Genomic DNA, 461,373 nt, shown 5'->3' with positions numbered 1-461,373 from the left:
AACCCTTCGGTGACCGCCTCGATCGCATCGACATCCGCCGCGCCAATGCGGGGCCGGGTTACCGGCTCGACCTGGCCGGGCAACAGCGAGCCCAGCCGAGCAAGTTCCGGATTCAGACTGGAACCCAACGTGGCGGCCGTGACCAGGGAGAGAAAGTCCCTGCGTTCCAACCAACTCACCTCCTTGGCAGTGACGTCACCCGTTACGGTATGGCTAGTGGGAAATCCGAGCAAGGAGGCCGGGATACGCATGACCGTGGCCAACCGAGCGGCCGTCCTGACGTGGGTCAGCCGACGCTCGCCCCGCTCGACAGCAGAGACGCGGGATTGGGACAAGCCGATCAGGTCTGCGAGCTGGAGTTGCGACAGACCCGTCTGCCGCCGCACGGCGGCGAAAACCGCGCCGAAGTCATAGCTTTCCAACGCGGCGCACAGGTCCGCATCCTCATAAAAGCCCTCCGGGATCGGCTCACGGAAACCGGCGGCGCGGGCGCAGGGTCCGCACAACGCGTCATTCACGCCGACACGCAGCACAGTGCCGCAGCACCGGCAGCGTTGTCCCGGACCAGTCATGGCTCGCCTTCCATTAACTGACAAGTGCTCGTTCGGGGCCACGGCGTTACGCCCGTTCAGTCGAGGCGTGCTGTGCACCACCCCAGCGGTCGACCATAGTCAGCCGCGTCTGCGACCGCGCTCTCAAGTCCCATCGGGGCTAGCACTGTTGGGGATTGGAGACATCGGCGCGGATGAAGACGATGACCGCCATGGCGCAGCCAACGTCGCCGCCGCTCTCCGGCCGATCCCCACTGGTTCGCCCGGCCCTGCCAGCGGAGCCGGTTCGTGGACGTACGCGGGACCACTGCCGACGCGATGTCGCAGTCGGCGCAGCCACTCTCACCACCGCAAGACGATCACGATCACGGAGGCAGGAAGGCGCACTGACCGCTCAAAGGACGGTGTCACTGGGGAAACGTGGTGCCCTGATGAGGTCATGGCGATGCTGCACCGCCATCAAACCCCCTGGTCACACCGCACCCCCGACTCACTCCAGAAGAGCCACACCCAATTGAAATGGCGGTTGTCTGTCTGTGGGTGGCCCCGCGCGGCGCTACCACTGCGACATTCCAAGCTGGACAGCGTCGGTGGGGTCAAGGCCCTTCAGATGGGCACCAAGCACACGGCAGAGCAGACTTGCGGTGTGTCTGAACGCTATGGGTGATGAGTTGACTTCGTCGTGACCTGCTCGGTCGACAACGAGCTGGCCCGCCGGAAGCCCGGCGGCGGCAGCGTTGAGTGCGATCCCTTCGAGCACAGAATCTGCGAACTCGTCGGGAAGGCCAGGCACCAGTGGCCGCCCGAGCTCACTGTCACAGGTTGCTGGTTGTCCGAGTCCAGCTGGTTGGTCGGCAACCAAGACCTGACACGTCAGTTCTTGGGCGGTGCTCGGAGCAAACTGCCCGCCCAGCAGCGCGCGAGGGCTTGTTCCGCCAAAGCGGAGCCGGATCTCAACGGTGGCACGCACCGGTACGCCGACATGGTCCACCGGCTCAGCCGGTTGAACACGGCGAAGCCATCGCGAGCCTGAGTAGACAGCCGAAGGCTCGTCGCCCCGTACTCCGGCCTTGCGTCCGCTAACCTCAATGATCATCGTGGTGGCATCCCCCAAGCCTCGCGCCAGCGGTTGTTGAAGTACTCAGGGTACTTCTCGATGACTTCAGGACTGTAGTTCTTGAACAGAGGATGCTGCTCCAACGCGATCTCGTGAGCGTCGTCGTAAGGCATGCCATCGTCCATCAACTTGGCCTCGGTGGTCTCGTGTTTCATGAAGTTCTCTTCCGCCTCAGACAGCGGTCGCCCTTCCTCCATCGCCTCACGGACCTGGTTGATCATCGCGTCGTTCTGAGGAGCATGGTCCAGACGAGAGAAGTGCTGGTCTACCGTATCGACATGCTCGGGCGTGAAAGGGCCATCCTCAGCCGCGACAGCGTCGTTGGTATCGATAACTTCGACTGCATCGTCGCCAGCAGCTTCAGACGCCAGTCCCCCGACGGAGGCCACCACCATGCCAGCGCCTGCGACCACACCGGCGCCGGCCACATAGGTCAGCGGACCTCCGCCCACCGCGCCCACGCCGCTGGCACTAACGGTCACGCCTCCGGCCACGCCGACCGCGCTGGCCGCAGTCACCACACCACCTAAGGCAAGCGTGCCGACCAATTCGGGGTGCTGGATGACGGCGTTCCCCAACGACGCGACGGCGTTGACGACAGTGGCTGCCGCATCCCCAGCCGCGTCCAGGGCCTGCGCCACCCAGCTCTGTTCTTCTGGTGCCTGATTCCGTGCAACTGAGACGATGTCGGCGGCCGTTTCACCTTCCAAGGCAAGTTGCTGGCGGGCGCGGCCAAGCATGTCCCGAGCAGCTTGCCGTTTGGCTTCGCCAGGATCGTGGAAAGGGATATCGACAGGCGGCGCGCCGGGACGGATTTGTTGCTGGGCTTGCTCGATTTCTTTGGCGTGCTCGGCCCTGGCGTTATTGGTTGCAGCCTGGCCCTCGTTCCACAACCGGATCGCTTCGGCCGCTTGCCCCTGCGACCAGGCCAGAGTCATGGAGTATTGCTCCAGCGCTCCACCGGCCTCGTGGAAAGAGTCCCCGGCTTCCAGCCATTTGATGGGTTCGCCGTCGAAGGCCGAGCGGAACTGCTCAGCGGCCTCGCCTAATGGTGGAGTCGGTTATTGGAACGGTCCGAATACCTGCCTGATTCGAGCCCTCGGTGCCGCGTGGTGGTGGCTCGGCCGTTGCCGCCTCAAAGTTGACACGTGGGCGTGTCTGAGAAATCGGGTGCTTTGTGAGGGGCGGCCCGTCAGTATGAGGATCATGAGTGGCGGGACGCGCGTGGGGAGTTAGCAGGACGTGGAGAAGGCGGGGCGTCCGCTCGCCTTGGTCACGGGGGCGGGACGTTCGGCCGGGATCGCGGCGTCCGTAGTACTGAATCTGGCGCAGGCTGGCTGGGACGTGGCCTTCACGTACTGGACGCCTTATGACGCGCGGATGCAGTGGGGCATGGAGCCGGGCGCACCTGGAGAGTTGCAGAGGAAGGTGGCTTCCCTCGGAGCGAGAACAGTTGCGGTTGAGGCGGATCTGAGCGACTCGGATGCGCCGGCTCGGCTCTTCGACAGTGTTGAGCGCGAGTTGGGAAACGTCAACGCGTTGGTGCTCTGCCACTGCGAGTCGGTCGACTCTGGTCTGTTGGATACCACGGTGGAGAGCTTCGATCTGCACTTTGCAGTCAATGCACGGGCAACGTGGCTGCTGATCCGGGAGTACGGGTTGCGATTCCGCGGGCAGTACGGAAGCGGGCGTATCGTCAGTCTGACCAGCGACCACACCGCAGGCAACTTGCCCTATGGGGCGAGTAAGGGGGCGATGGACCGGATCACGCTGGCCTCTGCCCGTGAGCTCGCTCATCTGGGAGTGACCTGTAATGCGATCAATCCCGGGCCGACCGATACCGGGTGGATGACCGAAGAGCAAAAGGCAGACATGACTCGCTCCACACCCCTGGGACGTCTCGGTGTGCCGCAGGACTGCGCGAATCTGGTCACGTTCCTTTGCTCGGCGGAGGGCGGATGGATCAACGGCCAGCTTCTCCAGAGCAATGGCGGTCTCGGGTCAAATGCATGAGGCGAGGCTCACGGGTGCTTGCGGCTGGCGACGTCGGCGGCGTAGTTGGTCCAGTCTCCGCTGGAGGCGCGTTGCCATGCGACGGCGACTTTGACGCTGATTCCGAGCATACGGGCCAGCATCGCGGCCGGGAGTTCGCCGGCGAGGGTGAACAGCGCGGTGGAGCGGTCTTGTTGAGGATTGAGGCCGATGTCCTGCAGACGTTGGCCGAGCCGTTCGTCGCTGATCGGCCGGCCAGGGTGCCCGCCGGGGAACAGCCACGGGGCGTGATCGGGGGCGCCGGTCATGGCATGGCCGCGGCGGGTGCTGACCAGCCTGCGCACCATTGCTCCCAGTGGTTCCGGGAGGTGGATCGGGGAGGTGCCCAGCGTGATCTCGACCCGGTCTTCGTGAAAGCGGACGTGGTCGATGGTGAGGTGGGTGATGGTGGCGATGCGTTGGGCGTAAAGAAGAAGTAAGAGCCCGGCGACGCGGTCGGAGGTGGCGAGGGTGTCGTCGTGGAGCAGTCGGCGAGCGTCGGTCCAGCGTTTCTCGGTGTCCGGGGTCCCTTGGGGTGCTGTCCAATAGGGAGTGGTGTAGGTCAGTCCGTGGGCGTGCCGGTATTTGACGGCCCAGCGGAGGAAATGGCTGGTTTCGTCCCGGTGGCTGGAGGTGGACGCGGTGATCCAGCGGTCGAGGTCGGCCTGGGTGCAGGTGTCGAGTGTCAGTGCGTTGTCGCCGAGCCAGTTGAGAAAGTTCGTCGCGGCGGTGACATGGCAGCGCACGTTCAGGTCCTGGAGGCGGGTGGTGTGGTTTTCGCCGAGGCGTTGCCGCAGTCGGCGTAGGTGGTGCCAGACGGCGTAGTTGTGCAGGATCCGGCGCTCGGCAGGGTCGGTGCGGTTTTGGACGGTCGTGGTGATCCAGCGTTCCAGCGCGGTGAGGCGTTCGTCGCGTGGGGGCAGGACGTTGGTTGCGACCAGGATGCTGCGGAGGTGCGCGAGTGTCTTGCCGTCGGGTAGTTGGTCAAGGATCTCGTGAGTGAGCGGGCCGGTGTTCCCGGCGATCTGCGCGAGGAGTTCGCGGACTTTCGATCGGGAGAGCCAGGTCAGGGTGCTGTCGGGGCGTGTAACGCCGGTCAATGCCTTGTGCAGTGATGTCAGCTCGGAACGGATCGTGCCGGTTTCGTTGCTGAGCAAATGGCGTAGGCGCTGGTCGAGGATGCATCGTTGGCAGGGTTGCTGGCTGAGCTGCCATGTGGTGCGGCAGACCGGGCAGCGGTCCCAGAACTCGGGGTCGGGGTTGGTGCATTGGGCGCACAACGGCTGCTGCATGGTGCCTCCGCGCACCGGCGCGGTGTTGCCGCAGCCGGTGCAGGTCGCCCAGCGTTGTTTGCAGCGCAGGCACCATGGTTGCCCGGTGGCCCGGGAGATGTCACATGGTGCTGTGCGCCCGCAGAGCGCGCACGTGGTTGCGGACCTGGGCCGGCAGACACTGCAACGCGGGCCGTCGGGTTGGCGGACGGAGACGGGCTTGTGGCGTCCGCACTCGACGCAATTTTCCCAGGTGGTACGGTCTTTGACCCAGCAGGTGTGACACAGGGGTGCGTTTTGATCGTCGCGGGCGGCAGGCGTTCGCACGGCGCCGCAGCGGGCGCAGGGCAGTGCTGTGGTTCGGGCGAAGCAGCTGCGACAGAGCCGCTGGCCGTTGCGCACCTTGACGAGTGGCTTGATCTGCTGGCATTGCGGACAGGCTGGCTTGATCACGTTCGTAGCGCCTGCTTGAACGAGCTCGTCGACGAACCGCAGTACCCCTGGAGTGGGCGCGTTGTGACCGGCCCCGGTCAGCAGGGTCGGCTGGGCGAGCACGGCCCAGACCACTCGTCGTTGCTCGGCTGGGCGCTTCGCGGCGGCGCTGAGCGCCGCGCGAACGATGTCCGCCTCGAGTGCTGGATCCAGTTCGGTGACAAGTTCGGTGAGATCTGCCAGCGAGTCCTCTGCAGTGTCAGGGCAGCGGGAGCAGCGAGGCCTGCCGTGACGATCCCGGCCGGCGACGGGGCGTCGCTGGCCGCAACCTGCGCAGGTGGTGCGTGTGTCCGAACAGGACGAACATCTCCATTGCCGACCGCTGACTCGACGACGAGTCTGTCCGCATACACCGCAGTGAGGAAGGGAAATCTCCTGGGCGCCAGCGTCGTGCAGTGCTACCAGCATCCTGGCCACGCAGTAGGGCGCCGGTGGCCGGCCTGTGCGCAACACCGATGGATCGTCACGGAGAGCCCGGGCCAGGCGTCGTTGACTCGTTCGCTCGCGAACAACGGAGCACACAGCTTGCCGGATAGCCGCCGTATCCATGCGGGGTTCGATGGTGTTGATCAGCTCGACGATCAGCCCGATGGGGTCGGGCAGCACCTCGTGGTCGGTGTTGGTCACTGGTCCACCGCAGTGATCCGGGCCCTCTTCGGCCTCAACAAGCCGACACCTTCACCAGCCGAGGTGCCGCCTGCAGCGGCCTTTCTAGGTTTCCTTGCGGTTTCGCCCGTGGCGGCGGGCTCGATGAGGTCCTCCATTGAGCAGTCCAGGATGTCCAGCAAGGCCATCAGAACTTTCAGGCTCAGGCGTTCGGGCCGTTCGGTGACCAACCGGTAGACCTGGCTCGACGACAGGGTGATCCCGCATTCGGCCAGCAGCGGGATCAGATCGGTGGTGGAAAACATGCCTCGATCTGCCATGACCCGGCGCAGGTGCCATCGGTAGTCCAATTTCTGCTCCATCAACGCCCCTTCCCATACGGTGCGGTTGGCTCCAGCGCTGGCGCGATAGCGTTACGCAGTGCGGTGTTCATGAAGTCATCGCTGACGTGTGTGTAGATCGCCGTCGAGCTGTCACACTCGTGTCCTACTTGGACTTGGATGAACCTGCGGTCCACCCCCTCCTCGGTCAGATGCGTTACATACGAGTGGCGAAGACTATGGGGTGTAAGGATTTTCGGCAGTTTCAACGCGTCCCGATAAGATTCGAATCGTGCGTTGATCTCCGCTGGCTTGATCCGCCCACCGCGCTCTGTCACCCACAGCGCCGGGTGATCGGCGCAGCCGAAGCGGGGCCGGATGTTCTCCACATAGTCGGCCACCGCCTCCACCGCCCAACTCATCACTGAGGCCACGTTGCGCCGCCGCGGCGGCTGACCGCGCTTGGCCTTGCCATAGCGGACATGCAGCATCCCGAACCGGCCGAACTCCGGCGCTGCCGGATTGCGACCCCAGTCCACCACATCCAGTTTCGACGCCTCCGTCCGCCGCAGGCCCCAGGCGTAAATGACCTTGAACAGCGTGGCGTCCCGGTACGCCACCAGCGCGCCCTTGCGTCTCGCGCGAACAGCCCGATCGACCTGGTCGTCGGCGTAATCCAGAAACCTCTGCAACTCCTCCCGCGTAAACGGACGCGCCTCCGGGTTGCCTTCGTAGCCGTTAAGGTGTGCGATCGAGTTCCACTCGTGCACGATCGGCATCGGATGCACCCCCGGCCCGAACGCCTTCTCGCACGCATCGCCCCAGCCATACCGTGCGTTGTCGGTGATGAACTCGGTGAACAAGCGCAGGTCACATTGGTAGCCGCGGATCGTAGAGGGAGCCAGATGGTGTTCGCTGGTCAGCGTTGACGACCATTCATCCACATGAGATGGCGTCCAACGCCACGGGAACTCATTGGTATAGATCAGAAAACGGCGAACCAGCCACTCACGAGCAGCGATCGTCTCTTCCCGCAGCCCGCGAGAGGCCTGCTGGGCCCGAAACCCGCGCAGCATCGCCTCGACCATCGCATCCTCCGGTCGCAAGTGCACCACGCCGGAAACCAGCTCCAAATGCGCAGCACCCGCGAGATTCGACGGCCCCAAAACCAAGCCTCCGATCCGCCCACTTAATGAGCGGATCATGCATCAAACGGGATCGTCGAGGCAAACTGGCAGGTCACAGCACTCTCGCCCAGCGAGATGCGGTAGCCTCAGGTCAGCACGCTCACCAGGCGACCAGTGATTTGTCGCCCATCTGATGCAATTTCCGAGGGTTGTCCCATCCTTCAGCTGTGTCAATGCGTTTGAGGCCCTCGCCTGCTTCGTGCAGGCTGTCGCCATAGGCGGTCATCGCTTCCCCCCGTCGCACGGGCCGCTCCAGGGTCCCCGGGCACGAGCGCCTTGGGGTCGTTGGTGGTTCCGAGTTCGGCTGCCATCACTCCGCCGCCGGATCTTCACCAGTGGTGCGCTGCACGATGCCCTCGAAATGAGCTCGGGCAGCCTCGTCGGTTTGCCGATAGACCTGGACGCAAAGGGCCAGACGACCGGAGATCTCCTTGGCGTCGTCGGTCAAGTTACGCACGCCCGTGTTCCAGCGATCGCAAAACTCGGCGACAGTGGTGACCAAACGCTCGTGCCCGAAAGCGTCCGCAGGGCAGTCAATGTCGCTGACCTTGCGCCTGTTCATCGCATCGATCGTCTGCTGCACACCCTCCGATGCGCTGGTCAAGGCAGGCAAATCAACGCGAAACCCGTCCCCCATACGGCTCCGTCCCAGCTCGACTCCGGTGCGGTGCACACCCTAGCCAGACCGCGACAACCGTTGCGCGAAGACCCGAACTCGTCACCCAGATGTCCGGATCATCCCACGCCGACCACAGTTCTGGCGGCCCAAGATCGAGTAGGAGGGTCGGGTTGCCCGACCCTCCTCTCACACCACCGGACATGCGGGCCCGCATCCGGCGGTTCGTCAAGCCGTTGTTCTGAGCCTGTGCCAGGTATTCCGCAGTCCCAGCAGGCCAAGGTCATCCCAGTAGGCGTTGGGCAGCGCCCGCTGAAGGATGGGTGAGCACGCGATCCGCCGGATACCCTCCCCCCCGGAGCGGGAGAAATAGAACCCGAACCCCAGCAGCGTCGCCTCGCGAGCGTGTCGGACCGAGGACTTCTCCCGGTGCACCTTGAGCTTCAACCGCCCTCAACCACCTTGGTGATCGAGCCCAGCACCCTCTGGGCGGCCCGTTTGCTGCGCACGAAGACCCGTAGGTCGTCGGCGAAGCGCACGAACCGGTGACCGCGCTCCCACAACTGCCGGTCCAGATCGTCCAGCATGATGTTCGACAAGATTGGTTGTCGTCGGTTGATGTACACCATGGTGATGATGTTCATCCATGGTGACATCGTCGACGGTAGAAGAGAACCGTAGTTTCAATCGAGATACCGGCGGGACGCAAGGGTTGGTCTGTTGTAGTACCCGACCAGGTCCACACCCGTTGGATGCGGCTGTGGACTCCGGCGGCATTACCCCCGAGATCACTTCATTGAAATCGGTGACGGGTTACGCGGGTTGTCGGGGTGGCGGTCGGCGTGCGGCGTTGTCGGGTTCGGGGTTCTTGGGGTACCCGCTCGGGCCGGGATGAAGTGGAAGTCGTTGCGGTGCAACGTGCGAAGCAGCATCCGGTACCGCAGGGTCGAGTCCGGCCAAAGCACAGTTCCGCTTGCCGAGCCGTTCTTGTACCAGCTCTGGCAACCGCCCGTGTGCCAGACCGTGCGTTGGAAACGCGTCCGGATCTCGTGCTGGAAACGTTGTGCCGCTTCCGGTCGGACGACGAGCGCCCGCGCGCCGGCTGACCGGGTTGCGCGGATCGCGCGGACGACGTAACGCGTCTGGGCCTCGATATTGGCCACCACCCCGGTGTAGGCGACGACACTGGTGGGACCCAGCAAGATGAACATGTTGGGAAATCCGGGCACCGCGACGCCGTTGTAGGCATACGGGCCGGTGCGCCACGCGTCCTTGAGAAGGCGCCCGCCGGTCCCTTCGATCGTGATCCGATCGAACGAGCCGACGAGGTCGAACCCGGTGGCAAAGACGATCACGTCGGTCTTGTGCTCATGACCGGCCTCGTCAACGACCGCGTCCGGGCGCAAGGCGACCGGGCTTGCGTTGACGACGTGGACATGGGGTCTGTTGAGTGCCGGGTAGTAGGCGTTGGAGAACAGCACTCGCTTGCAGCCCAGGCGGTATGCCGGGACGAGCTTGTCGCGCAGCTGGGGATCGTCGATGTGGCTTTCGATATGGCGGCGCACCAGCGGCTCGGCTGACCGCAGCGCTTCCGGGCGGTGGTGGAATCCGATGCCCCGCTGCTCGCGGCGCAGGTAGATCCGCAACCGGTGCAACGACTGCGCCAGGGGAAACCGGCGGAACAGCCGCTGGCGCCACGCGGGAACCGGCGCATCGGCCTTGGGCAGGACCCACGGGGCGGTGCGCTGGAAAATCGTCAACGACGAGGCGGTGTCGGCCAGTTCCGGGACGATCTGCACGCCCGAGGCGCCCACTCCCACCAGCGCGACGCGCTTTCCGGTCAGCTCGACATCGTGGTTCCAGCGCGCCGAATGCCAGATTTCCCCGCGGAAGGTTTCCGCGCCGGGCAGGTCGGGTGTTCGCGGAGCGTGCAGGCCGCCGACACCGAGGACGAGGAAACGACTGACATAGGTGGGCCCCTCGGCGGTGGAGACCGTCCACTCCCCCGCGTCGTCGTCCCAGCGCGCACCCGTCACCTCGGTACCGAGCCGGATCCGCGGCAGCAGGCCACGACGCCGCGCGATCCCTCGGAGGTAGTCGAGGATCTCGCGCTGACCGGCAAATGCCGAGCTCCAGAACGGGTTCTGGTCGTAGGAATACGAGTAGAGGTGGGACTCGACGTCGCATGCCGCACCCGGATAAGTGTTGTCGCGCCAGGTGCCGCCGATGTCGTGCGCCTTTTCCAGGACGAGGAAGTCCGTCCCGGACTTGGCAAGCTCGACGGCTTGAGCGATCCCGGACATGCCGGCCCCGATGATCAACACTTCGGTACGAACGGTCATTTCGGTTCCTCCGCGAGGAAATCGGCGATCTGGGGCCACAGGTCGCCCCAGGACTCGCCGCCGTGCTCGCTGTCGTGCGCGAGACCCGGCACCGTGACCAGTTGCGCGGGCAGATCGAGTTGCCGCATCCGCGCGGCCAGGTCGTGTGCCTGCGCGACGGGGACCACCTCGTCGGCGTCACCGTGCACGATGAGCAGCGGCGCGGCGAGGTCGCCGAGCGAGGTCAGCGGCTGCCGTTCGGGGGCCGCGAAGTAGGCTTCGATCTCGCTCGGGCTGATTCCGGATCGGTGCGGCAGCAGGGTTCCGGGCTGGGCCCGCTCGGCCGCCACGAGCAGCGCCGGGTCGTACATGCCCATGAGCAGAACCGCGCGGTGCCACCAGGCGGGCTCGCGCTCAAGCGCCAGCAGGGCATCGTAAGCGCCCCGGCTGGTGCCCAGGATGCTGATGCGCGCGGCGTCGATCTCCGGTAGTTCGGCGAGATATCCTGCCGCGGCAATGACATCGTCGACATCTCCGCCGCCCATTTCGGCCATTGCGCTGAATTCGGGGCCGTGGCCCGGCGCGCCGCGCTGGTCGACGGTGAAGACCGCGAATCCCGCCGCGTGCAGCGGCGCGTGCTCGCTGACGTGCACGTAGTCACCTTCGGCGTCCAGCGCGCCGCCCTCGCCCGCCGTGCACACCACGACGGCCGGATGTGGTCCGGGCCCCGCTGGCACGCTGAGGTGTCCGTAGATCGTCAGCCCGTCGGCCGAGACGACCTCATGGACGGTAAGGCTCTCGGTCAGCCCCAAGGTCTCGGCCGGCGCCCGGTCCAGCTCGTCGCCCAGCAGTTCGGCCAACCCTGTCACGTTGAGGTTCCGTTGCAGCTTCACCGCGGGAACCGCCACGCCGAGTTCCTTCTGCAATAGCACCCGCAGCTCGACCGCGGTCAGGGAATCGATGTCGACGGCCTGCTCCTCGTCGAGCTGGCTGTCGGTCAGGCCGGTCGTCCGTTGCAGAAGGGGCGTGATGGCGGCGGGCAACAGCTTGGCGCGTTCGGCCGGGCTGGCTTCCCGCAGGCGCCGCGGGAGGGACTCGTCGCCGCTACCGTCCGCTGTGCCGGCCGGCACGAGGTTGCGGAATCTCGATTGCGGGGCGAGCTGGGAGTTGGCCCGTGCCCAGCGCGGCCAGTCGATATCGGCCACCGATGCCTCGACCGGACGGGTACGCAGCAGCGTTTCGAGTTCGGCCACGAGGCGCGCGGGGGGCATGCCGACGTGACCGTTGCGGCGCAGGACGCTGCCGACGTGACCGTCGCGGCTGACCGCCACACCCACGTCGTCGATCATCCCCCAGCCGACGGCCGTGGCCGGTAGCCCCTGGGCATTCCGGTAGCGCGCAAGGGCGTTGAGGAATTCGTTCGCGGTGGCGTAGGCACCCGCACCGGCGGCGCCGAGCTGCGCCGCGACCGACGAGAAGAGCACGAAGAAGTCGAGGGTGTCCGCCTGGGTGTGCAGATGCAGGTTCCAGGCGCCGTCGGCCTTCGGCCGGGTCGCCCCCACCAGTCGCACCGCGTCGGTGTCCGAAAGCACCACGTCGTCGAAGTCGGCTGCGCCATGAACGATGCCGGCGATCGGCGGCAGCTGCCCGCGAACACGGGTGAGGAGGGCCGCCACCTGGTCACCGTCGGCCACGTCGGCCTTCTCGACGCGGACTTCGACGCCCTCGCCGGTCAGCTCGGTGATGACCCGCTCGGCCTCGGCGGTCGCGATGCCCCGGCGGCCGACGAGCACCAGATGCCGGGCGCCGCGGTCGGCCAGCCAGCGGGCCACCGTGAGCCCGAGGCCGCCGAGGCCGCCGGTCAGGACGTAGGTGGCGTCCGGCCGAACCGGCGATCCGGAAAGGGAAGACGCCGGAACCTTGACCTGTTCGCGGGCGAGGTGGACCGCGATCTTGCCGAGGTGGCCGGGCTTGCTCATGGCCCGGAACGCCGCGTCCACTTCGCCTGCGGACACCTCGGCGACCGGCAGCGGGGCGATGGCGCCCCGCTCGTAGAGGTCGGCCACCTCCCGCATGCACGAGCGGACGTGTTCGGGCTCCAGCGCCATCATCTGGTCGTAGTCGAACGAGTGGAACGACATGGCCTGCTGCGCCGAGGCCAGCCGCACGGCGTGGTCGGCGACGCTTCCGGGCTTGCCCAACTCCACGAACCGTCCGAACGTGCGCAGTAGCCGAAGGCTGTCATGGATCATCTCGCCGGGCAGCGAGTTGAGGATGACATCGACGCCTTCGCCGCCGGTCCACCGCAGGATGTCTTCGGCGAAGGCGGTGGACCTGGAGTCGGCCACGTGAGCGACGCCTTCGCTGCGCAGGAACTCTCGCCGCTGCTCGCTTCCCGCAGTGGCGTAAACCTCCGCGCCGAGCCATTTCGCGATGCGCACCGCGGCCAGTCCGACGCCGCCAGCGGCCGAGTGGATGAGAACACGGTCCCCGCTGCGCACGCCGGCGAGGCGCACCAGCGAGAGGTGCGCGGTGACCACCGGGAGCAGCGACGCGGCCTCCGCGAGAGACAGCGCCGCGGGCTTCTTGACCGCACGAACGGCGTCGAGCGTCACATGGGAGGCGAACAGGTCGCGGCTGTGGGCGAACACCTCATCGCCGGGCCGCAGGTCCGACACGGCCTCGCCGACGCGGACGATGGTGCCCGAGCACTCCAGCCCGAGCGTCTGCTGCGAGTGGCTGCCCTCGATCGCCTGCGGCGCGAGCAGTCCGGTCTGCTTGAGCACGTCCTTGAAGTTGAGCCCGACATGGGCGACCTCGATCTCGACCTCGGTCGGGCCCGGCGCCCGGCGAGCAGTCGCCTCGAAACGGGGGTCGTCCCCGTGGGCCCGGCGCGGGCGAAGCCGTACCGGGGTCTCGTCGGTCCGGACGTCCAGGTGGTCCAGCGACGACCCCTCGCCGGCCCGCTCAAGCCGGCGGACGTACCGGCCATCGGTGCGCAAAGCCACCTCGTCGAGACCGTCGTGCGTGAACTCGGTGATCAGAGCGTCGAGCAGCCGGTCATCGACCTCGGGTACGGCCGAGTCGAGATCGATGAGGCGGCAGCGCAGCTCCGGCCGCTCGGCGCTGACGACCCGGCCGAAACCCCACAGGGCGGCCGCGGACGGATCGGTCGTGGCGTCGTCGGCGGAAACACTTTGCGCGCCCGTCGTGACGACGAACAGCGGCACCGCCGTGACCGGCAGCGCCTGCACAAGGCGCAGTGGCTCGGCGACCGGCGTGCACGCGGCCGCGCGGTCGATGGTGGGGTCGTTCAGGTAGACCACACCGCGGCACTCCGAATCGCCCGCGACGGCGGCGGCCACTCGGGCAGGCCAGCCGTCCTCGGCCGGTTCCGTGCGCACGACCTTGCCGCCCAGCTCGTTCAGTCCTCGTTCGAGATCGACCGCGGCGACCGACGAGCCGACGAGGATCCAGGTGCCCTCGACGTCGCCGGTGCGCTCCAGTGGTTCCGGCTGCCACACGTGCTCGTACCGGAGGTTCGTCGAGCGACCCGTGGCCGCGCCGCCGTCCTCGGCCAGCCGCTGGGCGCGCAGACCCGACACCTCCGCGACCACCTCGCCGTCATCGGTGACGAGGGTCAGGTCGCATTCGAGCCGTCCGGGCACTTCGCTGCGCCGGTCTCGCCCGTGCACCCACAGCCGCTGGCCGGGCGCGCGGAAGAACCGGAGTGCCTCGATGCGCGCGGGCACATACGTGCCGGCCCCGTCGCCACCGATCAGTACGGCACCGGCGATCATGGCCTGCAGAGCGCCGTCGAGGATGGCCGGGTGCAGGCGATACCCGTCCAGCTCGACCGTGTCGAGGCGGAGCTCGCCGAAGACCTCGCCGGTCTCCTCCCGGCACCACAGCCGTTCGACGGCGCGGAATGCCGGGCCGTAGTTCAGGTTGCTTCCGTCCAGCCGCGCGTACACGTCGTCGTGGCTCAACTCGGGCAGCGTCCGCGTGAGTTCGGCCAGGGTCTCGGTGCGCCGCTCCGGTATCCGCGGCCGGGCCACGTGCCCGCGGCGGAGCTCGGCGTGCAACGTCCAGGCGGATTCATCGGACTGCGCACTGCTGTGCAGCGTCACGAGCCGTCGCGACGGGTCGTAACCCGCCCGCATCGTGGTGATCGAGGACGCCGGGAGCACGAGCGGCCGGTGGAAGACGACATCCTCCAGGTAACACGGATCGTCGTCGGCGAACATCGCCAGCGCGACCTCAAGATATCCGGAGCCCGGGAAGATCACGGCCTCGCCGATCCGGTGGTCGATGAGGTAAGGGAACTTGGACGCGGAGAGCTCGACGTCCCGGATCGGCGTTACCGAGGCCACGGCCCGCCCGCTCAGGCGCGGCCCCTCGGTACCCAGCCGCTTGTTCCGGGATTCCGTCGATTCGACCCAGTGACGCTCGCGCTGCCACGGGTACCGGGGAAGGTCGAGGTGCTTGCGCGGCCCCGGGTGCACGCCCTTCCAGTCGGGCTCGGCGCCGGCCGCGTACAGCGAGCCGAGTGATTCCAGTAGCTGCTGGCGTTGTGGACGGTCCCGGCGCAGTGACGCGAGCCGCACCGTGTCGGCGCCACGATCGGCCAGGGCCTCGTCGATCGCGGAGGCCAGCACCGGATGCGGCCCGACCTCCAGCACGGCTCCGGGCGCATGCGCGAGCAAGCGCCGGAATGCATCGGCGAACCGAACCTGCTGACGAACGTTGCGCCACCAGTACTCGGCGTCGAACTCGGGACCGTCGACCCGGTCGCCCGTCACGGTCGAGAAAAGCGGAATCTGGGCGGGGCGCGGGCGAATCTCCCGCAGCGCCGCCAGCAGCGGTTCGCGGATCTCGTCCATCTGATGGCTGTGGTAGGCCACCTCTACCCGCAGCTGCTTCACGGACGCACCCGCCGCCGTCAGCCGCTCGGCCACCACTTCCAGGGCCTCCCGGTCGCCGGCCAGCGTCGTCGCGGTCGCGCTGTTGACGGCCGCCACATCAACGCCGTCGACGAGGTAGGCAGCCACCTCATCGGCCGGGAGACCGACCGCTGCCATCGCACCACGGCCGGCCAGCCGGGACTGCAGGCTCGCGCGGTGGAAACTCACCGTCAGCGCGTCTTCGAGCGAGTACACGCCGGCCGCGTACGCCGCGGCCACCTCACCGACGCTGTGGCCCACGATCGTCGCGGGCTCGATTCCCCAGTCGCGCCACAGCGCGGTGAGCCCGGCCTGCACCACGAAGTTGGCGACCTGCGCGTACAACGTGCTGGTCAGCCGCGACTCGGCTTCGTCGCGGCGCAGCTCGTCGCCGATCGACAACCCGAAGCGGGCGAGAAACTCGTCGCATTCGGCGACGACCTCGGCAAAGCGCGGCTCTTCCCGCAGCAGCTCGCGCCCCATTCCCCACCACTGAGGCCCCATCCCCGTGTAGACGAAGGCGATCTCGGGCCGCGCCGCACGCCGTGGCGCAATGTCGAGCTCCCGCAGCGTCCCTGCCGCCTCCGCCGGGTCGGCGGCCACGACGAACGCCCGCAGGGGGTGATGATCACGCTGCCTTGCCGCCGCCCGACACACTTCCCGCAGTGCCGGGGCCTCCGGCTGTTCGAGCAGCGTCGCGTAGGCGTCGACCAACGCACGCAGGGCCTCTGGGCTCCGCGCCGACAGCGGGAGAAGCTGTGCTCGACCGTCGTCTTCCTCGTCGTCCCCCGAAGCCTGGACGGTCGGCCCCTGTTCGAGAATGGCGTGTGCGTTCGTGCCGCCGAAGCCGAACGAGTTGACGCCCGCCCGTCTCGGCCCGTCCTGCTCCGGGAACTGGACCATCTCGGTGGGAACTCGCAGCGGCAACCGGTCGAACGGAATGCCGGGGTTGGGCCGTTCGAAATGAAGGTTCGGCGGGATGAGACCGTTTTCGAGGCACAGGCTCGCCTTGATCACCCCGGCTGCCCCGGCGGCCGCCTCGGTGTGGCCGAAGTTCGACTTCACCGAGCCGATCCAGTGCGTGCGGTCCGAGTCGCCGAGCGCCTCACCGATCGCGGTCGCCTCGATGGGATCGCCCACCGCGGTACCCGTGCCGTGGGCCTCGTAGTAGCCCACCGACGCGGGCTCGACGCCGCCGACCCAGCAGGCCCGTCGGATCAGCGCACGCTGGGCTGCAACGCTGGGCACCGTGACGCCCGGTGTGCGGCCGTCCTGGTTCACCGCTGTTCCCCGCACCACGGCATAGATGTGGTCACCGTCTCGTTCGGCCGCGGAAAGCGGCTTGAGCAAGAGGATGCCCGCGCCTTCGCCACGCGCATACCCGTTGGCGCGGTGATCGAAAGACTTGCAGCGGGCATCCGGGGACAGGAACTGCCCCTTCGACATGAGAATCGAGGTGACCGGGTTGACCATGACGTTCACGCCACCGGCCACCGCGAGATCGCACTCGCCGCGCGCGATCGCGGCGCAGGCTTGGTGGAACGCCACCAGCGACGAGGAGCAAGCGGTGTCGAGCGTCAGACACGGTCCGCTCCAGTCGAACGTGTAAGACAGGCGGGCCGCCAGCATGGTCATGCTCACACCGGTCGGGGTGGCCGCGCCGACCAAGTGCCGGTTCGAGTCATTCAGCTGCAAGGTCGCGGCGTCGAAGGTGAACCCGCCGATGTAGGAGCCGACGCTGGCAGCCGCGGTCGAGCTCGGCGGGATACCCGCGTCCTCGAATGCCTCCCACGTGACTTCGAGCAGCAACCGCTGCTGCGGATCCAGCGCGGCCGCCTCGCGCGGCGACATGCCGAAGAAGCCCGCGTCGAACTCGTCAACCGGCGAGCGAAGGAAGCCTCCCTGGCGGACGAACATCCGGCTGGGAGTCGCGGGGTCCGCATCGAAGAAATCATCGGCGCGCCAACGATCCGGCGGGATATCGCCGACCGCGTCCACACCGGACACGATCAGGTCCCAAAAGCTCCGGGGATCCGTGATGCCGCCCGGGAAGCGGCACCCGATGCCGACAATCGCCACGGGGGCCGAGCGAAACGAGCTCGGGGCCTGTGTAGTGGACGGACCGGACCCACCGGTCAGTCCGGCAGCATCGTTCGAATGCATTGGTGAAACCACGAGAGGCCCCTCTCCGGCATCGGGCACAGGATCAACTGCCCTCCAGCGTATGGAGCAAGGTCGGCTGCGCCGAAACGTCTCTGCGCGGTTAGTACGTCGACTTTGCCCAAACACACCTGGCGCCAGTTCTCGCCATTTGGGACAAATGATCATATTGGTCGTTCGACGCGGGCGGGCCCCGTAAGCGAGCGGGTCCAGTAAACGAACAGCGCAGCCGTGGACCCGTCCCACTTGGCGAGAAACGAGCTCGATCACCGGACACTGTGGAGGGTCGGAAGCCGCGATCACGATGCGGAGACGAACAGATGTGCTGGTCGGGAACGGGCACAGCTTGGCAACTTCCCGCAGGCCTTCACCCACCTGGCATTGATCAGCGCCGCATTCTTCCTGGACCGCGCCCTCGGCTAAGGCCAGCGCCGAACGGCCGGAGCGAAGCGTCAAGGTTAGGACCCGGCTCGTAGCAATTGCGTCAAGGCGCCCGACGGGTGCCGGTCGGCGAGCTTCACTGAGCATGTCACCACCCATAGGTGAGGGTGGTACTCGTCAGGTCGGGGGGCGTGACGATGCGCATGTTCTGGCGTGGCGGCTCGGCCCGCTTGTCGGTCGGCGGACCCGCGATCACGTCTGCGGCGGGCTTCTTCGTCGTGGCCGTCGGGACGTTGCCGGCTGCCCTGGCGGTCTGGTGGTTGGGCGCCCCGGTCGCCGGGCTGGTCGTGCTGAGCCTCGTGGTCGGCGGATACGCCATCGCGATCAGCAATGCCGTAGGCGCACTGGTCACCGCGGCCCTGGGGTGGGCGTTCCTGAACGGATTCATCGTGCACGGGTACGGCGAACTCGGGTGGGACGGCTACGGCGATGCCGTCTGGCTGGGAACGCTCGCCGGCGCGGCACTAGCGGGCATCGTTTGCGGCTGGGTGCTGGTCGGCGTGCACGAGCGGTCGCCGGTCGAGGCGTCGGCTCGGGTGGCCGTGCCGGTTCCACGACCCGAGCCAGTGCCACGAGCCGAGACGGCGACATCATCGGAAGGACTTCGGTCCGCTACCAACAGCCGCGCCGATAGTCGTCCACATCGGACTTCGCTGTGAACGCCGAGGTGAAGTGGGGGCGTCATGGTCGATCTGGCTTTCGTGGCGTTGACCATCGCGGTCTTCGTCCTGCTGGCACTCGTGCTTCGGGTGGTCGAACGGTTGTGACCGTGGAGAACTTCGTCGGGCTGGTGTTGGCCGTGGTGCTACTGGTGTTCCTGTTGCTGGCGCTGCTGTTCCCGGAGCGGTTCTAAGATGACGACGGCCAGCGCCGGAGTCCTGTTCATCGCGACGTTGGTACTCGCGTTGGCAGCGGTGCACCGGCCGCTGGGGGACTACATGTATCGCGTGTACTCCAGCGATCGGCACCTGGCGGTTGAGCGCGGGATCTACCGGGTGGCCGGCATCGCCCCGGGTTCCGGGCAGACTTGGGGCTCCTACGCACGCAGCGTGCTGGCGTTTTCGGCCATCTCGGTGCTCTTCCTGTACGGCTTGCAACGCGTGCAGAACCACTTGGTGCTCAGCCTGGGGCACGACGCGGTCCGGCCGGACACCGCGTGGAACACCGCGATCAGCTTCACCACCAATACGAACTGGCAGGCGTATACGGGCGAGTCGACGATGGGGCACCTGGTGCAGATGGCCGGACTCGCCGTGCAGAACTTCGTTTCGGCCGCAACCGGGATGGCGGTCGCGATCGCATTGGTACGCGGGTTCGCGCGCAGCAGGACCGCCGAGCTGGGCAATTTCTGGGTGGATCTGGTTCGCGGCAGCGTCCGGATCCTGTTGCCCATCGCATTCCTCGGCGCGCTCGTGCTGTTGGCGGGCGGCGTGGTCCAGAACCTGCACGGCGCGCAGCCGGTGACCACACCCACGGGCGGTGCGCAGACGATCGTGGGCGGACCGGTGGCCAGTCAGGAAGCGATCAAGGAACTCGGCACCAACGGCGGCGGTTTCTTCAACGCCAATTCCGCGCACCCGTTCGAGAATCCCACGGCCTGGACCAACTGGGTGCAGATCTTCCTGCTGCTGGTCATCGCGTTCTCGCTGCCGCGCACGTTCGGCCGGATGGTCGGCGACCGGCGGCAGGGCTACGCCATCGTCGCCGTCATGGGCGTGCTCGCCCTGGTGAGCACGATCCTGGTCCAGGTCTTCGAACTCACGCACCACGGCACAGTCCCGACGGCGATCGGCGCGTCGATGGAGGGCCGGGAAGTGCGCTTCGGCGTGTCGAACTCGGGCCTTTTCGCCACGGCGACGACGTTGACCTCAACGGGAGCGGTGAACTCCTTCCACGACTCCTACACCAGCCTCGGCGGCGGCGTGCTGATGGTGAACATGATGCTGGGCGAAGTCGCGCCCGGCGGCGTCGGCTCGGGCCTGTACGGCATGCTCGTGCTGGCCGTGCTGACGGTTTTCCTGGCCGGGCTCATGGTCGGCCGCACGCCCGAATATCTCGGCAAGAAGATCGGCAGCCGGGAGATCAAGCTCGCGGCACTGTCCTTTTTGGCCACGCCGGCGCTGGTTCTGTTCGGCACGGCGGTCACGATGGCGATACCGGCGGGCCCGGCGGCCATGCTCAACACCCGGGCACACGGCCTGTCCGAAGTCCTGTACGCGTTCACCTCGGCGGCCAACAACAACGGGTCGGCGTTCGCCGGATTGTCCGCCAACACGGCATATTTCAACACCGCGCTCGGCTTGGCGATGGTGTTCGGCCGGTTCCTGCCGATGGTGTTCGTGCTAGCGCTGGCGGGTTCGCTGGCCCGGCAGAAACCCGTTCCCGTCTCGGCGGGCACGCTGCCCACCTACCGCCCGCAGTTCGCCGGAATGCTCGCCGGGGTGACGATCATCCTGGTCGCGCTGACCTTCCTGCCGATGCTCGCCCTGGCGCCGATCGCGGAAGGAGTCGGGTGATGGTCACCACTGCTCCCGGTATCGCGCCCCCGGCCGTCGCGGAGGCACGCCGGATCCAGGCGGGCCTGCTCGATCCGCACCTGCTCGTGCGGTCGCTGCCGGACGCGTTTCGCAAGCTGAACCCGTTCACCTTGTGGCACAACCCGATCATGCTGACCGTCGAGATCGGCGCCGGGTGGACGACGGTGCTCGCGATGGTCGCGCCGTCGTGGTTCGCGTGGCTGATCGTCGTCTGGCTGTGGCTGACCGTGCTGTTGGCCAACCTGGCCGAGGCGGTGGCCGAAGGCCGCGGCAAGGCTCAGGCCGCGACGCTGCGCCGCGCCAAACGCGAGACCCAGGCACGCCGCTTGATCGGGTGGCAGCCGGGACACACGAGCCAGCGGTGGGAAATCGTGCCGGCCTCGGCGCTGCGACGCGGCGACCGCGTGATCGTCGAAGCCGGCGACATCATCCCCGGCGACGGCGATGTGCTTGAGGGCGTCGCGAGCGTGGACGAGTCGGTGATCACCGGCGAGTCCGCACCGGTGATCCGCGAGTCCGGCGGCGACCGCTCCGCGGTGACCGGGGGGACCAAGGTGCTTTCGGACCGGATCATCGTGCAGATCACGCAGTTGCCCGGCGAGAGCTTCGTGGACCGGATGATCGCCTTGGTGGAGGGCGCCAACCGGCAGAAGACCCCCAACGAAATCGCGCTGAACATCCTGCTCGCCGCGTTGACGCTGATCTTCCTGCTCGCCGTGGCCACCCTGCAACCACTTGCGATCTACAGCAAGGCGGTCCAGCCGGGCATCCCCGACAGCCTCGCGTTGACCAGCGCGGGTGTGACCGGCGTGGTGCTCGTGGCGTTGTTGATCTGCCTGATCCCGACGACGATCGGGGCGCTGCTGTCGGCGATCGGCATCGCCGGCATGGACCGGCTGGTGCAGCGCAACGTCCTGGCGATGAGCGGTCGCGCCGTCGAGGCCGCCGGGGATGTGAACACCCTGCTGCTGGACAAGACGGGCACGATCACCCTCGGCAACCGCGTGGCCACCGAGTTCCTGCCCGGCGACGGCGCCACCGCGGGTGAGGTCGCCGATGCCGCGCAGCTGTCGAGTTTGGCCGACGAGACCCCCGAAGGCCGCTCGATCGTCGTGCTCGCCAAGCACGCCTACGAACTGCGAGCCCGCGCGGACGGGGTGGCCCCGCAGGCGAACTTCATCCCGTTCAGCGCGCAGACCCGGATGAGCGGCGTCGACCTGGACTCCGACGGCGGCACCCGGCGGATCCGCAAGGGTGCCGCATCCGCCGTGCTGGCCTGGGTCCGCGAACACGGCGGCGAGTCGACCGAGGACGTCGATGCGAGCGTGCAACGCATCAGCGCCGATGGCGGCACCGCGCTGGTCGTCGCCGACTGCCAGGACGACCGGCCCGCGCGCACCCTCGGGGTGATCCACCTCAAGGACGTGGTCAAGCAGGGCATGCGGGAGCGGTTCGACGCGATGCGGCAGATGGGCATCCGCACCGTGATGATCACCGGCGACAACCCGCTGACCGCTAAGGCCATCGCCAACGAGGCCGGGGTCGATGACTTCCTGGCCGAGGCGACCCCCGAGGACAAGATCGCGCTGATCCGCCGCGAACAAGAAGGCGGACGGCTGGTGGCCATGACCGGCGACGGCACCAACGACGCCCCCGCGCTGGCGCAGGCCGACGTCGGCGTCGCGATGAACACCGGCACCTCACCGGCCAAGGAAGCCGCCAACATGGTCGACCTCGACTCCAACCCGACCAAGCTGATCGAGATCGTCGAGATCGGCAAGCAGCTGCTCATCACGCGCGGCGCGCTGACCACCTTCAGCATCGCCAACGACATCGCCAAGTACTTCGCGATCATCCCCGCCATGTTCGCGGCGGTGTACCCCGGGCTCGACGCGCTCAACGTCATGCGCCTGACCAGTCCCGCATCGGCGATCCTGTCCGCGGTCATCTTCAACGCGCTGATCATCGCGGTGCTTATTCCGCTGGCCCTGCGCGGTGTTCGTTACCGACCGGCCAGCGCCGCCCAGATGCTCAGCCGCAACCTCTACCGCTACGGCCTGGGTGGGATCGTGGCGCCGTTCCTCGGCATCAAGCTCATCGACCTGGCCGTCCAGTTCCTCCCCGGGATGTCGTGATGTTCCTGCCGATCTGGCTGCGCCGCCACCTCGCCGCCCTGCGGATGTTGCTGGTGTGCACAGTGCTGTTCGGCCTGGCCTTTCCCTTCGCGGTCCTGGCCATCGGTCAGGTGCCGGGGTTGCGCGAACGGGCCGAGGGCTCGATGGTGCGGACCGACGCGGGCGCGGCGGGCAGCCGGATCATCGGTCAGTCGTTCACCGATGCCAATGGCCAGGCGTTGCCGCGGTACTTCCAGAGCCGTCCCAGCGCCGCCGGCGCGGGCTACGACCCCACCTCCAGCGGCGCGAGCAACCTCGGTCCCGAGGACATTGTCGACACGCCAGCCGCTGCGGGGGTGGCAGGCAGGCAGAGTCTGTTGACCCTGGTGTGCTCGCGGAGCAAGGCGATCGGCGAGCGGGAAGGGGTCGATGGTTCGCGGCCGTACTGCACGCCCAGCGGTGTGGGCGCGGTGCTCGCGGTGTTCGGCGAACGCCCCGGCGAGGCGCCGCGGGTGGTCAGCGTGAACGAGGTGTGCCCGACCGTGCCGTTCCTGACCAGCTACCGCGGGGCCCGGGTCGCATGCGCGTATCCCGGTGAGGACTACTCGGCCGGCCGGCTCGTCCCGATCCGCGGCAGCGGCCCGGCCGTCCCGGCCGTGCCGCCCGACGCCGTGACGGCCAGCGGAAGCGGACTCGACCCGGACATCTCCCCCGCCTACGCGCTGTTGCAGGAGCATCGGGTCGCCGCGGCCCGTGGCATGAGCCTTGAGCAGGTGCACACACTGGTCATGCGGCACTCGACCGGCCGTGCGCTGGGTTTCCTGGGCGAACCCACGGTCAACGTGCTGGAACTCAACCTGGCGCTCGACCGCCAACCGCACGCCTGAGGTGGACGGAGGTGACGCGATGCCACGAGGCCGGCTGCGCGTGTACCTCGGCGCCGCGCCGGGCGTCGGAAAGACCTACGCCATGCTCTGCGAAGGCCACCGCCGACTGGGCCGGGGCACCGACGTGGTCGTGGGGTTCGTCGAGACCTATGACCGGCCGCGCACCACCGAACTGCTGGAGGGATTGGAGATCATCCCGCGCCGGACCCTCGGCTACCGCGATGCGGTGTTCACCGAACTCGACGTCGACGCCGTCCGCGCCCGCCACCCGCAGGTGGCGCTGATCGACGAACTGGCCCACACCAATGTGCCCGGTTCGCGCAACGCCAAGCGCTGGCAGGACATCGAGGAGATCCTTGACGCGGGCATCGACGTGATCTCCACCGTGAACATCCAGCACCTGGAGTCGGTCAACGACGTCGTCGAGCACATCACCGGCATCCCGCAACGGGAAACGGTGCCCGACGAAGTGGTCCGCCGCGCCGAACAGGTCGAACTGGTCGACATGACCGCCGAAGCGCTGCGTCGACGCATGGCGCACGGCAACGTCTACCCGCCCGAGAAAATCGACGCGGCGCTGAGCAACTACTTCCGCGTCGGCAACCTCACCGCGCTCCGCGAGCTCGCGCTGCTGTGGCTGGCCGACAAGGTCGACGAGCAGCTCGACCACTACCGGGCCGAGCACGACATCACCGGCACCTGGGAAGCCCGCGAACGCGTCGTCGTCGCGCTCGCCGGCGGTCCCGAGGGCGACACGCTGATCCGGCGGGCCGCCCGCATCGCCGAGCGCGCCCGGGGCGCGGATCTCCTGGCGGTGCACATCATCCGCGGCGACGGCCTCTCCGACGCCAACCCTGCCCACCTGGCCCGCCAGCGCGCCCTGCTCGAAAACCTCGGCGGCACCTACCACCAGGTGCTAGGAGAGGACATCCCGGCCGCGCTGCTCGACTTCGCCCGCGGCGTCAACGCCACCCAGCTCGTCCTCGGCGCATCCCGCCGCGGCCGGCTGGCGCAGCTGTTCTCCCGCGGCGTCGGTGTCACCACCACCGCCCACTCCGGATCGATCGACGTGCACATGGTCACCCACGAACATGTCCGCCACCGGAGCTGGCTACCGAACCTGGGGCCGGGCGTGGGCCTGCGTCGCCGCATCGGCGGATTCGCCCTGGCAGTGCTCGGGATTCCACTGCTGACCGGGTTCCTGGAGTTCGCGCGCAACGACCTCTCGCTGCCCAGCGAGATCCTGCTGTTCCTGCTGCTGGTCGTCGGGATCGCGCTCGTCGGCGGCTTCTGGCCGGCCATCGCCGCCGCGCTGGCCGGGTTCCTGGTGCTCAATTACTACTTCACCCCGCCGATATACGTGTGGACGATCTCCGACCCCGACAACCTACTCGCGCTGATCGTCTTCGTGGCCGTCGCGATCGCGGTCAGCGTGGTGGTGGACCTCGCCGCGCGCCGCACCCGCGAAGCCGCCCGAGCCCGAGCCGAAGCCGCCATGCTGTCCAACCTCTCCGGCAGCGTGCTGCGCGGCGAACGGCCGCTGCCCGCGCTGCTCGCCCGGCTCCGCGAAACGTTCGGGCAAGACGCCGTGACCCTGTTGGAGCGGCGGCCCGAAAGCGCCCGCACACCAGAGGAACAGCACGATCCCCGGGCCTGGCAGGTCGTGGAGACCGTCGGCGCGGCACCGTGCCCCAGCCCGGACGCCGGTGACACCCACATCGCGGTCGGCGAAGATCTCGCGGTCGCGCTGCGCGGGCCCACGCTCCCGGCCTCGGACCGGCGTGTCCTGGAGGCCTTCGCCACCCAGGCCGCCGTCGCGCTGCGTCAGCACCGGCTCGCCGAACAGGCCGAGCAAACGCGACAGTTCGCCGACGCCAACCGGATGCGCACGGCCCTGCTCGCCGCCGTCAGCCACGACCTGCGCACCCCGCTGGCCTCCGCCACCGCCGCAATCGAAAGTCTCCGCAGCAACGATGTCGCGTGGAGCGACGAAGACGAGGCCGAACTCCTCGACACCGCCTACCAATCCCTGGCCCGGCTGGACCGGCTGGTCGCCAACCTGCTGGACATGAGTCGCCTGCAGTCCGGCACGCTCGGCATCGTCACCCAACAACTCGCCGTCGCCGACGCGGTGCCGCAAGCGCTCGACGGACTGGATGAAACCGGCCGCGTGCGGGTCCAGATCGCCGAAACGCTGCCCGACGTGCTCGCCGATCCGGGCCTGCTGGAACGGGTCCTCGCCAACCTCATCGCCAACGCCCTGCACTACAACCCCGCCGAGCAGCCGGTGCTCGTGACCGCGAGCGCGTTGGCCGACCATGTCGAAGTCCGCATCATCGACCGCGGCCCCGGCATCCGGCAGGCCGACTACGAGAAGATCTTCCTGCCGTTCCAACGCCTCGGCGACCGCGACAGCCACACCGGCGTCGGACTCGGCCTCGCCCTGGCCCGCGGGCTCACCGAATCCATGCACGGCACCCTCGCCCCCGAAGAAACCCCGGGCGGCGGGCTCACCATGGTCCTGACCCTTCCCGCGGCCGAAACACCCGCCATCCCAAGGCAAACCAGCGAAGAGAGCCGATCCGTCGAACAGCCGACGCCAAACCGAGGGAGCCCGGGATGACCCGCGTCCTCGTCGTCGACGACGACCACCAGATCCTGCGAGCGCTGCGCATCAACCTGCGCGCCCGGCACTACGACGTGGCCGTCGCGGCCGACGGCATCGCCGCGCTGCGCTGCGCCGCCGACTGGCACCCGGACCTCGTCGTCCTCGACCTCGGCCTGCCCGACCTGGAGGGCATCGAGGTCATCCAGGGCCTGCGCGGCTGGTCCGCCGTGCCGATCATCGTCCTCTCCGGCCGCTCCGACAGCCGCGACAAGGTCGATGCCCTCGACGCCGGCGCCGACGACTACCTCACCAAGCCGTTTGGCCTCGACGAACTCCTCGCCCGCATCCGCGCCGTGTCCCGCCGCACCACCACGGGCGACGCCGCCGCCACCGTGCCGCTCGGGGATTACCTCGTCGACCTCACCGACAAGACGGTGCACCGCGCCGGAGACACCGACGGACCGCACCTCACCCGCACCGAATGGGAACTGCTGCAAATCCTGCTGCGCAACCCCGGAAAGCTCATCAGCCAGCAACACCTGCTCACCCAGGTGTGGGGACCCACCTATGTTCGCAACACGCACTACCTCCGCCAGTACATGGCCCAGCTGCGCCGAAAGCTGGAAGCCAACCCCGACCACCCGCGACACCTGCTCACCGAAACCGGCATGGGTTACCGCTTCCAGCCCTGACCGCAGAGCCGCTCACCGGGTGTCCACCCCAACGTCAAAGCGTCGACTTCGTGGCTACGAGGCGTTCGACGATCCCCAGCTTGAAGCGATCGTGCTGCTCGATGGTGAACCCGACGGAGCGCACGTGCGTGATCGGCCGCCGCCGGAAGTGCTCCCCGCCGAGCGGGATGGTGACGATCTCCAGCAGAGCTTGCACAACGCGGGCCAGCCACGACGTGCTGACCACGTGATCCGCCAGCAGCAGGCGACCGCCCGGCCGCAACACCCGGTGCATCTCCGAGATGGCGCGGCGATGGTCCGGGATCGCACAGAGCGAGAAAGTGCACACCACGGTGTCGAACGAGGAGTCCGGGAAATCCATCCGTTGCGCATCACCGAGCTCCAAATCGACCGCACGGCAGGATTTCTCCGCGCGGCGACGGGCAAGTCCGAGCATTCCCGGGCTGAAATCGATCCCGCTCAACCGGATGTCGTCCGGATACCACCGGAGGTTCAGGCCGGTGCCGACCGCGACCTCCAGCACCTCGCCGCGAGCCTGTTGACACAGCCACTCCCGCGTGTCGCCGAAGAAATTGCGCTCCAGGAAATCCATTGTCCGGTCGTACGAGCCGGAGTGCTTGTCCCAGTAATGCCGCAACCGCTCAAGATTCTTGGATGTCGCCCGCAAGTCCCAGCCACCACCTTCCGCTATCGGAACCCAGGCTAGTGGAGAGCGTTTCAAGAGTGGGTTTGCGTAGCGGTGCGGGTAGCGGCCCCTCTGCGGGAGTTACCGTCGTCGCATGGCGGTCCAGACGCGATGGGGGATCCGGCTGTGGGAGGTTTCGGGTTGGCATGGTCGCGGGCGGCTTGGCATGGTTTGCGCGCCTTTCCAGGGAGTTGGGGCTGTGGGAGGTTCGGTGTTGGATGGTTCGCGGGCGGCTTGGCGTGATTCGCCGCGCCTTTCCAGGGGGTTGGGCTGTGGGAGGTTCCGTGTTGGATGGTTCGCGGGCGGCTTGGCATGGTTTGCGCGCCTTTCCAGGGGGTTGGGGCTGTGGGAGGTTCCGTGTTGGATCGGCCATCCCCGCGATCGGTGGAGTGTGGGGGCTGTGTTCCGGAGGTCAAGCCCGGCCTGGCGGCCGCCTCTTCGAGGTTTCAGGCTTGACATCCGGCCCACAGCCCCGGTTCGGCTTTGTATCGCGGGGATGGCCCCGGAGTGGGCTGGCGCATCGGGGCGGGTTGCGTTGCGGGGCGGGTTGCGTTGCGGGGTGGCGGATTCGGTCGTGGCTGGGACTGGTGCCGGTCGGCTTGGGGTTGTTCCGTGAGGGTTTGATCGGTCGTGCTGGCGGGCGCCTTCGGCGTGTGGTGGATGAGTTTTTGTTGTGGGGTGGGGGTTTTCGTGGCCTGGGTGGGGGTTTTCACCTGATCAAGCGATGCTGAAATGCGTGCGAATGGGTGTTCGAATCTGGGAGAATGGAGGTATGGCACCGTTGACGGACACCCGGGACGCGAGCGTGGAGATGATGTCTTCACGGTCGTCTGTGGTGTCGTGCTCGGATGCCGAACTCATCGACCGGATCCAGCGCTGTGAGCAGAGCATGCGGGTGGCGATGATGGAGCAGTTGCAGGTCATCGCCGAGGCCGACCGGCGGGGGCTGCATGCCGAGCGTGGTGCGAGGTCGATGCAGGTGTGGTTGCGTGAGTTGCTCAACATCGACCAGAGAGACGCCAAGACTCGGGTGACGGTCGCCCGTAACGTCGAGGACCGGGCTTCGCTGTATGGCGAGACGATGCCCGCCGAGCTTCCCCAGACCGCTGCCGCCTTGTCGCAAGGGGCGATCAGTGTTGAGCATGCGCGGGTGATCGTGGCGGGCATTCACCGGCTGCCCGAGTACGCCCGTTGTCACCGGGTGGGGGAGGTCGAGGCGACCCTGGCCGGCTACGCCCGCCAGATGCCGCCGCGTGAACTGGAGAAAATCGCCGAACGAATCAGGTATCTACTCGACCAGGACGGCGCCTACCAGGACGAAGCCGACCAGCACGACGCCCGGGAACTGCACTACGCGACCTCCCGGGACGGGATGACGGTCATCAAAGCCCGGCTCGACCGCGAGACCGGCGCGAAATTCGCCGCCCTCATCGAGCCGCTGGCCGCCCCGTGCCCGGAGGTCGACGGGGAGAAGGACCCTCGCAGTGCCGGGCAGCGCAATGCCGACGGCTTCGCCGCGTTGCTCGATCTTGCCACCGATTCCGACGGGGTGCCGCGTGCCGGTGGGCAACGGCCGCACCTGACGATCACCATCGACTTCGAAGACCTCAAACGCGGGCTGGGCTTCCCCGACGAGCACGGTATGCCCGGCACCCTGAACACCGGGCGTGCCATCACCGCCGAGAACGCCAGGCGCATCGCCTGCGACAGCGAAGTACTGCCCATGGTTCTCGACGGAGCTGGCCTGCCCCTGGAGGTCGGCCGGGCCAGGCGAACCGCACCCGCGCACCTTCGCGCCGCGCTACTCCAGCGCGACGGCAGCTGTTCGTTTCCCGGCTGCGACCGGCCGCCGGGAACCCCCGACGCCCACCACCTCGTGAGCTGGATCGATGGCGGCCCCACCGAACTGGCCAACATGACAATGCTATGCGGCCACCACCACCGGACCGTGCACAGCCAGCGGTGGGAGATCCAGATGCGCGAGGGCAGACCCGTCTTCATCCCACCGTCCACCGTGGACATCGACCGAAGACCGCGACCAGGCGGCAAGGCGCTGCCCGCCCAGCACCGCGAACACCTCCGGGACCTCATCCCCACCCAACGGGACCCGGCGGGCGAATCGTGCCGCTCGCGTCCGGAAGCGGCGGTCAGCTGACTGGCGCGGTGCCAGCCTCGTGATCACGTAGCGCGGAGCGGTCCTGGCGTGCGGTCCCGCGCGCGCCGAGAAGCCCCTGGGTGGTTTCGGGGGAGCCGCGACAGACCGCACGCGCGAGGAGACGAGACTGTGCCTGTGCCTGCCGTCTCCGCGCCGACTCGAAACGGTGTTTCCGTCGCCCCCTTCCGGGGCTGGCGGATCGCCGCTCACCAACTCGCCGCTCGCTACGCGACACCCTGGGACCGAACGGGCGCCGCCCCCGCAGCCGAAGCGGCGCGCACCTTCCGCGCCTGGCAACGAAGCGGTGCAATCGTCTACGACCGGCAACCGGCTCTCTACGCCTACGAGCAGAGCGGCCCGCGCGGGGCCCTGCGCGGTGTGCTCGGAGCGGTTCACCTCGACAGCGGGCTGCTACCGCACGAAGACGTCATCCCCGAACGGATCGACGGGATCGCAGACCTCATGGACGAAGGCGCGATGAACCTCGACCCGCTCCTGCTCGGGTACTCCGGCGACGGTCGGACCAGCACGTGTCTCGCGCAAGCCACCCAAACTGTCCCCGTCGTGGAGGTGCTGGCCGACGATGGGCAACTGCACCGCGTTTGGCACCTCACCGACAACGCAGCGCTGGAGGAGATCACCGGCGAGCTCGCGACCCGCCCCGCTTTCATCGCGGATGGCCAGCATCGCCATGTCGCGGCACGACAGCTCCGGCGCGAGTACTACGCCTCCGGCCATGGACCAGGACCGTGGGACTACATCCCGGGTCTGCTCGTCGACGTCAAGCGCAACTCGTTGCAGTTGGCGCCCATTCACCGGGTACTGCCGTTCACGGATCCGCAGCCCGCGCTACAGGCTGCGTCGCGAGGGTTCCGCATTCGGCCGCTGCCTGGTGAACTCCGGCAATGGCTGCCCGTGCTCAAGGAGCAGGCGCGCGGCGGACCTGCCTTCGTCGTGGTGACCCCAGCGGGCGCATTCCTGCTGAGCACGCCGAACCGGGCGGTCCTGGAATCCGCTCTCAAGAACTGCTTGCCGCCGATGCGGCGGTTGCACCTGTCAATCCTGCACCACGTGCTGATCGACGAGCTGTGGCGCATCCCGGCCTTGCCGGAGTACGTCGCCTACGAGGCCAGCGCGGTCAACGCGGTGCGCCAGGTACGGCATCGCGGCGGCCTCGCGGTCCTGGTGCCCCCGCCTGGGCAGCAGGATCTCGCGACGGCGGCAGCAGCGGGAGTGCGCCTACCGCGGAAGTCCACGTCGTTCATACCCAAACCCCACCCCGGGCTAGTCTTCCGCACAATCGGGCAACCGTGACGAACAGGGCGGATGAGGTTTCCTAATTCAGCAGTCGCGTGTCACCCACAAGAGTGAATATCGGCTCGATGAACACTTTGTGTAATTGCCTGATCTGGCGGCGCCGAAGCGCCCTAACCAGCGATAATTCGAGATCCGTCGTGATCTTGCCGCGATCCGCAGGACGATCCTTCCCGATTTGACGGGTTGGCCCGGCCGCATTGACTACGTAGCGTGTCCGCCAGTCGGTCCCCCGAACCGACGCGATTACCGGAAGCTCGTAGCGCCGAGCCCTGCCCCGCGAGCTTCCCACCCCCGACGAACAACTGGGCAGGGGCGAGACCACCCCGAACGCCGGCCCGCAGCCGCCGGCCGATCGATGATGCTCCTCGCAAGGCGCGGCAGGAGATCAACCATGTCGCGTATCAGCAGCACGCAGCGCAAGTCGACCATCGGCCGCGTCGCCGCGCGGGTAACCTTCGCCGGCCTGATCGCCGTCGCTCCCCTAGCCGCCGCCGTCCCCGCCGACGCCGCATCGGCGTCTGTTTGGAACGCCGTCGCCAAGTGTGAGAGCTCCGGAAACTGGAAGGCCAACACCGGCAACGGCTATTACGGCGGCCTCCAGTTCACCCAATCCACCTGGGCCGCCTACGGCGGCACCGCGTACGCCCGCAAGGCTTCCGGCGCGACTCGCGAGCAGCAGATCGCGGTCGCCGAGAAGGTCCTGAAGGCCCAGGGCCCCAAGGCATGGCCGGTGTGCTCGAAGAAAGCCGGACTCTCTCGCTGACTCGCTTCCTCCGGTGTGGACTATCAAGGTCCACACCGGAGACCACTGTGGACTTTGACCCGTGGTCGGGCGATCCGTGGAGTTCGAACGGGCTGGCAATGCTGGCGACCCAAGGTGCTCGGGCGACGGGCGTCGCCTGGGGACGGCTTACGCGGTCGAGTCGATCTCGCGGCGAGCTACCTCTAGCACCCCGATACCGCTTGTGCTCGTCGCACAGCTCCTCGGAGAATTGATGGACACCGCATGCGGCAGCTCGATCGGAATTGGGTGTGAAATCGGTGCCCCGAGCCGCCCGTGTGCGGTTCGCCGTTGCCGGGTAGACAGGGGCGAGTGCCTATTTGCGAACGTGATGCGCTATGGACTGGCGAGATGATCCGGGCGGGTTCGCGATGTCCGATCGCGAACTTCTCGGTTCAACCTGGTCGCTGAGCGAAGGCACTTGGTGGTCGTCGAGCTTCACCGGCGACCGGGCCTCGTGGGGAGCTGGACTCGACGTGTTACTCGGAATGCCCGAGGCCGACGAGGACAGGCTGTGCGCGCGCCTGGTGGAATTGGTGACTCCGTTGCTTGAAAGCATTCGCGTGGCTCCTGACAAGCAAATTGACGAGCTGGAACGGCCTTGCGAGATGCCGGACGGGCAGCGGCGCGTGGTCCGGTTCCGCGCCCGGCGGTTCGGCGACCCGCGAACCGGTGGCCTGGTGGGAATCGCCACCGCGGTGGGCAGCGGGGACGAGCAGGCACTGGCCGACGTCACCGACCGGTACCGGCTGCTCGTGGAGCTGAGCCCGAACGCGATCTGCGTGCACCAAGACGGAGTCGCCGCGTACGTGAACCCTGCCGCGGTGCGCATGCTCAACGCCGGGTCCGCCGCGCAGATCGTCGGGCGGCCGATCAGCGACTTCTTGGCCGAGTCCGAGGTGCCGGCCGCGCGGAAACGGATCGCGTCCCTGTCGGAGCCGGGCGCGACGTCGGGGCGGGTGCAGATCATGCTGCGCTGCCTCGACGGCCGCCCGGTGCTGGTCGAGGCGGTTTCGGTACGCACCACCTGGCGAGGCCGACCGGCCTTCCAGGTCATCATGCGCGACGTCACCGCCGAGCGAGCGGCCGAGGCCGCGCTGCGCTACCAGGCGGCGCTGGTGGCGCATGTCAGCAACGCCATCATCGCCACCACCCGCAGCGGCGTGGTGACCAGTTGGAACACGGCGGCCGAGGCGATCTACGGCCGGAGTGCCGAGCAGGCGGTCGGGTGGCCGGTCAGCGACGTGGTGGGGGCGCCGCTGGACCCCGCAGCGCTGCTGGCGGCCGGGGGCGCCACCGAGGCCAGGCACCTGCGGGCCGATGGTTCGGCCTTGACCATCAGGCTGTCGGTCTCCCAGATGGACAGTGGGTTCGTGTTGGTGTGCGCGGACGAGACCGCGCTGCGACGAGCCCAGCAGCACTACGCGACCGTCGTCGATGCCCTCGACGAAGGCGTCGTGGTGGTCGGGACGACGGGGCTGATCGAATCGGCTAACCCCGCGGCGTCGCAGATCCTCGGTGTCGACGAGACCAATCTGGTCGGGTCCCCAGCGGCAGCGTGGTCACTGTTCGACGAAGCCGGCGGTCGGCTGCCACCGCACACGCATCCGTCCACGCAGAGCCGACGCACCGGAAAGGCGCAGAACGCGCGCCTGGTTCGCACCGCGCGAGGGGACGGGCGTTCAGTGTGGCTGTCGTTGACCTCGCGCACTCTCAACTCCGACGAGGATCCGCCGCACCCCGTCGTGCTCTCGTTCACCGACGTCACCGAGTCCCGCGCGATCCGGGAGCAACTCGAATGGGAAGCGACGCATGATCCGCTGACGGGCCTGGCCAATCGCACGCTGCTCCTGCGGCGCCTCAACGCGGCGTTGCACACTCGCCACCGCTCCAGCTCGATCGGCGTGCTGTTCCTCGACCTAGACAACTTCAAGATTATCAACGACTCGCTCGGCCACGGAGTCGGGGACGAGGTGCTGCGCGTCGTCGCCGAACGCTTGCGGCAGGTGACGCGGCATCACGAGCTGGTCGGCAGGCTCGGCGGCGACGAATTCGTGATCGTCTCCCCCGATGAGAACGAGCCCCGGAAGGTCCAGTTGTTCACCGAGCAGCTGCGCCGATGTCTCATCGATCCGATCGAGGTGGATGGCCGGCAGCTGCACATCGACGCCAGCATCGGCATCGTGCTGTCCCCACCCCACGACACCCGCCGGGCCTCGGACGTCCTGCGCGACGCCGACGTGGCCATGTACCAGGCCAAGAAGCTCGGTCGCGGGCGTTGCGTCGTCTTCGACGTGCGGATGCGTACGCGCGTCCAGCGCTATCTGCACCTGGAACAGGACCTGCGCCACGCGGTCGCCCGCAAGCAACTCTGGGTGGCCTACCAACCCATCGTGGACCTGCACACCCACGCGATCGCGGCGGTTGAAGGCCTGCTGCGGTGGCGCCATCCGGTGTACGGGACGATCTCGCCGACGGAATTCATCCCGCTCGCGGAGGAAACCGACCTGATCAAGGAAATCGGGTTGCACGCGCTGCATTCGGCCATCCGAGACCTGGCCGCGTACCGGACACGTCGCCGGCTGGACCTACAGGTCAAGGCCAACCTGTCGGCGCGCCAACTCGATGACCCGCACCTGCTGGCGGCCGTGCGCGCGGCCCTTCACGAGACCGACCTGCCCGCGGCCGCGCTGTGCCTGGAGATCACCGAAAGCACGCTCATGCAGGAACCGGCCGCCGCCCGCGAGGTCCTGAACGGCCTGCGCCAGATGGGCGTCAAGCTGGCCATCGACGACTTCGGTACCGGTTATTCCTCGCTGGCCCAGTTGCATGACCTGCCACTGAACACCCTCAAGATCGACAGGTCGTTCATCGCCGGGCTGGGCGGATCTTCGGACACCGAGACCTTGATCGCCAGCATCGTGGCCCTGGGGCACGCGCTCGATCTCACCGTCGTGGCCGAAGGCATCGAAACCGCCGAGCAGCTCGACACCATCCAAAGGCTGGGCTGCGACCACGGACAGGGCTTCTACTTCGGGAAACCCGTCCCCATCGACGAGCTGCTCGAAACGAGCAGCGTCGGAGTCGGGGTCCAGGAATAACCGGGGCGGTTGTTCCGTTACCACGGTTGCGCGGGGTGCGGGCCCCGCGCTTTTCGCACGCGATGAAAGGCGGATGCTGCCGTGGCCGTTGCCCTCTCCATTCTCGATCTGGCGCACATCGGCCCGGGAGAGACGGCGGGTGACAGCTTCGCCGCCAGCGTCGACCTCGCACAGCGCGCCGAAGGGCTGGGCTACCGCCGGATCTGGTACGCCGAGCACCACAACATGTCGTCGATCGCATCGTCGGCCACCAGCGTGCTGGTCGGGCACGTGGCCGCGCACACCCGGACCATCCGCCTCGGCGCCGGCGGTGTGATGCTGCCCAACCACGCGCCGCTGACCATCGCCGAGCAGTTCGGCACCCTCGAAACGCTGTTCCCGGGGCGGATCGACCTGGGTCTGGGGCGCGCTCCGGGCAGCGACCAGAAGACCATGCGGGCACTGCGCCGCGACCCGTCCTCGGCCGACTCGTTCCCGCAGGACGTGCTGGAACTGCAGGGATATCTGTCGGGCGAGTCCCAGATCCCCGGGGTCAACGCGACGCCGGGCGCGGGCACCCACGTGCCGCTGTACATCCTCGGTTCGTCGTTGTTCGGGGCCCGGCTGGCCGCCGTGCTCGGCCTGCCGTACTCGTTCGCGTCGCACTTCGCACCGGATGCGCTCGAAGCCGCGGTCGCGCTCTACCGGCGCGAGTTCCAGCCCTCCGCGCAGCTCGCGGAGCCCTACGTCATCGCCGGTGTGAACGTGATCGCGGCGGACACGACCGCCGAGGCCCAGGAGCACTTCCAGGCGGCGAAGCGCTACCGGGTGACCCGGATGCTGGGCCAGGGAAGGGAATTCACGCCGGAAGAGGCGGATGCCATCCTCGCCTCCCCGGCCGGGCAGCAGGTGCTGCAGATGACCAAGTACAGCGCCGTCGGCACCCCCGCCGAGGTGAACGACTACCTGGACCGGTTCACCGAGCGGGCACAGGCCGATGAGCTGATCGTCGTGTCCGCCGCACCGGAGCGAACCGCCTGGCTGCGCTCTCTCGAACTGCTCGCCGACGTCCGCGGACTGGTCGCCGCCTGACCCGGCGGCATAACCTGGTGCCGTGTCCGGAGAAGCCCAGCAGGCGCACTGGCAGTCGGTCTACCAGGACTATCCGCACATGTACGGCGAAACGCCCTCCGAACCCGCGCGCTACGCGGCAGGCCTCTTCCGCGCCCGAGGCGTGCGGGCCGTGCTCGAACTCGGCGCCGGCCAGGGGCGGGACGCCTTGTTCTTCGCCCGCACCGGTTTCGCCGTGCACGCCATCGATTTCAGCGCGGCCGGACTGGAGCAACTGGCCCGCACCGCCGACCGCGACGGCATCACCGACAGCGTGACGACCGCCGTCCACGACGTGCGCAACCCGCTCCCGCTGCCCGACGAGAGCCAGGACGCGGTCTTCGCGCACATGCTGTTCTGCATGACTCTGTCCACACGCGACATTCACGCGCTGGCCGGAGAGATCAAGCGAGTTCTGCGACCGGGCGGCAGCCTCGTCTACACCGTCCGCCACACTGGCGACGCCCACTACGGCGCGGGAATCGACCACGGCGACGACATCTACGAACACGGCGGCTTCGCGGTGCACTTTTTCGGCCGAGCCCTCGTCGACGAACTGGCCGCGGGCTGGCGCCTCGACGAGATCCACGCGTTCGAAGAAGGCGAACTACCCCGCCGCTTGTGGCGCATCACCCAAACCCGACTCTGACCACAATGGACACCGGGTCAGCGCACGGGTGCGCTCCAGCGCAAACTGGTTCCACCCGTCGGCAACCGCTCCACCACGCACCGGCCGCCCAGCTCGGCGGCGCGGTCGGCGAGGTTGCGCAGGCCGCTGTGCGCCACGCTGTCCGGAATGCCGATGCCGTTGTCCGTCACGTCGATCGTCAGCCTCCCGTCCAGGGAGATCGTGACCGACAGCTCGGATGCATGCGCGTGCCGAACCGTGTTGCTCACTGCCTCCAAGACGACCGCCTCCGCGTGCTCGGCCAGCTTCGGCGGCAGCACGTCGAGCGGGCCGGCCATCCGAACGGTGAACCGGATCGGGCTGTCCCCGACCACGTCGGTGATGGCCCGCTGCACCCGCGTCCGGAAGCCGACCTCGCTCTCGGTGGCGGCCTGCAGGTCGAAGATGCTGGCCCGCAGGTCCTGGATCACCTCGTGCAGCTGGTCGATGTGCTCGGTCAGCCGGTCGGCCACGACGGGCGACTTCGCCCGGCGCTGCGTGCCCTGCATGGCCATGCCGATGGCGAACAACCGCTGGATGACGTGGTCGTGCAGGTCGCGGGCGATCCGATCGCGGTCGGCAAGCACGTCGAGCTCCCGGCGGGCGGCCTGCGCCTCGGCCCGCTGCAACGCCAGCGCCGCCTGGTCGGCGAACGAGGACACCACCTGCAGTTGGTGCTCGTCAAACTCCGCGGCACCGGGTACCCGCGCCGCCAGCAACACCCCGGAAATCGTCTCGTCCGCCCGCATCGGCACCGCCAGCGCGGGCCCGAACTGCACGGCGTTGCCCTGGGTGACGTCGATGGCCATATTGGCGACATTGCGGGGAATGCGTTCCCGGAACACCTGCCCGGTGGTGGAGCCGGAGACCGGGATGGACCGGTACACCAGGTCGTCGATGTCCACCCCGACGGACACGGTGATCACGAGCTCGTTGACTTCGGAGTCCTCGCCGCCCGCCGGCACCGCGATCAGGGCGTAATCCGCGGCGGTGAGCTCCGCGGCGCGCTCGGCGATCACTTGCAGCGCGTCGATGGGATCGGTACCCGCCAGCAGTTCCGCGGTGATCTCACCGGTGGCGTCCAGCCAGCGCTCCCGGCGGCGGACCTCTTCGAACAGGCGGGCGTTGTCCACAGCGATGCCCGCCGCGCCTGCCAATGCCTGCACCACGACCTCGTCGTCTTCGGTGAATTCCCCACTGCCGCGCTTCTCGGTCAGGTAAAGCCGCCCGAACGTCTCCTGCCGGGCGCGGATCGGCACGCCGAGGAAGCCGCGCATCGGCGGGTGGTGCGGCGGGAAACCCACCGAGGACGGGTGCGCGGCGATGTCTTCCAAGCGCAGCGGCTTGTCCGCTTCGATGACCACGCCGAGGACCCCGTGCCCGCTGGGAAGCCGCCCGATGCTCTCGCGCGTCGGCTCATCGATGCCTTCGTACACGAACTGGGCGAGCTCGCCGTTCGGGCCTAGCACGCCGATGGCGCCGTAGCGGGCGTCGACCAGGTCGATGGCGGTGTGCACGACGCGCCGCAGCGTCGCATCGAGTTCCAACTCCGAGGAGATGGCGAGCACGGCCGAAAGCAGGCCGTCCATCCGGTCTCGCAGCCCGATGATCTCTTCGATGCGCACCTGGACCTGCGCCAGCAGCTCCCGGAGCCGCAACCGGGAGAAGGTGCCCGCCAGCGACGGCGGCTGGCCGTCTTCGGGCTCCTCGGACATCGGCAGGTCCGCCCTGGTCACACCTCTACTGTGACACGGAACGCCGGTTCGCACCGAGGCTTGTTTTGGCCGGGGTGACGATCGGCTCTGGTCGCCGGAGCGCGACATCGGCAGGCTGGCGGGCGACGGTGACCGGAGGGAGACCGATGAACAAGCTCATCGGTGCGGTCGGGAACTTGACCGCCGACCAGGTCCGGGACGCATTGCTCAAGGCCACGGCCGCGCCGTCGCTGCACAACAGCCAGCCCTGGCGATTCCACTGCACGCCCCACGCGATCGAGGTGCACGCGGACCGGTCGCACGCGGTCCCGGTCGCCGACCCGGAGGATCGGGAGCTAGTGCTCGCCTGCGGGGCGGCGCTGCTGAACCTGCGGCTGGCCATCCGGGCGGCCGGGGTGCATCCGGATGTGCGCATGTTGCCGACGCGCTGTTCACCGGATCTTCTCGCGGTCGTCCGCCCCGCCAGACGAGGCCCGCCCACTCCGGCCGATGTCGGGCTGGCCGCGGCGATCCCCCGGCGCCGCACCAACCGCCGGCCGTTCCTGCCGACCGCCGTGCCTTCGTCGGTGCACAACCTGCTGCGGCAGGCGGCGGAAGCCGAACGGGCCTGGCTCGCGATCCCCGAGCGGGCGCAGTTGCCGAAGGTGCAGGCCCTCGCCCGGCAGGCACACCAGGCCCAGCTCGCCGATGCGAACTTCGTCGCGGAGTTGCGGCATTGGACCGGGCGCGACCTCGGCACGCCGGACGGGGTTCCGGTGCGCAGCAGCGGGCCGCGGCCGGAACCGCAGGACGAGTGGGTGCTGCGCGATTTCAGCAGTGGGCGCGCGAATTCCCGGGTGGCGGGCAAGGACTTCGAGCCCGAACCGCTGATCTGCGTGCTCGGCTCGTTCCAGGACGGGGTGTACGCACAGTTGCAAGCCGGGATGGCGATGCAACGCGTGCTGCTGGCCGCCACCGTGGCCGGGCTATCGAGCTCGTTCCTCTCTCAGGTGATCGAGATTCCCGCCACCCGCAAGGAATTGCGCGCCCTCATCGGCGGCGGGCTGTGGCCGCAAATGCTGCTGCGCATCGGATATGGATCACCGGTCCCGGCAACGCCGCGACGCCCCCTCGACGAAGTGACCAGCTGCGACTCCGCCAACCGCTCGTAAGCGCCCGACCAGCACTCACGAGTCCTTGGGACGGTGGTGGATCTGGGTGGCCAGAACCGCCGCCTGGGTGCGCCGTTGCAGTCCCAGCTTGGCCAGCAAGCGGGACACGTAGTTCTTGACCGTCTTCTCCGCCAGGTACATCCGGTCGGCGATCTGCCGGTTGGTCAGGCCCTGGCGGATGAGCTCCAGCAGGACGCGTTCCTGATCGGTGAGTTCGGGCAGCGTCGCCGATGTGTCCAGCTTGGCGCGCAGCTTGCCCATCAGCTCCGCGGTGGCTTGCTCGCTGAGCAGCGATTCGCCCGCTCCGACGGTGCGTACCGCCGCCGCCAGCTCCATCCCCCGGATGTTCTTGATCACGAACCCCGCGGCGCCGGCCAGCATCGCGTCCAGCGTGGCCTGTTCGTCCGGGAACGACGTGAGCATCAGGCAGTTCAGCCCCGGCTGCCTGGAACGCAGTTCCCGGCACAGCTCGATGCCGTTGCCGTCCGGGAGCCGCACGTCCAGCACCGCCACATCCGGCCGCAGGGCCGGGATGCGGGCCTCCGCCTCGCGCGCCGTACCGGCCTGGCCGACCACTTCGAGGTCGGGTTCGGCGGCGAGCAGATCGCCCAGTCCGACCCGCACCAACTCGTGATCGTCGACCAGGAAAACCGTCGTCACGCCGGGCCAGGAGTCGTTCACGAATCCAGGTTACGAGTCGCTGCTCAACACTTCGAGTCGACCTCAGCCGTCGGTGCGGAAGGTGAAGCGGACCTTGCCGACCCAGATCTCGTCGCCATCGTTGAGCTCGGCGGACTCCACCGGTAACCGGTTCAGATAGGTGCCGTTGAGCGAGCCGCCGTCGACGAGGACGTAGCGGCCTTCCCGTCGACGCAGCTCGGCGTGCTCGCGCGAGACGGTCGTGTCGTCGACGACGATGTCGCATTCGCGACTGCGCCCGATCGTGGTGCGCGGGGTACTGATCGCGAATCCGGTGCCCGCGTCGGGCCCCCGGTTGATCACGAGCCGGGCGCGCCCGCTCGATTCCTCGGGTCCACGCGGTGCCGGGACCGGCTGCGGCGCCTCGACGGGCGCCAGCCACGGCCGGGTCGCCCCATCCAACCACTCGATTTCGCTCGGTGCGGACGCGTCGATCCGAGTCTGATTCATCATCGTTCTCCTTGCCAACAGGCGAAAACACCACTGCGGGCTGCGCGATCTGGGTGCAGCGGCTAGAGCTAGCATGCCTAAAGCCGGCAGCCGGTGGCCAGGACCTTCGTCCTCAGTTTCCGGTCGCCACGACCACTTTGAGCCGCACGGGGCACCGAATATCGCCAGTGGCGGAAAGCTATTGCTGGTGCGTCAGTAAACGGCCGTGCCCGTTGATGCGGCGTGGCAGGCACCGCGGCCGTCGGCGCGGGCGACTATCTAGGCGAGACACCGTGCGGTCAGGTTCTTGCGGTATTCGCCGCTACTTCGCGGGCGAGGACCTCGGCCTGTTCGGCGGCTTGTTCGCGTGGCATCGGCGCCATGCGACCCGCCGAGTCCACATCCCGTCCGGAATAACCCACCTTCAGGTTCAGGTTGCCGACGACGATGATGTAATCGACGCCTCCTGGCGTGATGCTGCGCACCGCGTACTCCCCGAAGCCCAGCACGCGCTCGAAGTGATTGGGCGAATCTTCGCTGAGCCGGTCCAGCTCCTCCAACGCCCCATCGGATCCGGATCTCGTATCACTGCTGCGATGCAGGCTGACGTGCAGGGACAGTCTCCGTTCCATCGCGTGCGCGCCTTCGGACCCCAGATCCCGGTACGTCCACGCGCAATAACCCGTGGTTTCGACCGAAAGGGCGTCGGTCTGCAAAGACGTTCCGATCACCCGACTCGCCGTCGCCGGGGAGACCAGATCACAGATCCGCGGCAGCGCCTTGTACCGGTCATGGGCCGGATCCAGATTGGGGTTACCGGCGCATCCGGCCGCGAGCAGACCCAACGACGCCAGCACCACAACCCGCCGCAGCGAGGTCGAGATCTTCATTTCGGCCTGACCTTCCAGTCGCTGGAGTCCGCGGCGGCGGCGGGCAGCGGTTCCGGGATCGTCAGATCAGCCGCGACCTGCGCGATCTCCAATCCGGTCCGCTTGAAATCGGCCATTACCTGGGCGACCCGCTCGGTCGTCGAAGTCAGCTGCCGGACGAAGTTCGCGAGCGCCTGGAGGACCTTGTCGGCCACGCCGAAGATCGATTCACCGATGGTGCCCCACACCCCACCGGTCACGCTGATGATCTCGGCCGCCGTGTTGCCCATCAGGGCGATAGCGATCTTGTACGCCTCCGTGACGTGGTTAAGCATGTCCAGCAACTTCTTGCTGAACCGCTCGAAGAGATCGGCGGTGTCCGCCATCACCTTCGCCACGTGGTCGAGGTAGGCCAGATATGCCTCGGAAGCGGTGCCGGTCCAGTTGCCCGCGATCGCGGTGCGAGCATTGACGATCGTGTCGTCGGCTTTGACCAGTTCTTTCTTGGCCGTAGGAGACCACCGGGCCGCAATGGCCAGCACCGCCTCGGGATGGCCGAGCCAATGGCGAACTTCGTTGACGATTCGAACGATGAGGTACTGGCCGGTCTTCTCGGCGTACTCGATGATCTTGGCGGCCTGTTCCTCCGGGAACGGCACGCTCTCGGGGGTCATGCTGAATTCCTCCGATGCGGGAGCTACTGGAGATGTTTGAATTGGGCCACGATTTCCCGTTCCCGGCTTTCCTGATCGTCGGCGACCGCACGCAGGGCTTCGGCGGCGCTGCGGAGGTTGTCCGCCCCCTGCGCCAGCCCCAGTTCCAGGTTCGCCGCGGCCTCGTTGCAACCGAGCACGATCCCGTCTTGCTTGCCGAGCAGGCCGAAGTCGTCGGGACCGAGCAGGTTCGCGGTGACTACGTCGAGCGCGTCGCGCCAATGCTCTTCGGCTTCCTTCAGCAGAGCCACGTTCGTTCGTAACGCTTCGATGATGACGTCGAATCCGGACACCGCTCACCTCCGTGGTTGCCATGCCTGCTGCCGTAGGGCCGCAGAGCGGCGCTCCGCCCGACGTAGGGCTTCGAGTACCTGGCGGCCGAGGGCTTTCTCCGTGGTGTAGCGGAGTTTGTCGTGCTCCAGGCTGATGTCGACAAGCTCGCCGTATCCGTTGACGACCACTGCGCCGAGGTCGCCACCGATGGCCTCCGTCACGGTTTCGGCCGCCAGCCGCTGGCCGACCGCCTTTGCGGCGGCGGTCTGCCGCTGGATTTCCACGAGCAAGTTCTCGAGTTCGTTCATCGAGGCCATCAATGCCCACCCGCGAACTCCGGCGCCACCCGCTGGCACAGCCGCACGGCGGCCTCGGACGCCCGCGACCGAGCACTGCCGATGGCGTCCTTGATCTCCGCCGCGACCGTTTCGGGAAAAATGCTGCTGAGGACGCCGCCCTGGATCGCGATTTCGGTCACCGTCCCGTCGCCAAGGCAGGTCGCGGCCACCCGGCCCGAGCCGGAGCGCCCGCTGAAGCGGTGCCGTTCGTGCTCAGCCCGTGCCCGTCGAATGGCCTCGGCCCGCTGGTCCAAAATGTCAGCGGCTCGGTGCAGCGCCTCGAAATCGACTCGGTGCGGTTCCACGGCTCTCCCCAGAGTTTTTCCGACGGATTAGCGTTGGACGCATTCTGGATGCTATCGACGCTCGACCACGGACCGGGTGGATTTCACAAATTCGATACGCAATTCACTCGAAGAGTTCAGCCAACCAACACCAATTATCCTCGGCGGACCAGTCCACTATAACGCATGGTGCAGACAAGTCACCCGGCCAGATCAAATCCGCTCCCCCGATCGAATGTGCATGCCCCAATGGTGTTGTTTCGGCAAAACGGCGGTATTCCGGCAAGCGCCATTGATTCGAGCAGTTCAATCCTACGAATGGGTACAGTTTTACCAATCCCGCGAAACGCTTCCGAAATCAATTCGAGAAATCGTGGGCTGCACTTCCCTCGACACATCGGAATATTCCAGGGCCGGGGCAAAAGCGGAAACCGCGGCGGCCCACAAAGCCGGCCGGGGACCCCGCAGGTAGCGGGGTCCCCGGCCGGTTCGGGGGTGGCGGCCCGCGGACCGTGCGAGGTCCGCCGAGGGGCGCGTCGACGGGTGACGACTACTTCACGGCACCCATCGACAGGCCGCGCACCAGGTGGTTCTGGGCGATCCAACCGATGATCATGACCGGGAGCGAGGCCAGCAGCGCCGCGGCGGACAGCTGCGCCCAGTACAGGCCCTCGCTGGTGATGAAACCGACCAGGAACACCGGCACCGTGCCCGCCTGCGCGGCGGTCAGGTTCACCGCGTAGAAGAACTCCGTCCAGGAGAAGATGACGCAGATCAGTGCGGTGGCGGCGATACCGGGGGCGACCACCGGCAGGATGACCTTGAACAGCAGCGTCGGCAGCGGCGCGCCGTCCACCCGTCCGGCCTCCACCATCTCCTTGGGCACTTCCAGGAAGAACGATCGCATCATCCAGATCGCCAGCGGCAGGTTCATCGCCGTGTAGAGGATGACCAGCGCCCAGACATTGTCCAGCAGTTTGAGGTTCTGCGAGATCACGTACAGCGGGATGATCGCCGCGACGATCGGCAACATCTTGGTGGACAAGAAGAATCCGAGGGCGTCGCGGGTGCCCGGAACCGCCGCGATCGACAGCGCGTAGGCCGCCGGGACGGCCATCAGCAGCACCAGCAATGTGGACACGACCGTGACGAACGCGGAGTTGCCCAGGTACGGCAGGAAGCCGCGTTCCAGGACCCCGGCGAACTGGTCCAGCGTCGGGGTGAACACCAGGCGCGGCGGGTCGGTGTAGGCATCGGCCTCCTGCTTGAACGCCGTGATCACCATCCACAGCAGCGGGAAGACGAACAGGATCGCGACCACCCAGGTGAACGCCGTCAGCGCCCACCGCCCGGCCGGATTTGCGGTACGCATCATCGCACCTCACTCAAGCCGAAGGTCCGGAACATCAGCCGCAGCGCGAAGGTCGCCACGATCAGGGTCAGGATGACGACGATGACGCCCATCGCCGCGGACTGGCCGACGTCAAAGCCCTCGAAGGCCCGCTGATAGATGTAGTAGGGCAGGTTGGTGCTGGCGGTGCCCGGGCCGCCCTGCGTCATCAGGAAAATGGCGTCGAAGCTGTTGACGATGTAGATCGCGCCCAGCAGGATCGCCAACTGCAGGTACCGGCCCAGCTGCGGCAGGGTGATCGAGGCGAAGGTGCGCCACCGGCCCGCGCCGTCGACCGCGGCGGCTTCCAGCACTTCCTTGGACTGCGCCTGCAGGCCCGCGAGGATGAGCAGCATCATGAACGGCGTCCACTGCCAGACGATCTGCGCCATGACCGAGGCCAGCGGGTACTCCGACAACCAGTCGGTGTCGGCGCCGAGGACGAAGTTCAGCAGGCCGTAGGTCGGGTCGAACATCGTCGTCTTCCACAGCAACGCGCCGGCCGCCGGCAGGATCAGGAACGGCGTGATGAGCAGTGTGCGGACCACGCCGCGGCCGAGGAACTTCCGGTCCAGCAACAGCGCCAGGCCGAGTCCGAGCAGCATCGCCACGAGCACGCACACCACGGTCAGCAGCACGGTGTTGAGCATCGCGCCACGGAACTGGCTGTCGGCGAAGACATCCAGGTAGTTGCGCAGCCCGACGAAGTGACGCGAGCCGGGACGCACCAGGTTCCAGGACTGGAACGAGTAGAACACGGTCAGCAGGAACGGGATCTGCGTGACCACGATGGTGAACAGCAGCGCGGGCAGCAGCGGCGCCCGGCGCAGCCATGCCGTGCCGGACCACTTGCCCTCCGGCTTGCGCACCCGATCGCCCAGCGGCGCGGGTCTCGTCATTGTCTGGGTCATCGGGTCTCCCGGTATGCCGCGCCAACCGATTCGGCGTACTCCTGCGACTGCTGGAGTGCCTGATCAACGGTGATCTGCCCCGCGATGGCGGCGGAGAGCTGCTGGCTCACCCGCGTGCCGAGGTCCTGGAATTCGGGGATGCCGACGAACTGGATTCCCGGGTAGGGCACCGGCCGCAGCATATTGTTGCGCTGCTGAGCTTGGTCAATACCGTCCAACGTGGGCGCTGCGTATGCCTTCGCGGCCTGCTGGTATTCCGGGATCTGGTACGTCGACAGCCGGCATCCGGGCGGTACCGCGTTCCAGCCGAAGGTCTGCCCGACGTTGCGCACGAACTCCTTGTCGGTCATCCAGCGCATGAACCGCCAGGCGGCGTCCTTGTCCTTGGCGACCTTCGGCATGGCCAGCGACCAAGTGTAGAGCCAGCCGCTGCTGGGGGTGCGCTCGACCGGGGCCGCGACGTAGCCGGAGTTGCCGACGATCTTGCTGCTCTCCGGGTCCTCATTGGTCCCGGCCATGACCGTGGCGTCGTACCACATCGCCGCCTGGCCCTGGGCGTAGCGCGTACCGCATTCGGAGAAGCCCGCGCTGGACGCGCCGACCTCGCCGTGCTGGCGCACCAGGTTGACGTAGAACTCCGCGGCGGCCCGGAACTCCGGCGAGGTCAGCTGCGGGTTCCACTTCTCGTCGAACCAGCGGGCGCCGAAGGTGTTGGCGACCGTGTTGAACGGCGCCAGGCTCTCGCCCCAGCCCGGCTTGCCGCGCAGGCAGATGCCGGACATGCCGGCCGCACGGTTGTCGAGGCGTGCGGCGAAGTCCGCGATCTGCTGCCAGGTCGGGTGTTCCGGCATGGTCAGGCCGGCCTGCTGGAACAGGTCCTTGCGGTAGGCCAGGAAGGACGACTCGCCGTAGAACGGAACCGCGTACATCGATCCCTGGTAGGACAGCGAGTCCCGGATGCTCGGGATGAAGTCGGCCTGGTCGTAGCCCGGGCTCTTGTCGATGTACGGCTGCAGGTTCTCCAGCCAGCCGTTTGCCGCCCACTGCGGGGTTTCGTAGTTGCTGATCATCACCACGTCGAACTCGCCGCCCTCGGTGGCGGTCGAAGCGGTGATCTTGGCGCGGGCCTGGTTCTCGGGCAGCTGCACGAACTTCAGCTTGATGCCGGGGTTATCCCGCTCGAACTGGTTCGACAGCGCGATCGCGTCCTCCATCTGCGGGTTCGACACGATCGCGATGACCAGCGTGCGCCCACCCGAGCCGAGCGACCCGGCGCCCGCGCAGCCGGTGAGCATGAGCGCCGCTACCGCGAGCACCGCCAGTTTCCAAAGCTTACGCATCAACGCCTCCCGGTAGCACCTGAACCTTCAGCCCGGCACCACTGCGCATGAGATCCAGTGCCTTCGGGAAGTCCTCCAGCGGCAACGTGTCGGTGAGCAGCGCCGAAGTGTCGATCGCACCGGAAGCCACCAGATTCAGCGCCGCGCCGTAGCTGTGCAACACGGCCATCGAGCCGACGATGGTGATCTCGTCGTTGTAGATCCGGAACGGCGACAGCGAAATCCGGGCCTCGGCCGGGGCGACGCCGAACACCAGCAACCGGCCGCCGCGGCGCAGCGAGTCGAAGGCCGCCTCGATGGCGGGGGCGGCACCGGTGCAGTCGACCGCGGCGTCGAACCGCTCGCCGAGTTCGGCGGCATCAGTGGACACCGCCACCGCGCCAAGCTTGGTCGCCCGATCCAGCCGCGCCTCGTTGCGGTCGACCACCGTGACGTGCGCGCCCGCTCGCTGGAGCAACTGCTGCATCAGCAGCCCCATTGTTCCCGCGCCCACAATGAGGAACCGCTCGCCCGCTTCGACGCCGATCTGCCGGACGCCGTGCACCGCGCACGACACGGGCTCGACCAGCGCGCCTTCCTGCCAGGTCATCGTGTCAGGCATCCGGTAGCAGGTGGCCGCCGGTACGGCGACGTACTCGGCGAACGCGCCGTCCACAGTGTCGCCGGTGGCGTTCCAGTTCACGCACAGGTTGCCGTGACCCGATCGGCAGGGCGTGCAGTAGCCGCAGAACAACGACGGATCCACCGCGACCCGGTCACCGATCTTCCAGTCCCCCGGTACCTCCGCGCCGATCTCAACGACCTCGCCGGCGAACTCGTGGCCAGGCACGATCGGATACGGCGTCGGCGGGAAATGGCCGTCGGCGATGTGCAGGTCGGTGCCGCAGATGCCGCAAGCACCGACCTTGATCACCAGTTGGCCTTCGCCCGGTTTCGGATCCGGCACGTCGCCCACCCTGATCGAACCAGGCTGATCGATGATCGCGGCGCGCATGACATCCCATTCCGTTCTGCTCAGATGAGCGTTGTGCCGTTGCTCTAGCTCGCAACTGCCGAGCATTGAAAGTCGTGGTGCCCGGTTACGTCAACCTTTCGGCCGTATTTCGAGCTATCGTGCTCAGATGAGCAATCAAGGGCAGCGGTCCCGCCTGACCGGAACCATCACCGCGGCACTGATCGCACACCGGTTCTACATCCAGGGACGTTCCAAGCTGGAGATCGCGAAGGAGTTCGGGATCAGCCGGTTCAAGGTGGCGCGAATCCTCACCGCGGCGCACGACACCGGCCTGGTCAGAATCGAATTCGACCTGCCGGTGCCGGTGGATCTCTCGCTGTCCGATGAGGTACGCACCGCCTACGGGCTGCGCCGCGCGCTGGTGCTCAACAGAGCGGAGACCAGGGCGGATCGGTCTGAGCTGCGCAGACGGATCGGCGCCCTGGCGGCGGACCTGCTGTCCGAGATCGCCACGCCGGACGACGTCATCGGCCTGGCCTGGGCGCGTTCGGTAAACGCTATGACCGAGTCCATCCGATCGCTCCCGAAGTGCCCGATCGTGCAGTTATGCGGTGTACAAGCGGGCATGGATATGCGCGACCGATCGGTGGAGACGGTGGGCCGGGTAGCCGCGGTCGCCGGCGGCGACGCCTATCCGATCTACGGGCCGCTCGTGTTACCTGATCGTCGCACGAACGACATCTTGCGCAAGCAGCCCGGGATCGCGGAGACCTTCGAGCAGTTCCAGCACCTGACCAAAGCGGTGGTGAGCATCGGCGCCTGGTTACCGGGCGAGTCGACGGTCTACGACGCCCTGCCGCCGAGCGAACGGGACTCGATCGGCCAACGGGGAGTCGCGGCGGAGATCGCGGCCCGCCTGTTCGACGCGGACGGCAACGTCCTGTCGACGGGCCTGGCGCAACACGTCCTGGCGATCCCCCACGCCCAGTTGCGCCGAGTGCCGGAAATAATCGCCCTGGGCTACACGATGCCCAAAGCACGAGCGGTCGACGCGGTCCTGCGCTCCGGCATCGTCACCACGCTGATCACGGATGCCAACGTCGCCGACACCCTCCTGCACCTCGCCGCCCACAACCCGCCCAAGTGACCCGGCGAAGCCCGTTTCACGTTGCCTTCGCCAAGAGGAAACGGGAAACGGGCCTATTTTGCGCCCCGGGAGTCCGCGTCTCGGCCACAATCCCTAAACAAGCGGCGCCCAGCCGCGCGTGACCATACTTCCCGCCACCCGTCGAGGACGGCTATGAACGCGGCCGAGAGCACCAGGGACAACGCGACCAATGCACTTCCGGAAAGATCGGCATCGGCGAGCACGCTCGCGGCCCACACTTGCGCCGCGCTGAACCCGAAGGTGAGCAGCGCCTGGCCGGACAACCGCCCGACCGACGGATTGCGCTTTTCGGGTGTCGATTCACGCACGGACTCGTCCTTGATCATCTTTTCTCCTAGGGTCTTCCGGTGGTCCGGCACGCCGGTTGCGGCCGGTCCCCCGCATTTCACCTTGCGCGAAGACCCCTCGGCGCCAACAGCCGTTTCCCGTCGCCTGCCGAATCTGGCAACGGGAAACCCGGAGGACGATGTGACTGAACAGCCCACACTGTTCGGGGCAGAGCTTCGAAGACTGCGCATCGCCGCCGGTTTGTCCCTTACTCGCATGGCCGCGCTCGTGCATTACAGCAAGGGCCACCTCAGCAAGATCGAGACCGGGAGCAAGCGTCCAACACCGGATTTCGCGCGGCGCTGCGACGCAATCCTCGACGCCGGCGGAAAGCTGGCGAGGATGGCCCCCGCGCAGCCCTCCGAAGCTCCGCTGCCCGAAGAAGCGCGCGACGGTGAGGTGTGGTTAATGAGTCTCGGATCAGACGGGAAAAGCTGGTTCCAGCCGATGGATCGGCGCCAGGCGCTGGCGGCGGGAGCAGCTTCGGTGCTGGCCTTCGGGATGGGCACCGGTCACGCGGCGGCGGAGGACGGCACGATCCCGGTGTTGCGCGCCATGTTCGACCAGTTCCGCCAGCTGGGGCAAACGGCGAGCCCGTCGGTGGTGCTGCCCGCGCTCATCGCGCAAACGCACACCCTCCGCGAACTCGCCGCGCGGTCCCGCCCCCGGTTGCGGGCCGAAATCCTCGCGTTGAACTCGCGGTATGCCGAATTCGCCGGGTGGATGGCGCAGGAATCGGGAAACGACCGAGCCGCGCTGTGGTGGACCGACCGTGCGGTGGAACTGGCCGAAGCCGGCGAAGATCGCACGCTGGCCGCATACTCCCTGGTCCGCCGCGCGCTGGTCACGTTATACCGGGAAGACGCCAGGGAGACGATCGACCTCGCCCACCAGGCCCAGCGAACCGGGGCGTCCACTCGGATCCGCGGCCTGGCGGCGCAGCGCGAGGCGCAAGGCCACGCGCTGGCCGGTGATTACAACGCCTGCATGCGGAGCCTTGAGCGGGCCCGGGACCTGCTCGGCGCGGCACAACCGGAGGCTGGGCCGGTACTTGGCACCGCGAACCTGCCCGATCCCGTCGCGATGGTCGCCGGGTGGTGCCTGCACGATCTGGGACGGGCGCGGGACGCCACGGCGATTCTGGACCGGGAAATCCAGCGCGTGCCGCCGCACGCGCTCCGATCTCAAGCCCGCTACGGCGTTCGTCGCGCGCTCGCGCACGCCGCAGCGGGCGAGATCGATCACGCTTGCACCCTGCTCGGGCAAGTCCTCGGAGTGGTCGACACCGTCAGCTCCGCCACGATCGCGACGGATCTCCGGCGTCTCGCTCGCGTGCTCTCGCGGTACCACACCGCGTCCTCGGTGCGTGCCCTCCAGCCCAGGCTGGTGGCTTCGCTGCACAACCTGACCGTCTAAGAAATTCGCTTTTCCGGAAACGAAAGTGAGTACTGCTGTGCCCGAAATCTTCATCAACTACCGGAGCGGAGACTGCAAGGACACCGCCGTCGCGGTCGAGCAGAACCTGTCCGCGCGGTTCGGTAGCCACCGGGTCTTCCGCGCTGCCAAGTCGATCCGGCCGGGCGAGAACTACCGCAGCGGCCTGGCTTCGGCTTCCTCCGGTGCCCGCGTGCTACTGGCGCTGATCGGTCCGAACTGGCTCGACGCGCGCGACCGGAACGGCAACCGTGCGCTGGACGACAAGGACGATTGGGTTCGCAAGGAGATCTTGAACGCCTTGGCGAGCGGAGCGCGAATCATTCCGATCCTCTGTGGACGGAAGATGGACCGGCTGCCGGTCGGTAAACTGCCCCCCGAACTGGCACCGCTGGCCGACCTGCAATCCCTGACCTACGACGCCGGCAGCGCCGAGGCCGACCTGGATCGGATCGCCGCCCATCTCGTCACTCTCGTGCCGGGCCTCGTCGACCGGACCACACCAGACGCCCCGGCGGAGGCAGGCGTGGCGAACACGGTTTCCGGCCCAGTCGGGGGCAACTCGGTCCAACTCCGCGACATGACCGGCGGATCCATCACCACCATCAACGGGCAAACCGGGCCGGTAAGCGCGGGTCAGGGAGACCAGCACATCTTCTACGGCGACGGGACCAACTACATCGCGGGCAAGAATTCCGGTGGGATCCACCAAACCTTCGGCGCGGAGCGGGATAGGAACGAGCAGCGATGAGCGAGACACAATACGAGTTCCACGACGCGCAAGGCAGTCCGATCAATGCCGGATCAGGCGATCAGCACATCAATCCCGTGTACATCAGCATCCACGAGAGCGTGCGGCAGCAGGCCAAAGGGCCTCGCCTGACCGCCAAAGACGATCTTCACTGGCTGAACCTGCGGTTCGTCCCGCCACTGAACCTCGGTGCCGCGCGGAACCAGCTCCGGGACAACCGCACCGTGCTGCTCGTTGGGCCGCCGGGAATTGGTCGGCGCACTGCGGCGAAGATGCTCCTGAACGAGCTGATGGACGATCACACGCCCTACGCCGTGTTGGCCGACGAGGCAGACGCTCTGTATGAACGGCTGGCGACGGCCACCGTTCATGCCCGTCATCGGCTCATTCTGGACCTCACGGCGAGCACCGAAGAGGTATTTCGTGCCCGGCTTCGGGAGTTGCTGACATTCCGCGTGGCGGTCCAGACGAACGACGCGTATTTGGTGGTAGTGGTACCGGAAGCCCGCTTACACCAGATCGACTCGGAGCTGAACCAGCACATCGTCAGGATAGGCCGGCCACGCGGTGAGCTCGTGCTGCGACGACACCTCGAAGCAGCCGAGATCTACCTGGCAGACAGGGACCTGATCGCGACGGACCTCAGCGCGCACCTGGCCGGACCGATCAGCGAAATCGCCGATCTTGCGCGAGATGTGATTTCGGAACGCGACAGGGACCCGGAAGGCCAACCGGTTTCCTGGCTCAGCAGGGCCGTTTCCGCAGTTGCCGATCGCAGCAAGGAGGTGGCAGACCTGCTGAAGACGCAATCACACGGGCGCGTGAGGACGGTGCTGCTGTCGGCGGCCATGTGCCACGGCGCATCCAGCGACGCGGTGTTCTTCGCCTCGCATCGGCTGGTGGAGATGCTGAGACTCACCGACCCAAACCCCCGGCTAGAGCAGGACGGCTACCGCACCCAACTCGACGAACTGCGCATCGACGTCGCGAACAACCGAGTTGACTTCAACAAGAACAAGTACGGCGAGGCGCTGCGCAAGTACTTCTGGGACAACTACCCGGATCTGCGCAGTTCGTTCTGCGAATGGGTCGACGCGACAATCCGCATGGACCTGCTCACCCACCGGGACCGGACGAACCTGGTGGACCGCTTCGTGTCGGAGGCATTGCGCACGGGGTCGCCGAGACACGTGACCTGGCTGATCGAGCGCTGGGTCTTCCCAGGGGCGCACGGATCGAACCGGCTCCGGGACTACGGCGTTCGCGCGCTGCTGGCCGGACTCCAGCATGAACACCACGGTCGATGGTTCCGGCAGCTGGTGTACGAGTGGTCGCGACGCAGTGAACTGCCCGCGGATGTGGGACAACTCCTAGTGGACGCCTGCACCGAAGTGATCGCGCCCAATTTCCCGTCCCAGGCCGTTGTGCGCCTGCATAACCGGGCCCGTCGCGAGGACGGCACGGGCGCCCCGACAGCTCGACAGGCACTCGTGCGACTGGCCTGGGGAGATCCGATGCTCCTGCGCCTGCTGCTCGCCCGTCTCGACGAAGGGCTCCAGCGGCAGGAACCCTGGCAAGCCGACTTCTTCCTGTTCCTGGACATCGCCGATCCATCGCGGTTCGCTGATTACCGCGTGTCGCGGCCGCTCGCCGCGGAACCCGTGGTGCGTTCGCAATTGGTCACCTGCTGGCGTGCGGCGATGTTCGCCCGCCCCGACCTCATCCCGCCCAGATTGCATGACTGGCTGGCGGCAGCCGGGCAAACCGCGTCCTACGACCTGTTGCTCGGCATACTCGTGGAGGCCGCAAGCCCGTCGATCACGCTGCTCGCTTCGTTGCACGTTTTCGCGCGCGATTGGAGCCACGCCGCCCAGGGGCGTCCCGAAGTGGCGGTGCGGCTCTCCCAACTGATCGACCTGGCACAGGGCCTGCAGGCCACGGACTACGTGTTCGACCACGCTCCTGAGGAGGCTCTTCGATGAGCAAGGAAAACCGGACCCTGTATGTCGGACTGGCACTGGCGGCCCTGCTGCCGCTCGTGCTCGGACTGGTGCTGGGCTGGTCGGCCTGGATCACCGTCCCGCTGTTCGCGGCAGTGATCACCGGTGTTTACCAGAAACTCATGCACGGCACCAGAACCCCGAGCGACCACGTGGGCGTCGTGCTGGACAAGATCGGCCTGTACCCCGATAACCCGGTGCGCGCCCTGACCGCGCACCGATTCGCCAAGCTGATCGAAGCAGCCGGAAACCCGCGTGTGGCCGAAGAAGTCCGCCAGAAGTTCGACGCACCCTACCCGCTCCGCTAGCTTCGGGCCCGTAGTGGCCGCTGCGCTGGGGGTGGCCGGGAGGCGCTTCAGGAGGTCGGGCGCCTCCCGGCCTGGTAACTGGTCAACGTCGTCGAGCGACGGCTACCGGAGTTCCTTCTTGAGGATCTTGCCGCTCGGTCCCTTCGGGAGTTCGTCGAGGACTCGGATCTCCCGTGGGCACTTGTACCCGGCGAGGCGTTCCCGGCAGAAAGCGATCAGCTCCTCGGCGTCCGATCGAGCCTCGGGCTGGAAGGCGACCACCGCCACGATTTCTTCGCCCATGCGCGCATCGGGTCTGCCGATCACCGCAGCCTCGCGAACCGCAGGATGGCTGTAGAGCGCCTCTTCGACCTCGCGGGGGTAGACGTTATAGCCGCCGCGGATGATCAAGTCCTTCTTGCGGTCCACGACGAAGAAGTAGCCTTCCTCGTCGCGGTAACCGAGATCGCCGGTGTGCAACCAGCCGCCGCGAAGCGCCGCCGCGGTGGCATCCGGGCGCTTGTAGTAGCCCTTCATCACGCTGTGGCCGCGGATCACGAGCTCTCCGATGTTCTCCGGTCCCGGCGGCAGTTCGTTGTCGTCGCCGTCGAAGACCGTCATCTCGACTCCCCAAAGTGTCCGACCGATCGAGCCGATCTTGCGGTCTTGCGCACTGAAGTTGAACGTCGCGATGGCCGCCGTCTCGGACAGGCCGTAGCCCTCCAGCACCACGACGCCGGGCACCTTCCGCTCGAACTCGCGCAGCACCTCCTCGGGCATCGCCGCGCCCCCGGAGATGGCCGCTCGCAGGGACGAGAGGTCCCGTCCGGCGAGGTCTTGGCCGAGCAGCGCGAAATACATCGTCGGTACGCCGGAGAAGATCGTGCAGCGGTGCCGCTCCATCGCGTCCAGGACGACACCGGCGTCGAACTTGGGGATCAGCACCGCCGAACCGCCGAACCGGACCAGCGGGCCAAGCACCGTGGCCAACCCGAACACGTGGAACAGCGGCAGCGCCACGACGCTGACGTCGTCGCTTGACACCCGGAATGTCTCGCCACCCACGGTGGCGGCCATGAACAGCTCGAAATGAGTCAGCTCGGCGCCTTTCGGCTGACCGGTGGTGCCGCTGGTGTAGAGCAGCACGGCGGTGTCGCCGGCCTCCACCGCGATGATCTCGCCGGTGTCCTCGGCCGCGCAGAGCTCGTCGAAGGGTTTCGTTCCGGCGCAACGCGCTTCGCCGCCGGGCGCCGACACCACATAGGAGGGCACATCGAACTCGGCCGCCGCCTTGACCGCTTCTTCGGCGGCGGACTCGAAGGTCACCAGCAGCTTGGCGCCGCTGTCGGTGAGGTGGTAGGCGATCTCCGGCGCCTGTAGTAACGGATTCAGCGGCACCATCACCAGCCCGGCTTTGAGGATGCCGAAATAGGCGAGCACAAACTCGGGCACGTTCGGCAGCTGCACGACGACCTTGTCGCCGCGGCGCAGGCCCGCCGCTCGCAGCCCGGCCGCGACCCGGCCGCTGAGCTCGTCCACCTGCCGGTAGTCGAGGGTGCGCGCGCCGAAGTGCACCAGCGGTTGTTCGGGTTCTGCGGTCGCCGATTCCCGTAACACCGTCGCCAGGTTGAATCCCATGTTCACCTCGTCATCTCGGATTTCGGAGAACGGCGGTGCCGCGAAACTGTTTCCGGCGCACCAGGACTGGATTGTTCAATCACACAAGCCGACGCGACGACAAACAAGTGAGCGAACGGACCGTTTGCTTCGCCTGGCCGGGCGAATCCAGATGAAGGCATCGCGGCCAACGCGCGGCCAACGCGACACGTCATGCTCCCGATTTTGCCTGAAATTGGACGCCCCACCCGGGCGCCAGGGCTCCCGATTTTGCCTGAAATTGGAGAACTTCTTCCCTTGCGAACGCGGTCCCGCGATCCCGATTTTGCCGAAAATTGGAAAAGGGCACCCCGCAAGGGCAGATCGCGCCGCTGAACAGTTCTTAGTAGACGCATGCTCGCTGGCTGCTGCCTTGTGCAACGGCTGGTGCGCCTGGGGCTGGTGCGGTGCGTGCGACCACCGAACCGCCGCAGGTAGGCGACGAAAAGACTGGAACAAGTTCTACTGCGGCGCGGCTGCCGGGCTCGCGCCGCTGCGCGATGATTGGCCCCGGGGTGACGGTGATGCCGGGAACGGCCGAGGCGTGTGCCGGGGTGGATGTCGGAGGCACGTTCACCGATGTCGTCGTGCACGCCCCCGGCCACCGGCCGAAGGCGGTAAAGGTGCCCACCACCCCGGCGAACCAGGCCGAGGGCGTCCAGCGCGGCATCGCCGAAAGCCTGCCTGAAGGCACTCTCCGGCTCCTGCCGCACGGCAGCACCACCGCCACCAACGCCGTGCTGGAACGCAAGATCGCTCGCACCGTCTTCGTGACCACCGCCGGGTTCACCGACGTCCTGCAGATCGCCCGGCAGAACCGCCCCGCCCTCTACGACCTGTCCGCGACCAAGCCGGAACCGCTGGTCCCGCACGAGCGGGTGGTCACCGTCGCAGAGCGGACCAGTCCCCGAGGCGAGGTGATCATCGCGCTGCCCGATGACGAGATCGAGCGAGCGGTGAACGCGGTCCGGGGTCTCGAACCCGAGTCGATCGCGGTGAGCCTACTGTTCTCCTACGCCTGCGACGACCACGAGCGTCGGCTGTGCGCGGCGCTGGCCGACCTCGGCGTGCCGATCACCCGCTCCAGCTCGCTGTTGCCCGAGTTCCGCGAATTCGAGCGCGCGTCGACCTGCGTGCTGAATGCGGCGGTCGAGCCGGTGATGCGCCGCTACCTGTCCAACCTGACCGCCCGCCTGCCGGAACCGACGATCACGGTGATGACCTCCAGCGGCGGCACCGCCGGGGTGGATTTCGCCGCGACGGCACCGGTGCACACGCTGCTTTCCGGACCGGCCGCCGGCGTGGTGGCGGCCGGGGCGGTCGCGCGCTCGGCCGGGTTCGACGACGCGATCGCCTTCGACATGGGTGGCACGTCCACCGACGTGTGCCTGATCCGCGAGGGCCGCCCCGAGGTATCCACGTCGTCGGAGCTCGCCGGGCTGCCGTTTCGCACCCCGACCGTCGGGATCCACACCGTGGGTGCCGGTGGCGGCTCGATCGCGTGGGTGGACACCGGCGGCGCGTTGCGGGTAGGCCCGCGTTCGGCCGGTGCCGACCCCGGCCCGGCCTGCTACGGCCTGGGCGGCGCGGATCCCACGGTGACGGATGCGCACTGCGCACTGGGCCACCTCGACCCGGCTCGCGAGCTCGGCGGCGGCTTGCGGCTGGACGTCGACGCGGCGAACCGAGCGTTGGAAACGCTGCCGGAATCCGCCGCCGGCGTGCTGTCGGTCGTACGGGCGACGATGGCGCGGGCGCTGCGCAAGGTCAGCACCGAACGCGGCGTCGATCCGGCCGGGCTCGCCCTGGTCGCCTACGGCGGCGCGGGCCCGCTGCACGCCACAGCGCTGGCCCGGGAGCTCGGCTGTCCGGCCGTGGTGGTGCCTCCGGCGCCGGGCGTGCTCAGCGCGCTCGGCCTGTTGCTGGCGCCGCCGCGCTTCGAGGCATCGCGAACGGTGTTGGTGGATGCCCACGAGGATCTGTCCCAGGCTTGGGCCGATTTGGCGACCGAGGCGCACCGCGAGCTGGAAAAGCAAGGCGTCACAACGGAGATCTCGCTGTCCAAAGTGGCCGATATGCGCTACGCGGGCCAATCGCACGAGCTACGGATCGACGTCGCGGAGCAGGCGGACATCGCCGAGTTACTGCACACCGCGCACCGCGAATCGTACGGTTATGCGATGCGGGACGAGCAGGTCGAGGTGGTCACGCTGCGCGTCATCGCCCAGGGGGAGCCGATTCTCGCGACCCCGCCGCAGGACTGGGACCAGGGCGCGCCGGAACGCAAGCCGGACCGGGAGATCGGCATCGGCGACCGGACGGTGCGAGCGCGCATCGTGTCCCGGGCCGCACTGCGGCCGGGCGACGAGGTCACCGGTCCGGCGCTGGTCGAGCAGCCGGACACCACGACGCTGCTCGCCGATGACGAGTCGGCCGTGGTCGACGAAGCGGGGCATTTGGTGGTGCGGTTGACATGACCGAGCTGACCGCCGTCGAGCTGGAGGTGTTCCGCCACGCCCTGGCGGGCGTCGCCGACGAGATGGGCGTGGCCCTGCGCCGTGCCGCCTACTCCCCCAACATCAAGGAACGCGCCGACTGCTCGGCCGCGGTGTTCGACGCCGACGGCGAAATGGTCGCGCAGGCCGAACATATCCCCGTGCACCTGGGCGCGATGCCGGCGAGCGTGCGCGCCGTGCTGGACACCTGCGGGCAACTCGCACCAGGCGACCAGGTCTGCGTCAACGACCCCTACCTGGGCGGCACCCATCTGCCGGATCTGACGATCGTCTCCGCCGTCGGCTACGGCGACCGGCTGCTCGGCTACGTGGCCAACCGCGCCCACCACGCCGACGTCGCCGGTGCCGCCCCGGGCTCGATGCCGGCGACGGCCACCGAGATCGCGATGGAGGGCGTCCGGATCCCGCCGATCCGCATCGCCGACGCCACCGGCGAACGGGAAGACGTGGTCCGGCTGATCGCGGCCAATTCGCGAACCCCTAAGGAACGCCGCGGTGACCTGCGCGCCCAGTTCGCGGCCAACCATGTCGGCGCGGTGCGGATGCGCGAACTCGCCCACCGGATGGGGTCGCGGCGGCTGCGCGCGGCGATGACGGCGGTGTGCGACTACTCCGACCGCCGGGTGCGCGCGGCGATCCGCGAGATTCCCGACGGCTGCTACCGCAACGACGACGTGCTGGAGATCGGCGACCCTGAAACCGGCGGTGGGGTGCCGATCCGGGCGGCGGTGACGGTGTCCGGCGACGAGGTGGCGGTGGATTTCGCCGACAGCGCACCTCAGATCCCGGTGAACTGCAATGCGGTGTTCGCGGTGACGCTGTCCGCGTCGATGTTCGTGCTCCGGATGCTCACCGATCCCGACGCCCCGCCCAACGCCGGCTGCTACCGAGCGCTGCACGTCGAAGCGCCGGAGGGCACGGTGGTGAACCCGACCTTTCCGGCTCCGACGGCGGCGGGCAACGTCGAGACCAGTCAGCGCATCGTGGATGTGCTGCTCGGCGCGTTCGCCCAGGCGATCCCCGACCGGGTTCCGGCCGCGAGCCAGGGCACCATGAACAACCTGCTCATCGGCGGCGGCGATCCCGCGTTCAGCTACTACGAGACGCTCGGCGGCGGCGAAGGCGGAACCCCGACGCGCCCCGGCATGTCGGGGGTGCACACCGGCATGACCAACACCCAGAACACCCCGGCGGAAGCGATGGAACTGGACTACCCGCTGCGGGTGTGGCGCTACGAACTCCGCCCGTCATCGGGCGGCGCGGGACGGCACCCCGGCGGCGACGGCCTGGTGCGGGAGATCGAAGCGCTCGCCGACTGCACGCTCACCATCCAGTCCGAGCGCCGCGAGCACGCGCCGTGGGGCACCGGCGGCGGCCAGCCGGGCGCGCTGGGCCGCAACGTCTTGATCCGGGCCGGCGGCGCCGAGGAACTGCTACCGGCCAAGGGCACCTGGCCGCTGCGCCGAGGCGACCGTGTCCGCATCGAAACCCCAGGTGGCGGCGGGTGGGGAGCTCCCAGCGAGGGCTGCTGAGCGTTACTCTGTAGGTGCCGACCGGGCGCACCGCGCTGGCACGTGGAGCCTTCGAACTTCCCGGTGCGGCGGGGCCTCCGGTCCAAGCGGCCGGGGGCTTCCGCATGCGATGCCGGAGCTCACTACTCCGGCGTTTCCGCGCGGCGCAACCGCTCCGCGAGCGCGTCGCGGTCGCGCTGCGCTCGCTCCTGGCGCTGACGCGCAGTCCTCGCTTGGCGGCGGTGCTCGCGCAGCTCGCGCTCCGCTCGCGAGAGTTCGTTGCGCAGCTCCTCCAGCGAGTCGCGTAGTTCCTCGCAGCGTTGCTCAGCCTCGCGCTCATCGCGTTCGGCGAGTTCCAGCGAGTCCACGGCTTCGCCGAGTTGTTCATCGGTGTGTCGCAGTTGCTCACGCAGCCCGGTCAGCTCCGCGCTGCGCTGTGCTTCGCGTCGCCCGGCTTCGCGGCGCGATCTGCCCGGCGCCCTGCCCGGCGCCGCGCTGCGCTGTGTTTCGCGCGGCTCCGCTTTGCGCTGCGATTTGGGTCGGGCCGCGGTGCGGCGGATGGCCGCGACCGCGAGTTCGTCGAGGCCGAATCCGCTGTATTCCAGGGGTTTGGCCAGGGTGCCCGCTTGCACCGCCTGGGCCGCTTCGGGGTCGGACAGCGCCGCAGTCAGGGTGCGTTCGACTTGTTGGCGGGTCGGTTCGGTCAAGGGGTGGCCCTGTTGGCCAGCGAGTTTAGCGGCTAGTCCGCTGAGTTCGCGCAGGAGACGGGTCCGGTCCGCGGCGAGGGCCCGGAGGTCGTCGCCGCGCAGTTCGCGCTGCGCCGCTCGCAGCTGTTCGCCCAGGTCCAGGAGCCTGGTCATGGCGCGGGGCTCTCGGGTGGCGAGCAGGTTCACCGCCCAGGCGGCGGCGGTCGGTTTGCGCAGCTTCTTGAGCCGGGCGGCGAGGTCTTGGTCACCGCGTTCGGCGGCCGCCGCAGCGTGCCGGTCGCGGGCCGGGATGAACTCGGCGGGGTCGGCGGTGTACAGCTCGCGGGCCAGGTCCGGCAATTCCACGGGATCAACGTGCCACGCCGACACGGCATGCGCGATACGGTCGGACGCCGCAGGCTGGCGGTATGACTGCTTTGGAACGGCCCCGCGAGGGGGCCATGATCGCCGGGGTGTGCGCCGGGATCGCGAAACGGTTCGGTTGGCCCGTCGGCCTGGTCCGGCTGGCGTTTGTGCTCTCCTGCGTCCTGCCGGGGCCACAGTTCTTGATCTACCTGGCTCTGTGGCTTCTGATGCCCAAGGCACCGCGATCGCCAACGGCCCCGCAACCCTAGGGTCGTCGCGTTCCCGCTGCTCAAAGGCCGCGAGCACGTGGGGCGATGACCCCCGGAAGTACGCTCATCAGCGGGAACCCGGTTCCGCATCTCGGAATCAGGCATCGTGCGCAACGCTTCCCGGGCTCAGGTGGGCGGGCCGATGCCGCGGCGAGTGTGGCCGGGGACGTGGTGGACCCGGTCGAGGTCGCGGATTCTGCTGGATTCGAGTTGCCAGGGCACGCTGACCACCATGACGCCGGGTTCGAAGCGCAGCCGCCACCCGAGCCGGAGCGAACTCTGGTTGTGCAACAGGTTCTCCCACCAGCGACCGACGACGTATTCCGGGATATACACGCACACCAGGTCGCGCGGGCTTTCCCGGCGGATCCGCTTGATGTAGTCGATGACCGGCCGGGTGATCTCGCGGTAGGGCGACTCGATGACCTTCAACGGCACGTCGATGCTGTGCCGTTCCCACTCGCTGCGCAGGATGCGCGTATCCGGGTCATCGACGTTGACGGTGAGCGCGGTCAAGGTGTCCGGCCGGTTGGCGCGGGCGAACGCCAATGCCCGCAGCGTCGGCTTGTGCAATGTGGACACCAGGACCACCGCGTGCACCCTGCTGGGCAGGGTGATTCCGTCGGTATCCGGTTCGAGCTCCCGCCGGACCTCGCGGTAGTGCCGGTGCACGGCGCGCATCAGGAAGTACAGCGCGGGAATCGCGATCACCACGAGGTAGGCGCCGTGGGTGAACTTCGTGATGAGCACGACGACCAGCACCGTCGCGGTCAGCACCGCACCGAAGGCGTTGACCAGCCTGGCCCGGTGGATCCGCGGCCGCTGCGCCGCGTCGGCGTCGGCGAGCCGCGTGTTCCAGTGCTTCACCATGCCGATCTGGCACAACGTGAACGAGGTGAACACTCCGAGGATGTAGAGCTGGATCAGCCCGGTCACGGATCCTTCGAACGCCGCGATGAGCGCGATCGCGACCAACCCGAGCATGACGATGCCGTTCGAGTGCGCCAGCCGGTCGCCACGGGTGTGCAGCTGGCGCGGCAGGTACCGGCGCCGCGCGAGCAGCGACCCGAGCATCGGGAAGCCGTTGAAGGCGGTGTTCGCGGCCAGCAGCAGGATCAGCGCCGCACCGGCCTGCACGACGAAGAACAGCACGCTGTCGCCCCCGAACACCGCGCTGGCGATCTGCGCGATGACGGTGCGCTGCCCGACGCTGCCGCAGTTGGCCGGGAACCCGATCAGGTCGCACGGATTCTCCGCGATCCGCACCCGGGAGATCATCGCCAGCGCCGTCGCCCCGCTGAACAGGAAGATCGCCAGCACACCCATGATGATCATGGTTCGCCCGGCGTTGACGTCCTTCGGCGGCCGGAACGCGGGCACCCCGTTGGAGATCGCCTCTACCCCGGTCAAGGCCGTGCAACCGGAGGAGAACGCCCGCAGTAGCAAGAAGATCAGGGCCAACCCGGTGACGTCGACCTGTTCCGGACGGATGCCCCAACCCGCGCTCTCCGCGACGGGCGGATGTCCCGTCGCGGTCTGCGCGAGTCCGACCACGATGGTCAGGCCCATCGCCGCGACGAACAGGTAGGTGGGCACCGCGAACGCGCGGCCGGATTCGCGGGTGCCGCGCAGGTTCATCGCGATCAGCAGCACCACGACGAGGATGGCTATCCAGACCCGCTGCGGGTACAGCGACGGCACGGCCGACACCAGGTTGTCGACACCGGCCGCGACCGACACCGCCACCGTCATCACGTAGTCGACCATCAGCGCGGCGGCCACCACCAGGCTCGGGTCGCGGCCGAGGTTGCGCGCCACGACCTCGTAGGACCCGCCGCCACTGGGATAGGCGTGCACGACCTGCCGGTAGGAAGCCACCACGACGGCGAGCAACACCACGACCGCCAGCGCCACCCACGGCGTCAGGTGCAGCAGCGCCAGCCCGCCGAGCGACAGGATCAGCAGGATCTCCTGCGTCGCGTAGGTGACCGAGGAGAGCGGGTCGCTGGCGAAGATCGGCAGCGCTAGCCGTTTCGGCAGCAGGGTCTCCTGCAACCGGTCGCTACGGACCGGGCGCCCCAGCACCAGCCGCTTCAACATCTGCAACGCCGAAGCCACCACTCCAGGCTAGGCGCGTACCGCTGACGGCACCCGACATCGCGTGATGCCACGCGCCAGACGCTCGGGAGTTCGAGCCGGGCCGACAGCCGTTGACCGGTGGCCGCGAGGTGTCCGGCCAGGCGTGCCGCTGTCCGCAGTCCTCCCACAGATGCGCTTCACACCCTTCACCGGGTGTGGGGCGCATTCGTCGTCTCCGGGTCAGTACCACTCGCCGGGCTGCCACTGCACGCACGTCGGCCGCGCCCCGGTGCGGCAGTATTCGGTGACCGCCTCGCGCACCTTCTCCAGCGGCAGGGACGCCGAGCGCGGGAAGTCAACGCCGTCCGTGTCGAGTGGCAGCACCGGGCAATGTTCTCTCGTGTTCGGGTTGTAAGAATCCGAAAGGTCCGCATCCGGCCCTTCGTAGTTCAGGGCACCCCATCCGATCGTCGGGTCGGCGGACACCCGCAATCGACCAGAGTCGGGGAACGCTGGCCCGGCCTCATCGCGGAACGACAGGCACGGGCGATCCCACACGTACACCTCGCAGACCGGCTCCGGTGGCTGCTCCACGATCACGCGCGACAGTTCCGTAATCTCGTCGGCGGTGCGTGCGTACCGAAAGATGTGGTGAAACACTGCCGTGACCACGGTCTGGTCTTGCTCGATCGTCATGGTCTTGCCTCTCCATGCAGCTCGATGGGTTTCGTCGCGCCCGGCTCCCACACCACCAGCGTCGAGCCCTCCGGCATTCGCACCCTTCACCGGGTGTGGCGCGCGTTCGTCGTCTTCGGGTCAGTACCACTCGCCGAGCTGCCACTGCACGCACGTCGGCCGCGCCCCGGTCCGGCAGTACTCGGCGATCGCCTCGCGCACCTTCTCCAGCGGCAGGGACGCCGAGGCCGGGAAGTCAATCCCGTTGGTGTCCAGCGGCAGGACCGGGGTGGCCGGTCCTGCGTCGGGATTGAAGGAGTCGACCAGGGCGCCGTCCGGCCTGTCCCGGTCGACGTAGTTGAGCGCGCCCCAACCGGTCGCCGGCGAAGTGGACACCCGCAGTCGTCCGGTGGGAAACGCGGGGCCGCCGGGCTCGAAGTGCCCGCGGCACGGCCGGTCCCACACATAGACCGCGCAGACCGGGCGCGGCGGATCCTCGACAATCCGCCGCACCAGCGCGTCGACCTCCTCAAGAGTGCGCGCGTAGTGGAACTCGGAGTGGAACACGACGGTGATCACGGTCGCTGTGTCCGTTGCGGTCATGGTCTGGCTTCTCCGTGAATCTCGTACGTCTGCCCGGCTTCGCGCATCATCTGGGCGTATTTGGTCTCCACGTGAGTAATCATCGTCGGCGCGCCTCGATTCGAGTGGGGCGTGAACCGGTCGCTGTTGTGCAGGATCAGCCGCGCGCTCTCCGAGATGTCCTCCCGGCCGCTGGTGATGCGGAACTCGGTGCCGTCGCGGTCGTAGCCGAAGCCTGTCGTCTGGCCGCCTTCCCTGCGGGGTAGTCGCTTGCGCGCCTGCTCGACCCACCGTCGGTCGCGGGCGGCGTCTGTAGGTATCCGGCCGGCGGTTGAGGGGTGCGCGGCGCTGGGCGGGGTGGAGTCGATGGCCTGCTGTACTTCCAGACATCGGCGGTAGGTCGTGATCAGCTCAATCACGCGGTGTGCCGCCTGGAAAGCGTGGATCAACTCATCGCTGGTCGGCTCCACTACGGCGAGGACTTCCAGCGCTTCCGGGTCGGCGGTGCCTTCCAGTGCGAACCCCAGGATTTCACCGGCTTCATCGCACGCGTCCTGCGCGGTGGCGAGAAGGCCGAGGGCGGCAGTGATCCGATCAACCACCTGCGCCAATGTCTGATCGAGATCACCGAGCGCCGACATGTCGCCCTCTTTTGCAATTCGCCGCGCCGGATAGCGTGGCAGGTGCCCCGGTGCGGTGGGGCCGTTTGCGGCGGATACCGTTCGGCCCCACCACGTTCATCGAGTCGAGCTGTGTCATGCCCCAGCGCGGTGGGGCTTCGACTACAGCTGCGGACCGACTGACCAACGCGTGGTTCCGGCCGAGTCGTAGACGGGCTGCTCACCCTCGCCGCATGCCGGTTCTGGCTTTGGCTCTGACTCGGTTTCAGGGTTGTTGGACATGTGCACCTCCCTTCCCGGCCAAGCTGTTCAGCTCGACGGCCGCCTTAGTCAACAGCGTGGCGAGAGCAACTGCCCGGTCGGCATCCTCCGCGCTCATCGCGCACTCGCCGCAGGCGGCGTCGAGGCCTTAGCAAGCGCGTGGGCCTTGTCGTCGCAGGTCCGGCACGTCTCCCACAACCACGCCAGATCGGTCTTTTCCGCTGCCAACTGGTGGCCGCACAGGGTGGCCACCACGAGTCCGGACGGGTAGCCCTTGGCAGGTTTGGGGTCGGTGCTGGCGTGCCGCTTGCCGTCGGCGGGAACCCAGTGGAATGGATGGGGTTGGTACATCACGCCACCGGCCCCGCGGTACCGCCACGCGCCACAGTGGCCCGAGCGCGTCTCGCCTGGGCAAAGATCGGACGGTGGCCAGGCAGCCACCACAGCAGAATCGCCCGGCCGAAAATCAAGGACCAGGCCAGCACGGCGAGGATCAGCAGCGCTTGCGGCATGCCCCTAACGTCGACTCGCCATCACGCCCGCTACAGGGGTTGCGTCATGCGGACGCCTATGCGCATAGGTCGGTTAGATCGCCACCCGCCGATCAAGCTCGGCGAGCATGCCCACGAGGGTGGACTGAGTCGAGGTTCGCCGGGCATCGGCGGTCGTGCGCCGCAGCAGTCGCGTCACGCGGTCTGACCCTATGTCGACAGCAAGCGAGAACAGGTCTTCGCTGACGGTCTCGGCGCGGGTCCAGTCTCGTACGCGGATGAGCGCTTCGAGAAGATGCGCGTTGTTTTCGTACTGCCATCGAGGCGGCTTGGTGGAGAAGTACTCGGCCGCTCGGCTGAACCGGTCGACGGCGGTCGACCATTGACCGAGACTGGCCCACAGCATTCCCTCGTTCCAGTCCACCACCCCGTCACCAACCCACCAGGTCCACTCCGGGTCACCGCTCCGGACACCATCGGAAAGCGCCGTCCTGGAACGGCCCATTTCCGCCAGAGCTTCGGTGTCGGCTCCGAGGTCCGCGAGCGCGCGAGCTCGGCGAATCCGCAGCAGTGTCGTGACGCGGGGCGATAGGTGGCGGTCGTCCATCGTGGTGTCGACGATTCGCAGTGCCTCGCGGGGTCTGCCCACGTACAGGGTTTGCATGCTCCAGTTGGTGAGCGTGAACAGCTCGATGGAGCGGTCCCCAGCCATCCGGGACAGCGCCAGCGATTCCAGGTTCAGTTGCCGTGACTCGTCCTGGCGGTCAGTGTCGTACAGCAGCCACCCGGCGAGTTCGCCCATTTCACCGGTCACGGCTTCGAAATCGCGCTCTACTGCACATTCGTAGCGTCCGCTGGAGAGCTTTCGATGGGCAGTGCGGAACAAGCGGACTGCGAGACCGGCGATGTCGTTACCGCCGTGCAGGCCATCGAGGGCAACGAGGTGGCGAATGGTTTCCCGCATGCCGTCGACGTAGCGGCTATCCACGGGCCGGTCGTGTTCGTCTGGTGCGATCACCCCGGTGGAGACGTCTGCGGGTTCTAGGAGTTGCGGCCAATGCCCCGCCGGCATCGAGCACGTCGTCTAGGTGCTGTGCGGTGGTGGTGTCAGGTGTTTGTTTGCCGTTCTCGTAGCGGCAGATGCTGGATTGGCTCATGTACGCCTGCCGCGCGAGTTGGGGCTGCGATAACCCTGCTGCCTCGCGGAGGCGCCGCAAAGTCTGCCCGAATTCGGACATGGTGATGCCTTCCCGCCGGGGTTCCCCGCCGATGACCCCCAGGCGTCCCTGGGGGTCATCCTCCCGGCGGGGAGGTGGTGTTGAGGGTAGCGCGGAATCGGAAACCTTTACGCCCGTACGCGCGTGGGAGCGGGGTTAGTCATCCGCGCCGAAGTCGTCGGACAGCCAGCCGAACGCGACACTACCGTCGGAACAGCGCCATTTGCCGCGCTCGACTCGACAAGCTCCCTGGCCTTGTGCGATTGAAGGCAGGGCTACGCCGGACGGGTGAAGCATGCGGGCACCCGCAACCAAGCGGCTTGGCATCGGGGATCACTTGCGTTCGAGGACGGCTTTGAGGAAGCGTTGGGTCCGTTCGTGCTGGGGTTCCTCGAAAATCGTCGACGGGGGCCCGGACTCCACCACCGCGCCGGAGTCGAACATCAGAACCCGGTCCGAGATCTCCTCGGCGAAGCGCATCTCGTGGGTGACCAGAAGCATCGTCATGGCGGTCGTGTGGGCCAGGTCGCGGATGACGCTGAGGACCTCGCCGATCAGCTCCGGGTCCAGGGCGGAGGTGACCTCGTCGAAGAGCATCACCTTCGGCCGCATCGCCAGCGCGCGGGCGATCGCGACGCGCTGCTGCTGACCGCCCGAGAGTTGCCCCGGCTTGTGCCCGAGGTGCTGGTCCAGCCCGACCATCTGCAGCAGGTCGACCGCGCGCTGCTCGGCCTGCTCCCGGGTCATCCCCAGCACCTGGACCGGCGACAGGGTCACGTTGTTCAGCACCGTCATGTGCGGGAACAGGTTGAAGTGCTGGAACACCATCCCGATCTTGCGCCGCGCCGCCGCCTGCTGCCGGGTGTCCGCCGTGGCCTTCCCGTCGCGGCAATCCCACAGCGGCTCGCCATCGACCTCGACGAGCCCGCTGTCCGGCTGCTCCAATGTCATGAGCAGCCGCAGGATGGTGGTCTTGCCGGAGCCGCTCGGGCCGATGATGGAAACCTTCTCCCCGGCGGCGACTTCGAGGTCGAGTTCCCGCAGCACCTGGTTGCTGCCGAACGACTTTCCCACGCCGGAGAACGAGACCATCGGCCGGGCATCCTCATCTCGGATGGGCAAGGCGCAGCTCCAATCGTTTGATCAGCTTCGCGGCGGGCAAGCTGACCGCGAGGAACAACAGGCCGGCGATCGTCAGCGGCTCCAGGTAGCGGTAGCTGCTGGACCCGATCGAGGTCGCGTGGCTGAGCAGTTCGAAGACCGTGATGGCGGACAGGATCGCCGAGTCCTTGAACATCTGCACCACGTAGTTGCCCAGCGCCGGGATGACGTCGCGGACCGCCTGCGGCAGCACCACGAACCGCCAGCGCTGCCAGGCGGACAGGCTCAGCGCGGTCGCCGCCTCCCACTGCCCGGCGGGCACGCTCTGGATCCCGGCGCGGTAAACCTCGGCGGTGTAGGCGCTGTAGTTGATGCCGATCACGATGATCCCGGTGACCAGCGGCGAGAACCGCACTCCGACATTCGGCAGCACATAGAAGGCGAAGTAGGCCTGCACGAGCAGCGGCGTGCCCCGCACGAACTGCAGGAAGAACCCGAAGAGCTTGCTCAGCAATGGGATTCGGGAAAAGCGCACGACGGCCACCACGAGCCCGAGCACCAGCGCGATCGCCATGCCGATGAGGGTGACCTGAACCGTCACCCAAAGGCCGTCCAAAAGGGACGGAATGATGCTCGCCGCGAACGACCAGTCCCAAATCATGAGCCCACCACCCGCCGAGTGCCGAACAGGCGTTGCGTCAAGGTCGTCGGCGCCGCGGGACGGGTCGGATCCATCCGGCGCTCCAGCCAGTCCGTACCGAGCGACAGTGCGTACGCCGCGACGAAGTACAGCACCAGGATGGTCCCGAACACCGCCGCGGTGGCGCCGGTGGTGGCCCGCACCATCTGCGCCCGGAAGGTCAGGTCGGCGACGGTCACCAGGGACACCAGCGAGGTGTTCTTCAGCAGGTCGACGAAGACGTTGCCGAACGGCGGGATCATCGCCGGTATCGCCTGCGGCAGGATCACGAACCGCATCCGCTGGTATGGGGTCAGGCTCAGCGCGATCGCGCCTTCGCGCTGGCCACGCGGCAACGCGGTGATCGCGCCGCGCACGATCTCCGCGCCGTAGGCGCCTTCGTTCAATCCGAGCGCCAGTACTGCCGCGGCGAACGGCACGAGTTGCACCCCGAAGAAGGGCAGGGCGAAGAACAGCCAGAACAGCTGGACCAACATCGACGTGCCGCGGAAGATCTCGATGAACGCCCCGGCCGGCCAACGCAGCCAGCGGCGCCGGGACATCCGGCACAGCCCGGCCGTGAAGGCGACCACGACGGTGACGACCATGCCGACCGCGGTCAGCGCCAGCGTGATCAGCAGGCCGTTGAGCAGCAGGGGCAAGAACGGCAGGATCTGGGACATGCGCTTAGGACTCCGTCCGCCCGGGTCAGCCCGCCACGGCGCAGAGCTGATCGCGGGTGACGCCTCGGGCGGCGTTTGCCGAAAACCCCCACGGCGAAAGGATCTGGTCGAACTCGGGGCTCGCCTTCAGGGCGCGCAGCTGCTCGTCGTAGGCGTTGACCAGGTCTTGGTCGGCCTTGCGGAAGCCGGCCCCCGAGCCGGTCTGCTGCACGTCCTGGATCGCCGGGGTGATGTCGATCCCGTCGGTCTTCAGCGAGTTCAACGACAGCGTCGGCAGGAAGAACGCGTCGGCCCGGCCCGCCTGCACCGCCTCGATCCCGCTGCGTCCGTCGGGGATGTTGACGATCTGGGCGGCCGGCACGTTCTGCGTCTTCAGCGCGCCGTCTTCGAAACCGCCGGGCAGCACGGCGACTTTCACTCCCGGGTCGGCCTTGACGGCCGCGACGCTGGTCAGGTTCTTCGGGTTGCCCGCGGGCACCGCGAACGACTCCGTCGAGACGATCTCCGGCTCGGAGTAGAGGATCTGGCTGCACCGCGACTGCTTCATGAACAGCCCGGCCGCGATGATGTCCCAGCGGTTCGCGTTGAGCCCGGGGATCATCGACTCGTACGGGGTGACCACGCCCTGGATCTGCGGCACCCCCATCCGCTTCAGCACGGCGGCGACCACGTCCGGCTCCGCGCCGGTGACCGTGCCATCCGGCTTGATCTGCGTGTAGGGGGGTTCGTTGGCGATGGCGATGCGGGCGAACCCCTGCTTCCTGATCTGGTCCAATGTGGATTCTGTGGGCTTGCCGGTGCCGGGTTGGGTGAAGCTGCACCCGGCGAGGAAACCTGCCGCCGGCAGGGCCAGGAGCAGCCGTCGTCGGGAGATTTCGGTCCTGCGCATCGGCTCACGCCTCCCTCACGTGCATCGCCCATTCGAGTGATGCGTTGAGCAGAAACGCTAGGTCGCCCGATTCGGACTGTCAATGCAAGATTGTTGACAATGTGTAACCGGTGGATCCCACCGTCGGCCAATTCACTGGAAACCAGCACGTCGATTTCCAATCGGCACCCGAGTCGACCGACGCATCACTCGTGCAGCGCCGCGCGGGTTTGGCGGGCGATCTCCAGATCTTCGCGGGCCTGCACCACCACGGTGCGCGCGGGCGCACCGGGGGCCGTGATGTCGGCGTCCTCTTCCGCCGCCGCGTTCAGCGCCGAATCCGCCGCCACACCGGCGAATTCAAGCGCTTCGCACACCGCGTCCCGCACCGGCGACTGGTGTTCCCCAATCCCGCCGGTGAAAACGAGCAGGTCGAGTCCGCCTAGCACGGCGACCATCGCCCCCGCATGCCGCACCAAGCTGTGCCGATATACGTCGTAGGCCAACGCCGCATCCGCGTCGCCGTTGTCCCGGGCCGCGAGCACATCGCGCAGGTCACCGGAAACACCCGACAGCCCGGCAAGGCCGGAGCGATCCGACAACACCTCAAACAACTCCTGCGGCGCAACGTCTTTCGTGTTCAGCAGCCAGCCGAGCAGACCCGGATCGACCGTGCCGCTGCGGGTGTTCATGACCAGGCCCTCTTCCGGCGTGAAACCCATCGTCGTGTCCACGCACCGGCCGTCGCGCACCGCCGCCATCGACGCTCCGGCGCCCAGGTGGCAGCACAGCACCCGGCCCTGCCGCGGCGGCAGGCCCGCCAGTACGGCGCCGCGAGCCACCGCATACGAATGCGACAAGCCGTGAAACCCGTAGCGGCGCAACGACCACTTCCGGTTCCACTCCCGAGGCAGCGCGTAAGTAGCCGCCGCAGGTGAGAGTCCGGCGTGGAACGCGGTGTCCACACATGCCACCGACGGCGTCCCCGGGGCTGCGGTGCGCGCCGCACGCAGCCCGGCGATCGCGCGCGGTTGGTGCAGTGGGGCGAGTTCGGCCAACGACGACAGGTAGGTCTGCACCTCGTCGTCGACCACGGTGGCCGCGACGATCCGGGGGCCGCCGTGCACCACGCGGTGCCCGACGGCGTCCGCACCGTGCTCGTCGAGGAACCGGCTGATCGGCTCCGAATCGCCGTCCCAGTGCTCCAGCGTCTGCTCGGCCACCGCCTCGTCGTCGTCCAGCAGTCCCAGCTTCAGACTGCTGGAACCCGCGTTCACGGTCAGCACCCTCATCGCGCCGACCAGGCCCAGTCCTGGATCTCCGGCATGTCCTCGCCGTGCGTCGCCACGTATTGCCGGTGCTCGATCAGCTTGGACTTCAATGCCTCTCGCGCGTAGGCCGCCCGCGCGCCCACCAGCGGCACCCGGTCGATCACGGCGATGGCCAGGTTGAACCGGTCGATCTCGTTGAGCACGCACATGTCGAACGGCGTGGTCGTGGTGCCCTCCTCCTTGTAGCCGCGGGCGTGGATGTTGTCGTGGTTGTGCCGCCGGTAGGTCAGCCGGTGGATCAACCAGGGATAACCGTGGTAGTTGAAGATCACCGGCCGGTCGCGGGTGAACAGGCTGTCGAACTCGGCGTCGGACAACCCGTGCGGGTGCGCGCGCTCGTCTTGCAGCCGCATCAGGTCCACCACGTTGATCACCCGGATCCGCAGGTCCGGGAAGTGCTGTCGGAGCAGGTCGACGGCGGCCAGCGTCTCCATCGTCGGCACGTCCCCGGCGCACGCCATCACCACGTCCGGGTCGCCGTCCCGATCGCTGCTGGCCCAGTCCCAGATCCCGATTCCCTTGGTGCAGTGCACGATCGCCGCGTCCACGTCCAGATACTGCGGCGCGGGCTGCTTGCCGGCCACCACCACGTTGATGTAGTCGCGGCTACGCAGGCAGTGATCGGCCACCGACAGCAGCGTGTTCGTATCCGGCGGCAGGTAGATCCGCACCACCTCGGCCTTCTTGTTCATCACGTGGTCGATGAATCCCGGGTCCTGGTGCGAGAAACCGTTGTGGTCCTGCCGCCACACGTGCGAGGTCAACAGGTAGTTCAGCGACGCGATCGGCTGCCGCCAGGTCAGCCCGTTGCTCACCTTCAGCCATTTGGCGTGCTGGTTGACCATCGAGTCCACGATGTGCGCGAACGCCTCGTAGCAGGAGAAGAACCCGTGCCGACCGGTGAGCAGGTAGCCCTCCAGCCAGCCCTGGCAGGTGTGTTCGGAGAGGATCTCCAGCACCCGGCCGTCCGGGGCCAACGACTCGTCGCCCGGTTCGGTCTCGGCGTTCCAGGCGCGCGAGGTCGCCTCCAGGATCGCGTTGAGCCGGTTGGAGTTGTTCTCGTCCGGCGAGAAGACCCGAAAATTGCGCTCGTCGGCGTTCAGGCGCACCACGTCGCGAAGGAAGCCGCCCAGCACCCGGGTGGCCTCTCCGATGGTGGCGCCCGGCTCGTCCACCCGCACCGCGTAGTTCCGGAAGTCCGGCATCCGCAAAGCACGCAGCAGCAGTCCGCCGTTGGCGTGCGGATTGTCGCTCATCCGCCGCGTGCCGGACGGGTTGTGCTCCTTGATCCGCTGCACCGGTGCGCCGCTGGTCTCGAACAGCGCGGCCGGTTCGTAGCCGCGCAGCCAGGATTCGAGTTGCCGCAGGTGCTCCCGGTTGTTGCGGGGGTCGCTGATCGGCACCTGGTGCGACCGCCAGGTGCCCTCCACCTCTTTTCCGTCCACAATGTCCGGTCCCGTCCAGCCCTTCGGGGTGCGCAGCACGATCATCGGCCAGCGCGGCCGCTGCACCCGGCCGTCCCGCCGGGCCCGGCGCTGGATCGCGGCGATCTCGTCCAGGCACCGGTCCAGCGTCGCGGCGAACAGGTGGTGCATCGGCTCCGGCTCCCAGCCGGATACCAGGTATGGCTCATAACCGAAACCCCGCAGCATGCCGAGCAATTCGTCTTCCGGAATGCGCGCCAGCACGGTCGGGTTGGCGATCTTGTAGCCGTTGAGGTGCAGTATCGGCAGAACCGCGCCGTCGGTCGCCGGGTTCAGGAACTTGTTGGAATGCCAGCCCGTTGCCAGTGGCCCGGTCTCCGCCTCGCCGTCGCCCACCACGCACGACACGATCAGATCGGGGTTGTCGAAGGCCGCGCCGAAGGCGTGCGAGAGCGAGTACCCGAGCTCCCCGCCCTCGTGGATGGACCCGGGCGTCTCCGGTGCGACGTGGCTGGGGATCCCGCCGGGGAAGGAGAACTGGGTGACCAAGCGACGCAGCCCCTCGTAGTCCTGGGCCGCGTCGGGGTAGACCTCGCTATAGGTGCCCTCCAGCCACGCCGCCGCGACCAGACCGGGCCCGCCGTGGCCCGGGCCGATCACATACATCATGTCCAGGTCGCGGGCCCGGATCGCCCGGTTCAGGTGGGCGTAGATGAAGTTCAGTCCCGGCGTGGTGCCCCAGTGCCCGAGCAGCCGGGGCTTGATGTGCTCCGGGCGCAGCGGCTCCCGCAGCAGCGGGTTGTCCATGAGGTAGATCTGTCCGACGGACAGGTAGTTGGCCGCCCGCCACCACAGCTGGAGGCCGTCCAGTTCCCGCGCGTCCAAGTACTCCGACACCGTCGGCGTGGTGGTCCAGGTGGTCCCGGTGGTGCTGGTGTCACTGGTCATCCCGGCTCCTCCAACTCCTCGCCTCACCATTCAGCGTGGTAGGCACCAGCCGGTTCGCAACTCGGCACCGCAAACCGGAGTCCGCGCAGGCGCCGAGTCAGACGGGCCGAAGGAACTTGACGAGCCTTACTACAGACCGAGCACTACTCGAATCCCCTTGATGACACACGAAATTCGGCCTCGCGACGTCCGGTCGGCACCGGGCCATCGACAGCCTTGAGTGGCGACATGTGCGGCGGTCGAGGTCAGAGCGTGACGGAGCCGTCGAACGGCGCCATCCGCTCGATCGCGAGGCGCGTTTGCCGCAATGCCTCGACGATTACTTCCTCGCGGCCTGGACTCAACGCATCGATCGGGACCGAACAGCTGATCGCGTCGCGCGGCGGATTGGAGTAGCGCAGCGCGAGGCCGAAGCATACGACCCCGACGTAGTTCTCCTCGCGGTCGACGGCATAGCCGCGCTCCCGGGTCGCGCGCAGATTCTCCAGCAGCTCGTCCTCGTCCAGGATCGTGTTCGGGGTCAGCGGGGTCAGCCGGCGCGGAAGATGGTCCTCGATACCGGTGTCGAGCCGCTCTGCCAGCAGGGACTTGCCCATCGAGGTGCTGAACGCGGGCAACCGGCGGCCGACCCGGCTGAACGGCCGGTGATAGCGGCTGGACTCCTCGGTCGCGAGGTAAACGATGTCGGCGCGATCGAGTCGGCCGAAGTGAATCGTCTCGTCGAGGCTGGCGTTCAGATCCCTGATATGGGGCTGCGCAATTCGCAGGTGCGGATCGACATCGAGGTACGTGGTGCCGGCCAGCAGGGCGCGGATGCCAAGGCTGTACCTCGATCCGCTCTCGTCGACTCGAACCCAACCACGCTCCACAAGCGTGCGTATCAGCGCGTAGACGCTGCTGCGTGGCGCGTCGAGCGCCTCGCTCAGCTCACGCAGGCGTGCATGCGGGTTGTCGCGGGACGCCAGCAATTCGAGCAACTCAACGGTCCGCGCCGCCGACTTGACGTCGCGAACTCCGCCTTGACCAGGTTGTCCATCAGCACGCTTGCTCATCGCACCCCGATCTCTGCCGTATACCTAGTGACACCTACCAAGCATGTAGCAGGATAACCGACCATATAGACAGCATCTACCAAGGAAGACAACAACTGCCTATGTATACGCCTGCTGTCTGGTCACGGTCACTTCGGTCGCTCCCGTCACGACTGCCCGTGTACCGCTGAACCCCCGACTCGTGCGATGGGCCGGGCACACGGGCAGACGCAGTCTCATCGTGATCTCGCAGCGATCATCAGCGCTTGCTCAAGATGTACGTGCGGTCGTGTCCGATATACCAGAGGTCCTCGGTGCCGATCGCCGCGTTTCCGTAGCGCCACGGAATTTCAGCGGCGCCGTAAGATCCGACCTCCAGCACGTACTGGTACCCAGGCCGCAGCTCGTTGGCAAACGACTCCTGCTTGCCCATCAGGTGCCCCACGTTTCGCTTCCGGTACTCGGCGTTGAAATCGATCTCGGGTCCGAGCATTCCGATCTCGATCATTCGATCGAGGTGCGGCGTCAGGTAGCGAAGTGTGCCTTCGTGCACGTCTTCGCACACCACACCGGCCTTAAGCTGTCCGATGATGCCCTCGCGCACGACGTCGAAGAAGAAGCTGTAAGCCTCCTTCGCCCCCTGGGTGCGGGGCAACGATCGCGCCATGTCGGAGGTGGCGACAGTGACCCCTTCGCAGGTGATGCGCACGCCGGCGTCCAACTGAATACAGGTAGTTTCGTCGTTGATCGGAAAATCGACGGGCGGGCCGGGAAACAGCATTCTGTTCGACGAGTGCAGATTGGTGAAGTACGGCTCGATCGCGAAGGGAATCTGATTCGCTACCCGAAATTCAACGAGTTTATCAAGATATTCCGCGTAGATATCGAGCTCGGTAAAAGAGTGACCGGCTTCGAGCGAATCATTCGCCCAGTTCAGCGCCTCTTCGATGGCGAACACGCTCGCCCGCGCGGCGACGACCTGGAAGGCAAGATCCTCATGATCGCGAACGTCCCGCCAGTGGCCGAGGCCGGTCGAGACCGAGACAAGCTCGGCACCCGCGTGCTCAAGTTCGAGGGCAAAACCGGTGCTGATCCACTCGTCCTCGACGCCGACTCTCGTGCCGTTGGATAGCGCCAGCACACCGGCCCCGACCGAAGCGAACCGGCCGACCGGCGTACCGGGAACGTTTGTCGTCCCGTTGGGCGCCAGGACGAAGAGCCTGTTCGTTTCTCCCACCCATAGGGCGACCGCACCTTCCGGTTGGGAGAACCCGGTTACCTCGGTGAAATTGGGTGGCGCCGCGAGAACAAGCGAATCAAGCGAGCGGTCAGCTGCCAACGCGCTCAACGCCTCGAAGCGGCTGTCCTTATCGCTCGCGAGTTCGGTGGACAAGTCCGCAAGATGAGGAACGCCCTTGATCAGTCGCCGCGCGGTCCGGACGCCTTCCTCGCGCCAGGTCTCGAATTTCGCGAGAACACCCGCGACATCGATCTCGTATGCGGTGGCCGGGGTCGGATCCGGGGCGCCGACAACGAGATCGAGGGAGCCGGAAAGGGTCAGGTAGTGACTGTAGACAACATCGGCGGAAAAGTTCACCGCAGCGCCGGCCGCGAGTTCTTCAACCAGTGCCGTGAGCGAGGGTGCGACCGGCGTACCGGCGGTGACCCGGTGGTCGATCGTGACCCAGGGAGCATAGAACTTGATTTGCTCCTTGGGCACTCCTGCCGAGAGGGCATTGCCCTGCTCCTGCTGGCGCACGAGCAGGTAAGTGCCGTCATCGGTCTGTGCAATCAATGGCGCGACGAGTGGGGAGGAATCGAGCCGAATGGCGGAGAATAGGAGGCTCTTGCGCGCGTCCAACCCGTAGGCCTCTTTGACTCGAGAAACATCCGAAGTGAGACTTAGCACTAGCACTCCTTTGGGTATTGATACTAATATCTCGGATCGACCCGGGCCGGCTAGCTGATCGCCGCCGTGACCCCGATGTGGGATTCAATCTCTGTTACGTATTCCGAAAAAGCCGGGGAGAACTTGTGCTCCTTGGCCCTGGGCCGCGGAATGTCAACGGTGATATCAGCGACAATTCTGCCGGGCCGGTCCCCGACGACCACCACACGGTCGCCCAGCCAGACGGCCTCGGAGATGCTGTGGGTCACGAAGAGCACGCTGCATCCGGTCCGCTGCCAAATGCGTTGGATCTCGAAGTTCATCGAGTCTCGGGTCATGGCGTCGAGCGCGCCGAACGGTTCGTCCATGAGCAGGAGCTCGGGATGGGAAACCAATGCCCGGCAGATGGCGACGCGTTGTTGCATTCCGCCGCTAAGTTCATAGGAGTATTGCTCTGCCTTCCCACCCAATCCGACCATCTCTAGCAGTTCCTGGGCATATGCCGTGGACTCTGGCGTGCGGGCGTTTCGGAATTCCAGGGGCAGGAGCACGTTGTCGATGTTGTTTCGCCACGGCAGGAGCACCGGGCTCTGAAAAACCATCGCGATGTCCTTGAGCCCGGCGCTGATCTCTCGTCCCTTGATCAGGATCTCGCCTTCAGTGGGCTCCTGGAGGCCCGAGATCGTCTTGAGCAGCGTGGTTTTACCGCTGCCCGACTGCCCAACGATCGAGACGAACTGCCCCGAACCGACGTGGAAATCGAGACCCTTGAGTACCGTGTTTTCCTGGCCGTCCCGAGACCGGTACGTCTTTCCTACATTCTTGACCGAGATGGCGTATTCGTTGTTCATCGGACTCTCCGTTCGGCGTCAGGGCGCCTTGACCGTGTCATTTCGGCGGATGGGATCCAGGTAAGCGTTGCTGTACACGTCACTGGGCGTGAGTTTGCTCGCCGGGTCTAGGCCGAGATACTGCCCGGCGACCTGGAGCATTTTCTGCACTCCCGCGTCGTCCATGACACCGAACTCGTTCGCGGAATCACCCGAACCCCAGTTGAGATCACATTGCTCATTGATCGCCAGGGTCACGGTTTTCGTTTCAAACCCGGAGACTTCACTCTGGAAGTCTTTCGCGGCCTCTTCCGGGTGCGCGCAGGACCAGAGAAAGCCTTTTTGCATAGCCGAGTTGAACTTCTTCACCTGCTCGGGGTCGTTCTTGAGTTTTTCGTCCGAGAAAATGATCCCATTTCCATAGAGGTCAATTCCGAGGTCGGACCACTTGAGAACGACGGCCTCGCGGCCAAGCGCATCGATGGCCGGCTGGTCGGACACGTACAGGGCAAGGTTTGCGTCCCATCGGCCGGCCAGCAGTCCTGGGATCTTTGACGCGCTCGACGCGTGCACGACGTTGACGTCGTTTTTCTTCAATCCGAGCCGCTGCATGGCTAGCGGCCACATTGCCGTCATCGCCCCGGCACCCTCGGTTGCGACCGTCTTCCCGACAAGATCGCCCCAACCGTTGATGCCCTTTCCCTTGAGACCGACCACCGCGTAGGCGGATCTGGCCTGGAGCAGGTTGACCTGTTTCACTTTGGCGCCGCGGCCCTGACTGAGAATGGTAGTGCCGAAGTCCGCCCAGCCGGCGTCGACCTTTCCGGTTTCTACCGCGGTGACGGTATTGGACGAACCGGAACCCGGCATCAGCGTGAGGTCGATACCCTCGGCAGCGAAGAAACCTCGCTTGACCGCCGCAAAGAACGGGGCATGTTTCGGTAGGTACGCTACGTCGACCATCAGGCTCATTTGGTTCTTCCCGCTCCCCGCGGCACAGCCGGAGAGCGCCGACAGCAGCAGCACGGCGCCGAGGAGGGCGGCGATCCTACGAGTCGAGTTTCGCATCTTGTCTTTCCATCCCTACCGTCATTTGACGTAGTTCTTCCACGGCGCGAGTTTCTTTCCTGCGAAGTCGACGAAGAAGAACAGCACCAATGCGATTGCGGAGAGCACGATAAACGCCGCGAACATTGAGGGCAAATCGACCTGGCTATTAGCGAGAAGAATGACGTATCCCAAGCCCTTTGAGCCTGCGATGAACTCGCCGACGACGGCTCCACCCACCGAAAGGGAGATTGAGATCTTCGCCCCGGAGAAGATCGACGGGACCGCGTAGATGAATTCGATCTTCGTCATTCGCTTCCACCGCGATGCCTTGTTGATTCGCGCGAGTTCCTGGAGCTCATGGGGTACCGAACGCAGCCCGTCATAGGTGTTGATCACCAGCGGGAAGAACGCGATAGCCATGGCCACAAAAGCCTTCGACTCAAAGCCGAATCCGAACCAGACGATGAACAGCGGGGCGAGCGCGACCTTCGGGATGGTGTCGACCGCGATAAGGGCAGGATAGAGAAAGCTGCGCATATAACTCGAGTAATGCAGCAACGCACCGCACAGAATACCTAAAGCAGTTCCGAGCGCGAAACCCGCAAGCGCTTCTTGCAACGTCACGAACGTATTGCTCGCAAAATACCCGGGCCGCTCGCCCAGCTCGGCGAAGGCGGAGAGGGGGCCGACGAGCAGAAACTCCGGAGGTTTGAATGCGATGACCAGCAGTTGCCAAACGGCAAAGATACCGATCATGCCCAGTATCGCCTTCACGGCGACCATGATCGATTCGCGACTGAGGCCCCTTGGTTGGCGCGGCGGGCGACCGTTGAGCTCCGTGGCGGGAAGGGAATGATGCAGATCTTCCGAACTCATTTGAGACGTGGCCACCGTGGCAGCTCCCTTCGTACGTTCGAGGTGCGTCGACACCGGGGTGTCGCAAGTGTTTGATCTATATTTTGTGTAGCTCGAATCACAACATTCTTTGCTGGCGTGTGAATTGCTAAGATCGGTTAGCCATTCGCCAAGGGCATGGCAAAGCATTCCGTCGAGGCCAGCGGCGATTCGCACGCTTCGAGCGTCGTCGGATCCTCCGGCAACACGTCGCGCAGGCTGTCGCCGCTGCCGCCGAGGGAGCCGGAGTTCGCAACCAAGTATGCGCGCAACGCCGCAGCAGCCGCCACGGCGAAGGGCGTCACGGCGAGCAGGCGGGGGACGCGGCGTTGGGTTACCACTGATGAGTCCTTCCAGAGTGTCTATATATGAAGACATCGTCTCTGTTGGTAGACACAAGGTAGGAGAGTAAACCCTGCTCGTCAAGGGTGCGGCGACGATACGTCCGGCGCGGTGGGTCCAGTCAGGACTTGCCCACTGCCGGAAGCAGGCCCTGCGCACGGGCGAGCGCGAGCAGGGCCGCCATCGCCGGATTGTCGTTCTCACAGTGCCACGAGCAATACACTTCGACGCAGTCCGGCGCGATGTCGGCGATCGGCAGGAACTCGACATGCGGGAGCCGGAGCGTCGATGCCGACTCCGGAATCAGCGCGACGCCGACACCGGCGTCGACCAGCGCGACCACGCTGGTCACCTGGCTGGCGTACTGGACATAGCGCGGCGCGGCGCCGGCGGCCTGGAACGTCGACACGACCAGTTCGTGGAAGTACCGCGATGCGCCCGGCGCATAGGTGATGACATCGAAGTCCGCGATGTCGAGGACGCTTGGCGAGGCTCCCCGCCGGGAGAGCTCGTGTCCCTCGGGAACCGCCACCAGCAGCGTCTCGGCGTGTACCCGCTCGGCGAGCAAGGCCTCCGCGCGAGGCCGGCCGCGCAGCAGCCCGATGTCGATGCCGCCGGAGAGCAACTCGGCGACCTGGGTGCCGGTCACCATCTCGGACAGCACCAGATCGACTTCGGGCAGCCGACGACCGGCGAGATTCGCCCATCGGCCAAGGACGTTGAGCGCCGCGATCGCGGTGAAGGCCATCCGGACGGTCCCCTTGGTCCCGGTGGCCGCGCGGCGCGCGATCAGCGGCGCCTCTCCCGCGAGCGTGAGCAGCCTGCGGGCTTGGTCGAGAAAGACCCGTCCGGCGGGGGTGAGCTCCGCACCCTTGGGTGTCCGGCGGATCAGATCGACGCCGACCTCTCGCTCCAGCTTTTGCACCTGGCGGCTCAGCGGCGGCTGGGTGATACGCAGGCGGTGCGCCGCCCGCCCGAAGTTCCCTTCCTCGGCGACGGCCACGAATCCCCGGAGTTGTTCGAGCGTGTACATCGCTCTCCATGCAAGAACGGTATCGAGTAATGCATATTCAGTGTTAGACACGCATCGTAGCCCGAACCTAGCCTTCGAGTGACCCTCGAAGGAGCGACTGATGACCCGTTTCTCACCCGAAGAGCTCAAGAACGCCCTGGGTACAGGACTGCTGTGCTTCCCCGTGACGCACGCGACGGCGCAGTTCGAATTCGACCTGTCCCCCTATCGCGCCCACCTGCAGCGGCTCGCGGAGTACGACGCCGCAGGCGTCTTCGCCGCCGGTGGCACCGGCGAGTTCTTCAGCCTCGGCCTAAACGATGTCGCCGCGGCGACTCGCGCGGCGGTCGCGGAGGCGACCGACGGTGTACCGGTCGTCGCCCCGGCCGGTTACGGAACCGCCACCGCTATCGCGATGGCCAAGGACGCCGAGACGGCCGGCGCCGACGGCCTTTTCCTGCTGCCGCCGTATCTCACCGAGGTCGACCAAGAGGGACTCTTCCGGCACGTCAAGGCGGTCTGCGACGCGACGTCGCTCGGCGTCATCGTCTACCACCGCGCCAACGCCCGCTTCACCCCGGCGACCTTCGCCCGGCTGCTGAAGGCCTGCCCGAACATCGTCGGTTTCAAGGACGGCATCGGAGACATCGACTTGCTGGCCACCCTGTGCGCCCGGCACGCCGACCGACTCGTCCTGATCGGTGGGCTGCCCACCGCGGAGACGTACGCGCTGCCGTACCTGGAGCTCGGCGTGACCACGTATTCCTCGGCGATCTTCAACTTCGCGCCGCGCTGGGCGAGCGAGTTCTACCAGGCCGTTCGCAACCGCGATCGCGACGAGATCTACCGTCGCGTCGATCAGTTCGTGCTGCCGTACCTGGAGATCCGCAACAGGCGTGCCGGCTACGCGGTGTCGATCGTCAAGGCCGGATTGCGCGCGATCGGGCAGGACGCCGGTCCGGTCCGGCCGCCGCTGACCGACCTGACCGAGGCAGAGCACGCGGACCTGGACGTTCTTGTGAAGGAGATCAGCTGACATGGCTGACGACCTCGTGCTCACCGGGGCCATGCTCATCGGCGCCGAGCGAGTGACCGGTACCGGCAAGCCCATTCACGGAGTCGATCCCCGTTCCGGCGAAACGCTCGAACCCGCCTACGGCATGGCAGAGCTCAAAGACGTCGAGCGCGCCGCCGTCCTCGCCGCCGAGGCGTTCGATTCCTACCGCCACACGACTCCCGCGGAGCGCGCCGCGTTCTTGGATACGGTCGCGAACAACATCGACGCGATCGCGGAGACACTCGTGCCCCGAGTGATCGCGGAGACCGGCATCGCCGAACCGCGAGTACGCGGCGAGCTGGCCCGCACGACGAACCAGCTGCGGCTGTTCGCATCCGTCGTGCGCGAGGGCAGCTGGGTCGGTGCGCGGGTCGATCCGGCACTTCCCGATCGCACGCCGCTTCCGCGCCCGGATATCCGTCAGCGCAAGGTCCCGGTTGGACCGGTCGCGGTGTTCGGCGCCAGCAACTTCCCGCTCGCTTTCTCCGTCGCCGGCGGGGATACGGCTTCCGCGCTCGCTGCTGGGGCTCCGGTCGTCGTCAAGGCGCACAACGCTCACCCCGGCACCTCCGAGCTGGTCGGCACGGCGATCCGGTGCGCTGTCGCCGAGCATGGCTTGCATCAGGGCGTCTTCTCGCTGATCTTCGGCGACGGCGCGACGATCGGCACGGCGCTGGTATCCGATCCGCGCATCCAGGCTGTCGGGTTCACCGGCTCGCGGTCGGGCGGGCTCGCGATCGCCGCGGCCGCAGCCGCGCGGCCCGTCCCCATCCCGGTGTACGCGGAGATGTCCAGCGTGAACCCGGTGTTCGTGCTGCCGGCGGCCGCCGCTGCGCGTGGCGCCGAGCTCGGCAAGGCCTACGTCGGCTCGCTCACCACCGGCGTCGGTCAGCTGTGCACCAACCCTGGTCTGGTTTTCGTTGTCGACGGACCGGGCGCGGACGAGTTCGTCGCATCGGCCGCACAGGCCATCGCCGACAGCGACGCCGGCCCGATGCTGAACGCCGGAATCCAGTCCGCATACGTCAACGGCGTACAACGCCTCGCGGACTCGCCGGAAGTCACCGAAGCCGCGTCCGGACGCGCCAACGACGATATCGCCGCCGTGGGGCGAACCCGTCTGTTCGCCACATCCGGGGCCGCCTTCAAGGCCAATCCGGACCTGCGCGAAGAGATCTTTGGCCCGGCCTCACTGGTCATCCGCGTGGACAACGTCGAGGAGTTCGAGGCGATCATCGACACGATGGAGGGCCAGCTCACCGCCACGGTGCATGCCGAGCCCGACGACCACGCCACGGCCGCGAACTTGCTTCGCACGCTGGAGCCGAAGGTCGGCCGAATCCTCTTCAATGGTTGGCCTACCGGCGTTGAAGTCGGCCATGCGATGGTGCATGGTGGTCCGTTCCCCGCGACCTCGGACTCGCGCACGACGTCGGTCGGAACGCTCGCCATTGAGCGGTTCCTGCGCCCCGTGGCCTACCAGAACGTACCGGTCGAACTTCTCCCGGCGGAGATCGACGAAGCGAACTCGCTCGGCATTCCACGGCGCGTCGATGGCCAACGCCCCTGACAGCTCGCCAGCCGTCGCCGGGATGCGAGTTCGTTCCGGCGACGGCGAGCTCGCGTACGCGAGGGTCTCGACGCACGCGATGAGGCAGACGCCATGCGATACCTTTTGCCAGGCTGGACCTTTACAAGCGGCCCGCGCTCGATGTGACTCGATCGACAAGGATGCCCGATGATGACCGTGGCGCCGGGAAGCATCATCCAGATCGGACCGCTCAAACCTTCGCTAACCACGACATTGCAGGAAGACTTCGGCGCGCTGGTCGCTCCCGATGGCGATGACCTGCTGCCATACCTTGCACAGCACGGCAAGAACATCGAAATCGTGATGACCTCCGGCCGGGTCGGGATCACCTCCCCGATGATGGAGGCGATGCCCAAGCTGCGCGCGATCATCAACCACGGCGTCGGTTACGAGAAGACCGATGCCGTGGCGGCGGCCGAGCGCGGCATCGCGATCGCGAACACGCCTGACGTTCTCAACGACTGCGTTGCCGACACCGCCGTCGGCGCGCTGATCGACATGATGCGCGGCTTCTCCGCGGCCGACCGCTTCGTGCGCCGCGGCGATTGGCCGGTCAAAGGCGACTTTCCGCTGACCCGCAAGGTGACCGGCTGCCACGTCGGCATCCTCGGGCTCGGCCGGATCGGACGAGCCATCGCCAAGCGACTCGAAGGATTCGACGTCACGATCTCGTACCACAATCGTCGCCCGCGCGCGGACGTTCCGTACGCCTACGCGGGCTCCGTGCGCGAGCTCGCGCTGCGCTCCGACGTACTCATGATCGCGGCCTCCGCCGGTCCGGCGGCGGCCGGGCTTGTCGATCGCGAAGTGCTCACCGCGCTCGGTCCGCATGGCTTCGTCGTGAACATCGCTCGCGGCAGCATCATCGACGAGCCGGCCATGACCGAGCTGCTCGCGTCGGGAGGGCTCGCCGGCGCGGCGCTCGACGTGTTCGCCGACGAGCCCAACATCCCAGAAGACCTGCTGAACATGGAAAACGTGGTTCTGCTTCCACATCTGGCTAGCGGAACGATCGAGACCCGCGAGGCTATGGAGCGGTTGGTGCTGGACAATCTGCGCCAGTTCCTCACCGATGGAACCCTGGTGACCCCGACGGCCTGAGAGGCAGCGTCGTCTACAGCAGGCGGTCGACGGTGATCTCGGCCGCCGAGCGGCGGGCCGCCGCGATGACGTCCAGGGTCGCCACGGCGTCGGCCGGGTCGACCGGTGGCGGAGCGCCGTCGCGCAGCGCGGCGACGACTCCGTCGTAGAACGCCAGGTAATTGCCCGCTTCGCTGGGCACCCGGCGGACTTCGTCACCGACGCCCAGGGCTCCCCACAGCTCCTGGGGCTCTCGGCCCCAGGTGTCGTCGATCGGACGATGACCGGCGCGCAACTCGGCCTCCTGCGGGTCGAAGCCGTACTTGGTGAAGGCAGCGGCTTCGCCGAGCACCCGGAAGCGCGGGCCCTGCTGCGCCGCGACCTTGCTCATCCACAGGTGCGAGCGCACCCCGTTGACGTGGGTGAGCGCGATGAATGAATCGTCGTCCGACCGCACCCCGGCCCGGCGGCAGTCGATCTCGGCGTAGACCGCGGCGACCGGCCCGAACAGCTGGCGGGCCTGATCGATCAGGTGGCTGCCCAGGTCGTAGAGGACACCGGCGGCGTCCTCGGCTCCGCCCGAGTCCCGCCAGGTCGGCTTCGGCGTCGGCGACCACCGCTCGAACCGCGACTCGAACCGGTACACCCGGCCCAACTCGCCGTCGTCCAGCAGCTTGCGCACCGTGCGCATGTCGTTGTCCCACCGGCGGTTCTGGAACACCGTCAGCAGTTGGCCCTTGGCCGCGGCGTGCTCGATCAACTGCCGCCCTTCGATCGAGGTCGGCGTGAACGGCTTGTCCACCACGACGGGCAGCCCGGCGTCCAGTGCGGCGGTGGCCAGCTCGACGTGCGTGCGGTTGGGGCTGGCGACCACGACCAGGTCGAGCTCGCGCCCCAGCAGCGCGTTCATGTCATCGACCACCTCGGTCTCCGGGTGCTCGGCGCGCACCTGCTGCTGCCGCTCGGGATTCGCGGTGACGACCGCCGCCAACCGCAGCGGGGGGTGGGCGGCGATCAGCGGCGCGTGGAAGATGGCCCCGCCGACGCCGTATCCGACAAGTCCGACTCGCAGTGGAGAACTCATGTCCCTCATTAGACCCCCGCCTCCGACCCACGGGGTCCCGGCGATTTCACTGGAAATCAGCGAAAAGTCGTAGCGACGAACATTGTCGTTCGCCGCTACGACTCATTCGGAACGGTCAGTACCCGCGCGCAACCCATTCGTCGAACTGGGACCGCACCGCACCGATCGTGCTGCTCTCGCCGTGGCCGGGCCGGACCTCGGTGGCCTCCGGCAGCGGCAGCAACCGGTCCCGGATCGAAGCCACGATCACGTCGAAATCCGAATAGGAACGGCCGGTGGCCCCAGGGCCACCCGCGAACAAGGTGTCGCCGGTGAACACCACGCCCAGCTCGGCCGAGTAGAAGCAGACCGCGCCCGGCGCGTGACCGGGCGTGAGCAGCGCCCGCAGGCTAACGCCGCCGACCTCGATCACCTGCTCGTCGGCGAGTTCCTGGTCGGGCTTGCGGTCCGGGTGGGTCAGGTTCCACAGCACCAGGTCGGCGGGGTGCAGGAAGATCGGCGCCCCGACCGCATCGGCGAGCTCCGGCGCCTTGCGCACGTGGTCATCGTGCGCGTGCGTGCACAGCACCGCCAGCACCCGGCGGTCACCGACCAGCCCGCGGATCGCCTCGACATCGTGCGGCGCGTCGATGACCACGCATTCCCGGTCATCGCCGACCACCCATGCGTTGTTGTCGACGTCGAAGGTCTGACCGTCCAGCGAGAACGTGCCCGACGTGGTCGCGTGGTCGATGCGCACTGTCATCAGAAGACCACCACCGAACGCAGCACCTCACCGCGGTGCATCTTCTCGAACGCCTGCTCCACCTGGTCCAGCGCGATCTCCTCGCTGACGAACTTCTCCAGCGGCAGCCGGCCCTGCTGGTAAAGCTCGATCAGCATCGGGAAGTCACGCTCCGGTAGGCAGTCGCCGTACCAGCTGGACTTGACCGCCCCGCCACGGCCGAAGACCTCCAGCAGCGGCAGCTCCAGCTTCATCTCCGGGGTGGGCACCCCGACCAGCACCACGGTGCCGGCCAGATCCCGCGCGTAGAAAGCCTGTTTGAACGTCTCGGGCCGACCGACCGCGTCAATCACCAGGTCGGCGCCGAAACCGCCGGTGAGCTCGCGGATCGCCTCGACGCTATCGGTCTCGGAGGCGTTGACGGTGTGCGTGGCGCCGAACTGCCGCGCCCACTCCAGCTTCTTCGGATCGGTGTCCACCGCGATGATCCGGCGCGCCCCGGCCATGTTCGCCCCCGCGATCGCGCCATCACCAACGCCACCGCAGCCGAGCACCGCGACGGTGTCACCCGGGCCGGCTCCGCCAGTGTTGACCGCGGAACCGATCCCGGCCATCACGCCGCAACCGAGCAGCCCGGCCACCGCCGGCCTCGCCGAGGGATCCACCTTGGTGCACTGCCCGGCGTGCACCAACGTCTTCTCCGCGAACGCACCGATACCCAGCGCGGGCGACAACGGCGTCCCATCGGTCAGCGTCATCTTCTGCGACGCGTTGTGCGTGTTGAAGCAATACTGCGGCCGCCCCCGCTTGCACGCCCGGCACACCCCGCACACCGCACGCCAGTTGAGGATCACGAAGTCGCCGGGCTGCACGTCCTGCACGCCCTCCCCGACCGCTTCGACCACGCCCGCGGCCTCATGCCCGAGCAGGAAAGGATATTCGTCGCTGATCCCGCCCTCGCGGTAGTGCAGGTCCGTGTGGCACACGCCGCACGCCTGCACCTGCACCACGGCCTCACCAGGTCCCGGATCCGGAACGTTGATGGTCACCACTTCGACCGGCTTACCCTTCCCGGTCGCCACCACCGCGCGGACGTCGGTCACGAGCACCTCCAACAAGAAGTTCTGTCTCAGACACCATCGTGATATGCGCGCACGACCATCAGCAAGAGCGGCGCGGATCAAATTCCGGACACGTTGGGTCACTAGTTGACTACTGTACGATTCCGGGGAGAGGGGAGGATCAACATGGTCGATACGCGCAATCCGCAGGTCCGGGAGATGGACATCGACCGGCCGTGCGCCGCGCGGATCTATGACGCATTCCTCGGCGGAGGCCACAACTTCGGCAGCGAGCGGAACTTCGTGGAGCGCCTGGAGCACGAACTGCCGGGCATAGGTGAGGTGTACCGGGAGAACCGGGCGTTCCTCCGGCGGACGGTGGAGTACCTGCTCGCCCACGGTGTGCGCCAATTCCTCGACCTCGGCTCGGGCATCCCCACGATCGGTCACGTGCACGAGGTGGCGCGGCGCCGGACCCGCGACTTCCGGGTGCTCTATGTGGACAACGAGCCGCTGACCGTCGCGCACAGCAAGCCGCTGCTGGCGAGTGAGCCGCGGGTCGAGATCATCCGAGCCGACTGCCGCGACCCGGAGTCGATCCTGAACTCCCCGGAGGCCGCCGAATTGCTGAACCTGGACGAACCGGTGGGGCTGCTGATGACGGCGGTGCTGCACTTCGTCCCCGACCCCGACGACCCGGCCGCGCTGGTCGAGACCTACCGCGACGCGGTGGTGCCTGGCAGCCACCTGGTGATCTCGCACCTGAGCGGCAGCCACGACCCGGACGCGATGCGCATCCTGGCCGACCACTACGCCGAGACCGCCGACCCGGTGTACCCGCGCGACACCGGGTGGATCGGGAAGCTGTTGGGCGACTTCGTGGTCCCGCCGCCCGGCACGACCTGTCTGGCGGACTGGCGCCCGGAACCCGGCCTGACCGGGGCGTCGCGCCCCTATCGCGTTCTCTACGGGGGTGTGGGGCGTAAGGCCTGATTTTCGGGGCGATTGGAAATCAACGCGCCGATTTCCATCGAAATCGCCGCCCCAGCGGGGTCAGCGCCGGATGAACAGCAGCAGGAATCCCGCGATGATCGCCGCGATACCGGCCGCGAGCCAGGCGCCGGCCAGCCCCGCTTGCTCGGCGAGGACGCCGAAGAGCAGCGGCCCCAGGCTGCCGCCCAGGTAGATGCCGGTCTGGGTGAACGACGTGGCGCTGGCGACGCGGTCCGGGGCGATCTTCGCGACCGCGAAGTTCAGCAGCCCGGGCCAGGCCCAGCCCGCGCCGAAGCCGATGGACACCCCGATCAGGAACGGCACCGGCGAGTTCACCGCCATCAGCGCGAAGCCGATCGAGCCGATCAGCAGCATCGCGGTGATCACCCGCACCAGGTTCGGGTTCTTGCGGTCCGCGAGCACACCCGCGCACAACCGGATGGTCAGGCCGGACGCCGAGCCCAGCGACAGCACCAGCCCGGCCGCCGACGGGCTGAACCCGACCTCGACGGCCGTCGTGGTGACGAACGCGCCGAGCGCGTTGGCCGCAGCCGAACCGAGACCGCCGGAGATCGCCAGCAACAGCAGCGCGCCGCCCGCGCCCCGGCGGGCGGTATCGGCGCGACCGGCAACGGACCGCTCGGCTGTCGGCAGCCGTGGCACCGCGATGGAGGCGACCAGGCCGATCACCCCGGCGATCACGAACACCCAACGCCAGCCGATGGTCAACGCCACGGCGGGCACCGCGACCCCGGCCAGCAGGGTCGCGGCCGGAATCGAGGACTGCTTGACGCCGAAGCCCATGCCCCGGCGGTCGGCCGGGATGCCTTGCGCGATAAGCAAGTTGGACGCCGGCTGGGCCAACGAGTTCGGCAGCCCGGCCACCCACAGCAGTCCCAGCAGCCAAGGCGCATTGGGCGTCACGGCCAAGCCGAACAGGCAGAGCGCGCTGCCGAGCGCACCGAGCCGCATGCCCAGGCGCGCACCGATTCGCTCGACGAGCCACCCCATCGTGCGGGACGCCAGCGACGCGACGCCGAAGAAACCGGCCGCCCCCACACCCAGCAGCGCGGCGCCGAAGCCGAGGTCGTGCTGCAACTGCACGCCGAGGCCGCCGACGAGGAACACCGGGAAGACCCCTACCGTAACCACTGCGGCCACTGAGGACAGCACTCGCGGGATCCCGATGGTCCGCGTTGCTTGCCCGGCGATGGCCGCTGCGGGCATCCGTCCTCCTCGGCGCGTTGCGGTGTAGTGGTCTTACCAGCGTGCGAACCGGGAGGATTTTTAGCAACGCTAACGTGACGTACGCCTCTGGCCCGCCCGTCGGACGCCGGTAACCGGGTTGACGTGGCCCCACCAAGGGAGAACAGTCGACGGCACTGATCGACAACAGGAGGACAGCGTGTCCGTGGCACCTGGTTCCGGGCTCCCCGCGTCGCAGATCCCCGATCTGGTGCTACTGGACGCCGTCGAGCTGTCGTGGCTGATCAGCCGCCGGGAGGTCTCCTGCGTCGAGGTGCTGGAGACCTACCTCGGGCACATCGATCGGTTCAACCCGGCGGTGAACGCGATCGTGTCCCGCGCCGACGAGGCCAAGCTCATCGACCAGGCCCGGCAGCGTGACCAGGAGCTCGACCGCGGCGACTACGCGGGGTGGATGCACGGTTTCCCGATCGCGGTGAAGGACCTCTCCGATGCCGGCGGGTTCCCCACCACGAAGGGCTCGCCGATCCTCGCCGACGAGGTCGCGACGGCCGACGAACTGCACGTGCGGCGGATGCGCGCCGCCGGCGCGATCGTCATCGGCAAGACCAACGTTCCCGAGTTCGGCCTGGGTTCGCACACCTTCAATCCGGTCTTCGGCACCACGCTCAACGCCTACGACACCACGCGCAGCGCGGGTGGCAGCAGCGGCGGTGCCGGATCCGCGCTCGCCTTGCGGATGCTGCCGGTCGCCGACGGCAGCGATTTCATGGGATCGCTGCGCAACCCCGCGGCCTGGGCCAATCTCGTTTCGCTGCGGCCGAGTTTCGGCCGTGTCCCGAGCGAGGGCTTCCTGAGCACACCCTCGGTGGTCGGCCCGATGGGGCGAACCGTGCGCGACGTCGCGATGCTGCTGTCCACTATGGCCGGTCCCGACGAACGCGCGCCGCTGAGCATCGAGCAGGACCCGACGCTGTTCGCCGGCAGCCTGGAGCACGGCTTCAACGGAACCCGGATCGGCTGGATCGGCGACTTCGACGGGTACCTCGCCACCGAGCCGGGTGTGCTGGACTTGTGCGCCGAATCATTCGCCAGCTTCACCGAAATCGGCTGCGAGGTGGAGCCGGTGTCGCGGCGGCTGCCGGTCGAGCAGGCGTGGCAGACCTTCCTGCTGTGGCGGTCCTGGACGGTCGGGCGCAACCACATCGACCTGCACACCGATCCGGCCGCCCGGGCGATGCTCAAGCCCGAGCTGATCTTCGAGATCGAGGGTTACCAGCGGCTCACCGCGGACGACATCTCGCGCGCCCTTGAGGGCCGTGACGAGTGGTACGCGGCGGTGTCCGGGCTGCTCGTCGACTACGACTTCCTGCTCGCGCCGAGCGCGCAGGTGTTCCCGTTCGACGCCGATCAGCGCTGGCCGCGGCAGATCGACGGAAGGTCGATGGACACCTACCACCGATGGATGGAGACGGTCGCGCCGTGGACGCTGTCCGGGCTCCCGATCGTCAACCTGCCGGTCGGGTTCAACGACGCCGGGCTGCCGATGGGCGTCCAGCTGATCGGCCGGAACCACGCCGAATGGCCCCTGTTGCAACTGGCGCACGCCTACGAACGGGCCACCGACTGGCCCCACCGGGTGCTGCCGCCCCTGCTGCGCTAGGCGCGGAGGGCGATTTCAATGGAAACCAACCCGCCGATTTCCAGTGAAATCGCCGGAAACCGTCAACCGCGGAAGGCCGACAGCCCGGTCAACGCCTGGCCGATGGTGAGGGCGTGCATCTCGCTGGTGCCCTCGTAGGTCAGCACCGACTCCAGGTTGGTCATGTGCCGGATCACCGGGTACTCCAGCGAAATACCGTTGGCGCCCAGGATGGTTCGCGCGGTGCGGGCCACCTCCAGCGCGCCGCGGACGTTGTCGAGCTTGCCGAAGCTCACCTGCTGCGGGATCAGCTGGCCGGCGTCCTTGCGCTTGCCGAGGTGCAGCGCCAGCAATCGTCCATTCTGGACTCGGACGGCCATGTCGGCGAGCTTGCCCTGGGTCAGCTGGAAACCACCGATCGGCCGCCCGAACTGCTCGCGGGTGGTCGCATAATCCAGCGCCGCCTCCAGGCAGCTGCGCGCGGCCCCGACCGCGCCCCACACGATGCCGTAGCGTGCTTCGTTGAGGCAGGACAGCGGCCCGCGCAGACCGGTGACCTCCGGCAGCACCGCGTCGGCGGGCAGCCGGACGTCGTCGAGCACCAGCTCGCTGGTCACCGAGGCCCGCAGCGACAGCTTGTGCTTGATCTCCGGCGCCGAGAAGCCCGGCGTGTCGGTCGGGACGACGAAACCCCGCACGCCTTGGTCGGTCTGCGCCCACACCACCGCGATCGAGGCAACGGTGCCGTTGGTGATCCACATCTTGCGTCCGTTGAGTACCCAGTCGGCGCCGTCGCGGCGCGCGACGGTGCGCATCGACGCCGGGTCCGAGCCATGATCCGGTTCGGTCAGGCCGAAGCACCCGATCTCCTCGCCCGCGGCCATTTGCGGCAGCCAGTGCTGCTTGTGCTCCTCCGAGCCCCAGCGCCAGATCGCGAACATCGCCAGCGAACCCTGCACCGAGACCAGCGAGCGTAGCCCGGAATCGCAGGCCTCCAATTCCTCGCAAGCGATGCCGTAGTCCACTGCGGACAGTCCGGCGCAGCCGTAGCCGTCGAGGTGCATGCCGAGCACGCCGAGCTTGCCCAGTTCCCGGGCCAATTCCCGGGCCTGCGGGAACTCGCCGCGCTCGAACCATTCCGCGACGTGCGGCTGCACGTGGTCCCGGCACAGCGCGCGCACGCTGTCGCGGATCGCCAGCTGCTCCGGGGTGAATTCGGCGTCGATCCCGAGCGGATCGCGCGGATCGAACGCGGGTCGTTTTCCACCGGCACTCATGACGAGCTCCTCCTTGACACGATTGGCGAAAGCTGCTGGTCGGGATCATCAAGCCAGGAAAGGACTTCCTTGGTGTCCGCACCGAGCAGCGGCGGCGGCGTCACCTCGGCGCTGTCGTGGCCGGAGAAGTCGATGGGCATGCGCACCTGCATCGCGGCGCCGCCTCCCGGATCGACCATCGGCCGCAGTCCCAGCGACTCGGCGTAATGCACGGCCCGCGACATGTCGTTGACCTGGCCGCACGCGATGCCCAGGTGCTGCAAGCGCTGCTGCCAGTCCGCGGCGGTGCGAGCGCCGAGCACGTTCTCCAGCTGCCGCACCAGTTCGTCGCGGTTGGCCACCCGCTGCGCGTTGGTCGCGAACCGCGGATCGTCGGCCAGCACGACCAGGCCGAGCGCGTCCGTCAGTTTGCGGAACTGCGCGTCGTTGCCGATCGCCACGGCCAGGAAGGCGTCCTCGCAGCGCAGCGTTTCGTAAGGCGCGATGCTGGGGTGCCGGTTGCCCATCCGCTGCGGCGCGATGCCGGTGGTCAGCAGGTTGCTCATCTGGTTGGCCAGCGACGCCAACAGGCTGGACAGCAGGTTCACCTCGACGTGCTGGCCGCGTCCGGTCAGGTCGCGGTAGCGCAGCGCGGCCATGATGCCCAGCGCCGCGTCCTTGCCGGTGAGCACGTCCACCAGCGCCACCCCGACTTTCATCGGCGGGCCGTCGGCATCGCCGGTGATGCTCATCAGGCCGCCGACCGCCTGCACCACGAAGTCGTAGCCGGGTAGGTGCGCGCCTTCCTTGCTGCCGAACCCGGAGATCGAGGTGTAGACCAGCCGCGGGTTGATCTCCCGCGCGCGGTCGTAGTCCAGGCCGTAGCGGGCCAGCGAGCCGGGCTTGAAGTTCTCCACCAGGACGTCGGCGCGGCGGATGAGCCGGCGCGCGGCCTCCTGGTCCTCGGGGTCGGCCAGGTCAAGGGTGATGCTGCGCTTGCCCCGGTTGACCGATTCGAAGTAAGCGGAGCTGTGGTTGGTCCACGGCGGGCCCCAGGAACGCGTGTCGTCCCCGCCGCCCGGGCGCTCGACCTTGATCACGGTCGCGCCGAGGTCGGCCAGCAGCATGGTCGCGTACGGGCCGGCCAGCACTCGGCTGAAGTCCGCGACGACCACGCCGTCCATCGGCAGCGTCTCCATGCACCCACCCTTCCGCCCCGGTTAACCCTCGAACCGGTAGCCCGAACAGCCCAATATCCGTGCGGCGCGGCGCTCAGTAAGGCGAACTCGCTTGCCTCACCGCGATTTTGGATCCAATATACAGTTGTTCGGGCGACGGTCAAGACGTCGGAGAACCGCGAAACCTGGAGAGCCGGGGATGCAACGACCACCCACCACCCAGGAGTTCGTCCTCGACGAGCTCCGCAAGTCCATCGTGTCCGGCGAGTTGGCGCCGGGCCAGCCGATCCGGCAGGACACCATCGCGCAGCGACTCGGCGTGAGCCGAGTGCCGCTGCGCGAGGCGTTGAAGACGCTGGAGGCCGAGGGGCAGGTGATCTACCAGCCGCACCGGGGCTACGCGGTGGCCGAGTTGTCGCTGAGCGACCTGCTGGAGGTCTACCGGATGCGCGAGCTGCTGGAGTCGGAGGCCGCCAGGGTGGCCACCGGCCGGTTCACCGATGCCGATCTGACCCGGGTCACCGATGCCCAGCTCGATGTCGACAAGGCCGCCGACAGCGGCGATCTGGTCGCCATGATCGCGGCGAACCGGCGCTTCCACTTCGCCCTGCTGGAGCCGTCCGGGATGCCGCGCCTGCTGCGCGTCGTGCGCACGCTCTGGGACGCCACCGACGCCTACCGCGCCGTGTACTACAACTCGGACGCCAACCGCGAACGCGTCCGCCACGAGCACGACTCGATCGTGGCCGCCGCCGCGGATCGTCGAGCAGACGAGCTCGTCCGGTTGCTCGACGAACACCGCCAGCACGCGGTGGACACCCTGCGCACCACCATTGCGTCCGATGTGGACTGATCAAGCCTGGGGTCTGGCCGCGTGAGAAAAGAGGCTACGCAAACCACCTTTGAAATGCTCTCTAGAGCAGCCGGGCGGCGGTCTTGCGCGCTTGCCGCACCGCTCCGGCAATGTCGGCCGAGGCCGCCACCGTTGCGCCCTCGAAGAGCAGCAGTGCGCTGTCGGCGAAGTCCGCCGGATCGGCGACTCCCGCTTCCGTGGCCAGATTCTTGAGGTATTCGCGCATCCACCGCTTCTGGCCGATGATCACGGCACGAGACGGATTCCCCGGCTCCGGTGTCTCCGCCAAGGCGTTGACGAACCCGCAGCCCCGGAAGTCTTCGCGGTCCATCCACGCTTCGAGGGCGTCGAAGACCGCCAGCAGCTTCTCCCGCGCCGAGGTCGCGTGCTCGGCGATCCACCGCTCCAGCCAGGCGCGCCAGCGCCGGTCCCGTTCGACCAGGTACGCGGTGACGAGTTGGTCCTTCGAGCCAAAACACGCGTACAGGGTCTTCTTGGTGACCCCGGCCTCGACGGCGATCGCCTCGACACCGACGGCGTGGATGCCCTGCCGGTAGAACAGGTCGGCCGCCACATCGAGCACTCGCCGACCTGCCGGCGTCAGCCTTTCCAACAACTCCGCAGCACGTTCCACGCCTCGACTATACCGACCGGTGGGTTGACATCGGCCCACATGGCTGGTTCCGTTGGTAACCACACCGGTCGGTATACCTCAGTCGAGCGGGACCAAGAGCCAAAACGGAGGGTTTCCATGCGTGCAGTAGTACTCACCGGCTTCGGCGGGCCAGAGAAGCTGGAGTACCGGGAGGATGTGCCCGACCCGCAGGCCGGGCCTGGCGAGGTACGCATCCGGGTCGCCGCCGCCGCGATCAACAACACCGACATCTGGACCCGCGAAGGCGCGTACGGCTCCCCCGAGGACCCCGGGGCCACCGCGGGCTGGCGGCGGGAGCCGCTGAAGTTCCCCCGCATCCAGGGCGCCGACGTGGTCGGCCGCATCGATCAGGCCGGCGCGGGGGTGCCCGAGTCGCGGCTGGGCGAGCGGGTCATCGTCGACCCGATGCTCTACACCGGAGGCGAACGCGAACTGGTGGACACCGAGTACCTGGGCAGCGAGCGCGACGGCGGATTCGCCGAGTTCACCACCGTGCCCGCGAAGAACGCCCACGCGATCGACAGCGCGCTCGGTGATGCGGAACTGGCGACGTTCCCGACCGCCTACGCGACGGCGATGCGGATGCTGAACCGGGCAGCCGTCCGCGACGGGGAGACCGTGGTGGTCACCGGCGCCTCCGGCGGAGTCGGCTCGGCGCTGATCCAGCTCGCAACGCTGCGCGGGGCGCGCGTCGTGGCGATCACCAGCGACGCCAAGCGGGAGCGCGCGCTGCGCCTGGGCGCGCACGCGACGGTGGATCGGCGCGTGAACGACCTGGAGGCTGCGGTGCGGACCGAAGTGGGCCCGGTGGACGTCGTCGCCGACGTCGTGGCTGGGCCGAGCTTCCCCGCCCTGCTGCGGATGCTCGGACCGCTGGGCCGCTACGTCGTGGCCGGCGGGATCGCCGGTCCGCTGGTGGAAACGGACCTGCGCACGGTTTACCTCCGCCAGCTTCAGCTGATCGGCTCGTCATTCGGCACCCATGACGACTTCCGCCAGCTCCGGCGGCACATCGCCAGCGGCGAGCTGACGCCGTTGCTAGCCGCGACCTACCCGCTGCGCGAACTACCAGAAGCACAGGAAGCCTTCGCCGCCAAGGAGTTCTTCGGAAAGATCGTCATCACCCTGGAGGGCCCGGCATGATCCTGGACCGGCACATGATCGTTGACGGAGCCCGGCTGGCGTACCGGCACACCTCCGGACGCACCGGCGAAGCGCTGGTGTTCCTGCACGGCACGCCGTCGCATTCCCACATCTGGCGCAACGTGCTCCCGGCCGTCGAAGCGGCGGGCCACGCCGTCCTGGCCTACGACCTGCTGGGCTACGGCGCCTCGGAGCGCCCGCCGAACCGCGACACCTCGGTTACGGCGCAGGCCGGACTGCTGGCAGAAGCCCTGACACAGCGTGGAATCCAGCGCTGCACGCTGATCGCCCACGACATCGGCGGCGCGGTGGCCCAGATCTTCGCGACCCGCCACCCGGATCGGATCGACCGCCTGATGCTGATCGACACGGTCAGCTACGACTCGTGGCCGTCGAGCACCTGGCGGCAGATCATCCGAGACCATCTCGACGACTACGCCGCCATGCCGCAGGCGGACTTCGAAGCGATGCTGACCCGCCAACTGCGGATGACGGTCGCCGACCCGGCGCGAATGTCCGGCGAGACCCTGGCCGCCTACCTGGCCCCGCACCGGACACCGATGGGCCGCGCGTCGTTCTTCGCACACCAGGTCCGGCACTACAACTCCGAACCAACGCAACGCCTGGCGCCACTGCTGAAAACCCTGACCGCACCGACCCGAATCGTGTGGGGAGCCGAAGACCGCTGGCAACCGGTCACCTTCGCGGAACGCCTGGCCGCAGACATCCCGAACGCAGCGCTGTCCGTGGTCGCCGGTGCGGGCCACTTCCTCATGGAGGACAACCCGGCCCGGGTCGTCGAGGAGATCCAAACGCTGCTGAAGACCTGAGCAGTAATCAGTCGTAGTCGTAAAAGCCCTTGCCGGACTTCTTGCCCTTGAGTCCCGCGTCGAGCATCCGCTGCAGCAGCGGCGGGGCCGCGTAGGTGGGTTCGGCGTACTCCGCGTACATCGAATCCGCGATGGCCTTCAGGGTGTCCAGGCCGACCAAATCGGACAGGCGCAGCGGGCCCATCGGGTGGGCGCAGCCCAGCACCATGCCCTTGTCGATGTCCTCGGCGCTGGCGAAGCCGCCCTCAAGCATCCGGATCGCCGAGAGCAGGTACGGCACCAACAGCGCGTTGACGATGAAGCCGGACCGGTCCTGGGCCCGGATGGTCTCCTTGCCCAGCTGCTCGGTGGCAAACGCCGAGGCCCGCTCCACCGTCTCCGCCGAAGTCAGCAGCGACGGCACCAGCTCGACCAGCTTGAGCACCGGGACCGGGTTGAAGAAGTGCACGCCGAGCACCTGGTTGGGACGCTCGGTGGCGCTGGCGAGCTTGGCGATTGGGATGGAGGAGGTGTTCGACGCCAGGATCGCATCCGGAGCGGCCAGCACCTTGTCCAGCTCGGCGAACAGCTTGACCTTCAGCTCCTCGTCCTCGGCGATCGCCTCGATGACCATGTCCCGGTCGTCGAAGTCGGCGAGCGTCGTGGTGAAGTGCAACCGGGACTGCGTCTCATCGCGGTCGGCCTCGGTGAGCTTGCCGTTCTGCACCGCGCGGTCGAGCGACTTCCACAGCCTGGCGCGCCCCGCCCGGGCCGCGTCGTTGTTGACCTCGCAGACGATCACGTCGATGCCGGCTCGGGCGCTGACCTCGGCGATACCGCCGCCCATCTGCCCGCCGCCGATGACTCCCAGGCGTTCGATCTTCGTCACGACACGATCCTTCCGCTTCCGGCTGCGCTGCCGCTGCACGGCCTTCGTCGGCCAGATCATGCCAAAAAGAGCGGTTACCAACCGGTAAACAGTGTGCTAGGACACGTCGATCACACGGCCGTGCGCAATCGGGCCGGGCGGGGCGGCGTGGAGCCGGGCGGCATCCCCGCAGGCCCGGCTCCACGCGATCGGAACCCCCCGCTCCGACCCTGACCCCCTGAAGTTATTTCATGTTACCGCACGATCCATGCATGAATGCATGCGCCAAGGGCATGAGGGGTCGCCGCTCAATCCGGTTGGCAGGTCGGGCACCACAGGGTGCTGCGCCCGCCGATCCTGGTGCGTCGCAATGCCGTCGAGCACCGCGGGCACCGCCGGTCCGGCTCGTCGCGATGCCCGGTCAGCCAGGACGGCCCGTCCGGGACCCGGCCGACGCGGACCGCCTCGCGCAACATCGCCCGCATCTCCCGGTACAGCCGGTCGAGATCGTCGTCGGTCAGGTCCGCGGTGGACCGATTCGGATGAATCCGGGCCCGCCAGAGGATTTCGTCGACGCAGATGTTGCCGAGCCCGGCGATGACCGACTGATCCATCAGGGCGGGCTTGAGCCGGCGGCGGGTGCGGGTGAGCCGCTCGCCGAACTCAGCGGCCTCGATCTGCTGTGCGTCCGGGCCGAGCCCGGCCAGCAGGTCGTCCACTTCGTCCTGTTCGCGCGCGAGGTGGATGCCGGTCAGCTTCCGCATGTCCCGGTAGCGGAGTTCGCCGGCCGCGAAGTCGAAGACAACCCGGTCATGGTCGTGCAGCTCGGCGTCGTGAGGGCACCACTGGAGGTTGCCAGTCATGCCGAAATGCAACAGCACTACTGGCGGCGAAGCCGGAGCGTTCGCGGCGCCCGCCGTCCCGATCAGCAGCCACTTGCCATGCCGTCGCGGTTCGGCCAAATACCTGCGCCGCAAAGTGCGCTGAAACGCCTCGCTGCCGACACCCCGCAGCACCTGCGCATCGTGCACCCGCACCTCGCGCACCTGTCGATGGGCCGCCTGCTTCGCGACCCGACGGAAACCCTCGACATCCGGTAGTTCAGGCATCCCACTGACTACCCCCCAACGCGCGGCCTACTCGCGCCCCCAGCAGCCGGTCCCCAGCGATTTCAAGAGAAATCAGCACGCAAGCACGCTGATTTCCATTGGTTCTTTTCCATCCTGATCTTGGCTGGTCAGGGGGTGTGGACGCGGGTGGTGGAGGTGTGGGTGGCCTGGTCAAGGGCATGATCGTTTCTGTTGATCATCTGACACCGGACGGGGACTCGGAAGCAGCGTGATCATGATCATGTTGCGGGAAGAGAAGACGAACGCCCTCGGCGGGTTTGAATGGTTCGTGACAACACAATCGAGCCCCGCCGAGGGCGCAGAGCCCATTATGTATCAGGTCCGGCTTCCGCTGTCGAGGACCACGATCGATTCCGTCGCCTCGCTGATCACCGCCCACTGCAAGAAGATCGGCTCCCGCTGGCGCAAAGTCACTCCGGGCAGGCAGGCGGTCATCGTGCTTGCCGTGCTGCGTCACGATCAGCGGCTGCTGGATATGGCCGGGGGCAACGCCGTATCGGCCTCCACGATCAGCAGGTGGGTCGCCGAGGTCATCGACCTGCTGGCCGCCTGCGCCCCCCGCCTGGACCGGGTGCCGGCCAAAGCCACCCGCGCCGGAGCGGACATGGTGTTGCTGGACGGCACCCTGGTGCGCACCCAGCGCCGCAGCGGCCGTGACAACCGACGAAACTACAGCGGTAAACACAAAGCCCACGGCCTGCTGTTTCTCGCCCTCACCGACGCCTGCGGCAACCTGCTGTGGATCTCCGCGGCCGCACCCGGCCGGGCCTCGGAGATCACCACCTCCCGCCGCAACAAGCTCACCACGAAACTCCGCGAGCACGGCCTGGGCGCCGTGGCCGACCTCGGGTTCACCGGACTGGAAGACGACCCCGACGACCCGGTCATCATCACCGGCCGCCGCGCCGCCCGCTGCCACCCGATCACCGACGCCCAGAAGCAGGCCAACCAGCTCCTCGCCCGCGAACGCGCCGCCTGCGAACACGCCTTCGCCGACCTGAAGAACTGGCGCATCCTCACCCGGCTGCGCATGCACACCCGCAACGCCACCCGCCTGCTGCGAGCACTGCTGGTGCTGACCAACCTGGAAATCACCCGCTGACGAACAACCACGATCGCGGAACCCGACACGGCGTCGCCCCCCCCGGCCATGCCCGGCAAGCGTCGGGCGTGACGCAGCACGGCCGGCGCGATGACCGCCTGCACGCCCGGGGGTGGCTTCGCGCCGGCGGGAGCCGATTTCCTTGCGCCAGACCGGAGATCACGTCGCTGACGGCGTGCGGGTGGAGACCGGCGGCAGGCCCCGGTACATAATGCGCGCTGCGCCCCCGGCGAGGTTTCTTTGTGTTGTCACGAACCCATCCGAACCCGCCGAGGGCCACCCTATTTCGTTTTCCCCGGCCGTGATCGCGATCACGCTGCCGTGGGCCGGGGGGACGGTGTCAGCTGATCACCCTTGATGATCATGACTCTGACCGGCCCACTCACACCTCGCCGCCCACGTCCACCCCACCTGACCTGCAAAGATCAGGATGGAAAACGCTCATTGAAATCGGTGTCACCCGCCGGCTCGCCGGGCGCCGAGCGCTTTCGTCATCGTGGCATCACGTTTCGAGGCCGTCCACCAAGCGCCGAAGCGGCGCCGCGAGTTCAGGATGATCGCCCATTTCAACGCGGTGCAGCAATCGGGCGGCGACGTAGAGCAGCGCTGTAGTTCCCGCCGGGGTGTCGAGCACGTCAGCGAACGTGTCCCACACGGTCGCAGCGGTACGGGGTGCGAGCAGGCTGTAACAGTACAGCGACGCCGCGTCGGTGCCGACCGGCCCGCGCCCCCAGTGCTCCCAATCGAGAATGGCCAGGTCCGGTTGCAGCAGGTTCGCCCAGTGCAGGTCACCGTGCACGGTTTCCCACGTCCGGACCTCGATCGACAGCCCGAACCGCACGTGCACCGACCTGCGGATCGCCGTCTCGTCCTTACGCACCCGCGTCGTCGGCGTTGAGCGGATCACGTCGAGGCTGCGGCGCAGTTCGGCCCACCAGCCCGCCGACAGCTCGACATTGGCCCGCAATGAGTCGGTGTCCGAACAGCGCCGACCGGATACGTAGGTCATCAGCTCGGCGCGCTGGCGCCGCACCTTGGGGATGTCCCACTCGACGACGTCGAGCACACGCGGTTTACGGATGCCGGTGATGGCGTTCGCATCGGCATTGCCGGTCCACCAATCGCCCTCGGCCCATTGGACTTGCTCGGAGACCACCCGCAGCCATCGGCGGCCGTCGAAGCTGCACACGGGGACGCCGATCGACCGCAGCCGCCACCCGAACACCGGATCGTCGGTCACGGTCACCCCGAAGTGGTCGGCGGCCCGAGCAAGGTTGCCGCGCATCCACGCGGCGAACTGGCGGTCGGCTTCGGCGACTTCGGCGGCGGTCGGGCTCATCAGCTAATAATGTGCCGCAGGTAGCTGTCCGGGCTGGCCAGATAGCGCCGCCAGTGGTCGACGAGTTCGAGCTCATCCCACTTGATCCGGCGGAACCCGCGATCACCCACCTCGATGATGTCAGCGCCGGGCGTGGCGGCCAGGATCGGCGAGTGCGTCGCGCACACGACCTGTGCACCGGTCTTGCCGAGTTCGTGCATGAGCGCCACCAGACGCAGACACGAGGTGAACGACAGCGCGGCTTCGGGTTCGTCCATCACGTAAAAACCGGGCTTGTTGATCATTTCCCGGAACACCGTCAGGAAGCCCTCGCCGTGCGACATCGCGGCGGTGTTGTCCTCCCAGTAGCCCGGCACGCCGCCCAGGTTCTCGGTCATCTGGAACGCCGTTTCAGCCCGCAGGAAGAAGCCCTGTTTGCGGGAGCGAGGGCCGCCGAGCATCCGTGACCCGGCTGCGGTGGTTTCCAGCGTCAGCACCTCGCCGAGCGGGGTCTTGGTGGCGTTCGGACGGCCCCGCTTCGCAGCCAACCGGCCGCCGTAGGAGTCGAGCCGGAACCCCTCGGCGATCGCTTCGACCAGCGTGGATTTTCCCGAGCCGTTGTCACCGACGAAGAACGTCACCGGAACCTCGAAACGCAAGCCCTCGTCAACGAGCTCGGCCACGCACGGCACCGTGAACGGCCACCGGCCGCGCTCAGCGCGGCCGGGGCGGTTCGCTTCCCTGATGTAGGCGCGACGGACGAACACCAGACTCCTAGCCGTCGTAGTTCGGTTGGCACCCGCCGTTCGGGCCGCATGGCCCGGCGCCGGTCGGCCAGCATGACGGGTTGCAGGCCGGGCTGCAGTTCGGCCCGCACTGAGGATCGCACGGCGACCTGCCCCCTTCGATGAAGTGGGTGCCCAGTCTCGCACCCACCTTGGCCATCTGTGGGCCGGACAGAATCTCGGCGAGTGCACGGTCCCGCACGTTGCCCACTGACAGCCATCGGGAGAACACACACGGCCACACGTCACCGGTCGGCGAAACTGCGATCTTCCCGTTGCCGCAGTGCCCACACAACTGATCCAGTCCGGCTTGTCCGGTGCGCACCCCGCGGCCGACTTGCCGCAGGCGATCGGTGCCGATCTCGGTCACCCCGAGCTCGCGAAGCTCATTCACGGCCTGGTCACTGCGTTGCCCGTCCCACAGGTCGACCACCCCGGCCCGCAGCGGGATCGAGCGGCGCACCGCCTCGGCGATGTTGGCCTTGGTTCGCTCGTAGGTCCGACGGCGGGTGATCGCGCCATGCTCGCCGGGGTCGGTGGAGTAATACGAGGTCGCCAGCCTCACCCCGGGCTGCGAAAGCACATCCCACAACTCCGGCTTGACGTGCACCAAGTTCGAGAACACCTCAACCTCGACGTCGCGGTGCCGGGCGTGCTCGATCAACGCGGGCAACGACGGGTGCAGCGTCGGCTCACCACCGATGTACTGCACCATCCCGGCTCCGAGCTCTGCCGCCTGGTCGATCACCCGCCTCCAGTCCGCCTCACGCATCGCCCCGTGATTACCAGCGGGGCCAGACTCCGCATAACAGTGCACACACTCGATCTGGCATTTCCCGGTGATCTCCAACCACACGAACGAAATGTCGTCCACAGTCACCCTCCAAAATCGCAGCTTGCAGTGTTGTTCGTTCCGTACGGCGCCCTTCCGTGACACCGCTGGTTGAGTGCCCTGGCGCGCTTGGGCCGGTGCGGCACCGTTGCCGTGCGTCTACCCCGCCACGTTCATCGAGTCGTGCCGCGCCGGAGGCTGAACCTTGATCACAGCTGAGGGTCGACTGACCAATGCGGGGTCCCGTCCGAGTCGTAGATGGGTTCCTCACCCTCGCCGCTTGCCGGGGTCGGCCTCTGCCCCGGCCTCAGGTTTGCTGGACATGTGCACCTCCATTCCGGTGACGTGCTGATCGGCGCGCTATCCGGACACGCGTCGTAGATCGGGGGATGACCGGACCGCCCGAAGTGGGGCTGCCCCGGTCCGGTCATCCCGTGCCCGCGCCGTTGATGATCGGCAGCAGGGGCACATGTCGGTGAAAGCACCTGTGGGAGGTGCCCGCCGCGACCGGGAGACCGGCCTCAATGAGCGGCAGGATCCGCGTTTCCTCGACCGCAAGGTCGTCGGCGAGATCGCCGCACAGTTGCACGGTCCGGGGCTCCCGCAGCCGGTGCCGACCGCCGCCGGTCTCTGACTCCACCCGCTCGATCAGGCAGGAGACCGTCAACGCACCCTCGCTGCCCACGGCATGCCGAGCCGGGGCGTAGTAGAGCGTCGCCCACACCGCCAGTACACCGACGACAAGCAGGCCGGTAGAGACGAGCGCGGCCGTCACTGGCCGACCTTCTTCGAGTCGACCACGCGCGGCGGTACGTAGGTCATACTCCGGTCCCTTAGTACCGCGGCCAGATCGGACAACAGCCGGTCGGTGTCCAGGTAATCGTCATCCGTTGCTCGTCCACTGAAGACGGAACCGGCCAAGTCGTTTAGCGTAACGGCGGCCTTGACCAACAGCGTGGCGAGCGCGGCTGACCGCTCCGCGTCCGCCCCACTCATCGGGCACCCACTGCCGGGGCTTGGGAAAGCTTGCGTGCCTTGGCCTTGCAGGTTGCGCAGGTCTCCCACCGCCACGCGGGTTCGGTGTTGTCTGCGCGCAACTGGTAGCCGCATAGGGTGGCCACCACAAAGCCCGTCGGGTAGCCACTGCCAGGTCGCGCGTCCGTGCTGGCGTGCCGCTGACCTTCGGCAGGAGCCCAATCGAATGGTTGCGGTGCGCACCTCACGGCACCGTCCACAGTGCTATGTCCGCCTGACTTCCCCACTCCGTCACCTCCACGCTGGGGGACGAGCCGGTTCGCAACGAACCGAACCGCCGCTCGCGTGGATCAAGCTAGAAGCAGGGGGAAGGGTGGGGTTTTCTCCGTGAAAACGTGCCCCGGTCGGGCTACCTACACCCCAAGGCCCATGCGGTACGCCATCCCGCGCAGCTCACGGCCCACAGCATCCCGCTGCGCACGCTGTACGAGGTCAGTGACGGTTTCCCGGACGAACGGCATGTTGCGCACCCGTTGCGGTGCCAGGGATTCGACGGCCGATACCGGCATCCTGGCCGAACGGTTCCATAGTCGCTCCCTCCGCCACGATCACGTCCCATGCTACGGGCATGCCACCGGGAAACGGGAGCCCACAACGTCGATGGAAGTCGGCCGCGTCGTGATGAGCGTGGCGATGGCCACGCGCCGCCCGCGAACATCCTGTGGGGCGCATCTGCGCCTGATCACGCGGAACCCGACCGAGCGTGTGAGCTGGTCGATGAGGCGCTGCCCATCGCGAAGCACTGGGCGAATGGTCGCGTCGGCGAGAAGCTGCGAGACTTTCACCGCGAAGCACAGCCGTTCGCAAGCTCTGTAACGGTGCGCAGCACACGCGAAGCGGTTCGCGAGCTGATCGAAGCCTGACCAGCATTAAAGAAAGGGCCGGAGTTGCCGCGTATCGGAATCACTGGGCATTCGAACCTCACAGCGGCGAGCGTTCCGCTTGTCCGGAAAGCACTGGAGACCGAGCTGTCGACCTACCGCGAAGGACTCATCGGGGTGAGCTGCATTGCTCGCGGCGCCGATCAGATCTTCGCCCGAGCGCTGCTCGACGTGGGTGGCTCCCTTGAAGTCATCCTCCCCGCCGCCGACTACCGCAAGCGCAAGGTGAAGCCGGACAACGTCGCCGAGTTCGACGAACTGATCGGCGCGGCATCAAAGGTTCACACGATGCCGTTCGAGGAGTCCAGCCGCGACGCCTACATGAGCGCAAGTGAGCACATCCTCGGCTCCGTCGACGCGATGCTCGCGGTATGGGATGGCCAGCCATCGGCCGGATACAGCGGCACGGGCGACGTCGTACAGGTGGCACGCGAACGCGGAATCCAGGTCACTGTCGTTTGGCCGGACGGCGCAGACCGCGAATAAGCGCGACGCTCCATCCCTATGAAGAACGGGGCGTCGCGAGAGCCGCTCGGCCATCAACCAGCGAGCTTGCGCTCGCCAGCCCCTGCGGCCGAGCCCGAACGCTTCCTCCACAATCGTCGACCATGAGCGAGCGTATTCCGCCTCTGCGACGCCGGATGGTCGCACGCGACCCGGCCGAGGAACACCGGGTGGCCACGCCGCTGGAGCTGCTGTTCGACCTGTGCTTCGTCGCCGCCGTCGGCCAGGCCGCCGTACAGCTGCACCACGGACTCGCCGAGGGGCACTTCGCCAATGTCGGCATCGGCTACCTCATGGTGTTCTTCGCGATCTGGTGGGCATGGATGAACTTCACCTGGTTCGCCTCCGCCTACGACACCGACGACGTGCCCTACCGCGTACTGACCCTCCTGCAGATGGCCGGCGTGCTGGTGCTCGCCGCCGGGGTGTCCTCCGCGTTCCGCGACTACGACTTCACCATCGTGACCATCGGCTACGTCGTGATGCGCGTGGCGATGGTCGCCCAATGGCTGCGCGCCGCCCGCGAACATCCCGAGGGACGCACCTGCGCCCTGCGCTACGCGGGCGGCGTGGCGGTCGTGCAGGTCGGCTGGATCTTGCGCCTGGCGCTGCCGCACCCCTGGGCCGAGGTCGGATTCGCGGTGCTCGTGCTGGCCGAACTGGCGGTTCCGGCGTTCGCCGAACACCGCACGCAAACCGCCTGGCACCCGCACCACATCGCGGAGCGCTACGGCCTGTTCACGATCATCGTGCTCGGCGAAGTAGTGCTCGCCGCGACCGCCTCGATCCAGCAGGACGTTGCCGACGGAGGCTGGTCGGCGGAGCTGCTGGAGGTCGGCATCGGCGGGCTGCTGATGATCTTCGCGATGTGGTGGATCTACTTCAAGCATTCCGCGGTCGAGCACCTGCGCGACTCGCTGCGCACGGCGCTGGCCTGGGGTTACGGCCACTACTTCGTGTTCGCCGCCATCGCCGCGGTCGGCTCTGGGCTGGAGGTGGCCATCGACAGCAGCGCGCACAAGGCGCACCTGAGCACCGTCGCCGCAGCGCTCGCCGTCGCGACGCCGCTGGTCATCTACCTGGTGACGACGGGCATCCTGCATTCCCGGATGGCCGATGCGGGCATCGCGACCCTGGTCGCGACGGTGGCAGGTTGCGTCCTGCTCGTGGTGACCGCCCTGCTGGCAGACGTGCTCACCATTTCCGGGGCCGTGCTGGTGATGGGAATCGTGATGGCCCTGCTGCTCGCCGCCGGGCTCGTCATCCAGCACACGAGAGCTCGCGAGCCGACCCGGTGATCCGTGCTCAGCGCAGCGTGGCCAGGGCCGCCTGGGCGGCGTCGGTGAGTTCGTCCCTGGCCTTGGCGTAGCCCAGGGAGCTCGGTTGGCTGGACAGCAGCGCCACCACGAAGTGCCGCGCGTGCTGGTCCATGACACCCGCGCTGTGCAACGTGATCGTGCCCTGCGGGCAGCACATCCAGGCGGACTTCACCGCGCCCGCCCCGGTCACCGCGAGCCCGAAGGCCAGCTCGAAGCCGTCGACCGCCCGAGTCGGCGCCCCGGCGAGGGTGCCCAGGATGAAATCCCGGTCCTGCGTGGGCAAATCCGTCAGCACGAAGTCGTAGAGACGGACGACGTCGCGGGCAGACACCAACGTTTCGCCCCAGCGCGTCACGTCCACCGGCGGGAACGTGTCCTGCAACCCCAGCTGCGCCGCGACGCGGGAGACCGCGCCCGGGCCGTCGAAGTCACTCCACAACGCATTCATCGCGTCGTCGTCGCTTGGCCCCAGCGACCGGCCGATCAAGTCCCGGACCTCGTCGGTCACCGTGAGTCCGGTATTGCCCTGCTGCAGCACGTCCACCGCGACGATCAGCTTGGACAGCGAGGCCGCGTACAGCGGCTGCGCGGCATTGCGGCCGAGGGCTAATTCCCTGGTTGCCCGGTCAAGCACCGCGGCCTCGACGATCGTGCCGCTGTGGCCATCCGCCTGCTTCTCGACTGCGGCGACCGCCGCTGCCGGCCCGGTGGGGCCGGGCTGCGGCACAGGTGCCACCACCACCGCCGGTGCATCCACCGTCGTTTCGGGCACCGTCGCGACCGCGGCTTGCGAGCATCCTGCTATCGCCAGGAGGGAGGCGACCCCGAGCGCGTACTTCTCGGCCGCCACGCGCCGACGTGGCGGCGAGCCCGACTCGGCCTTCCGGTCGAACAAGTCCACCCCGATGCCTCCCCCCGCCCAGCTACCCGTGGGTGGTCACGGACAAACCGCTACCGGGAACCGCGATGATGTGCATACCCTTTGAGCCCCAAGTCCTTGGAGGAACCAGGATGCGAGAAGGCGACGTAGCGCCGGACTTCGTGCTGTCGGACCAGACCGGCACCGAGCGCAAGCTGTCCGAACTGTTGTCCGACGGCCCGGTGGTGCTGTTCTTCTACCCCGCGGCGATGACCACCGGCTGCACCGCGGAGAGCTGCCACTTCCGCGACCTGTCCGCGGAATTCGCCGAGCTGGCCGCCCAGCCGGTCGGGATCAGCACGGATCCGGTGGCCAAACAGGCGAAGTTCGCCGAAGCGCACGGCTTCTCCTTTCCGCTGTTGTCCGATTTCGAAGGCGTGGTCGCACGCCAATTCGGTGTGAAACGGCGCTTTGGCCCGCTGCCCGTAAAACGCCACACGTTCGTCATCGACCAGCAACGCCGGGTGCTCGCGGTGATCCGCAACGAATTCCGGATGGCCCTGCACGCCGACACCGCGCTGAACGTGCTCCGAGGGAACTCCTAGCTCGTCAGGTCGCCCCGGGCTGGCCGCGAAATCGTTAACCCTGCTACGCGCGGCTTCCGCAGCGGCACTCAGGCCGGCGGGTTCTCGCAGCTGGGATTGAGGAGCTTCTGGATTTCGGCGCTGTCCACGTTGGCCTTGGTGATCAGCGTCGAGCCGGTGTCCGGATCGGGCATCGGCTCGGCCGAACCGCGGATCTTGCCGATCGCGGCGTTGACCGAGGCGAAGCCCATCTTGAACGGGTTCTGCGCGATCAACCCGGTGATCACGCCGTCCCGCAACCCCTGGATCTCGCCCTCCGAGGTGTCCCAGCCGATGACCTTCACCTGGCCGGCCTTCCCGGCCTGCCGCACGGCTTCGGCCGCGCCGAGCACGCTGGGCTCGTTCGCCGCGTAGATGCCGTTGAGGTCCGGGTTGGCGGTCAGGATGTCCTGGGTGACCTGCAACGCCCGGTTGTAGTCGCTGTCGCTGGACTGCTGCGCCACCAGCTGCAACCCGGGGTGCTTGGCCATGCCTTTCTTGAAGCCCTCGGCCCGCGTCTCGTTGGTGCTGGTGCCGGGCTGGAACTCGATGAAGGCCACCTTGCCCTTGCCGCCGAGTTGCTCGGCGAGCAAGTCGGTGCCCTGTTCGGCGGCGGCAACGTTGTTCGTGGCGAATACCGGCACGTCCCTTGGCTGCGGGGTGGTGCCGGAGTCCATGTTGACCACCGTGGTGCCCTGCCCCTGCGCGGACTTGGAGATGTCGGCCAGCGCCTTGGCGTCGGTCGCCGCATACACCAAGCCCTTGACGTCCCCCTGGGAGAGCAGGTCCTGCAGCAGGCTCTGCTGGCCGCTGACGTCGCTTTCCGCGTGCACCCCGTCCCAGTGGATCGTCACGTCCTGGTGCTTCGAGCCAGCGCATTCGGCGCCGACCCGCACCTTCTCCCAGAAGTCGAACCCGATCGCCTTGGGCACCACGGCGAGCTTGATCGGCCCGCCCTGCTGGCCCCCGCCGCCGGTCTGCTCGCGCACTCTGACGCTGCACCCGGTAGTGCCCAGCATTGCGGCCACCGAAAGCAGCACGCACGTCGCGGTCAGTACCTTCTTCATCGCCGAGCTCCCTTGCTCATCACGGGCCTGCTATCCGGCGTCGCCGCCGAGCTTGCGTCGTTGGTACCGGTCCCACCAGACCGCCAGCCAGATGATCACGCCGATCAGCACGTTCTGATAAAAGGTGCTGATGTTGAGCTGGACCGCTCCGTTGCGAATGACCGCGACCAGGAACGCCCCGATCAACGAACCCCACACCGTGCCGCGGCCGCCGAACAGGCTCGCGCCGCCGATGACGACCGCGGCGATCACATCGAGTTCCAGGCCCTCGCCGAAGTTCGGCTGACCCGAGTAGATGCGGGAGGCGGCGATCATGCCGCCGAGCCCGGCCAGCGCGCCGGAGAGCACGTAGACCGCGGTGGTGTAGCGCCGCACGGGCACCCCGGACAGCCGCGCGGCCTCCATATTGGACCCCATCACATAGGCGTAGCGGCCGAGCCGGGTCCGGGTGAGCACGACGTGCCCGACCACCGCGACGATGGCGATGAGCAGCACCGGGATCGGGATGGCGCCGATGACACCCTGCCCGAGCAGCCGGAACGACTGCGGTGCGCCGAACACCGCGACCGCGCCAGTGGCGATCAGCACCAGGCCCCTGGCGACGCTGAGCATCCCGAGGGTGGCGATGAACGGCGGCAGCCCGACCACCGACACCAGCAGCCCATTGACCAGGCCGGCCACCGCCCCGACCAGGAGGCCGCCGAATATCCCGACCAGCGGGTTGAAGCCGTAGTCGGCCATCAGCAGCACCCCGAGTACCCCGGACAGCGCCGCCACCGAGCCGACCGACAGGTCGATGCCGCCGGTGATGATCACGAGGGTCACGCCGACCGCCATCACCGCGTTCACCGAGGTCTGCGAACCCAGGTTGAACAGGTTGTCGGCGGTCAGGAAGGACGGCGCGCTGATCGACAGCACGATGAACACCACGATCAGCGCGCCCGCCGCGGCGACCTGCGAGACCGCCCCGGAAAACCGGTCCCCCAGTCCCCCCAGCAAACTATTGTCCTCAGTGGACGGAGCCTTGGTCTGCTCAGTCATGATTGCCCCCGTTTTCGAGGTTGCGGGCTCCGGTTGCCAGCGCGACGACGCGTTCCTCGGAGAACTCGGCGCGGTGGACCTCCCCGGTGATCCGCCCACCGCGCATGACCAGGATCCGATCGCACATGTTCAGCAGCTCCGGCAGGTAGCTTGAGATGAACACCACCGCTTTTCCCCGCGAGGCAAGGGAATCCATCTGCTGGAACATCTCCGACTTGGCCCCGACGTCCATGCCGCGGCCGGGCTCGTCGAAGAACAGCACCTCGGCTCCGGTTTCCAGCCAGCGCGCCAGGATCACCTTCTGCTGGTTGCCACCGGAGAGCATCCGCACCGGTCGCCCCACCCACGGCACCCGGATCCGCAGGCTCTCGCGCTCCCGCTCGGCGACCCGGCGCTCGGCGGCGAGGTCGATCAGCCCGGCGCGCATCGGCAACTTCGCCAGCGTGATGTTCTTGTCCACCCCCAGTTGCAGGGCAAGACCATCGGTTTTGCGGCTTTCGGTGAGGTATCCGATGCCAGCGGCGATCGCGTCGGACGGACCGCGGATGCGCAACCGCTTGCCGTCCAAGGTGATCGTGCCCGCGTCCGGCAACTCCGCCCCGAACACCGCGCGGGCCAGTTCGGTGCGCCCGGCCCCGACCAGCCCGGCCAGGCCGACGATTTCGCCCGCGCGGACCTCGAAGGACACGTCGCGGACGACGTCGCCGCGGGTGAACCCCGCGACGCGCAACCGCACCGCGCCGGGCTCGCTGGGGGTGCGCGGGTAGAGGTTCGCCACGTCGCGGCCGACCATCAGCCGCACCAACTGGGTCTCGTCCGGTTCGGTCACCGGCCGGGTTGCGATCACCGCGCCGTCGCGCATCACCGTCACCCGGTCACCGATCTCGAAGATCTCGTCCAGCCGGTGCGAGATGTAGAGCACCGCGATGCCCTGGGCGGTCAGCTCGCGGACGATGCCGAACAATTCCGCGGCCTCGCGTTCGGTCAGGCTCGCGGTGGGCTCGTCCAGGATGAGCACTTTCGCCTGCACAGCCAGGGCTTTCGCCAGTTCCACGCGCTGCTGCTCGGCCGTGGACAGCAACGCCACCCGCCGTCCCGGATCGACGTCCAGGCCGACGTGGCCGAGCAGTTCGCGGGCGGCGCGGCGCTCCTCGGCCCGCGAGATCCATCCGCTGCGGCCGGGCTCGTGGCCGATGAACAGGTTCTCGGCCACCGACAGGTCCGGCGCCAGCGCGAACTCCTGGTGGACCATGGAGACCCCGAGCCGCCGGGCCGCACCAGGCCCCTGGTAAGCGACCGGGACGCCGGCCAGTTCGATGCGTCCGCTGCTGGGCTGTTCGATCTGCGCGATCAGCTTCATCAACGTCGACTTCCCGGCCCCGTTTTCCCCGGCGAACACGTGCACCTCGCCGGGCGGGATGGTGAGCGTGACGTCGGAGACCGCGACTACTCCGGGAAACCGCTTGCCGACGCCGTACAGGGCCACAGCGGGACGGTTCTGGTCGGTTGCGGTCACAGCGTGCCTCCCCTTCGGTCCGCGATGATCGCTTCTCCAGGCCGCAGTGCGCCGGATCATACCCAGAACACTCACGTGGAGAAAGCATTGGAACGAAGCCAAGTATTCGATTACCGGCGGCCGGTCGCATCCTCGGTCTGGTGAACCGGCACACGCGGGCGCAACGGGTACGTAAGCTCTGAGGGGACGAAACGCACGATCTTCGAGACAGGAGCTGAGGGCACGTGCAGCCGTTGCTGGCCAGCGACCCGAACCGGGTCGGCGACTACCGGCTGCTCGCCCGGCTGGGCCGCGGCGCGATGGGCGGGGTCTACCTCGGTCGCTCGCGCGGCGGGCGGGTGGTGGCGGTCAAGGTCATCCGCCCGGACCTCGCCGAGGACCCGGAGTTCCGGGAACGGTTCCGCCGCGAGGCGCTGGCCGCCCGCTCGGTCGGCGGGTTCTGGACGGCGGCGGTGGTGCACGCCGATCCGGACGCCGAACAGCCCTGGCTGGCCACCGAGTACGTGCCGGGCCCGACCCTGCACCAGGCCGTGGTCGACCACGGCCCGCTACCGGAGGCCACGGTGCGCAGCCTGGCCGCCGGGCTGGCCGAGGCGATCGGTGCGATCCACCGCGCGCACCTGGTGCACCGAGACCTGAAACCGGCCAACGTGCTGCTCGGTCCCGATGGCCCGCGGGTCATCGACTTCGGCATCTCGCGGGCGATGACCGGCAACGCCCTGACCGCGACCGGGATGTTCCTGGGCACGCCCGGCTTCTTCTCCCCGGAGCAGACGCTGGGCAGCGAGGTCGGCCCGCCCAGCGACATCTTCTCGCTGGGCGCGGTGCTGGTCTTCGCCGCGACCGGGACCGGGCCGTTCGGCGCGGAGAGCACGGCGGCCCTGCTGTACCGGGTGGTGCACACCGAGCCGGACCTGTCCGGGGTGCCCGACGGGTTGCGGCCGCTGCTGGCGGCCTGCCTGGCGAAGGACCCGGCGGCCCGCCCCACGCCCGGCGAACTGCTGGACCAGATCGGCGAATCCAGCCCGCAGGGAAATGCGTGGTTGCCGCCCGCGATCAGCGATGTGATCACCCAGCACGCGACCCAGTTGCAGCAGACGGCGAACGCGCCGCTGCCCGACACTGGCCCGCCGCAGCCGGTAGCGTCGGCGCCCAAGCCCGGTACGCGCGCTTACACGCAAGCGCAGAGCGCCCCAGCCGCTGAACCGGCACCCGCCGCTCCGGCACCCACGCCGTCCGCTCCGGTCTCGCCCGTGCCGGTACGGAGCAAGATCGTCCCGGCGCGTCCGAGGCAGACCGCGGAGCACCAGCAGGCCCTCGCACGGGTGCGCAAGGAGAATCCCGGTCCGGTGTTCGCCACCGGCGGGCGGGTCCGCGCCGTTTTGTCGGCGATCACCTGCGGGTTGATCATCTTCGGCGCGAACAGGATGTTCCAGACCTACGCCGGCAGCGGCCTTTCGCACGACCACGTCGCCATCTTCCGGCTGGGCATCTTCCTGCTGGTCATCAGCATGATCTGGTCGATCGGCAAGGCGTTGCTGCCGGGCCTGCACCTGAAGATCAACAGCGACGGCCTGCTGATCTCCCGGACGGGGCTGACCCGGGAGATCCCGTGGAGCCGGGTCCAGCGGGTCGGCGTGGTCGGCAGCGGCAAGCGGACGTCGGTCGCGGTGTGGCTGACCGACGGCTCGACGCCCAGCTCGCGGCTGTGGCACCGCGCCCGTCGCTACCACGGCGGGGCACGGATCTTCCCGCTCGGTGCCACGGGCGGCTGGCTGACCCGCCGCCAGGAAACCCGCCGCGTCCGGACGGCCCTGGCGCAGTACGCCATCGGCCGCTACGACGCCCGAATCCTGTAGGCGATCACGCAGCCGGGAGGATGCAGACCGGGCTCGGGGTCGGCACCGGTTCGCGCAGCGGGGTCAGCTCGCCGTTGTCCGCGATGCCGAACGCCTGCACGTTGTTGCTGCGCTGGCCCGCGGCGAAGAGCACCCGGCCGTTCGGCGAGAGCGCGATGTGGCGGGGCTCGGCCACCACTGCCGGGCGGATGTCGATCAGCCGGAACTCACCGTCGCTGGAATCCGCGCGAAACACCGCGATGCTGTCGTGCCCCCGGTTCGACCCGAACACGAACCGGCCGTCCGGCGTCACCACGAGCTCGGCGGCCAGGTTCGGCCGCCCATAGTCCGGCGGGAGCGTCGACAGCGTCCGGCCCGGCTCCAGCGCGCCCGTTGCCGCGTCGTAGCCGAACTCGGTGATCGACGACGCCAGCTCGTTGATCACGTAGGCCCGTTCGGCGTCGGGGTGGAACGCCAGGTGCCGCGGCCCGGCACCGGCTCGCAGCGGTACCTCGTGCTTGATCATCAGGTGGCCGCCGTCCAGATCGAAGTCGTAGACGTACACCGAGTCGGTGCCCAGATCCACCGCAACCACGTAGCGGCCGGACGGGTCGGCCAGCACCTGGTGCGCGTGCGGGCCTTCCTGGCGCTGTGGGTTCGGCCCGCTGCCGCTGTGCTGCACCACGTGGCACGGCTCGCGCAGCACGCCCCCGGCGTCGATCGGATGCACCACCAGGTTTCCCGACCCGTAGTTCGCGGTGAGCAGGTACTTGCCGGACGGATGCACGCTCAGGTGGCACGGCGCCGCGCCCAGCGACGGTTGCGAATTGATCTCGCCGAGCGTTCCGTCCGCGCGCACCGAGAAGGCGATGACCCGTCCCGCCTGCAACTCGCTGACGGCGAACAACGTCGCCCCATCGGGTGCCACGGCGAGGAAGGACGGATCGGCGGTCTCGGCGACGCTCTCGGTGCACCGCAACGCCCCGTCGGCACCGGCGATCGCCAGCCGGATCCCGTCGGCCGCCGACTCCACGCCCGTGTAAGCGCCCAGGTACACCCGGTACTCACCGTTGTCCGGCATCAGCGCCTCGCCTTCGGTTCCGCCGAAACTGCACCGCGTCCATGATGTCAAGAGGCGGCGATGCCCCCCGGATGAGACAACGAAACTCCGCGATGGTTCGTCATCACGCAACGAATCGACGCTAGAAGCAACGGCTTGCGGCTGAAATGTTCGCCATCGCCGACATAACCTTATGACCATGACTGTCGTTCCGTCGCACCTCGAAGCCTCCCCGCACGCCGCCCGCTACCGGTCGCTCGACGACCAGTACAGCGCGCACAACTACCACCCGTTGCCGGTCGTGATCGCCGAGGCCAGCGGCGCCTGGATGACCGATGTGGACGGACGGCAGTACCTCGACTTCCTGGCCGGGTACTCGGCGCTGAACTTCGGACACCGCCACCCGGAACTGGTCGCCGCGGCCACCGAGCAGCTCGGCCGCGTCACACTCACCAGCCGCGCGTTCCACCACGACCAGCTCGGCCCGTTCTGCCGCGAGCTCGCCGAACTCACCGGCACCGACCGGGTGCTGCCGATGAACTCCGGTGCGGAGGCCGTCGAGTCCGCCATCAAGATCGCGCGGAAGTGGTCGTACCGGGTCAAGGGCGTGCCGGAAAACCGGGCCGAGATCATCGTCGCCGGGTCCAACTTCCACGGCCGCACGACCACCATCGTGTCGTTTTCTACCGACCCGGTGGCGCATGACGAATTCGGCCCGTACACGCCGGGTTTCGTCCTCACCGACTACGGCGACGCCGCATCGGTCGAGGCGGCGATCACCGAACGCACCGCGGCCATCCTGGTGGAGCCCATCCAGGGCGAAGCGGGCGTGATCGTGCCACCCGCCGACTACCTGCCCCGGCTGCGCCGGCTCTGCGACGACAACGACGTGCTGCTGATCGCCGACGAGATCCAGTCCGGACTCGCCCGCACAGGCGAGTTGCTGGCCAGCGAGCACGCCGGCATCCGCGCCGATCTCTACACCCTCGGCAAGGCGCTCGGTGGCGGCATCCTGCCGGTGTCCGCAGTGGTCGGCCGCGACGACATGATCGGCGTGCTGCAGCCCGGCCAGCACGGCTCCACCTTCGGCGGAAACCCGCTGGCCTGCGCGGTCGGCCGGGCCGTGGTTCGCCTGCTGCGCACGGGCGAGTTCCAGGAGCGCTCGCGCGAGCTGGGAGCGCACCTGCACGCGCGGCTCGGCGAGCTGCTCGGCCGCGGCGCGGTCGAGGTGCGCGGACGCGGTCTTTGGGCCGGGGTGGAGCTCGGCGCAGGCGGGCCGACCGGCCGCCAGGCCAGCGAGGCGCTGGCCGAGCGCGGTGTGCTGTGCAAGGAAACTCAGGACACGACCCTGCGCATCGCCCCGCCGCTGGTGATCACCCGCGACGAACTCGACACCGGCCTCGACACCATCGAAGCAGTCCTGACCCGCTGACCCAGCCGGTTCCGCGAGATGACGGGCAGCCGGAAGCCGACCGGTACGGGGTGTCCGTCATTCTCAGGACTTGGCGAGGTCGCGGGACAGCGCGGTGAGGCGGCTGATCGCGCGCAAGTACTTCTTCCGGTAGCCGCCGTGCAGCATCTCGTCGGTGAACAGGGCCGACAGAGCTTCGCCGGAAACCCGCACGGGGATGGCCCGGTCGTAGAGCCGGTCGGCCAGCGCGACCAGCCGCAGCGCGACGTCCTGATCCCGCGCCGCGTGCACGCCGCTGAGGTGCACCGCGGAGATCCCGTCGACCAAGCGGCCGTACTTCGAGGCGTGCAGCCCGCCCAGGAACCCGCACAGCTCGTCGAAGTCGTCGAGCGTCGAACCGTCGGTGGCCTCCGCGAGCCGGGTCAGCTCGTCCTCACTCATCGGCGGCGGCGCGTCCGGCAGCCCGCGGTGCCGGTAGTCCGGGCCGTCCACCCGAACCACGCTGAACCGCGCGGACATCGCGTGGATCTCGCGCAGGAAATCCACGGCGGCGAAGCGGCCCTCGCCGAGCTTGTCGGGCAGCGTGTTGGAGGTGGCCGCGATGCGCACGCCCGCGTCGGTGAGCTTCGCGATCAGCTGGGTGACCAGCATCGTGTCGCCGGGATCGTCCAGTTCGAACTCGTCAATGGCCAGCAACCGGTGCTCCGACAACCGCTTGACCGTCTCGGCGAACCCGAGCGCCCCCACCAGGTTGGTCACCTCGACGAACGTGCCGTAGGACTTCGCGCCCTCGGTGGCGTGCCACATCGACGCGAGCAGGTGCGTCTTGCCGACACCGAAGCCACCGTCGAGGTAGAGCCCACTCTTGCCATCGCCGGTCTTCTTGCGGCCGAACATCGCGCGCAGCCAGGACCCGCCGCCGGTATCGGCGTTGATGCCTTCGGCGAACGTCGAGCAGTCTCGCACCGCCTGCGCCTGGCTCGGCTCCTCCGGGTTCGGGAGGTAGGTGTCGAAGCGCACCACGTCGAACCTGGGCGGCGGTGTCATCGCCTGGACCAACTCGTCCGGACTGAGCTCGGGACGGCGGTCGACCAGACGGGGAAAACTCATGCGCCGACTCTATAACCGGACATCGGTCTACCCGGTCGTGCCGTCACGTGCTCCTGCTCACCCCGCCGGCCCACCGGATCGCCGCGCACATGGTGGGATTACCGCATGGTGGACAAGCTCTGGCCGGTCGACGGCGCGCAGCAGGTAGACGAGCAACTGGAGGAGTTCTACGCCTACCCCGAGCGGCCGGAACGCCCCTGGGTGCGGGTGAACTTCGTGTCCAGCCTCGACGGCGCGGTGACCGTCCAAGGCAGTTCGCGCGGGCTCTCCGCGCCGGTCGACCAGCGGGTCCTCGGGTTGATCCGGGACCTCTCGGATGTGGTGCTGGTCGGCGTCGGCACGGCGATGGTCGAGGGCTACCGGGGGGTGAAGCGCACCGAGGTGCGCGCCGAGCGGCGGCGACGGCTGGGCCGGTCCGAGGTGCCGCCGATCGCGCTGGTCACCGCCCGCGCCTCGCTGCCGCCGGACTCGCCGCTGCTCACCGACACCCTGGTACCGCCGATCGTGCTCACCTGCGACGCCGCTCCGCAGTCGCGCCGCGCGGCGCTTGCCGATGCGGGCGCCGACGTCGTCGTCACCGGTGACGAACGGGTCGATCTGCGGGCGGCGCTCAGTGCGCTGGACGCGCGGGGGCTGCGCCGCATCGGTTGCGAAGGCGGTCCGACCCTGTTCGGCAGCCTCATCGAGGAAGATCTCGTCGACGAGCTGTGCCTGACCCTGTCGCCGCTGCTGGCCGGCGGCGATGCGGGCCGGATCGCGGCGGATACCGGTGCCGCGAAGCCTCGGCAGATGCGGCTGCGGTCCGCACTGCACGCGGAATCGCTACTCCTGCTGCGTTACGCGAGAATGCTCGGGTGACGGTTGGGGCCAGTGCGGACGACGCCCTGATGGCCGCCGCGCGACGCGGCGACGACGCGGCGTTTGACATGCTGGTCCGCCGCCACAGCACCAAGATGTACCGGGTCGCATACCGGATCCTCGCGGATTCCGCCGAAGCCGAAGACGCCGTCCAGGAAGCTTGGGTGTCGGCGTGGCGGTCGCTTGGCCGGTTCCGCGGCGACTCGGCGCCGACCACCTGGCTGTACCGGGTGGTCACCAACGCGGCCCTCGCCACCCTGCGCCGCCGCAAGCCCACAGTTCCGCTGAGTCCGAACGACGAACTGATCCCCGACCGCGCCACTGCCGATCCGGAGGACCAGGTGGTTCGCAGCGAGGAGGCCGCCCGCGTGCACCGCGCTATTGCGACGCTCGAACCCTCGCAGCGCGTCCCGCTGGTGCTCCGGGAACTAGAGGGCTTGAGCTACGAAGAGATCGCCGAGATGCTCGACGTGCCGGTGACCGCGCTGCGGGCCCGGCTGCACCGGGCGCGGGTGACCCTGCTCGCCAGGCTGAAGGAGATGTGATGAGTGACCGCTCCTTCGATCCGGACCGGGTGCTGCCGTGCGGCCGTACCCTCGGCGTGCTGCTGGACTTCCTCGCCGACAGCGCCCCGACCGAACTCACCGAACACATCCAGACCTGCCCGCACTGCCAGGCCGCGCTCGCCGAACTGGACGCCGACTGGGCGCCGGTGCGCCGCACCGCGCGCCTGCCGGTCGAATCCCCGCACGGGCTGGTGGAGCGTGCCCTCAGGGCCGTGCGCGGGGTGCGCGGCGGCCTCGGAGCGGCCCCGGTGGAACTCACCCAAAAGGATGGCAAGCTGCGGATCGCGCAGCAGGCCGTGGTGCTGCTGACGCGTCGGCTGTGCCTGGAGATCCTTACCGGGCATCCAGGGGTGCACCTGCGCGGCTGCGTCGGCGATGTCGATGAGGTGCAGGTGGATCTGACGGTCCGCTACGCCCTGCCCCTGCCCGAAGAGGCCGATGCGATCCAGCGGGAATTGGTGGCGGCGCTGCGCGAGGTCCTTGGCGCGGGCGCACCGGGTGTGTTGGTGCGAGTCGTCGACGTCGAGCCGCCGGGCACCAGATGAGTCCACAATGGGTGATGTGGCATACAGCTGCGAGCGATCCCGCCGCGTGCCCGCAGCAAGCCTTGCCGAGCCGCGGCGGTATCGGCGGAACTTCGAAGGAGCTGGATTTCCATGGCCCAGAACAGTGGAACCCCGCAGAACGCGCAGGCCGCGACCGATCAGAGCGCCGAGGGCCGGCGCATTCCGGAGACCCGGTCTGGCGGCACGCCCGCCCGCCTGGCCGACGAGACCACGCAGGGCAAGACCACCATCTCCGCGTCCGTGGTGCAGAAGATCGCCGGCATCTCCGCCCGTGAGATCTCCGGCGTCTACGCGATGGGCGGCGGTGTCTCCCGCGCCTTCGGCGCCATCCGGGAGCGGATCCCGGGTGGAAGCGGGACCTCCTCCACCTCCGGTGTGCAGGTGGAGGTCGGCGAGAAGCAGGCCGCGGTGGACCTGGACCTCATCGTGGAGTACGGCGCGTCCATCGTGGACCTCGCGAGGGCGGTGCGGCGCAACGTGATCACCGCGGTGGAGCGGATGACCGGGCTGGAGGTCATCGAGGTCAACATCGCGGTCAACGACATCCATCTGCCCAGTGAGGACGGTGAGGAGAGCGGCGAGCAGGCCACAGCCCGCGTCGAATGACGTCCAGGCGCCGCGACCCGGCGGCGCAACGCCGATCTTTTTCCCTGGAGGATCAGCCCGACATGCCGGAACCCATATCCGCCAGCGAGCTGGCCGACCGGGTGCTCGCCCATCCCTCGGTGGTGCGGCTGCACGGTGGGCAGTTCGGCGAGATCGCCACGTACCGGCCCGGTAGCAAGGTCGTCGGGGTGCGGTTGCCAGACATCGGTGCCGTTGCCGAACCCGGGGCCGGTGCCGTGGAGATCGGCGTGGTGCTGCGGCTGGGCAGGCCGCTGCCGGAGATCGTCGCCGAACTCCGCGGCACGCTGGCCGAAGTGCTCGGGAAATCCCGGGTGGACATCACCGTCGCGGACGTGATCACCACCAACGAGCCGCAGGAAAGCGCATGATGGTCTCTGTGCAGCACGATCCGGCCACGACGCGGGCAGCCATCCGCGCATTCGTCCGGGCCCACCACCCGGACGTGGGAGGGGATCCGGAGGTCTTCGCCACCGGGCTGATGGAGCTGCGCGCGGCGCAGCGCACCGGCCGCCGACCGCGCGATCGCTACGACGCGCCAGTGGTCGTGGTGAATCGGCCGCGCGGGCTCCGCAGGCTGCTGCACCGCATCCGCTCCTGGCAGGCGCGCCGGAAGCGGGCCCCACGAGTCCGGTGAGTATCCAAGTCAGTTTCTCGGCAGGAGGGTTGCACCCATGAATGCGACGCAGACCGGTTTGATCGCCGGCCTCATCCTCGGCATTGCCGCCGCGGTCGGCGGCTTCATCGGGTTTCTGATCGCGCTGCTGATCGGCGTGATCGGCCTGGTGATCGGCCGGGTCCTGGACGGGGAGCTGGAAATCGGCGACATCCTGGGCCGGGGTCGAGACCGATGACCGCCACCGCCGAGCGGGCCGCAGCCGAGGACACCGGCGACCGCGGGGATCCCGGTGAGCGGGGCCGGTTGCACATCAGCCGCAGCGTGCTGCGCAAGATCGCCGAGTACGCGGCCGACCAGGCTCCGGGCTGCGCGCGCACGCGCCGTCGGCTCGCCGGGGTCGGACTCCGCGAGCACGGCGCGGTGGCGCATGTGTCTGGCCCCGACGATGCCCTGCGAGTCCGGCTGGACGTCGCGCTGCGCTATCCGACGCCGGTGTGCGAAACCGTGGCGTCGATGCGGGATCGGGTCGGCGGAGAGCTGCGGCGCATCGCCGACCGCCAGGTCCGCACCGTCGAGGTGACCGTGTCCGCCCTCGTTCCGGCGGAAGCACCGCCGCGAGTGGAGTGAGCCATGCGCTTGTTGGTGCGCCTGTTCGCCGCGCTGCTGGGCCTGGCCATCGCCGCGGGCGGCGTATTGCTGGCAATCGAGGTGGTGTGGGCCCTGCTGCGGCCCGGCACCGGCGGGCTCATCATCCCCTGGCAACACCTCCTCTCCGGGCTGAGCAGCCTGTCCTGGCACGACCCCCCGGTTCTGGTGACCGCGGCCGTGGTCGCGGTGGTGGGGCTTGTCCTGCTGCTCATCGCGATCAACGCCGGGCCGAAGGACCTCCGGCTGCACGACCCGGCACCGGAGGTCACCGCAATCACCGACCGGCGCTCGCTGGCCCGGCTGGTCGGGCACCAGGTGCGCGAGCAGGACGGCGTGGCGGGCGCCTCGGTCACCGCGAGCGCGAAACGCGTCCAGGTGAAGGCGACCGCGCAGTTCCGGCGGTTCGGCGACCTGCGCACCCGGCTGTCCGAGACCGCCGAACACGCCGTGCAAGACCTGCCGCTGCGCCACACCCCGGAGGTGCTGGTGTCGGTGGCCGCGCCGAAGGAACGGCGATGACCGAGACCAAGCAGGAGATCAGGCCGAGCGCGACCCCGGCCGGTCGCGGGCTGGCATTCGAACGCGGCGTGGTCGTCGCGTTCGGGACGCTCGGGCTGGTCGTCGGTGTCGTCGTGCTTTTGGTCGGCACCGGTCTGCTGGGCACCTTCCGGGCGCAGCGGCCGGTGGCCGACCCGATCCTGGTGCAGTGGCTGCGGGACCACTCGCAGGTGGCGCTCCCGGTCGCGATCGTGCTCGGTATCGCGCTGTTGGTGGTCGGCTTGTGGTGGGTTTTCCGGGCCATGCGGCCGGAGCCGCGACCGGACGTGCTGCTGGAGCGCGGCAAGGAGGCCCTGACGGTCACGAGCGCGGCGCTGACCGAAGCCGTGCGCACCGACGCCGAGCAGGTCACCGGCGTCAGCCGGGCGCGGGTGCGGATGGCGGGAAGTGAGCACCGCCCGGCGCTGCGGCTCACATTGTCGTTGCAGGAAGGCACCAACGTGCGCCACGTTTGGGAAGAACTCGACGACAAGGTGCTGTCCCGCGCCCGCGAGTCGCTGGGCACGGATAGCTTGCCCACGGCGATCCGCCTGCAACTGGATCGAGCACCCCGCCAACGCGTCCGCTGAACTCGGCGAGGAGGACTCGATGCTGCCAGTGCAACCACCGGTGAAGCCGATGCTGGCCAGCCCGGTCGACGGCATCTCCCGGGAGGGCGGCCTGCTGTTCGAGCCGAAGTGGGATGGTTTCCGGTGCCTGGTGTTCGCCGATCCGCAGGCCGAGCAGCCGGTGCTGCTGCAGTCCCGCACCGGTCGGCCGCTGAACCGGTACTTCCCCGAAGTCCTGCGGACGGTCGCCGAACAGCTCGACCGGCCCGCGGTGCTCGACGGGGAGCTCGTGGTGATCCGGCGCGACGAGGTCGGCGACCGGCTGGACTGGGACGCGCTGGGCGAGCGCATCCACCCGGCCGCCAGCCGCGTCCGGATGCTCGCCGAGAAGACACCGGCCACGTTCATCGCGTTCGACCTGCTCGCGCTGGACGACCGCGACCTCATGGGCGCACCGCAGACCGAGCGCCGCGAACTGCTCGCCGGCCTCGGCCTGGACCACAGCGGACTGCGCACCACGCCGGTCACCGACGACCCGGACACCGCGGCCGAATGGTTCCGGGTCTTCGAAGGCGCCGGGCTGGACGGCGTGATCGCCAAGCCCACCGGCGGCCACTACGTGCCCGGCAAGCGGACCATGTTCAAGATCAAGCATTCGCGCACCGCGGACTGCGTGGTCGCCGGGCTGCGCTGGCACGCCAAGACCGAGCCCGGCACGGCCGTGGGCTCCCTGCAGCTGGGGCTGTACGACGACAGCGGCGTGCTGCACCACGTCGGCGTCGTCGGTGCGTTCCCGGCCGCCCAGCGGCGCGCCCTGGCCACCGAACTCGCCGAGCTGGTCACCGACGGCGAGCACCCGTGGCTGGGACCCGACGCCGCCGACGGGCGGCGGCTGCCCGGCTCGGTCAATCGCTGGAACAGCAGCGAGCAGCCGTGGGTGCCGCTGCGTCCGGAGCGCGTCGTCGAGGTCTCCTACGACCACACCGAAGGCGCTTACCCCGGCCGGTTCCGGCACACCACGCAGTTCGTGCGCTGGCGCCCCGACCGGGACCCCGAGTCCTGCCGCTACGACCAGCTCGACGAGCCCACCCGTTACGACCTCGACGCAGTGCTGTTCGGCGACGTCAACCGGGGCGCCCGGGTCGACGGGTAATCTCTGGACCCGTGGCAGGACAACGCATCGCGGTGATCGGTTCGGGCGGCGTCGGCGGAGTTCTCGCGGAGGCGGCGCATGCCGCCGGGCACCAGGTCACGGTGTGCGTGCGGACGCCGTTCGACCGGTTGACGCTGGAGACTCCGAACGGCACCGGCGAGATCCCGGTTTCGGTGGCCACCCATCCGGAAGCGCTCGGCGAGTTCGACTGGATTCTGCTGACGACCAAAGTGCAGGACGCAGCGAGCGCGACGGGCTGGTTGCGGAAGCTGGACGACGGACGTGCCCCGGTCGTGGTGGTGCAGAACGGCATCGAACACCGCGAATCGGTCGCCGGGATGGGGCTGCGGGCCCCGGTGCTGCCCGCGTTGATCTACGTGGCCGCCGAGCGGGTGCGGCCCGGACACGTGGTGCGCCGGTCCGTCGGCACCATGCAGGTCGAGGCGGGAGAGCTCGGCGAACGCTTCGTCGAGCTGGTCTCCGGCGAGGCCCTCAGGGCCCGGACCACGGACGACTTCCGCACCGCGGCGTGGCGAAAAATGCTGACGAACCTGGCGCCGAATCCGATCACCGCGTTGACCCTGCGACGCCTGGATGTGCTCCGCGAGCCGCACATCGTGGAACTCAGCAAGGGCTTACTCGCCGAGGCCGTCGAGGTCGCCCGCGCCGAGGGAGCCCGGTTGACCCACAACGACGCGAAGCAGGTGCTCGCCGACTACATCGAGAAGTTCCCGCCGGCCAACGGCACGTCGATGCTCTACGACCGGTTGGCGGGCCTGCCCACCGAGCACGACCACATCACGGGCCCGCTGGTGCGGGCGGCCGAAAAGCATCACATCCCCGTCCCGCGCAACAAGGCCCTCCTAGCCCTGATGCGCGCCCTTCGACCCACGCCACTTCCGCCCGTCTGACGGGCTTCGTGCCGGTCGGCAAGACCGCCGCCGTTCTTGCCGCGTTTGCCAGGCTCGTCGGGTTCCCGGACAGTTTCACGTGGCGGAAGCCGATCAGTTCGCGCCCGTGTCCTTCGGGCTCTGGTTGCTCTCGCCGGGCTTCGCGCCCGAATCCTTGGTCATGCCGACCGAGCCGACCGAGGCGACGACGACGCAGCCGACGGCCACCCACTGCCAGGCCCCCAGCATCTCGCCCAGCACCAGGAGACCCGCCAGCGCCGCGACCGCGGGCTCCAGGCTCATCAGCACGCCGAACACCCTCGGCGGCATCCGGCGCAGTGCCTCCAGCTCCAGCGAATACGGCACCACCGAGGACATCAGCGCCACCACCAGCCCGGCGATGAGCACCGCCGGGTGCAGCAGTGCCGTCCCGGCCTCCGCGATGCCGAACGGCGCCGCCACCAGCGCACCGAACGCCATGCCCAGAGCCAGCCCGGACCCGCCGTTGGTCCGGCTGCCGAGCTTGGCGCCGAGGAGGATGTAGCCCGCCCACAGCGCACCGGCCATCAGCGCGAAAGCGACGCCGCCCCAGTCCAGCCCGCCTTCCACGCGGGCCAGCAGCACCACGCCGGTGCCCGCCAGCACCGCCCAGAGGACGTCGAGCGTGCGCCGCGAGCCGATCACCGCCACCGCCAGCGGCCCGAGGAATTCGATGGTGACCGCCGCACCAAGCGGAATCCGCTCGAACGCCTGGTAGATACAGACGTTCATGCCTGCCAGCACCGCGCCGTAACCGGCCACCACCGCCAGCGTCTTGCGGCTCATCCGCAGCGACGGGCGCCAGACCGCAAGCAGGATCACCGCGGCGAACGACAACCGCAGCGCCACCACCCCGGACGCCCCGGCCAGGGTGAACAGCTGCTTGGCGAACGCCGCCCCTACCTGCAAGCTGATCACGCCCACCAGCACGAGCATCGGCGGTGGCAGCACCCCGAGGGCGCGCGCGGAGAGGTTCTCCACGCTGAACAGCGGTCGCCTGCTCGACGATGCCCCCGAACCGATCTGCGCGACGTGCACGATGCCCCTTCCTCCGATGCTCGCGGCCGCTGCGACGACCGCGCCCGCCGCACGTTAACTCGCGGCCCGCCGTGTTCGTTACCCGATTGTCAGGGCCCTCACCGGGGTCTCACCTGGATCATGCGATGCTGGCCGCGTCCAGCGACCGCCGCGCTTGCCGACGAGGAGTACCCGTGCCGCGCACCACTCACCGGGTCGGGGCCGCGCTACTGCCGTTGTTGCTTCTGGTGATCGCCGCCTGCTCGGCCGGACCGTCGGAGCGGCCCGCGGTCGCCTACCACGACGGCGAGCAGCAGATCGTCCCCGCCCCGCAGCCGCCGAAACCGGCACCGGTCCCGCCGCTGGGCTCCCCCGGCGACGATTCCCTGAACTGGGAGGACTGCACCGCGCAGACCCGCGCGGAGCTCGGTGGACTGCCGCCCGACATGACGTTCTCCTGCTCACGGCTGCTCAGCACCCTGGACGCTCCGGATGCCCCGGAGCGCGGCGCTGCCCGAAACGCGCTGATCCGCACCGGCGCCGGCCGCGTGCCGCTGGTGGTGCTCGGCGACATCGGCGGGGAGCCGGGCACCACCTTCGCCGCCCGGCTGGCCACCCAGCTGCCGCCGGAGATGTTGCAGACCTTCACCATCATCGGGATGGATCGGCGCGGCACCGGAGAGTCCGATCCCGCCGACTGCGTGCCACCCGCGCAGCGCGATGCGATCGTCGGGTTCGACCCGCGCGCCACCGACCGCGCCGCGCTGGACCGGCTGCTCGAATCGGTGCTGAAAGCCAGCCAGGAGTGTCTGCTCAACCTCGACGAACGGCTGCAGGCCTACGACACCTGGCGCACCGCGTCGGATCTGGAGGAGCTCCGCCTGGAACTGGGGGTGCCGAAGCTGCACGCGATCGGACGCGGCGAGGCGGCGCGGCTGCTCACGACGTTCGCCGAGCGCTTCCCGGGATCGGTGGGCCGGCTGGTGCTCGACGGGGCACCGGACCCGACGCGCGACTCGATCGGACAAACGGAATCCCAGGCGCAGAGCGCCGAGCAGACCTTCGACGCGTTCGCCGCGGACTGCCTCGGCCGGAGATGCCCGCTCGGTCCCGACCCCCGCAAGATGGTCGCGGATCTCGTCGAGCGGACGCGCAGTACCCCGCTTCCGGCTCCGGGCACCACGGTCAGCGCCGGCCGCGTGGTCCAGGCGATCCGGCTGGGCCTCTCCGATCTGGCCACCTGGCCGGCCCTGGCGAATGCGCTGTCGGCGGCCGACCGCGGTGATGGCGCCGGTCTCGCCGCGATCAGCGCGCCGCTGGTCACCGTGCAAGGCGTGAACCCGCCGTGGCTGGACGGAGACATGATCACCAGCTGCAACGACACGACGGTGCGCGTCCCGCCGCAGCGCAGCGGCGAGCTCGCGTTGGACTGGGTGAACCGCTTCCCGCTGTTCGGCGGTGCCGCCGCGCAGCGCGTGGCGTGGTGCGGGTCGTGGCCGGTCCCGCAGCAGCCGCTTCCGGCACCGCGCCGCATGGACCTGCCGCCGATCCCGGTGATCAGCACCGCGAACGATCCGCAAATGCTCGGCATGGGCAGCGAGCATATGGCCGACCAACTGCCGACCGGCGTGCTGCTGCGCTGGCAAGGCGCCGGACACGGTGCGGTCGGCAAATCGCCATGCATCACCGAGTCCGTCAGCCGATTCCTGGTGCAGGGCACCGTGCCGACCGACGGCACGGCCTGCCCGGGGTGATCCCGCGAACACGCCGGGCAGGCCGCCGCCGGTTAGCCGCAGCTGGAGCAGCAGCCGCAGGAAGGACCGGAGCAGCTGCTGCAACAGCTGCACCCACCCTGGACTTGCGGAGCACGCTCGGCTTCGGTGCGGACCATCATGGCCTCCCGGTCTTGTGGCGAATACCAGCGGTTGCGATGTTCCTCGTCAGCCGAGGGACCGGGACACCGCTGGCCGAGCGAAACGTTGTCGTCCAACGTGCTTAACAGGGCACATGAACGCATTGCGATCTGTAACTGAATGCAGAACGTGCACGGGGAACGCGGCGATCGAGTGAGAAGATCGACTCTTCCGGACCAAGGAACACCATGTTCGACGAGCACCACCGGGCCATCCCGCTGAGCACCGGCCATGGGCCTTTGGCTGGACACCCCGGCACAGACCGTCGAGGAAATCCTGAGCCGCGCCTGGCCCCAAACCCCGGTGTGACTCGTCAGCGGCCGTAGTCGTGCTCGTAGTCGTACTGGTACTCGTAGTACGGCTGGTTGAACGACTGCACGACGCCGTCGCAGACCAGGCTGATCGCGCCGAGCACGATGAACACGATCAGCAAGATGCGGCCGCCCTTGGACATCACCAGCGGACGGGTGCCGGGCGACTGCCGCGGCGGGTTGTCCTCCGCTCGCGCGTCGCCGAAAAGCTTCATCGGATAGGCGCCGGTCAGCAGGTAGAAATAGGCGTTCGTGCGGTAGGTGTAGCGCAGGACCGCCGCGGAGGCGTCGAAGACCGGCCGCGGGTTGCGGCCGGCGACCAGCACGATCACCCAGATGAAGAAGGCGAGCACACCCCACCCATGGACGACGACCGCGCTCACGATCGCGGCCGGGATGACCAGGATGATCCGGAAGAAAACCGTCCACCGATTGAGCTCGCCGGGCCGGATGTCGACTTGCACCGGGTAGTCCGGCTCGGGAACCACGAACGGCGGGTACTTGTCCACGAGCAGCATGTTCGATGCGGCCACCCGCGCCTGGTAACCGATGAACAGGGCCAGGAAACCGGAAATCCAGTCCGGTAGCCGCCCCAGGATCAGCGCGGCGAACCAGCCGATGAACACCACCACGGCGGCCGCGATGGACACCAGCCAGAGCACGATGAAGTGCGGGATCAACAGCAACAGTCGCAATAGGACGGTCCAGCGACGCTGTCGTTCCGGGGGCGTGACCATCAGCTCGGGCCGAAACGGGCCGCTGGTCTGCGCCGGCTGCTCGCTCATCATCGCCTCCCTGAGTCCTAAGTAGAGCGCGGCGACGGTATCCACCGCTCGCGGGCAGGAGAATGATCTACCCGATCGCCCTGCGAAAGCGATCACTCGATCAGGTGGGGCGCGGCATCCTGCACCGGTCGGCATTCTCGCGGCGGACGCCGCAGGGCTGCGGCGGGCACCAAGCGCTACCGTGGGGCCGTGGAGCGCGGCGAACGCGATGAGGAGCTTGAACGCCTCGGCGACGATCTGGACGGGCTCGACCCGCAGGATCCCGAGGTGCGCGCCTTCGCCGCGCATCGCGATCGAATGCAGCGGCCCAACTCTGAGGCCACCGTGGAAGGCATGCTGCGCGGCGTTGACGACTTCGCGCAGAGTGTGAACCGCGCGGATGGTCACCGCCGGTTGGTGGCCGTCTCGGTGGTCGTGCTGATCCTGCTAGGCGTGCTGTTCACGGTGTGGAACGCGGTCGCGTTCATGCTCCACACGTTCCTCGGTTGACTTGTCGGAGCACTGGGGCATTCTTGGCCTCCGCCGCTGAATCGAGGTTCGATGATCGAGACCGATCGGGTACGCGTCCTGGCCTACCGCTACGCCGTGCAACAGCTGGACCGCTCCGCTATCGACGTCGACGAACTCGCCGTGCTGCCGCTCGGCGTGCAGGACAGCCCCGCCGGATCGGCACTCCAGTCGGTGCGTACGCGTGTGCCCGGAGCCGAACTCCCCGACTCGCTGACCCTCGCCTGGTCGGTGCGCGGCAGCGCGCACCTACACCGCGTCACGGATCTCCCGAGGCTGGCCGCCCAGCTCTACCCGTCGTCGGATGCGGACGTGGTGGCCCGGCTGCCGGTCATGAGATCCGTCGACGCCCCGCTCGCGGTGTTCGGCAAGACCGTCACGGCGATGCGCGAGCACTCGCTCGAACCGACCGACCGGGGCTCGCTGAGCGCCGCGGTCACCCGCGACGTCCCGGAAGCCTCGGCGTGGTGCCGCGGATGCGAGTCGACCCATGTCTTCTACTCGCTGTATCTACAGGCCGGGTTGGCGGCAGGCATCCGGCTGGCGCGCGAGTCCGGGCGGCTGCGGATCACGGCGGCCCCGCAATGGCACGTGCCGCACAAGACCACCCGGCTCGACGCGCTCATTCGGGACAGCCTGCGCGTGCTGGGCCCGGGCTCGATCGCCGATGTCGCCGCGTACTTCGGCACCAGCGCGGCCGTGCTGCGGCCGGTCTGGCCGACGGATCTCGTCGAGGTCTCGGTCGGCGGCAAGCAGTCCTGGTTCGTGCCGGAGGAGACCGCCGCACTCGACTCGCCGGCGTCGCCGCGCGGCGTTCGGCTCCTGCCGACCGGGGATCCGTTCCTGCAAGCGCGAGACCGTGTGCAGTTACTGCCCAACCCGGTCCACCGCAAGGCCCTTTGGCGCGCGGTCAGCTCCCCTGGCGCCCTGCTCGTTGACGGTGAGATCACCGGAAGCTGGCGGGCCAAGAAGGCGGGCAGCAAGCTCGATGTGGCCGTGACGAGCTTCGGTCGCCTGACCGGCGCCACCCGCGCCGAAGTGGACGCCGAAGCCCAGCAGTTGGCCGCGGTCCGGGGCGCGAAGTCGGCCGCGGTGGCGTTCGACTCGATCTGAGACCGCGCCTGTGCAGTTGATCTTCACACGGATTAGCGTGGAAGCATGGATCCGGTCGCAGGAACTCCCAAGGTCACCAAAACCGAGCAGGAGTGGCGGGAACAGCTCAGCCCGAGCGAGTACGCGGTGCTGCGCCAAGCCGCCACCGAACCGGCTTGGCAGGGCGAGTACGTCGACACCAAAACCGTCGGCGTCTACGAGTGCCGCGGCTGCGGGACCGAGTTGTTCCGCAGCGACACCAAGTTCGAATCCCACTGCGGGTGGCCGTCGTTCTACGACCCCGCCGACAGCGATGCGGTGATCCTCCGCGAGGACCGGTCGCTAGGCATGGTCCGCACCGAGGTCCTGTGCGCCACCTGCCACAGCCACCTCGGCCACGTCTTCAAGGGCGAGGGCTACCCCACCCCCACCGACCAGCGCTACTGCATCAACTCGATCGCCGTACGCCTGGAACCCGCGGACGAGGGTTAGAACACGAAAACGCCCCACACCGGCAAAGGTGTGGGGCTCAGTTGACGTGCTGGTCGGCGTGCGAGGGGCGCACGCCGACCAGCGCCCGGCGCGGTGGGGCCGGTTGCGGCGAAGGCCGCTCGTCGACCCCGTGCCGCGCCGGAGATCGGGGGATGACCGGACCGTGACCAGGTGACGGAGTCGGTCCGGCCATCCCCTGCCCTGCGCCGCTCCTGTTCGTCGCAGGGCACATATCCGCGGGCGCCAGTAAGCGACGTCGCGGTCCTCTAGTGGCGGCGTGAGTGATTCTTGAGCTGGAGCAGGGTTAACCATCGAAACCCCACTCATCCTAGTCGCCATACTCGTCTGAGACGAGTGATACGATAAGCATGTCGATCGAGTTTCCGCAAGAGACCACCAAGTGATTTCATGGGAGGCAGGCAAGACGACCCAGACGTGTGAGAGGTGCCGAATGAACGCGACGGCCCGGTATAAGGAGATCGCGAACATCCTCCAGGTAGAGATCGCCTCGGGAGCCTGGGGCGTTGGCGACAAGTTGCCCGCGGAACCGGAACTCATCAAGCGTTTCGAAGCATCGCGCACAACGATCCGACAGGCTCTTGCGGAGCTACGGGACGCTGGGTTGGTGCAGATGAAGCACGGAGTCGGAGTGTTCGTGTCGCCTCCGCGAGTGGTGAAGAGGTTGGATTCGCGGGAGCGGTTGTCGCGGGCAAGGCGCGAGCGCAACGAAGGGGCGTTCCTTGCGGAGGCGAAGGCCCAAGGGTTCGCTCCGACGTCATCGGTCAGGGTGTGGTTTGAGCCAGCGCAGGACTTCGCAGAGCTATTCGGAATCGAAGAGACTGCTGAGCTGTGCGTACGCGATCGCGTCATGCGGGCCGACGGGAAGCCTGTGATGCTCGCAGTATCCAGGCTCCCGCGCGAGATCACCCGCGGGACCGCGCTCGAAGAGGTCGACACGGGCCCGGGAGGTGCTTTCGCTCGGCTGGAAGAACTTGGGTTCGAGCTGACCAGTCACGAGGAAATCGTTGGCGCGAGGATGCCCGACGCGAACGAGAAGCAGATGCTCGAACTCACCAGCGGTCCGGTCCTGACGGTCCAGCGGCGCACGTACAGCAATGGGCGGCTCGTTGAAGTCAACGACATGGTCATGCCTGGAGCGAGCTACGAACTGCGGTACACCTGGGACGCGGACTAATCGGAGGTCGTCGCCGCCCAACTACCCTGCGCTACTCTGGCCGAGCGGTCCGTGATCGACACCACAACGCGGCATCGCCGCCGAGGAGAGCGAAATGGAACTCATCAGCCCCGAGCGCGACCCGGAGTACCCCAGCCAGATATGGGCACCCCCGCATCTGTGCCTGCACCCGTACGAGCGAGTACGGCTTCCAGTGCGGTCACTTCCCTCCGGAGAACCCGGAACAGCTCAGCGTCTTTCGCCTCGACTGCTTCTCCTGCGGTAGTTACTGGAACCAGACCGCCAAGGATGGCTGGGTCTACGAGTACCTGGGCCGAATGATCGCCGAGGGCCGGTTCCGCGTGGTCAGCCCCGGGGGCCTAGACCTCTCTGACGCGGTGGAGTGGCGTCGCCAGACCCGTTACGGCGCGATCATGGAGGATCTGACGGGCTCCGACAACCCGATTCTGTCGAGCACCATCGTCCTGCGACGCCCCGATTAGTCGATCGTCGGACTGTGCCCAATCCCCTACCATCGTCGCTGCGGATGCGACAACGTCCATCTCGTGGAGAGCGCGAACCAGGCCGTGGTCTTGACGACTACCCGTCCTAAGTTCTCGGCGTTCCTCGATGGCGTGAAGAAGGGCGAGTTCGACTTCGCCGGCTAACCCCAGAAACACAAGAGGGCCTCCACCCGGTTCTACCGGGTGGAGGCTTCTTACATGGTCGCGAAGAGGAACGTCAGCACCAGCCCAACGCCGACAACGATGATCGCCGCCCGTGGCAGGTCGGCACCGGTTCTCCCCTGCCGGGCCCGATCCAGGCCTAGTCCGCCGAGAAAGAGCGCGGCAACGAGGACGATGACCGAAAGCGGGGCAGGGATGAACGGTCCGACGATCGCCAGGATGAGCCCGAAAGTCCCCAAGCCCGCGGGCTTGGGAGCTGGCCCGTGAAGGCGGCAGCCATGCGATCTACCGCCTGGGGGCAACGGTTATTCCTGTCCCGAGACACAGAACTCGGCGAGAATCTCGCTCTCAACATTTTCAAGGAACGCCAGGGGGAACTCGTGGAGAAGTGGTGGAAGCAGCGATGACTACATACCAGGTGACAGTCACGCGGGACGGCAAGTTCTGGTTGATCCACGTTCCTGCCATCGAACGATGGACCCAGGCGCGCAGGGTCAGCGAGATTCGCGAGACGGCCCAGGACCTCATCGAAATCATGACCGGGGAGCCTGCGGAGACCATCGACCTCGACGTCACCATCTCGCTTCCACCAGAGGTGCAAGAGCGCACACCAACTGGTCAGCGGGAATCCGAAGGCAGCCTGAAGCGCGGTATTGATCACTACGCCACAACCTCCACTTTGCACGGCAACGACGGTGCACGGGACAGCCGGGCGTCCGCAGTCAACAGCGGTATGTCCAAACGCGCAGCCAACGCGACGTAGAGTGCATCGTAGAAGGTGATCGCCCCGCGCAATCGCCATGCGGCCTGCGCGAGCGGTCCAGCATGCGGATACCGTTCGTCAACAACTGATTCCATGAGCCGGACACCGGTCTCCGCTGTCTCGGCCGATATCTCACCCACGAGCAAGCGGCGCCGCAGCACGTTTCCCACCTCCGCGTCTATGAGATGCGGAGCGTGACACTCGAGATCGACCAGCCTGGATGACAGTTCCTCGGCAGCGGCGCTCTTCTCCCCGATTGCGATGATCACAGTCGAGGAGTCGACGACCATCGCTTTCATCGACGGTCGGCCTCAAGATCAGCCAGGATCGATTCCCTGGTGACTCCGGGACGGGGATCACGAGCCAAGGTCTCGCGCATCGCAGCGAGCACTTCGGCTTTCGGAGTCTTCGCCGCCTCCGCTTCAAGCAGGTCGTGAAGGTACGCCTGCAATGACTGCCCGGCTGCACGGGCGCGTTTACGGAACGTCTCGTAGGTTTCTTCCGAAAGATCCCGAACCTGGACGGTGGCCATGCGGCAATGCTAGCTTGCAGCGCTGTTGCGTCAAAATAGCGCTACTCGCGCATCGCAGCGAGCACTTCGGCCTCACTGTGAGGCGACCGCTCTGGCCACGGGGCCGCGCCAAGTGCTGCGGGAAAATCCGAGCGCGACCCGTCAGCGACACCGGCGGGCGTTGAGCCGGGCGGCCTGGCGCGTCAGGTAATCGCGCTCGGCGAGGTTGGGTGCCTTTTGGGCCGCCTCGGCGTACAGCCGTGCCGCCGTCGCCAGGTCGCCATCGCGCTTGTGGAGGTATGCCGCCACCGCGGTGTGGCGGGGCAGTGAGTCGTTCAGCGCCGCGAGCGCCGCCAGCCCGGCGCGCGGTCCGTTGGCCTCGCCCACGGCGACCGCGCGGTTGAGCCGGACGACCGGGCTGTCGGTCAGGCGCGCGAGCTCGTCGTACCACTCGACGATCTGCACCCAGTCAGTCTCCTCGGCGGTGGGCGCGTCAGCGTGGAGTGCCGCGATGGCGGCCTGGGCCTGGAACTCGCCCAGCCGGTCGCGGGCGAGGGCCGCCTGCAGGATCTCGACGCCCTCGGCGATCGCCTCGGTGTCCCACCGGCTGCGGTCCTGCTCGGCGAGCGGTACCAGGCTGCCGTCGGGCGCGGTCCGGGTAGCACGCCGGGCGTGGTGGAGAAGCATGAGAGCGAGCAGCCCCGCCACCTCGGGGTGGTCGATCGCGCCCGCGAGCTGGCGGGTAAGCCGAATGGACTCGGCGGCGAGGTCGACGTCGCCGGAGTAGCCCTCGTTGAAGACCAAGTAGAGGACGCGCAGCACGGTGGCGACGTCGCCGGGCTGGTCGAACCGCACGCCGGAGACGGTGCGCTTGGCGCGGCTGATGCGCTGCGCCATGGTCGCCTCGGGCACCAGGTAGGCCTGGGCGATCTGGCGGGTGGTCAGCCCGCCGACGGCGCGTAGCGTGAGCGCGACCGCGGACGACGGCGTCAGCGACGGGTGGGCGCACAGGAAGTAGAGCTGGAGCGTGTCGTCCACCGCGGATGCGGGCCCGGGCGCCGGCTCCCCGTCGACGAGGTCCTCCCGCCGCCGGCGGGCGGCGTCCGCCCGGGTCGCGTCGAGGAACCGGCGCCAGGCCACGGCGACCAGCCAGCCCTTTGGGTCCCGCGGCGGGTCGGCCGGCCAGACGCGGACCGCCTCGACCAGCGCGTCCTGCACGGCGTCCTCGGCCGCCGCGAAGTCGGCTCCGCGGCGGACGAGGATTCCGAGCACGCTCGGCGTAAGGCTCCGGAGCAGGGCCTCGTTCATCTGAGATGACACTCCGTGGTGGTGGGCGACGAGGCCAGGAACGGGCGCACCTCAAGCCACTCGTGGATCGGCTCCCCGCCCGCCCCAGGGGCGGCCGACAGCTCCCCGGCCAGCTCGATGGCGCGCTCGTAGCTGTCGACATCGATCACCATCCAGCCGGCGATGAGGTCCTTGGTTTCGGCGAATGGACCGTCGGTGACCGGCGGGCGCCCCTCACCGTCGTAGCGGACGAACGTCCCCTCGGGGGCAAGCGCCTGACTGTCGACGAACTCGCCGGTTTCCTCGAGCCGGGCCGCGAAGTCGTGCATGTACTGCACGTGCGCCGAGATCTCCTCCGGAGTCCACTGGTCCATGGGCGCGGCGTTGACCGAAGCCGGAGCGCCGCGGTAGTGCTTGAGCAGCAGGTATTTAGCCATCGTGTTTCTCCTCGGTGCTGTTGCGACCCATTTTGGTCACGTTCACCGCGGGGACGGAGCCAGTCACGGGTTCTCGACATCGCCGTCCGAAATTTTTGCCAGGGTTAAAAGCCCTTGATCACTTTCAGTCCTATCGCCCGGTATGAAAGGCGGAGGCCAACAACGGCCTTCATACCGGCGGTTGCAGGCCCGGCAGGTAGCCTTTGCCGCCGCATTGCGGGCACGTCCGCCACTCGGCCATCGTCATGCCGGTCTGTAAGTCCTCGGTGGCTTGCACGACGTAGAGCCGGGGTTCGCTGATCTTGCGAAGCCCGCCGCAGGTGAAGCACAAGGCGTTCGGCCCGTTCGGTGTTGGCTGGTCCGCGTCCGAGTCGTCCGGCTCGCTTGGCATGGCCTGATCCTCTCTACGCAGGGGGCCCGTAGCCACGTTGGCGGCCGGGCCGTTCGCGGCAGTGGCGGCACCGCGATTGCGCCATCACCGTGGATACCTCTCCGGTCTGCATTGACACGAGGGCCCGAGGCACCCTGACGTAGCCGGTGCCCTCGCACCCGCGGCAGGGCGAGGTCACTTCCGCTTCTTCGCTCACCGCTACCTCCCTAGACCGGCGGGCTCTCCAACTGCCCCGAGCCGTCGCACGTGTTGCAGTCCTGCTCAACCAGTTCTTCACCGTCGCCCGTGCGGCGGGATCGGCGACGTACCTCTACCGTCCCCGTCCCACCGCACGTGGGACACGTCCACAGCACGATTGTGATCACTCTCCCACCGTCGGTGACCATGACGAAAGATGGGCGGCGCGCGAGGTACGCCCAGGGCCCGGCGCGTTTGGGGCCCGGCGCGGCGGACCCCGCGCGGCGGCGAGGTCGCAATTGGAATCAGGCGGCAAAAAGGGCTGGGCCTACGAGTGCCTGATGATCGCCGAGGTCCGGTTCCGCGTGGTCAGTCCCGGTGGTCGACGCCACGCCCTCGGACGAGGCGGAGAACAGGACAAGGCCACACGCCCGAAGGCGAACCTTCACCGAGGCAGGCTTTCCGGTCTCACACCGGCGGTTGCAACCCTGGCAGGTAGCCCTTGCCGCCGCATTGGGGGCACGTCCGCCACTCGGCCATCGTCATGCCGGTCTGTAAGTCCTCGGTGGCTTGCACGACGTAGAGCCGGGCTTCGCTGATCTTGCGAAGCCCGGCACAGGTGAAGCACAGAGAGTTGGGCCCGTTCTTCTCGACCCAGTTGTCGTCGCCGTCGTCCTGGTCCGCCATGATTGCGATCCTCACACGGGAGGGCCGTAGGCCCGCTGTCGGCCAGGAACCTGGCGGCAACGTGGCAGGCCGATGCTTCAGCGCTGCTTTCGGCCATCGCGACCGCCGCGCCATGATCAGCGACGCGTTCAGGGCAGGCGGGTGACCAGGTCGGCGACGTCGACCCGGTGGCCGGTGTAGAACGGGATCTCCGTGCGCACGTGAAGGCGTGCCTCGGTTCCGCGTAGGTGGCGCATCAGGTCCACGATCCGGTGAAGCTCGTCCGCCTCAAAGGCGAGGATCCACTCGTAGTCGCCGAGTGCGAACGAGGCCACCGTATTCGCCCGGACGTCCGGATAGTCGCGGGCTTCCTTGCCGTGGTCGGCCAGCATCGTGCGGCGTTCGTCGTCCGGCAGCAAGTACCACTCGTAGGACCGCACGAACGGGTACACGCAGAGGTACTTGCGCGGCTCCTCACCGGCCAGGAACGCCGGGATGTGGCTCTTGTTGAACTCCGCGGGACGGTGCAGCGCGACGTTGCTCCACACCGGCTCGGACGCCTGTCCCAGCGGCGTCTCCCGGCGGAATCCGGTGTAGGCCGCCTGCACGGCCTCGATTTCCTCAGCGTGCCACCAGATCATGAAGTCGGCGTCGGCCCGCAGCCCGGAGACGTCGTAGACGCCGCGGACCACGACACCGGACTCGGCCAGCGAGTCAAAGTACTCCGCGGTCTGCTGCGCGGCCTTGGTCCGCTCCTCGGGCAGGGCGCCCTGCTCGATCCGGAAGACCGACCACATGGTGTAGCGGATGGTGTCGTTGAGTTCGTTGTAGTTCAGCCGCGCCATGCGTTCATCGTCCCACCTCGCGGCGACCGACCTGAAGGAGGTCCCGGGTGATATCGGTCGCGGCCGCCCGGCCGGTGGCGATGCAAGCCGGGACGCCGACGCCGTGCAGCGCCGCACCCGCTAAGGCGAGCCCCGGCACCTCGGCGATGACCCGCTCGACGTCGGCGACCAGATCGAGGTGACCCACGCCGTACTGCGGCAGGCCACCACCCCAACGCACCACGACGGAATCCACCGGAACCGCCACGATCCCGGTCAGCTCCGCGAAATCCGCCTGGACGCGGCGCAGCACTTCGGCGTCGTTCAACCTCAGGTCGGCGGTCTCGCCGAACCGGCCGACCGAGCCGCGCACCAGCAGCTCGCCGTTGGCGCCGCGCAGATGCGGCCATTTCCTGCTGGAGAAGGTGAACGCCTTGGCGGTGAACGGCGTCCCGTCCGCGTGCTGCTCGCCGCGCGCGATCAGCACGCCGGAGGCGTCGGGCAGCTGCGTACTCGGCGGAAGGGCGAGCCCGACCACGATCGAGGACGACACCTCCACCGCGCCCAGCTTCGCGGCCGCCGCCGGAACGGCGTTGTCCAGCAGCCGCCGAGCGGCCGCAGCGGGCACCGCGAGCACCACGGCGTCGACATCCAGGAACTCCGGGCTCGGCGCAGCGCCGATCTCCAGGCGCCATCCGGCGTCGGCCCGGGCCAGCTGACGCACCGGAAGTCCCAGGCGCACCTGGGCGTCCGCGGCGATCAGCAGCCGGTCGATCAGCTCCCGATAGCCGTGGCGGAACGCGCCGAACACCGGTGGCTTCGGCGCATCGGCAGCTTGCGACGAGGGCAGCGCCGAGGCAGCGGCGGAGGTGATCGACTCCGCTCCGGCATCGAGCGCTGCGGCCAGCGCCGGAATCGTCGCCCGCAGCCCGAGCAGATCCGCGTTGCCCGCGTAAACCCCGCCCAGCAACGGTTCGACGAGCCGATCGACGACCTCGTCGCCGATCCGGCCGCGCAGCAACTCGCCGACCGAGACGTCGGCGCCACCCAGCTGAACCGGCGGCAGGTCCGCCTCCGCCCGCACAGCGGCCAGTCCCGCCGGGGACAGCACGTCCTGCACCGCCTGCGCCGAGGCTGGCACGCCCATCACGGTTCGGCCCGGCAACCGCCGGGTCCGGCCACCGGCACGCACCGTCGCGGACGCCGCGCCCGGATACACGAGCTCCGCCGGAAGGCCAAGCTCCTCGGCGAGTTGCCGGACTTCCGGGCGCCGGTCGAGGAATGCCTCCGCCCCGACGTCGTAGCGGCAACCGGCCAACTCGACCGTGCGGAGTTTGCCGCCGAGCCGCTCGCACTGCTCCACCAGCACGATCTCGGCGTCCGGCCCCAGCTCGCGGCGGAGCCGGTAGGCGGCGGCGAGACCGGCGATGCCACCGCCGACGACCGCGACCCGGTGCGGCATCACTGCTGCTTGCTCGCGGTGTGCACCAGCTCGACGACGCGGGTGAGCACCTCGGGCTCAGTGGTCGGCAGCACTCCGTGGCCGAGGTTGAAGACGTGGCCGCCGGCGGCCTTGCCCTCGGCGAGGATCCGGCGCACCTCGCGCTCGACCGCATCCCACCCGGCAAACAGCACCGCCGGGTCGAGGTTGCCCTGCACCACCGGCGCGGGGCCGCCCGGCGCCGCCGCGCGCAACCGGGCCACGGCCTCGTCCAGCGGCACCCGCCAGTCCACGCCGACCACGTCGGCGCCGGCCGAGCGCATCGCGCCAAGCAGCTCACCGGTACCGACCCCGAAATGGATCTTCGGCACGTCCGCGACCTCGGCGATACCGGCGAAGATCCGCTGGCTGTGCGGCAGCACGAACTCGCGGTAGTCGCGCAGCGACAGGGCCCCGGCCCACGAGTCGAAGAGCTGGACCGCGTCGACCCCGGCCGCCAGCTGCACCTTCAGGAAGTCCAGCGTGGTGTCGGCGAGCCGGTCCAGCAGCGCGTGCCAGGTCTGCGGGTCGGAGTGCATCAGCGCCTTGGTGCGCTCGTGGTTGCGGCTTGGACCGCCCTCCACCAGGTAGGACGCCAGCGTGAACGGCGCCCCGGCGAACCCGATCAGCGGCGTCTGCCCCAGCTCGTTGACCAGCAGCCCGACCGCGTCGGCGACGGGGCTCACCTGCGCCGGATCCAGCCGCGGCAAGGCGGCGACGTCGGCGGCGTCGCGCACCGGGTTCGACACGACCGGTCCGGTGCCCGGGACGATGTCCAGCCCGATCCCCGCCGCGTACAGCGGCAGCACGATGTCGCTGAACAGGATCGCGGCGTCTACGCCGTGCCGACGCACCGGCTGCAGGGTGATCTCGCTGACCAGTTCCGGCGTCAGGCACGCCTGCAACATCGGCACGCCCTCGCGGACCCGCCGGTACTCGGGCAACGAACGCCCCGCCTGCCGCATGAACCAGACCGGGGTATGCCGGGGCGTTCCGCCGCGGGCGGCGACCAGCAGGGGGGCGTCGGCGAGGTCCCGGCAAGCCGAGACCGGAGCGGAGTTCGTCATCGAGGTCGCTGTCCGTACGTCGATCGGTGTCCCGGCGATGGCGCCTCGGCGGGCCGACCGGGCTTGCAGCGGCAATCTTCGCACGCCGCCCCAACGTCCCCGGGCTCAGCGTCCGTCGTTCACAGTTGGGTTGATCTTCGTCGTTGAAACGGGCAGCCGCTCGGCCGCACGCACCAAGCGTCCGCGTCCCTCGTTCGGCGTGCCTCCGCCACCGCCCGCGCTCGGCCGCCTACAGTCGGCGGCGTGACGGAGATGTCGGCGGCGCCCGAAGTTTTCCGGCAGGCTGTTGCCGCGTTGACGTCGTACCGCCCGCGTGCGGAGATCGAGCTGACCGAGGTGGGTCCGCCCAAGCGCCTCGCGCCCTGGGCGTACGCGCTCGCCGCGGAGGCGAACGGACCGGCCGGCGAGTTGGCCACCGCCCGGCTGGTCCTGCTCTACGACCCGGAGGGCCAGGAGGCGTGGGACGGCGTGCTGCGGCTGGTGGTCTACCTGCGGGCGGAACTCGACCCGGAACTGGCCACCGATCCGCTGCTGCCCGCGGTGGGCTGGTCGTGGCTGACCGACGCGTTGGAGGGCGCCGGTGCGTCCTGGACCGCCCTCGGCGGCACGGTCACGTTGACCTCGTCGGCCCGGTTCGGGGACATCGCGGGCCCGACCCGCAGCCACGACCTTGAGTTGCGCGGCTCCTGGACGGCCACCGACGCGCATCTCGAACCGCACGCCGCGGCCTTCCACGAGTTGATGGCCAGCGCCGCGGGTCTTCCGCCGGAAGGCATCTCGATGCTGGGCGGACGACCGGGCGGCGCGGCGCGGCGGGACTGATCCGCGACATCGCCCGATCACCGGCTGTGCCGATCGACTCCAGCGCGTAAGGTTCGGCGCGACCGCTCGCCACGCCGTGGGGCACGCGACACGCCCAAGCGCGATTTTCTTTCGCGAAGACCACGTGCGGCACGAAACGACTGCTTGCGCAAGTATTTCACAATGCGCGTTCGTATTACGTCGCTTGGCCACGCTCCGGTGTTACCGGGATAGCTCACAGTCACCCAAAAGAGCGATGCGATCATGCACAGGTAACAACTCGATCGGGATACATACCCGATTGATCGTCCCGCTGACCCGCTTGGGCGGTTACGCTGCCCCCGACGACACCACTTTCGGTCGATCAGTGGCGCGGCTGATTGGTCGAGAGTCCCGGTGCCGGTCGGGGGGCACGACCGACTCCAGGGAGGTAGTGACGTGGCTGCCGTCGGCTTAGGTCAGGCCGCTCGAACCACGCCCGCCGGCGCATTGCCGGCCAACATGGTCCCGCACCCGCGGGAAGAGCTGTTCACGGTGCTCGTGGTGGACGACCATCCGCTGCTCCGGGAGGCAATCGCCGCCCGGCTGTTGCAGATGGGCGCCGGCACGGTGCACGAGGCCGCATCAATGGCCGAGGCCAGGGCTCGCGCTCTGGCGACCGGTCCGTGCGACCTCGCGATTCTCGATCTCGGGCTCCCGGACGGGACCGGCATCGAGCTGGTAACCGAGCTTCGGAGCCAGGGATGGCCCCGGATCGTGGTGCTCGCTTCGTCCGATGACCCGTATGCGGTCCGGGCCGCCTTCCAGGCAGGTGCGCAGGCGTACCTGCTGAAGTCGGCCTCGCCGATGGTGGTCACCGACGGTGTGCGCCGCGTGCTCGACGGCGGCGTGTACGCCGATCCCAGCGTGGCGCCGGTGCTTGCCGCCGGCACCCGCGTGCCGGGAACGGACAACACGCCTCGCGAGCTGTCCGGGCGCGAAGTCGAGGTGCTCCAGTTGGTGGCCGATGGCCGCTCCAACAAGGAGATCGGCGAGGCCCTGAACCTGTCCGCGCTCACGGTGAAAAGCCACCTGTCGCGGATCGGGCGCAAGCTGGGTACGGGCGACCGGGCACAGATGGTCGCACTGGCCATGCGGGCCGGGGTGATCAGATGACCGGACGCTGACGCACCTGCACCGGTGCGGTCGCCCCGACGAGCTCGGGCGGAGTAGCCCCACGGCACCGGCCGAAGCACGTAAGGTCTGGTAGCCGTGGAAGCTGCAAGCCCCGAGACCGTCGGGTCCGACCGCCCGGAGCCGGTGTTGTTGACCGAACCCATCGATGGCGTGCCGCCGGTGGTGGATACGCCGGCGGCGTTGAACGCCGCCGCGACCGCACTGGCCGCGGGGACCGGACCGGTCGCCGTGGACACCGAACGCGCATCGGGTTATCGCTACTCGCAACGCGCCTACCTGGTACAACTCCGCCGGGAAGGCGCGGGCACCGTGCTCGTGGACCCGATCGCGCTAGATGGTGCACTCGACTCTTTGCCACCTGCGCTGGCCGACACCGAGTGGGTGCTGCACGCGGCGTCCCAGGATCTGCCGTGCCTGGCCGAGCTCGACCTGCGTCCGGCACGGCTGTTCGACACCGAGCTGGCGGGTCGGCTGGCCGGGTTCGAACGTGTCTCGCTCGGGGCGCTCGTGGAGCGCATGCTCGGCTACCGGCTCGAGAAGGGTCACAGCGCGGCGGACTGGTCCCGCCGGCCGCTGCCGCAGGACTGGCTGGTGTACGCCGCCCTCGACGTGGAACTGCTGAACGCCCTGCGCGACGCGATGCGCGACGAGTTGCAGCGGCAGGGCAAGCTGGACTGGGCGCACGAGGAGTTCGAAGCGGTCCGCACCGCCGAGCCCGCGCCGCCGCGGGCGGAGCCCTGGCGCCGAACTTCCGGCATCCACCGGGTGCGCAATCCTCGTCAGCTCGCCGCGGTTCGCGCGCTGTGGGAGATCCGGGACACCTTCGCGCGGGACCGCGATCTCGCGCCGGGCCGTGTGCTACCCGATTCCTCGATCGTGCAAGCCGCACAGGCCAACCCGAACACCGAGGCCGAACTGGTCGCGTTGCCGGTGTTCGGCGGCCGGCAGCAGCGGCGCCGGGCTTCGATGTGGCTGCAGGCGTTGCGATCGGCCAGCCAGCTTGACAACGCCGAACTTCCGGCACCGGCCACGCCACACGAGGGACCGCCCCCGACGAACCGGTGGAGCGACCGGGACCCCGAAGCCGCGGCCCGCCTGTCGGCGGCGCGTTCGGCGCTGGCGGAGATCGCCGAGCACAATCACCTGCCCGTGGAGAACCTGCTGCTCCCCGACCTGGTCCGGCGAACCTGCTGGATCCCGCCGGAGGACCGCAGCGTCACCGGCGTGACGGAGGTCTTGCAGGCCAAGGGCGCCCGCAAGTGGCAAATCGGCCTCACCGCCGAGGCCCTGAGCAAAGCCCTCCACGCGACGCCGCCGGCCGCTGCCTCGTAACACGGCTCCCGCGAAACGGCGAGTTCGTCCCGAGATGGGATCACCTTCGCGGCGAGATCGAGTCCCTCGCGGGATGATCGGAGGGCCGGAGATCGGCCGATCGGCTTGTGAGGCAGCCGACAGGGGCGGACAGGTGGTTACCGGCCGGTAATGAGCGCTAGAGTGCGGTTACCGGCCGGTAAGTGACCGTCTGCGCGATCCCGGCCGGGCACCATCCACCAAGCCAGTGAGGAGCACGCCGTGGCCGCACCTGCGTCGGCACCCGCCGACAGCCGCAGCCGCCCAGCGGTTCGGGACGTGGTCTTCGTCGACGGCGTACGCACGCCGTTCGGCAAGGCCGGCTCGAAGGGCCTGTACGCCCAGACTCGCGCCGACGACATGGTCGTCAAGGTCATCCGGGAGCTGTTGCGGCGGCACCCGCGACTCCCGGCGGAGCGCATCGACGAGGTCGCCATCGCCGCGACCACCCAGACCGGCGACCAGGGTCTGACGATCGGCCGCAGTGCGGCGCTGCTGGCCGGGCTGCCCAAGTCGGTCCCCGGCTTCGCCATCGACCGGATGTGCGCCGGCGCCATGACGGCGGTGACCACCGTTTCCAGCGGCATCGCCGTCGGCGCCTACGACGTGGCGATCGCCGGCGGCGTCGAGCACATGGGCAAGCACCCAATGGGCGACGGAGTCGACCCCAACCCGCGCTACGTGTCCGACCAGATCGTCGACCCGTCGGCGCTGATCATGGGCTCGACCGCGGAAAACCTGCACGACCGGTTCCCGACGCTGACCAGGCAGCGCACCGACGCCTACGCCGCCCTGAGCCAGCTGCGCTACGACGGGGCGCTGCAGGCCGGGAAGATCACCCCGGACCTGGTTCCGGTATCCACCCGCTCCGAGCAGGGCTGGGGGTTGGCCAGCACCGACGAGCCGCCGCGTCCGGGCACCACCTTCGAGGCGCTGAGCGGACTGAAAACGCCGTTCCGGCCGCACGGCCGGGTAACTCCGGGCAACGCCGCGGGGCTCAACGACGGCGCGACGGGGTGCCTGCTGGCCGACGCGGACACCGCCGCCGAGCTCGGCCTGCCGGCCGGGATGCGGCTGGTCGGCTACGCCTTCGCTGGGGTCGAGCCGGAGGTGATGGGCGTCGGGCCGGTGCCGGCCACCGAGAAGGCGCTGCGCCGCGCCGGGCTGAGCATCGACGACATCGGCCTGTTCGAGATCAACGAGGCGTTCGCGGTGCAGGTGCTGGCGTTCCTGGAGCACTTCGGCATCGCCGACGACGACCCGCGGGTCAACCCGTGGGGTGGCGCGATCGCCTGCGGGCACCCGCTGGCGTCCTCCGGGGTGCGGCTGATGACGCAGCTATCCCGGCACTTCGCCGAGCACCCCGAGGTGCGCTACGGCATCACGACCATGTGCATCGGCTTCGGCATGGGCGGCACGGTCATCTGGGAGAACCCGAACCACGACGCAGGAGGCGCCCGATGAAATCCGACCCCGCCTCCTTCGCGGCGCTGTTCCCCGACGAAGTGGTGACCAAGGCGTTCACCCGGCTCATCGGCGTACCCGGCCTGGCCGGCAAGCTCGCGCTGATCACCATCGACAACGGCCACGACCACACCCGGCCGTCCACCTTCGGCCCGGGCGGGCTGACCAGCCTGAATGCCGCCCTGGACGAGGCCTTCGCCGCCAAGCCCGCGGCCATCGCGGTCACCGGCAAGCCGTTCGTGTTCGCCGTGGGCGCGGACCTGTCCGGCATCGGGCAGATCACCGACCGGGCGCATGCCCAGCAGATCGCCCAGACCGGGCACGACGTGTTCCGGCGGCTCACCGAGTCGAAGATCCCCACCTTCGCCTTCGTCAACGGCGCGGCGCTCGGCGGGGGCCTGGAACTGGCGCTGTCCTGCCACTACCGGACCGTTTCGGTGGCGGCCGGCGCGATCGCCTTCCCGGAATGCTTCCTGGGGCTGTTCCCGGGCTGGGGCGGCACCCAGTTGCTGCCGAACCTGATCGGCCCGGACGCCGCGGTCACCGTGATCATCGAGAACGCGCTCAGCCAGAACCGGATGCTCGACCCGAAGCAGGCCCGGCAACTGGGCATCTTCGACGAGCTGCTGGACAGCCCGGACTTCCTGGAGGAGTCGCTGCGCTGGGCCGTTCGGGTGGTCAACGGCGAACAAGCCGTGTCCCGCCCGGAGATCGACCGCGGCAGGGGCTGGGACGACGCGGTCGCGCGTGCCAAGGGCATCGTCCGGGCGCGCACCCACGGCGCCTCCCCCGCCGTGACCAAGGCCGTCGAACTGATCGACCTGGCCCGCGGCAACGACCTCGACGCGGGTTACGCCGCCGAGACCGAGGCGCTGACCGACGCGCTGATGTCCGACGAACTGCGCGCCGGGCTCTACTCCTTCGACCTGACCCAGAAACGCGCCAAGCGGCCCGCTGGGGCGCCGGACAAGTCCCTGGCGCGGGAGGTCACCAAGGTCGGCGTCGTCGGTGCCGGGCTGATGGCCAGCCAGCTGGCCTTGCTGTTCGTGCGCCGCCTGGAGGTGCCGGTGGTGATCACCGACATCGACCAGGAGCGCATCGACCGGGGCGTGGCCTACATCCACGGCGAGATCGACAAGCTCGCCGCCAAGGGCCGACTGTCGCCGGACGCGGTGAACCGGCTCAAGGCGCTGGTCAGCGGCTCGCTGGACAAGAAGGCCTTCGCCGACGCCGATTTCGTCATCGAGGCCGTCTTCGAGGAGATGTCGGTCAAGCAGCAGGTTTTCGCCGAACTCGAGGAGCACGTCTCCCCCGAGGCGATCCTGGCCACCAACACCTCGTCGCTGTCGATCACCGAGATGGGCTCGAAGCTGAAGAATCCGGAGCGGGTGGTCGGCTTCCACTTCTTCAACCCGGTCGCGGTCCTGCCACTGCTGGAGGTGGTGCGCGGCGAGCAGACCGACGACGCGACGCTGGCGACCGCGTTCAAGGTCGGCAAGCAGCTCAAGAAGTCCTGCGTGCTGGTCAAGGACGCGCCGGCGTTCGTGGTCAACCGGCTGCTGACCCGGTTCATGGGCGAGATCATCGCGACCATCGACGAGGGCACGCCCTTCGAGGTGGCAGACAACGCGCTGGAGCCGCTCGGCCTGCCGATGACCCCGCTGGTGCTGCTGCAACTGGTCGGCCCGGCGATCGCTCAGCACGTCAACGGCACGATGCACGCGGCCTACCCGGACAGATTCGGGCTCAGCGACAACATGCAGCGCTTCGTCGACGCGGGCAAGACCGCAGTGTGGATCACCGACGAATCCGGTCGATCAGTCGTCGACCCGGAGGTCGTTGCACTGTGGGAGCAGGGCGACAAGCCGTCGACGTCCGAGCAGGTCCGGGAGCGGGCGCTCAACGCGCTGGCCGAGGAGATCCGGATCATGCTCGACGAGGGCGTGGTCGCCGAGGCGCGGGACATCGACCTGTGCATGCTCCTCGGCGCGGGCTGGCCGTTCTGGATGGGCGGCATCACGCCGTACCTGGACCGAACCGGCATCGCCGAGGGGATCAACGGCAAGCGTTTCCTCGCCCCTGGCGTGGCTTCCGTCCCCGTCTGACCGGAGCGCGCGATGGGGGTAATCGGCCCGGCCCCGATCGCGCGCGTGAAGTCCAGGCCCTTGTTCTGCCATGATGGAACGGATGGAAATGAGGTGATGGCCGGTGACCGCGCTGGTGCACCACGAGCTGGGGCCGTTCACGATCGCCGACTGGCACGCGCTCCCCGCCCGCGAGGACGGTTCGCGCCTGGAACTCATCGAGGGGTACTGGCTTGTGACTCCACCACCGAGCGGGCAGCACCAGTGGGCGGAAAAGCGGATCATTTCGCTGTTCGACCGCGCGATCAATTCGGCCCAGCGGAGTGATCTCTTCGCGGTCGGTGGCATCGGTATCGAGATCAGCACGAGATACCGCTCGGCCCTCATCCCGGACTTCGTCGTGCTCGACACACCGCCCGTAGGCGCATCGTTCCAGCCCGGAAACGCCCTGCTCGTCGGCGAAATCTGGTCCCCCGGCAACACCTCCAGCGAGCAGCAGGAGAAGTTCCAGGCTTGCGAACGCAGCGGGGTACCGTTCTTCTGGAGCGTTGCGCAAGACCGCGGTGGCCCGACCGAACTCGCGGCCTATCGCTTGGAAAACGGTCGGTACGTGTGCGAAGCGACCGCGAAGGCCGGTCAGGGGCCGGTGCGAATCACCGCGAGCCCGGTTCCATTCGACATTGATGTGGCCTCGCTGCGCCTCTGAGCACCGCAATCCGGCTCGCGGCCTTACGGGGCGACCTGGAGTTGGACTGTTACGGCGAGGCCGCCGGTGGGGAGAGCTTCGGCCCAGACCCGGCCGTTGTGGGCCTGAGTTGCCGCTTGGACGATCGACAGGCCCAGGCCCGCGCCGTTGCGGGCGGTGCGTTGGATTCCTGCCCGGCGGAACGGCTCGAAGAGAGTTTCCACCTGGTCCCCCGGGATTCTCGGACCGGACGACGCCACCCGCAGAGTTGTCCACTGTGGATCGCTGCCGGTGGTGATCTCCACCCAGCCGCCGGCCACGTTGTGCCGCACCGCGTTCTCTAGCAGGTTGCCCGCGACGCGCTCCAGCAGCGCCGGATCACCAACGGCGAACGCCGGTTCCTCGCAGCACTTGATGCGCAGACCGCGCTGCCGCGCCTCCGGCTCGACCGCCCGCAGCGCGCGGCCCACGAGCTCCGTGAGGTCCACCGGCTCCCGCACGGCCAGCTCGACACCTTCGGTGCGAGCCAGCAACAGCAGTGCCTCCACCAAGCGCTCAGCGCGAGCCGTCGCTTCGCGGACCACATCGGCCATTCGCCGCAGTTCCGCCTCGTCGGCGTTCGGGTCCGACAGCGTGACATCGAGCTCGGTGCGGATCACCGACAACGGCGTGCGCAGCTCATGGCTCGCGTTGGCGACGAACCGGCGCTGGGAGTCGAACGCCGCTTGCAGCCGGTCGAGCATCGCGTCGAAGGTGTCGGCCAGCCGGGCGACTTCATCGCGCGGGCCGCTCAACGCGATCCGCTCGTCCAGCGACTCCGCGGACAGGCGTCGCGCGGCTTCGGTCACGTCGTGCAGCGGTCGCAGTACCCGTCCGGTCACCGTCCACGCCAGCAACGCTGCCGCCAGAACCACGGCGACGAAAGCGAACCCGCCGACGAGCAGGACCTGGTGCCGTGCGGAGTTTCGCAGCGCCTCACCGAGCAGTTCCGCCGGAACATCCACGCCACCCACCCGGACCGGTGTCCCGGCCGGCAGCCGGGGAACCGCGGCCACCACGTTGCCGACCAGCATCCACCCCAACCACAGCAGCAGCCCGCTGACCGCGGCGACCAGCGCGGTCGCCAGCAGGGTCAGCCGCGTTCGCAGGCCCGGTCCGCGACGGGTGATCGATCGGGCGGCCGCGCGCATCGGCTCAGTCCCGGGCATGCTCGGCTCGGCCGGCGGACGGCACCCGGTAGCCGGAGCCGACCACGGTTTCGATGATGCTCGGGTCCCCCAGCTTCTTGCGCAGCGTCATCATCGTGACCCGAACGGTCGTGGTGAACGGGTCGGCGTTCTCGTCCCACACCCGTTCCAGTAGTTCTTCGGAGCTGACCACGGCACCGCCCGCCGACAGCAGCACCTCCAGCACGCCGAACTCCTTGCGGGTCAGCTCGACCTCGCCGTCCCGCCGGTGCACGGTGCGCCGCGCGGAATCCAGCTCCAGCTCCAACGCGGTGAGCAGCGGTGGTTGTGCCGGGGTGGCTCGCCGCCCCAGCGCCCGGACGCGCGCGATCAGCTCGGGAAACGCGAACGGCTTGGCCAGGTAGTCATCGGCGCCCAGGGACAGCCCGGCGACGCGGTCTTCAACCGTGCCGCTGGCGGTGAGCATCAGCACCCGAGTCAGCTCGCCCCTGGACACCAGCTGGCGGCACAGCTCATCACCGGACAGGCCCGGCAGATCCCGATCGAGCACCAGCACGTCGTACCGGGTGATCGACGCCTTCTCCTGGCCGCTTTCGCCGTCGTAGGCGACGTCCACGGCCATGCCCTCCCGGCGCAGCCCGCGAGCTATCGCGTCGGCCAGCGGCTTCTCATCCTCGACGACCAGGATTCGCACATGCTCACCCTGCCACAGCAGCGGACGCCGCAAGCGTCGCGAGTCTCCTGCGCGGCCGTGGCTAGCTGCCGAGTCGTCGGGCGAGCAGCGTCGAAAACCACGACGGTCAGCCGTTCGCCGCTTCCGGCCGATCGTTGTCAGCCGCGACCCGCAGCGGCGCCACCCGCGCGCTCCCGCGGTTGGCGACCCACTCGGTGATCCGGCGGGCGATGTCCTGCTCGGTGAGCCCGAGCTCGGAAAGCACCTCTTCGCGCGCCGCATGCGTCAGGAACCGGTTCGGCACCCCCAGGTCGCGCAACGGTACGTCCAGCTCCGCGTCGCGCAGCGCCGCCGCCAGGGCCCAGCCGAAGCCGCCGTGCCGCCCGCAGTCTTCGAGAGTCACCACCAGGCGGTGCTGCGCGGCCATCTCGACGATCTGCTCCGGCACCGGCACCACCCAGCGCGGATCCACCACGGTAACCCCGATGCCCTGTGTCGCGAGCCGCTGCGCGGCGGCCACCGCCAGCTGCGCGAACGCGCCGACCGCGGCCAGCAGCACGTCGTTGCCCTCGCCGGTGACCGGGCGGCGCAGCACGTCGACCCCGCCGACCCGCTCGATGGCCGGGACCTCGTCGATGACCGAGCCCTTCGAGAACCGCACCACGGTCGGCCCGTCATCGACGGCGACCGCCTCGCGCAACTCTTCGCGCAGCGTGACCGCGTCGCGCGGCGCGGCGACCTGGATCCCCGGGATCATGCCGAGGATCGACAGGTCCCACATGCCGTTGTGGCTGGCGCCGTCGTCGCCGGTGATCCCGGAGCGGTCCAAGGTCACCGTGACCGGCTGCTTGTGCAGCGCCACGTCCATCAGCAGCTGGTCGAACGCCCGGTTCAGGAACGTTGAGTACACCGCGAACACCGGGTGCATGCCGCCCATCGCCAGCCCCGCCGCCGAGGTCATGCCGTGCTGCTCGGCGATGCCCACGTCGATGCAGCGGTCCGGGTATTCCTCGGCGAACTTCTTCAGCCCGGTCGGACCGAGCATCGCCGCGGTGATGGCCACCACGTCCGGGCGTTCGGCGCCGATGCTCACCAGTTCCTCGGCATAGACGTCGGTCCAGCTCTTCGGGGCCGGCTTGGTGGGCAGACCGGTCTCCGGGTCGATCACCTTGACCTGGTGCATCTGCTCGGCCTGGTCGTTCTCGGCCGGCGCGAAGCCGTTGCCCTTGCGGGTCACCGCGTGCACGATCACCGGGCCGCCGAAGGACTTGGCCATCGACAGCGCGTGTTCCATCGCGCGCAGATCGTGACCATCGACCGGGCCCAGGTATTTGATACCGAGGTCGGAGAACATCACCTGCGGGCTGATCGCGTCCTTGATGCCGCTCTTGGCCGCATGCAGGCCGGTGTAGAGCGAGCGCCCGACCACCGGGAGGTTGCGCAGCGTGCGGCGGCCGCTCTCCAACGCTTTCTCGTAGCTGGGGTTCAACCGCAGTGCGGCGAGGTGCTCGGCGAGGCCACCGATGGTGGGTGCGTAGGAGCGGCCGTTGTCGTTGACCACGATCACCACCGGGCGCTCCTGGTCGGCGGCGATGTTGTTCAGCGCCTCCCAGCACATGCCGCCGGTGAGCGCGCCGTCGCCGACGACCGCCACCGCGTGCTGCGGTTTGCCACTGAGCTGAAAGGAGCGGGCCAGTCCGTCGGCGTAGGACAGGGCGGTCGAGGCGTGACTGTTCTCCACCACGTCGTGGGCGCTCTCGGTGCGCGAGGGGTAGCCGGAAAGGCCGTCGCGCTTGCGCAGCCGGTCGAAGCCGTCCTGCCGACCTGTGATGATCTTGTGTACGTACGCTTGGTGGCCGGTGTCGAACACCACTGCATCCCGTGGCGAGTCGAAGATTCGGTGGACGGCCAAGGTCAGCTCCACCGCGCCCAGGTTCGGTCCCAGGTGCCCACCGGTGCGAGACACCTTGTCGATCAGGAACCGCCTGATTTCCCCGGCCAGTTGCACCAACTCAGCGTGCGTTAGGCGCTTAACGTCAGCCGGACTGTGCACGGACCCCAGCAGCGTCACCGTTCCACCTCACTTGTCGTGCCGGTCGGGTTCATTCGCATGCCGAGGCCCGGCTGGCTACCTGGCTCCGCCGCGATGCATAGCTCGCCCCAGTCTACGGAGCGCCCTACATCAGACCATTCAAGGAGGGCCGGAAGGACCATGGAATGCGCGTGCGAGCAGGCACATCTGCCCGGCCTCTTACCGCAAACGCGGTGGCCGGAGGACCTGCTGCCCATTCGGCCACGGCGCCCGATCACGGCAGTTCAGGTCGACGGCGACACGGGGCGCAGTCCAAGGACCGCACGGCGCATTTCGTGAATTGGTTTGATCTTTGTCGGTGAACCGGCGCAGCAGCCCGGCCGATCGGGTCAGCGCCAGGGTTGCCAGTGCGGCAGGGGCGCGTGGTCCGGGCTGAGGTCGCCCCACGCCGGGCTGCCCGGCGGGAGCCGGTGCAGCTCGGCGAAGTCCAGTCGGCGCCGGACCCGCAACCAGCCGACGACGAGGAACACGGCCAGCCCGAGGGTGACCACCGTCGCGATCCACGGCACCGGGTCGCCCAACTCGCGGCCGATGGCGGTGGTCAGCAGCATCGAGCCGAACACCATGAGCACGATGCCGAGCAGGAGCCGCAACCCGCGATAGCCCTGCGCCGACCGGCCCTGTCGGACCGTCGTGGTGCGGGCCACGGCCCAGTCGCGCAGCCGCTGCCAGGCTGCGAGGTCCTGCGGTCCGGTCCGCAGTGGCCATGCGGCGGTGGCCCGCCGTTGGACGATCGCGGCGACCAGCGGCGGATCGGCGACGGGAACCAACCACTGCTGCACACCGGCGACCAGCCGGAGCACCGGGCCGCGCCGCAGACGGATTCCGGTGCCACCGGGCAGCGGCCACCAGCCACCGTCGGCGCTGAGCTCCCCGGGCTGCGCCAACGCCAGTTCGGCCAGCGGCAGCGCGTGCCGGAGGTATCCGCCGCTGCCTCGATGGGCGAGCACGATCCGGTCGCGGCCGATCAGCAGGCGCCCGCTGTCCACGGCGTCGAACGGCACCGGGATCTCCACGTCCAGCTCGGCTAGGTCCCTCGCCGGTCGCGCAAACTGCCGGTACGCCAGCATCGCCAGGACGGGCGAGGCCACGACGGCGAACAGCGAAACCAATCCGATCGGCTCGGCGAACATAACGGCGACAACCGCCTGCGGCACCGCGGCCAGCAACGCCCAGCCCGCCCAGCGCCGCGGCGTCCGCGCGTCCAGCAACCACAAGACCGCGGCGACCACGATCCACCCCGCCGCCCACCCGATCGCATAACCGGGCACAGTGGACGAACCCAGCGCCAGCAGTCCACTGGGGAGCACCGCAATTCCCAACGCCGCCAGGGAAAACGCCGTCGCACGGCGCCCTGGCGCGGCGTCCGGCGCGGAGGTTCCCGGACCTGGCACCGGCCGCACCGCGATCCCCGACGCGGCGGGCGGGACCTCCGGCTGGTGGTCGCGTTCGGTCATCTCCAGGTGCTTTCCGTGACCGGGGCCGGGCGTCCGGCTGTCCCGCTCCGGCACCGCGGTCTCAAATGAATCCACATTCGACTGGACTGCGGTTCCAGGAGCCGAGCACGATCGACCGGACACCTCATCGAGTCACCCCTCAACCGGCCCGTTCGAGCAGGGCGATGCACTCGATGTGGTGAGTCATCGGGAACGCGTCGAAGGCTTCCAGCTCGGTCATCCGGTAGCCGCGCTCGGCGAACAGGCCGACGTCTCGCGCCAGAGCCGCCGGATCGCACGCGACGTGCACGATCCGCGCCGGGCGGCGCGCCGTCACCGCGTCCACGACGGCCCTACCGGCGCCTTTGCGGGGCGGGTCCAAGACCACGACATCCGGCGCGGGCAATCCCTCATCGGTCGCCACGTCTTCCACCGTGCCCGCCCGATATGACACCTGCGGCAGGTCACGCAGGTTCGCCACCGCGTCCTCTACCGCGCGCTTCGACGACTCGACCAGCACCACCGAACCCGCCGGGCCGACCTGCTCGGCGAGCACCGCGGCGAACAGGCCCACGCCGCCGTAGAGATCCCAGGCCACGCCGCCCGGCGGCGTGGCCGCCAGTCGGGCAACGACCTCGGTGAATGTGTCCGGTGCCGCCTTGTGCACCTGCCAGAAGCCCTGCACCGCCACCTCGAACGGCCGTCCGGCAGCGGTTTCGTGCGCCACCCCGCTGCCGTGCACCTGCCTGGCCACAGCGCGCCCGCGCCGCCGCTGCGGCTTGTGGTCCACGGCCGTCACATGCACTTCACGGACGGAGTCGATGGCAACCGTCAGCTCAGCGCCCGGACGCCATCGGCGGTTCGTGACCTCGTCCAGCGCGCCTTCGACGGTGATCGGGCAGTCATCGACCGGGATCACCCGGTGACTGCGGTGCGCGCGGAATCCCGCCCGCCCCTTGCGGTCCACTGCCAGCCGCGCCCGGCTGCGCCAGCGCAACAGGCCACCGGGCAATTCCCGAACCCGCACCGGCCACTCGATCCCGGCGATCCGCTGGAGCTGCTCGGCGATCACCGCGGCCTTCAGCTCCCGCTGCGTCTCGCCGGAGGCGTGCTGCCAGTCGCAGCCCCCGCACCGGTCTCGGCCGAGCGCTAGCTCCGCCAGCGGGCACGGCGGGCTCACCCGGCCCGCCGCCGCGGTCAGCACCTCGACGGCATCGGCCCGGCAGAAGCCGCCCCCGGCGTCCTCGGTGACCTCCGCGACGACGACCTCACCGGGCAGCGCGTGCCGGACGAACACGACCCGGCCCTCGTAGCGGGCGACGCAATGGCCCCCGTGCGCGACGGGGCCGATCTCGACCTCAAGCCGCCTACCGGTCCAGTCCGGCCTTTCGATCACTGCTCACCTTCCCGTTCGTGCCCAGCCCGCGCCGGGTCGCGCCCGGCATCGCGGTGAGCTGCTTTTGGCGGACCCGCGTGGAGGACTCCAGCTGCCACGGGACACTGGTGACCATCACGCCCGGCTGGAACAGCAGGCGGCTCTTCAGCCGCAGCGCGCTCTGGTTGTGCAGCAGCTGCTCCCACCAGTGGCCGACGACGTATTCGGGGATGAACACGGTCACCACGTCACGGGGGCTGTCCCGCCGGATCCGCTTGACGTATTCCAGCACCGGCCGGGTGATCTCCCGGTACGGCGATTCCAGCACCTTCAACGGCACCGGCAGATTCTCCGCCTCCCAGCGCTTGGTCAGTTCGCGGGTGTCCTCGTCGTCGACGTTGACCGTGACGCCTTCGAGGACGTCCGGGCGGGTGGCGCGGGCGTAGGCGATCGCCCGCATGGTCGGCAGGTGCAGCTTGGAGACGAGGACGAGCGCGTGGTTGCGCGACGGCAGCACCGCGTCCGTCTCCGCTTGCATCAGTTCTTCGGACACCCGGTCGTAGTGCCGGTGGATGGCGGTCATCAGCACGTAGATCGCGGCCATCGCGGCGATCGCGATCCAGGCGCCGTGGGTGAACTTGGTGATCAGCACGATCACCAGCACGCTGGCCGTCATGAACAGGCCGAAGGAGTTGATCGCCTGCGCGCGCCGCATCCGTCCCCGGGCCTGCGGATCGGTCTCCTTGCTCAGCAGCCGGTTCCAGTGCCGGATCATGCCGCTCTGGCTGAGTACGAACGACACGAACACGCCGACGATGTAGAGCTGGATCAGCCGGGTGACCTCGGCCTCGAAGGCGAACACCAGGATGATCGCCCCGGCGGCCAGGAACAGGATGCCGTTGGAGAACGCCAGCCGGTCGCCGCGGGTGTGCAGCTGGCGCGGCAGGAACCGGTCCTGCGCCAGGATCGAACCCAGCACCGGGAAGCCGTTGAACGCGGTGTTGGCTGCGAGCACCAGGATCAGACCGGTGAAGAACACCAGGTACCAGACACCGGGCGGGAAGCCCGTGAACACCGCCCGGGCCAGCTGGGCGACCAGCGTCTTCTGCTGGTAGTCGGGCGGCGCGCCGACCAGCTGGTGCGCCGGGTCCTCCGCGATCACCGCGCCGGTGATCCTGGCCAGCATGAGCAGCCCCAGGAACATGACGACCGCGAACCCGCCCATCAGCGCCAGGGTGGTCGCCGCGTTGCGGGACTTCGGCTTGCGGAACGCCGGCACCCCGTTGCTGATCGCCTCGACGCCGGTCAGTGCCGCGCTACCGGAGGAGAACGCCCGCAATACCAAGAACACGAACGCGACCCCGGCCATCTGGGTCTCGTCCGGCACGATCTCGAAGTGGGCGCTCTCGGCCGGGATCTCCTGGCCGAGCACGAACGTGCGGAAGAAGCCCCAAGCGATCATGACCAGAATCCCGATCACGAACGCGTAGGTCGGGATCGCGAACAGGGAACCGGATTCCCGGACGCCGCGCAGGTTCATCGCGGTCAGCAGCACGATCGCCCCGACGGCGAACAACACCTTGTGCTGGGCGACGAACGGGATGACCGAGCCGATGTTCGCCGCGGCCGAGGAAATCGACACCGCGACCGTGAGGATGTAGTCGACCAGCAAGGCGCTGGCCACGACCAGCCCCCACCGGGGACCGTGGTTGACGCTGGCGACCTCGTAGTCACCGCCGCCGGAGGTGTACGCACGGACGTTCTGCCGGTAGGAAGCGACCACCGTGATCATCACGAGAGCAACCACGAGCCCGATCCACGGGCTGATCGAGAAGGCCGACACACCGGCCGCCGAGAGCACCAGCAGGATCTCTTCGGGCGCGTAGGCCACACTGGACATGGCGTCGGAGGAGAACACCGGCAGGGCGATGCGCTTGGGCAGCAAGGTGTGCGCGAGGCGATCGCTGCGGAACGGGCGACCGACGATCAACCGTTTCGCCGCGGTTGCGAGCTTGGACACGGCACAGAGCGTAAGCGCTAAGGCGGGGCAACTGGTGACCGTGGCCGCCCGAATTCCTCTCAGGTCACATCCGGGCCGCCACCCCTGCCTTTAAGGCCCGGTCACCCGGTACGGTGCACCAGCCCGAAACTGATGGGTGCGACCCGATCCGGGTCCGCGCCCGCGAAGGTACGGTCGGCAGACGATCGCGAGGTCGTCCCGGACGAACCCACACCCCGCAGCGAGGAGACAAGGTCGTGCACGTGGTGATCATGGGCTGCGGCCGGGTCGGGGCCTCCCTGGCCGCGGCCCTGAAACGGCTCGATCACACTGTGGCCGTGGTGGACAAGAACCCCCAGGCATTTCACCGCCTGGGCAAGGACTTCCGCGGCCAACAGATCACCGGCAACGGTTTCGACCGGGACATCCTGGTCGAAGCGGGAATCGAGCATGCGGCCGCGTTCGCCGCAGTGTCCAACGGGGACAACTCCAACATCGTCTCGGCCCGGGTGGCCCGCGAGACCTTCGGCGTCGAGCACGTCGTGGCGCGGATCTACGACCCCAAGCGCGCCGAGGTCTACCAGCGACTGGGCATCCCCACGGTGGCCACTGTGCCGTGGACGACCGACCGGTTCCTTCGCATGCTGCTGCCCGAAGGCGTCGCCACCGCCTGGCGCGAGCCTTCCGGCACCGTCGCGGTGCTTCAGCTGCCGCTCAACGACGGCTGGGTCGGCCGCCGCATCGCTGAGCTGGAGTCCGCCACCGGCGCGCGAGTCGCGTTCATCATGCGGTTCGGCAACGGTGTGCTGCCGGACGCCAAAACCGTCATCCAGGCCGACGACACGGTCTACGTCGCGGCGTTGTCGGGCACCGTCACCGACGTCACGGCGGCCGCTCGCCGCTCACCCGAGGAGACCGAGTAATGCGCATCGCGATCGCGGGCGCCGGCGCGGTCGGCCAGTCCATCGCGCGGGAACTGCTCGAAGGCGACCACCAGGTCCTGCTGATCGAACGGAACGTGCAGAACTACCAGCCGAAGAACATTCCCGGCGCGCACTGGATGCTCGCCGACGCCTGTGAGCTGGCGTCGCTGGAAGAAGCCGGGCTGGAGTCCTGCGATGTGGTCATCGCGGCCACCGGCGACGACAAGGTCAACCTGGTGGTGTCGCTGCTGTCCAAAACCGAGTTCGCGGTGCGCCGCGTGGTGGCCCGCGTCAACGACCCGCTCAATGAGTGGCTGTTCACCGAGGCCTGGGGTGTCGATGTCGCGGTGTCCACGCCGCGGATGCTCGCCGCGATGGTGGAGGAAGCGGTCAACGTCGGCGACCTGGTGCGGCTGATGACGCTGCGCCAGGGCCAAGCCAACCTGGTCGAGGTGACCCTGCCGGACTCGACGCCGCTGGCCGGCCGCCGCGTCCGCGACCTGAAGCTGCCCGCGGACGCGGCGCTGGTCACCATCCTGCGCGGCGGGCGGGTCATCGTCCCGCAGGCCGACGACCCGCTGGAAGCCGGGGACGAGATGCTATTCGTGGCCACCGCGGACGTCGAACAAGGAATCCGAGCGATCATTCACGACCGCACGACCGCCGACTGACGGCCCGGCCGGTTCAGCTCAGCGAGGGGTTGGAGGGGATGGCTCCGGGATCTTGCTGGGCTTCGGCCTTCTCCAGTTCGGCGACCTTCGCCGCCCGGCGGATCGCCCACACCGTGACGATCAGCGCGAGTCCGGTCAGCGGGTAGCCCATCGCAATCCGGGCGAACGCCAACCAGCCGGTCTGGTCGCTGTCGTAAAGCCACTGCTGCACCACGTACTTCGCCGCGAACACCGTGGTCCAGGCCAACGTCGCCAGGTCGTAGCCGCGCAACGCCCGGCGCTGCTTGCGCCAGGAGAAGCCCAGCCCGTTCAGCGCCGACCAGGCCACGCCCACCAGCGGCCAGCGAACCACCACCGACGCCAGGAACACCCCGCCGTAGATCAGGCTCGTCCATATCCCCAGCAGAAAGAAACCCTTGGCGTCGCCGGAGCGGTACGCGATGAACGAGCACACCGCGACCCCGAGCACCCCGGAGATGGCGGGCTGCAGCGGCTCCTTGCGCACGAGCCGGAAGATCGCGATCCCGACCGCGACCCCGATCGCCGACCAGATCGCCGGCATCAGCGAGGTGAAGGAGCTGACCAGTACGAAGACCACGATCGGGACCGCGGAGTAAGCCAATCCGCTGATGCCGCCCATCTGCTCAAGCAGAGTCTTCTCGCGATCGGGGACCCGCTGCGCGGGTTGGTCCGGCTGGTGGTCGGCCGCGTTCTGGGCGGGCAGCCCGGCGGCGGATGCGTCGCGTTCGCTCATGCGGTGTTCTGCAACTCGTAGTAGGGGTTGTATAGCACCTTGCGGCCGTCACGAACCGCGATCCGGCCCCGGGCCTTGATGATGCGACCCGGTTCGATCCCGGCGATCCGGCGGCGGCCCAACCAGACCAACGTCACATCCTCGGTGCCGTCGTACAGTTCGGCCTCCAGCGTCGGTGCCGACGCCTTCGGACACAGACCAACGCTGCGCACCCGGCCGAGCACCACGGCCTCCTGGCCGCATTGGCACTCGCTCGCGCGCTGGGCGCCGCCGGCCTGGGACTGCTCCGAGAGGTCGTCGGCGTCCAGCTCGGCGACGTCGCTGGTCAGGCGGCGTACGAGGCGACGCCAGTAGCCGCCGTCGGTCTTGCTCATCTAGCGCTCCCGTGCGCTTCTGGGGCTCGACTAGCAGCCCGTGCACCCCCAGCGTAGCGGCCCCGAACTGCGTCGTCGCGGGACCGGCGGGATAAGGAACTTGACCCGCCCGATCGGCTAATCATTGATCAACACCAGCGTGGCGTGTTGCCTTCGTGATCGCTGAATCCGGCTAGAAACGGGCTTCGCACGAACGGTTCTGGGGCGGCGCTCCAGAAAAACAGATCGGCGACGGCGACCTACTGGCAACGCCACCGGGCAAGCGGTCAGCCCGTCTGGCCGTTGTTCTGGGCCTGGGCTTGGGCCTGCTGGATGTGGCGCAGGATCGCCTCCGGCAGCTCGATCGGCAGCGGCGTGCGCACCGGCAGTGGATCGGCACCGCGGACCACGATGGTCTCGTCGAGGACCGCGTAAAGCAGCTTCGCGCAGTCCTTCGCGACTTCCCCTGGCCCGGCCGCGACGCCGCGCAGCAACCAGCGCGGGCCGTCCACCCCGACGAACCGCAGCGCCGCCTTCGGCGAGTCGGCCACCAGCTCGGTGCCCCAGTCACCCTGCTCGGTATGCACCCGCGCGCCATCCTTGCGCAGCTGCTCGCCGAGCTCGGCACTGACCTCGGCCCACAGCCCGCTGCTGCGCGGTGCCGCGAACGCGCTGACGGTCAGCCGGCCGACCGGCGTCACCAGGTGCACCGCGCGCACCGGCCCGGCCGGGTCGACCTCGACCTGCAACTGGCCGCCCTCGGGCACCGGCAGCCGCACCGAACCGAGGTCGAGCCGCTCCACCTGGTCGTCGGGCGCCTCGCTCTCGTCGAACGGTCCGCCGCCGGTGTCCAGATCCTCGACCTCGTCGTACAACGCCTCGTCCGCAGCCGCGTCATCGGCACGTTTGCCTCGACGGCCCCATCCGAACATTTCCTCAGACCTCCGTCCTGTGACCGGCCTCGACTCCCGAGACCGCCAGCACCTCGTGCCCGCCGGTGGACCCGTAGCCCCCGGCACCCCGCTGCGACGCCGGCAGCTCTTCGACCTCCTGGAACACCGCGTGCTCGACCTTCTGCACGACGAGCTGGGCGATCCGGTCGCCGCGCCGCAACGACAGCGGTACCGCACGATCATGATTAACCAGGCAGACCTTGATCTCACCGCGGTACCCGGAATCGACGGTGCCGGGCGCGTTGACCACGCTCAACCCGGCCTTGGCGGCCAGGCCCGAGCGCGGGTGCACGAAGCCCGCGTAGCCCTCCGGCAGCGCCACCGCGATTCCGGTGCCCACCACGGCGCGTTCGCCGGGTTCGAGCACCACGTCGCTGGTGGTCACGAGATCTGCGCCCGCATCGCCTGGCTTCGCGTACGCCGGCAGCGGCACATCGGGATCAAGTCGGGTCAGCAGGACCTTCACGTTCGACACGGGCGGCGAGATTACCCTGAACCCGTGTCGGAGAGTGTAGAAGCGGCCAGCCTCGCCGGGGACACCCCCGGTCAGGCGAATTCGAAGGGGCATCCGGTGTTCCGCGAACGGTTGCACGCAGCGTGGTGGACGTGGCCGTTGCCGGTGATCGCCGCCGTGCTGCTCGCCGCCGAGGTGCACATGGGCTATCCGGGCGTGCGGGCGTGGCTGCCCTACGTCGTGCTGGTGCCGCTGGCGATCGCGGTCCCGGTGTGGCTGAGCCGCACCAAGATCGAGATCGTCGACGGCGAACTGTGGGTCGGTGACGCGCACCTGCCGTTGCGGTTCATCGACGAAGTCGAGGTCATCGCCCCGGCTGAGCAGCGCCGGGCTCTCGGCCCGGACCTGGATCCGGCCGCGTTCATGGTGCACCGGGCGTCGATCCGCACCTCTGTGCGGATCTGGTTGAACGACCCGGCCGACCCCACGCCCTACTGGGTCGTCAGCACGCGCCGCCCCGCCGAACTCGCCGCCGCCCTGCGGGAACGCTAACGATCCGGCGGATCAGGAAGTCTGCGACCGCACCCGATCGGAGCGGCCGCTACGCCGCCACCCGCCCCGCAGTGCGGACTGGTCTGGGAACTTCCGAGGAAAACAACTGGGCACACGCCGCCGCGTGTGCCCAGCCACTTCCCGGTCTCGTCGACACCGGCCGCCTGAAATCAGGCAGCGCAGTCGCGGCAGACCAGCCGGCCATTCCGGTTCTCGGCCAGCCGGCTGCGGTGGTGGACGAGGAAGCAGCTCGAGCAGGTGAACTCGTCAGCCTGCTTCGGGAGCACCTTGACGGTCATCTCCTCGCCGGACAGGTCTGCGCCCGGCAGTTCGAAGTTCTCCGCGATCGCCCCTTCGTCCTCGTCGACGACGCCGGATTGCGCATCGTTGCGTCGCGCCTTCAGCTCCTCCAACGAGTCCTCCGCCAAGTCTTCGGACTCGCGGCGCGGAGCGTCGTAGTCGGTCGCCATCGTGATTCACCCCTGCGTTAGTGGAGACTGCAATGGTGTGCCGCTGGTAAACGTTCCAGGACCCGAATTTGTGCCCGCTGGCGCAGTGATCGTGGTCTCGCCCTGCAACGCGTTCAGTTCCCCCGTTATGAGCGACTTGCCTCATCCGGCACTCCGTGAGGCGCCGAGAGGGTAGCTCATACCAAGTCCGCGCATGCATTAGGTCACCCATAGGTGTGTTGTTCGCTGCATCCGCGGGCCGTGGAAGATCAATTCCCGGCTCCGTCCGGTCGCCTTCTTCGGTTGCCCCGTAACGCGCTCCATGATGCGATGCCCAGGAAGTTCGCCGCTCGGCATCGATTCAGCGGCGCACTTCGGATGCCTCCGACACGATGACAGCGTCCACCGCCGCGCAACACAGGTCATACGCCTAGGCTGATCTAGTGATGTAGGACGCACGCGAGTCAACGGCGTCTAGGGAGGAGCGGGACGTGTCAGCCGTGAGTGCAAGGTGGAGTCGGCGAGCCCGGTATCGGCGGCGTCGGCCACTGCCCGCTCTGGTGGTGCTGGTCGGGCTCGTGGTGCTGTCCGGACTGCTGTGGACGCGGATCTTCGACTCCGTGAAGGACATCAACGCCGCGACCACCTGCAACCCGCCCGGCGCACCGATGGCCACGCCGAAGGCTGGTGACCGGCCCGCCCCGGTGCCGCTGGGCTCGATGCTGCCGCGCACCGCGCTCGATTCGACCACCCCGATTCCGCCGCAGGACGTCCGGGTGCGAGTGCTCAACGGCAACGGCGAGTCCCGGCAGGCGTCGCTGGTCAGCGACGAGCTCGCCAACCTCGGCTTCGCCAAGGGCGGCGCGGACAACGACCCGGTCTATGTCAACTACGACCTGCGGTGCCACGGCCAGATCCGCTTCGGCGGCGCCGGGGTGAGCGCGGCGCGGACGCTGAGCCTGATCGCGCCGTGCGCCCAGCTGGTCCGCGACGAACGCCAGGACGCCAGCGTCGACTTCGCGCTGGGGACCGGCTTCGACGACATCAAGACCACGTCGGAGGCCAAGCAGGTGCTCCAGGAGCTGGAGAACTGGGTGCCCCAGCGCAACCACCAGGACGGCGCCCAGCAAGAGGTGACTCCCCCGCAGATCAGCAACGATCTGCTCACCGATGCCCGCGACGTGCACTGCTGACGCCGCGCTCACCGATCGGCGGTTACACCCGGCCGGCGTCGGCGCGAAGCAGGGCCGCCGTCAGTTCCTTGGCGATGCCCGGCGCGGCGCAGACGATCATCCCGTCGCCCAGCCCGTCCGTCGAATCCGGTTCGGGCAACCGCAGCTCGGCACCGGCCTCGGCGGCGATCAGAGCGCCGGCGGCCCAGTCCCACCGGTTGAGACCGACCTCGAACATGCCGTCCAGCCAACCCGCGCCGACGGCGCACAGGTCCAGCGAGGCCACCCCGGAGCGCCGGATGTCGCGCACCTGCCCCAGCAGCCGACCGAGCACCTCCGCCTGCGCCGTACGGCGTCGCACTGAATAGGAGAACCCGGTGCCGATCAGCGCCAGGTCGAGCCGGTCGGCGGCCGAGGCACGCAGCCGACGGCCGTCCAGGAAGGCGCCGTGCCCGGCTGCGGCACTCCACACCCGGCCGGAAACGGGCTCCACCACCGCACCGGCCACCGAACGTCCGTCCAGCTGCGCGGCCAGCGACACCGAGTACCAGGGGAAGCCGTACAGGTAGTTGACGGTGCCGTCGATCGGGTCGACGACCCAGCGCAGCCCGTCCAGGGCGCCTTCGCCGCCTTCCTCCTCCCCCAGCACCGACTCGCCGGGCCGCAGCCGCGCCAGCCGCTCCCGCACGAGTCGTTCCACGGCGCGGTCGCCGGCCGTAACGACATCGGTCTCCGTGCTCTTGGTGTCGACCGCACCGTCCGTGACAGACTCATCACGGAGGGTGCGGGCCAGGTCAGCGGCCTCGCGGGCGATTTGCACCGCCACCTCGCGCAGGCCCTTAGCGTCTACTTCTGCTGCCAATCCCACGTACACATCGCAACACAACCCGGTTAAGGTCTGCACACCTTCGTCTGAATCGAATAGGAAGGATCAGCCATGGCGACTGCCCGCGGCTTCGGCGTGGATATCGGCGGGTCCGGCATCAAGGGGTGTCCGGTCGACATCGACGGTGGCGTGCTGGCCGAAGAGCGGATGCGGATCCCCACCCCACAGCCTTCGACACCGTCCGCCGTGGCGGACGCCGTCGCCGAGATCGTCGAGAAGTTCGCCTGGACCGGTCCGGTCGGCATCACGCTGCCCTGCGTGATCAAGGACGGCAGCGCGCTCAGCGCCGCGAACGTCGACAAGGGCTGGATCGGCACGGACGCCCAGGAACTGTTCGCCGAGCGGCTCGGCCGCACCCGCGACGACGTGCTGGTGCTCAATGATGCCGATGCCGCCGGCATCGCCGAGATGCGCGCCGGCGCCGGTGCCGGACATCGCGGCCTGGTCGTGGTGCTGACCTTCGGCACCGGCATCGGCAGCGCGATGTTCATCGACGGCCAACTGGTGCCCAACACCGAGTTCGGGCACATCGAGGTCGACAGCCTCGACGCGGAGACTCAGGCCGCGGCCTCGGTCAAGGACGACCTGGAGCTCTCCTACGAGGAGTGGGCGCCCCGGGTCAGCCACTACATCCAGGCGCTGGAGAAGTTCCTCTGGCCCGACTTGATCATCGCTGGCGGCGGGGTCAGCAAAAAGGGTCACAAATGGATTCCGCTGCTGGAGACGCGTACGCCGGTGGTGGCCGCGGCGTTGCGCAATGACGCCGGCATCGTCGGGGCCGCTACGGCCGCCACGACCAGGCACAACGCCTGAACGGCCGATCGCGTACCACACGACAGGCCGGGCCGACTCCGCCTTGCAGCGGAACCGCACCCCCACATCGCAGTTACAATGGAACACGGCCCACTTGATTCGAAGTCCTCGTCGAGGATCACCGAGGAACGCATGGGTGATTCCTCAACAGCCGTAGGGCTGAATCCAGTGGGTTGTCCCCGACCTTTGGCGGCCGAGGTTTCGCGCCCTCCGGCCAGCCCTGATCGACCGTCGCGAAAGGGCGTACGTGGCAGCCGCAGAAACCGCAACCCGACGCTCCGCTGCAACCACCGGCGGTGCCCAGTCCCAGTCGGGCCAGTCCCAGGCCACCCCAGCTTCGGAGGCGGCTGCTTCGTCTGACGCCGAGCAGACGAACTCCACCGCCGCGCGCAAGAGCACTCCCAAGAGCTCGGGTGCGAAGTCGACGGCCCGCAAGACCACCGCCGCGAAATCGGCGGCCAAAAAGGGTGCCAAGGCCCCCGCGAAGAAGCCGACCAAATCGGCTTCCGCCAAGGGCAGCGGCGAGGGCATGGAGATCGACGAACCGATCGAGACCGACCTGACGTCCCCGGACGTCGGCGACCTCGCCGACGTCGAGGTGGAAATTCCGGAAGAGCCCGTTCCGGAGGAGGACGCCAAGGAATCCGGCGACTTCGTCTGGGACGAAGAGGAGTCCGAGGCACTCCGGCAGGCTCGCAAGGACGCCGAGCTGACGGCCTCCGCCGACTCGGTGCGCGCCTACCTGAAGCAGATCGGCAAGGTCGCGCTGCTCAACGCCGAGGAAGAGGTGGAGCTGGCCAAACGCATCGAGGCCGGGCTCTACGGCGCGGAGCGCCTGCGGCAGGTAGAGGAGGTCGGCGAGCAGCTGACCACCCAGATGCGCCGTGATCTGCGCTGGATCGTCCGCGACGGCGAGCGGGCGAAGAACCACCTCCTGGAGGCAAACCTCCGGCTGGTCGTCAGCCTCGCCAAGCGCTACACCGGGCGCGGCATGGCGTTCCTGGACCTGATCCAGGAGGGCAACCTCGGCCTGATCCGCGCGGTGGAGAAGTTCGACTACACCAAGGGTTACAAGTTCTCCACCTACGCCACCTGGTGGATCCGGCAGGCCATCACCCGCGCCATGGCCGACCAGGCCCGCACCATCCGCATCCCGGTGCACATGGTCGAGGTGATCAACAAACTCGGCCGCATACAGCGCGAGTTGTTGCAGGACCTGGGCCGCGAGCCCACGCCCGAAGAGCTCGCCAAGGAAATGGACATCACCCCGGAAAAGGTGCTGGAGATCCAGCAGTACGCCCGGGAACCCATCTCCCTGGACCAGACCATCGGCGACGAGGGCGACAGCCAGCTCGGCGACTTCATCGAGGACTCCGAGGCGGTCGTCGCGGTCGACGCGGTGTCGTTCACGCTGCTGCAGGACCAGTTGCAGTCGGTGCTAGCGACGCTGTCCGAGCGGGAGGCCGGCGTGGTCCGCCTGCGGTTCGGGCTCACCGACGGCCAGCCGCGGACGCTGGATGAGATCGGCCAGGTCTACGGGGTGACCCGGGAGCGGATCCGGCAGATCGAGTCCAAGACGATGTCGAAGCTGCGCCACCCGTCCCGGTCCCAGGTGCTCCGCGACTACCTGGACTGACAACTCTGCTAGGCAATGCCGCTGACCTGCCATTACGCGGGTCAGCGGCATTAATCCAGACAAGTACAACGGTTTCAGTCAGATAGTGGGCACGACGCCCAATAATCTTCGCGCGCTTCACCGAAGCCGCGTACCTGCGCAGTCGGATCGACCGGTGCGTCGGACGGCAGGGGGTTGCGAATAGGAGCCCACGCGCAGAAGCACGCGGCATGTCCTCACATGATTCTGGGGGCGCCCACGTGATCGCGTGGACACCCCCAGCAGCATGGTCGCAACCGCTGTCGCACCGACTAGTGCGCTTCTCACTTCTCGTTCCCCCTGAATTGACGTGGGTCAGTGCTTGGCATGTAGCCATACCTAGCGCTGACTCGTTCGAGCTGTTCAAACAGCGACATCGGGAAGTAGTAACCCCAGCCTGTCATATCACCGCTCGGGTCGGTGCCTTCCCGCCGAAGCAGCTGCAGCTCTCTTGTGATGTTGAGCATGAATTGAGCAAATGGAATCCGCGCCTCGACGACACAGTCCGCGCGACGCGGTGTCCACGTCGTGGTCGGCCGAAGCAATTCCCACGAAGCGAGGCGATGCACGGCAATCGCGAGCGTTCCCTGCCAGTCCAACGCGAAGTCCAAGAACACGCTCCGGTCGCTCGGACCTTCAGTCGCCCACAACACGGACCCGAGATCAGCTCCAATGTGCGAGAGCGAGCACAACCTCGGCGAGGTTATTCAGCGCTTTTCGCGTGACGGACGAGCTGAGCCCGACGTTAACCGTACGATCATTACGCAATAGGAAAATGCGCCTCCTGCACCCGAAAGGAGCAACGATCAAACTCCTCCGCGAGCCCCGATGGGCGGACCCAAGAGACTTCCATCGACGCGCTGAACGGAGAGTGCCATGATCCGCCCGCCGCCGATCCGATCCGGTCGGCGGCCAACTTTCGCGTTCCCGGTGGCGCTCCGGCGGTGGAAAATCCGTCCGCCTGGTGAGATTCGCTGTTCGCTTGCAGCGGAACCGGCGTCCGCAGATCACTGTCCGACTTGTGATCTGAAACACGATATGTCCGGGGCGTGATCGGCTCCGGACCCACGCTACCCCGCCTCACCAGGGGTTATTTCCCCATGTCACAGGGCCTTACGCGGTGTTGATCACGCTCCGCGAGCACTGCTGCTGCAACCGGGTGCTTCATGGTGACGACCATCGCCACCCGGCGCGGGAACACTGACTCCGGCCAAAGCGTCTGGAAGAGTGGAGCCAACGAGCACCGACCCCGCAGCCAGTGGGCCACCGGTGGTCGTAGCAGGATCGAGGGCGTCGGGTGATTCCGACGCCGGGACGGAGGGAGATCACGATGCCGGGAACGCTCACCCGCCCCGAGCTGACCGCCGCCGACCGCTGCGACCGCTGCGGGGCCGCTGCCAAGCTTCGCGCCGTATTGCCATCCGGTGGGGAGCTTCTGTTCTGCGGGCACCACGCCCGCGCGTACGAGGCCGGGCTGCGTGAAGTGCAGGCCGACTTGCAACAGGACGAGCAGTAACACCCGTCAAGCCGAGGCCGTGCCCCCGCAGGGAACTGCGGGGGCACGGTCGTTTCCAGGCTCCATCGCCTGGTCAGGCCTGGACCGCGTTCATCCGCTGATTTCGCCCAGGGCGTCGAGCAGCCGTTGGACGTCCGCCTGGTTGCTGTAGTGCGACAGGCTGGCCCGCACGCCGCCCTTCGGCCCTATGCCGAGCGCGTGCACCGCCTCCCAGGCGTAGGAATGCCCGTGGGAGACGTTGAGACCGCGCTCAGCCAGCTGCGCCGCCGCATCCGAGGGTTCCTTGCCCGGAAGCCCGAAGAACGCCGTAGGCGTGCAGGGGCCCTGCGGAGCGCCATACCGGACGACGCCGTCAAGCGCGGCCAGCCCGTCGAAGAGCATCTTGGCCAGCTCGTCCTCGTGGGCCTGCACGGAACACCGGGAGACCGCCAGCCGCTCGACCCGGCCGCCGTCGGCGTCGGAGTCCAGTCCGGCCAGGTGGTCCACTGCGGCGACCGCTCCGGCCATCGCGGCGAACGGACTGGTCCCGAGCTCGAACCGCTCCGGCACGGTGTCCGGCGACGGCGTGAGCTTGTCCGGGTACAGGTTCTCCAGCGACCACGGGTCGGCGGCGACCACTGCGGCCAAGTGCGGACCTGCCCACTTGTACGCACTGGTCGCGTAGAAATCCGCGCCCAGTTCGGCAAGCCGGACGTGGGCGTGCGGGCAGTGCTGGACCCCGTCCACGTAGGTCAGGGCTCCGGCCTCCCGGGCCCGGTGGGAGATCGCTCGGAGGTCGGGCATGGTGCCCAGCACGTTCGAGGCTGCCGTGACGGCAACCAGCTTGGTGCGCTCGCCGATGAGGCTGGTGACCTGGTCGACGGGCAGTTCCCCGGTCGCGGGGTCGAGTTCGGCCATCCGCACGGCCGCGCCCGCGCGCTGCGCGTACTGCATCCAGGGGCGCACGTTTGCGTCGTGGTCCAGCTGCGTCACCACGACCTCGTCGCCCGGCGCCCAGCCCGCTGCCAACACCGCGGCGAAGCGGTAGGTCAGTGCGGTCATGCTCGGGCCGAACACCACGCATGCGGGGTCGGGGGCACCCACCAGGTCGGCGACAGCCGCCCGCGCCTCCGCGACGATCCCGGCGGCGCGACGGCTGGACTCGAACGGGCCGCCCACGTTGGACATCCCGACCCGGTAAGCATCGCTGACCGCGTCGATCACCGACTGCGGGACCTGGGTGCCTGCCGCACCGTCCAACCACGCCCGACCGTCGGACAGCGCCGGGTACTGCGCCCGGACCTTCTCCACGTCATAAGCCATGCCCACGACCCTACGAGACCGGCGTCGGCGAGCCCGGTTGACGATTTCCGTTGAGATCGCCGTCGGGCGAGGTCACCAGGAGCGCAGTGTGGCGATGCGTTCTTCGAGTTGTTCGACGGTGGCCATCGCGGTAGGCGGCCCGCCGCAGATTCTCTGCAGCTCGTTGTAGATCTTGCCGTGCGGTTTCCGAGTGCGGTGGTGGTGCAACGACACGAGGGTGTTGAGCTCCTTGCGGAGCTTCTGCAACCGCTCCTGCACGCTTTGTGGCCGGGCGCGCTGCTCGGCCTGCTCGGCGGCCTTCGCCGCCTTCGCCTCGGCCTCGCGCTTGCCGACGTCCTCCAGCTGCTGCTCCTGACGTTGCCGCAACAGCGCGCGCACCTGGTCGGGTTCCAGTAGGCCGGGCAGCCCGAGGTAGTCCTGCTCTTCCTCGCTGGTGCTGAACGCGGCCGTGCCGAACGACGAGCCGTCGTAGATCACCTGATCCAGCTCGGCCTCGGCGCCCAGCGAGGTGAACGCCTTCTCCTCCTCGCCGGGCTCGTCGCGCTTGCTGTTGGCCGCGGCCAGCAGTTCGTCGTCCCAGCCGTCCTTCTCCCGGTGCGGCTTGCCGAGCACGTGGTCGCGCTGCGCCTCCAGCTGGCTGGCCAGCTCCAGCAGCACAGGCACGCTCGGCAGGAAGATGCTCGCCGTTTCGCCCGGTTTCCGGGCCCGCACGAACCGGCCCACGGCCTGCGCGAAGAACAGCGGCGTGGAAGCACTCGTCGCGTAGACGCCGACCGCCAGCCGTGGCACGTCGACGCCTTCGCTGACCATCCGGACCGCGACCATCCAGCGGTCCTCAGACTCGGCGAACTCGGCGATCCGCCCGGATGCCTGCGGGTCGTCGGAGAGCACCACCACCGGATCGTGCCCGGTCAGGCGGTGCAGGGTCTTGGCGTATGCCTTCGCTGTCACGTGGTCCGAAGCGATCACCAGGCCACCGGCGTCCGGGAGCCCGCCGTTGCGCAGCTGCGTCAACCGGGTGTCGGCGGCCTGCAGCACCGTCGGGATCCACTCCCCCGACGGGTCCAGGGCGGTGCGCCATGCCCGAGCGGTCTGCTCTGCTGTCAGCGGCTCGCCAAGACGAGCGCTGAACTCGTCACCGGCGTTGGTGCGCCACCGGGCCTCCCCGGAGTACGCCAGGAACAGCACCGGCCTGACCACGCCGTCGTTGAGGGCGTCGGAGTAGCCGTAGGAGTGGTCCGCGCGGCTGCGCAGCGAGCCGTCGGCGTCGGGCTCGTAGCCGATGAACGGGATCGGCGAATCGTCGCTGCGGAACGGGGTGCCGGTCAGTGATAGCCGCCGCACTCCCGGGGTGAACGCCTCCCGGATCGCGTCCCCCCAGGACTTCGCGTCCCCCGCGTGGTGCACCTCGTCGAGGATCACCAGCGTCTTGCGGCGTTCGGTGCGCACCCGGTGCAACGTCGGGTGCGCCGCGACCTGCGCGTAGGTCACCACGACACCGCGATAATCGCTGGAGGTGATGCCGTCGCTGTTGCGGAAGTTGGAGTCCAGCGGAATACCTGCGCCACCGGCTGCCAGCGCCCACTGGTGCTTGAGGTGCTCGGTGGGTGCGACCACCGTGACCGCCTCGACCGTCCGATCGGCCAACAGCTCCGCAGCGATCCGCAACCCGAACGTCGTCTTGCCCGCACCCGGCGTCGCCACCGCCAGGAAGTCCTGCGGGCTGCTCGAGAGGTACTTGGTGAGCGCCCGGCGCTGCCAGGCACGCAGGGGCCGGGACGGGGCCTGCGAGGGGTCGGTGAGCACGGATCGAACGGAATAGTCGAGTTGCGCTTCGGACACGCCGGCTCGCCGCTCCTTCCTCTGGCTCCCCTGCTTGCTGGTGAGGGCGCGCCATTGCACAGCCTCGCGACCGCCCGCACTCGCCAAGGCGTCGATCAACTCGAAGCGGGCCGCCGTGCAGCTTACCTTTCGAAGCCCGCCGACACGGGCATGGCCGCAGGAGAGGTACGCGACACTCTGCGTTCCCGGGCGTTTTCCCGGGCCGACGCTCGCGGCCGGAGCGGATGAAGCATCCTTAGGGGTGCCATGGGTCAGCCAAGTCCACCAGATCGCCGGGGGCGCAGTGCGACCGTCGCACCACGGGAAGCCCCGGTGCGGCGCGGGCCACTGCGCCTGGTGATGCGCACCCTCGACAAGGCTTGGTGGGACAACATCTTCTCGGAGTCGGCGGCCGCCGCGTTCTGGCAGACGTTGTCCATGCCACCGCTGCTGCTGGGGCTGCTGGGCAGCCTGGGCTTCGTCGGCGACTGGTTCGGGCCCGAGGTCGTCGACGCCGTACACGACAAGATCCTGGCGTTCTCCCGCACGGTCTTCACTGCGAACGTGGTGGACCAGATCATCGGGCCGACCGTCGCCGACATCCTCACCAAGGGGCGCAGCGAGATCGTCTCGGTCGGCTTCCTGTTGTCACTGTGGGCGGGTTCGTCGGCCTTGGCCTCGCTGGTGGACTCGATCACCCTCGCCTACGACCAGTACTTGGTGCGCAACAGTGTGTGGCAGCGGATCTTCGCGCTGCTGCTGTACCTGGTCGCCCTGATCCTCGCGGTGGTCGGGCTGCCGGTGGTCGCGCTCGGCCCGGATTGGCTGCCGACGATCTTCCCGAGGGAACTCCAGGACGACATCGCCGGGCTAATCCAGGCGTTCTACTACCCGGCGACCGCGATCGGTCTGGTGCTCGCGCTGGCGACGCTGTACAAGGTGTCGTTGCCACGGAAGCTGCCGTGGCATCGTGGCGTGCCCGGGGCACTGCTGGCGATGGCGATCTTCCTGTGCGCCAGCATCGGTCTGCGGCTCTACATCACGTGGGTGACCAGCACCGGCTACACCTACGGTGCGCTGGCCACGCCGATCGCGTTCCTGCTGTTCGCGTTCTTCATCGGGCTGGCGATCATCATGGGCGCGCAGTTCAACAACGCCATCCAGGAGATGTGGCCGGCGAAGATGACCCGCCGGGAGCGCCGGAAGTGGCGACGGCTGGAGATGAGGCGCCTCGCACAGCGGATGCACACCGAAGAGGGCTATCGCGCATGGCGAAAGCGCCAAACCGAAGACGAGAAACCAGACACCACGACGGAGCTACCGCGCAACGGCATGCCGCTGCAGAAGCGACCGATGGGTAGGCAAACCGAACCGCACGGCGGCTGAAACCGCCGCGCGGTGTCGGTTGTCAGTCCTTGCCGCCGGGCGGGAGGGACTCGAAGATCTCCTTGCAGTCCGGGCACACCGGCGAGCCCGGCTTGGGCGACTTGGTGACGGGGAAGACCTCACCGCACAGCGCTACCACGAACGTGCCCATGACCGCGCTCTCGGCGATCTTGTCTTTCTGCACGTAGTGGAACATCTCCGGACGGTCATCACTGGTCTGGTCAGTGGTCTCGGTCCGGGTATCGGTCTCCGGCATCGTCATCGTGCTCATGCCCCAATGATGCCGCACCGCCCATGCGCATGTCCGCAACCGGCCGGGTGGTGCTGTCAGGCGCCGTCAATGACCTGGTGGCTGCGGGCTTCCAGGGAGTGCGGCGAGCGGCGGAAGCGGTTCACGTGCTCCCGTTTCTTGGCCGGGCGGTCGTTGGCGATGAGCACCGCCATCCATGGCAGCGGAATGGAAATCGCCAAGATGATCAGTGACAACCACCATAACTGCCACAGCTGGAACACCACCGCGGCCATGACCAGGCACGGGATCCGGCTGGCCATCATGATCGCGTACCGGCGGCGACGCACCGCCTGCTGATCGTCGTAGGACGGCTGGGCCTCGGTGATCAGCACCGGGGGGTCGTCACGATGTGAACTGTTCACGACGGTACCTCCAACTTCCATGCTGCCACCCGATCGCGCTCGCCGATACCCCGGGTCAGCGGCAGTGACGACCCCCGTAATCGGGTGGACCAGAGCGAACCCGACGTTGACCGGCAGGACGCAACGCCGAAACCCTCGTCGGGTTAGATTCGATCGGGATCAACGTGCTGGAGGGCGAATGCTGTACGCGGTGAGCAAGCGGATCTTGGACGCGGTGGCGCGGACGGTCTACCGGCCGACCGTGATCGACGCCGACAAGGTGCCCGCGACCGGCCCGGTGATCCTGGCGCCGAACCACCTCGCCGTGCTCGACAGTTTCATCGTGCCGCTGGTGCTGCCGCGCCCGGTGGCGTTCCTGGCCAAGGCCGAGTACTTCCAGGGCACCGGTGCCAAGGGCGCGCTGACCAAGTGGCTGTTCAGCTCGCTTGGCGCGATCCCGGTAGAGCGCGGGCGCGGGCGCGCGGCGAAGGAGGCGCTGGACGCCGCAGAGCAGGTGTTGCGCAGCGGCGGCGCGTTCGGCATCCACCCGGAGGGCACGCGCTCGCCCGACGGACGGCTGTACCGGGGCCGAACCGGCGTCGCCCGCTTGGCGCTGAGCACCGGTGCACCGGTGGTGCCGGTCGCGTTGACCGGCACGGACAAGCTCCAGCCGCGCGGTAAGAAGATCCCCCGGCGGCATCCGGTGACCGTCCGCTTCGGCGAGCCGCTGGACTTCGGCCGCTACTCCGGGATGGAGAGCTCGTTGCCGGTCCTGCGCTCGATCACCGACGAGATCATGTACGCCATCGCCGAACTCTCCGAGCAGGAGTACGTCGACCGCTACCAGCGTCCCGGCGCCGCCGCAGCCTGATCCCCCGCGCGCCCTTCGGAACGATTCGCAGCGCGCGGGGTGACGACATCACCGCGTACGGTGTCCTACTCCGCAGTGGACTGATCGGACGTGGTGGGCGCCGAGCCGGACGTGGTCGGCGAAGCGGTTCTCGTCGCCGTGGGCATCGAGCTGGTGGGCGGCGGGCTCGTCGGTGATGCCGCAGGCGGCCGGCTCGTCGGTGGTGCCGTGGTCGACGTGGCTGGTGGGCTCGGCGGCTCATCGGATGTGGAGCCCACCGGCGAGTCGTTGACCGGCGGAGAACCCGTCGACGGGTATTCCGCCGCTGGGGCAGCCGTCGACGGACCGTGCGTGCCGTAGCACTGCTCGTGGCTCAGGCCGGCACACGGATCTGCGTTGGTCGCCGGGCCAGGAACCTGCGGCTCGCTGCGCGTCGCCGTCAGCTGATCATCTATCGACCGGTCCCCAGAGCGCGCTTCGCCATTCGCATCGACACGGCCGCACGCCGTGTTCGTGATGGTGTTCGGATTACTCGGGTCGTCGAATCGCGGCGCGGCGTCCGGCTCGCAGGTACGCCCGACCGCACCGGGCGCGCGCCGGGGAAGCGGCGCGACCAGCGGCGGGCGCGCCGACATCTTGCCCGGCAACGGCATCGCTGCGGGCGCAACCGGAGGCGGTAACAACTGTGCCGACGGTGCGCTGCATGCTCCGATCACGATGGTCAGCCCCGACAAGACGGCGGCAACGGCGTAGCGACTCATAGGCGGCCCCCAGTGCGAAGGCCCGTGCGGACTCACAGGCCCTTGACATGGCGACCGTGTTGACGTTGCCAGGTGTTATCCGACTACCGCCCGTAGTTCCGCCGTCTCCCGGCCGACGCTAACGCCACGGGCGTCGCAACGAGGCCACGTTTTCGGGCGGTCAGCCCTTGGCGGCCTTGGCGGCAGCCTTCTGTTCCTTCTTCCAGACACGCACCTCGTCGAGCGACTGCTGGTCAACGACGTCGGCGATGGACCGGCGGGCGTCCGCGTCGCCGTAGGCACCGGCAGCCTCGCGCCAGCCCGTCGGCTGAACACCCCGCTGCTTGCCGAGAAGGGCGAGGAAAATCCGCGCCTTCTGGTCGCCGAAGCCCGGCAGCGCCTTCAGCCGCTTCAAGACTTCCTTGCCGTCCGGGTCGCCCTCAGTCCAGATCGCCGCTGTCTTGCCGTCGTATTGCTCGACGATCTCCTGGGCGAGGGCCTGGACCCGCTTCGCCATCGACCCGCCGTAGCGGTGGATCGCCGGCTTGGCGACGCACAGCTCGACGAACTCCTCCGGGTCGCACTCGGCGATCTTCATAACGTCGAAGCCGCCCATGCGGTCGGCGATCTTCTTGGGCCCGTTGAACGCAATCTCCATCGCGATCTGCTGGTCGAGAAGCATGCCGGTGAGCAGGGCGAAAGGATCCTCGCTGAGCAGCCTGTCGGCCTCGGCGTCGCCGGTCATCCACAAGCTCCGTGTCATGGGCCAATCGTGGCACGCCGTCGACCGGAGTTCACACCCGTCCATCCCCGGCGCCCTGGCCTGCTGAACGCGACTCCCAGCCTGGGCAGGAGGGCCCAGGCGGAGGGCCGACGGGCACCGCCGGCACCGGCGGGTGTGCGCTGGGTGCACGTCGCGGTGGGCGTGTGAGGATCGGGATCGTGATTCCAGATCTGTCCCATGACCGCATCGACCGACTTCGCGACGCCTTCCACTCCGCTGGTTACGACGCGGACGGCGTCGTGGAACTCCTCGGCGCCGAGGCGCACGCTGCTTTGGGCCGCGGCGAACCCGTTCCCGCCTTGCGCGCGACTGCCGACGCGGGCTCGCTCGGCACCCTGGTCCGGCTGTTCCTGCTGGGTGAGGCCGAGTCGCAGGCCGCAGTCGCAGCCGCGCTGGACCCGTTGCCGGTGTCCGAAGCGACAGCCGCCGGGCTCGTCGTGACCGACGGCGACCGGCTGCGCGCTGGGCTCGACATCCGCCCGCACGGGGTCGGTGACGAATCGTGGTGGGTGGTCTCGGACCTGGACTCGGACCTGCGCGGCGGCCGGCCGGTGGAGGCCGATCACGTGCTCGGCGTCGGGCATGCATCGCTGAGCCTGGTCCGGGCGACCTCGCGGCGGCCGGTGGACTCGGTGCTCGACCTCGCCACGGGATGTGGCGTGCAGGCCCTGCACGCGAGCGCCCACGCGCAGCGGATCATCGCGACCGATGTGTCCAAGCGGGCACTGGCGCTGGCCGAGGCGACGTTCCGGCTCAACCGGGTCGACGTCGAACTCGCCGCGGGCGAGTGGTTCGACCCGGTGCGGGGTCGCAAGTTCGATCAGATCGTGTGCAACCCGCCGTTCGTCGTCGGTCCGGCACGCACCGACTTCACCTACCGCGACTCGGGGCTGGCCGGTGATGACGCCAGCGCGCTGGTCGTGCGTCAGCTGCCCAGCTTCTTGAACGAGGGTGGCACCGGGCAGTTGCTGGCCTCGTGGGTGCATCGGGACGGCGAGGACTGGCAGGACCGGGTGTCCCGGTGGCTGCCGCCGAGCGGCGGTGTGGACGCCTGGTTCGTGCAGCGCGACATCGCCGATCCCGCGCTGTATGTGGGCACCTGGGTGCGCGACGCCGGGTACGATCCGCGTTCCCCGCAAGGGCGGCGGAAGGCGGCCGAGTGGCTGGACTGGTTCGGAGCCAACGACGTGATCGGGATCGGCTTCGGGTTCGTCACGCTGCGCCGCACCGATGGGCGCGGCGAGGTCGTGTGCGAAGACCTCCGGCACGCCTTCGACGACCCGCTCGGCCCGGAATCCGAGCAGTGGCTGCGCCGGGTCGACTGGCTGCGCGGGCACGACTCCGCCGCTGCGCTACTGGCGGCCCGCCTGGTCACTGCCGACAGCACGGTTCTGGAGGCGGTCTCGGAGCCCGGCGACGAGGGCTGGAATCCGCTCGTGCACCGGCTGCACCGCACCGACGGCCCGGGATGGCAGCATGAGATCGACGAGCTTGGTGTCCGGCTGCTCGCCGGCTGCCGCGGGGCGCTGCCGATCGGCGAACTTCTGGAACTGCTCGCGATGGGCTATGGCGAAGACGCCGACGACCTGACTCGCGCCGCGATCCCAATGGTGCGCGAACTCGTCCGGCACGGAATGCTGCTACCCGCGGAATGGACAGGGGGTGACCGATGAGAGCAATCGTCACCCGGGTCACTCGCGCCTCAGTAACCGTCGATGGTGTCGTTGTCGGCAAGATCGAAGAACCCGGACTGTTAGTGCTATTGGGCGTGACGCATTCCGACGGGCATCAAGAAGTCGTCAAAATGGCGCGCAAACTGCACGAGATTCGGGCCTTGCGGGACGAAGAGTCCTGCGCCACCGCGGGCGCGCCGCTGCTGGTAGTCAGCCAGTTCACGCTCTACGGTTCGACTAGGAAGGGCCGCCGCCCGTCCTGGACCGAGGCGGCCCGGCCGGAACAGGCCGAACCGCTGGTGGACGCGGTCGTGGCGGACCTGCGTGAGCGGGGGGCCCGGGTTGCCACCGGGGTGTTCGGCGCGATGATGACGGTGGAGAGCGTGAACGACGGGCCATTCACACTTTTGGTTGAGGTCTAAATGTAACGAGGGCTCTCAGCAAATCCTCAGGCTTGGCGGCGCAACCAATGTGACCGCCGTGACGTCTTTCCAGCGAGAACATCGGGAACGAATTCGGCTCGCCGGTCGTTTTCCAGGTAACGATGCTTCGACGGCCATGCCGATAGGTCACCAGGACCGATCGACAGCGCCGGACAAGACGTCGACGCGGACCTCGTACTTCCGAGCGTACGCGTCTTCCACGCCTCGCAACGGCGCGAAGGTGTGAATTGCGCCCGCCAAGCCAGCCCGCCAGGGAGGGAGCTCAATGACCGTCCCGCAGACCACCAAGCCAGACGTCACCATCGCCGAAGACCTCGACACGCAGGGTCCATCGGCCGACTTGGTGCGCGTCTACCTCAACGGCATCGGGCGCACCGCGCTGCTCACCGCACAGGAAGAGGTCGACCTCGCCAAGCGGATCGAGGCCGGAGTTTTCGCCAAGCACCTGCTGGAGACCAGCAAGAACCTCTCCCCCGAGCGGCGCTCCGATCTCGGCGCCGTGGTCCGGGACGGTCGTCGGGCGAAGAACCACCTCATGGAGGCCAACCTTCGCCTGGTCGTCAGCCTCGCCAAGCGCTACACCGGGCGCGGCATGCCGCTGCTGGACCTGATCCAGGAGGGCAACCTCGGCCTGATCCGGGCGGTAGAGAAGTTCGATTACACCAAGGGCTTCAAGTTCTCCACCTATGCGACCTGGTGGATCCGGCAGGCCATCACCCGGGGCATGGCCGACCAGAGCCGCACCATCCGACTGCCCGTGCACCTGGTCGAGCAGGTCAACAAGCTGGCACGGATCAAGCGCGACCTGCACCAGAAGCTCGGCCGCGAAGCCACCGACGAGGAGCTCTCCGAAGAGGCAGGCATCCCGGTGGAGAAGATCCTCGACCTGATGGACCACTCGCGCGACCCGGTCAGCCTGGACATGCCGGTCGGCGCCGAGGAGGACGCGCCTCTCGGCGACTTCATCGAGGACTCCGAATCCGCCGATGCCGAGAACGCGGTGATCTCCGGATTCCTGCAGGACGACCTGCGGCGCGTGCTGGCCACCCTGGAAGAGCGGGAGCAGGCGGTGATCCGGATGCGCTACGGCCTCGACGACGGCCAGCCGCGCACCCTGGACCAGATCGGCAAGGCGTTCGGGCTGTCCCGTGAGCGGGTCCGCCAGATCGAGCGCGAAGTCATGGCCAAGCTCCGCCAGGGCGACCGCGCCGACCGCCTCCGGGCCTACGCGTCCTAACGAGGCATGAATGGACGGAATGCCTCTGCGGAATTCGCGGGCGCATTCCGCTCCCACAGGTGGCTTCGCGGGCACAGATGATCTTGTCGGCCCCGCAGGCCCGCGCGATGCGGTGACTGCTGTCCACCCGGATGGCGCGTTGACCGGCTGAGTGCGGGGCGGCAACATCGCTAGCACCGCTTCTACTTCGGCGACGGGCGTTCCGTCGCTTTCTCCGGGAGGGCGGACTCGTCGCCTGGGCGGGTCCGGCCTCCCGATCTTTATGTGCGGGAGCGCAGCCGATCGACATCAGTGGGACGGACGGCCTGGTCAGAGCCGGCCGGTGCGATGCGTCGCTATCAGCGGCCCAATGCGCTCAAGAGCTGCGAACACGGGAGTAAGTTCCGTCACACCAAGAACTTCTGTTGCCAGCGTCGTAGTTCTTCGTCTGTGGCTCCGTGGGAGCGAAGCCAGCCCTGGGCCCCGTCTTCGTGGTCGGCGAAGGCGTCCAGGACGCTCTCGATCGCTTCCGTCGGCGTCGACATGAGGTCCCGGACCATTTCCTCGTCCACGCCTGGCGGCAGTTCAGGGGCCACGTTCAGGCGTTGCAGAACCCGGAACATATTCCGGTCGGTGCGCACGTAGTCGGCCATGATGGCGTCTCGGCGCACGCCGACGGCGCTCAGCAGCATCGCCGAAACCACTCCCGTGCGGTCCTTGCCTGCGGCGCAGTGGATCAGGATCGGGCCATCGGCCTCCAGGACGAGGCGGAATACCTCGACCAGCGTCTTCGGCGCGCCCTGGAGGATCGACTGGTAGAGCGCGGTCAGCTCGTGGGCGGCGTCGTCAAGTTCGACATCCGCTTCCTGAACTTCCTCCAGCAGCCGCACGCGGTGCACCGTGGCGACCGCCGTGAGCGGGTGCTCCCGGTCACCGGTTTCCACCGAATTTCGCAGATCCAGCACGGCTGCCGGCGGCCACCGGGGCATGTCCTGCGGACAGCGGTCGCCGGTATGCGGAGCGTCACCGCGGTACACCACGCCCGGTCTCGTCACCGCTCCGTTTCCGGCGGGCTGACCGCCCAGGTCGCGAACGTTGACCAGCGCATCGAGAGGATTCCTCGTCGGCAAAACGACCTCCGTGGCTCGGGCACCGCGTCCGGGGTGCGGCGACAGGTCCAGCCGCCAGGCTCGCAGGTGTGATTCCGCGCCACCAGAGCCGGTCGAGTGCCACCCCGTGCCGGGTGGCGATTCGTCACACCTGGGGCACCCCTGTGGACGCGCTGATCTACCGCGCGGTTGTATTGGGCATCGCGTAACCCGAACGCGCGCAAAGGAGCCGCGACGTGACCACCAAGTTCGATTTCACCGAGGTGCTCGCCCTCGGCCCCGACCACACCGACTACCGCCTGGTGACCACCGAAGGCATCAGGGTCGTCGAGGCGGTCGGGCGACGCTTCCTCGAAGTCGAGCCGACCACGCTCACCGCCCTGGCAACCGAGGCGATCAAGGACATCCAGCACCTGCTGCGCCCGTCCCACCTGGCGCAACTGCGCGCGATCATCGACGACCCGGAGGCCAGCGCGAACGACCGGTTCGTGGCCACCGACCTGCTGCGCAACGCGTGCGTGTCCGCCGGCGGCGTGCTGCCGATGTGCCAGGACACCGGCACCGCGATCGTCATCGGCAAGCGCGCCGAGACCGTGCTCACCGGCGGGCGCGATGAGGAGGCGCTGGCCCGGGGCATCTTCGACGCCTACCAAGACCTCAACCTGCGGTACTCCCAGATGGCGCCGCTGAACTTCTGGGACGAGCGCAACACCGGCAGCAACCTACCCGCGCAGATCGAGCTGTACAACAAGCCCGGCACCGACCCGAGCTACGAGTTCCTGTTCCTGGCCAAGGGCGGCGGCAGCGCGAACAAGACGTTCCTGTACCAGGAGACCAAGGCGCTGTTGAACCCGTCGCGGCTCGGCCGGTTCCTGGAGGAGAAGCTGCGCTCGCTGGGCACCGCGGCCTGCCCGCCCTACCACCTGGCGATCGTGGTCGGCGGCATGTCCGCCGAGTTCAACCTCAAGGTCGCCAAGCTGGCCTCCGCCCGCTACCTCGACGAACTGCCACGGGAAGGTTCGGCCTCCGGGCACGCCCTGCGCGATGTCGAAATGGAGCGGCAGGTGCTGGAGATGACCCGGCAGTTCGGCATCGGCGCACAGTTCGGCGGCAAGTACTTCTGCCACGACGTGCGGGTCATCCGGCTACCCCGGCACGGCGCATCGCTGCCGGTGGGTGTCGCGGTGTCGTGCTCGGCGGACCGCCAGGCCAAGGCGAAGATCACCCCGGAGGGCGTGTTCCTGGAGCAGTTGGAGCGCGACCCGGCCCGCTACCTGCCGGACGTGGAAGACGAGCAGCTTTCCGACGAGGTCGTCAAGATCGACCTGAACCGGCCGATGGCTGAGATCCGCGCGGAACTGTCCAGGCTGCCGGTCAAGACCCGGGTGTCGTTGACCGGTCCGCTGGTGGTGGCGCGCGACATCGCGCACGCCAAGATCGCCGAGCGGCTCGACGCCGGTGAAGCGATGCCCGACTACCTGCGCGATCACCCGGTGTACTACGCGGGCCCGGCCAAGACCCCGGAGGGCTACGCCTCCGGCTCCTTCGGCCCCACCACCGCCGGTCGCATGGACGCCTATGTCGAGCAGTTCCAAGCAGCGGGCGGCTCGCTGGTAATGCTGGCCAAGGGCAACCGGTCGGCGAAGGTGACCGAATCCTGCCACCACCACGGCGGCTTCTACCTCGGTTCCATCGGCGGTCCCGCCGCTCGGCTGGCCCAGGACTGCATTCGAAAGGTCGAGGTCCTGGAATACCCCGAGCTCGGCATGGAAGCAGTGTGGCGCATCGAGGTCGAGGACTTCCCCGCGTTCGTCGTGGTCGACGACAAGGGCAACGACTTCTTCGCCAACGCCACCAAGCCAACCCTGCAGATTTCCCTTGGCCGTTGAATGGTGGTTCTCCCGCAGGCGCCCCACCTCCTGCGGGAGAACCGGTCTTTAGGTTGTCACTGAACGGTTTCGTGCGACGGGAAGGAAGCGCAGCGTTTCCGCCGTCAGCTGTCAGCGAGGCACCTTGACGTCCCGTTGTTCCAGCACGACCTTCCGCGCCTCAAGCGGCGCGTCCAGACGCACCGCCACCGGCGGGTAGCGCAGGTCCATGGTGCAAATTCCCGGTGGCTCAGGGGTTTCCTCGACGAACACGACCTTGACATGGTCCGCGGTCTGCTCGCCGAGTTCGGCGTGTACCTTGCTGCAGCCGCCTTCCTGACCGGTGGCCACGACGACAGCGCCGTCGTCCTGGGTCCAGACCTTCGTCGGATAGCCCTTGGGCAGCATCGACGCGTCCACCGAGGCCTCGGTGACCGGGACACGTTCCTGTTCCGATTTCGGCTGCACCGGGCCGGGCGGCACCGGTGGCTGGCCGCCGAAGCCGACTTCGTTGGTTGGCTGTTGGGCGCAGGCTGCCAACGCTAGGAGCAGAGCCCCCGCACCCGCTGTGGTGTGTAGGCGTCTCATGCTCTAGGGACGGATTGGCTGGAGCGGTCGGTTGCGCGAAATCCGCATCAGACCAATCCACATCTTTCCCGTATTTCGGAACCGCCAGTGGTCGGGGGCCGGTGCGTGGTTTGGTCGGGCCGGGTGTAGTGCTTGGCGATGCGCGGTGCTTGACGGGCCTTCGCAGCCGAACGGTCCACTGAGGACAGTGGGGTCAGCCGGTCGCCCGCGACGCTGACGGTCAGCAGCGGCTGGCGCAGTTCCAGCAGTGCCGTCTCGTAGTCGGTCGCCGAGCCGTTCAGGCGGTAACGGCCGGTGCGGGCCTGCCGCGCCCAGTCCTGCATCAGGTCGACCGCCTGACAGCCACCGAAGCCGAACCGCTGGCCGGGCCAGTAACCGAACAACGCCGACATCATCGCCACCAGCTGGGTCCCGAACAGACCAGTTCCGGACAGGACAGGGTTGCCCGCTCGGTCCGCGCATCAGCGCAGCCGGCGCGGCCCGGCATCCAATGCCGCAGGCGAGGCCCCGATGCCGACCCTGGCGCCGGTGACCACTGCCCCCGACGGAGAGGCCAGCACGGGTTGTAATGCGAGAGCGCGCACCTCCGGCAGGTCCTCTGCCAGCGTCGCCACCCGCAGCACGAGGTCCTCCAGCGCCGCGAGATCGGCCGGTTCGGTGCCCCGGTACCCGGCCAACAGTGGAGCGGCCCGGGGCGCCCGCACCAGTGCGGAAACATCCACATCGGACAGCGGGAGCGCCCGGTATGCCTTGTCACCGAGCAATTCGCTGGCCACACCGGAAAGTCCGAACGAGACCAGCGTGCCGAAGGACGGGTCCTCGGTCAGATCGATGACGCACGACGTTCCGCGCGCGGCCATGCACTGCACGTAAACCTCGTCGAGCCCGGAGACCTGCCGGATACCGGCGTATGCGGACCGCACGGCCTGGGCGCTACCCAGGTCGAGACGGACGCCCACCAGGTCGGTGCGGTGCCGCAGTTGATCGCTCGCCGACTTCAGCACCACCGGATAGCCCAGTTCCGCGGCCGCTTCAACCGCCGCATCGACCCCGGTCACCAGCCGGAAAGGCACGATGTCGATGCCGTAGCAACCGAGCAGCCCCACCACCTGCTCGTCGCTGAGGCCCGTGACGCCGGCCGCCAGCCAGCCGTTGACCAGCGACCTCGCCCGATCCTCGTCGATCTCCGAGGGGCGCACGAAGTGCCCCTTCGGCGCGGCGCGCCACTGCGCGTACCGGGTCACCCTCGCGAGCGCCAGCACCGAGCGCTCCGGGCTTGGGTAGGAGGGCACCGATCCTTTGCCGGTCATGCCGTCCGGACCCGGCACCACGAGTTCGTCGGGCACACCTTCGGCAGCCAGGAACGTGGTCACCACCGGTTTCGAACGTGCGATGTCGGCGTCCTGTAAAGCCTCCCGTAAGGCCCGTGCGTAGGCGGTGCCCGGAACCGCCACCGGCGGGGCGAACACGGTCACCAAAGCGTTGACGTCCGAGCGCAGGGCGGCGTCGCGGACCGCGGCTGCGAACTCCTCCGGCCCCGCCGACGCGCCCACGTCGACCGGATCGCAGGCCAGCTTCAGCTGCTGGGCCTGCGCCACATCGGCGGCGATCATGCCCAGTGCCGAGGAGTTGCCCACGATCGCCACACGATCGCCCTGCGGCAACGGCTGGTGCGCCAGCAGCAGGGCGGCGTCGAACATCTGCGCAACGGACTCGACCCGGATGACGCCGGACTGCTCGAACAACGCCTGCACGCTGGTCTCGTCGATTTGCACCGAGGTGGCCGCTAGGCCAGGGCGCACCGCGTTGCGTCCGGACTTCACCACCACGACCGGCTTCCTGCGCGCCAGCCGCCGGGCCACCCGGCCGAACTTTCGCGGATTGCCGAACGACTCCAGGTAAAGCAGCACCACGTCGGTCGCCGGGTCGGTCTGCCAGTACTGCAACAGGTCGTTGCCGGAGACGTCGGCACGGTTGCCCGCCGAGACGAACGTCGACAGCCCCAGGCCACGCTCGGTGGCGGTGGCCAGGATCGCCACCCCAAGTGCGCCGGATTGGCAGAAGAACCCGGTGCGGCCGCGACCGGGCAGTTGCGGGGCCAGGCTGGCGTTCAGCCGGAACTCCGGATCGGTGTTGACCACTCCCAGCGCGTTGGGGCCGACCACGCGCATGCCGTGCACGCGCGCCGCCCGCACCATCTCGCGCTCCACCTCGCGACCGTCCGGGCCGATCTCGCTGAACCCGGAACTGACGATGACCAGGGTCTTCACCCCCTTGGCCAGGCAGTCGTCGAGCACCCCGATGACGCTGGCGGCCGGGATCGCCACCACCGCCAGGTCGACCTCGTCGGGGATGTCGAGCACCGAGGGGTAAGCGCGCACTCCGCGCACCGAGCGGTGCTCCGGGTTCACCGGGTAGACCGGGCCGGTGAAGTCCGCGGTCAGCAGGTTGGTGAGCACCGCGTGGCCGATCTTGGCGTGATCGGTGGAGGCCCCGATCACCGCAACCGACCGCGGCCGCAGCAGGTTGTGCACGCTGCGGGCCTCGGCGCCCTGCTCGCGAGCGCGGGCCACGGCCACTGACTCCTCGGTGGGATCGATGTCGAATTCCAGGTGCAGGACGCCTTCTTCTATGGCGCGGCTCACCTGATAACCGGCGTCCCGGAACACCCGCACCATCATCGAGTTCTCGGCGAGCACCTCGGCCACGAAGCGCCGCAGCCCCCGCTCCCGCGCCGCGGCGGCCAAGTGCTCCAGCAGGATCGACCCGAGGCCGCGTCCCTGGTGCTGGTCCTGCACCACGAACGCCACCTCGGCCGAGTCCTGCTCGCCGAGCCGGTCGTAGCGGCCGACCGCGACGATGTCATCACCGAGCAGCGCCACCAGCGCCACGCGGTCGAAGTAATCGACGCGGGTGAAACGCTCCACGTCCCGCTGCGGCATCCGCGGGTACGGGCCGAAGTAGCGGTAGTACCGGGTCCGGTCGCTGAGCCGCCCGTGGAACACGACGAGCTTCTCGGCGTCGGCTTCGGTAATCGGCCGTAAATGCACGGTGCCGCCGTCGGAAAGCACCACGTCGGCTTCCCATCGCCGGGGGTAGTCTGCTTGCGACTGTGTTTGCTCCGCGCCCTGCATCACTCCGTCCACTTCGGACTCCTCAGTCGCGGCTGTCGACCGGGTCGAGACCATGCAACGGAAACACCGCGTGCCGGGTATTACGAATCGAGGTGTCCACTGCGGACGCCGTGACCCCGGTCCACGGCTGGAAAGCGGGGTCGGCGCCGTCGGTCATCGAGGTCGGCAGCGGCACGTTGTCGGCGACCCGCACGGTGTGCGCGATCCAGTCCCCCGGGATGGTCGTCGCCGGGTCGAGGTCGCGGTCCAGCAGCGTCGCCAATAGGTGCGTCCAGGCGCGCGGCACCACCCGGAACAGCGAGTAGCCACCGCCACCCAGGGCCAGCCATTTGCCGCCCGCGTAGCTCTCGGCCAGCGCCCGCAGGTTCTGGTATGTCGCGCGCTGCCCGTCGACGCTCACCGACAGGTCCGCGAGCGGATCCTCCCGGTGCGCGTCCGCGCCACACTGCGTCACCAACACCTGCGGCCGGAACGCGTCGAGCACCGACGGCACCACCGCGTGGAAGGCGCGCCGCCAGTCGGCATCTCCGGTCCCCGGCGGCAACGGGATGTTGATCGCGGTGCCGTCGGCGGCGCCGGAGCCGACCTCGGTGGAGAACCCGGTTCCCGGCCACAGGGTGAGCGGGTGCTGGTGCAGCGAGATGGTCATGACCCGCGGGTCGTCGTAGAACGCCGCCTGCACCCCGTCGCCGTGGTGCACGTCGATGTCGAGGTAGGCGATGCGCTCCACGCCCTGCTCGAGCATCCACCCGATGGCCACCGAGCAGTCGTTGTAGATGCAGAACCCCGCCGCGTGATCGGCCATCGCGTGGTGCAGCCCACCGGCGATGTTGACCGCCCGGTCCGCTTTGCCCGACACGATCTGCTCGGCCGCCCGGATCGAAGCGCCCGCTATCAACGCCGCCGCGTCATGCATCCGGTCGAAGATCGGGTTGTCCTCGGTGCCCAGCCCGTGACCGACCTCCGAACCCACGAATGGCGCGGAACGCACCGCTGCCAGGTACTCGGCCGTGTGCACCCGCTCCAAGTCCGCATCCGCGGCCGGTTCTGGTTTGATCACCTCGACGCCGTCGAGGACGCCGAGCGAGCGGGCCAACCGCATGGTCAGCTCCAACCGGATGGGATGCAGCGGGTGGTGGCCACCAAGGTCGTAGTCGAGCACCGAGTCGTCCCACACCACTGCGCACTGAGAACCCATGCCCCGGACGCTACCTGTCCTGTGTCGCCGAACACAGCACACAATGTGCATGATCGCGTTGCACAGCAGGGCTAATCGCGTCCCCGGCGGGCACCGCGGTCGCCTACTAGACCACGGGCTCTCCGATTTTCGCGCCACCGAATATGCGACGTCGGCCACGAGCAGCTACTGGCCGGCGCCCGCCCCGGCGGATCGATCTCTCATCCGGCCTCCGATCCGGTCGCGGCCGGTCGGGCCGGATCCGCCGACCAGTTCGACCACGATCCCGGGTACAGCACCGCCGGGTGCTGCCGGTCGGTCACACCCGCGTGTTCCAACGCGAGCAGGACCGAGCAGGCTGTCACGCCCGACCCGCAGTACGCCCCGACCTGGCCGACGGCGTCGACGCCGAGGTCAGCGAAGTGCTTCGCCAGTTCCTCCGGGCTACGCCATCGGCCGGAGGCCGCCACGTGCGCACTGAACGGCGCGTTCAACGCTCCAGGGATGTGCCCGGGCCTCGGATCCACCGGCTCGACGTCTCCCCGATAGCGTTCCGGTGCACGGGCGTCCAGCAGGATGCCCTCGCGTGCGAGCCGAGCGGCGGAGTCCGCATCCACGACCGGCATCGAGCCCGGCCGGACGCGGAAATCGCCCTCGGCCGGGTTCGGTCGGTCCGTCGTGATGGTGCGCTCCTCGGCCACCCAGGCCGCGTAGCCGCCGTCGAGCACAGCCACCGACTCGTGCCCGGCCCAACGAAGCAACCACCACGCTCGGGCCGCGACCGAGCCGTTGTCCGCGTCGTAGACGACCACCGGCCGGTCACCGTCGACGCCCGCCCGGCGCAGCACCGCTTCGAGGTCGCCGGGGTCAGGCAGCGGGTGGCGCCCCGCCGGACCCGGTTCGGCGGCCAGGTCGGTGTCCAGATCGACGTACACCGCGCCCGGCAGGTGTCCCCTCTCGAAATCCTCCCGGCCCGGTGGCCCCAGCAGCGACCACCGGACGTCCAGGAGGGTCGGGGGCGGTGCCTCCCACAACGCGGACGTGAGATCATCGGTACTGATCAAAGGATGCATGACGGCCCTTTCGTAGCCCGGCGACGAAGCCTGTCGGAAATCCTGGAAGTCAACTCCCTGACCACTGACCGCTGTCGCCCGGTGCGACTAGCATCGTGGTTGGGACTGAATGGGGAGCCGACGTGAACGATCTCATCGATACCACTGAGATGTACCTCCGCACCATCTACGACCTCGAAGAAGAGGGCGTGGTTCCGCTCCGGGCCCGAATCGCCGAACGGTTGGAGCAGAGCGGCCCCACGGTGAGCCAGACGGTCGCCCGCATGGAACGCGACGGACTGCTGACCGTCGCCGAGGATCGCCACCTTGAGCTCACCAAGGCCGGCCGCGCCCGCGCGATAAGCGTGATGCGCAAGCACCGCCTCGCCGAACGGCTTCTCGTCGACGTGATCGGTCTCGAATGGGAGCACGTCCACAATGAAGCGTGCCGATGGGAGCACGTGATGAGCGAAGCCGTCGAGCGCAAGCTCGTCAAGCTGCTCGGTGGTCCCACGACCTCGCCCTACGGCAACCCGATTCCGGGGCTCGACGAACTCGGCGTGGACCACGTCGAGGTACCGGCCGACGGCGACCTACAGCGGGTCGACGAGATCGCCCGCAACGGCGGGGGACGTGCCGTCATCCGCCGCATCGCCGAGCACGTCCAACTCGATCCCGACCTGATGACGGAACTGAAGCAAGTCGGCGTCGTGCCGGGCAACGAGGTGGAGATCATGTCTGTGGTCGGGCCGAACAAGCCGATCGAGGTCCGCGGCGACAACGGCAGCACCGAGCTGTCGGTCGGCATCGCGCACGCCGTCATGGTGCGCGCCAAGTGAGCGCGGCCAACCGAGCGGCGGCGTTGTTCGCCGACGAGCACGGCGGCGCCGCGAGCGCGGTCTGGTCCGCGCCTGGACGGGTGAACGTGATCGGGGAGCACACCGACTACAACGACGGGTTCGTGCTCCCCATTGCCCTGCCCCACCGTACTGCCGTCGCGATTCGTCCCCGTCCCGACAGGTTGTTTTCCGTCGCCACCCTCGGCAGCGACGGACGGCTGCACCGCAGTCCCGCCGTGACCACCGAGGAACTGAGCCCCGGCAACCCCAGCGGCTGGGCCGCCTACCCGGCGGGCGTCGCTTGGGCCCTGCGTGAAGCCGGGTTCACGCTCGGTGGCGCCGACCTGGTGGTGGTCGGCGAGGTACCGACCGGCGCCGGGCTGTCGTCCTCGCACGCCCTGGAATGCGCGGTGGCGTTGGCGCTGCTGGACACCGTGCACCAGGCCCCAGGCGAGCCGGACGCACTCAGCCTTGGCGAGATCGCACGGCTGGTGCAACGGGCGGAAAACGACTTCGCCGGGGCGCCGACCGGCCTGCTCGACCAGACCGCGTCGCTGGCCTGCACCGCGGCGCACGCGCTGTTCTTCGACGTCCGCTCCGGCGAGTCCGAGCAGATCCCGTTCGATCCCCGCAGCGTCGGCTTGGAGCTGCTGGTGATCGACACCCGCGTGAAGCACTCGCACAGCGAGTCCGGTTACGGGCAACGGCGGCAGGGCTGCGAACGCGCGGCGGACCTGCTGGAGCTGAAAGCACTTCGCGACGTGGCCATCGGTGACCTTGCGGCGACCCTGCCTAACCTTCCGGAGGAACTCCGGCCGCTGGTCCGGCACGTGGTCACCGAGAACGACCGGGTGTTGACCACTGTGGACGAGCTCCGCGCCGGGCGGTACGCCGAGATCGGCCCTTTGCTGACGGCCTCGCACGCAAGCCTCCGCGACGACTACCGGGTTTCCGCACCCGAACTGGACCTCGCGGTGGACAGCGCGCTGGAGGCCGGTGCGCTGGGCGCCCGGATGATCGGCGGCGGCTTCGGGGGTTCGGCGATCGCGCTGGTGCCCGTTGCCGACCGGCCCGACATCGAGCGCGCCGTCCGGAGCGCGTTCGAGCGCCAGCACCTCACGGCACCCCGGTTGTTCACAGCGGTACCCTCCGCCGGTGCGGGGCGGGACCTGTGACCACCACCGGGCAACCGCTGCCGCCCGCCGGTTGACGGCGCCCGAAGTAGATCTACCACGGAAGGCAGTACGCAGGTGAAGCTCCTCGTCACAGGCGGTGCAGGCTACGTCGGAAGCGTGTGCGCGGCACGCTTGGTCGAGGCCGGTCACGAGGTCGTCGTGGTCGACGACCTGTCCACCGGTCACGCCGACGCGATCCCGGACGGCTGCAAGTTCATCCAAGCGGACATCGCGGCGGCGGCGAGCGGCCTGCTCGCCGAGTCGTTCGAGGGAGTGCTGCATTTCGCGGCCAAGTCGCTGGTCGGCGAATCCATGCAGGACCCGCAGAAGTACTGGCAGGGCAACGTGGTCACCTCGCTGCGGCTGCTGGACGCGATGCGCGAACACGGCACGCGGCGGCTGGTGTTCTCGTCCACCGCCGCGACCTACGGTGAGCCGGCGGTCACGCCGATCACGGAGGACACCGCGACGCGTCCGACGAATACCTACGGCGCGACGAAGCTGGCGATCGACCACGCGATCACGTCCTACGCCGACGCCCACGGCATCGGCGCGGTCAGCCTGCGGTACTTCAACGTTGCCGGCGCACACGGGGCGTTCGGCGAGCGGCACACGGTCGAGACGCATCTCATCCCGATCGTGCTGCAGGTGGCTCTCGGCCAGCGAGAGCAGGTACAGATCTTCGGCGAGGACTGGCCCACCGCCGACGGCACCTGCATCCGGGACTACATCCACGTCACCGACCTGGCCGACGCCCACTTGCTGGCGCTGGCCAACGCCGCCCCCGGTCGGCACCGGATCTACAACCTCGGCAACGGCACCGGCTTCTCGGTCAGGCAGGTGATCGACACCTGCCGCAAGGTGACCGGCCACCCCATTCCGGCGAACGTGGCGCCGCGACGGGCCGGTGACCCGGCAACTCTGGTTGCTTCGAGTCAACGCGCGCGGGAGGAACTGGGCTGGGCGCCGGAGCGTGCCGACCTTGAGGTCATCGTGCGGGACGCTTGGGATTTCACTCGGCTGCGCCAGGAATCCTGAACGTCGCGCGGGTATTTCGGTCATCTCGTCGTACTTCATCACCAAGCTCCGTCCTCTTCGAGCATGATCCGGGCGTCGTCGGCGGCATCGCGGGCGATGACCGCCAGTTCGGTCGGTGGGATACCGGCGTCGATGGTCTGCCGGAGCAGGAGCCCGAGCCGATGGTCCGGCTGGGCCCGCTCGATGCGATCCAGCACGACGCCGGCCAGCGCTCCATCCCCACGCAGGTAGGCGGAGAACGCCAGTAGCGCGGCGACCTCCGCCAACTCCGGGTCGGGCGCTTTGCGGACCAGGGTCAGCCAGAGCTCCTCGGCTGCCCTGGCCGTATCGCCCAGGGCGGTGCCCAACACGATGTCGCGCACCCTGGTGTCGGCAACCGCGAGCAGCACGCGCAGCAGGTCGTCCTCGGTCAGCGCGGCACCGCTGCCGGTGCGTTCGATCGCCGCGAAGACGGTCCGCACGTCGCGGGCGACCTTGCCCGGGTCGTAGCCCTCCATGAGTTCCTCGGTCAGCAAGTCCAGCTTCGCCGACCAACGGGCCACGGTCTCGGCGGACTCGGGTCCGACCAGGGTCCGCAGTTCCTCTCGGCTGCCGAAGGTCACCACGCCGGCCGCGGCCATCGCCGCCGCCATCGCCGAACCGTGCGGGTCGGCCATGGCACCAGAGCACTCAGGGTCGGCGTAGCACACCCACTCGGCGCCGGCCCGGATCTCCGGGACCCACAGCGCGTGGGCGGTCACGATCCCGGCGCGATGGAACGCGTCGCTGACCACGTCGATCAGGTCGGCGTGCGGCGGTCCGGTATCGCATCCGTCCACAGTGGAAAGTGTTGGTGGATCTTGACAGCTGCCGTCGCAGACGTCACGGCAGGCGTCGCCACTCGGTTTCTCGCCGACGACGACCAGGACCACGGCTTCGGCTTGTTGTCTGCCCAGCGGGCCGGCGAGCAAGTGCTCACCGAAGCCGCAAACCCGCATCCTACAAGGCAGATCGGTGCGCAGCGTCACGCCGAACTGCGGCGTACCTGCCAGGTCGTGCAAGGTGAGCACGACCAGCGAGTGCATCGGATGGAACCCAAGCATGTGCGGCACGGCGGCGAGAACGTCGGCGGGTTCGGTCAGCGAGATGGTGGTGTTGAGTCGCGTTGTCATGACGCAAACGATCGACGCCGAACCGCGTCGGCGAAAGCACCTTTTCAAAATCTCTTGACAAGCCCGTCTGCTGTGGACAATTCAGTCGAAAAGAACGACAAAATCCACTATGGAGTGACGATCTTCCGGGCCATTTGTCTCACTCCATCGTCGCTAACGCTCAGTGCCACGGCTCGAGGTGAATCCTCGTGGCGGTGGGGCTACTCGATCGACCCGACGACTGGCAGCCGGATCGACGTTCGGGACAGGTCGAGTTCCAGTCCGACTCCCGGCTTCGGGCGCAACGTGTAGTCGTGATCGCTGGAAAGCACGACGATTCCAAGCCGGTGTCCCGGCGCGAACACGTAGTCGTCGGGCTGCATGACCACGTTGATCGAGTAGTTCTTGCCCGGTTCGATGGGCGAGGTCCGATCGATCGCGTGCCGGTTCTGCGGATCCGCCCAACCGCGGGTCACGACCGAGACCGAGCCGTCCGGAGCCTGATCAACCAGCAAGGCCGTCACGTTGGCGGCTGGCCGGTCGAAAGTCAACGCCAGATCGGCGCGCACCGTTCCACTGACCCGGGCCGGGGCCGTCAGCGGGGAGCTTAGGTATGCCAGCCGATTCGGCGAACTCGGCGCCGCCGCAAGGTCTTCCGCCAACTGGCCAGCGTCATCGCGCAGCGCCTCCACCGCCCGACTGGCAACCTGCGCCACGGTGAGCCCGCCCCGCCCGGCTCCACCCGGAGTGGGCCGCAGCGTCACCTTGCGCGCTTCCGGAGCGGGCCACTCGGCTTCCTCGGTCCAGTTGCCGTCCTCGCGTTGCACGGTGGCCCTCGGCTCCTCCTCCACGCCATTGGGGACCTCGTAGAGGTAACGAGTGAACCACCGGTTCAGCGTGCGCAGCCACTCCTGCTCCCGCAGCCGGAGTGGATCGATGTGCCCCTTCTGATGCCACCAGATCTTGTGCGGCACATTGCCTTCCCGCAGCGCCCCATACCACTGCGCCGCCTGCCTGGTCTTGACGTTCCAGTCGTTGAGCCCATGCACGGCCAGCACCGCGGCGTGGACCTTGTCGACGTCGTTGAGGTAGTTCCGCTCGTCCCAGAATGGGCTGTGATCCCCGGTGATCCGGTCCTGATCCATCCTGAGCCGGTCGATCACCGCCTGGCACGGCTCGCGATCCGCACGGGTGAGCACGTACTTGGCGAGCACGTCGGCATCTTCGCCCTGGTAACCACCGGGCGCGACGATCGCCCCGTCCGCGCGGTAGTAGTCATACCAGTTCGAGATCGCCCCGATCGGCACGATCGCCTCAAGTCCTTCGACGCCTGTGCTGGCCACCGCGTTCGGCAACGTGCCGTTGTAGGACACACCCATCATGCCGACCTTCCCGGTCGCCCAGCCTGCCGTTACCGGTGCACCGGCCGCATCGTGGCCAGCTGCGCGAGAGTTCAGCCAGTCGACGACCGACTTGGCGCCGATCGTTTCGTTCACGCCCCCGGTGGTCGGGCAGCCGGTGGACAGGCCGGTGCCCAGCGACTCCCCGTACACCACGGCATAGCCCCTGGCCAGCAGGAACTCCTCGTACGCCCATTTGATGTCGGCGGCCACCGCCAGCCGCCCGTCGCCTCCGGCCGCGCGAACCGTCCGGTTCCCGCGCTGCTCGGGGACGTAAAGCTCGGTGTCGACGTTGTGGTTGGGAACGTCATTGACACCGGAGAAATAGGGGCTCGCCTGGAAGACGACCGGCACCCGGAGGCCCTGCTCGGTTTCCTTCGGCCGGACCACCTGGACGTGCACCAGGTCTTCGCGTCCGTCGCGGTCGCTGTCCACGGGTGCCGTGACGAACAGGTCCTCGCGCACCGCTTGGACCGGGTCGAACACCGGTTGTGCCGCACCCTCCTGGAAAACCGGGCCCTGCGGTGGTTCCGCGATCGCCGGCCACCCGGTGAGCGGTAGGACGCAAACCGCCGCCAGCAAACACATCCGAACGCGCCGCATGCAGGCTCCCAGAGGCCGAAGGGGCAATCGACACCAGCACTTTTCTCAGCGCAGAATGCGAAGTCAATCACCTCCCCGGCGGGTTTACCCCAGAACCACCCGTACGCCGCGCAGTAGAGTCGAAGCAAACACTCGGCACCGAACCCGCATGGAGCGAGCATGTCCATTCCATCCAGCCTGCTGACCTCTGCCGGATTGATCGGTGGCTTCGCGGTCGCCCGCACCACCAAGAACCGATACTTGGGAGGAGTCGTCGCGGCGGGCGCTGGGCTGGGCGCCATGGAGGCGTGCCGCCGCCGGACCGGTGTGGCCCCGGCTCTTACGTTGGGCGCGACCTATGCAACGGCGCTGACCGGTTCGCATCCACTGGCGAAGAAGATCGGTGCTTGGCCGTCGGTGTTCACCGTGACCGCCGCGACGGCCGCCGCCGCTCACCTGCTGGCTAAACGCCGCAGGTGAGCACCCGGACCCAACGCAGTCGTCGCGCTCAGCGCCACAGCCTGCACCGGTCGGCGATGTACGGCGGGTGCAAGCGTGGAACACCAGGTGCGGAAACGGTCAAAACCCGACCGGCGCTGGGTCGCCGTCACGTCCTTTCGCCCCATAGTGGTGGCGCAGTGCACGATCGCATCCACTCCGGACGTCGCCGCGCCGATGCCCTCACCCGTGTGCAGGTCCCCGGTCGCCCACTCGTACGGGAGCTTCGCGGTCTTCGGGCGGCGGCTCAGCACTCGTACGTCATGACCGGAATCGAGCAATCGGCGCACGACGGCCTGGCCCAGCGTGCCCGTCCCACCCGTCACCAAGATCGGCTTCGGCACCTGTTGGTCCTTTCCCCGGCGACCCCGTCAACGGTAGAACGAGACGAGCCCTCCTGATGTGACGATCGGCCGCCGGGCGGGCCACGGCCGAAGCCGCGCTCCCGCGCGGGAATGCGCGGCGATACTGCTCGGAATCCGCTCCGAACCGATGCCATCGGCGGATCGGACCCCGCATTATGGATAGGTTCGCCCTTGAAAGACACACGTCAACTAACGTTTCCGGCATGAGACCACGACGGCGGCTGACGCCCGACCAGCGTCGGAGCGAGCTGCTTGACGTCGGCGCACGATTGTTCGCGACACGGCCCTACGACGAGGTGTTGATGGAGGACATCGCCGAACTGGCGGGCGCGTCTCGCGCCAACTTGTACCGCTACTTCGCGAGCAAGCGCGACTTGTTCGCCGCGATCTATCAGCGCGCGGCGGACGAGCTGCTGGCGGTGGTAGAGCTCGACCCCGCCGGACCGATGGTCGAACAGGTATCGGCCGGGTTGGACGCGCACATCGACTACTTCGTGGCAAACCGGCAGACCGTCCTGACCGCGAACCGAGTGCTCTCGGGCGACCCGACTATTCAAGCGATCATCTCCGACGAACTGGGGCAACTACGACAGCGCATGCTCGATGCGTCCGGGCTCGACGGCCTTCGCCGCGAGGTCGCATCGGCCGCCCTGCACGCCTGGCTGGCATTCGTTCGCGCGATCTGCGTGGAATGGCTGGCGAACGAGACCTTCTCCCGTATCGAGCTCCGCGAGGTATGCCTCGGCGCCCTCCAGGGTGCATTGAGCTCGGCCGAAGGTGCAGTTCAGCGCCACCAGAGCTGACCGCTGCCGGCACCGGGTGCAAAAGCACAGCGGGGCCAGCCTGCGACTCACCTCGCTCCGATGCACAGCAAGAGTGCAGGATCTTGCCGCCGCACCCTCCATGGTTCCTGACGGCGAAGCCTTGAAGGCATAGACCGTTTTCAGCATCGCCGAGTCTCGCATCGCGGTCAGCGCTCCCTTGCGATGCCGAGACTGGATCTCCTCCACCCGACCCTCGGCCGCGTCAAACAGCGCCTGCACCTCGTCGTAGGTCAACGGCCGTCGGTTGGGGTCACCCTCGTACTCGGCGACATGGCTGATCGTGTTCGTGCAGGATCTGTTGTGACGCCGAACCAAACAGCTCCAAGCACTTCGTCGGTTAGCCATACCGAGCGCCGCTGACGAAGTCGCAGAATAGCCGGAGCGTGTTCTGGTAGTTGCGCGCCCACGACACCGCGACCGACAACATCGTTGAATCTGTCCAGAGAGGACTGGATCTTCCCTGCAAAACGCGTCAGGGTGGGCACCAGCTCGATAGCCGGTGCCCACCCTGACCTGCACGTCAGCCGCTTATGCGAACCCTGCCCAATGTTGCATCAAATGCAACTCGGCCCGGAATCAACTGCAGCCGGAGGTGGAGCCGCAGCCTTCGCACAGGTAGCAGGAGCCCGACGGACGCATCTTGGTGCCGCAAGTCATGCACAGCGGCGCGTCCGCGGCCTTGCCGAGTCGCAGCTCCAGCAGCTCGGTGGAGCTACCCACGCGCTGCTCGTCGCCCTTTGGCTCGGCCCTCTTCGAGTAGTCCACAGTGGACCGCATCATGTCCAGGTCGACCTCGCTGTGCTGCTCCGCGGCCGCCACATCGGTGCCGTTGACCTGTGCTTCCCGCTCGTCGACGGTGAAAACGCCGAGCTGGGCCCGCTTCTCGTAGGACAGGTAGTCCAGCGCGAGCCGGCGGAACAGGTAATCCAGCACACTGCTGGCCATCCGGATGTCCGGGTCGTCGGTCATCCCGGCCGGTTCGAAGCGCAGGTTCTGGAACTTCGAGACGTAGAACTCCAGCGGGATGCCGTACTGCAGACCCACCGAGATCGACATCGAGAAGGCGTCCATGACACCGGCCAGCGTCGAACCCTGCTTGCCGAGCTTGACGAAGATCTCGCCCAGCCCGTCGTCCGGGTACGAGCCCGCGTGCAGGTAACCTTCGGCGCCGCCGACGGTGAACGACACCGTCTGGCTCGGGCGCTTCTTCGGCAGCCGCTTGCGGACCGGGCGGTACTCGATCTCCTTCTCGGCCGCCTTGTCAGACTCCGCCTTGTCGCCCTTGCCGGCCGACAGCGGCTGGCCGACCTTGCAGTTGTCGCGGTAGATCGCCAGCGCCTTCAGGCCAAGCTTCCAACCCTCGAAGTAGAGCTGCTCGACCTCCTCAATGGTCGCGGCCTCCGGCATGTTCACCGTCTTGGAGATTGCGCCGGAGATGAACGGCTGCACCGCCGCCATCATCCGCACGTGGCCCATCGGCGCGATCGAACGCTCGCCCATCGCGCAGTCGAAGACCTCGTAGTGCTCCTGGCGCAGGCCCGGTGCGTCGATGACGTGGCCGTGCTCGGCGATGTACTCGACGATGGCCTCGATCTGCTCGTCCTGGTAGCCCAGGGCTTGCAGCGCCCGCGGCACCGTCTGGTTGACGATCTGCATGGAGCCGCCGCCGACCAGCTTCTTGAACTTGACCAGCGCCAGGTCCGGCTCGATGCCGGTGGTGTCGCAGTCCATCATCAGGCCGATGGTCCCGGTCGGGGCCAGCACCGACGCCTGCGCATTGCGCCAGCCGTTGCGGGCACCGATTTCCAGGCCGTCCTGCCACACCTTCGTCGCCAGCTTGTGCACGGCGGCGTCGTTGCGGTGGTAGGTGCGGACCAGGTCGTTGGCCGCCGCGTGCTTGCGCATCACGCGCTGATGGGCGTCGGCGTTACGGGCGTAGCCGTCGTACGGGCCGACCACGCCGGCCAGCTCCGCCGACCGCTTGTAAGCGGTGCCGGTCATCAGCGAGGTGATCGCCGCCGCCAATGCGCGGCCGCCGTCGGAGTCGTAGGCGTGGCCGGTCGCCATCAGCAACGCGCCCAGGTTGGCGTATCCGATGCCCAGCTGCCGGAACTTCCGGGTGGTGTCGCCGATCGCCTCGGTCGGGAAGTCCGCGAAGCTGATCGAGATGTCCATCGCGGTGATGACGAACTCGACGGCCTTCTCGAACAGCTCGGCATCGAAGGTCAGGTCATCGCGCAGGAACTTCAGCAAGTTCAACGAGGCCAGGTTGCAGCTGGAGTTGTCTAGGTGCATGTACTCCGAGCACGGGTTGGACGCGGTGATCCGGCCCGTCTCCGGCGAGGTGTGCCAGTCGTTGATCGTGTCGTCGTACTGGATGCCCGGGTCCGCGCACTCCCAAGCGGCGTGCGCCATCTTGCGGAACAGGTCGCGGGCCTGCACCGTGTCCAGCACCTCCCCGGTCATCCGGGCCCGCAGCCCGAACCGGCCGTTGCTCTCCACCGCGCGCATGAACTCGTCCGAAACGCGCACCGAGTTGTTGGCGTTCTGGTACTGCACCGAGTTTGCGTCGGCACCGCCGAGGTCCATATCGAATCCGGCGTCGCGCAGCGCTCGGATCTTGTGCTCCTCGCGCGCCTTGGTCTCGATGAACTCCTCGATGTCGGGGTGATCGACATCCAGCACGACCATCTTCGCCGCCCGGCGGGTCGCGCCGCCCGACTTGATGGTGCCCGCGGACGCGTCCGCGCCGCGCATGAACGACACCGGACCGGAGGCGGTGCCACCGGAGGACAGCAGCTCCCGCGAGGAGCGAATGCGGGACAGGTTCAGCCCGGCCCCGGAACCGCCCTTGAAGATCAGGCCCTCTTCCTTGTACCAGTCGAGGATCGACTCCATCGTGTCGTCGACGGACAGGATGAAGCAGGCCGACACCTGCTGCCGGGAGCTGGTGCCGACGTTGAACCACACCGGCGAGTTGAAGCTGAACACCTGGTGCAGCAGCATCCAGGTCAGCTCGTGCTCGAAGATCTCGGCGTCGGCGTCGGTCGCGAAATAGCCGTGCTCGACGCCCGCCGCGACGTAGGTCAGCACCACGCGATCGATGAGCTGCCGGAGGCTGCTCTCGCGGTCATCGGTGCCCACCGCACCGCGGAAGTACTTGCTGGTGACGATGTTGACGGCGTTTAGCGACCAGAAGTCGGGGAACTCCACCCCGCGCTGTTCGAAATTGACCGACCCGTCCCGCCAGTTGGTCATCACCACATCGCGGCGCTCCCACTTGACCTCGTCATAGGGGTGCACCCCCTCCGTGGTGTAGACGCGCTGCACCCGGATGCCCTTGCGGGCACCTGCTGCCGGCTCCCCCGAAGCGCCGGCCGGGCTACCGACGGTCTCTGTCATGACCTGACCCTCTTCCTTCTCCATCGCTCGCCTATGGCTCGCTCGTAGTGCTTCGTCAGCCCCGTCCGGGCTCCCCGTCCGGTTCGGTCGTGACTCTGTCCTCAGCGACGTCCCACCCTGGACCGTCGGCTGACGTCTTGCGTTTGCGCGCCCGCGGCGCGGCGCGCGCCGACGCGGTTTACTCACGCCCGCTCTCCGTGCTCTGCTCCGTACCGGCCTGCGCGGCGGGTCGCGCCGCGCGGAGGTCGGTGATCTCCTTCTCGAAGTCCTCCACCGAGGAATACGCCCGGTACACGCTCGCGAAGCGGAGGTAGGCGACCTCGTCGAGTTCCCGCAGCGGCCCGAGGATCGCCAGCCCCACCTCGTGGCTGGGTAGCTCGGACACGCCGAGAGACCGGATCGCGTCCTCTACCTGGTGCGCGAGCTGCTGCAGCGCATCCTCCTCGACCGGACGCCCCTGGCAGGCGCGGCGCACGCCGCGGACCACCTTCTCGCGACTGAAGGGCTCGGTGACACCGGAACGCTTGACCACCGACAGCACCAATTCCTCAATGGTCGTGAACCGTCGACCGCACGTCGAGCACGATCGCCTACGCCGGATCGCCTGGCCTTCCTCGACCTCGCGCGAATCGACGACCCGGGAGTCCTCGCCGCGACAGAACGGGCACCGCACCGGCCCTCACCCCCTTCCCCAGTGTGGTCGCGGCCGACCGTCGGCGGCCAGCGACCAACTCACCCTCCGTGGGCGCATGAATACCCTGCAGGCCCAACCTGTGGACTAAATACACGGACGTAACTACTAGATGTTGTGGTCGACTCTAAACCGCGGCGTACCGCGACGCAAACTCGACACACCCCTGCGGCACGACCGAATGACACCGGATCCGCCTCGCCGACAGAAACCCCCAGGTCGTTGCCGAAGCACCCGACACAAGCGGCCCGAACCACCGCAATGCGCCGACCGGCAGCGGCTCAGCCGCGGATCGGCACCAGTAACAGCCGTCCCGCCTCCGCGACGGGCGCGTCCAGCTCGTTGAGCTCGACGATCCGCGCCACCACGGCTCGCGGGTCACTATCCGGGGCGACCCGGCCCGCGATCCCCGACAACGTGTCGCCAGCGCGCACTTCCACGACCGCGGTACCACTCGCCACCGGCGCGTCGCCGAGACCGAAGATCCCCACCAGCATGACAATAAGGAAAGTGAAGATCGCCACCGAGGCCAGCCAAAGCCACTCGCCGCCCCGGCGAGCCCGGCCGCAGGCGGCGACCGACTCCGCTGGGCGAAGACCCGACGCGCGGGAAACGACGCGACCGGAGGCCCGCTGCACCCGGTCATGCGGTCGTGGCATTGCGACCGGCTCGCCCAACGGCCGCCCGGCGACCTCTCGCCCGGCAGGACGTGTCCGTCTTGCCGCATCAATGAACGTGGTCATGACGCCTCCCACACCACAGATCATGATCGAATGGATGTTCGATCGAACCTGCGTGCGATTGTGTACTACGAGCACACCACAAGGCGAGACCTGCGGCCTAAAATTAACTCGAACAGGTGTTTGATCTCTGGGTTTCTCCCGTCTACTGTGGAAATCGGGCGGACCAACTCCCCCGCGATTAGCACCGCAGTTCACACGGACAGGAGGCAGCGGTGGCGAGTAATGCGACCGGCTCGATCAAGGGCCACGTACAGGACGTCAAGGACGACTCCCGGGCCGACGAGCACGCGCTGCCCGAACAGGCCAGCGGAACCGAGGAACTCAGCGACCGTCAGCTCAGAGTGCTGGAGGCCATTCGAGAGTGGATGCGTGAGCACGGCTATCCGCCCAGCGTCCGCGAGATCGGCGATGCCGTCGGCCTCACCTCGACCTCGTCGGTGGCCTACCAGCTGCGCGTGCTGGAGCGGAAGGGCTATCTGCGCCGAGATCCGCACCGACCACGCACCGTCGGGGTGTTGGTGGGCGGCGAGCAGGACTCCTCGGAGCCGACCGGGCGGGCCAAGCCGGCCTACGTGCCGGTGGTGGGTCGGATCGCGGCCGGTGGCCCGATCCTGGCCGAGGAATCCATCGAGGACGTCTTCCCACTGCCGAAGGAGATCGTCGGCGACGGCACGCTCTTCCTGCTCAAGGTGGTCGGGGACTCGATGGTGGATCTCGCCATCACCGACGGTGACTGGGTGGCGGTTCGTCAGCAGCCCGATGCCGAAAACGGCGACGTCGTCGCGGCCATGATCGAGGGCGAAGCGACCGTGAAGACGTTCAAGCGAACCGATGAGCACGTGTGGCTGCTGCCGCACAACCCGGCGTACGAGCCGATCCTCGGCGACGATGCGGCGATCCTGGGCAAGGTCGTCGCGGTGCTGCGGCGGCTCTGAGCTCCGAGGAACGGACCTCGGGGCCGAACGAGTCGTCCGTAGCCGAACTTCGCGCTCTGGGGGCTTCCCGGCTCATGCGTATCTGAGCCGGGAAGCCCCGCGCGAGCCGGGCATCTCACATGCTCGGCGAGGCGACTGGCGCCGCATGCGAAGGCGGCCCGAGGCGGCAGGTCTAGCGGTTTCGGCGGCGCAGTCGACCGGTCGCGAAGACGAGCAACCCAGCCAGCGCGGCCGCGAACAGCAGCGTTCGGCCGGTGGACAGCCCGCTGTCGGCCTGGCCCGTTGGCGGCGGGGCTTGGTCGGCTTCACCGCCCGGCGGTGCGGGCGATTCGCCGTCTTCGGTCGGTGCACCGGTGGTTCGCGCGGCCGCTGCCACTCCCGGAATGCGACGGACCGGCTGGTTGCCTTCGGAGGCGGACAGCAGCGCACCGTCCGGTTCCCACGCGATCGCCTCGCCTTGCTGCTCGTTCGGCAGCGGGATGCGCAGCGGCTCGCGCCGGAATGCCGCGACCAGGTCGCCATCGGGAGCGTTGTACACGTACGCCTCGGTGTAGGTGCGGATAGCGGCGACCGTGCCGTCCTGGCTGACCGCCCCGCCCGTCACCAGTACTGATCCGAGAGCACCGCTCACGGGACCGCCGGGGGTGCGGGTGGAACGCAGCGAGATCGAGCCGACCCGTTCCAATGGCACGGTGCGCTCCGCCGCCAACGGTTCGGCCGGGCGGTAGACACCGGCTGCACCGAGCGGTTCCTTCGTAACGATGTACGGAACTCCGGCCCGGTCGAGCAACAGGGCCTCCGCATCGTGCGGCCCGTCCGGGTAGCGAAGGCGATACAACGTTGCGCCGCCGCCCGGGGGCATCACGTGAAATGCGACGCTCTCGCGGCGGCGCCGGTTGTCTCCGGTGTCAGCCAGCCAGAGTGTGCCGTCGCGTCCCAACGCGAGGTCTTCGACGTCGTATGGATTGTTCGACGCAGTCCGGATCTTTCGGACCGAGCAATCGGCCGGATCGAGCACGAAGACCCGCAGTGAGCTGCCGCCATCGGCGATGGCATACCAGGCTGAACCGTCCGATGCGAGTCCGGACAACTCGGCGAGCCGATCGTCGTCGACCCGGCACTGTTCGACCGGCGTGAGCGGCTGCTGGGCAGCGACCGCCGAGGCCCTTGCCGAGGTCATCGACGCCACCGACAGCAGCAGCGCGATCGCGACCGCACCACTCGCACCGGCAGTGCTCACCCGGTTCCCGCGAACGGCTGGAGCGCGCTGGCCAAATCGGGTCGGACCTTGGCGCGCATCCGGGTGCCGTCGGGGGTGTGCTCCTCGTCGACCACTTCACCTTCCGAATGCACGCGCGCCACGAGTTCACCGCGCGTATAGGGCACCAGCGCGTCGATGAAGACATCAGGTCGCGGCAGCCGATCGGCGATGGCCTCGCGGAGCGCCTCGATTCCCTTGCCGCTGTGCGCGGAGACGAACACCGCGTCCGGCAGCAACCGGCGCAGCTCGGCCATCCGGGTGACGTCCACCGAGTCGATCTTGTTAACGACCAGCAGTTCCGGCGGCACCCCGGTCTTGTGATCTTCAGCGATCTCGGTGAGCACCTGGCGCACCGCGGTGACCTGCTCGTGCGGGGCCGGCTCGGAGCCGTCGACGACGTGCACCAGCAGGTCCGCGCCGCTGACTTCTTCCAGCGTTGAGCGGAACGCCTCGACCAACTGGTGCGGCAGGTGCCGGACGAAGCCGACCGTGTCGGTCAACGTGTAGGGCCGACCATCGGGGGTGCCTGCCCGGCGCGTGGTCGGGTCCAGGGTGGCGAACAGCGCGTCCTCCACCAGCACGCCGGCCCCGGTCAACGCGTTGAGCAGGCTGGACTTGCCGGCGTTGGTGTAGCCGGCGATCGCCACCCCGGCGACCGCGTTGGCCTCGCGCCGACCGCGCTTGGTGCCGCGCACCGTGCGCATTGCGGCAAGGTCCTTGCGTAGCTTGCTGATGCGCTTATGGATGCGCCGCCGGTCGGTTTCCAGCTTGGTCTCGCCGGGACCACGGGTACCGACGCCGCCGTTCACCCCGGCACGGCCACCGGCCTGCCGGGACATCGCTTCACCCCAACCGCGCAGGCGCGGCAGGAAGTACTGGAGCTGAGCGAGTTCGACTTGCGCCTTGCCCTCCTTGGAGCGGGCGTGCTGGGCGAAGATGTCCAGGATCAGGGCGGTCCGGTCGACCACCTTGACCTTGAGCTTGTCCTCCAGCTGCCGAAGCTGGCCGGGCGAGAGCTCACCGTCGCAGATGACGGTGTCCGCCCCGGTGGCGGCGACGATGTCGCGCAACTCGCGGACCTTGCCCGAGCCGACGTAAGTGCCTGGGTCGGGGCGGTCGCGGCGCTGGATGATGGCCTCCAGCACCTGCGAGCCGGCGGTCTCGGCGAGCCGGGCGAGCTCGGCCAGTGACGCATCGGCGTGCGCGGCGTCGCCGTCGGTCCAGACCCCGACCAACACCACGCGCTCCAGGCGGAGTTGGCGGTATTCGACCTCGGTGATGTCCGCGAGCTCGGTGGACAGCCCGGCGATCCGCCGCAGCGACGCACGGTCTGCGAGCTCCATCTCGCCCGTGGACGGTTCCGCAGTGAGGATGGGTTCGTATTCGTCGGCTTCGACCGCATCGCGGTCGAGCTCGGCGGACCAGGTCAAAGAATTTTTCATATCGAGGCCATTGTCCCACGGTCCGCGACCCATTTTCACGCCTCGCTCGCGCCATTACCCTTTTGCGCTGGTCCGACGCCCACCGACGACCGGTCAGAGCGCGCGGCACTTGCCATCAGGCGCTTGAACAGGCTCTACGGCTGCTGCCACCAAGCGGGGTCGAGGTGACCTCGGGCCACCAGCACGGCCGGTCCGGTCAGGGTGGAACTCGTCGCGGCGACCGCCACTTCGACGGTGCCACCCGGGATGTGGACCACCCGGCGTCCGGTGTCCGCTCCGGCCGCACACAATGCCGCCACCGTGGCGGCCACCGTGCCAGTGCCGCAGGAGCGCGTTTCACCGACGCCGCGCTCGTGCACGCGCATCCGCACGTGGTCGCCTCCGAGCGGCTGCACGAATTCGACGTTGACGCCGTTTGGGAACAGGTGATGGTCGTGCGGTGGCGCGGCCGTCAGATCCAGGCCCTCGATTTCGACGTCGCTCACGCACGCGAGGTGCGGATTTCCGACGTCAACGGCGACGCCGGCGAAGGAATGGCCGGAGACGCTGGTGGTGGACTCGGCGAAGACCTTGGCCGGGCCCATGTCCACGGTGACCTGGCCGTCGTCGTGCGTGCGAACCGGACGAACGCCCGCGCGCGTGCCGACCGGGAGCTCGCCTGGCGCGGCAAGCCCAGCCTCGACGAGGTAGCGGGCGAATACCCGCACTCCGTTGCCGCACATCTCGGCGATCGAGCCGTCGGCGTTGCGGTAATCCATGAACCACACATCCGCCGGCACGTCGGCCGGGGCGTCCTTGAGCGCTCCGGCGCGGATCACCCGCAGCACACCGTCTGCTCCCAGCCCGCGACGCCGGTCACACAGGGCTTGGACGCGCTCGTCGGTGAGGATCAGCGCGCCGTCCGGGTCGGGCAGGATGACGAAGTCGTTCTGGGTGCCGTGGCCCTTGACGAACTCGGGCCCCTGGGATGAATCCACGCCGCCAGTCTACGTAGTCAGCAGCGTCCGAACGTCGGAGGCCAATGCTGGGTTGGCGGCGTCGAACCAGCGGATCCGTGCGTCACGGCGGAACCAGGAGCGTTGCCGCCGCACGAAGCGGCGGGTGAGCTTCGCGGTTTCGGCCGCAGCGGTGGCCATGTCGCCCGCGCCGTCGAGTTCGGCGAGAACCTGCTGGTAGCCCAGCGCGCGGCTGGCGGTGCGGCCACGCCGCAGCCCGACATTAGCCAACTGCCGGACCTCGTCGACCAGCCCGGCGCCGAACATCTGGGTCACCCGCCGGTCGACGCGCTCGTCGAGGTCCTCGACCGGGCGGTCCAGGCCGACCAGCACCGCACCGTAGCGAGGCGGCCCTGGCTTTGGCAGGTTTGCCGAGAACGGCCGACCGGTGATCTCGATAACCTCCAGCGCCCGGACGATGCGGCGGCCGTTGGTGGCCAGGATCGCTTCCGCCGCCACCGGGTCGAGCTCACGCAGCCGCCTGTGCAGCTCGGCCGGACCGACCCGCACCAGCTCCTGTTCGTACTTGTCCCGCACCTGGGCATCGGTGCCGGGGAAGGTCAGATCGTCGACGACCGCCTGCACGTAGAGGCCGGAGCCGCCGACCAGCACCGGCGTCCGGCCCCGGGCCAGGACATCTTCGACGGCACTGCGCGCTTGCTGCTGGTAGACCGCGACGGAAGCGGTTTCGGTGACGTCGAGGACGTCGAGCAGGTGGTGCGGAACGCCACGGCGCTCGGCCGGGGTGAGCTTGGCGGTGCCGATGTCCATCCCGCGGTACAGCTGCATGGCGTCGGCGTTGACCACTTCGCCGTTGAGCTCGACTGCGAGTTCGACGGCGAGGTCCGACTTGCCGGTGGCGGTGGGACCGACGATCGCCACCAGATGCGAAAGGGACTGCACCCTTCGACCTTAGAAGCGCGGTTAGCATGTCCCGCGCCGCGGTCCCGGCCAGCGTCGACCTGCACAGACCGTCGCGAATGATGCGTTGTTCAGTCTGTGCGAGTCCAGGTGGCCACGTGGTAGGTGACCCCGAACGGGGTGGCCGAGTACAGCAGTTCACCGCGCCAGGTTCCGCCGGTGCCCGCCACGACACCCGGCAGAACCTGCAGGGCGGCTCGGCCCTGGACGCCGAGTTCCGCGCACAGTTCCGGTTCCAGGGCGAGCAGCCCGGCCGTGTCCACCTCGGCCAGCGCGGTGCGGATCCGCTCGTCGACGGGCTTGGCCCGGTCGTCCGGCGGGTACGGCGACCGCTCGTCGGAACGGTTGGTGCCGTCGGCGAGCACCAGCAGGCCGACGCTTTCGGGCGCGAGCGCGGCGCCGAGCCGCTGACACTCGTTGGGAGGGGTGTCCGGCGCCAACAGGCGCGTCGTCACCGCCCGCGCATCTGCTTGCTCACGCAACCAGCCGGCGATCAGTGCCGGCAGGGGCAGCGCCGGATCCGGCGTGCCGCCACCGCCGAGCGTCACCGGGAAATCGACGCCGAACCCCTCGAACGTGCCTGCAGTGTCCGGTCCGAGCTCCGCTGGTCCTGATTGATCTACGCCTACGGCCACCCATTCGGCGGCAGAGTCAGTCAGACTGGACACGGCGCGCAGACAGGCGCCCCGCACACGCGCGGTTTCCGGGTCGGCCCGAACGGTCAACGCGGGAACCAGCAAGGGCGGGTAAGGCACCACAGCGACACGGGTGATCACACCTGTGCACGGTAGAGGTCACGAGCGAGTTGGCTGGAGCAGGGAGCCGTAACCGGCGGCAGCGGAAATCGATGCGGGCTTCCCGCCCCCTGCCCGCTGCGGCCGAACGGGCGCCTGATGACAATGAAGCCGTGCAGGTCACAGGTTCGGTTCGGTCGCCCCGCCGTGGTACTCGCCGCCTCACCGGCGCGCCGATTCCGCAGCGGAGTTCCGATTCGCGCCCTGACCTGTTTGAATGCGCCAGCGGAGGCCGGACCACCGAACGGTTCGGGTCGACGCTTGCTGGGCCCCGCCGATGCGGGGCGCCCGTGCCGGACACGGGCATGGGAGCGGGCACGCAAGGAGGAAGCCGGCCATGACGCACCAGGACACGACCCCCGAGGAAGTCGCCAACAAGGCGACCGCGGACTCTACCGCCAGCGCCACCGGGTCACCCACGGCTGCGCCCGCGGTACCGACCGCTTCCACCGATCCCGCCAAATGGGGTCGGGTGGACACCGACGGCACGGTGTATGTCAGCACCGCCGACGGTGAGCGGGCGATCGGTTCCTGGCAGGCCGGTGACCCCGCCGAGGGCCTGGCCCTCTACGCACGCAAGTTCGACGACCTGCTCACCGAGGTCGAGCTGCTGGAGACCCGGCTGGGCACCCACGCCGGGGAGCCGAAGCACACCCTGACCAGCGCGAAGCACCTGCACGAGTCGCTGGCCGAAGCCGCCGTGATCGGCGACCTGGCGGCGTTGGACGCCCGGATCGAGCATCTGGTGGCCAGGGCCGAGCAGGCCGTCGAGGGTGCCAAACACGAGAAAGAACGCGCCCGAGCAAACGCGGTCGCACGCAAGGAAGCGCTGGTCGTCGAGGCCGAGGAGATCGCCAACGAGTCCACGCACTGGAAGACGGCGGGCGACCGGCTGCGCGAGATCCTCGAGGAATGGAAGAAGGTCCGCGGTGTCGACCGCAAAACCGACGAGCAGTTGTGGCGCCGGTTCTCCAAGGCGCGGGACGCCTTCAGCCGCCGTCGGGGCTCGCACTTCGCCGAACTCGACCGGCAGCGCGCGGCGTCCAAGGCGCACAAGCAGGAGCTGGTCGAGGAAGCCGAGTCGCTGACCGAGTCCACCGACTGGGGCGAAACCGCTAACCGATACAAGCAGCTGATGGCTGAGTGGAAGGCTGCCGGTCGCGCGCCGAAGGACAGCGACGAGGCGCTGTGGCAGCGCTTCCGCGCCGCGCAGGACCGGTTCTTCAGCCGCCGTTCGGAGGCGTTCTCCGAGCGCGACGCCGAGTTCGCTGCGAATGCCAAGCTGAAGGAGGAGCTCCTCGTCGAAGCCGAGCAGATCGATCCGTCCGCCGACCTCAAGGCCGCGCAGGCCCAGCTGCAGCGGATCCAGGAACGGTGGGACGAGGTCGGCAAGGTGCCTCGGGAGCGGATGCGGGAGCTGGAAGGCCGGCTTCGCGCGGCCGCCGACCGGGTGCGGTCGGCCGTCGACGCCCAGTGGCGGCGCACCGACCCGGAGGCGCAGGCCAGGGTGGACCAGTTCCGCGACCGGGTGGAGCAGTTTGAGGCGCAGGCCGAGAAGGCCCGCGCAGCGGGCGACGAACGCCGCGCTAAGCAGGCGGAGTCGCAAGCCTCGCAGTGGCGGGAGTGGCTAGCTGCCGCGGAGCAGGCGATCGCTAGCCGCTGAATAGTGGGGAGCGCGCGGGTAGGGCACCCAGCGAGGCCTCAGACGTCGGCTCAGTACCGATCTCGCCGACGTCTGAAAACGCCGCTGATGCATCGTGGGTAAGGCAGACCCGCGCGCCGTGTGCGCCTGCTGGCGCTGGGCGTCAAACAGCCGGGACGAGCAGCCTCTCCCGAAGGGCGGCGAGGTCGTCGTCGGTACAGCCGCCGGAGCGCAGGTGGTCCGCGGCGTCGAAGGAGTCGAGCGCCGCGGACAGCGTTTCGCGTCTGGTCGTGCCGTGTTCGGCGAGCGCCGCGTTGATGAACGGCTCTTGATCCGGCCAGCCGAGCCTGGTGAACATCGGCCGCAGCCTTTCGTGGCTGAGTTCGTGGTCGGCGATGATGTCGTCGGCGGCCACCCCGGCGAGCGCGAGCAGCACCAGCGCGATGAGCCCGGTGCGGTCGCGACCGGCGCTGCAGTGCACGAGCACCCCGCCGGGTTCGGCGTGCGCGATCGCGGTGACGACCTGGGCAGTGCGATCCGGGAAGCGGTACAGGAACGGCTTGTAGTACAGCGGCGTGCCGTTCAATCGCGTGCCCCAGCAACCCCAGAACTCGGTGTCCTCGATGGGATCCAGCGGTAGCCGCAAGGTCGTCAGCGCGGCTGGACGCATCGCCTCGTCCGGCCGCGCTCGGTCATCATCGTGGGTCAGGTCGATAACCGTGCGCACACCGTGCTCCCACAGCTGTGCCCAGCCTGCTTCGGTCAAAAACGCCGGGCTTGCGGACCGCACGACCGCACCCCGGCGGATCCGACGACCGGCCGCAGCGGGTAACTCGCCGAGGTCGCGAACGTTGTAGCCGCCGTCCCACAAGAGATCTCGTGACATGTCCACAGGACGCGCGAGGCGGTGGTCAGGTTGTCGCCGGGAGCCGGTTCGGCAGTGGCGCGCTTTCGGTTCCTCCGGAGTTCAGGAGCGGGACCAGACGATCCGCATCCACTGCACGGCCAGCACCGCCATGCAGACCACCGCGAGCACTAGTCCGATCGACGGGCCCGCCGCGCCGCTGGTCTGGCGCGACCAGATCGCGATCATGCCCTCGAACGTGACCACCACACCGGCCACCCCGGCCAGGAAGGCGATCACCCAGCGCCGGGTGATCAACGCCAAGGCGCCGAAGCCGAGGCCGACGATCGTCGAGTTGATCGCGAACAGCCTCGGCAGCAGGCCGATGTTCAGCGCCGGATCGGCCTGTCCCATCAGCACCTCCCAGCCCACGGCACGGCCGACCCACGGCAGCAACGAGCACACGATGAGCACCAGCATCACCGAGGCGATCACCAGCGCGCGCAAGCCGGGGTCGATGCGTCGCAGTATCTCGCGCTCGGTCTCGGCCAGCTGGCGGCGCGACTCGCCCGATTCGTCCGCGTTACTCAACACGCACATCCTTGCTGCTGCGCGGGCTGCGGCGGCGGGGTGCCGAACGAGGGCAGCCCGAGACTGACCCCGGAGGTCTTGGGGCGCACGCCCTCCTCCCAGTGGTCGCCAGCGGTGGTGCGCCGGTGACCACTGATGTCGGTGTCTGCGACCAGATGGTGCGGCGCGGCGCGGGTGATCGTGGTGTGCACGATGTCGCCGGGCCGGATTTCGCCATCGCTTGCGCCCGTCGGCGTGAAGTGCACCAGGCGCCCGTCGCGGGCCCGGCCGGAGAGCCGGTGGGTCTCCGCGTCCTTGCGCCCCTCACCCTCGGCGACCAGCAGTTCCACCGGTCGGCCGACCAGCTTCTTGTTCTCGTCCCAGGAGATCTCGTTCTGCAACGCGACCAGCCGGTCGTAGCGCTGCTGGACGACCTCCTTCGGCAGCTGGTCGGGCATCTCGGCGGCGGGCGTGCCCGGCCGTTTGGAGTACTGGAACGTGAACGCGCTGGAGAACCGGGCCTGCCGCACGACCTCCAGCGTCTGCTCGAAGTCCTCCTCGGTCTCCCCCGGGAAGCCGACGATGATGTCGGTGGTGATCGCCGCGTCCGGCATCGCCGCGCGCACGTTGCGCACGATGTTCAGGTACCGCTCCGATCGGTACGAGCGGCGCATCGCCTTGAGGACCCGGTCGGAACCCGACTGCAGCGGCATGTGCAGCTGCGGGCACACGTTCGGCGTCTCGGCCATCGCCTCGATCACGTCGTCGGTGAAATCGCGCGGGTGGGGCGAGGTGAAGCGGACCCGCTCCAGGCCCTCGACCTGCCCGCAGGAGCGCAGCAGCTTCCCGAAGGCGAAGCGGTCCCCGAACTCCACGCCGTAGGCGTTCACGTTCTGCCCCAGCAACGTCACTTCGAGCACGCCTTCGGACACCAGCGCCTGCACCTCGGCGAGGATCTCGCCGGGCCGGCGGTCCTTCTCCTTGCCGCGCAGCGCGGGCACGATGCAGAAGGTGCAGGTGTTGTTGCAGCCGACCGAAACCGACACCCAGCCGGAATAGGCCGACTCGCGGCGCGCGGGCAGCGTGGACGGGAAGACGTCCAGCGACTCGAGGATCTCGACCTCGGCCTCGTGGTTGTGCCGCGCGCGTTCCAGCAGCGTCGGCAGCGAGCCGAGGTTGTGCGTGCCGAACACGACGTCCACCCACGGAGCCCGCTTGACGATCGTGTCGCGGTCCTTCTGCGCCAGGCAGCCACCGACGGCGATCTGCATGTCCGGGTTGCGGTCCTTGGCAGGGCGCATGTGGCCGAGGGTGCCGTAGAGGCGGTTGTCGGCGTTCTCCCGCACCGCGCAGGTGTTGAACACGACCACGTCGGCGGCATCGGATTCCGCCCGCACGTACCCGGCGTCTTCCAGCATGCCCGCGAGCCGTTCGGAGTCGTGCACGTTCATCTGGCAGCCGAAAGTTCGGATCTCGTAGGTCCTCGTGCTCACCGTTCCACGGTAGCGCCTGGTCAGATCGCGGTATTCACCCGCCCGGGCGCGGACCATCCGGCGCACCGCCGGGAACGGCCGTCCGGGCCGCCCCACACGCGTAATCCACTTGCAACCTGAGTTCGTCCGTTCCGTCTGGACTATCCCCCATCGGAGGCTTAAGTTTCGGCCATCGAATCCACTTGAAGCGTTCAGGAGAACGAATGGCCGCAGCCCCCACGGACGTCCCGATGATCCGGATGTCCGCGGTCGACAAGTACTTCGGCTCATTGCACGTGCTGCGGGCGATCGATCTCGAAGTGCCCAGGGGCCAGGTCGTCGTCGTGCTCGGCCCGTCGGGTTCCGGCAAGTCGACGCTGTGCCGTGCGATCAACCGCCTGGAGCCGATCAACTCCGGCAGCATCGAGGTCGACGGGGTTCCGCTGCCCGCCGAGGGACGGGCGCTGGCAGAACTGCGGGCCGACGTCGGCATGGTGTTCCAGCAGTTCAACCTGTTCGCGCACAAGACGATCCTGGAGAACGTGACGCTGGGCCCGGTCAAGGTCCGCAAGCAGGGTCGCGACGCCGCGCGGGCCAGTGCGATGCAACTCCTGGAGCGGGTCGGCATCGCCGACCAAGCCGACAAGTATCCGGCACAGCTCTCCGGTGGTCAGCAGCAGCGGGCCGCGATCGCCCGCGCGCTGGCGATGAAGCCGAAGGTGATGTTGTTCGACGAGCCGACCTCGGCACTGGATCCGGAGATGGTCAACGAGGTCCTGGAGGCCATGACCGACCTTGCCGCCGAGGGCATGACCATGCTGGTGGTCACCCACGAGATGGGCTTCGCGCGCCGTGCTGCGCACCGCGTGCTCTTCATGGCCGACGGCGAGGTGGTCGAGGACGCCGAGCCGGAGAAGTTCTTCAGCGCGCCGAAGAGCGACCGCGCCAAGGACTTCCTGGGCAAGATCCTCACCCACTAGGGACCCATTTCAGAGAGGGGCAAGGCGAGATGCGAGGCAAGAGGACTCGGTTGGTCACGGTGCTGGCGGCGTCGCTGGCGCTGGCGCTGACCGCATGCGGTGGTGGCGGGGGCAACCAGCTCGGGGGCGGCACCAACGTGACGGTCGACCAGAACGCTCAGTTCGAGCCGGGTACCAAGATGGCCGATCTCAAGCAGGCGGGCACCGTCCGGATCGGTACCAAGTTCGACCAGCCGCTGTTCGGCCTGAAGGGCTTGGACGGCAAGCCGCAGGGCTTCGACGTCGAGATCGGCAAGATCATCGCCGGCAAGCTCGGCATTCCGGCGGACAAGATCGAGTGGGTCGAGGCGCCCAGCAAGACCCGCGAAGAGGTGATCGAGCAGGGCAAGGTGGACATGGTGGTGGCCACCTACACCATCAACGACGCCCGCAAGCAGCGGATCAGCTTCGCTGGGCCGTACTACGAGGCCGGCCAGGACATCATGGTGAAGTCCGACAACACCCAGATCACCGGGCCCGAGTCGTTGCGGCCGACGGGCGCGAAGGTGTGCTCGGTGATCGGCTCCACCCCGGCCGAGAAGATCAAGCAGTACGTCGACGAGTCCAACCTGGTGCTCTTCGACGTGTACTCGAAGTGCGCCGACGCGCTGCGCACCGGCCAGGTCCAGGCGGTGACCACGGACAACGTGATCCTGCTGGGGCTGGCGGAGCAGAGCGGCGGCCAGTTCAAACTGCTGGAGAAGCCCTTTACCAAGGAGCCCTACGGCATCGGCATCAAGAAGGGCGACGTGAAGTTCTGCCAGTTCATCAACCAGGCACTCACGCAGGCCAACCAGGACGGTTCCTACGCGAAGGCATGGCAGGCGACGGCGGGCAAGGTCGCCACCCAGACCCCGGCTTTGCCGCAACTGGACCCCTGCAGCTGATTTGACCGCACAAGAGGGTGCCGACCAGGTTGGCCGGCACCCTCCTCGCTTGGCCCGGAGTGAATCGTGCAAGTCATCATCGATAACCTTCCGCTGTATCTCAACGGGCTCGTGCGCACGCTCAGCATCTGCTTGTACTCGGGCGTGCTCGCACTGGTCCTCGGCATCATCGCCGCCGGTTTCCGGGTGTCGCCGCTGCCGCCGCTGCGGGCCACCGGAACCAGCTGGGTCAACGTGCTGCGCAACTGCCCGCTGACCGTGGTGCTCTTCTTCATGGCCTTCGGGCTGCCCGAGCTGGGTATCAACGGCTCGTACTTCTGGTTCGGCACCATCGGATTGGCGCTGTACACGTCGGCATTCGTGTGCGAAGCGATCCGCAGCGGCATCAACGCGGTGCCCGCCGGGCAGGCCGAGGCCGCGCGCGCGGTCGGGCTGACCTTCGGCCAGTCGCTGTCGCTCGTCGTGCTGCCGCAGGCCATTCGCACCGTCATCCCGCCGTTGGGCAACGTCTTCATCGCGATGATCAAGAACTCCGCGATCGTCGGGGCCTTCGGCGTCGGCGGTGACCTCTTCGCGGCCGGCGACACGCTGACCTCCGCGCGCGGGTTGGCCGTGCTGCCGGTGCTGACCGGCGTGGTGCTGGGTTACCTGGTGATCACCATCCCGGCCGGGCTGCTGCTCGGGGGAATCGAGCGGAAGGTGGCGATCGCTCGATGACGAGCTCGGTGCTCTACGAGGCGCCCGGTCCGGTGGCCAAGCGCCGATCGTTGGTGGCCAGCGTGGTCATCGGCGCGCTGCTGCTCGCGGTGGTCGGGTGGGTGCTGGTGCAGTTGGGCGCGCAGGGCCAGCTGTCCGCGGAGAAATGGGCTCCCCTGATCGACCCCACCAACGACACCTTCGGCCCACTGTGGACCCTGATGGGCCAGGGCCTGGCCAACACCCTCATCGCAGCGGCGCTGGCCATGGTGTTCTCGCTGATCATCGGGACGTTGCTGGCGATCACCCGACTGGTGAGCACGCCGTGGTACCGCTGGGCCGTGGTCGGGGTCGTCGAGCTGCTGCGCGGTGTTCCGGTGGTCATCGCGATCTTCTTCGCGTCCCGGGTGCTGCCGTCCTTCGGCGTCGACCTGCCAGCGCTGTGGTACCTGGTCATCGGGCTTACCGCGTACAACTCGGTGATCATCGCGGAAATCGTCCGGGCGGGCATCCTCGCGCTGCCCAAGGGGCAGAGCGAGGCCGCCTACGCCATCGGGTTGCGGCGCAGCCAGGTGATGACGTCGGTGCTGCTGCCACAGGCATTCCGGGCCATGCTTCCCGCACTGATCAGCCAGCTCGTGGTGATCCTGAAAGACACCTCGCTGGGCTTCATCCTGGCGTACCAGGAAGTGGTGCGGCAGGCGCAGGTGATCATCCAGAACCTCAACAACCCGATCCAGACCTATTTCGTGGTCGCCGTGCTTTTCATCCTGATCAACTACGGGCTGAGCAAGCTGGCCGTCTACACCGAGCGACGCCTGAGCCGCGCCCGACAGGGCAAGCTCGCAACGATCGAGCTCCAGCAGACCGGCGCCGCGATGGGCGACTAGCGAGGCAGCGCTGGGCGAGGCCGGCGAGGATCTACGCAAACCACTCTTGAAACGCTCTCTAGCGGGGCCGGGCGCTGATTCCGGCTGTTGCCAGGGTGGCGTCGTAGGCGCGCTGCCAGGAGCCGTCGGCGACGGCGGCATCCAGCATGTGCCGGAGCTCGTCGGACAGCAGTCGGTCGTCCGACTTGATCACGAGGTAGCGCTTGCTGTCGGTGACCGCGTAGGGCCCGACCGCGGCCAATTGCGGGACGTCCGCGGTGCCGCCGAGTAGGACGTCGACGTTGCCCGCCGTCACCGCGTCTTGCAACAGGGTCGGCGGCAGGCGCCGGAACTGCACCTGGGTCGCCGGGTCGAGGCCGATGCGCTTCGCCAGGTCGCGGGCGATCTCGGCGTCGAAGCCTCGGTACTCGCCGGCCGGATCCCGGCTGACGAACTGCGGCGCATCCGCCCGCACCCCAACCAGGAGCAGGCGCCGCTGCTTGATCTTCGCCAAGGTCGGCGAGATGTCGAGTTCAACCGAGTCGCCCGCCGGCGGAGCCGGACTCGGCGGTACCGGCGCGGCCGGGGCGGGCCGGTTGTGCGGCGGCACCGCGTTCGGCTCGATCGGAGCGCTTTGCCCGCAGGCCGACAACACGGCGGTCGCCGACACCACCGCGGCGAGCACGCGAATCCGCATGGCCTCTCCTCACTCTCGATCTAGCACCATGATCGCGCACCACGCGGCGTGCTCGGGGCCGGATTCCGCTCCCCTGGATCGATTGTGAAATCCAAGCCACACCCGTTAGTGTGACTGCCGTCATGAGGCGCCAGCGTCGTCGCCACGCACTTCACGTTCTTCGGAGGCGATCAGTGGCGCCGCCCATGCAGCACGTCGTCGAACAGGTCACCCAGCGGATCGCGGACCGCAGCGCCGCGACCCGCACCGCGTACCTCGACCGCATCCGAGCCGCCGGAGCCGTCGGGCCGGCCCGCACCGAACTGCCCTGCAGCAATCTCGCGCACGGCTTCGCCGCGTGCAGCGGTCCGGACCGGCTTGCGGTGCGCGGCGCCACCAAGCCGGGCGTCGCGATCGTGTCCGCCTACAACGACATGCTCTCCGCGCACCAGCCGTACGCCGAGTTCCCGGCGTGGCTTAAGGACTCGGTGCGCGAAGCCGGGGGCGTCGCCCAGTTCGCCGGCGGGGTGCCCGCCATGTGCGACGGGATCACCCAGGGCCGCACCGGCATGGAGCTGTCGCTGTTCTCCCGCGACGTCATCGCGATGGCCACCGGGGTGGCGCTCTCCCACGAGATGTTCGACGGAGCCCTGCTGCTCGGGGTCTGCGACAAGATCGTGCCGGGCCTGCTCATCGGTGCCCTGTCCTTCGGTCACCTGCCGACCGTGCTAGTGCCCGCCGGGCCGATGCCCTCCGGGCTGCCCAACCGGGAGAAGAGCCGCATCCGGCAGCTGTTCGCCGAGGGTAAGGCCAGCCGCGAGGATTTACTGGAGGCCGAGTCGGCCTCGTACCACTCGCCCGGCACCTGCACCTTCTACGGCACGGCCAATTCCAACCAGCTCGTCGTCGAGGTCCTGGGCCTACACCTGCCGGGGTCGAGCTTCGTGCCACCGGGCACCCCACTGCGCAAGGCGCTCACCGAGGAAGCCGCCCGCCGCGTCGTCCAGCTCGGCCGCGGCGCCGACTACACGCCGATCGGGGAGATCATCGACGAGCGGGCCATCGTCAACGGCGTGGTCGCGCTGCTGGCCACCGGCGGCTCCACCAACCACACGCTGCACCTGGTAGCCATCGCCGCCGCCGCAGGCATCGAGCTGACCTGGGACGACTTCTCCGATCTGTCGTCCGTCGTGCCGTCGCTGGCGAAGGTCTACCCGAACGGATCGGCCGACATCAACCACTTCGCCGCCGCCGGAGGCGTGCAAACGCTCGTCGGCGAGCTGCTCGACGCGGGCTTGTTGCACCCCGACGTCAAGACGGTCGCCGGGCCCGGCCTGGACCGCTACCGGCAGCAGCCGTTCCTGGCGGACGGCGAGCTCGTGTGGCGGGATGCGCCCCGGAAAAGCCTGGACCCGGACGTGCTGCGCGGTGTCGACCAGCCGTTCGCGCCCGACGGCGGTCTCCGGGTGCTGGACGGGAATCTCGGCCGCTCGGTGATCAAAGTGTCGGCCGTCCGCGCTGAGCACCGCACCGTCACCGCACCGGCTCGCGTCTTCGACGACCAGCACGGGTTCTCGGCCGCGTTCCAAGCAGGTGAGCTGGATCACGACGTCGTGGTGGTGATCCGCAACCAGGGCCCGCAAGCCAACGGGATGCCGGAGCTGCACGGGCTCACGCCTGCGCTGGGCGTGCTGATGGACCGCGGCCACCAGGTCGCGCTGGTCACCGACGGCCGGATGTCCGGTGCTTCCGGCAAGATCCCGGCGGCCATTCAGGTGACCCCGGAAGCCAGCGCTGGCGGGCCGCTGGCCCGCGTCCGCGACGGCGACGTGGTACGGCTGGACGCCGACCGCGGGACGTTGGAGGTGCTGGTGCCCGATGACGAATTGGCCATCCGCGCCAACGCGCCCGCGGCACCAGGGGCGCAGTTCGGCACCGGACGCGAGCTGTTCGCGGCGTTCCGGCAGGCGGTGGGGCGGGCTGACCGCGGTGCCAGCGTCTTCATGCCGCTCCAACCGGAGCCCGCCGACGTGACAGCATGAGAATGCGACCGCTTGCGGCGCAACGCTGATTTCCGTTGAAATCGCCACTAGGAACGGACGAAATCACCTCATGAACACTGCAGCTGACGTGCTGGAGCTCGCCCCGGTAGTGCCGGTTGTGGCGTTGGACGACGTCGCGCACGCGGTGCCGCTGGCCAAAGCCCTGCTGCGCGGCGGAATCCGGACCATCGAGGTCACCCTGCGCACCCCGGCCGGGCTGCCCGCGATCGAGCGCATTGCCACCGAGGTACCCGAGATGGTCGCCGGGGCGGGCACGATCACCGAACCGGGGCAGGCCAAGCGGGCCGCCGACGCCGGGGCGCGCTATCTGGTCACGCCGGGAACCACCGACCGGCTGCTCGACGACGTCGACGCATCCGGCGTGCCGTACCTGGCTGGCGCGGGCACGGTCTCGGAGGCGATGCGGCTGGCCGAGCGCGGTGCCACGGCGATGAAGTTCTTCCCCGCCGAGCCCAGCGGCGGCGTGCCGTTCCTCAAGGCGATCGCCGGGCCGCTGCCGGACCTGCGGTTCTGCCCGACCGGCGGGATCAGCCCGCAGACCGCACCGAACTACCTTGGGCTGCCCAACGTGGGCTGCGTCGGCGGATCGTGGCTGGCACCGAAGGACCTGCTCGCCGCGGGCGAATGGGGGCAGATCGAGCAGCTCGCCCGGGACGCCGCGGCGCTGCGCTGAGCCACGTCGCGGAACCGCGAGACGGGTTGCGGCGCTTGCTCGGCTAGCCGAGCGCCTCCTTTAAACGCGGTAGGCCGCACCCCGCACCGATTGGTTCCTGCGGCGTGGGAGCCGTCCGTAGCGTGGCGTTGGTCAATTCGTCGACTGGTTGGCGGTCAGTGATGCACGGAGCACGGCCAGCCCGCAAGCACATGAACAGAACCCTTGCCTGCCTTAGCGCCGCGCTGCTGGCCGTCCTCTTCGGCGCGCCAGCCAACGGCAACGCCCAAGCACCGGCTCCGCGCACCATCGTCACCTTCACCGTGGACGACAGCAGCGTCTCGCAGACCGCCGGTGCCCGGATCCTCAGCAAGCACGGGATGCGTGGGACCTTCTACGTGGTGTCCGGATCCATCGGCACGCGCGGTTACCTCAATCTGGACGATCTGCGCAAGCTGGCCGCCGCTGGGCACGAGATCGGCGGACACACGGTCAACCACCCAGACCTTGCCACCGTCGCGCCGGACGAGGCTCGGCGGGAGATCTGTCAGGACCGCGCCAACCTCGCCGGCTGGGGCTTCCGGGCCACCTCGTTCGCCTACCCGTTCGGCAGCTTCAATCGCGAGGCAGAGCAGGCCGCGCAGGACTGCGGCTACAACAGCGCGCGGGTCACCAACAGCATCAAAACCGCGCATGCTTGCTTCGACTGCGCCGCAGCCGAATCGCTACCGCCGATGAACCGGCTGGTGGTCCGCGGCACCGACATGGTCAGCCCCACTTGGACGCTGGAGGACCTGAAGCAGGTGGTGCTGCGAGCCGAGTCCTCGGGTGGCGGCTGGGTTCCGCTGGTGCTGCACCAGATCTGCGACTTCTGCGGGACGCTGTCGATCAGCCCGGCCGTGCTGGACCAGTTCGCAACTTGGTTGGCGCAGCGGCAGGCGACCGGAACGGTGGTGCGCACCGTCGACCAAGTGATCGGTGGCGGAGCTCGCCCGCTGGTTCCCCCACCGGCGCCCGCGCGGCGCGACAGGCTCGTGAACGCGTCGCTGGAAGAACCGGGCCCGCGCGGCTGGGTCCCGACCAAGTGGGGCCGAAACAATCCACAGTGGACGCGGACCAAGGACGCGCACAGCGGCCAGTGGGCGCAGCGCCTGGACATCACCGACTACGCCTCCGGCGATGCGAAACTCATGCAGCGACTCGACATGGGCGAGGTGGCGTCGGCCGTGCATGGGGACAACACCTACACCTTGAGCGCCTGGTACAAATCGACCGCGCCCACCCAACTCGCCGTCTACCGCCGCGATCGGTCCGGTGTCTGGCGCTACTGGACGACCAGCCCGTTGTTCGGCGCGTCGGCGAACTGGGCGTCGGCGACGTGGACCACGCCGGCGGCTCCGGCCGGCTCGACGGGGCTGAGCTTTGGACTGGCCCTGGCCGGACCCGGTTCGCTGACCACGGACGACTACCGCGTCGAAGAGCACGTCGAACCGAAGCGCGAGGCCGTGTGCGCCTACCTGCCGTGGACCTACCTGCTCAGATGGTTCTGCTGAGGATGATTTACGCACCCGCCGATGCACTCAGCGCTGTCCTCGTCGCGATGGGGTGCGGTGCCGACGCGGCGAAACCGGGTGGGCCGCCAGATTTCCACGGCCTCAACGAGTCCTTGACGCGTCGCAGCGGCCCCGAGCCGGTCAGGCGGCAAAGGTGGTCAGGGCTTCGGGAACCGAGTCGACCACCGGAAATCCGGACTTCTCCAGAGCCGCGCGGTTCATCACGCCGGTGGTCACCAGCACGCAGTGGGTGCCCGCCTGTTCCGCGGCGTACGCGTCGTCCAACACGTCGCCGATGAGCACCACATCGCGGGCGTCCAGTTCCTGGGCTGCGAGGTGATGGCGCAGGTGGTCGGCCTTCGAACCGCCGCCGATCTCGTCACGGAGCCCGTCAACGCGCTCGAAGAGCGGGTGCAGCCCCATGTCGGTGACCAGCGGGACCAGTTCGTCGTGGAACCACATCGATAACAGCGACTGACTGCGGCCCGCAGTAGCCCATTCCTGCAAGGCGTCCGGCACGCCCGGCGCGAGACCACAGGTGTGCAGCAGCGTCCGGTACGCCTCGTGGTAGAGCATGTCGATGCGCGCCCAGTCCTGCTCGCGGAGCGGTCGCCGCAACAGCCGTTCGTAGCACTGCAACAGCGGGCGACTGAACACCGACCGCCACTCGTCGATGTCGATGCACTCGCGGTCGAACGCCGTGCAGACGGTATTCACCGCTGACACCACGGCGTGGTTGTCGTCAAGGAGCGTTCCATTCCAGTCCCACACGATGTGCCGGATCGAGCTTCCCATCCTGCCCCTCACGTCGATCATCTATCCCGAGCCAGCCTAGGCGATGAGAAACCCCCAGAGGCGTGCTCTGGGGGCCTTGAAGAAGCGGTCAGCCTTCGAACCGCCCGATGAACCCTATGATCGCCGCATGGTTGATCACTTGCTTGTCACCACGACCACCCCGGACCGAGAGACCGCCGCCCGACTGGCCTCCTCGGCGGTTGCGGCCAAGCTCGCGGCAACCGCCCAGGTCCACGGCCCGATTGAGTCCTACTTCTGGCACCTCGGCAAAGCAGGCGCGGGCGAGGAATGGATCGCTACGTTCAAGACCACTAGCGACCGGTATGAGGATCTTGAATCGCACCTCATCGCAGAGCACTGCTGGAACAAGCCAGAGGTCACCGCGATCAAGCTGGACCGTGGGTCCGCCGACTACCTTCGTTGGGTAGAAACCAGCACCACCTCCGACTAGGTGCGAATCCTGTCAAGCGCCGTCCCGACGCGTGGCACAGACCGGTAGCGGGAAAGCTTGCTCGCAACACTCGCAATCCGTGCCGACGGTCGCGTAGATGCCACCCCAGCGGCAAGTTCGTGCGCCCGAACCAACGCCTCCGCTGCCATTTCTACCTCCCGCGCTTGCAGGTAGGAGCTGGCAAGCCAAGTCGTATACAGCGCCTTATCCCGGCTGTGCGTGTCGTCGAACTCCGCGAGAACGGTTTCAAGAACAGGCACGGCACGCAATGGGCGACCCAACTCGGTCCAACAGCGGCCCGCCATGATGTAAAAAAGCCGGAGGTACCGCGATCAGACTGGACCGTGGGTCCGCCGACTACCTCCGTTGGGTAGAAACCAGCACCGCTCCCAGCTAGGTGCGAATCCTGTCATCGGTGCTAAGCACGACGGGCATCGTCGACGAGGGCCCGTGGCGATTTCGCGAGAAATGGTCTCCCAGGGCTACCCGCACCTACGTATGACCGGCCAGTTGGGGCGATCGGTGGTCCGGGCGAGCCCGGTATCATCAGGGAAAGGCGTTTGGCATCAAGGAGATTCGAGGTCGGGGTCCGGTCCGACGCCGCCGGAACGCTCGATCTCCTCCCGCACCACGCGGAAGGCCAGGGATTCGGAGTACCCCTTGCGGGCCAGCATTCCGACGAGGCGGCGCATCTTCGCGGTGTTCTCCAGGGATCGCATCGACTGGAGCTTGCGCTGCACCAACTCTCGCGCCCGCTCGACCTCCACATCACCATCCATAGTGGACAACGCCGCTTCGACCACGTGCTCATCGAGGCCCTTGCGGCGCAGCTCGAAGCCCAACGCCTTGCGCCCCAGCCCCTGGCGCCGCTGTCGCGAGTGGACCCATTCCTCGGCGAACGAGGCATCGTCGACCAGGCCCGCATCGACGAACTTCTGCAGCACGCCATCTGCGATGTCCTCGTCGATTTTCTTGCGCAGCAGGGCCTGCCGCAGTTCCGAGCGGCTGTGCGCACGGGTGGCCAGCAGCCGGTACACCGTGTCGCGCGCCAATTCCTCGGGGCCTTCCGGTTTGCGCCGCGACTTCGCCTCCGCCGCGTTGTCCGAGGCTCCACCCGCCGACCGGGTCTCGTCGGGGGCGCGGCGCGATGCACCGCTCCCCCGACCCGTGCCGTCACCGTTCATCTGCACCCAACGTTCAACAGGCGATCAGGCGGTCGACAGGATCAGAAGTCCACCGGCGCCGGTTCTGCGTTCTCGGCGTCCAGCGTCGCTCCGATGCCGAGCTTCTCCTTGATCCGCTTCTCGATCTCGTTGGCCACGTCCGGGTTCTCCCGCATGAACTTGCGGGCGTTTTCCTTGCCCTGGCCGAGCTGATCGCCCTCGTAGGTGTACCAGGCACCGGACTTGCGGATGATGCCCTGCTCGACGCCCATGTCGATCAGCGAGCCCTCGCGGCTGATGCCGACGCCATAGATGATGTCGAACTCGGCCTGCTTGAACGGCGGAGCGACCTTGTTCTTCACCACCTTGACCCGGGTCCGGTTGCCGACCGCGTCCGAGCCGTCCTTCAGCGTCTCGATCCGCCGCACGTCCAGGCGCACCGACGAGTAGAACTTCAGCGCCTTGCCACCGGTGGTGGTCTCCGGCGAGCCGAACATCACGCCGACCTTCTCGCGGAGCTGGTTGATGAAGATCGCCGTGGTCTTGGCGTTGTAGAGCGCGGAGGTCAGCTTGCGCAGCGCCTGGCTCATCAGCCGGGCCTGCAGACCCACGTGACTGTCGCCCATCTCGCCCTCGATCTCGGCGCGCGGCACCAGCGCGGCCACCGAGTCGATGACGATGATGTCCAGCGCGCCGGAGCGGATCAGCATGTCCGCGATCTCCAGCGCCTGCTCGCCGGTGTCGGGCTGGGACACCAGCAGCGCGTCGGTGTCCACCCCGATCGCCTTGGCGTATTCCGGGTCCAGCGCGTGCTCGGCGTCGATGAACGCCGCGGTACCGCCCAGCTTCTGCGCGTTGGCCACGGCGTGCAGCGCCACGGAGGTCTTACCGCTGCTCTCCGGGCCGTAGATCTCCACGATGCGGCCCCGCGGCAGGCCCCCGATCCCCAGCGCGACGTCCAGCGAGATGGAACCGGTCGGGATGACCTCGATCGGTGCGCGCGACTCGTCGCCGAGCCGCATGACCGACCCTTTGCCGTACTGCTTGTCGATCTGGGCGAGCGCGAGCTCCAGCGCCTTGCCCTTGTCCGGTGTCGCTGCCATCGGGGGTCCACCTCGGTCGAGTCGAACTTCGTCGTCGTGTGTCAGATCAGACGCTACGGGCAGGGACCGACAATCCGGCTGCGGGGTGCATCCGCGGTTCGGTCCCGTACGACGCCATCTTAGTCGAACGAAAGTTCGATCACCGTCCCGACACGCCAGCGGTATCACTCGAACGCGTGACAGTGCAATGGCCGGGAACAGGGTGGACACTCTAGGGACACGGCGTGATCCAGCCCGCGCGGCCCCGAGGAGGTGCCGATCATGCGAATGGACCGATACCTGCCACCAGACCACCCGCTGAGCCGGTTCTACCGGGTAGGGGCCGCCATTTTCGGCGCCTTCCTGCTGGCCTTCGGCATGCTGGGCCTGGCCAACCGGGTGCCGCTGTTTACCACCAGCGGCATCGATATCGTCGGCCTGTCCAGCAACGGCCTGCTGGCCGTGGTCTCGGTCGTGGTCGGCGTCATCCTGGTCGGCGCCGCGGCCTGGGGCGGACCGGTTGCATCCACCACCACCGCCGCGATCGGGGTGCTGTTCTTCCTGTCCGGGCTGATCCACCTGGGCCTGTTGAACACCCCCTGGAACCCGTTCGCCTTCAAGCTGCAGAACGTGGTGTTCAGCCTGATCGCGGGCATGCTGTTGATGTTCTTCGGCTTCTACGGGCGGGTCAGCGGTGGCCTGCCGGAGGACAACCCCTACGTCCGCTACCGGCACCACGAGCCGCCGGCCGGAGAGCTTCCCGAGCAACGGCTGGCCGACGAACGGCGCATCGCCGAACTCGAACCGTTCTGCGATGCCGAGGTAGCGGTCGCAGAAGGCCATCCGACGCCGCAACAGGACCGGATGGTGCGCGCCGAGATGTGGCGGCACATGCAGGAGGAGCGGCGCCGGGCCTACGAGCACTACCTGGAGGCGGGCCGCAGCCCCGAACAGCAGATCAGCGCGCAGAACCTGTGGGCGGATTTCGAGGTACCGGAACGCCGAAACGCACCGCAGCAGAACGCACAAAGCCAGCACCCGGACACGCAACACCCAGAAAGCCGGGGCGCGGAGCGGAAAGCGCCGGAGCGCAAGGCCACCGAGTCCTAACGCCGTTCGGCGGGCACGTCGAAGGCTTCGCACACCGCGAACCAGACTTCCTTGGTCGACACGCCTGCTTCCAGGGCCTGGTCGACCGTGCGCCCACCGAGGGACGAGAACACATGATCCTGGGCCAGCATCTCGGCACGGACCCGGCCGAACTCGGAGGCCATGCGGTGGCGGAAAGCGGTGTGGCGCATCGCCCGCCAGCCTACAGCCGCGCTCGTACCCTGGTGGTGTGCTGCTCCTGATGCAAGCCGATCCGACCGGCTTGTCCACCCCGCTGGGCCAGGCGGTGATCGCCGCCGGGTGGCTGGCCGTCGTCGTGCTCGCGGTGCGTTTCCTGTGGGAGCACCGCAACCGGCGGTGAAGACCCGTGAGCCGGCCGGCTCGCGGCCGATCAGGCCGTGCCGGGCTGGATCGTCTGCTCGAACTCGTCGGCCATCGTGTTCGGGTCTAACTGCTTCTTGTCGTTGGGCTTGAGCACCATCCCGACCAACGGCCGGTCATCGACGGTGAACACCACGGTGCCGAAGGTGTCACTGGTGACCGCGCGGTACGTGCCGGACAGGCCGTTGCCGCTCCACTCCGCCTCGACCTGGTCGCTGGTCACGCCGTTGAACTCCAGCAGCAGGTCGGCCCGCCGCTGCGCCGCCTCCTGGGTGTCCAGCTGGGTGTAGACGATCTGGGTGCCCTCGTTGGGGTTTCCGATCGAGCAGGACACCACGCTCCCGCCTAGCTCCCGCAGGCCGGGCATGATCCGCTGCCAGCCGGGCGCGCAGTTGGAGTGCTCGGGGACGTCGCCGGCGAGGTTGCGCAGGCAGGGGGTGAAGCCCTTGGCGTCGATGGTGCCGGGCTGCTGGCATTCCGCCGCGCTGGGCGCGTTCGTGCCGCCGGTCGCGCGAACGACGATGGCCACGATCGCGACAATCACCGCGACGGCCGCGACCGCGCCGAGGCCGATCAGCAGGTTGCGCCGGGAATCGGGTTCGGCCGCGGACTGCTGGAAGTGGGGCCGGGGCGGCGCGACGACGGGATAGGTGCGGACCGTGTCGGGTTCGCGGTAGCCGGTCTGCGGTTGTTGGCCGGCGTATGGGATGGCGACCGGGCCCGACGGCGGGTTGGTCCGGAGGTCCTGGGTCCACATCGCGGCCCCGTCTCGAGACACGTGGTGCGCCCCCAGCGCGACGGCGGTCTCCGGCTGGTCGAGGGTCGTCGGCACGATCCGCAGCTGTTCGCCGATCAGGCTCGCGACCAGCGGCAACCGGCTGGAGCCGCCCACCAGGTAGATCCCCGCGAGGTGCTCCGGCACCATGCCGTTGGAACGCAGCACCGCGACTAGCAACTCGACGCTGCGCAGCATGCTCGGCCGCACCAGTGCTTCCAGCTCCGCGCGGGTGATCAGCACGTCCTGGAAGGGTTCCGGCATCGGCACTTCGGTCTGCGGGTGCCGGGAGAGGGCTTCCTTGGCGGCGCGGACGTCTTCGCGCAGGGCGCGTTGGGCCCGCCGGTCGCCGGTCGTCTCCGGACGCAGCAGTCGCTGCCAGCGCTGCGGATCCTTGTTGGAGACCTGCCGCCCGACGTGCTCCAGCAGCGCTTGGTCGACGTCCAGCCCGCCGAGGTCGGCCAGGCCGTCCTCGGCCAGCACCGCGAAACCGTTCTGGGTGGCGCCCACGATCGCGCAGTCGAAGGTGCCCGCGCCCAGGTCGTAGACGGCCAGCGCCTGGCCGGTGTTGAGGGTGCGGTCGGGGAACGACGCGAAATGCGCGGCGGCGGCGACCGGCTCGGGTACCAGCACCAGGTTGCAGTTGAACCCGGCCAGCCGGGCGGCCGACAGCAGCACGTTGCGGCGGACCGTGCCCCACTGCGCGGGATGGGTCAGCCGGACCTCGTCGGGCTGGACGCCGCCGAGTTGCCGGGATGTCTCCTCGGCGACCCGGTGCAGCACCGCGGCCAGCGCGTCGGTGACGGTGATGACGTTGTCGCCGAGCAGTAGGGTGCTCTCGTCGACGCGGCGCTTCGGGTTCGGCTCGAACCTGGACGGATCGAGCCGGGCCCGGCGCTCGGCGTCGCGGCCGACGATGATCGCGCCGTCCTCGGCGGCGAACACCGCCGATGGCATGGTGGCCGAGCCGTCCACTTCGACCACTCGCGGTGGCCGGCCGTGTGCGGACAGCACCGCGACGGTGTTCGAGGTGCCGAGATCGACTGACAGGACGCGCACCCGTCTCCCTCCCACGCCTGACGCTTTCGGGTTCGAATGCTGCCACGTCCGGGACTGCGATTTGCAAAGATCCCCCGCATTCGTCCCGCATCACGTGGCGGCAGCTCTTGTGGACAGTGCGGCCCGAGCGCGAGTCGCGGCGACCGCCGCCAGGTCGTTCCAGCGGCCTCAGGTCTTGACCGCTCCGCTCCGGTGGCCGTTGTGGCGACTATCGCTGCTCATGACGTGTTCGGTGTCGGGGTGTTGGTCCAGCATGGAGAGATGAGCGACGTGCTGGACGGCTTCTCCGCGGCGACCCGCGACTGGTTCCGCGGTGCCTTCGCCGCACCTACCGAAGCGCAGCGCGGGGCGTGGGAGGCGATCGCCGAGGGCGACCACGCTCTCGTGGTCGCGCCGACCGGTTCCGGCAAGACGCTCGCGGCCTTCCTTTCCGCCCTGGACAAACTGTCCGTCGAAGGCACTCCCGCCGAGGCGAAGCAGCGCTGCCGGGTGCTTTACGTCTCGCCGCTGAAGGCACTGGCCGTCGACGTGGAACGCAACCTGCGGGCGCCGCTGGCCGGGATCCGGCAAGCCGCGCAGCGTCGCGGCAGCCTCCCGCCGGATATCCGGGTGGGCATCCGCACCGGGGACACCCCCGCCGACCAGCGCCGCTCGTTCGCCCGCACCCCGCCCGACGTGCTGGTCACCACGCCCGAATCGTTGTTCCTGCTGCTGACCTCGGCGGCTCGCGAGTCGCTGCGCGGCATCGAGACCGTGATCGTCGACGAGGTCCACGCGGTGGCGGGCACCAAGCGCGGGGCCCACCTGTCGCTCTCACTGGAGCGGCTGGACGAGCTCTTGCCGCAGCCCGCGCAGCGCATCGGACTGTCCGCCACGGTCCGCCCGGTGGAGGAGGTGCGGACCTTCCTGGCCGGTGGTCGGCCGGTGCGCACGATCCAGCCCGCGCACCCCAAGGAGGTCGAAGTCCGGGTCGAGGTGCCGGTACCGGACATGGCCGAGCTGGGCGCGTCAACCGGCGAGGTCGAGGGCCCGGCGGCAGGCGCCGAGCAGCACACGTCGATCTGGCCGTCGGTGCAGGGGCGGATCCTGGAGCTGATCCGGCAGCACCGCTCGACCATCGTGTTCACCAACTCCCGGCGGCTGGCCGAGCGGCTCACCGCCGGGATCAACGAGCTCGCGGCCGAAGAACCCGTGCCGTTGGACCGGTTCCCGGCCGAGGCCGTGGGCGGTTCCGGGATCGGCGGCGGCGCGGCGCCGATCGTCGCCAAGGCGCACCACGGCTCGATGTCGAAGGAACAGCGGGTGGTGGTCGAGGAGGAGCTTAAATCCGGGCGGCTGGCCTGCGTGGTGGCCACCTCATCGCTGGAGCTGGGCATCGACATGGGCGCGGTGGACCTGGTGATCCAGGTGGAGACGCCGCCGAGCGTGGCCTCCGGGCTGCAGCGCATCGGGCGCGGCGGGCACCAGGTCGGCGCGGTGTCGCGGGGTGTGGTTTTTCCGAAGTTCAGGGGCGACCTCGTCGGCTGCGCGGTGGTGTCCGAGCGGATGGCCAACGGACTGATCGAGTGGCTGTCCTTCCCGCGCAACCCGCTGGACGTGCTGGCGCAGCACATCGTTTCGATGGTCGCGATGGACACCTGGCCGGTATCGCAGCTCGCGGCCCTGCTGCGGCGGGCCGCGCCCTACGCGGGGCTGCCGGACTCGGCACTGCACGCGGTGCTGGACATGCTGGCGGGCCGCTATCCCAGCGAGGAGTTCGGGGAGCTGCGGGCCCGCATCGTGTGGGACCGGGTGAACGACGAGCTTCGCGCCCGGCCCGGTGCGCAGCGACTCGCGGTGACCTCCGGCGGCACGATCCCGGACCGGGGCCTGTTCACGGTGACCACGCCCGGCGACGACGCCGCGGGCAAGGGCGGGGTCCGGGTCGGCGAGCTCGACGAGGAGATGGTCTACGAGTCGCGGGTCGGCGACACCTTCCTGCTGGGCACCTCGGCCTGGCGGGTGGAGGACATCACGCACGACCGGGTCGTGGTGGTGCCGGCGCCGGGCGAGCCGGGCCGGATGCCGTTCTGGAAGGGCGATTCACCGGGACGGCCGCTGGAGCTCGGGCGCGCGCTGGGCGCCTTCGTCCGGGAGCTGACCAGCGCCGACACCGCGGCGGCGCGAAGCCGCATCGCGACCGCCGGGCTGGACGCGTGGGCCCAGGACAACCTGCTGTCCTATCTGGACGAGCAGCGGCGGGCGACCCGGCACGTCCCGGACGACCGCACGATCCTGGTGGAGCGGTTCCGCGACGAGCTCGGCGATTGGCGGATGGTGGTGCATTCGCCGTTCGGCGCCAAGGTGAACGGCCCGTGGGCGCTGGCCATCGGCGCCCGGATCCGCGAACGACGCGGGATCGAACCGCAGGTCGCCTCCTCCGACGACGGGATCGTGCTGCGGTTGGCCGATGCGCTGGACGAGTCCGGCGCGGAAGTGCTGCCCACCGCCGAGGACGTCCTGCTGCCGCCGGAGGAAGTGCAGCAGGTGGTGACCGACGAGGTCGGCGGTTCGGCGCTGTTCGCGGCCCGGTTCCGGGAGTGCGCGGCACGGGCGCTGCTGCTGCCGCGCCGGGATCCGCGCCGCCGCACGCCGCTGTGGCAGCAGCGGCAGCGGGCCGCGCAGTTGCTTGCGGTGGCCGCCCAGTACGAGCAGTTCCCGATCGTGCTGGAGGCGATGCGGGAGTGCTTGCAGGACGTCTACGACCTGCCCGGGTTGACCGAACTGATGTCGCAGGTCGCGGCGCGGAAGGTGCGGGTGGTCGAGGTCGAGACCCCGACGCCCTCGCCGTTCGCGCGCAGCCTCCTGTTCGGCTACATCGGCATGTTCCTGTACGAGACCGACGCGCCGCTGGCGGAGCGCAGGTCGGCGGCGTTGAGCCTGGATTCGACGCTGCTGGCAGAGCTGCTCGGCTCGGAAGCATTGCGGGAACTGCTCGATTCCGAAGCGCTCGACGAGATCGAGCAGCAGCTGCAACGGCTCGCCCCCGATCGGCATGCCCGCGATGCCGAGTCCACGATGGACATTCTGCGGTTCCTGGGTGATCTGTCCACGTCGGAAGCCGAAGCGCGGGGCGTGCGGGCGGAGTGGCTCGCGGACCTGGTCGACCAGCGGCGGGTGTTGCGGGTCCGCATCGCCGGTGAACAGCGTTGGATTCCGATCGACGACGCGGGCAAGGTCCGCGATGCGCTGGGGGTCGCGCTGCCGGTGGGCGTGCCGGAGGCGTTCACCGAACCGGTGACAGATCCGCTGGGTGATCTGCTGATCCGGTACGCGCGCTGCCGTGGGCCGTTCACCGCCGACGCGGCAGCGCAACGATTCGGGCTGGGCGTAGCGGTGGTGCACGGCGTGCTGGATCGGCTGACCGGTACCGGGCGGCTGGTCCGCGGTGAGCTGCGACCGCTGGAGGCCGGTGGCGGCGGAGCCTTGGAGTATTGCGACGCCGAGGTGCTACGGAGGCTGCGGCGGGCGTCGCTGGCGCGCCTACGCGCGGAGGTCGAGCCGGTGGAACCGGCGGCGTTGGGCCGTTTCCTGCCAGCATGGCATGGCATCGGAGCCCGGTTGCGCACGGCGCCCACAGTGGACGATGTGTATGCCGTCATCGAGCAGCTCGCGGGGGCGCCGGTTCCGGCGAGCGGGCTGGAATCGCTGATCTTGCCCGCCCGGTTGCCCGGCTACTCCCCCGCGCTGCTCGACGAGCTCACCTCGACCGGCGAAGTGACCTGGGTCGGCTCCGGTTCCCTGGCGGGTGGCGACGGCTGGATCGCGCTGGCGCCCACCGATGTCGCCGATCTGCTCCTGCCGGATCCGCCGGAGGAGTCCGGCACCGACTCGCCGCTGCATCGCGCTGTGGTGTCCGCATTGGATGGTGGCGCGTTGTTCTTCCGCCACTTGGCGGATCGCGCGGGGGCGCTGTTGTTGGAGCAAGACGAGTCCGCGCCCGCCGACGACGCGGTCACCTCGGCGTTATGGGATCTGGTTTGGTCGGGCACGGTCACCAACGACACTCTGGCGCCGCTGCGGGCCCTGGTATCGGGACGCGGCGCGGCGCACAAGCCGCGGCGCAGCGCACCGCGCGGCCGTTATGCACGGTTGCGGGCAGGTCGGCCGGCGATGCCCAGTCGCAGTGGCCCGCCTGCGGTATCCGGGCGCTGGTCACTGGCGCCGCGGCTGTCCGGCGACCCGACGCGCCGGGCGCACGCGCGCGCCGAGGCGTTCTTGGAGCGGCACGGGGTGCTGACTCGCGGGGCGCTGGACATCGAACGCGTCACGGGTGGATTTTCCGCTGTGTATAAGGTACTTCGAGCGATGGAGGAATCCGGTCGATGCCGGCGCGGATACGTCATCGAGGGCCTTGGCGCCGCGCAGTTCGCGGTGCCCGGCGCGATCGACCGCTTGCGCGCCTTGTCGCGCGATGACGGCGACGACGATGCGGTGGTGCTGGCGGCGGCCGATCCGGCGCAGCCCTACGGCGGCGCGTTGGAATGGCCTGCGGTGATGGGCGAAACCCGGCATCGGCCGGGACGCAAGGCCGGCGCGCTCGTGGTGCTGGTCTCCGGCGAAGCGGTGTTCTACGTCGAGCGCGGCGGAAAGTCGTTGCTGTCGTTCACCGACGACGAAGCCGCGCTGCGCCGGGCGGCGGCCGGGTTGGCCCGCGTCGTCCGGGATGGCTGGTTGGATCAGCTCGCGGTACAGCGCGCCGACGGCGAAGGAGCTTGGGGATCCCATCTGGCCAATGTGCTCACCGAGGCAGGATTCCGTGCCACACCGAAGGGTTTGCGGCTCCGCGCCTGACCGCGAGCCCAGAACCCAGCCGGGCAAGATGCGATGATGATCTGGATTCAGCTCGCCGCCGCGACGCTGTGCGGTGGGCTTTCGCTGCACTGGCTCCGGCGGCAGGACCGCTCGTGGCGCGGCTTCGGCCACTTCTTCGGCCTGGTCAGCACCGCCGCGACGGTGGCGGTGGTCGCGTTCTTCGCGACCTACGCCGCGGTCGGCGTGCTGCTGGGCCTCCTGTGGGCGCTCGCCGCTACAGCTCCATGAACGGCTTGGCGTAGGCGAATTCGCCGCGGATGGACGACCGGTGGGCGGTCAGGGTGCGGACCTGGAAATGCGAGGCCCAGTCCGGCACGGGCGGCGTGATGCAATGCGTCTCGGCGGGTTCGAAGCCGAACCTCGGGTAGTAGTCGAGGTGGCCGAGCAGCACCACCATCGGTTCGCCGAGCGCGTCCGCGCCACCGAGCACCGCGTGCATGAGCGCCGTGCCGGTCCCCTTCCCCTGCAACGCCGGCGGCACGCCGACCGGACCGAGCGCCAGCACCGGGACCGCTCCGACGTGCGCACGGGTGCACACCACGTGCCCCACGATCTCGCCGTCCCGCTCCGCCACCAACGACAACTCGGGCAACCAGGCATCGCCGGCCCGCAGCGCGTCGACCAGGCCCGCCTCCGCCGGAATCCGGCCCGGCTGCGCGGTGTTCGCGAACGCGGCGGCGTGCACCGCGTGGATGGCAGCGACGTCGGCACATCTTTCACGTCGGATCAGCACGCGCCCACATTGACCCAGCCCCTCCGCCGAGGCAAACCATTTAGTTCGCCGCCTGGGCAACGGGATCCCCGACTCATGTATGCGCGGCTCGTGCACCCACAACCGGGAGGCAACGGCGCAAGTACAGGTTCAGCGGGTGGCCAGTTGCAGCAGGCCCCAGAGCTGCGCGATCGCATCGGGATCGCCGCTGGTCTCCACGGCCCGATCCGGCAGCCGACCCCACATCCAGAGGTAGACCGAGGGCGCGTCGCCGCCGACCACCGCGTCGGGCGTCGTGGTCGACACGTCGTCCGAACTCACCACCGCGACCCCATTCTGGTCGGCGGTGACCAGCCAGTTCCAGTCGGCCACGGACACGCCGACCGAGCATGGGCGGGTGGCGGTGATGCCGAGCGCGTACAGCCGGTAACCGAACCACAGCCGCAGCACCTCGTCGATGCCGTCGGCCGCCACGTCCGGCTCGATCGGCGTCGCAACCACCCCCGCGGCTGCCTGCACGTCCGCCCGGTACACCGTCGTGGCGTGCAGCATCCGGCGCAGCCAGAACCGGACGGTGTGCTGCTCCGGCCACCAAGTCGGGCACGGATCGTGCGGCGGCCGGGCGCCGAACTCGGCGAGCAGGTCGGCCAACCGGACGCCGAACCGGCCGGTCACCTCGCGCAGCTCCGGCTGGTCCGGCAGGTCCCAGCGCCGCTCCGCCTCGACCGACCCCAGCCAGGACAGCGCGTCCTCGCACAGGTCGCCCAGCTGCCGCACCGCCTCCCCCAGGGTCCGTCCGGACGCGCCCCACACGGGCGTGTCCACGTGCGCGTCATGGGTCGCCGCGATGAGCAGCTGGGCCTCGATGCCGAGCAGGTCGAGCATCCGCCCGTAGTCGAGTCCCACTTCAGTACCGTTCATCGCGACACCCCCAGGAGGCTTCGTCCCACGATGTCCAGGAATTCCCGGCTGCGCGCCAACAGACCATCGGCGTCGAGCCAGGTGATCGTCGGCACCCCCGCCTCGGCGGCGGCCCGCCGGTCCGAACGCGCCGCGAAGTAGGCCGCCCACTCCCGCAGCTCTGGAGCGGCCCCGGTCAGCAACGTCCACACGCTGGCCGGGCGGCCGTTCTCCCGCTGCCAAGAGCGTGCCACCACGACCGCCGTGGCAGCACGTAACGCGGCCACGTGTGCCGCCACGAATCGCTCGCCTGGGCGGTCCGCCTCCTCGGCCCGGTGCAGGCACGTTCGCGCGTGGAGCAGTAACGACAGGGCACCGGCGGGCGTCTCCGCCTCGGGTGTCGGTTCGTGGTTGTCCGCGGCGTGTCGCGGAGCCGGAATCGAGAGACCAGTGGAAAAAGACATCGGCGTTCTCCTCTGCACGACGAAGCCGTCCACGCCTGCCGTGGGGAGCCGGCAGGTCCGGCGGCGGGGCGCTTCCCCCACCCCACCGCCGGACTCGACGCTCGAACCGGAGTTCATCGAACTCGCGTTCGAACAAATTTAGATTAGCGCGCTCCCTCGATCGACTCAAGCATTGAGCCGTTGCTCACCTGTTCGAGGCATGACCGGCCGCGATGATCACTCGAGTGGCCGAATCCGCCACCCGGTCAGGCTCCCTCGGGAAAGGATCGGCCGGGGGAAAGACCTCGCGCCGCGTAGGGGTTAGTGTTCGGCCGTGACCGCCGTGCCATACCCCAGTTGTGACCGGATCACCGAGCTGACCACGGACCAGCTTCGGACACGACTCCCCGAGGCCCTGCAGATCTACGTGCACGCGATGAACTACCCGCCCACGACCGCGCAGCAGCGGGCCCCGATGTGGTCGGCGCACATGCTGCGCGCGGGCTGGCGCTGCATCGGCGCGTTCAACGATCGCGAGGAGCTCATCGGCGTCGGCTACGGCTACCTCGGCGCCCCAGGCCAGTGGTGGCACGAGCAGGTCCGCCGCGGCCTGCTGAGCACCGGCGGCGACGAGGCCTGGCTGCACGACTACTTCGAACTGACCGAGTTGCACGTGTACCCGGGAAGCCAGGGCGCCGGCCTCGGCGAGGAGATCCTGCGCCGCCTGCTCGCCGGAGCGCCGGGCAGCAAGGTCCTGCTGTCGACGCCGGAAGGCCCGACCCGCGCCTGGCGCCTGTACCGCCGGGTCGGCTTCGCCGACGTCCTGCGCAACTACCGCTTCACGGGCGACCCGCGCCCCTTCGCTGTCCTGGGCCGTGCGCTCCCCCTCGACCCACGCTGACCGCGTCGGGGCGGCTCACCGCCACGACAGGCAGCCGCGGGCGCGAGGCTTACCCGTGCACGAACCGGCTGCTCCGCTGCCCACGAAGCTAGACAGTCCACTTCGGACATCTATGCGACGAACCGCTTGACGCCGGGAAATCGGGGCCGCAGGCGACCGCCAGGTATCCACAGCGGACGAACCCGTCCAGGTCCGTTCCGGACAGAACCGCCAGTTTCACGGCTCGGGCAGGTGGCGCGCCCGTGCGCGGCACGCCACCTGGTGATCACAGCAGAGCGAGTTGTTCGCGGAGGGTGTCCAGGCCCATGCCGCCCATCCGCAGGGCCTGCGTGTGGAATTCCTTCACATCGAAGGCCGCGCCGTGGCGCTGCTTGGCTTCGTCGCGAGCCGCCCGCCAGAGGCGCTCACCGAGCTTGTAGGACGGGGCCTGGCCCGGCCAGCCCAGGTAGCGGTCGATCTCGTCGCGCACCTGCGCCGGGTCGGTGATGGTCCGGCTCAGCATGAATTCCAGGCCCAACTCCGGGGTCCAGCGCTCGCCCTCGTGGAAACCGGTGCCCGCCGGGATCTCCAGCTCCAGGTGCATCCCGATGTCGACCACCACGCGCGCCGCGCGGAAGAGCTGGTCGTTGAGCATGCCGAGCAGGTCGCCGTCGTCTTCGAGGTAGCCGAGTTCGCGCATCAGGCGTTCGGCGTACAACGCCCAGCCTTCACCGTGGCCGGAGACGAAACAGGCCAGCCGCTGGAACTTGTTGAGCCGACGGGCCTCGTGCACCGCGGTCGCGACCTGCAGGTGGTGGCCGGGCACCCCCTCGTGGTACACAGTGGACACTTCACGCCAGGTGGGGAAGTCCTGCCGGTCGGCGGGCACCGACCACCACATCCGGCCGGGCCGGGAGAAGTCGTCGGTCGGGCCGGTGTAGTAGGCGCCGACGCCGCCGCCGGGCGGCGCGATTCGGCACTCCAGCCGCATCAATGCATCCGGGATCTCGAAGTGGGTGCCGCGCAGGTCCTGCAGCGCCTGGTCGGACAGCCGCTGCATCCACTCCTGGAACCGGTCCTGCCCGTGGACCTGGTAGCGGGGGTCGGCGTCCAGCGCCGCCGCGGCCTCGGCCAGCGTCGCACCCGGCTTGATCCGGTTCGCGATCTGCCGCATCTCCGCCTCGATGCCGGAGAACTCCCGCCAACCCCACTCGTACGCCTCTTGCAGGTCGAGGCGGGCGCCGGTGAAGTACCGCGACCACAACCGGTAGCGCTGTTCGCCGACGGCGTCCTTCGCCGGGGCTTTCGGCAGCAGATCGCCGCGCAGGAAATCGGCCAGCGCGGCGTAGGCTTCGGCGGCCGATTCGGCTGCGGTGTCGAGATCGCGACGCAGCGATTCGTCCACATCGTCGGCCCGCGCGACCATCGCCGCGAAGAACGACTGCCCGCCCCGTCCGGCCCAGGTGTCGCACTGCTCGGCGACCTTGCTGACCTGCCGGGCCGCCGACACATTGCCGTCCGCGGCCGCCGCCAGCAGTCCGGCACGCAGGCCCAGCACGGCTTCCGGCATCGCCGACAGTCGCCGGGCGATGCTTCGCCACTGCTCCGGGGTGTCGGTCGGCATCAGGTCGAAGACCTGCCGGAGCTCCTGAGCCGGGCTGGCGATCACGTTCAGCGCCGACATGTCCGCGCCGATCTCGTGTAGCTCCAGATCGAGCCCGATCCGCTCCGCGAAGACCGCCTGCGCGATGCGCTCCGAGTCGTCAGCAGGCTCGGCGGCCCGCACCGCGGCCAGGCTGCGGCGGGCCAGCTCCGCGCGTGACCGATGCCCGTCCGGCGAGTAGTCGGTCAGCTCTTCTTCGTGGCCCGGCACGCCCAAATACGTGCCGGCGATCGGATCGAGTGCGACCAACTCGTCGACGAACCGGTCGCTGATCTCGTGCACGCCGTTGCGGTCTGCTCCCATGCCGCCACGCTATCGCGCCACGACGACAACTACGCACTACGGCGAGGGAGACGTCGTGGTCGGCGGAAAAGGCTGCCAGATGGGAAGATCGCCGAGGTGAAGGCCAAGACATCGCGCCGCCCCGCCGCGCTCCTGCTGGTCCTGATCAGCGTGCTCGGCACGCTGCTCAGCGGGTGCCTGCACGTCAACGCCTCGCTGAACATCACCGGCGAGGACCTGGTGTCGGGCGAGCTACTGGTGTCCACCCAGACCGCCGACGGCCAGGTCCCGTTCCGGTTGCAGCCGCCGGGTGACCTGGCCGACCGGGTCCAGGTCACGCCCTACAACAACGCCGGCCGCGTCGGTTCCCACCTGTCGTTCCACGACCTGAAGTTTCGGGAGGTCGAGCGGCTCGCGAAGGCGCTGAGCCCGTCGGACTCCCGGTACCGGCTGCACCTGTCCCGCTCCGGCTCGCTGGTGATCTTCGAGGGGGCCGCGGATCTGACGCCGCTGGCCGAGACCGGCTCCGGCGTCGAGCTGAAGATCAGCGCGCCCGGCGAGATCACCAACACCAACGGCACGGAAAGCGCCGGCACGGTTACCTGGGTGCTGCAGCCCGGCGAGGTCAGCGAGCTGTCGGCCACCTACCAGTTCTCCAACGTCGTCGGCATGGACTGGGTCGGCTGGGCGCTGCTGGTCGGCGTGCTCACCCTCGTTTCCGCCGTCGTGGTGGGCTTGCTCGCGGTCCGCACGCACGTCCGCAACCGCCCCGACGTGCACGTGTAACCGCATGATCACCCTGGTGGGAACCGCCGCGCGGGTCATAGGCCCAGGTCGGCCACCACCTGGCGGGTCGCCTTCGATCGGTTGAGGGTGTAGAAGTGCAGCGCCGGTACGCCCTCGGCGATCAGCCGTTCGCACAGCCGGGTCACGAGGTCCACGCCGGCCGAGCGGAACCCCGCCGGATCGTCGGTCAGCGGCAGCAGTTGCTCCGACACTTCGCTTGGCACCGGTACCCCGGCGAGCTCGCTGAACTTGCCCAGCACCCGCGGCGTGATGATCGGCATGACGCCCGGCAACAGCGGCACGCCGCAGCCGCGGGCGGCCATCCGGTCGCGCAGCCGCAGGAAGTACTCCGGCTCCAAGAAAAGCTGGGCGATGGCGAACCCGGCACCCGCGTGGATCTTGCGCACCAGGTAGTCCACGTCGATGTCCAGGTCCGCAGAGCGCGGATGCCCGTGCGGGAATGCCGCGACGCCAACGCAGAAATCGCCGAGCTCCCGGACCAGCCGGACGAGCTCCTCGGCGTAGGTCAGCCCCTCGGGATGTCGGAGCCATTCGCCGTTCGGGTCGCCTGGTGGATCGCCGCGCACAGCCAGCACGTTGTGCACCCCGGACGCCGCATACCAGCCGATCACGTTGCGCAGTTCGGCGACCGAGTGATCCACGGCCGTCAGGTGCGCCATCGGGGTCAGGGTGGTCTCCTGCGCGATGCGCCCGGTGGTGCGGATGGTGCGGTCCCGGCTAGATCCGCCCGCCCCGTAGGTCACCGACACGAACGCGGGATCCAGCGGTTCCAGCTCCCGCACCGCCCGCCAGAGGATGCGCTCCTCGTCGTTACCGCGGGGTGGGAAGAACTCCACCGAGAAAGACGTCTTCTCGGTGTTCAACCGATCCACCACCGCCGTCATGAGGACCAGCATAAAAGCAATCGGCTACGCTCCGGAGTCATCCCAGTTACTGGGAGCGCTCCGGATGGCCCCGGCCGTTGGCATTTGCCGTCATCACGGAGGATGGAGGCATGCCCGCAGCAGATCCGGCCATCACGCCAGCCAGCGGCGAGAATGCCGTAATGGAGCTCGACCTCCCCGGTCAGGTCCAGCAGACGCTGACCGAGTACCTACAGATCCGCCGCACCGACGCGGCCGACCTCGACCCGGCGATCGCGTCCGCCGTGGCGGAGTTGGCCGGGTTCGTCCTCGGCGGCGGCAAACGGATCCGGCCCACCTTCGCCTGGTGGGGTTGGCGAGCTGTCGGCGGGGCTGCCGAGGGGCCGGCGGCAAAGGCGATGCTGCAGGCGGCGAGCGCACTCGAGTTGTTGCAGGCCTGCGCGCTGGTGCACGACGACCTGATCGACGAGTCGGACACCAGACGAGGCAACCCGACCGTGCACCGCAAGTTCGAGCGGATCCACCGGGAGTCCGGATTCGCCGGCGACAGTACCCAGTTCGGGCTGGCCGCGGCGGTGCTGCTCGGCGACCTCGCGCTGGCCTGGGCCGACGACATGCTGCACAGCGCGGGGATGGCGCCGGAGTCGATGGCCCGCGCGCTGCGCCCGTGGCGCGCGATGCGCACCGAGGTGCTCACCGGCCAGTACCTCGACGTGCTCTGCCAGTACCGGGGCGACGAGACCCCGCAGGCCGCACTGCGGGTCTGCGAGCTCAAGTCCGCCTCCTACACCGTGCAGCGACCGCTGGAGCTCGGCGCGGAGGCCGCTGGGGCCGATCCGGACGCGCTGCACGCGCTGCGCCGGTTCGGCTCCGAGATCGGCGTCGCCTTCCAGCTCCGCGACGACCTGCTCGGCGTCTTCGGCGACCCCGGGGTGACGGGCAAGCCCGCCGGGGACGACCTGCGCGAAGGCAAGCGGACGGTGCTGGTCGCCGAGGCATTTGCGGCGGCCCGTGAGCAGGCCGACCAGGCCGCGCTGGACCTGCTGCGCAACGTGCTCGGCGCTCCCGATCTGGACGAGGGCCGCGTCGAGGCGGCCCGGCAGGTGCTCACTCGGCTGGGTGCGGTGGAGGCCGTGGAGAAGCGGATCACCGAACTGACCGATTCGGCGATGCGTGCGCTGCACGAAGCGCGGCTGGCCGAACCGGCCTCGTCGCGGCTGGCCGAGCTGGCGATCGCCGTCACCGACCGCAGTCACTGATGCGCACGGTCACCGGTCGCACCGACCACGTCGTGATCGTCGGCGCGGGCCTGGCCGGGCTGGCCGCAGCCCTGCACCTGGCGGGCACCGGGCGACGGGTGACGGTGGTCGAGCGCGCGGGAGTGCCCGGCGGGCGGGCCGGGTTGCACGTGTTCGGCGGATACCGGATCGACACCGGTCCGACCGTGCTGACCATGCCCGAGCTGGTCGACGAAGCGCTGAGCGCGGTCGGCGAATCGCTGGCCGAGCGCCTGGACCTCATCCCGCTGCACCCGGCCTACCAGGCGCGATTCGCCGACGGCTCGGTACTCGACGTGCACACCGACGCCGCCGCGATGGAACAGGAGGTGCGGCGGTTCGCCGGGCCGGAGGAAGCGGCCGGATACCGGCGGCTGCGGCGCTGGCTGGCCGAGGTGTACCGGGCCGAGATGCACCGCTTCATCGACGCGAACTTCGACTCGCCGCTGGGCCTGCTGTCCCCGGAGTTGGCGCGGCTGGCGGTGCTGGGCGGATTCGGCCGTCTCGGCCCGGCGATCGGCCGGTTCCTGGCCGACGAGCGGTTGCGCCGGGTCTTCTCCTTCCAAGCGCTGTACGCGGGTCTGGACCCGCGTCGCGCGCTCGCCGTATACGCGGTCATCTCCTACATGGACACCGTCAACGGCGTCTGGTTCCCGCGCGGCGGCATGCATGCGGTCCCGACCGCGCTTGCCGACGCCGCCGCAGGCGCGGGCGTCACATTCCACTACAACGCCGAGGTGACCGAACTGGAGCGGCGGGGCGACCGGATCGTCGCCCTGCGCACGTCCGATGGCTCCCGCATCGCCGCGGACGCGTTCGTGCTCACGCCCGACCTGCCGGTCGCGCACGATCTTCTCGGGCACCGTCCGCGACGACGTCTGCGCTGGTCACCATCGGCGGTGGTGCTGCACGCCGGGACCACTCGCGGCTGGTTCAACGCGCACCACACGATCTCCTTCGGCACGGCCTGGCATGGCACGTTCGCCGAGATCATTCGTGACGGCAGGCTGATGAGCGACCCGTCGCTGCTGATCACCCGGCCGACGGCGACCGATCCGACGCTGGCGCCGGCCGATCGCGAGCTGCATTACGTGCTCGCGCCGTGCCCGAACCTGCGCACCGGGCCGATCGACTGGGGCCGGATCGGTTCGGCCTACCGCGACGAGTTGCTGGGGACGCTGGAGCGGCGCGGCTTCACCGGCTTCGGAGCCGCGATCGAGGCGCAGCAGATGGTCACCCCGGTGGACTGGGCGGCTCAGGGGCATGCGGCCGGCACGCCGTTCTCGGCCGCGCACACCTTCGCCCAAACCGGCCCCTTCCGACCGCGGAACCTGGTGCGCGGCCTGGCCAACGCGGTACTCGCCGGATCCGGCACAACACCCGGCGTCGGCGTTCCCCCGGTTCTGTTGTCCGGCAAGCTCGCCGCACAGCGCATCACCGGCTGACCCGCACGCCTCGTACGGAGCAACTACCAGCGGTTGATCGAGTCCTACCAACTCATACGGCCGAAGCGGTCCACGGCTGGGGCACCAACGCCGAACACCGGACGGGAGTCCGGGTGAGCGGCAGCGGGCTCCAGCCGCGCAGGTCAGCCCGGGGGCCTCAGAAACCCATCGCTTGGGCCCTTCGCTTCACCTCACGGCCGCGGTCTCCGCGCAGGGCGTCGATCGGTGTACCGGGCAGCGAGTCGTCCGGTGTGAACAGCCACCGCAGGATCTCGTCCTCGTGGTAGCCGGCATCCCGGAGCAGGGTGATCGTGCCCGCCAGCCCCTTCACCACGGCGGTGTCGGTGAGGAACGCACTGGGCACGCCCAGCACGCCGCCCCTACGCAGAGCGAGCAGATGGCCATCACGGATCAGTTGGTGCACCCGGGTGATTGGCTGACCGAGTCGCTCGGCGACGTCGGGCAGCGGAACAACCTCCACATCGGGAGCGAGCACATCCGGGGCAGCAGGGATCGCACTCACGCTGCACACCTTGCCATATGACCGACCGCGATGCCGTGCTTGGCTCGGGAAATCTTCGGCCTACGATCATGATCGTGATCGTTGCCGAGGCCGAGCACGGAGGTGTTCCCGGCGCCAACCGCACGGCCTGCCACAATCGGGTTGGAAAGGTTACCCGGCGGTTGGCGGAAAATGACTCCTGAGACACGCTCCGGACGCGGCGCGAGCCTCGTCGGAGGCATGCTCGAACGCCGGTACCGAGTCGATTCGCTGATCGCGCGCGGCGGCATGTCCGCGGTGTACCGAGGTCTGGACACCCGGCTGGACCGACCGGTGGCGATCAAGGTGATGGACGCGCAGTACTCGGGCGACAGGTCGTTCGTGGACCGCTTCGAACGCGAGGCGCGCGCGGCGGCCCGGCTGCACCACCCCGACGTGGTGGCCGTCTACGACCAGGGTGTGGACCGCGGCCCCGACGGCGACCACGTGTTCCTGGTGATGCAGCTCGTCGAGGGATGCACGCTGCGTGACCTGATCATGGCCCGCGGGGGACGCCTCCCGCTGGCGATGACGCTGAGCGTCCTGGCGCCGATGCTCTCGGCGCTTTCCGCCGCGCACCAGGCCGGCATGGTGCACCGCGACGTCAAGCCGGAGAACGTGCTGATCGGCACGGACGGTTCGGTGAAGGTCGCCGACTTCGGGCTGGTCCGGGCGGCCGCCGAAGCCGGCACGACCAGCGGCAGCATCATTCTGGGCACCGTCGCGTACCTCTCGCCGGAGCAGGTGACCACCGGTGCCGCCGACGCCCGCTCCGATGTCTACGCGGCCGGGATCGTGCTCTACGAGATGCTGACCGGCCGCCCGCCCTACGTCGGCGACACCGCGCTGTCGGTCGCGTACCGGCACGTCAACGACGATGTGCCGCCGCCGAGCGGGCTGGTCCCGGACCTCCCTCAAGCCCTTGACGACCTCGTGGTCCGCGCCACGCGTCGCGATCCGGCACAGCGTCCCGAGAACGCCGAGGTTTTCCTCGACGAACTGCAGCGGGTGCGCACCGCGCTTGGCATCGCCCCGGTGGCGCTATCGGTCCCGGCGTCCGAGGAGCGCACCACGCAAATGGCGACCGCGGCCGAGGACCCGCCGACCGAGCAGATCCCGGCCGTCGGCGATACGCCCGTCGCCCCGCAGCGCACTCGTGCGATGGCGCGGCCCGCCACCGATGACGAGCACACCCAGGACTTTTCCGCCGTCGCGGCCGAGCCGCGGCGCGATCGCGATCGCCGGCACGGCAGGCGAACCGTGGCGCTGTGGACCGCCGTGGTTCTGGTGCTGGCCGCGCTGGTGGGCGGCACTGCGTACTGGCTGGGCATCGGCAGTTACGTTCAGGTGCCGCGCGTCGTCGGCGAGCCGGAAGCGGCCGCCCAGCAGGCGCTCGAAGGCGCCGGCCTGAGCGGCAACGTCACCAGGGAGAACGACAACACGATCCCGGAAGGCGTGGTGATCAGCTCCACGCCGGGCGAAGGATCCCGGGTGCGCAGCGGCGGCACCGTCGATCTCGTGGTCTCGCTGGGCAAGCCCAAGGTCCCGGAGATCGCCCAGGGCACCACCGTGGCCGAGGCCGAAAGCGCGATCCGCAACGCCAAGCTGCAACCCAAGCGCGACGAGTCCGGCGACCAGTACCACAGCACGGTGCCCGAAGGCCGGGTCATCGGCGTGAACCCCGCCCCCGGCACCCCACTGAACATCAGCGCCGAGGTCACCCTGGTCGTCAGCAAGGGTCCGCCCCCGGTACAGGTGCCCGACGTACGCGGAATGAGCCGCGACGACGCGTTCGCCACGCTGAGCAATGCCGGGTTCGAGCCCTACGAGGCGGGCCGCCAGTTCGACTCCAGCATCGCTGGCGACCACGTCATCAGTACCGATCCGGCCATCGGCAGCGAGGTCCGGCTGGTCGGTCGGCCGCGGATCGGCGTGGTGCTGTCTAACGCGGTCGAGGTGCCAAGCCTCAACGGCCTCCGGGTGGCGGACGCGCAGCAGCAGGTCGCCGCGCTCGGCCTGCAATTGAGCGTCCAGTCGTTTTTCCAGCGCCCGAACATGATGATCTGGGGTCAGCTACCACTGCCCGGCAGCAAGGTCGAGCCCGGATCGACCATCCACGTGACCGCGTTCTGAGCAGCCTCATGACTGCGCAGCCGGGCTCGGGCCCGGTCGCGTGGTCACGCCCCACCGGACCCACCCCACCCGCAATGTGATTCTGATCTCTTCTCGGCGCTGTAACGTTTTCTGGTTGCCGGGGTCTACCAGCGGCTACACGTCCGCCCGCGGTCACCGAAAAGCGGGACCGTTGACCACGACACGACGGATCTCGCCTGGTCACAGCGGCGCGGGCGGCTCGTTGTGGAACTATTGGCAGCACAATGCCCCCGAGCCTTTCGATCGAGTCGGCCCCCGACTGGTCCGAACGGACCGACAACACGACAGCGGGCCTGCCCAGTCTCGGCGGACGTCGGCCGCGTCGTCCGCTTCCTTTGCGCACCATCGCGTTGGGGGCGATCGGGTCCGTACTGCTGCTGTTCGGCTCCTTCGGCGCCGGCGGGACGCTCATCCACGACCCCATCCTCGGCTCTGGACCGCTCTCGGTGCTGCGCTACGGGCACGGCCACGACGTGGCAGTGACCGTCGTCTACATCGGCTTCGCGCTACTGGTGTGGGCCTGGGTGCGACTCGGGCGCGGCGTGATCGCGCACCTGGTGAACTCCCGCGGCGTGCTGTGGGCGACCGCCGCCTGGCTCGGCCCCATTCTCATCGCACCACCGCTGTTCACCCGCGATGTCTACAGCTACCTTGGCCAGGGCTTGCTGGCGCTGAACGGACTCGACCCCTACGGTGTCGGCCCGTCCGCGCTCACCGGCCCGATCCCGGAGAACGTGCACCCGACCTGGCAGACCACGCCCGCCCCGTACGGACCGCTGTTCATGGGTGTGGCCAAGGGCGTGATCCTGCTGGCCGGCCAAGACATCATCGCCAGCGTCATCGTGATGCGGCTGGTGCTGCTGGGCGGCCTGGTGATGCTGATCTGCGCCCTGCCGGGCCTGGTCCGGCACCTCGGCGGCCGACTGCCGATCGCGCTGTGGCTGGTCGCGGCCAGTCCGATGACCGTGGTGCACCTGGTCGGCGGCCCGCACAACGACATGCTCATGATCGGGCTGCTGTCGGTGGGCACCTTGCTGATGCTCAACGACAAGCGCGTCGGCGGGATCGCGCTGGTGTCCGCGGCGATGGCCATCAAGGCGACCGCCGGGCTCGCGCTGCCATTCCTGGTGTGGATGTGGGCATCCCGGCTGGAGGGGCCGTCGTGGCAGCGGTTCCTCCGCGCAGTGTTCCCGGCGGTGGGCGTGTTCGTGGTGGTCTTCGGCTCGTGCACGGCATTGGCCAAGGTCGGTTTCGGCTGGCTTTCCGCCCTGTCCGCACCGGGCATGATCGTCAACTACCTGTCCGCGCCGACGGCGGTCGGGCAGGCGCTGCACAGCCTGGTTTCGCTGTTCGGCGAGACCAACATCTGGCCGTTCGTGGGTGCTACGCGCACGTTCGGCTCGCTGCTGCTGGTGCTGATCCTCGCCTGGAACTGGTGGCTGGCGCGGGTCGGCGGGACCGAAGCGGTGCGCCGGGCCGCGATCGTGCTGTGCTGCGGCGCGCTGCTGTCGCCGGTCGTCCTGCCGTGGTACCTGACGTGGGGCCTGGCGCTGGGCTGCGCCTTCGCCTGGACACCGCGTGCGCTGTCCTACGTGGTGGGCGCCTCGATCGCGCTGGTGCTGGCCTACTACCCCGACGGTGAGCAGGCGATGTACAACTGGCCGTTCGTCGCGGTCGGCATCGGTGCCGCCGTGCTCGGCTCGCTGTCCCTGGTCCGCTTCGACCCGCTGGGATTGAGCGGCGTCTTCGGTGCCCTCCCCCGCACCGCCATGACCGTCGCACCGCCCACGACCCCAGCACCAACGACAGAGCTTCGTGAAACGCAGGCCGCGCAGAAGTGATGACCGCACCAAACGCCGAAGGGCCCGGAACCGCGTGGGTTCCGGGCCCTTCGGGCGTGAACTTCCGAGCCGTTCAGTTGCGCAGCATCTCCGCGACCAGGAACGCCAGCTCCAGCGACTGCTGGGTGTTCAGGCGCGGGTCGCAGGCGGTCTCGTAGCGCCCCGAGAGGTCGGCGTCGGAGATCTCCTGGGCCCCGCCGAGGCACTCCGTGACGTCCTCGCCGGTCAGCTCGATGTGGATGCCGCCCGGGTGGGTGCCCAGCCGGCGGTGCACCTCGAAGAAACCCTGCACCTCGTCCACGATCCGGTCGAAGTGCCGGGTCTTGTAGCCCGTGCTGGCCTCGTGGGTGTTGCCGTGCATGGGGTCGCACTGCCAGATCACCTGGTGCCCGGAGGCGGTGACCTTCTCCACGATCGGCGGCAGCACGTCGCGCACCTTGCCGTTGCCCATCCGGCTGATCAGGGTGAGCCGACCGGGCTCGTTGTTCGGGTCCAGCCGCTCGACATACTCCACGGCCTGCTCGGGTGTGGTGCCCGGGCCGATCTTGATGCCGATCGGGTTGGCGATCAGCTCGGCGAACGCGATGTGCGCGCCGTCCAGCTGGCGGGTCCGCTCGCCCACCCACAGGAAGTGCCCGGACAGGTCGAACAGCCGAGGTTGTTCGCGGGAGACGTCCAGCCGCAGCATGGCGCGCTCGTAGTCCAGCACCAGCGCCTCGTGGCTGGCGTAGAACTGCACCGAGTGCAGGCTGGAGTCGTCCACGCCGCAGGCGGCCATGAAGCGCAGGCCGCGGTCGATCTCGGCGGCGACCGACTCGTAGCGCTCGCCGGCCGGCGAGTTGAGCACGAAGTCCTTGTTCCAGTCGTGCACCTTGGTCAACGCAGCCATGCCGGCGCTGGTCAGCGCGCGGGACAGGTTCATCGCGGCGCTGGCGTTGGCGTAGGCGCGGATCAGCCGCGAAGGGTCGTGGCGGCGGGCGTCCTCGGTGGCGACCAGCGAGTTGACCATGTCGCCGCGGTAGGACGGCAGGCCCAGCGCGTCGGTGTTGCTGGACCGCGGCTTGGCGTACTGCCCGGCGATCCGGCCGACCTTGACCACCGGCATGCTCGCGCCGTAGGTCAGCACCACTGCCATCTGCAGCAGCGTGCGAATGTTGCCGCGGATGTGCGGCTCGGTGTTGTCCGCAAAGGTCTCCGCGCAGTCGCCCCCCTGCAGTAAAAACGCCTCGCCCTGGGCGACAGCCGCGAGGTGCTGACGCAGTTGGTCCACCTCAGACGGCACGGTCACCGGCGGAACGCTCTCCAGCACCTTCCGGACCTTGCCGGTCTGGTCGGGGTTAGGCCACTGCGGCTGCTGTGCGGCGGGACGGGCCAGCGCGTCATCGAGGCGGGCGCGCATCTCCGGCGGCAGCGGTGGCAGCTCGGGAAGATCATCTACGGGGACGTCGACGGTCCAGTTCACGCACCCCAGAATAAGCGCTGGGCGCCACTTCTTTTACGCCGGGCGAGGCGACCCACAGCCGGGGTCTCGATAGCCGGTCTACCGCCGGTCGGTTTCGATGGAAATCGGCGCGCCGATTTCCATCGAAACCGACGCCGGGGTCAGCCGAAGAGCACTTCGGCTTCGGCGTAGCGCTCCAGCGGCACCGTCTTCAGCGACGCGGTCGCCTCGCGCAACGGGACCCGCACGATGTCCGTGCCGCGCAGCGCGACCATCTTGCCGAAGTCGCCCTCGGTGATCGCGTCGATCGCGTGCAGGCCGAAACGGGTGGCCAGCACCCGGTCATAGGCCGTCGGCGTGCCGCCGCGCTGGACGTGGCCGAGCACGACCGCGCGCGACTCCTTGCCGGTGCGCCCGGCGATCTCGTCGGCCAGCCAAGTACCGACGCCGCCCAGCCGGACGTGGCCGAATGCGTCCTTCTCGCCGGTCAGCAGAAGCTCCTTGCCGCCTTCCGGGAGCGCGCCCTCGGCGACCACGATGATCGGCGCGTACTGGCGCTCGAAGCGCTGCTGCACCCAGTCGCAGACCCTCTCGACGCTGAACGGCTGCTCCGGCACGAGGATGACGTTCGCGCCACCGGCCAGCCCGGCGTGCAGCGCGATCCAGCCCGCGTGCCGACCCATCACCTCGACCACCAGCGCGCGGTGGTGCGACTCCGCAGTGGTGCGAAGCCGGTCGATGGCGTCGGTCGCGATGTGCACCGCGGTGTCGAAGCCGAAGGTGTAGTCGGTGGCGTCCAGGTCGTTGTCGATCGTCTTGGGCACCCCCACCACCGGCACGCCGTCGTGGGTGAGCTGCTGGGCGACGCCGAGGGTGTCCTCGCCGCCGATCGCGATCAACGCGTCCACCCGGTGCTCGTCGAGGGTGGCCTTGAGCCTGGCAATCCCGTCGTCGACCTTGTACGGGTTGGTGCGCGACGAGCCCAGGATGGTGCCACCCCGGTTGAGGATTTCCTCGACCGAGTCGAGGGTCAGCGGCATGGTCAGGCCCTCCACCGGGCCCAGCCATCCGCTGCGGAATCCCAGGATCTCGTGCTGATGCACGGAAATCCCCTTACGGGTCACCGCTCGGAGCACCGCGTTGAGCCCGGGGCAGTCGCCGCCTCCGGTGAGCACTCCGACACGCATTCCAGCCGGCATCTCTTTAGCCGCCTCCTCAATCCAACCGAGATGGGACGTGATCCACGTCTCCCCTGCCACAGCCTGGCACGGCCTGGATCGGTGCAGCAAGTACCCCCGCCGTTACCAGGCAAAGCCGCGTTTGCGGCGGACCTCCTCGATCACCCTCCAGCGCTCCAGGTTGTGCCTGGCGTCGGCCAGGGCGTCGTGCGCATTGTCCGGCGCCGGCGGCAGCTTCGGCTTGCCGACGTCTTCCCAGCGTTGCCGCAGATCGCGGGTGAACTTGGGGATCCGCGACGGCAGCATCGGCATCGCGCCCCACAGCTGGGCCAGCGCCACGTGGTCGTAGGCGGCAAACCAGGCCCACAGTTCGACGTTCCCGCCCCGCGCGGACAGGAAGGTGTACAGGTCCTCGCGGATCCTGGCTCGGGTACGCCAGCACGGATCGGAGGGCGGCGGCAACTGCGGCAGCACGTGCTGCCGGACCCAGGCACCGGCCCGGGAAGCGTCGAACTCGGTGGACACCGCGTAGAACTCGCGGCCGGACTCGTCGACCATCCCGATCGACACCAGCTCGATGGTGTGTCCGTCCTCAATGAACTCGCAGTCGTAGAAGTACCGCACCGGGCAAGGGTAGGCGGCCGCCGTTCCAGCAGCCGGTGCGGGCTGTCAGCCGGCCTTGGACTCGGGGAGCCGGTCGACGGGCTTCTGCGATTTCCAGCCCGCCACCTGCTTGCCCTGCGCCGCCAGGTCGTCCTTGACCTTGGCCGCGTAGACGTCGACGTACTCCTGGCCGGAGAGCTCCATCAGGGCGTACATGATCTCGTCGGTGATGGACCGCTCCACGAACCGGTCGCCCGCCATGCCCTCGTAGCGCGAGAAGTCAAGCGGCGGCCCGACCTTCACCACCACCTTGTGCGGGTACCACATCTTGGACCCGATGGGGTTGACCTTGTCGGTGCCGAACATCGCGATCGGGATCACCGGCGCCTGCGACTCCAGGGCCATCCGGGCGACCCCGGTCTTGCCCTTGTACAGCCGGCCGTCCGGGGACCGGGTGCCCTCCGGGTAGACGCCCAGCAGCTTTCCTTCCCGCAGCAGGCGGACCCCGGTGTCCAACGCGGCCTGCGCGGCGGCGCCGCTGGAGCGGTCGATCGGGACCTGCCCGACGCCGGAGAAGAAGTACTTCTTGAACTTGCCCTTGATGCCCTTGCCGGTGAAGTACTCGCGCTTGGCAAGGAAGGTCACCCGGCGCGGCATCATCAGCGGCATGAAGAACGAGTCGGCGACGGCCAGGTGGTTGCTGACCAGGATCGCGCCGCCGGTGGTCGGCACGTGCTCGACGCCTTCGACCTTCGGACGGCAGAACAGTTTCATCAAGGGCCCGAGCAGGAAATGCTTCATCACCCAGTACAACACCGCGCTGCCGCCTCCTTGCCCCACCGAGTTCCCTGCTCAGCCTACGGAGCCCGGACAACCCGCACAACGCGGCCTCGTGGTCGTGATCGCGATCCAACCCGTTCCGCGATCACGACCGCCTCGTCAAGGCCGCCCCACTTGTCGCCCGCGCATGCGACCATGAAGCGGTACTGGCTCGCCGATGCTGTTGGGAGGCCGCGGTGCCCGTGCTTTCCGGCGCCGAACCGTTCACGCACGACGGATCAGCGGAGATCGGTGTGCTGCTCTGCCACGGCTTCACCAGCACCCCGCAGAGCATGCGGGCCTGGGGCGAGCACCTGGCGGCGGAGGGCTTCACCGTCCGCTGCCCGCTACTGGCCGGGCACGGCACCCGGTGGCCCGATCTGAACCGGACCACCTGGAGAGACTGGTACGACTCCGCGGAGGCCGAGCTCGCCGAACTACGCGGCCGGTGCCGCTCGGTATTCGTGTTCGGCCAGTCCATGGGCGGCACGCTGGCCTTGCGACTGGCCCAGCAACACCCCGATATCGCGGGGATCGTACTGGTCAACCCCTCGGTGACGACGCTGCGCAAGGAGGCCCGGTTGCTGCCGCTGCTGAGCCGGATATGGCCAGCGGTCGGCGGGATTCCCGGTGACATCGCCAAGCCCGGCGGCTTCGAGCTCGCCTACAACCGGTTGCCGCTGCGGGCGATGGCCAGCTTGCAGCAGTTGTGGAGCCTGGTGCGCGGTGACCTGCGCCGGGTGCACCAGCCGCTGCTGCTGTTCCGCTCGGCCGTCGATCACGTCGTCGAACCGGTCAACTCCGCGATCGTGCTGGACGGAGTCGCCAGCACCGACCTCGCGGAGGTGGTGCTGCCAGACAGCTTCCATGTTGCGACCTTGGACCATGACGCACCGGCGGTGTTCAGCGGTAGCGTCGAGTTCCTGCAACGGATCCACCGCGAACGGGCCGAGGAAGTCGTATGAACACGCGCCGCGACAACGCCGACGGGCCGGAGGACATCGACGCGGCTTTCGCCGAGATAGTCGCCGACTTGGAGCGGGATTCGACGTTCGCGCGTTGGCCCGAGGACACCTCCGCCAACGCTGCGGACACCGCCAATGCGGTCAACGACACCGCCGTGGCCGAGCCGCAGCCCGAGCTCGACTTGGGACCGAGGGACTGGGGGCCGAGGGACTGGGTGCCGAAGCCTGACGAGGCGGAAGAGCACTTCGTCCCACCGGAACCGCCGCCGCTGCCGACCCCGCGACCCGCGACCCTGCTCGGGATCGCGGTGATCGCGATGGGGCTGCTGATCTTGCTGGTGCCGGGCCTGGCCGGGATGTCCGGCTCACTCACGATGCCGCTGGGGCTCGTGCTGATCAGCGCGGGCATCGGCTGGCTCCTGCTGCGGCTGCGCCAAGGACCGCCGAACTCCGAAGACGACGACGGCGCCCAGGTTTGACGGAGCTGACATTCCCGGTTCGTCAGGTCAGGTGCCGTGCGCCGGCGACGACGTGTTCGCGGGTCAGCGCCGCCGCGCCGACCATGGCCGCCGAGTCTCCGTAGCGGGCCACCCTGATCCGCGCGAGCGGCCGGTGCCCGGCACCGGTGACGGCTGCGGCGTAATGCTCGCGGGCGTCGTCCAGGAACAGGGGCGCCGAATCGGAAACCCCACCGGCGATCACCACGACCTCGGGGTCGTAGACGTCCGCGACCAGCGCCAAGCCCTCGCCGAGCCAGCGGGCCAGATCGGCCACCGCGCGGCGGGCGACCGGATCCCCCGCCTCCGCCGCGCGGGCCACCTCGACACCGGTCAGCCCGGCCGTTGCCAGTACGCTCGACTCGCCCGTGCCCCGCACGAGTTCCGCCGCAGTGGCAGCCAATGCGGTGCCGCTGCAGTAGCGCTCCCAGCAACCGCGCTTGCCGCACGAACACGGCCGACCGTCCGGGACAACGCGCAGATGTCCCAGCTCCGGGGCCACGCCGTAGGCACCGCGGAACACCTCGCCGTTGATCACCAGTGCGCCACCGATGCCGGTGCCGATGGCCACCAGCACGGCCACTCTCGCTCCCGCCGCCGCGCCGAAGCGCTGTTCGGCCACGGCGGCGGCGTTTGCGTCGTGCTCCAGAACGACCGGCAGCCCGAGCCGATCCGCGAGTTCGTCTGCGACGGCGACGTGCCGCCACGCCAGGTGCGGCGCGAAGCGCACCACCCTGCGGTCCGCGCTGACGAACCCGGCGACGGCCATACCGACCCCGGCGACCGGGTAGCGGTCGGACAACGCCTGGACCGTGGTGGCGATCGCGGCGTTGAGCTCGGCGCTGGTGGCGGGCGTCGGGGCGCGGTTCGTTTCCAGGATCTCGCCGTGCGGATCAACCACGCTGGCCCGCACGCTGGTGCCGCCGACGTCCACTCCGATGGTTAGCACCCCGACACGACCTCGGTCTCGCTCTCGCCCTCGGCCAGCACCGGGCCGTCGACCCGATGCACCCGGATCCGCTGCACCTTCGACGCCGCGGGCTCCTCCTGGCCGTCTTCCTCGGAGTCGTCGGCCGCGCCGGGCGCCGCCGCGCGCTGATCGGCCAGCGCCTGCCGCAGCGCCTGCACGATCCCGATAAGCTGCTCGTTGAGCTCCGGCCGGTGGCCGCGCAGCAGCGCCACCGCCGCGCACAGCGGGCACCAACCGCACGTGGACCCGCTGTTGTCGGCTTCGGCGTCCTGGCCGCAGCCGCGCAGGTACTCCTCGGCCTTGCCGGCGACCGCGTCGAGCAGCATGCGGAGCTCCTCGACCAGATGGTCGTGCCGGGTTTCGTCGCGCATCTCGTTCACGGTCTCACCGCATCCACAACTCGGGGTCGGGCCGGAACCGCACAGTCAGGCCATCGTCGCCGGCGACCGCCGAGGTCACGATGCACCGTCGGAGCACTGCGGGCAGCGCGACCAGTCTGCGGCGGCCGTCAACGGTGATCGCCAACTCGTCGCCGATCCGGGACATGTCCAGGTCCGCCGCCGGGTGCAGCGGGAGCGCGATTCGCAGGAAGTACTCCGAATCCAGCGCTTTCCCACCGCCACTGATCTGCATGGTCGGCATGCTCGGCCCGTTCTCCAACGGGTCGGCGGCGGCGTAGAGCTCATCGCCCAGTGCCAGCAACGCCTCCGCGCCCACCGGCTCGGCGGCGCGGTGCTCGACCACGCGCAGCGGAAGTTCTGTCACGGCCCGCAGCGTGTCGAGAACCTGCTCCTGCTCGCGACGACGGGTGCGCAGCCACCCGGCCGCAGCGCCGCGGGCGGCCCCCGGATGCGGCACCACGCGGTTGGCCACCAGGCCGTCGACCTGGATCTGTTGCAGCGCCAAGGCGGTCAGCGTCCGGCGGGTTTCGGCCGCCACCACCGACTCCGGGGTGAGCACCAGCCGCACGCTGGTCCCGGGCTCGGCGAGCATGTCCTTGAGCGCCGCGAGCCGCTCCGCGAGCCGCCCCAACCCGTCGGCGACGGAGTCCCAGCGCTCGACGTGCTCGCTGCCGGCGATCCCGGCCAGCAGGCCGCGCACGGCTCTTCGGTGCGCCGGGAACAGCCGCTCCAGGTAGCCGGCCAGCGATTCGGGCAGCGCGAGCAGCCGAAGCGTCTCGGCGGTCGGGCCGCAGTCGACGATCACGGTGTCCCACAGCCCACTCGCGGCGAGGCGGTGCACCTCGGTGAGCGCCAGCAGGTCCTCCACACCGGGCAGCACGGTGAGCTCTTCCGCGTCGACTTCGTCGACACCTGCGCCGTGCAGCATGGTCCGCAGGTGTTGGCGCAGTTCCTGCCAGGTGTCGTCGACCAGCGCGCGGGTCTGCACCTCGGCGGCGTGCAGCACGGCGTGCGAACCGTCCAGCCGCACCTCCCGCGGCTGTGCGCCGAGGCCGACGCCGAGCGCATCGGCCAACGAGTGTGCCGGGTCGGTGGAGACCACGAGCACCTTGCCTCCGTGCACTGCGACGTGTGCGGCGGTGGCGGCGGCGAGGGTGGTCTTGCCCACCCCGCCCTTTCCGGTGAAAAGCAGGATTCGCAACGGCTCGTCTCGGTCGGTATCGGCGGATGCGCTTTTAGTCAGCGCCTTCGACATTGCTCATTTGACGCCCTCGACGCGCCGCTTGAGCTCCTTGAGTGCCGTGTCCATGATCATCTTCTCGGCCTTGCGCTTGAACAGACCGATCATCGGAATCGCCAGGTCCACGGCCAGGCTGTAGGTCACCTCGGTGCGGTCGTCGGCTAACGGGTCCAGCCGGTAACTGCCGCGCTGCGCCTTTTGCACCTGCCCCTCGACGAGGTTCCAGCTCACCGACAGCCCGTCGGGCGCCCAGTCGTAGACGTTGACGTAGGTGTCCTTGACCACCCCGGCATCCAGGACGAAGCGCACCCGCTCCGCGTCGCCGCGGGAGGTGCGGGAGAGCACCTCTGTCTCCTTCACCGCTTCCGCCCACTCCGGGTAGGCGGCGAAATCCGCGATGACGGCCATGATCTGCGCGGCAGGGGCCTCGATCACGATGGACTGGGTGGACTGATCGACCATGCGCCGCAGGTTACCGGGTGCGGGCGGTGGCAGCGGCCTGGAGGAGGCTGGTTTTGCTCACCTTCACCACTTGATCGCGTAGGGGCGCCCGGTGCGTTTGAAATGGCCGACGTTGACGCACTCGGTCTGCCCGATTCGCATGCGCTGCGCCAGCGGCTGGTGCACGTGCCCGAACAGCGACCAGCGCGGCCGGTCGGCGGCGATGCGCTCGACCAACGCGGCCGAGCCGTTTTCCGTCCGCCGTGCCATGACGTCGTAGGTCAGCTCCGGCAACGCCGGCGGCAGGTGGGTGCACAGGACGTCCACTTTGGGCAGTGCCGCCACCGCGGCGTCGTACTCGTCCTCGGGCCGCAGGTACGGCACCCAGGCCGCGTGCCGGCGCAGCGTCGCGCCCTGCGGAAGCAGGGTGCCACCGACGAAACCGAAGGTCAGGCCGCCGATTTCGACGCTCTCGCCGTCCAGCACGTGGATGCCCGGACCGACGAACTCGGGCCACAGGTGCGGCGCGTCGACGTTGCCGGGCGTGGCGTAGGTGGGTGCGGTCATCGCCGCGAACAGTTCGGTGTATTGCTCGCGGACCGCCTCCTCCACCACCGCGGCCGGATCGGTCAGCCCGGCCCACAACGAGCGCACGTAAGCGCCGAACTCGGGGCCGCCGCGGCTGCGCCGCAACTCGGCGAACCGCGCGACCTTCTCCGGGCCGAACACCCGGCCCAGAATCCCCTTCGCGTGATCGTGGTAGTCGACGAAGTCGATCAGGTCACCGAGCACCACGAGCGCGTCGGCGCCGTCCCCCGCGCGCTTGAGGGCCTCGACGTTGCCATGGACGTCCGAAACGACGTGGACGCGCAACTCAACTCCCATCCGCCGACAATCCCTACCTCGAACTTAATCCGTCCGCGCACCGGGGCGGAACGCCGTTGGCGAGCCGATCCGCGCCGGCGCCCGCTGGGCGGGACAAGCCGCCGACCGGCGACACGCCGTCGATCACCGAGGCCACTACGCTGGGTTGACTGCAGCGGTCCGCCAACGGGGACTACCGCTCAGTAACCATCGGCATTAGGTTGTGCCCCACTGACCGGCGTGTTTTCGGAGGTTTCGACGTGCGAGAGTTCAGCGCACCCGCCACCACGACTGTGGCCGAGGACGAGAACCTCACCGACATGGTGTGGGCCAACGCGGAACGCTTCGGCAGCGCCGTGAGCTTCCGCCGCCGGGTGGACGGCACCTGGGTCGACGTCACCGCCGCCGATTTCGCCGCGCAGGTGCTCGCCGTGGCCAAGGGCCTGGTCGCCGCCGGTCTGCAGGCCGGAGACCGGGTCGGGCTGATGTCGCGGACCCGGTACGAGTGGAGCCTGTTGGACTTCGCGATCTGGACGGCCGGCTGTGTCACGGTGCCGGTCTACGAGACCTCCTCCGCCGACCAGGCGGAGTGGATTCTCGCCGACTCCGGGGCCAAGGCCATCGTCGTGGAGACCGAAGCGCACCGAACCGAGGTGGACAAGGTCATCGACCGGCTCTCCGAGGTCGCCCACGTCTGGCAGATCGAGGGCCCGACAAGCCGCGGCGCGGCCGGTGCCGTGGACGAGCTGACCGCGCTGGGCGCGGAGGTCGACGACCGGGATGTGCACCTGCGGCGCCGTGCGGTACGAGCCGAGGACGTCGCGACGCTGATCTACACCTCGGGCACCACCGGCCGTCCCAAGGGCTGCGTGCTCACGCACCGCAACATGCTCGCCGAGGTGCGGGCGGACATCAAGGCATTCCCCCAGCTGACCCGGCCGGGCAATTCGATGCTGATGTTCCTGCCGATGGCGCACGTGCTGGCCCGCGCGATCACCGTGATGAGCGTGTACGCCCGCGTCACCCTCGGCCACACCGGCGACATCAAGGATCTGGTCAGCGACCTCGGCTCGTTCCGGCCCTCGTTCGTGCTGGCGGTGCCGCGGGTGTTCGAGAAGGTCTACAACACCGCCAAGCAGAAGGCGCACGGCAGCGGCAAGGGCCGGATCTTCGACCAGGCCGAGGACACCGCGGTCGCGTTCAGCCAGGCTCAGGACGAAGGCGGCGCGGGCCTGCCGCTGAAACTCAAGCACGCGTTGTTCGACAAGCTGGTCTACGGCAAGCTCCGGGCGGCGCTCGGCGGCCGCTGCATCGCGGCGGTGTCCGGTGGCGCGCCGCTGGGCGAACGGCTCGCGCACTTCTTCCGCGGCGTCGGCGTGCCGGTGCTGGAGGGCTACGGGCTCACCGAGACGACCGCGGCGGCAGCGGTGAACGTGGCGACCGCGTTCAAGGTCGGCACCGTCGGCAAGCCGGTCGCCGGCACCACGGTGCGGATCGCCGAAGACGGCGAGGTGCTGATCAAGGGGGACGTCGTATTCCGTGAGTACTGGAACAACCCGACCGCCACCAAGGAGTCCATCGAGGACGGCTGGTTCCACACCGGCGACCTCGGCTCGCTGGACGACGAGGGCTACCTGAAGATCACCGGCCGGAAGAAGGAGATCATCGTCACGGCCGGCGGCAAGAACGTCGCCCCGGCGGTGCTGGAGGATGCGCTGCGGGTGCACCCGCTGATCAGCCAGTGCATGGTGGTCGGCGATCAGAAGCCGTTCATCGGCGCACTGATCACGCTCGACCCGGAGTTCCTGCCTTCGTGGCTCGCGGGCAACTCCCGGCCGGCGGACACTCCGGCGTCCGAGCTGATCGACGACCCGGACGTGCGCGCCGAGGTGCAGAAGGCGGTCGACGAGGCCAACCAGGCGGTGTCCCGGGCGGAGCAGATCAAGCAGTTCCGGATCCTGCCGGAGGACTTCACGGAAGCCACCGGCGAGCTGACGCCAAGCATGAAGCTCAAGCGCAACAAGGTCGCCGCGAACCACGCCGCCGACATCGAAGCCCTTTACTCCTGAGCGCGAATCCGGGCGGCCGGGTGAGCGGCCACCGCTGACCGATCGGCCGACGGCACCCTCGCGCCGGAAAGGGTCAGCCGAACGTGCGGGGCAGCTGGGCCCCCCATTGCGCGACCAGCTGTTCGGTACTCAGGCCCGCCGTCTCGCGCAGCGCTTCGTCCACTGTGGCCGATGATCTGGACGCCGCGACGCGGCGGTAGAGGTTGACCAAGCGTCGTTCGCCGAGACGTTCGGAGAGGTGGCGGACCACGGACCAGGATTGCTGGTAGGCCAGATCCAGGCGGCGACCGGCTTGGTGGAAGTCGCCGTCTTCGGGCAGTTTCGTGGGCGGCCCGGCCTCGCGGAGCCGATGGGCCAGGTCGGGGGCGACGTCCTTCGGCTCGACGCCGCTCTTGCGGTAGCCGACGTAGTCGGCGAAGCCCTCCAGCATCCACATCGGCGCACCGTCCACTGTGTCCGCTCGGGCCGCGATGTGCGTGATCTCATGGCGCAGCACCACTCGCAGGGCGATGTCGGAGAGCTGCTCGGCCGTCTTCGGGTTGAGCACCACGCGCGGGCCTTCCACCCGGCGCGCGGTGGTGTCCACCCGGTCGGCCACCGCGACCGCCGCGATGCCGTCCACGGCGAACTCCGCCCCCACCAGCGACTGCAGTTCCTCCTGGGAATCCGGCAAAAGCACGCCGACCCTCCGGGACCAGCCCGGACCCCAGACCTCCGTCACGTCCGCCACGGCGGCATCCAGTTGCCGGGCCACCCGCTCGACCGGCTCCGGATCGTGGCCGATGACCAGCCCGGTGGGGGTGCGGCGCACGTGGCACAGCCCGAAATCCCACGGCCCGCGCCAGGCTGGGTATTCGGCGCCGTCGTCGTCTGCGAGATACCACGAGCTGCCGCGCCGGGCGAACACATAGCCGAGCGGGCGCTGGGTGGGCACGGTGTCCACACCGGTCAGCGCGTAGCGCAACATGACCCGCGGTGCCCAGGTCTCGTCGGCTTCGGGCACCGGCGGGTGATCCCCGGCCGCGCTTTCCAGTTCGTAGGCCCACCCGGTGACCGGGACCGTCCCCAGGTTGCGGAACAGTTCGTGTTGGCGGCGCTGGAAATCCGGCGGGGCCTCGGGATCCAATGTGGCCGCGAACGCGGCTTCGTCCCCGGTCCGGACCGCCGCGGCCCGCCGTTCGAGCAGGCCCCGCACCGCCGACTCCGGCGGCTGCCCCGCGAAGGCGAACCCCGCGTGCCCGGCGACTTGCACCGGCTGAGTCGACGGAAGATCCGGCGGCGGAAGCGAATGCGACGACACCCCGGCCAGCGCGGCACCCGCGGCGACAGCCGCCAGCCACCCCCGAAACTTCCCCGACGCAAGCACAGGCCGCATGGTAAGCGGAGTCACATCGGCTTCCCCAACCGCCGTCCCCCAAAGAACCCGACACACTTTCGGGGCCGACACCGAACGGTGCCGGCCCCGAAGTTGGGGATTCGCTCAGCCCACGATGCGGCGGATCGCCGTCACCGAGCCGATCTTCTGGTAGTCGGTGACCTTGACGACGTCGCCCGAGGTGGGGGCGTGCACCGCCTTGCCGTTACCGATGTACATGGCGACGTGGCTGACCGGGCTGTAGTAGAAGATCAGATCGCCCGGCTTGAGGTCGCTGGCCGACACGCTGCGGCCCTCGCCGACCTGGGTCTTGGTGGAGCCGCCGATGGTCACGCCGGCCTTCTTGTACGCCCAGTAGGTCAGGCCCGAGCAGTCGAACTGGCTCGGTCCCTTGGCGCCCCACACGTACGGCGAACCCTGCACGCCCAGTGCGGCATTGACCGCGGCGATCGCCGCACCCGCACCGGCGATCGAGCCCACGCCGGTATCACCGCTGGATTTCAGCGAGTCCCGGTCCGCGCTGCTGAGCTGGTCGTAGCGCTGTTGGACCTTGGCGATCTGGTCCTGCATCGCCTGGGACTTCTGCTGCAAGTCCTGGGCGATGCGCGCGGCATCGGCTTCGGCTTGCACGGCGCGGTTGCGGGCGTCCTGCGCGGCTTGCTCGGCGGTCTCGGCCTGGTGCCGTGCGGAGGTCAGCGCCTTGATCGCGTCGTTGTTGTCCTTGGCCAGGACGTCCAGCGCGGAGGCACGCTCCAGGAAGTCGTCCGGGGTCTCGCTGACCAGCAGCGCGGACAGCTTGTTCAGCCGCGCGCCCTGGTACGAGGCGTGGGTGAGCTGGTCGACCTGACCGCGGAACTTCTCTTCCTCGGCCCGGGCCTGGTTGGCGACCTGTTCGGCCTGGCCGGCTTCCTGGTTCGCCCGGTCCAGCTCGGCCTGCTTGGCCTCGTGATCGTCTTCGGCCTTCTTCTTGTCCTCGGTGAGCTGCTCGGCCTGGTGCTGAAGATCACGCACCTGCTTGGCCGCGTCCGAGGCGTTGTCGGGGAGTTGTGGGTCTGCGAGCGCGGGCCCGGAGGTCATGCCAACGACGGCAGCGACCGCGGTTGCAGCCAGGGCACCTCGCAGAGAGCGCTTAAGTCGGTGCGACGCCACGTCGCGCACTGCTCCTTCTGCTTATCCACCCGCTTACCGCCCGGATGCCCCCACACCCGGTCCGGCTCGACTCCCCGACAAGTCGATGCAGCGGTGCCCCGCGGGCCGCCCGGTCTGGGCAACTGATCGCCACGAGGTCCCGAGTAGGTTACGAAAGGTGAGCCGCAAGGTCCAGAAGCGGGTCTGAAAATTTGTGCGCCAACGCACAAGGCCCCTAACGGAGGAGAGTCATGCGCTCACGGTGACGGATCTTCCGGCTCGATTACCTGGAATTGTGATGAATTAGCTCCCCAGATGAGGAGATCCACTTTATTCAGTCGATCAACTATGAGATCGGCCACGTGCCGACGGATCGATCAGCGGTCGGTTGCGTCGGCAAGCTGCTACACCCGATTCAGCCGCGCCAGCAACATCGCCGAGGAAACGGCGTAAGCACCCCGTCGGCGGACCGAAGTCGCCACGGCCCGATCCGAGGTCGCCACCACCACCTGCCGCCCCTTCGGCTCGGCGGACACGAGATCGCGGATCACGTCGTCGGCCTGCACGCCGGGTTCGCTGAACAACACCCGGACCCCACGCGGCCCGGCGGTCGGCACCGCCAGCACGTCGGCACCGTCGAAGACCACCGTGACCTCCGCGCCGGTCCGCGCCGACAACGCCGCCAACTGGTGGGCCAGCCGATCGCGTTGATCGGACAACGGCAACTCCGGATACCCGGTCTTGGTCACGTTGTAGCCGTCCACGATCAGATGCACGGCGGGAAGCGCCAACAACCGGTCCAGCGTGACGACGTCCGGCACCTCCCCGGTCGCACCGGAATGCGCCCGCACGCGCTGTACGACGTCCGCGGGCCGCGGGCCGCTACCGCTCGCCCCGAGCTCGCGGCGCAGGCCACCGACGGCGCCCTCCAGCGTCTCCAGCAGCAGCGCCAGCCGCACCTCGTCGCCCTGACGGGCTTCTCGGGCGGACTGCCGCGCCACCTCCACCTCGGCGCTCGCGCGGTCCGCGCGCCGTCGCTCCTCCTGCGCCCGCGCGCGCTCCCGATCCCGCTCCGCGACGATCTCCTCAAACGCCGCCTTGTGCTCCGAACGCATCCGCTCCAGTTCGCTGAGCGCGTGCTCGGCGCCGTCCTTGGCCTGCTTGAGCCGCACGCCCTGCTCGCGAAGGCGCTTGCGCAGCCGGTCCGCCTCCGCGCTGTTCTCGCCCCCGATCCGGTCGGCGATCTGCTTCGCCTCGGCGAGTTCGCCGCGCAGCCGCTCGACATCGGCGGTCAGTCGGTCCGCACGCGCCGTCGCGGAATCGCGCTCGGTGCGCAGCTGTACCTGCTCGGCGCGGAAGCTGATCAGTTCCACGTAGTGCGGCGCGACGGGCGAGCCGAGCAGCACGGCGGCCGCGGCGACCGCGACCGGATCGGCATCGTCGAGGGCGAGCGCCGCCGCGCGGTGGTTTCGGCACCAGTCCACGACCGCGGTCCGGAAGACCCCGGAATCGCGCAGCGCGGCGATCAGCGCCGGTTGGCCCAGCTTCGCGCGCTTGGCGGGAGCGAAGCGGACCACCGGGCGCAGCTGGGCCGGCACGTCCGACGGACGCACCTCATCCAGCGCGCAAGCGGCCAGTTCCGCCAGCCTGAGGCGCAGCGGACCGGGCAGCGCGTCCCAGTCGATCGGCGGCCCACCACCGGTCCGCTGTGCACCGTCCACAGCGGACTCGTCGGGGATGGGGGTATCGGCTGACCCCGGCTTCGGCGGTACCACTCCCACAGGCTAATGGCCGAGGCCTCCGAGCCCAGCATCCACCGGTCCTGTCGGTAGCCGGACGTAACGTGATCGCCGATGTCCGCGCACCCCCAACTGTCCTTCGACGAGCTCGTCACCACCGAGGACGTCGCGCTGCACGCGGTGACCTTCGTGGTCGTCGACCTGGAGACCACCGGTGGCGACCGCAACCAGGACGCGGTGACCGAGATCGGCGCCGTCAAGGTCCGCGGTGGCGAAGTGCTCGGCGAGTTCGCCACGCTGGTCAATCCGGAGCGCGGCATACCGCCCGCGGTCGTGTCGATCACCGGCATCACCGAGGCGATGGTCCATGACGCGCCCCGCTTCGACACGGTGCTGCCCGCTTTCCTGGAGTTCTGCCGGGGCAGCGTGCTGGTGGCGCATAACGCCCCGTTCGACATCGGGTTCCTGCGCGCCAACTGCGAACGGCTCGGGCTGCGGTGGCCGAAGCCGCAGGTGGTGGACACCGTGCGGCTGGCCCGCCGGGTGCTGACCAAAGACGAGACGCCCAACCACAAGCTCGGCACGCTGGCCCGGGTGCTGCACGCCCGCACCGTTCCTGTGCACCGTGCGCTGGACGACGCGCGTGCCACCGTCGACGTGCTGCATGCCCTGCTGGAACGGGTCGGGCCGCTCGGCGTACGGACGCTGGAGGATCTGCTCGGCCACCTACCCGACGTCACGCCGCAGCAGCGCCGCAAGCGCGGCCTCGCCGACGGCTTGCCGAACTCGCCGGGCGTTTACCTGTTTCGCGGCCCGAAGGACGAGGTGCTCTACGTGGGCACCGCGACCGACCTGCGGCGCCGGGTCCGGCAGTACTTCACCGCCGGGGAGCGGCGCAACCGGATCAAGGAGATGGTGATGATCTCCGAGCGGGTCGACCACGTCGAATGCGCCCATCCGATGGAGGCCGAGGTCCGGGAACTACGCCTGCTGGCCGCGCACCAACCGCGCTACAACCGGCGCTCGAAGTTCCCGCAGCGCGCCTGGTGGGTGGTGCTGACCGACGAACCGTTCCCCCGGTTGTCGATCGTGCGCATCCCGAAGCCCGACGCGCTCGGGCCGTTCAGTTCCCGCCGGGCAGCTGCCAACGCCGTCGACGCGCTCGAGTCCGCCACGACCGTGCGGCGCTGCACCGACCGCATTCCGGCCCGCGAACCCACCGGCCGCCCCTGTGCCCTGTACGAGCTGAGGCGCTGTGGCGCGCCCTGTGCGGGGCACCAGAGCGTCGCTGAGTACGAACCCGAGGTGATCTCCATCCGGGACGTCGTCAACGGCCGCAGCGCCGATCTGCTGGAGCGCCTGCGGGGCGAACTCGACCGGCTCTCCACCGCGCAGCGCTTCGAAGACGCCGCCGTGCACCGCGACCAGCTCGCCGCGCTCGTGCGCTCGTTGGACCGCGGACAGCGGTTGAGCGCCCTGACCGGCGTACCGGAGCTCGTAGCGGCCCGGCCCGACGGCCGCGGCGGCTGGCACCTGTCGGTGATCCGGCACGGCCGGCTCGCCGCCGCAGGCACCGCGCGGCGCGGCGTCCCGCCGATGCCGGTTGTGGACCTACTGCAAGCATCGGCGGAGACCGTCATCCCAGGAGCGGGGCCGCTGCACGGCACGACCGCTGACGAGGCGCGGGTCGTCTACCGCTGGTTGACCACCGGCGGCACCCGCATGGTCCGGTGCAGCATCCCGTGGGCCGAACCGGCGGGTTCGGCCGGTTCCTGGCGTGCCTGGCTGGAAAAGGCCACCACCGGCCGCAACCCTTATGCGGCGATCGACTGACCAGGTTTACCCGCGAGACTCGGCGAGGCACGGGTTTCGCCTGGCCAGCGCCGAGGAGCGCGGAGCCCTGTGCCAACACTCCCGGCCGGTTACCTGGTCGAACACATCCGGACCGAGTTGGTTCAGGAGGCTATGTCGAGACCGGCGATCACCTTGGTCGGCCGGATGCGGACCACCAGCTCACCGGGCACACCGTTGCGGCGGCCGAACTCCTCCGCCCGGTCCCGGCCCATGTACCGGCCGCCGATCTCGGTCGCGGTCCGCAGCAGCTCGTCGGGGTCCTCGGAGGTCTCCGCGATGCCCTGGACCTGGACGAAGGCGAACGGCGGTTCCGGTAGATCCACGCAGAGCGCGACCCGCGGATCTCGGGCGATCGCGCGGCCCTTCGCGGTGTTCTTGCCGGTGTTGAACACGATCTCGTCGCCCTCCAGCACGAACCACACCGGCGCGACCAGCGGTCGCCCGTCCCGCGCGGTGAAGCCGAGGACGCCGGGGCGGGTGCCCTCTTCGAGGAAGGCACGGACCTCAGAATCGTCGATCGATGTCACGTCGGCAAAGGTAATCGCCCCTCCCCCACCGCGCGATCGCAGCGACGAGGCCCGACACCCTAAGGGTGCCGGGCCTCGGTCGGACTGCGCTGCTTACTCGGTGGGCTGCTGCGGCTTGCCCGCCGTCAGCTCGCGCTCCGCTTCGCGGACCTCGTCCTCGTGCCGCGCCCGTTCCAGCGCCGTAGTCTCCTCGACCGGGTCCGGGGTGAGCAGGCTGCCCGCCACCGGGCTACCGGCCGCGCCGAGCTTGTTCATCTTCTTCGGCACCGGAGCACCCTGGTAGGGCAGCGGCTCCGGGTGGCCGTGATCGTCCACCGCGCCGAGCGGCTGGTGAACCTCGATGAACTCACCGTGCGGCAGCCGCTTGATGATGCCGGTCTCGACGCCGTGCTCCAGCACCTCCCGGTCGCCGCGCTGGAGACCCAGGCAGACCCGGTAGGTGATGTAGTAGGCGATCGGGGGCAGCACCAGCAGGCCGATGCGGCCGGCCCAGGTCATCGCGTTCAGCGAGATGTTGAACTGGAACGCGATGAGGTCGTTCGCACCCGAGATCATCAGCACGGCGAACAGCGACAGCGCCATCATGCCGAGGCCGGTCCGGACCGGAGCGTCGCGCGGCCGTTGCAGCAGATTGTGGTGCGCGGTGTCCTTGCTGAGCTTGCGTTCCAACGCGGGGTAGCTCAGCAGCAGGGTGAACAGGATGCCCATCCCGATGACGCCCGCGAAAAACACCGGCGGAACCGTGTACGGCCCGAGGTAGACCTCCCACGCGGGCCAGATGCGCAGGATGCCGTCCGCCCAGATCAGGTACCAGTCGGGCTGCGAAGCGGCCGACACCTGGGAGGCGTTGTACGGGCCGATGCTCCAGACCGGGTTGATCTGGAATACCCCGGCCATGATCGCGCAGACGCCGGTGACCAGCGCGAAGAACGCACCGCCCTTGAGCGCGAAGGTCGGCATGATCCGGACGCCGACGACGTTGTTCTCCTTGCGCCGCACGCCCGGGAACTGGGTGTGCTTCTGGTACCAGACCAGCGCCAGGTGCACCGCGACCAGGCCGAGCATGATGCCCGGGATCACCAGCACGTGCAGCACGTACAGGCGGGGGATGATCTCCGTGCCCGGGAACTCACCGCCGAACAGCGCCCAGTGCAGCCAGGTGCCGAGCACCGGGATCGAGAGCACGATGCCGGACAGGGTGGCCCGGATACCGGTTCCGGAGAGCAGGTCGTCCGGCAGCGAGTAGCCGAAGAAGCCCTCGAACATGCCCAGCATGAACAGCAGGGCGCCGATGGTCCAGTTGCTCTCGCGCGGCCGGCGGAACGCGCCGGTGAAGAACACCCGGAACATGTGCGCCGCCATCGCGGCGACGAACAGCAGCGCCGCCCAGTGGTGGATCTGCCGGATGAACAGGCCGCCGCGCACCTCGAAGGAGATGTCCAGCGTCGACTCGAACGCCCGGGACATCGGGACGCCCTGCAGGTTCTGGAAGACGCCGTTGTAGACGACCTCCTCCATCGAGGGGTCGAAGAACAGGGTCAGGTAGACGCCCGTCACGATCAGGATGACGAACGTGTAGAGCGCGATCTCCCCGAGCAGGAACGACCAGTGCGTGGGGAAGACCTTGTTCAGCTGGCGCCGCATGCCCTTGGCGAGCTGGAACCGCGTGTCGAGCTCATCGGCGGCGGTGGCCACCTTGCGGTAGGCAGCGCTCTCCGATTTGGTCGGTCGAGTGATCGAACTCATGAATTACGCTCCCAGTACGCCGGGCCGACCGGTTCGATGAAGTCGCCCCTGGCCACGAAATAGCCGTCCTCGTCCACCGCGATCGGAAGCTGGGGCAACGCCCGGGTGGCCGGACCGAACACCGGTTTGGCGTAGGTGTGGACCACGTCGAACTGCGACTGGTGGCAGGGGCAGAGCAGGCGCCCGGTCTGCTGCTCGAACAGCGAGGTCGGGCAGCCGACGTGGGTGCAGATCTTCGAGTAGGCGTAGTAGTCGCCGTAGTTGAAGTCCTCCTGCCCCTTGCGCTTGACCGGCTTGCTGCCGGGGCGCAGCCGGATCAGCATGACCGGCGCGTCGCCCTTGCGCATCGAGGCCCCGAGCTCTTCCTCGTTGGCCCGCATCGACTCCCGGAACGGGAAGACGGTCTCGAAGCCGCCCGCGTCGATGTCCTCCGGCCGCAGCAGCGAGATCTCGTGCGGGTTGCCGGTGTTGCGGCGCAGGTACGTCTTCTCGCCGTTCTCCGACATCCACTCGGTGTGGGCCAGGGACTCCGGCCCGTTGGTGGCCCACGGGTTGCGGACCAGGCCGCCGATCGCGAACACGCCCGCGCCGATGCCGAACGCACCGGCACCGAAACCGGCGGTGCGCCGGATCATCGACCGGCGGGTGATGCCGCTGCGGTTGCCCGCGTCGGCGAGCAGCGCGGCGGTGGTCTGCCGGTCCACCTCGTCGGAACCGTGACCGTCGTGCCGCTGCTGGATCGCGACCTCGTGCGGGATGAACTTCTTCTGGTACTGCACCACCCCGATGCCCACGGCCAGGATCGCCAGGCCGAAGAAGAAGCCGATCAGCGGGTTGTACAGCGAATAAATGAAGTGCGCGCGTTCGTCCGACGGCGGCTCGTAGCGCCACGGCCAGAACACGAAGACCGCGATGAAAGCCAGCGCCGAGAGCCCGGCGAGGGTGAACCAGACCGCGACCGCCCGTTCCGCCCGGCGCTCCGCCCGGGTTCCCTTGACGGGCCAGTGGTCCCGGTACTCGACGAGTTCGACATCATCGAGCGCTAGGCCCAGCCGGACCTTCTCGTCCCGGCTCATCTCGGCCAGCTCGGCCTCGGTGTATTCCTTCTTCTGCTCACTCATGCCCTGGCTCCGATCCACAGGGTGAGGCCGATCAGTGCGCCGATCCCGACCACCCAGGCGATGACGCCCTCAGGCCCGGGCCCGTAGCCGCCCAGGTCGTTACCACCCGGGTTGTTGTTGCCATTGGAAACCGACTTGATGTAGCCGATGATGTCCTCTTTTTCCGCTGGCGTCAGCTGCCGGTCCGAGAATTTCGGCATATTCTGCGGGCCGGTGAGCATCGCCTCGTAGATCTCCTGCTCGGTGGCCTCGTGCAGGTTCGGCGCGAACTTGCCGGAGGACATCGCGATGCCGCGCCCGGTGAAGTTGTGGCAGGAGGCGCAGTTGAGCCGGAAGAGCTCGCCACCGCGGGCGGTGTTGCTGCCCTGCAGCGCCGCGCCGGTCTTTTGCGGTGCCTCCGGGCCGCCGCCGTAGGTCTGCACGTAGGCGGCCAGCGCGTCGATCTCTTCGGGGTTGAACTTCGGCGGCTTGCGCGTCGCCTGCGCTTCCTGGCGGACCATCGGCATCCGGCCGGTGGAGACCTGGAAGTGCACGGCCGCCTCGCCGACTCCGACCAGGCTCGGGCCGCGGTCCTGGACGCCCTGCAGGTTCGCGCCGTGGCAGGAGATGCAGGCGTTGTTGTAGAGCTGCTCGCCCTGCCTCACCAGAGCCGGGTCCGCAGCGGCTTGCGCGGTCTGCGGCTCGGGAGTCACGACGGTGTACAGCCCACCGGCACCCACCAGCGCGATGCCCAACGCCAGTACACCGGAGATCCGCCGCTTAAGCTTCGAGCCCGCGCGGTTCCGTTTCTTGTTGGTGGTCATGAGAGCGGCAACCCTTGCTGTCCGGTTCGGGGTGTTCGGTTTCTGCCTCGTTGGAGGTAGCCGATCAATGGGACTGTTTCAGCCGTCATGGGACGAGGTAGATCACGGCGAACAAGCCGATCCACACGATGTCCACGAAGTGCCAGTAGTACGACACCACGATGGCAGCGATGGCCTGGGCGGGCGTGAACTTGCTGAGCTTCGTCCGGATGATCAGGAAGATGAAGGCGATCAGCCCGCCGATGACGTGCATCCCGTGGAAGCCGGTGGTCATGTAGAAGACCGTCCCGTAGGCCGACGACGCGATCGTGGTCGCGTGCTCGGTGATCAACTGGTAGTACTCACCGGCCTGCCCGCCCACGAAGATCGCGCCCATGATCAGCGTGATCACGTACCACCGGCGGAGGCCGAAGACGTCACCCCGCTCCGCCGCGAACACGCCCCACTGACAGGTGAACGACGACGCCACGAGGACGATCGTGAACGGGAGGGCGTACGGGAGGTTCAGGTGCGTGGGCGGTGGTGGCCACTCGCCCTCGTTCTGCGCCTTCACCGTGAAGAACATGGCGAAGAGCCCAGCGAAGAACATCAGCTCGCTGGCCAACCAAACGATGGTGCCTACGCTGACCATGTTCGGCCGGTTCAGCGAATGCACGCGTTGACTGATTGAGGGCGCTGCCGTTGTCACGCGACGCATTATGTCTTGCACGTTTTCCGCTCGCGCCTTCGGGTCCGGACCTCGGCCGCAGGGTGATCGGATTGCGACCTGGAGGTAACACACTGTGAAAGGCATCCGCGCGTGGTGGTCGGCCCTCCGGTCCGCCCGCCGGACCCGCGACAGGCCCGCGCTCGGCGTCGAGGACCCCGATCTGGAGATCGTTGTGACGGCGTTCGACGAGGTCGAGGCGGCCTCGGCGGCGCTGGCGCGGGCGAGGCGCTGGCAGCCCGGAAGACCTGCGGTCTTGCGCCACCACCTGGCCCTGCCGGATCACTCGATCGAGCCTGCTCGGGGCATCCTGGCCGCCGACGGCTGGGACCTGCGCCCGGGTGGGCGGGGTAGCGAGCTCGCCGCGCCCGGCCTGACGCCATTGGTTGCGCTGCGTGTCCAGCAACTCGACGCGTTGCATTGCTCACAGGAGAGTTCCCGGATGGCCGGGCTCGCGCAACGGCACGGCGGCAAGGCGTTCGGCTGGGACGCGCTACAGCCCGCCCCGGACCGATCCGGTTGATCGACATCGCGTTGATCGATTTGCCCGGGCCGCTACTGTTCGTCCCGGTCGGGCCGCTAGCATCCGGAGTTGTTCGGCGGTCCCACCGCCCCATCCTGCGCCGACCCGCGAGGAGCTAGTGATGAGCACACCGACCACGAACGTTCTCGTGTTCAGCCATCGCCCCGAGGTCCGAGAGGCGATCATCACGGCGATCGGGCGACGCCCGGCTCCGGACCTGGGTCGGCTGCACTACATCGAGGCGGGAACCGTCGCGGACGTGCTCGGCGAGGTCGACGCCGGCCATGCGGACCTGGTGATCCTGGACGGCGAAGCCCAGCCCACCGGCGGCATGGGCGTGTCCCGCCAGTTGAAGAACGAGATCGCGCAGTGCCCGCCGGTGGTGGTCGCGGTGCGCCGCAAGGACGATCGATGGTTGGCGACCTGGTCCCAAGCCGACGCGGTCCTGGTGCACCCGCTCGACCCGCTCGCCGCGGCCGAGACCGTGGCCGAGGTCCTGCGTTCCGCGGGCAAGCCAGTACCTGCCTGAACGAATATTGCGGGATACTTTGCACAGCGGTGCGGGCTGATGTCGGCGGCCGGCCCGCCGTAGGCAGCAGCCTCGCGGATGACGCTGCACCAGGTCGGGGTGCCCCTCGCAGCGCGCCTGGCGGGCTGGGTAGAAAACCCTGTATAGCGCCGCACTGCGGGTGGCGGACGCCGCTTCCTTGACGACCGGAGTGAAGAACGTGGGAACCATGGCGGGAAACTGGGCGGGACTACTGGGCAGCCTGGTCGCGGGTGAGGACCTCGCCGCGGAGGAAACCGCCTGGGCGATGGATCTGATCATGTCCGGCGAGGCCACGCCGACGCGGGTCGCCGCGTTCGTGGTCGCCCTGCGCGCCAAGGGCGAGACCCCCGCCGAGGTCCGCGGCATGGCCGACGCGATGCTTGCGCACGCGCGACCGCTGGAGATCACCCAGCGCGCGGTGGACGTCGTCGGCACCGGCGGCGACCGCTCCGGCAGCGTGAACATCTCCACGATGGCCTCGATCGTGCTCGCCGCCTCCGGCGTCACGGTGGTCAAGCACGGCAACCGTGCGGCGTCGTCGAAGTGCGGCACCGCGGACGTGCTGGAGGAGCTCGGCGTCGCCATCGACCTCCCGCCCGAGGGTGTGCGGCGCTGCGTCGAGGAAGTCGGCATCGGGTTCTGCTTCGCGCCGGTGTTCCACCCCGCGATGAAGTACGCGGCGGGGCCGCGGCGCGAGATCGGCATTCCGACGGCGTTCAACGTGCTCGGCCCGCTGACCAACCCGGCGCGCCCGGCGGCCGGGCTGATCGGCTGCGCCGACCAACGGATGGCACCGGTGATGGCCGAGGTGTTCGCCGCCCGGGGCAATTCCGCGCTGCTGGTGCGCGGCGACGACGGCATGGACGAGATCACCACCACCGCGGGCAGCACGGCGTGGGTGGTGCACGACGGAACCGTCCGCGAAGACCGGATCGACCCCCGGGAGTTCGGCATCGCCTACAGCAGCGCCGAAGACCTGCAGGGCGGCGACGCGACGGTCAACGCGAAGGCGGTCCGCGATCTCCTGGCGGGCACGAAGGGGCCGGTGCGGGATGCCGTGCTGATCAACGCGGCCGGTGCGACGGCGGCCTATGACGGGCCCGGAACCGACCTGAGTGGCCAGCTCAGCGCCGGACTGGAGCGGGCGGCGACGGCGATTGACTCCGGTGCCGCGGCCGACCTCCTGGAACGGTGGGCGACCCGCTCAACGGAGCTGCGCGCCCGCCTCGGGGCGTGACGTCGTCTTGGCCTTCCGAGCGCGCTGAGCCATGCGCCAGCGCCGGTCAGCGGCCGTGGCCGGGTGGCGCTCGAGGAGTCGACCGGCTACTCCTCGTCGAGGCCGATCGAGAAGGTGGCCTCGGTGTCCTTGCGGGAGTAAGAGCGGAATGCGATGTGGGTGTCCGTGCCGAGGACGCCCTCGACCTTGTTGATCCGGCCCGGCACGATGTCGGCCAGGTCCTCGTGGCGGGCTACCCGCAGCAGCGCGATGAGGTCGACGTCGCCGGCGCAGGAGTAGACCTCGTCGACGCCGTCCAGGTCGGCGATCTCCTGGGCCGCCTCGGCGAGGCGGTCGGCGGCGGTCTGGATCAGCACAATCGCGGTGATCACGGGTGAACCTCCTGCTAAGGCATTGCGGCTATCAAGATCCTAGACGTGGCGGGCGCGGCCGGCGGCCCGGCCGGTGAACGTCCGGCGGTACGAGAGACGCCCGTCGAGCAGCTGCGCACTCATCGGCGGTCTAACTGGTCGCGCTGGAACGTGAACGGCCCCGGAATCCAGCCGGATTCCGGGGCCGTTCGTGTTCCGTCGTCAGTGGTGGCCCTGACCGGTGTGGTACTCGAACACCAGCCCGGCGACCATGATCAGCACGAAGCCGACGGCGATGACGATCATCCACACGTGGAAGAACGCCAGCGCGATGCCGGCGAAAGCGGCGGAGGCCGCCAGGCCCACCGGCCAGTAGCTGCCCGGGCTGAAGAAGCCCATCTCGCCCGCGCCGTCGCTGATCTCGGCGTCCGGGTTGTCCTCGGGGCGGTCCTCGATACGACGCGCCACGAACGAGAAGTAGCTCCCGATGATCAGCGACAGCCCGCCGACCAGGATCAGCCCCACGGTGCCGACCGGCTCCCGGGACCAGACCCCGTACACGACCGCGGACAGGAAGAAGAAAATGGTGATGATGTTGAAGATCCTGGATTCGACCTTCATGGAGTCCTCGCTCTCACGCCGTACGCCCTGCCGAGGGCACCCCTAGCTGGTCGTCCCGGTCGCACCGGAGGGGACCCCGCCGGTGCGTTGGGTGTTGAACGGAACGCCGGTCACCGCGTGCGGCGTGCAGAGCTCGCCGCAGTTCATGGCGCTCAGCGCCTCGGCGGCGGTGTACGGCTGACCGGTCTGCGGGTTGACCTGCGTCCGCAGCTGCATGTACCGGTCGAACTTGTCCGGCGACAACGCCCGGACCTCGAAGTTCATCATCGAGTGGTAGGTGCCGCACAGTTCGGCGCACCGGCCGACGAAGGAACCTTCGCGCTCGACAGTGTTCTGGAAGACGCTGTTCTGGTTGTTCTTCTCCGGGTCCGGGAAGGTGTCCCGCTTGAAGTGCCACTCCGGCACGAAGAACGAGTGGATCACGTCGGTCGAGGCAACGTGGTACTCGACGCGCTCGCCGACCGGGATAACCAGCAGCGGGATCTCGCTGCTGCTGCCGACGGTGCGGACAACCTGCCCGTCCGGGGTCTTGTATTCGGGGTAGTTGAACTCCCAGTTCCACTGGAACGAGACCACGTTCACGGTCTTGTCCGGGTTGGCCGGCGTGGCCAGCACGGTGTTCTGGGTGACCGCCGTGAAGTAGAACAGCACGACCACCAGCACGAACGGGATCGCCGTGTAGATCAGCTCCAGCGGCAAGTTGTACTGGAACTGCCGCGGCAACTCCTCGGTCTTCTTGCGGTGGAAAGCGACCGACCAGAAGATCAGCCCCCACACGATCACACCCACCGCGAGTGCCGCGATGACCGACCAGGTCCACAGGTTCCGCATCGCCTCGGCCTGCGGGGTGACGCCCTCTGGCCAGCCGAACCGCAGGACCTCGTCGGTCGTGCAGCCCGTGGCCGCGACACCAACCAGGCCGATCAGACCAGCGACCTTGATCAGCCGTGGCACTCGGGTCCCCTCCTTCAGGCCCACTGCGCGACGCCTCCTCGTGCAAAACTCATCGCTGCGGCCTGGGTGATCGCCGTCCGTCCGAGGACGACACCGGAGATCTGCCGCCGGAATCCTGCGCAGAGCCTAGCCCAGGTGTAGCCGCGATACTGCTCCGGGGGCGTCGATCGCTCTCAGCCCCGAATTGCGGCCCCCGCGCGTGCAGCACACGGGCGGACGGACGGCATACTGGGGCGAGCCGTGGGGGCTGGAAGACGACACCGCCGACTCGAAGAGGTGCACAGACGCGTGTGCGGTCTGCTTGGACTCATCTGTCCCACCGAAGAGAACGCTGGCTTCGCCGTGAACGCGGTGGCCAATGCGCTGCCGTGTCAACGACACCGGGGCCCGGACGAAAGTGATACCTGGCACGGTGGTGAGGTGGTCTTCGGCTTCAACCGGCTGTCGATCATCGACCTGGAGCATTCGCACCAGCCGTTGACCTGGGGCCCGCCGGAGACCCCGCAGCGCTACACCATCAACTTCAACGGTGAGATCTACAACTACCTCGAACTGCGCGCCGAGCTGATCGAGCGGTTCGGGGCCCGGTTCACCACCGACGGTGACACCGAGGTCATCGTGGCCGCCTACCACTACCTGGGCACCTCGGTGGTCGGGCGGCTGCGCGGCATGTTCGCGTTCCTGATCTGGGACCACGAACGCAAGGTGGTCTTCGGGGCGCGCGACCCGTTCGGCATCAAGCCGCTGTTCTACGCGGCCGGGCCGGGCGGGGTGGCCTTCGCCAGCGAGAAGAAGAGCCTGCTGAGCCTGGCCAACACGCTGCGGATCTCCGAGGAGCTGGACCACAAGGCGCTGCAGCACTACCTGGTGCTGCAGTACGTGCCGGAGCCGGAATCGCTGCACCGGCAGATCCGCCGCATCGAGTCGGGCACCTCGTTCACGGTGTCCCCCGGCGGTGAGCTGGTCACCGAGCGGTACTTCCAGCCGAACTTCAGCTCCAGGCCGGTCAACACCGACGCCGACGCGCGCCGGCTGCACGACGAGATCGTCGATGTGATGCGCGACTCGGTCGCCAAGCACATGCGCGCCGACGTCACGGTCGGCTCGTTTCTGTCCGGCGGCATCGACTCCACGGCGATCGCGGCGCTGGCCAAGGAGCACAACCCGAACCTGATCACCTTCACCACCGGTTTCGAGCGGCAGGGCTACTCGGAGGTGGACGTGGCCGCCGAGTCGGCCGCGGCGATCGGGGTCAAGCACGTGGTTCGCACCGTCTCCGCCGAGGAGATGATGGAGACCCTGCCGCTGATCGTCTGGTACCTGGACGACCCGGTGGCCGACCCGGCGCTGGTGCCGCTGTGGTTCATCGCCCGCGAGGCCCGCCAGCACGTCAAGGTGGTGCTTTCCGGTGAGGGCGCCGACGAACTGTTCGGCGGCTACACGATCTATCGCGAGCCGCTATCGCTGGCGCCGTTCGAGAAGGTGCCGGGTGCGCTGCGCAAAGCGATGGGCCGGGTGTCCACCGCGATCCCGGAGGGCGTGCGCGGCAAGGACCTGCTGCGCCGTGGCGCGCTCAGCCTGGAGGAGCGCTACTACGGCAACGCGCGTATCTTCCGCGACGACCAACTGCGCAGCGTGATGCGCGGGTTCGACCCCGGGGTTTCGCACAAGGACGTCACGGCCGACCCGTACCGGCAGTCGGCGAGCTGGGACCCGGTGACCCGGATGCAGCACGTGGACCTGTTCACCTGGCTACGCGGCGACATCCTGGTCAAGGCGGACAAGGTGACGATGGCCAATTCCCTGGAACTGCGGGTGCCGTTCCTGGACGCGGAGGTGTTCCGGGTCGCCAGCACCATCCCGCTGGAGCAGAAGATCACCCGGGAGACCACGAAGTACGCGCTGCGGCAGGCGCTTTACCAGGTGGTGCCCGCGCACGTGCTCAACCGGCGCAAGCTCGGGTTTCCGGTGCCGATCAAGCACTGGTTGCGCGACGAGATGCACGACTGGGCGCGCAACATCATCCAGCAGTCGCAGACCGATCACCTGCTCAACCGCACGGCGGTGCTGCAGTTGCTGGAGGAGCACCGCTCCGGCGTGCTCGACCACAGCCGCCGCCTATGGGCGTTGCTGGTGTTCATGCTCTGGCACGGGATCTTCATCGAGGGTCGCCTGTCGCCCGAGGTCCCGGAACCCCACTACCCGGTCCGGCTCTGACGAGGTGGCGATTTCGATGGAAGACAACGCGCCGATTTCCATTGAAATCGCCAAGGCCGGTCGCTACTAGGCTGGGTGGCATGAACGCGTTCCGCCTCAGCGGCCCACCGATGATCCTGGACGGGGGCCTGGCCACCGAACTGGAGGCACAGGGCCACGACCTCTCCGACGCGTTGTGGTCGGCGCGCCTGCTGGCGGACGCACCGGAGGAGATCGTCGCAGCGCATGCTGCGTTTTTCCGGGCTGGCGCGGCGATCGCGACGACCGCGAGCTACCAGGCGAGCTTCGAGGGTTTCGCCGAGCGCGGCATCGAACGCACCGAGGCCGCGAAGCTGATGCGGCGGAGCGTGGAACTGGCCCGGTTGGCTGGTGAGGTCGAGCCGGGACGGCACCGCTGGGTGGCCGCGTCGATCGGCCCGTACGGCGCGGTGCTCGCGGACGGCTCGGAGTACCGGGGCCGCTACGGGCTGACGAAGCGCGAACTGCACGACTTCCACCGGCCTCGCTTAGAGGTGCTGGCGGAGGCGTGTCCGGACGTCTTCGCCCTGGAGACGATCCCGGATATCGACGAGGCGGAAGCGCTGGTGGAAGCGGTCGCCGACCTAGACATCCCGGCCTGGCTGTCGTTCACGATCAGCGGCGAGCAGACCCGGGCCGGCCAGCCGCTGGCGAACGCCTTCGAGGCGGCGGCGGGCAGCGACGCGGTCATCGCGGTGGGCGTCAACTGCTCGGCGCCCGACGATGTGCTGTCCGCCATTGAAACCGCCCGCGCCGCAACGGAAAAGCCAATCGTGGTCTACCCCAATAGCGGAGAGGGCTGGGACGCGCAGCGCCGCGCATGGACGGGCCGCTCCCGGGTGTCGGTCGAGCAGGCCCGGAGTTGGCGCGCGGCGGGCGCGCAGGTGATCGGCGGTTGCTGCCGGGTGCGCCCGGAGGACATCGCGGCGGTGGCGGACGCATTGACCGATCCGGCTGCCTGATCCGACGATCCGCCCGACGCCGACCGGGAAGCACCCGGCCGCCTCGGCGTACGGCAGTTCCATGATCAGGCTCCCCGCCGGTCGCAGCGCCAGCAGCGATCCGATCCGGCGGCGCAGTTCGTGCGACTGGAAGATCAGTCGAGCAGCGGGGCGACCTCCGCCGCCGCGTCGGGGCCGTAGGCGTCGGCGAAGCGCTTGTGCGCGCGGCCGTGGTCGAGGGTCCACTCCTGCGTCCCGGTCACTTCCAGGACGTGCACCGCGAGCAGCGATCCCAGCTGCGCGGCGCGTTCCAGGGACAGCCCGGTCTGGACAGCAGCGAGGAAACCGGCCCGGAAGCCGTCGCCCACGCCGGTCGGATCGACTTTCTCGCGCTCGGGAACCGGCGGCACCAGCAGCCGCTCGCCGTCGGCGACGACCTCCGCCCCCTTCGCGCCGAGGGTGGTGACGCGGGTGCCGACCCGCTGCCGCACGTCCGCTTCGGTCCAGCCGGTCTTCCGCAGCAGCAGACCCCACTCGTACTCGTTGCTGAACAGGTAGTCCGCGCCTTCGACCACCCGGCGGGTCTCGGCTCCGCTGAGCCGGGCGAGCTGCTGCGACGGGTCGCTGGCGAACCGGTAGCCGCGCTGCCGGCACTCGTCGGCGTGCCGCAGCATCGCGTGCGGATCGTTCGGGCTGATCAGCACCAGATCGGCACCGGTCAAGCCGATCACCGGGGCCAGCTCGATGTTGCGGGCCTCGGCCATCGCCCCGGGGTAGAAGGAGGCGATCTGGTTGAACTCCGAGTCGGTGGTGCACACGAAACGAGCCGTGTGCGCGACCTCCGAGACGTGCACGCCCATGCAGTTCACGCCGTTGCGCTCCAGCCAAGACCGGTAGTCGGCGAAGTCGTCGCCCACGGCGCCGACAAGCACCGGCCGCTGCCGCAGCACGCCCAGCGCGAAGGCGATGTTGGCCGCGGCGCCGCCACGCCGGACCACCAGCCCGTCAACTAGGAAGCTCAGCGACACCTGATCCAGGCTGTCGGCAACGAGTTGTTCGGTGAACCGGCCGGGGAAGTGCATCAGGTGATCGGTCGCGATGCTTCCGGTGACGGCGACTGGCACGGCGGAACTCCTGGCGGGAGAAGGCTTGCACGGTGGGGCCTAGGCCAATACACCACGCCGGACAGGGACTCGCGACCCGCAGCGGCGCTACCGCCTACATCGCCCAGCGTGTGCACCGGAGCAACGATGTCTGCCCGGCTCGGCCGCGTGCCGGGTGGGCGACGGACAATGGCGGCATGCGCGAAGTGGAGATCCGGGACGACATGATCCGGCTAGGGCAGTTGCTGAAGCTGGCCGGCCTCGTCGAACACGGTGCGGAGGCGAAGGCACTGCTGGAGGACGGCCAGGTCGAGGTCAACGGCGCGGTCGAAACCCGCCGCGGCAAGCAACTGGTCGAGGGCGACGAGATAGTGCTGGGCGGTGAGGTCGTCCGGGTCGTGGCCCACTGAAGCCGAGGCTGCCGCAGAACCACCAGCCCTGAGCAGCAGAAAGGCCGGGGCCCGAAGGGCACCGGCCTCATGCCAGATCGGCCTGCTCGATCAGTGGAACGAGTCACCGCAGGCGCACGACCCGCCCGCGTTCGGGTTGTCAATGGTGAAGCCCTGCTTCTCGATGGAATCGACGAAGTCGATCACCGCGCCCTGCAGGTAGGGAGCGCTCATCCGGTCGACGACCACACCAAGGCCCTCGAAGTCCCGTCGCGCGTCGCCGTCGAGGGTGCGCTCGTCGAAGAAGAGCTGGTAGCGCAGGCCTGCGCAGCCACCGGGCTGGACGGCGATGCGCAAGTGCATGTCGTCACGGCCCTCTTGGTCCAGCAGGGCCTTGGCCTTGTGGGCGGCCGCGTCGGTCAACGTGACACCGTGGGCGGGCGCCTCGCTCTCGGTCGTGGTGTTCGGGGCGGTCATGGACTCTCCCTAGAGGTCTCGCATCCGATTCCGGCGTGAGGTGCAACCACACCCGGAGCCGGGCTATTCCCACGGGCGCCGCCCGGGGGACGTACGTCTTGTCTCCTCTGCCTATGGTGGCACAGCTAGCTACCGAGCTGGTGTGACATGGCTGCCTGATGTCGGATCCGCCGCCGCCCTCCGGTCTGCTGCAGCCCCGACCAGGGCGTCGAATACCCTGGAGGAGTGAGGTTCCTTCGCCGTAGCAGCGCTGAGCAGACCGCCACCACCGACACCGAGACCGGTCAGGCTGCGGCGGACCATGCCCCCAATCGCACCCCCAAGAAGGGCAAGCCGACCCCGAAGCGCCGAGAGGCCGAGGGCAAGCGGCGCGGCCCGGTTCCGCCGCCGCCGAAGACGCAGCGGGAGGCGATCAAGCGGTCCCGCGGCAACAAGGAAGAGCGCAGGCAGGCGGCGAAAGAACGTCGCGAGCGGATGATGCAGGGCGACGACCGCTACCTGATGCCCCGCGACAAGGGCCCGGTGCGCGCCTACGTCCGCGACCTGGTCGATACCCGTCGGCACCTGATGGGCATGTTCATGCCGCTGGTGCTGATCGTGTTCGCCACCACGCTGGCGCAGAACCTGGTGCTCCAGCAGTACGCGACGCTGGCGTGCATGGTGCTGCTGGTGATGATGGTCGTCGAGGGCACCCTGCTCGGCCGGTACGTGAACAAGCGGGTGCGCGCGAAATTCCCGGACGCCAAGGACCGCCCCTTCTCGCTGGGCTGGTACGCCTTCGCACGGGCCATGCAGATCCGCAAGCTGCGGGTCCCCCGCCCCCGCTACACCCCCAAGGATCTGGCCAAACTCGGCTGATCCCCAGCGCACGACCTTTGACCCCGGCGACGTGCCCTGCCCGCACCGCGACGGCCGTCACAACGGCCGCAGCGATTCGGTCGATCTCGCCGGGCTCCAGGTAGCGTCGCTGCGACGTCGTAGGCACGGGGACCGGAGGTTTCATCGGTGGCAGTTCGCACGCTCGTGCTCGGCGGTGCCCGGTCCGGCAAGTCCGCGCATGCCGAGGGGTTGCTGCCGGAGTCCGCACCCGTCACCTACGTCGCGACCGCGCGTCGTGATCCGGACGACCCCGAGTGGGCCGAACGGATCGCCACGCACGTCGCACGGCGGCCGGGCACCTGGCGCACCGTGGAAGCCGGGGACGCCGACTCGCTGCGCCGCGTGCTGGCCGACGTCGACGCCGAGGCGACAGTGCTGGTAGACGACCTGGCGACCTGGCTGACCGCAGTGCTCGACGACGCCGGTGCGTGGGATCGCGATCCGGCCGCGCTGTCGGCGGTGGCCGGGCACTGCACCCGGTTGGTCGAGGCGGTCGCGGGGTGCGCCGCGCGGTTGGTGATCGTTTCCGCCGAAGTCGGGCTCGGGGTCGTGCCGGCGACCAGGTCTGGCAGATTGTTCCGGGACGAACTGGGCTCGCTCAACGCGCGGCTCGCCGAGGTGTGCGACGAGGTCGTCCTGCTCGTGGCCGGACAGCCACTTCGACTGCGCTGAATCACGGAGGTTTTCGCTTGTCCACCGACCAGAACCAGCCCGGCCCGACCGGGTTCCCGGCGGTACCGGCCCCCGATGAGCAGACCCGGCGGCAGGCGGTCGCCCGGCACGAGCAGTTGACCAAGCCGGCCGGTTCGCTGGGGCGGCTGGAGGAACTCGGGGTCTGGGTCGCGGCCCGGCAGGGCAGCTGCCCGCCGCGCCCGTTCACCCGCCCCCGCGTGGTCATCTTCGCCGGGGACCACGGCATCGCGGCGCACGGCGTCTCGGCCTACCCCAGCGAGGTGACCGGCCAGATGGTCGGCAACTTCCTCAGCGGCGGCGCGGCGGTGAATGTGCTGGCTTCGAACGCGGGGGCGACGGTGCGAGTGGTGGACATGGCCGTCAACACCGACACCCCACCGGTGATCAGCGCGCACAAGGTGCGGCGCGGGTCGGGTGCGATCGACCGCGAGGACGCCCTCACCGCCGCCGAGGCGGACGCCGCCGTCAACGCCGGACGCACCATCGCCGACGAGGAGGTGGACTCCGGCGCCGACCTGCTGATCGCCGGGGACATGGGCATCGGCAACACCACCCCGGCCGCGGTGCTGATCGCCGCGCTCACCGGGACCGAGCCGGTGGCGGTGGTCGGCCGCGGGACCGGTATCGACGACAACGCCTGGATGCGCAAGACCGCCGCGATCCGGGACGCGCTGCGTCGCGCCCGCAAGGTGCTGAACGACCCGGTGGCGTTGCTGCGGACCTCGGCAGGGGCCGACATCGCCGCGCTGGCCGGGTTCCTGGCGCAGGCGGCGGTGCGGCGCACCCCGGTGCTGCTCGACGGGGTCGTGGTGGGCGCGGCCGCACTGGTCGCCGAGGAGCTCGCACCCGGCGCGCGCCAGTGGTGGCTGGCCGGGCACCGCTCCGCCGAACCCGGTGGTCCGCTGGTGCTCGACCATCTCGATCTCACCCCGGTTCTCGATCTGCAGATGCGCCTGGGCGAGGGCTCCGGGGCGCTGACCGCGCTGCCGGTGGTGACCGCGGCGGTGCGGGTGCTCGGCGAGATGGCGACCTTCGCCGAGGCTGGCGTCGGCGGCCCCACCGAAGCCGAGGCGACCGGACCGACGGCGTGATGGCGTGACCTTGGACGGCCTGCGCCTGGCGGTGTCGTGGCTCAGCGTGCTGCCGGTGCCGGCCCAGCGCGTTGATGACCGCACCTGCCGCCAGGCGATCTCCTTCGCTCCGCTGGTCGGCGCCCTGGTCGGCGGCTTCGGCGCCGCCGCGCTCTGGGCGCTGACCGCTCTCGGCAGCCCGCCGCTGCTGGCCGGTTTGCTCACCGTCGCGGTGTTGGTGCTGGTCACGCGGGGTATGCACGTGGATGGCCTGGCGGACACGGTGGATGGCCTCGGCTGCTATGGGCCGCCGGATCGCGCGCTGAGCGTGATGCGTGACGGCGGCGCCGGGCCGTTCGCGGTGGTCGCGCTGATCCTCGTGCTCGGTGTCCAAGCGGTCAGCCTCGCCGAACTGGTGGATGCGCCGCTCACGGTCGTCCTGGCTTGCGCGGTCGGCCGTGCGGGATTCGTGCTGTGCTGCCGCGCCGGCGTACCAGCCGCGCGCCCGGAAGGCATGGGGGCCTTGGTGGCGAGCACTCAACCGACCTGGCTGGTCACGGCCTGGTGGCTGGCGCTGTTCGCGGTGGCGGTACTTGGCTTCGGCTGGCATGCGGCGGTCGCGGTAGCCCTCGCCGCAGCGCTGCTGCTCGCCCTCACCTGGCACGCCCGACGCCGGTTCGGCGGGATCACCGGGGACGTCCTTGGCGCAGCCTCGGAGCTCGCCACTACCGCCATCCTCGCGGGCGCGGCACTCGGCTGACCATCCCGGTCAGCGGAAAGAGAGGGGCACCCTTCGCCCGCTTGGTCGAGGGTGCCCCAGCCGCAAACGGCACGTCAGTCGAGCTTGGTCATCCAGCCGTGGGTGTCGGCGACCGTGCCGTGCTGGATGCCGGTCAGACGCTCGCGCAGCGTCATCGTCACCTCGCCCGGCTGGCCGTCGCCGATGGCGAACTCGCCGTCGCGGTGCTTGACGTGGCCGACCGGGGTGATGACCGCGGCGGTGCCGCAGGCGAACACCTCGGTGATCTCACCGGCTGTGGCCTTCTTCTCCCACTCCTCGACGGTGATCCGCCGCTCCTCCACCTGCATGCCCAGCTCGCGGCCCAGCTCCAGCAGCGACGAGCGGGTCACGCCGGGCAGCAGGCTGCCGCTGAGCGACGGGGTCACCAGGCGGGTGTCCGAACCGGACCCGTACACGAAGAACAGGTTCATGCCGCCCATTTCCTCGACCACATGCCGCTCGCACGCGTCCAGCCACACCACCTGGTCGCAGCCCTGCTCCACGGCCTCGGCCTGCGCGAGGAAGGACGCGGCGTAGTTGCCCGCGAACTTCGCCGCACCGGTGCCGCCGGGCGCCGCGCGCACGTACTCGTGGCTGAGCCACACGGTGACCGGCTTGATGCCGCTGGCGAAGTACGAACCGGCCGGGGAGGCGATCAGCGCGTACAGGTAGGCGTTGGACGGGTGGTTGACCCCGAGGCCGACCTGGGTAGAGATCATGAACGGCCGCAGGTACAGCGAGCTCTCCTCGGCGGTGGGCACCCAGCCGCGGTCCACCGCGACCAGCTCCCGCAGCGACTCAAGGAACAACTCCTCGGGCAACCGCGCCATCGCGATCCGCTGCGCCGAGCGCTGGAACCGCCGCGCGTTCTCGTCCGGGCGGAACGCGGCGATCGAACCGTCGGGCTGGTGGTATGCCTTGAGGCCCTCGAAGATCGCCTGCGCGTAGTGCAGGACCGAGGTCGCCGGGTCGAGCTCCAGCGAGTGGTACGGCTCCACGGCCGCGTCGTGCCAACCTCGGTCCTCGGTCCACTTAATCGTCACCATGTGATCGGTGAAGTACCGTCCGAACCCGGGATTCGCCAATACTTCCGCCCGGCGCTCGTCGCTGGCCGGTTGCGGGTTGGGGGTCCGGGTGAAAGACAGCGCTTCAGTCATGCGCGTACCGTATCGCGCGCTTCAGAGCAGTGGAAACCGGATCTCCAGAACTTGGTCGTCCAAGTATCTGGCACCGCTTACGGAATGCTGAGGCGACGCCACCGATGGTGACGACGGCGCTGGAACCGGGTAATCCGACGCTTATGATGTGGCCATGACGCAGGCCCAGAACACCCCGGTCCCGGCGGGGCCCACGACGACGTCCCAGGACGTGCTGGCCGCCACCCTGGCGGCACTGATGCCGCTGGGCGGCGGCATGCTGATCATGCTCGGATACACGTGGATCGGCGTCTTCGGCGCGATCCTGGGCGCGGCCGGGGCCGTCGGATGGGCCTTCTGGTGGCGCAACAAGCACAAGGTGTTCTTTCCCGCTGATCTGCGCGGCGGCTCGGTCGGCGGGGTCGGCGCCCTGGTCGCCGTGATCGGCGTGCTGCTGTTCATCGCGGTCTGACGAGTCGGGTTCCGGATCGCATCGGCCGTGGCCTTCCGGGCCGTCACGGTTACCCGGAAGGCCACGGCCCGGCCCTCAAGCGAGCAGCAGTCCCTCCGGGAGGGACGGTAGTGCCCACTCCGGATCGGGTCGGGCGTCGCAATAGGTGCCATCGAACGGGAAGCGGCCCGCCTCGGCCAGCGCGATCATGCGTTCGCCCTCGGCCTGCAGCCGGCTCAGGTGGCGCTCATCGAACCGCCCGGCGGCCAGTGCATCGGGTACTTCGTTCTCGTCCTTCCAGGACCAGCACCCGTCCGGGAACACCTCGACGTCCAGCACCCCGTCGACGCGCCGGACTCCGGTGGCGTCCCGCCCCCACGGCACTTCCAGATTCACGTACCAGTTGCGGAAGGTGCCGTCGGGTTCGAAGAACCACCAGACCGAAGCCCAGCGGTGCTCGAACACCAGGCGCAGCGTCGAGGTGCCGCGCCAAGTCGACTTTGCCGGCACCCGCGGGCCGTTGAAGCGTTCGGACAACGGCATCTGGCGCGGCGACCGGCCGTCCGGGGAGGTGGTGATCCGGATCGGTGTGCCGTCCAGAACCCAGCACAACAGCTGATCACCGTCATCAGCGACGACCCGTGCCGGATGGACGGTGCCGAGCGAGTCGTCAAGCCGCCAAAAGCTGTAGAGCACTTCCCCGCCGGGCGCCCATTTCAGCGTTTCACCGGAAGTTTTCAGGGATATGTTGCCAACACTCGTATTGGGCATGACCCCGCCTTAGCTCCAGCGACGGGATAGCCCTCCCGTCGCCAAAGGACCGATTACAACGACAACAAGCGTCGCAAGCATCGCAGAAATCGGCATGCTCATCGCGAGAACGACAGATAACCCCATACCCAGGCATGCCGCGCGCATCGGCCAGGTGTGGTCCTCGGCCAGCAGGAGCCGGGACCCGGCATTGACGAAGGCGTAGTACACGAGCAGGCAGCAGGACGCGACGGCCATCGCCGGAACGGGTTCGACCAGTATGGCCACCACGGCGGCGGCGACACCGGCGGTCACGTCCAGCAGGTAGGGCGTCCCGGCACTGCTGGTGCGCCCTAGGACCCGCGGCAGGTCGCGGTCTAGCACCAGCGCCAGCGCCGTGGAGCGGAACGACTCCAGCGCGCCCAGCAGCACCGGCAGCAGCGCCACCGCCGCACCGACTCCCACCAGGGGCGCGAGGTCGGCGGCCGCCGCGGCGGTCAGCACCTCGCGGATCGGGGTCGGCGACAGGGCCAGGCGCGACCATCCGAGCTGGTACACCAGCGCCGCGGTCACCACCGAGAGGACCACCGCGAGCGCGACCAGCGAAACCACGGTGCCGCGCTTCATCGCCGACCAGGTGTAGCGGTCCTGCTCGACGGCGGGCATCGTCAAACGCTCGAAGCCGAGGAACGCGAAGAACAGCACCCCGGCCGCGCCGGGGATGCCCACCGCGCTGTCAGCCAGCCGCGGCTCGCTCGGGATCGGCGGCACCGGTTCGATCGCGAAACAGGTCACGACGACGAGGCCGAGCACCGCGACGGTCAGCGTGAGCCAGATCCAGGCGGCCCCGCCCCGGATCCGCAGCCCGACCGTCGCCGAGAGCACGACCAGCACCAACGCCAGCGAAGCGACCTGCGGCGCTGCCGCGGGCAAGAAGAACTCGCCCACCACCCGTGCGATCGCGGCCATCGCGGCGACCTGCCCGGCCAGGTAGGCGCTGGCCCCGATCCTCGATGGCAGCACGCCCATCCGCGCCCGTACGCAGGCGTACGCCGCACCTGGCCCCGGGTAGACCACGGACTGGTGGGCGGTCGCCGACGCCGAACACGCTACGGCCACGAGCGCGACCAGCATTCCGAACGGCAGCCACGGGCCGGCTGCCGCGGCTGCGGGCGCTGGCCCCACGAAAACGCCCACGCCCAGCATCCCGCCGAGCGCGAGCGGTAGTGCCCCCGCGCCGGATGCGAGGCGATCGCTCGATTCAACCTGTTGGGCCACGGAACCACCCTTACAGACGAACCTCGGCACGTGCAGCCGCCTCTCGGCTGACACGGTAGGCGGCGGCTGGGTGCGCCCCGCCGACCGATGTCCTGGTCGGTTTTGCGTTCGCCGGGCGTTCTAGAGTGCGAAGAGCTTTGCTGACACCGCAGCGTTGACGCCGTGACCCGGAGGATGACCACGTGACGACCCCGAAACTCGCACTCACCGACACCGCGGTGGCCAAGCTGACCGTGGACGCGCTCATCGTCGCAACCGTGCAGGGCTCCGACGGCCTGCAACTCGCCCCCGGCACCGACCAGGTCGCCGCCGCCTACGACGGAGACCTTTTGAAGGTGCTCACTTCGCTGGGCGCGACCGGCAAGGCGGACGAGGTCGTCCGGCTGCCCGCCGGAGGCAAGCTGCGCGCGGGCATCGTGGTCGCCGTCGGCCTGGGCAAGCCCGCGGCCAACGGCGGCGTTTCCGGCGAGGCGGTGCGCCGGGCATCCGGAGCCGTGGCCCGCGCGCTGAATGGCGTCGAGCACGCGGCGACGACGCTGTCCGCTCTGGACCTGTCGGCGGCCGTGCAGGGCACGGTGATGGGTGCCTACGCTTTCACGAAGTACAAGTCGCAGTCGGGCGGCGACCTGGTGTCCAAAGTGGACTTCGTGGTCGACGACGCCAAGGCCGACGCGAATGCGCACGCGCTGAAGGGCGCCACCGCGATCGGCGAGGCGGTCAACACCGCCCGCGACCTGATCAACACCCCGCCCAACGACCTGTTCCCGGCCTCCTTCGCCGAGCGCGCCGCCGAGCTCGGGCGCGCCGCGGGCCTAGAGGTCGAGGTGCTCGACGACAACGCGCTGCGCAAGCAGGGTTTCGGCGGCATCGTCGGCGTCGGCGCCGGTTCCGCCCGTCCGCCACGCCTGGTGCGGCTGCGGCACAAGGGTCCGAAGGCGACCAAGAAGGTCGCGCTGATCGGCAAGGGCATCACCTTCGACACCGGCGGCATCTCGATCAAGCCCGCCGCGAGCATGGAGGACATGACCTCGGACATGTCCGGGGCTGCCGCGGTGATCGCGACCATGCTGCTGGCGGCCCGGCTCAACTACCCGCTGGAGATCACCGCGACCGTGCCGATGGCCGAGAACATGCCGTCGGGCACCGCGTACCGCCCCGGCGACGTGCTGACGATGTACGGCGGCAAGACCGTCGAGGTGCTCAACACCGACGCCGAGGGCCGGCTGATCCTGGTCGACGCCATCACGCGCGCCTGCGAGGACGAGCCGGACTACCTGATCGAGACGTCCACGCTGACCGGGGCGCAGCTGGTGGCACTGGGCAAGCGCACCCCCGGCGTGATGGGCAGCGACGACTTCCGCGACCGGGTGGCGCGGCTGTCGCAGGCCGTCGGCGAGGGCGGCTGGCCGATGCCGCTGCCCGAGGAACTGCGCGGCGACCTGGACTCCAAGCTCGCCGACCTGGCCAACATCACCGGACACCGCTGGGGCGGGATGCTCGCGGCGGGCATCTTCATCCAGGAGTTCGTCGCCGACGACGTGCAGTGGGCACACCTGGACATCGCCGGGCCCTCCTACAACACGAACGCCCCGTGGGGTTACACGCCGAAGGGCGGCACCGGCGTCCCGGTCCGGACCATCGCCGCAGTGCTGGCCGACATCGCCGACCAGGGCTGATCGGAGAACCCTCGCAGACCCGACTCGGTCGGCCGAGGCCGGGTTTGCCGCCGGCTACTCCGCCAAGGTGGCGTATTTGTGACCCGAACCTCAAAAGGATCACCACGGCACCGCGGCGGAGTGCCACGATGGGTCGATGACCGAATCGACACCGGCCGCGCCCAACGCGGCCCGGCACGGCTACCAGGTCGATGTGGTGTGGACCGGCAATACCGGACAGGGCACCAGCTCGTACCGCAGCTACGAACGCACCCACGAGGTACGCGCGGTCGGCAAGGACGCCATCGGCGCCTCCGCGGACCCGGTCTTCCTGGGCGACGCGGACCGCTACAACCCCGAAGAGTTGCTGGTCGCATCGCTGTCGCAGTGCCACATGCTCTGGTTCCTGCATCTCGCGGCGGAGTGTGGCGTGGTGGTCACCGGCTACCACGACCACGCGCGCGGGATCCTCGCCGAGAACCCGGACGGCTCCGGGCAATTCGAGGAAGTGCAGCTGGCACCGGTGGTCACCGTGGCTGATCGGGCGAGCGTCGACGTGGCCGAAGCGCTGCACCAGCGGGCCCACGAACTCTGCTACATCGCGAAGTCGGTCACCTTCCCGGTCAACTGCGCCCCGACCACGCGCATCGCGAACTAGGGATCGGGACTTAGCTAGCCGTCGGCGGCTCGCCGGGCCCGGTCTCGGAGGATGCGCTGGCGCGCCTGGTAGTCCCGCATCCGCTGCGGGTAGCCGACCTTGGACACCTCGTAAAGCGGGATACCGATCTTGCGGGTCAGCCGGTGCGCTGCCGACGGGCCGTCCACGCGCCGCCGGGTCCACTCGCCGTCGTGCGCGATCAGCATCAGCGTCGTCTCGGTCACCGTCGTGCGCGGTTCCAGGTATCCCTCAACGCCTCGGCGCTGTGCGGCCCAGTTGATCAGGTGCTCGACGTCCCCCGAACTCGCGCCGCGCACCCCGCCGGACCGCTTCCCGCGGAACCGACCGAACAGGCCCACCGGACTCGCCTCCCGTCAGGGGATATGGAACAGCAGCCGCTCTCGACTATGCCATCACCGACATGGGGTACGTGTGAAAAACTTTCAGCCCCTTCCGGCTTCGATCGAACGCCACCGCCGTGTTCCGCGACAGTGCAGCGCAGATCACCCGGCCCACGTCGCGTCGGCGCGTCGTGTGGTGACAAGATGGCTGTCAGGCGGCCGTGACCTCTAGGTCCGGCGACGCCGTCAGCTAGTCAACGACGCCTGTCGAGGAGTGCGAAGTGACCGACACGCCCGCCGATCTGGTCATTCTCGGCGGCGGTTCGGGCGGCTACGCCTGCGCCTTCCGCGCGGCCGAGCTAGGCCTGTCCGTCGTCCTTATCGAAAAGGACAAGCTCGGAGGGACCTGCCTGCACCGAGGCTGCATCCCGACCAAGGCGCTGCTGCACGCCGCCGAGGTTGCCGACTCCGCCCGCGATGCCGACCAGTTCGGCGTCCGAGCCGCCCTCGAAGGCATCGACATCGACGGCGTCAACAAGTACAAGGACGGCATCGTCGCCAGCCTGTACAAGGGCCTGCAGGGCCTGGCCAAGGCGCACAAGGTGACCCTGGTCGAGGGCGCCGGGACCCTGGTGGACGCCAAGACCGTGGAGGTCAACGGCACCCGCTACACCGGCAAGAACGTGGTCCTGGCCACCGGCTCCTACTCCAAGACGCTGCCGGGCCTGGAATTGGGCGGCAAGATCATCGCCAGCGAGCAGGCGCTCAACCTCGACTTCGTCCCGGAGAAGGTCGTCGTGCTCGGCGGCGGCGTGATCGGCGTGGAATTCGCCAGCGTGTGGCGTTCCTTCGGCGCGGACGTGACCATCGTCGAAGCCCTCCCGAGCCTGGTTCCCAACGAGGACGAGTTCGCGTCCAAGCGCCTGGAACGTGCGTTCCGCAAGCGGGGCATCAAGTTCAAGACCGGTGTGAAGTTCACCGGCGCGCAGCAGACCGACGCCGGCGTCTCGGTGAGTCTGGAGAACGGCGAGACCTACGACGCCGACCTGCTGCTGGTCGCGGTCGGTCGCGGCCCGAACACTGCCGGGCACGGCTTCGAGGAAGTCGGCGTGCACATGGAGCGCGGCTTCGTCCGCACCGACGAGCGGCTGCGCACCAACCTGCCGGGCGTCTATGCCGTCGGCGACATCGTGCCCGGCCTGCAACTGGCGCACCGCGGTTTCCAGCAGGGCATCTTCATCGCCGAGGACATCGCCGGGCTCGTGCCGCAGGCGATCGACGAGGCCGGCATCCCGCGCGTCACCTACTGCCACCCGGAGGTCGCCTCGGTGGGCCTGACGGAGGCCGCGGCGAAGGAACAGTACGGCTCGGTGGAGACGTTCACCTACGACTTGGCCGGTAACGGCAAGAGCCAGATCCTCAAGACCCAAGGCGCGGTCAAGCTGGTCCGCGCGACCGACGGCCCGGTGGTCGGCCTGCACCTGGTCGGCGACCGCGTCGGTGAGCTCATCGGCGAGGCGCAGCTGATCTACAACTGGGAGGCCCTGCCGGAGGATGTCGCTCCGCTGGTGCACGCCCACCCCACCCAGACCGAAGCCCTGGGCGAGGCGCACCTCGCCCTGGCCGGCAAGCCGCTGCACGTGCACGGCTGACGTCGGCTCCGCAGTCAGCCAGCACCCCCCGCCCCACCCACGAGGAGTCAGCAACAGATGGCCTTCTCCGTTCAGATGCCGGCGCTAGGCGAGAGCGTCACCGAGGGAACGATCACCCGGTGGCTCAAGCAGGAGGGCGAGACCGTCGAGGTCGACGAGCCCCTGCTGGAGGTCTCCACCGACAAGGTCGACACCGAGATCCCGTCGCCCGCCGCCGGTGTGCTCCAGCGCATCATCGCCCAGGAAGACGACACCGTCGAGATCGGTGCCGAGCTCGCCGTGATCGCCGACAGCGGCGAAGCAGCGGCCCCCGAAACCCAGACCGCCCCGCAAGCCCCCGCCGCCCCCGAAGCTTCGGCCGAACCGGCGGCACCTCCGGCCGCGGAGCAGCCCGCCCCATCCCAGCCCTCGGCGCCCGCCGCCCCCGCAGCGCCGGCTGGTGGCGCGGAGGGCACGGACGTCACGATGCCGGCGCTCGGCGAGAGCGTCACCGAGGGCACCGTGACCCGGTGGCTCAAGCAGGTCGGCGAGACCGTCGAGGCCGACGAGCCGCTGTTGGAGGTGTCCACCGACAAGGTCGACACCGAGATCCCGTCGCCGGTGGCCGGCACCCTGCTGGAGATCACCGCCGGTGAGGACGAAACCATCGAGGTCGGCGCCAAGCTCGCCGTGATCGGCGCCGCTGGCGCGGTTCCAGCCCCGGCCGCGCCGCCCGAGCCCGAGCCCGAGCCCGAGCCACCCGCGCCCGTCGTCCCGGCTGAACCGGCCGCTGCGCCTGCCCCGGCTCCGGCACCGGCTCCCGCGGCAGCTGCTCCGGCCGCGCCGCCCGCCGCACCGGCACCGGCTCCGGCACCGCCCACGGCGCCGCCTGCCGAGCAAGCGCCAGCCGGTGGCGCGCCGTACGTGACGCCGCTGGTCCGCAAGATGGCCAATGAGCACGGGATCGACCTGTCCGCGATCAAGGGCAGCGGTGTCGGCGGCCGGATCCGCAAGCAGGACGTGCAGGCCGCGATCGACGCCAAGCAGGCGGCACCGGCACCCGCGGCTCCGACCCCGACCCCGGCCGCAGCGGCACCGAGCGCCCCGGCACCTACCGTGGAGCCGTCGGCGGAGGCCAAGGCGCTGCGCGGCACCACGCAGAAGATGTCCCGCCTGCGTCAGCTCTTGGCCCGCCGGATGGTCGAGTCGCTGCAGACCGCGGCGCAGCTGACCACGGTGATCGAGGTCGACGTGACCCGGATCGCCCGGCTGCGGGAGCGCGCCAAGACGGGCTTCGAGGCGGCCGAGGGCGTCAAGCTCTCGTTCCTGCCGTTCTTCGCCAAGGCCGCCGCCGAGGCACTGAAGCTGCACCCGAAGCTGAACGCCTCGATCGACGAGGAGAACAAGCAGGTCACCTACCACGGTGCCGAGCACCTGTCGATCGCGGTGGACACCGAGCGAGGCCTGGTCTCGCCGGTGATCCACGACGCCGGGGACCTCAACCTCGGCGGGCTGGCCCGCAAGATCGCCGACCTGGCGGCGCGGACCCGGAACAACAAGATCAAGCCGGACGAGCTCTCCGGTGGCACCTTCACCATCACCAACACCGGCAGCCGCGGCGCGTTGTTCGACACGCCGATCCTGAACCCGCCGCAGGTGGGCATGCTCGGCACCGGCGCGGTGGTGAAGCGCCCGGTGGTGGTGGCCGACGAGAACGGTGGCGACACCATCGCGATCCGCTCGATGGTCTACCTGGCGCTGTCCTACGATCACCGGCTGGTCGACGGCGCGGACGCCGCCCGCTTCCTATCCACGCTCAAGCAGCGGCTTGAGGAAGGCGCCTTCGAGGCCGACCTGGGCCTGTGACCTAGCAGCACGCGAAAGGCCGCCCCCCATGTGGTGGGCGGCCTTTCGCGTTCCGGTGGGACGGTTCGCACTCGGCCAACCGGTGCGGCAGGATGCCGGGCATGCGCGTGGTTGTCGCCGGTTCGTCCGGATTGATCGGTACGTCTCTGGTGGCCGCCTTGCGGCAAGCCGAGCACGACGTGGTCCGGCTGGTTCGCCGGGTTCCGGCGGCCCCCGACGAGCGGGGCTGGGATCCGGAGACCGGACAGCTCGACGCGGACGCGCTGGATGGCGCCGACGCGGTGGTGAATCTGTGCGGCGCAGGCATCGGCGACAAGCGCTGGACGCCGGAGCGAAAGCGGCAGCTGGTGCACTCCCGCGTGCGCCCGACGCGAGTGCTCGCCGAGGCCGTCGCCAAGCAGGGTGTTCCGGTTTTGGCCAACGGCTCCGCGGTGGGTTTCTACGGCGACAGCGGACCGAAGCCGGTGACCGAGGCTTCCGGACCGGGCACGGATTTCCTCGCCGACCTGTGTCGCAGATGGGAGGCCGCGACCGAACCCGCGGCGCAGGCCGGTGCCCGGGTGGTGCTGCTGCGCAGCGGTGCGGTGCTCTCGCCGGCCGGCGGGCTGCTCGGTCAGCTCCGGCCGCTGTTCGCGATGCTGCTCGGTGGCCGGTTCGGCGACGGCACCCAGTACCTGCCGTGGATCTCGCTGGATGACGAGGTCGCCGCGATCCGCTTCGTGCTGGAGCGGCCCGAGGTGGCCGGTCCGGTCAACCTCACGGGTCCGGCTCCGGTCACCAATGCGGAGTTCACCCGCGCGCTGGGCGAGGCCCTGGGGCGTCCGGCACCGTGGATCGTGCCGCGCTTCGCCCTCCGAACCGTGCTCGGCGAGCTCGCCGAGCAGGCATTGGGCGGGCAACGCGCATTGCCAACCGTGCTGGAGGCCCAGGGATTCACCTTCCAGCACCCGTCGGTCGGGGCGGCGCTGGCGGCTGCCGTCTCCTCGTGAGCCTTACGGATGTGCCGCTGGACTCGGGGCGTAGCCTAGCCGCGTGAGTCGTGCCAATACTTCGTGCCGCGCGTCCGCTGCCCCGATGGCCGTGCGTGACCTGGGAACCATCGATTACCTCTCCGCCTGGGACCTGCAGCGCGAGCTGGCCACCGGCCGCGCCGAGGAGCAGAACCCGGACACCTTGCTGCTGCTGGAGCACCCGTCGGTCTACACCGCGGGCAAGCGCACCTCGCCGGAGGACCGCCCCACCGACGGGACGCCGGTCATCGACGTCGACCGTGGTGGCAAGATCACCTGGCACGGCCCGGGCCAGATCGTCGGCTACCCGATCCTGAAGCTGGCCGACCCGATCGACGTGGTCGATTACGTGCGCCGCCTGGAGCAGGCGCTGATCTGGGTGTGCGACCGGTTCGGCCTGGAAGCGGGCCGCGTCGAGGGCCGCAGCGGGGTCTGGTTGCCCGCCGAGGACGGCCGCCCGGAGCGCAAGATCGCCGCGATCGGCATCCGGGTGCAGCGCGGCATCACGATGCACGGGCTGGAACTGAACTGCAACGCCGACCTGAGCCAGTTCGACCGGATCGTGCCATGCGGCATCGCCGACGCGGGCACCACCTCGCTGAGCCTGGAGACCGGTCGGACGGTCACCGTCGCGGAGACGATGCCGCTGGTCCAGCAGGGTGTGTTCGACGCGCTGGAGGGCACGTTGCCGGTCAGCGAACGCAATATCCCGCGCGCGCAGCCGGCCGCCGCCGGCGTGACGCTGTCGCTGGATCCGAGCCTGCGCTGATCTGACTCGGCTGACAAACACCGCCGAGATCGCCCGCACCGACCTGGAAGTCCGCTGAGCGGCAACCTGCCGCCGGGCGCGGCAGGTGAGGGCATGTGCACCGCTTGGTCGCCCTCATCCAAGCGCTCAGAGCTGCGCGGCAACCTCTGCGGCGACCAGGTCGAGGTGATCCAGGTCGGAGAGGTCGAGGACCTGGAGGTACAGGCGGGTAATGCCGGTGCGCTCCCGCCAAGTCCCGATCTTGGCGACGACCTCGTCGGGCGTCCCGGCCAAGCCGTTGAGGCGCAGTTCCTCGACCTCCCAGCCGATGGCGTCAGCTCGGCGGGCGAGCTCGGCGTCGTTCTTGCCCACGCACAGCACCAGCGCCGCAGACCGCACGATGTCCTCGTGCGGCCGACCGATCGCGGCGCACGCCTCGGCCACCCGCTCGAACTGCTTCGCGGCCGTGTCGATGTCGACGAACGGCAAATTGAACTCGTCGGCGAACCGGGCGGCCAGCTTCGGCGTCCGCTTCTTGCCCTGCCCACCGATCAGCAGTGGCGGCCGGGGCCGCTGCACCGGCTTGGGCAACGCCGGCGATTCGGCCAGCTGGTAGTACTCGCCGTCGTACCGGAAGTGCTCGCCGACCGGTGTTTCCCACAGCCCGGTGATGATCTCCAGTTGCTCGGCGTAGCGGTCGAACCGCTCCTTCAACGACGGGAACGGAATGCCGTAGGCGGTGTGCTCCTGCTCGTACCAGCCGGTGCCGAGGCCGAGCTCGATGCGCCCGCCGGACATCTGGTCGACCTGGGCGACCGAGATCGCCAGCGGGCCGGGCGACCGGAAGGTGGCGGCCGTCATCAGCGTGCCCAGCCGCAACCGGCTGGTCTCGCGGGCCAGCCCGGCCAGCGTCACCCAGGCGTCGGTCGGGCCGGGCTCGCCGGACACCGATCCCATCTTCAGGTAGTGGTCGGAGCGGAAGAACCCGTCGTAGCCGGTCGTTTCCGCGTGCTTGGCCACGCGCAGCAAGTCGTCGTAGGTCGCGCCCTGCTGGGGCTCGGTGAAGATCCGCAACTTGAAGAGTTCGCTCACGGCCAACGAGGCTAGTGGTGGGGCCTTACCGACGCCGACCACTCGGCCGCCCCAGGTGGTCCGCAACACAGTGCGGGCCAGCGCCGCGCTTCCCGGCTGGGCCGGAGTTCTTCCGGCGGCGGTTCCGGCAAGTCGGCCCTGGTAGTGACCGTTCTCACCATTTCAGACCGCAGGTACCGGGGGCGTAGCCTGTCGTCGTGACTGTCGCGCCGGAGGGTCGGAAGCTGCTGCGGCTGGAGGCCCGCAACAGCCAGACGCCGATCGAGAAGAAGCCGTCGTGGATCAAGACCCGCGCACGGATGGGCCCCGAATACCAGGAGCTGAAGGGCCTCGTTCGCCGCGAGGGCCTGCACACCGTCTGCGAGGAGGCGGGCTGCCCCAACATCTTCGAGTGCTGGGAGGACCGGGAGGCGACCTTCCTCATCGGCGGTGACCAGTGCACCCGCCGCTGCGACTTCTGCCAGATCGACACCGGGAAACCGGCCGAGCTCGACGTCGAGGAGCCGCGCCGGGTCGCCGAGTCGGTGCAAGCGATGGGCCTGCGCTACTCGACCGTCACCGGTGTCGCCCGCGATGACCTGCCCGACGGCGGCGCGTGGCTGTACGCCGAAACGGTCCGGCAGATCCACGGGTTGAACCCGGGCACCGGAGTAGAGCTGCTCATCCCGGACTTCAACGCCGACCCGGACCAACTCGCCGAGGTGTTCGGCTCCCGGCCGGAGGTGCTCGCGCACAACCTGGAGACCGTGCCGAGCGTCTTCCGCCGGATCCGGCCCGGCTTCCGCTACGAGCGGTCGCTGAAGGTGCTCTCGATGGCCCGCGAGGCGGGGCTGGTGACCAAGTCGAACCTGATCCTGGGCATGGGCGAGACGCCGGAAGAGGTGCGCCCGGCGCTGCAGGACCTGCACGACGCGGGCTGCGACATCATCACCATCACGCAGTACCTGCGGCCCAGCCCGCGGCACCACCCGGTGGACCGGTGGGTCAAGCCGGAGGAGTTCGTGGAGCACACCAAGGCGGCCGAGGAGATCGGGTTCCCCGGAGTGATGGCGGGTCCGCTGGTGCGCTCCAGCTACCGAGCCGGTCGCCTGTACGCCAAGGCCACCGTGCACCGCGGCATGCCGCTCCCGGAGAACCTCGCGCACCTGGCCCAGGCCGGCACCGCCGCGCAGGAAGCGAGCAGCCTGCTCTCCCGCTAACGGCGAAATCGGCGGGCTCTGGAGCCGAGTTCACCTCACGCAGGCCGCGCCGTATCCTGAAGACCATGGCCAAGCAGGACAAGGGCGCCAAGAAAACGGCGGCCAAAGCACGGCGTCAGGAAACCTGGGGCCGCATCAAGCAGATCTTCGAGGCGTTCAAGATGCAACGCCGGGAGGACAAGCTACTCCTCCCGCTGATGCTCGGGGCGTTCCTCGGCGTGACCGTCGTGGTGTTCCTGCTTGGCATGATCTGGGGCCTGCACTGGGTTTTCCTGCCCGTCGGACTGGCCTTCGGCCTGCTCTCCGCAGTGATCATCTTCGGCCGCCGGGTCCAGGCCAACGTCTACCGCAAGGCGGACGGCCAGCCCGGTGCCGCCGGGTGGGCCCTGGACAACCTTCGCGGCCGCTGGGTGCTGACCCAGGCCGTGGCCGGCACGGCCCAACTCGACGCCGTGCACCGGCTGATCGGCCGCCCCGGGGTGGTGCTGGTCGGCGAGGGTTCCCCGCACCGGGTCAAGTCGCTCATGGCGCAGGAGAAGAAGCGGGTCGCCCGGCTGATCGGGGAAACCCCGATCTACGAGTTGACGGTCGGCAATGAAGCGGGCCAGGTTCCGTTGAGCAAGCTCCAGCAGCGCATCATGAAGCTGCCCCGCAACATCGGTCCGGGCCAGGTCGACGCGATCGAGAACCGGCTTTCGGCGCTGGCCAGCCGCGGCAACGCACTGCCCAAGGGCCCCATGCCACAGGGCGCCAAGATGCGCAATGTGCAGCGCGCCGTTCGCCGCGCGAAGTAACCGCGCGAAGGTAACAGGGACAATAAGCGGGCCCGGGTGCCGTGAACCCGGGCCCGCTTGTTCGTCACGCCCGGTCAGCGGCGGAGGACGACGGTGCCGGTGAGGCGGTCGTGCCAGGAGCGACCGTCGAAGTTCCACATCACCGCCGGGATAATCAACAGTGTCAGCCCGCAACGCAGCACCGCTCGTGGCAGCCCGACCATGGTCGTCCCGTCGATCCGGGCCACCCAGATCCGCACCACGGCCATGCCCGGTGTGAAGCCGAAGAAGGCCACCGGGATGACGGTGATCAGGAACCAGGTCAGCAGGCTCCAGTCGCCGGGGAACTTCGGCGCGGTGAACGCACCGGTGATCAACGCCGCCAGCAGGATATCGATGACGAACGCCAGCAGGCGCTTGCCCGGCGGCGCCGCCGATCCGGGTCCGTCCGCGGGCAGGCCGAGCTTCTGGCCGCGCCAGCTGGGTCGCGCCTCGTTCGCCTGCTCCCGCACGTGGTTGAATGCGCTCCTCGGGCCGCCCAGCCACGAGCCGATGACTCTTCGCACGTCACCCAGGGTACGTGGCTCCGCAGTACTGCCGATGGAGCAGCACAATCGGCTGCTTCACGCAAGCCCTACCCCCCGAACAGGTGGATGTTAACTCCCGCGAAACATTCAGGTGACGGCAAAGCAACACCCGTGACATAACGTAGGCTCTGAGCCGGCGGCGGATCTTTTTTGGCATGGCGTCGGTGAGCTTACGAGTGCGTGAAGGAGCCACCGAGGTTGTTCAAGAATCCTGACGAGGTCCTGCGCTTCATCGCCGATGAAGACGTGAAGTTCGTCGATGTCCGGTTCTGCGACCTGCCGGGCGTGATGCAGCACTTCACGGTGCCGGCCGCCGCGTTCGACCAGGATGCGTTCACCGAGGGACTGGCCTTCGACGGCTCGTCGGTGCGCGGCTTCCAGTCGATCCACGAGTCGGACATGCTGCTGCTGCCGGACCCGTACACCGCCCGGGTGGACCCGTTCCGTGCCGAGAAGACCCTGATCCTGAACTTCTTCGTGCACGACCCGTTCACGCTGGAGCCCTACTCCCGTGACCCGCGCAACATCGCGCGCAAGGCCGAGCAGTACCTGGCCGAGTCCGGCGTCGCCGACACCGCGTTCTTCGGTGCCGAGGCCGAGTTCTACATCTTCGACTCGGTCAAGTTCGGCGAGGCCGCCAACAAGACCTTCGCCGAGGTGGACTCGATCGAAGGCTGGTGGAACACCGGCCGCGACGAGGACGGCGGCAACCGGGGCTACAAGACCCGGATGAAGGGCGGCTACTTCCCGGTCTCCCCGTACGACCACTTCGCGGACCTGCGCGACCAGATGGTCAAGCAGCTGATCGGCTCGGGCTTCACCATCGAGCGCGCGCACCACGAGGTCGGCACCGGTGGCCAGGCCGAGATCAACTACAAGTTCAACACGCTGCTGCACGCGGCGGACGACTTGCAGCTGTTCAAGTACGTCATCAAGAACACCGCCTGGCAGCACGGCAAGACCGTGACGTTCATGCCCAAGCCGCTGTTCGGCGACAACGGTTCCGGCATGCACACCCACCAGTCGCTGTGGAAGGACGGCAGCCCGCTGTTCTACGACGAGTCGGGTTACGCCGGCCTGTCGGACATGGCGCGCTACTACATCGGCGGCATCCTGCACCACGCGCCGAGCCTGCTGGCCTTTACCAACCCGACGGTGAACTCCTACCACCGCCTGGTGCCGGGCTACGAGGCCCCGGTGAACCTGGTGTACTCGCAGCGCAACCGCTCCGCCTGCATGCGGATCCCGATCACCGGTGCGAACCCGAAGGCCAAGCGCGTCGAGTTCCGCTGCCCGGACCCGTCCGGCAACCCGTACCTGGCGTTCGCCGCGATGATGATGGCCGGTCTGGACGGCATCAAGAACAAGATCGAGCCGGCCGAGCCGATCGACAAGGACCTCTACGAGCTGCCGCCGGAAGAGGCCAAGAACGTGCCGACCGTGCCGGACAGCCTGGCCAAGGTCATCGACAACCTGGAAGCCGACCACGACTTCCTGCTTGAGGGTGGCGTGTTCACCCCCGACCTGATCGAGACCTGGATCGGCCTGAAGCGGGAGGACGAGATCGACCCGATCCGCCTGCGGCCGCACCCGCACGAGTTCTCGCTGTACTTCGACGTGTGATCGGCTGACCAGTCCGGCGAAACGGGGTGGGGACTTCGGTCCCCACCCCGTTTCGCGTTACCCAGCGCGGCGGCAGCGGGTGTTATTAACCGGTGGGATTTGTGGCCGCAACGACGGCCCCCAAGGTCAGATCCCCTGCCAGGGCGGTAACCGCGCACCGACCGCGCCGGGCTTGAACCGCAGCAGCGCGCCGGCGTAGGGGTCGGCGAGCAAGGCGAGCTCGTCGTAGCCGAAGCACGCCGACGTCACGTACATCTCCTCCAATCGCGACCCGCCGAAAGCCAGGCTGGTGATCCGCCTGGTCGGAGCCCACAACACGGTTTCGAGGTCGCCGCGCGGGGAGTACCGGTGGATCCGGCCGGTCCAGTGCATCGCGACCCACACGCAGCCCTCGGCGTCCACCGCGACGCCCTCCGGGCTGCCTTCGGACTCTGCGCACACCGCCCATTGCCGCCCGGAATACGCCCGCGCCTGGTCCACGTCGTAGTCGTAGACCCAGATGGTGCGGGTGTCGACCACGTACATCCGCGAACCGTCCGGGCTCCAGGCCAGGCCAGCGGCGCTGGTCACTCCGTCGACCAACAGCCGGGCCCGGTCACCGTCGAGCACGTACAGCGCACTCGCCCGCAGGTCGCGGTTGTGCGTTACCGTGCCGGCCACGAACCGCCCGGCCGGGTCGCAGGCGCCGACGCCCATCCGGTCGCCGCTGCGCACCTGCACGACCGGTTCCAGCGCGGCACGCCCTAGGTAAATCCGAGAGAAACCGTTCCCGGCGGCGGCGATCAATTGGCCGTGCCGGGTAGTGCCGAGCGCGGTGACCGCACCCGGCAGCACCCGCACTTCGTCGACACCGGAATCCCGGCTATAGGTGTGTAATTCGCGACGCAACAAGTCCACCCAATACACGCAATTGAGCGCCGACATCCACAGCGGGCTCGCCCCGCACAGCGCCTGCCGGTCGACGAGCAGCTCGAAGTCCTCGGACATCAATCCCCCATTTCCGAACCATGCCCGCCTTCCCTCGACCGCCGAGACTACTGGTGAATTCAGGAATTCGGGACCGCCGACCGGGTTTCGGCGAAAGCCGTCCAATCAGGACCCGATCCGGGTTACCCGGCGATGCGTCATCTGGGCTACGGGATTACCGCCGCTTCACGCAGCCGAACCAATTCCCCCAGGTTTGCCCGAATAGTCCACGTTGCACGCCCGTCGCAGTTCAGCGACCAGGAGACCGGGAAACATCCCGGACGAAGCGAACCCGATGGGTCCCCGACCGTCGTAATTGCGGTGCACGTGCATCTCTTTCGGCGTCGCCGAGAACCGGCTCGAAACCCGTGCTCCGGTGAAAACCGATCATCCGGTGCGGTCGGGGACGTGATGCAGTTAACCCGGCTGCGACCGGCAAGCAGTATCGACGAATTCGGCGCACAGCCGAGGCACGAGTCCGGTGCGGCGCAGCGCCGGCTCGACACTGACAAAGTGGAGGTAGGCGTCTTGGGATGGTCGAGGGGCCGGAATCCGGCCAGAAACCCCGCTATTAGGCCATCTCGGGCCGCCACGAAGTTCGTGCTGAAGAAAATGTTGCCGGAACAACCGAGACGCCGACTGCGACAATGCGCCGACCGCAGCCGGACTAGGGGAATCCGGCCACCAGCGCCGCCACGATCCGCGAATGGCCACGGTCTTCGGCCTGGCGCGGCGGACCGGTCACGCCGCCACCGCGGTGGCGCGATCAGGAGCCGTAAAAAACCCGTTCGACCACGGCGCGAGCGCGCCGCGTCACCCGGAGGTAATCGTCGACGACCTCGCCGGTGTCCACTCCGGCCGGATAACCCAACGCCGCCGCAACCGCGCTCAGGTCCCTCGTATGCTTGGGAAGCTGATCGTCGGGTTTGCCACGCACCAGCATCACCGCGTTGCGCACTCGCATCGCCAGCGTCCATGCCTCGATGAGCTCAGCGGCGTCAGCGGCCTCCAGCAGGCCGACGTCCGTCGCCGCACGCAGCCCGTCCATCGTCGAAGTGGTTCTTAGTTCGGCGAACTCGTGCCCGTGCTGAAGTTGCAGCAGTTGCAATGTCCACTCGACGTCGGCGAGGCCGCCGCGCCCGAGCTTGGTGTGGGTGGCCGGGTCGGCACCCCGTGGCAGCCGCTCGGAATCCACCCGTGCCTTGATGCGGCGAATCTCCCGGGTCTTGGACTCGTCCAGTCCGCCCTCGGGATAGCGGATCGGGTCGATGGCCCGGCAGAACTTCTCCCCCAGGTCCCGATCGCCCGCCACGGCTCGCGCCCGAAGCAGGGCCTGCGCCTCCCACGCCTCGCCCCATCGCCGGTAATACGCCAGGTAGGAATCCAGGGTCCGTACCAGCGCCCCCTGGCGCCCTTCCGGTCGCAGGTCGATGTCGACCTCAAGCGGCGGATCCTGGCTCGGCGAACCGAGCAGCCGCCGCACCTGCTCCACGACGGAGGTGGCGAACCGGACAGCCGTCCGCTCGTCGGCCCCGCCGGCGGGCTCGCACACGAACATCACGTCGGCATCGGAGCCGTAGCCGAGCTCGGCACCACCCAAACGCCCCATGCCGATCACCGCGATCCGCGCCGGGACCTCGCCTCCCGACCGGCTTGCCACGTCCCGCATGGACACGTCCAAAGCCGACTCAAGCACCGCCACCCAGATGTTGGACAGCGCCCAGAACACCACAGTGGGTTCCATCAGACCGAGCAGATCACCGCACGCGATGCGCAGCAACTCGTGCCGCCGCAACGACCTCGCGGCGGACACCGCGCGCTGCGGTTCCGAGTACCGCGCGACCGCGCTGCGCAGCGACGTCGATGCCTCCATCGGATCGCGGTCGGCCAGTGCCGCAGTGTCCGACAGCAACCGCAACACCTCCGGTGCGCGCACCAACAACTCCGGCACCAGCTTCGAGGTGCCCAACAGCTGCGCCAACCTCTCCGCGACCACACCTTCGTCCCGCAACAACCGCAGGTACCACGGGGTTTCGGCCAGCGCCTCGGACACTTTGCGGTAGGCGAGCAGGCCACCATCGGGATCGGGGGTGCTCGCCAGCAGATCCAACAGCATCGGCAACAACGTCCCCTGAATGCTTGCCCGGCGCGACACGCCGGACGTCAAAGCCCCAATGTGCCGCAACGCGCCTTCCGGCGACGTGTAGCCGAGCGCAGCCAGCCGCTCGACGGCCGACGACGTGGTCAACCGCAATGCGTCCGTGGGCACCTTCGCGACCGCTTCCAGCAAGGGTCGGTAGAACAACTTCTCGTGCAGGCGGCGAACCCTGTTGGCGTGCCTGCGAAAGTCCGTGACTAGGGCCTGGGCGGCGGTGTTCCGGCCGCTGGAGCGCAGTCCCACGGACCGGGCCAGCACACCCAGCGCGTCGCTGTCGTCGAAGGGCGGAAAGAGGTGGGTGCGGCGCAATTGCCGCAGTTGCAACCGGTGTTCCACCGTGCGCAGGAACCGGTAGGAGTCCACCAGGTCGGCTGCGTCCGTGCGGGCAACATATCCGCCCTCGCCCAACGCCAGCAATGCGTCCAATGTGGATGTCGAACGAAGCGAGTCGTCGCTGCGACCGTGCACCATTTGCAGCAGCTGCACGGCGAACTCCACGTCCCGCAAGCCCCCGCGGCCGAGCTTCAACTCGCGCTCGACCAACTCCGAGGGAACATGGTCCTCCACCCGCCGCCGCATCGACCGTACGTCCGCCACGAAGCCCTCCCGCTCCGCGGCAGTCCACACCAAGGGCTGCACGGCTTCGAGGTAGCGGGCACCAAGCTCTTCGTCCCCGGCCACCGGTCGTGCCTTTAGCAACGCCTGGAACTCCCAGGTACGGGCCCATCTGCGGTAGTAGCTGAGGTGGCCGTCAAGCGTCCGCACCAATGCACCGGCCTTGCCCTCCGGGCGCAAGGCCGCGTCGACCTCGAAGAACGCCGGGCTCGCCACGCGCATCATGAGGCTGGCCAGCCTGGTCGCCGCCGGGATGTCCGACTCGTTGTCTGCGACGAAAACCACGTCGACATCGCTGACGTAGTTCAGTTCCCGTCCGCCGCACTTGCCCATCGCGATCACCGCGAGACGAGGCACGTCGTGCACCCCTGACCGCTGCAGTTCGGCCACGGCAACCGACAGTGCCGCTCGAATCGCGGCTACTGCCACGTCGGACAGTGTCGCGGCGACGTTCTCGTAGGGCAGCGACGGCAACGACGGCTCCGCGACGCTCCCCATGTCGTGCCCGGCGACGTCCAGCAGCAGTCCGCGGTAGGTGCTGCGCAGGGCGCTCACGGCGTCGGGACCGTGCAGCTTGGCGACCGGGCCATCCGGGGTTCCGGGCGTTCCGCCGCCAACCGCCCCCACCGAGGCGAGCAGCACCGACGTGCGTTCGTGCAGGGTGCTCGGCTGGACGGCGTCCGAGCGTAGTCGACGCCAGTCCGCCGGATGCGCCACGAGGTGATCGGCGAACGCCGTCGAATCGCCGAGCACACCGAACAACCGTCCCCGCAGCCCCACGTCATCGGCAAGCTCGTGTGCCAGCTCCGCCCAGCAGTCCGAATCGAGGACTTCCCGGAACCGGTCCAGGGAAAACAGCGCGAGGTCCGGGTCCGGAGAGCGGGACAGCGCGGCCACGATCGACGCGGCTTGCTCCGGACCTGCGTCGGACCACCAGCCGGCTCGTCTCAGCTGGGCCTCGGCCCGTGGCGCGTCGCTGAATCCGTAACGCGCGGTGGACGGCACTGAGCCCGATCGCGACGAACTGCTGTTGGCCATATCCGAACCGTAGTCCGCATCGAATGCCGGCGAAGACCCGACCTGGGGACAATTCACGCCAATGGCAGGAATCGGCTGTTGCTGCGTTCCTCTGGCGGCGTGGCGACCAGCCGCACGAAACGCTCGGCAACCGGTCGCCACGTTTCGGCGAGATCGGCGTGGAACTCGTGAAGGTGCTCGGGTTCCAGTTGTCCCGGGCGAATCGTTGCCGCGACCTCCGGGGATTGCCTGGCCCAATCCAACACCACGTCCGGCGTGGTCTCGATGTGGAACTGCAACCCGTACGCGCAGTCCCCGACCCGGAACGCCTGGTTATCGCACTTCGGCGAGGAGGCGAGCAGCTGCGCCGACGGTGGCAGCATCGTGATCTCGTCGGTGTGGAACTGCAACACATCGGGGGTCAACGGAACCGGGCCAAGCAACGGATCCTCCGCCGCGGCGTCCCGCTTCGCGACCAGCAAGGTGCCGGCCTCCGGTCCTTTGCGCGCGGCACGCACCTGGCCACCGGTCGCGGCGGCGAGCAGTTGGGCGCCGAGGCAGATCGCCAGCACCGGAACCCGCTGGCTCACCGCTTTGCTGAGCAGGGCGCGAACTTCTGCTAGCCAGGGGTGATCAGCGTCGTCGTACACGCCCATCTTGCCGCCAAGCACAACCAGCCCCTGATGGCCGGCGAAGTCCGCCGGTAGCTGCTGCTCTGCCGGGAGCACAACATCGAGGTCCGCACCGGCAGCGAGCAGCCATTCACCTAACTCGGCCGACGGATCCCCCCTCCACGGCTGCACAACGAGAATCCGCACACCACCCATGCCCGTGAGGGTACGTGCCGAGGGTCCGGCCGCCTATCGGGCTTCCGGACGAAATCATGAATTGAGCCGAAACGAAAAAGCCCCTCCTTCCGTTTCCGGAAGGAGGGGCTTCTCCAATTAGTGTGTCGGCGGTGTCTTACTCTCCCACACCCTGTCGAGTGCAGTACCATCAGCGCTGGGGAGCTTAGCTACCGGGTTCGGAATGGGACCGGGCGGACCCTCCCCGCCATCGCCACCGACAACCCACACCCCACCACCACAAGCAGCGGGAAAACCTCGGGTGCCAGAATCAATGACACAAAACCATCTTCGATTATCAACGTGTCTGGTTGTTGTCTCAGACACCGTATAGTGGGTGCGTAGCAATCTTTGTGAACAAGTCCTCGGCCTATCAGCACCAGTCAGCTCCACACGTTACCGCGCTTCCACACCTGGCCTGTCAACCCGATCATCTCTCGGGGGCCTTAACCCACAAAGGGGTGGGAGACCTCATCTAGGAACAGGCTTCCCGCTTAGATGCTTTCAGCGGTTATCCCTCCCGCACATAGCCAACCAGCCACGCCCTTGGCAGAACGACTGGCACACCAGAGGTACGTCCGTCCCGGTCCTCTCGTACTAGGGACAGCCTTCCGCAAGTCTCCTACGCGCGCGGCGGATAGGGACCGAACTGTCTCACGACGTTCTAAACCCAGCTCGCGTGCCGCTTTAATGGGCGAACAGCCCAACCCTTGGGACCAACTCCAGCCCCAGGATGCGACGAGCCGACATCGAGGTGCCAAACCATGCCGTCGATATGGACTCTTGGGCAAGATCAGCCTGTTATCCCCGGGGTACCTTTTATCCGTTGAGCGACACCGCTTCCACCAGCCAGTGCCGGATCACTAGTCCCTGCTTTCGCACCTGCTCGACCCGTCAGTCTCACAGTCAAGCTCCCTTATACACTTACACTCAACACCTGATTGCCAACCAGGCTGAGGGAACCTTTGGGCGCCTCCGTTACCCTTTAGGAGGCAACCGCCCCAGTTAAACTACCCACCAGGCACTGTCCCCGATCCGGATCACGGACCCGAGTTAGATGCCCGGAACGACCAGAGTGGTATTTCACCAACGACTCCACCACAACTAGCGTCATGGCTTCACAGTCTCCCACCTATCCTACACAAGCCGAACCAAACACCAATACCAAGCTATAGTAAAGGTCCCGGGGTCTTTCCGTCCTGCCGCGCGAAACGAGCATCTTTACTCGTACTGCAATTTCACCGGGCCTGTGGTCGAGACAGCGGAGAAGTCGTTACGCCATTCGTGCAGGTCGGAACTTACCCGACAAGGAATTTCGCTACCTTAGGATGGTTATAGTTACCACCGCCGTTTACTGGCGCTTAAATTCTCCGCTACACCCTTACAGGTTCACGGGTCCTCTTAACGTTCCAGCACCGGGCAGGCGTCAGTCCATATACATCGCCTTACGGCTTCGCATGGACCTGTGTTTTTAGTAAACAGTCGCTTCTCCCTGGCCTCTGCGACCACCACCAGCTCCCACCGCAAGGGCGTTCACCAGCAGCGGCCCCCCTTCTCCCAAAGTTACGGGGGCAATTTGCCGAATTCCTTAACCACAGTTCACCCGACCGCCTCGGTATACTCTACCTGACCACCTGTGTCGGTTTCGGGTACGGGCCGTGAAGACACTCGCTAGAGGCTTTTCTCGACAGCATGGGATCACTCACTTCACCACCACGGCTACGCATCACCCCTCACCCCTCATGGCATGCGGATTTACCTACACACCGGGCTACAGGCTTACACCAGTACAACCACTCACTGGCAGAGCTACCCTCCTGCGTCACCCCATCACTTAACTACTACCCCATCAGGCCCCATGCCAGCATGCACATCACCCAAAGGATCAACACACACCAGGATGGTTAGTATCAAAGGATTCGCTATGGACGCATCAACACGGGTACGGGAATATCAACCCGTTATCCATCGACTACGCCTGTCGGCCTCGCCTTAGGCCCCGACTCACCCTGGGCGGACGAACCTTCCCCAGGAACCCTTAGTCATCCGGCGGCAGAGATTCTCACTCTGCACTCGCTACTCATGCCTGCATTCTCACTCCCACACACTCCACACCTGGCTCACGCCGGCGCTTCACCGCATGCAGGACGCTCCCCTACCCAACCATATGTCACCACACAGTTGGCATGGCTTCGGCGGTGCGCTTCAGCCCCGCTACATTGTCGGCGCAGGACCACTTGACCAGTGAGCTATTACGCACTCTTTCAAGGATGGCTGCTTCTAAGCCAACCTCCTGGTTGTCTCAGCGATCCCACATCCTTTCCCACTAAGCGCACACTTAGGGGCCTTAGCCGATGCTCTGGGCTGTTTCCCTCTCGACGACGAAGCTTCTCCCCCGCCGTCTCACTGCCACGCTCAACTCAGGCGTATTCGGAGTTTGGCTGATCTCAGTAACCCGCGAAGGCCCATCAACCAACCAGTGCTCTACCCCACCCAAGCAACCACGCAACGCTGCACCTAAATGCATTTCGGGGAGAACCAGCTATCACGGAGTTTGATTGGCCTTTCACCCCTACCCACAACTCATCCCCCAGGTTTTCAACCCTGGTGGGTTCGGGCCTCCACACGGTCTTACCCGCGCTTCACCCTGGCCATGGGTAGATCACCCCGCTTCGGGTCTACACCACGCGACTAAAACGCCCTCTTCAGACTCGCTTTCGCTCCGGCTACCCCACACACAGGTTAACCTCGCCACGCAGCAGTAACTCGCAGGCTCATTCTTCAAAAGGCACGCCATCACCCGAAGGCTCTGACGGTTTGCAGGCACACGGTTTCAGGAACTCTTTCACTCCCCTCCCGGGGTACTTTTCACCATTCCCTCACGGTACTATCCACTATCGGTCACCAGGGGGTATTTAGGCTTAGCGAGTGGTCCCGCCAGATTCACAACACCCTCCACGAAAGCGCTGCTACTCGGGAACACCACCACACGCGCCATGCAGATTTTCGCCTACGGGACTCTCACCCACTACGGCCGGCTATCCCAAACCATTCGACTAACCCACACAACAACGCTGAAGACTCGGTAGCGTCTTCCAGCAGCGTCCCACAACCCCGCACACGCAACCCCTACCAGGTATCCCACGCGCACGGTTTAGCCTCCTCCGCTTTCGCTCGCCACTACTCACGGAATCACCAGTGTTTTCTCTTCCTACGGGTACTAAGATGTTTCACTTCCCCGCGTTCCCCCCAACACCCTATACATTCAGGCATTGGTAACCCGACATCACCCGGGCTGGGTTACCCCATTCGGACACCCTCGGATCACAGCTCGGTTGACAACTCCCCGAGGACTATCGCAGTCTCCCACGTCCTTCATCGGCCCCTGGTACCAAGGCATCCACCATGTGCCCTACACAACTTGGCCACAAAGATGCTCGCACCCACTATACAGTTCTCAAACAACAACCAAACACACAAGAAAACACACACAGTGTGCTCCCTCAGACACCCAACAGCGAACTGTCTTGTTGACGTTAGTGTGTTCCACAATCCATCGAGCACCCACAGCGGAAAACATTCGCTTCCAAACCATGGACACTCCCAACCCCACAGGAGTCAGAGTGTTATTGCTCCTTAGAAAGGAGGTGATCCAGCCGCACCTTCCGGTACGGCTACCTTGTTACGACTTCGTCCCAATCGCCAGTCCCACCTTCGACCACTCCCCCCACAAGGGTTAGGCCATGGGCTTCGGGTGTTACCGACTTTCATGACGTGACGGGCGGTGTGTACAAGGCCCGGGAACGTATTCACCGCAGCACTGCTGATCTGCGATTACTAGCGACTCCGACTTCACGGGGTCGAGTTGCAGACCCCGATCCGAACTGAGACCGGCTTTAAGGGATTCGCTCCACCTCACGATATCGCCACCCTCTGTACCAGCCATTGTAGCATGTGTGAAGCCCTGGGCATAAGGGGCATGATGACTTGACGTCATCCCCACCTTCCTCCGAGTTGACCCCGGCAGTCCCCCACGAGTCCCCGGCATAACCCGCTGGCAACATAGGGCAAGGGTTGCGCTCGTTGCGGGACTTAACCCAACATCTCACGACACGAGCTGACGACAGCCATGCACCACCTGTACACCAACCACAAGGGAAACCCCATCTCTGAGGCCATCTAGTGCATGTCAAACCCAGGTAAGGTTCTTCGCGTTGCATCGAATTAATCCACATGCTCCGCCGCTTGTGCGGGCCCCCGTCAATTCCTTTGAGTTTTAGCCTTGCGGCCGTACTCCCCAGGCGGGGCGCTTAATGCGTTAGCTACGGCACGGAAACAGTGGAACCCATCCCCACACCTAGCGCCCAACGTTTACGGCGTGGACTACCAGGGTATCTAATCCTGTTCGCTCCCCACGCTTTCGCTCCTCAGCGTCAGTATCGGCCCAGAGACCCGCCTTCGCCACCGGTGTTCCTCCTGATATCTGCGCATTTCACCGCTACACCAGGAATTCCAGTCTCCCCTACCGAACTCAAGTCTGCCCGTATCGACCGCAAGCCCACAGTTAAGCTGCAGGTTTTCACGGCCGACGCGACAAACCGCCTACGAGCTCTTTACGCCCAATAAATCCGGACAACGCTCGCACCCTACGTATTACCGCGGCTGCTGGCACGTAGTTAGCCGGTGCTTCTTCTACACCTACCGTCACCCGAAGGCTTCGTCGATGTCGAAAGAGGTTTACAACCCGAAGGCCGTCATCCCCCACGCGGCGTTGCTGCGTCAGGCTTTCGCCCATTGCGCAAGATTCCCCACTGCTGCCTCCCGTAGGAGTCTGGGCCGTGTCTCAGTCCCAGTGTGGCCGGTCACCCTCTCAGGCCGGCTACCCGTCGTCGCCTTGGTAGGCCATCACCCCACCAACAAGCTGATAGGCCGCGGGCTCATCCTGCACCGCCGGAACTTTCCACACCAGACCATGCGATCCAATGTCATATCCGGTATTAGACCCCGTTTCCAAGGCTTATCCCAGAGTGCAGGGCAGATTACCCACGTGTTACTCACCCGTTCGCCACTCATCCACACCCGAAAGTGCTTCAGCGTTCGACTTGCATGTGTTAAGCACGCCGCCAGCGTTCGTCCTGAGCCAGGATCAAACTCTCCAACAATGCCTGTTGAAACAATCCCAGCAGACACTCAAACAATCCCCGAAACCAGGAACCAGAGCGCCATACTCAAAGAAACCACCAACCACACAACCTGCATGGTCGGGGGCATAAAAGAACACTAACCAAAACAGTCCGCTGTTGAGTTCTCAAAGAACACACCCACACCGGGCGCGAACGCCCCGCGGAGTATTTTCTCCGTCGCTTTCTTGTGTCGGTAACTCTAGCAGGCTCTCATTTCGGCGTTTTCAGGGGGGTACCCCGTACTGATCGCTCCGAAGGTCGAGCTCGTTGCTTGAGTTATCAACGCGCCTTGTAGCCTTGTCGTCTACTTGGCGACCGCTTAACGTTACCCGGTGCGCTTCGCAGTGTCAAACTGCGCGCCCCCGGCCGGTGTGCGCTCCGCGGAGTTCGTGTCCGAATCTCCGGGGCGCTCCCGCGGCCGTCCTCGCCAGGCTCTTGCGTCCTGTTCCGTCCGGCCTTCCGTGCGGCGAAGAGAAAGTTACGCACACCCTGCGTGAAAGTCAAATCGCCTGGTCAGACTCTTGACATCACTTCTTCGGTGGATCATGGCTCATTTTTGCTTCGGCCGGAGCCAGAGCTTCACCGTGCTCGCCGAACCGGCCGCGTTGATCGCTTCCAGCAGGTCAGAGGCGGTGACCGGCTTGGTCCGGCCGACCGGGACCAGCTCGTAACCCCAGGTGCCGAACTCACGCAGCGCGGCCGCCGGGTCGTCACCGAGTTCCGCAATCAGGTCGGGTGTGAAAGAGCACACGATCGAAGGACGGTCGCGACGCAGCAAGCGGACCAAGCCGCCGAGCACCCGGTGTACGCGTCCGCCCACGTCGACGTGCACGACCGACAGCTTCAAGTTCCGCAGGGCTTCGTGGTTCTCCAGCTCGCGGTCGAGCCGGACGCCGCGCACGGCTGGGGCTTTGTCCCCGTCCGCCGGGGTGACGGACAGGCCGCCCGCCAGCGACGGCTCCGCCGCAAGCTGGCACGACCCGTCCCACGCCGCGCCTTCTACCATCACGAGTCGATGTCCCCATGCCGCAGGCACGTTGACTTCGATGTTGTGCTTGAGCAAGGCACCGCTGCGTGGGCACGGCTCGACCGCGACTACGGCGCCGCTGTTGCCCAGTCTGCTGAGCACACGCACGGTCTGGTAGCCGACGTAGGCACCGACATCCATGAAGACCCCGTCGGGCTCCAGCAGGGAATCGATCAGCGCCGACACGTCGGTATCCCAGCTCGGGTTCGACGAAAGCCAGGGCAGCATGAAGCTGTCGTCGGCCGGTAGGCGCAGCAGTCCTGCATCGCAGAGCACCGGCGTAGTCGTGCCGTCACCGGCTCCGGTGTTGCGCTCGTGCTCGCGCAGCAGGATGCGTTGCAGGACATTAGTCCGCTGCAACGCATCCGCGGCGTCGTTCGACGCCGTGCGCAGACTCGCCTCCACGCCCGCGTCGCCGGCTTGGCGCTGCTCCAAATCGTCCATCCGGTCGAGGATCCGCTCGACCGCTCCGGTCAGGCTGTCCAGGCGCTCCGCCAGGGCGTCCACCCGTTGGTCGCCGGCCGCGCCGTCTTCGAGCTTTCGAAGCCTGCGGTGCTGGTCGGCCAGGTCGGCGCGGGCCCGGACCATGCCGTCGTCGGTGCCAAGCACCTGGGCACCCAGCTGGTCCTGGCGCCGGACGAGCTGCGTCAGCTCCGCGCGCATCGCCTCCAGGTCGCCCTCGCCGTCCACTTCGTACTGGCGACGCAGCAGTTCGGAAGCGGTCTGCTCGACGCCATCGACGAGCGAGCGCAGCACATCGCGGATGTGCTCGTCATAGTGGCTCAGTGCTTTGAGCACGGCCTTGCGCAGGGCAGGTGCCATTGAGTTCCGGCTGCTGACGCCCACTTCTGGCGCACGGTGCAGCGCATGGCGCGCCACCAGCAGCGGACGCAACGGGTCATCGAACTGGCCGTGGCTGTCCCGCGACCATTTCGTGCGCCAGTTCCGGTACGCGTGCTCCACGCGCTCGCGCAGTCGTGCGCCCGCCCGCGCGACGGTGTGCGCCGCGAGCAGGCTCTCCTTTGCCGCTTCGCCGAAGGAGGCCGTGCCTTCCGGGTCGTCGGCGGCGGCGCGTAGCAGCTCGGCAGCCGCCTCGATGTCCGGTTCACCCGGCCCCTGGCACGGTACGAGACGCGCGGCCTCCGGCCCGAAGAGCTCGGCGATAGCGCCGTGCTCGCCCGCGATAACCGGCACCCCGTGCGCGGCGATTTCCAGCAACCGCAAGACGTGGTCGTCGCCAGCTTCCCCACGGTGCAGTGACACGAAGCAGTCGGACGCCGACAGCAGCGGGTGGATGTCGAGTTCTTCTTCGACCAGGAGCACCCGGGGATCAGTCACGGTGGCCAGACGTAGCCGCTCGGCGGCCTCCGGATGGTCGACCGCCCCGGCGACACCGACCAGCAGGCGCACGTCGTCACGTTCCGGGAATGCCGCCAGAAACGCGCTGACCACCCCGAGCGCGTTGTCCGCGCGTTCGGCCGCGTGGTCCACGAAGGCCCCGAACACGAACTCGTCGGACAACCCGAACCTGGCTCGGGCCCCCTTCCGGGTCGGCAGATCGATCCGGTCGCGCTCGGGCGCGGGCAGCGCGACGACGCGCGTCTTCGTGCCGTTTCGGCGGGCTGCCGCGCGCCTGCTCTCCGACAAGACCCAGGTCTCGGCCACGTCGGTGGCATCGGTCGCGGCGTGGTGGACGTCGATCACGTACCGGCCCGCGGGCACCGACATGCCGGGGTCGCAGCGCAGGACCACGGGATAGTAGGCGGTGTCGGCCGATGGCAGCCCGGAGGCGCGGACGGCAGTTCGCATCAGCTCGGCGAGTTGTCCGTCGCCCAGGACCGCGACACCGAGCTGGTCGACCAAGGCGGTGCGCTTGTCGATCCGGCGGTGCACCGCCTCGGCCGGGACCCGGCCACTGGCCACACCGACGCCCGCGCACCACTCGTGAAATGCCTCCGCGTGAGTGCCGAACGGGTCCGGGTAGTCGCGCCGCAGGATCGGGTCGTCCGCCCATACGGCCGCGGTCCACCGGGATCCGCCGGCCGCACGTTGCCGATCATCGGCCGGTGCGCAGGACCACTCCCGGAACTCCGCCAGCGGACCGTCCGGTTCGAACGGGCTCGGCGGCGGCTGACCGTCCGCGAGCCAGGCGTCGAGGTACTCCCGGCGGAGCGTCTCGGGCAGCACGACCCCGTCGGGCAGGAAGTCGAACGGGTGCGGCTGTTCGCGGGTGTACCCCGCATCGACCAGCGCGTCCCGGTAGCCGGCGCACAGCCCGGCGAGTCCCGGATTCTCGGAGAGCAGTATCCGCGGGCGGTCGGTGTAGGTCGTGGACAGCAGCCAGGGCCGCTGCGGTTGAAAGCCGTCGAAGTGGACGCTGCGCAGCAGGGCACCATCCACGGTGTGCCGGCCGTCGCCCGCCACCACCAGCTCGCGCTGTCCCGCGTTCCACACCGAAAAGCCCACGCCGGGATCGCGGATCACCTGGTGATCGACCAACGCAGGCGCCTCGTCCAGGATCGGCGTCGCCATCGTCGGATCGGCGCGCAGCTGCTCCACCCACGTTGCGAGGAGTTGCTCCGCGCCGGGGCGCACGGCGAACACGCTCGGGTCGAAGGTGCCCGATTCGGCGAGATCCGCGGGGCTGGGGCGCAGGCCGTCCACCGCCAGCGGGCGCAGCACCCGTGGCACCAGGGCGACCGGCCGCTCGTCGGTCAGGCCCGCGACCAGGTCGTCGAACCGGCCGAAGACCTGGACTGAAGGCTCGAAATACAGCAACGTCGAACCGGAGCGCAGCAGGTGCTGCAGGAACCTTGGTCGCAACACGTTGCGCAACTGCTCCGCCGTACAACCCATCGCCAGCCTGGCGAACTCCTGCGCGTCGAGCCCGATGTCGGTGTAGGTCAGGCCGTCCGCCTCCGACCGGTTCGTGCCGGGCAGCTCGACTACCAGCACCGCGAACTGCGCGTTCGGGTGGTGGCGGCGGAACGTTTCGCGGAGCACCCGCGCCGCCGGAAGCTGGTCGCGGCACGCGATGGTGCAGCCGAGCAGGGTGCGGGCGCCGAGGTCGTCCGGGGTTTCGGCCGGCCACTCCGGTTCGCCGAACAGCTCGGCTGGTTGCTCCAGCACACCGGACTGCAGGGGGGATTCCGTGGTGGCCTCTCGGTCGGAACTGCCGGCTGCCACGGGGTCGTGCTGCGCCTGCGAATCAGTCACGCGCGCAACCTATCGCTCCTTGCGCCACAGCAACACGCCCAACCCCATGAGTGCTCAAACTGGGATGCGCCGCCTCCGGTATGCGCGGCCCAGGCTCAGAGCATGGGCATCAGGGTGCGGAGCTCGTACGGCGTGACGTGGCTGCGGTAGGAATTCCACTCCTCGCGCTTGTTGCGCAGGAAGAAGTCGAACACGTGCTCGCCGAGGGTTTCCGCCACGAGCTCGGACGACTCCATTTCGGAGAGCGCCTCGGTGAGGTTTTGTGGCAGGTTGGCGTAGCCAGCCGCCTTGCGCTCCCGCTCGGTCAGCCCCCACACGTCATCCTCGGTGGCTGGTGGCAGCTCGTAGCCCTTCTGCACGCCGCGCAGCCCGGCCGCGAGGATCACCGCGTAGGCCAGGTACGGGTTGCAGGCCGAGTCCAGGTTGCGGACCTCGACGCGCCGGGACGACGCCTTGCCCGGCGAGTACATCGGCACCCGGACCAGCGCGGACCGGTTCGCGTGGCCCCAGCAGACCGCGGTCGGGGCCTCGCCACCGACGACCAGCCGCTTGTAGGAGTTCACCCACTGGTTGGTCACGGCGCTGATCTCGCGGGCGTGGTGCAGGATGCCGGCCACGAACGCCCGGCCGATGTCGGAGAGCTCGTACGGGTTTTCCGGGTGGTAGAAGGCGTTTTGGTCGCCCTCGAACAGGCTGAAGTGGGTGTGCATGCCGGAGCCGGGCTGCGCGCTGAACGGCTTTGGCATGAACGAGGCGCGCACGCCCTGGGTGATCGCGACCTCCTTGACCACGTACCGGAAGGTCATCACGTTGTCGGCCATGGTCAGCGCGTCGGCGTAGCGCAGGTCGATCTCCTGCTGGCCGGGCGCGCCCTCGTGGTGGCTGAACTCCACCGAGATCCCCATCGCCTCCAGCGTCTCGATGGCATTGCGCCGGAAGTGCGGCGCCGCGTCGTGGCTGGCCTGGTCGAAGTATCCGCCCGAGTCGGCGGGCAACGGCTCGCTGCCGTCGTCCGGCAGGTTCTTCAGCAGGAAGAACTCGATCTCGGGATGCACATAACAGGTGAAGCCGGACTCGGTGGCCCGGGCCAGGGTGCGACGCAGCACGTGTCGCGGGTCGGACCAGCACGGTGAGCCGTCGGGCATGTGGATGTCGCAGAGCATCCGTGCCGAATAGTGCTCACCGTCCGGGGTCTCCCAGGGCAGCACTTGGAAAGTGGCGGGGTCCGGCTTGGCGACCATGTCCGATTCGTAGACCCGGGCGAAGCCCTCGATGGCCGAGCCGTCGAACCCGATGCCCTCGGCGAAGGCACCCTCCAGTTCGGCGGGCGAGATCGCCACCGACTTGAGCATGCCGAGGACATCGGTGAACCACAGCCGCACGAAGCGGATGTCACGTTCCTCCAAGGTGCGGAGCACGAACTCCTGCTGGCGGTTCATGCTCGCAGCCTAAGAGTTCCCTCGGTGAATCGCGTAACTGGTCCATGAACCTCCCGCTACCTGCCTGGTCGGGGCCGTGCGCACGCCGAGCCGCAAAGCGGTCAAAGCGCGCACGGCCCTGCCGCTCAGCCTGAGGTGCAGCGGGCGCCTTCCGCCGGGAGGGTCAGGTCGACCAGGTAGTTCGTGGCCGCGTCGTCCACGCAGGAAATGCCCTGCAGGAAGGCCGTGTGCTGGGTGCCTTCGAAGGTCAGCAGGCGGCCGTGCAGGGCTTGGGCGAGCTTGACCCCGGACACGTAGGGCGTGGCCGGGTCGCCGGTGGTGGAGATGACCAGGACCGGCGGCAGCGCTCCCACCTGCGGCTGGGTGGGCTCGCCGCTGACCGGGACCGGCCAGAACGCGCACAGGTCGCGCGCGGCGCTCGGCGGGCTGCCGTTGTCCAGGAACGGCGCCACCTCTCGGTAGCGGCGGTCGGCCTCGCGGACCCTTGCCGGGTCTTCGACCCGCTGGTCATCGACGCAGTGCACGGCGTCGAACGCGTCGGTGGTGTTGGAGTACCGTCCGCTGGAGCCGCGGCTGTAGTAGTTGTCCGCGAGGGACAGCAGGCTCCGGCCGTCGCCCTCGCGGAGCTGGGCCAGCCCGTTGTCCAGCTGGTCCCACAGGCTGGGTGCGTACAGCGCCTGGATCGCCGCCATCGAGGCGTCCTTGTAGGACAGTTCACGGCCGGTGCCCGCCGGGGCAGGCCGGTTCACCAGCGGGCGGGTGATCTGCTGGAAAACGGCGACCGCATGCGACGGGTCATGGCCCAGCGAGCACTGCTGGCGCTTGGCGCACCAGGCCGCGAAGTCGTTGAAGGCGCGCTGGAACCCGGCTCCCTGCGCGACTAGCTGGTCGGAGGTGGACTGGCCGGGGTCGATCGCGCCGTCGAGCACCATCGCCCGCACGTTGCCGGGGAAGTTCTCGGCGTACCCCGCGCCGATCCGGGTGCCGTAGGAGAAGCCGAGGTAGGTGAGCTTCTCGTCGCCGAGCGCCGAACGCAGCACGTCGATGTCCTTGATGACCTCGCGGGTGCCGACATTGGCGAGCATCTTGGTGCTGGTGCGCTCGGCGCACTTGCCCGCGTGGTCGCGCTCCTCCTGCTCGGTCTGGGCGACCCCGCTCGGCGAGGTGTCGGCATCCGAGTCAAGCCGCTCGGCGTCGCGTTCCTGGTCGGTCAGGCAGTGCACGGTCGGCTCGGACGCGCCGACCCCGCGCGGGTCGAAGCCGACCAGGTCGAACCGCGCGCCGAGCTCGGACTGGGAGACCGTCGAAGCCAGGCTCGCTGCCGTGCCCATCCCGGATGCGCCTGGTCCACCGGGGTTCATCACCAGCGAACCGATCCGCTGGCCCGGATCGGTCGCCGGTTTCCGCAGCACCCCGATCGTGATCGTCTGCCCCTGGGGGGCGGCGTAGTCCATCGGGACTTCCAGCCGCGCGCATTCCAGGCCGGTGTTCCGGTAGGCCGCCTGTTCACTGTCAGTTCTGGCGTATGGGGCGCAGGGCCCCCATGACAACGTTTGTCCGTAGTACCGCTCCAGGCCGGCCGGCACGGGCCCGACCGGACCCTTGCGCTCGGTGTGCGGCTGCAGCGGTTGGGCTTCATGCACAGGGGCGTTACACGCGGCGCCACCCAGCAGGACCACCGCGGAGAGCACGAGCAGTAGGCGGTTCACTACTGAATCGTGACATGGTCCGAGCGGCTCGGCTCACACCGGGCACGACATCGGGCCGTCGCGTGCGTAAAGATGAGTGCATGCCCCAGCTGCGTATCGCACTCGCACAGGTCAACGCATGCGTCGGTGATATCGCCGGCAACGGTTCGATGGTCTTGGACTGGACTCGCCGGGCAGTCCAAGACGGTGCTCACCTGGTCGTTTTCCCGGAAATGATGCTTTCCGGCTATCCCGTCGAGGACCTCGCGCTGCGTAAGTCCTTCGCCGCCGCGAACCTCGCCGAACTGGAGGCGCTCGCCCGGCGCTTGCAGGATTCTGGCTGCGGGGATGCGCTGGTCGTGGTCGGTCACCTGGACCGCGACGACGAAGGCCCACGCAACTCGGCGTCGCTGCTCTACGGCGGCGAGATCGTCGCGACCTACCACAAACACCACCTGCCGAACTACGGCGTGTTCGACGAGGCGCGCTACTTCGCGCCCGGCTCCACCCTGCCGATCGTGCGGCTGCACGGCGTGGACGTGGGCGTGGTCATCTGCGAGGACATCTGGCAGAACGGCGGCCCGGTGACGGCGCTGGGCAAAGTGGGCGTAGACCTCGTGGTTTGCCTCAATGGTTCGCCTTACGAGCGCGCCAAGGATGACGTGCGCACGCCGCTGGTCACCCGTCGGGCCGCCGAGGCCGGTGCGCCGATTGCCTACGTCAACCTGGTCGGTGCGCAGGACGAGCTGGTCTTCGACGGCGACTCGATGGTCGCCACGCCGGACGGCGAGATCATCACGCGGGCGCCGCAGTTCACCGAGCACCTGATGGTGCTGGACCTGGACCTGACCGCGGGCGGGTACACCTCGACCACGGTGCCCGCCGAGCCCGGCCCGATGCGGACGCCTGCCTTTGACGTTGAGCGGATCGTGCTGCAGCCGGAGCCGCTGCCGCGCTACGAGCCGTTGGCCGCGTTGCCGCCGGCCGAGCCGCTCGACGACGCGGCCGAGGTGTGGTCGGCGCTGGTCACCGGGCTGCGGGACTACGTGCAGAAGAACGGCTTCCGATCGGTGACCTTCGGGTTCTCCGGCGGGATCGACTCCGCGGTGTGCGCCGCGCTGGCCGCCGACGCGCTCGGCGCGGACGCGGTGCACGGGGTGTCGATGCCGTCGAACTACTCGTCGGAGCACTCCCGCTCGGACGCCGCCGAGCTGGCGCGGCGGATCGGCTGCCACTTCGAGGTTCACCCGATCCCAGACATGGTCGACGTCTACGTGCGGGGGCTGGGGCTGACCGGGCTGGCCGAGGAGAACGTGCAGGCCCGCTGCCGGGGCGTGCTGCTGATGGCGTTGTCGAACCAGCGCGGACACCTGGTGTTGGCCACCGGGAACAAGACCGAGCTGGCGGTGGGTTATTCGACGATCTACGGCGACGCGGTGGGCGCGTTCGCGCCGATCAAGGACGTGCCGAAGACGCTGGTGTGGAAGCTGGCGAAGTGGCGCAACGCCGATGCGGAAAAGCGCGGCGAGGTACCGCCGATCCCGGAAAATTCGATCACCAAGGCGCCGTCGGCCGAGCTGCGGCCGGACCAGGTGGACCAGGATTCGCTGCCGGAATACGACGTCCTGGACGTGGTGCTGGATGGCTACGTGGAAGGGGATCGCAGTTACGCGGACCTGATCTCCGACGGGTTCGAGGCCGAGCTCGTCGAGCGGGTGCTGCAGATGGTGGACCGCGCCGAGTACAAGCGCCGGCAGTACCCGCCGGGCACCAAGATCACGTTCAAGGCGTTCGGGCGGGACCGGCGGCTGCCGCTGACCAACCGCTGGCGCGAGATCGCGCCCTAGGCAGCCCTCACGGTTTCGGTTGGAGCTACGGTCGACGCCGTGGTCGTGGTGAACGCTCACGACCGCAGAAGGAGGCGAGACCGTGTGGGTTGTGCACGGGTTGTGCACTGCGGACGGACGGCTGGTGCTGTGGGCGGAGGATTCCGGGCTCCCGCAACGGGTGCCCGGACGTGCCCCGCGTGGCCCGGTGGCGCACCCCTTCGCGGTGCCTGGCGAGGCGCTGCGGGACGCTCTGCCGGGCGAAGCGCTCAAGGTCGATTCGGTTCGGCTCCGGCTACCGTCCTACGCCTCCGCCCCGGTCACATCACCTGAGCTGGTGCGGGATCCGCTGACCGCCGGACCGGCACCGCGCGGGAAACTGCGGTTGCGGGAGTGGCTGGTCCCGGCCGTTTCGTGCGCTCCGGCAGCGGTGCGCGCACTGCTCGACGACGAGATCCCCGGATGTCGGCTCGGGGCCTCCGCGCACTTCCTGCGCAACGTCGCCGGGTTGGCCGAGCAGATGGTGTCGCAGGGACGGGTGCTGCCCGCGCTGGTCTTCGAGGCGCAGCGGCCTGCGGCGCGCTGGCGGCCGTCGTTGTCCGGCACGGATTCGGCGCGCTTCGTGGCGCTGCGCGAGGCGATGCCACCGGCGTTTCGGTGCGAACGCGGCGCTCCGCCCGCGGAGGTCCTTCGTGCGGCGCTGGACACGCTCGTTGACGGCATCACCCGCAGCCGCGTCGCCGATGTCGAACTGCCGGGCGGCCGGAGCGCGGCCGCGGCGTGGCTGAACGCGCTGATCGACGAGCCTCGGTTCGACGCCAATCCCGAGAAGCTGCGGAAGCTGGCCAGTCAGCTGGACTCCTGGCACGCCAGCGGTGCCCACGAGAGCCCGGTGCGAACCTGCTTCCGGTTGCACGAACCGGAGGATGACGACGCGCAATGGCGGTTGGAATTCCTGCTGCAGGCGGTGGACGACCCCAGCGTCCTGGTGTCGGCGACCGAGGTGTGGCGGGAAGGGAGCCGGGTACTGCGGCGCTGGGTCGCGCAGCCGGAGGAGTTGCTGCTGGCCGACCTCGGCAAGGCGGGCCGCGTCTTCCCGGGACTGGACCAGGCGCTGCGCGTCGCGCATCCCACCGAGTTGTTCCTGGACGCGACCGGCGCGTACGAGTTCCTCACCCGCGCGGCGCTGCTGGATCAGGCGGGTTTCGGCGTGCTGCTGCCGTCGTGGTGGGGCCGGACGCAGCAACTCGGTCTGAAACTGACCGCGAGCAGTGCCGGGACGGCGGGCGCGGTGACGAAGGAATCCGGCCTCGGCATGGACGCCGTGGTCGACTATCGCTGGGATCTCGCCCTTGGCAACGAGCAGTTGACCGAGTCGGAACTGGCGGAGCTGGCCGCCGCCAAGGTTCCGCTGGTGCGGCTGCGCGGCAAGTGGGTCCAGGTGGACCGCAAGCGGCTGGCCGCCGGGCTGGAGTACCTGGAGCGCGCCGGGAGCGGGCGGATGACCGCGGGCGAGGTGCTGCTGCAGGCCGCGCTGCACCCCGACGACGAGGACCGGGAGGGCGAGGACCGGCCGATGCCGGTCGTCGAGGTGACCGGGCACGGATGGCTCGGTGATCTGCTGTCCGGCCAGGTCGACCAATACCTTGAACCGGTGGAGCCGCCGGAGAGCTTCACCGCGACGCTGCGCCCGTACCAGGCTCGGGGCCTGGCCTGGCTCGCCTTCCTGGATCGGCTGGGGCTGGGCGCCTGCCTCGCCGACGACATGGGGCTCGGCAAGACCGTGCAGCTGCTGGCGCTGGAAGCGCTGGCCCGCTCGGCGGGCTCGCGCGGTCCGACACTGTTGGTCTGCCCGATGTCGGTGGTCGGCAACTGGCAGCGGGAGGCCACCCGGTTCGCGCCGTCGCTGCGGGTGCACGTCCACCACGGCGTGAGCCGGCTCAGCGGCGCGGCCCTCGTGGACGAGGTCGGCGGGCACGACCTGGTCATCACGACGTATCCGCTGGCCGCACGGGATTCGACGGTGTTGCGGGAGATCCGCTGGGACCGGGTAGTGCTCGACGAGGCGCAGAACATCAAGAACAGCGCCTCGCGCCAGGCGAAGGCGGTGCGCGGCCTGTCCGCCCGGCAGCGGATCGCGCTGACCGGCACGCCGGTGGAGAACCGGCTCGCCGAGCTCTGGTCCGTCATGGATTTCACGAATCCCGGCGTGCTCGGCTCGCTGAGCACGTTCCGGGCGCGGTTCGCGGTGCCGGTGGAACGCGACGGCGACACCGACGCCGCTGCCCGGTTGCGGCGCATCACCGGCCCCTTCGTGCTGCGCCGAGTCAAGACCGACCCGGCGATCATCAGCGATCTGCCGGACAAGATCGAGATGAAGCAGCTGTGCAACCTCACCGCCGAGCAGGCTTCGCTGTACCAGGCGGTGGTCGACGACATGCTCGCGCGCATCGACAACAGCGAAGCCATGGAACGTCGCGGACTGGTGCTGGCGACGATGTCCAAGCTGAAGCAGGTGTGCAACCACCCGGCGCAGCTGCTCGGTGACGGTTCTGCGCTGCCCGGCCGGTCGGGGAAATTGTTGCGGCTGGAGGAAATCCTCGAATCGGTGCTGGCCGAAGGCGACAAGGCACTGTGCTTCACGCAGTTCGCCGGGTTCGGCGGGATGCTGGTGCCGCATCTGTCGGCGCGGTTCGACACCGAGGTGCTGTTCCTGCACGGCGGCACCCCGAAGAAGGCCCGCGACGCGATGGTCCAGCGGTTCCAGTCCGAAGACGGGCCGTCGATCTTCCTGCTGTCGCTCAAGGCCGGCGGCACCGGGCTGACGCTCACCGCGGCCAACCACGTCATCCACCTGGACCGGTGGTGGAACCCGGCGGTCGAGGACCAGGCCACCGACCGGGCGTTCCGGATCGGCCAGCGCCGGGACGTACAGGTCCGCAAGCTGACCTGCATCGGCACCCTGGAGGAGAAGATCGACCGGATGATCGAGGACAAGAAGGCGTTGGCGCAGCTGGTGGTCGGCTCCGGCGAGACCTGGCTGACCGAGCTGTCCACCCGCGAGTTGCGCGACCTGATCGCGCTGGACGCGGAGGCCATCGGTGAATAGCTGGCGAGGATTTCCCCCTGCCGCCAAGCCCATCCGGGTCGAGGGCGGCATCAAGGCGCGCAGCAAACGCGGCGAGATCGCGCAAACCTGGTGGTCGCGGCGGTTCATCGAGGTGCTGGAATCGTTCGGCATGGGCGGTAGGCTGCAACGCGGCAAGCGCTACGCCCGCGCCGGACAGGTGCTCAACCTGACCCTGTCGACCAGCGTGGTCGTCGGCTTGGTGCAGGGGTCGCGGCCGGAACCGTACCGGGCGCGGATCGCGATCAAGGCGTTCACCGCCGCCGAATGGGAGCGGATCGAGCGGGAGCTGGCCGGGCAGGCGCTGTACGCGGCGAAGCTGCTGGCCGGGGAGATGCCGACGGACATCGAACGGATCTTCGATGAGGTCGGGCTCCAGCTCTTCCCGGTGACGATGCGGGAACTGACGATGGATTGTTCCTGTCCGGACTGGGAAATCCCGTGCAAGCACCTGGCGGCGGCTTGCTACCTGCTGGCGGAATCCTTCGACGAGGACCCGTTCCAGATCCTCGCCTGGCGCGGCCGGGGGCGCGAAGAACTCCTGGACCGGCTGCGGGCGTTGCGCGGCACCGTCGCCGGCCCGGCGGCCAAGGAACCGGACGACGCGGCGCCGCTGTCGGAGTGCCTGGAGACGTTCTGGACGGCCCCGGAACCTTTGGCATCGGCGACCGGCCCGGAGCCGGAACCCACGGTGCCGGACGCCTTGCTCGACGAGTTGGAACCGCTTCCGGTGAAGATCGGCAACACCAACGCGGTCGAAGCACTCCGGCCCGCCTACCGCGCGATGTCCCGTCCGTGAGCGGGGTGGCCGTTCCCCAAACGGGTATCCGGAATTGTCCACAGTGGGCACATATATTCACAGATCTTCCGAACCACGATGACGGCGACAGGCTGGGAGGGAGGCACCCCCAGTTGCCTCCCTCCCGCGCTCCCACGCGCTCCCGGTCATAAGACGCACGGGAGGCCGTTCGGTTGTCTGCGGGTTTTCCCATTTTTGCCAGAAGCCGGATCGGGCACCTGCGTCAGTCGACGACCCGTTCCAGCAGGCGGACCGTCACCTCCTCGCCGGCTTGCTTACCGATCGCGTTGCGGACGTCTGCTTTCACCGGCAGCTTGTGCGTGCCGTCGCCGAGGGCCATGAACGAGCTCCGGAACGGGTGGCCGTCGATGGTGCCCCGGACCTTCACCAGGCCCCGGGTGCCGAAGTACTCGACCGACCGGGGCCAGATGACGTAGGTCCAGCCGCCCCGGTTGGGGCTCTTCTGCAGCGTCGCGGTGAATTGCTCGTCCATCGTTTCCACTCCTTCGCCAAGCCATCTCCTGAACAGGCAGACCGCTCGCGACGACAGAACTCATCGCGCCCGCCCTCCGCGGGCCCTGGTTTTCGCGGATCCGAGCCGCTATGCATGATCAATGGGGATCGAAAGGCAGGCGTCATGCGGTGGAAGAAGTTCGGGTTGGCCGTGGCGGGCGTCCTCGGGTTGAGTTCGGCGTGCTCAATGACTCCGGCCGCGCCCCAGCAGCCCGGGGCGAGTCGGTTGGACGACATCATCCAGCGCGGCGAGCTGCGGGTTTGCAGCACCGGGGACTACCGACCGTTCACCTACCGGGACGCGACGGGAGCCTGGAGCGGGATCGACATCGACATGGCGCACGACCTCGCGGGCAAGCTCGGGGTCAAGGCGACGATCGTGCCCAGCACCTGGAAGACGCTGGTCACCGACTTCGACGCGCGGTGCGACATCGCCGTCGGCGGAGTGTCGATCACCCTGGAGCGGGCGAAGCAGGCGTTTTTCAGCACGTCCTACGTGGTCGACGGCAAGACCCCGATCACCCGCTGCGAGAACGCCGCGCGGTTCCAGACGTTGCAGCAGATCGACCGGCCCGGGGTCCGCGCCATCGTCAACCCCGGCGGCACCAACGAGCAGTTCGCCAAGCAGCACCTCAAGCAGGCCACCATCGTCGAGCACCCGGACAACAACACGATCTTCCAGCAGGTCCTGGACGGCAGGGCCGACCTGATGATGACCGACGCCGCCGAAACCAGGTGGCAGTCCAAGCAGCACCCCGAGCTGTGCTCGGTGCACCCCGAGCAGCCCTTCACCTTCACCGAGAAGGCGTACCTGCTGCCCAAGGGCGACGTGGTGTTCCAGCAGTGGGTAAACCAGTGGCTCAATCTCGCGCTGCACGACGGCACCTACGCGCGCATCAGCCGGCCCTGGATCGGTTGACGCTCCCGCAGCGGCCAGTCGCCCGCACTGTGACATTGGCCCTCGATGTCTGCCGGTGCGATGGCGCCCGTGGGACGCTTTCCCACGCAACCATCCGACACGACCCGGGGACCCGCGGCGCGGGCCTCGAGGAATAGGACGGTCAACGATGACTGCTGCTCAGAACCAGGGCGAGACGGCGGCGCCGTACGGCTCCACGCCGACCAAGCGGCGGGTCCGCATCCATCACCTCCAGCAGCTGAAGGAGCGCGGCGAGGCCTGGCCGATGCTCACCTCCTACGACATGTACACGGCGCGGATCTTCGACCAGGCCGGCATCCCGGTCCTGCTGGTCGGCGACTCGGCCGCCAACAACGTCTACGGCTACGAGTCCTCGCTACCGGTGACCGTGGACGAACTGTTGCCGCTGGTCCGCGCCGTGACCCGGTCGGTCGAGCGGGCACTGGTGGTGGCCGACCTCCCGTTCGGCTCCTACCAGGCCTCGCCGGAGCAGGCGCTGGCCACCGCGACGCGGTTCATGAAGGAGGGCCGCGCGCACGCGGTCAAGCTGGAAGGCGGCCGCCGCTATGCGCCGCAGATCGAGATGCTGGTGTCGGCGGGCATCCCGGTGATGGCCCACATCGGCTTCACGCCGCAGAGCGAACACGGCCTCGGCGGCTACCGAGTGCAGGGCCGCGGCGACCAGGCCGACGAACTGCTGGCGGACGCGCTCGCGGTGCAGGAGGCGGGCGCGTTCTCGGTGGTGCTGGAGATGGTGTCGGCGGAGGCGGCCAAGCGGGTGACCGGTGAGCTGCACATCCCGACGGTCGGCATCGGCGCGGGCCCGGACTGCGACGCACAGGTGCTGGTCTGGACGGACATGTCGGGCCTGAACACTGGTCGAACGGCGAAGTTCGTCAAACGCTACGCCGACGTGGGCGGCATCCTGGCCGACGCGGCTACTCGTTTCGCCGACGATGTCCGCGGTCACCACTTCCCGGCCGCGGAACACACCTTCCACTGACGCGGCGCCGGGGTGCGCGGTTTGCTGCCGCGCCCCCGGCCCAGTCAGGGATTCGGGCCGACGCAGGCGAACCTCGCCCAGGATTCGACCGGCGGCGGGCCCGCGAGACGGCGCCGGACGTCCTCCAGCTGGTTCAGGATCTCGTTGAGCCGCTCGGGCGCCCGGACGAACTCCAGCACCGCCCGGTAGAACGCGCTGCGCATCGTCGCGGGCATCAGATCCGAGGCGTCGAAGCAAAGCCCCCGGCCGGATTGGCCGATCTCCTCGGCGATGCGCAGGTCCACGTCGCCACCGGGGCGGTCGGCATAGAGCCTGCCGCCGAGGAAATTCCGGTTGATCGAGTACACGCTGCCCTCCCGGTGCCCGGCCAGGATCCGCTGCCCCTCGGTGGAGGCCAGGAACTGCATGAATGCGTTCGCCCCCGGCGAGTCGTTGAACATCACGGCGAGGTCCGCCGAGACGATGGACGGTTGCGACAGCGGCGGGAACCGGAAGAAGTCGAAGTCCTTACCCGCCACCGGCGCCGTCCCGTCGGGGCGGGTCGCCTGGTACTGACTCTTCAAGAACGATCCGGCGTGATCGAGAGAACACCGCTGGGGCTGCTCGAACATGCCCCGACCCGCATCGCTGAAGTCCGTCAGCAGCGCCGCCGGAGCGCCCGATCGGGAGTCGGCCAGGACCTCTCCCCCATCGCGCCAGACGGTTTTCATCTTCTCGTCCGTCCAGCGCATGCGGCCCTGGGCGAACTCCGTGTAGTCGACCGGCCCGTACTTCTTCAGCAGGATGTCCTCGATCCAGTCGGTGCCCGGCCAGCCCGAGACCGGCGGTGCCCCCATCCCCAGGCACCAGCCACCGGACGCACGCCCCAGCGCGAGCATTTCCGCCCAGCTTTCGGGTTGAATCGGGGCTCCGTTTCGCCGATACCACACGATGCTCTTCAGGTCCGCCTTGGCGACGACCGCGAAACGCTTCTCCGCATTGCCGAGACCCTGCACCCATTCCCAGAAGATCGCGTAGGGCAAGGGGCCCTCGTTGCCGTAGGTCATCGGCAGCTCGACCAGCCGGGGTTGGTCGAGTGGAGCGTCGGCGTAGCGCTGCAACTCCGCCGGGCTCGGCACGATCGCGATGTCCGGCGGCGCGCCCTTCTGCACGTCGGCGAGCAAGACCTGTTCGAGGGCCCGGGTCCCCTGGTAGTCGACACGGAACCGGAACCCGTACTTTCGCTCGAACTCCGCCGCCAGTGCGCGGAACTGGGCTTCTTCCTGGCCCGTCCACGACGCCAGCACCGTGATGCTCTCTCGCTGCGAAGGCGCGTCCGCAGGTCCGGCGCAAGCCGGGACTAGCAGCGCCAGGACCGTGACCAGCAACCACTTGCAGCTGCGCATCATCGCTTCCCGTATGAGTATTCGTCGAGGCGAGGCCAGAATCCCGTCACGACGAGTCCGGCGATCAGGACGCTCAGCCACGGGATTCCGGTCTCCAGCCACGCTCCGGACGCCTTGGGGGTCAGCCGCACGTTGACGGACCGGTCGGTGGGCCGGTCCGCGACACCGACCCCCGCGCGGGCCGACCGATCGGGCATGGTCGGGCCGCACTCGCCGGTTCCGGTTCGGCAATGCGCATCAGCCATCGCCAGAAGCGTCCGGTGCGCCACCATTTCACCGTCGGGTTCTGTCAGCACCTGCCGAAGCGCGCTGTTGAAGCCCGCGATGTCCGCGTCCGTTTCGTCGACGACGTCACCGATGAAGACGCTCAGCACGACCACGGCGATCGCGGCGAAAAGCACTCCGCCGAGCAACCGCCGGAAACGCCAGACGATGAAGACGTGACCGGCCACCAAGAACGCGCACAGGCCGGCCATCCACGCCAGCCAGGCGGCGGTCTCGGCCTCGGTGACCTCGCCCTCGCCCACCTGCCGGTGCAACGCATCGGCCTGCAGGCCGCGGAGTTCGCCGAGCTTCTCGACGATGCCGCCGTGCGGGTCGTGCAGTTGCCGCCAGGCATTCCACAGCGCGACGGTACCCATCAGGTGGTCGTCGGCCCGAAAGTACGCGCCGGCCTGGCTGATGGAATCCGAATAGGACGCGAGCAGGCTCTCGACCGTCTGCAGCGACTCGGTCCCGGGCTGCCCGACGGCGTTGACCTCGGCGGCATGCGCCAGGCTCTGACTGGCGATCGCCATCTGGTTGTAGTACTCCTGGCCGGGCCCGGTCAGCGGCGCACCACCGGAAGCGAAAGCGGCCACGGCCGCCTCGTTCGCGGTGATGAGCGCATTCCTAGCCACCTGCACGTCGACGATCATCGGACCGAGGCGATGGCGCAGCGCAGTGGAGACGTCATGCGCGCTGCGGAAGTACACCAGCGACGGCTCCATCGCCACGAACGTCAACACCACCGAACAAACCGCTAATGTCCACAGTGCTCCACGCGTCGTCCTGATCCAGGCCAAGGCGGCCCCGCGACGGTCACCAACCCAGCGCCAACCTGCCCCGGACCAGGCGGTGCCCCACCGCCACGCCATGCGGTCAGCACGCACGATCGCGGTCCGCGGCGTCACTAGGAGCACCGGAGGGCCTGAGCACGGGAGTCCCAACGCGACCCGCGGCTATCACGTCGTCCGGGCTGATCTGATCCGCCGCGACCAGCAGGCTCAACCGCCGCAAGCTGTCGTTGTCCCCGGTCCGGCGGGCCCGCCTGCAGGCTTGCGCCCAATACCGGCCGGCATCTGCCAGATCACCGGACTCGTAGGCCGTGCAGCCGGCCCAGATCGCGTCGGCGAGGTCGCGCTGACTGCGGCTGATGCGCGAGCCACCGGGGAACCTGGTCCAGTGCACCTTGACCGCCCGGACCGGGCCGGTCGGCCGGGGGCGATCGGGCTCCCCGTGCACCAGATCAACGACCGCGGCCTGAAGATCTTCGCCATCCGGGCCATCGCGCAGTTCGAATTCGACCTCGTACTCTCGAATTCCGGACCAGCCCGCGCCGAGCGGCACCTCGACACCGCCGCCGGTGCGGATGGCCCCCGCGTCCGAGTACGCGGGCGGGTCGACCCGTCGCACGGCACGAACCGCCCTCGCCAGCCGCAGCCGGATCCGGATCCGCAGCTCGTCTCCCGGGCTCGGGACGCGCACGACCATCCGCGTCCGCAGGCGGCGCGCCGCCGGAGGCAGGAACGGGTTGTGCCGCAACACCAAATCGGGCTGTTCAGCCATCTCATCACCACCAGGTCACCGGACGGAGCCGGTTCTTGCGGTCCAACAACGCCTGGTGCTCGGCAGGATTGCGGGTCTGCCTGCTCAGCGCCTCGAAGGAACGCTCCAACCGCTTCTGGAGATTCCGCCTGCCCGGCGGGTCTGCGAACATCGCGAGTTCGTGCGGCTCCGTGAATTCCACCTTCGCCGCCGAATGCTCAAGCACCGCCAACGCGGCCGTCTGCACCCAAGCCGTCAACCGGACGTGCGCCTCAGCGTCGTACCGGCGGTGCTCTCCGTCGTCCCGCAACAACTCGTTGACCCGTCGTGCCGCCTCGCTGACATCCTCGGCGGTCGGCCAACCGGATTCGCCGAGCTTGATCAGGTACGCGCGGATGGCCGCGATCCGTGCGGCGTCATATTGCCGGGAAACGGCGGGAACAGCATCGAGTACCTGCGCCGCTTCGGCTCGCTTGTGATCGCGGAGGAACAGCCGAGCCAGGCCGAACGTGGCACCGGCCGGTGCTTTGTCCCGTCGCCAAACCGCCTCGTAACAACGCCGGGCCTCCTTGGCATCCCCGCGGTACTCCCAGCACAAACCGAGGGCGACCGCTGGAATCGCCTCGCCGGGCAGGAGGGTGCGCACCTCACGGAAGTGCCGCCAAGCGCCGTCGAAGTCCGCGGACGCCAACGCCACCAAACCCGCGTGCCAGTCCAGCCGCCAAGCCGGGCCGGGGCTCTGCTCCCCCCGTTCCGCATCGTGGCGCCGCTGCTCCCGGGCTGCGGCCAGACACGTCGCCGCTGCCCTGACGTCGGGCCCGCCGTGCTCCGCGAGAGCCGCCCGGCAGGCTTTCAGCTGGCTCTCCACCGAGCCCGTCAGCTCGCTGGTCAACCGGCGGAAGTCGCTGGCCGTGACCCGCAGCAGGTAGGCCGCCTGCCGGTCGTGGGGATCGACCAACGGCGCCGGGAGTTCCTGCACGACCTTCTCCGGGGTGGGCCGGCCGAGCGCGGTGAGCTCCGCACGCTCATCGAGCCAGTGCTCCAAGGGCGGTACCGCACCGAGCCCACCGTCCAGATCGCTCGTCGCCGGCTCGAAGTGGCGGGACGCCTCGTGGCGCTGGGCAAACCCGCTCAGCGCCATGATCTCCCGCAGCACGCCCTTGAGCTGATCGGCCATCTCGGCCGCCGAGGTGAACCGCCGGGCGGAAACCGGATCTAGCGCGCGGTCAAGCACGCATTGCACCGAATCCATGCTGTAGCGCACCTTTTCGAGATCGTCGTCGGCGACGTCGTCGATCAGCGCGATCAACGTCCGGGCAACCGAATAGAGGTCCGTGCTCACCGACGGGCGAAACTTGCCGGGCCCCTGCTCCGGATGGAAACCCCGGGTGAGCGAGGGGCGGCGACCGTCCTTGCGGTCTTCCCACACCCCGCCGAGGTCGACGATCACGATCCGGTCGCTGCTGCGGATCACGTTCTCCGGCTTCATGTCGGTGTAGCACAGTCCGCGCTGGTGCAGGAACTCGAGCGCGGTGAGGATCTCGCAGCCGTAGGCCAGGATTTCGGCGATGAGCGGTGGATCCTGCCGGTTTCGCGGCAGGGTCGCCAGCTCGCTCAGCGGCACGCCTTTGACGTAGTCCATCGCGATGTAATCCGCCGGCTCACCCTCGGCCGGCACCTCGGGGTGCTGGAAGAAGTCGTGCGCTCGCACCAGATTCCGGTGCTCCAGCCGGGTCAGGTACCACGCTTCGGAGCGAAGCGCGCCCGCGGCTCGTTGGTCGTACCGATCGCTCAACGCCTTGAGCGCCACCTCACGTTTGAGGTTCTCGTCGTACGCCAGGTAAATCGAGCCATAGCCGCCTTTCGCCAGGTACTTCCACACCTGGTAGCGGCCGCGGCCGACCCAAGTGCCCTTCTCCAGCCGAGGAACGGACGGCTCCGCACCGGTCGCCCAGTCGGCTCTGGGAAATTTCAGCTTCGGCAATGTCACGAGCCCCGCGCACCGCCACTCGTCGGCGCCCTCGCGCGTGGGCGATTCGGCGGGCGGGCGACGCCAACACGCTTCGCAGAAGCCGGTCTCGTCGATCCGCCCGGGATCGCCGGGGCAATCCGGGCGCGGGCACACGTCGCCGACCGTTTCCGGCCGCTCCGAACGCGCACCGATCTCTTCCAGCCTGGCACGTTCGGCGCCGACGAAATCGCGGGCCGCTGTCAGTTCGCGATCAAGTCCGTCCAGCTCATCCGGCGACACGCCGTCGGGCGATTCCGCCACCTTCCGGCGAAATCCTGCCAACCGGACCCGGAATTCGTTGGAACTCCACGGCGAATCGGACAAGCTCGACGTTGCCCGAGAAAGGCATCGCCGCAGGCCGACGACGCGGTGCTCCGCGCGAACCAGCTCGCGGATTCGCGAATCGAACTGCTCCAACCGCCGGGCCGCGCTGCGTTGCGGAGGATCTTCGACCACCGCGCCCTGAAAGTCCGGGAGCTGTTCGAGGATCGTGCGGATCGGGATCATCCACGCCATGCCGTGCGGGTGGCTGTCGGCGGACTTCAGCACCACCATCCCGAGCACCGCCTCGTCCCGGCTGTCCAGCACCGCGGCGCCGCTGAACCCCACCTCCACGTTGCGGCCGGCGGGTTCGGTGAACAGCTGTATCAGCCCGCCGCCCGCGCCGGCCCGACCAGCGACCGTCAGCTCCACCCACGTTCCGTCCGGGTACTGCGCGCAATGCCCGTAGCACCAGACGGCGGCGCGACGTTGCAACTCGGCTCGTTCGACCAGTGGGGCGGACCAGGAATGGTGCCGAGGTTCGGCCAACCGCAGCAGGGCGATGTCGCGGCTCGCCTCGGCCTGGTTCCCGCTGAACCCGGTTCTGGTCGCGACCACCCGGTCCCGGTCGCCAAGGGAGAAGTCCAACCGCACCTCGGCGCGGGCCCCGATCACGTGCGCGCAGGTCAGCGCGTACTCGCCGTGCAGCAGGAAACCCGTTCCCAGCAACACGTCCGACTGCGCGTCAAGTATCCGCACATGCCACTGCGCGGGATCCGCGGATGTCGCGCCGCCTTGATCGAGCACGGTTCGACGGTAGAACGCGCCAAGCCCGGGAACCGGTGATCAGCCCAGCACCACCCGATCGGCGGTTAGCCGGGTGGGGTTCCGGTGCCGAATGGCTTGCCGCCCAGCGCTTCTCGGCCGTGCGGTGTCCGCCAGCCCGACAGGTCCGGGCCGACCGGGACGATTTTCGTCGGGTTGATCTGGTCGTGGGTGGCGTAGTAGTGGCGCTTGATGTGGTCGAAGTCGACCGTGTCACCGAAGCCCGGCGTTTGGAACAGGTCCCTGGCATAGGCCCACAGGATCGGCATTTCCGCCAGCTTCTGGCGGTTGCACTTGAAGTGTCCGTGGTAGACCGCGTCGAATCGGACCAGCGTGGTGAACAGGCGGACATCGGCCTCGGTGATCGTGTCGCCGACCAGGTAGCGACGGTCCGCGAGGTGCTCGGAAAGCCAGTCCAAGCGGGCGAAAAGTCGCTCGAATGCCTCCTCGTACGCTTCCTGTGAGGTGGCGAAGCCGCAACGGTAAACGCCGTTGTTGACGTCCGCGTACACCACCGCGTTGATCTCGTCGATCTCGGTGCGCAGGTGCTCCGGGTACAGCTGCGGAGCGCCGTTACGGTGGTATTTGGCCCATTCCGTGGACAGGTCGAGGGTCAGCTGCGGGTAGTCGTTGGTGACCACCCTGCCCTCGGCGACATCCAGGATCGCGGGAACCGTGCAGCGCCCGCGGAATTCGAGATCCGCGCGCAGGTATGCCTGCGAGAGGAAAGAGATCTTGGTCACGGGGTCCTTGCCCTGCGGGTCCAGGGTGAAGCGCCAGCCGCGCCGGTCCCGGATCGGGTCGACGATCCCCATGGACAGCGCGTCTTCCAGCCCGAGCAGCCGCCGCACGATCACCGAGCGGTGCGCCCACGGACACGCGAGGCTCACCACCAGCCGGTACCGGTCCGGTTGCGCCGGCCACCCGGATGAACCGTCCGCGGTGATCCGCTCGGTGAACCGGTTCGCCTGGCGCACCCACTCGCCCCGTGTCGAGGTCTCCGCCTTGAACTGTGCCTCGGCCATGCCCCCACCCTAAGCCCGGGGCGATTTCCATTGAAATCGCCGCCCTCGCCAGGACGATCCGCCTCAACCCACGCGTCTGGCGAGCACGTCGGCGTGGCACGGCTTGGGCGCGCACCAGCAGCCCAGCGCACGCCCGCTCAGCTCGCCCTCGCGCAGCTTGGTGAGCAGGTTCGGCTGCTCGTCCAGCCACTTCTCGTAGTGCCGGACCATCGCCTCGCGATCGACCTTGGCTTCCTTGAGGAACGGGCTGGCGAACTCCGACTCCGGCCAGTGGTGGCGGGGCCCGGCGTGCCCGACGTAGGTCAGCAGGCCCGCTTCCTCCAGCCACGGCACCAGGTGCTTGTGCGGGCCACTCTTGCGGACGTTGACCACGACGGCGTGCCCATCGAGCAGGGCGTCCGCCCGCTCCCGCTCGTCGTCACTCCAATTGCTCGCCTCGTCCGGCAGCACCACGACCACCCCCCTCGTTCAGGGTCCCGCCACCCGACCGAAGTGACAATTCGGTCCTTCGATGTGGGCGAACACCCGTCAGACGTCGGTGATGCGCAGGCCCGCGTGGGCCTTGTAGCGGCGGTTGATGGCGATCAGATTCGCCGTGAGCGCCTCCACCTGGTGGGCGTTGCGCAGCCGTCCGCCGTAGATGCCGCGCACGCCCGGGATCACGTCGGCCAACGCTCGGACCACGTCGGTGGCCTCGCGGTCGTCGCCGAGCACCAGGACATCCAGGTCGACGTGGCTGACCGCGAGGTCGGCCAGGATCACCGCCGAGACGTGGTGGAACGCCGCGGTCACCCGCGACTCCGGCAGCAGCTGCTCGGCCAGCTGTGCGGCGCTGCCCTCCGGTACCGGCAGCGCGTAGGGGCCCTGCTTGTCGAAGCCCAGCGGGTTGACGCAGTCGATCACGATCTTGCCCGCGAGCTCGGCTTGCAGGGACTTGAGCGTGTCGGCGTGGCCTTCCCAGGGCAGCGCGGCCAGCACGATGTCCGAGGCCGCCGCGCATCCGGCGTTGTCCTGGCCAGTGACGGTGCCGCCCGCGATCTCGACGATCTCCGCCGCCGCCCGCGCGGCGCGTTCGGCTTTGCGCGAGCCGATCACGACCTTCAGGCCCGCATTCGCCCACCGGATGGCCAGCCCTCGGCCCTGCGCCCCGGTGCCGCCCAGCACCCCGACCGTCATCTCCCGCACGTCAGCCACCCCGGGCCCCTTTCGTCGCCGTCGACCATGCGAAACCACGATCGACCCGGGACGGCGAATCCGCCACCAGTGCGGGGTGTGCTTCAGGCCACTTCGAAGGCGACGTCGCGGCGCGCCGGATCGGCCTCGACGAGCCGCACCCGGACTTGCTGGCCCTCGCCGAGCCCGCCGCCGGTGCAGCGCGCGATGACCGGCGGGTCGGCCACGAACACCTCACCGGCCGAACCATTGGGCACGCGCAGCACCGTCGCCGCGAATTCCTCGCCGATCCGCGACGCCAGCGACCAGGCCTGCGCCTGGGCGATGCAGGCCCGCTCCACCTGCCCGGCGACCCGGTCCGAGCTGCCCATCGCCGACGGCAGCGCGGCCAGCGCGGCGTGCACCCACTCGGGTACTTCCCGGTCCGAGGCCACCGCCAGGCATACCTCGGCGCTGTAGCGGTCGACCAGACGCCGCAGCGGGGCCGTGACGTGCGCATACGAGGCGCCGATGCCCGCATGGTTGGCCTTCGCGGGCGCCCCGTCGCCAAAGGCGGTGTAGCCCGCACCGCGGAGTAAACGGGTCGCCGCCACGTGCACGGCCAGCGCCTCCGGCCGGATCGGGTCGAGCCCCGCCAGCGCGATGGCGGGTGGGGTATCCACCGGCCAATCGACGCCCAGCCGGGTCGCCGAGCGGCGCAGTCCGGCCACGGTTTCCGGTTCCGGGTCCGGCACCGTCCGCAGCACGCCGATCCCAGCCGAGAGCATCATCTCCGCCGCGCACATGCCGGTGAGAAGGGAAATCTCGGCGTTCCACGCCTCGACCACCAGCCGGGGACGCAGCACCAACCGCCATCCGCCGCCACCGTCGGATTCCACCTGCTGCTCGGGCAGGCCAAGTTCGATCGCGCCGCGCAGCACCGCCTGCTCCCGGCGCAACCGCCCGACCTCCGGCAACAGCTCGATCGACGGGTGCGGGTCGCCGAGCCGCAGCGAGCGCTGCACGCCGTCGTAGTCCAACTGCGCCACCGAGCGCACCAGGGCCCGATGGACATCGACGCGCACCGGAAGCCCGTCGGAATCCAGGTCGATCGTCCACAGCACGGCCGCGCGCACCTGGTCCGGCAACAGGCTCGCGGCGTCTTCGGACAGCCGTGCCGGGTGTAGCGGAACGTTGCCGTCCGGCAGGTAGAGGGTCTGCCCGCGGCGCCGCGCCTCGACATCCAGCGCGCCCCCGGGCATCACGAACGCGGCGACGTCGGCGATCGCGTAGTGGATCCGGAATCCGCTGCGCCGCCGCTGGACCAGCACCGCCTGGTCGAGGTCCTTGGCGCCGGGCGGATCCACCGTGACCAGTGGCAGGTCGGTGGCGTCCACGCGCGTCCCGGTGAGCACCGGCTGCGCGACGGTCTGCTCCACCTCGGCCAGCGCGGCGGTCGGGTAGTCGACCGGCAGGCCCAGTTCGGCGCGGATCGCCGAGAAATCCATGCCCGGTTCCGGGCCGAGTTCCGTGCGACTGCGGCCGGTCGGTAAGGCGGCGGCAACTCCGGTGCCACCCGGTGGGACTCCCGCCGCCGCCACGAGCTCAGTCCTCGCTGTTCCAGCGCCGGTCGACCTCGTCGGCCGCCTTGGTCCGCTCCTCGGCTATCTCGAGCGCACGAGCGGCGGTCTCCCGGTCCGGGTATGGGCCCAAGCGGTCAGCCGCCCGGCAGCCGGCCTTCGGCTCGACCTGCCGATGCTTCAAACAGAAGTACCAACTTCCGCCGCCCATGCATCGAGCCTCGCACGACTGCGCGCACCTGTCACGTGTGGGGCCCCGACCCGACCGTTATGTCCCAACATCACCAGGGCGGCGGAGGGGGCGCGGCCGGCATCGGCTGCTGGCCGCCGGGGTTCTGCCGCAGGATCGGGTCCAGGCAGGACACCAGCACCTGGTGGGTCTCGGGGTTGTCGATCCGGCGGCCGTCCCGCATCCGGTACTCCAGCTCGCCGTTGTCGCCGACCTCGACGGTGCAGCCGACCTCCGCGAGCTGATCCTCGTCAAGGTCCACGAGCCGCTCGTAGCGGGACGGCACGACCCGGTAGACCGGCCACGGCAAGTGCCCGAACGCCTGGTGGAACTGCGCGAGGAGGTGGCTCATCTGCTGCTGCCACGGCAGCGGCATGGCCTGGGCCAACGAGCGCGGCAGCACCGCATACCCGCTGTCGGTCCCAGGCCGGGGCTGGCTCAGGTAGTCCCCGAGCGGCGTGCTCGACGCGGGCGGACGAGACGGCCGCGGAATCGGGTCCGGCGTGAACATGATCAACCCTTCCGAAGGTCAGCAGGCGCCCGCCATTCTTACCTAACGCGCGCCCCCGGCGGCGGGAGCCGGCGCGCCAGCCATCGGCGTGTCGGCGGCCGGCCGCACTGCCGTGGGCAGCAGCTCACCGCCGTCCCACAGCTTTTCCACCTCGACCGACTCGCCGGGCTGCGGCGCGTGCAGCACCTCGTTGTCGCCCAGGTACAGCGCCACGTGGTGGATGCTGTTCGGATCCCGGCCGTAACCCCAGAACACCAGGTCCCCCGGCTGTGCCTGGGACAGCGGAACGTGCACGCCGCCCTGGAAGTACTGGGTCTGCGAGTACTTCGGGATTTCCACCCCGGCCGCCTTCCATGCCTGCTGTGTCAAGCCCGAGCAGTCGAAGGCGTTCGGCCCGGCCGCGCCCCACACGTAGGGCTTGCCGAGCTGTGCTTGGGCGTACTGGATCGCCTGGGTGGCCAGCACGCTCGCGCCGGGCAGGCTCTGGCAAGCGCTGATGCCCTCGACGTCGCCCTCCACACTCACCAGGTGCGCGGCCATCGGCTCCCACTTGTGATAGCGCAGCGGGAAGGCCGAGCGCTCCACCCGCTGGGCGGCTTCACCCGGCCGCATCTCCTCCCAACCCGGAACCGCGAGCAGCACGTCGAAGAACTTGTTGATCGCGTAGTCCACGTCGGTGATCTGCTGCTCCGTGCCCCAGCCCATGGACGGCCGCATCTGGAAGATGCCCAGCGAGTCCCGGTCGCCGTGGAGCACGTTGGCCAGGTTCGACTCGGTCTTGCCCGCCTGGATCGCGATCTGCCAGGCCCGCGGCGGCAGGCCACGCTGCTTGCCGATCTCGATGATTCGCTTGGCGATGCCGACCGACTCACCGCTGAGCGTCGCGGCGTCGCGCTCGCCGCGGCCCGCGCCGTCGCCCCACGGGCCGAGGTCGGCGCTGCAATCCGACCAGCCGGTGCCGCGCCCGCCGCTACCGGCCAGCAGGGCGGTCAGCGCACCGACCCCGATCAAACCTGCGAAACCCGCGAGCACGACGACCGCAACCACGAGCTTGCGCATGTCAGCCTTCCTTGTCGTACTGGGCCACTCGCCAACCGGCCGGGGTCTTGTTGACGGTCACCGACAACACACCGATGTCGGTCGGCAACCGCACCGCCATCGAGCCGGCGGTGGAGTGGACCGCGGTGGCCGCACCGGTGATCACGTTGCCGGCGTTGCTCGGGTCCACCGATGCCATCTCGGTGAGGAACTCCTCGGTGGTGTAGGGGCGTAGCTTGCTCAGCCACTGCTGCCGGTCGGCGCCGACGGGGTGATCCACCCATGCCTTGCCCCACTGCTCGACCACGGCCACCCCGGCCGGGTCCGGGGCGACGGGTGTCGGTGCGGCCTGCGGCACCGCGATCGTCGGCGGCGACTTCGTCCGGGGCGGCGGCACGACCGCAGGATGCTCGGTTGCCCTCGTGCGGGAGGCCGCCATGTTGGTGCTCGGCGGCGGCTCGGGCAGCAAGAAGCCGACGGCCGTCGCCACCGCCGCGCACGCGATCAAGGCGGCAACCAGGTGCTTCGGCGAGCGCAGCGGCCAGCCCCACAACCTGCGGTACACCGCGGCGCGCCCACGGTGCGTCCGGATCGGCATCAGCTACCCCTCTTCCCGCCAAGTGGCTGGTCTTGAAGCGGCACAGCCGCTTAGCGCGCCGAAGTACTCAGCCATCGGCGACCTCCAGCCCCCGGGAGGGCCGGTAGATCACGTAAACCGGGCGGCCGGCCACGACCTCCATCTCCGCGCGGCGCGGGGCCGGTGGTTCGGGCGGGCCGGGGGTCGGGGAACCGGCCGTGCGCGATGGGATCAGCACCGGATCTTCGTCCATTCCATCCCATTTGGCATCCGCCACCGGGTTGGTATCGACTACCCGGCTGGTGCTGCGCGCCTCCGGAAGCGCCGCGGCGCCGCCGGGCCGCCGCACGGCACTCCCGGAGGGCAGCGCGGTGCTTGCACCCGCCGCCATGGCGTCCGGCGCGTCGCGGTCCAACCGCTGCGCGGTCGCCGCGACCGACATGTGCTGCGCTTCCGGCCGGCTCCGCCGGCGGCCACGCTGCGGCGACGCGTACTCCTCGTCGGGATCCATCCCGCGTACCTGGTCCCAGAAGTCGCCGCCCTCCTCCTCAGACCTGGGCCGCCGACCGCGGAACCGGGAGAACAGCCCCTGCGGGGCGCGGGGGACAGCGCGGCCGACGGTGCCCACCGACAGCTCGACCATCTGGCCCATCCGCCGGATCGGCTTGCCGATCAACAGGAACACGATCGTCACCAGGGCGGCCAGCAAGATCTGGGTCAGCGCGGAGAAGCCGCGCAGCGGGTCGAAGAGCCAGGTCAGGATCAGGGTGTGCAGCCCGGCCATCGCCGAGATCATCACCACGTTGAGCACCGCGGCCCCGGCCACCCGGCCGATGGTGCGCAGCACCTGGTGGTAGAGCAGCGCGATGAGCCCGATCAGCGGCCCGGCCAGGATCAGCACCCGCAGCAGGACCTGGGCGAGCAGGATGGTGGCCTTGGCCAGCAGCTGGAACGAGGCGTAGGAGAAGCCCTGCACCAGCGCGAGCACGCCCGCGCCGACGCGGCTGCCGTCGATGCCCTGAAAGTAGCCGTAGGAGCTGCCCATCTTGCCCGCGACGTCCTCGAACGCCTGCTTCTTCGGCTCCGGCGAACCGGCGTCGGCCCCGGCGTTGACCTCCTGCTTGGTCCACGCCTGCGCGCGCAGCAGGTCCCGGCCGAGCTGCTGGGCCTGCGGCGAATCGGGTGAGCCGAATTCGCCGCGCAGCCAGTTCCGGTAGATGACCTGGTCGTGCAGCAGCGTCGGCAGGGCGTTGCTCTCGTCCACGCCGACCTCCCGCAGGAACCCGGCCTGCACCGCCGAGGTCCCGGTGATCACCACGTCGTCCAGCGCGTGCGTGTAGACCAGCGGCGTCAGGTAGGTCGCCGAGGCGAACCAGAGCCCGGCCAGCGCCCACATGCCGCGCTTGCCGATGCTGGCCAGGTCGCCCTGCCAGATGTAGCGGAACAGCACGATCGCCAGCACCAGCGCGACCAGTCCGAACCACGGCGTGAACACGCTGTCGTAGAGCGCGACCGTGCCGGTGGCGATGACCTCGTCCAGCGGGTCCATCAGGTCGCCGTTGAGCAGCGCGTAGTGCAGCCCGTTGGTGGCGCCGACGAGGTTCTTGGCGATGTTGAACATCTCGTTGCCGAGCCACGTGTCGACCATCGCGTTCGGGTTGGTCACGCCCTGCGGGCCGCAGCCGAGGTCGTAGGTGTGCCAGACCAGTCCGGCGTAGCCGACCTCGTCGTAGGCGCTGCCGGGGTTCCCGACGCCCATCGGCGCGGGATCCAGCGCGCCGACCATCCCGGACCCCGGACGCTCCGGGTTCGGCGCCTGCTTGCAGTCGAAGCCCTGGCCCCAGGCCGGGGCGCCGATCAGCGCCTGGATCGCGATCAGCCCGGCGACCACCGCGAATGCGCGGCGCTTGCGGATCATGCGTGCGGGACCGGGTGGGAGCCCGGCCCGGCGCTCACGCCTCTTCCGGTACCGGACCAGCGACACCGCGACGATCACCAGGAGCAGCAAGGACAGCACAGCGCCGCTCACCGCGCGTCTTCTCCACCCCGCTCGCCCGGGCGGCGGGTCGAGCGCTCGCTGCCGTCATCGCCGTAGCCGATGCCGACCGTTTCGAGCTCGAACTCGTCGAACGACTCGAAATCTTCCGGGTAGTCCTCGGCCGGGCCCAGTGCCGGCGCGCTGGAGTCGGAATTCGCGCCGTTGTTGGCCGGTTGCAGGGCCCGTCGTTCGACGTAGTCCTCGGCGGCCGGAGTGGTGTCCAGCGCGTTGCGCAGGTGCTCGAGGTGCGGGCCGGAGAAGTCGATGCGGATCTTCTCCACCCCGCCGGCCCCGTCGCCGAAGATGAACTGCCGCGGCGATCGGTCCCGCTCGGTGGCGTTGCGGGCCGGCCCCGGCCGACGGCCCAATGCCGCCACCACCTGCTCGTACCCGGCGCCGACCGGCACCTTGAGCAGCCGCAGCGCGTCGGCCTGCGCCTGCTCGTCGTCCAGCCGCCCGATGAACACCGAGTCCAGCAGGGACACGAAGCCCTGGATCCGCAGGAAGTCCGCCGGGATCTGGCTGGACAGCAGCACTCGGACGTTCCACTTCCGGGAGTCGCGGGCGAAGCGGTTCATCAACACCCGGCCGGTCGGCACCTCGGAGAGGAAGAACGCCTCGTCGATCCACACGCCCTTGCGCTCGTTCTTGGGCCGCTCGTAGATCGAACGCTGCGTCAACCAGGCGGCCAGGTTCAGCATCTCGACACCGAGCGCCTCCGCGTCGGTCCAGTGCTCCCGGCCGACGCCGTCCTTGGGCAACGTCAGCCCGGCCATCGTCAGCACCGTAAGTCGGTCCTCGCGGCGCTCGGAGTACGGGTCGGCGTTGACCTCGGGGATCAGCAGCGACATCCGTTCCCGGATCTCGTCTAGGAAGTCGGCCACCACCACGGCGTGCTCGTGGTGCTCGCTCGCGTCGCGGCGCAACGCCTCGAAGACCATGCCCGGGTGGGCGTCCGGCCGGCCGCCGACGGCGCGGACCGCGCGGAGCAGAACGATCCGGGTCTGCGGCAGCCGCGCCACCTCATACGGCAGCAGGCCGGTCAGCACGTCGAGCACCAGGCGACGACGGGTGGCCGCGGCCAGCGCGCGCTCGCGACGCCAGCTGCGCTCCGGGTCGTCCTCGTCGACGAAGTGCTCCAGTTCCGGCTCCGCCACGACCCGGTACGGGTTGAGGATGCCGGGCTGGGCGTTGAGCAGGTTGATCGGCCGGGCGTAGGGCCGCAGCTCCGGGAGGGCGCACAGCTCGGCCAGCGGTCCCGACGGGTCCAGCAGCGTCCAATGCGCGCCGGAGCGCAGCGTCTTGTAGACGGTGCCACCGCCAAGGAAAGACTTCCCCCCACCCAACCCGGCGACCATCGCGGTCAGGCCGGAGGCGTCCCGGACTTCCTGCGCCATCCACGGGTCCCACGCCACCGGACGCCGGGTCGCGGTGCAGGTCTCGCCGAGCAGGATGCCGCGCCGGTCGCCGACCTCCGCGGTCGCTTGCGGCACCGCGGAAGCCGCCCACACCACCGAGCCGCGGCGCAGGTAGGCGCTGTTGGCCAGCGGCTCGCCGGGAATGAACTCGCGGGCCATCGCGTACTGCGCTTCGGGGTGCTCGATGGCGATCTTCGGCTTGTAGAGGTCGAGGATCTGCTGGGCGAGCCGCAGCGCGTCCCGCTCGGTGGGGCCGGAAACCGCCAGCCGCCACCAGGATTTGACCCGGGTCGCCAGCGCGGTGAACCCGGAGGTCATCTCGTCGTCGACCTCCAGCACCCGGCCGGCCTGCCTGGCCAGCGAGGTGGGCGGCTCCAAGCCGTGCTCGTCGGTGTAGTGCCGCACCTGGGAGCGCACCTTGTTCATCTGCCGCTGCAGCTCGCCGCCGACGTCCTCGGGACGCCGCACGTAGATCCGCGCGGACCACTCGACCGGCGCGGGCAGCCGGTCGGAGTGCTGCATCCACGGGTCGTCGATCTCCGGGATCTGCAGGCCGTGCGTCTGCCCGACGGTGAGCACCGCGAGATGGCGGGTGATGCCCGCGTTCGAGCCGGTGCGGCCGCGCACCGTCACGGTCGGTGCGTACGGGTCCTGGTGCATGTCGGAGGCATCGGTGAAAGACGCGAGGTCTTCGGGTTCCCACGGCGCGCCCGGCACCGCGGGCAGGTTGCGGGGCGCGGGCAGGCCCAGCGAGCACGAGCGGTGCATCAGCCAGGAGATTTCCTCGGCGCTTACCGGACGGCCGTCCAGCCCGGCCGAGCCGATCACCTGGTCGAGGTGATCGATCTCGCTGTCCAGCGCGACCAGTTCGGCGTCCACCGCCTCCGGGAACACCCGGCGCAACAGCGGCGCGGCGCGCTCGACGGCGCGGTCCACCACGTTGCGGGTCTGCACCTGGACGCCCAGGTAGACCTCTTTCTCCGCCATCGACCGGCCCATCAGCTGCTGCTGTTCGCCGACCATGTAATCGTCGAAGGTCAGCGCGCCGGGCGCGTCCGGCATCGGGTTGCGCGCGTTGTGCACGTGCGCCTCGGCCCACATCCGGATCGGGTACGGCCGGTTGGTCACCCGCAGGTGCATCCAGCGGCCCTGCAGCTCCGCGTACTGGCCGGCGATCGCGGCGATCAGGTCCTGGCGCTGCGAATCGGAGCGGAAGGACCAGCGCTGCGGGGAAAGCCGGTACCAGGCGAACACGTCCTGACCGGTACGCACCAGATGACCGTCGATGGACCGCGCGCTGATCGACGGCGTGTAGTTCGGGATCGACTGCTCGTCGCCGGGTCCTCGGCCGCGTTTGGGCGGCTTGCCCTTGGCACTGCGGACCTTGCCGTTCGAACCGCGGGGACCCGGAACCTGGTGCGTGTTGCGCTCACGGCCTCGCCGGCGACCGAACACCGCGAACCTCCTTGCTACGCGTGCGCCTGCTGGGAACCGAGCTGCGGGCTATGGGCTGCCCGGGCCGGGCCGGCCACTGCTGTTGCCGCATCGAACGGTCCCGCCTGGACTTCTTGGGGCGAGGGCGCTGCGCCCGCACCCTGATCCGCGCCGCACTGGCGGCCCCTCCGGTGCCGACAGACTTCTCCCTGGGCGCGGTCAGCTCACGCAGCCACATCACCAGCACCGCACCCAGCGGTCGTTCGTGGCCGATGCGGGAACAGATGATCCGAGTCACGACGACCGTGATGATCACGCCCCATGCGGTGGAGAAGAAGCTGAAGCCGATGTTCATCCGGCGCTCCACGGCGAGCACGACCATGAACACCACGATTCCCACGCCCCAGGCGACGTAGCGGGCCCGCCACGGGAAAGTCGCCTTGGGCGGGCCGAGCCAGACCGCGTCGACCCGGTAGATCTCGTCGTCGGTCCGTATTCGCACTGGTCATCACCCGCTGGTGCTGAACAGACCGGCGATGAACGTGCCGATGTCGATGCCCGCGTTGGTGACCGCCATGCCGATGATCGCGAGTGCGACGAACACGCCGCCGACGCGGCGCATCACGCCGGCGTTGTCGCCTTTACCACCGCCGAGCCACAGCAGCAGGATCGCGACGGTCAACAGCAGCAGCGGCAGCAGGTTGTCGAGGATCCAACCGCGAATGCCTTGGGTTCCCAGCTGTGTCGACTGCTGCGCCAATATGTCCAGTTGCGCCAGTGTTTCCAGCGGCATGGCGGTCATCTCTTTACCCCTGAGTGCGCGGAGTGTCGTCGGGCCGGTACCTCAACCCGCCGGGCGTGGCCCGGCAGGCAGGTACGAGTAGAACATGACATGGTGACCAGAAGTAGTGGTTGCGAGTTCGGGTGTGGCGGAAACGGTGTTGCGCGGCTGTCGCCGTCACGCCGCGAATAGGCCGTTCGGGCATGCCACTTTCGGCGTACCACCAGGAAAAAGACGCTCACCAGGCCGGTTTCGGTCTGGATTCGTGTGGCTGTTCACCCGCTTGCGAGCCCCTTCGTAACACACCGTGCATGGTTCGGCGAACCAGTGGATTTCCGCACATCGCGCCATGATGCACCCGACCGGATCACGCGAATGTGAAGCCGTGAGCCGGATCGGAGGAAGGTGATCTTGGCGCGCCTAAACTCAGGGTAGCGGTTGCCTCGCCGACGGTTCCCCCCAGGGCCGCCCCGATCCGAAACCGCACCCGATCGGCCCAACTACCGTGCCCACTATGGACGATCGACCGCGGGAGTTCGCCACGAAAGCATGCGAATGCCGGAATATCGCCGGATTACCCCGTCGCACGAAGTGGATCGTTGCTCCGATCAGGCAAATCTCGAAGGCATTTCGCGCAAATCCGATTGAGCCGCCGCCTTTTCGCAGCGGTTCCGCCGGCCGGATCACGACCGTTGAGCATGTTGCGGGTGCCAGCGCCTCCCCGCCGAACCCATAGCATTTCACCTGGGAAAACATCAACTCGGGCAATCGCCGGGCCGGCGTGGTCCGGAATCCGAAGGCTTACAACTCACGCCGGGGCCGCTGACCGCGCCACGGCGCGCAAGCACCCCCCGGGCAATGGACGCCTGGGCAATGGGCCCCGGAAATCGGGAAAGGCGGATGAGTCGGCCTGTAAGCCGGATTCTGTTCTCGGGGGCCTTGCGGCCGTCCCGGTCGGTGACCATCCATCTGGGCCTGCCGTCGCCGACAGGCTCGTGCGGCCTACCCGCGGACTCGGGCGGGCAGCCCTCGAACGTCCGCGCAGACGCCGCGACGGCGTCCTCTTGGCCTTGCTCCGGGTGGGGTTTACCGAGCCACCCCGGTCACCCGGGGTGCTGGTGGTCTCTTACACCACCGTTTCACCCTTACCCGGCGAAGCTCGCCGGGCGGTCTGTTTTCTGTGGCACTGTCCCGCGGGTCGCCCCGGGTTGCCGTTGGCAACCACCCTGCCCTGTGGAGTCCGGACTTTCCTCGATGGGATCGCTCCCACCGCGGTCACCCAGCCGGCTCATCCGCCCGGTCAAGTCTAGCCGCGCCGCCCGGCCGCCGGGGATCAGCCCCGGTCGGCCGCCGCTAGACCGCCGGAGCGGCGCCGATCCGTCCCCGCCGATCTCGACCCGCCAGCTGGTCTGAACCAAATGGGTCGCACGCCGCTCTGGTCGCGCTTTGGCCGCGACGTTGTGGGCAGATCTGGCTACCCGAAAAGCTCATTGGTCCGCGCCGGTCGCCACGGCCGCCGAATTCCCAGCGCTGCGGGCGAATCCTTACGTCCAGTGGGAGATGTCGTTGACCAGCCGGACCGAGGCGTTGCCGTCCGGGTAGAACTCCACAATGGACAGAGACGCCAGGTCCAGGTGCAGGCGATAGAACATGGACGGGCCGACATCCAGGCCGAGGCGCAGCAGTGCCTTGATCGGGGTCACGTGACTGACCACGATGATCGTTCGGCCCGCATAGCGTTCCAGGAGGTCATCGCGCGTCGCCTTGACCCGCGCGAAGACCTCGTCGAGGCTTTCGCCACCCGGCGGCAGGACGCTCGGGTCGCCGAGCCACTTGCGGTGCAGCTGCGGATACCGCTCGGCGGCCTCCGTGAAGGTGAGACCTTCCCAGGCGCCGAAGTCGGTTTCCAGCAGTCCGTCGTCGAAACGCAGTTCGCCGCCGGTGGCCTCGGCCACCGCCTGCGCGGTCTGCCGGGTCCGGGTCAGCGGCGAAGCGATCACCGGCGCGACGCCGTCCGGGGTGATCACCCCGTCCATCGCGGCCAGCCGCTTGCCGGCGGCGCGCACCTGGCGCTCCCCCAGCTGGGTCAGTGCCACGTCGCCGCGACCGGAGTAGCGCCGGTCGATCGACATCGGGGTCTGCCCGTGGCGCAGCAACAGCATCTTCGTCGGCGTGCCGTTGGCGCCCAGCCATCCGGCCGGGCGGACCCGCGCGCTGCCCGGCTCAGCCTCGCCACCGGCCTGCTCGGTCCCCGCTTCGGTCCCGTCCGCTTCGGGGTCCGACCCGGCACCGGTCGAGCCGCCCGCCTGCCGGTCCATCGCCTCGTTGGCGAGCCGGTCGGCGTGCGTGTTCTGGGCGCGCGGTACCCATTCGAAGCGCACCCGCTCGAACCCGGCGACCAGCTGCCGTGTTTCGGCGGCCAGCGGCTGCAGGTTGGCGTGCTTGACCTTCCAGCGGCCGGCCGACTGCTCGATGACCAGCTTGGAGTCCATCCGGACCTCGACGTCGGTAGCGCCGAGCTCGGCCGCCGCCCGCAAGCCCGCGATCAGGCCTTGATACTCCGCGACGTTGTTGGTCGCGATGCCCAGCCCGATCGAGCGCTCGGCGAGCACCGCGCCGGAGTCGGCGTCGCGCACCACGGCGCCGCACCCGGCCGGACCGGGATTGCCGCGCGATCCGCCGTCGGCCTCGACGACGACCCGCAAGCTCACCGGCTCTCCCTGGTCCGCACCAAGATCGCGCCGCACTCCTCGCAGCGGACCACGTCGTCGGCCGCCGCCTCCCGCACCTCGTTCAGCGCGGTGCGATCCAGCTCGATCCGGCACGCGCCGCACCGGGCGCCCTGCAACAACCCGGCCGCGACGCCGCGCTGGGCGCGGATCCGCTCGTAGAGCGCGGCGAGGTTTTCCGGCAGCGCCTTGGCGATCACGTCCCGCTCCCCCTTGCGGCGGGCCTCCGCCGTTTCGAGGTCGGTGAGCGCCTCGTCGCGGCGCGATTGGATCTCGGCGAGCCGCTCCTCGGCCGCGGCGACCGCCTCGCGTGACTTCGTCACGTTGGCTTCCAGTGCCTCCCGCTGCTCCATGACCTCAAGCTGCTCGTCCTCGAGGATGCCCTGCCGACGGGCGAGCGTCTGCAGCTCGTGCTCCAGGTCTTCGAGCTGCTTGGCGGCTGCTCCGGCGGCCATCAGGTCGCGGTCCCGCTGCTCCCGGGCGCGTACCTGGTCGACCTCGTTCTCCAGCCGCTTGACCTCGCGGTCCAGGTCGCTGAACGCGGTCTGGGCGACCACCAGCTCGTCACGCTTGGCCTGCGCGTCGCGCTCGGCCTGGCCGATCTGCTCCAGCTCGGGCAGCGTACGCCGCCGGTGCTCGACGCGGTTGAGCTCCGCGTCCGCTGCCGCGAGATCGAGCAGCCGTCGCTGTATGGCGGGGTCGGCTTTCACGCGAGCGCCCTCCCTGGGTCGGATGCCGCGCTGGCGTGGACGGTCCACGGGTCGGTGCGGCGGGTGGATACGAGGACCTCGACAGTATCCGGCAACGCGGCGGCTACGGTGTCGGCGGCCTGTTGGCACCACGGCCATTCGCTGGCCCAGTGCGCCACGTCCACCAGCGCCGGCACCGCGGTGCCGGGGACGTCGGCCCGGGCGAGGTGCTCACCGGCCGGATGGTGTCGTAGGTCGGCGGTCACGTACGCATCGACGCCGGCCGCCGCGGCAGTCGCCAGGTACGAATCTCCCGCGCCGCCGCACACCGCGACGGTGCGAATCGGCCGCTCCGGGTCGCCCGCCCCGCGTACCCCCCACGCCGTGGTGGGCAGGTTGTGCGCGACGCGGCGCACGAAGTCGCGGAACGGCTCGGCCTCGGGCAGTTCGCCAATGCGACCCAGTCCGGTCTCGGCTCCTTCCGCGTGCGGCACCAGCGGCCGCGTCACGGTGAGGCCGATCGCCTCGGCCAACGCGTCCGACACGCCCTGCCGCGCGCTGTCGGCGTTGGTATGCGCGCAGTACAGGCCGATGCCGGAGCGGATCAGCCGGTGCACGATGCGTCCCTTGGGGTCGTCGGCGGGCACGCCGTGCACCCCGCGGAGCAGCAGCGGGTGGTGCGCAACGACCAGCTGCGCGCCGAAACCCACCGCTTCGTCCACAGTGGCCTCGACCGGGTCCACGCAGAACAGCACCCGCTGCACCGCTGCCTCCGGGTCGCCGCACACCAGGCCGACCGCATCCCAGCTCTCCGCCAGGTCGGTCGGGTATGCCCGTTCCAGCGCCTCGATCACCTCTCGAAGCCGTGTCACCACCGGCTCACCCCCGTCCCAAGATGTCGTGAAATGCCTTGGCCAGCAAGGCGTTCTGTGCCGGATCGCGAACCGCGACCCGCAGGTGGTCGGGGCCGAGACCGGGAAACGTGTCGCCCCGGCGGACCGCGATTCCGTGCTGCCGCAGCGCTTCTCGCACTTCGGCCCCGCCGTCCACCCGCAACAGCAGGAACGGGGCGCGGGCGGGCATCGCCACCCGCAGTCCCGGAATTCCGTCCAGCTCGGCGACCAGCGCGGCCCGGTTCGTCTCGAACTCGGCCGCGGCCTGCTCCGACTCGGCCAGCGCCGCCGGCTCGCAGCAGGCGATCACCGCCTCCAGGACCAGGGCATTGATCGGCCAATGTGGGCGGTTGCGGGCCAGTCGCCGCAACAGCCCCGGGTCGCCCAGCGCGTACCCGGCGCGCAGCCCCGGCAGTCCCCACATCTTGGTGAGGCTGCGAAGCACCAGCAGTCCAGGTTCCGGGCAACCCGCTAACGACTCCGGCTCACCGGGCACGGTGTCGCTGAACGCCTCGTCGACGACCACTACTCGGCCCGGCCGCACCAGCCGCCGGATCTCCGCGGCCGGATGCAGCACCGAAGTCGGGTTGGTCGGATTGCCGAGCACCACGAGATCCGCTTGCTCCGGCACCGCATCCGCGTCCAGGCGGTAACCGTCGGCCGGGTCCAACGGCACCCGCACGACTTCAACGCCCGCCGTGCGCAGCGCCAGCTCGGGTTCGGTGAAGGACGGGTGCACGAGCGCCGCGAGGCTGGGGCGCAGCGACGGCAGGAGCGCGAAGCCCTCCGCCGCCCCGGCCAGCAGCAGGACCTCGGAGGCGGCACGCCCGTGACGGGCGGCGGCGACCGCCCGAGCGGCGTGGTCGTCGGCGGCCGACGGGTAGCGGCCGAGCCGGTCGAGCGCCGCCGCCAGGCGGTGGCGAAGCCAGTTCGGCGGGCGGTCCAGCCGGACGTTCACCGCGAAGTCGATCAGGCCGCGCTCAGCATCGACATCGCCGTGGTGGCGCAACAAATCCTGGTCGTCCCCGCTGTTCATCCCGCGCAGTCTAAATGGGTCGTGCGCGGCGAACGGGTTGGCGTCCGCTTCGGCTCGCACGACCCCTATCCTCGGAAAACGTGCACATCTCCTTCATCTGTACCGGCAACATCTGTCGTTCGCCGATGGCCGCCCTGGTGTTCCGCGGGCAGCTGCGGCGGGCGGGGCTGGACGGACAGGTCGAGGTCTCCAGTGCCGGGACCGGGCCGTGGCACGTCGGCGAACCGGCCGACCCGCGCACCGCGAAGGTGCTCGCCGACCACGGCTACCCCACCGACCACATCGCCGCCCAGATCGACGACGAGCACCTGGCCGCCGACCTGCTGGTCGCGATGGACGCCGGGCATCTGCGGGCGGTGCGCCGCCTCGTCGGTGGCGCGACCGAAGTGCGGTTGCTGCGTTCCTTCGACCCCGGCTCCGGCGAAGGAGCCGAGGTCCCGGACCCGTACTACGGCGGCCCGAACGGATTCGAGGACGTGCTGGCGATGATCGAGGCGGCGGCTCCGGGACTGCTCGACTGGGTTCGCGAGCGGTTGTGACGGCGATGCGCGACCAGGTCCGTGCCGCGGTTGCGGAGATCACCGGACGCGAGCCCAGCGATGTGCGCCAACTCGGCGGTGGGGACACCGCCGCCGCGTTCGCGGTTCGCCTCAACGACGGCGCGACGGTCTTCGCCAAGACCGCGCCCGAAACGATGCCCGGAGCCATCGCCGCCGAAGCCGCATCGCTGGCCTGGCTCGCCGAGCCCGGCACCGTCGCCGTGCCCGCGGTATACGGGCATAACGATCGCTGGCTGGTCACCGAGCACATCTCGACTGCGGCAGCGAGCCCGCAGGCCGCCGACCGGCTCGGGCGCGAGCTCGCCGCGCTGCACGCGGCCGGCGCGCCCGCCTTCGGAGCGGCACCGCCGGGCGGACCGGCGGAGGCCTGGATCGGCCTCGCCCCGATGCGCAACGAGCCCAGCGAGCAGTGGCCCTCCTGGTACGCCCGGTATCGGATCGAACCGTATCTGCGGCGCGCCGTCGACGCAGGCACGCTGAGCCATGAGGGGAGCGCTGTGATCTCCCGCGTGTGCGAGGAGATCGACGATCTCGCCGGACCCGCCGAGCCGCCCGCCCGACTGCATGGCGACCTGTGGAGCGGCAACGTGCACTGGGGCGAGCAGCGGGCGTGGCTTATCGACCCGGCCGCGCACGGCGGACACCGCGAGACCGACCTCGCGATGCTGCACCTGTTCGGTTGCCCACATCTGGACCGCATCCTGGCGGCGTACCAGGAGGTCAGTCCCCTGGCCGAAGGGTGGCGACACCGGATCGGACTCCACCAGCTCTTCCCGCTGCTGGTGCACACGGTGCTCTTCGGCAGCGGCTACGCGGCCCAAGCCGTCGCCGCCGCCCGCTCCGCCCTCCGCGCGCGCTGACGCACCTCCCGGGACGGGGGTGGCGTGGAGCGCAGCCGGTCGGGGGTGGCGGCGCGGCCTGGCATCGGCCGCTTACCGTAGAGGGGTGCGCCTGAAGTTCTTGCTGCGACCCGGCTGGCTCGGCCTGATCGCGCTGGTCGTGGTGTTCGCCTCGCTGTGCTTCACGCTGCTGGCCCCCTGGCAGTTCAGCCGCAACGACGAAGCACAGGCGCGCAACAACGCCATCTCCGAGTCGTTCCACGCGCCGCCGAAGCCGCTCGCCCAGGTACTGCCCGCCGGGCAGGTGCCGGACCAGCGGACCGAGTGGTCGCAGGTCTTGCTGCGCGGGCGCTACCTGCCGACGGGCGAAGCGCTGGCGTGGCAGCGCACGGTCCTCGGCGAACCCGCCTTCGAGGTCCTGACGCCGTTCCGGCTCGACGACGGCACGACCGTGCTGGTCGACCGGGGCTATGTCCGCCCGGTGAACGGCACCCAGGCGCCGAATTACGCGCCCGCGCCCCCAGGTGACGTCACACTCACCGCGCGTGTCCGCGCCGACGAGCAGGACAGCAAGCATCGCCCGCTGTTCGACCACGACGGGCACCGCTGGGCCTACGCGGTGAACGCGGAGACCATCGGAAACGGCACGGGCGTCGCCCTGCGGCCGGGTTACTTCGCGCTCGATGAGGGCCAGCCCGGCGCGCTGGACGCCCTGCCGCTGCCCCGCCTGGAGTCCGGACCGTACTTCTCGTACGCGCTGCAGTGGATCGCGTTCGGCATCATGGCGATCATCGCGATCGGGTACCTGATCTACTCGGAACTGCGCCCCGGTGCCCGCCCGGCCTGGCAAGAAGAAGCGGCCGCGAACAGCACTGCCGATGCCCCGAGCACGGGTGGCCGCCGAAAGAAGATGTCGGTAGCCGAGGCGATCGCCGAAGACGAACGGCGCGAACGCGAAGCCGAAGCAGCGGCCAACGCCGAACCCGCAGAAGAACCACCCCACAAGACCGAACCAACCCACCACACCTAACCCAAGGCGCGCGAGCGGCCCCATGCTGGCGATTTCAATGGAAATCGCCGGACCATTGGTGGAAGCGAGCGCCTTTCGAAGGGGTTGGGGCTTTGGGAGGCTCCGGGTTGACTGGTTCGTGGGCGCGTTTTCGGGGGAATGCGCAAGTTTTGAGGGGGTTGGGGCTGCGGGAGGTTCCGTGTTGACTGGTTCGTGGGCGCGTTTTCGGGGGATTCGCGCGGCTTTCGAGCGGGTTGGGGCTGTGGGAGGTTCCGTGTTGACTGGTTCGCGGGCGGCTTGGCGTGATTTGCGCGCGTTTTGAGGGGGTTGGGGCTGGGGGAGGTTCGGTGTTGGATGGGCCATCCCCGCGATCGGTGGAGTGTGGGGGCTGTGTTCCGGAGGTCAAGCCCGGCCTGGCGGCCGCCTCTTCGAGGTTTCAGGCTTGACATCCGGCCCACAGCCCCGGTTCGGCTTTATATCGCGGGGATGGCCCCGGACTGGGCTGGCGCAACCGGCAGGTTACGTTGCCGGGTTGGCGGATTCGGCCGTGGCTGGGACTGGTGCCGGTCGGCTTGGGGTTGTTCCGTAAGGCTTTGATCGGTCGTGCTGGCGGGCGCCTTCGGCGTGTCGTGGAGGGTTTTTGTTGCTGGGTGCGGGTTTTCGGGGTTTTGGTGGGGGTTTTCACCTGATCAAGCGATGCTGAAATGCGTGCGAATGGGTGTTCGAATCTGGGAGAATGGAGGCATGGCACCGTTGACGGACACCCGGGACGCGAACGTGGAGATGATGTCTTCACCCTCGTCTGTGGTGTCGTGCTCGGATGCCGAGCTCATCGCCCGGATCCAGCGCTGTGAGCAGGCCATGCGGGTGGTGATGATGGAGCAGTTGCAGGTTATCGCCGAGGCCGACCGGCGGGGGCTGCATGCCGAGCGTGGTGCGAGGTCGATGCAGGTGTGGTTGCGGGAGCTGCTCAACATCGACCAGAGAGACGCCAAGACTCGGGTGACGGTCGCCCGCAACGTCGAGGACCGGGCTTCGTTGTATGGCGAGACGATGCCCGCCGAGCTTCCCCAGACCGCTGCCGCCTTGTCGCAAGGCGCGATCAGTGTTGAGCATGCGCGGGTGATCGTGGCGGGCATTCGCCGGCTGCCGGAGTACGCCCGTTGTCACCGGGTGGGGGAGGTCGAGGCGACCCTGGTCGGCTACGCCCGCCAGATGCCGCCGCGTGAGCTGGAGAAAATCGCCGAACGGATCAGGTATCTGCTCGACCAGGACGGGGCCTACCAGGACGAAGCCGACCAGCACGAGGCTCGGGAGCTGCATTACGGGACCGCTCGGGACGGGATGATGGTCATCAAGGCCCGGCTGGACCGCGAGACCGGGGCCAAATTCGTTGCGCTCATCGAGCCGCTGGCCGCCCCGTGCCCGGAAACCGGCGGGGAGAAGGACCCTCGCAGTGCCGGGCAGCGCAATGCCGACGGCTTCGCCGCGTTGCTCGATCTGGCTATCGATTCCGATGGGGTGCCGCGTGCCGGTGGGCAACGGCCGCACCTGACGATCAGCATCGACTTCGAAGACCTCAAGCGCGGGCTGGGTTTCCCCGATGAGCAGGGTATGCCCGGCACGCTGAACACCGGGCGTGCCATCACCGCCGAGAACGCGCGGCGCATCGCCTGCGACAGCGAAGTACTGCCCATGGTTCTCGACGGAGCTGGCCTGCCCCTGGAGGTCGGCCGGGCCAGGCGAACCGCACCCGCGCACCTGCGCGCCGCGCTGCTCCAGCGAGACGGCAGCTGTTCCTTCCCCACCTGCGACCGGCCGCCGGGGACCCCCGACGCGCACCACGTCGTGAGCTGGATCGATGGTGGCCCCACCGAACTGGCCAACATGACAATGCTGTGCGGCTCCCACCACCGGACCGTGCACAGTCAGCGGTGGGAGATCCAGATGCGCGAGGGCAGACCCGTCTTCATCCCACCGTCCACAGTCGACATCGACCGAAGACCGCGACCAGGCGGCAAGGCGCTGCCCGCCCAGCATCGCGAATACCTCCGGGACCTCATCCCCTCCCAGCGGGACCCGGCGGGCGAATCGCGCTGCTCGCGTCCCGATGCGGCGGTCAGCTGACCGGTGCCGTGGGCGGTTTTCGTCCCGGTGTGTCAGCCAGCGGAGGCAATTTGCGGCTGCCGGGTCGCGGTGTGGTCGTGGCGGCAGGGTGTCAGCGGGTGCGGCGTTCGCGGCGGAGGCCGCGGGCCAGGGCGAAGCCCGCCATCAGGACGCCCGTGACCGCGCCGATCACTCGCGAAAGTTCGACGCCGCGGGTGACGTCGCCAGCGTCCGCCGTGCGGCCCTCGCCGAGCACCGGGCGCTGCTCCACCACGTGGCCGTACACCGTCCGGCCACCCAGCCGGATCTGCAGGGCCCCGGCGAAGGCCGCCTCGATCTGTCCGGCGTTCGGGCTCGGGTGCGCCGAGGCGTCCCGCCGCCAGGTGCGCCACGCGCCGCCGGCCGAACCGCCGACCACCGGCGCGCACGCCGAAGTCAGCATCGCCGCGATCCGGGACGGCACGAGGTTCAGCGCGTCGTCCAGACGCGCCGAGGCCCAGCCGAAATTGCGGTAGCGCGGCGAGCGGTGGCCGACCATGGCGTCGAGGGTGTTGGCCGCGCGATAGCCGATCAGGCCCGGGATACCGGCGACCGCCCCCCACACCAGCGGCGCGACCACCGCATCCGAAGTGTTCTCGGCGAGCGATTCGACGGTGGCCCGGGCCAAGCCCTGCCCGTTCAGCACCGCCGAGTCCCGTCCGCACAGGTTGCTTAGCCGCGCCCGCGCCGCGTCGATCTCCCCGGCGTCGAGCATCCGGGCCATCGCGGTGCCCTCGTCCGCCAACGACGAACCGCCCAGCACCGCCCAGGTGGCCAGCCCGGTGGCAGCGGCCTCCAGCACCGGGCTGTGCCGCGATAACCGCTGGGCGAGCACCCCGAGCCCGACCGTGCCGCCGACCAGCAGGCCGGTGTAAGCGACGCCGGCGAGTCGCTGGTCCCGGTGCAGCGCCCGTTCGGCGGCCTGCGCGGCCTTGCCGAAGATCGCGACCGGATGCCCGCGCTTCGGGTCGCCGATCGCCGCGTCCGCGGCCACTCCGAGTAGCAGTCCGACCGCCCGTCCCGCGCTCACCGGTGCCGTTCCTCCCAATCGACCTGGGTGCGGGGCGCGCGCGCCGAGTCCGCGAATGCCTGGAATCCATGGTCGCCACCTCGGCCAGATGGGCGTTCGCCCTGGCTCGCGGCCCCGGATGCGTCCCGAGTTCCGGCATTGCGGGTGACCCGGTCGCGTGCCCCACACCTCGCAAAGCTGTCCGGAACGCTACCTCTGGGGCCGGTGGGGCCGGTGACCGCATGCCAGGTGACCGGCCGTGTCACCACGACCGGATATCGTGGCGGACCGTGACGGCCCCGGACCACGATGCCGACGTGCTGCGCGCGGGCGTCGCGGGAACCACCGCGACGGACGCGCCGACCACTCAGGCTCCCGAGCAGACCCGCGACGGCGGGCAGCGCCTGCAGCTCTTCGCCTACTTGCAGGCGCCCGAGCACCGCACCTACCTGGCGATCATGCGGCTGTTCACGTCAACCTTGCTGGCCGACCTCTCCGCCGGAGAGGTCGGCGCGGCGCTGGCCGCGGCCGAGCGCGAGGGCCGGGTGGCCCCCGGAGAGTCCGATGTGGACACCGTCATCGACCGGCTCAAGCAGCTGGTCAAATGGGGAAATCTGGTGGTGGGCCGGCGCGAGACGATCGCGTCGAGCATCGCCGAGTTCCAGCACGGCAGCGTGCGCTACCAGGTCAGCAAGCTCGCGGTTCGGGTGCAGCGAGACGTCGACGCGCTGCTGCGGGTTCCCGAAGGCGCCCGGGAGGTGTCGCGCGAACTGCTGCCCGCCATCGACCGCGGGCTGTCCGGGATCGGCGCGGCGCTGTCGGAGGCGTTGACCACCGAGCGCCGCGATCCGAAGGCGAAATCCACGCAGCGGGCCAGGGAACGGCTCGCCGAGCAGGTCACCACGGTGTTCCTACAGCACGCCGAACTCGCCGCCACGGTCCGCGACTTCTACGCCTACCTGGGACAGGTGGTGACCCGGCACCAGCTGGCCCCCGACGAGATCTCCGGATTCCGGAACCTGCTGGTGGAGTACATCCAGATGGTCGTCGAGGACGTGCTGCGGCACACCGAGACGATCGCCGGTTCGCTGGCCGGGCTCGCCGGGGTGCGCGGCGAACTGCTCCGGCTGCTCGGTCCGGCCGACCAGCTGGGCACCGATGTGGAGCGGGCGCGAGGCCGCACCGCCGCGGACTGGCAGGAGCTGACCGACTGGTTCGTCGATTCGCCGGGCCGGCCGAGCCAGGTCGCCGCGCTGCGCGAGGCCACCGCCCGAGCGATCGGCTCGCTGCTGGCCAGCGTCAAGCGCGCCACCTCCGGTGGCGGGCTGGTGCCGGGTCGGCGGGGCGAGCTGCTGAAGCTGGCGAAGTGGTTCGACGGCGCCGAGGAAAACACCGCCCACCAGGTCTATGCGGCCGCGTTCGGCCTGCACTCGGCGCGGCACCTGCTGCCCGCGCCGGATTACGACAGCGACAACGACAAGGTGCCGTGGCGCGACGGCCCGGTGCTCGATGTGACGGTGAGCGTGCGCAGCCGGGGCGATCGCGGGGCGCGCGGTCGGACCTCGCGGGTGCTGGACGACCCGATGACCGAGGAAACGCTGCTGGCCCAGGCGCGTCAGGCCGACGAGCGGCGCACTGCCGCGGTCGCCGAGCTGGCCGCGGCGAGTTCGCAGCTGGCCGAGCGGCGGCTGTCCAACGACGCGCTCGGAGTGCTGTGCGAGCTGCTGACCCTCGCGATGGCGCAGCGCGAAGGCGCTGAAGACCCCGGCACGGCGCTGGACCCGGTGCACCGGCTGCGGGTCACGGTTCGCCCCGAAGCGGGGCGGGAAACCCGGATCACCAGCACCGCGGGGACTTTGACCCTGCGGGACACGGTGCTCGAAGTCGTCGGCGACGGCGCCGTCCCCGAGGCCCCGGAGCCGGTCCGGGGGGCCGCCCGATGATCGCGACCTTCGACGAGCTCCCCGATATCGACGCGGCCAATGTGGTCCGCTGCGCGCGCGTGCTGCTGCGCCGTCCGCTGCTGCGTTCCGGCGGGCCGGACGGCGACCTGCTGCCGATGATCTACCGCCAGCGCACGGTGCTACAGGAGATGTTCTCCTCGCTGCTGGGTTATCGCCTGGTTGTGGAGCGGCGGTTCGCCCGGCTCTACAAGTCGGGACCGGGCGAGGACGCCACCCGCGGGGAGGCGTCGCTGTCGCCGCGCGGCTACGCCTACCTGGCGCTGACGCTGGCCGCGCTGACCGGCATCGGCCGCCAAGTGCTGCTCTCCCGGCTGGTCAGCGATATCCGCGCCGCCGCGGTGGAGGCCGAGATCCAGGTGATCGACGACCCGGCGGACCGACGCGCGCTGACGGCCGCGCTGCGGCAGCTGGTGGCGCTCGGCGTGATCACCGAGACCGAGGGCTCGGTGACCGCGGAGTCCACCGCCGAGGCCCTGATCACCATCGACACCGACCTGCTCGGGCACCTCGTCGCCGGACCACTGGCCGAGGCGGACCGCCCCGAGCAGCTGGTCGAGCTGGCCTCCGCCGTCGGGCCCCGGAACCTGGCGCATGCGGTGCGGCGCCAGCTCGTCGAGAACACGGTCGTGCTCTACGACGACCTGCCAGCCGAGCAAGCGAACTGGCTTCGCGAGCACCTGACCAACGAATCCCGCCTGCTGGAGCGGTTCTTCGGGCTGGTCAGCGAGTGCCGCGCGGAAGGCGTGGTGGCCTGTGACCCGGAGGACTACCTCACCGACGTGGTCTTCCCCGGCCCCGGCACGGTCGCGCGCATCGCGCTGTTGGCGTTGCCGGAACTGCTGGGCCGCGCGGAGCCTGACGACACCGGCAAACACCCAGTGACGTGGCAGGATCTGACCAACGTGTGTCAAGACCTGGTCGACTCCTATCCTGCCGCGTGGTCCCGGCAGGCCACCGAGGACCACCAGGACTTGGTGCACTCGGTCGTCGCATTGCTGCGCCGCCTCGGGCTGCTCCAGGACCGCGACGGTCACTGGCTGCTCGGCCCGGCGGCGCACCGCTGGCTGCCGCGGCCGGATGCCACCCCGGCCCCCGGCCGGGAACCCGAACCCCCTGCCCCGGAGCCGCCGGGCTGGTCGCTGTTCGACGAAACGGCGGTGTTCGACGACAAGGCGGTACTCGACGAGAAGAAGGGGGACGGTCAACGGTGAGCGCAGACAGCACGGATACGGTGTCCGCTGCCAACCGGTGGCGGCTGCACCGCGGCGGAATCGTCAACATCTGGCAGTACGCCGAAACCACCTTCGACCTGGGCGGCGGCCGGGCGATCTTCCAGGGCACCAACGGTTCCGGCAAGTCCCGGACCCTGGAGCTGCTGCTGCCGCTGTGCCTGGACGGCGACCTGCGGCAGCTGGGCTCGAAGGGCTTCGACACGGTCAGCATCCGCCGGCTGATGCTCGACGAATACCCCGGCGGGCCGAACCGGATCGGCTACGCCTGGATCGAGCTGCACCGCGAAACCCCGGACGGCGGCGAGGAATTCCTCACCTGCGGCCTCGGCGTGAAGGCATCCAAGACCTCGCAGTCGATCAGCGACTCGTGGCGGTTCATCACCAGCCGCCGGGTCGGCATCAACCTGTACCTGGTCGGCGCGGACCGGGTGCCGCTGGGCGCTGCGCAGCTGCGCGAACTGCTCGGCGCCGACTGTGTGCTCGACGACCAGTCCTTCCGCGCGAAGGTCGCCGCCTCGGTGTACGGCGTGCCCGCCGCGCGCTACGGCGACCTGCTGCATCTTCAGCGCACGCTGCGCAACCCCGACGTCGGCCTGAAGGTCCTGGAGGGGCAGCTGGAGCAGATCCTCTCGGACGCGCTGCCGCCGCTGGACTCAAGCTTGATCGAACGGCTGGCGACGTCGTTCGACGACCTGGAGTCGATCCGGGAGAACATCGTCCGGCTGACCGGCGCGGACAAGGCGCTCACCGCCTTCCTGTCCACTTATTCCGGCTACGCGTTCGGCGCACTGCGCGACCGGGCCGAGGCGATGCGTACCGCGCAGGAGAAGTTGCGGGCGCTGCGCAAGGAACTGACCGGCCTGGAGAAGCAGGTGGCCGGTAAGCAGCGGGACCGCGAGGCCGCTCAGCAGACGATCGTCGAGCTCGAACAGCGCGAAGGCGAACTGGAATCCAGTATCGACGCGTTGCGCTCCCACCCCGCGTATTCGGAGCTGCAGAACCTGCGCGACCGCGAACGGCTGGTGGAAAGCGCCCGCACCGCAGCGGTTTCCGCGCTCGACATGGCGAGCAAGCACCGCGCGCAGGAACACCGCTCGGCGGAGTCGGTGGTCGGCATGCTGCGGCGGCTGACCGGCGACACCGTAGCGGCCGGGCAAGCCGCGGCCCGCGCGGCGCAGCAACTTTCCGCTGCGGGATTGGACGGGTCGCTGGTGCCGCAGCCGCCGGAGATTCCGGCCGCCGAGGTGCAGACCGAACGGGCGCGGGTGCGCACTTCGCCGGAGCCGGACGCCGAGCCCCTGGCCGTGGAGCGCTACCTCGCGCCGCAACTGGACACCGACGTGCTCGCCGCGGAATTCCGCGCTGTCGTGGGAACTTCGGCGCAGGCGTCAACGGTCGCGCGCCAGCGTTCCGCGCTGACGCTCGCACTGCACCAGCAGGCCCTGGAACTGGATGCCGAGCAGGACCAGGTCGTCGAACTCCAGCGGCTGGCCCGACAGGCGCAGCTGACCGCGACCGAGGCCGCCGGGCGGCGCAACCAGGCGCAGCAGGAACTCGGCGACGCCGCCGCGGGGTGGGTGGAGCGCGCGCAGAAGTGGGTCACCGAGTGGCCTTGCGCGGTAGACGATCAGCTGCCGGAACCGCCGCTCGCGGAGGATCTCGCCGAGAACCGCACGGCGACCCGGCAGGCCCGCGAGCAAGCGCGCCGCTGGGCCAAGCCCCAGCTGCACGAAGCGCGCCGACAGGTCTCCGAAGCCGAACAGGAGATCGCCGAACTGCGTGCGAATTCCGGTGCCCGCGAACAGGAACTCGCCGAACTCCGGGCCGGGTACGAGCCGACGCCGAGCCGACCCACCTGGGCCGGGGCCGAACGGGACGCCGCCCAGGGCCGGGCCTTCTACGAGCTGGTGGACTTCCGGCCGTCGCTGGGCGAATCCGACCGGGCAGGGCTGGAAGCGGCGCTGCAATCCAGCGGCCTGCTCAACGCCTGGGTCACCGCCGACGGTGCGATGCCCGACCTCGCCGACCTGCTCGCCGTGCCGTCCGAACCCGGCTCGGGCGGCACGCTGGCCGAACTGCTCTCCCCCGCCGCGGAGGCGGACTGCCCGGTGCCACCGGAGCAGGTCGACGCCTTGCTGTCCGCGGTGTCTATCGACGGCGGCACCGGGCTTTCGGTGTCGGTCACCGGCGCCTGGCGGGCCGGGGTGCTCTCCGGCTCGTGGCGCAAAGACACGGCGGAATACGTCGGCGCGGGGGCCCGGGAGGCGGCCCGAGCCCGGCGCATGGCGGAGCTGGAAGAGGATCTGGCGCGGCTGCGCACGGAGATCGGCGAAGCCGAGCGGCGGCACCGCGAAGCCAGCGAGCACGCGGCGGCGCTGGAGCAGCACCTGGAGTCGTATCCGGACGACAGCGATTTGCTGACCGCGCATGCCAAGCTGACCACGGCGATCGAGGCCGCGGCGGACGCCGAGCAGAAGGTCGTGCAGCTGCGCGAGCAGCACGAAAGCGCTGATCGGCGCTGGCAGGCGGCGCGGGCCGAGCTGGTACGCTCCGCCGGCGAAGCCGACCTGCCCGCCGAAACGCACGCGCTCGACACCGCCCACCGGGCGGCCGTCGAAGCCCGCTCCGGGATCGACGCGCTGCACGAGGCGATCGAGTCGCGCTGCCTGCCGACCCTCACCGACCTGCGGGACCTCTCGCTGCACCACGACGCGGCGGTGGCCGACCGGATGGAGGCCGAGTCGCAGGCCGAACGGCGCTGCGCCGAATACGCGGAGCAGGCCACCGGGCTCACCGAGCTCACCGCCGCCGTCGGCGGCGAGGCGCAGCAGATCGCCGACAAGGTCAGCGCGCTTGAGCGCGAGCGAGCCGAGCTTCGCGAGCAGCTGCCGCAAGCTCGGGAGAAGACCAGCTCGCTGCGCGAGTCCGCGGCGCGGTTGGAAACGCAGCTGGAGCACAAGCAGTCCCAGCTCGCGGGTCGGGACCACGACGCGACATCGGCAACCGACACGTTCCGGCAGGTGCTGCGCATTCCGGGCCTGTGGTCGGCGGCCGGTGTCTCCGAGACAGCACCAGAGGATCTGGACGAGGCCGCGGGCCTGCTGGCCGAGTCGGACCGGCGGGGCTCGTCCGAGACCACGGTGCTCAACCGGCTGCAAACCTTGCAGCACTCGATGAGCGGCAACTACGACATCACGGCCGCCGACCAGCACGGCCTGCTGACCGTGACCGTCACCGGCGAGGAAGGCCCGCAGCCGGTCGCCGACGCCGCACGCCGGGTCGGCGACCGGCTCGCCGAGCAGCGCGGCTACCTCAACGAGCGCTACCAGTCGATCTTCGCCGACTACCTGATCCGCGATCTCGCCGAGCGGTTGCGCGGGCAGGTCGGCATCGCCGAGGACCTGTGCCGGCGGATGAACGAGGTGCTCGACGGCGCCCGCTCCAGCCAGGGCGTGCACGTCCAGCTCGAATGGCAGCCGTCGGCGGCGCTGGGCGACGACATCAAGCAGGCCATCGAACTGGTCCGCACCCCGTTCGCCAACCGCAGCGACGACGAGGACGCGCTGCTGCGCCGGGTGTTCACCGATCTCATCGAGTCCGAACGGGACAGCACCTCGGGCGGCTACGCGGAAATCCTGGCGCGCGCGCTGGACTACCGGTCGTGGTTCGCGTTTACCGTGCGCGTCCGCGACACCGGGCCGGACGGCAAGCCGCGCGTCCGGCGGCTGCGGCAGCTGTCCTCCGGCGAGACGCGGCTGATCTCCTACGTGACGCTTTTCGCCGCGGCGGCGGCGTTCTACGACGCGGTCAGCGTGTCGTCGGACGGACGCGGGCCGTTGCGGTTGGTGCTGCTGGACGAGGCGTTCGAGCGGCTGGACGATCCGACCATCGCGCGGATGCTCGGCCTGCTGGTGGACCTGGACATGGACTGGCTGATCACCTGGCCCAGCGGCTGGGGGGTGTCCCCGAAGATCCCGAAGATGCACATCTACGACGTGCTCCGCCCCCGCAGCGGCCACGGCATCGCCTGCACCCACACCACCTGGGACGGCACCGCCCTGGACCGCACCGATGCGTGATCCCTTTCGGCGTGCGGGGCACCCCACACTGAGGTTCCGACTTGTATGTAGCTACCGGTTGGACAGGTTGGATGATCACGGGCCCGTAGTCTGCCGGAGGTGTGGGGTTGGGCTCGCTCGTGAGGTTACTGCCGCTCGGATGGGCTGGCTCGCCGGTGGTGTGTGGCCTGGCTCGACACCGGCTGCGGTCTGACTTAACAGAGGTGTGAGCGTCACAGGCCGAAAGTCGGAATGTCGACCGCAGTTTCCTTATGTCGCCTGGAATGAACGCGGTTGATGGTCGTCATCGGGGTTGATCCGCATAAGTCCAGCCACACGGCAACGGTGTTGGATCCGCAGACACATCGTCCACAGGAGACGGTTCGGATCGACGCGACGTTACCGGAGTACGGCCGGTTGCTGACCTGGGCCCGGCAGCTCTCCGCCGGTGGGCGGTGGAGAACGCGCGAGGACTCGGCCGCCACCTCACGCAATGGTTGATCGCACGTGGCGAGACCGTGGTCAACCCGGACCAGCAGCGCGCCCGACCCCCAGGTGGCCGACCTCCTGGCCGTACGCGTGGCACACCGCCCGCCCGACCAGACGGGAAATCGTAGTGCTGCCGGGGGCTTTTATGCTGGTGGCCGTGAATCCGACGGAGTTTGTGGTTTCGGGGCCTGTTGTGGCTGCTGCCTTGCTGTCATGCCTGGCTGGGGCGGTGAGTTTCGCCTCGCCCTGCGTGGTGCCGCTGGTGCCCGGCTATCTGGCGTACCTGGCGGGCCTGGTGGGGGCGGAAGCTCCGGCGGTGACCGTTGCGGAAACTGCGCGAAAGCAGCGGGGGCGCTGGCGCGTGGCCGGAGCGGCAGGGCTGTTCGTGGCCGGATTCAGTGCGGTGTTCATCGGCGCCACGCTGGCGCTGTTGGGCCTCTCCGATGTGCTCGTGGCGAACGAGCCCTTGCTGCAGCGCCTCGGCGGTGTGATCACGGGCATGATGGGGTTGGTGTTTCTTGGGCTGATCCGCCCGTTGCAGCGAGAAGTACGCCTCCACAGGGTTCCGCGCGGCGGGCTGATGGCAGCCCCGCTGCTGGGCGGGGTGTTTGGGCTGGGGTGGACCCCGTGCCTGAGCCCAACGCTGGCTGGCGTGATGTCGCTGGTCTTCGCCACGGACCCCAGTGTGGCCACAGGGGTGCGCGGCACGGTGCTCATCAGCGCGTACTGTGCCGGGCTGGGGGTGCCGTTCGTGCTGCTAGCACTCGGGGCGCAGTGGGGGGTGCGGACTGCTGGGTGGTTGCGCCGCCATGGCCGTGGCGTGCAACGCACCGGTGGAGCGCTGCTTGTGTTGCTCGGTCTGGCCCTGGCCACAGGTCTGTGGCAACAGCTGGTGGCACTGCTGCAAATCCCGATCGGCACGGACGAACTTCCCCTGTAAAAACCCTAGATTCGCTGCGACAACTGGGGGAATTTCGGTGTTTTCCTCCCGTCCACGTGGCAGCGGGCTCCAAGATGAGTCCGCTGTACCCAAGATCAGGAGGAAACCACTTATGCGGGCTCGCCCAGAGCTCGCTCTGCGGCGAGCCCTCACGCAGTTCATCCACGCCTGCGCCCTGGTGGCCTACGACGATGCAGGCGCTGGCACGGCCGTGGATGCGTACCGCAAGGTGCTCGATCACTGGGGCGACCCGACGCAGTACCGGACCGGCAGCGCGTTGGAGCGCGCCAGCTTTGCTTGTGTCGAGCGGGTGCGCGATCCATTCGAAGAACTGACTGCGCAGCCTCGCCACGCGGCTCGGGATGAGGAAGCCGTTCATCCATTGGTACTCCACGTGGTGCCGGACATCTTGGTCGGCGACACCGGATTCGGATCCTCCTTCCGCATGGCTTGCTTCAACGCTGCTGGTTCGCTGATGGATGACGTCATCACGGCATATCAGGCCACTTCGTTGGTGGTCAGTGCCGGATACATCCCTTACCACGACGTGGAACAGCCTCCCGAAATTCTGGAGAAGATGCGGGAGTTTCGGGTGCGGTATGAGGACGAGGTAGCCGAGCGAGAGACCGTTGCCGCCGAGATCGCCGAGTACTTCCGTGAACGGTGGCCTACGTTGACCAGGGACGGTGGTAACGCTAAGCCGTGACCGTGCGACTAGTCAGTGGGCGCGGGCGGCCGTCCCTGCCGCCACTTGCGTCGACCGCGATTCGGGCGCCAGGCGACGCTGGACCAGCGCTCCGAACACCAGGCCCATGGTGGTCCAGAGGACCAGCTGGATGCCCAGCGAGGCGATGCGGAAGTTCCACAGCACGGCGGCGGGGAAGCCCTCCGGCACCTCGTTGACGGTCGGCAGCGGTCGCCGCGATCGCCAGCGCGATCGACAAGGCCACCAGGCCGAAATAGGTAACGGTGCGTTCGTTGATCGTGTCAGGGTTACCCACCGACGGCGGGTTGGCCGGGTACTTCAAAAACGGCACCACGAACGTCGTCAGGTAGCCGCCCAAGGCGACCACGGCTGCGGTGGCCCGCGGGCTGAGCCGCCCATTGCGCCCGTAGGTCAGGGCAAATGCCACCGCGAACAGACCGCCGAAGGTAACCGCGTAGACGACCACCCCCGTGGCCAGACCGATCGTGCTCTGCACGCCGCGACTGACCAGCTCCGGCTCGGGCGTCTCGCCCATGGCGGCCTGCCCGGCCGATTCGAAGTCAATCGCGGCGCCGACCGAAGGCTCACCGAAGATGCGGGCGAAGACCAGCGCGAGCAGTCCGGCCACCAGGCCGGTAAGCATCCCGCGCACCAACAACATCCTCATCATGCTCGCGTCCGTGATCCGAGCCGCCGTGGTACACGCCCTGCAAGCGCCACCGGCCGCGTTCTGGCGTCTCGACGTTGCCCCGCTGTCGCACACCATGATGTCTGGGAATGCCGGCCGGTGGACCCTGAGCGAGACGGGCCACCAGCTTGCCCCGACCCCGCAGCCGGAATGAGTTGTCTCCCCGCAAGGCACCCGGATCAGTGTGTCCAAACTGGACGTTCGGTGCGGAACAGCCGGTTCGCGGCCAGGGCGAGTCGGCACTCCGGCTGCGTGCTCAGCGGCCGTGCGGATCAGCGGAAACCGCCGTACGTTCTCGGCATGGCATCGGTCGTTGTGGAGTTCTCGGCGCGGGAGCCGGCGCGGCTCGCGCGGTGGTGGGCCGAGGCACTCGGTTGGCAACTCGACACCCAGACCGGGATCATCGTCCGGCCGACCGGCCCCGGAGTGCCGCTGCGATTCGTCGCGAGCGCGCGCGCCAAGACCCGGAAGAACGGCGTGCACCTCGACCTGCGAAGCGAGTCGCACGACGACCAGAACAAGATCGTGGAGCGGTTGTTCAACGCCGGTGCCCGGTTCGCCGACATCGACCAGAGCAGCGACGTCCCGTGGGTGGTGATGGCCGACATCGAGGGCAACGAGCTGTGCGTGCTCGAACCGCGCAAGGTCTACACGCGCACCGGCCCGCTCGCGGCGATCGTCGTCGATTCCCTGGACCCTCGCTCGGACGCCCGCACCCTGGCGACGGCTACCGGCATGGAGCTGGCGGGCGAACGCTCCGAGTTCGCATCCCTGCGCCCGCCCTCTGGCGAAGGCCCCTTCCTGGAGTTCCTGGAAAGCGCCTCCGGTCCGGAGGGCATGCTCCGCGTCCTCGCCGAGTGACGAGCAGAGCAGGGCTAGCGGCGGGCGGGTTCGATGATCTTGACGCCGTGCAAGCGGCGGACGAAGTCCGCGCCGAAGGCCGTGGACGGGGTGTGGGCGCCGGGGGCCGGTCGCTCGGAACGCAGGGCACCGACCGCCCGGAGCACCGCGTCCGCAGTGAGGTCGTAGGTGTCCGGGCCGATCAAGGCGGCCGACACGCCCGTGCCGTCCGGTGCCGTCGCCTCCGCGTACACCTCGACCCAGCTGCGCGAGCGGGTGGCGCGTCCGGGGCCGCGCACGACCGCGCCGATGGCTGCCTTACCCAGCCGCTGCACGACGTGCGAACTCATCACCGCCTGCGACAACCGGGTCGAACGACGACCGGTCCGGTCGAGCCCAGGCAGCTGGGCGAAGGTGGTGATGTTGCCGATTCCGGTGCTGCGGTAGGCCGTGCTCACGTCGCCCCAGGGCAGTGACGTGACCCGTCGCGGCCCGGAGGGGAACGGGATCTCGCGCCGCCGCCACGCCAGCGGCACGGAGCGCACCTTCCCGTCGACACGGGCCCGGCCGCCCAGCGCGGCGCCCTCCAGCGCGCTCTTGAGCGTGCCACCGCTGATCCCGCCGCAGGCGTGGAACGCCAGGTCCAGGTGGGTCGCGGTGGGCAGGTCGGCGGCGACCATAGCGGCCAGGCAGTCTGTCGGCACCACGTCGAAGCCCGAACCCGGCAGCAGCACCACACCGGCGCGACGGGCATCTTCGTGGCGCGCGAAAACCGCCTCGAACACATCGATTTCGCCGGTGATGTCCAGGTAGTGCGCCCCGGCGCGCAGGCAGCCGTCGATCATCGACGCCGACGTGGCGGAGAACGGCCCGGCGCAGTGCACGACGACGTCGATACCCCGCAGGCCCGCCGCCACCGCCTCGGGATCGCCGAGGTCGAAGGTCCGGTACGACAGTCCGCGCGGCATGGCGAAGGCCGCGAGTTTCGCCGGATCCCGCCCGGCCAGCACCGGACGCTCGCCGCGGTCGAGCGCCAGGTCCGCGACCAGCCGACCGGTGTAGCCGCTCGCGCCGTAGATCATCCAGGTCATCGCGATCCTCCCGGGAACCACCGAACATCTTGGTAACGAGACCACTGGAAGTGGTCGCGGGTTGCCCGGAGTTGCGGCGATCACCCGACATCGTGAATGCCCGCGGGTCAGCGCGGCGGGTGGCCGAGGGCGGCGGCGATCGCGGTGGCCGTGTCCCGGACCCGGCCGAGCAGCTGTTCGAGCGCGGCCAAGTCGGCGTCGGCGCGCACCGTCGTCAACGAGACGGCCGCCGCGAGTTGCCCGGTCACGTCCGGGATTCCGACGCCGATACAGTGCACCAGCGGCTCGAATTCGGCTTGGTCGGTGGCATAACCGAGCCGGGCGACCGCAGCCAAGTGGTCGCGGAACTCGGCTTCGTCGGTGATGGTGCGCTCGGTATAGCGGGTGAACGAGTGCGCGGAGAGCAGGCGCTCCCGGTGTTCGACGGGCAACGCCGCCAAGATCACCTTGCTGGCCGCGGCGGTGTGCAGCGGCACGGCGCGGCCGATCCGCGACCAGGTGCGGATCGACGCCGCACCCTCGATCTTGTCGACGTAGACGATCTGGTCGTCCACCAACTGGGCCAAGTGCACCGTCGAGCGCGTGGCCTCCGCGAGCGAGATCAGGTGCGGTCGGGCGACCGCGCGCAGGTCCATCTCGTCGAGCACCTGCTGGCCGAGTTCGACCAGCCGCAGCCCGAGGCGGTAGCGGCCGTCCGGTCCGCGCGCGATCAGGCCGCCAGCGACGAGTGGCTGAAGCATCCGCAGCGCGGTCGAGCCGTGCACTTCGAGCTCGCGCGCCAGCTCCGCGATCGTCTTGGGCTCTCCGGCGAGGGATTCGAGCACGTGGACCGCCTTGGCGACCGTCTTCGACATCAGCACTCCCTCAATCGGCCTGCGATATTAGCAGAGGAATTGCAAATGTTGCAGTACGCCGCCGGGAACCCACCACCGACAACCGATGAGAAATCGCAAATCACCTCCCTTCCCGGAAAAGTCGATCAAGACGACGATCCGCATCGCACCGCAGTCGCGAATGCCAAGCCTCACTCGGGTGAAAAATTGCGTTCCGGCCATCCTCAAATTGACAGGCATCGAGCCGGAGTGATCGACTTCGCAGCGCATCTGTCAGCAATTCGGTAAACGGAAGAAGGCCCCCCGAATGCGACACTCGCCCGTCCTGCTCAGCGCCGCGTTGACCCTCGCCGCCTTCGCGGCAGTGCCGACGGCTCCGGCAATCGCCGCCCCCGCGAACGCCCCGGTGTGTGCGCTGTTCGCCTACCAACCGACCCGCGAGGGCAACATCTTGACCGCCAGCGGCGGGCGCACCGGTTGCCTGAACACCGCGACGGTCACCGTGCGGGTCGTCGTCGAGCAGAAGGACGCGGCCCCGAAGGTGATCGGCGAGTTGGCGCAGAGCGGGACCGAGATCAAGCTGCACACCAAGGCACCGTGCAACACCGGCGGCACCATCAAGGTCCACACCGAGACGATCAGCTCCACCGGCGCGACCGCCCAATCCCCGTCGACCACCTTCGAAAAGTGCTGACCCCGGCCTGAACAAGCGGTCTGTCGCGGACCACTCCCTTCGCCACGTCACGTACCCCGCTTTCCTCGTCGGCAAAATTGAATGATGAGCGCGCGCCTCGTTCCCAATATCGGCTCCGATTCGACAAACGTTTTCTCTGGTGTGCCGCATACCGGCCTCCGCTGTTTTCCCGGTCGAATTCCTTTTCGCATGTAAGGACACCGGCACGTGATCCAAGGGCCCCGTGCCGATGCAGCGCGCCGCCGGGCACAGCGTCAGGCCTCCGCGAGTACCCGGCCGGGGACGTCCGGATCGCAGCCCAGCCGGGGCAGCTGCGCCCGAACCGCGCCCCGGGTGCGGCCGAGTTCCTCGGCCAGCTCCCCGACCAACCGGCTCGCGGTCTCGCCCACCGAACTCAGCCACCGTTCCCGGAGCCGCTCGCCGTCGGCTTCGGCCCACGGCCGGCCAGCGTTGGGCGGGCGTGGTCGGCCCCGCCCGCGCCCGGCCGTCCACGGCTCGTGCAGCGCGGCCAGTCCGCCCAGCGTCCGGGCCAAAAACGCGTTCGCATCGCCCAGCCCGTCGATGGCGATCAGCAGGTTGCCCTCCGCCACGACGCGACCGTCGGCGTCCGCGCCGGTGAACTCCACTGCGACCGTGGCCGGCTGGTCGTCGCCGGCCGGTTCGCCCTTGGCGGTGATGTCGTAGGTGTGTTGTCCGACTCGTACTTCGTCTCGAAAGTCCATGCCTCGAAGCTAAAGCCGCCGGCGGCGAATCCCCGGTAGTCAAGCATCGAAACGGCGCGTGTCGGGACGACTTCTCTGCCGGTCCCGACGCCAAGCGCCACTCAGGACAGCCGCGCCTCAGGCGAAGGGTTGCCCGTCAGGTTGGCAAACCTGGCCTGGTTTGGGGACTTTCAGGTCCGTCAGGTAGGCGGCGGCGATCTTGTCGGTGCACGCGCTGCCGCCCAGGATGCAATGGCCGAACGAATCGACGCTCACCAGGCGGGCATTGCCCAACTCCTGTTCCATCCGCCGGGAGAACTCATACTGGGTGGCCGGGTCGTAGAAGTTGCCGAACAGCAACACCGGGTTGGCGGCCCGGTGCCGCCACGGCCAGCGGTGCACGTCCGGGTCGGTCGGCGGCCAGTTCGAGCACGCGGCCACGTCGCTGAACGCCTGCACGCGGCCGAAGGTGGGCGACTCCGCCTCCCACTGCGCGGCGATTCCTGGCACTCGCCCGGGCTCCTTCGGGATCGGCTTGTCCGTGCAGTTCACCCCGAAGTAAGAATCATCCACATAGGACACAGGTGCGGCGGTGGAAAGCAGGTCGAAGCGGCCGATCGAGGTCGGCTTGCCCAGCAGGCCAAGCGCCTCCGGGGCCAGCCCGTGCTCGGGGTGCAGCTGGCGGTAGAGCGACTGCAGATCGGTGGCGAGCTGGCGGAACTGCTTCGGGTTGTACAGCGCGCCGCTGACGCCGTCGGTGAACTTGTCGAGGGTCATCGCCGAGCCGTCCGGCATGGTGATCGGCCCCCGCCGCAGCTGGTCGCGGACCTCGTCGAACTTCGCCCGCGGATCACCCCCGCCGAAGGCGCATCGCTGCGACTTCTCCGCGCACAGCCGCAGGAACGCGTCCAACGCGACTTCGAAGCCGTGTGCCCGTTCTCGGTCATACTGAACACCGTCGGCGGTCCGCAGCGCCGGATCCACATTGCCGTCCAGGATGATCGCGCGGCTGCGCTCCGGGAACAGGTTCACGTAGGTCGCGCCGAGCAGCGTGCCGTACGAAAAGCCGACGAAGTTGAGCTGCGCATCGCCGACGCCCTGGCGCATCAGGTCCAAGTCCCGCGCAACGTCCTTGGTCGACATGTGGCGCACCAGCTCGCCCGCGTTCTTGCCGCATGCCTCGCCATAGTCTCGGTAGGCACCCATCGTGGTGTCGATCTGCTCGCCGGTGACCGGCACCGACGAGATCCGCCCCAACACCGCCTCGGCCTGCTCCGCGGATTCGAAGCAGCGCAACGGGGTACTACGAGCCACCCCGCGCGGGTCGAAACCGATGATGTCGAAGCGGTTCAACACCGCCGGCTCGAACCTGTTCACCGCGGTCACCGGCAGGCTGAACCCGGGGCCCCCGGGCCCGCCCGGATTCAGGAACAGCGAGCCGATCTTCTCGTCCGGGTCGGCCGCCGCCCGCCGCATCATCGCCAGTTCGACGGCGCCCTTGCTCGGATCGTCGTGATCGACCGGCACCGGGTAGGTCGCACAGCGATAGAGGTACCGCTGGGCGGTCGGCACCCCGCTCAGCACCCCGTCGTCGCACTCACCCCACGAAACGGCGCCCGGCGGCTGCGCAACCGCCGGCGTAGCCGCCCCCACTGTCGTACCCGTGACCAACGCACTTGCCGCGATGGCCAACGCTGGGCCGAACCGGCCGGAAAGCGCCCCCACCCGAACCTCCTCGCTTCGTCTGCGAACTCCTGGCTGGAGTCAACAGCCCGAAGATGCGGCGGCACACCGCAGAACGCACGAATCCACTGCGGGCTTCTCGGGTTAAGGGGCGAGCTCTTCGCGTCAGGGGACCAGGAATCGGCTGTCCCGAACGTCGGTGATCGCCATGTGGCCGGGCGCGTGACCGATGGCGAACGGCGGCTTGGATCGCATGACCGCCGCCTGCGGGGTCACCCCGCAGGCCCAGAACACCGGGATCTCTCCGGGCCGGATCGCCACCGCATCGCCGAAGTCGGGTCGGGAGATGTCCTGGATCCCCAGTTCTTCGGGCGCGCCGATGTGCACCGGAGCGCCGTGCACCGCCGGGTACCGGGAGGTCACGCGGACGGCGGTCGACACCAGTTCCGCCGGGATCGGCCGCATCGACACCACCAGCGGCCCGGACAACCGGCCCGCCGGGCGGCATTCCCGGCTCGTCCGGTACATCGGCACGTTGCAGCCGGCCTCGACGTGGCGCACCGGGACCTCGGCCTCCGATAGCGCCGCTTCGAAAGTGAAGCTGCAACCGACCAGGAACGACACCAGGTCGTCCCGCCACAGGCCGGCCACCTCGGCTCGTTGCTCGGCCAGCTCGCCGTCCCGGTAGACGGTGTAGGCGGGCAGGTCGGTGCGCAGGTCGCCGGCGAAGATCGAGGCGCTGGTCTCCCCCGGTTCGGTCACGTCCAGCACCGGACATGAGCGCGGATTGCGCTGCGCGAACAGCAGGAATTCGTAGGCGTATTCGCGCGGCAGGACGATCAGGTTCGCCTGGGTCCACCCGGCGCTGTAACCCGAAGTGGGCACCCGCAAGCCGGCACGGAACGCCGCGCGGGCTTGTTCGGGAGTCATCGCACGCAGCTGTGTCATCGGATTCTCCCTGTCTTGAAACGAAAACGGACTCGCTGACCGGGCCGGGCCTGCGCGGCCTTGGCCACGTCGGCGGCCGTGACCACCGCGATCACCGGGTAGCCGCCGGTCACCGGGTGGTCGGCGAGGAACAGCGTCGGGCGCGCCGACGGCGGCACCTGGAGCGCACCGGCGACCATTCCCTCACTGGGCAGTTCCTCGGTGCGGCTGCGCTCCAGCGCCGGTCCGGCCAGCCGCATGCCGATCCGGTTGCTGTCCGAGGTCACCTCGTACGGCCGGCTGACCAGGGCGGTCAGCGCGTTGTCGGCGAACCAGTCGTGGCGGGGTCCGGGTTCCACGCGCAGCACGATCTCGTCGGCCGGATATGCCGCCACCGGCGCGAGGTCCACCAAGGGGAACCGGTCCGGGGGCGGACCGACCGGCAGCACCATGCCGGGTGCCAGCGGGTCCGGGCCCAGGCCCGCGAGCACGTCGGTGGCGCGGGAACCGAGCACGGGCGGGACGGCGATGCCCCCGCGCACCGCTAGGTAGCTGCGCAGTCCGCGGCCGGGCGTGCCCATTCGCAGCTCGACACCGGACGGGATCCGCAACACCGAGTTCACCGCCGCGCCCCGTCCGTCCACAGTGATCGGACACGGCGCGCCGGTCACCGCTGCGGTCAGGTCTCGGCTCGCGCGGACCGCGAGTCCGCCCAGCGTGACTTCGATGGCCGCGGCGCCCTCGTCGTTGCCGACCAGCCGGTTGGCCAGCCGGAACGCGCCGCCGTCGGCCGCGCCCGAGGGGCCCACGCCGATCTCGGCCAGGCCCGGCCGCCCCAGGTCCTGGATCGTCGACAGTGGACCCGCGGCGAGGACTTCCAGGCAACTCATGCGACCTCCTGGAACCGCACCCGCACGCCGGGTCGCAGCAGTGCGGGCGGATCCCGGTCGACGCGCCAGATCTCCAGGTCGGTGCGCCCGATCAGCTGCCAGCCGCCGGGCGATTCGCGCGGGTAGATACCGCTGAACGCGCCCGCGAGACCAACCGAGCCGGGCGGCACCTTGGTCCGCGATTCGGCCCGGCGCGGCACCGCCAGTTCGGCGGGCCCGCCGGCGAGATAGCCGAAACCGGGCGCGAAACCACCGAACGCGACCGTCCACTCCGCACTCGTGTGCCGGTGCACCACTTCCCGCTCGGTGAGCCCGGTCAGTTTCGCGACCTCCGCGAGATCCGCGCCGTCGTAGACGACCGGCACCCGCAACAGGTCGCCGTGCGTGCGCGCGCCGTCGCGCGGCTCGACCGCTCGCACCGCGGCCTCGATCCGGGCCGCGTCGGCGCGTTGCGGATCCAGATGCAGCAGCAGCGTCCGGGCGGCCGGAACCAGATCCGTCACGCCCTCGGGCGGTGCTTCGGCGAGCGCCGCGTAAAGGGCTTGCACGGCGTGGAGATCGGCCAGCTCGATGAGCAGCCCGGAATCGGCGCAACGCAGGAAACGCATCACAGACCTCGCGACGTGAACGGCTCCAACGCAATTCCCTCGGCCACCAGCCTCGCCCGCACGGCCTCGGCGATGGCCACCGCGTCCGGGCTGTCGCCATGGACGCAGATCGAATCGGCACCGATCTTGATCTGCGACCCGTCGATGGCCTCGATCGGTTCCCCGGCGGCCAGTTTCCGGCAGCGGTCCGCGATGGCCGCCGGATCGTGCAACACCGCACCGGGTTCGCGGCGCGACACCAGGGTGCCCTCGGGGGTGTAGGCGCGGTCGGCGAACGCCTCGCGGAACACCCGCAGCCCGGCCCGTTCTGCCTGCGCCAACCACTCCGAGCCGGGCAGCCCGAGCACGGCCAGCGACGGGTCGTAGCTGCGCACGGCCTCCACCACGGCGGCGGCCTGATCGGCGTGGTGCACGATCGCGTTGTAGAGGGCACCGTGCGGCTTGACGTAGCCGACCTCGGTGCCCGCGACGCGGGCGAACCCGGCCAGCGCGCCGATCTGGTAGATCACGTCGTTGGCCAGCTCCATCGGCGGCACGTCGATGAACCTGCGGCCGAACCCCGCCAGGTCCCGGTAGCTGACCTGGGCGCCGACCACGACGCCCAGCTTCGCGGCCTGCTCGACGGCCCGGCGGATCACCGTGGCGTCGCCCGCGTGGTAGCCGCAGGCGACGTTCGCGCTGGTGACGATGTGCAGCAGCGCTTCGTCATCGCTGAGCTCCCAGCGCCCGAAGCCTTCCGCCAGGTCCGAGTTGAGGTCCATGACCACCTCACTTCCACAGCGCGGCGATGCCGCCGAGCGAATTGAATCCCAGGAACAGCGTCAGCAACCAGGCGATCACACCCACCATCAGCAACCACGGCGGATACCGGTATCCCCCGAGCAGGTCCCGCCGCTTGGCCGCCACGAACATCAGCGCGCCGAACCCGACCGGCAGGATAAGGCCATTGAGCGCACCGGCCAGCACCAACAGGGTCGTCGGGGCCTTGTCGAGCAGCAGGAACACCACCGCCGAAAGCGCCACGAAGCCGACGACCAGCCGGTTGCGAGCGCGGGCCAGCTTCGGCGAGAAGGTCACCAGGAACGACACCGAGGTGTAGGCGGCACCGACGACCGAGGTGATGCTGGCCGCCCAGAGGATCATGCCGAACAGCCGCAGGCCGACCTCGCCGGTCGCATGCTGGAAAGCCTCCGCCGTCGGGTTCGCCGAGGCCAGGGTGACACCGCCGGCCACCACGCCGAGCACCGCGAGGAACAGCACGAGCCGCATCACCCCGGTCACCAGCAGCGACACGACCGCGCTGCGGCTGACGTCGACGATGCGCTCCGGGCCGGTCACGCCGGCGTCGACCAGGCGGTGCGCGCCGGCATAGGTGATGTAGCCGCCGACGGTGCCGCCGATCAGCGTGGTGATGGACAGAAAGTCGACCTCTTCCGGCCACACGGCCCGGACCAGTGCCTGCCCGACCGGGGGATGTGAGGAGCACGCGACGAACGCGGTCAGCGCGATCATGACCACGCCGAGGACGATGACGATGCGGTCCATCGCCACCCCGGCCCGCTTGCTCAGGAAGATCCCGATGGCGATGACCGCCGAGACGGTGCCGCCGATCTTGGCGTCCAGACCGAGCAGCGCGTCGAGTCCGAGCGAGGTGCCGGCGATGTTGCCGACGTTGAACACCAGCCCGCCGAAGACCACCAGCGCGGCCATCAGGTAGCCCAGGCCGGGCACCACTCGGTTGCCGAGGTCCTGCGCCCGCATGCCGGAGACGCCGATGACCCGCCAGACGTTCAGCTGCACCGCGACGTCGACCAGGATCGAGACCAGGATGGCGAAGGCGAAGGCCGCACCGAGCTGGATGGTGAACTCGGTGGTCTGGGTGATGAATCCGGGTCCGATGGCGCTCGTGGCCATCAGGAAGACCGCGCCCAGCAGGGTTCTGCGCTTGGCCGCCGAAGGCTTGGTTCCGGCCGTGGTCGATTCGGCCATGCCACTCCTCTCAACGTGCGCACCGGGATCAACGTGTACCGGGATCAACGTGCATCGGGATCAACGTGCATCGGGAGCAGGACCGTTGCATCTCGGGTGAGCAGCGGTTCCGGTCAACATAGTGAATTGTTGAACAATCCCGCAACGAGTCGCCGATGTGCTGCGTGGATAGCTGCTCCACTGCGTGGGGACCGATCAAAGTCGTTGCGCCGGGTCCGGGTTCTTCGTCACGTAACCGATCACCAGATCCGACAGGAGTTTGCGCAGTCGCTCACGGTTGCCCGGAGCGGCCGGGTTGCTCTGGAAAAGTGATTGGAACGTGAACTGATTCGACACCCGGAAGAAGCTGAAACTCGTGATCGCGAAATGGAGGTCGACGGCGTCGATCCCTTGGCGGAAGACGCCTGCGCGCAGCCCGCGCTCGACGATCTCCGACAGCAGCGACAGCGCGGGGCTGGCAAGCTCTTCGCGCACTCCCGACTTTTGCAGATGCTCGGCGCGCAGGATGTTCTCTCCCGCCATGAGGCGCACGAAGTCCGGATCGCGTTCGTGGTAGTCAAAGGTAAGTTCGATCACGCGGCGCAGTGCATTGACCGGGTCCAGGTCGTCCACGTGCACCCGCTGCTCTTCGTCTCTGATGCTGGCGATCGAACGTTCGAGCACCGCCCGGTACAGCCCCTCCTTGTCGCCGAAGTAGTAGTAGATCATCTTCTTCGTCGTCTGGGTCCGTCGTGCGATGTCGTCGATCCGCGCGCCCGCGTAGCCCTTGTCGGCGAATTCCTTCGTGGCCATCTTCAAGATGTCGTCACGAGCCTCCTGGCGCGTGCCCGCCCGCTTTCGCCGCGCGTTCCCCGTCTTCGTGTTCGGCACCGGCCGCCATTCTCCTATGTCACTGTTTGGTGACCACGTTCGACGCGCAGCGTAGCCGAAGTTGGCACGGGAGTACATGGCCGCCACCGACGAGCCGAAACCACTGCCACCGCAGTACTCCATGACACCACTGGCCGCCGAACGACGTCGCCATCGAGGTATGGACGCAGTCGCTATCACGCTGTACGGTGGCGCCTAGTTCACCAGTTGGTGAACTAGATCGGGCACGCCGATGCGGTCGAAGCGATCACGCGGAATCTCGACTTGTCAAGCGAGGGCACGACATCACAGTGCCCGCAAGGTCCCTCGGCGCAAGGAAATCCAGTCAGGAACGGAACACGCATGACCGCGACACCGGACAAAGCACTCGACCGCCTGCACCGGCTCGGCTTGGAGCTACCCCCGGCTCAAGCACCGAAGTACGCATACGAACCTACGACCCGGTTCGGCGACCTGCTCTTCGTCTCCGGCCAGATATCCCGCGCCGCGGACGGGAAAATCGTCACGGGCACGGCCGGCGGTTCAGCGACCTTGGACGAGGCAATCGAAGCCGCCCGGATTTGTGCGCTGAACCTGCTCGCTCGGTTGCATTCATCCGTCGGTCTGGACAACGTCGCGCAAGTCCTCAAGCTGAACGGTTACGTGGCCAGCGATCCGCAGTTCGTGGACCAGCCGACCGTCATCGATGGTGCTTCGACTCTGCTGCGCGAAGTCCTCGGTGCGGCGGGCCGACACGCACGTACCGCACTGGCGGCGCCGGTACTCCCGGCATCCGCGCTGGTGGAGATCGAGGCGATCGTCGCCGTTGGCGATCTCAATGGAAACCAGCGCGTTGCTTTCCATTGATAGCGCCCTCGTCCTCAGACCAGGCCGGCGAAGAGGTCGGATTCCCGGTTGAGGTGGCCGGTGCCGGGGCCCCGGTCACCCCGGACCAGGAGGTAGTGCTCGATCGCGAACTCCGGGCGGGCCACCATCGAGGCGAAGAACCCGCCGTCGTCCAGATCGACCTGGCTGCGGTAGTGGCGCAGGGCGGCCACCTTGGTGCCGTGGAAGGCGCGGCCGTCGAGCACCGCGGTCAGCTCCTCGTCCGGCACCGTGTACGGCTCGAAGTTCTCGATACCCGACTCCTCGATCTGCTTGAGGATCGAGCGCGGCAGGGTCGCCCAGTACACCTTCGGCACCTGCCACGGCTCGCCGAGCTCCGGCGCGTAATCGGGGTCGGCGGCGGGATCGATGGACGTCATCACCGCGCGGTGCGCGCCAATGTGGTCCGGGTGGCCGTAGCCGCCGAATTCGTCGTAGGTGACCACCACGTGCGGCTGCTCCGCGCGCAGGATCTCCACCATGGCCCGGGTGACCTCGTCCGGATCGGCCTTGGCGAAGGCCCGCTCGGAACCATTGCCGGCATCGCCCACCATGCCGCTGTCCCGCCAACGGCCCGGGCCGCCGAGCCAGTGGTGCCGGACGTCGCCGTACTCGGCCAGCGCGGCACGGATCTCCCCGCGCCGGTACTCACCCAGCGCATCGGGGTCACCGCGCAGGTGCGCGAGGTCGTCGGCAACGACCTCGCCGAGTTCGCCGCTGGTGCACGTCACCAACGACACCGATGCGCCGTCCGCGCAGTAGCGCGCCATCGTGGCACCGGTGGCGGTGGACTCATCATCGGGGTGGGCGTGAACCAGCAGCAGGCGACGATCGCTCATGGCCACCGAGCCTAGCCAGATCCACCGACAGGCGGCAGCAACCGCCGACCAGGTCACAGCGGGCCGGGCGGCGGGGCGCTCAGCTGCACTACTCAACGCAGGTGTTGGCACTCGTCGGGTTCGCCGAGCGGTCCGGTCCAATCGAGGGAGCGCCAAAAGCCCAGCGCCTCGGTGCTGCGCTCGATCGGCGCGGTGCTCCACCGGTAGTCCTGCCAGGTGCTCCGCAGGAACTCGATGGCAAGCGTGGCCAGGCCGCGTCGTCGGCAGCGTGGATCGATGCGGATGTACTCCAGCACAGCGACCCGGCAGCCGTGGCAGATCCGCAGGTCCAGCTCCCCGATTACGAGCCCGCCGAGCCGGATCTCGACGCCCGGCGGTCCGGTGGGCAACAGCGCCGGGACCGCGGCCAACTCCAGATTCCCCAGCATGTGATCAGCAGCGCGATCTGTCCTCAGTTGCCGGAGGACTCACCACGCGCCTGTCTGGGGGTCGGGATGTCGGGGGGCTGCCGGTCGTGCGCGTCGCGTTCGTGATCCGCTACGACGTCGGAGTATCGATCGGAGAATTCGCACCTGCCGTGACTGCACCGGTATGCGAATTTCAGTGTCTCATGTGGAATCTTCGTCGGCATTGGATGGCCTTGGTCGTCGGGTTAGGGATAATTTCCGGGGCTGGGGTGCGCTGATCCGGTTGGCGGTTGGTTAGTCAAGCTCGTCGGCGGCCACCCCGGCCGGACCGTGAGCGTCGTGCTCGTGCTGCGCCACCACGGCCTGGTCCTCGTTCGTGAATTGGCACTTTTTGTCGTCGCAGGTGAACACGACGGCGCAGTCATGAGCGAACACACGGTGCGACATGTACATTCTCCAGAATTGCGTCGGATGCGTAGTGGGCGGGGCCCGGGGTCTTCGCGCCGTTCGCCGAACACGATTTCGCCTCCCGTCCTAGCTATGAAGCTAGACGGGAGGCGAATGAATGGCGGGTACGGACCGTACGACTACCCATTTGGCCGGTCAGCGAACACCAAGGCAGGTAGCCATACTACGCAATCGGTCGTCCTTGGCGGCCGACGTGTGCAACAAATCCCGGACGATCGAGCGAGGGAGCCGCTGATGCTTGAACCAGAATGGTGCCACCGACTTGACAGACGACAACACGGCGACGGCCTCTCCCGGCTTGCCGGTCTTGAGACTGATCAACGCCCGATCGATGCCGTGCCTGCATTGACTCTGAAGGCGGAGTGCGGTTCCCCGGTTCGGCATCGCGGACGCGGCTTCGGACGCCTTACCGAAGTTGCCGAGATTGATTTCGATGTCCGTGCTTTGCATCGCCGTGAAACTTGGCCCGAAAGGCGTTCCGTAATCGCAGCGGCCATCCTGGACATGCCGGGAAATCTCGTTGGCCTCGCTCAGGAAGTAGTGTGCCTGGGCGGCATTTCCGGCCCGTGCGGCGGCGTTGCCCGCCTGAAGCAAGGAAGAGCCATAGACGCTCAGCTGCGCGGCGTCAGCACTGGCCCCCGGCTCGATCTCCCGCGCGACAGACGTCGATAGATCAATTGACTCCTGGTATCTGCCCTCCACGAGGAGTTGCCACGCCAGCGATCGCCGAGCACCTGCGACGAAGTACGGATCGTCAATGTTGCTACCGACTTGGATGGCGCGTCGGATCGCGAGCTGTGCCGCCTCGGGATAGCGAAGCAGTGTCAGACTTCGGCTCGCGGCCCACAGAACTTGCGCGAGGGACTGAGCATAGGAAGAGCGGTCGCGCTCATTGGCCACCGCGTGCGCCGCCTCCAGCCTGCGAATGACCGACGGGAATGTGCGCGCTATTACGTCGTGCTTAGCGTCCCAGTAGTTGCGCCACGCCGCGATCTCGGCGTGCTTCGCCTCCTCGATCGTCAGTGGCTTGTCCTTGGGGGTAGTTGCCAGACTCACGGCATGACGCAGCGCGGTCACGCTTTCGTCTTGGTCGTGCTCGGGAATTGTCGCCGGGACAAGGAGTTCCGCCAAAGTCACGTCGAGCGCGCGCGCAAGTTTGTGCAGCGTCGCAACGCTGGCAGTGTTTCGCTTACCCTGCTCTAGATTGCGGACGACTTCCACGCTGATCTGTGCGCGGTCGGCGAGTGCCCGTTGGGTGTAGAGGTCGCCTCGTAGTTGCCGTATGCGATCACCTAGTGACTGTCCGCTCATGGCCGATGACGGTACCGGCGCGTTAAGCGGGAGGTAACCGCCATGGTCATCCCACCTTCAGGCAAGTCCGCAAGCGTCCACTTACGCTGCGCTCACGGACTGGTCCCCCGCTTGCAGTTCCATCCATTCCCACGCAACCGGACGCATGCATTACCGATCGGAGAAAACGTGCGTTCCGCGAGTGTTTTTCGGCGATCCCGAAGGAATCAGCCACGAAGACATTGCATCGTTTGCGTTCACGACGCCGACAGAATTGCCACTCCTTTGGCGGTTTACTGCGCGACCGAGCCACCATCCATCAGCGACACTGCCGGCGATTTCGCCACCTTCGATTTCATCGTGGTTGGCGTCTTCAGGCTTCGCGCCTCGCCTCGACTTGGCAGACCGCTTCTTTGCTGGCTTTCTCATCTGCTTGCTGGAGCCGTAGGAGGCGAGCTGCGTAACCGTGATGCCGGAACGCTGGGCTAGATGTCGTGTTCAGCGGCGGCCGCGTTCCCAGGAGTCGAGGGCTATCAGGGTCTTGGTGCTGGTGACCCGGTGGCTCCGGCGGATCTCGTCGATGGTGCGCTGCAGGTGCGCCATGTCGCGGACGCGCAGCCACACTAATGCGTCGGGATCTCCCGCGATGGTGAACACCGCCTGGGCCTCGGGCATCCGGGTCGTCGTCTGGATGATGTCTTCGACGCCGCTGGTTCCCAGGAACCGCAGCTCGATGAAGGCTTCCACGCCCCAACCGAGCTTCGCGTGATCCACCCGCACGGTGTAGCCGAGGATCACGCCGACCTCCTGCAGCCGGTCGATCCGGCGCTTGACGGCGGCCGTCGACAGGGTCACCCGGGAGGCGATGTCCGACAGCGTCCGCCGCGCGTCCTCGCGCAGCAGTGCCAGGATTTCGTGATCTGTCGCATCGAGCGTCGTGTCGGCCATGAGTAGCGATGTTACGCAAAATTCGGGCGTCGGATAGGGCCTGCACCACCGAATTTTGCGTGCTTGCCGCCTTTGCGGGGCGCGCTGTTGTGCAGAACACTGACCATCGGCTGAAGTGGCCTCGATCACGATCCGCGTGCCCGCACCAAAGGAGTCCCGACATGGCCGCCTTCTCCCTGGACGACCGCTACCTACGGGAATCGGGCGAGATCTACGTGACCGGTGTGCAGGCTCTGGTGCGGTTGCTGTTCGACCGGATCCGGCACGACCGGCGCTGCGGGCACCGGACGGCGGCGTTCGTCTCCGGCTACGAGGGCTCGCCGCTGGCCGGGTTCGACCTGGAGCTGGCCCGCCGCGCGAAGCTGCTCGCCGAGCACGACGTGATCCACCGGCCCGGCCTGAACGAGGAATTGGCGGCCACGTCGGTGATGGGCAGCCAGCTCACCGAAGGGCTCGGCACGCAGCGCCCGGACGGGGTGGTGGGCGTCTGGTACGGCAAGGCACCGGGCCTGGACCGGGCCAGCGACGCAATGCGGCACGCCAACCTTGCCGGAACCAATCCGCGCGGCGGCGCGGTCGCGTTGATCGGCGACGACCCGAATGCGAAGTCCTCGACCGTTCCGGCGGCCTCGGAGGCGGCGCTGGCGGACCTGGCGATGCCGGTGTTCTTCCCGGCGGACTCGCAGGACCTGCTCGATCTCGGACTGCACGCGGTGGAGATGTCGCGGGCCAGCGGCTTGTGGACGTCGATGAAGGTGGTCGCCAACGTGGCGGATGCGGCGGGGACCGCGGTCGTGACACCGACCTGGACCGCGCCCGAGATCCCGGCCGAGTCGAAGCCGTACTCGCACCGCCCGAGCGCGCGCCTGCTCGGCCCCGAACTCGCCACCCTGGAGCACAGCCTGCACAACCTCCGCCTGCCGCTGGCGGTGGAATACCTGCGGCACAGCGACGTAAACCGGTTGGTGCGCTCGGGGCAGCACGACCGGATCGGCATCGTGGCGGCCGGAAAGTCCTATCTGGACATCCGCCAGGCCCTGCGCACGCTCGGCCTCGACGACGCGGATCTGGCCCGCTACGGGATCCGGCTGCTCAAGCTCGGCGCGATCTACCCGCTCGATCCGCAGCTCATCCGGGACTTCGCCACCGGGTTGGCGGAGATCGTCGTGGTGGAGGAGAAGCGCTCGTTCCTCGAATCGGCGATCAAGGAAATCCTCTACGGCCGCCCCGATGCTCCCCCGGTGCACGGCAAGAAAGGGCCGGATGGCAGGACCCTGTTCACCGAGCTCGGCGAGCTCGACCCGGACCGGATCGCCAGGGGTCTGGCCGACAGGCTGACCACGCACGGCGAGGTGGAGCCGATCAACGCCTGGAAGCAACGCCGCCGTCGCGAACGCATCGCCGTCCCGCTGCTGGCGCGCACGCCGTACTTCTGCTCGGGCTGCCCGCACAATTCCTCGACGAAGGTGCCGGACGGGACGGTGGTGGGCGCCGGAATCGGCTGTCACACCATGGCGCTGTTCATGGACTCCGACCAGGTCGGCGACGTCGTCGGCATCACGCAGATGGGCGGCGAGGGCGCCCAGTGGATCGGCATGGCCCCGTTCGTCGGCACCGAGCACTTCGTGCAGAACATCGGCGACGGCACGTTCACGCACTCCGGCAGCCTCGCCGTGCGCGCCGCCGTCGCCGCCGGGGTCAACATCACCTACAAGCTGCTGCACAACTCGGCCGTGGCGATGACCGGCGGCCAGGACGCGGTCGGCGCTCTCCCGTTGGCGCGGCTGGCCGAGGTGCTGCTGTTGGAGGGCGTCGCCAAGGTTATCGTCACCAGTGATGCTCCCAAGCGGCTGAGCGGCAAGCTGCCCCGGGGCATCGACATCCGGCACCGCGATGAACTGCTGCGCGCCCAGGAGGAACTCGCCGCCGTCCCGGGGGTGACGGTGCTTATCCACGACCAGGAATGCGCGGCCGAGAAGCGACGCAAGCGCCGCCGGGGCAAGCAGTCCACCCCGCCGGAGAAGGTGCTGATCAACGAGCGGGTCTGCGAGGGTTGCGGGGATTGCGGCAGCAAGTCCAATTGCCTTTCCGTGCAGCCGGTGGCCACCGAGTTCGGCCGCAAGACCCAGATCCACCAGGCCTCGTGCAACGTCGACTACTCGTGCCTGGCCGGCGACTGCCCGTCGTTCCTGACCGTGGTGCCCAGCGGCCGCAGGTCGCGGCGTCGGCTCCGCGAGCTGAGCGCCGACGCGCTGCCCGAGCCCGAGCGCGGGGCGGGCGACTTCAATGTCCGCATCACCGGCATCGGCGGCACCGGGGTCGTCACGGTCACGCAGATCCTCGCCACGGCGGCGGTGATCGACGGCCGGCGGGTCCGCACGCTCGACCAGATCGGCCTCGCGCAGAAGGGCGGCGCGGTGGTATCCGACCTCAAGATCACCGCGGAACCCGTTGCGCAGGCACCGAAACTGGCCACCGGGGAATGCGATCTCTACCTGGGCTGCGACCTGCTGGTGGCGGCCGACCCGGTGCACCTGGCCGCCGCGGATCCCGAACGGACGACGGCGGTGGTGTCCACCACCGAGGTCCCGACCGGCGGGATGGTCGTGGACACCGCCGTCTCGTTCCCGGCGCAGCCCGGTATCCGGTCCACTCTCGACGATGCCACCGCGCGAGCGTTCTACCTGGACGCCCGCGGTCTTGCCGAGAAGTTGTTCGACGACGACCAGTTCGCCAACATCCTGCAGGTGGGCGCGGCCTACCAGTGCGGTTCGTTGCGGTTGTCGGCCGAGAGCATCGAGCGGGCGATCGAGCTCAACGGCACCGCCGTGGCGGTCAACATCCAGGCGTTCCGCCGTGGCCGGCAGGCGGTGGCGGACCCGGACTCGCTACAGGCCGAGATCGCTGCGCCGCCGGCGGCGCCGAGCGAGCCCAGCGCCGCGGCGCGCCGAGTACGCGCGCTGGTCAACGCCGCGGAGGGCTCCGAACTGGCGCGGCTGCTGGACATCCGGATTCCCGATCTCGTCGACTACCACGACGAGAACTACGCGCAGGCTTATGCGGAGTTCGTCGAGCGAGTGCGCGGCCACGGCATCGACGCTGTCACCGAAGCGGTGGCCCGCAACCTGTACAAGCTGATGGCCTACAAGGATGAGTACGAGGTCGCCCGGCTCTCGCTGGACGAGCGGCTGCTGGCCGACATCGAAGCCCAGTTCGGCGCGGGATCCAGGTTCGCTTTCCGGTTGCACCCGCCCGTTCTCCGCGCGCTCGGTATGAACCGCAAGATCAGTCTCGGCCCGTGGTTCCGCCACGTGCTACGCCTGCTGCGGGCGGCGCGGAAGGTCCGCGGCACCCGCCTGGACCCGTTCGGCTACGCCGAGGTCCGCCGGGTCGAGCGAGCCCTGATCGAGGAGTATCGGGCGGCGGTGAGTCAGGCCCTGGAAACCCCGGAGCACCCGGCGGCGCTGGAACTCGCCGAACTACCCGACCTCGTCCGGGGCTACGAGGAGATCAAACTCGCGAACGTGGCGACATATCGGAAACGGCAGGCCGAACTGCGCAAAACGTTGTCGGCCCCGCCGGTCGCGGTCGCCGCGGCGGCCGAATGCTGACCGCCAGGACGGGCGACGCGGATCTTGCCGATGGCGCACCGCCCGCCGCGCGGCGGGCGGTGCGGGGCGATCATTGCTGCCGTTGAGCCATGATTGCGGCGATGGCGGCGGTGATGTTGGCTTCGGCAGCGGCCTTTTCGATGCCGAGGCCCGAGAGCACACCGGTGCCCCCCTCCTGCTCCAACAGCGCGAGCAGGATGTGCTCGGTGCCGATGTAGTTGTGCCCCAGCCGCAGCGCTTCCCGGAAGGTCAGCTCCAACGCCTTGCGCGCCGAACCGTCGAACGGAACGATTTGCGGCGCATCGTCAACCGCCGGTGGCAACGCCTCGACCGCGGCGTCCCGGACGGTTTCCAGCGCGACGCCCTGCGCGATGATCACCTTCGCGGCGAGCGCCTCCGGCTGCCCAAGCAGCCCCAACACCAGGTGCGCGGGCACGATCTCCGAGTTGCCCCGGGTACGCGCCTCGCCCTGCGCCAGCACGACGACCTTCCGGGCCCGATCGGTGAACCGACCGAATCCCTGCCTCGGGTCGAGACCGCCCGCGTCGCCCTTCGAAACGAACCGCTTCTGAGCGGCCTGCTTCGAGACCCCCATGCTCTTGCCGATATCGGTCCAGGAGGCACCTGAACGCCGGGCCTGGTCGACGAAGTGACCGATCAGATGATCGGCGACCTCCCCGAGGTGCTCGCCCGCGATGACGGCGTCGGAGAGCTGTTCGAGGGCGTTGCTGTGCGCCTTCTTGATCGCCTCGATCAGATCGTCGAGGCGAATTTGACGGGAAATCCCAGTCGGATCAACCATACGTCAACCATAGGTTGACGCGGCCCTCACGTCAACCAGCAGTTGACGACACCACTGCGGCCAGCGTACCGGCCGTGCGGGGGCTAGAAACACCACCCGGGCCCAGAACTACCCGGGAAGCCGACCGCGAAGGGCCCGGGCGAACGCCAACGCTGCCGCATCCACCTGCTCAACCCGAGCGGCTGCCCGAAGCCAAGCGGCAAGAGGCTCTGCCAGGGCGGGCGAAAGGGCGGCGATCCACCGCGCACTACCCGCCCGTGCCTCGGCAATGTGCTCCGTATGCCCGCCACCAAGGTCGGCAACAACCTCCGGCCGAGTGGCGAGCAACCCGCCAACCCGCCAATCGCCACGCGTCGAAACGGCAGCAAGTCGCTCAAGTTTCGCCGCCACCCCCAGGAGCTCGTCCCGCTGACTCATGTCCACGACCACATCATCCCCAGTGCCCGCCCTACCCGCCGCTAGTGGGACCTGACGATCTGGAACTTCTCCACCAAGGCCGAGCGCAGGACCGGCGGGATCAGCGGATGGTCGAAGCCCCGGTCGGCGAGGTCGAATGGCCCGGCGATGTATGCCTCGGCGAGGGCGGGCAGCGCCGCGAACTCGTCGACGGCGGCCGATCGCACGACCTGCGCCATCGTGGGTGAGCCCGGCAGCATTCGCGCACCCCATTCCGAGATCCACGGGAGTCTTCGCAGGCGGTTGATCGCCAGCCGCCGCAGCGATTCCCGGTACAAGGCGCTCGTGCCGGTATCGGCCAGCGCGATGAACTCGCAAGCCATCGCCACGGCTTCGGCGACGACCAGGCCCTCGCCGAACTGCACCACGATCAGCGTAGGAACGTCGTTGTCCACCAACCACTCCCGCCAGACGAGCTCGGCGGGAAGATCGGTGTCGCGGCAGCGGTGGCCGGTGCGGCCCAGCACGCGGGTCGGTGCGTTGCGATCCAGTTCTGCGGAGACTTCCGCGGCATTGGCCGGTTCGGACTGTTGCTCGTCCCACCCCTCCGGCGCGCACCCGTCAACGAAGCGCGCCAGCTGCACCGCGCGAGCGCGGACGGCCGGTCTCGGCCACGGCGGAGCGGGGTCCTGGATGCGATCCCGCACATAGTTCGCGGGTGCGTCAGCGAGGAACCCGCGCATCCGGCGAAGCCGGTCGGCGAATCGCGAGTACACGGGCGGCAACGCGGAAACGAAATCGTCGACCGCCGATACCAGGGACGGGTCGCCCGAGGTTCGGGCCGCGAGCAGCAGCTCTGCCATGTTCCGAGCGCGCCAGTCGTCGGCCTCCCGTCCCGAGACGGGCACGTCGATGGCGAGCCCGAGAAGTGCGCCGCCGGGCGTCATCAGACGACCAACCTGACTCGCAGGACAAGTCTTTTCGGGTCGGAGAACCAGGTCCGGCCGTGCAGCGCGCGTTCGTTGTCGCAGATGAGCACGCTGTCGGTGGGCAGCAGGAAGTCAATCGCATCGGGGTGGGAGTACAGGTACTCGTCGAACTCGCTCGCCACGGCACGCAGTGGCTCGTCGACGTCGAGAGTGTCTACCCGCCACCGAATCCTCCCGTCGCCTGTGGACACCGCGCGGGCGATGTCGGGTGCACCGCCGAAGGTGACCGGCGGGACCCAGCGCCAGATGCGTTCGCGAAGCAGCGCGGACGTCCGCTCCGGAAGATCGGCGCTGTCGATCACTGCCCAGCCTTGATTCGCCAAGGTATCGAGCACGGACGTCATGGTCGCCTTTCCGTGGTCCAGGTGCTTGAGCCAATCGTGCCCGCCGGGAAGCACGGCCAACAATGGTCCATGTGGGTGTCGCTGCATGATGTACGGCACCCCGTGCGGCATGAGGCGAGTGCATTGCCGAGCTCGACAATCCTTTCGTGGTAGGAAAATCGGGCACATCCACGACATGGATCACTATTTGTTGCGCCGGATGCGTGATGTTGGCGCGTTGTGGTGTGCCCTCTGCCGAGGATTGGGCAGACTGGCCGTCATGACCGGGTTCGCTGCATATCAGCGGGAAATCTTCGAGCTCGACGCAGCCGGAGAAACGCCGCCTCTCACCACAGATCTGGCCGCGTTGGAAGAGGCTGTTCGCGCAGAAGTTCCGGCCGATTCGTACAATTACGTCGCCGGCGGTGCCGGAACGGGCTCCACTGTGCGCGCCAACCGCTCGGCGTTCGAGCGTTGGCGGATCGTGCCCAGGGTGCTCCGCAACGCCGACCGCAGAGATCTGCGCGCGACGGTGCTCGGCATGGAAATGCCCGCGCCCGTGCTGCTGGCACCCGTCGGGGTCCAATCCATCCTGCACCCGGACGCGGAACTGGCGAGCGCGCGTGCGGCAGCGGAACTCGGACTGCCGCTGGTGCTCTCCTCCTCGTCGTCGCGGTCGATCGAGGAGGTCGCCGCCGCCAACGGGGACGCGCCGAGGTGGATGCAGCTGTACTGGTCCGGCGACCGCGAGATCTGCGCCAGCATCCTTGACCGCGGCAAGCGTGCCGGCTTCTCCACGCTGGTGGTCACTGTGGACACCTGGATCCGCGGCTGGCGCCCGCACGAAATGGACCGGCGCTACTCCCCGTCCAGGCAAGGCGTCGACATGGCGATCCCGTTCTCCGATCCCGTTTTCCGCTCCCGGCTCGCCAGGCCCCCCGAAGAGGACCCGACCGCGGCAATCCAGGAGTGGCAGCGGATGCCCACTGGCGCGAGCAAGAGCTGGGAGCAGTTCGCCTTCTTGCGCGATCACTGGTCCGGCCCGATCGTGGTGAAGGGGATCCTGCACCCCGACGACGCGCGCAGGGCCGTCGGCTGCGGAGCAGACGGAATCGTCGTCTCCAACCACGGCGGACGCCAGGTGGACGGCGCGGTAGCGGCGTTGGACATGCTTCCCGAGGTGGTCGACGCCGTCGGCGCGGAGGTTGACGTGCTGTTCGACTCCGGGATCCGGACCGGTGCCGATGTCATCAAAGCCCTTGCCCTGGGCGCCAAAGCCGTGCTGGTCGGTCGCCCCTGCGCATATGGGCTCGCGCACGCGGGTGAAGCCGGCGTGCGCCACGTACTGCGCAGCCTGCTCGCCGACCTGGACATCACTCTCGGGCTCTGCGGGTATCGCAGCCCCGCCGAACTCGGCCGCGCCGCGCTGCGCTGACTTCGCCCCGCCGGCCCCATCATAGAAATCGCTGGAGGAACCACCATGCCCGCTTCGGTCAGCCTCGTGGACTGCACGCTGCGCGAAGTCGAGTACGAAACCCATCTCACCCTCGCCGAGTCCGTCCAGATCGCAAGCGAGCTCTCCGCAGCCGGGGTGCACTATCTCGAAGTGGCGGACCGGGGTGCTCCGTCGTGGGCAGACCTGGAGATCGAGGACTACGTCAGCGCGGTGGCGCAGGCCGCCCCGCGGACCACCGTGGCCATCATGGTCTACCCGGGTGCTTGCCTGGAGACCATCGCGCGGGCGGTCGCCGCCGGCGCCGGTTGTGTCCGCCTGGCCGCGAACATCACCGAGGCGGCGGACATCCTGCCGCTGGCGGAAGGAAGCAAGGACCTCGGTGTCCCGCTGGTCACCTTCAACGCCATGAAGACATATGCGGTCTCGGCTGCCGAAGCGATCCGCATCGCCGAGGACGCCTGCGCCGCCGGGGTGGATGTGTTCTACACCGCCGACTCCGCAGGGTGCATGCTGCCGACCGAGGTAGCACACCTGTCCCGGTCGCTGCATGAACGCGGCATCGCTACCGGATTCCACGGCCACGACAACACTTCCCTGGCCGTCGCGAACTCACTGGAGGCACTGGACAGCGGTGCCGTGATGGTCGACGGCACGCTTCGTGGGGCCGGCCGCAGCGCCGGCAACGCGCAGCTCGAAGTACTCGTCAAAGCCGCGCAGCGCAACGGCTTTCTCAGTGCCGTGGATGGCGACCTGCTGGCTAGGCGCGCCGAGGAACTGATAGCCGGCCGCAGATTGCGCGACCGCGGAGTTTCCTATCTGGACATCGCCATCGGGGAAGGACGGTTCCACACCGAGCGGCTGGAGATGGCGCGCGAGATCGCCGACAGCCATGACGTGCCGCTGCCGGACCTGGTCCGGGAGGTCGGCCGCCGTGACCCGATCCGGCCATCCCGCCAACTGATGGAGGTCACCGCCGAGTACCTTCGCGATGCGCACGGGCGATTTCAATGGAAATCGACACTTGCTGATTCCCATTGAAATCGCCCCAGCCACCAGGAGAACGGCGTTCCCGGATCCCGTTACGTCGGTTCGGCGATGTGGATGCGACGCAGGTGGCGGCGCGGGTCCTCGAACGCGTTGCGCGCGTGTAGCAAGCGCCAGTTGTCCCACACCAGCATGTCATTGCGCTGATAGCCGATCGCGATGTGCTGTTCGCCGAAGAGCCGTTGCCAATCCGATTGCAGCGTCGCGACGGGGTCGCTGTCGTCACGCACGATGTTGTTGACCGAGAACCGCACGACCGTGGTCCCGCAATGATCGTCCAGCCGAACTACCCCGGGTAGCGATCGTCGCAACCGGAACGCGCTGACAAGGCTCCGAAGTTTCCCGATTTTGCCTAAAATTGGGCTCTCCTGCTCCTTCACCCGCCACCACCCCGATCTTAAGCATCTTGTTCAATAAATCGAGTAGGAGGGGCGGGTCGCCCGACCCTCCTCGCACAGCACCGGACATGCGGGCCCGGATCCGGCGGTTCGTCAAGCCGCCTTTCTGAGCCTCTGCCAGGTGTTGCGTAGTCCCAGCAGACCAAGGTCGTCCCAGTAGATGTTGGGCAGCGCCCGTTGGAGGATGGGCGCCCCGGCGACCCGGCGATCCGCCAGTAGCCCTTGCTGCTGGCAGCCCATTCCCGCGCGCGAAATCGCAAACCCCGCCCAGGCCGGGCGGAATGACGACTTGGCGCTGCGTCCAGAGCTCAGTGTCCTCCGCGGCTGCTAGGCGGCTGTGGTGATCGCGGTGCGGATATGTTCGCGGAGGTCGGCGACTTCGGATTTGCCGCTGTGCGGTGCGGCCACGGTGTCCAACACGCGCAGCCGTGCATAGCCGCGGGTGGAGGTCAGCCCGGTGATCACGTTCACCGCGTCGTAGCCGGTGGCCACCGCGGCGTCGATGTCGCCGGCCTGGAACTGCACCGAGGCCAGCGGAGGCAGGCCCATGGCGCGGGTGCGCTCGTATTCCGCGCCGTACGCGGTGGTTGAGCTGGTCAGTTTTTCGATGGCTTGGGGCGCGAACTCCGGGCGGGACAGCGATAGCAGGTATAGGGCGTAGCCCTGTCGGCCGTTGATCTCGGCGTCGGTGACGAACGATGTCCACGGCGATGTGGTGGCCCGATCGGCGGCGGCGTAGGTCTCTTGGGCTTGCCCGAGGGCGCGGCGGGTGGGCTCTGGCTCGCCGAGCGCGGCGCGGCACCAGCCAAGGGCCGAGGAAATGCAGCCCTGGGTGACTGTGCTGACCGGGTGCCTGCGGTTGGCGGCGGTCGCCGAGGCGAGCTGCACCAGGCGCAGTGCCTCATCTGCGCGTTCGAGGTGCAGGGCTTGGTGTGTCATGTCCAGCAGCACGTGGACTGTCAGGTCGGTGGCGCGGGGGTGGTCGTCGGCGCGGCGGGTGGTGTCCAGGGCGTAGGCCCACAGGCGGCGGGCGGCGTCGTGATCGTCGACATCGTAGGCCATCCACGCTGCCGTGCCGGCCAGGTCGGCGATGGCCACCAGCAGTCGGGTGCGGATCTCCGGCGAGCAGAGGGCGTCTTCCAAGCGGCGCACCTGGTGTAGTTGTGTGACGGCTGCGGCGCGGCATAGCCCACCGCCGTAGGCGGAGTCTGAGCGGCGGAACCCGTCGGTGATCGCCTCGATCGCGTCGATGTCGGCCGCGCCGATCCGGGGCCGGGTCACCGGCTCGACCTGGCTGGGCAACAGCGAGCCCAGCCGGGAAAGTTCGGGATTCAGACTGGATCCCAACGTGGCAGCCGTGACCAGGGAGAGAAAGTCCCTGCGCTCCAACCAACTCACCTCCTTGACATGCACGTTATCAGTCATGCCGGTTTGGGTGGCGGAAAATCCGAGCAAGCAGGCCGGGATGCGCAGGACGGTGGCCAACCGAGCGGCCGTCCTGACGTGGGTCAGACGACGCTCGCCCCGCTCGACAGCGGAGATCCGGCCTTGGGACAAGCCGAGCAGGTCGGCGAGCTGGAGCTGTGTCAAACCTGTGTGCTGCCGCACGGCGGCGAATACCGCTCCGAAGTCATAGGTTTCCAACGCAGCGCGCAGGTCCGCGTCATCGTAAGAGCCCGCCGGGATCGGCTTGCGGAACCCGGCGGCGCGGGCGCAGGGTCCGCAAAACGGGTCATTCACGCCGACACGCAGCACAGTGCCGCAGCACCGGCAGCGTTGTCCCGGACCATTCATGGCTCGCCTTCCATTGACGGACAAGTGCTCGTCCGGGGTCATGGCGTTACGCCCGTTCAGTCGAGGTATGCCGTGCACCACCCCAGCGGTCGACCATAGTCAGCCGCGTCTGCCACCGCGCTGTCAATCCCCATTGGGGTTAGCACCATTGGGGATTGGAGACGTCGGCGCGGACGAAGACGATGATCGCCATGGCACTGCCCACGTCTCCGCCGCCGCGGAGGCCAGGTAAGACCCACGGCCGCTGGTTCACACCCAACGGCGACGCGGCGATGTTGGAGAGCGGGAAGGGCGGGCAGTACTACGACGCCGCACGCCAGCGGAGCGTAGAGCTCGGACCGAGGAACGGGCGGCGGGCTACGTCGGTGTAGGCTCACGCACCCCGTAGCTCAGCAAGCAGAACGTCCGCAGCCGCCCGCGCGGGTTCAGACAGCGGTGTCGGGGCTCCGCTACGGGCGGCAACTCGGATCGCGTTCGCGCACTGCAACAGTTGCGCGAGTTTGCCTGAACGGGTCTCAAGATCAGCAGCGAACTCCTGTTGAACCCGCGCGGCCATCTGGGGATCAGGCAGCGCCGACTGCCACAGGGTCGCGGCATCGTGCCCGCGCGGCGCAGCGCCCCAGTCCTCCCAGTCGATGATGTGCCCCTCGGCGGAGAGGTTGCCCCAGTGGAGGAGTACGGGGCGCTTTCGTCATTGATCAGAAGGTCAGCGGGAGCGGGTCTGGCTGCCACTGCACCGTATTCGGTCGCTGTGCTGAGCGCAGGAACTCGGCGAGCGCCCCTTCAAGCTCGCTGCGTTGCACCCACGCATCGGCCGGGGGTGAGATGTCCTCATCCTCCCAACCGCCGGATGGCTCACTGCCTCCACGGCTGTAGTGCCGCGAGGTGTCCTGGTCCCAGTAGCTCAGCGCGGCACGGCCGTCGGTAGCGACCGCGACAACGAGTTCGTGATCGGGCCCCTGCTCGTTCCAGAGCGGCCGGTCACTATGGGTGATGACCGCCGATCCAGCGTCGGCATCGGCAAGCTGGTCGACGAGCGCGCGCACCTGGTCGACGTTGTCGACAGTGATGTGCTGCTCGGCTCCGCCCAGGTTGAAGGCTCGGAACCAGACATCAATCCGCATCACGTATCCCCTCGTAGCTGTAGGTGGTGCCGTCCCTGGTGACCACGTTCAGCACGGCCACCGGCGGCAGGAACCGCGGTAGCTGCTGGTTGCACCGTAGCCACTCTTGCTCGTCGAGGCCGCATGGCGGCCGGTCCAGGAGGATCGTCTCGTGCTGGCCTGGTCGCATCTGCGCCGCTACAACACAATTCCGGCGTCGTCGATCAGCTCGCCCGCCTGCTGCAAGATCGCCGGGAGCAGCACGGCCAGCACCGCGCGCAGTTTCGCGGCTATCGCCCCCACATCGTCGCCCACGCCCCCGATGCTCATCAGCACCCCGACCGAAACAGGGCGCTACGGACGATCTTCACCGCATCTGATCAACTGCTTCCACCCAATTGGCCGCCGTCCCCCGGCGTGGCGGGGCACGGTTGCGGCGCCGTTGCCGCGCGTCGACCCCACCAAGCGATGTCGGTGACTTGGACATGCTGATCGATGTCATGTGCGCCAGCCTGATCAAGAGGAAGATCCCGGTTACTTCGGAGGAACGGGACATGCTGGCGAATCTGCTTGCGATGTACGAGAGCCCTGTGGAGTTTTACGACTACATCACCAATCGTGATGAGACACTAGCCGCGCTCACGGTGACCAACCGGAACTGACTGACGGAGAGCGGCGGGTGGACCGGGAAGAGGTTCATGATCTTCCGCTGGAACTGCTCCCCCGGTTTCAGCTCGGACCCACCTGCCAGGTGCCGCGTGAAGGGCCACTGCTTCATAGCCCCTTTCGCGCGAAATCGCTAACTCTGCTTGGGTGGTGGGTGGGGTCCCGGTGGGCGTTCCGTGGCTCACACCGTCATCTTTCTGTTGGGCCTAGGGACGGAACGGTTGCCACCATTGCCGCGGCGTTCGCCCACGCCGCCGTTTCCGATTGGCCGTCCTCGTACAGGCGGAACGCGACGCGTTGCGCCATTCGGTCCCACAAGTTCTGCATGGCCATCGCCGAGGATGTGTCGCCCTGCCTCGGGCGTTCCCACAAGCTTTGCAGGATCATCCTGGCTCGCGCCTGCAAATCCGCCACCCGGTTAGCCGAAAGTGTGCTCAGCGCGCGCTCGGCTTCCTGGAAATCCTCGCGCCACCGTCGGTAGACGGTCGCGATCTCGGTTTCCGTGACCTCAGCGGGCCGGGCAGGCCGGGCGTCCCCGTACAGGGCCGCCGCGCGCTGTCTGTCGATCGCCGCGATCGCGGATGCGACCTCCCCAGCGCTCTCATATCCCGGCGGTGAATCCCGCTCGTAGCGCGGGACGAATTCCCGGGACTCCTCCGAAAGACGGGTGTCCTCACCCCGCCGCCAGTGCAACTCCGGCGTCACGCTTCGCAGCCGGTCGAATACGTCCTCGACGTCGTCGGCATTGATCTCATAGCCGCCGTCGTAGACGAACACGGGCCTCGGCGGTCCACCAACTCGGCGCAAGCCTTCGGCGAGTGCTCTGACGTACCAGTCCGGAAGCGGCGCGTCATCATTCTCCGACCTCGGGACGATGACCACCGTTCGCCCGAGCTGCCCAGCATCCGCGAGTTGGGAACTCAGCCCGGGGTGCGGACCATCCGCGAGTTGGAACATCGCGGAACCCTGGATCAGCATGCCCAGCTCAACAGGATCCGGTGACGCAGGCTCAATAGACCCGTTGCGGATTATTTCGATCTGGCCGCCCGACACCCGCACACAAACGAACAGCGGATCCGGATCAAACTCGGCCACCGCGCGCCGCAGCATGGGCCCGTGCCCGTCGTAGTCCAGCGAACCCCATGCCTCCCATAGTTCCGTCTCCCCCGGATGCACCGGGAAACACACGGCGTTTTGCACCGACTCCGCGTCCACGCCTACCCGCAAGTTACGGGCCGTCAAATGCTGGTGCGGAGGAGAAGGCTGCATTCGGTCGGGCGTCAACAGCTTCAGGCCGCCGCCCGACACGACGCTCCTGCCGTCCGGCGAGGCGAGTCTGCGTGGCGGAATGTTGTCTTCTGTGATGTAGACGGGCCGGTCAGCATCGGATGTGCCCAGCAGCTGCGAGGTGAACGGGGCGAGATTCGGCATCGGTTCGACGGTGTGCAGCGACCCTATTGCGACGATCACGACGGGCCGCCGCCAGTCCCCTCGGGTCGCCTCAAGGTAGTCCGGGTTCCACGCCAGCAAAGAACCGAAAACCGCAGGGTGTATTTTCCCGTCGAAGCTTGGGGAAACGAACTCATCGAACTCCCTGAACGCGAGGACGATAATCGGCGGCTGGGGATCGCGATACCCCAACTCCGACAACAACCGGGAAAGCCCGTACGAACGAAGCTTTCCAGCAACATTCTCATGCCCCCTGGGAAGACAGGAGATGAGCGTCGGCTGCCGCACCTCGACAGCACTGGCGGGATGGGTGAGCAACGCCGACTGCGCCGACGGAGCCTCGATCAGCGCGTGCACCCGCCACCCGCCGTCAAAATGTGCGTTGAATTCGCCCATCGACAGGAACACCGGCCGCTGGACCCCGTCGCTGCGCAATCCCTCCGCCAACGACCGCGCGTCCCGCTCGGTCAAGCCGGATGGCCACCGTTCAAACAACACCACAACCGGGCGGAGCGGATCGTCACCGACGAACTCTTGGAACTGCGCACCTCGGACCACGCTCGTACCGAAGTCCGAAGGCCCGAGAACCCTGGTCTCCCCGGTCCGATCAAGCACGTGGAACCGTCCGTGCCCCGACGGCGCCACCACAACTAAGGGCTTCCGGTGGCCAACCTCCGAAACAATCAAGTCCCTGTCCAAGTCTCGCAGTCGCACCTCCCCCGGGTGGGGTGAATACGACACCACCGGCCCGAAGTCGTCGTCGGCGGGCCGGCTCAAACCAGCCACCGGCGACCAGTCCGGCGGCGGCACGAACCTCGGAGGATCTGTGTCGAAGTGGAGAGCGGCCAGATCTCCCGCATCGCGTCGCAACCGGAAATCCCGGTCCGTGACCAGGACCACGCGATCCACGTCGTTGCTCCGCACGCCACGGGCGAACTCATGCGCGGCACGCTCGCTGAGCCCCGTCTCGGCTCCCACGGTCGCCAACAGCACAGGAGCATTTGACTGCGAGGCCAAGGACTCGTAAGTCGCGCTGCGCGCCAGCTGGCGGCCGAATTCGAAGGCTGACACCGTGCCCGACGGCGTGACGAACTCATCACCCCACAACCGCGCGAGCACAACCGTGGTCGAATGCAGCCCGAACCGCGGCGCACCGGTCACCCGGAAACGATTCGACGACCACTGCCCCCACCACTCCACGTCCGCCGATGTCCCACCGGCGGCCAGCAAACGATACGACGGATTAGAGGTCAGCTCAGTCACCGACAGTTCAGCGGCGCGCGGACGTCCGCCGGCAAGAGTGACCTCCTGAACTCCGAGCCGGATATCGTAGCCCTCAATGTATTCCACAACGGTAGCAACGTAAACCGGTCCTTCGTGACCATATCGGCGTACTCCGCTCGCGAGCTCCTGGCGGTCGTTTGCCCCCACGACGACATCGTCATTCTGCTGCACTGCAAACACGACGACGGGCTTGCTGGGATCCGGGTCCGCTATTTCGCGTAAGGCTCCGGCCACTTCCCGGCCGAATGCTCCGGCACTCAGGTGCTCGACGTCCCGGGTTCGGGGATCAACGCAGGCGAAGGTTTCATCATGTTGCCAGCACGCCAACACGACGATCGGCAATTCGTCACGCACCTGGGCCAGCAGTATCTCCAGGTCGGCCTCCGACTCAACCGACCGCCGCCACTTGGCCTCCTCATCACCGTTGCGCGGGTATGCGATCATGTTGATCACGCTTGAACGCGCCGGTATCGCCAGCCGCAATCGCGGCGACCACGGGACCATGCGGTGGAAAATTTGATTCACGAACGGTTCGCCGCTGTTGTCGAAGGTGGGGCCGTTTACTTCACCGTCCAACATGGTCACAAAAATCGGCCAGCGATACCCCATCTCGCTGAAGCCATCGGCCAGTTCCACCAGGGCCTGCTCCGGCAACGGTTGTTCATATTCCTCGAAGTACGTGCAGACAACGAATGAGCGGTGATCGTCGTCGTGGCCGGTGATCCCGTGGGATCGGGTGTCCTCGACCACCCGACGAGCGAACTGGCGTGGAGTCAGGTTCTGCCTTTCCCACGTGTCCCCACCGGCAACGGTGAACTCGCCGCGCGGTGAGATCCATACCAAGACGAAGATCGGCGAATCACCGACAACGGCCCGCCGCACCGCTTCCAGGCTAAGATCCGAGCCGGACAGCTGCTGGAGCTCGTCCATGTTCCCGTCGCCGAGGGGATAGGCGATCGCGTTCTCCCGCTCGGAATCCAGCTGCAGCGCCAACACGCTCGCACGCACGCCGGAGCTCAGCACGAGCCCGCTGTCGTGCGGCTGACCAGCTTGTGCTTCCACGGCTACCAACCCGAGCGCGGAAGGATCGTGCGAGATGTAGCCGTCGGCCAGCAGGACGTGGCGGGCACCGTCCCCACCCTCGGTAAGTCCCTCGGCGAATCGCCGCGTGAGGGCTTCGCGGCTCAAGTGCACCCCGAGTCCGGCGTTGCCACCCATGACTACCAAGACGACCGGGCCGTCCTGGTTGGCCGCGGCGACCCGGAGATACTGTTCGGTGCCGGCCACCCGCTGACCGAGCTCTCTCGGTGTCTCCAGGTGCGCGGTCGTGCCGCGAACCGCATCACTGATCAGGAACGACTTTTCCGCACCGGTCGGGGTCCGCCGTCTGGCCTGGACCACGACGATGATCGGCTCCCGGTCGTCGTTGATGCCCATCTCGTGGCGCACTCGATCGAGCTTGGCCCGGCTGCCGTCGAAATCTTGCCACCACCGTGACGAAACCTCGTCGACCGGGTACACCACGGTGTTCTCGGCTTGTCCGCCCATCCGCACAGTCAATGCCAACGTGGCCTCACGCCGCCACTGCACCCGCAGCTCGCCCACGGTCGCCCGGTGTTCAAGTCCCCGTTGCAGACTTTGCTCAACCCGCTGAAGCACATCAGCCAAAAAACGCACCTCGCGCGGGCGAACATTCGTGGCGGTCTCGGTCACCTCCTGCACGACGCGATGCACGTCCGCAGCGGTCACCGTCGGCCCCTGCATCTGACCGATATCCCGGATCCAGTCCGCCACCAACCGAACATCCCGCACATCAGCGACGGTCGGTTGTCCACCCAAGCCCTCGGTCAACTCAAGAACATGAACAAGCCTGCCCCGCAACCGCTCCCAACTACGCGTACCCGGCCGATGCCCCACCCCACGCCGATAACGCAACTCCACCGCATCAGCGACCCGCCACACATCCTCATCGGCCAGCCTCCGCCCAGCAGGCAATCCACCATCTTCCTGCCCACCCGCGTCCCACCACGCACTCAACAGCTCATCGACCGACCCAGTCTCATCCGCTGCGGTGGGCGCGGCATCGCCGTCGTCGGCCCACCTGATCAACGGCTGCGGGCCCGCTCCCTCCGCATAGCGCGGCGAGGGCGCACCGACCAGCGCCGCCCGCAACTCCGGACCACCCGAGGACAACTCCTGCCCATCGGGCCCCAACAACGACCACCGGCCAGTCCCCCGACCGTCGACGAACACCGGCCGCATCCGACCATCACCAGCCACCACCGACTCCGTGGCATGCACCGCACCATCACGGGTCTGCCACACATCGCCGGCACCCGCCGTCCACACATACGCCCCCAACCCCACCGCAAACCGCTGCGCGAACGACGCCCCACCCGATTCCGAACGCCGCCGGGCACCGCAGCCGAACAACGCCACCGGCAACCTCTGCAACCTCGCCGCGAACCGCTGCGCGAACGACGCCTGCCCCGGCCCCGGTCGCCGCCCGACACCACAGCCGAACAACGCCACCGGCAACCCGGCCACCAGACGCCTATCCCGCCACACCCGCTCCGCCGACTCCTCCGGACCCACCTCCCCATCCGGCCACCGCGCACCCCCCTCGGGCGTCACATGCAGACCCACCACCTGCACATCCGGCACCTCCGAGGCCAACACCACCGCCTCCACCGCCACCCCACCATCACCGGGACCGAAGAACATCAACGGCTCCGCACGCACAAACCGCGCCACCGCCGCCGGCGGCTCGACCGGCAACGGCACATCCCTGTCCGATCGCCACAACATCCACTGTGGACCAGCGACGGTGTCCATCCGCGCCAAAACGTCCACGCCCGAGTGCAGCGCATCAGCCACCGACTCACCGGGCACGATCACGCGGTCACTGCCCAATACCAGCAGCACTCCGTCCCGGTTCGCCGACACCTCCGCGAACCCCGGCGACCTTGTCCACACCGGATAGGCCACCGACTCATCCGACCCCCGGACGGCCAGCACGACAGGCAAGGACGGAACGGTTGACACCATCGCCGCGGCATCCGCCCAGGCACCCGTTTCCGCCCCGGTATACAGCCGGAAGGCGACCCGCTGCGCCATCCGGTCCCACAAATCCTGGACCGCCATCGCCGACGACGAATCACCCTGTCTCGGACGCTCCCACACACTGCCCAACACCGCCCTCGCCCGCGCCTGCAAATCCGCCACCCAGTCAGCCGGCAGCACACTCAACGCGCGCTCAGCCTCCCGGAACTCCCCGTACCACCGCTGATACAGGATCGCGACCTCGGCCTCCGTGACCTCAACGGGCCGGACGGACCGGCCACCATCGGACAGCGCCATCTCACGCTGCCTGCCGACCGACGCGACCGCGGACGCGACCTCCCCAGCGTTTTCATACCTCGGCGGCAAATCCCGTTCATAGCGCGGAACGAGTTCCCGAGGCTCCTCCACTTCGCGGACCTCACCGGCCCGCCGCCAGTGCAACTCCGGCGTCGCATTCCGCAACCGGTCCAGCACCGCATCGGTGTGGGCAGCCTCGTAGCCGTAGCCGTCATAGACGAACACCGGTCGTGGCGGCCCACCAACTCGACGCAACCCCTCGGCGAGTGCTCTGGCATACCAGTCGGGAAGTGACGTACCATCCTCCGACGTCGGCACGATCACCACCGTCCGCGAAAGCTGCCCATCACCCACGAGCTCGAAATCCGGGGAATGCTGGATGAGCATGCCCAGGTCAACGGGCTCGGGTGACTCAACCGTACCGTTTTTGTTGCGCACTACTATTTTTTCGTTACGCACTCGCACAAGAATGAACAGCGGATCCGGGTCGAACTCATTTACCGCTCGTAGCAGCATGGGTCCGTACCCGTCATAGTCCAACGAGCCCCAATTTTCCCAGGCGCCCTCGTCGCCCGGCTCGATCGGAAAACACACGCAGTTTTCCTTCGACCCCCGGCCAACCCCGACCCAGGAGGGCTGGGATGCCAATTCATCCTGCCGCGTGGGAGGTTGCAGTCGTTCGGGCGTCAACAGTCGCAGCCCAGACGTGATGACCCGCCCCTCTTCCGGCGTGGCCAGCCTGTCTGCCCGAAGGTTTTCTCTTGAGATGTAAACGGGCCGGTCAGCGTCGGGGGTGCCCAGCAGTTCTGCCGTGAAGGCGGTGAGGTCATCCGTCGAAAGAGGGGAGTGCGGCCCCGCTACTGGGACGATCACCACCGGCCGCCGCCAGTCCCCCCGGATCGCCGCAAGATAATCCGGGTTTCGCGCCAGCACGAAACCCAACCGTTCAGGGGACAATTCGCCTTCCCCGCCTGGGGCGATGAAAACGTCGCCCGCCCTGCTCGCGAGGACGACGATCGGCTGTTGCGGTCCGCGATACCCCAGCTCCCGCAACAGCCGGGAAACCCCGAATGAACGAACCTGGCCCGCAACATCCGCGTGGTCACTGCCCACAAACGAGATCAACGACGGCCGCTGCGCATCGACGGCACCCGCCGGATGCCTCAGCTGCGCCGACTGCACCGACGGCGCCTCAACCAGCGCATGCGACCGCCACCCGGCCTCGCGCTCCTCGAACTCACCCACCGACAGAAAAACAGGCCGCTGGACCCCGTCGCCACGCAACCCCTCCGCCAACGACCGCGCATCCCGCTCGCTCAAACCAGACGGCCACGTGCCGCACACCACCACGACCGGACGAGCCGGATCGTCACCGACAAGCTGCTGGAACCACGGATTCCTCACCACACTCGCACCGAAATCCAAAGGCCCAAGAAGCCTCGCCTCATCAGACGACGGATCGATCACCTGAAAACGACCGTTCGCCGACCATGCCCCCACCACGACCGGGGACCGGTGACCGGTCTCCGAAGCAAACCAGTCCGCATCCAGGGTCTGCTGTCCCATCTGCCCTAGACGGGACGGAAACACCAGCGCCGACCCACCGTCGTTCGCGGCTTGGATCTCGAACGCCACCGGGAACCAATTGCGCGGTGGCACGAACCTCGGAGGATCTGCGTCGAGGTGGAGCACGGCCGCGCCGTGCACATCGCGTTGCAATCTGAAGTCCCGATCCGTGACGAGGATCGCACGGTCCGGATCGTTGTAGTGCACCCCACGGGCGAACTCATGCGCGGCCTGCTCGCTGAGCCCAGTCTCGGCTCCCACCGTCACCAACACGACAGGCGCGTCGGAACCCGCAGCGACCAAGTCTTGATAAGGCGCGCTGAGCACCAGCTGGCGGCCGAAGTCGAACGGTGCCAAAGTGCCCGACGGCGTGACGAACTCATCGCCCCACAACCGAGCGATCACCAGGGTCGTCGGACTCGACCCGAGCCGTTCCGCTCCGCTCATCCACACCCAGAGACCGCCCGACGACCACTGGTTCCACCAGTCCACATCCGCCGAGGTTCCACCGGCCGCCAACAAACGATGCTGCTGCGTAGAGGTCAGCTCCTGCACCGCCAGTTCCGCGGCGCGCGGACGACCTCCGGCGAGAACGATATCCCGAATCTCAAAACCGACATCGTCGCCGTCGCCACTGGATTCCACAACGGTCGCAACGTAAACGAGTCCGTCGTGGCCACGTCGGGCCACTCCGCTCGCGAGTTGCCGAAGTGCCGGCTCGCCCAGGTCAATTTCGTCCTCCGGCTGCACGGCAAGCACCACGACGGTTCTGCCGGGATCCGAGACCCCTGTCTCGGGCAATTCTCCAGCCAGGACCCGACCGAACGCACCGGCGCTCAGGTGCCTGGTGGCCCGGGTTCCGGGAACGACGTAGTCGAAGGTTTCTGACTCCCGGCGCACCAGCACGAGGATCGGCGATTCGTCTCGCACCTCTGCCAGCAGCCAGTCCAGGTCAGGACCCGACTCCGCCCACCGCCTCCAGGCAGCCTCCTCATCATCGTTGCGCGAGTAAGCGATCGCGTCTACCACGCCGGAACCCGACGGTATCGCCAGCCGCGACCGGGGCGACCACGGGGCCACAGGATAGAAGATGGCGATCTCGCTCTGATCATCCCATAGGACCATGTAAACCCGCCCGCGATGTCCCGCGTCGCGGAAGCCCTCGCCCAGTTCCTGCTGGGCCCACGCCGGCATCGATTGACCACAATGGACACGGATGTCGCGGTCATCGTCGTGCCCGGCGACGCCATGAGATCGCGCATCCTCAACCACCCGGCGCGCGAACTGGCGTGGGGTCAGCTCTTGTCTTTCCCACGTCTGCTCGTCCGCGACGATGAACCTGCTGGACGAGGCACGCGATACCATCACGATGATCGGCGGCTCGGTGTTCTCCGACCCCCCAGGCACCGGCAAATCGGATTCGGCCAACTCTTGGTATTCGCCCACATTTCTGGCGCTAGTGGGATAGGCGATCATGTTCGCTCGTGTGGAACCACCCGCGCGCAGGGCCAGCACGCTCGCTCGCAGGCCCGAGGGCAGCAGCAGCCCCGCACCCTGCCGACCACCAGCCCGTGACCCCACGGCGACCAACCCGAATCCGGAAGGATCGCGCGAGATATAGCCTTCCGCCAGAAGGACCTGCCGGACACCGCCTCCAGCCGCACCGAGTCCCGCCGCGAATCGCTGAATGAGCTCGTCGCGGCTCAGGTGCGCTCCGAGTCCGGCGTTGCCGCCCAGGACAACCAAGATGACCGGGCCGTCCGCGTTGGTCTCGGCGACCCGCCGGTACTGCTCGGTGTCGGCCACCCGCCGCCCCAGTTCCCAAGGCGTGTCGAGGTGTTCGGTCGTACCGCGAACCGCATCACCGATCAAGAACGACTTCTCCGCGCCAGACGTCCGCCGCCGCGCCTCCACCACAACCACGACCGGATCCCGATCATCCGCGATCCCCATCTCCCGCCGCACCTGATTCAAATCCACCCGGCCACCATGAAAATCCCGCCACCACCGCGACGACGCTCCGTCCACCGGGTACACCACGGTGTTCTCGGCCCGACCGCCCATCCGCAACGTCACAGCCCGCGTAGCCCGCCGCCGCCACTGCAACCGCACCTCCGCCACCGTCGCCCGCCGCAGCTCGCCCCCCTGTTTCAAATCCTGCTCCACCCGGTTCAGCACACCCGCCAAGAAACGCACTTCACGGAGACGAACGTTCTGCGGTGCGGCAGTAAGCTCCTGGACGAGAGCGTGCACATCCGCAGCGGAAACAGTGGGGCCTTGCATCCGGCCGACATCCCGAATCCAGTCCGCCACAAACCGGACATCCAGCGCCTCCTCGAGGTCCGGTCGCCCACCCAACTCCTCGGTCAGCCGGAGAACCTGAACAAGCCTGCCCCGCAACCACTCCCCACGGCGCATACCCGGCTCATCCGTTCCACCCCGGTAACGCAGTGCAACCGCGGAGGCCAAGACTCGCACATCCGCATAAGCCAGCCCCCGAATAACGGATAACTCACCATCCTCGGCCTCGGCCTCGGCCCACCACTCGCTCAGCAGCTCATCGACCGACCCACCCTCGTCCACAGCGGTGGGCGCGGCATCGCCGTCGTCCGCCCACCTGATCAACGGCTCCGGACCCGCTCCCTCCGCATAGCGCGGCGAGGGCGCACCGACCAGCGCCGCCCGCAACTCCGGACCACCCGAGAACAACTCCTGCCCATCGGGCCCCAACAACGACCACCGGCCGGTCCCCCGACCGTCGACGAACACCGGCCGCATCCGACCATCACCAGCCACCACCGACTCCGTGGCATGCACCGCCCCATCACGGGTCTGCCACACATCGCCGGCACCCGCCGTCCACACATACGCCCCCAACCCCACCGCAAACCGCTGCGCGAACGACGCCCCACCCGACTCCGAACGCCGCCGGGCACCGCATCCGAACAACGCCACCGGCAACCTCTGCAACCTCGCCGCGAACCGCTGCGCGAACGACGCCTGCCCCGGCCCCGAACGCCGCCCGACACCACAGCCGAACAACGCCACCGGCAACCCGGCCACCAGACGCCTATCCCGCCACACCCGCTCCGCCGACTCCTCCGGACCCACCTCCCCATCCGGCCACCGCGCACCCCCCTCGGGCGTCACATGCAGACCCACCACCTGCACATCCGGCACCTCCGAGGCCAACACCACCGCCTCCACCGCCACCCCACCATCACCGGGACCGAAGAACATCAACGGCTCCGCACGCACAAACCGCGCCACCGCCGCCGGCGGCTCCACCGGCAACGGCACATCCCTGTCCGACCGCCACAACATCCATTGTGGACCATCCTGGGTTTCCACCCGGGCCAGCACATCCACACCCGACCGCAGCACATCAGTCACCGATTCACCAGGCACCACCACGCGGTCACTGCCCAATACCAGCAACACCCCATCCCGGTCCGCCGACGTCTCCGCGAACCCCGGCGACCTCGTCCACACCGGATAGGCCACCGACTCGTCCGACCCCCGCACCCTCAGCACAACAGGCAGAGACGGCACACTCGCCACCATCGCCGCGGCATCCGCCCACGCACCCGTCTCCGCCCCGACAAACAACCGGAAGGCAACCCGCTCCGCCATCCGATCCCACAAGCCCTGCACCGCCATCGCCGACGACGAATCACCCTGCCTCGGACGCTCCCACACACTGCCCAACACCGCCCTCGCCCGCGCCTGCAAATCCGCCACCCAACCAGCCGGAAGCACACTCAACGCACGCTCAGCCTCCCGAAACTCCCCATACCACCGCTGAAACAGCGTCGCCACCTCGGACTCCGCAACCTCACCAGGCCGGACGGGCCGATCGGACAACGCCATCGCACGCTGCCGGTCAACCAACGCGACCGCAGACGCCACCTCCCCAGCGCTCTCATACCTCGGCGGCAAATCCCGTTCATAGCGCGGAACGAGTTCCCGAGGCTCCTCCAGATCACGGACCTCCCCGGCGCGTCGCCAGTGCAACTCCGGCGTCACGTTCCGCAACCGGTCCAGCACTGCATCGGTGTCGGCAGCCTCGTTGTGGTAGCCGTCGTAGACGAACACGGGTCGCGGGGGGCCACCAACCCTGCGCAAGCCCTCGGCGAGTGCTCTGGCATACCAATCCGGCAGTGACGTACCGTCCTCCGCCATCGGCACGATCACCGTCGTCCGCCCAAGCTGCCCCTCGCTCACGAGGTCGAAATCCGAAGAACGCTGGATGAGCATGCCCAGGTCAACGGGTTCGGGTGATTCGACCGAACCGTTTTTGTTGCGCACCACTATTTCATCGTTGCGCACTCGCACGAGAACGAACAGCGGATCCGGGTCGAACTCGCTTACCGCTCGTAGCAGCATGGGGCCGTACCCGGCGTAATCCAACGCGCCCCAACGGTCCCAGGCGTCCCCGTCTTCCTGCTCGACCGGGAAACGGACGCAGTTTTCCTTCGACCCCCGGCCAACCCCGACCCAGGAGGGCTGGGATGCCAATTCATCCTGCGGCGTGGGAGGTTGCAGTCGTTCGGGCGTCAACAGTCGCAGCCCAGGCGTGATGACCCGCCCCTCTTCGGGCGTGGCCAGCCTGTCTGCCCGAAGGCTGTGTCTTGAGATGTAAACGGGCCGGTCAGCGTCGCGGTTACCCAGCAGTTCTAACGTGAACGCGGTGAGGTCATGCATCGCAAAGGAAGAATGCGGCCCGGCTACCGGGACGATCACGACCGGCCGCCGCCAGTCCCCCCGGATCGCCGCAAGATAATCCGGGTTTCGCGCCAGCACGAAACCCAACCGTTCAGGGGACATTTCGCCTTCCCCGCCTGGGGCGATGAAAACGTCGCCCGCCCTGCTCGCGAGGACGACGATCGGCTGTTGCGGTCCGCGATACCCCAGCTCCCGCAACAGCCGGGAAACCCCGAATGAACGAACCTGGCCCGCAACATCCGCGTGGTCACTGCCCACAAACGAGATCAACGACGGCCGCTGCGCATCGACGGCACCCGCCGGATGCCTCAGCTGCGCCGACTGCACCGACGGCGCCTCAACCAGCGCATACGACCGCCACCCGGCCTCGCGCTCCTCGAACTCACCCACCGACAGAAAAACAGGCCGCTGGACCCCGTCGCCACGCAACCCCTCCGCCAACGACCGCGCATCCCGCTCGCTCAAACCAGACGGCCACGTGCCGCACACCACCACGACCGGACGAGCCGGATCGTCACCGACAAGCTGCTGGAACCACGGATTCCTCACCACACTCGCACCGAAATCCAAAGGCCCAAGAAGCCTCGCCTCATCAGACGACGGATCGATCACCTGAAAACGACCGTTCGCCGACCATGCCCCCACCACGACCGGGGACCGGTGACCGGTCTCCGAAGCAAACCAGTCCATGTCCAGGGTCTGCTGTCCCATCTGCCCTAGACGGGACGGAAACACCAGCACTGGCGCACCGTTGTCGTCCACGTCTTGGACGTCAAACGCCACTGGGAACCAGTTCTGCGGTGGCACGAACCTCGGAGGATCTGCGTCGAGGTGGAGCACGGCCGCGCCGTGCACATCGCGTTGCAATCTGAAATCTTGGTCCGTGACGAGGATCGCACGGTCCGGATCGTTGTAGTGCACCCCACGGGCGAACTCATGCGCGGCCTGCTCGCTGAGCCCAGTCTCGGCTCCCACCGTCACCAACACGACAGGCGCGTCGGAATCCGTAGCGATCGAGTACTGATAAGGCGCGCTAAGCGCAAGCTGGCCACCGAATTCGAAGGCCGACAAAATGCCCGACGGAGTGACGAACTCATCGCCCCACAACCGGGCGAGCACAATGGTCGTCGGCATCAACCCGAGCCGGTGCGCATCGTCCACCCGGAGACCGCCCGACGACCAGTGGTACCACCAGTCCACATCCGCCGAAGTTCCACCGGCCGCCAGCAAACGATGCTGCTGGGTCGAGGTAAGCTCCTGCACCGCCAGTTCGGCGGCGCGCGGACGACCTCCGGCGAGACTCATATCCCGAATCTCAAAATGGAGAAGGTCGCCGTCGCTGACTTCCACGATGTCAGCAACGTAAACCGGTCCGTCGTGGCCATGTCGGCCTACTCCGCTGGCGAGTTGCCGACGTGCCGACTCGCTCAGGGCGATCCCGTCCTCCGGCTGCACAGCAAGCACGACGACGGTTCTGCCGGGATCATAGGCCCTTGTCTCGGTCAAGGCTCCGGCCACGATCTGACCGAATGTTCCGGCACTCAGATGCCTGGTGGCCCGGGTTCCGGGCACAACGTAGTCGAAGGTTTCTTCCGCCGAGCGCGCCAGGACGAGGATCGGTGATTCACCATCTACCTCTGCCAGCAGCCCGTCAAGATCGGGTCCCGACTCCGCCCACTGCCTCCAAATGGCCACATCGTCAATGTTGCGCGAATATGCGATCGCGTCGATCACGCCTGAACCCGACGGTATCGCCAGCCTCAATCGGGGCGACCACGGGGCCGCAGGATAGAAGATGGCGTTGTCTCGCTGATCCAGTAGGACCACGTAAACCGGCCCGCGATGCCCAGCGTCGCGGAAGCCCTCGCCCAGTTCCTGCCGGGCCTGGTCGGTCAGCCTTCGCCCACAATGGACGTTAACTTCGCGGTCATGCCCGATGATCCCGTGGGATCGCGCATCCTCGATCACCCGGCGGGCTAACTCGCGCGGGGTCACCTCCTGCGTTTCCCAGGTGTCCCCGTCGGCGACGAGGAACCTGCTGGACGAGGCAGTCGATACCAACACGACGATCGGCGAATCAGGGCCAACCCCCGGCTCCCCCGGCACCGGCGAACGGGAGTCGACCAACTCCTGATATCGGCCCAATTCAGTGGCGTCAATGGGATAAGCGATCGTGCTCTCCGGCGTGGCACCGCCCTCCGGCACCGCCAGCACGCTCGCTCGCAGGCCCGAGGGCAGCAGCAGCCCCGCCCCCTGCCGGCCACCAGCCCGTGACCCCACGGCGACCAACCCGAATCCGGAAGGATTGTGCGAAATGTACCCTTCCGCCAGAAGGACCTGCCGGACACCGCCTCCAGCCGCACCGAGTCCCGCCGCGAATCGCTGAATGAGCTCGTCGCGGCTCAGGTGCGCTCCGAGTCCGGCGTTGCCGCCCAGGACAACCAAGATGACCGGGCCATCCGCGTTGGTCTCGGCGACCCGCCGGTACTGCTCGGTGTCGGCCACCCGCCGCCCCAGTTCCCAAGGCGTGTCGAGGTGTTCGGTCGTACCGCGAACCGCATCACCGATCAAGAACGACTTCTCCGCGCCAGACGTCCGCCGCCGCGCCTCCACCACAACCACGACCGGATCCCGATCACCGGCAATCCCCATTTCCCGCCGCACCCGGCCCAGATCCACCCGGCCACCGTGGAAAAACTTCCACCACCGCGACGACGCCTCGTCGACCGAGTACACCACGGTGTTCTCGGCCTGGCCCCCCATCCGCAACGTCACAGCCCGCGTAGCCCGCCGCCGCCACTGCAACCGCACCTCCGCCACCGTCGCCCGCCGCAGTTCGCCCCCCTGTTTCAAATCCTGCTCCACCCGGTTCAGCACACCCGCCAAGAAACGCACTTCACGGAGACGAACGTTCTGCGGGGCGTCAGTCAGCTCCTGCACCAGACTGTGCACATCCGCAGCGGACACCGTAGGCCCCTGCATCCGACCGACATCCCGAATCCAGTCCGCCACAAACCGGACATCCAACGCCTCCGCGACGTCCGGTCGCCCACCCAACTCCTCGGTCAGCCGGAGAACCTGAACAAGCCTGCCCCGCAACCACTCCCCACGGCGCATACCCGGCTCACCTCGGTAACGCAGTGCAATCGCGGAGGCCAAGACTCGCACATCCGCATAAGCCAGCCCCCGAATAACGGATAACTCCCCATCCTCGTCCCACCACTCGCTCAGCAGCTCATCGAACCACCCATCCTCGTCCCTGGGCTGGGCCCACCACTCGCTCAGCAGCTCATCGAACCACCCACCCTCATCCACCGCGGTGGGCGCGGCATCGCCGTCGTCCGCCCACCTGATCAACGGTTCTGGACCCTCTCCCTCCGCATAGCGCGGCGCAACCGCACCGGTCAGCGCCGCCCGCAACTCCGGACCACGCGAGAGCAACTCCCGCCCATCAGGACCCAGCAACGACCACCGACCAGTACCCACACCGTCAACGAACACCGGCAGCATCCGCCCATCACCCGACACCACCGACTCCGTGGCATGCACCGCCCCATCACGGGTCTGCCACACATCGCCGGCACCAGCCGTCCACACGTGCACCCGCAGCCTCGTCGCGAACCGCTGCGCGAACGACACCTCACCCGACCCCGGTTGCCGCCCCGCACCACATCCGAACAACGCCACCGGTATCCCCACCACGAAGCGTCTGTCGCGCCACACCCGGTCCGCAGACTCCTCCGGCCCCACCTCCCGATCCGGCCACCGCGCAGCCCCCTGCGGCGTCACGTGCAGACCCACCACCTGCACACCCGGCACATCCGCAGCCAACGCCACCGCCTCAACCGCCGGCCCACTCTCATCGGGACCAAAGAACATCAACGGCGCCGGACTCGCCAACCGCGCCACTGCCGCCGGTGGCGCCACCAGCAACGGCCCACGCCCGCCCGAGCGGAACAAAATCCACTGTGGATCATTTTGGATTTCCGCCCGCGCCAGCACATCCACACCCAACCGCAGCGTCCAGACAACCCAATCACGACTCATCGTCATGCGGTCATGGCCCAGGACCAGCAACCGCCCCCTATCCGGGGAACCTGCCGCGAACCCCGGCGACCTCGTCCACTCCGCATACGTCACCGATTCATCCGACCCCCGCACCGCCAACACCACAGGCAAAGCCGGAACACTCGCCGCCAGCACCGCAGCCTCCGCCCACGCACCCGTCTCCAGCCCACCACGGGACAACCGGAAAGCGACCCGCTGCGCCATCTGGTCCCACAAGCCCTGCATAGCCATCGCCGATGGCGTATCACCCAGCCTCGGGCGTTCCCACAGACTTCCGAGGATCGTCCTGGCCCGCGCCTGCAGATCCGCCACCCAATCAGCCGGAAGGGTGCTCAGCACCCGCTCGGACTCCTGGAACCCGCCGCTCCACCGCCGGTACACACTCACGATCTCGGTTTGCGCCACCTCAGCGGGCCGAGCCGGGCGGGCAGCACCGGACAGGGCCACCGCACGCTGCCTGTCGACCGCCGCGACCGCCGACGCCACCTCCCCGGCACTCGCATAACCCGGGGGCAAATCCCGCTCATAGCGCGGCACAAGCTCGCGAGGATCCTCCGGATCACGAACCGCCCCGGCCCGCCGCCAGTGCAACTCCGGCGTCACACTCCGCAACCGATCCAGCACGTCATCGGTATCGACGGCCTCGTCCTGGTAACCGTCGTAGACGTACACGGGGCGCGGCGGCCCACCAACTCGACGCAACCCTTCGGCAAGCGCCCTGGCATACCAGTCCGGAAGCGGCGCTTCATCCTCCGACTCCGGCACGATTATCACGGTTCGCCCGAGCTGTCCGGCATCCGCGAAATCGGAAGACGGGTACTCAAGATCCTGGAAATGCGGGGAGTGCTGAATGTGCATGCCCAGCTCGACAGGATCCGGTGACTCACGCTCATGCTCATGCTCAGACTCGACATCAGACTCGTCATCCCGGAGGCGCACTACTTCAATGCTGCCGCCGGACACTTTCACGAAGACGAACAGCGGGTCCGGATCGAACTCACCCACCGCGCGCCGCAGCATGGGCCCGTGCCCGTGGAAATCCAACGAGCCCCATCTTGCCCAGGCCGCCATGTCTTGCGGCTCCAACGGGAAACCCACGGCGTTGAGCGCCGGGTCCTCGCCAACACGCAAGGTGCCGGACTGCAAACGCTCCTGCATTGGGGGAGGCTGCATCCGGTCGGGCGTCAGCAGTCTCAGGCCGGGCGCCGCAACGCTCCCGCCGGTCAGCATGGCGAGGCTGTCTTCCAAAATGTTGTCTGCCGAGATGTAGACGGGCCGGTCAGCGTCGGGGGTGCCCAGCAGTCGTGACGTGAAGCGCGTGAGGTCCTGCGGCGCAGGGGAGTCGAACGGCCCTGCTACTACGATGATCACCACCGGCCGCCGCCAGTCTCCTCGGGTTGCCTCAAGGTATTGCGGGTCTCCCGCCAGAAGCTCGCCAAACTCGCCAGGGGACAGTTCCCTTTCCCCGCCGGGGGAGATGAAACCATTGAAACCTCTGCTCGCAAGGACGACGATCGGCTGTTGGGGGCCGCGATAACCCAGCTCCGAAACCAGCCGGGAAATCCCGAACGAACGAATCTGGTCAAGCACATCCCTGTGGGCGGGATTGTCGGCAAAGGAAATGACCAGCGGCCGCTGCGCGCCGGCAGCACTCGCCGGATGCGCGAGCAGCGCCGACTGCGCGGACGGCGCCTCAACCAGGGCGTGCGACCGCCATCCGGCCTCGCGCTCGGCGAACTCGCCCATCGACAGGAAAACCGGCCGCTGGACACCGTCGCTGCGCAATCCCTTCGCCAACGACCGTGCGTCCCGCTCGGTCAAACCAGACGGCCACTGATCGAACATCACCACAACCGGACGAGCCTGATCGCCGCCGGCGAACTGGCGGAATTCCGGGTTACTGACCACCCTCGTACCAAATTCCGAAGGCCCGAGAACTCGCGTCTCGCCAACCATCGGATCAACCAGGTGAAAGCGTCCGCGCATTGACCTGGCCACCACAACGAATGGCCTCCGGTGGCCGGTCTCGGAAGAAATCCAGCCCTTGTCCAGCAGTGGTGGCCCCGATTCGGCGTATCGGTACTCCGAAGCAATCCAGCCCGTTTCCACGGTAAGCCACGGCACCGGTTCTGGAAAGGACAGATACGTAACGACTGGACCGACGTTGTCGTCCGCGGGTTGAACCCGCTCGGCCAGCGGAGACCAGGACTGCGGTGGCACGAACCTCGGGGGATAAATATCGAGGCCGAGAACGGCCACGCCGTTCGCGCTGCGCCGCAACCGGAAATCCCGTTCCGTGACCAGAACGGCGCGGTCCGGATCGTTGATCCACACGCCACTGGCAAACTCGCGCGCGGCTTTCTCGCTGAGCCCGGTCTCGGCTCCCACTGTCGCCAACAGCACCGGAACCTCCGGAGGCCGAGAGACCGTGGTCCGGTACGGCACGCTGCCCGCTACCTGGCGACCCAATTCGAAAGCCGATACGGTGCCCGCCGGTGTGACGAACTCGTCTCCCCACAACCGGGCGAGCACGACGGTCGTCGGCATCAACTCGCGCCCATGCGCATTCTCCAACTGGAGACCACCCGACGACCACCGGCTCCACCAGTCCACATCCGCCGAGGTTCCACCGGCCGCCAGCAAACGATACTGCTGGTTAGAGGTCAGCTCCCGCACCGACAGTGCAGTGGCACGCGGACGTCCGCCGGCGAGAATGAGATCCTGTTTTTCAAACCGGATGCTCTCGCCTTCTTCGCGTTGCACAACACTGACAACATGAACCGGCCCGTCATGGCCATGCCGACGTACTCCGCTCGCGAGCTCCTGGGCCTCCTGTTCTCCCATAGCAGCCCAGTGATCCGGCTGCACAGCGATCACGAGGACGGTCCTGCCGGGATTCGGGGCCGCTAGCTCGCCCAACGCTCCAGCCACTTCTCGGCCGAATGCCCCGACGGTCAGGCGCGCGGAGTGCCGGGTTGCGGGCTCAACGTAGGCGAAGCGTTCATTAGGCTCCCGGTGCGCGAGAACGAGGACAGGCGAGTCATCACGCACCTCGTCCAGCAGCCAGCGCAGGTCAGGCCCCGACTCTGCCCATCGTCGCCAGACGGCCTCCTCATCGCTGTTTCGCGGATATGCGACCGCGTCGATCACGCCCGAGTCCGCCGGTATCGCCAGCCGCAATCGCGGCGACCACGGGACCACGCGAGTGGGGTTGGGGGGATCCGTCGCGCGTTTCCAGGTGGTCACCAGAACCGGCCCGCGATGTCCCGCCTCGCGGAGACCCTCGGCCAGCTCCTGCCGGGCCCGCTCTCGCAGCGCTTCTTCTCGCGTGCTGAAATATGCGTAGACAACGAATGCGCGCTCATCGTCCGCCCCGGCAATCCCGTGGGATCGCGCATCCTCGACGACCTGACGAGCGAACTCACGGGGGCTTACCTCCCGCGTTTCCCACGTATCCCCGTCGGCGACAGTGAACCTGCCTCCCGGGGCTGCCCATACCAGCACGGAGATCGGCGCGCCAGGACCCACCTCCCACCGCACCGAACCGGCTAAGAGTTCGCTCCTGTTCTCGGCGTCAATGGGATAGGCAAGCGTGTTCTCCTCTGCGGAGCCGACCCGCAGCACCAGCACACTCGGCCGCACGCCCGACGGGAGCACGAGCCCCGCATCCTGCCGGCCAGCGGTGCGTGGCCCCACGGCGACCAACCCGAACCCCGAAGGGTCATGCGAGATATAGCCCTCCGCCAGAAGCACCTGCCGGGCACCGTCCCCGCCCGCACCAAGCCCCTCGGCGAACCCCTGAGTGAGGTCGTCAGGACTCAGATGGGCCCCAAGTCCGGCGTTGCCACCGAGGACGACCAAGACGACCGGGCCGTCCTGGTTGTTACCGGCAACCCGCCGATACTGCTCGGTATCGGCCACCCGCTGACCAAGCTCCCGCGGTGTATCCAGGTACGCGGTCGTGCCGCGAATCTCATCACTGATCAGGAACGACTTCTCCGCACCGGCCGTCCGTCGCCTCGCCTCCACCACGATGACGACCGGCTCCCGGCCACCGGCGATCCCCATCTCCCGCCGCACTCGATCCAGCTCCACCCGGCCGCCGTGGAAAATTCGCCACCACTGCGATGACTCCATGCTGACCGGGTACACCACGGTGTTCTCGGCCTGTCCGCCCATCCGCAGCGTCACAGCCCGCGTGGCCTGCCGCCGCCATTGCGCCCGCGCCTCCGCCACCGTCGCTCGTCGCTGCTCACCCCGCTGTTCCAGTGCCTGTTCAACCCGCTTCAGAACACCGGTCAAATAACGCACTTCATGCGGGCGAGTATTCGCGGTGCTCTCAGTCACGTCGTGTATCAAGCTGTGCACGTCCGCAGCGGTCACCGTTGGCCCCTGCATCCGGCCGACATCCCGAATCCAGTCCGCCACGAACCGGACATCCAGCGCCTCCGCGAGAACCGGTCGCCCACCCAACCCCTCGGTCAACCGAAGAACATGAACGAGCCTGCCCCGCAACCGCTCCCAGCTACGCGTACCCGGCCGCTGACTCACCCCCTCCCGATAACGCAACTCCACCGCATCCGCCAGCCTCAACACATCCTCGTCGGCCAGCCTCCGCCTAGCGGCCGGCCCGCCATCCTCGTGCTCACCCGCGACCCACCATTCCCGCAACAGTTCATCGACCGGCCGTCTCACACCACCCTCAGCGGCAGCATCGTCTGCCCACCTGATCACCGGCTCCGGGCTCGCGTGCTCCGCATAGCGCGGCGCAACCGCACCGGACAACGCCGCCCGCAACTCCGGACCACCCGAGGACAACTCCCGCCCATCAGGACCCAGCAACGACCACCGGCCGGTCCCCTCGCCGTCAACGAACACCGGCAGCATCCGCCCATCACCGGAGACCACCGACTCCGTGGCGTGCACCGCACCATCACGGGTCTGCCACACGCCACTTGCATCCGTCATCCACACATGCGCCCGCAGCCTTGTCGCGAACCGCTGCGCGAACGACGGCTCACCCGACCCCGGTTGCCGTCCGGCACCGCAGCCGAACAGCGCCACCGGCAACCCCGTGACGTAGCGCCGGTCTCGCCACACCCGCTCGGCGGATTCCTCCGGCCCGGCCTGTCCGTCCGGCCACCGCGCACGCCCGTGCGACGTCACGTGCACGCCCACGACCTGCACATCCGGCAGGTCCGAGGCCAACGCCAGCGCCTCAACCGCCACCGCACCATCACCGGGGCCGAAGAACATCAGCGGCTGCGGACTGGCCAACCGCGCCACCGCCGCCGACGGCTCCACCGGCAGCGGCCCACTACCGTCCGACCGCCACAACATCCACTGTGGACCATCCTGGGTTTCCATCCGCGCTAGCACATCCACACCCGACCGCAGCGCCTCAGCCACCGACTCAGCACGCACCGTCACCCGGTTACTGCCCAGCACCAACAACTTCCCCAGATCTGGGGAAACTTCCGCGAACCCCGGTGATCTGGTCCACTCTGGATAGACAACGGACTCATCCGACCCCCGGAAGGCCAGCACGACAGGCAAGGACGGAACGGTTGCCACCATCGCCGCGGCATCCGCCCACGCACCCGTCTCCGCCCCGACAAACAACCGGAAGGCGACCCGCTCCGCCATCCGGTCCCACAAGCCCTGCACCGCCATCGCCGAAGACGAATCACCCTGCCTCGGACGCTCCCACACACTGCCCAACACCGCCCTCGCCCGCGCCTGCAAATCCGCCACCCAACCAGCCGGAAGCACACTCAACGCACGCTCAGCCTCCCGAAACTCCCCATACCACCGCTGAAACAGCGTCGCCACCTCGGACTCCGCAACCTCACCAGGCCGGACGGGCCGATCGGACAACGCCATCGCACGCTGCCGGTCAACCAACGCGACCGCAGACGCCACCTCCCCAGCACTCTCATACCTCGGCGGCAAATCCCGCTCATAACGCGGAACGACATCCCTAGGCTCCTCCACGTCACGGACCTCACCTGCCCGCCGCCAGTACAACTCCGGCGTCACGCTTCGCAGCCGGTCCAACACGTCATCGGAGTCGAGAATCACGTCGTGGTAGCCGTCGTAGACGAACACGGGTTGCGGCGGCCCACCAACTCGCCGCAAGCCTTCGGCGAGTGCTCTGGCATACCAATCCGGCAGTGACGTACCGTCCTCCGACATCGGCACGATCACCACCGTCCGCCCAAGCACAATTCCATCTACAAACTGGAAATCCAGGCAACGCTGCTGAATGCGGACGCCCAGCGCAACAGGTTCCGGTGACTCAACCTCGCCATCTTGCTCGCGCACTACGATTTCTTCGTCCCGCATTCGCACAAGAACGAAGGCCGGATCCGGATCGAACTCACCTACCGCTTGTAGCAGCATGGCCCCGTTGCCGTCATCGTCCGACGAGCCCCATGCCACCCAGGCTTCCTCGTCATCCGGCTCCACCGGGAAACCTACGGCATTGTCCGTCCCCCCTGGGGGAATGCCGACCCACAAGGTCTGGGCCGCCAATTCCTCCTGCGGCAGGGGAAGTTGCATTCGTTCGGGCGTCAACAATCTCAGGCCGGGCACCACGACAGGCCCTTCTCCCGGCATGGCGAGCCTGTCTGCCGGGATGTTGGCTGCCGAGAGGTAGACGGGCCGGTCGGCGTCGGGGGTGCCCAGCAGTTTTGCCGTGAAAGCGGTGAGGTCCATCGCCTCATCGAGCTCGTGCGGGCCCACTACTGGGACGATCACGACCGGACGCCGCCAGTCCCCTCGGGTCGCCTCAAGGTATTTCAGGTCGTGCGCCAGTCTGAAGCCCAGTTTTTCTGGGCGTATTGTCCTTCTCCTGCCTGGGGCGATGAAGTAATCGCCCGTCCTGCTCGCGAGGACGACGATCGGCTGTTGGATGCCGCGATATCCCAGTTCCGACAACAGCCGGGAAACTCCGTACGACCGAAGCTGGTCCGCAACATCCGCGTGGTCACTGCCCAGGAAGGAAATGAGCAACGGCCGCTGCGCATCGACGGGACCGGCCGGATGTGTGAGCAGTGCCGACTGCGCTGACGGCGCCTCGATCAGGGCGTACGACCGCCACCCGGACGGAAGCCGGTCGAAATTGCCCATCGACAGGTAAACGGGCCGTTGGATCCCGTCGCTGCGCAAACCCGCCGCCAATGACCGCGCGTCCTGCTCGGTCAGGCCGGAGGGCCATATTGCGAACAGCACCACAACCGGGCGGGCCGGATCACCGCCTCCGGACTCCTGGAAATCCGGGTTGCTGACCACGCTCGTGCCGAAGTCCGAAGGCCCGAGAACCCTCGTCTCGTCGGTCAACGGGTCGACCAGGTGGAAACGTCCGCGCACCGGCGGTGCCACCACAACGACTGGGTTTCGGTGGCCGATCTCCGAAATGATCCAGTCCGTGTTGATGGTAAGCGGCGGCACCGGTCCGGGGTTGGACGGATGCATCAGCACCGGCCCGCAGTCGTCGTCCGCGGGCCGGCTCAGCCCCGCCACCGGCGACCAGTTGCGCGGTGGCACGAACCTCGGGGGATCTGCGCCGAAGTGGAGAACGGCCGCATTGTCCGCATCGCGCTGCAATCGGAAGTCCCGGTCGGTGACCAGGACCGCATGATCCGGGTTGTTGACCCGCACGCCACGGGCGAATTCATGCGCGGCCTGCTCGCTGAGCCCGGCCTCGGCTCCCACCGTCGCCAGCAGCACCGGAGCATCCGGATCCACGGCGATCGAGGTCTGGTACAGCGCGCTACCCGCGACCTGGCGACCGAATTCGAAAGCCGACACGGTGCCCGAGGGCGTGACGAACTCATCGCCCCACAACCGGGCGAGCACGACGGTCGCCGAACGCAATCCGAACCGTTCCACGCCGCTCAGCCGGACGCCATCCGACGACCACCGGCTCCACCAATCCACGTCCGCCGAGGTTCCGCCGGCCGCCAGCAAACGATGCGACGGTGTGGAGGTCAGGTCTTGCACCCTTAGTTCGGCGGCGCGCGGACGACCTCCGGCGAGAATCATGTCCCACGGTGCAAACCGAATGCTGCCGCCCTCATGGTATTCCTCAACGGTAGCGACATAAACCGGCCCGCCGTGGCCATATCGGCGTACGCCGCTCGCGAGTTCTTGGCGTGCCTGCACGCCCAGGACACCCCAGGCATCGTCCGGCAGCACCGCGAACACGACGACGGTCCTGCCGGGATCCGAGGCCGTTATCTCGCGGATTTCTCCGGCCACTAGCCGACCGAATTTTCCGGCGCTCCGGTACCTGGTGTCCCAGGTTCCGGGCTCGACGTAGACAAAAGCTTCGTTAGGCCGCCAGCACGCCAGCACCAGGATCGGCGATTCATCACGCACCTCTTCCAGCAGCCCGTCCAGGTCGGGCGCGGACTCCGCCCACCGCCGCCAATCCGCCTCCTCAACACTGTCGCGCGGAAAGGCGACCGCGTCGATCAGGTGTGAGCCCGCCGGTATCGCCATCCGCAATCGCGGCGACCACGGGACCACGCGTTCGAAGGTCCGGTTCCTCAGTGCGTCTTCGGGAGAAAGGTTCGGGTCGTAGAGGACGGTGCCCCGTTCGGTCACGTGAATCGGCCCGCGATGCCCCGCCTCGCGGAAGCTTTCGGCCAGCTCCCGCAACTCCCACTGCGTCAGCGCTGGCCAACCCTCGCTGGCGGTGCAGACGACGATTGCGCGGTCATCGTCTGGTCCCGCGATTCCGTGGGATCGCAGATCCCCGACCACCCGACGGGCGAACTCCCATGGCCTGATCTCCTCGGTCTCCCACGTATCCGCGTCAGCGAAGGTGAACCCGCCTCTCCGGGTGGTCCATGTCAGCACGAAGATCGGCGAAGCAGCGTCAACGGCCTCCCGCACCGAGCCCATATCCAGCGAATCCGAACCGGCCAGCCGCGCCAACTCGGTGAAACTCGCGACATCAACGGGATAGCCGATGGTGTTCTCTTGGACGGAATCCAGCCGCAGCGCCAGCACCCTCGGTCGCACGCCCGACAGCAGCACCAGCCCCGCGTCCGGCCGGCCGGCGGTCCGTGGCTCCACGGCGACCAACCCGAGCCCGGAAGGTTCATGCGAGATGTAGCCCTCCGCCAGAAGCACCTGCCGGACATCGTCCATGCCCGAACTGAGCCCCTCGGCGAATCGGTGCGTGAGCTCGTCGCGGCTTAGATGCACCCCGAGTCCGGCGTTACCGCCCAAAACCACCAAGACGATCGGGCCGTCCTCGTGGTTTCCGGCAACCCGCCGATACTGCTCGGTGCCGGCCACCCGCCGCCCCAGCTCCTTCGGCGTCTCCAGATGCACGCTCGTACCGCGAACCGCATCACCGATCAGGAACGACTTCTCCGCACCAGCCGTCCGCCGCCGCGCCTCCACCACAACGACGACCGGGTCCCGATCATCGGCGATCCCCATCGCCCGTCGCACCTGGCTCATATCCACCCGGCCGCCGTAAAAGCTCTGCCACCACCGCGACGATGCCTCGTCCACCGGGTACACCACAGTGTTCTCGGTTTGACCCCCCATCCGCAGCGTCACAGCCCGCGTGGCCTCACGACGCCACTGGGCCTGTAGCTCTGTCTCTGTCGCCCGCCGCTGCTCGCCCCCTTGTTCCAGCCCCTGCTCTACCCGCTGCACAACACCAGCCAAGAAGCGCACCTCGTGCAGGCGAACATTCGTCGTGCTCTCGGTGAGCTCCTGCACGAGGCCGTGCACGTCCGCTGCGGTGACAGTCGGCCCCGCCATCCGACCGGCATCCCGAATCCAGTCGGCCACAAGCCGAACATCCCGCGCATCCGCGATCGACGGTTGGCCGCCCCACCCTTCGGTCAACTCAAGGACCTGAACAAGCCTGCCCCGCAACCGCTTCCCGCTATGCGTACCCGGCTCATCCACGCCACCCCGGTAACGCAGTTCCACCGCATCGGCCAACCTCCGCACATCCTCATCAGCCAAGCTCCGCGCGCCGACATCCTCATGCCCAGTCGCGGACCACCACCTGCTCAACAGCTCCTCGGCCGAACCCGTCACACCATCCTCATCCGCAGCGGTGGACGCGGCATCGCCGTCCTCCGCCCACCTGATCAGCGGCTCTGGACCCGCTCCCGCCGCATAGCGCGGCGAGGGCGAGTCGGTCAGCGCCGCACGCAGCTCCGGACCACGCGAGAACACCACATGCCCGTCGGGGCTCAGCAGCGACCAATGGCCGGTTCCCTGGCCGTCGACGAACACCGGCAGCATCCGACCATCACCGGACACTGCCGAATCCGTGGCGTGTACCGCGCTATCCCTGGTCTGCCACACGTCGCTGGCATCCGCCGTCCACACCTGCGCCCGCAGCCTTGTCGCGAACCGCTGCGCGAACGACGACTCGCCCGGCTCAGGTCGCCGTCCGGCACCGCATGCGAACAACGCCACCGGCAGCCCCGTGACGTAGCGCCGGTCTCGCCACACCCGCTCCGCCGATTCCTCCGGACCCAACTCACCATCCGGCCACCGCGCACCCCCCTCGGGCGTCACATGCACACCCACCACCTGCACACCCGGCAAGCCCGACGCCAACACCGCCGCCTCAACCGCCACCCCGCCCTCACCATCGGCAAAGAACATCAACGGCGCCGGACTCGCCCAGCGCGCCACCTCCGCCGACGGCTCCACCCGGAGCGGTGTACTCCCATCCGCCCGGAACAACATCCACTGTGGACCATCTTCGGTGTCGGTCCGCGCCAGCACATCCACACCCGAGCGCAGCGCCTCGGCCACCGGCTCTTCAGGCACCACCAGGCGCTCATTGCCCAAGACCAGCAATCCGCTCCGGTCCGGCAAGACCTCCGCAAACCCGGGCGATCTCGTCCACACCGGATAGGCCACCGACTCATCCGATCCCCGCACCGCAAGCACGACAGGCAAATACGGAACGGTTGCCACCATGGACGCGGCATCTGCCCAGGCGGCCGTTTCCGACCGGCCGCCGCCGTAGAGCCGGAACGCGACCCGCTGCGCCATCCGGTCCCACAGGTCCTGCACGGCCATCGCCGATGACGTATCTCCCTGCCTCGGGCGTTCCCACATGCTTTCGAGGATCGTCCTGGCCCGCGCGTGCAGATCCGCCACCCAATCGGCCGGAAGGGCGCTCAGCGCACGTTCTGCTTCCTGGAAATCCCCGTTCCACCGCTGATACACACTCGCGACCTCGGTCTCCGCGACCTCGGCAGGCCGCGCAACACCGGACACGATTGCCGAACGCTGCCTGTCGATGGTCGCGACCGCCGACGCGACCTCGCCGGCATTCGCATAGTCCGGCGGCAAATCCCGCTCATAACCCGGGACCAATTCCCGGGGCTCCTCGGCGTCACGAGCTCCCCAACCCCGTCGCCAATGCAACTCAGGTGTCACGCTCCGCAACCGATCCAGCACAGTATCGGTGTCGAAAGCCTCGTGGTAGTAGCCGTCGTAGACGAACACGGGTCGCGGCGGCCCGCCGACTCGACGCAACCCTTCGGCAAATGCCCTGGCATACCAGTCCGGAAGCCGCTCACCATCGTCCGATGCCGGCACGACCACAACCGTTCGCCCCAGTTGCCCGGGATCCGCAAATGCGGAATACGGGTAGGCAAGGTCCTGGAAATGCGGGGAACGGTGGATGAGCGTGCCCAGCTCGACAGGATCCAATGCTTCCCGCCGGCGCTCCCGCTCAGACCCGGGATCGGACCCCGACTCCGACTCCGGGTCCGGGTCCGGGTCCGACTCGTCATCTCGCTTGTGCACTACTTCGATGTTTCCGCCCGACACTTTCACAAAAACGAACATCGGGTCCGGATCGAACTCACCCATCGCGCGTCGCAGCATGGGCCCGTGCCCGTCGTAATCCAACGAGCCCCATCTTTGCCAGGCTTCCAGGTCTGCCGGCTCCAGCGGGAAACCCACGGCATTGAGGTCCCACGCCGTGCCAACGCCGACATGCAGTGTCTCGGAGTCCAGTTCCTCCTGCATACGGGGAGGCTGCATTCGGTCGGGCGTCAACAGTCTCAGACCGGCCGACACGACGCGCCCGTCTCCCAGCGTGGCCAGTCTGCCCACCGGAATGTTCTCTTGGGAGATGTAGACGGGCCGATCAGCGTCGAGGGTGCCCAGCAGCCGCGTCAAGAACGGAATGAGATTTGCCTCGGTAACGTGGGGCGGATTCCCTAGCGGGACGATCACGACCGGCCGCCGCCAGTCACCTCGTATCGCCTCAAGGTAATTCCGGTCTCGACCCAGAAATTCACCAAAGCGCGCAGCCGACATTGAGCTTTCGCCGAACGGTGCTAATAAGCCAGGGTAATTCGCGCTCACGGTGACGACAATCGGCTGTGGGGAGCCGCGATACCCCAGCTCTGACAACAGCCGGGAAATCCCGAACGAACGAAGCCGTTCATGGATCTCCTCGTGATCTCTGTCCACATAGGATATGTGCAAGGGACGCTGGGCTTCGATAGAACCAGCCGGATGGGCGGAAAACGCTGATTGCGCGGACGGCGCCGCAACCAAGGCATAAGACCCCCACCCGCTCTCGTATTCCACAAACTCACCCATCGACAGGAAAACCGGCCGCTGGACCCCGTCGCCGCGCAGCCCCTCCGCCAACGACCGCGCGTCCCGCTCGGTCAAACCGGACGGCCAGTTGCGGAACACCACGGCAACCGGACGAGCTCGATCGTCGTTGACGAGCTGCTGGAACGCCGCACTTCTGAGCACGCTCGTACCGAAGTCCGAAGGCCCCAGTACCCTCGTCTGACCAGTCGGATCCAGCACGTGGAAGCGTCCCTGTGCCGCCTGCGCAACCACAACGAAAGGCTTCCGGTGGCCGGTCTCCGCGACAACCCAGTCGGTGTCCACAGTAAACTCGGACTCGGTTCCTGACCGAGCCGGATACCACACCACCGGCCCGAAGTCATCGTCCCCGGGTCGGCTCAACTCAGTCACCGGGGACCAGTTGTGCGGGGGCACGAACCTCGGGCGGTCCGTCCCGAAGTGAAGAACGGCGACGTCGTCCGCATCTCGCCGCAATCTGAAATCCCGATCCGTCACGAGTACCGCACGATCCGGGTCGTTGCTCCACACGCCACGGGCGAACTCACGCGCGGCTTCCTCGCTGAGCCCAGTCTCGGCTCCCACGGTCGCCAACACGACACAAGGGTCTGGGCGCAGGCCCGAGAATTCGTAAGTCGAGCTGCGCGCCAGCTGGTGGCCGAATTCGAAGGCCGACAGGGTGCCCGACGGCGTGACGAACTCATCACCCCACAACCGGGCGAGCACAACGGTCGTCCAGCGCAGCCCGAACCGTTGGGCGGCTGTCACCCGGAAACCTTCCGACGCCCAGTGGCGCCACCAATCCACATCCACCGAGGTTCCACCGGCTGCCAGCAAGCGATGCGATGGGCTGGAGAAACTCAGCTCCCGCACCGACAGTTCGGCGGGGCGCGGACGTCCTCCGGCGAGAGTGATGTCCCCTATCGCTAACGAGACACCCCGGTATTCCGCAACGGGAGCAACATAAACCGGCCCTTCGTGGCCATATCGGCGCACCCCGCTTGCGAGCTGCTGACGTGCCTGTTCGCTTGGCGCAACCCCAAATTCCGGCGGCACGGTAAGGATGACGACGGCTTTGCCGGGATTCGAGGCCGTTATCTCGGCCACTTCTCCAGCCACGATCCGGCCGAACGCCCCGGCGGAGAGGTGCCCGGTGGCCCGGGTTTCGGGGTCGACGTAGAAGAAAGTCTCATCAGTCCGCTGGCGCGTCAGCACGAGGATTGGTGACTCATCACGCACCTGCGCCCGCAGCGCATCCAGGTTCGGCCCCGACGCCGCCCACCGCCTCCACGCCTTTTCCTCAATACTGTTGCGCGGGTACGCAACCACGTCGAGAACGCCTGAGCCCGCCGCGATTGTCAGCCGCAATCGCGGCGACCACGGGGTCACGAGGTCGTAGCTGGTGCTGTTCGTCGCGGGGTTCCATCCGGCCACCTGAATCGTCCCGCGATATCCCGCCTCGCGGAAGCTCTCGGCCAGCTCCTGCCGGGCCCGCGCCGGCAGCAGTTGCTCACGCGTACTGACGCAAGGGCGCACCACGACCACGCGGTCCTCGTCATGCCCGGCGATCCCGTGGGATCGTGCATCCTCGACCACCCGGCGAACGAACTCACGTGGGGTGAGATCCTGCGTTTCCCACGTGTTCTCGTCAGCGACGGTAAACCCGCCCCACGGTGTGATCCATGCGACCACGAAGATCCGCGAATCAGCGTCATTAAACCCGCGCGCCAGGCCCTCGTCCGCCGCTGAAAGTAATTGCTGTTTGTTCGCGGCATCCACGGGATAGACGATCGCATTCTCCCGCTCGGAGTCCAGCCGCAACGCCAGCACGCTCGCTCGCACTCCCGAGGGCAGCATCAGCCCCGCATCCCGCGCACGACCAGTCCCTGAGCCCATCGCGATCAACCCGAACCCGGAAGGATCCTGCGAGATATAGCCCTCCGCCAGCAGAACCTGCCGGCTGCCGTCCCCACCCGCGGTAAGCCCCTCGGCGAATCGCCGCGTGAGCTCGTCACGACTCAGATGCACCCCGAGCCCCGCGTTGCCACCCGTGACCACCAAGACGACCGGACCATCCCGGTTGCTTCCGGCAATCCGCTGGTACTGCTCGGTACCGGCCACCCACTGACCAAGCTCCCACGGCGTCTCCAGGTGCGCGGTCGTACCGCGAACGGCATCACCGATCAGGAACGACTTCTCCGCACCAGCCGTCCGCCGCCGCGCCTCCACCACGACGACGACCGGATCCCGGTCACCGGCGATCCCCATCTCCCGCCGCACCCGATCCAGATCCACCCGGCCACCGTGAAAATCCCGCCACCACCGCGACGACGCCATGCTGACCGGATACGCCACGGTGTTCTCGGCGTGCCCACCCATCCGCAGAGTCACGGCTTGCGTGGCCCCACGCCGCCACTGCGCCCGCAACTCGGCCACGCTGGCCTGCCGTTGACGCCTTCCTTCCATGCCCTGATCGCGGAGAACGCCGGCCAGGTAGCGGGCTTCGTGGAAACGAACGTCCTTGGGATCGTCGGTCAGCTCCTGCACGACGCCGTGCACATCCGCAGCCGTCACCATCGGCCCCTGCATCCGACCGGTATCCCGAATCCAGTCCGCCACCAACCGAACATCCCGCGCATCCGCGACGGTCGGTTGCCCGCCCAACTGCTCGGTCAGCTCAAGAACATGAACAAGTCTGCCCCGCAACCGCTCCCAACTACGCGTCCCCGGCCGCTGCCCCACCGCACCCCGATAACGCAACTTCACCGCATCTGCCAGCCTCAGCACATCCTCATCGGGCAACCTCCGCCTAGCGGCCGGCTCACCATCCTCAGGCTCACCCGCGGCCCACCATTCCCGCAACAAGTCATCGACCGGCCGTCCGGCACCACCCTCAGCGTCAGCATTGTCCGCCCACCTGATCAGCGGCTCCGGACTCGCCCCCTCCGCATAGCGCGGCGGAACCGCACCGGCCAGCGCCGCCCGCAACTCCGGACCACCCGAGAACAACTCCCGCCCATCAGGGCTCAGGAAAGACCACCGACCAGTACCCATGCCATTAACGAACACCGGCCGCATCCGCCCATCTCCGGACACCACCGACTCCGTGGCATGCACCGCACCATCACGCGTCTGCCACACGCCACTGGAATCCGTCACCCACACATGCGCCCCCACCCCCGCCGCAAACCGCTGCGCGAATGACGCCTCACCCGACCCCGGTTGCCGCCCCGCACCACACCCGAACAACGCCACCGGCATCCCCGCAACAAAACGCCTATCCCGCCATACCCGCTCCGCCGACTCCTCCGGCCCCAACTCCCCATCCGGCCACCGCGCACCCCCCTCGGGCGTCACATGCAGACCCACCACCTGCACACCCGGCACATCCGCAGCCAACGCCGCCGCCTCAACCGCCGCCTCATCCTCACCAGCACCGAAGAACATCAACGGCTCCGCACGCACAAACCGCGTCACCTCCGCCGCCGGCTCCACCGGTAACGGCTCACTCCCGTCCGACCGGAACAGCATCCACTGTGGACCATCGTCGGTGTCCGTCCGCGCCAGCACATCCACGCCCGGCCGCCGCATCTCGGCCACCAGCTCACCAGACACCACAACGCCGTCACTGCCCAGCACAAACAACCGGCCGCGCTCCGGGGAAGCCTCAGCGAACCCCGGCGACCTCGTCCATCCCGGGTAGGTAAATGACTCCTCCGACCCACGCGCCGCCAGCACCACGGGCAAGAACGGAATAGTTGCCACCATCGCCGCGGCATCCGCCCAGGCACCCGATTCCGACCGGCCATCGCCATGCAACCGGAACGCGACCCGCTGCGCCATCCGATCCCACAAGCCCTGCACGGCCATCGCCGAGGACGAATCACGCTCCCTCGGACGCTCCCACACACTGTCCAGGATCGTCCTGGCCCGCGCCTGCAGATCCGCCACCCAATCGGCCGGAAGCGCGCTCAACACCCGCTCGGCTTCCTCGAACTCCCCGCTCCACCGCCGAGCCACGTTCGCGATCTCGATCTCCGAGAGCTCACCAGGTCGGGCGGGCCGGCCGGCATCGGACCCACCCGCCGCGCGCTGCCTGTCGACCGCCGCAACCGCGGCGGCGACCTCCCCGGCGCTCGCATAACTCGGCGGCAGATCCGGCTCATAGCGCGGCACGAGTTCCCCAGGATGCTCCACGTCAGGAACATCCCCAGCCCGCCGCCAATGCGCCTCCGGGGTCACGCTCCGCAACCGGTCCAACACCATATCGGTGTGGAACGCCTCTTGGTGGTATCCGTCGTAGACGAACACGGGTCGCGGCGGCCCACCAACTCGACGCAACCCCTCGGCGAGTGCTCTGGCGTACCAGTCCGGAAGCGGCGCACCATTTCTCGACATCGCCACGAGCACCACCGTGCGCCCGAGTTGCCCGCGATCCGCGTTCTGGAAATCCCGGGAATGCTGCATGTTCATGCCCAGGACTACCGGTTCCGGTGAAACAATCGCACTATTTCCGTTGCGAACTAATATTTTTCCATCCTGCACGTACACAAAGACGAACAGCGGGTCCGGATCGAACTCGGCCACCGCGCGCCGCAGCATGGGCCCGTATCCGGGGTAATCCAACGAGCCCCATGCCTGCCAGTAGGGGACGTCTGGTTGCGGCGGGAAGCTCACGGCGTTACTGGCCGACTCCGGACCAATGCCGACCCGGAACTCCTCGCTCAGCAGTTCCTCCTTCGGAGGGGGAGACAGCATTGCGCCGGGCGTCAACTGGCTCAGCCCGCCCGACACGGCGCTCCCGCGTTCCGGCGACTTGAGCCTTAACTGCGAAATGTTGTTTTCTGTGATGTAGACGGGCCGGTCAGCATCGGATGTGCCTAGTAGTTGGGCGGCGAAGGAAACGAGATCCGGCACCGCATCGGGGTTGTGCCCCGGCCCGAATGTCACGATCACGACGGGCCGCCGCCAGTCCCCTCGGGTCGCGTCAAGGTAGTCCGGGTTGCGCGCCAGTAGAGAGGCAAAGTTTCCAGGGGCTAATCTCTTGGCGCCGTCTGGCGAAAGGAACTTATCGAACTCCACGAAGGCCAGGACCACAACCGGCGGCTGGGGATCGCGATACCCCAACTCGGACAATAACCGGGAAAGCCCGTACGAACGAAGCTGTCCGACAACATCCTCATACACCCTGTCCACGCAGGCGACCAACGACGGTTGCCGCGCCTCGACAGCACTGGCGGGATGGGTGAGCAGCGCCGACTGCGCCGACGGGGCCTCGACCAGCGCGTGCGCCCGCGACAAGCCTCTCCAGTCGGACTTGAGCTCGCCCATAGACAAGAAAACCGGCCGCTGGACGCCGTCGCTGCGCAATCCCTCCGCCAACGACCGCGCGTCCCGTTCGGTCAAGCCGGACGGCCACGTTTCGAACAACACCACAACCGGGCGGAGCGGATCGTCACCGACGAACTGCTGGAACTCCGCACCTCTGAGCACCCGCGTACCGAAGTCCGAAGGCCCGAGAACCCTTGCCTTCCAATCCGGATCAAACACGGGGAACCGTCCGTGCTCCGACGACACCACCACAACGAATGGCTTCCGGTGGCCAACCTCCGAAGCGATCCAGTCCGTATCCACGTTTCGCCGCCGGTGGGGCGAATACGACACCACCGGCCCGAAGTCGTCGTCCGCGGTGCGGATCACGGCGGTCGCCGGCGAGAAGTCCGGCGGCGGCACGAACCTCGGGGGATTCAAGTCGAGCGGGAGAACGGCCACTCCCCCCGGATCGCGCCCCAACCGGAAATCCCGGTCCGTGACCAGGACCATGCGATCCACGTCGTTGCTTCGCACGCCACGGGCGAACTCCTGCGCGGCAGGCTCACTGAGCCCCGTCTCGGCTCCCACGGTCGCCAACAGAACAGGAGCGTCTGAGCGCGAGGCCACGGACTCGTACGGCTCGCTGCGCGCCAGCTGGCGGCCGAATTCGAAGGCTGACAACGTGCCCGACGGCGTGACGAACTCATCACCCCACAACCGCGCTAGCACAACCGTGGTCGAACGCTCCCCGAACCGGGGCGTACTACCCAACCGGAAACGATTCGACCATCGCCTCCACCACTCGACATCCGCGCTGGTCCCTCCGGCGGCCAGCAAACGATGCGCCTGATTAGTGGACAGATCCAGCACCGACAGTTCAGCGGCGCGCGGACGACCTCCGGCTAGAGTGAACGCCTGAACTCCGAACCGGATATTGTCGCCGTCACTGTATTGCTCAACGTCAGCAACATAAACCGGACCGTCGTGGCCGTATCGGCGTACTCCGCTCGCGAATTCCTGGCACGCGTTCTCTCCCAAGGCAACCCCGGCATCCGGCCGCACCACAAGCAAGACGACCGCATTTCCGGGATTCGAGGCCGCTGTATCGCGTATTGCTCCGGCCACGACCCGACCGAATGCCCCGGTCCGCAGCCGCTCGGTTTTCCGGGTTTCGGCGTCGACATGGATGATGGTTTCACCAGGCTGCCAGCACGCCAGCACGAGGATCGGTGACTCATCACGCACCTGTGCCCGCAGCTCTTCCAGATCAGGCCCCGACTCCGCCCATCGCCGCCACGCGGCCTCCTCATCGCTGTTGCGCGGATATGCGAAGGCATTGATGACGCTTGAACCCGCCGGTATCGTCAGCCGCAGTTGCGGAGACCACGGGACCACTTGGTGGAAGGACTGAATCACGAACGGTTCGTCGTGATCGAAGGCGGGGCCCTCCACCTTACTGTTCTTTGCGGTCATGTGAATCGGCCCGCGATATCCCGCCGCGCGGAAGCCCTCGGCCATTTCCAGCCGGGCTCGCCCTGTCATCTCTCGCACGCCGTCGCGGAAGTAGGTGCAGACGACGACGGCACGGTGATCGTCGTCGCCGACGATCCCGTGGGACCGCGCGTCCTCGACCACCCGACGAGCGAACTCGCGTGGATTCACCTCCTGCGTTTCCCACGTGTTCGCGTCGGCGACGACGAACCGGCTCCCCGGGGTGGTCCATGCGAGTACGAAGATCGGCGAATCAGCATCAACAGCCACCCGAACCGTTGCCATGTCGAGTCGCGAGGCGGCGAGCCGCTCGAACTCGTCCATGTTCTCGGCATCCACGGGATAGGCGATCGTGTTCTCCCGTTCCGAGTCCAGCTGTAGCGCCAGCACGCTCGCTCGCACGCCAGAGGCCAATACGAGCCCACCGCCGTACGTCTGACCAGCCCGTGATCCCACGGCTACCAACCCGAACCTTGAGGGACCGTGCGAGATATAGCCCTCGGCCAGCAGAACCTGCCGGGTACCGTCCCCGCCCTCGCCGAGTCCCTCGGCGAATCGCCGTGTGAGCTCGTCGGCACTCAAATGCACGCCGAGTCCCGCGTTACCACCCAGGATCACCAAGACGACCGGGCCGTCCTCGTTGCTTACGGCAATCCGCTGGTACTGCTCGGTACCGGCCACCCACTGACCAAGCTCCCACGGCGTCTCCAGGTGCGCGGTCGTACCGCGAACCGCATCACCGATCAGGAACGACTTCTCCGCACCAGCCGTCCGCCGCCGCGCCTCCACCACGACGACGACCGGATCCCGCTCTCCGGCGATCCCCATCTCCCGCCGCACCTGGCCCAAGTCCACCAAGCCGCTCTGGAAACGTTGCCACCACCGGGACGACACCGCGTCGACCGGATACACCACGGTGTTCTCCGCTTGGCCTCCCATCGCCAGCGTCACGGCCCGCGTGCCCCCATACCGCCACCGCGCCCGCAACTCCGCCACCGTTGCCCGCCGCTGCTCGCCCCCTAACTCCAACCGCTGCTCAACCTGCCTAAGAACACCAGCCAAGTAGCGCACTTCGTGCAGGCGAACATCCGTGGTTGTCTCGGTCAGCTCCTGCACGAGGCTGTGCACGTCCGCAGCCGTCACCGTCGGCCCCTGCATCCGGCTGGCATCCCGGATCCAGTCCGCCACCAGCCGAACATCCCGCGCATCCGCGATGTCCGGTCGCTCGACCAGCTCAGCGGTCAGCTCAAGAGCCAGGAAAAGCCTGCCCCGCAACCGGTCCCCACTGCGCGACCCTGGTCCGCCCACGCCATCCCGGTACCGCAGTTCCACCGCGTCAGCCAGTCTCCGCACGTCCTCGGGCGCGGTCGTGAATCCCCACCTGGTCAACAGCTCGTCGACCGATTCGCGCTCCCCATGCCCGGGCCAGCGGACGACCGCCTCTATCCGCGCATCATCCGGATACCGCGACGCAACCGCATGGCTTGCCGCCGCCCGCAATTCCGGGCCCGAGGAATCCAGCAGCTCACCGTCAGACCCCAACAACGACCAGCGACCGGTGCCCACACCATCCACGAACCTCGGCAACAACCTGCCATCCGAGGCCACCGACACCTCGGTGGCATGCACACCGCCGTCCACCGTTTGAACCACGTCGGTATCGGCCACCCAAGCCGAACCGCGCAACGCACGAGCAAACCGCTCGGCAAACGACAACGCACCCGGACCCGGACGCCGATACGCAGCACACCCCAGCAACGCCACCTTCAGCCCCGGCACAAACCGCCGATCCCGCCGCACCTCCGCCACGAAATCCTCCGGCCCGACCCGCCGGCCATCCGCCAGTACCGCACTCCCCCGCGCCGTCACATGCACACCCACAACCTGGGTATCCGGCAAAGCGGGTGCCAGCCGCGCGGCACGATCCATCAACCCATCGGAATCACCAGGCCCCCCGAACAACAACGGCTCCGGCCTCGGCCGACCCGCCAACTCGGCAGGAGGATCGACCAACCGAGGCCGACTCCCATCCGCCCCGTACAACATCCACGTCGGTCCCTGACCAAAGTCGACCCGCGCCAACACATCCGCCCCGACGCCCTGCACCTCGGCCAGCGCATCACCGGAAACGGCCTTCTCGTTGTGCCCGAGTACCAGCAGCGGCCGAGTGCCCTGCGGGGCGGCGGCATGATCCGGCGACCGGGTCCACCCGGCGTATTCGGCACGTTCCCTCGCCCCCCGCACCCGCAGGCTCACCGAAGCGCTGGGAACCGCATCCTCACCCGCCGACCACACCACACCACGCCGCTGGCTCTCCGGTGCCACCGCCGCCGAACTCGCCGCGAAACCACCAGACGTGCCGGTCGCCGTGGCCGTCTCAGCACGCCCCTCCTCGGCCGAACCCGGCACCGCCGCCTCCGCCGCACCCCTCGGGACAGCAGTCGACGAACTCGCCGCCACATCCAGCACCTCGCCGGTCTGCTTCGGCCCCGACCCGCCTACCGGACGGGGACGTGCCCCATCCGCACCAAACCGCATCCACCGCGGACCACGCCGCCCCGGCACCAACGCAACAACATCACGCCCCACACCCCGCGCCACCTCGGAAGCCTGACCCGACAACACCACGGCACCCGAATCATCGCCAGACACCAACACCACCGGACCCGCACCCGCATCCCCCACCCGGCCGCGCACGAACGCCGCAACCCCACCGCCGGAGACCACATCCCCAGGCACCTGCACCCGCACCGCACCCGGAGGCAACCCCACCGGCCCCGCACCCGGCACCGGGCCACCCGAGGACACCACGCCCGACGGGTCCGGCAGAGCCGACTCCGGCGATACCGGCGACTGCGGCGCACGAGCCGCATCCCCATTCCCCACAACCGAATCCGCTCCCGCAAATGCACCAGGAACGCTCGCATCATCCTGCCCGGATCCCTGCGCCGGCAACGTCTCCCCGCCCCCAGTTGCCGGAACCACCCCAGCCACAGGGGAAGCAGTCTCCGAAACCACGCCGTCCGACAACGCACCCGGCGCATCAGTTGCGCTCGTCAATGGCTTGTCCGCCACCGAGCCGGGCACGCCTGTCTTAGTCTCTCCATCCAATGCAGCGCTCGGACTGTCCACACCAGACGATGCGATGTCGGCATGGTCATCGCTCGGCGACGAATCGACAGAGGGATCCGCCTCCGTCACCCCACCATCAGATCTCGTCGAACCGCTTTGGTAATCACCTGGAGTGTCCATATGGGACAATGCGGGCGTGGCCTTCTCGTCGCGCCTCGACGAGTCGGAATCTCCGGTCCGCGCCCCACCAGCAGAGGCGGACAAGCCACCCTGGTCGAGCGAACCAGACCTCGGTACCGGCGACGAATGCCCAACCGAGTCATCGAATCCGTCCACATGCGACCCGCCCGGACCGGCCCGGCCAGCATCGGCAGCCGGGCTGTAGGCGGGCGGTGGCGTTCCGGCACGGGAGCCGCCGATCCCGGTGTCGGAACCCGCTGCGTCGTTGCGGACATGGTCCTGATCCCGAGACGGACTGTACGGCGGCGGTACATCTGGATTGTCCCGACCCCACAACGCACCCGGAGCCGCCGCATCATCCTCAAGCCACGCCACCGGCGAGGTGACCTCCGGCGTCACAGACTCACCGGAATACTCGCCGGCACCGGTACCCGCATTCCCGGCCGCCGCGCCGGGCTGGGCCCCGGCAGCGGGCTGGGCCCCGGCGGCGGGCTGGGCCCCGGCGGCGGGCGGGACAATCCTCGTATCCGGTACCGAGGTCTGATGAGCCGGGCTGCCCGTCCACGGCGCGCCCGGGGACGAAGACGGGCCCTCCGCATCCTCGGCCAGCACGCCATCTCCGCGATCCCGCGCCCCGGGCACACCATCCGGCGCCGCTTTCCCGGGGGCGGAGCCAGCGGGCGGGAGAGACCAGGTGACCGGAATTCCCGTCCCCACCAAACCCGGTGCCGGGCCAGTGTCCACCGTTTCGGATCCGGGAACCGGCACCTCAGAATCCACATTGGACATCTTCTCCGGGAAGCCGGACTTCTCACTGAAGTGTGCCGTAGCGGCAGGCTTCTCGCCCGTCTGCGACCCGGAATCGGTCTTCAACTCTTCCGAGAAGTCCGTGTCGGTAGGCGTGTCGGCGCTGCCGGAATCCTCCTCTTCGCCGGCGTTCTCCCGCGCCCGGCCCGCCGGAATCAACTGCCCCCGCAAGGCCAGGCCCGCCAGGTTCCCCATACCCGAGCCCACCGCCTCCGACAACCCGGCGGTGAACGAGAACGGGTTCCACTGCGCCCCCTGACCGCTCAGCGCGCCATACCCGGCTTCGCCGAGCATTTCGGTCAGGCCCTCTTCCAGGGACTCGCCCAAGCCGTGACCGAACCGGGCCACCCACATCGCCCGCACCGACATACCGGTGTAATCATCTAAGCTCTTGGACACCACATCAGCGAACTTGGCCATCGCTGACACCGGGTACTGCTCCGCGTGCTCCTCCGCCACATGCTTGGCCGCCGCCGTCAACACCTCGGCATCGATCTCATCGCCCAAACCGCGCACCAAGACCTTGGTGATCGCGTTGCCCACCACATTGCCCAACGCCGACAATGGCACCGCCAACAGCGCGCTGAAGGAGCCGACCCCCACCGCCATCTCCGACATCGCCGCATCCCACTTCTTCCGCGTCCCCAACGCGAACTGCAACCCCTGAGCCCCAGCATCTATCACCACCTGCAACCCGACCCCCACCACCTGCGCCACCGCAAGACGCATAAACAGCTGCCCCCACCACCGCGACAGCAGAAACCGCATCACCGCGAACCGCGCCGCCAGCCACGCCATACTGGCCCCACCAGTGAGCCCGGCCATCGACACCGCCCACGCGATTTCCGCCAACAGCAGGAGCAAACCCCCCACTGTCACCAATTTCAAATACTGCACCTGCAACGCCAAACCCCGCACGAACTCCGCCAACTGTCGTAACCCCGCGCCACCGGACTCCAGCACCGGGCCAAACCCCGCCAACCGTTCGGCGAACCGGTCCGCCGCCTTGCCCGAGAACCGTCCCCGTACCCGCTCCACCACATCCCGCACCACCGGGCCCAACGTCTCCACCGTCGCCGCATCCGACTCCAACGCCCCCGCCGCCGCGAATAACGCATCCTCATCCGCATCCGTCATGTCTTCACCGGTAAGTACCTGAAATAGCCGTCTCACCTCCTCCGGCACCATCACAGACACGCAAGAACACCCACTCAGCTCACACTCGGACTAGGCCGAAACGACCACCGCACCGTAGTATGAGCCAGCCGCACCGCCTCGGTAAACCGGACACCCCGCACACGCAACGACTATGCACGTTCAACCAACGGGAAATCGAGAGAAGGGGAACTCGGCCGCCCCGCTTGATTTCTGGATCGTGATTTCCGACACCTCCGGGAAATCCGGTTCGGCAGACGACGCCTTTCGAGCCAGGGCTGTTCGCGGGCGCGTGGCGTTTTCGCGCGAAATCGGCGGTTCTGAGATATAGCCCACCTCGATCAATCCACAGTGGCTATTCAGGAGAGTCGCCCGCTCCGCCGCGCTGGCCGTCTCGTCCCACCTTTTGCCGCCGATCAGAATTCCGGAAGTCGAGTGTTGAACGGCACCGTCCCGTCGGTCGGATGGTCACTGCCGCGGGGCACACCGTCTCGGTCGCCGCGGCACGGATCGTTTTGCCTGAACCACTCGGTCAAGTCCCGCTCGCTGTGTCGCCGGGCCTGCTCGGCCCACTGGCGAATCGCCCGCTCGGCGATGGCCGACTGCTCGGCGACGAGCAACTCGTTCGCACGCAGGCCGGCCTCGTACTGGCGGCGAGCTTGATCGTATTCGAGCTCGGCCTCGTACTCGGCGCGGCTGTCGTCGATGCTGGCCTGGCGCGCGGTCGTTCTGGCGAACTCGCTTCGAGCCTGTCGCTCCATCTCGTCGATGAGCTGCTCGTACACCGACGGCGGACCGCTGAGTTGCAGGAGTTTGACCAGCACCGGCAGCAACTCGATGGACATGAACAGCAGGAACAGCATGAGCTGGGCGAGACCCAGGCTCGGCCGGTTGTCGCCGAGCGCGTCCAACGCCTCGATCCGGGCCAGCAGCCCGGTGTCGTTCGCCTCGGTCGCTTCGTACTCGGCCTGGGCATTGGCCCGCTCCGCCCGTGCCCTGTCGAGTTGTTGCTGAACCTGCTTGGCTTGGCTGTCGGCCGTTGCCGAGGCATTGCTTGCCGCGCTTTCCGCTTTCACCCGTGCCGCGTCCAGCGCGGCCACGGCGTTCTGGTAGTTCTGCCGTGCGACCTCGGCCGCCTTCAGCTTCTCCCGGGCCGAGTCTCCGACGCCGGGCACGCCGGTGCCACCGGTGCCGTCGATCTCATTCAGGGCGTCGCGTTGCGCGGAAGCGTATGCCGCAGCCGCCCGGTCGACCTGCTGCTGCGCGTCCCGGACAGCCGGATCGTCGGCGGCAATGGCGGCCGGGCTCCGGTCGGCCGCGGCGTGCAGTGCGGCGAGTTGCCGTTCGAGACCGGGAATGGCCGCGAATTTCGGGTTGGTGTCCAACTGTTCCTGGAACTCCGCGGAACGCTGGTTGTGCTGCACCTCCAACTGTGCGTTGATCTCCGACTGGAAGATCTGCAGCACCAGTGGCGTGGAGATGATCGCACCGAGCAGGAGGGCCAACGCGAGCCGCGGCAACGCGGCAGCGACGTTGCGCCACCAGCCGCCGCGACGGGTCATCCCGAGAGTCAGCAACCGGTCCAGGTTGAGGATCACCACGGCCCACCCGATACCGGCGAGGATCGCCGCCGGCACCGGCAGGCGCACCGCCATGATCAGCGCGAAAGTCGCCGAAACCCCGGCGATCGCGGCCGTGGTCACCAGGACGCCGCCGATGGCGATGTACCGGAAGCGGTCGACCGGTGTCATCGCCAGCACGTCGTCCCGGGCACCGGCCAGACGCACCAGCCACCGTCCGGCCATTACCGCTGCTCTCCTTGGCGCATCGGGCCGTTCCGTCGGCGCATCACCTGCCATCCGCCGATCCAGCGAACGAAAACGGCGCGAAGGTCAATGGGCCGGGCCGGGCGCCCGGGCGACCTGCTCGGCATGACCGACAGAAACCGCGCCGGCGTCGTCGTCCAAGCCGGTCGGCCCTCGCCCCGCCCGGCGGGAGAAATCGCCAACGACCGGTGCCCCGACGAGGCGGTCAGGAGCGCCGAACCGAGGGCGGAGCGGTCCAAGAACGGAAGCGGTGTCCGGGCGAATACCGGCATCGAGGCCTCGCTCGGCTCGGGAACGGGCACGGGCACCAGCGCGGGGAGTTCGAATACCGCTATCGGACAACCGGCCTCGGCAGGCGGACCAGCCCGTCCATAGGCCATCGCCCTGATCATGCCGGTCCTGGCCGCAACGAACTGGTGGGAGCCGGATCCGCTGCCGGCGTCCAGATCGATCGGGAACCCGTCCGGCGGCGTGATTCGAATCGTCCCCGCGTGCTCCGTCCGCCACCGCACGGTCACCTGCTCGCCGGCCAGGACGGCGGCGCGATCGACTTCGAACAAGGTAATGACGGCGGCGTGACCGGCGAATCCGGGCAACCGTGATGCTGATGAGGTCATGCCACCCCCGAAAAAACGCCGCAGTCCGCAATATCGCCAACGTTATCCTGACCGAGCGAGGCCCGTCCCGGTTTTCGGCGAGATACCGGGCACCGAAACGAGGTGCGGATGAGTGACGCTGGTGGCCGAGGCCCCCATGACGGCGTTCTGCAGGACGCTCCGGTCTCGCTGAAGGGCGGTCAAGCGGGCCGCGACCCCCGCACCCGGGAACATCATCCCCCTTCCCTTGAGCCGCCGCTTGCGTTGTTGCCGAAGAGAATTCACGGCCGCGACGACATCAAGCCGCGACTGGTCTCGGCTTTGGGCTCGCCGGATCGCAGAATCCGTGTTCTGCACGGCATCGCGGGGGGCGGCAAGAGTTCGTTGGCGTTGTGGCTGGCCGGGGAGGCGAACAACCAGGGCCGGAACGTCTACTGGATCCGCAACGGCAACGTCGCGCAGTCCATGTATGCGGTCGCCGCGCACCGGGGTGTCGATCTCGACCAGCGCAACCCCTCGCCGGACGAGGTATGGGAATCGCTTGAGCGCGTGACCGAGCCGTGGTTGCTGGTCTTCGACGATGTCGACGACGTCGACCAACCCGGCCTGCGCAGCTCGTCCGGAACGCGGTTCGACGGCACCGGATGGATTCGCGCCAGCCGTGCCGGGCTGGTCGTGGTCACCTCTCGGCACGGTGACCCGCGGACGTGGGGCGACGATGCCGTGCTTTGCCGGGTCGATTGCCTCGACGATGGGCAAGGCGCTGCGGTGCTGTGCGAACTGGCCCCCGATGCCGGGCCGGAGGAAGACGCGCGACGGCTCGCCACCCGGCTCGGCGGACTGCCGCTCGCCCTGCGGCTCGCGGGCCACTACCTCGCCAACCGACCGCTGCGGCACCGAACCTTCGCCGCGTATCGCGAAGCGGTGCAGAGCAACCTCGAACTGCTCGACGCCGGCGAACCCACGCCGGCCACCCTGTCCGACGAGGAGTCGGCCCGCCGGTCCATCCGCCTGACCTGGGAATTGTCGTTGACGTTGCTGGAGGACCGCGATCTGCGGCCGGCGCGCCCGCTGCTGGAGTTGCTGGCCTGCTACGGTGCGCCGCATCCGATTTCGGTCGACCTGCTGGTCGCCGAACAACTTCGCGGCACACCCGTGGATTGCGGCCGCGAACTGACCGAAACCTATCTATTCGATCACGTGTTGACGAGCTTGATCGCGTCGGCGCTGGTGGACCGGATCGATCTCGATGACGGTGGCGGCGACCCGATCAGTCAGCTCGCTTTGCACCCGCTACTCGCGGAGGTGATCGCGACCACGCGAGACGAGTCGCCACGCGGTGACGAGATCTGGACCGCCGCGATCCGGTTGCTGGACAACGCATCGCCTCGGTCGGCTGATCCCGCGAGGTGGGAGAGATGGCGGACGATGCCCGCCGTGTACGAGGCGGTGCTGAAGGGACTGCCGGCGCGCCTCACCGAACCGCTGGCAGATGCGGTGGGGCATGGCAGCATTTGCGCCGGATACCTGGTGCGGACCGGAGCCCTGCCTGCGGCGCATCAGATGAGCACGTTGGCTCTTGACCGGGCCGCGGAGCTGGAACCGCGCCATCCGGTGCGGTTCGCGGCGCGACTGGCCGCTGCGGTGGTGAACCAGGCCCAGGGCAGTTCCGTGGTGCGCGACGAGCTGCGCGCGCTGCTCAATGACGCCCGCGAAGCACTGCCGCCGGACGAGGTGTTCCTGATCGTCGTCCGCCAGCAACTCGCGGCTGCCGTCGCCTCCACCGATCAGCTCGACGAAGCCGAGGAGATCTATCGCGAACTGCTCGCGGATCACGAGCGGGGAATCGGCGTGGATCGAGAGATCGCCACCCGGTTCGGCTTCGGGCAACTGATGAGCACCAGGGGGCAGTTCGAGGTGGCCGAACGCGAGATCACCGCCGTGCTGGCCGCGGAGCGCGAACTCTTCGCCGACGACCCCGATCATCCGGAGCTGCTGAACACCAGGATCGTGCTCGCCGACATCTGGGCAGGCCAGGGGCGTCTGGTGGCGGCCCGCGACGAGCTGCGCGCGGTGTTGCGGGCACAGGAACGGGTGCACGGCCCGGAAAGCCCGCTCACCCTCGCCGTGCGGATGGAGCTGGTGGCGGTGCTCAACCTGCTTCGCGACGAGGGCGGGGCGCACGACCAGTTGAGCCAGTTGCTGCGCATCCAGCGCGACGCGCTCAACCCGGAACACCCGCTGGCCCTGCTCGGGCTCGCCGCGCTGATCAACGACCGGACGCTGCACTCCGTGGCCGACGCCGACCCGCGGACCACCGAGCTCCGGCTCAACGAGGTGTCCGCCGCCATGGCCGGGACCATGGGCGAGGACAACCCGGTGGTCCTGGCGATTCGGCTCAGCGCGGCGATCCAACGCAGCCGGTACGACACGGACGGCGCCGAGGTCGCCGTCCGGGACCTGCTCGACCGGCAGAGCGCCATGCTCGGTCCTGACCACGTCGCGACCTTGAACACTCGGTTGATCTATGCGCAGTTGCTCGTCGAGGCCGACCAGGACAACCCGAGAGCGGAAGCGGAGTTGCGCGACCTGCTGGCCGCGCAACTGCGAACCATCGGCTCTGATCACCCGCAGACGGCGGTAGTGCGGTACGCGCTGGCCAACATCAGCTTCCGCAACGGCGGTCTTGAGGAAAGCGTGCGCCTGCTTCGCGAGTCGCTCGACACGTCGCTGCGGTTGCATGGCCCCGATCACAAGGACGCCAGGGCGACCAGGACGACGCTGGCGCAGGTGCTCAGCGAGCTGGAACGGTACGAGGAGTCCGAACGGGAGTTGCTGCCGCTGGTCGAGTCGTTGGACCGCACGGAACCCGACTCCAACGACGCGCTGGCGGCGCAGGTCATGCTGGCGCTGGTTCGGTGGCAGGAGGGGCGGGCCGCCGAGGCCGAGCGGGACCTGCGCGCGGTGCTCGGCACGCTGGACCGGCTGCCGGAGGGCCACGAGTACGACATCCTCGTGGTGCGGTGGATACTCGGCAGCGTCCTCAGGGACCGCGGCGAGTACGACGAAGCCGCGCGGCTACTTCTGAGCGTGCTGGACGGGCTCGGCGAACAGGACGGCAACCTCACCGAGGTGTGGGCCGACCTCGGCGAAGTGCTGCACGAGGCAGGCAGGTTGACGGAAGCCGAACGGTACCTGCAACTCGCGCAGGCGGATCTGTCCGGTCAGGACGGGCCGCTGGCCGATCGGGTACGAAGCGCGCTGTCCGCGGTTTCCGCCGAACTGCAGGCGCAGGCCAAGCCAGCAGGAGGCACGGCCACACCCGCCGAACCCGAGGAAGCCCCGCCGGCGGATGCACCCGGTCTGGAATCCGCCGACTCGTGGCGTGGCTATCTCGCCGGGACACAACCCCGCCCCGGGCCGTCCCCTGCTGCGACAGAATCCGATGATCCGGACGTGCCGCGCGTCCGGATTTCCGAGCGCGACATGACGCCGCCCGATGCCTCCCCGCAACCCGCGCCGTCCGCGCGGCCAACCCAGGCCCGTCAAGGCGAACCGGATCCGTTCGATGTGGCCGACGCACTCCGCGCACAGGGCAGGCTGGCGGAAGCCGAGCGCGTCCTGATACCCCTCTTGTCCACTAAGGACGTTTGGCTCGCGGTGGATGCTCACCTGGTGGGCATCCACCGCGAACGCTGCACTACACAACGGGAAGACGCGCGCCTGACCGCGGTTCTGGCGCAATACCTGACTCAGCCGGGCCTGACCGACCCGGAACGCGCGGGCGTCCGACGCCAGTACGCACTGGCGCTCGACGACCAGGGATTCCCCGCCGCAGCACACGCGCAGATGTGCGCGGCGCTCGCGCTGCACCGCAGGGCTGCCCCCAGAGCCGAGCCGGCACAACGGTTGCGATACCTGGTGGATGCGACGGTCGCGCGACCGGACGACGGCGGCGACGAGTTGCCCGAGCAGATCGATCGCGTGTACCGCGCGGTCGTCACCGAAGTCGGAGCAGAGCACGAGCTGGCGCTGCGAATGCGCCGAGGCAGCGCCGAACTGTCGCTGCGCCGGGGTGCGCTGACAGGTGCCGTAGCGGAACTGGACGAAACACTGGCCGCCCGCCAGCACCACTCGTCCCTACCCGATCGAGAGAAAACGCTGCTGCGACACGCACTCGCCGTGGCCTTCCACCGAATCGGCGACCTGGCCGTGGCCGAAAAACATGCGCGACAGGCGGTCGAGGAATGTGCCACCCTACTTGGCGCCGAACACCCCCACGCGCTGTCGGCGAGGGCGACACTAGCGGCAATCCGTGCGGATCTCGGCGTAGCCAGCGGATTGCCGGAACTGCGTTCCGTGCTCAACGCCCAATTACGGCGTCGCGGAGCCCACCACCCCGACGTGGCCACCACCCGCCATCACCTGGGCATGCTCGCCAAGGAAACCAGTGACCAAGCCACCGCCCAACGCGAGCTAACCACGGCACTCCAGGTAAGAACCCACCGCCTGGGCCCACAACACCCAACCACCCACACAACCCACGAATCCCTGACCAACCTCTAGCACTTCGTGATCCTGACGCCTTCGCGTTGACATCAACAAGTTTTTTGATGTCAGTTCGGATCAGCAAAAACCTCCTCACACTCATCGGGTTCTCGCAGTTCGACCCCGACAGGTGCGCGTCTACGCGGAGAGCTCACGCGTCGGCAGTTGCGAGGCCAGTTCGGCGTGACGTGGCTATGGGTGCTGCGGTGCTGAGCGGCTTGAGCGCCGATATCGCCTCGGCGCGGAGGCGACGTCGCTGCTGCGAGGCAAGAGCGGAGTTGCGTGCGAGGTCCACCAACGCTTGCCCAGATTCGGCCGCCAGCTGAGATGTCAGAAAAGAGCCGAGGAAGCGCGGCCGGTCCGGATCGGCCTGAGAGCGCTCCAACAAGGTGTGGTGCCGGCCGCATCTTGATAGCCCTCAAGGTCGCCCGCTGCCGCACATGCTGTCGCCAATAGACGCGGATGCTCATCCAGCAGGGCGGCGAACCGGCGGGCTTTGTTCAGGCGGTGCTGTGTCAGAGCATTCAGGAAGCCCTTATGAGGCATTCGTGCGGCATCGACTCGACTCGCGTGCAGCGTGCGCTTCAGGTTGCGATATTGTCCAGGCTGTCTCGGGGAGTAGTCACATGGCCACACGTCGTACCGCGGTTATCCAGCGACGCACCGCGCGGGGTTTTACGCAGGAGTCTCTGGCCGAATTTCTTCAGGTTGAGCGATCCACCGTCGGCAGGTGGGAACGAGGACTGGTCCAGCCTCAGCCGTGGCAGCGTCCCGGCCTAGCGTCCGCACTGGACGTTTCCCCAGCTGAGCTGGAAGAGTTGCTGCCTCTGAGTTCCGATCATCAACCTGACGAACAACAACGAAGGAGCGAGGCGGCAGACGCGGCACCTGTCGCCCTGCCAGCTCTGAGCACAACGGCTATCAATCATGAGCAGGCGCCGGGGATCGCGGCATTGCGCCGTCTGGTTGATGTGTACGACTTGCCAACTGACGGGCCGACACGCCCGCTGCCGGAGCTTCGGCGTGAAGCTGAGGCGATCGTGAAGGCGCGCCTGAACTCGGATTACACAAAGCTGCTCAGAAAGTTGCCTGACCTGGTACCGGAACTGACGCGTGCACTGTTCCTGCACGACGGGCTCGAACGCACTAATGCGGCACGACTGCTGATACAGGCGTACCGCGCCGCAGACGCGATCGCTGACAAGTTCGGCTTCTACGACCTTTCCGGACGGATCATCGGGGTGATGCGGTGGGCGGCCGAACTATCAGAAGACCCGTTGGCGGTTGCCGCGACGAGGTATGTGCGTGCCGAGACTTTCTTCGCAAACGGCCAGCTTGCGGCGGGCCGGCTCATGTCGTCCGGATAGAGATCGTGCTCATCGATCTGCTCACCAGCACCGGCGAGCTCGCGGCGGCGACGCTCTTGGGAGAGGTCAAACCCCGGGCGGAAGTACTGGAAGGTCTCGGCGTTGTCCCGACCGGACGCGGTGACCGCCCCCAGAACGGCGGAAAAGGTATGCCGAGGAACGCCGATCCAGTCTGCCCACCGCCCCCACTCACTGGTGTCGTCTAACAGGGTCTCACCCACGTCAAAGACGACCGAGCGGATCATCAGCCCTCCTTGTATACGTTCGTATTTGGTCATCTCCAGCTCACGCGTCGGCAGTTGCGAGGTCAGTCGGCATGACGTGGCTAGGTTCCGTCCGAGGGTACGCCCCACGTTCGCTGCCCTCAGTCGATAGCGCGCGTTGCTCGTAGCGTAGACATGGCAGCCCCTGCCATTCACCACGTGCGCCCGAGGTAGATTGCCGCACTCAGCGTAGCTTCCACAAAATTTGGTCCGCAGGGCACTATTGCGAAGCTTGTTTCGCTCAGCGTTGCGCCCGCAAGACAAGCCACAGATTTCCTTGCTCTCCCAACGCCGCATGGATGCTCCATCGATGCTCTGGTCCACGCATCACGGGGATCATTTACTAGGCGTTGTGAGATCGACGTGCACCGACCCCGCATCGACGAAATCCGACAAGCCGCAAAGCGCCGGGTCCGGCAGCCTCGACGCGGCGACGCTGAGGAGATCACCGCTTTCTGCCGGGACTGCCTCGCCGACACGCTCGCCTCGCTCGCGTTCGCCGATCAGACACCGAGACGCGCTGTGCACGTCGCCTCGCCTCCGTCGCTGACGGCATGCTCAGCATAGCCGCGTCCTGCTTTCCAGGTCCGGTGACGAGTGCGGGGAGTCCGTCATGATCCGGCGCCTGCGAGCAGCGTTGGACCGCTGGCGGGAACGTTGCGATGCCCGCTGGCGGCGAGCACTCCAGGAACACTGGCCTTCCTCGATCTCGCCGCAGCAGATGGACTCGGCCCCAGCACTGGCTGAACTCGGGAGTCGGCCGCAGGTGTTTCAACGGGGATCCGACGACCCAAAGCAGCTCGACACGTGCAAGCCTCAGCAATCCTTAGTGGACGAATGATCAACCAACCTAGTCGAGGACGTGATCCCCCTATGACGGTGAGCCCTGCACACGCAGTCGTGCCGCTGCTATTGCTGACCGACGACGACAATGTGAAGGAACGTCCCGCGCATCTGCCTCCGCTGGAAGAGCCCGGGTTCCTGGACTTCGTTCGGGAGGTGCATCCGCAGCTGGAGTACGCGATGCAGCGCAAGCGTGCCCGTGGCGAGGTCGTGCATGTTTTCCGTGACCGTGTCAGCCAGGAGTTCACGGTTTTGCACCGGCGCGAGCACGGTTCGGATGGGGTCAAGGAGTCGGGCTTTCCGTGGCTGGATCGCCTCAACGAACTGGGCGGCATGTGGCACGCAGCGCGCCCGCAGGAGTCCCGGGGTGGTGCGCGATGACCGTGTCGCTACTGGAGGTCTCCGTTCTGCGCGAGCATGGGAGGGCCGTCTGATGGCCGGTGTTGGCGCCGAGACCGGGCTGCGCCCGGCGCAGCACGACATGGTCGGTGTGGGCGTATTCCGCAACCTTGAGCACCGGATCTTCGCCGGTGCCCGGCCAATTGCCGTCCGTGGCCGGGTCGCTTACTGGTCAGCATGCAACTCACCAGCGTTTCCGTCCAACGCCGAGAACTTCTCCGCACGGACTCCGACAAAGTGCCAGGACTGTGCACGTGCCCACCCCGCGGATGCCCAACGGCTGCCGCTCCCAGCGCCCTCCGCTGTGGCAAACCGCGGGTTCGGCACCATGACCGGCCAGTTGAGCACTGCGGAAGGGATCGCCTCATGAGTTCCGAACCTCCGGAGCCGGTCGGTGCTGGTTGCAACGCTGAGCCCCGTCAGCTACCGCAGCGCTTCGTGTCGTCGCGGACGCCCCCCAGCGGGTGCCGATACCTCTGGAAAGGACCGGCGTATGTGCCCGCGACCACGGCCCCATACGCCGCATCAATTCGAGGAAACCTTTACTTCTCAACAGACTCTGCCGGGTTGCTCTTGCTGACTTTCCCGGCACGCGTCCTGACACTGATCGAGATCTGCCATGCGAAGAAGGACAACCGGTGCACGGCAGATGCCGTCCGGACACCTCCACGTCGCGGACCCCCAGGGCCATCCCCCGCTGGTGCCCAGCGTGAGCTCAGACGCTACCGGGGACCGCTCGCCCACCCAAGAAGAAGACGCTGCCCCGGGGGCAGCACGACCAGAAAGCATCGCCATGAACGAATACACCTGGCGGCAGTCCGGGCTCGACGCCCTCAGCCACGCCTTTGCCTCCGAAGGCGGATTCATCCAAACCATCGAATCCGAATCCCAGACCCCTGCCGAAGTTGCGGAGTACCACGTAAGCGCCTGCCGCGAAATGCTCCCGCTAGCATTCGTGATGTACCAAGGCGGCGGCGCGCCCTGCGAGGTATGCCGAAACGCCACCACATATGAAGAGCCGCTGGAACTCCGCACCGGCAGTGTCGCCGATCTGAACCGACAACCCGTCCGCTGATTCAAACTCCGGCCCGCCGCCGCTGCACTTCCCCTCCCACACCGGCGGCGGGCCGGCCCCGCCTACGCGCACTCGCCACCGGGACAGAACAGCCCCCAAAAAATCTTCATCCGCTTGCCGTCCTCACTCGTTGCCACGCACGGAAACAGTCTTCGACGTCTGACCGATTGGCTGCTGCCAGAGCGGGCGCCGTCGGGATAGTCCTCCGTACGAAACCGGGGGGCGATGGCTTCGTCAGTGTTCCGGAAGCTGTGGGTCTCTACGACCCCGTGGAGCAATCGGTTCCCACACCAAATGCGGCAGCTGTATCTGGAGGCGAGCCGGGTGACCGGTCTCCAAGCGCACCTTTGTCTGGATCTTGGGCACTATCGTGAGGCGCACACACATGCTGGAACTGCTTTTCTGTGCGCAGACTTGGCTGGGCACAACGGAATGCGCGCGTGGGTTCGTGGCCTTCAGAGCCTGATTTCCTACTGGGATGGCCATCTGGCTGATGCCGTGGAATTCGCCCGCGACGGTGCCCGCCACTGTGCCCAGGGTTCAGTTGCAGCTCGACTGCCGAGCCTGGAGGCACGGGCGTGTGCGGCACTGGGAGACAAAAATAACGCGCTGGCAGCACTTGATCGCGCTGATCGAGCACGCTCCATCGTCGTCGATGACGACGCGGGCCTGTTGACGTTCCCAAGGGCAAAACAAGCCGTCTATGCCGGAACCACACTGCTCGCCCTTGGCGATCGAGCATCAGCGGCCAGGGCTGCGCGTGAGTCGTCGCAGGCGTTGGAGCTCTATGAAGCAGCGGCGCCAACTGATCGCTCGTCGGGGGACATGCTCGCGGCTCGGCTAGACCTCGGCAGCGCCTACCTCTTGCAGGACGACTTGGACGGCCTTCATGGCCATCTGGAAATAGTGTTGGCCGTCCCACCGATCCGACGCACCGCCAGTGTCGTCAAGCGCGCCGCTGACATTGGCCAACGCCTCGATCATTCGCGATACGCCAACTCCGCACAGGGGCGGCAGCTGCGGTCAGCGATCACGGCTTTCTGTGCGTCCCCGCCGGCCTTGCCGAACGCTACGGCTACGGTGCAAGTGTGAAGGGGCCCGACACTACCAGCCGCGCAGTCCTGGCAGAGAGCGCTTACAGCGACGAGCGTCATCTCGCCGCGCGCCAGTCTCTGTACGGCTGGCAGCGCCCGCGCCATGATTTGCCGGGCATCGTGCTCGACCATCTGCCAGTCGAGGTGGGTGTTGTGCTCGACGTGGGGTGCGGAAATGGCAAGTACGTGACGCGCATCCGGGCGCAACGCCCCGATCTCACCGTCATTGGCATGGACATTTCGGCAGGCATCCTGACTGGCGTGGGGCCGCCTGTGGCCGTTGCGGATGCCGCAGCACTTCCCGCAGCGGACGACTGTGCGGCTGCGGTGCTCGCGATGCACATGCTGTATCACGTCACTGATTTGAACGCGGCTCTGTCCGAAGTTGCGCGAGTCCTCAAGCCTGGAGGCGTCGTCATCGCGTCGACGAATGCCCGGGACGACAAGAGGGAACTCGACGATCTCTGGGGCTCCGCCGCAGCCGATGTCCTCGGGACAGACCATAGACCGCTACGGATCTCGTTGAGTAGCGGATTCTCACTGGACGACGCGCCGGATTTGCTGCGGACGTACTTTGCCGACGTTCGTGTTGTGGAGCTCCCCGGTGTGATCACCGTGACGGAGCCGGAACCCGTGATTGCCCATCTGGCGTCCTACCGCGCGTGGGCTGACTCAGTTGGTGTGCCTTTCGACGTGACATTGGACCGCGCGCGGCAGCGACTCCACGAGCTAATCGAGCGCGATGGCGCCTTCCATATCCACTGCCGAGGCGGCATTCTCCTGTGCACCGCACGGTGACGTGACTGTTACCGGGGACACCAGCAGCTGTCCGTGTCTTTGTCTTTGATACCAAGGGTTTGTGCGAAACGGTGCCGTCGGTCCGCACTGAGTCCCTCAGGTCATGGGCCAGCGACTCGATCCGCTGCGGAGCCCGGCTCGTTCAAACGAGCGCGGTCAGGGCGGGAGCTTGGGCAGATGTCATGCGTGTCCGGCAGGGGTGGGTGGTCGAGCACTTCGGGGGCGGCGAAGGCATCAGCCGATCGCTCGGCCTCGTCGATCGGCTCCGCGTACAGCAGGCCCACGTCCTCTAGGTCTGCCCCAGGCGGGAGATCCGCTGCGATCAATTCGGGGTTTCCAGGTCCGCGCAGTAGCGGCGGCCCTGGAGCACCGGCGGGAATCGCGTCGCGGCTCACTTCGCGGATTCTCCGGCGGGGCCGTCGGGCCGCACCAGAGGTGCCGCGATGTGTCGGTTCGCTGCGGGCCTGCTTGCCGATGCTGCGGGCTGGCCGAGGATGGCGGTACGCGCTGCGCAGGCGAGGATGCTTTGTGTTCTAGCGGGCAGCCCGATGCGGTTCCAATGGAAGATCACCAAATAGGCCAGGACTTCGCGGAGGCCGCGTTGCAGTGTTCCCGCGCGGGCCGCGGCGCCGAGAGATTGGCCGGTTCGGCGGAAGGCGTCGGCCCACTCGGAGGTAGCGTTTAGCGGGCTATTTTTGCCCAGCAACGGCCCGTCGGGAGATGTGTCGGCGAGCATCAACTGCTTGAGATCGTTCGTCATCGCCGTCAGCTTCGCGGTCGGCACGTTTTCCGGAAAATGTCGTTCCTGGGACACCCGGTCCCAGACGTCGCCTTGCTCGTACCATTCCAATCCGGGGGCGCGCATGAGGATGCTGCACAAAAGTAGCGACAGCTCACGGCGACCGAGAGCGATGTCGCCGTCGCGGAGCACATGCACGATGGCGCGACTGTCTGCGGAGAACAGGCCGTGGGCGAGGCTCATGCCCATGTCGCCACCGAACGCTGCGGTTTCGGCCTCGTAGATGCCGGGCCACCAGGCCGCGATCCGGCTGTTGGCGGCGAGTTCATCGAGTGTCGTGCCCAGGCGTGGTTTCATTTGTTGACCATCCGGTCCGGGGTGGAGCCGGAGTCGCCAGCAGGGGTGTTTGCGCATGAACCACCATGCGGTGACAAGCGCGTCGTTTTCGGCCTGGTGCAGGACCGGCACGATGTGATTGGTGAAGGTCTGTTCGGCACTTTTCCAGTCGGTGAACTGGATGTATAGCTGCCACCAGTCCGAGGCCGTCTGCTGTTGGAGGGCGTACCGTCCAGCCCGTCGGTAGATTTCGACGGCTTCGGCGAGATCCGTCGGCTCGACGCGCTCAACGCGTGCGGCCTCGGCCGCGGGTGTGCCCGTTAGCGTCGCCAGCACGGCGCGCTCCATGTTTTCGGTGTTCTGCGTGACGGCAGGCGGGTCCGCTGCGCTGCTGTGTGCTGACGTTGGCTGTGCTAGTCGATCAGTAGGCATGTATCCCATCCGGAGATCGGCGCGACGTCGTGCACGGCGGTGTGCAGGGCGAGGACTGTTCCGGCTTTGCCCTCCAAAAGCCCCGGCCTGGCCGCAGTAGTGAGGTGGACTTGGCAGGTCAGGCACGCGGCCAGGCGCGGCAGGTGACTGGCGAGTTCTGGGCTGACTGCGTCCTGGGCGGCACGCCAGGCGGTCTGATACACGCCGGCCCAGCCGTGGCACAGGCCGCCGTCTGTGATCCGGTTCTCCTGGTCAGGGTCATCCAGGCATCGGATCAATGCTTCTTCGTAGCTCCGTTGGCGCTGTGCGTCGCTGATGGCGATAGCGGCCAACTGGACTGCACGCGCGATGCCGGGCGTGCCGTAACACCAACTCGGGCGCGCCGGACCCGGCTGGCTGGGAGTGCCGCGGGTCAGCTCGTCGAGAGTGATCCATTCCGGCCACCACGGTCCGGCGTCCGCGTCCTGACGCCAAGCATCAAGCCAATCGCAGATGGTAATGATCGCGTCCAGGTGCCCGCCGACAGTCGCGCCGCGCCGCATCGCCTGGCTGAGCAAGGCCAGCGGACCGCAGATTCCATGGGCCATCCCGAAATTGCCATGTCCGCTTCGATACGCAGCGGAATTCCGGCGGTGCGGATCGTGGCCGACCCACCAGCCCGGCACACCCTGGTCCTCGATCTGGAGCGGCTTCGTCAGGGCGACGAGATAGTCCAGGATGCGCCCCATCGCGCTGCTACCCGGCGATCGGCGCAGCAGCAGCGCGCCGATCCCAGCCAAGCCGAAGAACACGTCGTACTCGCGAAATCCCGGAAGCTCGCCGGCTTTCATGCGAGCCATCGCAGCGTCGACTCGGCGATGCGCGAGCGCTGCAACATGCCCATCGACATCAGCGAGGGCGTTGCGGTAGCGCCCTGCGGCGCCGGTTGCCGCCGCGTCCAACATGAGCGTGATCGCCGGTGCACCCTGGTAGAGCCCGGCAGTGTCCAAGGCGCTGATGGGATGGGCGACGGCGGTCTTGATCCAGCGGTGTGCCTGCTGCCAGGTTCCGTATCCGGCGTGGGCACGCTCGACGTGCAGCAGGGCGATTCCGGCGGCGCCTTTGGTCAGCGATTGCCGGACCCACGGCTTGTCCTCGGGTGGCGGTTCGAGCGTGGCCAGCTCGGTGGCGTAGCGCTCGGCCACTTCGGCAAGGTTGCCTGTCGCAGGCCTTGAGGTGGCCAATTATTTCCCCTTGCGCGGGGCGGTATGGCGCAGCGCGCAGATACGCGCGAGCCGTCCCGTGATGCGCTCGATGGCGGTGTCGACGCTGACGGCCCGGTTGTGGTGCCCGTGCAGGAGTGAGGGCAGAACGGTCAGTGGGTCACGCTGCTCGGCCAGCTCTTCTCGATAGGCAGCCAGCGCGGCACCGCGTGTCTCCCACGCGGCCACGACATCCGTTCCGTCGGGCAGCGAGCGCACCGTCGTCCACTCGCCGCCAGGATCGGCCAGCTCCAGCGCTCGGTGACGCAGAGCTGGGTCCAGCCATCCGCGTTCTTGCGGAAGTTCGCGGACCAGCCAGCTCAGGCCCGCGTCCGCGGAGCCCGTGAACCGCACCGCTAAGTCCACCAGGCTGGCGGCGGCCAGGGTTTGGGAAGACCCGCCCGTCCGGACCGCCGTGTTGATCTGGGCGATGGCTGCCGATGAGTCGGCGGCAAAAACGTCCTGCGCGCGATCCATCGCGAGGCCGTGGCCGTAGCGCCCGAATTGGGGTTCGTGGCTGACTAGCGCGAGGTGCGACACCAACTTGTCTCCGCGCAGCTTCTTCGCCCACTCGGAGAGCCGTTCAGCTGCCGAGCCGTACACGGACGGTTCAGCGAGATGCAGATAGAGGGCAAGGTACTGGTCGACCTCGGGGTGGCGCAGCTGGCGATGGCGGCGGAACCACCAACGCGGCGTCTCCGCACCGAAAGCCGTGATCAAGGCAGGCAGGTGCTCGGTCAGAATCTCATCGAACCGGCTCGGATTCCCGTAGAGCTGTGCGCAGAGGATCGTCGAGTTGCCGGGCAGATGCAGGGCGTCGCCCGCGACAACACGTTCTGGATCCGTGCTCGGCAAGCGGGCCGCGGTGGCGGACCTGTCCTGCACCAAGGGAATCACGAGTTCATGGGGGCGGCCCAGCCACGCAAGCTCGCGAGGATCGGCTGTTTCGCGGAGTTCGACGCCGCCAGCGCGGTCCAGACGGGTCCGCAGCAAGCGCCTGTGCAGCCGGTGGCCGAGATCCACGGGTTGCCGCCGGTCGTGGTCGACCAGCGCCACGTGCTCGGGAATGTGCCACTTGGTCCGCCAGGAGTCGAGCGCGGCCTCCCATTCGGCCATCGAGGCGCTGCGGTCGGAAAAGTCCGGGGCCGACAGCAGCCACCGTGCCGGAGACAAGATGGTTCGCCGGTAGCTTACTCGGGGAAGGTACGGAAGCCTCTCGGCGGCACCGAAGTGGAACGCCTTGTAGACCGTGGAGCGGGCCGTTGTGATCTCGGCGAGAAACCGTGCCAACGGAGGGGTGTGGCGCCCGGCTTCCAAGGCGTGCGTGACGCGCGGCTCGACACGCCGCCCTGTAGAAGGTTGGACTAGGTAGAAGCGGCGTTCGTCCGCGGTGACCGCGAGATCCGCTACGGGGATCACGTGTCCGCTCGGTTCGCGATGCTCAGCGATCGAGATGACATCGGGGAGAAGTTGCTCAGTGCGGGCAACGTTCTCGTTGCGCCGTTTACGTGGGGCGAAGGACAACTGGGCAGCGACCACGCCCGGCTCTGTCGCGGTGAAGGTTTCGGCGATGAGGTTCCGGTCTTCCTCGGGTAGCAGGTGCACGTGTCGGCCCGTCATGCTGCTGCCGGGCCGCGGTGTACCGGTGACCGTCAAGGCGAAACGTCCGCGCGCCAACGCTTCCACCGATTCGGAGCGGATCTCCACAGCGACTTCAACACGTGGGGGCACGTGGGCCAACTCGGTGTTTTCACCGGCAGTCAGATCTTCGATCACATGATCCGTCAGTACGATTTCCCCGCCGCCGTCCACCGTGGCCTTCTGGATCAACGCGAGTAACCGTTCGTCACGTTCGCTCAGCTTGCGGGCCGCACGCCCGTGTGCCGAGCTGAGATAGCCCGCCGGAAACCCGAGCCCACTGTCAGCGACAAGCTCCAAGACCGGTACCAGCGCACCGACGCCGTAGCGTGCCCGGAACCGGTCGTGGTAGTCCCTCCACACCGGGTAGCCCCACGGGTAAGGGGAAAGCCGGAACAGGACACCAACGACGTCACGTGCTTCCTGACCGACCGACTCCGGGATCCGAACATCGCAGTCCGCGCTCGTATCGACAACCTGCGCGACGTCGGTGGCCTTGCTTAACGCCCTCATCCGCTCGGCTACCGCCCCTACCGGCGTATCCGAACTTACCGTCGAAAGCTGGCCGTGAATGGCATCCAGCTCGCGCACCACGCCCTTGATTTCGGGGATCGCGTGCGCCTGGGCTGCCTGTAGCTGCGCGCAGGTATGGCCCAGCGCATCTAGGCAGGTCATCGGCGCGGACAAGTTGCTGATCAACAAGCCCTGGTTGAGAAGACCTACGAGCAATCCGTCGATCTTTTGCGCGGTCGCACCGGGAAACTGGTTGAGGAGCAGTGCGCGCAGTTCACCGAACCTCACAGGTTCTCGGGCCGCGCCCAGCGCTGTGCGAACCGGACGACTGTGCCGTACTGACACCTCGATCGGGGCCAATTCCTCAGCGGCGCCATCGGGTGCCCGCCCTGGTGCCACGACGCGGGTGCCACGGGGACTCGCGGCCCCATTGGCGACGACGGACAGCCGCTCCCGAAGCTCGCCGCACTGGTAGAGGCGGGCCACGACATCGTCCAGCCAGCCCGCATCGGCCCGGACCGCAACTCGGTGCTTGCCGCCCCATCGCACCTTTGTCTCGGTCCCTATCCGGGCCACGCCGACCCCGGCGAACAGACCGAACGGGGTACAACGCCCTCGCCAACGCAACACGTACGAGAGCACCGAGATCACTGTTCGGCGAACGGTTCGGGCGTCGCCGCTACCGGAGACCACCAGGTCGTCAACCTGCCGGGACAAGTCGGGGCTCGCTGTTTCCAGCGCAGCACGAACCTCCGCACGCTGCCACAGCGCCGACAGCCAACCCACCGCCTGCCGCGTCTTGTCGCCGCCGAACACGTCCAGATCCTCGGGTAGATCCAATCCACCCGGATCGGTGCTGGCACGAAGCAACGCCGCGCCAACCCATCGGTACACCGGCGATGATGTGGATGCCAAGTTGCCTCCCACGACGCCTCGGGCGCCGGAAACTGCCGGTGCGCCCCACGGCGCACCGGCAGACGGAAAATGCGTCACGACGGGTCGTCTGCGAACGAGTTACACGCGCTGGCTTCGCCTTCGCAGGTGTTGCCGCAGCCGTCGTCGGTCGGGCAGTCCCCCATGACAGGGCCATAGGCCACGAAGAGCCGCACATCGAGCGCGAACTCGTCGTCCCCTCGGTCGGGCGGGTCGGCCAGTGCCGTGCCACCCGAGAGCCGGAAATCTGACATATGGGATACCTCTCCTTACTTGGTGGGGTTGTGCTGGACAACCTGGCCGCACGCGGCGGTCGCGGCGTGCGGCCAGGAGATCGTGATCCGCGCGTTCTTCTTGTCGACGACACGGCCCTCGGGCATCTGCTCATCCGAAGTGCCAGCCGGATAGACCCGGAACTGCGGACCAGGTCCCCCGCGGTGGTCCCGTTCCCAGATGCGAAGCTGCTCGGCCACTGCCTCGGCCAGTTCAGCGGCGTTCGGGCCGAAGGCGTGCACACCGAACTCCACACGATCCTTGTCGTCAGTGTCGCGGGTGGTGACGTAGGCCAAGCTGCCAGCGGAGACAGCGGCAACGGCGGCCGTGTGTCGGCCAGGTGGGGAGATCAGACCCGTGCTGCGCTCTCGATCCACGACAACACGGCAAAAGCCTGGTAGGGCTGTTGCAAGCCACATCTGCGCGGTCGCCCACGGCTCGAATCGTCCGATGGTGGCCCCACTCCACACCTCCACCCGCGGCGTGTCGAGGGCGGACTCCACGCAGCGCCAGTCGACGGAGAAGCCGGCGGGGAACTCATCGTCGATGCGTACAGTGACTTCGCCGCCGCGCATTACCAGCAGCGTGCTCTCATGCTCGCCCGCGCCCCGAATCGGCACGAACCCGAACGACTTCGACGACCGACTGATCAACCGGCCTTTGGCGATCTTCTCGAACGCGATTGTGCGGGACAGACCACGCACCGACAACGGCACCAACAGCAACCCGCCCTCGACCAACTGATCCACCCACGCCCCCGGGACGTCCCAAGTGCCAGCAGTCACGAGAATTCGGTCGTAGGGAGCGTGATCGGGCACTCCGGCTTCGGCGTCCGCGAGCAGGACGTTCACCTGCGGATAGTCCGCCTTGGCAAGCAGTTGCCGCGCCCGATCTGTGATGTCGCCGTCAATGTCCACTGTGGTCACGTGACCAGACGGACCGACAAGCTCGGCCAGCAGCGCGGCGTTGTAGCCTCCAGAACCAACCTCCAACACGTTCATGCCGAGGCTGATCTCGGCTTGTTCGAGCATGTGCGCCTGAAGCTGCGGCGCGGAAATCGAGCTGATCGAGTTGCCAGCCTCGTCCCGCTTCGTAACCACGCCGTTGTAGACGTGGTAGACGTCTTCCAAGGTCACCCCCGGGGCGAAAACCTCCCGAGGGACCTTGCGCATCGCCGTCTCGACGGGCGCGGACACGATTGTGCCTTCGGCGATCAGCTCGTCTACCACCTGCCTGCGCATGTGCGCGGCGCGATCGGAGTTCGCGGTCTCGCCGTTCGTTTTTGAAGCTGTATTCGTGTCGGTCACGAGGTTTTCCTTGTCGTCCTACCGGGCAATGGGGAGGTGAGTGCTTCTCGTCTGAGGCGCTCGACGAGCCGTCGTACCGTATCGGCGCATCGCGGATACCCCTGCCGACAGGTACGCCGCGCTCACACCTTTCACGGCCAGCAATGCCTTTCGATGTGCACGCCGCAGGTACACGCTGCACCTGCACACCGCCAGCTCCCGCAGCACACCAATCAGTGCCTCGCGGTAGTACGTCAGTCTCCCCGAACTCGTTGACAGTGCCGACATCCATGTCCCAGCGGCGTACACAAAGCGGATCGCGATCACCAAACCACACCAAGAGGTGGCTCCTCCTAGCGTTGGCTCCGCCAGTCAACTCTCCGCCAACGACGGCGTCCAGTGCGCGAAAAAGGCGACGATGAGGCGTTTATGCGGCGTCGAGGGCTATGACGTGCCACAACGGCCATGCGGTTTCCGCACCGTTTCCCCCGATCGGTCCATCCTATAGACAAGGACGTACGCTCGACCGCTCCTGCGTTGCGCGCACCCACTAGGCCGGGGTGATCCGCCGACCTGCGCGGAAAAGACCGGCCTACCCCCTGATTGGGAGAAGATGGACCGGTCAGGCTGCCGACTCCAGCAACGGCTGACCCAGGCCAGGTACTGGGTCGGTATGGTAGGTGCTCCTGTGATCAGGGGAAGGGACCATGACGACACGACGGGATGCCCTCGCTGCTCGTCGCGAGGCACTGGGATTTACCCAGGAGACCCTGGCCCATGAGTTGGGTGTCGAACTATCGACGGTAGGCCGCTGGGAACGCGGAACAGGGACTCCGCAGCCCTGGCGGCGCCCGGACCTCGCACGGGTGCTCCACGTATCGCTAGACGAGTTGCACAAGCTGCTAAAGCCATCGCCGCTGATTGACGACGTTGCTACTGCCGGGACGGGCCAGCAGCTCGCCAGCCGGCGCGAGGCCATCGCCGATACGGTTCTTCTCACCAGCGCGGCCGTCGCTGACCAGTTGCCGGGCAGGCGTCCCGACTCCCCGTTGCTCGATAGCCATGCGGCACCACGGGGCGCGCCCACTGTCAGGAATACGTCGACGATGGTGGCCGAGGTACACCAGGCATATCAGGCTGCACGGTATGCCGAGGCTGCGCGACTGCTCCCGTCCGTGACGGCAACTGTCGACGCGCTGGTGTTCGAGCCGACCGCGAAGACAAGGCGAGAAGCGTTCGTCCTGCAGTGCAGCCTGCACATCGCCGCAGCGAAACTCGCAACCAAGGTTGGCGACGCCGCCGGCGCCTGGACAGCCGCAGTGCAAGCCCGAGAAGCAGCAGAGGCCGCCGAGGACACGTTCGGCCAAGCCGGTGCCGCCTACCAGCGGACGTGCGCTCTGCTGCGCGCCGGCCGCCTCGACGACGCCGAACAGACGGCCGTGTCAGCAGCCGACGCCGTACGGGGTACCGATCCGCAGAGCATGACCTGGCGGGGCGCCTTGACATTGATCAGCGCGATCATCGCCGCTCGCCGCAGCGATTCCGCTGAGGCAACTCGGCGGCTCGATCACGCCGAGGAGTTGGCAGGGCTCCTCGGCGCGGACGGCAACATCGGCTGGACCGCATTTGGACCGACGAACGCGCTGATCCACCGACTGTCCGTGGCGGTTGCCCTGGGCGATCCCTACGCCGCGCTGACGACGGCGCAACAGATCGACATCGTCCGGCTGCCGATCGGCCTGCACGGGCGCCAAGCCCAGTTTCATCTCGACAGCGCGTGGGCGCACGCAAGGCTTGGTGAGGACCCTGAGGCGGTGATCCACCTTCTGGATACCGAGCGGGTCGCCCCCGAATTAGTGCGTACGAACCCGAAAGCCCACACGCTCATCGAGGAACTGTTGGCTCGTGAGCGCCGCTGTACAGTGCCGGGCTTGCGCGGCCTCGCCCAGCGGACGGGGGTAGCCGCATGAGTCCATCGTCGCAGTGTCTGTACCTCGTGGTGTCGGCCGCACCTCCGGTCTTGCGCATTGAGGAGTTCATCACCGCATTGCACGCCGGGGGCTGGACAGTGGTCATGATCGCCACGCCCACGGCGACGACCTGGATCGACCTGAACGGGCTCGCAGCCAGAACAGGCTGCCTGATCCGAGTACACCCTCGTCCACCTCGTGAGCAGGATTCGCTGCCCCAAGCCGACGCGGTAGTGGCTGCGCCGATGACGTTCAACTCCATCAACAAATGGGCCGCGGGAATCAGCGACACGCTGGCGCTCAGCGTGCTCAACGAAATGATCGGCACCGATGTCCCGATCATCGCCGTCCCCTGTGTGAAGTCCGTGCTACGCAAGCATCCCGCGTACCAGGAAAGCATCACACGACTGACGGCAATCGGGGTATCCATGATGAAGCCCGATGCCGTCACAACCAGAGCCGACGACGGACTAGCAACCTTTATCTGGTCCGAGATCATCTCCGTACTCAGTGCTCTCAACAGTCCTACGTAGACTGATCAAGTCAACTTGCCCGTCAGCTTCCGGAGTTCGCAGCGCGCATGGACCGCGGATTTCATTTTTCCCGAGGAGTGTGGCAGCTGATCGATGAAGCGTGCGGTCAGGCTCATGCAGCGCAGCAGGAAAAGATGCGCGAGCTTCGAGGCAGCTTGACGGTCGCATCGACCCCGACGACCCGTCGCGACCGTCGCGGAACAACGGCTCGCGGGCGGTGAGCATGGGGTGATTGACCACGGTCATGAGGGCCGCCACCGTCAGCAGTGGTGGCGACTCCCGAAATCGCATCTCCCCCCGTCCGCCGACAGTGTGATGTTGCCAAAACCCCATCCGGTGATCGAATCCGTTGAGTAGCGTGATCGGTGATCTTGTATCGAGCTTGCGCGCTGCGATGATCACGATCGCTGGCGTCCAGGCTGCAGCAGTTGGGGTACGGGTGGGTTCGTCTGACGGGTTCAAGGTCGACCATGAGGTGCTGTTTCGGTCGTCTGTGCGGTTCCTCGACTCCAAAGAGTTCGCCTACAACATCGCCTCAGGCACGGCAGGGGACTTGCAGTCCTCAGCGGGCATGGTGGGAAATGACGACACAGGGAAGGCATTCGCAGGCAAATACGAGCCCGCTGCGCGGGCCACGGTGCACGCCATGGGTGTTGCCGGTCAGGCGTTAGCGAAAGTTTCGGCGGAACTGCTCACCATCGCCTGGTGGCACCTGAAGATGGACGACACCCTGGCCGCCGCATTCAACGGCGGGCAGATCGACACCGCATCGGCCATGGCCCCACCACAGACCTCCGACTGCGACCCCAGCAACGCCGCAGAAACCCTTCCGCACATCACGGGCGCCGGGCAGGAAAGCGACATCCCGGTGATCGGCAAGTTCTGGCCACAAGCCGATCCCGACAAGCTGCGAGCCGCAGCCCACGTGTGGAACACCGCCGCCGACTTGATGGACCAGGCGCAGCGCAACGCCGCCGGCCATGCCCAGCCGGTGCTGGCCTCGGCCGAAGGCGCGACCGCCGACGCGTTCAAGGCGTACTGCGCCTCAGTCTTCACCGGCAATCCCAGCGGAGGCGACCACGCCGAGGAAAAAGCGCCACTGATCGACAACGTCAGCGCGTCGTGTCGCAGCCTGGCCAAGATGTGTTCGGCCTTCGCGGATCAGGTTGACAGCGTGCGTGACACGATCATCGGCATCGGCGTAGGTGTCGGTATCGCAACGGTGGCCGGGGTGGCACTGACCGTCTTCACGCTCGGCGCGTCGGATGAGGCTGCGGGCGCGAACGATGCCGGGCTCGTGGCTGAGGCATCAGCGGCGGCAACCGAATTGGCTGCGGCAGCGGGTACCAGCTCTGAGGCCGCCGTCGTTGCCAAACCTTGATGCGTCCGCCGATTGATTGACAATCATCGACCAGGAGCCATCGCCTCGACTCGCTCACCAGCGGCGTTGGTGGTGGTGGTGGTGGTGGTGCGTTTGATCGTCCGCAGTTGCTCCTTGTAAGTCTAGGTGTATGAAGCCATGACGTTGGTTGCACCAGCATGGAGCTGAGCTGCGGGCGGTTGGCTGGCGGCTGCTCCGTGCGGCCGGTGGTAATTGCAGTGAACGTTCCAGACCGCGAGGGCTTGTGCGCGTTGGTGTTCCGAGGTCCAGTGCGGGCGTAGAGGTCGTGCGCCGCTACGAAGCGCGGCGCGGCCCTACCCAGAGCAGCCTGGATCAACCAACCCATCGCAGATCATCAACCAATCAACTAAACACAACCCGTCTCAGTTTGACTTGACAACTACCGTGAGGAAGAGGTCTTCGGCGTTGGCGTGGCGTCGAATCCGGCTCTTGTCCATGTTCGGTCGCAACCGCACACCATTCATGGCCTCGCTGATGTGCCAGAACGCCTCCTCGGCCCGCTCCGGTGTTTCTGTGAAGGCGCAGTAGTTGTCCGCGAAGCGCACGACTCTGGGCCCGAGCAGTGATCGATCCACCTGCGAGAGTCGTAGGTGGATCAGCAGCGGTGCCAGCCCGGGTATGGGGCTCTGCACATGCGTGCGGCCGTGACGGCAGCGCGTGCGGGTCTAGCTGATCGCGCCCAGGACCACCTTGTCGAGGCACGGACGGTCGCCGCCAGGGTCGAGGAAGGGATCTATCACGGCACGGCCTTTGGCCCGGGATCGGTGCGTATCCATGAGGTGACGTTGGCTCTCGACCTCGATGCTCCTGAGGTGGCCTTGGCGGCAGCAGCCGGCTGGGTTCCCCCTAGACATTTGCCCGCCGAACGCCGATCACACTTCTATGTCGACATCGGCCGGGCGCAGTTCCGCATCGGACGTCACGAGGCGGTTCTCGACGCATTCGACATCGCGCACACGATCGCACCGGAGCACATCCGCGCCCACCCCCAGGTGAAGGAGACGCTGACCGATATGAGGGCTTGCGGTGGCGCCGACAGCACGGCCATCAGTAGGTTCGCTGCACAGGCCGGAATCGCCGATTTCAGCTACTAGCGGGTGCAGGCGACGAGCGCTGGCAGCTCGGTCAGAGAATCGATCACCAAGTCCGCAAGCTCCTCGATAAGCGGGTCGTCCGCCCACAAGTGTCCCCACGGCCCTCGCCGAATGAGCACAGGCCGTAGGCCGGCCCCGTGAGCGGCAACGATGTCGTTGTCACGATGATCCCCGACGTAGGCGATCTCCTGCGGGGACCCGGGGGCCATCTCACACACGCGAGCAAAGAAGCCAGGATCGGGCTTGGCCACGCCCCACTCCCCGGAGGTCGCGATGGCGTCGGCAGGGAGTTCGAGGGTACGGAGCAGGCCCGCCGCTCGTGCGGTCTGGTTGCCAGCGATTCCCACCCAGACCCCCGCGGCCCGCAAGGCCGTTAGAGCGGGTCGCACGTCGGGATAGAGATCGTGCTCATCGATCTGCTCACCAGCACCGGCGAGCTCGCGGCGGCGACGCTCTTGGGAGAGGTCAAACCCCGGGCGGAAGTACTGGAAGGTCTCGGCGTTGTCCCGACCGGACGCGGTGACCGCCCCCAGAACGGCGGAAAAGGTATGCCGAGGAACGCCGATCCAGTCTGCCCACCGCCCCCACTCACTGGTGTCGTCTAACAGGGTCTCACCCACGTCAAAGACGACCGAGCGGATCATCAGCCCTCCTTGTATACGTTCGTATTTGGTCATCTCCAGCTCACGCGTCGGCAGTTGCGAGGTCAGTCGGCATGACGTGGCTAGGTTCCGTCCGAGGGTACGCCCCACGTTCGCTGCCCTCAGTCGATAGCGCGCGTTGCTCGTAGCGTAGACATGGCAGCCCCTGCCATTCACCACGTGCGCCCGAGGTAGATTGCCGCACTCAGCGTAGCTTCCACAAAATTTGGTCCGCAGGGCCCTATTGCGAAGCTTGTTTCGCTCAGCGTTGCGCCCGCAAGACAAGCCACAGATTTCCTTGCTCTCCCAACGCCGCATGGATGCTCCATCGATGCTCTGGTCCACGCATCACGGGGATCATTTACTAGGCGTTGTGAGATCGACGTGCACCGGACTCGGCCTGGACTGGTGTCGTCGCCGGGAGTCAGGCCGTGACCGGGCCACCGCCCCAACGGCGTGGCGGCAGCCCTCAGATTCAACTGTGTCCCAAGGAGGTTGACACCTAATGAGGAGCCTGACCTCGCTGCGGCGAATGGGGGTGCTGGCGTCAGTGGGTCTGCTCGCGGCCGGGTGCGGTGGAAACTCCAATCTGGATCCGGCCCATGACCGGTACAAGGCGCTGCCGCGGATTTGCGATTTGGTCTCGCCAGCGACGGCGAGTCGGGTGATCGGAGCGTCGTTGCAGACCGACGCCCTGTCGGTCGAAACCACGGGTTATTGCGCGTGGACGTACCGGGATCTGGGGTCTGAAGGCGCGCACCCGCTGGAACGGAGACTGTCCCTGCACGTCAGCCTGACCGCAGCAGTGAAACGAGATCCGGTTCCGATGGGGCGCTGGCGCGAGCTGACCACGGCATTCCAGATCAGAACCCACCGGCTCGGCCCACAGCACCCAACCACCCGCGCGACCAGCGAATCCCTGGCCAACCTATAGCACTTCGTGATCCTGACGCCTTTACTTTTGCGTTGTTGTCGAGGAGTTTCTTGGTGTCGGCTTGGAAGTGTGCCTCGCCGAAGATCTCGTCGGCGCCTGGCCTCACCCCTCGGCGACACGACCCTCGCCTCGATCGTGCCCGTGGTGGGCGTCCTCGCCTCGGTCGTCCTGACATGGTGGCCCGGCGGAAGGCAACCAACCTCGCCCGCCCCACACCGCCAACGGCGCCCCACTCGTGCCGGCCGCGCCATCGCCCCGACTCGCCGAATAGCACCATGCGTAGCACGGCGCGCTACGGCCGGGCACCGAAACGCCCTTCCCGCACCTCGATCGCGTGCCCGCAGCCGGACGCAAGCAGGGGCGCTTCTTCGTGTTCACGAATAGGCGACTGACCTGCGTCTCACGGCGTTGCGCTCGCGTCGGCCAGCGCTGAGTGTGACCACCGTCGACCGAGTCACTCGCCCGCAGGCCCAGTGGATAGCTCGCGCCATGTCACCGAGGCGGGCCGATCGGCGGTGCGCAGGAACTCGACGAGGATCTCGGTGAATTTTTCCACCGGCAGCCCTGCACCAGGCGGAAAGTCATCGTCGTCGAACTCGCAGCCTTCCGAGGCGGGGTCGCCCTCGGGGTACGCCTTGTCTCGCTTTGCGTCCTGATAGCTCAGGTACCCGAACCCGTCCCGAACGGTGGCGTACACGTCGTGGTCGAAAAACCCGCGCTCGACGTCCCACAGCGGCCGTTCGCGGTGGATCAACCGGGCCACGTCGGCGGCGGGATCGGCGAGCAGCTCGACGAGCTCGCGCACCTGGTCGCGATCCTCCACGAGCAGCTGCGCCCCGCGTTCCGAACCATCCTCGGCGAACACGGCCCAACGGGCGTCAATGGTCATCGTTCCCCTTTCTTGCCTCGGTAGAGCCTCCCGGTCGGGCTGCTCCCGTCCTTGACCCTCAGTGTGGTTCCCGGCGGCAGAAACCGCTCAAGCTGCTTGTCGCAGGTATCCCGTAGGTCATCATCCCTGCCCGGCGTCGTGCCACACACTCGGCGGTTGATCTCGATCTCGGCATCGGTGATGCCTTGGGCGTGCATCCGCATCGCGAACTGCACCTCGACGTGTCGAGAAATGGCGGCCTCTGCGTTCGGCCGGCCGTAGGTCAACCCGAGTTCGACGGCGCGCTGCCGGGCGGCCTGGTAGTACTCGCCGCCCTTGCCGCTTTCCAGCATCACCAGGTCGCCGTTGCTGTCGATCCATCGGCCGTGTGTCTTCCCCGCCCGAGGCGGACACGGCAGTTCGGAACGTGCCGAAGCCGACGACGCCATGTCGGATGCCGCCGAGCTGGAACGGTTCGCGGCGGGGGCCTCGGCGCTCGCCGAGGCGGCTGAATGAACGCCGAGGCACTGCCGATACTCGGCGAGTCGCGTCGTGATGGTCTGCAGCATTCCCCACACGGTCGCGAGCTGCTCGGGTGTTTCCTGCTGGCCCTGCACTGCGGCGAGCACCTCGTCGTCGGTGCAGCCCAGTAGCACCTCGCCGAAGTGCCCAACGCCTTCCTCACAGGATTCGATCGCCTGAGTGAGTCCACCGACGGCCGCCTCAATCTTGCTCAGCGCGGTCGCGATAGCCTGGTCGACTTCCTCAACCGCAGATGCCACCGGCGCCCCCTCGGCCGGGCGGACAGTGCAGGGTCAAGATGATGCCCGTCGCCCCCGACGCCCGTGGGCGCGTTCCACCTGCCTGAGGGGAATTCGAAGAACATTCGAATGGTTTGTAACACCCGGGCCGGGTCGACGATCTGATGAGCGTGCAGCCTAATGGGGGCCGCTGAAACGCCAGGGAGCGTGCAGAAGTGGGCAAGGGCAAGGCGTGGCTCGGAGTGCTGGGGTTCCTCGTGGTCGTCGGGTCCTGCAACGCGCTGGCTAAGAACGGAACTGACGCGCCCCCGAGGAACTCTAGCGCGGCGAATACCAGCACGACTGCATCCACCGACCGCACAGCGACAAGCGTGCCCGCGCTCCCGGAATGTCACAATCCGCCCGGGGTGTATAAGGGGTACCGCATATGTCACCCCGGCGGCGAGGTGGTCACGGTTTCCCGGGTGATCGACGGTGACACCGTGGAGTTGGCCGACGGCAGGCGTATCGGGCTGCTCGGCGTCGACGCCCCGGCGGCCGAAACCTGCGCAGGGCCCGGTGCTACCGAATTCACCCGGTCCAAGGTGCAGGGCCAAACGGTCAAGCTGCACCGTGAGCCCGGCGTCATCACCGACCAGGACGGGCGGACCCTGGGCTACCTGCAATACGGAGCCCCGAACTACGCGAACGACCTCGGTGACGATCTCGTCATGGAAGGCTGGGCGAAGACCGCGGACAACGGAGCGAACCCTGCCTACATGGACAACGTGAAGTCGTCGGCGGACATCGCCGAGTTCCGCTCTCGGGAAAACCACGGGGAGCCGTGCGGCGAGCCGAAGGTCTACGGCGACGACAATGGAGGCGGCACGCCCGACTACAAGGTCGATGTCGACGTGGACGCGCCTCACGTCAACCTGCCCGACGGGGCTCTCACCGGCGGATTCTGTGCCCGCAAATGGTGGTGCTGATCCGATCAGACACGCCCCGGCCCTGCTCGCGCACACGTCGAGCACGGGACGGGGGCGTCTCATAGATGTCCAAGGAACCTTGGCCGGCTAGTCGAGGACCGTGGGATTCTGCGAGAGTCGGCGGCCCTGATGGGGTAGCTGGTGACGATTTCGCGCTTGGCCTCAGCGGGGCAACAACTCCACGGACGATCTT

Annotated in this window: 390 protein-coding genes, 3 rRNA genes, 1 other RNA gene and 2 pseudogenes (1 of these 396 running past the window's edge); 166 read left to right on the top strand and 230 right to left on the bottom strand. The window is 68.3% G+C overall.

All coding sequences use genetic code 11. From position 1 onward, the window contains the following. Nucleotides 1–572, bottom strand: the beginning of a protein-coding gene (locus tag BJ970_RS19705) for a helix-turn-helix domain-containing protein (RefSeq protein WP_184727602.1). Its footprint begins 892 nt before the window's first position; the window shows 572 of its 1,464 coding nt (coding positions 1–572); the start codon lies at nucleotides 570–572; its stop codon lies beyond the left edge, outside the window. 661 nt (nucleotides 573–1,233) lie between these two features. Between BJ970_RS19705 and BJ970_RS19700 the strand changes: the two genes are divergently transcribed. Continuing rightward, a complete protein-coding gene (locus tag BJ970_RS19700; RefSeq protein WP_184727601.1) occupies nucleotides 1,234–1,584 on the top strand; it encodes a hypothetical protein in 351 nt (116 codons plus the stop codon). Nucleotides 1,585–1,643: 59 nt separating this feature from the next. On the opposite strand, the pseudogene BJ970_RS19695 reads toward BJ970_RS19700, so the two are convergent. Then, nucleotides 1,644–2,702, bottom strand: a pseudogene (locus BJ970_RS19695) (putative T7SS-secreted protein); the annotation flags it as partial. A 208-nt stretch (nucleotides 2,703–2,910) separates the two neighbouring features. On the opposite strand from BJ970_RS19695, the gene BJ970_RS19690 reads away from it, so the two are divergent. Beyond that, nucleotides 2,911–3,681, top strand: coding sequence for an SDR family oxidoreductase (locus tag BJ970_RS19690; protein WP_184727599.1), 771 nt, complete (start codon nucleotides 2,911–2,913; stop codon nucleotides 3,679–3,681). An 8-nt stretch (nucleotides 3,682–3,689) separates the two neighbouring features. Here the strand turns inward: BJ970_RS19690 and BJ970_RS37060 are convergent, their stop codons facing one another. The 9 genes from BJ970_RS37060 to BJ970_RS19650 all read right to left on the bottom strand — a co-directional run bounded on the left by BJ970_RS37060 (nucleotide 3,690) and on the right by BJ970_RS19650 (nucleotide 17,534). Then, nucleotides 3,690–4,991 (bottom strand): hypothetical protein, encoded by a 1,302-nt coding sequence (locus tag BJ970_RS37060; RefSeq protein WP_221467232.1) that lies wholly within the window; start codon nucleotides 4,989–4,991, stop codon nucleotides 3,690–3,692. 1,094 nt (nucleotides 4,992–6,085) lie between these two features. Further along, the gene (locus BJ970_RS19680; protein ID WP_184722017.1) at nucleotides 6,086–6,430 is read right to left on the bottom strand and encodes a helix-turn-helix domain-containing protein; all 345 of its coding nucleotides are present in this window, start codon (nucleotides 6,428–6,430) and stop codon (nucleotides 6,086–6,088) included. Next, nucleotides 6,430–7,476 carry a tyrosine-type recombinase/integrase gene (locus BJ970_RS19675; RefSeq protein WP_221466988.1) on the bottom strand — a complete coding sequence of 349 codons (1,047 nt, stop codon included), beginning with the start codon at nucleotides 7,474–7,476 and terminating at the stop codon, nucleotides 6,430–6,432. Before BJ970_RS19675 ends, BJ970_RS19680 begins: the two co-directional genes overlap by 1 nt. 199 nt (nucleotides 7,477–7,675) lie before the next feature. Further along, on the bottom strand, nucleotides 7,676–7,801 hold the full coding sequence (locus tag BJ970_RS38925) for a hypothetical protein (RefSeq protein WP_281399455.1): 126 nt from the start codon (nucleotides 7,799–7,801) through the stop codon (nucleotides 7,676–7,678). An 84-nt stretch (nucleotides 7,802–7,885) separates the two neighbouring features. Continuing rightward, nucleotides 7,886–8,212, bottom strand: coding sequence for a DUF6317 family protein (locus tag BJ970_RS19670; RefSeq protein WP_184727597.1), 327 nt, complete (start codon nucleotides 8,210–8,212; stop codon nucleotides 7,886–7,888). A gap of 207 nt (nucleotides 8,213–8,419) precedes the next feature. Beyond that, nucleotides 8,420–8,638, bottom strand: a complete 219-nt coding sequence (locus tag BJ970_RS19665) for a hypothetical protein (RefSeq protein ID WP_184727596.1) — start codon at nucleotides 8,636–8,638, stop codon at nucleotides 8,420–8,422. Next, a complete protein-coding gene (locus BJ970_RS19660; protein WP_184727595.1) occupies nucleotides 8,635–8,835 on the bottom strand; it encodes a hypothetical protein in 201 nt (66 codons plus the stop codon). The genes BJ970_RS19665 and BJ970_RS19660 overlap by 4 nt, the downstream gene beginning before the upstream one ends. A gap of 144 nt (nucleotides 8,836–8,979) precedes the next feature. Then, nucleotides 8,980–10,533, bottom strand: a complete 1,554-nt coding sequence (locus BJ970_RS19655) for a flavin-containing monooxygenase (protein ID WP_184727594.1) — start codon at nucleotides 10,531–10,533, stop codon at nucleotides 8,980–8,982. Continuing rightward, the gene (locus tag BJ970_RS19650) at nucleotides 10,530–17,534 is read right to left on the bottom strand and encodes an SDR family NAD(P)-dependent oxidoreductase (protein WP_312864321.1); all 7,005 of its coding nucleotides are present in this window, start codon (nucleotides 17,532–17,534) and stop codon (nucleotides 10,530–10,532) included. The genes BJ970_RS19655 and BJ970_RS19650 overlap by 4 nt, the downstream gene beginning before the upstream one ends. 653 nt (nucleotides 17,535–18,187) lie before the next feature. Between BJ970_RS19650 and BJ970_RS37985 the strand changes: the two genes are divergently transcribed. The 7 genes from BJ970_RS37985 (at nucleotide 18,188) to BJ970_RS19615 (ending at nucleotide 26,894) form a co-directional block, all read left to right on the top strand. Continuing rightward, entirely contained in the window at nucleotides 18,188–18,715 is a 528-nt protein-coding gene (locus tag BJ970_RS37985) for a hypothetical protein (protein ID WP_246470920.1), read from the top strand. A 104-nt stretch (nucleotides 18,716–18,819) separates the two neighbouring features. Then, nucleotides 18,820–18,909: a K(+)-transporting ATPase subunit F gene (gene kdpF / locus BJ970_RS19640; RefSeq protein ID WP_184727592.1), complete on the top strand. Its 90-nt coding sequence runs from the start codon at nucleotides 18,820–18,822 to the stop codon at nucleotides 18,907–18,909. A gap of 1 nt (nucleotide 18,910) precedes the next feature. Beyond that, a complete protein-coding gene (gene kdpA, locus BJ970_RS19635; protein WP_184727591.1) occupies nucleotides 18,911–20,572 on the top strand; it encodes a potassium-transporting ATPase subunit KdpA in 1,662 nt (553 codons plus the stop codon). Then, nucleotides 20,572–22,728 (top strand): potassium-transporting ATPase subunit KdpB, encoded by a 2,157-nt coding sequence (gene kdpB / locus BJ970_RS19630; RefSeq protein ID WP_184727590.1) that lies wholly within the window; start codon nucleotides 20,572–20,574, stop codon nucleotides 22,726–22,728. The genes kdpA and kdpB overlap by 1 nt, the downstream gene beginning before the upstream one ends. Next, on the top strand, nucleotides 22,728–23,594 hold the full coding sequence (locus tag BJ970_RS39535) for a potassium-transporting ATPase subunit C (protein ID WP_184727589.1): 867 nt from the start codon (nucleotides 22,728–22,730) through the stop codon (nucleotides 23,592–23,594). Before kdpB ends, BJ970_RS39535 begins: the two co-directional genes overlap by 1 nt. Nucleotides 23,595–23,613: 19 nt before the next feature. Continuing rightward, the gene (locus tag BJ970_RS19620; RefSeq protein WP_184727588.1) at nucleotides 23,614–26,217 is read left to right on the top strand and encodes a sensor histidine kinase; all 2,604 of its coding nucleotides are present in this window, start codon (nucleotides 23,614–23,616) and stop codon (nucleotides 26,215–26,217) included. Beyond that, the gene (locus BJ970_RS19615; RefSeq protein WP_184727587.1) at nucleotides 26,214–26,894 is read left to right on the top strand and encodes a response regulator; all 681 of its coding nucleotides are present in this window, start codon (nucleotides 26,214–26,216) and stop codon (nucleotides 26,892–26,894) included. The genes BJ970_RS19620 and BJ970_RS19615 overlap by 4 nt, the downstream gene beginning before the upstream one ends. 34 nt (nucleotides 26,895–26,928) lie before the next feature. Here BJ970_RS19615 and BJ970_RS19610 read toward each other — a convergent pair whose 3' ends face one another. Next, the gene (locus BJ970_RS19610; protein WP_246470919.1) at nucleotides 26,929–27,561 is read right to left on the bottom strand and encodes a class I SAM-dependent methyltransferase; all 633 of its coding nucleotides are present in this window, start codon (nucleotides 27,559–27,561) and stop codon (nucleotides 26,929–26,931) included. Nucleotides 27,562–28,351: 790 nt separating this feature from the next. Here BJ970_RS19610 and BJ970_RS19605 point away from each other — a divergent pair. The 6 genes from BJ970_RS19605 to BJ970_RS19580 all read left to right on the top strand — a co-directional run bounded on the left by BJ970_RS19605 (nucleotide 28,352) and on the right by BJ970_RS19580 (nucleotide 36,671). Next, on the top strand, nucleotides 28,352–29,734 hold the full coding sequence (locus BJ970_RS19605; protein ID WP_184727586.1) for an HNH endonuclease signature motif containing protein: 1,383 nt from the start codon (nucleotides 28,352–28,354) through the stop codon (nucleotides 29,732–29,734). A 129-nt stretch (nucleotides 29,735–29,863) separates the two neighbouring features. Beyond that, nucleotides 29,864–31,048: a DUF1015 family protein gene (locus BJ970_RS19600; RefSeq protein WP_184727585.1), complete on the top strand. Its 1,185-nt coding sequence runs from the start codon at nucleotides 29,864–29,866 to the stop codon at nucleotides 31,046–31,048. A gap of 394 nt (nucleotides 31,049–31,442) precedes the next feature. Next, nucleotides 31,443–31,814: a transglycosylase family protein gene (locus BJ970_RS19595; RefSeq protein ID WP_184727584.1), complete on the top strand. Its 372-nt coding sequence runs from the start codon at nucleotides 31,443–31,445 to the stop codon at nucleotides 31,812–31,814. A 356-nt stretch (nucleotides 31,815–32,170) separates the two neighbouring features. Beyond that, nucleotides 32,171–34,933 (top strand): sensor domain-containing protein, encoded by a 2,763-nt coding sequence (locus tag BJ970_RS19590; protein WP_184727583.1) that lies wholly within the window; start codon nucleotides 32,171–32,173, stop codon nucleotides 34,931–34,933. An 81-nt stretch (nucleotides 34,934–35,014) separates the two neighbouring features. Continuing rightward, entirely contained in the window at nucleotides 35,015–36,004 is a 990-nt protein-coding gene (locus tag BJ970_RS19585; RefSeq protein ID WP_184727582.1) for an LLM class flavin-dependent oxidoreductase, read from the top strand. 22 nt (nucleotides 36,005–36,026) lie between these two features. Further along, complete coding sequence (locus tag BJ970_RS19580) at nucleotides 36,027–36,671, top strand: class I SAM-dependent methyltransferase (protein WP_312864320.1); 645 nt, start codon at nucleotides 36,027–36,029, stop codon at nucleotides 36,669–36,671. A gap of 17 nt (nucleotides 36,672–36,688) precedes the next feature. Here BJ970_RS19580 and BJ970_RS19575 read toward each other — a convergent pair whose 3' ends face one another. Beyond that, complete coding sequence (locus BJ970_RS19575; RefSeq protein WP_184729228.1) at nucleotides 36,689–38,404, bottom strand: GAF domain-containing sensor histidine kinase; 1,716 nt, start codon at nucleotides 38,402–38,404, stop codon at nucleotides 36,689–36,691. 146 nt (nucleotides 38,405–38,550) lie between these two features. On the opposite strand from BJ970_RS19575, the gene BJ970_RS19570 reads away from it, so the two are divergent. Next, nucleotides 38,551–39,555, top strand: coding sequence for an Acg family FMN-binding oxidoreductase (locus BJ970_RS19570; protein WP_184727581.1), 1,005 nt, complete (start codon nucleotides 38,551–38,553; stop codon nucleotides 39,553–39,555). A 15-nt stretch (nucleotides 39,556–39,570) separates the two neighbouring features. Here the strand turns inward: BJ970_RS19570 and BJ970_RS19565 are convergent, their stop codons facing one another. The 11 genes from BJ970_RS19565 to BJ970_RS19515 all read right to left on the bottom strand — a co-directional run bounded on the left by BJ970_RS19565 (nucleotide 39,571) and on the right by BJ970_RS19515 (nucleotide 47,795). Then, the gene (locus BJ970_RS19565) at nucleotides 39,571–40,215 is read right to left on the bottom strand and encodes a response regulator (protein WP_184729227.1); all 645 of its coding nucleotides are present in this window, start codon (nucleotides 40,213–40,215) and stop codon (nucleotides 39,571–39,573) included. A gap of 63 nt (nucleotides 40,216–40,278) precedes the next feature. Next, a complete protein-coding gene (locus tag BJ970_RS19560) occupies nucleotides 40,279–40,707 on the bottom strand; it encodes an FHA domain-containing protein (protein WP_246470918.1) in 429 nt (142 codons plus the stop codon). Nucleotides 40,708–40,982: 275 nt separating this feature from the next. Further along, entirely contained in the window at nucleotides 40,983–41,573 is a 591-nt protein-coding gene (locus BJ970_RS19555; protein ID WP_184727580.1) for a hypothetical protein, read from the bottom strand. Further along, nucleotides 41,570–42,226: a hypothetical protein gene (locus tag BJ970_RS19550; protein ID WP_184727579.1), complete on the bottom strand. Its 657-nt coding sequence runs from the start codon at nucleotides 42,224–42,226 to the stop codon at nucleotides 41,570–41,572. The genes BJ970_RS19555 and BJ970_RS19550 overlap by 4 nt, the downstream gene beginning before the upstream one ends. Before the next feature lie 23 nt (nucleotides 42,227–42,249). Further along, on the bottom strand, nucleotides 42,250–42,558 hold the full coding sequence (locus BJ970_RS19545) for a hypothetical protein (protein ID WP_184727578.1): 309 nt from the start codon (nucleotides 42,556–42,558) through the stop codon (nucleotides 42,250–42,252). Nucleotides 42,559–42,561: 3 nt separating this feature from the next. Continuing rightward, nucleotides 42,562–42,846, bottom strand: coding sequence for a YbaB/EbfC family nucleoid-associated protein (locus BJ970_RS19540; protein ID WP_184727577.1), 285 nt, complete (start codon nucleotides 42,844–42,846; stop codon nucleotides 42,562–42,564). A gap of 8 nt (nucleotides 42,847–42,854) precedes the next feature. Beyond that, entirely contained in the window at nucleotides 42,855–43,181 is a 327-nt protein-coding gene (locus BJ970_RS19535; RefSeq protein WP_184727576.1) for a YbaB/EbfC family nucleoid-associated protein, read from the bottom strand. A gap of 529 nt (nucleotides 43,182–43,710) precedes the next feature. Then, nucleotides 43,711–44,535 carry a carbohydrate ABC transporter permease gene (locus BJ970_RS19530; protein WP_184727575.1) on the bottom strand — a complete coding sequence of 275 codons (825 nt, stop codon included), beginning with the start codon at nucleotides 44,533–44,535 and terminating at the stop codon, nucleotides 43,711–43,713. Next, the gene (locus BJ970_RS19525) at nucleotides 44,532–45,449 is read right to left on the bottom strand and encodes a carbohydrate ABC transporter permease (RefSeq protein ID WP_184729225.1); all 918 of its coding nucleotides are present in this window, start codon (nucleotides 45,447–45,449) and stop codon (nucleotides 44,532–44,534) included. Before BJ970_RS19525 ends, BJ970_RS19530 begins: the two co-directional genes overlap by 4 nt. An 8-nt stretch (nucleotides 45,450–45,457) precedes the next feature. Continuing rightward, complete coding sequence (locus tag BJ970_RS19520) at nucleotides 45,458–46,801, bottom strand: ABC transporter substrate-binding protein (RefSeq protein ID WP_184727574.1); 1,344 nt, start codon at nucleotides 46,799–46,801, stop codon at nucleotides 45,458–45,460. Continuing rightward, complete coding sequence (locus BJ970_RS19515; protein WP_184727573.1) at nucleotides 46,794–47,795, bottom strand: zinc-dependent alcohol dehydrogenase family protein; 1,002 nt, start codon at nucleotides 47,793–47,795, stop codon at nucleotides 46,794–46,796. The genes BJ970_RS19520 and BJ970_RS19515 overlap by 8 nt, the downstream gene beginning before the upstream one ends. A 127-nt stretch (nucleotides 47,796–47,922) precedes the next feature. Here BJ970_RS19515 and BJ970_RS19510 point away from each other — a divergent pair, with 127 nt between their 5' ends. Further along, nucleotides 47,923–48,903, top strand: a complete 981-nt coding sequence (locus tag BJ970_RS19510) for a sugar-binding transcriptional regulator (RefSeq protein ID WP_184727572.1) — start codon at nucleotides 47,923–47,925, stop codon at nucleotides 48,901–48,903. Between the two features lie 53 nt (nucleotides 48,904–48,956). On the opposite strand, the gene BJ970_RS19505 is transcribed toward BJ970_RS19510, so the two are convergent. Then, nucleotides 48,957–49,250 (bottom strand): hypothetical protein, encoded by a 294-nt coding sequence (locus BJ970_RS19505; protein ID WP_246470917.1) that lies wholly within the window; start codon nucleotides 49,248–49,250, stop codon nucleotides 48,957–48,959. A gap of 142 nt (nucleotides 49,251–49,392) precedes the next feature. On the opposite strand from BJ970_RS19505, the gene BJ970_RS19500 reads away from it, so the two are divergent. From BJ970_RS19500 to BJ970_RS19485, 4 genes are read left to right on the top strand one after another with little or no spacing between them, the layout of a single operon-like run. Then, entirely contained in the window at nucleotides 49,393–50,667 is a 1,275-nt protein-coding gene (locus BJ970_RS19500; protein WP_184727571.1) for a helix-turn-helix domain-containing protein, read from the top strand. A 25-nt stretch (nucleotides 50,668–50,692) separates the two neighbouring features. After that, the gene (locus tag BJ970_RS19495) at nucleotides 50,693–51,436 is read left to right on the top strand and encodes a toll/interleukin-1 receptor domain-containing protein (protein WP_312864319.1); all 744 of its coding nucleotides are present in this window, start codon (nucleotides 50,693–50,695) and stop codon (nucleotides 51,434–51,436) included. Then, a complete protein-coding gene (locus tag BJ970_RS19490; RefSeq protein ID WP_184727570.1) occupies nucleotides 51,433–53,418 on the top strand; it encodes an ATP-binding protein in 1,986 nt (661 codons plus the stop codon). Before BJ970_RS19495 ends, BJ970_RS19490 begins: the two co-directional genes overlap by 4 nt. After that, nucleotides 53,415–53,744, top strand: coding sequence for a hypothetical protein (locus BJ970_RS19485; RefSeq protein WP_184727569.1), 330 nt, complete (start codon nucleotides 53,415–53,417; stop codon nucleotides 53,742–53,744). The genes BJ970_RS19490 and BJ970_RS19485 overlap by 4 nt, the downstream gene beginning before the upstream one ends. A gap of 102 nt (nucleotides 53,745–53,846) precedes the next feature. On the opposite strand, the gene BJ970_RS19480 is transcribed toward BJ970_RS19485, so the two are convergent. Then, entirely contained in the window at nucleotides 53,847–55,361 is a 1,515-nt protein-coding gene (locus BJ970_RS19480; protein WP_184727568.1) for a long-chain-fatty-acid--CoA ligase, read from the bottom strand. 542 nt (nucleotides 55,362–55,903) lie between these two features. Here BJ970_RS19480 and BJ970_RS19475 point away from each other — a divergent pair. Both BJ970_RS19475 and BJ970_RS19470 read left to right on the top strand, forming a co-directional pair. After that, nucleotides 55,904–57,856, top strand: a complete 1,953-nt coding sequence (locus tag BJ970_RS19475; RefSeq protein ID WP_184727567.1) for a hydantoinase/oxoprolinase family protein — start codon at nucleotides 55,904–55,906, stop codon at nucleotides 57,854–57,856. Further along, nucleotides 57,853–59,427 (top strand): hydantoinase B/oxoprolinase family protein, encoded by a 1,575-nt coding sequence (locus BJ970_RS19470; protein ID WP_184727566.1) that lies wholly within the window; start codon nucleotides 57,853–57,855, stop codon nucleotides 59,425–59,427. The genes BJ970_RS19475 and BJ970_RS19470 overlap by 4 nt, the downstream gene beginning before the upstream one ends. 122 nt (nucleotides 59,428–59,549) lie before the next feature. On the opposite strand, the gene BJ970_RS19465 is transcribed toward BJ970_RS19470, so the two are convergent. Further along, nucleotides 59,550–60,482, bottom strand: coding sequence for a coiled-coil domain-containing protein (locus BJ970_RS19465; RefSeq protein ID WP_184727565.1), 933 nt, complete (start codon nucleotides 60,480–60,482; stop codon nucleotides 59,550–59,552). A gap of 38 nt (nucleotides 60,483–60,520) precedes the next feature. On the opposite strand from BJ970_RS19465, the gene BJ970_RS19460 reads away from it, so the two are divergent. Continuing rightward, nucleotides 60,521–60,727: a PspC domain-containing protein gene (locus BJ970_RS19460; protein ID WP_184727564.1), complete on the top strand. Its 207-nt coding sequence runs from the start codon at nucleotides 60,521–60,523 to the stop codon at nucleotides 60,725–60,727. A 126-nt stretch (nucleotides 60,728–60,853) separates the two neighbouring features. On the opposite strand, the gene BJ970_RS19455 is transcribed toward BJ970_RS19460, so the two are convergent. The 21 genes from BJ970_RS19455 to BJ970_RS19355 all read right to left on the bottom strand — a co-directional run bounded on the left by BJ970_RS19455 (nucleotide 60,854) and on the right by BJ970_RS19355 (nucleotide 80,754). Next, nucleotides 60,854–62,827, bottom strand: coding sequence for an APC family permease (locus tag BJ970_RS19455; RefSeq protein WP_184729222.1), 1,974 nt, complete (start codon nucleotides 62,825–62,827; stop codon nucleotides 60,854–60,856). 219 nt (nucleotides 62,828–63,046) lie between these two features. Next, the gene (locus BJ970_RS19450; RefSeq protein ID WP_184727563.1) at nucleotides 63,047–63,502 is read right to left on the bottom strand and encodes an Imm1 family immunity protein; all 456 of its coding nucleotides are present in this window, start codon (nucleotides 63,500–63,502) and stop codon (nucleotides 63,047–63,049) included. Nucleotides 63,503–63,622: 120 nt separating this feature from the next. After that, nucleotides 63,623–64,084, bottom strand: a complete 462-nt coding sequence (locus tag BJ970_RS19445) for an Imm1 family immunity protein (RefSeq protein ID WP_184727562.1) — start codon at nucleotides 64,082–64,084, stop codon at nucleotides 63,623–63,625. Further along, nucleotides 64,081–64,704 (bottom strand): DddA-like double-stranded DNA deaminase toxin, encoded by a 624-nt coding sequence (locus BJ970_RS19440; RefSeq protein ID WP_184727561.1) that lies wholly within the window; start codon nucleotides 64,702–64,704, stop codon nucleotides 64,081–64,083. The genes BJ970_RS19445 and BJ970_RS19440 overlap by 4 nt, the downstream gene beginning before the upstream one ends. A gap of 354 nt (nucleotides 64,705–65,058) precedes the next feature. Then, nucleotides 65,059–65,295: an HC3 family zinc finger protein gene (locus BJ970_RS19435; protein ID WP_184727560.1), complete on the bottom strand. Its 237-nt coding sequence runs from the start codon at nucleotides 65,293–65,295 to the stop codon at nucleotides 65,059–65,061. Further along, nucleotides 65,295–65,456: a hypothetical protein gene (locus tag BJ970_RS19430; protein WP_184727559.1), complete on the bottom strand. Its 162-nt coding sequence runs from the start codon at nucleotides 65,454–65,456 to the stop codon at nucleotides 65,295–65,297. Before BJ970_RS19430 ends, BJ970_RS19435 begins: the two co-directional genes overlap by 1 nt. A gap of 73 nt (nucleotides 65,457–65,529) precedes the next feature. Next, the gene (locus BJ970_RS19425) at nucleotides 65,530–66,507 is read right to left on the bottom strand and encodes an NsdA family TPR-like regulatory protein (RefSeq protein WP_184729418.1); all 978 of its coding nucleotides are present in this window, start codon (nucleotides 66,505–66,507) and stop codon (nucleotides 65,530–65,532) included. Further along, a complete protein-coding gene (locus BJ970_RS40040; protein ID WP_184727558.1) occupies nucleotides 66,416–66,673 on the bottom strand; it encodes a helix-turn-helix domain-containing protein in 258 nt (85 codons plus the stop codon). Before BJ970_RS40040 ends, BJ970_RS19425 begins: the two co-directional genes overlap by 92 nt. A 312-nt stretch (nucleotides 66,674–66,985) precedes the next feature. Further along, complete coding sequence (gene ehuA, locus BJ970_RS19415; protein WP_184729221.1) at nucleotides 66,986–67,744, bottom strand: ectoine/hydroxyectoine ABC transporter ATP-binding protein EhuA; 759 nt, start codon at nucleotides 67,742–67,744, stop codon at nucleotides 66,986–66,988. Nucleotides 67,745–67,757: 13 nt separating this feature from the next. Continuing rightward, nucleotides 67,758–68,414 carry an ectoine/hydroxyectoine ABC transporter permease subunit EhuD gene (gene ehuD, locus BJ970_RS19410; RefSeq protein WP_184727557.1) on the bottom strand — a complete coding sequence of 219 codons (657 nt, stop codon included), beginning with the start codon at nucleotides 68,412–68,414 and terminating at the stop codon, nucleotides 67,758–67,760. After that, on the bottom strand, nucleotides 68,411–69,115 hold the full coding sequence (gene ehuC, locus BJ970_RS19405) for an ectoine/hydroxyectoine ABC transporter permease subunit EhuC (RefSeq protein ID WP_184727556.1): 705 nt from the start codon (nucleotides 69,113–69,115) through the stop codon (nucleotides 68,411–68,413). The genes ehuD and ehuC overlap by 4 nt, the downstream gene beginning before the upstream one ends. Nucleotides 69,116–69,140: 25 nt before the next feature. Next, nucleotides 69,141–70,004, bottom strand: a complete 864-nt coding sequence (gene ehuB, locus BJ970_RS19400; RefSeq protein WP_184727555.1) for an ectoine/hydroxyectoine ABC transporter substrate-binding protein EhuB — start codon at nucleotides 70,002–70,004, stop codon at nucleotides 69,141–69,143. A gap of 185 nt (nucleotides 70,005–70,189) precedes the next feature. Next, nucleotides 70,190–71,275 (bottom strand): acetate/propionate family kinase, encoded by a 1,086-nt coding sequence (locus BJ970_RS19395; protein ID WP_184727554.1) that lies wholly within the window; start codon nucleotides 71,273–71,275, stop codon nucleotides 70,190–70,192. Beyond that, nucleotides 71,272–73,686, bottom strand: a complete 2,415-nt coding sequence (locus tag BJ970_RS19390; protein WP_184727553.1) for a phosphoketolase family protein — start codon at nucleotides 73,684–73,686, stop codon at nucleotides 71,272–71,274. Before BJ970_RS19390 ends, BJ970_RS19395 begins: the two co-directional genes overlap by 4 nt. Before the next feature lie 245 nt (nucleotides 73,687–73,931). Then, nucleotides 73,932–74,738, bottom strand: a complete 807-nt coding sequence (locus BJ970_RS19385) for an IclR family transcriptional regulator (protein ID WP_184727552.1) — start codon at nucleotides 74,736–74,738, stop codon at nucleotides 73,932–73,934. 238 nt (nucleotides 74,739–74,976) lie between these two features. Next, nucleotides 74,977–76,578, bottom strand: coding sequence for a M24 family metallopeptidase (locus BJ970_RS19380; protein WP_221467231.1), 1,602 nt, complete (start codon nucleotides 76,576–76,578; stop codon nucleotides 74,977–74,979). Between the two features lie 98 nt (nucleotides 76,579–76,676). Then, nucleotides 76,677–77,456: an ABC transporter ATP-binding protein gene (locus BJ970_RS19375; protein WP_184727550.1), complete on the bottom strand. Its 780-nt coding sequence runs from the start codon at nucleotides 77,454–77,456 to the stop codon at nucleotides 76,677–76,679. An 18-nt stretch (nucleotides 77,457–77,474) separates the two neighbouring features. Then, nucleotides 77,475–78,503, bottom strand: coding sequence for an ABC transporter substrate-binding protein (locus BJ970_RS19370; RefSeq protein WP_184727549.1), 1,029 nt, complete (start codon nucleotides 78,501–78,503; stop codon nucleotides 77,475–77,477). A gap of 21 nt (nucleotides 78,504–78,524) precedes the next feature. Next, complete coding sequence (locus BJ970_RS19365) at nucleotides 78,525–79,376, bottom strand: ABC transporter permease (RefSeq protein WP_312864317.1); 852 nt, start codon at nucleotides 79,374–79,376, stop codon at nucleotides 78,525–78,527. Between the two features lie 122 nt (nucleotides 79,377–79,498). Continuing rightward, the gene (locus BJ970_RS19360) at nucleotides 79,499–79,720 is read right to left on the bottom strand and encodes a hypothetical protein (protein ID WP_184727548.1); all 222 of its coding nucleotides are present in this window, start codon (nucleotides 79,718–79,720) and stop codon (nucleotides 79,499–79,501) included. 122 nt (nucleotides 79,721–79,842) lie between these two features. Then, the gene (locus BJ970_RS19355; protein WP_184727547.1) at nucleotides 79,843–80,754 is read right to left on the bottom strand and encodes a LysR family transcriptional regulator; all 912 of its coding nucleotides are present in this window, start codon (nucleotides 80,752–80,754) and stop codon (nucleotides 79,843–79,845) included. Nucleotides 80,755–80,854: 100 nt separating this feature from the next. On the opposite strand from BJ970_RS19355, the gene kdgD reads away from it, so the two are divergent. From kdgD to BJ970_RS19340, 3 genes are all read left to right on the top strand, one after another. Further along, nucleotides 80,855–81,769, top strand: a complete 915-nt coding sequence (kdgD, locus tag BJ970_RS19350; RefSeq protein ID WP_184727546.1) for a 5-dehydro-4-deoxyglucarate dehydratase — start codon at nucleotides 80,855–80,857, stop codon at nucleotides 81,767–81,769. A 1-nt stretch (nucleotide 81,770) separates the two neighbouring features. After that, complete coding sequence (locus BJ970_RS19345; protein WP_184727545.1) at nucleotides 81,771–83,360, top strand: aldehyde dehydrogenase (NADP(+)); 1,590 nt, start codon at nucleotides 81,771–81,773, stop codon at nucleotides 83,358–83,360. 168 nt (nucleotides 83,361–83,528) lie between these two features. Further along, nucleotides 83,529–84,482 carry a 2-hydroxyacid dehydrogenase gene (locus tag BJ970_RS19340; RefSeq protein ID WP_184727544.1) on the top strand — a complete coding sequence of 318 codons (954 nt, stop codon included), beginning with the start codon at nucleotides 83,529–83,531 and terminating at the stop codon, nucleotides 84,480–84,482. 13 nt (nucleotides 84,483–84,495) lie between these two features. Here BJ970_RS19340 and BJ970_RS19335 read toward each other — a convergent pair whose 3' ends face one another. The 3 genes from BJ970_RS19335 to BJ970_RS19325 all read right to left on the bottom strand — a co-directional run bounded on the left by BJ970_RS19335 (nucleotide 84,496) and on the right by BJ970_RS19325 (nucleotide 87,372). After that, a complete protein-coding gene (locus tag BJ970_RS19335; RefSeq protein WP_184727543.1) occupies nucleotides 84,496–85,545 on the bottom strand; it encodes a Gfo/Idh/MocA family protein in 1,050 nt (349 codons plus the stop codon). Between the two features lie 115 nt (nucleotides 85,546–85,660). Continuing rightward, complete coding sequence (locus BJ970_RS19330) at nucleotides 85,661–86,290, bottom strand: MBL fold metallo-hydrolase (RefSeq protein ID WP_184727542.1); 630 nt, start codon at nucleotides 86,288–86,290, stop codon at nucleotides 85,661–85,663. Then, nucleotides 86,290–87,372, bottom strand: coding sequence for an S-(hydroxymethyl)mycothiol dehydrogenase (locus BJ970_RS19325; protein WP_184727541.1), 1,083 nt, complete (start codon nucleotides 87,370–87,372; stop codon nucleotides 86,290–86,292). Before BJ970_RS19325 ends, BJ970_RS19330 begins: the two co-directional genes overlap by 1 nt. A gap of 144 nt (nucleotides 87,373–87,516) precedes the next feature. On the opposite strand from BJ970_RS19325, the gene BJ970_RS19320 reads away from it, so the two are divergent. Then, complete coding sequence (locus BJ970_RS19320) at nucleotides 87,517–88,323, top strand: SAM-dependent methyltransferase (RefSeq protein ID WP_184727540.1); 807 nt, start codon at nucleotides 87,517–87,519, stop codon at nucleotides 88,321–88,323. A 60-nt stretch (nucleotides 88,324–88,383) separates the two neighbouring features. Here BJ970_RS19320 and BJ970_RS19315 read toward each other — a convergent pair whose 3' ends face one another. After that, nucleotides 88,384–89,550 (bottom strand): MFS transporter, encoded by a 1,167-nt coding sequence (locus tag BJ970_RS19315; RefSeq protein WP_184727539.1) that lies wholly within the window; start codon nucleotides 89,548–89,550, stop codon nucleotides 88,384–88,386. A gap of 178 nt (nucleotides 89,551–89,728) precedes the next feature. On the opposite strand from BJ970_RS19315, the gene BJ970_RS19310 reads away from it, so the two are divergent. Further along, nucleotides 89,729–91,192 (top strand): amidase, encoded by a 1,464-nt coding sequence (locus tag BJ970_RS19310; RefSeq protein WP_184727538.1) that lies wholly within the window; start codon nucleotides 89,729–89,731, stop codon nucleotides 91,190–91,192. Nucleotides 91,193–91,254: 62 nt separating this feature from the next. On the opposite strand, the gene BJ970_RS19305 is transcribed toward BJ970_RS19310, so the two are convergent. Beyond that, a complete protein-coding gene (locus BJ970_RS19305) occupies nucleotides 91,255–92,448 on the bottom strand; it encodes an acyl-CoA dehydrogenase family protein (RefSeq protein ID WP_184727537.1) in 1,194 nt (397 codons plus the stop codon). After that, a complete protein-coding gene (locus tag BJ970_RS19300; RefSeq protein ID WP_184727536.1) occupies nucleotides 92,445–93,626 on the bottom strand; it encodes a CaiB/BaiF CoA transferase family protein in 1,182 nt (393 codons plus the stop codon). The genes BJ970_RS19305 and BJ970_RS19300 overlap by 4 nt, the downstream gene beginning before the upstream one ends. Nucleotides 93,627–93,804: 178 nt before the next feature. On the opposite strand from BJ970_RS19300, the gene BJ970_RS19295 reads away from it, so the two are divergent. Beyond that, nucleotides 93,805–94,458: a GntR family transcriptional regulator gene (locus BJ970_RS19295; RefSeq protein ID WP_184727535.1), complete on the top strand. Its 654-nt coding sequence runs from the start codon at nucleotides 93,805–93,807 to the stop codon at nucleotides 94,456–94,458. Between the two features lie 61 nt (nucleotides 94,459–94,519). On the opposite strand, the gene BJ970_RS19290 is transcribed toward BJ970_RS19295, so the two are convergent. Continuing rightward, nucleotides 94,520–95,092, bottom strand: a complete 573-nt coding sequence (locus BJ970_RS19290; protein ID WP_312864316.1) for a TetR/AcrR family transcriptional regulator — start codon at nucleotides 95,090–95,092, stop codon at nucleotides 94,520–94,522. Between the two features lie 117 nt (nucleotides 95,093–95,209). On the opposite strand from BJ970_RS19290, the gene BJ970_RS19285 reads away from it, so the two are divergent. Next, nucleotides 95,210–96,256, top strand: coding sequence for an alcohol dehydrogenase family protein (locus tag BJ970_RS19285; protein WP_184727534.1), 1,047 nt, complete (start codon nucleotides 95,210–95,212; stop codon nucleotides 96,254–96,256). A 14-nt stretch (nucleotides 96,257–96,270) separates the two neighbouring features. Then, the gene (locus BJ970_RS19280) at nucleotides 96,271–97,086 is read left to right on the top strand and encodes an alpha/beta fold hydrolase (RefSeq protein WP_184727533.1); all 816 of its coding nucleotides are present in this window, start codon (nucleotides 96,271–96,273) and stop codon (nucleotides 97,084–97,086) included. A gap of 7 nt (nucleotides 97,087–97,093) precedes the next feature. Here BJ970_RS19280 and BJ970_RS19275 read toward each other — a convergent pair whose 3' ends face one another. Both BJ970_RS19275 and BJ970_RS19270 read right to left on the bottom strand, forming a co-directional pair. Further along, complete coding sequence (locus BJ970_RS19275; RefSeq protein ID WP_312864315.1) at nucleotides 97,094–97,954, bottom strand: 3-hydroxybutyryl-CoA dehydrogenase; 861 nt, start codon at nucleotides 97,952–97,954, stop codon at nucleotides 97,094–97,096. 287 nt (nucleotides 97,955–98,241) lie between these two features. Next, nucleotides 98,242–99,042 (bottom strand): Fpg/Nei family DNA glycosylase, encoded by an 801-nt coding sequence (locus tag BJ970_RS19270; RefSeq protein ID WP_184727531.1) that lies wholly within the window; start codon nucleotides 99,040–99,042, stop codon nucleotides 98,242–98,244. A gap of 235 nt (nucleotides 99,043–99,277) precedes the next feature. Between BJ970_RS19270 and BJ970_RS19265 the strand changes: the two genes are divergently transcribed. After that, complete coding sequence (locus BJ970_RS19265) at nucleotides 99,278–100,165, top strand: transposase family protein (protein ID WP_221467228.1); 888 nt, start codon at nucleotides 99,278–99,280, stop codon at nucleotides 100,163–100,165. A gap of 502 nt (nucleotides 100,166–100,667) precedes the next feature. Here BJ970_RS19265 and BJ970_RS19260 read toward each other — a convergent pair. The 7 genes from BJ970_RS19260 to BJ970_RS19230 all read right to left on the bottom strand — a co-directional run bounded on the left by BJ970_RS19260 (nucleotide 100,668) and on the right by BJ970_RS19230 (nucleotide 104,644). After that, complete coding sequence (locus BJ970_RS19260; RefSeq protein WP_184727530.1) at nucleotides 100,668–101,504, bottom strand: aminoglycoside phosphotransferase; 837 nt, start codon at nucleotides 101,502–101,504, stop codon at nucleotides 100,668–100,670. After that, nucleotides 101,504–102,250, bottom strand: a complete 747-nt coding sequence (locus BJ970_RS19255) for an AAA family ATPase (protein WP_184727529.1) — start codon at nucleotides 102,248–102,250, stop codon at nucleotides 101,504–101,506. The genes BJ970_RS19260 and BJ970_RS19255 overlap by 1 nt, the downstream gene beginning before the upstream one ends. A gap of 7 nt (nucleotides 102,251–102,257) precedes the next feature. Next, the gene (locus BJ970_RS19250) at nucleotides 102,258–103,142 is read right to left on the bottom strand and encodes a radical SAM/SPASM domain-containing protein (RefSeq protein WP_312864314.1); all 885 of its coding nucleotides are present in this window, start codon (nucleotides 103,140–103,142) and stop codon (nucleotides 102,258–102,260) included. A 385-nt stretch (nucleotides 103,143–103,527) separates the two neighbouring features. Continuing rightward, the gene (locus tag BJ970_RS19245; RefSeq protein WP_184727528.1) at nucleotides 103,528–103,875 is read right to left on the bottom strand and encodes a hypothetical protein; all 348 of its coding nucleotides are present in this window, start codon (nucleotides 103,873–103,875) and stop codon (nucleotides 103,528–103,530) included. Then, a complete protein-coding gene (locus BJ970_RS19240) occupies nucleotides 103,872–104,096 on the bottom strand; it encodes a hypothetical protein (RefSeq protein WP_184727527.1) in 225 nt (74 codons plus the stop codon). Before BJ970_RS19240 ends, BJ970_RS19245 begins: the two co-directional genes overlap by 4 nt. Next, on the bottom strand, nucleotides 104,093–104,323 hold the full coding sequence (locus tag BJ970_RS19235; protein ID WP_184727526.1) for an HC3 family zinc finger protein: 231 nt from the start codon (nucleotides 104,321–104,323) through the stop codon (nucleotides 104,093–104,095). The genes BJ970_RS19240 and BJ970_RS19235 overlap by 4 nt, the downstream gene beginning before the upstream one ends. Before the next feature lie 165 nt (nucleotides 104,324–104,488). Further along, a complete protein-coding gene (locus BJ970_RS19230) occupies nucleotides 104,489–104,644 on the bottom strand; it encodes a hypothetical protein (RefSeq protein WP_184727525.1) in 156 nt (51 codons plus the stop codon). Nucleotides 104,645–105,133: 489 nt separating this feature from the next. Between BJ970_RS19230 and BJ970_RS19225 the strand changes: the two genes are divergently transcribed. Then, nucleotides 105,134–105,502 (top strand): hypothetical protein, encoded by a 369-nt coding sequence (locus BJ970_RS19225; RefSeq protein ID WP_312864313.1) that lies wholly within the window; start codon nucleotides 105,134–105,136, stop codon nucleotides 105,500–105,502. Between the two features lie 122 nt (nucleotides 105,503–105,624). Further along, entirely contained in the window at nucleotides 105,625–106,818 is a 1,194-nt protein-coding gene (locus BJ970_RS19220; protein WP_184727523.1) for a low temperature requirement protein A, read from the top strand. Between the two features lie 7 nt (nucleotides 106,819–106,825). Here BJ970_RS19220 and BJ970_RS19215 read toward each other — a convergent pair whose 3' ends face one another. Then, nucleotides 106,826–107,740, bottom strand: coding sequence for a serine hydrolase family protein (locus BJ970_RS19215; RefSeq protein WP_184727522.1), 915 nt, complete (start codon nucleotides 107,738–107,740; stop codon nucleotides 106,826–106,828). Between the two features lie 110 nt (nucleotides 107,741–107,850). Here BJ970_RS19215 and BJ970_RS19210 point away from each other — a divergent pair, with 110 nt between their 5' ends. After that, a complete protein-coding gene (locus BJ970_RS19210) occupies nucleotides 107,851–108,303 on the top strand; it encodes a peroxiredoxin (RefSeq protein WP_184727521.1) in 453 nt (150 codons plus the stop codon). Between the two features lie 68 nt (nucleotides 108,304–108,371). On the opposite strand, the gene BJ970_RS19205 is transcribed toward BJ970_RS19210, so the two are convergent. The 3 genes from BJ970_RS19205 to BJ970_RS19195 are packed head-to-tail and all read right to left on the bottom strand — an operon-like array spanning nucleotide 108,372 to nucleotide 111,945. Next, on the bottom strand, nucleotides 108,372–109,388 hold the full coding sequence (locus BJ970_RS19205) for a substrate-binding domain-containing protein (RefSeq protein WP_184727520.1): 1,017 nt from the start codon (nucleotides 109,386–109,388) through the stop codon (nucleotides 108,372–108,374). 30 nt (nucleotides 109,389–109,418) lie between these two features. Continuing rightward, on the bottom strand, nucleotides 109,419–110,429 hold the full coding sequence (locus BJ970_RS19200; RefSeq protein WP_184727519.1) for an ABC transporter permease: 1,011 nt from the start codon (nucleotides 110,427–110,429) through the stop codon (nucleotides 109,419–109,421). Continuing rightward, entirely contained in the window at nucleotides 110,422–111,945 is a 1,524-nt protein-coding gene (locus tag BJ970_RS19195) for a sugar ABC transporter ATP-binding protein (RefSeq protein ID WP_184727518.1), read from the bottom strand. Before BJ970_RS19195 ends, BJ970_RS19200 begins: the two co-directional genes overlap by 8 nt. Nucleotides 111,946–112,169: 224 nt before the next feature. Here BJ970_RS19195 and BJ970_RS19190 point away from each other — a divergent pair, with 224 nt between their 5' ends. Further along, nucleotides 112,170–113,804, top strand: a complete 1,635-nt coding sequence (locus BJ970_RS19190; RefSeq protein WP_184727517.1) for a serine/threonine-protein kinase — start codon at nucleotides 112,170–112,172, stop codon at nucleotides 113,802–113,804. Nucleotides 113,805–113,808: 4 nt separating this feature from the next. Here BJ970_RS19190 and BJ970_RS19185 read toward each other — a convergent pair whose 3' ends face one another. Continuing rightward, nucleotides 113,809–114,915 carry a lactonase family protein gene (locus tag BJ970_RS19185; RefSeq protein WP_246470916.1) on the bottom strand — a complete coding sequence of 369 codons (1,107 nt, stop codon included), beginning with the start codon at nucleotides 114,913–114,915 and terminating at the stop codon, nucleotides 113,809–113,811. A 127-nt stretch (nucleotides 114,916–115,042) separates the two neighbouring features. Between BJ970_RS19185 and rocD the strand changes: the two genes are divergently transcribed. Then, a complete protein-coding gene (gene rocD / locus BJ970_RS19180) occupies nucleotides 115,043–116,275 on the top strand; it encodes an ornithine--oxo-acid transaminase (protein WP_184727516.1) in 1,233 nt (410 codons plus the stop codon). A 63-nt stretch (nucleotides 116,276–116,338) separates the two neighbouring features. Here the strand turns inward: rocD and zapE are convergent, their stop codons facing one another. Beyond that, nucleotides 116,339–117,364: a cell division protein ZapE gene (gene zapE, locus BJ970_RS19175; RefSeq protein WP_184727515.1), complete on the bottom strand. Its 1,026-nt coding sequence runs from the start codon at nucleotides 117,362–117,364 to the stop codon at nucleotides 116,339–116,341. A gap of 105 nt (nucleotides 117,365–117,469) precedes the next feature. On the opposite strand from zapE, the gene BJ970_RS19170 reads away from it, so the two are divergent. The 12 genes from BJ970_RS19170 (at nucleotide 117,470) to BJ970_RS19115 (ending at nucleotide 124,415) form a co-directional block, all read left to right on the top strand. Continuing rightward, nucleotides 117,470–118,222: a pyrimidine reductase family protein gene (locus BJ970_RS19170; protein ID WP_184727514.1), complete on the top strand. Its 753-nt coding sequence runs from the start codon at nucleotides 117,470–117,472 to the stop codon at nucleotides 118,220–118,222. A gap of 29 nt (nucleotides 118,223–118,251) precedes the next feature. Further along, entirely contained in the window at nucleotides 118,252–118,767 is a 516-nt protein-coding gene (locus BJ970_RS19165; RefSeq protein ID WP_184729215.1) for an RNA polymerase sigma factor, read from the top strand. Then, nucleotides 118,767–119,333 carry an anti-sigma factor gene (locus BJ970_RS19160; RefSeq protein WP_184727513.1) on the top strand — a complete coding sequence of 189 codons (567 nt, stop codon included), beginning with the start codon at nucleotides 118,767–118,769 and terminating at the stop codon, nucleotides 119,331–119,333. Before BJ970_RS19165 ends, BJ970_RS19160 begins: the two co-directional genes overlap by 1 nt. A gap of 111 nt (nucleotides 119,334–119,444) precedes the next feature. Further along, nucleotides 119,445–119,960 carry an Asp23/Gls24 family envelope stress response protein gene (locus BJ970_RS19155; protein WP_184727512.1) on the top strand — a complete coding sequence of 172 codons (516 nt, stop codon included), beginning with the start codon at nucleotides 119,445–119,447 and terminating at the stop codon, nucleotides 119,958–119,960. A gap of 62 nt (nucleotides 119,961–120,022) precedes the next feature. Beyond that, nucleotides 120,023–120,349, top strand: a complete 327-nt coding sequence (locus BJ970_RS19150) for a hypothetical protein (RefSeq protein WP_184727511.1) — start codon at nucleotides 120,023–120,025, stop codon at nucleotides 120,347–120,349. After that, the gene (locus BJ970_RS19145) at nucleotides 120,346–120,615 is read left to right on the top strand and encodes a hypothetical protein (RefSeq protein ID WP_246470915.1); all 270 of its coding nucleotides are present in this window, start codon (nucleotides 120,346–120,348) and stop codon (nucleotides 120,613–120,615) included. Before BJ970_RS19150 ends, BJ970_RS19145 begins: the two co-directional genes overlap by 4 nt. A 37-nt stretch (nucleotides 120,616–120,652) precedes the next feature. Continuing rightward, nucleotides 120,653–120,832: a hypothetical protein gene (locus BJ970_RS19140; protein WP_184727510.1), complete on the top strand. Its 180-nt coding sequence runs from the start codon at nucleotides 120,653–120,655 to the stop codon at nucleotides 120,830–120,832. Then, entirely contained in the window at nucleotides 120,829–121,224 is a 396-nt protein-coding gene (locus BJ970_RS19135) for an Asp23/Gls24 family envelope stress response protein (RefSeq protein ID WP_184727509.1), read from the top strand. Before BJ970_RS19140 ends, BJ970_RS19135 begins: the two co-directional genes overlap by 4 nt. A 3-nt stretch (nucleotides 121,225–121,227) precedes the next feature. Beyond that, the gene (locus BJ970_RS19130) at nucleotides 121,228–121,764 is read left to right on the top strand and encodes a DUF6286 domain-containing protein (protein WP_184727508.1); all 537 of its coding nucleotides are present in this window, start codon (nucleotides 121,228–121,230) and stop codon (nucleotides 121,762–121,764) included. Continuing rightward, nucleotides 121,761–122,372, top strand: coding sequence for an alkaline shock response membrane anchor protein AmaP (amaP, locus tag BJ970_RS19125; RefSeq protein ID WP_184727507.1), 612 nt, complete (start codon nucleotides 121,761–121,763; stop codon nucleotides 122,370–122,372). The genes BJ970_RS19130 and amaP overlap by 4 nt, the downstream gene beginning before the upstream one ends. Before the next feature lie 19 nt (nucleotides 122,373–122,391). After that, nucleotides 122,392–123,504: an ATP-dependent DNA ligase gene (locus BJ970_RS19120; RefSeq protein WP_184727506.1), complete on the top strand. Its 1,113-nt coding sequence runs from the start codon at nucleotides 122,392–122,394 to the stop codon at nucleotides 123,502–123,504. A gap of 11 nt (nucleotides 123,505–123,515) precedes the next feature. Then, a complete protein-coding gene (locus tag BJ970_RS19115) occupies nucleotides 123,516–124,415 on the top strand; it encodes a 2-dehydropantoate 2-reductase (protein ID WP_312864312.1) in 900 nt (299 codons plus the stop codon). Nucleotides 124,416–124,508: 93 nt separating this feature from the next. Here BJ970_RS19115 and BJ970_RS19110 read toward each other — a convergent pair whose 3' ends face one another. Next, nucleotides 124,509–125,471 carry an EamA family transporter gene (locus tag BJ970_RS19110; RefSeq protein ID WP_312864311.1) on the bottom strand — a complete coding sequence of 321 codons (963 nt, stop codon included), beginning with the start codon at nucleotides 125,469–125,471 and terminating at the stop codon, nucleotides 124,509–124,511. A 173-nt stretch (nucleotides 125,472–125,644) separates the two neighbouring features. Between BJ970_RS19110 and BJ970_RS19105 the strand changes: the two genes are divergently transcribed. Next, nucleotides 125,645–127,204: an alpha/beta hydrolase gene (locus tag BJ970_RS19105; RefSeq protein ID WP_184727505.1), complete on the top strand. Its 1,560-nt coding sequence runs from the start codon at nucleotides 125,645–125,647 to the stop codon at nucleotides 127,202–127,204. Between the two features lie 472 nt (nucleotides 127,205–127,676). Here BJ970_RS19105 and BJ970_RS19100 read toward each other — a convergent pair whose 3' ends face one another. Then, nucleotides 127,677–128,459 (bottom strand): DUF4389 domain-containing protein, encoded by a 783-nt coding sequence (locus BJ970_RS19100; RefSeq protein WP_184727504.1) that lies wholly within the window; start codon nucleotides 128,457–128,459, stop codon nucleotides 127,677–127,679. 189 nt (nucleotides 128,460–128,648) lie between these two features. Here BJ970_RS19100 and BJ970_RS19095 point away from each other — a divergent pair, with 189 nt between their 5' ends. The 5 genes from BJ970_RS19095 (at nucleotide 128,649) to BJ970_RS19075 (ending at nucleotide 132,227) form a co-directional block, all read left to right on the top strand. Further along, on the top strand, nucleotides 128,649–128,948 hold the full coding sequence (locus tag BJ970_RS19095) for a hypothetical protein (protein ID WP_184727503.1): 300 nt from the start codon (nucleotides 128,649–128,651) through the stop codon (nucleotides 128,946–128,948). A 51-nt stretch (nucleotides 128,949–128,999) separates the two neighbouring features. Beyond that, nucleotides 129,000–130,079 carry a DNA glycosylase AlkZ-like family protein gene (locus BJ970_RS19090; RefSeq protein WP_184727502.1) on the top strand — a complete coding sequence of 360 codons (1,080 nt, stop codon included), beginning with the start codon at nucleotides 129,000–129,002 and terminating at the stop codon, nucleotides 130,077–130,079. A 45-nt stretch (nucleotides 130,080–130,124) separates the two neighbouring features. Then, entirely contained in the window at nucleotides 130,125–130,550 is a 426-nt protein-coding gene (msrB, locus tag BJ970_RS19085) for a peptide-methionine (R)-S-oxide reductase MsrB (protein WP_184727501.1), read from the top strand. A 451-nt stretch (nucleotides 130,551–131,001) separates the two neighbouring features. Beyond that, nucleotides 131,002–131,745, top strand: a complete 744-nt coding sequence (locus BJ970_RS19080) for a GntR family transcriptional regulator (RefSeq protein ID WP_184727500.1) — start codon at nucleotides 131,002–131,004, stop codon at nucleotides 131,743–131,745. Between the two features lie 317 nt (nucleotides 131,746–132,062). Further along, a complete protein-coding gene (locus BJ970_RS19075; protein WP_184727499.1) occupies nucleotides 132,063–132,227 on the top strand; it encodes a hypothetical protein in 165 nt (54 codons plus the stop codon). 215 nt (nucleotides 132,228–132,442) lie between these two features. On the opposite strand, the gene BJ970_RS19070 is transcribed toward BJ970_RS19075, so the two are convergent. Continuing rightward, nucleotides 132,443–132,649, bottom strand: coding sequence for a hypothetical protein (locus BJ970_RS19070; protein WP_184727498.1), 207 nt, complete (start codon nucleotides 132,647–132,649; stop codon nucleotides 132,443–132,445). A 39-nt stretch (nucleotides 132,650–132,688) separates the two neighbouring features. Between BJ970_RS19070 and BJ970_RS38920 the strand changes: the two genes are divergently transcribed. Next, nucleotides 132,689–132,817 (top strand): hypothetical protein, encoded by a 129-nt coding sequence (locus BJ970_RS38920; protein ID WP_281399452.1) that lies wholly within the window; start codon nucleotides 132,689–132,691, stop codon nucleotides 132,815–132,817. Then, nucleotides 132,802–133,173, top strand: coding sequence for a hypothetical protein (locus BJ970_RS19065; protein ID WP_184729416.1), 372 nt, complete (start codon nucleotides 132,802–132,804; stop codon nucleotides 133,171–133,173). The genes BJ970_RS38920 and BJ970_RS19065 overlap by 16 nt, the downstream gene beginning before the upstream one ends. On the opposite strand, the gene BJ970_RS40035 is transcribed toward BJ970_RS19065, so the two are convergent. The 9 genes from BJ970_RS40035 to hemE all read right to left on the bottom strand — a co-directional run bounded on the left by BJ970_RS40035 (nucleotide 133,071) and on the right by hemE (nucleotide 140,013). Continuing rightward, the gene (locus tag BJ970_RS40035) at nucleotides 133,071–133,463 is read right to left on the bottom strand and encodes a type II toxin-antitoxin system VapC family toxin (RefSeq protein ID WP_221467226.1); all 393 of its coding nucleotides are present in this window, start codon (nucleotides 133,461–133,463) and stop codon (nucleotides 133,071–133,073) included. The two genes, BJ970_RS19065 and BJ970_RS40035, sit on opposite strands and share 103 nt — an antisense overlap. A 5-nt stretch (nucleotides 133,464–133,468) precedes the next feature. Next, nucleotides 133,469–133,705, bottom strand: coding sequence for a FitA-like ribbon-helix-helix domain-containing protein (locus BJ970_RS19055; protein WP_184727496.1), 237 nt, complete (start codon nucleotides 133,703–133,705; stop codon nucleotides 133,469–133,471). A gap of 141 nt (nucleotides 133,706–133,846) precedes the next feature. Next, nucleotides 133,847–134,992 carry an RNA polymerase sigma factor gene (locus tag BJ970_RS19050; protein WP_184727495.1) on the bottom strand — a complete coding sequence of 382 codons (1,146 nt, stop codon included), beginning with the start codon at nucleotides 134,990–134,992 and terminating at the stop codon, nucleotides 133,847–133,849. Next, nucleotides 134,989–135,408: a YciI family protein gene (locus tag BJ970_RS19045; protein ID WP_184727494.1), complete on the bottom strand. Its 420-nt coding sequence runs from the start codon at nucleotides 135,406–135,408 to the stop codon at nucleotides 134,989–134,991. The genes BJ970_RS19050 and BJ970_RS19045 overlap by 4 nt, the downstream gene beginning before the upstream one ends. A gap of 169 nt (nucleotides 135,409–135,577) precedes the next feature. Next, nucleotides 135,578–135,799 carry a hypothetical protein gene (locus BJ970_RS19040; RefSeq protein WP_184727493.1) on the bottom strand — a complete coding sequence of 74 codons (222 nt, stop codon included), beginning with the start codon at nucleotides 135,797–135,799 and terminating at the stop codon, nucleotides 135,578–135,580. Nucleotides 135,800–136,444: 645 nt separating this feature from the next. After that, nucleotides 136,445–136,663, bottom strand: a complete 219-nt coding sequence (locus tag BJ970_RS19035; RefSeq protein WP_184727492.1) for a hypothetical protein — start codon at nucleotides 136,661–136,663, stop codon at nucleotides 136,445–136,447. Nucleotides 136,664–136,791: 128 nt separating this feature from the next. Then, entirely contained in the window at nucleotides 136,792–137,487 is a 696-nt protein-coding gene (hemQ, locus tag BJ970_RS19030; protein WP_184727491.1) for a hydrogen peroxide-dependent heme synthase, read from the bottom strand. 4 nt (nucleotides 137,488–137,491) lie between these two features. Further along, a complete protein-coding gene (hemG, locus tag BJ970_RS19025) occupies nucleotides 137,492–138,928 on the bottom strand; it encodes a protoporphyrinogen oxidase (RefSeq protein WP_184727490.1) in 1,437 nt (478 codons plus the stop codon). After that, nucleotides 138,928–140,013 (bottom strand): uroporphyrinogen decarboxylase, encoded by a 1,086-nt coding sequence (hemE, locus tag BJ970_RS19020; protein ID WP_184727489.1) that lies wholly within the window; start codon nucleotides 140,011–140,013, stop codon nucleotides 138,928–138,930. Before hemE ends, hemG begins: the two co-directional genes overlap by 1 nt. A 243-nt stretch (nucleotides 140,014–140,256) precedes the next feature. On the opposite strand from hemE, the gene BJ970_RS19015 reads away from it, so the two are divergent. The 6 genes from BJ970_RS19015 (at nucleotide 140,257) to BJ970_RS18990 (ending at nucleotide 147,594) form a co-directional block, all read left to right on the top strand. Beyond that, on the top strand, nucleotides 140,257–140,835 hold the full coding sequence (locus tag BJ970_RS19015) for a DUF3000 domain-containing protein (RefSeq protein ID WP_184727488.1): 579 nt from the start codon (nucleotides 140,257–140,259) through the stop codon (nucleotides 140,833–140,835). 417 nt (nucleotides 140,836–141,252) lie between these two features. Continuing rightward, a complete protein-coding gene (locus BJ970_RS19010; RefSeq protein WP_093264979.1) occupies nucleotides 141,253–141,969 on the top strand; it encodes a response regulator in 717 nt (238 codons plus the stop codon). A gap of 96 nt (nucleotides 141,970–142,065) precedes the next feature. After that, nucleotides 142,066–143,322: a ribonuclease D gene (locus BJ970_RS19005; protein WP_184727487.1), complete on the top strand. Its 1,257-nt coding sequence runs from the start codon at nucleotides 142,066–142,068 to the stop codon at nucleotides 143,320–143,322. Between the two features lie 240 nt (nucleotides 143,323–143,562). Beyond that, on the top strand, nucleotides 143,563–144,804 hold the full coding sequence (locus tag BJ970_RS19000; protein ID WP_184727486.1) for a thiolase family protein: 1,242 nt from the start codon (nucleotides 143,563–143,565) through the stop codon (nucleotides 144,802–144,804). Then, complete coding sequence (locus BJ970_RS18995) at nucleotides 144,801–146,909, top strand: 3-hydroxyacyl-CoA dehydrogenase NAD-binding domain-containing protein (protein WP_184727485.1); 2,109 nt, start codon at nucleotides 144,801–144,803, stop codon at nucleotides 146,907–146,909. The genes BJ970_RS19000 and BJ970_RS18995 overlap by 4 nt, the downstream gene beginning before the upstream one ends. Before the next feature lie 103 nt (nucleotides 146,910–147,012). Further along, nucleotides 147,013–147,594: a Uma2 family endonuclease gene (locus BJ970_RS18990; RefSeq protein WP_184727484.1), complete on the top strand. Its 582-nt coding sequence runs from the start codon at nucleotides 147,013–147,015 to the stop codon at nucleotides 147,592–147,594. 23 nt (nucleotides 147,595–147,617) lie between these two features. Here the strand turns inward: BJ970_RS18990 and BJ970_RS18985 are convergent, their stop codons facing one another. From BJ970_RS18985 to BJ970_RS18960, 6 genes are all read right to left on the bottom strand, one after another. Next, nucleotides 147,618–148,781: a sensor histidine kinase gene (locus tag BJ970_RS18985; RefSeq protein WP_376775057.1), complete on the bottom strand. Its 1,164-nt coding sequence runs from the start codon at nucleotides 148,779–148,781 to the stop codon at nucleotides 147,618–147,620. Continuing rightward, a complete protein-coding gene (locus BJ970_RS18980; RefSeq protein WP_184729210.1) occupies nucleotides 148,768–149,454 on the bottom strand; it encodes a response regulator transcription factor in 687 nt (228 codons plus the stop codon). Before BJ970_RS18980 ends, BJ970_RS18985 begins: the two co-directional genes overlap by 14 nt. A gap of 106 nt (nucleotides 149,455–149,560) precedes the next feature. After that, nucleotides 149,561–151,504: a 1-deoxy-D-xylulose-5-phosphate synthase gene (gene dxs / locus BJ970_RS18975; protein ID WP_184727483.1), complete on the bottom strand. Its 1,944-nt coding sequence runs from the start codon at nucleotides 151,502–151,504 to the stop codon at nucleotides 149,561–149,563. Between the two features lie 350 nt (nucleotides 151,505–151,854). Then, nucleotides 151,855–153,057 carry a hypothetical protein gene (locus BJ970_RS18970; RefSeq protein ID WP_184727482.1) on the bottom strand — a complete coding sequence of 401 codons (1,203 nt, stop codon included), beginning with the start codon at nucleotides 153,055–153,057 and terminating at the stop codon, nucleotides 151,855–151,857. A gap of 64 nt (nucleotides 153,058–153,121) precedes the next feature. Further along, nucleotides 153,122–154,357 carry a class I SAM-dependent RNA methyltransferase gene (locus BJ970_RS18965; RefSeq protein ID WP_184727481.1) on the bottom strand — a complete coding sequence of 412 codons (1,236 nt, stop codon included), beginning with the start codon at nucleotides 154,355–154,357 and terminating at the stop codon, nucleotides 153,122–153,124. After that, nucleotides 154,329–156,356, bottom strand: coding sequence for an APC family permease (locus BJ970_RS18960; protein WP_184727480.1), 2,028 nt, complete (start codon nucleotides 156,354–156,356; stop codon nucleotides 154,329–154,331). The genes BJ970_RS18965 and BJ970_RS18960 overlap by 29 nt, the downstream gene beginning before the upstream one ends. 236 nt (nucleotides 156,357–156,592) lie before the next feature. Between BJ970_RS18960 and BJ970_RS18955 the strand changes: the two genes are divergently transcribed. Further along, on the top strand, nucleotides 156,593–157,258 hold the full coding sequence (locus BJ970_RS18955) for a potassium channel family protein (protein ID WP_184727479.1): 666 nt from the start codon (nucleotides 156,593–156,595) through the stop codon (nucleotides 157,256–157,258). Further along, the gene (locus tag BJ970_RS18950; protein ID WP_184727478.1) at nucleotides 157,258–157,929 is read left to right on the top strand and encodes a potassium channel family protein; all 672 of its coding nucleotides are present in this window, start codon (nucleotides 157,258–157,260) and stop codon (nucleotides 157,927–157,929) included. Before BJ970_RS18955 ends, BJ970_RS18950 begins: the two co-directional genes overlap by 1 nt. A 13-nt stretch (nucleotides 157,930–157,942) precedes the next feature. Here the strand turns inward: BJ970_RS18950 and BJ970_RS18945 are convergent, their stop codons facing one another. The 4 genes from BJ970_RS18945 to dut all read right to left on the bottom strand — a co-directional run bounded on the left by BJ970_RS18945 (nucleotide 157,943) and on the right by dut (nucleotide 160,464). Continuing rightward, nucleotides 157,943–158,683, bottom strand: coding sequence for a DUF3159 domain-containing protein (locus tag BJ970_RS18945; RefSeq protein ID WP_184727477.1), 741 nt, complete (start codon nucleotides 158,681–158,683; stop codon nucleotides 157,943–157,945). Next, a complete protein-coding gene (locus BJ970_RS18940; RefSeq protein ID WP_184727476.1) occupies nucleotides 158,680–159,057 on the bottom strand; it encodes an OB-fold nucleic acid binding domain-containing protein in 378 nt (125 codons plus the stop codon). Before BJ970_RS18940 ends, BJ970_RS18945 begins: the two co-directional genes overlap by 4 nt. A 266-nt stretch (nucleotides 159,058–159,323) precedes the next feature. Next, the gene (locus tag BJ970_RS18935) at nucleotides 159,324–159,968 is read right to left on the bottom strand and encodes a DUF3710 domain-containing protein (RefSeq protein ID WP_184727475.1); all 645 of its coding nucleotides are present in this window, start codon (nucleotides 159,966–159,968) and stop codon (nucleotides 159,324–159,326) included. A 4-nt stretch (nucleotides 159,969–159,972) separates the two neighbouring features. Then, nucleotides 159,973–160,464: a dUTP diphosphatase gene (gene dut / locus BJ970_RS18930; RefSeq protein WP_184727474.1), complete on the bottom strand. Its 492-nt coding sequence runs from the start codon at nucleotides 160,462–160,464 to the stop codon at nucleotides 159,973–159,975. A 24-nt stretch (nucleotides 160,465–160,488) separates the two neighbouring features. On the opposite strand from dut, the gene BJ970_RS18925 reads away from it, so the two are divergent. Further along, nucleotides 160,489–160,995, top strand: a complete 507-nt coding sequence (locus BJ970_RS18925) for a DUF3093 domain-containing protein (RefSeq protein WP_184727473.1) — start codon at nucleotides 160,489–160,491, stop codon at nucleotides 160,993–160,995. A 170-nt stretch (nucleotides 160,996–161,165) separates the two neighbouring features. On the opposite strand, the gene BJ970_RS18920 is transcribed toward BJ970_RS18925, so the two are convergent. After that, the gene (locus BJ970_RS18920) at nucleotides 161,166–161,465 is read right to left on the bottom strand and encodes a DUF4193 domain-containing protein (protein WP_184727472.1); all 300 of its coding nucleotides are present in this window, start codon (nucleotides 161,463–161,465) and stop codon (nucleotides 161,166–161,168) included. 470 nt (nucleotides 161,466–161,935) lie between these two features. Between BJ970_RS18920 and cei the strand changes: the two genes are divergently transcribed. Next, nucleotides 161,936–162,637: an envelope integrity protein Cei gene (gene cei, locus BJ970_RS18915; RefSeq protein ID WP_184727471.1), complete on the top strand. Its 702-nt coding sequence runs from the start codon at nucleotides 161,936–161,938 to the stop codon at nucleotides 162,635–162,637. Between the two features lie 22 nt (nucleotides 162,638–162,659). Here cei and BJ970_RS18910 read toward each other — a convergent pair whose 3' ends face one another. Beyond that, the gene (locus BJ970_RS18910; protein WP_184727470.1) at nucleotides 162,660–163,490 is read right to left on the bottom strand and encodes an inositol monophosphatase family protein; all 831 of its coding nucleotides are present in this window, start codon (nucleotides 163,488–163,490) and stop codon (nucleotides 162,660–162,662) included. Between the two features lie 63 nt (nucleotides 163,491–163,553). On the opposite strand from BJ970_RS18910, the gene ppgK reads away from it, so the two are divergent. Further along, nucleotides 163,554–164,315 (top strand): polyphosphate--glucose phosphotransferase, encoded by a 762-nt coding sequence (gene ppgK / locus BJ970_RS18905; RefSeq protein WP_184727469.1) that lies wholly within the window; start codon nucleotides 163,554–163,556, stop codon nucleotides 164,313–164,315. 247 nt (nucleotides 164,316–164,562) lie between these two features. Further along, nucleotides 164,563–165,951 (top strand): RNA polymerase sigma factor, encoded by a 1,389-nt coding sequence (locus BJ970_RS18900; protein WP_376775056.1) that lies wholly within the window; start codon nucleotides 164,563–164,565, stop codon nucleotides 165,949–165,951. A gap of 302 nt (nucleotides 165,952–166,253) precedes the next feature. Here the strand turns inward: BJ970_RS18900 and BJ970_RS18895 are convergent, their stop codons facing one another. Next, the gene (locus tag BJ970_RS18895; protein ID WP_184727468.1) at nucleotides 166,254–166,580 is read right to left on the bottom strand and encodes a hypothetical protein; all 327 of its coding nucleotides are present in this window, start codon (nucleotides 166,578–166,580) and stop codon (nucleotides 166,254–166,256) included. 719 nt (nucleotides 166,581–167,299) lie between these two features. Here BJ970_RS18895 and BJ970_RS18890 point away from each other — a divergent pair. Continuing rightward, nucleotides 167,300–167,485, top strand: coding sequence for a DUF7455 domain-containing protein (locus tag BJ970_RS18890; protein ID WP_085982109.1), 186 nt, complete (start codon nucleotides 167,300–167,302; stop codon nucleotides 167,483–167,485). Between the two features lie 90 nt (nucleotides 167,486–167,575). Here BJ970_RS18890 and BJ970_RS18885 read toward each other — a convergent pair whose 3' ends face one another. Beyond that, nucleotides 167,576–168,787 (bottom strand): cysteine desulfurase-like protein, encoded by a 1,212-nt coding sequence (locus tag BJ970_RS18885; protein WP_184727467.1) that lies wholly within the window; start codon nucleotides 168,785–168,787, stop codon nucleotides 167,576–167,578. A gap of 72 nt (nucleotides 168,788–168,859) precedes the next feature. After that, complete coding sequence (locus BJ970_RS18880) at nucleotides 168,860–170,593, bottom strand: DEAD/DEAH box helicase (protein WP_312864455.1); 1,734 nt, start codon at nucleotides 170,591–170,593, stop codon at nucleotides 168,860–168,862. 375 nt (nucleotides 170,594–170,968) lie between these two features. Between BJ970_RS18880 and BJ970_RS18875 the strand changes: the two genes are divergently transcribed. Then, on the top strand, nucleotides 170,969–171,994 hold the full coding sequence (locus BJ970_RS18875; RefSeq protein ID WP_221468083.1) for a YihY/virulence factor BrkB family protein: 1,026 nt from the start codon (nucleotides 170,969–170,971) through the stop codon (nucleotides 171,992–171,994). Between the two features lie 22 nt (nucleotides 171,995–172,016). Here the strand turns inward: BJ970_RS18875 and BJ970_RS18870 are convergent, their stop codons facing one another. Together BJ970_RS18870 and BJ970_RS18865 are read right to left on the bottom strand one after the other, a co-directional pair. Next, nucleotides 172,017–172,265, bottom strand: coding sequence for a DUF3039 domain-containing protein (locus BJ970_RS18870; RefSeq protein WP_184727464.1), 249 nt, complete (start codon nucleotides 172,263–172,265; stop codon nucleotides 172,017–172,019). A 56-nt stretch (nucleotides 172,266–172,321) separates the two neighbouring features. Then, nucleotides 172,322–172,669 carry a DUF3099 domain-containing protein gene (locus BJ970_RS18865; protein ID WP_184727463.1) on the bottom strand — a complete coding sequence of 116 codons (348 nt, stop codon included), beginning with the start codon at nucleotides 172,667–172,669 and terminating at the stop codon, nucleotides 172,322–172,324. 157 nt (nucleotides 172,670–172,826) lie between these two features. Here BJ970_RS18865 and BJ970_RS18860 point away from each other — a divergent pair, with 157 nt between their 5' ends. The 3 genes from BJ970_RS18860 to BJ970_RS18850 all read left to right on the top strand — a co-directional run bounded on the left by BJ970_RS18860 (nucleotide 172,827) and on the right by BJ970_RS18850 (nucleotide 174,230). After that, nucleotides 172,827–173,498, top strand: coding sequence for a lysophospholipid acyltransferase family protein (locus BJ970_RS18860; protein ID WP_184727462.1), 672 nt, complete (start codon nucleotides 172,827–172,829; stop codon nucleotides 173,496–173,498). Between the two features lie 90 nt (nucleotides 173,499–173,588). Continuing rightward, nucleotides 173,589–173,837 carry a hypothetical protein gene (locus BJ970_RS18855; protein ID WP_184727461.1) on the top strand — a complete coding sequence of 83 codons (249 nt, stop codon included), beginning with the start codon at nucleotides 173,589–173,591 and terminating at the stop codon, nucleotides 173,835–173,837. A gap of 147 nt (nucleotides 173,838–173,984) precedes the next feature. Continuing rightward, nucleotides 173,985–174,230 (top strand): hypothetical protein, encoded by a 246-nt coding sequence (locus BJ970_RS18850; RefSeq protein ID WP_184727460.1) that lies wholly within the window; start codon nucleotides 173,985–173,987, stop codon nucleotides 174,228–174,230. A 168-nt stretch (nucleotides 174,231–174,398) separates the two neighbouring features. On the opposite strand, the gene BJ970_RS18845 is transcribed toward BJ970_RS18850, so the two are convergent. Then, nucleotides 174,399–174,980, bottom strand: a complete 582-nt coding sequence (locus BJ970_RS18845; RefSeq protein WP_184727459.1) for an HhH-GPD-type base excision DNA repair protein — start codon at nucleotides 174,978–174,980, stop codon at nucleotides 174,399–174,401. A 179-nt stretch (nucleotides 174,981–175,159) separates the two neighbouring features. Between BJ970_RS18845 and BJ970_RS18840 the strand changes: the two genes are divergently transcribed. The 3 genes from BJ970_RS18840 to BJ970_RS18830 all read left to right on the top strand — a co-directional run bounded on the left by BJ970_RS18840 (nucleotide 175,160) and on the right by BJ970_RS18830 (nucleotide 178,354). Beyond that, nucleotides 175,160–176,674: a N5-glutamine methyltransferase family protein gene (locus BJ970_RS18840; protein ID WP_184727458.1), complete on the top strand. Its 1,515-nt coding sequence runs from the start codon at nucleotides 175,160–175,162 to the stop codon at nucleotides 176,672–176,674. Continuing rightward, nucleotides 176,671–177,096: a D-aminoacyl-tRNA deacylase gene (gene dtd, locus BJ970_RS18835; RefSeq protein WP_184727457.1), complete on the top strand. Its 426-nt coding sequence runs from the start codon at nucleotides 176,671–176,673 to the stop codon at nucleotides 177,094–177,096. The genes BJ970_RS18840 and dtd overlap by 4 nt, the downstream gene beginning before the upstream one ends. A gap of 286 nt (nucleotides 177,097–177,382) precedes the next feature. Further along, on the top strand, nucleotides 177,383–178,354 hold the full coding sequence (locus BJ970_RS18830) for a sigma-70 family RNA polymerase sigma factor (protein WP_184727456.1): 972 nt from the start codon (nucleotides 177,383–177,385) through the stop codon (nucleotides 178,352–178,354). A 386-nt stretch (nucleotides 178,355–178,740) separates the two neighbouring features. Here BJ970_RS18830 and BJ970_RS18825 read toward each other — a convergent pair whose 3' ends face one another. Next, entirely contained in the window at nucleotides 178,741–179,463 is a 723-nt protein-coding gene (locus tag BJ970_RS18825; RefSeq protein WP_184727455.1) for a tyrosine-protein phosphatase, read from the bottom strand. A 215-nt stretch (nucleotides 179,464–179,678) separates the two neighbouring features. Between BJ970_RS18825 and BJ970_RS18820 the strand changes: the two genes are divergently transcribed. Continuing rightward, nucleotides 179,679–181,331, top strand: coding sequence for a fumarate hydratase (locus tag BJ970_RS18820; RefSeq protein WP_184727454.1), 1,653 nt, complete (start codon nucleotides 179,679–179,681; stop codon nucleotides 181,329–181,331). A gap of 111 nt (nucleotides 181,332–181,442) precedes the next feature. Here BJ970_RS18820 and BJ970_RS18815 read toward each other — a convergent pair whose 3' ends face one another. From BJ970_RS18815 to BJ970_RS18795, 5 genes are all read right to left on the bottom strand, one after another. Beyond that, nucleotides 181,443–181,898 carry a hypothetical protein gene (locus BJ970_RS18815; RefSeq protein ID WP_184727453.1) on the bottom strand — a complete coding sequence of 152 codons (456 nt, stop codon included), beginning with the start codon at nucleotides 181,896–181,898 and terminating at the stop codon, nucleotides 181,443–181,445. A gap of 47 nt (nucleotides 181,899–181,945) precedes the next feature. Further along, a complete protein-coding gene (locus BJ970_RS18810) occupies nucleotides 181,946–182,299 on the bottom strand; it encodes a hypothetical protein (RefSeq protein WP_184727452.1) in 354 nt (117 codons plus the stop codon). 60 nt (nucleotides 182,300–182,359) lie between these two features. Next, nucleotides 182,360–185,032, bottom strand: a complete 2,673-nt coding sequence (locus tag BJ970_RS18805) for a bifunctional acetate--CoA ligase family protein/GNAT family N-acetyltransferase (RefSeq protein WP_184729208.1) — start codon at nucleotides 185,030–185,032, stop codon at nucleotides 182,360–182,362. Nucleotides 185,033–185,054: 22 nt separating this feature from the next. Next, a complete protein-coding gene (locus BJ970_RS18800) occupies nucleotides 185,055–186,230 on the bottom strand; it encodes an acetoin utilization protein AcuC (RefSeq protein WP_184727451.1) in 1,176 nt (391 codons plus the stop codon). A 200-nt stretch (nucleotides 186,231–186,430) separates the two neighbouring features. Then, nucleotides 186,431–187,282, bottom strand: coding sequence for a sulfurtransferase (locus BJ970_RS18795; protein ID WP_184727450.1), 852 nt, complete (start codon nucleotides 187,280–187,282; stop codon nucleotides 186,431–186,433). Between the two features lie 122 nt (nucleotides 187,283–187,404). Between BJ970_RS18795 and BJ970_RS18790 the strand changes: the two genes are divergently transcribed. From BJ970_RS18790 to galE, 3 genes are all read left to right on the top strand, one after another. Next, nucleotides 187,405–188,100, top strand: a complete 696-nt coding sequence (locus BJ970_RS18790) for an iron-dependent transcriptional repressor DtxR (RefSeq protein ID WP_184727449.1) — start codon at nucleotides 187,405–187,407, stop codon at nucleotides 188,098–188,100. Then, nucleotides 188,097–189,275: a galactokinase gene (gene galK / locus BJ970_RS18785; protein WP_184727448.1), complete on the top strand. Its 1,179-nt coding sequence runs from the start codon at nucleotides 188,097–188,099 to the stop codon at nucleotides 189,273–189,275. Before BJ970_RS18790 ends, galK begins: the two co-directional genes overlap by 4 nt. A 75-nt stretch (nucleotides 189,276–189,350) precedes the next feature. Continuing rightward, on the top strand, nucleotides 189,351–190,313 hold the full coding sequence (galE, locus tag BJ970_RS18780) for a UDP-glucose 4-epimerase GalE (RefSeq protein ID WP_184727447.1): 963 nt from the start codon (nucleotides 189,351–189,353) through the stop codon (nucleotides 190,311–190,313). A 38-nt stretch (nucleotides 190,314–190,351) separates the two neighbouring features. Here galE and BJ970_RS18775 read toward each other — a convergent pair whose 3' ends face one another. Both BJ970_RS18775 and BJ970_RS18770 read right to left on the bottom strand, forming a co-directional pair. Then, the gene (locus BJ970_RS18775; RefSeq protein ID WP_184727446.1) at nucleotides 190,352–191,464 is read right to left on the bottom strand and encodes a DUF4192 domain-containing protein; all 1,113 of its coding nucleotides are present in this window, start codon (nucleotides 191,462–191,464) and stop codon (nucleotides 190,352–190,354) included. Between the two features lie 200 nt (nucleotides 191,465–191,664). Then, a complete protein-coding gene (locus BJ970_RS18770; protein ID WP_184727445.1) occupies nucleotides 191,665–193,446 on the bottom strand; it encodes a Xaa-Pro dipeptidyl-peptidase in 1,782 nt (593 codons plus the stop codon). Nucleotides 193,447–193,605: 159 nt separating this feature from the next. On the opposite strand from BJ970_RS18770, the gene BJ970_RS18765 reads away from it, so the two are divergent. Next, a complete protein-coding gene (locus tag BJ970_RS18765; RefSeq protein WP_184727444.1) occupies nucleotides 193,606–193,905 on the top strand; it encodes a hypothetical protein in 300 nt (99 codons plus the stop codon). On the opposite strand, the gene BJ970_RS37970 is transcribed toward BJ970_RS18765, so the two are convergent. Then, nucleotides 193,878–194,267 (bottom strand): SDR family oxidoreductase, encoded by a 390-nt coding sequence (locus BJ970_RS37970; protein ID WP_312864310.1) that lies wholly within the window; start codon nucleotides 194,265–194,267, stop codon nucleotides 193,878–193,880. The two genes, BJ970_RS18765 and BJ970_RS37970, sit on opposite strands and share 28 nt — an antisense overlap. A gap of 224 nt (nucleotides 194,268–194,491) precedes the next feature. Between BJ970_RS37970 and BJ970_RS18755 the strand changes: the two genes are divergently transcribed. Next, nucleotides 194,492–195,091 (top strand): TetR/AcrR family transcriptional regulator, encoded by a 600-nt coding sequence (locus BJ970_RS18755; RefSeq protein WP_184727443.1) that lies wholly within the window; start codon nucleotides 194,492–194,494, stop codon nucleotides 195,089–195,091. Between the two features lie 597 nt (nucleotides 195,092–195,688). Here BJ970_RS18755 and BJ970_RS18750 read toward each other — a convergent pair. The 3 genes from BJ970_RS18750 to BJ970_RS18740 form a co-directional block, all read right to left on the bottom strand. Then, the gene (locus BJ970_RS18750; protein WP_184727442.1) at nucleotides 195,689–198,514 is read right to left on the bottom strand and encodes a vitamin B12-dependent ribonucleotide reductase; all 2,826 of its coding nucleotides are present in this window, start codon (nucleotides 198,512–198,514) and stop codon (nucleotides 195,689–195,691) included. 178 nt (nucleotides 198,515–198,692) lie between these two features. Then, entirely contained in the window at nucleotides 198,693–199,187 is a 495-nt protein-coding gene (gene nrdR, locus BJ970_RS18745; RefSeq protein WP_184727441.1) for a transcriptional regulator NrdR, read from the bottom strand. 299 nt (nucleotides 199,188–199,486) lie between these two features. After that, nucleotides 199,487–199,948, bottom strand: coding sequence for a LysM peptidoglycan-binding domain-containing protein (locus BJ970_RS18740; RefSeq protein WP_246470911.1), 462 nt, complete (start codon nucleotides 199,946–199,948; stop codon nucleotides 199,487–199,489). Nucleotides 199,949–200,160: 212 nt separating this feature from the next. On the opposite strand from BJ970_RS18740, the gene lexA reads away from it, so the two are divergent. Continuing rightward, nucleotides 200,161–200,883, top strand: a complete 723-nt coding sequence (gene lexA, locus BJ970_RS18735; RefSeq protein ID WP_184727440.1) for a transcriptional repressor LexA — start codon at nucleotides 200,161–200,163, stop codon at nucleotides 200,881–200,883. A 172-nt stretch (nucleotides 200,884–201,055) separates the two neighbouring features. Here the strand turns inward: lexA and BJ970_RS18730 are convergent, their stop codons facing one another. The 5 genes from BJ970_RS18730 to BJ970_RS18710 form a co-directional block, all read right to left on the bottom strand. Beyond that, on the bottom strand, nucleotides 201,056–202,123 hold the full coding sequence (locus BJ970_RS18730) for a YjiK family protein (protein WP_312864309.1): 1,068 nt from the start codon (nucleotides 202,121–202,123) through the stop codon (nucleotides 201,056–201,058). Next, on the bottom strand, nucleotides 202,120–203,487 hold the full coding sequence (gene hflX / locus BJ970_RS18725) for a GTPase HflX (protein WP_246471663.1): 1,368 nt from the start codon (nucleotides 203,485–203,487) through the stop codon (nucleotides 202,120–202,122). The genes BJ970_RS18730 and hflX overlap by 4 nt, the downstream gene beginning before the upstream one ends. 233 nt (nucleotides 203,488–203,720) lie before the next feature. Then, entirely contained in the window at nucleotides 203,721–204,563 is an 843-nt protein-coding gene (gene dapF, locus BJ970_RS18720; RefSeq protein ID WP_184727438.1) for a diaminopimelate epimerase, read from the bottom strand. A gap of 9 nt (nucleotides 204,564–204,572) precedes the next feature. Further along, entirely contained in the window at nucleotides 204,573–205,484 is a 912-nt protein-coding gene (gene miaA / locus BJ970_RS18715; RefSeq protein WP_184727437.1) for a tRNA (adenosine(37)-N6)-dimethylallyltransferase MiaA, read from the bottom strand. A gap of 89 nt (nucleotides 205,485–205,573) precedes the next feature. Next, on the bottom strand, nucleotides 205,574–206,278 hold the full coding sequence (locus tag BJ970_RS18710; RefSeq protein ID WP_184727436.1) for a class III extradiol ring-cleavage dioxygenase family protein: 705 nt from the start codon (nucleotides 206,276–206,278) through the stop codon (nucleotides 205,574–205,576). A gap of 355 nt (nucleotides 206,279–206,633) precedes the next feature. Here BJ970_RS18710 and BJ970_RS18705 point away from each other — a divergent pair, with 355 nt between their 5' ends. Further along, on the top strand, nucleotides 206,634–207,959 hold the full coding sequence (locus BJ970_RS18705; protein ID WP_184727435.1) for a DUF349 domain-containing protein: 1,326 nt from the start codon (nucleotides 206,634–206,636) through the stop codon (nucleotides 207,957–207,959). A gap of 142 nt (nucleotides 207,960–208,101) precedes the next feature. Here BJ970_RS18705 and BJ970_RS18700 read toward each other — a convergent pair whose 3' ends face one another. The 3 genes from BJ970_RS18700 to miaB form a co-directional block, all read right to left on the bottom strand. After that, nucleotides 208,102–208,824 (bottom strand): tyrosine-protein phosphatase, encoded by a 723-nt coding sequence (locus BJ970_RS18700; protein ID WP_184727434.1) that lies wholly within the window; start codon nucleotides 208,822–208,824, stop codon nucleotides 208,102–208,104. An 81-nt stretch (nucleotides 208,825–208,905) separates the two neighbouring features. Further along, the gene (locus BJ970_RS18695; RefSeq protein ID WP_376775055.1) at nucleotides 208,906–209,373 is read right to left on the bottom strand and encodes an Rv2732c family membrane protein; all 468 of its coding nucleotides are present in this window, start codon (nucleotides 209,371–209,373) and stop codon (nucleotides 208,906–208,908) included. Beyond that, on the bottom strand, nucleotides 209,370–210,845 hold the full coding sequence (gene miaB / locus BJ970_RS18690; RefSeq protein ID WP_184727432.1) for a tRNA (N6-isopentenyl adenosine(37)-C2)-methylthiotransferase MiaB: 1,476 nt from the start codon (nucleotides 210,843–210,845) through the stop codon (nucleotides 209,370–209,372). Before miaB ends, BJ970_RS18695 begins: the two co-directional genes overlap by 4 nt. A gap of 230 nt (nucleotides 210,846–211,075) precedes the next feature. Between miaB and BJ970_RS18685 the strand changes: the two genes are divergently transcribed. The 4 genes from BJ970_RS18685 to BJ970_RS18670 all read left to right on the top strand — a co-directional run bounded on the left by BJ970_RS18685 (nucleotide 211,076) and on the right by BJ970_RS18670 (nucleotide 214,316). Beyond that, entirely contained in the window at nucleotides 211,076–211,804 is a 729-nt protein-coding gene (locus tag BJ970_RS18685) for an amino acid ABC transporter ATP-binding protein (protein ID WP_184729205.1), read from the top strand. A 29-nt stretch (nucleotides 211,805–211,833) separates the two neighbouring features. Then, complete coding sequence (locus BJ970_RS18680; protein WP_184727431.1) at nucleotides 211,834–212,730, top strand: glutamate ABC transporter substrate-binding protein; 897 nt, start codon at nucleotides 211,834–211,836, stop codon at nucleotides 212,728–212,730. Nucleotides 212,731–212,796: 66 nt separating this feature from the next. After that, nucleotides 212,797–213,447: an amino acid ABC transporter permease gene (locus tag BJ970_RS18675; protein ID WP_184727430.1), complete on the top strand. Its 651-nt coding sequence runs from the start codon at nucleotides 212,797–212,799 to the stop codon at nucleotides 213,445–213,447. Continuing rightward, the gene (locus BJ970_RS18670; protein ID WP_184727429.1) at nucleotides 213,444–214,316 is read left to right on the top strand and encodes an amino acid ABC transporter permease; all 873 of its coding nucleotides are present in this window, start codon (nucleotides 213,444–213,446) and stop codon (nucleotides 214,314–214,316) included. Before BJ970_RS18675 ends, BJ970_RS18670 begins: the two co-directional genes overlap by 4 nt. A gap of 58 nt (nucleotides 214,317–214,374) precedes the next feature. Here BJ970_RS18670 and BJ970_RS18665 read toward each other — a convergent pair whose 3' ends face one another. Further along, the gene (locus tag BJ970_RS18665; protein ID WP_184727428.1) at nucleotides 214,375–214,992 is read right to left on the bottom strand and encodes a transporter substrate-binding domain-containing protein; all 618 of its coding nucleotides are present in this window, start codon (nucleotides 214,990–214,992) and stop codon (nucleotides 214,375–214,377) included. Between the two features lie 185 nt (nucleotides 214,993–215,177). On the opposite strand from BJ970_RS18665, the gene edd reads away from it, so the two are divergent. The 3 genes from edd to BJ970_RS18650 all read left to right on the top strand — a co-directional run bounded on the left by edd (nucleotide 215,178) and on the right by BJ970_RS18650 (nucleotide 219,239). Further along, nucleotides 215,178–217,013 (top strand): phosphogluconate dehydratase, encoded by a 1,836-nt coding sequence (gene edd, locus BJ970_RS18660; protein ID WP_184729204.1) that lies wholly within the window; start codon nucleotides 215,178–215,180, stop codon nucleotides 217,011–217,013. Nucleotides 217,014–217,083: 70 nt separating this feature from the next. Then, nucleotides 217,084–217,707 carry a bifunctional 4-hydroxy-2-oxoglutarate aldolase/2-dehydro-3-deoxy-phosphogluconate aldolase gene (gene eda / locus BJ970_RS18655; RefSeq protein ID WP_184727427.1) on the top strand — a complete coding sequence of 208 codons (624 nt, stop codon included), beginning with the start codon at nucleotides 217,084–217,086 and terminating at the stop codon, nucleotides 217,705–217,707. A gap of 191 nt (nucleotides 217,708–217,898) precedes the next feature. After that, the gene (locus BJ970_RS18650) at nucleotides 217,899–219,239 is read left to right on the top strand and encodes a polysaccharide deacetylase family protein (RefSeq protein ID WP_184727426.1); all 1,341 of its coding nucleotides are present in this window, start codon (nucleotides 217,899–217,901) and stop codon (nucleotides 219,237–219,239) included. 141 nt (nucleotides 219,240–219,380) lie between these two features. Here BJ970_RS18650 and BJ970_RS18645 read toward each other — a convergent pair whose 3' ends face one another. Next, a complete protein-coding gene (locus BJ970_RS18645; protein WP_184727425.1) occupies nucleotides 219,381–220,034 on the bottom strand; it encodes an HAD family hydrolase in 654 nt (217 codons plus the stop codon). Nucleotides 220,035–220,161: 127 nt separating this feature from the next. Between BJ970_RS18645 and cutA the strand changes: the two genes are divergently transcribed. Beyond that, nucleotides 220,162–220,485, top strand: coding sequence for a divalent-cation tolerance protein CutA (cutA, locus tag BJ970_RS18640; RefSeq protein ID WP_184727424.1), 324 nt, complete (start codon nucleotides 220,162–220,164; stop codon nucleotides 220,483–220,485). Between the two features lie 566 nt (nucleotides 220,486–221,051). On the opposite strand, the gene BJ970_RS18635 is transcribed toward cutA, so the two are convergent. Together BJ970_RS18635 and recA are read right to left on the bottom strand one after the other, a co-directional pair. Beyond that, nucleotides 221,052–221,669, bottom strand: a complete 618-nt coding sequence (locus BJ970_RS18635; protein WP_246470909.1) for a regulatory protein RecX — start codon at nucleotides 221,667–221,669, stop codon at nucleotides 221,052–221,054. 41 nt (nucleotides 221,670–221,710) lie between these two features. Then, nucleotides 221,711–222,751 (bottom strand): recombinase RecA, encoded by a 1,041-nt coding sequence (recA, locus tag BJ970_RS18630; RefSeq protein ID WP_184727423.1) that lies wholly within the window; start codon nucleotides 222,749–222,751, stop codon nucleotides 221,711–221,713. Between the two features lie 261 nt (nucleotides 222,752–223,012). On the opposite strand from recA, the gene BJ970_RS18625 reads away from it, so the two are divergent. Beyond that, nucleotides 223,013–223,840: a DUF308 domain-containing protein gene (locus tag BJ970_RS18625; protein WP_184727422.1), complete on the top strand. Its 828-nt coding sequence runs from the start codon at nucleotides 223,013–223,015 to the stop codon at nucleotides 223,838–223,840. Here BJ970_RS18625 and BJ970_RS18620 read toward each other — a convergent pair. Then, the gene (locus BJ970_RS18620; protein WP_184727421.1) at nucleotides 223,837–224,031 is read right to left on the bottom strand and encodes a DUF3046 domain-containing protein; all 195 of its coding nucleotides are present in this window, start codon (nucleotides 224,029–224,031) and stop codon (nucleotides 223,837–223,839) included. The genes BJ970_RS18625 and BJ970_RS18620 overlap by 4 nt on opposite strands. A gap of 38 nt (nucleotides 224,032–224,069) precedes the next feature. Between BJ970_RS18620 and BJ970_RS38915 the strand changes: the two genes are divergently transcribed. Then, nucleotides 224,070–224,201 carry a hypothetical protein gene (locus BJ970_RS38915; protein WP_281399629.1) on the top strand — a complete coding sequence of 44 codons (132 nt, stop codon included), beginning with the start codon at nucleotides 224,070–224,072 and terminating at the stop codon, nucleotides 224,199–224,201. A 30-nt stretch (nucleotides 224,202–224,231) separates the two neighbouring features. Here BJ970_RS38915 and BJ970_RS18615 read toward each other — a convergent pair whose 3' ends face one another. Beyond that, a complete protein-coding gene (locus BJ970_RS18615; protein WP_184727420.1) occupies nucleotides 224,232–226,055 on the bottom strand; it encodes an Hsp70 family protein in 1,824 nt (607 codons plus the stop codon). Between the two features lie 261 nt (nucleotides 226,056–226,316). Between BJ970_RS18615 and BJ970_RS18610 the strand changes: the two genes are divergently transcribed. Both BJ970_RS18610 and BJ970_RS18605 read left to right on the top strand, forming a co-directional pair. Further along, the gene (locus tag BJ970_RS18610) at nucleotides 226,317–230,888 is read left to right on the top strand and encodes an ATP-dependent helicase (RefSeq protein ID WP_184727419.1); all 4,572 of its coding nucleotides are present in this window, start codon (nucleotides 226,317–226,319) and stop codon (nucleotides 230,886–230,888) included. Nucleotides 230,889–230,924: 36 nt separating this feature from the next. Continuing rightward, the gene (locus BJ970_RS18605) at nucleotides 230,925–231,137 is read left to right on the top strand and encodes a hypothetical protein (protein WP_184727418.1); all 213 of its coding nucleotides are present in this window, start codon (nucleotides 230,925–230,927) and stop codon (nucleotides 231,135–231,137) included. Here BJ970_RS18605 and BJ970_RS18600 read toward each other — a convergent pair. The 3 genes from BJ970_RS18600 to BJ970_RS18590 form a co-directional block, all read right to left on the bottom strand. Next, nucleotides 231,124–231,642, bottom strand: coding sequence for a GNAT family N-acetyltransferase (locus BJ970_RS18600; RefSeq protein ID WP_184727417.1), 519 nt, complete (start codon nucleotides 231,640–231,642; stop codon nucleotides 231,124–231,126). The genes BJ970_RS18605 and BJ970_RS18600 overlap by 14 nt on opposite strands. Nucleotides 231,643–231,771: 129 nt before the next feature. Further along, complete coding sequence (locus tag BJ970_RS18595; protein WP_221467224.1) at nucleotides 231,772–232,542, bottom strand: maleylpyruvate isomerase mycothiol-dependent enzyme family protein; 771 nt, start codon at nucleotides 232,540–232,542, stop codon at nucleotides 231,772–231,774. Then, nucleotides 232,539–232,985, bottom strand: a complete 447-nt coding sequence (locus tag BJ970_RS18590) for an SAV_6107 family HEPN domain-containing protein (RefSeq protein WP_184727416.1) — start codon at nucleotides 232,983–232,985, stop codon at nucleotides 232,539–232,541. The genes BJ970_RS18595 and BJ970_RS18590 overlap by 4 nt, the downstream gene beginning before the upstream one ends. A gap of 313 nt (nucleotides 232,986–233,298) precedes the next feature. Between BJ970_RS18590 and BJ970_RS18585 the strand changes: the two genes are divergently transcribed. Continuing rightward, nucleotides 233,299–233,865: a GNAT family N-acetyltransferase gene (locus BJ970_RS18585; protein WP_184727415.1), complete on the top strand. Its 567-nt coding sequence runs from the start codon at nucleotides 233,299–233,301 to the stop codon at nucleotides 233,863–233,865. Nucleotides 233,866–234,130: 265 nt separating this feature from the next. On the opposite strand, the gene BJ970_RS18580 is transcribed toward BJ970_RS18585, so the two are convergent. Continuing rightward, nucleotides 234,131–235,810 (bottom strand): DUF885 domain-containing protein, encoded by a 1,680-nt coding sequence (locus tag BJ970_RS18580; protein ID WP_184727414.1) that lies wholly within the window; start codon nucleotides 235,808–235,810, stop codon nucleotides 234,131–234,133. 96 nt (nucleotides 235,811–235,906) lie between these two features. On the opposite strand from BJ970_RS18580, the gene BJ970_RS18575 reads away from it, so the two are divergent. Continuing rightward, nucleotides 235,907–236,575: a DUF3153 domain-containing protein gene (locus BJ970_RS18575; RefSeq protein ID WP_184727413.1), complete on the top strand. Its 669-nt coding sequence runs from the start codon at nucleotides 235,907–235,909 to the stop codon at nucleotides 236,573–236,575. A 35-nt stretch (nucleotides 236,576–236,610) separates the two neighbouring features. Here BJ970_RS18575 and BJ970_RS18570 read toward each other — a convergent pair whose 3' ends face one another. After that, nucleotides 236,611–237,480, bottom strand: a complete 870-nt coding sequence (locus BJ970_RS18570) for a methylenetetrahydrofolate reductase (RefSeq protein WP_184727412.1) — start codon at nucleotides 237,478–237,480, stop codon at nucleotides 236,611–236,613. A gap of 110 nt (nucleotides 237,481–237,590) precedes the next feature. Between BJ970_RS18570 and BJ970_RS18565 the strand changes: the two genes are divergently transcribed. Beyond that, on the top strand, nucleotides 237,591–238,718 hold the full coding sequence (locus BJ970_RS18565; protein ID WP_246470907.1) for a polyprenyl synthetase family protein: 1,128 nt from the start codon (nucleotides 237,591–237,593) through the stop codon (nucleotides 238,716–238,718). Beyond that, complete coding sequence (gene crtI / locus BJ970_RS18560; RefSeq protein WP_184727411.1) at nucleotides 238,718–240,181, top strand: phytoene desaturase family protein; 1,464 nt, start codon at nucleotides 238,718–238,720, stop codon at nucleotides 240,179–240,181. Before BJ970_RS18565 ends, crtI begins: the two co-directional genes overlap by 1 nt. A gap of 157 nt (nucleotides 240,182–240,338) precedes the next feature. On the opposite strand, the gene BJ970_RS18555 is transcribed toward crtI, so the two are convergent. Continuing rightward, entirely contained in the window at nucleotides 240,339–240,704 is a 366-nt protein-coding gene (locus tag BJ970_RS18555; protein WP_184727410.1) for an Rv2175c family DNA-binding protein, read from the bottom strand. 17 nt (nucleotides 240,705–240,721) lie between these two features. Here BJ970_RS18555 and BJ970_RS18550 point away from each other — a divergent pair, with 17 nt between their 5' ends. The 3 genes from BJ970_RS18550 (at nucleotide 240,722) to mptB (ending at nucleotide 244,717) form a co-directional block, all read left to right on the top strand. Further along, nucleotides 240,722–240,886: a hypothetical protein gene (locus BJ970_RS18550; RefSeq protein ID WP_184727409.1), complete on the top strand. Its 165-nt coding sequence runs from the start codon at nucleotides 240,722–240,724 to the stop codon at nucleotides 240,884–240,886. After that, nucleotides 240,876–242,855: a Stk1 family PASTA domain-containing Ser/Thr kinase gene (gene pknB, locus BJ970_RS18545; RefSeq protein ID WP_246470905.1), complete on the top strand. Its 1,980-nt coding sequence runs from the start codon at nucleotides 240,876–240,878 to the stop codon at nucleotides 242,853–242,855. Before BJ970_RS18550 ends, pknB begins: the two co-directional genes overlap by 11 nt. Nucleotides 242,856–243,100: 245 nt before the next feature. After that, a complete protein-coding gene (gene mptB / locus BJ970_RS18540; RefSeq protein WP_246470903.1) occupies nucleotides 243,101–244,717 on the top strand; it encodes a polyprenol phosphomannose-dependent alpha 1,6 mannosyltransferase MptB in 1,617 nt (538 codons plus the stop codon). Nucleotides 244,718–244,790: 73 nt separating this feature from the next. On the opposite strand, the gene BJ970_RS18535 is transcribed toward mptB, so the two are convergent. From BJ970_RS18535 to BJ970_RS18520, 4 genes are all read right to left on the bottom strand, one after another. Then, nucleotides 244,791–246,179, bottom strand: a complete 1,389-nt coding sequence (locus tag BJ970_RS18535; protein WP_184727408.1) for a class II 3-deoxy-7-phosphoheptulonate synthase — start codon at nucleotides 246,177–246,179, stop codon at nucleotides 244,791–244,793. A 140-nt stretch (nucleotides 246,180–246,319) separates the two neighbouring features. Beyond that, nucleotides 246,320–247,345 carry a 6-phosphofructokinase gene (locus tag BJ970_RS18530; RefSeq protein ID WP_184729199.1) on the bottom strand — a complete coding sequence of 342 codons (1,026 nt, stop codon included), beginning with the start codon at nucleotides 247,343–247,345 and terminating at the stop codon, nucleotides 246,320–246,322. A 114-nt stretch (nucleotides 247,346–247,459) separates the two neighbouring features. Next, nucleotides 247,460–247,960, bottom strand: coding sequence for a polyadenylate-specific 3'-exoribonuclease AS (locus BJ970_RS18525; protein WP_184727407.1), 501 nt, complete (start codon nucleotides 247,958–247,960; stop codon nucleotides 247,460–247,462). Between the two features lie 45 nt (nucleotides 247,961–248,005). Then, nucleotides 248,006–248,755, bottom strand: a complete 750-nt coding sequence (locus BJ970_RS18520; RefSeq protein ID WP_184727406.1) for a lysophospholipid acyltransferase family protein — start codon at nucleotides 248,753–248,755, stop codon at nucleotides 248,006–248,008. Nucleotides 248,756–248,955: 200 nt separating this feature from the next. Between BJ970_RS18520 and BJ970_RS18515 the strand changes: the two genes are divergently transcribed. Both BJ970_RS18515 and BJ970_RS18510 read left to right on the top strand, forming a co-directional pair. After that, nucleotides 248,956–249,723 carry an alpha/beta hydrolase gene (locus BJ970_RS18515; protein ID WP_184727405.1) on the top strand — a complete coding sequence of 256 codons (768 nt, stop codon included), beginning with the start codon at nucleotides 248,956–248,958 and terminating at the stop codon, nucleotides 249,721–249,723. After that, nucleotides 249,720–250,202 carry a DUF308 domain-containing protein gene (locus BJ970_RS18510; RefSeq protein WP_184727404.1) on the top strand — a complete coding sequence of 161 codons (483 nt, stop codon included), beginning with the start codon at nucleotides 249,720–249,722 and terminating at the stop codon, nucleotides 250,200–250,202. The genes BJ970_RS18515 and BJ970_RS18510 overlap by 4 nt, the downstream gene beginning before the upstream one ends. Before the next feature lie 22 nt (nucleotides 250,203–250,224). On the opposite strand, the gene BJ970_RS18505 is transcribed toward BJ970_RS18510, so the two are convergent. From BJ970_RS18505 to BJ970_RS18485, 5 genes are all read right to left on the bottom strand, one after another. Further along, nucleotides 250,225–251,169 (bottom strand): ROK family protein, encoded by a 945-nt coding sequence (locus tag BJ970_RS18505; protein WP_184727403.1) that lies wholly within the window; start codon nucleotides 251,167–251,169, stop codon nucleotides 250,225–250,227. Further along, nucleotides 251,163–251,561 carry a hypothetical protein gene (locus BJ970_RS18500; RefSeq protein ID WP_184729198.1) on the bottom strand — a complete coding sequence of 133 codons (399 nt, stop codon included), beginning with the start codon at nucleotides 251,559–251,561 and terminating at the stop codon, nucleotides 251,163–251,165. The genes BJ970_RS18505 and BJ970_RS18500 overlap by 7 nt, the downstream gene beginning before the upstream one ends. A 13-nt stretch (nucleotides 251,562–251,574) precedes the next feature. Further along, nucleotides 251,575–252,792, bottom strand: coding sequence for an ArsA family ATPase (locus BJ970_RS18495; protein WP_184729197.1), 1,218 nt, complete (start codon nucleotides 252,790–252,792; stop codon nucleotides 251,575–251,577). Nucleotides 252,793–252,849: 57 nt separating this feature from the next. Then, nucleotides 252,850–253,293, bottom strand: a complete 444-nt coding sequence (locus tag BJ970_RS18490; RefSeq protein WP_184727402.1) for an SRPBCC family protein — start codon at nucleotides 253,291–253,293, stop codon at nucleotides 252,850–252,852. A gap of 63 nt (nucleotides 253,294–253,356) precedes the next feature. Then, nucleotides 253,357–254,145, bottom strand: a complete 789-nt coding sequence (locus BJ970_RS18485) for a metallophosphoesterase family protein (protein WP_184729196.1) — start codon at nucleotides 254,143–254,145, stop codon at nucleotides 253,357–253,359. A 251-nt stretch (nucleotides 254,146–254,396) separates the two neighbouring features. On the opposite strand from BJ970_RS18485, the gene BJ970_RS18480 reads away from it, so the two are divergent. Next, nucleotides 254,397–256,205 (top strand): AMP-dependent synthetase/ligase, encoded by a 1,809-nt coding sequence (locus BJ970_RS18480; protein ID WP_184727401.1) that lies wholly within the window; start codon nucleotides 254,397–254,399, stop codon nucleotides 256,203–256,205. 73 nt (nucleotides 256,206–256,278) lie between these two features. On the opposite strand, the gene BJ970_RS18475 is transcribed toward BJ970_RS18480, so the two are convergent. The 3 genes from BJ970_RS18475 to BJ970_RS18465 form a co-directional block, all read right to left on the bottom strand. Further along, nucleotides 256,279–257,571, bottom strand: coding sequence for a basic secretory protein-like protein (locus tag BJ970_RS18475; RefSeq protein WP_184727400.1), 1,293 nt, complete (start codon nucleotides 257,569–257,571; stop codon nucleotides 256,279–256,281). 114 nt (nucleotides 257,572–257,685) lie between these two features. Further along, nucleotides 257,686–258,657: a C40 family peptidase gene (locus tag BJ970_RS18470; protein ID WP_184727399.1), complete on the bottom strand. Its 972-nt coding sequence runs from the start codon at nucleotides 258,655–258,657 to the stop codon at nucleotides 257,686–257,688. A gap of 455 nt (nucleotides 258,658–259,112) precedes the next feature. Next, entirely contained in the window at nucleotides 259,113–260,429 is a 1,317-nt protein-coding gene (locus BJ970_RS18465) for an NYN domain-containing protein (protein ID WP_184727398.1), read from the bottom strand. Between the two features lie 132 nt (nucleotides 260,430–260,561). Here BJ970_RS18465 and BJ970_RS18460 point away from each other — a divergent pair, with 132 nt between their 5' ends. Next, complete coding sequence (locus tag BJ970_RS18460; protein ID WP_184727397.1) at nucleotides 260,562–262,280, top strand: DEDD exonuclease domain-containing protein; 1,719 nt, start codon at nucleotides 260,562–260,564, stop codon at nucleotides 262,278–262,280. Nucleotides 262,281–262,402: 122 nt separating this feature from the next. Here BJ970_RS18460 and BJ970_RS18455 read toward each other — a convergent pair whose 3' ends face one another. The 5 genes from BJ970_RS18455 to ctaE all read right to left on the bottom strand — a co-directional run bounded on the left by BJ970_RS18455 (nucleotide 262,403) and on the right by ctaE (nucleotide 267,195). Next, the gene (locus BJ970_RS18455) at nucleotides 262,403–262,828 is read right to left on the bottom strand and encodes a PPOX class F420-dependent oxidoreductase (RefSeq protein ID WP_184727396.1); all 426 of its coding nucleotides are present in this window, start codon (nucleotides 262,826–262,828) and stop codon (nucleotides 262,403–262,405) included. Between the two features lie 93 nt (nucleotides 262,829–262,921). Next, nucleotides 262,922–264,574 (bottom strand): cytochrome bc1 complex cytochrome b subunit, encoded by a 1,653-nt coding sequence (gene qcrB / locus BJ970_RS18450; RefSeq protein WP_184727395.1) that lies wholly within the window; start codon nucleotides 264,572–264,574, stop codon nucleotides 262,922–262,924. Beyond that, entirely contained in the window at nucleotides 264,571–265,695 is a 1,125-nt protein-coding gene (qcrA, locus tag BJ970_RS18445; RefSeq protein WP_184727394.1) for a cytochrome bc1 complex Rieske iron-sulfur subunit, read from the bottom strand. Before qcrA ends, qcrB begins: the two co-directional genes overlap by 4 nt. Beyond that, nucleotides 265,692–266,498, bottom strand: a complete 807-nt coding sequence (gene qcrC / locus BJ970_RS18440; protein WP_184727393.1) for a cytochrome bc1 complex diheme cytochrome c subunit — start codon at nucleotides 266,496–266,498, stop codon at nucleotides 265,692–265,694. Before qcrC ends, qcrA begins: the two co-directional genes overlap by 4 nt. A gap of 85 nt (nucleotides 266,499–266,583) precedes the next feature. Then, nucleotides 266,584–267,195, bottom strand: a complete 612-nt coding sequence (gene ctaE, locus BJ970_RS18435) for an aa3-type cytochrome oxidase subunit III (protein WP_184727392.1) — start codon at nucleotides 267,193–267,195, stop codon at nucleotides 266,584–266,586. Nucleotides 267,196–267,289: 94 nt separating this feature from the next. Here ctaE and BJ970_RS18430 point away from each other — a divergent pair, with 94 nt between their 5' ends. The 3 genes from BJ970_RS18430 to trpD all read left to right on the top strand — a co-directional run bounded on the left by BJ970_RS18430 (nucleotide 267,290) and on the right by trpD (nucleotide 269,514). Then, nucleotides 267,290–267,727, top strand: a complete 438-nt coding sequence (locus BJ970_RS18430; RefSeq protein ID WP_184729195.1) for a hypothetical protein — start codon at nucleotides 267,290–267,292, stop codon at nucleotides 267,725–267,727. Between the two features lie 121 nt (nucleotides 267,728–267,848). Next, nucleotides 267,849–268,256 carry a response regulator gene (locus tag BJ970_RS18425; RefSeq protein WP_184727391.1) on the top strand — a complete coding sequence of 136 codons (408 nt, stop codon included), beginning with the start codon at nucleotides 267,849–267,851 and terminating at the stop codon, nucleotides 268,254–268,256. Between the two features lie 208 nt (nucleotides 268,257–268,464). Next, complete coding sequence (gene trpD, locus BJ970_RS18420) at nucleotides 268,465–269,514, top strand: anthranilate phosphoribosyltransferase (RefSeq protein ID WP_184727390.1); 1,050 nt, start codon at nucleotides 268,465–268,467, stop codon at nucleotides 269,512–269,514. A gap of 86 nt (nucleotides 269,515–269,600) precedes the next feature. Here trpD and BJ970_RS18415 read toward each other — a convergent pair whose 3' ends face one another. From BJ970_RS18415 to ctaC, 3 genes are all read right to left on the bottom strand, one after another. Further along, nucleotides 269,601–269,885: an Lrp/AsnC family transcriptional regulator gene (locus BJ970_RS18415; RefSeq protein ID WP_184727389.1), complete on the bottom strand. Its 285-nt coding sequence runs from the start codon at nucleotides 269,883–269,885 to the stop codon at nucleotides 269,601–269,603. Between the two features lie 201 nt (nucleotides 269,886–270,086). Further along, a complete protein-coding gene (locus tag BJ970_RS18410) occupies nucleotides 270,087–270,485 on the bottom strand; it encodes a cytochrome c oxidase subunit 4 (protein WP_184727388.1) in 399 nt (132 codons plus the stop codon). Nucleotides 270,486–270,527: 42 nt separating this feature from the next. Beyond that, nucleotides 270,528–271,463, bottom strand: coding sequence for an aa3-type cytochrome oxidase subunit II (gene ctaC / locus BJ970_RS18405; RefSeq protein WP_184727387.1), 936 nt, complete (start codon nucleotides 271,461–271,463; stop codon nucleotides 270,528–270,530). A 264-nt stretch (nucleotides 271,464–271,727) separates the two neighbouring features. Between ctaC and asnB the strand changes: the two genes are divergently transcribed. Together asnB and mmuM are read left to right on the top strand one after the other, a co-directional pair. After that, nucleotides 271,728–273,656, top strand: coding sequence for an asparagine synthase (glutamine-hydrolyzing) (gene asnB / locus BJ970_RS18400; protein WP_184727386.1), 1,929 nt, complete (start codon nucleotides 271,728–271,730; stop codon nucleotides 273,654–273,656). Nucleotides 273,657–273,736: 80 nt separating this feature from the next. Beyond that, the gene (gene mmuM, locus BJ970_RS18395) at nucleotides 273,737–274,636 is read left to right on the top strand and encodes a homocysteine S-methyltransferase (protein WP_221467222.1); all 900 of its coding nucleotides are present in this window, start codon (nucleotides 273,737–273,739) and stop codon (nucleotides 274,634–274,636) included. 134 nt (nucleotides 274,637–274,770) lie between these two features. Here the strand turns inward: mmuM and BJ970_RS18390 are convergent, their stop codons facing one another. After that, complete coding sequence (locus BJ970_RS18390) at nucleotides 274,771–275,697, bottom strand: carbohydrate kinase family protein (protein ID WP_184729193.1); 927 nt, start codon at nucleotides 275,695–275,697, stop codon at nucleotides 274,771–274,773. Nucleotides 275,698–275,915: 218 nt separating this feature from the next. On the opposite strand from BJ970_RS18390, the gene BJ970_RS18385 reads away from it, so the two are divergent. Further along, the gene (locus BJ970_RS18385; protein ID WP_184727385.1) at nucleotides 275,916–276,128 is read left to right on the top strand and encodes an RNA-binding S4 domain-containing protein; all 213 of its coding nucleotides are present in this window, start codon (nucleotides 275,916–275,918) and stop codon (nucleotides 276,126–276,128) included. Nucleotides 276,129–276,218: 90 nt separating this feature from the next. Here the strand turns inward: BJ970_RS18385 and BJ970_RS18380 are convergent, their stop codons facing one another. Beyond that, on the bottom strand, nucleotides 276,219–276,584 hold the full coding sequence (locus BJ970_RS18380; protein WP_184727384.1) for a HesB/IscA family protein: 366 nt from the start codon (nucleotides 276,582–276,584) through the stop codon (nucleotides 276,219–276,221). A 225-nt stretch (nucleotides 276,585–276,809) separates the two neighbouring features. Here BJ970_RS18380 and BJ970_RS18375 point away from each other — a divergent pair, with 225 nt between their 5' ends. The 4 genes from BJ970_RS18375 to cobS all read left to right on the top strand — a co-directional run bounded on the left by BJ970_RS18375 (nucleotide 276,810) and on the right by cobS (nucleotide 279,986). Beyond that, nucleotides 276,810–277,442 carry a DUF3043 domain-containing protein gene (locus BJ970_RS18375; protein WP_184727383.1) on the top strand — a complete coding sequence of 211 codons (633 nt, stop codon included), beginning with the start codon at nucleotides 276,810–276,812 and terminating at the stop codon, nucleotides 277,440–277,442. Nucleotides 277,443–277,589: 147 nt separating this feature from the next. Continuing rightward, the gene (gene cobU / locus BJ970_RS18370; RefSeq protein ID WP_184727382.1) at nucleotides 277,590–278,135 is read left to right on the top strand and encodes a bifunctional adenosylcobinamide kinase/adenosylcobinamide-phosphate guanylyltransferase; all 546 of its coding nucleotides are present in this window, start codon (nucleotides 277,590–277,592) and stop codon (nucleotides 278,133–278,135) included. A gap of 17 nt (nucleotides 278,136–278,152) precedes the next feature. Next, nucleotides 278,153–279,247 carry a nicotinate-nucleotide--dimethylbenzimidazole phosphoribosyltransferase gene (cobT, locus tag BJ970_RS18365; protein WP_184727381.1) on the top strand — a complete coding sequence of 365 codons (1,095 nt, stop codon included), beginning with the start codon at nucleotides 278,153–278,155 and terminating at the stop codon, nucleotides 279,245–279,247. A gap of 10 nt (nucleotides 279,248–279,257) precedes the next feature. Further along, nucleotides 279,258–279,986 carry an adenosylcobinamide-GDP ribazoletransferase gene (gene cobS / locus BJ970_RS18360; protein ID WP_184729192.1) on the top strand — a complete coding sequence of 243 codons (729 nt, stop codon included), beginning with the start codon at nucleotides 279,258–279,260 and terminating at the stop codon, nucleotides 279,984–279,986. 74 nt (nucleotides 279,987–280,060) lie between these two features. Here the strand turns inward: cobS and BJ970_RS18355 are convergent, their stop codons facing one another. Next, nucleotides 280,061–281,164: a branched-chain amino acid aminotransferase gene (locus BJ970_RS18355; protein ID WP_184727380.1), complete on the bottom strand. Its 1,104-nt coding sequence runs from the start codon at nucleotides 281,162–281,164 to the stop codon at nucleotides 280,061–280,063. A gap of 154 nt (nucleotides 281,165–281,318) precedes the next feature. On the opposite strand from BJ970_RS18355, the gene BJ970_RS18350 reads away from it, so the two are divergent. Next, on the top strand, nucleotides 281,319–281,615 hold the full coding sequence (locus BJ970_RS18350; RefSeq protein WP_184727379.1) for a hypothetical protein: 297 nt from the start codon (nucleotides 281,319–281,321) through the stop codon (nucleotides 281,613–281,615). Nucleotides 281,616–281,690: 75 nt separating this feature from the next. On the opposite strand, the gene BJ970_RS18345 is transcribed toward BJ970_RS18350, so the two are convergent. Both BJ970_RS18345 and BJ970_RS18340 read right to left on the bottom strand, forming a co-directional pair. Then, nucleotides 281,691–282,365, bottom strand: a complete 675-nt coding sequence (locus BJ970_RS18345; protein WP_184727378.1) for a ribonuclease FAU-1 family protein — start codon at nucleotides 282,363–282,365, stop codon at nucleotides 281,691–281,693. Nucleotides 282,366–282,374: 9 nt separating this feature from the next. Further along, nucleotides 282,375–283,622, bottom strand: a complete 1,248-nt coding sequence (locus BJ970_RS18340; protein WP_184727377.1) for an APC family permease — start codon at nucleotides 283,620–283,622, stop codon at nucleotides 282,375–282,377. Nucleotides 283,623–283,804: 182 nt separating this feature from the next. On the opposite strand from BJ970_RS18340, the gene BJ970_RS18335 reads away from it, so the two are divergent. Continuing rightward, nucleotides 283,805–285,298, top strand: coding sequence for a leucyl aminopeptidase (locus tag BJ970_RS18335; RefSeq protein ID WP_184727376.1), 1,494 nt, complete (start codon nucleotides 283,805–283,807; stop codon nucleotides 285,296–285,298). A 136-nt stretch (nucleotides 285,299–285,434) separates the two neighbouring features. Beyond that, complete coding sequence (locus BJ970_RS18330) at nucleotides 285,435–285,935, top strand: OsmC family protein (protein ID WP_184727375.1); 501 nt, start codon at nucleotides 285,435–285,437, stop codon at nucleotides 285,933–285,935. Between the two features lie 14 nt (nucleotides 285,936–285,949). Here the strand turns inward: BJ970_RS18330 and BJ970_RS18325 are convergent, their stop codons facing one another. Then, nucleotides 285,950–286,294, bottom strand: coding sequence for an oxidoreductase (locus BJ970_RS18325; protein ID WP_184727374.1), 345 nt, complete (start codon nucleotides 286,292–286,294; stop codon nucleotides 285,950–285,952). Between the two features lie 263 nt (nucleotides 286,295–286,557). Between BJ970_RS18325 and lpdA the strand changes: the two genes are divergently transcribed. The 4 genes from lpdA to lipB all read left to right on the top strand — a co-directional run bounded on the left by lpdA (nucleotide 286,558) and on the right by lipB (nucleotide 291,552). After that, nucleotides 286,558–287,928: a dihydrolipoyl dehydrogenase gene (lpdA, locus tag BJ970_RS18320; protein ID WP_184727373.1), complete on the top strand. Its 1,371-nt coding sequence runs from the start codon at nucleotides 286,558–286,560 to the stop codon at nucleotides 287,926–287,928. Nucleotides 287,929–287,985: 57 nt separating this feature from the next. Continuing rightward, the gene (sucB, locus tag BJ970_RS18315; RefSeq protein ID WP_184727372.1) at nucleotides 287,986–289,773 is read left to right on the top strand and encodes a 2-oxoglutarate dehydrogenase, E2 component, dihydrolipoamide succinyltransferase; all 1,788 of its coding nucleotides are present in this window, start codon (nucleotides 287,986–287,988) and stop codon (nucleotides 289,771–289,773) included. 101 nt (nucleotides 289,774–289,874) lie between these two features. After that, the gene (locus BJ970_RS18310; protein WP_184727371.1) at nucleotides 289,875–290,762 is read left to right on the top strand and encodes a TIGR01777 family oxidoreductase; all 888 of its coding nucleotides are present in this window, start codon (nucleotides 289,875–289,877) and stop codon (nucleotides 290,760–290,762) included. Between the two features lie 43 nt (nucleotides 290,763–290,805). After that, nucleotides 290,806–291,552, top strand: coding sequence for a lipoyl(octanoyl) transferase LipB (lipB, locus tag BJ970_RS18305; protein WP_184727370.1), 747 nt, complete (start codon nucleotides 290,806–290,808; stop codon nucleotides 291,550–291,552). A 126-nt stretch (nucleotides 291,553–291,678) separates the two neighbouring features. On the opposite strand, the gene BJ970_RS18300 is transcribed toward lipB, so the two are convergent. After that, the gene (locus BJ970_RS18300; protein ID WP_184727369.1) at nucleotides 291,679–292,623 is read right to left on the bottom strand and encodes an LLM class F420-dependent oxidoreductase; all 945 of its coding nucleotides are present in this window, start codon (nucleotides 292,621–292,623) and stop codon (nucleotides 291,679–291,681) included. Between the two features lie 197 nt (nucleotides 292,624–292,820). On the opposite strand from BJ970_RS18300, the gene lipA reads away from it, so the two are divergent. Both lipA and BJ970_RS18290 read left to right on the top strand, forming a co-directional pair. Then, nucleotides 292,821–293,822 carry a lipoyl synthase gene (lipA, locus tag BJ970_RS18295; RefSeq protein WP_184727368.1) on the top strand — a complete coding sequence of 334 codons (1,002 nt, stop codon included), beginning with the start codon at nucleotides 292,821–292,823 and terminating at the stop codon, nucleotides 293,820–293,822. Nucleotides 293,823–293,887: 65 nt separating this feature from the next. Continuing rightward, nucleotides 293,888–294,616, top strand: coding sequence for a DUF4191 domain-containing protein (locus BJ970_RS18290; protein WP_184727367.1), 729 nt, complete (start codon nucleotides 293,888–293,890; stop codon nucleotides 294,614–294,616). A gap of 74 nt (nucleotides 294,617–294,690) precedes the next feature. On the opposite strand, the gene BJ970_RS18285 is transcribed toward BJ970_RS18290, so the two are convergent. Further along, a complete protein-coding gene (locus tag BJ970_RS18285; protein ID WP_184727366.1) occupies nucleotides 294,691–295,161 on the bottom strand; it encodes an RDD family protein in 471 nt (156 codons plus the stop codon). Between the two features lie 219 nt (nucleotides 295,162–295,380). Between BJ970_RS18285 and glnA (BJ970_RS18280) the strand changes: the two genes are divergently transcribed. Then, entirely contained in the window at nucleotides 295,381–296,805 is a 1,425-nt protein-coding gene (glnA, locus tag BJ970_RS18280) for a type I glutamate--ammonia ligase (protein ID WP_184727365.1), read from the top strand. Between the two features lie 126 nt (nucleotides 296,806–296,931). On the opposite strand, the gene BJ970_RS18275 is transcribed toward glnA (BJ970_RS18280), so the two are convergent. From BJ970_RS18275 to BJ970_RS18235, 9 genes are all read right to left on the bottom strand, one after another. Further along, nucleotides 296,932–297,792, bottom strand: a complete 861-nt coding sequence (locus BJ970_RS18275; protein WP_184727364.1) for an SMP-30/gluconolactonase/LRE family protein — start codon at nucleotides 297,790–297,792, stop codon at nucleotides 296,932–296,934. 745 nt (nucleotides 297,793–298,537) lie between these two features. After that, nucleotides 298,538–301,582: a bifunctional [glutamine synthetase] adenylyltransferase/[glutamine synthetase]-adenylyl-L-tyrosine phosphorylase gene (locus BJ970_RS18270; RefSeq protein ID WP_184727363.1), complete on the bottom strand. Its 3,045-nt coding sequence runs from the start codon at nucleotides 301,580–301,582 to the stop codon at nucleotides 298,538–298,540. Nucleotides 301,583–301,635: 53 nt separating this feature from the next. Then, nucleotides 301,636–302,388 (bottom strand): type 1 glutamine amidotransferase, encoded by a 753-nt coding sequence (locus BJ970_RS18265; RefSeq protein WP_184727362.1) that lies wholly within the window; start codon nucleotides 302,386–302,388, stop codon nucleotides 301,636–301,638. A 123-nt stretch (nucleotides 302,389–302,511) separates the two neighbouring features. Then, nucleotides 302,512–302,628, bottom strand: a 5S ribosomal RNA gene (rrf, locus tag BJ970_RS18260). A gap of 131 nt (nucleotides 302,629–302,759) precedes the next feature. Beyond that, a 23S ribosomal RNA gene (locus BJ970_RS18255) occupies nucleotides 302,760–305,833 on the bottom strand. 213 nt (nucleotides 305,834–306,046) lie between these two features. Then, a 16S ribosomal RNA gene (locus tag BJ970_RS18250) occupies nucleotides 306,047–307,568 on the bottom strand. The 16S, 23S and 5S rRNA genes sit together here, the layout of an rRNA operon. A 571-nt stretch (nucleotides 307,569–308,139) precedes the next feature. After that, nucleotides 308,140–311,832, bottom strand: coding sequence for an FkbM family methyltransferase (locus tag BJ970_RS39530; protein WP_184727361.1), 3,693 nt, complete (start codon nucleotides 311,830–311,832; stop codon nucleotides 308,140–308,142). 95 nt (nucleotides 311,833–311,927) lie between these two features. Next, on the bottom strand, nucleotides 311,928–313,271 hold the full coding sequence (gene glnA / locus BJ970_RS18240) for a type I glutamate--ammonia ligase (protein WP_184727360.1): 1,344 nt from the start codon (nucleotides 313,269–313,271) through the stop codon (nucleotides 311,928–311,930). A 125-nt stretch (nucleotides 313,272–313,396) separates the two neighbouring features. Then, on the bottom strand, nucleotides 313,397–314,980 hold the full coding sequence (locus BJ970_RS18235; RefSeq protein WP_184727359.1) for an alpha/beta hydrolase: 1,584 nt from the start codon (nucleotides 314,978–314,980) through the stop codon (nucleotides 313,397–313,399). Between the two features lie 80 nt (nucleotides 314,981–315,060). Here BJ970_RS18235 and BJ970_RS18230 point away from each other — a divergent pair, with 80 nt between their 5' ends. The 3 genes from BJ970_RS18230 to BJ970_RS39525 all read left to right on the top strand — a co-directional run bounded on the left by BJ970_RS18230 (nucleotide 315,061) and on the right by BJ970_RS39525 (nucleotide 320,711). Beyond that, entirely contained in the window at nucleotides 315,061–316,806 is a 1,746-nt protein-coding gene (locus BJ970_RS18230) for an NAD+ synthase (RefSeq protein ID WP_184727358.1), read from the top strand. A gap of 82 nt (nucleotides 316,807–316,888) precedes the next feature. Beyond that, on the top strand, nucleotides 316,889–319,894 hold the full coding sequence (locus tag BJ970_RS18225) for an SNF2-related protein (protein WP_184727357.1): 3,006 nt from the start codon (nucleotides 316,889–316,891) through the stop codon (nucleotides 319,892–319,894). Continuing rightward, nucleotides 319,887–320,711 carry an SWIM zinc finger family protein gene (locus tag BJ970_RS39525; RefSeq protein WP_184727356.1) on the top strand — a complete coding sequence of 275 codons (825 nt, stop codon included), beginning with the start codon at nucleotides 319,887–319,889 and terminating at the stop codon, nucleotides 320,709–320,711. Before BJ970_RS18225 ends, BJ970_RS39525 begins: the two co-directional genes overlap by 8 nt. A gap of 223 nt (nucleotides 320,712–320,934) precedes the next feature. Here BJ970_RS39525 and BJ970_RS18215 read toward each other — a convergent pair whose 3' ends face one another. Beyond that, complete coding sequence (locus BJ970_RS18215) at nucleotides 320,935–321,204, bottom strand: DUF1905 domain-containing protein (protein ID WP_184727355.1); 270 nt, start codon at nucleotides 321,202–321,204, stop codon at nucleotides 320,935–320,937. A 144-nt stretch (nucleotides 321,205–321,348) separates the two neighbouring features. Here BJ970_RS18215 and BJ970_RS18210 point away from each other — a divergent pair, with 144 nt between their 5' ends. Then, a complete protein-coding gene (locus BJ970_RS18210) occupies nucleotides 321,349–322,143 on the top strand; it encodes a transporter substrate-binding domain-containing protein (RefSeq protein WP_221467219.1) in 795 nt (264 codons plus the stop codon). A 148-nt stretch (nucleotides 322,144–322,291) separates the two neighbouring features. Further along, nucleotides 322,292–323,146, top strand: a complete 855-nt coding sequence (gene panB, locus BJ970_RS18205) for a 3-methyl-2-oxobutanoate hydroxymethyltransferase (protein WP_184727353.1) — start codon at nucleotides 322,292–322,294, stop codon at nucleotides 323,144–323,146. A gap of 44 nt (nucleotides 323,147–323,190) precedes the next feature. Here panB and BJ970_RS18200 read toward each other — a convergent pair whose 3' ends face one another. From BJ970_RS18200 to cobC, 21 genes are all read right to left on the bottom strand, one after another. Further along, complete coding sequence (locus BJ970_RS18200; RefSeq protein WP_221467218.1) at nucleotides 323,191–324,531, bottom strand: ABC transporter substrate-binding protein; 1,341 nt, start codon at nucleotides 324,529–324,531, stop codon at nucleotides 323,191–323,193. After that, nucleotides 324,531–325,541 (bottom strand): GlnX family signal transduction membrane protein, encoded by a 1,011-nt coding sequence (locus tag BJ970_RS18195; protein WP_184727351.1) that lies wholly within the window; start codon nucleotides 325,539–325,541, stop codon nucleotides 324,531–324,533. Before BJ970_RS18195 ends, BJ970_RS18200 begins: the two co-directional genes overlap by 1 nt. A gap of 130 nt (nucleotides 325,542–325,671) precedes the next feature. Beyond that, a complete protein-coding gene (locus tag BJ970_RS18190; protein ID WP_184727350.1) occupies nucleotides 325,672–326,358 on the bottom strand; it encodes a hypothetical protein in 687 nt (228 codons plus the stop codon). 4 nt (nucleotides 326,359–326,362) lie between these two features. Then, complete coding sequence (locus tag BJ970_RS18185; RefSeq protein ID WP_184727349.1) at nucleotides 326,363–329,416, bottom strand: tetratricopeptide repeat protein; 3,054 nt, start codon at nucleotides 329,414–329,416, stop codon at nucleotides 326,363–326,365. A 65-nt stretch (nucleotides 329,417–329,481) separates the two neighbouring features. Beyond that, a complete protein-coding gene (locus BJ970_RS18180) occupies nucleotides 329,482–330,459 on the bottom strand; it encodes a glutathione S-transferase family protein (RefSeq protein WP_184727348.1) in 978 nt (325 codons plus the stop codon). Between the two features lie 63 nt (nucleotides 330,460–330,522). After that, nucleotides 330,523–330,909: a DUF4326 domain-containing protein gene (locus BJ970_RS18175; RefSeq protein WP_184729191.1), complete on the bottom strand. Its 387-nt coding sequence runs from the start codon at nucleotides 330,907–330,909 to the stop codon at nucleotides 330,523–330,525. 78 nt (nucleotides 330,910–330,987) lie between these two features. Continuing rightward, entirely contained in the window at nucleotides 330,988–331,653 is a 666-nt protein-coding gene (gene npdG / locus BJ970_RS18170) for an NADPH-dependent F420 reductase (protein WP_184727347.1), read from the bottom strand. An 83-nt stretch (nucleotides 331,654–331,736) separates the two neighbouring features. Further along, nucleotides 331,737–333,212, bottom strand: coding sequence for an RNB domain-containing ribonuclease (locus BJ970_RS18165; protein ID WP_184727346.1), 1,476 nt, complete (start codon nucleotides 333,210–333,212; stop codon nucleotides 331,737–331,739). A 4-nt stretch (nucleotides 333,213–333,216) separates the two neighbouring features. Beyond that, nucleotides 333,217–333,402 (bottom strand): hypothetical protein, encoded by a 186-nt coding sequence (locus BJ970_RS18160; protein ID WP_184727345.1) that lies wholly within the window; start codon nucleotides 333,400–333,402, stop codon nucleotides 333,217–333,219. Between the two features lie 70 nt (nucleotides 333,403–333,472). Continuing rightward, nucleotides 333,473–333,931, bottom strand: coding sequence for a hypothetical protein (locus BJ970_RS18155; RefSeq protein ID WP_184727344.1), 459 nt, complete (start codon nucleotides 333,929–333,931; stop codon nucleotides 333,473–333,475). 42 nt (nucleotides 333,932–333,973) lie between these two features. After that, entirely contained in the window at nucleotides 333,974–334,990 is a 1,017-nt protein-coding gene (locus BJ970_RS18150) for a C40 family peptidase (protein WP_184727343.1), read from the bottom strand. A gap of 1 nt (nucleotide 334,991) precedes the next feature. Further along, entirely contained in the window at nucleotides 334,992–335,567 is a 576-nt protein-coding gene (locus tag BJ970_RS18145) for a hypothetical protein (RefSeq protein ID WP_184727342.1), read from the bottom strand. A gap of 67 nt (nucleotides 335,568–335,634) precedes the next feature. Next, nucleotides 335,635–337,575, bottom strand: coding sequence for a hypothetical protein (locus BJ970_RS18140; protein ID WP_312864308.1), 1,941 nt, complete (start codon nucleotides 337,573–337,575; stop codon nucleotides 335,635–335,637). Beyond that, entirely contained in the window at nucleotides 337,572–340,457 is a 2,886-nt protein-coding gene (locus BJ970_RS18135) for an ATP-binding protein (RefSeq protein WP_184727341.1), read from the bottom strand. Before BJ970_RS18135 ends, BJ970_RS18140 begins: the two co-directional genes overlap by 4 nt. Then, nucleotides 340,432–340,938 (bottom strand): hypothetical protein, encoded by a 507-nt coding sequence (locus BJ970_RS18130; RefSeq protein WP_184727340.1) that lies wholly within the window; start codon nucleotides 340,936–340,938, stop codon nucleotides 340,432–340,434. Before BJ970_RS18130 ends, BJ970_RS18135 begins: the two co-directional genes overlap by 26 nt. Nucleotides 340,939–340,944: 6 nt before the next feature. Then, nucleotides 340,945–341,238 carry a hypothetical protein gene (locus tag BJ970_RS18125; protein ID WP_184727339.1) on the bottom strand — a complete coding sequence of 98 codons (294 nt, stop codon included), beginning with the start codon at nucleotides 341,236–341,238 and terminating at the stop codon, nucleotides 340,945–340,947. 876 nt (nucleotides 341,239–342,114) lie between these two features. Next, nucleotides 342,115–342,508, bottom strand: an RNA gene (gene rnpB, locus BJ970_RS18120) — RNase P RNA component class A. 253 nt (nucleotides 342,509–342,761) lie between these two features. After that, the gene (locus BJ970_RS18115; RefSeq protein WP_184727338.1) at nucleotides 342,762–343,928 is read right to left on the bottom strand and encodes a bifunctional RNase H/acid phosphatase; all 1,167 of its coding nucleotides are present in this window, start codon (nucleotides 343,926–343,928) and stop codon (nucleotides 342,762–342,764) included. Beyond that, nucleotides 343,925–344,656: a zinc ribbon domain-containing protein gene (locus BJ970_RS18110; RefSeq protein WP_184727337.1), complete on the bottom strand. Its 732-nt coding sequence runs from the start codon at nucleotides 344,654–344,656 to the stop codon at nucleotides 343,925–343,927. The genes BJ970_RS18115 and BJ970_RS18110 overlap by 4 nt, the downstream gene beginning before the upstream one ends. Next, nucleotides 344,653–345,507 carry a Nif3-like dinuclear metal center hexameric protein gene (locus tag BJ970_RS18105; RefSeq protein WP_184727336.1) on the bottom strand — a complete coding sequence of 285 codons (855 nt, stop codon included), beginning with the start codon at nucleotides 345,505–345,507 and terminating at the stop codon, nucleotides 344,653–344,655. The genes BJ970_RS18110 and BJ970_RS18105 overlap by 4 nt, the downstream gene beginning before the upstream one ends. Nucleotides 345,508–345,514: 7 nt before the next feature. Further along, complete coding sequence (gene cobC, locus BJ970_RS18100) at nucleotides 345,515–346,564, bottom strand: Rv2231c family histidinol phosphate aminotransferase CobC (RefSeq protein WP_184727335.1); 1,050 nt, start codon at nucleotides 346,562–346,564, stop codon at nucleotides 345,515–345,517. Nucleotides 346,565–346,644: 80 nt separating this feature from the next. Here cobC and BJ970_RS18095 point away from each other — a divergent pair, with 80 nt between their 5' ends. The 4 genes from BJ970_RS18095 to BJ970_RS18080 all read left to right on the top strand — a co-directional run bounded on the left by BJ970_RS18095 (nucleotide 346,645) and on the right by BJ970_RS18080 (nucleotide 351,099). Next, nucleotides 346,645–347,103, top strand: coding sequence for a low molecular weight protein-tyrosine-phosphatase (locus tag BJ970_RS18095; protein WP_312864307.1), 459 nt, complete (start codon nucleotides 346,645–346,647; stop codon nucleotides 347,101–347,103). 5 nt (nucleotides 347,104–347,108) lie between these two features. Next, nucleotides 347,109–347,984 carry a fructosamine kinase family protein gene (locus tag BJ970_RS18090; RefSeq protein WP_184727333.1) on the top strand — a complete coding sequence of 292 codons (876 nt, stop codon included), beginning with the start codon at nucleotides 347,109–347,111 and terminating at the stop codon, nucleotides 347,982–347,984. 85 nt (nucleotides 347,985–348,069) lie between these two features. Beyond that, complete coding sequence (locus tag BJ970_RS18085) at nucleotides 348,070–348,993, top strand: SURF1 family cytochrome oxidase biogenesis protein (protein WP_184727332.1); 924 nt, start codon at nucleotides 348,070–348,072, stop codon at nucleotides 348,991–348,993. A 723-nt stretch (nucleotides 348,994–349,716) separates the two neighbouring features. Continuing rightward, nucleotides 349,717–351,099 (top strand): HNH endonuclease signature motif containing protein, encoded by a 1,383-nt coding sequence (locus tag BJ970_RS18080; protein ID WP_184727331.1) that lies wholly within the window; start codon nucleotides 349,717–349,719, stop codon nucleotides 351,097–351,099. Between the two features lie 91 nt (nucleotides 351,100–351,190). Here the strand turns inward: BJ970_RS18080 and BJ970_RS18075 are convergent, their stop codons facing one another. Beyond that, nucleotides 351,191–352,147: a cobalamin biosynthesis protein gene (locus tag BJ970_RS18075; RefSeq protein WP_184727330.1), complete on the bottom strand. Its 957-nt coding sequence runs from the start codon at nucleotides 352,145–352,147 to the stop codon at nucleotides 351,191–351,193. A gap of 269 nt (nucleotides 352,148–352,416) precedes the next feature. Here BJ970_RS18075 and BJ970_RS18070 point away from each other — a divergent pair, with 269 nt between their 5' ends. From BJ970_RS18070 to BJ970_RS18045, 6 genes are all read left to right on the top strand, one after another. Next, nucleotides 352,417–354,069, top strand: a complete 1,653-nt coding sequence (locus BJ970_RS18070) for a TIGR02677 family protein (protein WP_184727329.1) — start codon at nucleotides 352,417–352,419, stop codon at nucleotides 354,067–354,069. Then, a complete protein-coding gene (locus BJ970_RS18065; protein WP_184727328.1) occupies nucleotides 354,066–355,301 on the top strand; it encodes a TIGR02678 family protein in 1,236 nt (411 codons plus the stop codon). The genes BJ970_RS18070 and BJ970_RS18065 overlap by 4 nt, the downstream gene beginning before the upstream one ends. Beyond that, nucleotides 355,298–359,401, top strand: a complete 4,104-nt coding sequence (locus tag BJ970_RS18060; RefSeq protein WP_312864306.1) for a TIGR02680 family protein — start codon at nucleotides 355,298–355,300, stop codon at nucleotides 359,399–359,401. The genes BJ970_RS18065 and BJ970_RS18060 overlap by 4 nt, the downstream gene beginning before the upstream one ends. A 276-nt stretch (nucleotides 359,402–359,677) precedes the next feature. Beyond that, nucleotides 359,678–359,881, top strand: a complete 204-nt coding sequence (locus BJ970_RS18055; protein WP_246470901.1) for a hypothetical protein — start codon at nucleotides 359,678–359,680, stop codon at nucleotides 359,879–359,881. A gap of 145 nt (nucleotides 359,882–360,026) precedes the next feature. Then, a complete protein-coding gene (locus BJ970_RS18050) occupies nucleotides 360,027–360,809 on the top strand; it encodes a cytochrome c biogenesis CcdA family protein (RefSeq protein ID WP_312864305.1) in 783 nt (260 codons plus the stop codon). 112 nt (nucleotides 360,810–360,921) lie between these two features. After that, entirely contained in the window at nucleotides 360,922–361,515 is a 594-nt protein-coding gene (locus tag BJ970_RS18045) for a hypothetical protein (protein ID WP_184727326.1), read from the top strand. On the opposite strand, the gene BJ970_RS18040 is transcribed toward BJ970_RS18045, so the two are convergent. Next, entirely contained in the window at nucleotides 361,505–362,185 is a 681-nt protein-coding gene (locus BJ970_RS18040; protein WP_446689092.1) for a CbtA family protein, read from the bottom strand. The genes BJ970_RS18045 and BJ970_RS18040 overlap by 11 nt on opposite strands. On the opposite strand from BJ970_RS18040, the gene BJ970_RS18035 reads away from it, so the two are divergent. Both BJ970_RS18035 and BJ970_RS18030 read left to right on the top strand, forming a co-directional pair. After that, nucleotides 362,184–362,357, top strand: a complete 174-nt coding sequence (locus tag BJ970_RS18035) for a hypothetical protein (protein ID WP_184727325.1) — start codon at nucleotides 362,184–362,186, stop codon at nucleotides 362,355–362,357. The two genes, BJ970_RS18040 and BJ970_RS18035, sit on opposite strands and share 2 nt — an antisense overlap. 146 nt (nucleotides 362,358–362,503) lie before the next feature. Next, entirely contained in the window at nucleotides 362,504–363,064 is a 561-nt protein-coding gene (locus tag BJ970_RS18030) for a VOC family protein (protein ID WP_184727324.1), read from the top strand. A gap of 14 nt (nucleotides 363,065–363,078) precedes the next feature. On the opposite strand, the gene BJ970_RS18025 is transcribed toward BJ970_RS18030, so the two are convergent. Both BJ970_RS18025 and BJ970_RS18020 read right to left on the bottom strand, forming a co-directional pair. Continuing rightward, on the bottom strand, nucleotides 363,079–364,134 hold the full coding sequence (locus tag BJ970_RS18025) for a saccharopine dehydrogenase family protein (RefSeq protein WP_184727323.1): 1,056 nt from the start codon (nucleotides 364,132–364,134) through the stop codon (nucleotides 363,079–363,081). Nucleotides 364,135–364,241: 107 nt separating this feature from the next. After that, a complete protein-coding gene (locus BJ970_RS18020) occupies nucleotides 364,242–364,988 on the bottom strand; it encodes an IclR family transcriptional regulator (protein ID WP_184727322.1) in 747 nt (248 codons plus the stop codon). Nucleotides 364,989–365,033: 45 nt separating this feature from the next. Here BJ970_RS18020 and BJ970_RS18015 point away from each other — a divergent pair, with 45 nt between their 5' ends. Together BJ970_RS18015 and BJ970_RS18010 are read left to right on the top strand one after the other, a co-directional pair. Beyond that, on the top strand, nucleotides 365,034–365,255 hold the full coding sequence (locus BJ970_RS18015; RefSeq protein ID WP_184727321.1) for a hypothetical protein: 222 nt from the start codon (nucleotides 365,034–365,036) through the stop codon (nucleotides 365,253–365,255). Nucleotides 365,256–365,274: 19 nt separating this feature from the next. Further along, the gene (locus BJ970_RS18010) at nucleotides 365,275–365,661 is read left to right on the top strand and encodes a hypothetical protein (protein WP_184727320.1); all 387 of its coding nucleotides are present in this window, start codon (nucleotides 365,275–365,277) and stop codon (nucleotides 365,659–365,661) included. Nucleotides 365,662–365,915: 254 nt separating this feature from the next. Here BJ970_RS18010 and BJ970_RS18005 read toward each other — a convergent pair whose 3' ends face one another. The 8 genes from BJ970_RS18005 to BJ970_RS17970 all read right to left on the bottom strand — a co-directional run bounded on the left by BJ970_RS18005 (nucleotide 365,916) and on the right by BJ970_RS17970 (nucleotide 373,329). Then, nucleotides 365,916–366,383, bottom strand: coding sequence for a hypothetical protein (locus BJ970_RS18005; protein ID WP_184727319.1), 468 nt, complete (start codon nucleotides 366,381–366,383; stop codon nucleotides 365,916–365,918). Nucleotides 366,384–366,500: 117 nt separating this feature from the next. Next, a complete protein-coding gene (locus tag BJ970_RS18000; protein WP_312864304.1) occupies nucleotides 366,501–368,087 on the bottom strand; it encodes an alpha/beta hydrolase in 1,587 nt (528 codons plus the stop codon). A gap of 123 nt (nucleotides 368,088–368,210) precedes the next feature. Then, nucleotides 368,211–368,993 (bottom strand): putative hydro-lyase, encoded by a 783-nt coding sequence (locus BJ970_RS17995; RefSeq protein WP_281399450.1) that lies wholly within the window; start codon nucleotides 368,991–368,993, stop codon nucleotides 368,211–368,213. Then, nucleotides 368,990–369,862 (bottom strand): 5-oxoprolinase subunit C family protein, encoded by an 873-nt coding sequence (locus BJ970_RS17990; RefSeq protein ID WP_184727318.1) that lies wholly within the window; start codon nucleotides 369,860–369,862, stop codon nucleotides 368,990–368,992. The genes BJ970_RS17995 and BJ970_RS17990 overlap by 4 nt, the downstream gene beginning before the upstream one ends. Continuing rightward, nucleotides 369,859–370,470, bottom strand: coding sequence for a 5-oxoprolinase subunit PxpB (gene pxpB / locus BJ970_RS17985; RefSeq protein WP_184727317.1), 612 nt, complete (start codon nucleotides 370,468–370,470; stop codon nucleotides 369,859–369,861). The genes BJ970_RS17990 and pxpB overlap by 4 nt, the downstream gene beginning before the upstream one ends. Further along, nucleotides 370,470–371,231 (bottom strand): LamB/YcsF family protein, encoded by a 762-nt coding sequence (locus tag BJ970_RS17980; protein ID WP_184727316.1) that lies wholly within the window; start codon nucleotides 371,229–371,231, stop codon nucleotides 370,470–370,472. The genes pxpB and BJ970_RS17980 overlap by 1 nt, the downstream gene beginning before the upstream one ends. A 7-nt stretch (nucleotides 371,232–371,238) precedes the next feature. Further along, entirely contained in the window at nucleotides 371,239–372,459 is a 1,221-nt protein-coding gene (locus BJ970_RS17975) for an NRAMP family divalent metal transporter (protein ID WP_184727315.1), read from the bottom strand. Nucleotides 372,460–372,654: 195 nt separating this feature from the next. Further along, a complete protein-coding gene (locus BJ970_RS17970) occupies nucleotides 372,655–373,329 on the bottom strand; it encodes a TetR/AcrR family transcriptional regulator (protein WP_312864303.1) in 675 nt (224 codons plus the stop codon). Between the two features lie 342 nt (nucleotides 373,330–373,671). On the opposite strand from BJ970_RS17970, the gene BJ970_RS17965 reads away from it, so the two are divergent. Further along, nucleotides 373,672–374,175 (top strand): RidA family protein, encoded by a 504-nt coding sequence (locus tag BJ970_RS17965; RefSeq protein ID WP_184727314.1) that lies wholly within the window; start codon nucleotides 373,672–373,674, stop codon nucleotides 374,173–374,175. 14 nt (nucleotides 374,176–374,189) lie between these two features. On the opposite strand, the gene mshB is transcribed toward BJ970_RS17965, so the two are convergent. The 5 genes from mshB to BJ970_RS17940 all read right to left on the bottom strand — a co-directional run bounded on the left by mshB (nucleotide 374,190) and on the right by BJ970_RS17940 (nucleotide 378,145). Continuing rightward, nucleotides 374,190–375,014: an N-acetyl-1-D-myo-inositol-2-amino-2-deoxy-alpha-D-glucopyranoside deacetylase gene (mshB, locus tag BJ970_RS17960; protein ID WP_184729185.1), complete on the bottom strand. Its 825-nt coding sequence runs from the start codon at nucleotides 375,012–375,014 to the stop codon at nucleotides 374,190–374,192. A 110-nt stretch (nucleotides 375,015–375,124) separates the two neighbouring features. Further along, nucleotides 375,125–375,460 (bottom strand): GNAT family N-acetyltransferase, encoded by a 336-nt coding sequence (locus BJ970_RS17955; protein WP_184727313.1) that lies wholly within the window; start codon nucleotides 375,458–375,460, stop codon nucleotides 375,125–375,127. A gap of 273 nt (nucleotides 375,461–375,733) precedes the next feature. Further along, nucleotides 375,734–375,886, bottom strand: a complete 153-nt coding sequence (locus BJ970_RS17950) for a hypothetical protein (RefSeq protein WP_184727312.1) — start codon at nucleotides 375,884–375,886, stop codon at nucleotides 375,734–375,736. Nucleotides 375,887–376,042: 156 nt separating this feature from the next. Beyond that, nucleotides 376,043–377,218, bottom strand: coding sequence for a helix-turn-helix domain-containing protein (locus BJ970_RS17945; protein WP_184727311.1), 1,176 nt, complete (start codon nucleotides 377,216–377,218; stop codon nucleotides 376,043–376,045). Between the two features lie 477 nt (nucleotides 377,219–377,695). Continuing rightward, nucleotides 377,696–378,145, bottom strand: coding sequence for an Lrp/AsnC family transcriptional regulator (locus BJ970_RS17940; protein WP_184727310.1), 450 nt, complete (start codon nucleotides 378,143–378,145; stop codon nucleotides 377,696–377,698). Nucleotides 378,146–378,153: 8 nt separating this feature from the next. Between BJ970_RS17940 and BJ970_RS17935 the strand changes: the two genes are divergently transcribed. After that, on the top strand, nucleotides 378,154–381,756 hold the full coding sequence (locus BJ970_RS17935; protein WP_184727309.1) for an indolepyruvate ferredoxin oxidoreductase family protein: 3,603 nt from the start codon (nucleotides 378,154–378,156) through the stop codon (nucleotides 381,754–381,756). A 70-nt stretch (nucleotides 381,757–381,826) separates the two neighbouring features. On the opposite strand, the gene BJ970_RS17930 is transcribed toward BJ970_RS17935, so the two are convergent. From BJ970_RS17930 to BJ970_RS17920, 3 genes are all read right to left on the bottom strand, one after another. Then, nucleotides 381,827–382,558, bottom strand: a complete 732-nt coding sequence (locus BJ970_RS17930; protein ID WP_184727308.1) for a Clp protease N-terminal domain-containing protein — start codon at nucleotides 382,556–382,558, stop codon at nucleotides 381,827–381,829. A 458-nt stretch (nucleotides 382,559–383,016) separates the two neighbouring features. Next, nucleotides 383,017–383,901: a hypothetical protein gene (locus BJ970_RS17925; protein WP_184727307.1), complete on the bottom strand. Its 885-nt coding sequence runs from the start codon at nucleotides 383,899–383,901 to the stop codon at nucleotides 383,017–383,019. Then, on the bottom strand, nucleotides 383,901–384,347 hold the full coding sequence (locus tag BJ970_RS17920) for a Fe(II)-2OG oxygenase family protein (protein WP_184727306.1): 447 nt from the start codon (nucleotides 384,345–384,347) through the stop codon (nucleotides 383,901–383,903). Before BJ970_RS17920 ends, BJ970_RS17925 begins: the two co-directional genes overlap by 1 nt. A 199-nt stretch (nucleotides 384,348–384,546) precedes the next feature. Between BJ970_RS17920 and BJ970_RS17915 the strand changes: the two genes are divergently transcribed. Both BJ970_RS17915 and BJ970_RS17910 read left to right on the top strand, forming a co-directional pair. Further along, complete coding sequence (locus tag BJ970_RS17915) at nucleotides 384,547–385,701, top strand: alpha-hydroxy-acid oxidizing protein (RefSeq protein WP_184727305.1); 1,155 nt, start codon at nucleotides 384,547–384,549, stop codon at nucleotides 385,699–385,701. Nucleotides 385,702–385,746: 45 nt separating this feature from the next. Next, nucleotides 385,747–386,760: a hydroxymethylglutaryl-CoA lyase-like TIM-barrel protein gene (locus BJ970_RS17910; protein ID WP_184727304.1), complete on the top strand. Its 1,014-nt coding sequence runs from the start codon at nucleotides 385,747–385,749 to the stop codon at nucleotides 386,758–386,760. Nucleotides 386,761–386,801: 41 nt separating this feature from the next. Here BJ970_RS17910 and BJ970_RS17905 read toward each other — a convergent pair whose 3' ends face one another. The 5 genes from BJ970_RS17905 to BJ970_RS38910 form a co-directional block, all read right to left on the bottom strand. Next, complete coding sequence (locus BJ970_RS17905; RefSeq protein WP_312864302.1) at nucleotides 386,802–387,146, bottom strand: TauD/TfdA family dioxygenase; 345 nt, start codon at nucleotides 387,144–387,146, stop codon at nucleotides 386,802–386,804. Nucleotides 387,147–387,491: 345 nt separating this feature from the next. Further along, complete coding sequence (locus BJ970_RS17900; RefSeq protein WP_221467215.1) at nucleotides 387,492–388,904, bottom strand: NsdA family TPR-like regulatory protein; 1,413 nt, start codon at nucleotides 388,902–388,904, stop codon at nucleotides 387,492–387,494. A 752-nt stretch (nucleotides 388,905–389,656) separates the two neighbouring features. Next, a complete protein-coding gene (locus BJ970_RS17895) occupies nucleotides 389,657–390,082 on the bottom strand; it encodes an Imm1 family immunity protein (RefSeq protein ID WP_184727302.1) in 426 nt (141 codons plus the stop codon). After that, nucleotides 390,072–390,251, bottom strand: coding sequence for a hypothetical protein (locus BJ970_RS17890; RefSeq protein WP_184727301.1), 180 nt, complete (start codon nucleotides 390,249–390,251; stop codon nucleotides 390,072–390,074). The genes BJ970_RS17895 and BJ970_RS17890 overlap by 11 nt, the downstream gene beginning before the upstream one ends. Nucleotides 390,252–390,259: 8 nt before the next feature. Then, nucleotides 390,260–390,391 carry a hypothetical protein gene (locus BJ970_RS38910; protein ID WP_281399449.1) on the bottom strand — a complete coding sequence of 44 codons (132 nt, stop codon included), beginning with the start codon at nucleotides 390,389–390,391 and terminating at the stop codon, nucleotides 390,260–390,262. A gap of 155 nt (nucleotides 390,392–390,546) precedes the next feature. Here BJ970_RS38910 and BJ970_RS17885 point away from each other — a divergent pair, with 155 nt between their 5' ends. Continuing rightward, entirely contained in the window at nucleotides 390,547–390,723 is a 177-nt protein-coding gene (locus tag BJ970_RS17885) for a hypothetical protein (RefSeq protein WP_184727300.1), read from the top strand. A gap of 193 nt (nucleotides 390,724–390,916) precedes the next feature. Here BJ970_RS17885 and BJ970_RS17880 read toward each other — a convergent pair whose 3' ends face one another. From BJ970_RS17880 to BJ970_RS17870, 3 genes are all read right to left on the bottom strand, one after another. Continuing rightward, nucleotides 390,917–431,842: a DUF8616 domain-containing protein gene (locus BJ970_RS17880; protein ID WP_446689099.1), complete on the bottom strand. Its 40,926-nt coding sequence runs from the start codon at nucleotides 431,840–431,842 to the stop codon at nucleotides 390,917–390,919. Between the two features lie 383 nt (nucleotides 431,843–432,225). Next, nucleotides 432,226–433,614 carry a DUF4407 domain-containing protein gene (locus BJ970_RS17875; protein ID WP_184727298.1) on the bottom strand — a complete coding sequence of 463 codons (1,389 nt, stop codon included), beginning with the start codon at nucleotides 433,612–433,614 and terminating at the stop codon, nucleotides 432,226–432,228. Beyond that, nucleotides 433,614–434,252 (bottom strand): hypothetical protein, encoded by a 639-nt coding sequence (locus BJ970_RS17870; protein WP_184727297.1) that lies wholly within the window; start codon nucleotides 434,250–434,252, stop codon nucleotides 433,614–433,616. Before BJ970_RS17870 ends, BJ970_RS17875 begins: the two co-directional genes overlap by 1 nt. Nucleotides 434,253–434,360: 108 nt before the next feature. On the opposite strand from BJ970_RS17870, the gene BJ970_RS17865 reads away from it, so the two are divergent. Together BJ970_RS17865 and BJ970_RS17860 are read left to right on the top strand one after the other, a co-directional pair. Continuing rightward, the gene (locus BJ970_RS17865; protein WP_184727296.1) at nucleotides 434,361–438,797 is read left to right on the top strand and encodes a tetratricopeptide repeat protein; all 4,437 of its coding nucleotides are present in this window, start codon (nucleotides 434,361–434,363) and stop codon (nucleotides 438,795–438,797) included. 422 nt (nucleotides 438,798–439,219) lie between these two features. Continuing rightward, a complete protein-coding gene (locus BJ970_RS17860; RefSeq protein ID WP_312864301.1) occupies nucleotides 439,220–440,146 on the top strand; it encodes a helix-turn-helix domain-containing protein in 927 nt (308 codons plus the stop codon). Here the strand turns inward: BJ970_RS17860 and BJ970_RS37955 are convergent. Beyond that, nucleotides 440,137–440,391: pseudogene (locus tag BJ970_RS37955) on the bottom strand (HAD family hydrolase); the annotation flags it as partial. The gene BJ970_RS17860 and the pseudogene BJ970_RS37955 overlap by 10 nt on opposite strands. An 897-nt stretch (nucleotides 440,392–441,288) precedes the next feature. On the opposite strand from BJ970_RS37955, the gene BJ970_RS17855 reads away from it, so the two are divergent. The 5 genes from BJ970_RS17855 (at nucleotide 441,289) to BJ970_RS17835 (ending at nucleotide 444,618) form a co-directional block, all read left to right on the top strand. Then, a complete protein-coding gene (locus BJ970_RS17855) occupies nucleotides 441,289–441,633 on the top strand; it encodes a hypothetical protein (protein ID WP_184727294.1) in 345 nt (114 codons plus the stop codon). A gap of 52 nt (nucleotides 441,634–441,685) precedes the next feature. Continuing rightward, the gene (locus BJ970_RS17850; RefSeq protein ID WP_184727293.1) at nucleotides 441,686–442,021 is read left to right on the top strand and encodes a hypothetical protein; all 336 of its coding nucleotides are present in this window, start codon (nucleotides 441,686–441,688) and stop codon (nucleotides 442,019–442,021) included. A gap of 339 nt (nucleotides 442,022–442,360) precedes the next feature. Then, nucleotides 442,361–442,726 (top strand): hypothetical protein, encoded by a 366-nt coding sequence (locus BJ970_RS17845; RefSeq protein ID WP_221467213.1) that lies wholly within the window; start codon nucleotides 442,361–442,363, stop codon nucleotides 442,724–442,726. A 294-nt stretch (nucleotides 442,727–443,020) separates the two neighbouring features. Further along, a complete protein-coding gene (locus BJ970_RS17840) occupies nucleotides 443,021–443,818 on the top strand; it encodes a hypothetical protein (protein WP_184727291.1) in 798 nt (265 codons plus the stop codon). Next, nucleotides 443,815–444,618 (top strand): class I SAM-dependent methyltransferase, encoded by an 804-nt coding sequence (locus BJ970_RS17835; protein ID WP_184727290.1) that lies wholly within the window; start codon nucleotides 443,815–443,817, stop codon nucleotides 444,616–444,618. The genes BJ970_RS17840 and BJ970_RS17835 overlap by 4 nt, the downstream gene beginning before the upstream one ends. Nucleotides 444,619–444,719: 101 nt before the next feature. Here BJ970_RS17835 and BJ970_RS17830 read toward each other — a convergent pair whose 3' ends face one another. The 6 genes from BJ970_RS17830 to fxlM form a co-directional block, all read right to left on the bottom strand. Next, on the bottom strand, nucleotides 444,720–445,013 hold the full coding sequence (locus BJ970_RS17830; RefSeq protein ID WP_184727289.1) for a hypothetical protein: 294 nt from the start codon (nucleotides 445,011–445,013) through the stop codon (nucleotides 444,720–444,722). After that, a complete protein-coding gene (locus BJ970_RS17825; protein WP_246470899.1) occupies nucleotides 445,010–446,041 on the bottom strand; it encodes a thiopeptide-type bacteriocin biosynthesis protein in 1,032 nt (343 codons plus the stop codon). The genes BJ970_RS17830 and BJ970_RS17825 overlap by 4 nt, the downstream gene beginning before the upstream one ends. Nucleotides 446,042–446,106: 65 nt before the next feature. Next, nucleotides 446,107–447,309, bottom strand: coding sequence for a lanthionine synthetase C family protein (locus BJ970_RS17820; protein WP_312864300.1), 1,203 nt, complete (start codon nucleotides 447,307–447,309; stop codon nucleotides 446,107–446,109). Between the two features lie 39 nt (nucleotides 447,310–447,348). Then, complete coding sequence (locus BJ970_RS17815) at nucleotides 447,349–450,432, bottom strand: lantibiotic dehydratase (RefSeq protein ID WP_184727287.1); 3,084 nt, start codon at nucleotides 450,430–450,432, stop codon at nucleotides 447,349–447,351. Nucleotides 450,433–450,506: 74 nt separating this feature from the next. Further along, entirely contained in the window at nucleotides 450,507–450,704 is a 198-nt protein-coding gene (locus BJ970_RS17810) for an FxLD family lanthipeptide (RefSeq protein WP_184727286.1), read from the bottom strand. 15 nt (nucleotides 450,705–450,719) lie between these two features. Next, nucleotides 450,720–452,030, bottom strand: coding sequence for a methyltransferase, FxLD system (gene fxlM / locus BJ970_RS17805; protein ID WP_221467212.1), 1,311 nt, complete (start codon nucleotides 452,028–452,030; stop codon nucleotides 450,720–450,722). 686 nt (nucleotides 452,031–452,716) lie between these two features. On the opposite strand from fxlM, the gene BJ970_RS17800 reads away from it, so the two are divergent. The 3 genes from BJ970_RS17800 to BJ970_RS17790 all read left to right on the top strand — a co-directional run bounded on the left by BJ970_RS17800 (nucleotide 452,717) and on the right by BJ970_RS17790 (nucleotide 455,893). Then, nucleotides 452,717–453,979, top strand: coding sequence for a helix-turn-helix domain-containing protein (locus BJ970_RS17800; RefSeq protein WP_184727285.1), 1,263 nt, complete (start codon nucleotides 452,717–452,719; stop codon nucleotides 453,977–453,979). Next, the gene (locus BJ970_RS17795; RefSeq protein WP_184727284.1) at nucleotides 453,976–454,512 is read left to right on the top strand and encodes a flavoprotein; all 537 of its coding nucleotides are present in this window, start codon (nucleotides 453,976–453,978) and stop codon (nucleotides 454,510–454,512) included. The genes BJ970_RS17800 and BJ970_RS17795 overlap by 4 nt, the downstream gene beginning before the upstream one ends. 493 nt (nucleotides 454,513–455,005) lie before the next feature. Further along, complete coding sequence (locus BJ970_RS17790; protein ID WP_221467211.1) at nucleotides 455,006–455,893, top strand: WXG100-like domain-containing protein; 888 nt, start codon at nucleotides 455,006–455,008, stop codon at nucleotides 455,891–455,893. 383 nt (nucleotides 455,894–456,276) lie between these two features. Here the strand turns inward: BJ970_RS17790 and BJ970_RS17780 are convergent, their stop codons facing one another. Beyond that, entirely contained in the window at nucleotides 456,277–456,489 is a 213-nt protein-coding gene (locus tag BJ970_RS17780; protein WP_246470898.1) for an RNA-dependent RNA polymerase family protein, read from the bottom strand. Nucleotides 456,490–456,546: 57 nt separating this feature from the next. On the opposite strand from BJ970_RS17780, the gene BJ970_RS17775 reads away from it, so the two are divergent. After that, nucleotides 456,547–457,008 carry a hypothetical protein gene (locus tag BJ970_RS17775; protein ID WP_184727282.1) on the top strand — a complete coding sequence of 154 codons (462 nt, stop codon included), beginning with the start codon at nucleotides 456,547–456,549 and terminating at the stop codon, nucleotides 457,006–457,008. On the opposite strand, the gene BJ970_RS17770 is transcribed toward BJ970_RS17775, so the two are convergent. Beyond that, nucleotides 457,005–457,652 (bottom strand): HAD family hydrolase, encoded by a 648-nt coding sequence (locus BJ970_RS17770; protein ID WP_184727281.1) that lies wholly within the window; start codon nucleotides 457,650–457,652, stop codon nucleotides 457,005–457,007. The genes BJ970_RS17775 and BJ970_RS17770 overlap by 4 nt on opposite strands. A 502-nt stretch (nucleotides 457,653–458,154) precedes the next feature. Between BJ970_RS17770 and BJ970_RS17765 the strand changes: the two genes are divergently transcribed. Then, the gene (locus BJ970_RS17765; RefSeq protein ID WP_184727280.1) at nucleotides 458,155–458,583 is read left to right on the top strand and encodes a hypothetical protein; all 429 of its coding nucleotides are present in this window, start codon (nucleotides 458,155–458,157) and stop codon (nucleotides 458,581–458,583) included. Between the two features lie 454 nt (nucleotides 458,584–459,037). Here the strand turns inward: BJ970_RS17765 and BJ970_RS17760 are convergent, their stop codons facing one another. Continuing rightward, nucleotides 459,038–459,472, bottom strand: a complete 435-nt coding sequence (locus BJ970_RS17760; protein WP_184727279.1) for an Imm1 family immunity protein — start codon at nucleotides 459,470–459,472, stop codon at nucleotides 459,038–459,040. Continuing rightward, entirely contained in the window at nucleotides 459,469–460,233 is a 765-nt protein-coding gene (locus tag BJ970_RS39520) for a DddA-like double-stranded DNA deaminase toxin (RefSeq protein ID WP_184727278.1), read from the bottom strand. The genes BJ970_RS17760 and BJ970_RS39520 overlap by 4 nt, the downstream gene beginning before the upstream one ends. Nucleotides 460,234–460,676: 443 nt before the next feature. On the opposite strand from BJ970_RS39520, the gene BJ970_RS17750 reads away from it, so the two are divergent. Further along, a complete protein-coding gene (locus tag BJ970_RS17750; protein ID WP_184727277.1) occupies nucleotides 460,677–461,180 on the top strand; it encodes a thermonuclease family protein in 504 nt (167 codons plus the stop codon). The last annotated feature ends 193 nt before the right edge of the window (nucleotides 461,181–461,373 follow it).

It is taken from the genome of Saccharopolyspora phatthalungensis (assembly GCF_014203395.1).
Taxonomy (GTDB): domain Bacteria; phylum Actinomycetota; class Actinomycetes; order Mycobacteriales; family Pseudonocardiaceae; genus Saccharopolyspora; species Saccharopolyspora phatthalungensis.
Note: the sequence above shows the minus strand (reverse complement) of the source record. Positions and strands in the feature narration are given on the sequence as shown.

Coding starts and splice junctions, on each gene's coding strand:
- BJ970_RS37060 (WP_221467232.1), bottom strand. CDS start 4,991: ATGCAGCAGCCGTTGTGCGCCCAATGCACCAACCCCGACCCCGAGTTC.
- BJ970_RS19680 (WP_184722017.1), bottom strand. CDS start 6,430: ATGGAGCAGAAATTGGACTACCGATGGCACCTGCGCCGGGTCATGGCA.
- BJ970_RS19675 (WP_221466988.1), bottom strand. CDS start 7,476: ATGGTCGAGGCGATGCTGCGCGGGTTTCGGGCCCAGCAGGCCTCTCGC.
- BJ970_RS38925 (WP_281399455.1), bottom strand. CDS start 7,801: ATGACCGCCTATGGCGACAGCCTGCACGAAGCAGGCGAGGGCCTCAAA.
- BJ970_RS19670 (WP_184727597.1), bottom strand. CDS start 8,212: ATGGGGGACGGGTTTCGCGTTGATTTGCCTGCCTTGACCAGCGCATCG.
- BJ970_RS19660 (WP_184727595.1), bottom strand. CDS start 8,835: ATGAACATCATCACCATGGTGTACATCAACCGACGACAACCAATCTTG.
- BJ970_RS19655 (WP_184727594.1), bottom strand. CDS start 10,533: ATGACCGTTCGTACCGAAGTGTTGATCATCGGGGCCGGCATGTCCGGG.
- kdpA (WP_184727591.1), top strand. CDS start 18,911: ATGACGACGGCCAGCGCCGGAGTCCTGTTCATCGCGACGTTGGTACTC.
- kdpB (WP_184727590.1), top strand. CDS start 20,572: ATGGTCACCACTGCTCCCGGTATCGCGCCCCCGGCCGTCGCGGAGGCA.
- BJ970_RS39535 (WP_184727589.1), top strand. CDS start 22,728: ATGTTCCTGCCGATCTGGCTGCGCCGCCACCTCGCCGCCCTGCGGATG.
- BJ970_RS19620 (WP_184727588.1), top strand. CDS start 23,614: ATGCCACGAGGCCGGCTGCGCGTGTACCTCGGCGCCGCGCCGGGCGTC.
- BJ970_RS19615 (WP_184727587.1), top strand. CDS start 26,214: ATGACCCGCGTCCTCGTCGTCGACGACGACCACCAGATCCTGCGAGCG.
- BJ970_RS19605 (WP_184727586.1), top strand. CDS start 28,352: ATGGCACCGTTGACGGACACCCGGGACGCGAGCGTGGAGATGATGTCT.
- BJ970_RS19595 (WP_184727584.1), top strand. CDS start 31,443: ATGTCGCGTATCAGCAGCACGCAGCGCAAGTCGACCATCGGCCGCGTC.
- BJ970_RS19590 (WP_184727583.1), top strand. CDS start 32,171: ATGGACTGGCGAGATGATCCGGGCGGGTTCGCGATGTCCGATCGCGAA.
- BJ970_RS19575 (WP_184729228.1), bottom strand. CDS start 38,404: ATGTCCGAGGAGCCCGAAGACGGCCAGCCGCCGTCGCTGGCGGGCACC.
- BJ970_RS19570 (WP_184727581.1), top strand. CDS start 38,551: ATGAACAAGCTCATCGGTGCGGTCGGGAACTTGACCGCCGACCAGGTC.
- BJ970_RS19560 (WP_246470918.1), bottom strand. CDS start 40,707: ATGATGAATCAGACTCGGATCGACGCGTCCGCACCGAGCGAAATCGAG.
- BJ970_RS19555 (WP_184727580.1), bottom strand. CDS start 41,573: ATGAAGATCTCGACCTCGCTGCGGCGGGTTGTGGTGCTGGCGTCGTTG.
- BJ970_RS19550 (WP_184727579.1), bottom strand. CDS start 42,226: ATGACCCCCGAGAGCGTGCCGTTCCCGGAGGAACAGGCCGCCAAGATC.
- BJ970_RS19540 (WP_184727577.1), bottom strand. CDS start 42,846: ATGAACGAACTCGAGAACTTGCTCGTGGAAATCCAGCGGCAGACCGCC.
- BJ970_RS19530 (WP_184727575.1), bottom strand. CDS start 44,535: ATGATGCGTACCGCAAATCCGGCCGGGCGGTGGGCGCTGACGGCGTTC.
- BJ970_RS19525 (WP_184729225.1), bottom strand. CDS start 45,449: ATGACGAGACCCGCGCCGCTGGGCGATCGGGTGCGCAAGCCGGAGGGC.
- BJ970_RS19520 (WP_184727574.1), bottom strand. CDS start 46,801: ATGCGTAAGCTTTGGAAACTGGCGGTGCTCGCGGTAGCGGCGCTCATG.
- BJ970_RS19515 (WP_184727573.1), bottom strand. CDS start 47,795: ATGCGCGCCGCGATCATCGATCAGCCTGGTTCGATCAGGGTGGGCGAC.
- BJ970_RS19510 (WP_184727572.1), top strand. CDS start 47,923: ATGAGCAATCAAGGGCAGCGGTCCCGCCTGACCGGAACCATCACCGCG.
- BJ970_RS19505 (WP_246470917.1), bottom strand. CDS start 49,250: ATGATCAAGGACGAGTCCGTGCGTGAATCGACACCCGAAAAGCGCAAT.
- BJ970_RS19490 (WP_184727570.1), top strand. CDS start 51,433: ATGAGCGAGACACAATACGAGTTCCACGACGCGCAAGGCAGTCCGATC.
- BJ970_RS19485 (WP_184727569.1), top strand. CDS start 53,415: ATGAGCAAGGAAAACCGGACCCTGTATGTCGGACTGGCACTGGCGGCC.
- BJ970_RS19480 (WP_184727568.1), bottom strand. CDS start 55,361: ATGGGATTCAACCTGGCGACGGTGTTACGGGAATCGGCGACCGCAGAA.
- BJ970_RS19475 (WP_184727567.1), top strand. CDS start 55,904: ATGCCGGGAACGGCCGAGGCGTGTGCCGGGGTGGATGTCGGAGGCACG.
- BJ970_RS19470 (WP_184727566.1), top strand. CDS start 57,853: ATGACCGAGCTGACCGCCGTCGAGCTGGAGGTGTTCCGCCACGCCCTG.
- BJ970_RS19460 (WP_184727564.1), top strand. CDS start 60,521: ATGACTGCTTTGGAACGGCCCCGCGAGGGGGCCATGATCGCCGGGGTG.
- BJ970_RS19455 (WP_184729222.1), bottom strand. CDS start 62,827: ATGTTGAAGCGGCTGGTGCTGGGGCGCCCGGTCCGTAGCGACCGGTTG.
- BJ970_RS19450 (WP_184727563.1), bottom strand. CDS start 63,502: ATGACGATCGAGCAAGACCAGACCGTGGTCACGGCAGTGTTTCACCAC.
- BJ970_RS19445 (WP_184727562.1), bottom strand. CDS start 64,084: ATGACCGCAACGGACACAGCGACCGTGATCACCGTCGTGTTCCACTCC.
- BJ970_RS19440 (WP_184727561.1), bottom strand. CDS start 64,704: ATGTCGGCGCTCGGTGATCTCGATCAGACATTGGCGCAGGTGGTTGAT.
- BJ970_RS19435 (WP_184727560.1), bottom strand. CDS start 65,295: ATGTACCAACCCCATCCATTCCACTGGGTTCCCGCCGACGGCAAGCGG.
- BJ970_RS19430 (WP_184727559.1), bottom strand. CDS start 65,456: ATGCCGCAAGCGCTGCTGATCCTCGCCGTGCTGGCCTGGTCCTTGATT.
- BJ970_RS19425 (WP_184729418.1), bottom strand. CDS start 66,507: ATGCCGGCGGGGCATTGGCCGCAACTCCTAGAACCCGCAGACGTCTCC.
- BJ970_RS40040 (WP_184727558.1), bottom strand. CDS start 66,673: ATGTCCGAATTCGGGCAGACTTTGCGGCGCCTCCGCGAGGCAGCAGGG.
- ehuA (WP_184729221.1), bottom strand. CDS start 67,744: ATGGTCTCGTTCTCCGGCGTGGGAAAGTCGTTCGGCAGCAACCAGGTG.
- ehuD (WP_184727557.1), bottom strand. CDS start 68,414: ATGATTTGGGACTGGTCGTTCGCGGCGAGCATCATTCCGTCCCTTTTG.
- ehuC (WP_184727556.1), bottom strand. CDS start 69,115: ATGTCCCAGATCCTGCCGTTCTTGCCCCTGCTGCTCAACGGCCTGCTG.
- ehuB (WP_184727555.1), bottom strand. CDS start 70,004: ATGCGCAGGACCGAAATCTCCCGACGACGGCTGCTCCTGGCCCTGCCG.
- BJ970_RS19395 (WP_184727554.1), bottom strand. CDS start 71,275: ATGAGGGTGCTGACCGTGAACGCGGGTTCCAGCAGTCTGAAGCTGGGA.
- BJ970_RS19390 (WP_184727553.1), bottom strand. CDS start 73,686: ATGACCAGTGACACCAGCACCACCGGGACCACCTGGACCACCACGCCG.
- BJ970_RS19385 (WP_184727552.1), bottom strand. CDS start 74,738: ATGAGCAAGCGTGCTGATGGACAACCTGGTCAAGGCGGAGTTCGCGAC.
- BJ970_RS19375 (WP_184727550.1), bottom strand. CDS start 77,456: ATGAACAACGAATACGCCATCTCGGTCAAGAATGTAGGAAAGACGTAC.
- BJ970_RS19370 (WP_184727549.1), bottom strand. CDS start 78,503: ATGCGAAACTCGACTCGTAGGATCGCCGCCCTCCTCGGCGCCGTGCTG.
- BJ970_RS19355 (WP_184727547.1), bottom strand. CDS start 80,754: ATGTACACGCTCGAACAACTCCGGGGATTCGTGGCCGTCGCCGAGGAA.
- kdgD (WP_184727546.1), top strand. CDS start 80,855: ATGACCCGTTTCTCACCCGAAGAGCTCAAGAACGCCCTGGGTACAGGA.
- BJ970_RS19345 (WP_184727545.1), top strand. CDS start 81,771: ATGGCTGACGACCTCGTGCTCACCGGGGCCATGCTCATCGGCGCCGAG.
- BJ970_RS19340 (WP_184727544.1), top strand. CDS start 83,529: ATGATGACCGTGGCGCCGGGAAGCATCATCCAGATCGGACCGCTCAAA.
- BJ970_RS19335 (WP_184727543.1), bottom strand. CDS start 85,545: ATGAGTTCTCCACTGCGAGTCGGACTTGTCGGATACGGCGTCGGCGGG.
- BJ970_RS19330 (WP_184727542.1), bottom strand. CDS start 86,290: ATGACAGTGCGCATCGACCACGCGACCACGTCGGGCACGTTCTCGCTG.
- BJ970_RS19320 (WP_184727540.1), top strand. CDS start 87,517: ATGGTCGATACGCGCAATCCGCAGGTCCGGGAGATGGACATCGACCGG.
- BJ970_RS19315 (WP_184727539.1), bottom strand. CDS start 89,550: ATGCCCGCAGCGGCCATCGCCGGGCAAGCAACGCGGACCATCGGGATC.
- BJ970_RS19305 (WP_184727537.1), bottom strand. CDS start 92,448: ATGAGTGCCGGTGGAAAACGACCCGCGTTCGATCCGCGCGATCCGCTC.
- BJ970_RS19300 (WP_184727536.1), bottom strand. CDS start 93,626: ATGGAGACGCTGCCGATGGACGGCGTGGTCGTCGCGGACTTCAGCCGA.
- BJ970_RS19295 (WP_184727535.1), top strand. CDS start 93,805: ATGCAACGACCACCCACCACCCAGGAGTTCGTCCTCGACGAGCTCCGC.
- BJ970_RS19285 (WP_184727534.1), top strand. CDS start 95,210: ATGCGTGCAGTAGTACTCACCGGCTTCGGCGGGCCAGAGAAGCTGGAG.
- BJ970_RS19280 (WP_184727533.1), top strand. CDS start 96,271: ATGATCGTTGACGGAGCCCGGCTGGCGTACCGGCACACCTCCGGACGC.
- BJ970_RS19270 (WP_184727531.1), bottom strand. CDS start 99,042: ATGCCTGAACTACCGGATGTCGAGGGTTTCCGTCGGGTCGCGAAGCAG.
- BJ970_RS19265 (WP_221467228.1), top strand. CDS start 99,278: ATGATCATGTTGCGGGAAGAGAAGACGAACGCCCTCGGCGGGTTTGAA.
- BJ970_RS19260 (WP_184727530.1), bottom strand. CDS start 101,504: ATGAGCCCGACCGCCGCCGAAGTCGCCGAAGCCGACCGCCAGTTCGCC.
- BJ970_RS19240 (WP_184727527.1), bottom strand. CDS start 104,096: ATGAGTGGGGCGGACGCGGAGCGGTCAGCCGCGCTCGCCACGCTGTTG.
- BJ970_RS19230 (WP_184727525.1), bottom strand. CDS start 104,644: ATGCCGGTATCGGCCGTCGAATCCCTGGCACCGCAACGGGTGCGCAAC.
- BJ970_RS19220 (WP_184727523.1), top strand. CDS start 105,625: ATGAGCGAGCGTATTCCGCCTCTGCGACGCCGGATGGTCGCACGCGAC.
- BJ970_RS19210 (WP_184727521.1), top strand. CDS start 107,851: ATGCGAGAAGGCGACGTAGCGCCGGACTTCGTGCTGTCGGACCAGACC.
- BJ970_RS19205 (WP_184727520.1), bottom strand. CDS start 109,388: ATGAAGAAGGTACTGACCGCGACGTGCGTGCTGCTTTCGGTGGCCGCA.
- BJ970_RS19200 (WP_184727519.1), bottom strand. CDS start 110,429: ATGACTGAGCAGACCAAGGCTCCGTCCACTGAGGACAATAGTTTGCTG.
- rocD (WP_184727516.1), top strand. CDS start 115,043: ATGACTGTCGTTCCGTCGCACCTCGAAGCCTCCCCGCACGCCGCCCGC.
- zapE (WP_184727515.1), bottom strand. CDS start 117,364: ATGAGTTTTCCCCGTCTGGTCGACCGCCGTCCCGAGCTCAGTCCGGAC.
- BJ970_RS19170 (WP_184727514.1), top strand. CDS start 117,470: ATGGTGGACAAGCTCTGGCCGGTCGACGGCGCGCAGCAGGTAGACGAG.
- BJ970_RS19165 (WP_184729215.1), top strand. CDS start 118,252: ATGGCCGCCGCGCGACGCGGCGACGACGCGGCGTTTGACATGCTGGTC.
- BJ970_RS19160 (WP_184727513.1), top strand. CDS start 118,767: ATGAGTGACCGCTCCTTCGATCCGGACCGGGTGCTGCCGTGCGGCCGT.
- BJ970_RS19155 (WP_184727512.1), top strand. CDS start 119,445: ATGGCCCAGAACAGTGGAACCCCGCAGAACGCGCAGGCCGCGACCGAT.
- BJ970_RS19150 (WP_184727511.1), top strand. CDS start 120,023: ATGCCGGAACCCATATCCGCCAGCGAGCTGGCCGACCGGGTGCTCGCC.
- BJ970_RS19145 (WP_246470915.1), top strand. CDS start 120,346: ATGATGGTCTCTGTGCAGCACGATCCGGCCACGACGCGGGCAGCCATC.
- BJ970_RS19140 (WP_184727510.1), top strand. CDS start 120,653: ATGAATGCGACGCAGACCGGTTTGATCGCCGGCCTCATCCTCGGCATT.
- BJ970_RS19135 (WP_184727509.1), top strand. CDS start 120,829: ATGACCGCCACCGCCGAGCGGGCCGCAGCCGAGGACACCGGCGACCGC.
- BJ970_RS19130 (WP_184727508.1), top strand. CDS start 121,228: ATGCGCTTGTTGGTGCGCCTGTTCGCCGCGCTGCTGGGCCTGGCCATC.
- amaP (WP_184727507.1), top strand. CDS start 121,761: ATGACCGAGACCAAGCAGGAGATCAGGCCGAGCGCGACCCCGGCCGGT.
- BJ970_RS19120 (WP_184727506.1), top strand. CDS start 122,392: ATGCTGCCAGTGCAACCACCGGTGAAGCCGATGCTGGCCAGCCCGGTC.
- BJ970_RS19100 (WP_184727504.1), bottom strand. CDS start 128,459: ATGAGCGAGCAGCCGGCGCAGACCAGCGGCCCGTTTCGGCCCGAGCTG.
- BJ970_RS19090 (WP_184727502.1), top strand. CDS start 129,000: ATGATCGAGACCGATCGGGTACGCGTCCTGGCCTACCGCTACGCCGTG.
- msrB (WP_184727501.1), top strand. CDS start 130,125: ATGGATCCGGTCGCAGGAACTCCCAAGGTCACCAAAACCGAGCAGGAG.
- BJ970_RS19080 (WP_184727500.1), top strand. CDS start 131,002: ATGAACGCGACGGCCCGGTATAAGGAGATCGCGAACATCCTCCAGGTA.
- BJ970_RS19075 (WP_184727499.1), top strand. CDS start 132,063: ATGATCGCCGAGGGCCGGTTCCGCGTGGTCAGCCCCGGGGGCCTAGAC.
- BJ970_RS38920 (WP_281399452.1), top strand. CDS start 132,689: ATGCGATCTACCGCCTGGGGGCAACGGTTATTCCTGTCCCGAGACACA.
- BJ970_RS40035 (WP_221467226.1), bottom strand. CDS start 133,463: ATGGTCGTCGACTCCTCGACTGTGATCATCGCAATCGGGGAGAAGAGC.
- BJ970_RS19055 (WP_184727496.1), bottom strand. CDS start 133,705: ATGGCCACCGTCCAGGTTCGGGATCTTTCGGAAGAAACCTACGAGACG.
- BJ970_RS19050 (WP_184727495.1), bottom strand. CDS start 134,992: ATGAACGAGGCCCTGCTCCGGAGCCTTACGCCGAGCGTGCTCGGAATC.
- BJ970_RS19045 (WP_184727494.1), bottom strand. CDS start 135,408: ATGGCTAAATACCTGCTGCTCAAGCACTACCGCGGCGCTCCGGCTTCG.
- BJ970_RS19040 (WP_184727493.1), bottom strand. CDS start 135,799: ATGCCAAGCGAGCCGGACGACTCGGACGCGGACCAGCCAACACCGAAC.
- BJ970_RS19035 (WP_184727492.1), bottom strand. CDS start 136,663: ATGGCGGACCAGGACGACGGCGACGACAACTGGGTCGAGAAGAACGGG.
- hemQ (WP_184727491.1), bottom strand. CDS start 137,487: ATGGCGCGGCTGAACTACAACGAACTCAACGACACCATCCGCTACACC.
- hemG (WP_184727490.1), bottom strand. CDS start 138,928: ATGCCGCACCGGGTCGCGGTCGTCGGCGGTGGCATCGCCGGTCTCGCC.
- hemE (WP_184727489.1), bottom strand. CDS start 140,013: ATGACGAACTCCGCTCCGGTCTCGGCTTGCCGGGACCTCGCCGACGCC.
- BJ970_RS18995 (WP_184727485.1), top strand. CDS start 144,801: ATGAAATCCGACCCCGCCTCCTTCGCGGCGCTGTTCCCCGACGAAGTG.
- BJ970_RS18985 (WP_376775057.1), bottom strand. CDS start 148,781: ATGCCCGGGACTGAGCCGATGCGCGCGGCCGCCCGATCGATCACCCGT.
- BJ970_RS18950 (WP_184727478.1), top strand. CDS start 157,258: ATGCGCATCGCGATCGCGGGCGCCGGCGCGGTCGGCCAGTCCATCGCG.
- BJ970_RS18945 (WP_184727477.1), bottom strand. CDS start 158,683: ATGAGCGAACGCGACGCATCCGCCGCCGGGCTGCCCGCCCAGAACGCG.
- BJ970_RS18940 (WP_184727476.1), bottom strand. CDS start 159,057: ATGAGCAAGACCGACGGCGGCTACTGGCGTCGCCTCGTACGCCGCCTG.
- BJ970_RS18935 (WP_184727475.1), bottom strand. CDS start 159,968: ATGTTCGGATGGGGCCGTCGAGGCAAACGTGCCGATGACGCGGCTGCG.
- BJ970_RS18920 (WP_184727472.1), bottom strand. CDS start 161,465: ATGGCGACCGACTACGACGCTCCGCGCCGCGAGTCCGAAGACTTGGCG.
- ppgK (WP_184727469.1), top strand. CDS start 163,554: ATGGCGACTGCCCGCGGCTTCGGCGTGGATATCGGCGGGTCCGGCATC.
- BJ970_RS18890 (WP_085982109.1), top strand. CDS start 167,300: ATGCCGGGAACGCTCACCCGCCCCGAGCTGACCGCCGCCGACCGCTGC.
- BJ970_RS18885 (WP_184727467.1), bottom strand. CDS start 168,787: ATGGCTTATGACGTGGAGAAGGTCCGGGCGCAGTACCCGGCGCTGTCC.
- BJ970_RS18875 (WP_221468083.1), top strand. CDS start 170,969: ATGCGCACCCTCGACAAGGCTTGGTGGGACAACATCTTCTCGGAGTCG.
- BJ970_RS18870 (WP_184727464.1), bottom strand. CDS start 172,265: ATGAGCACGATGACGATGCCGGAGACCGATACCCGGACCGAGACCACT.
- BJ970_RS18865 (WP_184727463.1), bottom strand. CDS start 172,669: ATGGAAGTTGGAGGTACCGTCGTGAACAGTTCACATCGTGACGACCCC.
- BJ970_RS18860 (WP_184727462.1), top strand. CDS start 172,827: ATGCTGTACGCGGTGAGCAAGCGGATCTTGGACGCGGTGGCGCGGACG.
- BJ970_RS18845 (WP_184727459.1), bottom strand. CDS start 174,980: ATGACACGGAGCTTGTGGATGACCGGCGACGCCGAGGCCGACAGGCTG.
- dtd (WP_184727457.1), top strand. CDS start 176,671: ATGAGAGCAATCGTCACCCGGGTCACTCGCGCCTCAGTAACCGTCGAT.
- BJ970_RS18830 (WP_184727456.1), top strand. CDS start 177,383: ATGACCGTCCCGCAGACCACCAAGCCAGACGTCACCATCGCCGAAGAC.
- BJ970_RS18815 (WP_184727453.1), bottom strand. CDS start 181,898: ATGAGACGCCTACACACCACAGCGGGTGCGGGGGCTCTGCTCCTAGCG.
- BJ970_RS18805 (WP_184729208.1), bottom strand. CDS start 185,032: ATGCAGGGCGCGGAGCAAACACAGTCGCAAGCAGACTACCCCCGGCGA.
- BJ970_RS18800 (WP_184727451.1), bottom strand. CDS start 186,230: ATGGGTTCTCAGTGCGCAGTGGTGTGGGACGACTCGGTGCTCGACTAC.
- BJ970_RS18795 (WP_184727450.1), bottom strand. CDS start 187,282: ATGCATCCTTTGATCAGTACCGATGATCTCACGTCCGCGTTGTGGGAG.
- BJ970_RS18775 (WP_184727446.1), bottom strand. CDS start 191,464: ATGACAACGCGACTCAACACCACCATCTCGCTGACCGAACCCGCCGAC.
- BJ970_RS18770 (WP_184727445.1), bottom strand. CDS start 193,446: ATGCGGCGCGTTCGGATGTGTTTGCTGGCGGCGGTTTGCGTCCTACCG.
- BJ970_RS18765 (WP_184727444.1), top strand. CDS start 193,606: ATGTCCATTCCATCCAGCCTGCTGACCTCTGCCGGATTGATCGGTGGC.
- BJ970_RS18755 (WP_184727443.1), top strand. CDS start 194,492: ATGAGACCACGACGGCGGCTGACGCCCGACCAGCGTCGGAGCGAGCTG.
- BJ970_RS18750 (WP_184727442.1), bottom strand. CDS start 198,514: ATGACAGAGACCGTCGGTAGCCCGGCCGGCGCTTCGGGGGAGCCGGCA.
- BJ970_RS18740 (WP_246470911.1), bottom strand. CDS start 199,948: ATGACCACGTTCATTGATGCGGCAAGACGGACACGTCCTGCCGGGCGA.
- hflX (WP_246471663.1), bottom strand. CDS start 203,487: ATGGAGCTCGCAGACCGTGCGTCGCTGCGGCGGATCGCCGGGCTGTCC.
- BJ970_RS18705 (WP_184727435.1), top strand. CDS start 206,634: ATGACGCACCAGGACACGACCCCCGAGGAAGTCGCCAACAAGGCGACC.
- BJ970_RS18700 (WP_184727434.1), bottom strand. CDS start 208,824: ATGTCACGAGATCTCTTGTGGGACGGCGGCTACAACGTTCGCGACCTC.
- BJ970_RS18685 (WP_184729205.1), top strand. CDS start 211,076: ATGATCCGGATGTCCGCGGTCGACAAGTACTTCGGCTCATTGCACGTG.
- BJ970_RS18680 (WP_184727431.1), top strand. CDS start 211,834: ATGCGAGGCAAGAGGACTCGGTTGGTCACGGTGCTGGCGGCGTCGCTG.
- BJ970_RS18670 (WP_184727429.1), top strand. CDS start 213,444: ATGACGAGCTCGGTGCTCTACGAGGCGCCCGGTCCGGTGGCCAAGCGC.
- BJ970_RS18665 (WP_184727428.1), bottom strand. CDS start 214,992: ATGCGGATTCGCGTGCTCGCCGCGGTGGTGTCGGCGACCGCCGTGTTG.
- edd (WP_184729204.1), top strand. CDS start 215,178: ATGCAGCACGTCGTCGAACAGGTCACCCAGCGGATCGCGGACCGCAGC.
- eda (WP_184727427.1), top strand. CDS start 217,084: ATGAACACTGCAGCTGACGTGCTGGAGCTCGCCCCGGTAGTGCCGGTT.
- BJ970_RS18650 (WP_184727426.1), top strand. CDS start 217,899: ATGAACAGAACCCTTGCCTGCCTTAGCGCCGCGCTGCTGGCCGTCCTC.
- BJ970_RS18645 (WP_184727425.1), bottom strand. CDS start 220,034: ATGGGAAGCTCGATCCGGCACATCGTGTGGGACTGGAATGGAACGCTC.
- cutA (WP_184727424.1), top strand. CDS start 220,162: ATGGTTGATCACTTGCTTGTCACCACGACCACCCCGGACCGAGAGACC.
- BJ970_RS18635 (WP_246470909.1), bottom strand. CDS start 221,669: ATGAACGGTGACGGCACGGGTCGGGGGAGCGGTGCATCGCGCCGCGCC.
- recA (WP_184727423.1), bottom strand. CDS start 222,751: ATGGCAGCGACACCGGACAAGGGCAAGGCGCTGGAGCTCGCGCTCGCC.
- BJ970_RS18625 (WP_184727422.1), top strand. CDS start 223,013: ATGCGAATGGACCGATACCTGCCACCAGACCACCCGCTGAGCCGGTTC.
- BJ970_RS18620 (WP_184727421.1), bottom strand. CDS start 224,031: ATGCGCCACACCGCTTTCCGCCACCGCATGGCCTCCGAGTTCGGCCGG.
- BJ970_RS18610 (WP_184727419.1), top strand. CDS start 226,317: ATGAGCGACGTGCTGGACGGCTTCTCCGCGGCGACCCGCGACTGGTTC.
- BJ970_RS18605 (WP_184727418.1), top strand. CDS start 230,925: ATGATCTGGATTCAGCTCGCCGCCGCGACGCTGTGCGGTGGGCTTTCG.
- BJ970_RS18595 (WP_221467224.1), bottom strand. CDS start 232,542: ATGAACGGTACTGAAGTGGGACTCGACTACGGGCGGATGCTCGACCTG.
- BJ970_RS18590 (WP_184727416.1), bottom strand. CDS start 232,985: ATGTCTTTTTCCACTGGTCTCTCGATTCCGGCTCCGCGACACGCCGCG.
- BJ970_RS18580 (WP_184727414.1), bottom strand. CDS start 235,810: ATGGGAGCAGACCGCAACGGCGTGCACGAGATCAGCGACCGGTTCGTC.
- BJ970_RS18570 (WP_184727412.1), bottom strand. CDS start 237,480: ATGACGGCGGTGGTGGATCGGTTGAACACCGAGAAGACGTCTTTCTCG.
- BJ970_RS18565 (WP_246470907.1), top strand. CDS start 237,591: ATGCCCGCAGCAGATCCGGCCATCACGCCAGCCAGCGGCGAGAATGCC.
- crtI (WP_184727411.1), top strand. CDS start 238,718: ATGCGCACGGTCACCGGTCGCACCGACCACGTCGTGATCGTCGGCGCG.
- BJ970_RS18550 (WP_184727409.1), top strand. CDS start 240,722: ATGACCGACCGCGATGCCGTGCTTGGCTCGGGAAATCTTCGGCCTACG.
- pknB (WP_246470905.1), top strand. CDS start 240,876: ATGACTCCTGAGACACGCTCCGGACGCGGCGCGAGCCTCGTCGGAGGC.
- mptB (WP_246470903.1), top strand. CDS start 243,101: ATGCCCCCGAGCCTTTCGATCGAGTCGGCCCCCGACTGGTCCGAACGG.
- BJ970_RS18530 (WP_184729199.1), bottom strand. CDS start 247,345: ATGCGTGTCGGAGTGCTCACCGGAGGCGGCGACTGCCCCGGGCTCAAC.
- BJ970_RS18510 (WP_184727404.1), top strand. CDS start 249,720: ATGAACACGCGCCGCGACAACGCCGACGGGCCGGAGGACATCGACGCG.
- BJ970_RS18500 (WP_184729198.1), bottom strand. CDS start 251,561: ATGCGCGACGAAACCCGGCACGACCATCTGGTCGAGGAGCTCCGCATG.
- BJ970_RS18490 (WP_184727402.1), bottom strand. CDS start 253,293: ATGGTCGATCAGTCCACCCAGTCCATCGTGATCGAGGCCCCTGCCGCG.
- BJ970_RS18470 (WP_184727399.1), bottom strand. CDS start 258,657: ATGACCTCCGGGCCCGCGCTCGCAGACCCACAACTCCCCGACAACGCC.
- BJ970_RS18460 (WP_184727397.1), top strand. CDS start 260,562: ATGTCCGCGCACCCCCAACTGTCCTTCGACGAGCTCGTCACCACCGAG.
- qcrB (WP_184727395.1), bottom strand. CDS start 264,574: ATGAGTTCGATCACTCGACCGACCAAATCGGAGAGCGCTGCCTACCGC.
- qcrA (WP_184727394.1), bottom strand. CDS start 265,695: ATGAGTGAGCAGAAGAAGGAATACACCGAGGCCGAGCTGGCCGAGATG.
- qcrC (WP_184727393.1), bottom strand. CDS start 266,498: ATGACCACCAACAAGAAACGGAACCGCGCGGGCTCGAAGCTTAAGCGG.
- ctaE (WP_184727392.1), bottom strand. CDS start 267,195: ATGCGTCGCGTGACAACGGCAGCGCCCTCAATCAGTCAACGCGTGCAT.
- BJ970_RS18425 (WP_184727391.1), top strand. CDS start 267,849: ATGAGCACACCGACCACGAACGTTCTCGTGTTCAGCCATCGCCCCGAG.
- trpD (WP_184727390.1), top strand. CDS start 268,465: ATGGCGGGAAACTGGGCGGGACTACTGGGCAGCCTGGTCGCGGGTGAG.
- BJ970_RS18410 (WP_184727388.1), bottom strand. CDS start 270,485: ATGAAGGTCGAATCCAGGATCTTCAACATCATCACCATTTTCTTCTTC.
- mmuM (WP_221467222.1), top strand. CDS start 273,737: ATGAACGCGTTCCGCCTCAGCGGCCCACCGATGATCCTGGACGGGGGC.
- BJ970_RS18390 (WP_184729193.1), bottom strand. CDS start 275,697: ATGCACTTCCCCGGCCGGTTCACCGAACAACTCGTTGCCGACAGCCTG.
- BJ970_RS18385 (WP_184727385.1), top strand. CDS start 275,916: ATGCGCGAAGTGGAGATCCGGGACGACATGATCCGGCTAGGGCAGTTG.
- BJ970_RS18380 (WP_184727384.1), bottom strand. CDS start 276,584: ATGACCGCCCCGAACACCACGACCGAGAGCGAGGCGCCCGCCCACGGT.
- BJ970_RS18355 (WP_184727380.1), bottom strand. CDS start 281,164: ATGACTGAAGCGCTGTCTTTCACCCGGACCCCCAACCCGCAACCGGCC.
- BJ970_RS18350 (WP_184727379.1), top strand. CDS start 281,319: ATGACGCAGGCCCAGAACACCCCGGTCCCGGCGGGGCCCACGACGACG.
- BJ970_RS18345 (WP_184727378.1), bottom strand. CDS start 282,365: ATGCCCAATACGAGTGTTGGCAACATATCCCTGAAAACTTCCGGTGAA.
- BJ970_RS18330 (WP_184727375.1), top strand. CDS start 285,435: ATGACCGAATCGACACCGGCCGCGCCCAACGCGGCCCGGCACGGCTAC.
- sucB (WP_184727372.1), top strand. CDS start 287,986: ATGGCCTTCTCCGTTCAGATGCCGGCGCTAGGCGAGAGCGTCACCGAG.
- BJ970_RS18310 (WP_184727371.1), top strand. CDS start 289,875: ATGCGCGTGGTTGTCGCCGGTTCGTCCGGATTGATCGGTACGTCTCTG.
- BJ970_RS18290 (WP_184727367.1), top strand. CDS start 293,888: ATGGCCAAGCAGGACAAGGGCGCCAAGAAAACGGCGGCCAAAGCACGG.
- BJ970_RS18275 (WP_184727364.1), bottom strand. CDS start 297,792: ATGTCCGAGGACTTCGAGCTGCTCGTCGACCGGCAGGCGCTGTGCGGG.
- BJ970_RS18270 (WP_184727363.1), bottom strand. CDS start 301,582: ATGGCCAACAGCAGTTCGTCGCGATCGGGCTCAGTGCCGTCCACCGCG.
- BJ970_RS18265 (WP_184727362.1), bottom strand. CDS start 302,388: ATGGGTGGTGTGCGGATTCTCGTTGTGCAGCCGTGGAGGGGGGATCCG.
- glnA (WP_184727360.1), bottom strand. CDS start 313,271: ATGAACCGCCAGCAGGAGTTCGTGCTCCGCACCTTGGAGGAACGTGAC.
- BJ970_RS18230 (WP_184727358.1), top strand. CDS start 315,061: ATGCCCCAGCTGCGTATCGCACTCGCACAGGTCAACGCATGCGTCGGT.
- BJ970_RS18215 (WP_184727355.1), bottom strand. CDS start 321,204: ATGGACGAGCAATTCACCGCGACGCTGCAGAAGAGCCCCAACCGGGGC.
- BJ970_RS18210 (WP_221467219.1), top strand. CDS start 321,349: ATGCGGTGGAAGAAGTTCGGGTTGGCCGTGGCGGGCGTCCTCGGGTTG.
- panB (WP_184727353.1), top strand. CDS start 322,292: ATGACTGCTGCTCAGAACCAGGGCGAGACGGCGGCGCCGTACGGCTCC.
- BJ970_RS18200 (WP_221467218.1), bottom strand. CDS start 324,531: ATGCGCAGCTGCAAGTGGTTGCTGGTCACGGTCCTGGCGCTGCTAGTC.
- BJ970_RS18190 (WP_184727350.1), bottom strand. CDS start 326,358: ATGGCTGAACAGCCCGATTTGGTGTTGCGGCACAACCCGTTCCTGCCT.
- BJ970_RS18180 (WP_184727348.1), bottom strand. CDS start 330,459: ATGGCCGAGGCACAGTTCAAGGCGGAGACCTCGACACGGGGCGAGTGG.
- BJ970_RS18160 (WP_184727345.1), bottom strand. CDS start 333,402: ATGGGCGGCGGAAGTTGGTACTTCTGTTTGAAGCATCGGCAGGTCGAG.
- BJ970_RS18155 (WP_184727344.1), bottom strand. CDS start 333,931: ATGTTCACGCCGGACCCGATTCCGCGGCCGTCTCGTCCGCCCGCGTCG.
- BJ970_RS18150 (WP_184727343.1), bottom strand. CDS start 334,990: ATGCGCAAGCTCGTGGTTGCGGTCGTCGTGCTCGCGGGTTTCGCAGGT.
- BJ970_RS18145 (WP_184727342.1), bottom strand. CDS start 335,567: ATGCCGATCCGGACGCACCGTGGGCGCGCCGCGGTGTACCGCAGGTTG.
- BJ970_RS18125 (WP_184727339.1), bottom strand. CDS start 341,238: ATGACCGCCATGCCGCTGGAAACACTGGCGCAACTGGACATATTGGCG.
- cobC (WP_184727335.1), bottom strand. CDS start 346,564: ATGAACAGCGGGGACGACCAGGATTTGTTGCGCCACCACGGCGATGTC.
- BJ970_RS18090 (WP_184727333.1), top strand. CDS start 347,109: ATGCGCGACCAGGTCCGTGCCGCGGTTGCGGAGATCACCGGACGCGAG.
- BJ970_RS18080 (WP_184727331.1), top strand. CDS start 349,717: ATGGCACCGTTGACGGACACCCGGGACGCGAACGTGGAGATGATGTCT.
- BJ970_RS18065 (WP_184727328.1), top strand. CDS start 354,066: ATGATCGCGACCTTCGACGAGCTCCCCGATATCGACGCGGCCAATGTG.
- BJ970_RS18055 (WP_246470901.1), top strand. CDS start 359,678: ATGGTCGTCATCGGGGTTGATCCGCATAAGTCCAGCCACACGGCAACG.
- BJ970_RS18045 (WP_184727326.1), top strand. CDS start 360,922: ATGCGGGCTCGCCCAGAGCTCGCTCTGCGGCGAGCCCTCACGCAGTTC.
- BJ970_RS18035 (WP_184727325.1), top strand. CDS start 362,184: ATGCTCGCGTCCGTGATCCGAGCCGCCGTGGTACACGCCCTGCAAGCG.
- BJ970_RS18040 (WP_446689092.1), bottom strand. CDS start 362,185: ATGATGAGGATGTTGTTGGTGCGCGGGATGCTTACCGGCCTGGTGGCC.
- BJ970_RS18030 (WP_184727324.1), top strand. CDS start 362,504: ATGGCATCGGTCGTTGTGGAGTTCTCGGCGCGGGAGCCGGCGCGGCTC.
- BJ970_RS18025 (WP_184727323.1), bottom strand. CDS start 364,134: ATGACCTGGATGATCTACGGCGCGAGCGGCTACACCGGTCGGCTGGTC.
- BJ970_RS18020 (WP_184727322.1), bottom strand. CDS start 364,988: ATGTCGAAGACGGTCGCCAAGGCGGTCCACGTGCTCGAATCCCTCGCC.
- BJ970_RS18015 (WP_184727321.1), top strand. CDS start 365,034: ATGTTGCAGTACGCCGCCGGGAACCCACCACCGACAACCGATGAGAAA.
- BJ970_RS18010 (WP_184727320.1), top strand. CDS start 365,275: ATGCGACACTCGCCCGTCCTGCTCAGCGCCGCGTTGACCCTCGCCGCC.
- BJ970_RS18005 (WP_184727319.1), bottom strand. CDS start 366,383: ATGGACTTTCGAGACGAAGTACGAGTCGGACAACACACCTACGACATC.
- BJ970_RS17995 (WP_281399450.1), bottom strand. CDS start 368,993: ATGACACAGCTGCGTGCGATGACTCCCGAACAAGCCCGCGCGGCGTTC.
- BJ970_RS17990 (WP_184727318.1), bottom strand. CDS start 369,862: ATGAGTTGCCTGGAAGTCCTCGCCGCGGGTCCACTGTCGACGATCCAG.
- pxpB (WP_184727317.1), bottom strand. CDS start 370,470: ATGCGTTTCCTGCGTTGCGCCGATTCCGGGCTGCTCATCGAGCTGGCC.
- BJ970_RS17980 (WP_184727316.1), bottom strand. CDS start 371,231: ATGGACCTCAACTCGGACCTGGCGGAAGGCTTCGGGCGCTGGGAGCTC.
- BJ970_RS17975 (WP_184727315.1), bottom strand. CDS start 372,459: ATGGCCGAATCGACCACGGCCGGAACCAAGCCTTCGGCGGCCAAGCGC.
- BJ970_RS17965 (WP_184727314.1), top strand. CDS start 373,672: ATGACCGCGACACCGGACAAAGCACTCGACCGCCTGCACCGGCTCGGC.
- BJ970_RS17955 (WP_184727313.1), bottom strand. CDS start 375,460: ATGCTGGGGAATCTGGAGTTGGCCGCGGTCCCGGCGCTGTTGCCCACC.
- BJ970_RS17950 (WP_184727312.1), bottom strand. CDS start 375,886: ATGTCGCACCGTGTGTTCGCTCATGACTGCGCCGTCGTGTTCACCTGC.
- BJ970_RS17945 (WP_184727311.1), bottom strand. CDS start 377,218: ATGAGCGGACAGTCACTAGGTGATCGCATACGGCAACTACGAGGCGAC.
- BJ970_RS17940 (WP_184727310.1), bottom strand. CDS start 378,145: ATGGCCGACACGACGCTCGATGCGACAGATCACGAAATCCTGGCACTG.
- BJ970_RS17935 (WP_184727309.1), top strand. CDS start 378,154: ATGTTACGCAAAATTCGGGCGTCGGATAGGGCCTGCACCACCGAATTT.
- BJ970_RS17930 (WP_184727308.1), bottom strand. CDS start 382,558: ATGGTTGATCCGACTGGGATTTCCCGTCAAATTCGCCTCGACGATCTG.
- BJ970_RS17925 (WP_184727307.1), bottom strand. CDS start 383,901: ATGACGCCCGGCGGCGCACTTCTCGGGCTCGCCATCGACGTGCCCGTC.
- BJ970_RS17915 (WP_184727305.1), top strand. CDS start 384,547: ATGACCGGGTTCGCTGCATATCAGCGGGAAATCTTCGAGCTCGACGCA.
- BJ970_RS17910 (WP_184727304.1), top strand. CDS start 385,747: ATGCCCGCTTCGGTCAGCCTCGTGGACTGCACGCTGCGCGAAGTCGAG.
- BJ970_RS17895 (WP_184727302.1), bottom strand. CDS start 390,082: ATGCGGATTGATGTCTGGTTCCGAGCCTTCAACCTGGGCGGAGCCGAG.
- BJ970_RS17890 (WP_184727301.1), bottom strand. CDS start 390,251: ATGCGACCAGGCCAGCACGAGACGATCCTCCTGGACCGGCCGCCATGC.
- BJ970_RS38910 (WP_281399449.1), bottom strand. CDS start 390,391: ATGAGCATCGGGGGCGTGGGCGACGATGTGGGGGCGATAGCCGCGAAA.
- BJ970_RS17885 (WP_184727300.1), top strand. CDS start 390,547: ATGCTGATCGATGTCATGTGCGCCAGCCTGATCAAGAGGAAGATCCCG.
- BJ970_RS17880 (WP_446689099.1), bottom strand. CDS start 431,842: ATGGTGCCGGAGGAGGTGAGACGGCTATTTCAGGTACTTACCGGTGAA.
- BJ970_RS17875 (WP_184727298.1), bottom strand. CDS start 433,614: ATGGCCGGACGGTGGCTGGTGCGTCTGGCCGGTGCCCGGGACGACGTG.
- BJ970_RS17870 (WP_184727297.1), bottom strand. CDS start 434,252: ATGACCTCATCAGCATCACGGTTGCCCGGATTCGCCGGTCACGCCGCC.
- BJ970_RS17865 (WP_184727296.1), top strand. CDS start 434,361: ATGAGTGACGCTGGTGGCCGAGGCCCCCATGACGGCGTTCTGCAGGAC.
- BJ970_RS17860 (WP_312864301.1), top strand. CDS start 439,220: ATGCTGTCGCCAATAGACGCGGATGCTCATCCAGCAGGGCGGCGAACC.
- BJ970_RS17850 (WP_184727293.1), top strand. CDS start 441,686: ATGGCCGGTGTTGGCGCCGAGACCGGGCTGCGCCCGGCGCAGCACGAC.
- BJ970_RS17840 (WP_184727291.1), top strand. CDS start 443,021: ATGCGGCAGCTGTATCTGGAGGCGAGCCGGGTGACCGGTCTCCAAGCG.
- BJ970_RS17825 (WP_246470899.1), bottom strand. CDS start 446,041: ATGGAGCGCGCCGTGCTGGCGACGCTAACGGGCACACCCGCGGCCGAG.
- BJ970_RS17810 (WP_184727286.1), bottom strand. CDS start 450,704: ATGTCAGATTTCCGGCTCTCGGGTGGCACGGCACTGGCCGACCCGCCC.
- BJ970_RS17800 (WP_184727285.1), top strand. CDS start 452,717: ATGACGACACGACGGGATGCCCTCGCTGCTCGTCGCGAGGCACTGGGA.
- BJ970_RS17795 (WP_184727284.1), top strand. CDS start 453,976: ATGAGTCCATCGTCGCAGTGTCTGTACCTCGTGGTGTCGGCCGCACCT.
- BJ970_RS17775 (WP_184727282.1), top strand. CDS start 456,547: ATGCGTGCGGCCGTGACGGCAGCGCGTGCGGGTCTAGCTGATCGCGCC.
- BJ970_RS17770 (WP_184727281.1), bottom strand. CDS start 457,652: ATGATCCGCTCGGTCGTCTTTGACGTGGGTGAGACCCTGTTAGACGAC.
- BJ970_RS17765 (WP_184727280.1), top strand. CDS start 458,155: ATGAGGAGCCTGACCTCGCTGCGGCGAATGGGGGTGCTGGCGTCAGTG.
- BJ970_RS17760 (WP_184727279.1), bottom strand. CDS start 459,472: ATGACCATTGACGCCCGTTGGGCCGTGTTCGCCGAGGATGGTTCGGAA.